Source organism: Saccharopolyspora sp. ASAGF58 (assembly GCF_012277335.1).
GTDB lineage: Bacteria > Actinomycetota > Actinomycetes > Mycobacteriales > Pseudonocardiaceae > Saccharopolyspora > Saccharopolyspora hattusasensis.
The window spans coordinates 5,100,060-5,561,432 of sequence record NZ_CP040605.1 but is presented as its reverse complement, the minus strand read 5'-3'; the positions used below and the strand labels follow the sequence as shown (position 1 = coordinate 5,561,432).

The 461,373-nt window shown below is 67.2% G+C and carries 364 protein-coding genes and 21 pseudogenes (2 of these 385 running past the window's edge); 178 read left to right on the top strand and 207 right to left on the bottom strand.

The window, feature by feature from the left end:
- Both FDZ84_RS26115 and FDZ84_RS26110 read right to left on the bottom strand, forming a co-directional pair.
- On the bottom strand, positions 1 to 405 hold the beginning of the coding sequence (locus FDZ84_RS26115) for a TAXI family TRAP transporter solute-binding subunit (RefSeq protein WP_168588026.1). It extends 552 nt beyond the left edge of the window; 405 of the gene's 957 nt are visible here — the first part of the coding sequence; the start codon lies at positions 403 to 405; its stop codon lies beyond the left edge, outside the window.
- A gap of 30 nt (positions 406 to 435) precedes the next feature.
- Positions 436 to 1,701 (bottom strand): dicarboxylate/amino acid:cation symporter, encoded by a 1,266-nt coding sequence (locus FDZ84_RS26110; protein ID WP_246868432.1) that lies wholly within the window; start codon positions 1,699 to 1,701, stop codon positions 436 to 438.
- Positions 1,702 to 2,082: 381 nt separating this feature from the next.
- On the opposite strand from FDZ84_RS26110, the gene FDZ84_RS26105 reads away from it, so the two are divergent.
- A complete protein-coding gene (locus FDZ84_RS26105) occupies positions 2,083 to 3,519 on the top strand; it encodes an aspartate ammonia-lyase (protein WP_168588025.1) in 1,437 nt (478 codons plus the stop codon).
- A 278-nt stretch (positions 3,520 to 3,797) separates the two neighbouring features.
- Here the strand turns inward: FDZ84_RS26105 and FDZ84_RS26100 are convergent, their stop codons facing one another.
- Positions 3,798 to 4,118, bottom strand: coding sequence for a GYD domain-containing protein (locus tag FDZ84_RS26100; RefSeq protein ID WP_168588024.1), 321 nt, complete (start codon positions 4,116 to 4,118; stop codon positions 3,798 to 3,800).
- A gap of 518 nt (positions 4,119 to 4,636) precedes the next feature.
- On the opposite strand from FDZ84_RS26100, the gene FDZ84_RS26095 reads away from it, so the two are divergent.
- From FDZ84_RS26095 to FDZ84_RS26085, 3 genes are all read left to right on the top strand, one after another.
- Positions 4,637 to 5,236: a choice-of-anchor C family protein gene (locus FDZ84_RS26095; RefSeq protein WP_168588023.1), complete on the top strand. Its 600-nt coding sequence runs from the start codon at positions 4,637 to 4,639 to the stop codon at positions 5,234 to 5,236.
- A 786-nt stretch (positions 5,237 to 6,022) separates the two neighbouring features.
- Positions 6,023 to 6,448, top strand: a complete 426-nt coding sequence (locus FDZ84_RS26090; protein ID WP_210435114.1) for an SsgA family sporulation/cell division regulator — start codon at positions 6,023 to 6,025, stop codon at positions 6,446 to 6,448.
- Positions 6,449 to 6,665: 217 nt separating this feature from the next.
- Positions 6,666 to 9,059: an endonuclease/exonuclease/phosphatase family protein gene (locus FDZ84_RS26085; RefSeq protein WP_305852019.1), complete on the top strand. Its 2,394-nt coding sequence runs from the start codon at positions 6,666 to 6,668 to the stop codon at positions 9,057 to 9,059.
- 85 nt (positions 9,060 to 9,144) lie between these two features.
- Here FDZ84_RS26085 and FDZ84_RS26080 read toward each other — a convergent pair whose 3' ends face one another.
- From FDZ84_RS26080 to FDZ84_RS26055, 6 genes are all read right to left on the bottom strand, one after another.
- The gene (locus FDZ84_RS26080; RefSeq protein ID WP_168588022.1) at positions 9,145 to 9,636 is read right to left on the bottom strand and encodes an alpha/beta fold hydrolase; all 492 of its coding nucleotides are present in this window, start codon (positions 9,634 to 9,636) and stop codon (positions 9,145 to 9,147) included.
- 152 nt (positions 9,637 to 9,788) lie between these two features.
- The gene (locus FDZ84_RS26075; RefSeq protein ID WP_168588021.1) at positions 9,789 to 10,424 is read right to left on the bottom strand and encodes an NAD(P)-dependent oxidoreductase; all 636 of its coding nucleotides are present in this window, start codon (positions 10,422 to 10,424) and stop codon (positions 9,789 to 9,791) included.
- A gap of 23 nt (positions 10,425 to 10,447) precedes the next feature.
- Complete coding sequence (locus FDZ84_RS26070; protein WP_168588020.1) at positions 10,448 to 11,470, bottom strand: LLM class flavin-dependent oxidoreductase; 1,023 nt, start codon at positions 11,468 to 11,470, stop codon at positions 10,448 to 10,450.
- Positions 11,471 to 11,972: 502 nt separating this feature from the next.
- Positions 11,973 to 12,332, bottom strand: coding sequence for a PH domain-containing protein (locus FDZ84_RS26065; RefSeq protein ID WP_168588019.1), 360 nt, complete (start codon positions 12,330 to 12,332; stop codon positions 11,973 to 11,975).
- Between the two features lie 189 nt (positions 12,333 to 12,521).
- Complete coding sequence (locus FDZ84_RS26060) at positions 12,522 to 13,751, bottom strand: hypothetical protein (protein ID WP_246868431.1); 1,230 nt, start codon at positions 13,749 to 13,751, stop codon at positions 12,522 to 12,524.
- Positions 13,748 to 15,250: a polysaccharide biosynthesis tyrosine autokinase gene (locus tag FDZ84_RS26055; protein WP_168588018.1), complete on the bottom strand. Its 1,503-nt coding sequence runs from the start codon at positions 15,248 to 15,250 to the stop codon at positions 13,748 to 13,750. The genes FDZ84_RS26060 and FDZ84_RS26055 overlap by 4 nt, the downstream gene beginning before the upstream one ends.
- Positions 15,251 to 15,546: 296 nt before the next feature.
- Between FDZ84_RS26055 and FDZ84_RS26050 the strand changes: the two genes are divergently transcribed.
- The 3 genes from FDZ84_RS26050 to FDZ84_RS26040 are packed head-to-tail and all read left to right on the top strand — an operon-like array spanning position 15,547 to position 18,538.
- The gene (locus tag FDZ84_RS26050; RefSeq protein ID WP_168588017.1) at positions 15,547 to 16,314 is read left to right on the top strand and encodes a CDP-alcohol phosphatidyltransferase family protein; all 768 of its coding nucleotides are present in this window, start codon (positions 15,547 to 15,549) and stop codon (positions 16,312 to 16,314) included.
- A 2-nt stretch (positions 16,315 to 16,316) separates the two neighbouring features.
- Positions 16,317 to 16,769, top strand: coding sequence for an adenylyltransferase/cytidyltransferase family protein (locus FDZ84_RS26045; RefSeq protein ID WP_168588016.1), 453 nt, complete (start codon positions 16,317 to 16,319; stop codon positions 16,767 to 16,769).
- The gene (locus FDZ84_RS26040; protein WP_168588015.1) at positions 16,766 to 18,538 is read left to right on the top strand and encodes a right-handed parallel beta-helix repeat-containing protein; all 1,773 of its coding nucleotides are present in this window, start codon (positions 16,766 to 16,768) and stop codon (positions 18,536 to 18,538) included. Before FDZ84_RS26045 ends, FDZ84_RS26040 begins: the two co-directional genes overlap by 4 nt.
- A 1,194-nt stretch (positions 18,539 to 19,732) precedes the next feature.
- Here FDZ84_RS26040 and FDZ84_RS41030 read toward each other — a convergent pair.
- Positions 19,733 to 20,239 (bottom strand): annotated as a pseudogene (locus FDZ84_RS41030) (hypothetical protein); the annotation flags it as partial.
- Positions 20,236 to 21,414, bottom strand: coding sequence for a glycosyltransferase (locus tag FDZ84_RS26030; protein ID WP_246868430.1), 1,179 nt, complete (start codon positions 21,412 to 21,414; stop codon positions 20,236 to 20,238). The gene FDZ84_RS26030 and the pseudogene FDZ84_RS41030, both read right to left, overlap by 4 nt.
- A gap of 209 nt (positions 21,415 to 21,623) precedes the next feature.
- Between FDZ84_RS26030 and FDZ84_RS26025 the strand changes: the two genes are divergently transcribed.
- On the top strand, positions 21,624 to 22,949 hold the full coding sequence (locus FDZ84_RS26025; RefSeq protein WP_246868429.1) for an O-antigen ligase: 1,326 nt from the start codon (positions 21,624 to 21,626) through the stop codon (positions 22,947 to 22,949).
- Positions 22,928 to 24,070 (top strand): glycosyltransferase, encoded by a 1,143-nt coding sequence (locus tag FDZ84_RS26020; RefSeq protein WP_246868428.1) that lies wholly within the window; start codon positions 22,928 to 22,930, stop codon positions 24,068 to 24,070. Before FDZ84_RS26025 ends, FDZ84_RS26020 begins: the two co-directional genes overlap by 22 nt.
- 64 nt (positions 24,071 to 24,134) lie before the next feature.
- On the opposite strand, the gene FDZ84_RS26015 is transcribed toward FDZ84_RS26020, so the two are convergent.
- From FDZ84_RS26015 to FDZ84_RS26005, 3 genes are all read right to left on the bottom strand, one after another.
- Positions 24,135 to 25,649 (bottom strand): sugar transferase, encoded by a 1,515-nt coding sequence (locus tag FDZ84_RS26015; protein WP_168588012.1) that lies wholly within the window; start codon positions 25,647 to 25,649, stop codon positions 24,135 to 24,137.
- A 417-nt stretch (positions 25,650 to 26,066) separates the two neighbouring features.
- Positions 26,067 to 26,384, bottom strand: coding sequence for a hypothetical protein (locus tag FDZ84_RS26010; RefSeq protein WP_168588011.1), 318 nt, complete (start codon positions 26,382 to 26,384; stop codon positions 26,067 to 26,069).
- 539 nt (positions 26,385 to 26,923) lie between these two features.
- Positions 26,924 to 27,298: a DUF6188 family protein gene (locus tag FDZ84_RS26005; protein ID WP_168588010.1), complete on the bottom strand. Its 375-nt coding sequence runs from the start codon at positions 27,296 to 27,298 to the stop codon at positions 26,924 to 26,926.
- Positions 27,299 to 27,789: 491 nt separating this feature from the next.
- Here FDZ84_RS26005 and FDZ84_RS26000 point away from each other — a divergent pair, with 491 nt between their 5' ends.
- From FDZ84_RS26000 to FDZ84_RS25980, 5 genes are all read left to right on the top strand, one after another.
- The gene (locus FDZ84_RS26000) at positions 27,790 to 28,830 is read left to right on the top strand and encodes an IS630 family transposase (RefSeq protein WP_168585154.1); all 1,041 of its coding nucleotides are present in this window, start codon (positions 27,790 to 27,792) and stop codon (positions 28,828 to 28,830) included.
- Positions 28,831 to 28,882: 52 nt separating this feature from the next.
- On the top strand, positions 28,883 to 29,473 hold the full coding sequence (locus FDZ84_RS38045; RefSeq protein ID WP_210435113.1) for a helix-turn-helix transcriptional regulator: 591 nt from the start codon (positions 28,883 to 28,885) through the stop codon (positions 29,471 to 29,473).
- On the top strand, positions 29,401 to 30,264 hold the full coding sequence (locus FDZ84_RS38040; protein WP_246868427.1) for a transcriptional regulator: 864 nt from the start codon (positions 29,401 to 29,403) through the stop codon (positions 30,262 to 30,264). The genes FDZ84_RS38045 and FDZ84_RS38040 overlap by 73 nt, the downstream gene beginning before the upstream one ends.
- An 11-nt stretch (positions 30,265 to 30,275) precedes the next feature.
- Positions 30,276 to 30,650, top strand: coding sequence for a hypothetical protein (locus FDZ84_RS25985; protein WP_168588009.1), 375 nt, complete (start codon positions 30,276 to 30,278; stop codon positions 30,648 to 30,650).
- Between the two features lie 708 nt (positions 30,651 to 31,358).
- Positions 31,359 to 31,829 carry a DoxX family protein gene (locus FDZ84_RS25980; protein ID WP_168588008.1) on the top strand — a complete coding sequence of 157 codons (471 nt, stop codon included), beginning with the start codon at positions 31,359 to 31,361 and terminating at the stop codon, positions 31,827 to 31,829.
- A 60-nt stretch (positions 31,830 to 31,889) separates the two neighbouring features.
- On the opposite strand, the gene FDZ84_RS25975 is transcribed toward FDZ84_RS25980, so the two are convergent.
- Positions 31,890 to 32,480 carry a manganese efflux pump gene (locus FDZ84_RS25975; RefSeq protein WP_223838344.1) on the bottom strand — a complete coding sequence of 197 codons (591 nt, stop codon included), beginning with the start codon at positions 32,478 to 32,480 and terminating at the stop codon, positions 31,890 to 31,892.
- Positions 32,481 to 33,130: 650 nt separating this feature from the next.
- Between FDZ84_RS25975 and FDZ84_RS25970 the strand changes: the two genes are divergently transcribed.
- The 4 genes from FDZ84_RS25970 (at position 33,131) to FDZ84_RS25955 (ending at position 41,128) form a co-directional block, all read left to right on the top strand.
- Positions 33,131 to 34,453 carry an MFS transporter gene (locus FDZ84_RS25970; protein ID WP_168588007.1) on the top strand — a complete coding sequence of 441 codons (1,323 nt, stop codon included), beginning with the start codon at positions 33,131 to 33,133 and terminating at the stop codon, positions 34,451 to 34,453.
- 341 nt (positions 34,454 to 34,794) lie between these two features.
- Positions 34,795 to 35,190 (top strand): hypothetical protein, encoded by a 396-nt coding sequence (locus FDZ84_RS25965; protein ID WP_246868426.1) that lies wholly within the window; start codon positions 34,795 to 34,797, stop codon positions 35,188 to 35,190.
- Positions 35,187 to 39,725, top strand: a complete 4,539-nt coding sequence (locus tag FDZ84_RS25960) for an HAD-IC family P-type ATPase (RefSeq protein WP_168588006.1) — start codon at positions 35,187 to 35,189, stop codon at positions 39,723 to 39,725. The genes FDZ84_RS25965 and FDZ84_RS25960 overlap by 4 nt, the downstream gene beginning before the upstream one ends.
- A 173-nt stretch (positions 39,726 to 39,898) precedes the next feature.
- Positions 39,899 to 41,128, top strand: a complete 1,230-nt coding sequence (locus FDZ84_RS25955; protein WP_168590352.1) for an IS256 family transposase — start codon at positions 39,899 to 39,901, stop codon at positions 41,126 to 41,128.
- A gap of 15 nt (positions 41,129 to 41,143) precedes the next feature.
- On the opposite strand, the gene FDZ84_RS25950 is transcribed toward FDZ84_RS25955, so the two are convergent.
- Positions 41,144 to 41,704 carry a TetR/AcrR family transcriptional regulator gene (locus tag FDZ84_RS25950; RefSeq protein WP_168588005.1) on the bottom strand — a complete coding sequence of 187 codons (561 nt, stop codon included), beginning with the start codon at positions 41,702 to 41,704 and terminating at the stop codon, positions 41,144 to 41,146.
- Positions 41,705 to 41,777: 73 nt separating this feature from the next.
- On the opposite strand from FDZ84_RS25950, the gene FDZ84_RS25945 reads away from it, so the two are divergent.
- On the top strand, positions 41,778 to 42,209 hold the full coding sequence (locus FDZ84_RS25945; protein ID WP_168588004.1) for a hypothetical protein: 432 nt from the start codon (positions 41,778 to 41,780) through the stop codon (positions 42,207 to 42,209).
- A gap of 122 nt (positions 42,210 to 42,331) precedes the next feature.
- Here FDZ84_RS25945 and FDZ84_RS25940 read toward each other — a convergent pair whose 3' ends face one another.
- The gene (locus FDZ84_RS25940; RefSeq protein ID WP_168588003.1) at positions 42,332 to 43,123 is read right to left on the bottom strand and encodes a carbon-nitrogen hydrolase family protein; all 792 of its coding nucleotides are present in this window, start codon (positions 43,121 to 43,123) and stop codon (positions 42,332 to 42,334) included.
- A 110-nt stretch (positions 43,124 to 43,233) separates the two neighbouring features.
- Here FDZ84_RS25940 and FDZ84_RS25935 point away from each other — a divergent pair, with 110 nt between their 5' ends.
- Positions 43,234 to 43,938 (top strand): IclR family transcriptional regulator, encoded by a 705-nt coding sequence (locus tag FDZ84_RS25935; protein WP_210435112.1) that lies wholly within the window; start codon positions 43,234 to 43,236, stop codon positions 43,936 to 43,938.
- Here the strand turns inward: FDZ84_RS25935 and FDZ84_RS25930 are convergent.
- Positions 43,890 to 44,945, bottom strand: a complete 1,056-nt coding sequence (locus tag FDZ84_RS25930; protein ID WP_168588002.1) for an NADP-dependent oxidoreductase — start codon at positions 44,943 to 44,945, stop codon at positions 43,890 to 43,892. The two genes, FDZ84_RS25935 and FDZ84_RS25930, sit on opposite strands and share 49 nt — an antisense overlap.
- 524 nt (positions 44,946 to 45,469) lie before the next feature.
- On the opposite strand from FDZ84_RS25930, the gene FDZ84_RS25925 reads away from it, so the two are divergent.
- Entirely contained in the window at positions 45,470 to 46,261 is a 792-nt protein-coding gene (locus FDZ84_RS25925; protein WP_168588001.1) for an SAM-dependent methyltransferase, read from the top strand.
- Positions 46,262 to 46,504: 243 nt separating this feature from the next.
- On the opposite strand, the gene FDZ84_RS25920 is transcribed toward FDZ84_RS25925, so the two are convergent.
- Positions 46,505 to 47,176 carry a hypothetical protein gene (locus FDZ84_RS25920; protein ID WP_168588000.1) on the bottom strand — a complete coding sequence of 224 codons (672 nt, stop codon included), beginning with the start codon at positions 47,174 to 47,176 and terminating at the stop codon, positions 46,505 to 46,507.
- A 174-nt stretch (positions 47,177 to 47,350) separates the two neighbouring features.
- Here FDZ84_RS25920 and FDZ84_RS25915 point away from each other — a divergent pair, with 174 nt between their 5' ends.
- The 7 genes from FDZ84_RS25915 (at position 47,351) to FDZ84_RS40125 (ending at position 53,594) form a co-directional block, all read left to right on the top strand.
- Positions 47,351 to 48,571: a HupE/UreJ family protein gene (locus tag FDZ84_RS25915; protein ID WP_168587999.1), complete on the top strand. Its 1,221-nt coding sequence runs from the start codon at positions 47,351 to 47,353 to the stop codon at positions 48,569 to 48,571.
- A gap of 122 nt (positions 48,572 to 48,693) precedes the next feature.
- Positions 48,694 to 50,289: a metallophosphoesterase family protein gene (locus FDZ84_RS25910; RefSeq protein WP_168587998.1), complete on the top strand. Its 1,596-nt coding sequence runs from the start codon at positions 48,694 to 48,696 to the stop codon at positions 50,287 to 50,289.
- A 91-nt stretch (positions 50,290 to 50,380) separates the two neighbouring features.
- Positions 50,381 to 51,370: a WxL protein peptidoglycan domain-containing protein gene (locus tag FDZ84_RS25905; RefSeq protein ID WP_168587997.1), complete on the top strand. Its 990-nt coding sequence runs from the start codon at positions 50,381 to 50,383 to the stop codon at positions 51,368 to 51,370.
- A gap of 492 nt (positions 51,371 to 51,862) precedes the next feature.
- Positions 51,863 to 52,189, top strand: a complete 327-nt coding sequence (locus FDZ84_RS41025) for a helix-turn-helix domain-containing protein (protein WP_371812655.1) — start codon at positions 51,863 to 51,865, stop codon at positions 52,187 to 52,189.
- 585 nt (positions 52,190 to 52,774) lie between these two features.
- The gene (locus FDZ84_RS41020) at positions 52,775 to 52,963 is read left to right on the top strand and encodes a winged helix-turn-helix domain-containing protein (protein WP_168587996.1); all 189 of its coding nucleotides are present in this window, start codon (positions 52,775 to 52,777) and stop codon (positions 52,961 to 52,963) included.
- A 39-nt stretch (positions 52,964 to 53,002) separates the two neighbouring features.
- A complete protein-coding gene (locus tag FDZ84_RS38035) occupies positions 53,003 to 53,203 on the top strand; it encodes a hypothetical protein (protein WP_210435111.1) in 201 nt (66 codons plus the stop codon).
- Positions 53,204 to 53,459: 256 nt separating this feature from the next.
- Entirely contained in the window at positions 53,460 to 53,594 is a 135-nt protein-coding gene (locus FDZ84_RS40125) for a hypothetical protein (protein ID WP_256413570.1), read from the top strand.
- Between the two features lie 162 nt (positions 53,595 to 53,756).
- Here FDZ84_RS40125 and FDZ84_RS25895 read toward each other — a convergent pair whose 3' ends face one another.
- Positions 53,757 to 54,452 carry a glycosyl hydrolase gene (locus tag FDZ84_RS25895; RefSeq protein ID WP_246868425.1) on the bottom strand — a complete coding sequence of 232 codons (696 nt, stop codon included), beginning with the start codon at positions 54,450 to 54,452 and terminating at the stop codon, positions 53,757 to 53,759.
- 209 nt (positions 54,453 to 54,661) lie between these two features.
- Between FDZ84_RS25895 and FDZ84_RS25890 the strand changes: the two genes are divergently transcribed.
- A complete protein-coding gene (locus FDZ84_RS25890) occupies positions 54,662 to 55,702 on the top strand; it encodes an IS630 family transposase (RefSeq protein WP_168585154.1) in 1,041 nt (346 codons plus the stop codon).
- 8 nt (positions 55,703 to 55,710) lie between these two features.
- Positions 55,711 to 56,070, top strand: coding sequence for a hypothetical protein (locus FDZ84_RS25885; protein ID WP_168587995.1), 360 nt, complete (start codon positions 55,711 to 55,713; stop codon positions 56,068 to 56,070).
- A 628-nt stretch (positions 56,071 to 56,698) separates the two neighbouring features.
- On the opposite strand, the gene FDZ84_RS25880 is transcribed toward FDZ84_RS25885, so the two are convergent.
- The gene (locus FDZ84_RS25880; RefSeq protein ID WP_168587994.1) at positions 56,699 to 58,051 is read right to left on the bottom strand and encodes a hypothetical protein; all 1,353 of its coding nucleotides are present in this window, start codon (positions 58,049 to 58,051) and stop codon (positions 56,699 to 56,701) included.
- Between the two features lie 537 nt (positions 58,052 to 58,588).
- On the opposite strand from FDZ84_RS25880, the gene FDZ84_RS25875 reads away from it, so the two are divergent.
- Positions 58,589 to 58,834 carry a hypothetical protein gene (locus tag FDZ84_RS25875; RefSeq protein ID WP_168587993.1) on the top strand — a complete coding sequence of 82 codons (246 nt, stop codon included), beginning with the start codon at positions 58,589 to 58,591 and terminating at the stop codon, positions 58,832 to 58,834.
- Here FDZ84_RS25875 and FDZ84_RS25870 read toward each other — a convergent pair.
- Positions 58,809 to 59,480 carry a class I SAM-dependent methyltransferase gene (locus FDZ84_RS25870; RefSeq protein ID WP_168587992.1) on the bottom strand — a complete coding sequence of 224 codons (672 nt, stop codon included), beginning with the start codon at positions 59,478 to 59,480 and terminating at the stop codon, positions 58,809 to 58,811. The genes FDZ84_RS25875 and FDZ84_RS25870 overlap by 26 nt on opposite strands.
- A 255-nt stretch (positions 59,481 to 59,735) precedes the next feature.
- Between FDZ84_RS25870 and FDZ84_RS25865 the strand changes: the two genes are divergently transcribed.
- Positions 59,736 to 61,046 carry an NAD(P)/FAD-dependent oxidoreductase gene (locus FDZ84_RS25865; protein WP_168590351.1) on the top strand — a complete coding sequence of 437 codons (1,311 nt, stop codon included), beginning with the start codon at positions 59,736 to 59,738 and terminating at the stop codon, positions 61,044 to 61,046.
- A gap of 47 nt (positions 61,047 to 61,093) precedes the next feature.
- Here FDZ84_RS25865 and FDZ84_RS25860 read toward each other — a convergent pair whose 3' ends face one another.
- The 8 genes from FDZ84_RS25860 to FDZ84_RS25825 form a co-directional block, all read right to left on the bottom strand.
- Positions 61,094 to 62,740, bottom strand: coding sequence for a SagB family peptide dehydrogenase (locus FDZ84_RS25860; protein ID WP_168587991.1), 1,647 nt, complete (start codon positions 62,738 to 62,740; stop codon positions 61,094 to 61,096).
- Positions 62,741 to 62,757: 17 nt separating this feature from the next.
- Positions 62,758 to 63,744: a thiopeptide-type bacteriocin biosynthesis protein gene (locus tag FDZ84_RS25855; RefSeq protein ID WP_168587990.1), complete on the bottom strand. Its 987-nt coding sequence runs from the start codon at positions 63,742 to 63,744 to the stop codon at positions 62,758 to 62,760.
- Positions 63,737 to 66,388 (bottom strand): lantibiotic dehydratase, encoded by a 2,652-nt coding sequence (locus FDZ84_RS25850; RefSeq protein WP_168587989.1) that lies wholly within the window; start codon positions 66,386 to 66,388, stop codon positions 63,737 to 63,739. The genes FDZ84_RS25855 and FDZ84_RS25850 overlap by 8 nt, the downstream gene beginning before the upstream one ends.
- 15 nt (positions 66,389 to 66,403) lie before the next feature.
- Entirely contained in the window at positions 66,404 to 68,002 is a 1,599-nt protein-coding gene (locus tag FDZ84_RS25845; protein WP_168587988.1) for a SagB family peptide dehydrogenase, read from the bottom strand.
- A 19-nt stretch (positions 68,003 to 68,021) separates the two neighbouring features.
- Positions 68,022 to 70,034: a TOMM precursor leader peptide-binding protein gene (locus FDZ84_RS25840; RefSeq protein WP_168587987.1), complete on the bottom strand. Its 2,013-nt coding sequence runs from the start codon at positions 70,032 to 70,034 to the stop codon at positions 68,022 to 68,024.
- Position 70,035: 1 nt separating this feature from the next.
- The gene (locus FDZ84_RS25835) at positions 70,036 to 72,117 is read right to left on the bottom strand and encodes a TOMM precursor leader peptide-binding protein (protein ID WP_168587986.1); all 2,082 of its coding nucleotides are present in this window, start codon (positions 72,115 to 72,117) and stop codon (positions 70,036 to 70,038) included.
- A 930-nt stretch (positions 72,118 to 73,047) separates the two neighbouring features.
- The gene (locus FDZ84_RS25830) at positions 73,048 to 73,950 is read right to left on the bottom strand and encodes an alpha/beta fold hydrolase (protein WP_168587985.1); all 903 of its coding nucleotides are present in this window, start codon (positions 73,948 to 73,950) and stop codon (positions 73,048 to 73,050) included.
- Positions 73,951 to 74,011: 61 nt separating this feature from the next.
- Complete coding sequence (locus FDZ84_RS25825) at positions 74,012 to 75,172, bottom strand: lantibiotic dehydratase C-terminal domain-containing protein (RefSeq protein WP_168587984.1); 1,161 nt, start codon at positions 75,170 to 75,172, stop codon at positions 74,012 to 74,014.
- 246 nt (positions 75,173 to 75,418) lie between these two features.
- Here FDZ84_RS25825 and FDZ84_RS25820 point away from each other — a divergent pair, with 246 nt between their 5' ends.
- Together FDZ84_RS25820 and FDZ84_RS25815 are read left to right on the top strand one after the other, a co-directional pair.
- On the top strand, positions 75,419 to 76,627 hold the full coding sequence (locus FDZ84_RS25820) for a macrolide family glycosyltransferase (RefSeq protein ID WP_168587983.1): 1,209 nt from the start codon (positions 75,419 to 75,421) through the stop codon (positions 76,625 to 76,627).
- A 56-nt stretch (positions 76,628 to 76,683) separates the two neighbouring features.
- Positions 76,684 to 77,457, top strand: a complete 774-nt coding sequence (locus FDZ84_RS25815) for an FkbM family methyltransferase (protein WP_168587982.1) — start codon at positions 76,684 to 76,686, stop codon at positions 77,455 to 77,457.
- 139 nt (positions 77,458 to 77,596) lie between these two features.
- On the opposite strand, the gene FDZ84_RS25810 is transcribed toward FDZ84_RS25815, so the two are convergent.
- The 6 genes from FDZ84_RS25810 to FDZ84_RS25785 all read right to left on the bottom strand — a co-directional run bounded on the left by FDZ84_RS25810 (position 77,597) and on the right by FDZ84_RS25785 (position 83,766).
- The gene (locus tag FDZ84_RS25810; protein WP_246868424.1) at positions 77,597 to 77,836 is read right to left on the bottom strand and encodes a hypothetical protein; all 240 of its coding nucleotides are present in this window, start codon (positions 77,834 to 77,836) and stop codon (positions 77,597 to 77,599) included.
- A gap of 316 nt (positions 77,837 to 78,152) precedes the next feature.
- Positions 78,153 to 78,977 carry a carbohydrate ABC transporter permease gene (locus FDZ84_RS25805; protein ID WP_168587981.1) on the bottom strand — a complete coding sequence of 275 codons (825 nt, stop codon included), beginning with the start codon at positions 78,975 to 78,977 and terminating at the stop codon, positions 78,153 to 78,155.
- Positions 78,967 to 79,899 carry a carbohydrate ABC transporter permease gene (locus tag FDZ84_RS25800; RefSeq protein ID WP_168587980.1) on the bottom strand — a complete coding sequence of 311 codons (933 nt, stop codon included), beginning with the start codon at positions 79,897 to 79,899 and terminating at the stop codon, positions 78,967 to 78,969. The genes FDZ84_RS25805 and FDZ84_RS25800 overlap by 11 nt, the downstream gene beginning before the upstream one ends.
- Positions 79,896 to 81,131 carry an ABC transporter substrate-binding protein gene (locus FDZ84_RS25795; protein ID WP_168587979.1) on the bottom strand — a complete coding sequence of 412 codons (1,236 nt, stop codon included), beginning with the start codon at positions 81,129 to 81,131 and terminating at the stop codon, positions 79,896 to 79,898. Before FDZ84_RS25795 ends, FDZ84_RS25800 begins: the two co-directional genes overlap by 4 nt.
- A gap of 15 nt (positions 81,132 to 81,146) precedes the next feature.
- The gene (locus FDZ84_RS25790; RefSeq protein WP_168587978.1) at positions 81,147 to 82,751 is read right to left on the bottom strand and encodes an FAD-dependent oxidoreductase; all 1,605 of its coding nucleotides are present in this window, start codon (positions 82,749 to 82,751) and stop codon (positions 81,147 to 81,149) included.
- Between the two features lie 13 nt (positions 82,752 to 82,764).
- On the bottom strand, positions 82,765 to 83,766 hold the full coding sequence (locus FDZ84_RS25785; RefSeq protein ID WP_246868423.1) for a LacI family DNA-binding transcriptional regulator: 1,002 nt from the start codon (positions 83,764 to 83,766) through the stop codon (positions 82,765 to 82,767).
- A gap of 143 nt (positions 83,767 to 83,909) precedes the next feature.
- Between FDZ84_RS25785 and FDZ84_RS25780 the strand changes: the two genes are divergently transcribed.
- Positions 83,910 to 85,694, top strand: a complete 1,785-nt coding sequence (locus FDZ84_RS25780; RefSeq protein ID WP_168587977.1) for a hypothetical protein — start codon at positions 83,910 to 83,912, stop codon at positions 85,692 to 85,694.
- Here the strand turns inward: FDZ84_RS25780 and FDZ84_RS25775 are convergent.
- Positions 85,663 to 85,881, bottom strand: coding sequence for a glycoside hydrolase family 88 protein (locus tag FDZ84_RS25775; protein WP_168587976.1), 219 nt, complete (start codon positions 85,879 to 85,881; stop codon positions 85,663 to 85,665). The two genes, FDZ84_RS25780 and FDZ84_RS25775, sit on opposite strands and share 32 nt — an antisense overlap.
- Before the next feature lie 265 nt (positions 85,882 to 86,146).
- On the opposite strand from FDZ84_RS25775, the gene FDZ84_RS25770 reads away from it, so the two are divergent.
- On the top strand, positions 86,147 to 88,393 hold the full coding sequence (locus FDZ84_RS25770) for an ATP-dependent RecD-like DNA helicase (RefSeq protein WP_246868422.1): 2,247 nt from the start codon (positions 86,147 to 86,149) through the stop codon (positions 88,391 to 88,393).
- 187 nt (positions 88,394 to 88,580) lie between these two features.
- On the opposite strand, the gene FDZ84_RS25765 is transcribed toward FDZ84_RS25770, so the two are convergent.
- From FDZ84_RS25765 to FDZ84_RS25750, 4 genes are all read right to left on the bottom strand, one after another.
- On the bottom strand, positions 88,581 to 89,177 hold the full coding sequence (locus FDZ84_RS25765; protein ID WP_168587975.1) for a DUF4232 domain-containing protein: 597 nt from the start codon (positions 89,175 to 89,177) through the stop codon (positions 88,581 to 88,583).
- A 292-nt stretch (positions 89,178 to 89,469) separates the two neighbouring features.
- A complete protein-coding gene (locus FDZ84_RS25760) occupies positions 89,470 to 91,527 on the bottom strand; it encodes a hypothetical protein (RefSeq protein WP_168587974.1) in 2,058 nt (685 codons plus the stop codon).
- Between the two features lie 298 nt (positions 91,528 to 91,825).
- Entirely contained in the window at positions 91,826 to 92,260 is a 435-nt protein-coding gene (locus tag FDZ84_RS25755) for a hypothetical protein (protein WP_168587973.1), read from the bottom strand.
- Between the two features lie 335 nt (positions 92,261 to 92,595).
- Positions 92,596 to 93,381: a GntR family transcriptional regulator gene (locus tag FDZ84_RS25750; protein WP_246868421.1), complete on the bottom strand. Its 786-nt coding sequence runs from the start codon at positions 93,379 to 93,381 to the stop codon at positions 92,596 to 92,598.
- Between the two features lie 67 nt (positions 93,382 to 93,448).
- On the opposite strand from FDZ84_RS25750, the gene FDZ84_RS25745 reads away from it, so the two are divergent.
- From FDZ84_RS25745 to FDZ84_RS25715, 7 genes are all read left to right on the top strand, one after another.
- Positions 93,449 to 93,973: a DUF5943 domain-containing protein gene (locus FDZ84_RS25745; protein WP_168587972.1), complete on the top strand. Its 525-nt coding sequence runs from the start codon at positions 93,449 to 93,451 to the stop codon at positions 93,971 to 93,973.
- A gap of 189 nt (positions 93,974 to 94,162) precedes the next feature.
- Complete coding sequence (locus FDZ84_RS25740; protein ID WP_246868420.1) at positions 94,163 to 95,488, top strand: MFS transporter; 1,326 nt, start codon at positions 94,163 to 94,165, stop codon at positions 95,486 to 95,488.
- Positions 95,485 to 97,143 (top strand): amidohydrolase, encoded by a 1,659-nt coding sequence (locus FDZ84_RS25735; protein WP_168587971.1) that lies wholly within the window; start codon positions 95,485 to 95,487, stop codon positions 97,141 to 97,143. Before FDZ84_RS25740 ends, FDZ84_RS25735 begins: the two co-directional genes overlap by 4 nt.
- Positions 97,144 to 97,532: 389 nt before the next feature.
- Complete coding sequence (locus FDZ84_RS25730; protein ID WP_168587970.1) at positions 97,533 to 99,068, top strand: TIGR02677 family protein; 1,536 nt, start codon at positions 97,533 to 97,535, stop codon at positions 99,066 to 99,068.
- Positions 99,065 to 100,249 carry a TIGR02678 family protein gene (locus tag FDZ84_RS25725; RefSeq protein WP_168587969.1) on the top strand — a complete coding sequence of 395 codons (1,185 nt, stop codon included), beginning with the start codon at positions 99,065 to 99,067 and terminating at the stop codon, positions 100,247 to 100,249. Before FDZ84_RS25730 ends, FDZ84_RS25725 begins: the two co-directional genes overlap by 4 nt.
- The gene (locus tag FDZ84_RS25720) at positions 100,246 to 104,322 is read left to right on the top strand and encodes a TIGR02680 family protein (protein WP_168587968.1); all 4,077 of its coding nucleotides are present in this window, start codon (positions 100,246 to 100,248) and stop codon (positions 104,320 to 104,322) included. The genes FDZ84_RS25725 and FDZ84_RS25720 overlap by 4 nt, the downstream gene beginning before the upstream one ends.
- A 4-nt stretch (positions 104,323 to 104,326) precedes the next feature.
- Positions 104,327 to 105,547 (top strand): TIGR02679 family protein, encoded by a 1,221-nt coding sequence (locus tag FDZ84_RS25715; RefSeq protein WP_168587967.1) that lies wholly within the window; start codon positions 104,327 to 104,329, stop codon positions 105,545 to 105,547.
- Positions 105,548 to 105,927: 380 nt separating this feature from the next.
- On the opposite strand, the gene FDZ84_RS25710 is transcribed toward FDZ84_RS25715, so the two are convergent.
- The 3 genes from FDZ84_RS25710 to FDZ84_RS25700 form a co-directional block, all read right to left on the bottom strand.
- Positions 105,928 to 106,725 (bottom strand): carbon-nitrogen hydrolase family protein, encoded by a 798-nt coding sequence (locus FDZ84_RS25710; protein WP_168587966.1) that lies wholly within the window; start codon positions 106,723 to 106,725, stop codon positions 105,928 to 105,930.
- A gap of 26 nt (positions 106,726 to 106,751) precedes the next feature.
- Positions 106,752 to 108,020 (bottom strand): MFS transporter, encoded by a 1,269-nt coding sequence (locus FDZ84_RS25705; protein WP_246868419.1) that lies wholly within the window; start codon positions 108,018 to 108,020, stop codon positions 106,752 to 106,754.
- Positions 108,021 to 108,091: 71 nt separating this feature from the next.
- Positions 108,092 to 108,850, bottom strand: a complete 759-nt coding sequence (locus tag FDZ84_RS25700) for an HpcH/HpaI aldolase/citrate lyase family protein (RefSeq protein ID WP_168587965.1) — start codon at positions 108,848 to 108,850, stop codon at positions 108,092 to 108,094.
- A 176-nt stretch (positions 108,851 to 109,026) separates the two neighbouring features.
- Between FDZ84_RS25700 and FDZ84_RS25695 the strand changes: the two genes are divergently transcribed.
- On the top strand, positions 109,027 to 109,713 hold the full coding sequence (locus tag FDZ84_RS25695) for a GntR family transcriptional regulator (protein ID WP_168587964.1): 687 nt from the start codon (positions 109,027 to 109,029) through the stop codon (positions 109,711 to 109,713).
- A gap of 61 nt (positions 109,714 to 109,774) precedes the next feature.
- Here FDZ84_RS25695 and FDZ84_RS25690 read toward each other — a convergent pair whose 3' ends face one another.
- The 4 genes from FDZ84_RS25690 to FDZ84_RS25675 all read right to left on the bottom strand — a co-directional run bounded on the left by FDZ84_RS25690 (position 109,775) and on the right by FDZ84_RS25675 (position 115,496).
- On the bottom strand, positions 109,775 to 111,004 hold the full coding sequence (locus FDZ84_RS25690) for a PLP-dependent aspartate aminotransferase family protein (protein ID WP_168587963.1): 1,230 nt from the start codon (positions 111,002 to 111,004) through the stop codon (positions 109,775 to 109,777).
- A 206-nt stretch (positions 111,005 to 111,210) separates the two neighbouring features.
- Entirely contained in the window at positions 111,211 to 112,725 is a 1,515-nt protein-coding gene (locus FDZ84_RS25685; RefSeq protein WP_168587962.1) for a M81 family metallopeptidase, read from the bottom strand.
- Positions 112,726 to 112,759: 34 nt separating this feature from the next.
- The gene (locus FDZ84_RS25680; protein WP_210435109.1) at positions 112,760 to 114,244 is read right to left on the bottom strand and encodes an FGGY-family carbohydrate kinase; all 1,485 of its coding nucleotides are present in this window, start codon (positions 114,242 to 114,244) and stop codon (positions 112,760 to 112,762) included.
- A gap of 1 nt (position 114,245) precedes the next feature.
- A complete protein-coding gene (locus tag FDZ84_RS25675; RefSeq protein WP_168587961.1) occupies positions 114,246 to 115,496 on the bottom strand; it encodes a nitrate/nitrite transporter in 1,251 nt (416 codons plus the stop codon).
- A 394-nt stretch (positions 115,497 to 115,890) separates the two neighbouring features.
- Here FDZ84_RS25675 and FDZ84_RS25670 point away from each other — a divergent pair, with 394 nt between their 5' ends.
- Together FDZ84_RS25670 and FDZ84_RS38030 are read left to right on the top strand one after the other, a co-directional pair.
- Positions 115,891 to 116,655, top strand: a complete 765-nt coding sequence (locus tag FDZ84_RS25670) for a DeoR/GlpR family DNA-binding transcription regulator (RefSeq protein WP_168587960.1) — start codon at positions 115,891 to 115,893, stop codon at positions 116,653 to 116,655.
- Positions 116,656 to 117,297: 642 nt separating this feature from the next.
- A complete protein-coding gene (locus tag FDZ84_RS38030; RefSeq protein WP_210435825.1) occupies positions 117,298 to 117,621 on the top strand; it encodes a hypothetical protein in 324 nt (107 codons plus the stop codon).
- A gap of 262 nt (positions 117,622 to 117,883) precedes the next feature.
- Here FDZ84_RS38030 and FDZ84_RS25660 read toward each other — a convergent pair whose 3' ends face one another.
- Together FDZ84_RS25660 and FDZ84_RS25655 are read right to left on the bottom strand one after the other, a co-directional pair.
- The gene (locus FDZ84_RS25660; protein ID WP_168587959.1) at positions 117,884 to 119,497 is read right to left on the bottom strand and encodes an AbgT family transporter; all 1,614 of its coding nucleotides are present in this window, start codon (positions 119,495 to 119,497) and stop codon (positions 117,884 to 117,886) included.
- 205 nt (positions 119,498 to 119,702) lie between these two features.
- Positions 119,703 to 120,953 (bottom strand): lyase family protein, encoded by a 1,251-nt coding sequence (locus tag FDZ84_RS25655; protein ID WP_168587958.1) that lies wholly within the window; start codon positions 120,951 to 120,953, stop codon positions 119,703 to 119,705.
- 295 nt (positions 120,954 to 121,248) lie between these two features.
- Between FDZ84_RS25655 and FDZ84_RS41015 the strand changes: the two are divergent.
- Both FDZ84_RS41015 and FDZ84_RS25650 read left to right on the top strand, forming a co-directional pair.
- A pseudogene (locus FDZ84_RS41015) lies at positions 121,249 to 121,443 on the top strand (GntR family transcriptional regulator); the annotation flags it as partial.
- Between the two features lie 15 nt (positions 121,444 to 121,458).
- Complete coding sequence (locus FDZ84_RS25650) at positions 121,459 to 121,902, top strand: FCD domain-containing protein (RefSeq protein WP_246868418.1); 444 nt, start codon at positions 121,459 to 121,461, stop codon at positions 121,900 to 121,902.
- 255 nt (positions 121,903 to 122,157) lie between these two features.
- Here FDZ84_RS25650 and FDZ84_RS25645 read toward each other — a convergent pair whose 3' ends face one another.
- Together FDZ84_RS25645 and FDZ84_RS40120 are read right to left on the bottom strand one after the other, a co-directional pair.
- Positions 122,158 to 122,739: a hemerythrin domain-containing protein gene (locus tag FDZ84_RS25645; RefSeq protein WP_168587956.1), complete on the bottom strand. Its 582-nt coding sequence runs from the start codon at positions 122,737 to 122,739 to the stop codon at positions 122,158 to 122,160.
- Positions 122,740 to 123,074: 335 nt separating this feature from the next.
- Positions 123,075 to 123,560 carry an STAS domain-containing protein gene (locus FDZ84_RS40120; protein WP_168590343.1) on the bottom strand — a complete coding sequence of 162 codons (486 nt, stop codon included), beginning with the start codon at positions 123,558 to 123,560 and terminating at the stop codon, positions 123,075 to 123,077.
- On the opposite strand from FDZ84_RS40120, the gene FDZ84_RS38025 reads away from it, so the two are divergent.
- The 4 genes from FDZ84_RS38025 to FDZ84_RS25625 all read left to right on the top strand — a co-directional run bounded on the left by FDZ84_RS38025 (position 123,547) and on the right by FDZ84_RS25625 (position 125,001).
- The gene (locus tag FDZ84_RS38025) at positions 123,547 to 123,825 is read left to right on the top strand and encodes an ABC transporter permease subunit (RefSeq protein WP_210435108.1); all 279 of its coding nucleotides are present in this window, start codon (positions 123,547 to 123,549) and stop codon (positions 123,823 to 123,825) included. The two genes, FDZ84_RS40120 and FDZ84_RS38025, sit on opposite strands and share 14 nt — an antisense overlap.
- 10 nt (positions 123,826 to 123,835) lie before the next feature.
- A complete protein-coding gene (locus FDZ84_RS40115) occupies positions 123,836 to 123,970 on the top strand; it encodes a hypothetical protein (RefSeq protein WP_256413565.1) in 135 nt (44 codons plus the stop codon).
- A gap of 90 nt (positions 123,971 to 124,060) precedes the next feature.
- A complete protein-coding gene (locus tag FDZ84_RS25630; protein WP_210435753.1) occupies positions 124,061 to 124,696 on the top strand; it encodes an ATP-binding cassette domain-containing protein in 636 nt (211 codons plus the stop codon).
- Positions 124,693 to 125,001 (top strand): hypothetical protein, encoded by a 309-nt coding sequence (locus tag FDZ84_RS25625; protein WP_168587955.1) that lies wholly within the window; start codon positions 124,693 to 124,695, stop codon positions 124,999 to 125,001. Before FDZ84_RS25630 ends, FDZ84_RS25625 begins: the two co-directional genes overlap by 4 nt.
- A 299-nt stretch (positions 125,002 to 125,300) precedes the next feature.
- On the opposite strand, the gene FDZ84_RS25620 is transcribed toward FDZ84_RS25625, so the two are convergent.
- Genes FDZ84_RS25620 through FDZ84_RS25610 form a run of 3 tightly spaced genes read right to left on the bottom strand, consistent with a single transcriptional unit; the run spans position 125,301 to position 128,881 of the window.
- Positions 125,301 to 126,470 carry a M20 family metallopeptidase gene (locus FDZ84_RS25620; protein WP_210435107.1) on the bottom strand — a complete coding sequence of 390 codons (1,170 nt, stop codon included), beginning with the start codon at positions 126,468 to 126,470 and terminating at the stop codon, positions 125,301 to 125,303.
- A complete protein-coding gene (locus tag FDZ84_RS25615) occupies positions 126,463 to 127,602 on the bottom strand; it encodes an amidohydrolase family protein (protein ID WP_168587953.1) in 1,140 nt (379 codons plus the stop codon). Before FDZ84_RS25615 ends, FDZ84_RS25620 begins: the two co-directional genes overlap by 8 nt.
- Positions 127,592 to 128,881 (bottom strand): glutamine synthetase family protein, encoded by a 1,290-nt coding sequence (locus FDZ84_RS25610; protein WP_168587952.1) that lies wholly within the window; start codon positions 128,879 to 128,881, stop codon positions 127,592 to 127,594. Before FDZ84_RS25610 ends, FDZ84_RS25615 begins: the two co-directional genes overlap by 11 nt.
- A 250-nt stretch (positions 128,882 to 129,131) precedes the next feature.
- Here FDZ84_RS25610 and mftD point away from each other — a divergent pair, with 250 nt between their 5' ends.
- The 8 genes from mftD to FDZ84_RS25570 all read left to right on the top strand — a co-directional run bounded on the left by mftD (position 129,132) and on the right by FDZ84_RS25570 (position 138,064).
- Positions 129,132 to 130,304 (top strand): pre-mycofactocin synthase MftD, encoded by a 1,173-nt coding sequence (gene mftD, locus FDZ84_RS25605; protein WP_168587951.1) that lies wholly within the window; start codon positions 129,132 to 129,134, stop codon positions 130,302 to 130,304.
- A 64-nt stretch (positions 130,305 to 130,368) separates the two neighbouring features.
- Entirely contained in the window at positions 130,369 to 131,877 is a 1,509-nt protein-coding gene (locus FDZ84_RS25600) for a GMC family oxidoreductase (protein WP_168587950.1), read from the top strand.
- On the top strand, positions 131,858 to 133,177 hold the full coding sequence (locus FDZ84_RS25595) for an aspartate aminotransferase family protein (protein ID WP_168587949.1): 1,320 nt from the start codon (positions 131,858 to 131,860) through the stop codon (positions 133,175 to 133,177). The genes FDZ84_RS25600 and FDZ84_RS25595 overlap by 20 nt, the downstream gene beginning before the upstream one ends.
- A gap of 164 nt (positions 133,178 to 133,341) precedes the next feature.
- On the top strand, positions 133,342 to 134,607 hold the full coding sequence (locus FDZ84_RS25590) for an ABC transporter substrate-binding protein (RefSeq protein WP_168587948.1): 1,266 nt from the start codon (positions 133,342 to 133,344) through the stop codon (positions 134,605 to 134,607).
- Positions 134,604 to 135,377, top strand: a complete 774-nt coding sequence (locus FDZ84_RS25585) for an ABC transporter ATP-binding protein (RefSeq protein ID WP_168587947.1) — start codon at positions 134,604 to 134,606, stop codon at positions 135,375 to 135,377. The genes FDZ84_RS25590 and FDZ84_RS25585 overlap by 4 nt, the downstream gene beginning before the upstream one ends.
- A gap of 1 nt (position 135,378) precedes the next feature.
- On the top strand, positions 135,379 to 136,113 hold the full coding sequence (locus FDZ84_RS25580) for an ABC transporter ATP-binding protein (protein ID WP_168587946.1): 735 nt from the start codon (positions 135,379 to 135,381) through the stop codon (positions 136,111 to 136,113).
- Entirely contained in the window at positions 136,110 to 136,985 is an 876-nt protein-coding gene (locus FDZ84_RS25575) for a branched-chain amino acid ABC transporter permease (protein ID WP_168587945.1), read from the top strand. Before FDZ84_RS25580 ends, FDZ84_RS25575 begins: the two co-directional genes overlap by 4 nt.
- Entirely contained in the window at positions 136,982 to 138,064 is a 1,083-nt protein-coding gene (locus FDZ84_RS25570; protein ID WP_168587944.1) for a branched-chain amino acid ABC transporter permease, read from the top strand. The genes FDZ84_RS25575 and FDZ84_RS25570 overlap by 4 nt, the downstream gene beginning before the upstream one ends.
- Before the next feature lie 44 nt (positions 138,065 to 138,108).
- On the opposite strand, the gene FDZ84_RS25565 is transcribed toward FDZ84_RS25570, so the two are convergent.
- A complete protein-coding gene (locus FDZ84_RS25565; protein WP_168587943.1) occupies positions 138,109 to 138,957 on the bottom strand; it encodes a MurR/RpiR family transcriptional regulator in 849 nt (282 codons plus the stop codon).
- 359 nt (positions 138,958 to 139,316) lie between these two features.
- Between FDZ84_RS25565 and rocD the strand changes: the two genes are divergently transcribed.
- The 3 genes from rocD (at position 139,317) to FDZ84_RS25550 (ending at position 143,587) form a co-directional block, all read left to right on the top strand.
- Positions 139,317 to 140,564 carry an ornithine--oxo-acid transaminase gene (gene rocD / locus FDZ84_RS25560; protein ID WP_371812678.1) on the top strand — a complete coding sequence of 416 codons (1,248 nt, stop codon included), beginning with the start codon at positions 139,317 to 139,319 and terminating at the stop codon, positions 140,562 to 140,564.
- 272 nt (positions 140,565 to 140,836) lie between these two features.
- Entirely contained in the window at positions 140,837 to 141,013 is a 177-nt protein-coding gene (locus tag FDZ84_RS25555) for a hypothetical protein (protein WP_168587941.1), read from the top strand.
- A 318-nt stretch (positions 141,014 to 141,331) separates the two neighbouring features.
- Entirely contained in the window at positions 141,332 to 143,587 is a 2,256-nt protein-coding gene (locus tag FDZ84_RS25550) for a LuxR C-terminal-related transcriptional regulator (RefSeq protein WP_246868416.1), read from the top strand.
- Positions 143,588 to 143,670: 83 nt separating this feature from the next.
- On the opposite strand, the pseudogene FDZ84_RS25545 reads toward FDZ84_RS25550, so the two are convergent.
- Positions 143,671 to 144,090 (bottom strand): annotated as a pseudogene (locus tag FDZ84_RS25545) (transposase); the annotation flags it as partial.
- 331 nt (positions 144,091 to 144,421) lie between these two features.
- On the opposite strand from FDZ84_RS25545, the gene FDZ84_RS25540 reads away from it, so the two are divergent.
- The 3 genes from FDZ84_RS25540 (at position 144,422) to FDZ84_RS25530 (ending at position 147,949) form a co-directional block, all read left to right on the top strand.
- Positions 144,422 to 144,832: a hypothetical protein gene (locus FDZ84_RS25540; RefSeq protein ID WP_371812677.1), complete on the top strand. Its 411-nt coding sequence runs from the start codon at positions 144,422 to 144,424 to the stop codon at positions 144,830 to 144,832.
- Positions 144,833 to 145,181: 349 nt separating this feature from the next.
- Entirely contained in the window at positions 145,182 to 146,561 is a 1,380-nt protein-coding gene (locus FDZ84_RS25535) for a hypothetical protein (protein ID WP_168587939.1), read from the top strand.
- A 779-nt stretch (positions 146,562 to 147,340) separates the two neighbouring features.
- Positions 147,341 to 147,949, top strand: coding sequence for a TetR family transcriptional regulator (locus tag FDZ84_RS25530; protein ID WP_246868415.1), 609 nt, complete (start codon positions 147,341 to 147,343; stop codon positions 147,947 to 147,949).
- A 163-nt stretch (positions 147,950 to 148,112) separates the two neighbouring features.
- On the opposite strand, the gene FDZ84_RS25525 is transcribed toward FDZ84_RS25530, so the two are convergent.
- From FDZ84_RS25525 to FDZ84_RS25515, 3 genes are read right to left on the bottom strand one after another with little or no spacing between them, the layout of a single operon-like run.
- Complete coding sequence (locus FDZ84_RS25525; RefSeq protein ID WP_168587938.1) at positions 148,113 to 149,093, bottom strand: LLM class F420-dependent oxidoreductase; 981 nt, start codon at positions 149,091 to 149,093, stop codon at positions 148,113 to 148,115.
- A complete protein-coding gene (locus FDZ84_RS25520; protein ID WP_168587937.1) occupies positions 149,090 to 149,362 on the bottom strand; it encodes an acyl carrier protein in 273 nt (90 codons plus the stop codon). Before FDZ84_RS25520 ends, FDZ84_RS25525 begins: the two co-directional genes overlap by 4 nt.
- A gap of 35 nt (positions 149,363 to 149,397) precedes the next feature.
- Complete coding sequence (locus FDZ84_RS25515) at positions 149,398 to 150,939, bottom strand: FAD-dependent monooxygenase (RefSeq protein ID WP_168587936.1); 1,542 nt, start codon at positions 150,937 to 150,939, stop codon at positions 149,398 to 149,400.
- 450 nt (positions 150,940 to 151,389) lie between these two features.
- Between FDZ84_RS25515 and FDZ84_RS25510 the strand changes: the two genes are divergently transcribed.
- From FDZ84_RS25510 to fabG, 4 genes are read left to right on the top strand one after another with little or no spacing between them, the layout of a single operon-like run.
- Positions 151,390 to 152,103, top strand: a complete 714-nt coding sequence (locus FDZ84_RS25510; protein ID WP_246868414.1) for a response regulator transcription factor — start codon at positions 151,390 to 151,392, stop codon at positions 152,101 to 152,103.
- Positions 152,100 to 153,089, top strand: a complete 990-nt coding sequence (locus tag FDZ84_RS25505; protein ID WP_168587934.1) for a ScbA/BarX family gamma-butyrolactone biosynthesis protein — start codon at positions 152,100 to 152,102, stop codon at positions 153,087 to 153,089. Before FDZ84_RS25510 ends, FDZ84_RS25505 begins: the two co-directional genes overlap by 4 nt.
- The gene (locus tag FDZ84_RS25500) at positions 153,086 to 153,721 is read left to right on the top strand and encodes an HAD family phosphatase (protein WP_168587933.1); all 636 of its coding nucleotides are present in this window, start codon (positions 153,086 to 153,088) and stop codon (positions 153,719 to 153,721) included. Before FDZ84_RS25505 ends, FDZ84_RS25500 begins: the two co-directional genes overlap by 4 nt.
- On the top strand, positions 153,718 to 154,422 hold the full coding sequence (gene fabG / locus FDZ84_RS25495; RefSeq protein WP_168587932.1) for a 3-oxoacyl-ACP reductase FabG: 705 nt from the start codon (positions 153,718 to 153,720) through the stop codon (positions 154,420 to 154,422). Before FDZ84_RS25500 ends, fabG begins: the two co-directional genes overlap by 4 nt.
- Positions 154,423 to 154,499: 77 nt before the next feature.
- Here fabG and FDZ84_RS25490 read toward each other — a convergent pair whose 3' ends face one another.
- The 4 genes from FDZ84_RS25490 to FDZ84_RS25475 are packed head-to-tail and all read right to left on the bottom strand — an operon-like array spanning position 154,500 to position 161,355.
- A complete protein-coding gene (locus FDZ84_RS25490) occupies positions 154,500 to 156,779 on the bottom strand; it encodes an MMPL family transporter (protein ID WP_246868413.1) in 2,280 nt (759 codons plus the stop codon).
- Positions 156,780 to 156,799: 20 nt separating this feature from the next.
- Positions 156,800 to 157,843 (bottom strand): alpha/beta hydrolase, encoded by a 1,044-nt coding sequence (locus tag FDZ84_RS25485; protein ID WP_168587931.1) that lies wholly within the window; start codon positions 157,841 to 157,843, stop codon positions 156,800 to 156,802.
- Positions 157,844 to 157,858: 15 nt separating this feature from the next.
- The gene (locus tag FDZ84_RS25480; RefSeq protein ID WP_168587930.1) at positions 157,859 to 159,001 is read right to left on the bottom strand and encodes an alpha/beta hydrolase; all 1,143 of its coding nucleotides are present in this window, start codon (positions 158,999 to 159,001) and stop codon (positions 157,859 to 157,861) included.
- 14 nt (positions 159,002 to 159,015) lie between these two features.
- Positions 159,016 to 161,355 (bottom strand): MMPL family transporter, encoded by a 2,340-nt coding sequence (locus FDZ84_RS25475; protein WP_210435106.1) that lies wholly within the window; start codon positions 161,353 to 161,355, stop codon positions 159,016 to 159,018.
- Positions 161,356 to 161,644: 289 nt separating this feature from the next.
- On the opposite strand from FDZ84_RS25475, the gene FDZ84_RS25470 reads away from it, so the two are divergent.
- Entirely contained in the window at positions 161,645 to 163,081 is a 1,437-nt protein-coding gene (locus FDZ84_RS25470) for an MFS transporter (protein ID WP_168587929.1), read from the top strand.
- A 54-nt stretch (positions 163,082 to 163,135) separates the two neighbouring features.
- Here the strand turns inward: FDZ84_RS25470 and FDZ84_RS38020 are convergent.
- A pseudogene (locus FDZ84_RS38020) lies at positions 163,136 to 163,972 on the bottom strand (LCP family protein).
- A 284-nt stretch (positions 163,973 to 164,256) separates the two neighbouring features.
- Between FDZ84_RS38020 and FDZ84_RS25460 the strand changes: the two are divergent.
- Together FDZ84_RS25460 and FDZ84_RS25455 are read left to right on the top strand one after the other, a co-directional pair.
- Positions 164,257 to 164,610: a hypothetical protein gene (locus FDZ84_RS25460; RefSeq protein ID WP_168587928.1), complete on the top strand. Its 354-nt coding sequence runs from the start codon at positions 164,257 to 164,259 to the stop codon at positions 164,608 to 164,610.
- 14 nt (positions 164,611 to 164,624) lie between these two features.
- On the top strand, positions 164,625 to 166,715 hold the full coding sequence (locus tag FDZ84_RS25455; RefSeq protein WP_168587927.1) for a bifunctional polysaccharide deacetylase/glycosyltransferase family 2 protein: 2,091 nt from the start codon (positions 164,625 to 164,627) through the stop codon (positions 166,713 to 166,715).
- 180 nt (positions 166,716 to 166,895) lie between these two features.
- Here the strand turns inward: FDZ84_RS25455 and FDZ84_RS41010 are convergent.
- From FDZ84_RS41010 to FDZ84_RS25355, 19 genes and pseudogenes are all read right to left on the bottom strand, one after another.
- A pseudogene (locus FDZ84_RS41010) lies at positions 166,896 to 167,492 on the bottom strand (nuclear transport factor 2 family protein); the annotation flags it as partial.
- Positions 167,489 to 167,641, bottom strand: coding sequence for a hypothetical protein (locus FDZ84_RS25440; protein ID WP_168587926.1), 153 nt, complete (start codon positions 167,639 to 167,641; stop codon positions 167,489 to 167,491). The pseudogene FDZ84_RS41010 and the gene FDZ84_RS25440, both read right to left, overlap by 4 nt.
- A gap of 183 nt (positions 167,642 to 167,824) precedes the next feature.
- A complete protein-coding gene (gene catC / locus FDZ84_RS25435) occupies positions 167,825 to 168,109 on the bottom strand; it encodes a muconolactone Delta-isomerase (RefSeq protein WP_168587925.1) in 285 nt (94 codons plus the stop codon).
- 5 nt (positions 168,110 to 168,114) lie between these two features.
- Complete coding sequence (gene catA, locus FDZ84_RS25430; RefSeq protein ID WP_168587924.1) at positions 168,115 to 168,966, bottom strand: catechol 1,2-dioxygenase; 852 nt, start codon at positions 168,964 to 168,966, stop codon at positions 168,115 to 168,117.
- A 23-nt stretch (positions 168,967 to 168,989) separates the two neighbouring features.
- Positions 168,990 to 170,093: a mandelate racemase/muconate lactonizing enzyme family protein gene (locus tag FDZ84_RS25425; protein WP_168587923.1), complete on the bottom strand. Its 1,104-nt coding sequence runs from the start codon at positions 170,091 to 170,093 to the stop codon at positions 168,990 to 168,992.
- Positions 170,090 to 170,965 (bottom strand): LysR substrate-binding domain-containing protein, encoded by an 876-nt coding sequence (locus FDZ84_RS25420; RefSeq protein ID WP_168587922.1) that lies wholly within the window; start codon positions 170,963 to 170,965, stop codon positions 170,090 to 170,092. The genes FDZ84_RS25425 and FDZ84_RS25420 overlap by 4 nt, the downstream gene beginning before the upstream one ends.
- A 318-nt stretch (positions 170,966 to 171,283) precedes the next feature.
- On the bottom strand, positions 171,284 to 172,549 hold the full coding sequence (locus tag FDZ84_RS25415) for an NAD(P)/FAD-dependent oxidoreductase (protein WP_168587921.1): 1,266 nt from the start codon (positions 172,547 to 172,549) through the stop codon (positions 171,284 to 171,286).
- The gene (locus FDZ84_RS25410; RefSeq protein WP_168587920.1) at positions 172,546 to 172,866 is read right to left on the bottom strand and encodes a 2Fe-2S iron-sulfur cluster-binding protein; all 321 of its coding nucleotides are present in this window, start codon (positions 172,864 to 172,866) and stop codon (positions 172,546 to 172,548) included. Before FDZ84_RS25410 ends, FDZ84_RS25415 begins: the two co-directional genes overlap by 4 nt.
- 85 nt (positions 172,867 to 172,951) lie before the next feature.
- Positions 172,952 to 174,445: a glutamine synthetase family protein gene (locus FDZ84_RS25405; RefSeq protein WP_168587919.1), complete on the bottom strand. Its 1,494-nt coding sequence runs from the start codon at positions 174,443 to 174,445 to the stop codon at positions 172,952 to 172,954.
- An 18-nt stretch (positions 174,446 to 174,463) separates the two neighbouring features.
- Positions 174,464 to 175,135 carry a type 1 glutamine amidotransferase gene (locus FDZ84_RS25400; RefSeq protein WP_168587918.1) on the bottom strand — a complete coding sequence of 224 codons (672 nt, stop codon included), beginning with the start codon at positions 175,133 to 175,135 and terminating at the stop codon, positions 174,464 to 174,466.
- An 11-nt stretch (positions 175,136 to 175,146) separates the two neighbouring features.
- The gene (locus tag FDZ84_RS25395) at positions 175,147 to 175,482 is read right to left on the bottom strand and encodes a hypothetical protein (protein ID WP_210435104.1); all 336 of its coding nucleotides are present in this window, start codon (positions 175,480 to 175,482) and stop codon (positions 175,147 to 175,149) included.
- Positions 175,483 to 176,082, bottom strand: coding sequence for an aromatic-ring-hydroxylating dioxygenase subunit beta (locus tag FDZ84_RS25390; protein WP_168587917.1), 600 nt, complete (start codon positions 176,080 to 176,082; stop codon positions 175,483 to 175,485).
- Complete coding sequence (locus tag FDZ84_RS25385; protein WP_168587916.1) at positions 176,082 to 177,407, bottom strand: Rieske 2Fe-2S domain-containing protein; 1,326 nt, start codon at positions 177,405 to 177,407, stop codon at positions 176,082 to 176,084. Before FDZ84_RS25385 ends, FDZ84_RS25390 begins: the two co-directional genes overlap by 1 nt.
- A gap of 54 nt (positions 177,408 to 177,461) precedes the next feature.
- Positions 177,462 to 178,982: an NAD(P)/FAD-dependent oxidoreductase gene (locus FDZ84_RS25380; protein WP_168587915.1), complete on the bottom strand. Its 1,521-nt coding sequence runs from the start codon at positions 178,980 to 178,982 to the stop codon at positions 177,462 to 177,464.
- Positions 178,983 to 178,987: 5 nt separating this feature from the next.
- Entirely contained in the window at positions 178,988 to 180,496 is a 1,509-nt protein-coding gene (locus FDZ84_RS25375; protein WP_168587914.1) for a cytosine permease, read from the bottom strand.
- Between the two features lie 80 nt (positions 180,497 to 180,576).
- The gene (locus FDZ84_RS25370) at positions 180,577 to 181,395 is read right to left on the bottom strand and encodes an SDR family oxidoreductase (RefSeq protein ID WP_210435103.1); all 819 of its coding nucleotides are present in this window, start codon (positions 181,393 to 181,395) and stop codon (positions 180,577 to 180,579) included.
- Complete coding sequence (locus FDZ84_RS25365) at positions 181,392 to 183,530, bottom strand: hydantoinase/oxoprolinase family protein (protein ID WP_168587913.1); 2,139 nt, start codon at positions 183,528 to 183,530, stop codon at positions 181,392 to 181,394. The genes FDZ84_RS25370 and FDZ84_RS25365 overlap by 4 nt, the downstream gene beginning before the upstream one ends.
- Positions 183,530 to 185,353 carry a hydantoinase B/oxoprolinase family protein gene (locus tag FDZ84_RS25360; protein ID WP_168587912.1) on the bottom strand — a complete coding sequence of 608 codons (1,824 nt, stop codon included), beginning with the start codon at positions 185,351 to 185,353 and terminating at the stop codon, positions 183,530 to 183,532. Before FDZ84_RS25360 ends, FDZ84_RS25365 begins: the two co-directional genes overlap by 1 nt.
- A 1-nt stretch (position 185,354) precedes the next feature.
- Positions 185,355 to 186,524, bottom strand: a complete 1,170-nt coding sequence (locus FDZ84_RS25355; protein ID WP_168587911.1) for a M24 family metallopeptidase — start codon at positions 186,522 to 186,524, stop codon at positions 185,355 to 185,357.
- A gap of 406 nt (positions 186,525 to 186,930) precedes the next feature.
- Here FDZ84_RS25355 and FDZ84_RS25350 point away from each other — a divergent pair, with 406 nt between their 5' ends.
- The gene (locus FDZ84_RS25350) at positions 186,931 to 187,998 is read left to right on the top strand and encodes a LuxR C-terminal-related transcriptional regulator (RefSeq protein WP_168587910.1); all 1,068 of its coding nucleotides are present in this window, start codon (positions 186,931 to 186,933) and stop codon (positions 187,996 to 187,998) included.
- 53 nt (positions 187,999 to 188,051) lie between these two features.
- On the opposite strand, the gene FDZ84_RS39325 is transcribed toward FDZ84_RS25350, so the two are convergent.
- On the bottom strand, positions 188,052 to 189,872 hold the full coding sequence (locus tag FDZ84_RS39325) for an SDR family NAD(P)-dependent oxidoreductase (protein WP_168587909.1): 1,821 nt from the start codon (positions 189,870 to 189,872) through the stop codon (positions 188,052 to 188,054).
- 31 nt (positions 189,873 to 189,903) lie between these two features.
- Here FDZ84_RS39325 and FDZ84_RS25340 point away from each other — a divergent pair, with 31 nt between their 5' ends.
- The 4 genes from FDZ84_RS25340 (at position 189,904) to FDZ84_RS38005 (ending at position 193,703) form a co-directional block, all read left to right on the top strand.
- On the top strand, positions 189,904 to 191,079 hold the full coding sequence (locus tag FDZ84_RS25340) for a cytochrome P450 (protein ID WP_210435102.1): 1,176 nt from the start codon (positions 189,904 to 189,906) through the stop codon (positions 191,077 to 191,079).
- Between the two features lie 440 nt (positions 191,080 to 191,519).
- Complete coding sequence (locus FDZ84_RS25335) at positions 191,520 to 192,047, top strand: cupin domain-containing protein (protein ID WP_168587908.1); 528 nt, start codon at positions 191,520 to 191,522, stop codon at positions 192,045 to 192,047.
- A 4-nt stretch (positions 192,048 to 192,051) separates the two neighbouring features.
- Complete coding sequence (locus tag FDZ84_RS25330) at positions 192,052 to 193,233, top strand: PLP-dependent aminotransferase family protein (RefSeq protein WP_168587907.1); 1,182 nt, start codon at positions 192,052 to 192,054, stop codon at positions 193,231 to 193,233.
- Positions 193,230 to 193,703: a hypothetical protein gene (locus FDZ84_RS38005; RefSeq protein ID WP_210435101.1), complete on the top strand. Its 474-nt coding sequence runs from the start codon at positions 193,230 to 193,232 to the stop codon at positions 193,701 to 193,703. The genes FDZ84_RS25330 and FDZ84_RS38005 overlap by 4 nt, the downstream gene beginning before the upstream one ends.
- On the opposite strand, the gene FDZ84_RS38000 is transcribed toward FDZ84_RS38005, so the two are convergent.
- The 3 genes from FDZ84_RS38000 to tnpA (FDZ84_RS25305) form a co-directional block, all read right to left on the bottom strand.
- Entirely contained in the window at positions 193,693 to 193,863 is a 171-nt protein-coding gene (locus tag FDZ84_RS38000) for a hypothetical protein (protein WP_210435100.1), read from the bottom strand. The genes FDZ84_RS38005 and FDZ84_RS38000 overlap by 11 nt on opposite strands.
- Before the next feature lie 713 nt (positions 193,864 to 194,576).
- A complete protein-coding gene (locus tag FDZ84_RS39320; protein WP_246868412.1) occupies positions 194,577 to 195,356 on the bottom strand; it encodes an RNA-guided endonuclease TnpB family protein in 780 nt (259 codons plus the stop codon).
- Between the two features lie 4 nt (positions 195,357 to 195,360).
- On the bottom strand, positions 195,361 to 195,759 hold the full coding sequence (gene tnpA / locus FDZ84_RS25305; protein WP_168587906.1) for an IS200/IS605 family transposase: 399 nt from the start codon (positions 195,757 to 195,759) through the stop codon (positions 195,361 to 195,363).
- A gap of 515 nt (positions 195,760 to 196,274) precedes the next feature.
- Between tnpA (FDZ84_RS25305) and FDZ84_RS25300 the strand changes: the two genes are divergently transcribed.
- The 4 genes from FDZ84_RS25300 to FDZ84_RS25285 all read left to right on the top strand — a co-directional run bounded on the left by FDZ84_RS25300 (position 196,275) and on the right by FDZ84_RS25285 (position 201,296).
- On the top strand, positions 196,275 to 198,119 hold the full coding sequence (locus tag FDZ84_RS25300) for a non-ribosomal peptide synthetase (RefSeq protein WP_168587905.1): 1,845 nt from the start codon (positions 196,275 to 196,277) through the stop codon (positions 198,117 to 198,119).
- A 149-nt stretch (positions 198,120 to 198,268) separates the two neighbouring features.
- Positions 198,269 to 198,952: a thioesterase II family protein gene (locus tag FDZ84_RS25295; protein WP_246869228.1), complete on the top strand. Its 684-nt coding sequence runs from the start codon at positions 198,269 to 198,271 to the stop codon at positions 198,950 to 198,952.
- A gap of 9 nt (positions 198,953 to 198,961) precedes the next feature.
- On the top strand, positions 198,962 to 200,173 hold the full coding sequence (locus FDZ84_RS25290; protein ID WP_168587903.1) for a cytochrome P450: 1,212 nt from the start codon (positions 198,962 to 198,964) through the stop codon (positions 200,171 to 200,173).
- Positions 200,174 to 200,240: 67 nt separating this feature from the next.
- Positions 200,241 to 201,296: an NAD(P)-dependent alcohol dehydrogenase gene (locus FDZ84_RS25285; RefSeq protein WP_168587902.1), complete on the top strand. Its 1,056-nt coding sequence runs from the start codon at positions 200,241 to 200,243 to the stop codon at positions 201,294 to 201,296.
- Positions 201,297 to 201,332: 36 nt separating this feature from the next.
- On the opposite strand, the gene FDZ84_RS25280 is transcribed toward FDZ84_RS25285, so the two are convergent.
- Positions 201,333 to 201,926, bottom strand: coding sequence for a toxin glutamine deamidase domain-containing protein (locus FDZ84_RS25280; protein ID WP_168587901.1), 594 nt, complete (start codon positions 201,924 to 201,926; stop codon positions 201,333 to 201,335).
- 4 nt (positions 201,927 to 201,930) lie between these two features.
- On the bottom strand, positions 201,931 to 205,152 hold the full coding sequence (locus tag FDZ84_RS39315) for a hypothetical protein (protein WP_246869290.1): 3,222 nt from the start codon (positions 205,150 to 205,152) through the stop codon (positions 201,931 to 201,933).
- Between the two features lie 96 nt (positions 205,153 to 205,248).
- Between FDZ84_RS39315 and FDZ84_RS39310 the strand changes: the two genes are divergently transcribed.
- Entirely contained in the window at positions 205,249 to 205,581 is a 333-nt protein-coding gene (locus tag FDZ84_RS39310; RefSeq protein WP_246869289.1) for a transposase, read from the top strand.
- Positions 205,582 to 206,102: 521 nt separating this feature from the next.
- On the opposite strand, the gene FDZ84_RS39305 is transcribed toward FDZ84_RS39310, so the two are convergent.
- From FDZ84_RS39305 to FDZ84_RS25230, 4 genes are all read right to left on the bottom strand, one after another.
- On the bottom strand, positions 206,103 to 211,532 hold the full coding sequence (locus FDZ84_RS39305; RefSeq protein WP_246868411.1) for a hypothetical protein: 5,430 nt from the start codon (positions 211,530 to 211,532) through the stop codon (positions 206,103 to 206,105).
- A 294-nt stretch (positions 211,533 to 211,826) separates the two neighbouring features.
- Complete coding sequence (locus FDZ84_RS37995) at positions 211,827 to 212,243, bottom strand: toxin glutamine deamidase domain-containing protein (protein WP_210435099.1); 417 nt, start codon at positions 212,241 to 212,243, stop codon at positions 211,827 to 211,829.
- A gap of 561 nt (positions 212,244 to 212,804) precedes the next feature.
- Entirely contained in the window at positions 212,805 to 213,125 is a 321-nt protein-coding gene (locus FDZ84_RS37990; RefSeq protein WP_210435098.1) for a hypothetical protein, read from the bottom strand.
- A 22-nt stretch (positions 213,126 to 213,147) separates the two neighbouring features.
- Positions 213,148 to 213,927 carry a DUF5753 domain-containing protein gene (locus FDZ84_RS25230; protein ID WP_210435097.1) on the bottom strand — a complete coding sequence of 260 codons (780 nt, stop codon included), beginning with the start codon at positions 213,925 to 213,927 and terminating at the stop codon, positions 213,148 to 213,150.
- A 382-nt stretch (positions 213,928 to 214,309) separates the two neighbouring features.
- Between FDZ84_RS25230 and FDZ84_RS25225 the strand changes: the two genes are divergently transcribed.
- Positions 214,310 to 215,353 (top strand): undecaprenyl-diphosphate phosphatase, encoded by a 1,044-nt coding sequence (locus tag FDZ84_RS25225; RefSeq protein ID WP_168587900.1) that lies wholly within the window; start codon positions 214,310 to 214,312, stop codon positions 215,351 to 215,353.
- Positions 215,354 to 215,426: 73 nt separating this feature from the next.
- On the opposite strand, the gene FDZ84_RS25220 is transcribed toward FDZ84_RS25225, so the two are convergent.
- The 9 genes and pseudogenes from FDZ84_RS25220 to FDZ84_RS25185 form a co-directional block, all read right to left on the bottom strand.
- The gene (locus tag FDZ84_RS25220) at positions 215,427 to 216,815 is read right to left on the bottom strand and encodes a hypothetical protein (protein ID WP_246868410.1); all 1,389 of its coding nucleotides are present in this window, start codon (positions 216,813 to 216,815) and stop codon (positions 215,427 to 215,429) included.
- A 90-nt stretch (positions 216,816 to 216,905) separates the two neighbouring features.
- Positions 216,906 to 217,100 (bottom strand): annotated as a pseudogene (locus FDZ84_RS41005) (hypothetical protein); the annotation flags it as partial.
- 247 nt (positions 217,101 to 217,347) lie between these two features.
- On the bottom strand, positions 217,348 to 218,715 hold the full coding sequence (locus FDZ84_RS25215; protein ID WP_168587898.1) for an MFS transporter: 1,368 nt from the start codon (positions 218,713 to 218,715) through the stop codon (positions 217,348 to 217,350).
- A 175-nt stretch (positions 218,716 to 218,890) separates the two neighbouring features.
- A complete protein-coding gene (locus FDZ84_RS25210; protein ID WP_168587897.1) occupies positions 218,891 to 219,505 on the bottom strand; it encodes a bifunctional 4-hydroxy-2-oxoglutarate aldolase/2-dehydro-3-deoxy-phosphogluconate aldolase in 615 nt (204 codons plus the stop codon).
- Positions 219,495 to 220,250, bottom strand: a complete 756-nt coding sequence (locus FDZ84_RS25205) for an IclR family transcriptional regulator (RefSeq protein WP_168587896.1) — start codon at positions 220,248 to 220,250, stop codon at positions 219,495 to 219,497. The genes FDZ84_RS25210 and FDZ84_RS25205 overlap by 11 nt, the downstream gene beginning before the upstream one ends.
- Positions 220,235 to 221,230 carry a sugar kinase gene (locus tag FDZ84_RS25200; protein ID WP_168587895.1) on the bottom strand — a complete coding sequence of 332 codons (996 nt, stop codon included), beginning with the start codon at positions 221,228 to 221,230 and terminating at the stop codon, positions 220,235 to 220,237. The genes FDZ84_RS25205 and FDZ84_RS25200 overlap by 16 nt, the downstream gene beginning before the upstream one ends.
- Entirely contained in the window at positions 221,227 to 222,216 is a 990-nt protein-coding gene (locus FDZ84_RS25195) for a 2-hydroxyacid dehydrogenase (protein WP_168587894.1), read from the bottom strand. Before FDZ84_RS25195 ends, FDZ84_RS25200 begins: the two co-directional genes overlap by 4 nt.
- 2 nt (positions 222,217 to 222,218) lie before the next feature.
- A complete protein-coding gene (locus FDZ84_RS25190; RefSeq protein ID WP_168587893.1) occupies positions 222,219 to 222,992 on the bottom strand; it encodes an SDR family oxidoreductase in 774 nt (257 codons plus the stop codon).
- Positions 222,989 to 224,035 (bottom strand): zinc-binding dehydrogenase, encoded by a 1,047-nt coding sequence (locus tag FDZ84_RS25185; RefSeq protein ID WP_168587892.1) that lies wholly within the window; start codon positions 224,033 to 224,035, stop codon positions 222,989 to 222,991. Before FDZ84_RS25185 ends, FDZ84_RS25190 begins: the two co-directional genes overlap by 4 nt.
- 132 nt (positions 224,036 to 224,167) lie before the next feature.
- On the opposite strand from FDZ84_RS25185, the gene FDZ84_RS25180 reads away from it, so the two are divergent.
- The 3 genes from FDZ84_RS25180 (at position 224,168) to FDZ84_RS40995 (ending at position 226,077) form a co-directional block, all read left to right on the top strand.
- Complete coding sequence (locus FDZ84_RS25180; protein WP_168587891.1) at positions 224,168 to 225,385, top strand: enolase C-terminal domain-like protein; 1,218 nt, start codon at positions 224,168 to 224,170, stop codon at positions 225,383 to 225,385.
- Between the two features lie 81 nt (positions 225,386 to 225,466).
- Complete coding sequence (locus FDZ84_RS41000; protein ID WP_371812676.1) at positions 225,467 to 225,880, top strand: helix-turn-helix domain-containing protein; 414 nt, start codon at positions 225,467 to 225,469, stop codon at positions 225,878 to 225,880.
- Between the two features lie 8 nt (positions 225,881 to 225,888).
- Positions 225,889 to 226,077 (top strand): hypothetical protein, encoded by a 189-nt coding sequence (locus FDZ84_RS40995; protein WP_371812675.1) that lies wholly within the window; start codon positions 225,889 to 225,891, stop codon positions 226,075 to 226,077.
- 1,266 nt (positions 226,078 to 227,343) lie between these two features.
- On the opposite strand, the gene FDZ84_RS25165 is transcribed toward FDZ84_RS40995, so the two are convergent.
- Positions 227,344 to 227,991, bottom strand: a complete 648-nt coding sequence (locus tag FDZ84_RS25165; protein ID WP_168587890.1) for a hypothetical protein — start codon at positions 227,989 to 227,991, stop codon at positions 227,344 to 227,346.
- A 215-nt stretch (positions 227,992 to 228,206) separates the two neighbouring features.
- Between FDZ84_RS25165 and FDZ84_RS25160 the strand changes: the two genes are divergently transcribed.
- A complete protein-coding gene (locus FDZ84_RS25160; protein ID WP_168584373.1) occupies positions 228,207 to 229,097 on the top strand; it encodes an IS982 family transposase in 891 nt (296 codons plus the stop codon).
- A gap of 20 nt (positions 229,098 to 229,117) precedes the next feature.
- On the opposite strand, the gene FDZ84_RS40110 is transcribed toward FDZ84_RS25160, so the two are convergent.
- The 5 genes and pseudogenes from FDZ84_RS40110 to FDZ84_RS39290 form a co-directional block, all read right to left on the bottom strand.
- A complete protein-coding gene (locus FDZ84_RS40110) occupies positions 229,118 to 234,043 on the bottom strand; it encodes a hypothetical protein (protein ID WP_168587889.1) in 4,926 nt (1,641 codons plus the stop codon).
- Positions 234,044 to 234,328: 285 nt separating this feature from the next.
- Positions 234,329 to 235,246 (bottom strand): helix-turn-helix domain-containing protein, encoded by a 918-nt coding sequence (locus tag FDZ84_RS39295; RefSeq protein WP_246868409.1) that lies wholly within the window; start codon positions 235,244 to 235,246, stop codon positions 234,329 to 234,331.
- Positions 235,247 to 235,250: 4 nt separating this feature from the next.
- Positions 235,251 to 235,649 carry an IS200/IS605 family transposase gene (gene tnpA, locus FDZ84_RS25145; protein WP_168584597.1) on the bottom strand — a complete coding sequence of 133 codons (399 nt, stop codon included), beginning with the start codon at positions 235,647 to 235,649 and terminating at the stop codon, positions 235,251 to 235,253.
- A gap of 137 nt (positions 235,650 to 235,786) precedes the next feature.
- Positions 235,787 to 241,987 (bottom strand): annotated as a pseudogene (locus FDZ84_RS25140) (type I polyketide synthase); the annotation flags it as partial.
- A 9-nt stretch (positions 241,988 to 241,996) separates the two neighbouring features.
- On the bottom strand, positions 241,997 to 253,849 hold the full coding sequence (locus FDZ84_RS39290) for a type I polyketide synthase (RefSeq protein ID WP_246868408.1): 11,853 nt from the start codon (positions 253,847 to 253,849) through the stop codon (positions 241,997 to 241,999).
- A gap of 264 nt (positions 253,850 to 254,113) precedes the next feature.
- Between FDZ84_RS39290 and FDZ84_RS25085 the strand changes: the two genes are divergently transcribed.
- Entirely contained in the window at positions 254,114 to 254,950 is an 837-nt protein-coding gene (locus tag FDZ84_RS25085; RefSeq protein WP_168584616.1) for a transposase family protein, read from the top strand.
- A gap of 34 nt (positions 254,951 to 254,984) precedes the next feature.
- On the opposite strand, the gene FDZ84_RS40990 is transcribed toward FDZ84_RS25085, so the two are convergent.
- Positions 254,985 to 255,401 (bottom strand): DUF4442 domain-containing protein, encoded by a 417-nt coding sequence (locus FDZ84_RS40990; RefSeq protein WP_168587887.1) that lies wholly within the window; start codon positions 255,399 to 255,401, stop codon positions 254,985 to 254,987.
- 489 nt (positions 255,402 to 255,890) lie between these two features.
- Between FDZ84_RS40990 and FDZ84_RS40105 the strand changes: the two genes are divergently transcribed.
- A complete protein-coding gene (locus tag FDZ84_RS40105; protein ID WP_256413564.1) occupies positions 255,891 to 256,013 on the top strand; it encodes a hypothetical protein in 123 nt (40 codons plus the stop codon).
- 688 nt (positions 256,014 to 256,701) lie between these two features.
- On the top strand, positions 256,702 to 256,863 hold the full coding sequence (locus FDZ84_RS25075) for a hypothetical protein (protein ID WP_168587886.1): 162 nt from the start codon (positions 256,702 to 256,704) through the stop codon (positions 256,861 to 256,863).
- Between the two features lie 337 nt (positions 256,864 to 257,200).
- On the opposite strand, the gene FDZ84_RS25070 is transcribed toward FDZ84_RS25075, so the two are convergent.
- On the bottom strand, positions 257,201 to 257,503 hold the full coding sequence (locus tag FDZ84_RS25070; protein ID WP_168587885.1) for a hypothetical protein: 303 nt from the start codon (positions 257,501 to 257,503) through the stop codon (positions 257,201 to 257,203).
- A gap of 187 nt (positions 257,504 to 257,690) precedes the next feature.
- Here FDZ84_RS25070 and FDZ84_RS25065 point away from each other — a divergent pair, with 187 nt between their 5' ends.
- The 4 genes from FDZ84_RS25065 to FDZ84_RS25050 all read left to right on the top strand — a co-directional run bounded on the left by FDZ84_RS25065 (position 257,691) and on the right by FDZ84_RS25050 (position 260,489).
- On the top strand, positions 257,691 to 258,140 hold the full coding sequence (locus FDZ84_RS25065; RefSeq protein ID WP_210435096.1) for a methyltransferase: 450 nt from the start codon (positions 257,691 to 257,693) through the stop codon (positions 258,138 to 258,140).
- A 190-nt stretch (positions 258,141 to 258,330) separates the two neighbouring features.
- Positions 258,331 to 259,530 (top strand): metallophosphoesterase family protein, encoded by a 1,200-nt coding sequence (locus FDZ84_RS25060; protein WP_168587884.1) that lies wholly within the window; start codon positions 258,331 to 258,333, stop codon positions 259,528 to 259,530.
- 21 nt (positions 259,531 to 259,551) lie between these two features.
- Entirely contained in the window at positions 259,552 to 260,286 is a 735-nt protein-coding gene (locus FDZ84_RS25055) for a helix-turn-helix transcriptional regulator (protein WP_256413563.1), read from the top strand.
- The gene (locus FDZ84_RS25050; RefSeq protein WP_168587882.1) at positions 260,283 to 260,489 is read left to right on the top strand and encodes a hypothetical protein; all 207 of its coding nucleotides are present in this window, start codon (positions 260,283 to 260,285) and stop codon (positions 260,487 to 260,489) included. Before FDZ84_RS25055 ends, FDZ84_RS25050 begins: the two co-directional genes overlap by 4 nt.
- 231 nt (positions 260,490 to 260,720) lie before the next feature.
- On the opposite strand, the gene FDZ84_RS25045 is transcribed toward FDZ84_RS25050, so the two are convergent.
- The 15 genes and pseudogenes from FDZ84_RS25045 to tkt form a co-directional block, all read right to left on the bottom strand.
- A complete protein-coding gene (locus FDZ84_RS25045) occupies positions 260,721 to 260,999 on the bottom strand; it encodes a hypothetical protein (RefSeq protein WP_168587881.1) in 279 nt (92 codons plus the stop codon).
- Positions 261,000 to 261,063: 64 nt separating this feature from the next.
- Entirely contained in the window at positions 261,064 to 261,309 is a 246-nt protein-coding gene (locus FDZ84_RS25040; RefSeq protein WP_168587880.1) for a non-oxidative hydroxyarylic acid decarboxylases subunit D, read from the bottom strand.
- Positions 261,310 to 261,334: 25 nt separating this feature from the next.
- Complete coding sequence (locus FDZ84_RS25035; RefSeq protein ID WP_168587879.1) at positions 261,335 to 262,756, bottom strand: non-oxidative hydroxyarylic acid decarboxylases subunit C; 1,422 nt, start codon at positions 262,754 to 262,756, stop codon at positions 261,335 to 261,337.
- The gene (locus FDZ84_RS25030; protein WP_168587878.1) at positions 262,746 to 263,387 is read right to left on the bottom strand and encodes a non-oxidative hydroxyarylic acid decarboxylases subunit B; all 642 of its coding nucleotides are present in this window, start codon (positions 263,385 to 263,387) and stop codon (positions 262,746 to 262,748) included. The genes FDZ84_RS25035 and FDZ84_RS25030 overlap by 11 nt, the downstream gene beginning before the upstream one ends.
- 32 nt (positions 263,388 to 263,419) lie before the next feature.
- Positions 263,420 to 263,806 carry an RpiB/LacA/LacB family sugar-phosphate isomerase gene (locus FDZ84_RS25025; RefSeq protein ID WP_305852018.1) on the bottom strand — a complete coding sequence of 129 codons (387 nt, stop codon included), beginning with the start codon at positions 263,804 to 263,806 and terminating at the stop codon, positions 263,420 to 263,422.
- Positions 263,799 to 263,945, bottom strand: a complete 147-nt coding sequence (locus FDZ84_RS25020; RefSeq protein WP_168587877.1) for a hypothetical protein — start codon at positions 263,943 to 263,945, stop codon at positions 263,799 to 263,801. Before FDZ84_RS25020 ends, FDZ84_RS25025 begins: the two co-directional genes overlap by 8 nt.
- A gap of 15 nt (positions 263,946 to 263,960) precedes the next feature.
- Positions 263,961 to 264,563 carry a hypothetical protein gene (locus tag FDZ84_RS25015; RefSeq protein ID WP_168587876.1) on the bottom strand — a complete coding sequence of 201 codons (603 nt, stop codon included), beginning with the start codon at positions 264,561 to 264,563 and terminating at the stop codon, positions 263,961 to 263,963.
- A gap of 427 nt (positions 264,564 to 264,990) precedes the next feature.
- On the bottom strand, positions 264,991 to 265,269 hold the full coding sequence (locus tag FDZ84_RS25010) for a hypothetical protein (RefSeq protein WP_168587875.1): 279 nt from the start codon (positions 265,267 to 265,269) through the stop codon (positions 264,991 to 264,993).
- 576 nt (positions 265,270 to 265,845) lie between these two features.
- Positions 265,846 to 266,295, bottom strand: a pseudogene (locus FDZ84_RS40985) (alpha/beta fold hydrolase); the annotation flags it as partial.
- A 288-nt stretch (positions 266,296 to 266,583) separates the two neighbouring features.
- Positions 266,584 to 266,766, bottom strand: a complete 183-nt coding sequence (locus FDZ84_RS25000; protein ID WP_168584127.1) for a hypothetical protein — start codon at positions 266,764 to 266,766, stop codon at positions 266,584 to 266,586.
- Positions 266,763 to 266,900, bottom strand: a complete 138-nt coding sequence (locus FDZ84_RS40980; protein WP_371812948.1) for a hypothetical protein — start codon at positions 266,898 to 266,900, stop codon at positions 266,763 to 266,765. Before FDZ84_RS40980 ends, FDZ84_RS25000 begins: the two co-directional genes overlap by 4 nt.
- Positions 266,901 to 266,921: 21 nt before the next feature.
- On the bottom strand, positions 266,922 to 267,146 hold the full coding sequence (locus FDZ84_RS40975; RefSeq protein WP_371812674.1) for a hypothetical protein: 225 nt from the start codon (positions 267,144 to 267,146) through the stop codon (positions 266,922 to 266,924).
- Between the two features lie 411 nt (positions 267,147 to 267,557).
- Positions 267,558 to 269,003, bottom strand: a complete 1,446-nt coding sequence (zwf, locus tag FDZ84_RS24990) for a glucose-6-phosphate dehydrogenase (RefSeq protein WP_168587874.1) — start codon at positions 269,001 to 269,003, stop codon at positions 267,558 to 267,560.
- Positions 269,000 to 270,034: a phosphogluconate dehydrogenase (NAD(+)-dependent, decarboxylating) gene (gene gnd, locus FDZ84_RS24985; RefSeq protein WP_168587873.1), complete on the bottom strand. Its 1,035-nt coding sequence runs from the start codon at positions 270,032 to 270,034 to the stop codon at positions 269,000 to 269,002. The genes zwf and gnd overlap by 4 nt, the downstream gene beginning before the upstream one ends.
- Positions 270,035 to 270,058: 24 nt before the next feature.
- Positions 270,059 to 272,071: a transketolase gene (tkt, locus tag FDZ84_RS24980; protein WP_168587872.1), complete on the bottom strand. Its 2,013-nt coding sequence runs from the start codon at positions 272,069 to 272,071 to the stop codon at positions 270,059 to 270,061.
- Between the two features lie 606 nt (positions 272,072 to 272,677).
- Here tkt and FDZ84_RS24975 point away from each other — a divergent pair.
- Positions 272,678 to 274,285, top strand: a complete 1,608-nt coding sequence (locus tag FDZ84_RS24975; RefSeq protein ID WP_168587871.1) for a LuxR C-terminal-related transcriptional regulator — start codon at positions 272,678 to 272,680, stop codon at positions 274,283 to 274,285.
- A gap of 48 nt (positions 274,286 to 274,333) precedes the next feature.
- On the opposite strand, the gene FDZ84_RS24970 is transcribed toward FDZ84_RS24975, so the two are convergent.
- Positions 274,334 to 274,786: a Dyp-type peroxidase domain-containing protein gene (locus FDZ84_RS24970; RefSeq protein ID WP_256413561.1), complete on the bottom strand. Its 453-nt coding sequence runs from the start codon at positions 274,784 to 274,786 to the stop codon at positions 274,334 to 274,336.
- A 12-nt stretch (positions 274,787 to 274,798) separates the two neighbouring features.
- On the bottom strand, positions 274,799 to 275,356 hold the full coding sequence (locus tag FDZ84_RS24965; protein WP_246868406.1) for a hypothetical protein: 558 nt from the start codon (positions 275,354 to 275,356) through the stop codon (positions 274,799 to 274,801).
- A 439-nt stretch (positions 275,357 to 275,795) separates the two neighbouring features.
- Between FDZ84_RS24965 and FDZ84_RS24960 the strand changes: the two genes are divergently transcribed.
- Complete coding sequence (locus tag FDZ84_RS24960) at positions 275,796 to 278,210, top strand: SdrD B-like domain-containing protein (RefSeq protein ID WP_246868405.1); 2,415 nt, start codon at positions 275,796 to 275,798, stop codon at positions 278,208 to 278,210.
- 533 nt (positions 278,211 to 278,743) lie between these two features.
- Here FDZ84_RS24960 and FDZ84_RS24955 read toward each other — a convergent pair.
- The gene (locus tag FDZ84_RS24955; RefSeq protein WP_168587869.1) at positions 278,744 to 279,298 is read right to left on the bottom strand and encodes a DUF2020 domain-containing protein; all 555 of its coding nucleotides are present in this window, start codon (positions 279,296 to 279,298) and stop codon (positions 278,744 to 278,746) included.
- 224 nt (positions 279,299 to 279,522) lie between these two features.
- Between FDZ84_RS24955 and FDZ84_RS24950 the strand changes: the two genes are divergently transcribed.
- Positions 279,523 to 280,359: a class E sortase gene (locus FDZ84_RS24950; RefSeq protein ID WP_168587868.1), complete on the top strand. Its 837-nt coding sequence runs from the start codon at positions 279,523 to 279,525 to the stop codon at positions 280,357 to 280,359.
- Positions 280,360 to 280,515 (top strand): hypothetical protein, encoded by a 156-nt coding sequence (locus FDZ84_RS24945; protein WP_168587867.1) that lies wholly within the window; start codon positions 280,360 to 280,362, stop codon positions 280,513 to 280,515.
- Between the two features lie 262 nt (positions 280,516 to 280,777).
- On the opposite strand, the gene FDZ84_RS39285 is transcribed toward FDZ84_RS24945, so the two are convergent.
- Complete coding sequence (locus FDZ84_RS39285; RefSeq protein WP_246868404.1) at positions 280,778 to 281,077, bottom strand: hypothetical protein; 300 nt, start codon at positions 281,075 to 281,077, stop codon at positions 280,778 to 280,780.
- Between the two features lie 11 nt (positions 281,078 to 281,088).
- The gene (locus FDZ84_RS39280; RefSeq protein ID WP_246868403.1) at positions 281,089 to 281,565 is read right to left on the bottom strand and encodes a lyase family protein; all 477 of its coding nucleotides are present in this window, start codon (positions 281,563 to 281,565) and stop codon (positions 281,089 to 281,091) included.
- 332 nt (positions 281,566 to 281,897) lie between these two features.
- Here FDZ84_RS39280 and FDZ84_RS37980 point away from each other — a divergent pair, with 332 nt between their 5' ends.
- Positions 281,898 to 282,224 carry a hypothetical protein gene (locus tag FDZ84_RS37980; RefSeq protein WP_210435824.1) on the top strand — a complete coding sequence of 109 codons (327 nt, stop codon included), beginning with the start codon at positions 281,898 to 281,900 and terminating at the stop codon, positions 282,222 to 282,224.
- 43 nt (positions 282,225 to 282,267) lie between these two features.
- Here the strand turns inward: FDZ84_RS37980 and FDZ84_RS24930 are convergent, their stop codons facing one another.
- The 8 genes and pseudogenes from FDZ84_RS24930 to FDZ84_RS40965 form a co-directional block, all read right to left on the bottom strand.
- Complete coding sequence (locus tag FDZ84_RS24930) at positions 282,268 to 282,858, bottom strand: polysaccharide deacetylase family protein (protein ID WP_168587866.1); 591 nt, start codon at positions 282,856 to 282,858, stop codon at positions 282,268 to 282,270.
- A 164-nt stretch (positions 282,859 to 283,022) separates the two neighbouring features.
- Positions 283,023 to 283,776 (bottom strand): annotated as a pseudogene (locus FDZ84_RS24925) (IS982 family transposase); the annotation flags it as partial.
- A 585-nt stretch (positions 283,777 to 284,361) separates the two neighbouring features.
- Positions 284,362 to 284,652 (bottom strand): hypothetical protein, encoded by a 291-nt coding sequence (locus FDZ84_RS40970; protein WP_210435095.1) that lies wholly within the window; start codon positions 284,650 to 284,652, stop codon positions 284,362 to 284,364.
- A gap of 313 nt (positions 284,653 to 284,965) precedes the next feature.
- Entirely contained in the window at positions 284,966 to 286,090 is a 1,125-nt protein-coding gene (locus FDZ84_RS24915) for an ABC transporter substrate-binding protein (protein WP_246868402.1), read from the bottom strand.
- Between the two features lie 30 nt (positions 286,091 to 286,120).
- On the bottom strand, positions 286,121 to 286,837 hold the full coding sequence (locus tag FDZ84_RS39270; protein ID WP_168584126.1) for an iron ABC transporter permease: 717 nt from the start codon (positions 286,835 to 286,837) through the stop codon (positions 286,121 to 286,123).
- Positions 286,800 to 287,384 (bottom strand): hypothetical protein, encoded by a 585-nt coding sequence (locus tag FDZ84_RS39265; RefSeq protein WP_168584125.1) that lies wholly within the window; start codon positions 287,382 to 287,384, stop codon positions 286,800 to 286,802. Before FDZ84_RS39265 ends, FDZ84_RS39270 begins: the two co-directional genes overlap by 38 nt.
- A complete protein-coding gene (locus FDZ84_RS24900; protein ID WP_246869226.1) occupies positions 287,381 to 288,010 on the bottom strand; it encodes an ABC transporter ATP-binding protein in 630 nt (209 codons plus the stop codon). Before FDZ84_RS24900 ends, FDZ84_RS39265 begins: the two co-directional genes overlap by 4 nt.
- Before the next feature lie 9 nt (positions 288,011 to 288,019).
- A pseudogene (locus FDZ84_RS40965) lies at positions 288,020 to 288,094 on the bottom strand (ATP-binding cassette domain-containing protein); the annotation flags it as partial.
- A 209-nt stretch (positions 288,095 to 288,303) separates the two neighbouring features.
- Between FDZ84_RS40965 and pcaB the strand changes: the two are divergent.
- Positions 288,304 to 289,707, top strand: a complete 1,404-nt coding sequence (gene pcaB, locus FDZ84_RS24895; RefSeq protein ID WP_168587864.1) for a 3-carboxy-cis,cis-muconate cycloisomerase — start codon at positions 288,304 to 288,306, stop codon at positions 289,705 to 289,707.
- A gap of 163 nt (positions 289,708 to 289,870) precedes the next feature.
- On the opposite strand, the gene FDZ84_RS24890 is transcribed toward pcaB, so the two are convergent.
- The gene (locus FDZ84_RS24890; RefSeq protein ID WP_168587863.1) at positions 289,871 to 290,680 is read right to left on the bottom strand and encodes an amidohydrolase; all 810 of its coding nucleotides are present in this window, start codon (positions 290,678 to 290,680) and stop codon (positions 289,871 to 289,873) included.
- Positions 290,681 to 290,759: 79 nt separating this feature from the next.
- Positions 290,760 to 291,950 (bottom strand): annotated as a pseudogene (locus FDZ84_RS24885) (CaiB/BaiF CoA transferase family protein).
- A 181-nt stretch (positions 291,951 to 292,131) separates the two neighbouring features.
- On the opposite strand from FDZ84_RS24885, the gene FDZ84_RS24880 reads away from it, so the two are divergent.
- A complete protein-coding gene (locus FDZ84_RS24880; protein ID WP_168587862.1) occupies positions 292,132 to 292,794 on the top strand; it encodes a GntR family transcriptional regulator in 663 nt (220 codons plus the stop codon).
- Between the two features lie 200 nt (positions 292,795 to 292,994).
- Here FDZ84_RS24880 and FDZ84_RS24875 read toward each other — a convergent pair whose 3' ends face one another.
- The 4 genes from FDZ84_RS24875 to FDZ84_RS24860 form a co-directional block, all read right to left on the bottom strand.
- Complete coding sequence (locus FDZ84_RS24875; RefSeq protein ID WP_168587861.1) at positions 292,995 to 293,540, bottom strand: cupin domain-containing protein; 546 nt, start codon at positions 293,538 to 293,540, stop codon at positions 292,995 to 292,997.
- A gap of 2 nt (positions 293,541 to 293,542) precedes the next feature.
- The gene (locus FDZ84_RS24870; protein ID WP_168587860.1) at positions 293,543 to 295,402 is read right to left on the bottom strand and encodes a class I adenylate-forming enzyme family protein; all 1,860 of its coding nucleotides are present in this window, start codon (positions 295,400 to 295,402) and stop codon (positions 293,543 to 293,545) included.
- A gap of 408 nt (positions 295,403 to 295,810) precedes the next feature.
- Positions 295,811 to 296,014, bottom strand: a complete 204-nt coding sequence (locus tag FDZ84_RS24865) for an MbtH family protein (RefSeq protein WP_168587859.1) — start codon at positions 296,012 to 296,014, stop codon at positions 295,811 to 295,813.
- A complete protein-coding gene (locus tag FDZ84_RS24860) occupies positions 296,011 to 307,377 on the bottom strand; it encodes a non-ribosomal peptide synthetase (RefSeq protein WP_168587858.1) in 11,367 nt (3,788 codons plus the stop codon). Before FDZ84_RS24860 ends, FDZ84_RS24865 begins: the two co-directional genes overlap by 4 nt.
- Before the next feature lie 1,056 nt (positions 307,378 to 308,433).
- Here FDZ84_RS24860 and FDZ84_RS24855 point away from each other — a divergent pair.
- On the top strand, positions 308,434 to 308,736 hold the full coding sequence (locus FDZ84_RS24855; protein WP_246868401.1) for a hypothetical protein: 303 nt from the start codon (positions 308,434 to 308,436) through the stop codon (positions 308,734 to 308,736).
- 7 nt (positions 308,737 to 308,743) lie between these two features.
- Here FDZ84_RS24855 and FDZ84_RS24850 read toward each other — a convergent pair whose 3' ends face one another.
- Positions 308,744 to 309,895, bottom strand: a complete 1,152-nt coding sequence (locus FDZ84_RS24850) for a right-handed parallel beta-helix repeat-containing protein (protein ID WP_256413774.1) — start codon at positions 309,893 to 309,895, stop codon at positions 308,744 to 308,746.
- Between the two features lie 397 nt (positions 309,896 to 310,292).
- Between FDZ84_RS24850 and FDZ84_RS24845 the strand changes: the two genes are divergently transcribed.
- The 3 genes from FDZ84_RS24845 to FDZ84_RS24835 are packed head-to-tail and all read left to right on the top strand — an operon-like array spanning position 310,293 to position 312,347.
- Complete coding sequence (locus tag FDZ84_RS24845) at positions 310,293 to 311,303, top strand: Dyp-type peroxidase (RefSeq protein ID WP_246868399.1); 1,011 nt, start codon at positions 310,293 to 310,295, stop codon at positions 311,301 to 311,303.
- A 54-nt stretch (positions 311,304 to 311,357) separates the two neighbouring features.
- The gene (locus FDZ84_RS24840) at positions 311,358 to 312,188 is read left to right on the top strand and encodes a class E sortase (protein ID WP_168587856.1); all 831 of its coding nucleotides are present in this window, start codon (positions 311,358 to 311,360) and stop codon (positions 312,186 to 312,188) included.
- Positions 312,189 to 312,347 carry a hypothetical protein gene (locus FDZ84_RS24835; RefSeq protein ID WP_168587855.1) on the top strand — a complete coding sequence of 53 codons (159 nt, stop codon included), beginning with the start codon at positions 312,189 to 312,191 and terminating at the stop codon, positions 312,345 to 312,347.
- An 87-nt stretch (positions 312,348 to 312,434) separates the two neighbouring features.
- Here FDZ84_RS24835 and FDZ84_RS24830 read toward each other — a convergent pair whose 3' ends face one another.
- The gene (locus FDZ84_RS24830) at positions 312,435 to 312,656 is read right to left on the bottom strand and encodes a hypothetical protein (protein WP_168587854.1); all 222 of its coding nucleotides are present in this window, start codon (positions 312,654 to 312,656) and stop codon (positions 312,435 to 312,437) included.
- 238 nt (positions 312,657 to 312,894) lie between these two features.
- On the opposite strand from FDZ84_RS24830, the gene FDZ84_RS24825 reads away from it, so the two are divergent.
- Positions 312,895 to 314,607, top strand: a complete 1,713-nt coding sequence (locus FDZ84_RS24825; protein WP_168587853.1) for a YecA family protein — start codon at positions 312,895 to 312,897, stop codon at positions 314,605 to 314,607.
- A gap of 266 nt (positions 314,608 to 314,873) precedes the next feature.
- Here the strand turns inward: FDZ84_RS24825 and FDZ84_RS24820 are convergent, their stop codons facing one another.
- Positions 314,874 to 315,143, bottom strand: a complete 270-nt coding sequence (locus tag FDZ84_RS24820) for a hypothetical protein (protein ID WP_168584124.1) — start codon at positions 315,141 to 315,143, stop codon at positions 314,874 to 314,876.
- On the opposite strand from FDZ84_RS24820, the gene FDZ84_RS24815 reads away from it, so the two are divergent.
- The gene (locus FDZ84_RS24815; protein WP_168587852.1) at positions 315,064 to 315,408 is read left to right on the top strand and encodes a tyrosine-type recombinase/integrase; all 345 of its coding nucleotides are present in this window, start codon (positions 315,064 to 315,066) and stop codon (positions 315,406 to 315,408) included. The two genes, FDZ84_RS24820 and FDZ84_RS24815, sit on opposite strands and share 80 nt — an antisense overlap.
- Positions 315,409 to 315,952: 544 nt before the next feature.
- Here the strand turns inward: FDZ84_RS24815 and FDZ84_RS24810 are convergent.
- Entirely contained in the window at positions 315,953 to 316,174 is a 222-nt protein-coding gene (locus FDZ84_RS24810; RefSeq protein WP_168587851.1) for a helix-turn-helix transcriptional regulator, read from the bottom strand.
- Positions 316,174 to 316,665, bottom strand: a complete 492-nt coding sequence (locus FDZ84_RS24805; protein WP_168587850.1) for a DUF2975 domain-containing protein — start codon at positions 316,663 to 316,665, stop codon at positions 316,174 to 316,176. Before FDZ84_RS24805 ends, FDZ84_RS24810 begins: the two co-directional genes overlap by 1 nt.
- Before the next feature lie 758 nt (positions 316,666 to 317,423).
- Here FDZ84_RS24805 and FDZ84_RS24800 point away from each other — a divergent pair.
- The 4 genes and pseudogenes from FDZ84_RS24800 to FDZ84_RS40100 all read left to right on the top strand — a co-directional run bounded on the left by FDZ84_RS24800 (position 317,424) and on the right by FDZ84_RS40100 (position 319,264).
- Positions 317,424 to 317,849 carry an SsgA family sporulation/cell division regulator gene (locus tag FDZ84_RS24800; RefSeq protein WP_210435094.1) on the top strand — a complete coding sequence of 142 codons (426 nt, stop codon included), beginning with the start codon at positions 317,424 to 317,426 and terminating at the stop codon, positions 317,847 to 317,849.
- Between the two features lie 860 nt (positions 317,850 to 318,709).
- Entirely contained in the window at positions 318,710 to 319,012 is a 303-nt protein-coding gene (locus tag FDZ84_RS40960; RefSeq protein ID WP_371812672.1) for a winged helix-turn-helix domain-containing protein, read from the top strand.
- Between the two features lie 44 nt (positions 319,013 to 319,056).
- Positions 319,057 to 319,101: pseudogene (locus tag FDZ84_RS40955) on the top strand (hypothetical protein); the annotation flags it as partial.
- Between the two features lie 28 nt (positions 319,102 to 319,129).
- Entirely contained in the window at positions 319,130 to 319,264 is a 135-nt protein-coding gene (locus tag FDZ84_RS40100) for a hypothetical protein (protein ID WP_256413560.1), read from the top strand.
- A gap of 30 nt (positions 319,265 to 319,294) precedes the next feature.
- On the opposite strand, the pseudogene FDZ84_RS24790 reads toward FDZ84_RS40100, so the two are convergent.
- Positions 319,295 to 319,672, bottom strand: a pseudogene (locus FDZ84_RS24790) (transposase); the annotation flags it as partial.
- A 256-nt stretch (positions 319,673 to 319,928) separates the two neighbouring features.
- On the opposite strand from FDZ84_RS24790, the gene FDZ84_RS24785 reads away from it, so the two are divergent.
- The 10 genes from FDZ84_RS24785 (at position 319,929) to FDZ84_RS24740 (ending at position 328,996) form a co-directional block, all read left to right on the top strand.
- Entirely contained in the window at positions 319,929 to 320,288 is a 360-nt protein-coding gene (locus tag FDZ84_RS24785; protein ID WP_168584123.1) for a hypothetical protein, read from the top strand.
- A gap of 238 nt (positions 320,289 to 320,526) precedes the next feature.
- A complete protein-coding gene (locus FDZ84_RS24780; protein WP_168587848.1) occupies positions 320,527 to 320,967 on the top strand; it encodes a type II 3-dehydroquinate dehydratase in 441 nt (146 codons plus the stop codon).
- A 33-nt stretch (positions 320,968 to 321,000) separates the two neighbouring features.
- Positions 321,001 to 322,338 (top strand): MFS transporter, encoded by a 1,338-nt coding sequence (locus FDZ84_RS24775; RefSeq protein WP_168587847.1) that lies wholly within the window; start codon positions 321,001 to 321,003, stop codon positions 322,336 to 322,338.
- Entirely contained in the window at positions 322,335 to 323,195 is an 861-nt protein-coding gene (locus FDZ84_RS24770) for a sugar phosphate isomerase/epimerase (RefSeq protein ID WP_210435093.1), read from the top strand. Before FDZ84_RS24775 ends, FDZ84_RS24770 begins: the two co-directional genes overlap by 4 nt.
- A 1-nt stretch (position 323,196) precedes the next feature.
- Positions 323,197 to 324,246 carry a Gfo/Idh/MocA family protein gene (locus tag FDZ84_RS24765; RefSeq protein ID WP_168587845.1) on the top strand — a complete coding sequence of 350 codons (1,050 nt, stop codon included), beginning with the start codon at positions 323,197 to 323,199 and terminating at the stop codon, positions 324,244 to 324,246.
- Between the two features lie 37 nt (positions 324,247 to 324,283).
- Positions 324,284 to 325,348: a maleylacetate reductase gene (locus FDZ84_RS24760; protein ID WP_246868398.1), complete on the top strand. Its 1,065-nt coding sequence runs from the start codon at positions 324,284 to 324,286 to the stop codon at positions 325,346 to 325,348.
- 120 nt (positions 325,349 to 325,468) lie between these two features.
- Positions 325,469 to 326,248: an IclR family transcriptional regulator gene (locus FDZ84_RS24755; protein ID WP_168587844.1), complete on the top strand. Its 780-nt coding sequence runs from the start codon at positions 325,469 to 325,471 to the stop codon at positions 326,246 to 326,248.
- Between the two features lie 130 nt (positions 326,249 to 326,378).
- Positions 326,379 to 327,020 (top strand): nuclear transport factor 2 family protein, encoded by a 642-nt coding sequence (locus FDZ84_RS24750; protein ID WP_168587843.1) that lies wholly within the window; start codon positions 326,379 to 326,381, stop codon positions 327,018 to 327,020.
- Between the two features lies 1 nt (position 327,021).
- Positions 327,022 to 327,963: a dioxygenase gene (locus FDZ84_RS24745; protein ID WP_371812670.1), complete on the top strand. Its 942-nt coding sequence runs from the start codon at positions 327,022 to 327,024 to the stop codon at positions 327,961 to 327,963.
- Between the two features lie 208 nt (positions 327,964 to 328,171).
- Positions 328,172 to 328,996 (top strand): SDR family NAD(P)-dependent oxidoreductase, encoded by an 825-nt coding sequence (locus FDZ84_RS24740; protein WP_168587842.1) that lies wholly within the window; start codon positions 328,172 to 328,174, stop codon positions 328,994 to 328,996.
- 108 nt (positions 328,997 to 329,104) lie between these two features.
- On the opposite strand, the gene FDZ84_RS24735 is transcribed toward FDZ84_RS24740, so the two are convergent.
- Genes FDZ84_RS24735 through FDZ84_RS24720 form a run of 4 tightly spaced genes read right to left on the bottom strand, consistent with a single transcriptional unit; the run spans position 329,105 to position 334,629 of the window.
- Complete coding sequence (locus FDZ84_RS24735) at positions 329,105 to 330,415, bottom strand: MFS transporter (RefSeq protein WP_168587841.1); 1,311 nt, start codon at positions 330,413 to 330,415, stop codon at positions 329,105 to 329,107.
- Entirely contained in the window at positions 330,412 to 332,010 is a 1,599-nt protein-coding gene (locus FDZ84_RS24730; RefSeq protein WP_168587840.1) for a hydantoinase B/oxoprolinase family protein, read from the bottom strand. Before FDZ84_RS24730 ends, FDZ84_RS24735 begins: the two co-directional genes overlap by 4 nt.
- Before the next feature lie 2 nt (positions 332,011 to 332,012).
- Positions 332,013 to 334,019 carry a hydantoinase/oxoprolinase family protein gene (locus FDZ84_RS24725; protein WP_168587839.1) on the bottom strand — a complete coding sequence of 669 codons (2,007 nt, stop codon included), beginning with the start codon at positions 334,017 to 334,019 and terminating at the stop codon, positions 332,013 to 332,015.
- Between the two features lie 28 nt (positions 334,020 to 334,047).
- The gene (locus FDZ84_RS24720) at positions 334,048 to 334,629 is read right to left on the bottom strand and encodes a helix-turn-helix domain-containing protein (RefSeq protein ID WP_168587838.1); all 582 of its coding nucleotides are present in this window, start codon (positions 334,627 to 334,629) and stop codon (positions 334,048 to 334,050) included.
- A 118-nt stretch (positions 334,630 to 334,747) separates the two neighbouring features.
- Here FDZ84_RS24720 and FDZ84_RS24715 point away from each other — a divergent pair.
- A pseudogene (locus FDZ84_RS24715) lies at positions 334,748 to 335,033 on the top strand (aldehyde dehydrogenase family protein); the annotation flags it as partial.
- A 129-nt stretch (positions 335,034 to 335,162) separates the two neighbouring features.
- Here FDZ84_RS24715 and FDZ84_RS24710 read toward each other — a convergent pair.
- From FDZ84_RS24710 to FDZ84_RS24700, 4 genes are all read right to left on the bottom strand, one after another.
- Positions 335,163 to 335,474 (bottom strand): peptidase inhibitor family I36 protein, encoded by a 312-nt coding sequence (locus FDZ84_RS24710; RefSeq protein ID WP_168587837.1) that lies wholly within the window; start codon positions 335,472 to 335,474, stop codon positions 335,163 to 335,165.
- A gap of 608 nt (positions 335,475 to 336,082) precedes the next feature.
- Positions 336,083 to 336,997 (bottom strand): alpha/beta hydrolase, encoded by a 915-nt coding sequence (locus tag FDZ84_RS24705; protein ID WP_168587836.1) that lies wholly within the window; start codon positions 336,995 to 336,997, stop codon positions 336,083 to 336,085.
- Positions 336,998 to 337,185: 188 nt separating this feature from the next.
- The gene (locus FDZ84_RS40950; RefSeq protein ID WP_371812669.1) at positions 337,186 to 337,740 is read right to left on the bottom strand and encodes a DUF6444 domain-containing protein; all 555 of its coding nucleotides are present in this window, start codon (positions 337,738 to 337,740) and stop codon (positions 337,186 to 337,188) included.
- Positions 337,741 to 337,870: 130 nt separating this feature from the next.
- Positions 337,871 to 338,179 (bottom strand): hypothetical protein, encoded by a 309-nt coding sequence (locus FDZ84_RS24700; protein WP_246868397.1) that lies wholly within the window; start codon positions 338,177 to 338,179, stop codon positions 337,871 to 337,873.
- A 184-nt stretch (positions 338,180 to 338,363) separates the two neighbouring features.
- On the opposite strand from FDZ84_RS24700, the pseudogene FDZ84_RS40945 reads away from it, so the two are divergent.
- Positions 338,364 to 338,834, top strand: a pseudogene (locus FDZ84_RS40945) (transposase); the annotation flags it as partial.
- A 331-nt stretch (positions 338,835 to 339,165) separates the two neighbouring features.
- Here the strand turns inward: FDZ84_RS40945 and FDZ84_RS24690 are convergent.
- Positions 339,166 to 339,546 carry a DUF4277 domain-containing protein gene (locus FDZ84_RS24690; RefSeq protein ID WP_246868396.1) on the bottom strand — a complete coding sequence of 127 codons (381 nt, stop codon included), beginning with the start codon at positions 339,544 to 339,546 and terminating at the stop codon, positions 339,166 to 339,168.
- A gap of 70 nt (positions 339,547 to 339,616) precedes the next feature.
- On the opposite strand from FDZ84_RS24690, the gene FDZ84_RS24685 reads away from it, so the two are divergent.
- Positions 339,617 to 339,805 carry a YceI family protein gene (locus FDZ84_RS24685; RefSeq protein WP_168587835.1) on the top strand — a complete coding sequence of 63 codons (189 nt, stop codon included), beginning with the start codon at positions 339,617 to 339,619 and terminating at the stop codon, positions 339,803 to 339,805.
- 70 nt (positions 339,806 to 339,875) lie between these two features.
- Here FDZ84_RS24685 and FDZ84_RS24680 read toward each other — a convergent pair whose 3' ends face one another.
- On the bottom strand, positions 339,876 to 340,601 hold the full coding sequence (locus FDZ84_RS24680) for an SDR family NAD(P)-dependent oxidoreductase (protein ID WP_168587834.1): 726 nt from the start codon (positions 340,599 to 340,601) through the stop codon (positions 339,876 to 339,878).
- 94 nt (positions 340,602 to 340,695) lie between these two features.
- On the opposite strand from FDZ84_RS24680, the gene FDZ84_RS24675 reads away from it, so the two are divergent.
- From FDZ84_RS24675 to FDZ84_RS24640, 9 genes and pseudogenes are all read left to right on the top strand, one after another.
- Positions 340,696 to 341,532: a LysR family transcriptional regulator gene (locus FDZ84_RS24675; RefSeq protein ID WP_168587833.1), complete on the top strand. Its 837-nt coding sequence runs from the start codon at positions 340,696 to 340,698 to the stop codon at positions 341,530 to 341,532.
- Positions 341,533 to 342,063: 531 nt separating this feature from the next.
- A complete protein-coding gene (locus FDZ84_RS24670; RefSeq protein ID WP_168587832.1) occupies positions 342,064 to 343,383 on the top strand; it encodes an MFS transporter in 1,320 nt (439 codons plus the stop codon).
- Positions 343,384 to 343,514: 131 nt separating this feature from the next.
- Complete coding sequence (locus FDZ84_RS24665; protein ID WP_168587831.1) at positions 343,515 to 344,081, top strand: helix-turn-helix domain-containing protein; 567 nt, start codon at positions 343,515 to 343,517, stop codon at positions 344,079 to 344,081.
- A gap of 149 nt (positions 344,082 to 344,230) precedes the next feature.
- Positions 344,231 to 345,457, top strand: a complete 1,227-nt coding sequence (locus tag FDZ84_RS24660) for an amidohydrolase family protein (RefSeq protein WP_168587830.1) — start codon at positions 344,231 to 344,233, stop codon at positions 345,455 to 345,457.
- A 43-nt stretch (positions 345,458 to 345,500) separates the two neighbouring features.
- On the top strand, positions 345,501 to 347,012 hold the full coding sequence (locus FDZ84_RS24655; protein ID WP_168590328.1) for an aspartate ammonia-lyase: 1,512 nt from the start codon (positions 345,501 to 345,503) through the stop codon (positions 347,010 to 347,012).
- Entirely contained in the window at positions 346,907 to 347,266 is a 360-nt protein-coding gene (locus tag FDZ84_RS40940; RefSeq protein ID WP_168590327.1) for an enoyl-CoA hydratase-related protein, read from the top strand. Before FDZ84_RS24655 ends, FDZ84_RS40940 begins: the two co-directional genes overlap by 106 nt.
- Positions 347,267 to 347,293: 27 nt before the next feature.
- A pseudogene (locus FDZ84_RS40095) lies at positions 347,294 to 347,896 on the top strand (lantibiotic dehydratase); the annotation flags it as partial.
- 141 nt (positions 347,897 to 348,037) lie between these two features.
- On the top strand, positions 348,038 to 348,796 hold the full coding sequence (locus FDZ84_RS40090; protein WP_256413773.1) for a thiopeptide-type bacteriocin biosynthesis protein: 759 nt from the start codon (positions 348,038 to 348,040) through the stop codon (positions 348,794 to 348,796).
- Entirely contained in the window at positions 348,793 to 349,335 is a 543-nt protein-coding gene (locus tag FDZ84_RS24640; protein WP_168587828.1) for a lanthionine synthetase LanC family protein, read from the top strand. Before FDZ84_RS40090 ends, FDZ84_RS24640 begins: the two co-directional genes overlap by 4 nt.
- A 137-nt stretch (positions 349,336 to 349,472) precedes the next feature.
- On the opposite strand, the gene FDZ84_RS24635 is transcribed toward FDZ84_RS24640, so the two are convergent.
- The 3 genes from FDZ84_RS24635 to FDZ84_RS24625 all read right to left on the bottom strand — a co-directional run bounded on the left by FDZ84_RS24635 (position 349,473) and on the right by FDZ84_RS24625 (position 352,073).
- Positions 349,473 to 350,681, bottom strand: a complete 1,209-nt coding sequence (locus tag FDZ84_RS24635; protein WP_246868395.1) for a M20 family metallopeptidase — start codon at positions 350,679 to 350,681, stop codon at positions 349,473 to 349,475.
- 49 nt (positions 350,682 to 350,730) lie between these two features.
- Positions 350,731 to 351,369, bottom strand: a complete 639-nt coding sequence (locus FDZ84_RS24630; protein WP_168584122.1) for an XRE family transcriptional regulator — start codon at positions 351,367 to 351,369, stop codon at positions 350,731 to 350,733.
- 191 nt (positions 351,370 to 351,560) lie between these two features.
- Complete coding sequence (locus tag FDZ84_RS24625; RefSeq protein ID WP_210435091.1) at positions 351,561 to 352,073, bottom strand: hypothetical protein; 513 nt, start codon at positions 352,071 to 352,073, stop codon at positions 351,561 to 351,563.
- Positions 352,074 to 352,319: 246 nt separating this feature from the next.
- On the opposite strand from FDZ84_RS24625, the gene FDZ84_RS39250 reads away from it, so the two are divergent.
- The 6 genes from FDZ84_RS39250 (at position 352,320) to speD (ending at position 356,421) form a co-directional block, all read left to right on the top strand.
- On the top strand, positions 352,320 to 352,844 hold the full coding sequence (locus FDZ84_RS39250; RefSeq protein WP_246868394.1) for a hypothetical protein: 525 nt from the start codon (positions 352,320 to 352,322) through the stop codon (positions 352,842 to 352,844).
- Positions 352,835 to 353,425 (top strand): NAD(P)-dependent oxidoreductase, encoded by a 591-nt coding sequence (locus tag FDZ84_RS39245; RefSeq protein WP_246868393.1) that lies wholly within the window; start codon positions 352,835 to 352,837, stop codon positions 353,423 to 353,425. The genes FDZ84_RS39250 and FDZ84_RS39245 overlap by 10 nt, the downstream gene beginning before the upstream one ends.
- Positions 353,422 to 354,216 carry a methyltransferase domain-containing protein gene (locus tag FDZ84_RS24615; RefSeq protein WP_168587827.1) on the top strand — a complete coding sequence of 265 codons (795 nt, stop codon included), beginning with the start codon at positions 353,422 to 353,424 and terminating at the stop codon, positions 354,214 to 354,216. Before FDZ84_RS39245 ends, FDZ84_RS24615 begins: the two co-directional genes overlap by 4 nt.
- Positions 354,217 to 354,230: 14 nt before the next feature.
- Complete coding sequence (locus FDZ84_RS24610; protein ID WP_246868392.1) at positions 354,231 to 354,944, top strand: class I SAM-dependent methyltransferase; 714 nt, start codon at positions 354,231 to 354,233, stop codon at positions 354,942 to 354,944.
- Positions 354,899 to 355,990, top strand: a complete 1,092-nt coding sequence (locus FDZ84_RS24605) for a hypothetical protein (RefSeq protein WP_246868391.1) — start codon at positions 354,899 to 354,901, stop codon at positions 355,988 to 355,990. Before FDZ84_RS24610 ends, FDZ84_RS24605 begins: the two co-directional genes overlap by 46 nt.
- An 80-nt stretch (positions 355,991 to 356,070) precedes the next feature.
- Positions 356,071 to 356,421 carry an adenosylmethionine decarboxylase gene (gene speD / locus FDZ84_RS24600; RefSeq protein ID WP_246868390.1) on the top strand — a complete coding sequence of 117 codons (351 nt, stop codon included), beginning with the start codon at positions 356,071 to 356,073 and terminating at the stop codon, positions 356,419 to 356,421.
- A gap of 20 nt (positions 356,422 to 356,441) precedes the next feature.
- Here speD and FDZ84_RS24595 read toward each other — a convergent pair whose 3' ends face one another.
- The 7 genes from FDZ84_RS24595 to FDZ84_RS24565 all read right to left on the bottom strand — a co-directional run bounded on the left by FDZ84_RS24595 (position 356,442) and on the right by FDZ84_RS24565 (position 365,019).
- On the bottom strand, positions 356,442 to 357,005 hold the full coding sequence (locus FDZ84_RS24595) for a DUF6262 family protein (RefSeq protein WP_168587825.1): 564 nt from the start codon (positions 357,003 to 357,005) through the stop codon (positions 356,442 to 356,444).
- Complete coding sequence (locus FDZ84_RS24590) at positions 357,002 to 357,583, bottom strand: hypothetical protein (protein WP_210435090.1); 582 nt, start codon at positions 357,581 to 357,583, stop codon at positions 357,002 to 357,004. Before FDZ84_RS24590 ends, FDZ84_RS24595 begins: the two co-directional genes overlap by 4 nt.
- A gap of 118 nt (positions 357,584 to 357,701) precedes the next feature.
- Positions 357,702 to 358,286 carry a hypothetical protein gene (locus FDZ84_RS24585; RefSeq protein ID WP_168587823.1) on the bottom strand — a complete coding sequence of 195 codons (585 nt, stop codon included), beginning with the start codon at positions 358,284 to 358,286 and terminating at the stop codon, positions 357,702 to 357,704.
- Positions 358,283 to 360,364 carry a tyrosine-type recombinase/integrase gene (locus tag FDZ84_RS24580; protein WP_168587822.1) on the bottom strand — a complete coding sequence of 694 codons (2,082 nt, stop codon included), beginning with the start codon at positions 360,362 to 360,364 and terminating at the stop codon, positions 358,283 to 358,285. Before FDZ84_RS24580 ends, FDZ84_RS24585 begins: the two co-directional genes overlap by 4 nt.
- Before the next feature lie 389 nt (positions 360,365 to 360,753).
- Positions 360,754 to 361,875, bottom strand: a complete 1,122-nt coding sequence (locus FDZ84_RS24575; RefSeq protein ID WP_168587821.1) for a tyrosine-type recombinase/integrase — start codon at positions 361,873 to 361,875, stop codon at positions 360,754 to 360,756.
- A 58-nt stretch (positions 361,876 to 361,933) separates the two neighbouring features.
- Complete coding sequence (locus tag FDZ84_RS24570) at positions 361,934 to 363,652, bottom strand: site-specific integrase (RefSeq protein ID WP_168587820.1); 1,719 nt, start codon at positions 363,650 to 363,652, stop codon at positions 361,934 to 361,936.
- Positions 363,653 to 363,927: 275 nt separating this feature from the next.
- Positions 363,928 to 365,019, bottom strand: coding sequence for a tyrosine-type recombinase/integrase (locus FDZ84_RS24565; protein ID WP_210435089.1), 1,092 nt, complete (start codon positions 365,017 to 365,019; stop codon positions 363,928 to 363,930).
- 109 nt (positions 365,020 to 365,128) lie between these two features.
- Here FDZ84_RS24565 and FDZ84_RS24560 point away from each other — a divergent pair, with 109 nt between their 5' ends.
- From FDZ84_RS24560 to FDZ84_RS24545, 4 genes are all read left to right on the top strand, one after another.
- Positions 365,129 to 365,767, top strand: a complete 639-nt coding sequence (locus FDZ84_RS24560) for a lanthionine synthetase LanC family protein (RefSeq protein WP_305852017.1) — start codon at positions 365,129 to 365,131, stop codon at positions 365,765 to 365,767.
- Between the two features lie 41 nt (positions 365,768 to 365,808).
- Positions 365,809 to 366,561, top strand: a complete 753-nt coding sequence (locus FDZ84_RS24555; protein WP_210435087.1) for a thiopeptide-type bacteriocin biosynthesis protein — start codon at positions 365,809 to 365,811, stop codon at positions 366,559 to 366,561.
- Positions 366,562 to 366,727: 166 nt separating this feature from the next.
- Entirely contained in the window at positions 366,728 to 367,144 is a 417-nt protein-coding gene (locus FDZ84_RS24550; protein ID WP_246869223.1) for an AAA family ATPase, read from the top strand.
- A 397-nt stretch (positions 367,145 to 367,541) separates the two neighbouring features.
- Entirely contained in the window at positions 367,542 to 368,150 is a 609-nt protein-coding gene (locus FDZ84_RS24545) for a hypothetical protein (RefSeq protein WP_168587818.1), read from the top strand.
- On the opposite strand, the gene FDZ84_RS24540 is transcribed toward FDZ84_RS24545, so the two are convergent.
- The 10 genes from FDZ84_RS24540 to FDZ84_RS24495 all read right to left on the bottom strand — a co-directional run bounded on the left by FDZ84_RS24540 (position 368,128) and on the right by FDZ84_RS24495 (position 372,633).
- Positions 368,128 to 368,364 (bottom strand): hypothetical protein, encoded by a 237-nt coding sequence (locus FDZ84_RS24540; protein WP_210435086.1) that lies wholly within the window; start codon positions 368,362 to 368,364, stop codon positions 368,128 to 368,130. The two genes, FDZ84_RS24545 and FDZ84_RS24540, sit on opposite strands and share 23 nt — an antisense overlap.
- Before the next feature lie 235 nt (positions 368,365 to 368,599).
- On the bottom strand, positions 368,600 to 368,893 hold the full coding sequence (locus FDZ84_RS24535) for a hypothetical protein (protein ID WP_168587817.1): 294 nt from the start codon (positions 368,891 to 368,893) through the stop codon (positions 368,600 to 368,602).
- A gap of 559 nt (positions 368,894 to 369,452) precedes the next feature.
- Complete coding sequence (locus tag FDZ84_RS24530) at positions 369,453 to 369,638, bottom strand: hypothetical protein (RefSeq protein ID WP_168587816.1); 186 nt, start codon at positions 369,636 to 369,638, stop codon at positions 369,453 to 369,455.
- 178 nt (positions 369,639 to 369,816) lie between these two features.
- A complete protein-coding gene (locus tag FDZ84_RS24525) occupies positions 369,817 to 370,425 on the bottom strand; it encodes a response regulator transcription factor (protein WP_168587815.1) in 609 nt (202 codons plus the stop codon).
- A gap of 35 nt (positions 370,426 to 370,460) precedes the next feature.
- On the bottom strand, positions 370,461 to 371,135 hold the full coding sequence (locus FDZ84_RS24520; RefSeq protein WP_168587814.1) for a Crp/Fnr family transcriptional regulator: 675 nt from the start codon (positions 371,133 to 371,135) through the stop codon (positions 370,461 to 370,463).
- A complete protein-coding gene (locus FDZ84_RS24515; RefSeq protein ID WP_168587813.1) occupies positions 371,135 to 371,350 on the bottom strand; it encodes a hypothetical protein in 216 nt (71 codons plus the stop codon). Before FDZ84_RS24515 ends, FDZ84_RS24520 begins: the two co-directional genes overlap by 1 nt.
- A gap of 59 nt (positions 371,351 to 371,409) precedes the next feature.
- Positions 371,410 to 371,736: an RNA polymerase-binding protein RbpA gene (locus tag FDZ84_RS24510; RefSeq protein ID WP_168587812.1), complete on the bottom strand. Its 327-nt coding sequence runs from the start codon at positions 371,734 to 371,736 to the stop codon at positions 371,410 to 371,412.
- Positions 371,733 to 372,245 (bottom strand): hypothetical protein, encoded by a 513-nt coding sequence (locus FDZ84_RS24505; RefSeq protein ID WP_168587811.1) that lies wholly within the window; start codon positions 372,243 to 372,245, stop codon positions 371,733 to 371,735. The genes FDZ84_RS24510 and FDZ84_RS24505 overlap by 4 nt, the downstream gene beginning before the upstream one ends.
- Positions 372,242 to 372,430, bottom strand: coding sequence for a hypothetical protein (locus FDZ84_RS24500; RefSeq protein WP_168587810.1), 189 nt, complete (start codon positions 372,428 to 372,430; stop codon positions 372,242 to 372,244). Before FDZ84_RS24500 ends, FDZ84_RS24505 begins: the two co-directional genes overlap by 4 nt.
- Entirely contained in the window at positions 372,427 to 372,633 is a 207-nt protein-coding gene (locus FDZ84_RS24495) for a hypothetical protein (protein ID WP_168587809.1), read from the bottom strand. Before FDZ84_RS24495 ends, FDZ84_RS24500 begins: the two co-directional genes overlap by 4 nt.
- A gap of 390 nt (positions 372,634 to 373,023) precedes the next feature.
- Here FDZ84_RS24495 and FDZ84_RS24490 point away from each other — a divergent pair, with 390 nt between their 5' ends.
- From FDZ84_RS24490 to FDZ84_RS24470, 5 genes are all read left to right on the top strand, one after another.
- A complete protein-coding gene (locus FDZ84_RS24490; RefSeq protein WP_168587808.1) occupies positions 373,024 to 374,385 on the top strand; it encodes a helix-turn-helix transcriptional regulator in 1,362 nt (453 codons plus the stop codon).
- Between the two features lie 12 nt (positions 374,386 to 374,397).
- Positions 374,398 to 374,946 (top strand): N-acetyltransferase, encoded by a 549-nt coding sequence (locus tag FDZ84_RS24485; protein WP_168587807.1) that lies wholly within the window; start codon positions 374,398 to 374,400, stop codon positions 374,944 to 374,946.
- A gap of 386 nt (positions 374,947 to 375,332) precedes the next feature.
- Positions 375,333 to 375,539: a ferredoxin gene (locus FDZ84_RS24480; protein WP_168587806.1), complete on the top strand. Its 207-nt coding sequence runs from the start codon at positions 375,333 to 375,335 to the stop codon at positions 375,537 to 375,539.
- A 33-nt stretch (positions 375,540 to 375,572) separates the two neighbouring features.
- Positions 375,573 to 377,123, top strand: a complete 1,551-nt coding sequence (locus tag FDZ84_RS24475; RefSeq protein ID WP_168587805.1) for an ABC transporter substrate-binding protein — start codon at positions 375,573 to 375,575, stop codon at positions 377,121 to 377,123.
- Complete coding sequence (locus FDZ84_RS24470) at positions 377,120 to 378,070, top strand: ABC transporter permease (protein ID WP_168587804.1); 951 nt, start codon at positions 377,120 to 377,122, stop codon at positions 378,068 to 378,070. Before FDZ84_RS24475 ends, FDZ84_RS24470 begins: the two co-directional genes overlap by 4 nt.
- A gap of 44 nt (positions 378,071 to 378,114) precedes the next feature.
- Here FDZ84_RS24470 and FDZ84_RS24465 read toward each other — a convergent pair whose 3' ends face one another.
- Both FDZ84_RS24465 and tnpA (FDZ84_RS24460) read right to left on the bottom strand, forming a co-directional pair.
- On the bottom strand, positions 378,115 to 378,573 hold the full coding sequence (locus FDZ84_RS24465) for a zinc ribbon domain-containing protein (RefSeq protein ID WP_168587803.1): 459 nt from the start codon (positions 378,571 to 378,573) through the stop codon (positions 378,115 to 378,117).
- Positions 378,570 to 378,977, bottom strand: a complete 408-nt coding sequence (tnpA, locus tag FDZ84_RS24460) for an IS200/IS605 family transposase (RefSeq protein WP_371812918.1) — start codon at positions 378,975 to 378,977, stop codon at positions 378,570 to 378,572. The genes FDZ84_RS24465 and tnpA (FDZ84_RS24460) overlap by 4 nt, the downstream gene beginning before the upstream one ends.
- Positions 378,978 to 379,100: 123 nt before the next feature.
- Between tnpA (FDZ84_RS24460) and FDZ84_RS24455 the strand changes: the two genes are divergently transcribed.
- Positions 379,101 to 379,904 (top strand): ABC transporter permease, encoded by an 804-nt coding sequence (locus FDZ84_RS24455; protein WP_168587802.1) that lies wholly within the window; start codon positions 379,101 to 379,103, stop codon positions 379,902 to 379,904.
- Entirely contained in the window at positions 379,901 to 381,403 is a 1,503-nt protein-coding gene (locus tag FDZ84_RS24450) for an ABC transporter ATP-binding protein (RefSeq protein WP_168587801.1), read from the top strand. Before FDZ84_RS24455 ends, FDZ84_RS24450 begins: the two co-directional genes overlap by 4 nt.
- 654 nt (positions 381,404 to 382,057) lie before the next feature.
- Here the strand turns inward: FDZ84_RS24450 and FDZ84_RS24445 are convergent.
- The 7 genes from FDZ84_RS24445 to FDZ84_RS24415 all read right to left on the bottom strand — a co-directional run bounded on the left by FDZ84_RS24445 (position 382,058) and on the right by FDZ84_RS24415 (position 395,007).
- Positions 382,058 to 383,575, bottom strand: coding sequence for an MFS transporter (locus FDZ84_RS24445; protein WP_168587800.1), 1,518 nt, complete (start codon positions 383,573 to 383,575; stop codon positions 382,058 to 382,060).
- Complete coding sequence (locus tag FDZ84_RS24440; protein WP_246868389.1) at positions 383,572 to 384,324, bottom strand: trans-aconitate 2-methyltransferase; 753 nt, start codon at positions 384,322 to 384,324, stop codon at positions 383,572 to 383,574. Before FDZ84_RS24440 ends, FDZ84_RS24445 begins: the two co-directional genes overlap by 4 nt.
- Positions 384,321 to 385,103, bottom strand: coding sequence for a thioesterase II family protein (locus FDZ84_RS24435; RefSeq protein ID WP_168587799.1), 783 nt, complete (start codon positions 385,101 to 385,103; stop codon positions 384,321 to 384,323). Before FDZ84_RS24435 ends, FDZ84_RS24440 begins: the two co-directional genes overlap by 4 nt.
- A 5-nt stretch (positions 385,104 to 385,108) precedes the next feature.
- Positions 385,109 to 386,308 carry a cytochrome P450 gene (locus FDZ84_RS24430; RefSeq protein WP_168587798.1) on the bottom strand — a complete coding sequence of 400 codons (1,200 nt, stop codon included), beginning with the start codon at positions 386,306 to 386,308 and terminating at the stop codon, positions 385,109 to 385,111.
- Complete coding sequence (locus FDZ84_RS24425) at positions 386,305 to 388,149, bottom strand: Gfo/Idh/MocA family oxidoreductase (protein WP_246868388.1); 1,845 nt, start codon at positions 388,147 to 388,149, stop codon at positions 386,305 to 386,307. The genes FDZ84_RS24430 and FDZ84_RS24425 overlap by 4 nt, the downstream gene beginning before the upstream one ends.
- Before the next feature lie 304 nt (positions 388,150 to 388,453).
- Entirely contained in the window at positions 388,454 to 389,563 is a 1,110-nt protein-coding gene (locus FDZ84_RS24420; RefSeq protein WP_246868387.1) for a saccharopine dehydrogenase NADP-binding domain-containing protein, read from the bottom strand.
- Positions 389,560 to 395,007, bottom strand: coding sequence for a non-ribosomal peptide synthetase (locus FDZ84_RS24415; RefSeq protein ID WP_168587797.1), 5,448 nt, complete (start codon positions 395,005 to 395,007; stop codon positions 389,560 to 389,562). Before FDZ84_RS24415 ends, FDZ84_RS24420 begins: the two co-directional genes overlap by 4 nt.
- Positions 395,008 to 395,206: 199 nt before the next feature.
- On the opposite strand from FDZ84_RS24415, the gene FDZ84_RS24410 reads away from it, so the two are divergent.
- Positions 395,207 to 396,811 (top strand): (2,3-dihydroxybenzoyl)adenylate synthase, encoded by a 1,605-nt coding sequence (locus FDZ84_RS24410; protein ID WP_168587796.1) that lies wholly within the window; start codon positions 395,207 to 395,209, stop codon positions 396,809 to 396,811.
- An 8-nt stretch (positions 396,812 to 396,819) separates the two neighbouring features.
- On the opposite strand, the gene solA is transcribed toward FDZ84_RS24410, so the two are convergent.
- Positions 396,820 to 397,971: an N-methyl-L-tryptophan oxidase gene (gene solA, locus FDZ84_RS24405; protein WP_168587795.1), complete on the bottom strand. Its 1,152-nt coding sequence runs from the start codon at positions 397,969 to 397,971 to the stop codon at positions 396,820 to 396,822.
- A gap of 1 nt (position 397,972) precedes the next feature.
- Positions 397,973 to 399,049, bottom strand: a complete 1,077-nt coding sequence (locus FDZ84_RS24400) for an LLM class flavin-dependent oxidoreductase (protein ID WP_168587794.1) — start codon at positions 399,047 to 399,049, stop codon at positions 397,973 to 397,975.
- Between the two features lie 268 nt (positions 399,050 to 399,317).
- Between FDZ84_RS24400 and FDZ84_RS24395 the strand changes: the two genes are divergently transcribed.
- The 8 genes and pseudogenes from FDZ84_RS24395 to FDZ84_RS24360 all read left to right on the top strand — a co-directional run bounded on the left by FDZ84_RS24395 (position 399,318) and on the right by FDZ84_RS24360 (position 411,778).
- The gene (locus FDZ84_RS24395) at positions 399,318 to 400,562 is read left to right on the top strand and encodes a DegT/DnrJ/EryC1/StrS aminotransferase family protein (RefSeq protein WP_168587793.1); all 1,245 of its coding nucleotides are present in this window, start codon (positions 399,318 to 399,320) and stop codon (positions 400,560 to 400,562) included.
- Between the two features lie 10 nt (positions 400,563 to 400,572).
- The gene (locus tag FDZ84_RS24390; protein WP_168587792.1) at positions 400,573 to 400,764 is read left to right on the top strand and encodes a tautomerase family protein; all 192 of its coding nucleotides are present in this window, start codon (positions 400,573 to 400,575) and stop codon (positions 400,762 to 400,764) included.
- Entirely contained in the window at positions 400,761 to 407,228 is a 6,468-nt protein-coding gene (locus tag FDZ84_RS24385) for a non-ribosomal peptide synthetase (protein WP_168587791.1), read from the top strand. The genes FDZ84_RS24390 and FDZ84_RS24385 overlap by 4 nt, the downstream gene beginning before the upstream one ends.
- Positions 407,225 to 408,982: an ABC transporter ATP-binding protein gene (locus tag FDZ84_RS24380; RefSeq protein WP_168587790.1), complete on the top strand. Its 1,758-nt coding sequence runs from the start codon at positions 407,225 to 407,227 to the stop codon at positions 408,980 to 408,982. Before FDZ84_RS24385 ends, FDZ84_RS24380 begins: the two co-directional genes overlap by 4 nt.
- Positions 408,979 to 410,691 (top strand): ABC transporter ATP-binding protein, encoded by a 1,713-nt coding sequence (locus FDZ84_RS24375; RefSeq protein WP_168587789.1) that lies wholly within the window; start codon positions 408,979 to 408,981, stop codon positions 410,689 to 410,691. Before FDZ84_RS24380 ends, FDZ84_RS24375 begins: the two co-directional genes overlap by 4 nt.
- Before the next feature lie 432 nt (positions 410,692 to 411,123).
- Positions 411,124 to 411,429 (top strand): annotated as a pseudogene (locus FDZ84_RS40935) (DddA-like double-stranded DNA deaminase toxin); the annotation flags it as partial.
- A 44-nt stretch (positions 411,430 to 411,473) separates the two neighbouring features.
- Entirely contained in the window at positions 411,474 to 411,653 is a 180-nt protein-coding gene (locus FDZ84_RS24365) for a hypothetical protein (RefSeq protein ID WP_168587787.1), read from the top strand.
- Positions 411,653 to 411,778: an Imm1 family immunity protein gene (locus FDZ84_RS24360; RefSeq protein WP_256413772.1), complete on the top strand. Its 126-nt coding sequence runs from the start codon at positions 411,653 to 411,655 to the stop codon at positions 411,776 to 411,778. Before FDZ84_RS24365 ends, FDZ84_RS24360 begins: the two co-directional genes overlap by 1 nt.
- An 87-nt stretch (positions 411,779 to 411,865) precedes the next feature.
- Here FDZ84_RS24360 and FDZ84_RS40085 read toward each other — a convergent pair whose 3' ends face one another.
- The 5 genes and pseudogenes from FDZ84_RS40085 to FDZ84_RS40920 form a co-directional block, all read right to left on the bottom strand.
- Entirely contained in the window at positions 411,866 to 412,000 is a 135-nt protein-coding gene (locus FDZ84_RS40085) for a hypothetical protein (protein ID WP_256413559.1), read from the bottom strand.
- Positions 412,001 to 412,037: 37 nt separating this feature from the next.
- A pseudogene (locus FDZ84_RS40930) lies at positions 412,038 to 412,244 on the bottom strand (transposase); the annotation flags it as partial.
- Positions 412,245 to 412,255: 11 nt separating this feature from the next.
- Entirely contained in the window at positions 412,256 to 412,513 is a 258-nt protein-coding gene (locus tag FDZ84_RS24350) for a hypothetical protein (protein ID WP_168584121.1), read from the bottom strand.
- Positions 412,495 to 412,584 carry a hypothetical protein gene (locus FDZ84_RS40925; protein ID WP_371812917.1) on the bottom strand — a complete coding sequence of 30 codons (90 nt, stop codon included), beginning with the start codon at positions 412,582 to 412,584 and terminating at the stop codon, positions 412,495 to 412,497. The genes FDZ84_RS24350 and FDZ84_RS40925 overlap by 19 nt, the downstream gene beginning before the upstream one ends.
- Positions 412,585 to 413,274: 690 nt before the next feature.
- Entirely contained in the window at positions 413,275 to 413,547 is a 273-nt protein-coding gene (locus FDZ84_RS40920) for a hypothetical protein (protein WP_371812668.1), read from the bottom strand.
- A 379-nt stretch (positions 413,548 to 413,926) separates the two neighbouring features.
- Here FDZ84_RS40920 and FDZ84_RS24340 point away from each other — a divergent pair, with 379 nt between their 5' ends.
- On the top strand, positions 413,927 to 414,751 hold the full coding sequence (locus tag FDZ84_RS24340; protein WP_246868386.1) for a tyrosine-type recombinase/integrase: 825 nt from the start codon (positions 413,927 to 413,929) through the stop codon (positions 414,749 to 414,751).
- A gap of 436 nt (positions 414,752 to 415,187) precedes the next feature.
- Here FDZ84_RS24340 and FDZ84_RS40915 read toward each other — a convergent pair whose 3' ends face one another.
- The 3 genes from FDZ84_RS40915 to FDZ84_RS24330 form a co-directional block, all read right to left on the bottom strand.
- Positions 415,188 to 415,559, bottom strand: coding sequence for a hypothetical protein (locus tag FDZ84_RS40915; RefSeq protein ID WP_371812667.1), 372 nt, complete (start codon positions 415,557 to 415,559; stop codon positions 415,188 to 415,190).
- Positions 415,538 to 415,657, bottom strand: coding sequence for a hypothetical protein (locus tag FDZ84_RS40910; protein WP_371812666.1), 120 nt, complete (start codon positions 415,655 to 415,657; stop codon positions 415,538 to 415,540). The genes FDZ84_RS40915 and FDZ84_RS40910 overlap by 22 nt, the downstream gene beginning before the upstream one ends.
- 79 nt (positions 415,658 to 415,736) lie before the next feature.
- Positions 415,737 to 417,521, bottom strand: coding sequence for a GAF domain-containing protein (locus FDZ84_RS24330; protein ID WP_246868385.1), 1,785 nt, complete (start codon positions 417,519 to 417,521; stop codon positions 415,737 to 415,739).
- Positions 417,522 to 417,623: 102 nt separating this feature from the next.
- Between FDZ84_RS24330 and FDZ84_RS24325 the strand changes: the two genes are divergently transcribed.
- The 8 genes from FDZ84_RS24325 to FDZ84_RS24290 all read left to right on the top strand — a co-directional run bounded on the left by FDZ84_RS24325 (position 417,624) and on the right by FDZ84_RS24290 (position 426,572).
- Complete coding sequence (locus FDZ84_RS24325) at positions 417,624 to 419,114, top strand: aldehyde dehydrogenase (RefSeq protein WP_210435084.1); 1,491 nt, start codon at positions 417,624 to 417,626, stop codon at positions 419,112 to 419,114.
- A gap of 40 nt (positions 419,115 to 419,154) precedes the next feature.
- Positions 419,155 to 420,540, top strand: coding sequence for an MFS transporter (locus FDZ84_RS24320; protein WP_210435083.1), 1,386 nt, complete (start codon positions 419,155 to 419,157; stop codon positions 420,538 to 420,540).
- Positions 420,540 to 421,730, top strand: a complete 1,191-nt coding sequence (locus tag FDZ84_RS24315; RefSeq protein WP_168587784.1) for an FAD-dependent monooxygenase — start codon at positions 420,540 to 420,542, stop codon at positions 421,728 to 421,730. The genes FDZ84_RS24320 and FDZ84_RS24315 overlap by 1 nt, the downstream gene beginning before the upstream one ends.
- A gap of 41 nt (positions 421,731 to 421,771) precedes the next feature.
- Positions 421,772 to 422,212: a hypothetical protein gene (locus FDZ84_RS24310; protein WP_168587783.1), complete on the top strand. Its 441-nt coding sequence runs from the start codon at positions 421,772 to 421,774 to the stop codon at positions 422,210 to 422,212.
- Complete coding sequence (locus FDZ84_RS24305) at positions 422,209 to 423,180, top strand: amidohydrolase family protein (protein ID WP_168587782.1); 972 nt, start codon at positions 422,209 to 422,211, stop codon at positions 423,178 to 423,180. The genes FDZ84_RS24310 and FDZ84_RS24305 overlap by 4 nt, the downstream gene beginning before the upstream one ends.
- On the top strand, positions 423,177 to 424,274 hold the full coding sequence (locus FDZ84_RS24300; protein ID WP_168587781.1) for an NADH:flavin oxidoreductase/NADH oxidase: 1,098 nt from the start codon (positions 423,177 to 423,179) through the stop codon (positions 424,272 to 424,274). Before FDZ84_RS24305 ends, FDZ84_RS24300 begins: the two co-directional genes overlap by 4 nt.
- A gap of 256 nt (positions 424,275 to 424,530) precedes the next feature.
- Complete coding sequence (locus FDZ84_RS24295; protein WP_168587780.1) at positions 424,531 to 425,226, top strand: VOC family protein; 696 nt, start codon at positions 424,531 to 424,533, stop codon at positions 425,224 to 425,226.
- Between the two features lie 35 nt (positions 425,227 to 425,261).
- The gene (locus FDZ84_RS24290) at positions 425,262 to 426,572 is read left to right on the top strand and encodes an MFS transporter (protein ID WP_168587779.1); all 1,311 of its coding nucleotides are present in this window, start codon (positions 425,262 to 425,264) and stop codon (positions 426,570 to 426,572) included.
- A 69-nt stretch (positions 426,573 to 426,641) separates the two neighbouring features.
- On the opposite strand, the gene FDZ84_RS24285 is transcribed toward FDZ84_RS24290, so the two are convergent.
- From FDZ84_RS24285 to FDZ84_RS24275, 3 genes are all read right to left on the bottom strand, one after another.
- Positions 426,642 to 426,992: a hypothetical protein gene (locus FDZ84_RS24285; RefSeq protein ID WP_168587778.1), complete on the bottom strand. Its 351-nt coding sequence runs from the start codon at positions 426,990 to 426,992 to the stop codon at positions 426,642 to 426,644.
- Between the two features lie 344 nt (positions 426,993 to 427,336).
- A complete protein-coding gene (locus FDZ84_RS24280; RefSeq protein ID WP_168587777.1) occupies positions 427,337 to 428,698 on the bottom strand; it encodes an aspartate aminotransferase family protein in 1,362 nt (453 codons plus the stop codon).
- Positions 428,699 to 428,710: 12 nt separating this feature from the next.
- A complete protein-coding gene (locus FDZ84_RS24275) occupies positions 428,711 to 430,189 on the bottom strand; it encodes a CoA-acylating methylmalonate-semialdehyde dehydrogenase (RefSeq protein WP_305852041.1) in 1,479 nt (492 codons plus the stop codon).
- Positions 430,190 to 430,352: 163 nt separating this feature from the next.
- Here FDZ84_RS24275 and FDZ84_RS39240 point away from each other — a divergent pair.
- Both FDZ84_RS39240 and FDZ84_RS24270 read left to right on the top strand, forming a co-directional pair.
- Positions 430,353 to 430,676: pseudogene (locus tag FDZ84_RS39240) on the top strand (PucR family transcriptional regulator ligand-binding domain-containing protein); the annotation flags it as partial.
- Between the two features lie 81 nt (positions 430,677 to 430,757).
- On the top strand, positions 430,758 to 431,942 hold the full coding sequence (locus tag FDZ84_RS24270) for a CdaR family transcriptional regulator (RefSeq protein ID WP_246869221.1): 1,185 nt from the start codon (positions 430,758 to 430,760) through the stop codon (positions 431,940 to 431,942).
- A gap of 65 nt (positions 431,943 to 432,007) precedes the next feature.
- Here FDZ84_RS24270 and FDZ84_RS24265 read toward each other — a convergent pair whose 3' ends face one another.
- On the bottom strand, positions 432,008 to 432,499 hold the full coding sequence (locus FDZ84_RS24265; protein WP_210435082.1) for a hemerythrin domain-containing protein: 492 nt from the start codon (positions 432,497 to 432,499) through the stop codon (positions 432,008 to 432,010).
- A 650-nt stretch (positions 432,500 to 433,149) separates the two neighbouring features.
- Complete coding sequence (locus FDZ84_RS24255; RefSeq protein WP_168587775.1) at positions 433,150 to 434,082, bottom strand: LysR family transcriptional regulator; 933 nt, start codon at positions 434,080 to 434,082, stop codon at positions 433,150 to 433,152.
- Between the two features lie 17 nt (positions 434,083 to 434,099).
- On the opposite strand from FDZ84_RS24255, the gene FDZ84_RS24250 reads away from it, so the two are divergent.
- The 7 genes from FDZ84_RS24250 to FDZ84_RS37965 all read left to right on the top strand — a co-directional run bounded on the left by FDZ84_RS24250 (position 434,100) and on the right by FDZ84_RS37965 (position 442,005).
- Positions 434,100 to 435,326, top strand: coding sequence for a Xaa-Pro peptidase family protein (locus FDZ84_RS24250; RefSeq protein ID WP_168587774.1), 1,227 nt, complete (start codon positions 434,100 to 434,102; stop codon positions 435,324 to 435,326).
- Positions 435,327 to 435,364: 38 nt separating this feature from the next.
- Positions 435,365 to 436,537 carry a mandelate racemase/muconate lactonizing enzyme family protein gene (locus FDZ84_RS24245; protein WP_168587773.1) on the top strand — a complete coding sequence of 391 codons (1,173 nt, stop codon included), beginning with the start codon at positions 435,365 to 435,367 and terminating at the stop codon, positions 436,535 to 436,537.
- 22 nt (positions 436,538 to 436,559) lie between these two features.
- Positions 436,560 to 437,534, top strand: a complete 975-nt coding sequence (locus FDZ84_RS24240; protein WP_210435081.1) for a glutaminase — start codon at positions 436,560 to 436,562, stop codon at positions 437,532 to 437,534.
- Between the two features lie 170 nt (positions 437,535 to 437,704).
- On the top strand, positions 437,705 to 438,811 hold the full coding sequence (locus FDZ84_RS24235) for an ABC transporter ATP-binding protein (RefSeq protein ID WP_168587772.1): 1,107 nt from the start codon (positions 437,705 to 437,707) through the stop codon (positions 438,809 to 438,811).
- A gap of 4 nt (positions 438,812 to 438,815) precedes the next feature.
- Positions 438,816 to 439,856, top strand: coding sequence for an ABC transporter substrate-binding protein (locus FDZ84_RS24230; RefSeq protein WP_168587771.1), 1,041 nt, complete (start codon positions 438,816 to 438,818; stop codon positions 439,854 to 439,856).
- Between the two features lie 2 nt (positions 439,857 to 439,858).
- The gene (locus FDZ84_RS24225; protein WP_168587770.1) at positions 439,859 to 441,664 is read left to right on the top strand and encodes an ABC transporter permease subunit; all 1,806 of its coding nucleotides are present in this window, start codon (positions 439,859 to 439,861) and stop codon (positions 441,662 to 441,664) included.
- A gap of 11 nt (positions 441,665 to 441,675) precedes the next feature.
- Positions 441,676 to 442,005 carry a hypothetical protein gene (locus FDZ84_RS37965; protein WP_210435080.1) on the top strand — a complete coding sequence of 110 codons (330 nt, stop codon included), beginning with the start codon at positions 441,676 to 441,678 and terminating at the stop codon, positions 442,003 to 442,005.
- Positions 442,006 to 442,142: 137 nt separating this feature from the next.
- On the opposite strand, the pseudogene FDZ84_RS24215 reads toward FDZ84_RS37965, so the two are convergent.
- Positions 442,143 to 458,822, bottom strand: a pseudogene (locus tag FDZ84_RS24215) (type I polyketide synthase); the annotation flags it as partial.
- Positions 458,823 to 458,891: 69 nt separating this feature from the next.
- Positions 458,892 to 461,373 (bottom strand): annotated as a pseudogene (locus FDZ84_RS39235) (type I polyketide synthase); its annotated part runs 12,257 nt beyond the window's last position; the annotation flags it as partial.

Sequence of the window (461,373 nt, the reverse complement as noted above, 5' to 3'; positions counted from 1 at the left end):
CCGGCGCACCGGCGATTCGCCGGCGACCACCAGGTGCACGTAGTCGTCGAACAGCCGCCCCACGGCCTGCGGTGGCTGGCGCAGCGCGAAGGGCGGCAGGCCGTGCTGAGCCGCGGCCGCCGCGTCCAGCGCGGCCAGGCCGAAGGTGCCGGCGGATTCGGCCGCGCGGCGCAGGTTGTCCACGGTGCCGCTGGTGGTAGCGGTCGACACCCGCGCCTCCGGCAGCCCGTCGGCCAGGACCGCGGCCAGTTCCCGGCCGTACTCGAAGAAGAACCCCTTCGTCTCCCCGGTGGCGACCACCACCGCCGCCCCGGGCGCGGGTTCGGCGTGTTCGGCGAGCGAGCAGCCTGCTGCCACCGCCACCAGCGACAACAGGCTGCGCCTGGTCAGCTTCCCCGGTTCCACTCGGTCATCATGCGCTCGTGCGCAAGCCGATCACCGGGTGGGTTCGCGGTTGCTCCTGTCGAGCACCGCGGCGGCCAGGGAGTTGCCGAACACGTTCACCGCGGTACGCGCCATGTCCGCGAGGAAGTCGACGCCCATCAGCAACGCGATCCCCTCGACGGGAAGCCCCAGGCTCTTGCCCGCGGCCATCAGCACCACGATCGACGCCGACGCGACACCCGCCATGCCCTTCGACAGCACCACCAGCACGAGGACCATGGTCAGCAGAGTGCCGATGCTCAGGTGCAGGTCGTAGGCGTTGGCGAGGAACACCAGCGCCACCGCCTGGTACAGCGTCGAACCGTCCGTGTTGAACGAGTAGCCCAGCGGCACGACGAACGACGACGTGCTGCGCTTGATCCCGTGCTTCTCCAGCCTGGCCAGCAACGGAGCCAGCACCGCCTCCGAGGAGCGGGTCACGAAGGCGATCCCGGCCAGGCCGCCGACCGCGCGCAGCAGCGGGACGTACCGGACGCGGAAGACCGCGGCGATGAGCGGGAAGAGCACCAGCATGATCACCGCGAGCCCGAGGTACACGACGCCGAGGAACCCGAGCAGGCCCTTGATCCCGGACAGGCCGTAATGCGCGACGTCGTAGGCCAGGAATCCCAGGATTCCCAGCGGTGCCAGCCGGATCACGAAGCCGACGACCTTGAACATCACCTCGCTCACGGAGTCGAGGACGGACCGCACCGGCGCGGCCTTCTCCCCGATGGCGGCCAGCCCGACGCCGAAGAACACCGCGAACACGAGCACCGCGAGCAGGTTGCCCTCGCCGAACGCCTTGAACACGTTGTCCGGCACGGCGTGCAGGAGCAGCTGGGTGAAGTCGACTTCGGCGGGCTTCCCCTGTCCCGGCAGCTTCCCGACATCGCCGCCGGTCATGGACATTCCGCTGCCGATGCCGAACGCGGTCGCCAAGCCGACCGCGACGAAGAGGATCAGCGTAGTGACGATCTCGAAGTACAGGATCGTCCGCCAGGCCAGCCGCCCGAGGTTCTTCACCGATTCCATCTGGGCGATTCCCAGCACGATGAGGGGAAAGACCAGCGGCAGCACGATCATCTCTACGAGCCTGATGAACACGTCTCCGAGGACCTTCAGCTGCTCGCCGGCATCCGGGGCGGCGAACCCCACCGCCGCGCCGATGACCATGGCCAGCAAGGCCTGCACTCCCATGGGCACCCGCCACCACCGACGTTTCCGGCCGGCCGAATGATCCGCAAGCAGCGGAGCAGTCTGGAAACTGGTTGTCACGCGCTCAGCACCTCCTCCGGGTTCCGCCGCGCTTCCACGGCGTCCACGTTGGGGCGAGACGGTAAGCACTTCCCGCGCCGGCAGTCACCGAAGTTGAGCAAGAGTTGAGCTTTCTCCCGCCCCTGCGGGACTTGAGCAAGATCTGAGCTTTCCCCGAAGCACCGGCCGTGACCGGCGAAAACCCGTACCCCGGTGGTCATTTCGCGGTTGCCTCGCCGTTGACCGGGGTTTGCGGTTCGGGCAGCATTCCGATGTGCGGCGAGGGCGGCAGAAAATCCGCAGGAACGTCCACTCCGGACTCCGCCGTCGAGCTGCCCGGGCCCGATCGCCGCCACGCGCCGCACTTGAGCTCGGAACGCCCACCGGTGGAATGGAGACGTCATGACCAGCCGCGCTGCGCGGAACGAGCACGACCTCATCGGAGATCTCGAGGTGCCCGGCGACGCCTACTACGGCATCCACACCGTGCGAGCGGTGGAGAACTTCCAGATCAGCGGCACCCCGATCGCCGCGTACCCGGACTTGATCAACGCACTCGCCGCGGTCAAGCAGGCCGCGGCCGGCGCCAACCGCGACCTCGGCCTGCTCGACCCGCAACGGGCCGAAGCCATCACCACCGCCTGCAGCGAGATCCGCGGCGGATCGTTCCACGACCAGTTCGTGGTCGACGTGATCCAGGGCGGCGCTGGCACCTCGACCAACATGAACGCCAACGAGGTCATCGCGAACCGGGCGCTGGAACACCTCGGGCACGCCCGCGGCGACTACGACCACCTGCACCCGTTGGAGCACGTCAACCTCGGGCAGAGCACGAACGACGTCTACCCGACCGCCATCAAGCTCGCGCTCATCTCGGGCCTGGACCGGCTGGGCTCGGCCATGGGTGGGCTCGCCGATGCGTTCCACCGCAAATCCGCCGAGTTCGCCACCGTTCTAAAGATGGGGCGGACCCAGCTGCAGGACGCCGTGCCGATGACCCTGGGGCAGGAGTTCGAGGCGTACGCGATCATGCTCGGGGAAGACCGGCAGCGCCTCGCCGAAGCCACCGAGCTGCTGCTGGAGATCAACCTCGGCGGCACGGCCATCGGTACGGGGATCAACACGCACCCCGACTACGCCGTGCGCGCCTGCACGCACCTGGCGGAGATCACCGGAATCCCCGTTCGCACCGCGGAGAACCTCGTCGAAGCCACCCAGGACGCCGGGGCGCTCGTCCAGCTCTCCGGAGTGCTCAAGCGCGTCGCGGTCAAGCTGTCCAAGACCTGCAACGACCTCCGCCTGACCTCATCGGGGCCACGGGCCGGGCTCAACGAGATCAACCTGCCTGCCGTGCAGGCCGGATCCAGCATCATGCCCGGGAAGGTCAACCCCGTCATCCCCGAGGTCGTAAACCAGGTCGCCTTCGAGGTCATCGGCAACGACGTCACCGTCACCCTCGCCGCCGAAGCCGGTCAACTCCAGCTCAACGCCTTCGAGCCCATCATCGTTCACAGCTTGCTGAAGTCCCTGACCCATCTCACCGCGGCGTGCGACGCGCTCGACACCCGATGCGTCTCCGGGATCACCGCCAATCAGAGCCACCTCGACGCGACCGTGCGCAACTCGATCGGACTGGTCACGGCGCTGACCCGCTACCTCGGCTACGCCAACGCCACCACCATCGCCCAGCAGGCGCTCACCACCGACCGCACCATCACCGAACTGGTCACCGACACCGGCCTGCTCTCCTCCACCCAGCTCGAAACCCTCCTCCAGCCCGAACAGCTCACCCGGCCACGCCGCCTGGAGAACTCGATGGCGGAGGAAGCGAACGGCTGAACCGGCCACCGGTCACGACGTGGGGCCGACGGGAGCCGCATTGGTTCAGCGGAAAACGTTGGGGTCTCGGTCCACGTTGCGCGTTGGGTGACTTTCGACCGTCCAGCGCATCGACCTTCGCCGCCGGAATGAAACTCCGCAGCAGGCCGTCACCCGGGGTGGGCGCAATTTCTCGCGAAATTGCGCCCACCCCGGGTGACGGCGCATCGTCGCGATCCCGGCAGCGCTCAGCAGCCTGCGGTGGCCGCAGGTCCGGACCGCACCGACATCGGCCGCCGTCAGGAACCGGGGGCGCGAAAGTCGACAGCCTTCCGCACAGCCTCGTCGATGTCCTCGGGGCGGAGGAGCGGCACCGCCCTGGACGTCACGGCGCCGGTGGCCTGCACCGCCATAGCCGTGGCGGCCATGGAGACGTCGTCGGGCACGTCGACAACGATGTAGAAATCGTCGTCGCCGAACGCGAAGTACATCGACTCGAGCGTTCCGCCGCACGACCCGAGGACCCTCTCAACGGCCTCCCGCCGCCCGGTTCCGCCCTCGGCGAGCACCCCCTTCGTCCCCTCGGTGGTGTAGCTGCCCTGCACCAAGTACTTCGGCATGTCGCTCCCCAGTTCACCCGTGCGGCCACCCGTGGCCGCGGTTCTGTTCCCACACTCGGGCACGAGAGCAGGCTGGGCCATTCGAGGCAGCCGCCCGGACTCATGATGTCGGCTGTGGGTGGCGGTACCACGTTTTCTCCGCCTGCCGCCGTTAGCGGCTGCAGCCTCGGCCGCCGTTGACAACACCAGCAGGCCACGACCGCCACGCGGCTCGAAGAACGATCAGTTCATTCATCCGATGATCGTCCAGGCCGGAAAAATTTCGTAAATCTTGAATAGTCAAATGTAAATCTGGCGATCACGCATCGTCAGGCACAATTGCGGGAGCATAAATTTTAAGCAGGCCAGACGACCACCCATACGGCCCAAACCCACCCGAAAGGCCCATTGCGGCATGCGAATCAACCGGCTACTTTCAGTGGGCCGCAACCAGTTTCTTTGTCGCCAACCTGCGATTTTGATAACTGAACTGCGGACTATTGCAACTCGCCCTTCCCTTGGAGGATTCATTGCTGCCCATGCGAAACTACCTCGCTGCTACCACCGCGGCCGTTCTGTTCGGCGGTGTCGGCATCTTGTTGACGGCACCGGCTTCCGCGTCGCCTAGCGCGATCAGCCATTTTGACGACGGCAGTTTCGAAACGCCAACGGTGGCAGCAAACACGTTCCAGAACTTCGCGATGGGGCAGTCTATCGGACCGTGGCGGGTGGCGAGCGGGAATGTCGACCTGATCGGCGCAGGGTTCTGGCAGGCTGCCGACGGTGACCAGTCCGTCGACCTCAACGGCGGTAATGCGGGGGCTGTTGCCCAGACTTTCAAGACGGTCCCGGGAACAGGGTACACAGTGACGTACTCCCTTGCCGGCAATCCCGGCGAATCGACGAAACTGAAAACGGGCAAGGTCCTCATCGACGGGCAGAATTTCCAAGACTTCTCCTTTGACACGACCGGGAAAACAATGACCAACATGGGCTATGTGAGACGGCAGGTGACCTTCGTGGCCACCAGTACATCCACGATGTTGACGTTCGCCAGCACCACCCCCAACAGTGCGTGGGGACCGGTGATCGACGACGTCACGGTCGACCCCTGCCCGCCTGCCCCGTGCTGTGGGTGATCCGGGCGCGGTGATGGCGGATAACCCGGTTGGATCGCCGGTGCGCGGCCCGCACAGCCGCGCGCGAGTTCTTTGAGCCGGTTTACAAGGCGGGTGTGGGACGGGGCCGTCTCACACCCGCCGACGCTCATCGCGTTCCAGCGCCTGGGCGAGAGCCTGCACGGAGCCTGCACCGTCTCCGCCGAATGGAGCGAGTTTTTGGCGCCGGCCGCCAGAAGTCGAATTCGACGAATCGGCTCATGCCGATCGACTGTCCCCCATCACGGCACCGTTGACCGGACGCAGGAGAGAAGTATTCGATCGACTGTGCACCCAAATAGAATGGAATCGGCTTTCCCGGGCATCACCCATGGGAATTCGATATTCGACATCTACTCCAGGCCTTCCCGGGTGCTGGGTGACCGGGTATCACTCGGCCTCGACACGCTGAATCTGAAGGAAGTGGTGGAGTACTTTCCCGATCCTGACTCCTCTTACTCCGGCGGGTTCTTCGACTCCGCAAGAATGCCGTCGCCCTAACTTACATCCGCGTCATGTCGGGTGACCCATGTCCTCGTGGGAAAGCCATCGATTTCCGCTGGTTTTCGCTCGACGCGCTTCGGCGTCGGGGTCTCCGGGGGGTCTCCGGAAGGCAGGCATAGACGGTCGGTCGGCTGACCCGGGCGGCGTCGGCCAACGCGGCATCCGGATTGCCACCAGGGATCTGAAGACATCGTGAAGAAGACATGAACCCGGGTTGGGCACGCTGGTATCTAGGAAGTGAAGCCGACGCTTGGGAGTGCGGACATGATGGCAAACGATCACGGCACGGTGCTCGCCACCATGGTCTTCAACCTGGTAGCCCCGGCGGGTGTGATCGCGCCGGTTGGCGTGGAACTGGGGTACGACAGCCGCAACCCGTACGAGATCTGCATGAAGCTCAACGTGGGCAAGGCCGGTCAGGTGGATTGGGTGATCGCCCGCGACCTGCTGGCCGACGGGCTGGTCGCCGAGGCAGGCGAAGGCGACGTGCGAATCCGCCCTCGACTGGACGATCCGGGGTTGGTCGTGATCGAGTTGAGCTCGCCGTCAGGGCAGGCCGCCTTCGAAGTGAATGCCGATCAGCTTGCGGAGTTCTTGAACGACACCTACGAGGTGGTCGCACCCGGTGACGAACACCGGTGGATGAGCTTCGACGAGGCGCTGAGCCGGCTGCTCTCGCACAACCTGTAGCGGCCCGGTTCCCCCGAAACGCCGCACACCAGGCGGCCCAGCCGCGGGACCTGGTGTGGCCCTGAACAACAGAAGCCGAGGTACCAGGAACTCGACGCCAGCACGCGGCGCAGTCCGGCTGCGATTCAACTGACCTTCGCCGTTTGGATGTGCGGCCGACACCGAAGCTTGATCGACGGGGTCCCACTGGTTCACCCGATTGGGTCAATATGCCTCGGTGACATCACTCCTACGTAATCCCCGCCGTGCACTCGCGGCGGTCACTGTTGCCGCTGTTGGCGGGTTGACCGTGCTGGTCACGCCCGCTGCGGCGGCACCGAGCACTGGCCCGGTCATCGCCGAGGTGTACGGCGGCGGCGGAAACTCCGGCGCGCACCTCACCCAGGACTTCATCGAACTGGCGACAGTCGGCAGCGCCGCGGCGGACCTGACCGGGATGAGCGTGCAGTACCTGCCGGCCTCGCCGACCGCGAGCACCCGCTGGCAGGCCACGGCGCTGTCCGGTTCGGTCGAACCGGGCGCGCGTTACCTCGTCGGCGAGGCCAAGGGCGGCAGCGGCACGGTCGAACTGCCCGCACCGGAGGCCGCGGGGTCGATCAACATGGCGGCGGCCTCCGGCACGGTGGCGCTGGTCGAGGGGACGACCCCGCTCACCTGCCTCACCGCCGGCGACTGCGCGGCCGACTCGCGGATCGTCGACCTCGTCGGCTACGGCAGCGCGGTGCTCCGGGAGACCGGCCCGGCTCCTGCGGGCAGCAACACCACCTCCGTCTACCGCCCCGGGCTGGTCGACGCCGACGACAACACGGCCGACTTCGTGGCCGGCTCGCCGACCCCGGAGAACTCCCCGGGCGAGGGGCCCGGCGGGCCCGGCGGTGGAGTGACCGACGCGCGCATTCACGACGTCCAGGGCATCACCCGGACATCCCCGATGGCTGGCAGGGTCGTGCGGGTCCCCGGCATAGTGACCGCGACGCGGACCTTCGGCTCGGCACGTGGTTTCTGGCTGCAGGACCCCGAACCCGACAACGACCCGCGGACCAGCGAGGGCATCTTCGTGGTCACCGGTTCGGTGACCCCGGACGTCGCGGTCGGCGACGCCCTCACCGTCACCGGTGCGGTGGCCGAGTACCGCCCCTCGTCCGGCTCCCCGACGACCACCGAGCTCACCAGCGCCACCTGGACCACCGCCTCGCGCGGCAACGAGCCGCCCGATGCGGTCGCGATCACCGAGAACACGGTGCCCGAGCAGTACGTCCCGGAGCCGGGCGGCAGCATCGAATCGCTGCCGCTGGAGCCCTCGAAGTACGCGTTGGACTTCTGGGCGGCCCACGAAGGTGAGCTGATCAGCATCGTCGACGCGCGTGCCGTGGGCGGGACCACCGCCTACAACGAGCTCTACGTGACCACCAAGCCGAACGAGCACCCGACTGCCCGCGGTGGCTCGGTGTACCTCGGCTACGACGCGACCAACAGCGGGATCCTCAAGGTGCAATCGCTGATCCCGTTCTCCGAACAACCGTTCCCGCAGGCCAACGTGGGTGACGTCCTCACCGGTATCACCTCGGGACCGGTCGAGTACAGCCAGTTCGGCGGGTACACCGTCCAGGCCTCGATCCTTGGCGAGCTCAAGGACAACGGTCTGGTGCGCGAGGTCACCCGTCCGCAAAAGGGTGGCGAGCTCGCGGTGGCCACCTACAACGTGGAGAACCTGTCGGCCGTCGACGAGCAGGCCAAGTTCGACGGGCTGGCCAGCGGCATCGTGAAGCACCTGTCCTCGCCCGACATCGTCACGCTGGAGGAGATCCAAGACAACAACGGACCTGCGGGTGCGAACGACGGCGTGGTGGCGGCGGACCAGACGCTGAAGCGCTTCGCCGACGCGATCGTGGCGGCGGGTGGCCCGCGCTACGAGTGGCGGCAGATCGCCCCCCAGGACATGACCGACGGTGGCCAGCCGGGTGGCAACATCCGGGTGGGCTTCCTGTTCAACCCGAAGCGGGTGTCGTTCGTGGACCGGCCGGGCGGTGATGCCACGACCGCGGTCGACGTGGTGACCAACGAGAAGAGCAAGCCACACCTGTCGGTTTCCCCCGGCCGGGTCGACCCGGGCAACGCGGCGTGGCAGAACAGCCGCAAGCCGCTGGTCGGCGAGTTCGCCTTCCAGGGCAAGGCGGTGTTCGTCGTGGCGAACCACTTCGCCTCGAAGGGCGGCGACCAGTCCGTGCACGGGATCAACCAGCCATCGAACCGCAGCTCCGAGGTGCAGCGTGTGAAGCAGGCCGAGGTCCTGCGCGCGTTCACCGACAAGCTGCTCGCGGCCGATCCGAAGGCGAACGTCGTGGTCGCCGGCGACCTGAACGACTACCAGTTCTCGCCGACCCTGCAGACCCTCACCCAGGGGGATGCGCTGACGGCGTTGATCAACACCCTGCCGGAGAACAAGCGCTACAGCTACGTGTTCGAGGGCCGCTCGCAGGCCCTCGACCACATGCTGGTGTCGCGGACACCGCGGCAGGTGGACTACGACGTGGTGCACATCAACTCCGAGTTCGCCATGCAGTCCAGCGACCACGACCCGCAGATCGTGCGTTTCCAACCCGGTAACTGACCCGCGAGTCCCCGCTCTGGTCGCGGCTGGAGCCACCCGAGGCCGCCTCGGTGTGTTCAACGCAACCGAGGTGGCCTCGGGTGCTTCACATCTGGCGGGCGGGGCGAGGGGCACCGGCCGATGAACCGGTATCAGCGTGAGGTGTTTTCGTCCCAGAAGCGCATAGGTGGGGGACGAGGTTACGAGGCCTTTCCTCGGGGAAGAACAGCTTGCCGCCCTGGACCTCCACCACTTCGGTAGCGCCGGGGATGGTGCCACGCAGCCAATACGCCCATCGCAGCGCGAAGTTCTGGTCTCCGGTGCCCCACACGACCAGTGTCGGGACGGTGAGCTCCGTCAGCCCTGGTTCGATCGCCATCAGGTCGGCTGCAGTCAGCGACACCAGCAGTCGCTCGAACTGCCGTCCGGCTTCCAGCGTGCCGAGCACTGGACGAACGTAGCCGTGCAGCACCTCGTCGTCGACCCGTTCTGAATGCTCGTACCCTTGGCCGAAAGCGCTCCCCCGGATGAGTTCTACGTTCCCGGCGAGCTCGATTCCGAGCTGGGCCAGCTGTCCGGCTCCGGCGAGTTCGACCACCGGGCGGAACGCTTCGGGCGGCAGATGCGGGCCGGGGCAGGTGACTGCCCGTGAGTGTTTTTGGGTGCTATGGCACCCAAAAACACTCACGGGCGTTCTTCGGACGGCAGCAGGCATCGATGCCGTTCGCCGCGCCCGATGACCCGGAACGCTCAGTAGGCAACCGAGATGTGTTCGCGTGGGTGCTCCTGGCGCTCGATCTCGTCGACGACCGCCAGCGCGAAGTCGGCACCGGAGATCTCCGACTTGCCGTTCTCGTCAAACAGAGCCACGTCGCCGCCGAGGCGGTAGGCGCCGGTCCGCTCGCCAGCAGCCCAGGAGCCGTAGCCGCCCGCGGGCGAGAACACGGTCCAGTCGAGTCCGTCCGGCGCGCCGGTCGCGAGCCATTCCCGGATCCCGTCCATCTCCAGCGCCTCCGACCGGAACTGCTCGGAGATCTCCCCCTCGACGAACCTGGGCTCGCCCGGCGCGGGGCGCAGCGACGCGAACCCGACGATCACGATCAAGCGTGCCCCGGTGCTGGCCGCCGCATTTGCGAAGTCCTGGTACAGGCCGTGGAGCCGGCCCACCAGGTCCCCGCGCGGCGACAGGGTCGCGACCACCACGTCCTGGCCGGCGATCAGCGCCGTGGCGTCCTCGGCCCTGCCGTGCCTGTAGACCACCCCGGCGACCGGCGTGGTGGGCGCTGACCGCGAGAACGACGTCACCTGATGACCACGCGCGGCTGCCTCGGTGACGACGTTGCTGCCGGTGTATCCAGTACCGCCGATGATCAGGATCTTGCCCATGGTGACTCCCCTGCGGGTAGATGTCAGCGCCAGCCGATCGAGGGCGCGACGTGGGTGAGAATGCTGTCCAGCACGTGACTGTTGTAATCCACCCCGAGCTGGTTGGGCACGGTCAACAGCAGCGTGTCAGCCTCGGCGATCGCCTCGTCGCCGGCCAGCTGCTGCACCAGCACGTCGGGCTCGGCGGCGTAGGTGCGGCCGAAGATGGCCCGCGTGTTCGCGTCGATGTATCCGACGTGGTCCTCGCTGTCGCCGTCGCGGCCGAAGTACGCGCGGTCCAGGTCATTGGTGAGCGCGAAAATGCTGCGCGACACCGACACGCGCGGTTCGCGCTGCCACCCGGACTCGGCCCACACCTTGCGGAACGCCCGGATCTGCTCGGCCTGCTGCACGTGGAACGGCGCCCCGCCCTCATCGTCCTTGAGGGTCGAGCTCATCAGGTTCATGCCGAGCTTGGCTGCCCAGGCCGCGGTGGCGTTGGAGCCGGCACCCCACCAGATCCGGTCCCGCAGCCCCTCGGAGTACGGCTCGATGCGCAGCAGTCCGGGTGGGTTGGCGAACATCGGGCGCGGGTTCGGCTCGGCGAACCCCTTGCCTTCCAGCATCTTCAGCAACACCTCAGTGTGCTTGCGGGCCATGTCGGCGTCGGTCTCGCCACCGCTTGGCTGGTAGCCGAAGTATCGCCATCCGTCGATCACCTGCTCTGGCGAGCCACGGCTGATGCCGAGCTGGAGCCTGCTGCCGGAGATCAGGTCCGCCGCCCCGGCTTCCTCTGCCATGTACATCGGGTTCTCGTACCGCATGTCGATCACGCCGGTGCCGATCTCGATGCGTGAGGTCTTGGCGCCGATCGCGGCCAGCAGCGGGAACGGGGAGCCCTGTTGCCGGGCGAAGTGGTGCACCCGGAAGTAGGCGCCGTCGACACCTAGCTCTTCTGCCGCCACAGCCAGGTCGATGGCCTGCAGCAACGAGTCGGAGGCGGTCCTGGTCTGCGAATGCGGAGTGCTGGACCAGTGTCCGAAGGATAGGAATCCGATGCGTTTCACGACCGTTGCAACACCGCAGCCCACTGGTTGATTCCTCAACTAATTCGGTGACCGACGACACGGAGCCGCGTCCCAGGGGACTCGGTACTTCGCGCCCGCTCGTTGCAGCAACACGCAGCTGCGGACCCCGAAGCGGCAAACCCGTTCGCTCCAGGCAAGCAACGCCCACCACGGGTTCCCAGACACCCAGGAAGTGCGCAATTTCGCGAGAAATTGGCGTTCACCCGGGTGACGGCCAATTTCTCGCGAAATTGCGCGGCCCGAAGACGGGCGCGCCGCTACCCGCGCCGCTGCGTCTCATGAGTTCGAGAACGCGGCCACTCTCAAGGAGATACTCACCGCGCTGCACGCCCCGAAGCCTTAGCCGGCAGGTCGCCATCCAGGGCCAACCCACATCTTTGCGTGATCAGTGCCATGCACCCTCGAGACCTGGTTGTACTGCAGAACCTCGATCGGCCAAGGACCCCGTCGGCATCCAGGGCTGCCGTGCTTCGCGACTCGCTCAGCGCACTACGTAGGCGCTCATGAGGGCCTGGACCTCGTAGACGTCGACGCCTTTGCCAAACTGCTTCGTGATCGGCTCGGCGTTGCCGGAAAGCCAGATCTTCAACTCGGCGTCGAGGTCGAAGGTGCCGGCGGTCTCGACGGAGAAGTGGGTGATGCTGCGATACGGAATCGAGTGGTACTCGACCTTGCGGCCGGTCATCCCCTGCTTGTCGATGAGGATCAAGCGCCGGTCCGTGAAGAGGAACGAGTCCCGGATCAACTGGTAGGCGGCATGAACTTCCTCCCCCTGCGCCAACAAGCGCCCGAACTCCTGCGCTGCTGCACGAGGATCGATCCGCGAAGCGTTGCCCAGCATTCAGCCGAAAAGTCCCATGCTCGCACTCCTCACCGAAGAATCCGTTCCGTGCGACCACAGTAACGAAACGCCTGATGGCCGGCATCGTCCCTCCGGGACCCGACGCAGCGGGGCCGCGAACCCGAGAGCGCTTGAAGCGCCGGTGGCGTCGCCCCGGGATCGGCCCGCGCTCCATTCTGGTTAGGCTGTTCATGCTTCGCGTCGTGAGCGGATCGCCAGGCGTCGCACGTGCCATGCCGAGTAGATTCCTCCGCATGCCATGAGCCACGGCACGGCGATCACGGAGCCCGACAGGACTGTTACGACCGCGACCAGCACGATGCCCAGCGCCGAATCCGCGAGCCGGACGAAGAAAATGTGGCGCGACATGCGCCGGGCGACCACCTCGGTGACATGGGGCAGTCCCGCTGCCCAGACCATCAAGTACGCGACCCACCCGAGTACCAGCAGGGGGTCCACGGCTTGACCGGTCAGCAAGGTTCCCAGGGGGTTGGCGAGCAATGTCAGCGCGACGCCGCCGACTCCGGTGCCGGTGATCAGCAGCCACGTCGCGCGGTGGACGAGCCGTTGCGCGGCGACGGCGTCCTGCCTCGTCTTGGCTACGAAGTTCGACAGCAAGAAACTGCCCGCGCCGTTGATCACCACCTGCAGCGGTGCGACGACGAGGCGACCGGCTTCGAGCACCCCCACCGCGGCCGTGGACACCAGCAGCGCGACCAGGGCGCGTGACCCGAGGAGCGCGGCCGGACGCAAGGCGGCCTGCAAGGATCTCCAGGCGGCGAACGACATCACCGCGGGCAGACCGGCGGTTCCGGCCCGCAGCCGCCGCAATTCCGCTGCGGGTAGCTGCATAACTCCCACGAACACCGCTGCGGCCGCTCCGACGGCCATCGACACGAACAGCGCGGGCAGCGAGAGCCCGGCCAGCGCAGCTGATGCGAGCGCGAGCACCGTCGCGGTGACGTGCACGATGTCGTTGCCCACGAGGTGCCAGAACTGCAATCTGGCCATCAGCAACCGCCGCACCGTTTCCGCGGCCAGTCGCAGCACTGCCATCATCCCGAAGGCCAGCGCGGTAGCTGGTTCGCCGTCGCGCAGCAGCAGGGCCGCGCCGACTGCGACGGCGAAGCACAGCATCCAGCCCGCGAGGGCGCTGGTGACGATGCTGGCCCGGGTGCGGGGTTCGTGGCGGTCGAGGACCGCTAGCGAGTCACCCACCCAGCCCGTGTACAGCGCGATCGCCGTCACCAGCAACGCCAGCAGTAGCACGAAGGATCCGAACTCGGCGAGCCCCAGCGTGCGGGCGGCCAGCACCTGAAGCACCAGACTCGTGCCCGCGGTGATGCCCTGCGACAACACCGGGGCGGCGACCTTCGCGACGAGGCGCCGTTTCGGTGCTCGCGCACCGGTCGTGGTCATCGGGATGGTTGCGGGGCGGGAGATTCGGCAACGCGCCCGGCCGGGGCCGCCCCGGCGAATGTCAGCACGTACCCGGTGATCGTTCCGCCGAACAGCTGCAGCTGCTCGCGCAACCTGCGCAGCGAACCGAGATCGCCGTCTCGCCGCACCGTCACCACCACTCCGTCCGACGCGCTGATCAGCGACGTCGTCTCCGGCTGGGAGATCAGCGGGGGCAGGTCCACCAACACCAGGTCGTAGCGCGACCGCATCTCCGCGATCACCTGCTGCAGCAGTCCGGAACGCAGCTGCTCCCGGGAGTAGGGCTGTCCGTGCCCCGCGGGCACCACGCTGAACCCGACCCCGTTGCCCAGGTGCACCGGGTGCGCCGACTGGGCCAGCGACGCGTCCCCGGTAGCGATCGAGGTCAGCCCGGGCCAGTCGGCCAGCCCCAGCATCTGAGACAGGTCGCGGGAGCGGATCGCGGCGTCGACCACCAGCACCTGCAGGCCGTCCCGGGCGGCGGCGCTGGCGATCTGCATCGTGGTCGTCGTCGCTCCCTCACCGCCGGACGGGCCCGTGACGAGCACGACTCCCCGGCCCACCGTCGAGCGCAGACCGGAGGCCACCAGCTGGTAGGAACGCAGCGGCGGGACGCCTGGTCTGCGCAGCGCCAGGATGGCCTGGGAGGGCAGCGTCTCGATCTCGCCGAGCACCGGTTCGTCGACGACGCGGGTGAGGTCGTCGGCATCGCGCACCCGGTGATCGCGATCGGCGCGGAACCAGGCCAGCGCGGCCGCGAGCATCAGGCCGACCGCCGTGCCGACGGCGAGATCGCGCAGGACCGCGCGCCAAGGACTCGTGCTCTCCGGAGACGCGACATCCACGAACGACACCCCGTCGGCGAACTGCGAGGCCACCACCTGGATCCGGGTGATCTGCTTGTCCAGGTCGCTGAGCGTCGAGCCGGCGGCCGAGCCGACGGGGCTGCTCGACGGGCGCGCGCCAGCCTCCGCCACGATCGCCGCGCGTTGCGCGTGCAACGTCTCCAACGCCTTGTCCGTGGTGGCGATCACCTCTGCCCTGGACCGGTCCTGGTAGGCGGCGATGACGGCGTTAGCGATCAGCACGGAACGCTCTAAGCCCGGCCCGTCGACGTTGATCTCGATGGACTCGCCGCTCGAAGAGGCGTCCGCGGTGATGGCGGCGCGCAGCTGCAGCACGGTCTCCTGGCCGCCGAGCCGGGCACGCGCGTCGTCGAGCACCTCGTCGGAGGTGACGAACAAGGCCCGCTGCTTGACGTAGCGGAGGAAGCTGGACTCGCTGGCCATCTCGATCCCGAGGACCCCGGTCTGGTCGGGTGCCTTGAGCACGATGCGCGCTTGGGCGCTGCGGCCGTCGCCCGCCACCAGTGGGACCAGCAGGCTGATCAGCACCGCGGCTGCCACGATCACCAACGAGATCCAGCGATACCGCCACAACGCACCGAAGATCGTCGGTGCCGGGTGGGCGTCGTCCATCGACCGTCATTCCGCTCTGTGTGCCAAAAGTTGAGTGTTCCTCCGGACAGGCCGGCGCCGATCGGTAACGCACCGGGCCCCTGCGGCGAATACCGCGTGAGCGCAGTGATCGGAAACCGCTTGGAAATTCGCGGTCGATGGGGCAAGTCGACCGGTCGGGCTACCCGGGAGGAGAACACCGATATTTTTCAGTATTCAGACGATGGTGATCGCCTGTCAAGTTCCTCCGCCCGGCGGCACCGCGCTTTGGCCTACCCAGTGATTTCCACACGTGTTGGCAGGAGTGAAAGGCTTCGATGACCACCACCGACATGCCGAAATCCGGCTTTGCGGCGGCGTTGCGCCGGTTACCGTCCGCGCAGAAGCCGGCCAAGGGAGCGCCGGCCTACTCGCGGTTCGTCAACCGCAAGGCTGGTGGCTACCTCGCGGCGGCCGCCTTCGTGCTCAAGGCGACACCGAACCAGGTCACCGCCGTCAGCGCGCTGTTCACCTTCGCCGGCATCGCCGCTGTCGCCACCGCCACACCGTCGTGGGCGCTGGGCATCGCGGTGAGCCTGGCGCTGGTCGTCGGGTACGCGCTGGATTCGGCCGATGGGCAACTCGCCCGGTTGCGGCGCACCGGCAGCGTCGCGGGCGAGTGGCTGGACCACGTGATCGACAGCGCGAAGATCGCCACCCTGCACCTGGCCGTGCTCGTCTGCGCGTTCCGGTTCTTCGACCTCCCCAGCGGTTTCCTGCTGGTCCCGCTAGGTTACGCCGCGGTCGAGACCGTCATGTTCTTCGCGATGATCCTCAACGATCAGTTGCGCCGCGGCCGCAACTCCGGTTCCGGCACACCGGCCCCCGCTGCGGGATCACCTTCGATCCTGCGGTCGTTGCTGGTCCTGCCGACCGACTACGGGGTGCTGTGCCTGGCTTTCCTGCTGCTGGGGTCCCCGATGGCGTTCTCCCTGCTCTACGGCGCGCTCTTCCTGCTCAACACCGCATTCCTCGCCGCGGCGCTGCCGAAATGGTTCGGTGACATGGCGCGCCTCGACCGCACGGCTGCGGATCAGGAGCGGTGACGATGCCCACCATCGGATACGCACCCGGCGCCTTCGACATGTTCCACATCGGACACCTCAACATCCTGCAGCGGGCCAGTGACGAATGCGACCACCTGGTGGCGGGTGTGGTGACCGACGACGTCCTGCTGAAGGTGAAGGGCCGCAAGCCGGTCATCCCCTTCGAGGAGCGGTTCGAGATCGTGCGCAACATCCGGTGCGTCGCCGAGGCCGTCACCGACCAGTACGAGGACAAGTTCCGCATGTGGGAACGTCTCCGGTTCGACGTGCTGTTCAAGGGCAGCGACTGGCGCGGCACGGCACGCGCCGAGGCGTTGGAGCGCAAGCTGTCCGCCGTCGGGGCGCGAATCCGCTACTTCAGCTACACCACCCACACGTCCAGCACCTTGCTGCGGCAACGAATCTCGCTCCCCTCGCCCGGTGTGCTCGGCGAGCTGGAGCCCGGGCCGGCATGAACCGGCCGCGTCGCCGCGACCGGCGCGTCCCCGCTATCGCCGTCGTGACCGCAATCACCCTCGTGACCGCGCTGCTGGTGTCCTGCGCCGCGAACGGCAACGACAGAACCGCAGCGCATCCCATCGACCCGACGATCGACAAGACGTACTACCCGGTGCCCGCCGGCGCGCTCTTCGTCGCCACCAACGGGAACGACTCCGCGCAGGGCGACGAAGCGCGACCGCTGCGCAGTCTCGGCGAGGCGGTGCGCCGGGCACTGCCCGGCGCCACGATCGTCCTGCGAGAGGGAACGTACCGGGAGACGGTCGGCGTCATCGGCAAGAAGCTGTCCATCCAGCCGTATCCGCGTGAGCGCGTCTGGCTCAAGGGCAGCCGGGTGGTCTCGCAGTGGTCCCGCGACGGCGATGCGTGGCGGCACGCGGGCTGGAACCCGCCGTTGTGCCGGACCTGCTTCCTGCCCGAGATCATCGACCCGGCGCACCCGCTGGCCGGGCTACCGGACATGGTTTTCGTCGACGGCAGGCCACTTCGGCAGGTGGGCGAGCGGAGATCTATCACCCATGGCACGTTCTACGTCGACGTCGCGCGCGAGGAACTGGTGATCGGCGAGGACCCGGCCGGGCGATTCGTCGAGGCAACCGAGTTCGACTGGCTGCTGCAGTTCGACGGCCCGGAAGCCGCGGGCAGTTCGATTCGCGGGATCGGGATCGCGCACTACGGCGCGAACCAGAAGTACGGCCAGCGCGGCGCGATGGTCGTGGTGAACGCGCCGTCGGTGGTGTTGGAGAACAACATCTTCGCCGCTTCCGCCTCCAGTGGCGCCGCGGTCTTCCAACCCGATGCCCACGTGATCGGCAACCAGTTCCTCGACAACGGCCTGGTCGGCTTGATGGCCAACCGGGCCGACGGGCTCCGGTTGGTCGCGAACACCTTCGCGCGCAACAACAACGAGCACTTCGCCTTGGCCGGCGAGGCAATCGGAGCGGCGGGGGCGAAGGTGACGCGCACGAAGCGGGCGTGGGTGTCCGACAACACGTTCGCGGACAACATCGGCACCGGGTGGTGGTGCGATCTGGGGTGCACCGATGCCGTGGTGGTCCGCAACATCGCGCGGGGCAACGCCGTGAACGGCCTGTTCTACGAGGTCTCAGCAAGGGCGCTGATCGCGTCGAACGTCGTGGTTTCCAACGGCGGGCACGGCATCAAGGTCTCCAGTTCCGACCACGTCCGGCTCGTGCACAACACGTTCGCCGACAACGGGATCGAGCTCGGGCTGTACAACGACAAGCGGTCTGCGAGTTCGGACCCCTACAGCGCGGAGCTGGGCCTGTCCTGGATCACGTCCAACACCGAGCTGGTGAACAACTTCCTGATCAGGCAGCACGACACCGAGCCGTTCATCGAGTCCGCCGACTACAAGCCGAATCCCCAACCGGCGTCACCGTTCATCTCCGCCAGCGACGGCAACGCCTTCCTGCGGGCAGCGGGCTCGGCACCGTTGGGCACTTGGTCGCTCGGCTCGGGTGAGGTCGTCGTGATCAGCACGCTGCCGCAGTTGCGGGAACGGACGGGACTCGACCTGCACAGCCTGGCGGTAGCACCGCCGCCCGCCCCGTTCCGCGATCCGGGCCGGGGCGATTACTCGCTTCGCCCCTCCACGCCGGGTGTCCGCGCCGGTCGAGCCCTGCCGCCGGATGTCGCCCGGATACTCGGCATTCCACCGCTGGACCACCCCGACATCGGCGTGCTCACCGGCCCACGCGGGTGAGCGCGGGGACGCCTGCTCCGACGTCCCCGCGTCCCCTCGGGATCAGCCGACGCTGCTGCGCGGGGTGCTGAGCACTGCGCCGTCGGCGTCGACCGCTCTGATCCAGTACTCGGCCCTGCCCTGCGGCGCTTGGTTGTCGGTGAAGCTCATCGTCGTCACCGACCACGGCCAGGCGCTGCTGGTGGTGGTGTAGATCGGGTTCGCGGTTCCGGTGCGCATCACCTCATAGCGGATTTCCCGGTTCTGCGCGTCCCAAGTTCCCGTCCAGCTGATGGAGATTCCGCCCAACAGGCGCCGGTTGAGCTCCGGGGCTGGGAACGGCACCTGCGGCCCGTTGTTGACAGCGCCGGGAACGCCCCGGGCGGCGAAGCGGGTCAGCGACTGCTGGGCGCTGCCGTTGACCGTCGTGAACTCGCCGCCGACCACCACGTAGCGACCGTCGCTGTCCACTGCCCACGGCCCGTTCAACCACGGGCTGCCGGCGGGGCCGCCGTTGGTGTTGGGCAGCCACGGCAGCAACTCCGGGATCGGGTCGCCGGATCGCACGTTGTTGACGTTGCGCTGGGCCGTTTTGGTAGCGGTCGTCGTCTCGGCGAGCAGCCGGTGGTAGTCGATCGTTCCGTTCTCGGGGACGGCGTTGATGGCCGCGCAGTTGTGGGTGTGCGAGGCGCTGTAGAGCACACCGCCCGCTACCGCGACGCTTTGGGTGTCGCCGTAGCAGCCGTCCATCCAGCGCGGCGTGCCGGTGGCGATGTCGATGGCGCCCCTGCCCTCGAGCCGGGGGTTGCCACCGAGCCAGTTGTAGGAACCGACGTAGACCGTCCCCGTGCCGTCGGTGGCCAGGTCCGTGATCGTGTCATCGGACGAGGGCGTGACCCATTTCCACGGTACGAGGGCACCGCTGGCCGCGTCGACCGCGGTGAGTCCGTGCCGGTAGGTGCCGTTGACGTTGTCGAAGGCTCCCCCGATCACCGTGCGCCCTTGGGCCGGGGCGGCCAGCACCGCGAAGACCTCCCGGTCCGCGGTAGGAGCCCAGGGCAACAGCGCGCCGCTGCCGGTGGAAACCGCGGCGAGCCGGGTGCGCGGCACGCCGTCGACGGCGTTGAAGCCGCCGCCGAGATAGACGGTGTCGTCGGTGATCGACAGGCCGCGGACCCGGCCGGCCACGCGAGGCTTGAAGTACGGGTCCAGCGCGCCGGTCGCGGCGTCGAAGGCGGCCACGCGCGAGCGCCACTGGCCGTCGACCTTGTCGAAGTCGCCGCCGACGTAGACCTTCTTCCCGTCCGGCGAAACCTCGATCCGGAACACGGTGTCGCAGATCCACCGCCCGGTGCCGGCGGTCTTGCAGAACGGTCCCGGGTCCGCGCCGGAGAACACGCTGCCGCTGACCACCGGTGCCCACGGCAGGAGTTCGCCGGTGGTCACGTCGAAGGCCAGCAGGTTGTTTCGGGTGACCTCACCTGGTCCCCCCGCCGCCACGCCGGCCGGGCGCGCCTTGCTGAACTTCCCGCCGGCGACGGCGGTGTTGCCCACGATGGCTACCGCGAAGACCACACCGTCGGTCTGCGGCGTCGGCAGCGCCCCGGCGGTGACCGGCTGCGGCAACTCCGCCGCTATCGCTGCCGGCCCCGGCACCACCGCTGCCGACAACGCGGCGACGGCCACTGCGGCGACGCACGAAAGCTTCCGCGCGCGATTCATCGGACCTCCTTGGTTTCAGGCATGGACACGGCCGCTGCGACGTCAGCCCGCGCGCCGGGCAGTCCGCGCGGCCTGGGTGTGCGCCCGTCCTCGATCAGGACGCGGGCGGCCAGTTCTTCGTACTTCTGCGCTACCCCGTCCCACGTGTAGCGGTCGAGCGAGGCCACCTGCTCTTTTCCGCGCAGCAAGGTGCCGGCCGGGTCGGCTTCCGCAGCGTCGCACAACGCCGCGAGGTCGTCAGGATCGCGGAAGTAGCGGCCGAACGAGCCGAGGACTTCGCGGTTGAAACGTACGTCGAAGGCGGAAGTCGGGGCTGCTGCGCCCATCGCGCGCAGCAGCGAGGGGTTGGTGCCGCCGACGGAGTGACCGTGGATGTAGGTCAAGGCGTTGCCGTAGAGCTGGTCCAGCAGTCGCTGGTCCCACACCGCGCCGAGCAGCCGCACCCGGGGATCGCCCTTCGCCGCTCGCGCGATGCTCGCGGTGTATTCGTCGGCGTAGGGTGCCGATCCCACCACGACCAGCGGGTGGCGGGCGTTGCTGCGGAGGTAGCCCTCGACCGCCACGTGCACGTGGTTCTCCGGTTCGAACCTGGCCACGACCAGGTGGTAGCGGCGGGGGCTGAGTCCGCGATCGGTGATGCCGTCGGTCCCGGCCTCGGTGAGGACCGGTGCCCCGTAAGGGATGTAGTCGGTCTCGGTGTTGAAGCGATCGCGGTAGTAGTCCTGGATTCCCCGGGCGTCGGCGATCAGCGCGTCGGACCAGCGGACGGCGAGCGCTTCGGCACGGCGGTAGTAGGCCGACCCCGTAGGCCCCCACTTGGCCCGCTTCCACTCCAAGCCGTCGACGTGGGTGATCGTGGGAATTCCGCGGAGCCTCAGCAGTGGCAGCAGCGGCGCGTTGGCGGCGTTGAACACCACCGCCACCTCCGGTGGCCGTGCCACCGCGTGCAACGCCGAAAGGGCCGTGTGGCTCAGCGTTTCCAATGTCTTGCGGCGCAGCGCGGGAAGGTGCACGAGCCGCATCCCGAGGTGGCGTTCGGGGCGGGGGCCGCGCCCGCCGAGGTTGCGGCAGTACACCGTGACCTCGTGTCCGCGCTGGACGAGTCGTCTCCCCACCTCCTCGACGCACGTCTCGAAGCCGCCGTAACGCGCGGGCACGCCGCGGGTTCCGATCATCGAAATCCGCATGTTTCGTTCTACCGTTTCGTCGAAGGGCGGCCACCGAATCACGACGGGCAGCCCTGGAGCCGCACAGCTGCTTTCGCGCGGCTCACTCGATTCGGTGCCCAGCTTGTAATATGCCGACGGCGGGTAGTCGTTACACCCATTCGGCAACCCGTCTTCGGCGCATTCGCGCCCGAACCCACCTGATCCGAGGACCGGCCGTGAGTTGGAATGCCCTTCGACGCCGCTATGGCGTGTCGCGTCGCCGGGCCTACGACGCCGAGCGCTGGCCCGTCGTGTGCGTGCTCGCACTGATCGTGGCCAGCGAATACAAGTTCCGCGTTCGCGCCGACGACCAGTCGGTGTCTGGCTCGCCCGACCTGTTCGTACTGGCCGAAATCGCCGTCTACGCGGCCGTGGCGTGCTTCCTGTTCCTGCGCTTCCGCCCCACGTCCCAGCTGCGGCGCGCCGACTGGATCACCTGTTCGGCCTATTCCTACGCGGCCGTCCTGGTGCTTTCGGCGTTGTACTCGCCCTACCGCGAACTGGCTCTCGTGCGGGCTTGCCAGGTCGTGGTCGTGCTGGCGCTGAGCCGTTCGATTGCCCGCCATTGCGCCCGGGATGCGCTGCACCGCATCGCGCACGCCTTCGCAGTCCTGGTCAGCGCCTCGGTCGTCTTCGGCGTGGTCGTGCCGTTCCCCCGGCTTCCGACGCAGCCCGGCAGGTTCACCTGGCTGTACCTGCATCCGGTGGACGCGGGCCAGTTCCTCGCGCTCGCGGTGGTGATCCTGGTCACGTACGCCTTCGGTCACCGGTTGGCCCGGCCGGGCCCGCACTGGCCGCTGCCCGCCTACCTCGTGCTGCTGGCGATCTGCGCCGCCGGGTTGATCGGGAGCAACACGCGGGGGGCCGCGTTCGGGGCGATCGTGGGTTGCCTGGCGATCGCGGGATTGCGGTGGCGCGGCCGCCGGCGGCTGGAGATCACGGTGGCGTTGGCGCTCGTGCTGATCACCGCGTGGCTCGCCGCGGGGCCGCTGATCGAGGCTTTCTTCGTCCGCGGTGAGTCCGCCGAACGGCTCGCGTCCTTGAATTCGCGGACGGATCTGTGGGCTTACGCGTTGGATGCGTTCGTCCAACGCCCGCTCTACGGCCACGGTCTCACCGCCTCCCGGGGCTTGTTCCTCGACGAGATCGGGTTGGGCGGCGGACACAACGGGCTGGTGAACGTGCTCGTCGACGCCGGACTGCTCGGCGCGGTGGTGTGGCTCGTGCTGCTCGGCCGCATCTTCACCGCCGCGGTCGCGCTGCGGAACCTCCGGCCCGAGCCGCGGCTGGATCGCATCCTGGTCCTCGCGGTGTTGTCGGGCTTGCTCGCCAACTCGATGTTCACCGAAGGGCTCGGCGCTCCGGCCAACGTCGCCTGCGTCTGGCTGTTCCTGCTAGCCGCGTGGACGAGCATGGCGGGTGCACGGAACTCGCCCTCGGTGCTGCCACCCCATATCCCCGTCAAAGAGCTGGAGCGACGTTGGTCCAACGAACCGCGCTGATGGTCCATCCGGGTGCCGAACTGTACGGATCCGACCGCATATTCCTGGAATCGGTCATCGCGTTGACCGATGCGGGCTGGCGGGTGGTGGTCGCGCTGCCGGAGCGGGGGCCGCTCGCCGACCGACTTCGCGACCAAGGCGCGGACGTGGTCCTGTGCCCGACCCCGGTGCTGCGGAAGTCGGCGTTGCGCCCGGCCGGGTTCCTGCGGCTGCTGCTGGAAGGCCTGCGGGCAGTGGCGCCGGCTTTGCGCTTGCTGCGGAGGACCCGCCCCGACGTCGTGTACGTCAATACCGTGACCGTGCCGCTGTGGCTCCTGCTCGCCCGCTCGACCCGGCGATCGGTGATCGCCCACGTGCACGAGGCTGAGGACAGCGCACCACGCCTGATCAGGACCGCGCTCGCCGCTCCCCTGCTGTGTGCGACCTCGGTCGTGGTGAACAGCGAGGCCACGGCTCGCGTTATCACGCGACCGCTGCCTCGGCTGCGTCACCGGATCCGCCTGGTCTACAACGGTATTGCCGGGCCGGCGCATGCCGCGTCCCGTGGCGGTGAGCGACCCGATCCGGTCCGGATCGTGCTCGTCGGCCGACTGTCACCGCGCAAGGGCACCGACGTCGCGGTGCGCGCGATCGCCCGCTTGCGCGCCGATGGCCACGACGTCGTCCTCGAACTATTGGGGTCCGCGTTCACCGGTTACGAGTGGTACGAGCGGCAACTGGTGGACCTCGTGCGGCGTCACGACCTGGCCGAGGTGGTCACCATTCGCGGTTTTCGCGCGGACGTCTGGGATGCCTACCGGGGCGCCGACATCGCGGTGGTCCCGTCACGGTTCGAGCCTTTCGGCAACACCGCTGTGGAGGCGCAACTGGCCGGAACCCCGGTGATCGTGACCGATGTGCAGGGCTTGCCGGAAACCGTCGCGCAGGGACGCTACGGCCGCGTCGTGCCCGCCGACGACCCCGACGCCCTCGCCGAAGCGATCAGCGATGCGCTTGCCCAATGGCAAGGAACTCTCGACACGGCAGCGCAGGCTCGCCAGCACGCCCAGGAGGTTTTCGCACCGCAGCGCTACCACGACGACATCGCCGCGATCGCAACCGACGTCGCCCGCCGCCGCTGACGAGTCAGTCGCCCGCCGCCGCTGACGAGTCAGTCGCCCGCCGCCGCTGACGAGTCAACGGCCGTCAGTACGCGCCCTGCTTGGTCAGCACCGCGCGCACGGTCTTCCAGAGGATCACGGCGTCCATCGTCAGCGACCAGTTCTCCACGTACCGCAGGTCCAGCCGGACGCTTTCGGCCCACGACAGGTCGCTGCGACCACTGACCTGCCACAGCCCGGTGAGCCCCGGCTTGACCAGCAAGCGGCGCCCCACCACGTAGTCGTAGGTCTCGGTCTCCTCCGGCAGTGGCGGCCTCGGGCCGACCAGCGACATGTGCCCGGCGAGGACGTTGAACAGCTGCGGCAGCTCGTCGAGCGAGTAGCGGCGCAGCAGAGCACCGACCTTGGTCACCCTCGGGTCGCGGCGCAGTTTGAACAACGGTCCTTCCGCATCGTTGTCCGGGCGCAACGCGGTTCGCATCGCGTCCGCGCCCACCACCATCGTGCGGAACTTCAGCATCGTGAACGTGGTGCCGCCTCGTCCGGTCCGGCGCTGCCGGTAGATCACCGGTCCACCATCGGACAACTTCACGGCGAGGGCAATCGCCAGCATCACCGGCGCGATCAGGCCCAGCAGGAACAGCGCGCTCACCCAGTCTGCGAGAGCCTTCACGACTCGGCGACCACCGGTGAAGGAGGGTTCGCTGACTTTCAGCATCGGCATCCCCAGCACCGACGACACGTGCAGCCGGGGACCGGCCACCTCCATCAGCACCGGGGCAACGACCATCTCGGCGGCGGTGTCCTCGATCTTCCACGCCAGTTCCTGCAAGCGGCGCGGAGTCCAGTAGGCATCGGCGGTGATGGCGACCACCCGGTACCCGCCGCGCCGGACGTGCTCAGCGAGCTCATCGACATCACCGATCACCGGAACGCCTTCCACCTCACAGACCGGCCCCTCGTCGGCCTTGGGACGAAGGCACAGCGCTTGGATCTGCCATCCGACGTGCGGCTGCTGGCGGGTGCGGGCGATGAGATCGCGCAGCGTGTGCCTACTGCCCGCGGCGATCACCGGTAGGAGGCACCTGCCGCCGCTGCGGGCGCTGTGCAGGTAGCGGCGCAGCAGGTACCGCTGAGCGAGCACCAGAAGCGCAAGCGCGGGTAAGACACCGAAAACCCATGGCCGCACGTCTAATGGCGGTACCGCAAGCCCCGCGACCGCCAGGACGACGCCAGCGGAGAAGATCCCTCGCCCCAGGCGCCGGTACTCCTCGTGTCCTTGCCCCAGGACCCTGATATTCCAGGAACCGACCAGGGCCCACAACACGGCCACCGCGGTGAGCAATGCCAACACCATCGGAGGCAGCACCGCGATGTCCAGCACTGCCACCCAGACCGCCCCCGCAGCCGAAGCCACCGCTGTTGCAACGACATCGCTGGCGATCACCGCGAATCGGTACCGCCGTTCCCACACCATCGCGGGCCGTGCGGGGAGCGGGTCGTCCGGAGGCGCTGTCGCGTTCAACCGCGGGGCCCGGACGGATCCGGCTGCCCCTACGCCATCCGGCAATGACATCGTTGCGCACATCGGCTCCTGCATCGGTCCCCTCTACAGTTGGCAGAAACGTCCGCGCGGCGGAAGCGATCGGACGTCAGAGCTATCGGGGCAATCACGAATCCGTTACACGTTTCCCGACGAGAGGTGAACGGCGATGGTGACTTGAAAGGCGCAACGCGCCCCGCGCTGGTGCTACGTCGGCCGCCCGTTCCAGTGGATGATGTCCGGGGACTCGTAGTACTTCCGCAGGTGCTGTTCCTCGGTACGGCCGGGCAGGGGGAACTTGAAACTCGATGCGTCCGGCCGGGTCATGGTACGCGTGCGGAAGCTGATCTCCGGCGCCTGCGGTTTGCGTGCCGGCCAGACAACTTGGGCGAAGGCGCGTCGGCCGGTCCACGTAGGTAGTCCCGGTGTCCACCACCGCAAGCCACGACGGCGAGCACACCAGCCAGGGCCCCTTCACCGGCAGGAGCTCACGAGCAGGTCTAGCGCCATCGCTTTCGCCGGGCCGGTAACGCGGATTTCTCGCTTGAACAGGTGCCCCGTTACGCGAACGTCGGCGCCATTCGCCAAGGAAAAAATGAAGAACGCCGCGCCGCCGATACCGCGCAGGATGGATTGGCGGGACGGCGCCCGATCGACGTCGAAATTTGCCCGAAAGTCACTATTACCCTTGATGGTTTGTGCGGCGAATGCCGCGAACGCCAACACACCGGTTTGCCGGAGCCCGCATCGCTGTCCGAGTTCAAGACCGCCACCGAACGCGCGCCAGGCCATCGCCGGCAGTTCGGCACGGTGGCTCCCAGACCTGACCTACGAAAACGACGAGGGCACGAGCTGGGGAATCTGGGAGGCGCGTGCGCACGTGACCGCCAACAGGCCATCCGACATGTGACACTGCGGCCGCACCGCAAGCCCGATGCAATCACCTTCGCACAGCAGCTGCTGACAACCCTGGACACCACCTTGAGGTCCGCGCATGTTGCCCGGACCGGACTCGGCTTGCACGACTCTCACTCGAGTGGGCGGATTGCCTGAATGAGAGCCTCCAGACGAACCCGAATCGCCAGATCCTTCATGCTGTCGTCTGCACGCGGGGCTCTCGGCGTGGCGCCGTTCGCCACTGAGCCGACCACACCACCCACCACTTCGGCCGGGCCTGCACCCGTCTTGATCAACCCGGCCAACGCTGCCAAACAGGAGCCGACCGCCGAGAGCACCGCTTGGGTACGCCTGGGCCGCCGGCGCCCTCCGATCGCCGACGAACTACGGCGTCGGAACCGCGGTCATCTGCGGAGCCGACTAATGCCACTTGGCTAGGCTTTGTTCGCCTTCCAGATGGCGAGATCGCCGCCCGGCATGCACACGACCTTCATCCCGCCGGGGCCGGCTACGGTCCAGGCCTCGTAGATGCGGCTAGGGTGCGCACGAAGCTCGCTTTCGCTGGCGAATCTCACGATGAGCGTGCCATCGTTCTCGGTGGATGCCTTGCTGATGACCTGTTCCGCAAGGGATTGCAGATCATCTGAGTCCGCATTGGACGGTTCCGGGGAGAAACGCAGCACACCGTGGGACGTCCGGAGTGTGTAGTCGTGTTCGATGCGGAGCTCGAACCCTCCGCTGGTCCCGAAGGACACGGTGTAGTCGAAGCTCTGCTCGGTGACCTGTTGCCCCTGCAGGTTGAGGTCCATTTTCCTTCAGGATCGACCGCGGCACCACGACCAGTGGCTCGTCCACTGTGCTCGCATGCGGGCGTTGCCGGATGGCGGTAACCAGGTCCGGGTAGTGATGGTCGGTATCGATGACGCCGAACGACCCTACGTCGGCGATGGGAACGATTTGAGGCTCTTCTGCTTCTTCCGTGGGTCCCGTCGTGAGTGACTGTTCCGGTAAGAACCGGCAGCACCACTCACGACCCCACACACACCCGTCGTGAGTGACTGTTCCGGTAAGAACCGGCAGCACCACTCACGACCCCACGGACACTCGTCCGTGCGAGAGCACTCACGGACACCCGCATTCCCGTGGGAAGACCTAGCCGTGTCCCCGTGTTCGGTGCAGCTAAGCAGGTTGCCAGAAGTTGTGTCTGTTACTGATGTGAGACCCCTTGTGAACGTGAAGAACCTCGTCGGGTTGGATCTGGTCACCACAACTGGATCGACCCGACGAGGCCACAACAAGTATGCGCCCGGCACACATCTACGCCGACCTGACCCCCGCACAGCACCGCGATCTGATCACCGCCCTGCACCGGCAGTGGCGTGTCGCCGCCCGCATCGTCATGATCCTGCTGTCCGCAGCCGGGATGAGTGCCCCCGAAATCGCCGAACTACTGCACTACGACCCAGTCACCGTGCGGCGATGGATCAGCCGTCACACCCGCGACGGCATCGACGGGCTGCCCGACCGGCCGCGCAGTGGACGGCCCCGCCTGGGCAGCCCACGGCTCGGGCAACGCATCCGAAACCTGTTACAGACCCCGAAAGCCTGGACCACCAACCGTGTCTGGCGTGCGGCCGGGCGACCACAGATGAGCCTGCGCACCTTCTACCGGCGGCTGCGCGAACAAGCCACTTGGTGCCGCCCCCGCCTGATCGCCAAAGGAGACCCCGACCACGACACCATCTGCGCCGACATTCAGACCCGCATCGCTGCTCTCCCCGCCGGATCGGTCGTACTGGCCGAAGACGAAACCCACCTCGACCTACTGGCCCGAGTCCGGGCCTGCTGGATGCCCGCCGGCCTGCGACACAGGATTCTCACTCCCGGCAGCAACGTTCGCCGCACCGTGCACGGCGCCGTCAACCTCGCTACCGGGGCCTGGCACCACCACATTTCGGTGAAGAACGTCTCCGTGGTGTTCTGCTACTTCCTCCAACTCCTGCTCGACGCCTACCCCAACGCGCCGGTCGTGGCCGTTGTCTGCGACAACGGATCCACCCACCACAGCGGGATCACCAAGCGGTGGCTGGCCGAACACCCGCGCCTCATGCTGATCGAGGGCGCGAAGTACAGCCCGCAGGACAATCCGGTCGAGCGAGTCTGGGCCGGGCTCAAACAGTGGATCGCCAACACCGCACCCGCCACCATGGCCGACCGTGTCCGGCAAACCCACGCCTACTTCCGCGGTCGCACCCCCGAACAAACACTCGCCACTGCAGCCCCCTGGACCACGCCCTGGCTACCCGAAGGTTTCGGACAAGACTTTTGGCCAGGTGCTTAGCTACGCTGAGGCGCGTACCGGACACGTGCTGCGCACACGACTGGAGACCTTCATGGCCCGTACGCCAGAAGCGATCACGGAACTGCGCCGCGCCCTGGGCGCTGCGCTCCGCGGCTACCGGGAGGCTTCGCCCCTCGACCAAACCGACATCGGAAGGATCACCGCGTACTCGCGAACGTCGATCTCCCACATCGAGGCCGGCCGCCAGTTCCCCGGCCGCGACTTCTGGGAGACCGCCGATCAGGTACTCGAAGCAGGCGGCGAGCTACTCGCCCACTTCGACCGCGTCGTCGCAGACGAGAAGCGGATCAGGATTGCCGAGCTGCAAGGCGCGCCGGTACGAAGGATTGACCCAGCAACACGACAACCGCGGTTCCCCGGCTCGCCGCATGACGACGATTGGCAACGTGACGACGTGAATCGCCGTGAACTACTCCGCCTGGTGACGGTAACGGGCAGCCTGCTCGCGATCCCCGCTATCGAGGTCGACCGGGTCCGGCACGCCGCCGAGCACCCCCGCCACCTCGACCCCGCGACCGTGGACGCCTACGAGCGGCTGAACGCCAAGCTGTGGCGCAATTCGCCGAATCGCGGTCGAAACGCGATGTCCTCCCGGCTGCACGGCAGCAGCTCGCCACCCTGAACGCCAGCCTGAACGAGCCGCAAACCGCTGCCGTACAGCGCCGGTTGTGCACGCTCGCCGGTGACCTATTTCAACTCTGCGGGGAAGTCTTCTTCGACAGTGACAACTATGCGGACGCCGCGCAGTGCTATGCCGAAGCCGCCCACGTCAGCAAGGAAGCACGCGAGTTCGACCTCTGGGCGTGCGCGATGACCCGCCACGCCTTCATCAACATCTACGAACGCCAGTACAAGCACGCCTCCCCGTTGCTTGACGGCGCCGCACAACTCGCAGTGAGGGGCCATCCCACCCGGACTACTCGGTATTGGGTCGCCGCCGTCCAAGCGCAGACATACGCCGGACTCGGGAACCTGCCCGCCTGCCAACGGGCGTTGGACAGGGCCGAGCAAGTCGCCAGCCTCGACGACAAGGCGCCCGCGACCGGTTGGCTCCGCTTCGAAGGGTCGCGGCTGGATGAGGAACGCGCCTCGTGCTTCGTCACGCTGCGCCGCCCGGACTTGGCCGAGCCCGCACTGTACAAGGCGTTGGGGCAAGCAACCTCAGCGCGACGTCGCGGGAGCGTGCTCGTCGACCTCGCAACCGTCGGCGCACAGCGAGGCGACGTCGACCAACTGGTCATGAGCGGCGCCGCGGCAGTGGACAGCGCCCGCAAGACGGCATCAGTCGGATACGTTGGCCGCAAACTCGGAGACCTGCGAGAGCACCTGGTGCCGTACCTCGGCGACCGACACGTGCGCTACCTGGATTCGCAGATCAAGGACGTTGTGTCCGCATCCGGCCCGAAGCAGTGAGGAGAGGTTCAGTGTCGGACGAGAAGGGTCGTATCTTCCGCGAGGCGTGGCTCGCCGGGGTGAACAAGCACTACCCCGGCGAGCCCAAGCCCGGCTACATCGCCCCGTGGGAGGACACGCCCGATTGGGAGCGCGCCAGCGCCGCAGCCGTGTACCAGCAGGTTCACGACTTCATCGAAGCCACCGACGGCAACGCTGCCAAGCTCACCCGCGAGCAGAAAGGCCGGTTCGTCGCACTGTGCTGGACCGGCCAGATTTACAAGCACTTCAACGACCCCAAGCCCGCCTACGTCGCTGACTGGGCGGACATGCCCCAATGGCAGCGCGAGACCGATTCGGACATCTTCGAGCGCATTGAGCACGAGGTCGCGCCGCACACGGCTTGATCAGCAGTCGTCGGCGACCACGAAGCGCCCGCCCGGCACCACGGCCCGGCGGGCGCTTTCGCGTCGGGCTGCACCTTGACTGTCGCGGAGTTCGTCGGCCGTTCACGAAAAGTGTCAAAACGTTCCGTGAGCAGATGACTGCGCCACCTGCGTTGACCATCAGGAAGACTGGTGGCCATGTTCACCATCGGCCGGACGCTGGCTTGATGGCCGCAGTCCGCCCCTACCCCTACTGGCCCTGCCGGGCAAGGCTGCTGCCCCGAGTGAGTGGCGAGCATGTCGGTGCACAAGCTAATTCCGGGCCTGCAAGGACCTGATGCCCTCGTCCTCGATCTTGGACCGGCTTACGATTCCGGGAGACGATATCGAATTCCGATATCTACGGGGAACGGAAGGGGGACCAGGCCATGAACACCACGCGACACGGCCGGGGGAGCGGCGCGGCTCACCTCCCACCCGCCCGGGCCTTGCGGCGGCTGCACAGCAGTTCGACCGCCTCGTCGTAGCGGAAGCCGATATCGGATTCTCCATCGAGAGACCGAGCACTAACTGGTGGAGGGCCGTCAGCGGCGGGTCTACCGCGCGACCGATGCGGGCCTGGAGGCGCTAGCTGCCGATCGGCGCGGCACTGCGGGAGCTGGCACGGGAAGTCCTCGACTACCACGACCACACCGGAGAACATCGCGACAATCCGGAAGGAGCGCCGTCATGACCACTGCGGTGCGCACGGGATGGTGGACGCGACTGCTCAGCACTGATGCCCCGGCTGCGACGATCCTCATCCGGCTGGTCGTCGGCGGCATCTTCTTGTCCGAGGGGATCCAGAAATTCCTGTTTCCCGCCAAGCTCGGCCCCGGCCGGTTCGCCAACGAAACCCCACTACCAGCGCCGGAATTCTTCGCCTACCTCGACGGGGTGTTTGAGATCGGCTGTGGCGTGCTGCTCATCCTCGGGCTGCTCACCCGGCTGGCGGCCATCCCCATGATCATCGACATGCTCGGTGCGGAGGTCTTCACCAAGTTCCCCCTCCTGGCCCACGGCGGGGTGTGGAGCTACATACACGAGGCACGCCCCGAACTCAGCCAGCTGTTCGGCTCGGTGTTCCTACTGATCGTCGGCGCGGGAGCGTGGTCACTGGACGCCTGGCTGACCGCCCCACGGCACACCTCTGCCGCCTGACAGCCGATCACCCGCTACCCCGCATCGACGAGTTCGATGGTGTCGATCAGCGCCGGTGCTTCAGTCGCCGGCGGAGAGGCCAAGCACGATCGCCTCGATGACGAGGGCGATGCCGGTCACGATCTCGTAGCGGATGTTGAGTCGCCTGCGAATCAGGCGGAAGGTGGTGCGACCCAGCACAAGCCCGACGAAGGACATCACGGCGGTGATGACTCCGAAGAGCACGGCTGGCAGCCACGGGGAGAACCCGAGCAATCCGAGGCTGGCGCCTGCGAGCACATTGTCCACGCTCAGCGGTAGCGGAAGACCGAACAGCACCCACGAGTGCTCTAGCTCCTGCTCGGAGTCGGTCATCGGGTGCCGCCACCCTCGCAGCAGCAGGTACAGGCCATACGCGCCGAGCGCGATCGGGCCCACGTAGTCGGCCACGGGCCCGATGGCCTCACCGACGTAATGTCCGAGGAGCAGGCCCACCAGGGGCGCGGCGCCGTCCCAGAACCCGAAGTTCGCCGAAACCAGGATCATCCGGCGCCAACTGAGCCGCAGCGGCCCGAGCAGGACTGCGGTCCGGAAATTGTCCAGGCCGAGGAAGAACCCAAGCGCAACGAGGTTCGCGACCTGTCCGATCATGTCGCCGCCCACACGAAGCACATCCGCTCCCGCTTACGCGCAGCTGTCACCACCTGCCGCATGAACGCTCTCCCTTTCCGATCAGGATGCTCCAGCTCCCAAGGTGCCGTGGCGGACAAGCATCCGCAATCGATGGCGACGACGACGGCGGCGAGGCGGGCCGAGCAACTGGCGTCTGGGCAGGAAACTGAAAGTGTTGGCAGGCGACGGCAGAATCCGCCGAACCAAGGGTGATGAAACGGGTAGCTTCGCGCCGCCATCAACGCGCCCCTAAAACACGGCCTGCCCAAAGGACTCATCGAGTCCACCAATACAACTCTCGCATCAGATCACCACAAACTTTCCCGTAGATCCTCCCGCTCCTGCTCCTGTAGTCAATGACCGATGCCGCCGGATCCGGGTACTGGAGACGACCGCGCAGCCAAACTCTCGCCGCTGAGGTAGGCCGTGCGGCCACTTGCCACACCATCCGGGACTGTAGAAGACTCATCCGTCACCGGCTTGGCCATGGCCTTATTGGTGGGAAACTTGCTGGCATTGATTTATTAAGGTCAAAAATTGACTATTGGCCTAGTAAGCTATACCGTCGCCCACTTGTTGGAACACATGCCCTGCAGCCCGTCACATCGATCGGCGCGTCCCCAGCGGGCTTTCCTCAAGGAGGTTCGGACATGACCGACGACGCCCTCGGCGCGCGCGGCCCACGATCGGGGCTGAAGGCGCTCGCCGCGGGAAGCATCGGCAACTTCGTGGAATGGTTCGACTTCGCGATCTACTCGGCGTCCATCCCAATCGTCGCCATGCTCTTCTTCCCTCCAGGCAACGATTACGCTGCGTTGCTTTCCGCGTTCGCGCTCTATGGCGTGGCCTTCGTTGCCCGGCCCCTGGGCGGCGTTGTCTGGGGCAATCTGGGCGATCGGCTCGGCCGCCGTAACGTGCTCGCTACCATCGTGCTGCTGATGGGTGCCGCCACGATGGCGATCGGGCTGTTGCCCACCTACGCCACCGTCGGGCTGCTCGCGCCAGCCCTGCTGGCGCTGTGCCGGCTGGTCCAAGGCTTCTCCGGCGGCGGGGAGTTCACCGGTGCGACGTCGTTCATCACCGAGTATGCACCGCCCAACCGGCGCGGACTGTTTTCCGCCATTTCCGCAACCTTCACCACGCTACCGGCGGTCCTTGGCACCCTGACCGTGCTGGGCATGCGGGTGATCATGTCCGAGGCGGCGTTCGTTGAGTGGGGTTGGCGGCTGCCGTTCCTAATCGGCGGCCCCCTCGCGATCGTCGGTTTGATCATCCGGTTGCGCATGCACGAGACGCCGGCGTTCCAGGAGGCAGCGGGCAAGCACGAAGTCGAGAGGGCGCCGCTGCGCGTGGCAATGCGGGATCATGGCCGGCAAATCGCGCTGGTGTTCGCCATCGCGTCGCTAAGCGGGCTGGGTGCCTACACGCTGGGCACGTACTTCGTTTCCTACCTCACAGTGACGATCAAGATTAGTCCTACCGCGGCGTTGCTGGCGAACGCCGCCGCGCTCACTGTGACCGTCCCGCTGGTGCCGGCGGCGGGGCTACTTGGCGACCGGATCGGACGCAAGCCGCTGCTGTTCATCGGCTCGGCAGGGTTAATCGCACTGAGCGCGCCTGGATACCTACTCGCCGCCCAAGGCAGTCTGGGGACAGCCATCCTCGGTCAGCTCTTCGTCGCGCTGCCGTGGAGCTTCGTGGTCGCCGCCGTCGTAGCGACCCAGATGGAGATCTTCCCGACGCGGGTGCGGTACAGCGCCTCATCGATCGGCTACAACCTGGCTTACATGGTCTTCGGCGGTACGGCGCCCCTGGTAGCCACCTGGCTGGTGTCGGTCACCGGCAGCTCCATCGCGCCAGCATTTTACCTCATGGTGGTCGCCGCCGCGGTCTTCGTGGTCGCTTTCGCGCTGCCCGAGACATCGCGGCTGTCGCTGCGGACCGGCGCCGAGCGGCCCGAGCCGGTGGCGTGAGCCGACCGCTCCGCCGCGTCAGCCTGACGCACGATGCCGCCTGGTCGTGGTGTTCGCTTTGGGTCCACTGTGGGCGGTGGGATGAATCGTGAGCGGTTTCAAGCGCTATAGCCCCGAAAAACGCGCACGGGCCACCTCGGAACGCAGCGATCACCACCTTCCTGCCCGCGCCACCGCCGAAAACCACCGGGGTCCGGGATCGTCGGGGGCTTCGGTCAGCCGATCTCTGTTCATCCTTGTTGTCGCACGATGGGGGCACGGATCGGTTTCGATCCTTCGGCGAATATTCGGCGGACGTAGGCTCGTGCGTTACCCGCATTATTTCTATCCCGGGAGGCGTGGTGGCTACGACGAGCCAGAACACGAGGTCGAAGGCCGGTTCCTCGGGCGGTTCCCGTGGCGGTCGTTCGCAGCGCACGTCGGGTCCGGTGAGTGGCTCGCGCACTGCGACGGTGACGCTGCCGTTCGTGACGGCGGAGTTCCGTCGCACAGCGGTGCGTTTTCCAGGGCGTGATGTCGTCGCAGGTGGGGTCCACAGCGTGCGGGAACACCTTCCTTCGCCCGGGCAGCTGGCCTTCTACGGCGGTCTGGGGGCGCTGGCGGCGTTGTCGTTGATCGAGTGGCCGGTGGCGGCCGCGATCGGGATCGGTACTGTCGTCGCGCAGCGAGCCGGTGGGCGAGCATCGGGTTCATCGCAGGCCAGGTCGGGGTCTGCAGCTGGCCGTACCACCGCGTGACCCTGCTTGGCGGGTTGAAGACACTGGCGTCGCAATTCGCGACGCCGGCGGTAGCCGTCGCGCGTGGCGTCTTGGGTGCCGGTGGTGGTCGGCGGGCGTGGACCGCGGACGGGCGCGCGCACATCGAGGTGCGCGGCGTGCACGAGCCGGGGACCGAATCGGCGGCCGAGCAAATCACCGATCGGCTCACGCAGCTTCCTGGAGTGCGGTGGGCCGAGGTCAACGCGGCGCTGGGGCGAGTGGTCGTAGGGCACGACCCGGAGATGGTCGGGCTCGCCGAACTGGTCAACGCGGTAGACGAAGCCGAGCGGGCCAGTGGTTTGAGCGATCACCCCCGCAATGAGCGCAGTGCTTTGCGCCCCGGCGATGTGGCCAGGGCGTTCGGCGACACCGTGGTGATGGGGGCGAACCTCACGGGGTTGGGTTATGCCGTGGCCGCCCGCTGGCTGCCGGTACCTGCCCTGGCTGCGTCGATTCCGGCGTTGATCTCCACGGCTGACTCCGTGCAGGGAATTCGCGCCGCCGTCCAGTCGCGGCTGGGCGCGCCGGCCACGGATTTGTTGTTCGGTCTCGGGAGTGCTGCGACGAACACCTTGGCGCAGCGGCCGACGACCTTGTTGTCTGATGCCGCGCATCGGTTCTTCTTGGTGCGGGAGTCCCAGGCGGTGCTGCGGAGTTGGGCCCGGCGGGAGGCCGAACTCGGCGACCGGCCCGAGCACCACCGGTGCGAGCCCGTCGAGGTGGGTTCCCGCCCGACGCCGCTGCCCAATGGACCGATCGAGCGCGTCGCGAACACCTCGGCCGTTGCCGGACCCGCAGCCTTCTTGGGAGCCCTGGCGGTGACACGTAGCATGCTGCGGGCACAGGGGTTCCTGGTCGCGGGTGTGCCGCGAGCGGCGGGGTTGGGCCGTGACGCGTTCGCAGCACAACTCGGGATCGCGATGTCGGAACGCGATGCGCTGGTGCTCGATCCGCGAGTTCTCCGCAGCTTGGACCGGATCGACACCGTGGTGATCGACGCGGCTGCCGTGCAGACCGGAACACACCGCGTGCGCGACGTGATTCCGCTCAACGGTGAGGTCGACATCGCGCGGTTGTGGGAGCGGGCGCACGCCATGGTCGGGGTGGTGGCGCACGCGGAGCGCGATGGCTGGGCGCTGTCGAAGGTGCGTGACGCGGATCTGCCGCGCTTCGAGCGGAAAGACAAGCTCGGGCAGGGCACGGATAGGGGGGTGCAAACATGCACACTCGAGCGGGACGGGCACCCGGTTGCGATCGTTGAGGTCGAGGAGGAACTGGAGCCGCTGACCGCCGAACTCTTCTCCGCGGCCAGCGAAGTGGGTTCTGTGGTGCTCGCCGGAGCGGACACGCGGCTCGCGCAGCAGTTGAATGTTGATCGCATAGCGCCTGCCGGCACGGACCTCGCGGCGCTCGTGCGGGAGTTGCAGGCCGATGGGCGCGGCGTCGCCGTGGTCTCGACGCGCAATCGCGCGGGTCTGGCCGCCGCTGATCTCGGAATCGGTGTCGCTGGCCACGGGCCGCCGCCCTGGGGCGCGCATCTGATCACCCGCCCCGGCCTTGGCGAGGCGTGCGCGTTGCTGGGATTGATCCCCACCGCCCGCACCGTCAGCCGGCGCAGTGCCCAGCTCGCCGTCATCGGCTCCGCCAGCGGTGCATTGCTGGCCGCATTCGGGCCTGCCGTCGGCAGCCAGGCCCGCGCGGCGGTGCCCGTGTCCGTCTGCGGGCTCCTGGCTCTCGGCGCCGGGACGTACTGGGGCATGCAGGCGGGTCGGCGCCCGGTGCCCTCCGTCACGCCCCGCACACCCTGGCACGCCATGTCGGCCTCGACTGTGCTGGAGCTCCTAGACAGTTCGCCGGACGGCTTGACCGACGGCGATGCGCAGCAACGCGCACTCCAACGCAACGGGCATTCCCAGCCGAAGGGCACCACCCTGACCATCGCTTGCCTGGACGAATTGGCAAGCCCGCTGACACCCGCATTGGCCGGCGGTGCCGGAATCTCCGCCAGCATCGGAGCAGCCGCCGACGCGGTCATCATCAGTGGCGTGCTGGGGCTGAACGCGCTGATCGGCGGCGTCCAACGGGTGAGCGCCGACCGCGCATTGCGTAAGCTCCTGGATGCCACCGCAATCCCGGTCGCATTGCGCCGCAAGGACAAACGCACCCGCGTGCCCGCCGATGAACTCGTACCCGGCGACGTCATCGACCTGGTGGCAGGCGACGCCGTCCCCGCGGATTGCCGCCTGCTGGAAGCCGACGGGCTCGAGGCCGACGAATCCAGCCTGACCGGCGAATCCCAACTCGTACCCAAAACCACCGCCGCCACGCCCGCGGCCGCGGTGGCCGACCGGCACTGCATGCTCTACCAGGGCACCGCGATCGCAGCCGGACGCGCCGTCGCGATCGTCGTCGCCACCGCAGAGGCCACCGAAGCCGGCAGCGCGGGTGGCACCGACAACGCCCCGGACCGTCCCGGCGGGGTGGCGGCGCGCTTGCGGACCCTGACCAAGGTCACCGTGCCGATCTCGATCGGCGCTGGAGGGCTGCTGCTGGTGGCGGATCTGCTGCGGCGTCAGCCCATCGGCGCGGCCCTGGGCCGAGCGGTGAGCCTGGCCGTCGCCGCCGTACCGGAGGGCCTGCCATTCGTCGCCACCGTCGCCGAGCTGGCCGCGGCCCGGCGACTGTCGAAACGTGGTGCCCTGGTGCACAATTCCTCGACGATCGAGGCGCTAGGCCGAGCGGACGTGCTGTGCTTCGACAAGACCGGCACCCTCACCGAAGGACGCATCGCCCTGCGCGGGGTATCCGATGGGGCCACCACCCGCGACATCGCAAATCTATCCACAGTGGATAGGAAAATCCTCGCGGCGGCGTTGCGCGCCAGCCCGCTGGCCGACAACGGTGAATTCCTGCCGCATCCCACCGACCGCGCGGTCGTCAACGGTGCCCGCGACCTCGGGGTGCAGTCCAGCGAAGGCACCCCGGGCTGGCAGCTCGTCGAGGAACTCCCCTTCGAACCGTCACGGGGCTACCACATGGTGCTCGGACGGGTCGGCAGCGACCACCTGCTCAGCATCAAGGGCGCCCCGGAGGTCGTGCTCGCCCAGTGCACCCACTGGCGCCGCGACGACGTGGACGTGGCCTTCGACGAGGCCGCACGCCTGGGTGTGGAAAAGGAATTCGACCGGTTGGCCCGCCAGGGATACCGCGTGCTGGCCGTCGCCGAACGACCCGCCACCGGCCGCCGCGACCTCGACGACTCCCGCCTGCGCAACCTCCGCATGACGGGCCTGATCGCCCTGGCCGACCCGGTCCGCCCCACCGCAGCCGCCGCAGTGGACCAACTACAGCAGGCAGGCGTGCAGATCATCATGATCACCGGTGACCACCCCAGCACCGCCGAAGCCATCGCCGCCGAACTCGGCATCCTGGGCGGCCACCAGGTCATGACCGGCACCGACCTCGACACTCTCGACGACGACGAACTGGCCGCCAAAGCCGCCGACATCGCGGTTTTCGCCCGCACCACCCCCGCGCACAAGGCACGCATCGTCCAAGCACTGCAGCGCACCGACCGCGTCGTCGCCGTCACCGGCGACGGCGCGAACGACGCACCCGCGATCAGAATCGCCGACATCGGCATCGCGCTCGGCGAACGCGCCACACCGGCCGCCCGGGAAGCCGCCGACGTCGTCGTCACCGACGACCGCATCGAAACAATCGTGGACGCCATCGTCGAAGGACGCGCCATGTGGGCCTCAGTGCGCGACTCCCTGGCCCTGCTGCTCGGCGGCAACCTCGGCGAGGTCCTCTACACCGTCGCCACCGGCCTGCTTACCCCCGGTGGGTCGATGAACGCCCGCCAAATGCTGCTGGTCAACCTCCTCACCGACGTCATCCCGGCAATGGCCATCGCAGTACGACCCCCACCGGAAATCACGCCCGAAATGCTCCTGGAGGAAGGGCCCGACGCCTCCCTCGGCGCCGCACTGCACCGCGACATCTACCGGCGCGGCATCATCACCGCCGCGGCCGCGTTCACCGCCTGGTTCCTCGGCCGCGCCACCGGAACCCGGCGACACGCCGACACCGTCGCGCTTGTCGCGCTCGTCGGCGCCCAACTCGGCCAGACCCTGGTCATCCGCGGACGCACCCCACTGGTCGTAGCCGGCGCGCTCGCGTCCATGGCCGCACTGGCCGCATTCGTGCAGACCCCCGGCCTCAGCCACTTCTTCGGTTCCACACCCCTGCTGCCGCACGGCTGGGCCATCGCCCTGGGCTGCACCGTCGCCGCCAGCGCAGCCGGCCTCATCCTCCAACCACGGCCACGCAGCCAACAGAACATGCCTTCGCAGCGCGGGAAGAAAACCGAGCACGTGACCGATCACACGAACGCAGCCCAGGAAACAGCAACCCGCGACCGCAATGACCACCAGAGCCGATCCCTTCACCTCACACGAATTCAAGCGCAAACCACACCCAACCCGACAACCGCAACGCCGGAAATGCTCTAGGCGACGCGAAGTCCACCATCGCAGCCCGGCTTACCACGCCGTCATCACGTCACCTCGCTCAGCCCGTGCGGGACTGTAATTTTAACGGTGTAACTCCTGAGATGTAGGAGGCACCAGTGACTGAGGTGAAGACCGAGCAGGCCAGCGAGGCCGCCGCGGCAGACCTGGCGGTGATGGATGAGCAGATCCAGCAGCTGGCCGATCGGGCCCGTGCCGAAGGGCTGCGGCTGACTGGTGAGGGTGGGCTGCTGGGCCGGCTGACCAAGCTGGTCACCGAGGCCGCGCTAGCCGGCGAGATGGATGATCATCTCGGCTACGGCAAGCACGACCCGGTTGGCCGCGACGGCGGCAACTCGCGTAACGGCACACGGGCCAAGACGGTGCTGACCGAGGCCGGTCCGGTGGGAATCAGCGTGCCGCGGGATCGTGACGGGAGTTTCGAGCCGGCGATCGTGAAGAAGCGGCAGCGCCGCCTGTCCGGGGTGGACGATTTGGTGATCTCGTTGTCCGCCAAGGGGTTGACACACGGCGAGATCTCGGCTCACCTGGCCGAGATCTACGGGGCCGAGGTGTCCAAGCAGACGATCTCCACGATCACCGACCGGGTGATGGACGGGATGGCCGAGTGGCAGAACCGGCCGTTGGACCCGGTCTATCCGGTGATCTTCATCGACTGCATTCACGTCAAGATCCGCGAGGGTAACGTGGCCAACCGGCCGGTCTACGTCGCGCTCGCGGTGACCGTGGACGGCACCCGCGACGTCCTTGGGCTGTGGGCCGGCGAGCACGGCGACGGGGAGGGCGCCAAGTACTGGCTTCGGGTGTTATCCGAGATCAAGAACAGGGGTACCGCCGACTGCTGCATCGTGGTCTGCGACGGGCTGAAGGGCCTGCCCGACGCCATCGCGCAGGTGTGGCCGCAGACGATCGTGCAGACGTGCATCGTTCACTTGCTGCGCAACAGTTTCCGTTATGCCTCCCGTAAGGACTGGAGCGCGATCGCCAAGGACCTCAAGCCGGTCTACACCGCACCCAGCGAGCAGGCGGCGCTGGACCGGTTCGCCGAGTTCAGCGAGAAGTGGGAGTCCCGGTACCCGGCGATCGTGCGGCTGTGGACCAACGCGTGGGCGGAGTTCGTGCCGTTTTTGCAGTTCGACACCGAGATCCGCACGATCATCTGCACGACCAACGCCATCGAGAGCATCAACGCGCGCATCCGCCGCGCGGTGAACGCTCGCGGCCACTTCCCCAGCGAGCAGGCTGCCTTGAAGTGCGTCTATCTCGCAATCATGAGTCTTGATCCCACCGGGACGGGCCGCAAGCGCTGGTCCAACCGCTGGAAGAAGGCCCTCAACGCCTTCGAGATCACCTTCGACGGACGCCTGTCCGCCGGACGCCGATAAAACCGAAAACAACAGTTACACCGAAAACTTGACAGCCCCGCCCGTGCCGTGGAACGCGTCGATGCCTTTGCGCCAGGCGGTGTCGAGATCGGCGTCGGGTGGAAAACGTTGGTTCAGCTCGAGAATGACCATGCCGTGCGCGAAAGCCCAGATGGCCCGTGCTCGTTCGCGGTCACCGCCGGTGGCCTCGAGGAGCGGCATTGCGGCCGCCTCCTCGACGCCGGAGGTGAGCAGGTCGCGGCGCAGGGGCCGCTCGGTCATCAGCCGATAGAGGTTCGGCTGGCGGCGCGCGAAGTCGCGGTACGCGGCGGTGAGGGCGGCGATCGGGGTGTCGGATCGATGGACGGCCTGCGTGAACTGTTCGGCCTGCTCCTCGAAGCCGACCGAGATCAGCGCCGCCTCCAGTGCCTGCTTGTCGCGGAGGTGCTCGTAGATCGAGGAGGCGCGGATCCCGAGTTGGGTGGCGAGGCGACGCATCGACAGCGCATCGGGACCTTCCCGCTCGAGGAGTTGCCGCGCGGTCTGCACGATCTCCCGGGCTCGCGGGGTGAGCCGGCTCAGTGCGCGGGAAGCCATCCGTCCCGCCTTCCTAGAAGGACCTAACGGTGTTAGGAGCACCCTAACGCCGTTAGGGTGAAAGGTAGCGTCGATGCCCGCTCGTGCCCCATGCCGTCACGTCAAGACCGGCACCGGCTCCGCGCGGATCCGTGACCGCGTCGCGCGGGCCCTGCTCGTCCTCGCCGCCGCTGGCGCCGTCGCCGCGGTGGCCGGCGCAGTGGGCGCCGTCGCGGACGCCGGACCGGCCACCCGGATGGTCGAGACCTGGCGCATACTCGGCTTCGGTTTCTTCGCGGGCGTGTTCCTGCTGCTGGTCTACCGCCCCCGGCTCTACGCCGGGATCTGGGAGCTCGCCATCCTCAACAAACTCGCCCTGACCCTGGCCGCCTTGTCCTTCGGCGGCGAGGCCGACGGCGCTGACGCGGCGCTGATCGCCGACGGAGCGGTCACGCTCATCCTGCTGGCCGCGTATGTGCTCAGCCGGGGCTGGACGGCCTGGTCGACCGCAAGGGCCGTGGCGTGATGCGGGGCGTCCGCGACCGCCGCCGAACGCCGCTTGCGGAGGTCGCGGATGCGCTCGCTTCGGTGTCGCCGCAAGGCAAGTAAGCCCGCGGCTGCTCGGCCAGCGAATCCGGACACTCGCGACTACTTCCGCGACACGGCGTAGCGGCGGTGCGCGAGTGAAGGCAGCACGGCCCGGGCGTGTTCCAAGCGCTGCTCCGTCACCTCCACCACCGCCACGCCGGGCTGCTCGCCGAGATCGGTGAGTTGCAGGCCCAGCGGGTCGAAGACCGCGCTGCGGCCGATGTTCTTCGGGTTGACCTGTCCCGCGGCCGCGACGTAGCAGGTGTTCTCCACCGCTCGTGCCCGCAGCAGGGTCGTCCAGTGGTCTTCCTTCAAGCTGCCGCGCACCCATGCTGCTGACACCGCGAACAGCTGCGCGCCCCGGTCCACCAAGTCCCTGAAGATCTCCGGGAAGCGCAAGTCATAGCAGGTGATCAAGCCGACGGTCAGGCCGCCGCAGCGGAACGTGACCGGATCGGCGTCGGCGGCGATGATGTCCTCGGACTCCCGCATCGCGAAGGCGTCGTAGAGGTGCAGTTTCCGGTAGTGGGCGATCAGCTCGCCCCGCGAAGCCACGATCGAGGTGTTGTACACCCGGCCGTCGCTGCTACCGGACGGTTCGTGCATGCCGACCACGATGGTGAGACCGGTTTCGGTCGACAATTCGCGGATACTGGTGGCGAACGGGCCGTCCAGCGGCTCGGCTTCGGTCCGGATCCGGGCGCGGTCGTCCTCGAAGGTCACCATCGCGGCTTCCGGGCAGATCAGCAGCTCGGCCGACCCTTCGGCAGCGCGCGCCGCGAAACCGGCTATCTCGGCCAGGTTCGCGCTCTTGTCGGGGCCGGTGGCGGTCTGGGCGACGGCAACACGCATCTCAGCTTCCTTCCCGGTGGTGGCAGGCGACCTGGTGGTCACCGGAGCCGGTGACCACGGGGCGTTCGGTCGCAGCGGGTCCCCTCGCCGAAAACTGATGGACCCTGCTGGTGCTGGCTTCCAGCGCGGGAGATACGGCGCTGCTGCGCGCGGCCCGCCCCGCGCTCCGCGGGATCGTGGCACGCACCGGCGAGGTGGCGTTGCTGTCCGTGCAACGGGGAAACCGATCGTTCACCGTGCTGCGCGAGGAATCCACCCAATCCCTTCGAGCCGGCGGCTGGGTGGGACGGAGCTCCCCGATGCACTGCACAGCATCCGGACGGGCGCTGCTGTTCGACTCCGACGACGAACTGGTCGAAGCACTCACCGAAGAGGACCTCCGAATGCCGATCTCCGCCCCGGCGGCGCCTCGTACCCTCGACGAACTTCTGGAGCGACTGCACGCAGAGCGCTCCATGGGCTACGCGATGGCCAGCGAGGAAGTGGAGATCGGCCTGACGTCGGTCGGCGTCCCGATCCGCGACCACACGGGTGAGCTGACCGCCGTCATCAACATCTCCGGTCCCCACATCACGCCCGATCGGCAGAATCGACGAATCGGTCCGCCGACTCCGGGTCGCGGCCACGGCGATCGAGAACGCACTGAAACAGCCATACGGAAAGTAAGCCGGGTCGCCCGCCAGGCCAAGCGACTGAAACACCGCCCAGGAACCGGCGCCCGGAACGCCCCTCGAAAGATGAGGAAACCGGGCGAGCCGCAACGGCATCACACCCGCACGAGCACCTTCCCGCGATTGGCCTCGCGCTCCAGGTAGAGGCTGCGGTATGCCGCCGGAATGGCATCGAAGCCGTCGTAGATGGTCTGGTCGTAGGTGATCTCGCCGCGCCGGATCATGCCGCCGAGGTCTTTCTCCAGTGCGTTCCAGTTGTCCTCGGTGAACCACTCCAGGGCGTAGATGCCGCGGATGGTGGTGCGCGGGTACATGACGTAGGGCAGCAGGCGAGGACCGGTGTCCTCCTCCCCGACCTGGCTCTCCCACTGCCAGCACACCGCCACCTGGCTTTGCACGTTGAGCATCCGGAACACCACGTCGGTGATGGTGCCGCCCATGTTGTCGAAGTACTTGTCCACGCCGTCTGGCGCCGCCTTCTCGAGTGCTTCGCGCACCGCGTCGGCGGCGTCGCCGTACCGGTAGTGGATCACCTCGTCGAAACCGAGACCAGTCAGGTACTCCGCCTTCCCGGCGGAGCCGGTGGTCCCGACAACCCGGGCGCCCGCTCGCATGGACAGCTGGCCGACCAGGGTGCCGATCGCGCCGGAAGCAGCGCTGATCACCACCGTGTCACCGGGGCGGACCGTCAGGAACTTGGTCATCGTGCCCCACGCGGTCAAGCCCGCACCGCCCATGACGCCCAAGGCCGTCGGGAGTGGAAGCACATCGTCGAAGTGCTGCGGGTTCAGCTTGCGGAAGGCCGGGAAAACCATCGGGAACGGACCGGTGTTCCAAGGCATCTCGGCACCGGTGCTCACGAGGTGGGTGCGCCAGCCGCCCCAACCCTGCACGAGATCGCCGACCGCGAACGCCGCTCGCGGCCCGGCCTCGATCACCTCCATGATCGAGTCGCCTCCCGCGTGCGTACCGACCGGAGTGGCCAGGGTGATGCCGTGCAGGAAGAGGTCGACGGAGACGTACCTCGTCCGGAGCAGCATCTCGTCGTCGGCGAGGTCGACGACGAGGTCCTCGACCACCTTCTGATACATCCGGTCGACATCGGGCACGCCATCGACGTGCTCCCGCACGATCCACTTCTCGACCTTCACTTTATGCTCCTCGTTTCATCATGGAATGAAAGTGCCTTGGTACTGGAACGGAAACGGAGCGGTGGAAGCCGCTCCTGCCACCGCATCGGTGAGGGGCCCGGCACGGCTCGTTCGGACGTGGATATGCGGAAACCCGTATCTGACAGGGGGAACAGGGTCGAGCCCTGGCCTCGTCCACTGCCCTGGGCCGCGCGACAATGGAACTGTCGACGATCACTGCGATCAGGAGCGGTCGACCTCCCCAGACAGATCGTTGCTTTCGGCCTCAGACACCGACCTTAGGTGGCTGCACCATTTCAGACCACCGGAGATCACGCAATGCACCCGCCCAGGCAACGCGCAGCAGTGCTCGCGAAAAGCACGCGACAGTCCGGAGACACGCAGCGAGCGATTGGTACGCCGGATTTTGGCGTGCTGCCCCAACAGATGCAGGTGGTCTGGGAACGCTGGTGGTGACGGAAAGCCGTTTGGGGTATCACGCTAAGGTACGGGCGGAGGCCCCGTGACGAGGAACGGAGTACCTGGTGGCTGATAGCGCTGACATCGACTACACCGCACCGTCATCGCCGCGGATCTGGAACTACTGGCAGGGCGGGAAGGATTACTACGCCATCGACCGGGCTGCGGGGGACGAGTGGATTGCTATCCAGCCGGAGATCGTGCAGATCGCCAAGGAATCTCGGCAGTTTTTGATGAGGGCGGTGCACTATCTTGCGGCCGAGGCCGGTGTCCGTCAGTTCCTCGATATCGGGACGGGGCTGCCGACGCTGCAGAACACCCACGAGGTGGCCCAGGCGGTCGCGCCGGAGTCGAAGGTCGTCTACGTCGACAATGACCCGCTGGTGTTGACGCATGCCCGAGCGTTGCTGACCAACACCACTGACGCGGGCGTGACCGCCTTCGTCGACGCCGACTACCACGAGCCCGAGGTGATCGTTTCGGATGCCCGGTCCACGCTGAACTTCACACAGCCGATCGCGGTGATGTTCATGGGCGTACTCGGGCATGTCCCGGATTACGAGGAGGCGTTGTCGATTACGCGCCAGGTGATGGCAGCGGTTCCGTCCGGCAGCTACTTGGTGTTGTGGGAGAACACCAACGTCAGTGAGACGGCGCGCAAAGCGGCTGAGGAGTACGCGAACAGCGGCGCGATCCCGTACCGGCTGTGCTCGGTGGAGCAGGTGGCGAAGTTCTTCGACGGGCTGGAGCTGGCCGGGCCTGGTCTGACCTCGATCAACCACTGGCGGCATGGCGCTGACCAGACCGACGCGGGAGAGCCGTTGGACGCCTACGGCGCGATAGGCCGCAAGCCGTAGTGGCGTGGTGTCGCCTGCCGGTGAGCCGACCGTTTCCTCGCGACTGGGCGCATTCTCTCGATGCCTGATGCGGGAAGGATCGTGGCTTTGAGCCGAGAATTACGGTCCGCCGTTGACCATCTGAAGCCGTGCCCTGGCTGTGCGAGCGGAATGTGCACTGCGGGAGCGGGTCCGGCTAGCAATGCGGACACCAACCTCAGATCGCCGACCACCGCAACGCATTCTTCGCCATGGAGCGAGGCGTTAGTCGAGCCGGATCACGATTCCGGTCAGGCCGTTCAGCACGCTGGCGACTCCTGCCCTGACGGCGGCTGCGGCGCGTTCGGGCGTGATCGAGGCGGGATCGTACGTCGAGGACATGCCGAGACCCTCGCCGCGGAATGACGCGCCGGTCCAGTTGGCTGCGGTGACGTTCGCCGTGGGCTCGGCCAACTCGGCGCCGAGCACGAGGAACTGCTGGTCGAGATGGCTGGCCGTGACCACGGCGAGGGGATCGACGAGGTCGTTGCCGGCGCTGATGACGAGGTCGGGTCCCAGGTCGATGGCTTCGACGATGTGCGCGATGAGCTGGCCGGGCTCGTCGGCCGTGACAATCTTGAGGCTGATCTGCTCCTCCTCGGCCCACTTTGTCACGGCGGTCACCAGAGTCCTGGTCTGGGGGTCGTTTCCGGCGGTGAGCAGCACCACGCGGTAGCCAGGCGACGGACGGACCCCGTCCCAGGAGCCGGGGCTGGGCGTGATCGTCGCCTCCGGGGTGGGCGGCGCGGCGGGGTTGACGAACCCGGGGCCGAGGGTGCCGACCGGGCTGGGCTTGGCGTGCGGCTGGGACCAGTCGTCGGGCGAGCCGCATCCGCTGACCAGTACGGCGATCGCGGCTGCCGAGGTCATGCCGGCGGCCAGAAGTCGCGAGCGCAAGCGGATCATCCTCCCAGGCGGGGCGAGAAGGTCGTCTCCTTCCTACCCGATCGACGGGGATTTCCGATGCGCGGCCTTTCTCCTTCGAAATGCGGTCGCCGTTTGTTCGCTCGTGGTCTGCCGCTCGTTCGCTTGCCCCGAGCAGTCTGCGGTCGACCGCAGAAAGAGGAGTTCATGCCAGACCTTCCCCGACGTCGTTTCCGCACCATCGTCGCCGCCGCTGCCGTGGCCGTGGCCGTCGTACTGAATGCAGCACCCGCTCTCGCACACGGCTTCTCCTCAACTGCGTACGTCGACGTCACCTCGCCCGAAGCGGGGCATGTCCGGGCTGAGCTCGGACTGGAGTACGACCTGCTCGTCGTCTCGGTTGCCGACTACGAGCGCAACGATCCGCTCTTCCGGCAAGGCAACGCGGCATTCGAGGTCCGGGACTCGGCAGCGCAGGCCGCCGCTCTCGACACCCACGCCGGCTCGGTCGTCAAGTACGTGACCGGCCGCTTCGGCGTCACCGCCCAGGGGCAGGCGTGCACCCCGACGCAGGATGGCCAGTTCGCGATCGAAGAACGTGATGGCGTGCCATACGCGCGGCTGGTTCTCGACTACCGGTGTGCGGCCGCAGATTCCCACGAGGTGCACAGCGGGCTCTTCCCGGATTCCGAGGGCTATGTGCGCGACACCAAGACGATCGTCACCTACGACCTCGACATGACCTCCGGCAGCGCCGCGCTCGATGCGAGGCAGCCGTCGTTCTCCACGCAGCAGTCCTGGGCCGAGCGGTTCTGGGAGTTCTTCCAGCTCGGGGCGGGGCATCTGCTCACCGGGCTCGACCACGTCCTGTTCCTGCTGGCGCTCATCGCGGGCTCACGCCGCCTGCGCGAAATCGTGCTGGCGGCAACGACATTCACCCTCGCCCACTCGGTGACCTTCATCCTCGCCGCACTCGGCCTCGTGCGGGTGCCTGCGTCGTTCGTGGAGCCCGCCATCGCGCTCTCGATTGCGGTCGTCGCGGCTTGGCCGCTCTGGCGGCTATGGCGCCGCGGGTCGCACGCCACCGATCTCGAGGCGGCCGAGTCCGGTCGCCTCAACAGGCTCTTGGATCGTGCCGGCTGGGCTCGGCTTGCGGTGGTCTTCTGCTTCGGCCTCGTGCACGGACTCGGTTTCGCCGAGGCGCTGGGTATCGACGAGGCCTGGTCGTGGACGCTGCTCTGGTCGTTGCTCGTGTTCAACCTCGGCATCGAGGTCGTGCAGTTGGCGATCATCGCGGTTGTCTTCCCGCTGCTCGCCCTGCTGCGCCACCGCGTCCCGGTCGCGCGGCGATGGACGACCGGGGTCATCTCGGCCGGCGTCTCGGTGATGGGCGTGGCGTGGTTCGTGCAGCGAATTTTCGGACTCTGACGCACTAGCTCTTCCGGCTCGTGCAACGAGTCCGTCCGTCCACGTTCACCCGGACGACGTCAACAGCGGAAACGCTACGAACCGGTCTTCTCACCCTTAAGACCGGAACGGATGCAAATTCAATGAAGACAATCAAATCCAACGATGCCGCGAGGCTTGTCCGACGCCGCGTCGCTCGCGGCGTCACGGCGGCGGCCGTGGGCGTCGTCGTGGCGTTCGGCACCGGTCCGATGAGCGCGGCCTTCGCCGACGAGCCCGCGACGCTCACCGGCATCATCCTCGGTGTCGGCGCCAAGGAATCCCAGCGCGTCGTGAGCTGGTACTCCTCGACCGACACCGCGCAGGTCGTGCAGGTCTCCCCGACCGACAAGCTCATCGACGGCCAGTTCCCGAAGAACGCCGTGACCTTCCCGGCGACCGTCGCCGCGAACAGCGTCAACGGCGGCTTCAACGGTCACGCGACGATCGACGGCCTGAAGAAGGACACCGCGTACTCTTACCGCGTCGGTGCCGGCGACAGCTGGTCCCCGACGTACTCCTTCAAGACCCAGGACTTCAAGGGCGACTTCGACTTCCTGTTCTTCGGCGACCCGCAGATCGGCTCGTCCGGCAACGTGGCGAAGGACGGCGAAGGGTGGAAGGACACCCTGGACGTCGCCCTGACCGCGACCCCGAACGCGGAGCTGCTGGTCTCCGGCGGCGACCAGGTCGAGACCGCCAACACCGAGCCGCAGTGGGACGCGTTCCTGGCGCCCGACAAGCTGCGCCAGTACCCGTGGGCCGCCACCATCGGTAACCACGACGTCGGCGGCAAGGCCTACGAGCAGCACTTCTGGACCCCGAACACCGACCGTTCGGCGTCGTACTACAAGGGCAGCCCCGACACCCAGTCCGGCGGCGACTACTGGTACATCTACAAGGACGTGCTGTTCATCGACATCAACAGCAACGCCTACGCCAACGGCGCTGACGAGGCGCACCTCGGCTACATCACCGACGTGATCAACCAGCAGGGCGGCAAGGCGAAGTACACGGTGCTGGTCTACCACCACTCGATCTACTCGCCGGCCAGCCACGCGAACGACACCGACAACAAGCAGCGCCGCCAGGACTTCCCGACCGCCTTCTCGAACCTCGGCGTCGACCTGGTCCTGCAGGGTCACGACCACAGCTACTCCCGTAGCTACATGATCAAGAATGGCGAGAAGGCGAACCCGGATGAGCAGCCCGGTGCCACCCAGGTGGCTCAGGGCCCGGGCGGCGTCATCTACGTGACGGCGAACTCCGCCTCGGGTTCGAAGTACTACGACCTCACCGCTCCGATCCCCGGTTCGGACTTCGGCCCCGACCCGCTGAACCCCAACAGCCACTGGGCCAACTCGGTCGAGAACCAGGAGCACGTCCGTACCTACGTCAAGGTCGAGGTGCGTGACGACAAGCTCGTCGTCGAGAACATCCGCAGCAGCACCTGTGCTGCCCCCAACGCTGCGGTGGAGCTGGGCAAGGTGAAGTGGTGCGGCCCGAACAACGGTGCCGACGCTGCCCCGCCGGTCGGCTCCGTCGTCGACAAGGTTGCGATCCTGCCGTATACCGCCAAGGACAACGGCAAGCACAACGGCGCCGGAAACGGCAACGGTGACCACCCGGCCCAGGATGGGCCCGACTGGGTTCGGCAGCAGGATGTTGCGGGCAGCGAGACGCTGACCGCGCTGAACTGATCCAACCCGCTCCGCGTGGTGGGGTGGACACCGCTGGTGTCCACCCCACCACCTGCCTTTCATCCCGCCCATTCAGTTCGAGGATCACCAGATGCACTCCACATCCCGACCGGCCACAGTGGCCGGAGCCGTCGCTCGCGCCGTTGTCGTCGTACTGCTCGCTGTAGCCGGCCTCGCCGGAGTGGGAACCGGACTCGCTGCCGGAGCCGACGCCGTCCCGTGGACGGTGCGCACGGCCGCCAACGAATTCGGTTCCGACCGGAACAACTACAGCTACACCGTCGACCCGGGCGGGCGGATCGAGGACGGTCTGGTGGTCGCCAACCACGGCACGACCTCGCTTGACCTGGCCGTATACAGCGCGGACGCGTTCACCACTGATGCGGGCCAACTCGACCTCGTCACCGAAGACGCGACGTCGACCGGCGTGGGCGCATGGGTCGATCCGGGCCAAGACCACCTCACGATCCAGCCCGGCCAGTCCGCCGAGGTGCCGTTCGCCGTCACCGTTCCGGAAAACGCCACGGCCGGCGACCACATGGGCGGCATCGTCACCTCGCTGACGCAGGGTGGTGTGGAGCGACGTGTCGGCATCCGGATTCAGCTGCGCGTAGGTGGCGGGCTCAAGCCGGGCCTGTCGGTCGAGGGTCTGGGCGTGCACTACTCGGGCACGCCCAACCCGTTCGGCAAGGGTGACGCCACCACCACCTACACGATCCGCAACACCGGCAACGTCATTCTCTCGGCCCGGCAAGCGGTTTCCCTTTCCGGCCCCTTCGGGAGCTGGCCCGTTCCCTCCGGGCAGATCGACGATTCGCCCCGGCTACTCCCCGGCGAAACGTGGCAGGTTTCCGTGCCGTTCCGCGGCGTGGTTTCTGCGCTGCAACTGACCGGGACGGTCACCCTCGTCCCGCTGCTCACTGACGCGGCGGGCTCGACAGCCCCGCTCCCCGCCGTCGAGAACACGACGCACGCGTGGGCCATTCCTTGGGGGCTTTTCCTGCTCATCGCCGTCATGTGCGTGCTCGTTGTCGCGGTTCTTGCTTTCCGGCGACGGCAGGCCAAGATTTCCCCCGAATAACGTTAGCCCTGTGCTCACCCGGCCACTACTCGGTGATCGCGGCGAAGAGTTCGGGTAAGTGTTATCGGTTTCTCGTAGTGGACTGGCGCCATCGCAGATCAGGCTGCAGGACGAGGGGCACTGCTGGAGCGGCTTGACCGTTCAGGCGGCCTAGCCTGAGTTTGAGGTTCCCCCGGGGTAGTGGACACCACGTTGGCACCGCAACCGACCACACCAGGGTCGAGATCTTCTTTTCGCTTGGCCCCCAATCAGTTGGCGGGCTAAAGAAACGACGTCTTGAGTTGCACGCCGTGGTATTTGAGGGCACGCCGACGGCGCCACCCGACCACCAGCACGATTGTCGTGAGCGGTTTCGAGCGCTATAGCCCCGAAAATCACGCACGGGCCACCTCGGAACGCAACAATTACCACCACCTGTGTCTCTATGCCGAGGAACGTTATTGATAGGGAACTCAACGGTGTGATCTTCGTTGGTCTGGCGGGATCGCTGGTGTGCGGGATGCGCGGAGGTTATCGCCTGAGGTGCAGGAGGATCTGCGGCGCAGGGTGGTCGCGGCGGTGCATGGTGGGATGAGGCAGGTCGAGGCGGCGCGGGTGTTCGCGGTAGCGCCGCAGTCGGTGTCCGGATGGGCGCAGGTGTGGCGGAAACAGGGTTCGAAGGGTCAAGCACGACCAGCTCGCCATTGCGGTGCCGGTTCGCCCGGCAGCCGACCTGATCGACCTACTCGCTTCGTGCGGCGTGAGTTGTCTCTACGAGGCGAAGCCAGGGCATTCCGATCGCGTCCGGGCGGCCTGAAGGTGTCATGTCGTTCTTCCTGAAGCGCAGGGCGGTCGGTGACCGGGCGCGCGGGGCATTCGCGCCCGGTCACCGGGGAAGGGCTGGTGCGGCGGAGGCCGGGGGAGGCGCTGCACCGGCCCGGCTTGGGGAGGTCAGGTCTCGTGAGTGATCCTTCCGGTAAGAACCGGAAGGATCACTCACGAGCGTTCAGACACACAGGTGGTGCCACCCGGTGGGCTCCTCCCGGGGCGCCGAGCTCGCCTCGGTCGGCTGGGGAGATCCCGGTGGTCTGGGGAGGTGTTCTTGTTCCGCCCGGTGTCTTCGGTGCGGGTTTCGGCTTCGATGCCGGCTATGAGGTGCCAGACCGTGGCGGCTTCGCCGCCTCCGGCGTGCTGGCCGGATCGAGAACGCGAGGCCTCTTGCGGGTAGCTGGGTGGAGAATATGGCGAAGATCAGCAGGCTGAACAGGACGAACGTGCTGAGCTGGATTCAGAACATCGGTGGTTCTCCTTCGGTGGGGCGAAGGGTGGTGCCAATTTCGCGAGAAATTGACGTTCACCCGGGTGACGGTCAATTTCTCGCGAAATTGCGCCCTCCTCGGGTGACCACAGGCGGGTGGTGAGGGTGTGCCGACAGCGCATGCGGGTGTCCTCGCGGATGCAGTCCCCTTTCGGGCCGGTCGTGCTCCGCCGCGTTCGGCTGGGGTGGTGTGGACCCGCAAGGCGGTGGCCGAGTTGATCCGGGTGCGCCACGGCGTCGTGTTGAGTTTGCGCACCGTCGGCGACTCTCTGCGCTGTTGGGGTGTGTCGCTGTAGAGACCGATCCGCAGGGCCTACGAGCGGGACCCCGAGGCCGTGCGCCGATGGGGGGAGGAGGACTATCCGGCCATCGTCGCTCGCGCTTGCCGCGAGGGCGCGGTGATCGTGTGGCTGGACCAGACCGGGATCCGCTCGGATGCCGCAGTGGGCCGAACCTGGGCACCGGCCGCCCGGACACCGGTGGTGGGCAAGACCGGGGAAACGGCTCAGCGTGAACGCCATGTGCGCGATCGGTAACAAGGGGCGAGCTGTACTTCACCGTCTACACCGGGTCGTTCAACGCCGGCGTGTTCGTGCCGTTTCTGGACCTTCTGACCCGTCACCTGGACCGTACGGTCCAGGTGATCGCCGACGGTCATCCTGTCCACCGCCGCAACACCGTCCGCAAGTGGCTGGACCGATCACGCTGCGGCGATCGAGATGCACTTCCTGCCCGGATACAGCCCCGAGCTCAACCCCGACGAGATCCAGGGGTGCCGACCTCAAAAGGACCATGACCACCGGCACAGCACCGAAAACCCGCGACGAGTTGAAACAAGCGGTCCGCTCCTTCCTCCACCGGCTCCACAAGCCGCCTGGCCGAGTTCGCTCCTACTTCGGCAAACCCGAAGTCCGCTACGCCGCCTGACATCACACATTTGCCCTACGAATCAATAGCTGCATCTGCATGGCTACCCCTCCCACCAGTGAGGTGCGCGAGTTTGCCTGGCCGCGTAGATAGTGGTCTCACCAGCAACAATCGGTCAACAATCGCCCATACGGAACGGGTGGCGAAACTCGACGCCGACCTTCATCGCGGTGTCCGATGGGCGAACTGCGCGGTTAACCTGGTGAAGTCCCAGTGGTGCTGCGGCACGCTGCTGCAGGTGCCCAAAGTCTGTCCGTTGTCGGGCGGTGTGCATGGGCGGTCTCGGTTGAGCGACCAGAACGTGTACCGGGACATGCCGTGGCTGATCGAATAGTCCAGCAGCGTCTGGAAACCGGCTTGGGTGTAGTACTCGCCAAAGTCCGAGCGCCCATTCATCAGCGACGCGCCCTCATGAGCGAACGCGGTCGCGCTGTCCCAGCCGAATGTGCTCATCAGGACTCCGTGAAACGCCTCGATCGCGGAGATTTGACTGCTGACGTCACGGAAACCGTTGAACGGCATGATCGAGTAGTTGTCCGGCGTGAAGTTCAAGGACTTCGCCGTGTTCAGCAGGTTCTGCCCCTGCGGTGTCGTTCCGCTGGGTGTGGCCACGGTGGTGACTGATATGTACAGGCCAGGGTTGTTCCGCTGCAGGATCTGCGCCGCTCCCACTTCCTTCTTCGTGGCGACGGGGTCCGAGTACTCCGGCTCTTCGAGGTTGAAATCGATCGCCCGGAGAGCGTACTTGTCGATCACTTGCTGGTAGGCGCTGGCCGTATCCTCCGCGCTGCCGCAGGTTTGGCCCAAGTTCGTGCCGCCGTAGCCACCGATCGAAACGGAGACGTCACCGCCGGCCAAGCGCACACCGTTGATGATTCGAGCGACGGCGGTGTCCGCGGCTACCGGGACCGCTCCATCCCAGGTTGGCGTACAGCCTCCACCGCCCCTAAGCAGGTTGCCAGAAGTTGTGTCTGTTACTGATGTGAGACCCCTTGTGAACGTGAAGAACCTCGTCGGGTTGGATCTGGTCACCACAACTGGATCGACCCGACGAGGCCACAACAAGTATGCGCCCGGCACACATCTACGCCGACCTGACCCCCGCACAGCACCGCGATCTGATCACCGCCCTGCACCGGCAGTGGCGTGTCGCCGCCCGCATCGTCATGATCCTGCTGTCCGCAGCCGGGATGAGTGCCCCCGAAATCGCCGAACTACTGCACTACGACCCAGTCACCGTGCGGCGATGGATCAGCCGTCACACCCGCGACGGCATCGACGGGCTGCCCGACCGGCCGCGCAGTGGACGGCCCCGCCTGGGCAGCCCACGGCTCGGGCAACGCATCCGAAACCTGTTACAGACCCCGAAAGCCTGGACCACCAACCGTGTCTGGCGTGCGGCCGGGCGACCACAGATGAGCCTGCGCACCTTCTACCGGCGGCTGCGCGAACAAGCCACTTGGTGCCGCCCCCGCCTGATCGCCAAAGGAGACCCCGACCACGACACCATCTGCGCCGACATTCAGACCCGCATCGCTGCTCTCCCCGCCGGATCGGTCGTACTGGCCGAAGACGAAACCCACCTCGACCTACTGGCCCGAGTCCGGGCCTGCTGGATGCCCGCCGGCCTGCGACACAGGATTCTCACTCCCGGCAGCAACGTTCGCCGCACCGTGCACGGCGCCGTCAACCTCGCTACCGGGGCCTGGCACCACCACATTTCGGTGAAGAACGTCTCCGTGGTGTTCTGCTACTTCCTCCAACTCCTGCTCGACGCCTACCCCAACGCGCCGGTCGTGGCCGTTGTCTGCGACAACGGATCCACCCACCACAGCGGGATCACCAAGCGGTGGCTGGCCGAACACCCGCGCCTCATGCTGATCGAGGGCGCGAAGTACAGCCCGCAGGACAATCCGGTCGAGCGAGTCTGGGCCGGGCTCAAACAGTGGATCGCCAACACCGCACCCGCCACCATGGCCGACCGTGTCCGGCAAACCCACGCCTACTTCCGCGGTCGCACCCCCGAACAAACACTCGCCACTGCAGCCCCCTGGACCACGCCCTGGCTACCCGAAGGTTTCGGACAAGACTTTTGGCCAGGTGCTTAGGAGCCTGGATGAACGTCAGCTGGAAGGTCTTCTGCCCTGTCGCCGCCATCACCTTCGGCAGATCCGGCGGATTGCCGTACAGCGGCGTCACATACGGTGCCGCCCCGTACCAGTTGCCCGATAACGTCGGCGGTGCGATGGTCAGCGGGTTCGCAGGGGCAGCGCTACTGGGCATCGTCCACGATGTTGTTGCAATTCCGACGAAAACCGCCACCGCGGTGGCGAGCGCGGGAAATTTGGGCACATGTCCTCCTCATCGGACGGCGTTGTGGCCACGAGGCGTAAGACCCAACGACGAGAACACTCCGGCGCATCTCGACCTTGTGGAATTCCGGCAGTTCGTGCCAGGGATCAGAGCGTCTCGATGAGCGCCGCCATCAACGCCAGCAAGCCGAGTCCCGACGCCTCGCTCGTCGCTGTTGAGATGCTCGCACCCATTCCTCGCGGATCTAGGTTTTCATCGGGTGCACTACGGGATTCGCATCGCTGTTCCTTGGCAAGCTCACGCACTGAGAGTAAGGCGAACGGCTGATGACACCCAAGACATCAATACCTACTCTGCACCTGTAACCACGAGAGATTGCACCTTCTTCTCGGTTCGTCCGCATCCGAGATGGTTGGTTGCAAGCTGTTCCGCGGAAGACGTCACCGGGCGGGCACACCTGATCGACTGGGCGTGGCTCAGCGCCGGGTGCGTCGACTCCTGCGTGCTGGTGTACAGGTTGATCGCCGACGGGCGATCCGGCCACTGGAGGCTACGAGTTCGACGACGACGATTTTCCGCCCGGTTCCGGGCTGCCGGTGGACCGGTTTACCGAGGTGCTCAATGCGAAATCCACACCGAAACACAAAAGAGCCCGCCGAACTGCGCTTTCGCGCCGTCCAGCGGGCTCTTTCGGGACGACAGGATTTGAACCTGCGACCCCCATCGAGTCCTTTAAGGACAATCATCTGCAAAAGTCGGGTCAGGGATCCGACGTCGCAGTGCGACGAAGATTATTTCGTTTGGTGGGTGACAAGGTTGTCCAGCTGGTTGTAGATGGCGTCCTCGGTCGGGCACAGCATCCGCACCCTGATGGTCAGGGGAGTGTTGGGGTCGATGGTGTGCTTCTCGTCGATGTTGGACAGCACCACCCTGCCGTCGGACCCGTCCTTGTCGACCTTGGCCCAGAATTCCTTGATCCAGGCTGGATCCAGGACGGCCCCACGCCGGGCGTCGAAGGAGACGGTCCATTCGTAAACGCGGTCCTTCTCGGCGTGGATGGTCAGGTCGTACGAGTAGATGTACTTGCCGTTCTGTTGCCAGTGGCCGTTCAGTTTCTGTTCGGTCTTGAGGTTGTGATCGGCGACTGTGAAGTGGACCGCCGTAGGCAATGACTGCTCGGTGGCCTTGTGCGCGACGGCGCTGACCTCATGTTTGCCAAACGCCCAGGCGGTTTTGGGACTCAGCATCCAGTCGGTCCCCTTCAACTCGGCGGCACCGAGGTCGGTGGCGCCGTCGGTGAGGGTGACCTTGTCGGCGTCGGGCACGGTGCCCTTGATTACCTGGTCGGCGTGGACCTGCTCGTTTTCCTTCGGCGCGGTGATCGTCGGTGGCCGCACCGGGGACAAGAGGTTGCTGACCCGGAGCAGCTTCCCCTGACTATGTCTGGTTACGTAGGCGTTCTTGCCGTCGGAGCCCATGCCGTGGCAGCCCTGGAACCCCGTGGTGACCTGTTCCTTCTGGCCGTTGGCGAGGTTGACCTTCCACAGGATGCCATTGTCGTAGTCGGGGGCGTAGAGGGAGTCGTGGCCGTCCAGGGCCAGGTCGTAGAGCGATCCGAAACCGTCCGCGAGAGGGGTGTGTCCTCCGGTGCCGAGGTTGACTCGCAGGATTTCCTGCCAGTCGCACACGACGTAGGCATTCGTGTGGTCGACCGCCACGCTGTGGTACCGCCCACTGGGCAGGTCGAACTTCTTGACCAGCTTTCCCGTGGTGTCGAGCTGGAACAGCGGCCCATCCGAGCTGTGCAGAACATAGACGCTGTCCTTGGCCGGGGACATTGCGATCCCGAAGGCATTACAGACCTCCTGAGGACCGAACGTTTCGCTCTTGCCGGTGGACAGGTCGACCTTGCGGGTTCTCCCACCGATGTCGGGAGTGTAGGCGTGGCCCTGGCCATCGAGCGCGACCGTGTGCGGGTCGCCCAGCCCGGTGGCGGCCGTCGCGGTGGCGCCGGTGGCAAGCGTGACCTTGGTCAGGGAGCCGGATGTGCACACGTAGGCGGTGTCGCCGGAGGCATCGACGGCAAGCCCTGTGGGACCATTCAGTTTCTCGGTCACGAGTGTGGTGTCGACGGTGTTCGGCATGAGTAGCTCCGTTCATTAATTTTCTCTCGGCAATTGACTGACTTCCGGTACGTTGGCGGTGCCACGAGGATCGAGGGGGCCGTAACCGTGCCATGGACAACTGGCGCGCCCGTCCGTGAGCTCGCCGCATCGATACGGTCAAGCGTCGACCACGACATCCGCCATGCGCGTTAATCAGTCGCCGCTGCGCACGACCGCAAACGAGGTGCTCGTTCCGGCGGTGAGGCATCAGCGGGTGTCTGGATACTCAATGAACCGCAGAAATGTTCGTTAGTGAACCCCAGATTTCGCCGATCCCGAGAGCATCGATTTTGGAAAACGATGCCTGCGCGCCTGCGATCGCCCTCTTGCAGAAGCCCGGACTCAAGCATTCCGCAGCGACATCTTGCCGGGCGCGTAGCTCAGTGGACAACGAATCAGGTCTCATGGCCGCTGACAAAGCAGCTCTTCCACCTCGGTTTTCCATGGAACGGTCCGTGATGTAGCCCTACTGGTTGAGACGCGTTGATTAACCGTTCGCACGGTACAAGTGTAAACATGCTGGCACGGGTGTGCCACACGATCGCGACCCTCCTTTCGAGTGAAGACGCCGGATCGAATATTCGCAGAGTATTGATGAATACTGTTCATGGGGGATTTCCGGAAACGCTGCGGAATATTCCCTGCGGTAAATTCAGGCGAAGCGGCGGACTGCGGCAACAGCGGAACGAGGTGGCCTCGGCGGTCGGCAGCGGCGGCACGATCCGGCGCACGGACGTCAACCGGCGGATTTCTTCGCTGTGAGCACGAGCAGGATCGGCTTGCCCACGAGCCAGGACGACCACGGCACCTCGGCGACCATCCGGTCATCACCGACGAACTCGTGGCGTTGCACCGCGGTGAAACCCGACTCCGCAAGCCAGCCCTCGTAGTCGTCGACGGTGTAGGGGTGGGCCACCAGCTTGTAGGCCCTGCCGTCGTACTCGAACTGCGCCGACATCCCTGTCGCCGCCATCATCGGGTGGAAGACGGAGAACACCAGCCGACCGCCGGGGCGCAGCACCCGGTGGTATTCGGCGGTGGCACGGCCGGGATGGTCCAGGTGTTCGCCGAGCAGCGCACAGTAGACCGCGTCGAATGCGGCGTCGCCGAAAGGCAGCACACCCTGTAGGTCCGCTTCGAAGACCGGAACCTCCGGGCAACGGATTCGGGCGACCTCCAGCATGCCCGGGGAGAAATCGACACCCACGGGCGCCGCCCCGGCGGTGAGCATCGCGGCGAGGTTGCGGCCGGTGCCGCACCCCGCATCCAGAATCCGCTCCCCGGAAGCCGGCGCCAGCAGCCGTATGCTGTGCTGCGCGTCCACTGCGACCACCGGGTTCGGCGTCTGCTCGTAGGAACCAGCCCACAGGTCGTACCCGGCTTTCGTCTCTATGTCGTGCAACTGCATCCTGGACCGTCCAAGGGCTAGTATGAAAAAGTCTGCGCGGGGGCCGGACGAACCTGGGGGTGAGTTCGCCACCGCCGTGAACTTCGCGTCACCGGCGCGAATCGTGGCAAGCGACGGCTCAGGTCATCGATTGCCAACACATTCCGCACCCTACCGACCGGATTGCGCGGCGAGCAACCAACAACCGAATGGGAACATCCGGGCGGCGCCACGACGCCGATGACGAATACCGGGAGCACAGGAGGCCACGGAAGAATGTCCGACACATCGTTCAAGGTCATCGTCATCGGCGGTGGTATCGGTGGGCTGTGCCTGGCGCAGGGGTTGAAACGAGCCGGTGCGGAGGTAGCCGTCTACGAGCGCGACCGCACCAAAACCGACCGCCTGGAGGGCTATCGGATCCACATCGATCCGGACGGGGCGAAAGCGCTGCACTCCTGTCTCCCGACGACGACCTGGGACGCGTTCGTCGCCAGCACGGTCGACCTCGGCGCTTTCCGGTTCCTGACCGAGGGTCTGCACGAACTCATGGTTCTGGAGTCTGATTCGCAGGTGGCCCCGGAATCCGGCCCCGCCGAACGTTCGCACGCCATCGACCGCGTCACACTGCGGGAGGTGCTGCTGACCGACCTCGACGACGTGCTGCACTTCAACAAGAAGTTCGAGCGGTACGAGCGCGGTCCCGGCGGCATGATCACCGCGCACTTCGCCGACGGCACCACGGCAACCGGCCACGTGCTCGTCGGTGCCGACGGCGTAAACTCCCAGCTCCGCAAGCAGTACTTGCCACAGGTGGAGCGGGTCGACACCGACGCGTTCGGGATCGGCCTCAAGCTCCCGCTCACCGAAGAGGTGCGTGACTGGCTGGAACCGCCCCTGTCCACTGGGCGGAACATGATCATGGCGCCGGCGCCCTACTTCCTCTCCATCTCGGTGTTCGACCGGACCACCGAGTTCGACCGGACCACCGACCACGATGGCCTTCCCTCGACTCCCGGTGACAACGCTTACGTCGGAACGGCTTTCGTCGTCCGCCGCAGTGCCTGCCCAGCGAACATCCACGCGCTCAATGGCACCGAGCTCAAGAAGTTCATCGAGCGGCTGATCTCCGGTTGGCATCCGCAGCTGCGCAGACTCGTCGCGGAGTCCGACCCGGACAGCGCGCTGCTCGTGCCCTACCAGACCTCGGTCCCGGTGAAGCCGTGGGAAAGCACCAACATCACGCTGCTCGGCGATGCCGTGCACAGCATGTCGCCCGTCGGCGGTCTGGGCGGCAACACCGCACTGCGCGACGCGGATCTGCTGTGCCGCAATCTTGTCCGGGTGCACGGCAGCGGCACGCCGGCGGTCGAGGCGATCCGCGACTACGAAACGACGATGCTCGAGTACGGCTTCGCCGCCGTCCGCAAAGCGTTGCGCTACCAGAAGCAGGGCTTGCAGAGCAACAAACTAGCGGTTTCCCTCTCGCGGATGTCCTTCCGTGCGATCAACAGCATGATGCAGCGCCGAAGCAAGCAGGCCGCTCGGCGAACCGATCCGTTGTCGAAAGCACGCTCCGCAGGCTGATTCCCCGCTCCCGCGACGATCGCCGAAGCGGCGTGCGTCGCGGGAGCCTACTGCCAGGCCGCCTCGTAGAAGTCCCCGGGCGCTCGACCGGAACCGATCATCACCTGGATCAGGCTGGTCAGCCCGGTGCCGTCGACACCGAGCAGCCGGTTGGTCCGCCGCACGTCGTAGCCGAGGCTGGCGTGGCATCGCAGGCCCAGCGCCGCCGCGGCGAGGTAGAGCCGTTGCGTCATGATGCCGCCTTCCATGTTCTGCATCCGGAACCAGCGGTCGCCGTAAACCTCGAACCCGGCGCCGTAGTCCCCCACCGGATACACGCAGAGGTTGGCGTGAGTGAGGTTGAAGAGCCTGATCAGCAGCGACTCCTGGAGCTCGTCACCGATGTCGCCCGCCCGCACCAGTTCCAGCCCGGCTTCGTCGTCCGCCGACGCGGGCCGGTAGCGGTAGACGCCCGGGTCCACTCCGGACACTCGGTTCACCGCGCAGAAAAGAATCGTGTGCTGCATCGACCGCTGACGCTGGTCCAGGTCGTTGGAGTAACCCTGCGCGGCGGCGGCGAGCAGCGCGGACAGCGCCTCCAGGCTCATGTCCGCAGGCGTGAAGTAGCCCATCGACGAGCGGCGGGCCGACAGGCCCGACAGCAGATCAATCCGATGGCGGGGCAGGCTCAACGTCGCCCGGCTCAGGACTCCGGACGCGGTGACGGGTTGCTTGGCCCCTGCCGCGCCCAGCGAAGTCCGATCGGGCAAGCGGGACGCCCGGTGCACCCGCGCCTGCAGCGGCAGCAGGTCGAGCGACCAGTCCGGCTCTGACACCGATGATCCCCCGGTCCGCGATACGAGCACGTCGTCGGTCAGCCGCGTACCCGAATCACTCGGTGCCGCATCCGACTCCTCGAGCTCGCCGATCGTGATCGCCGCGTAAACGCTCTCCCGCATCGGGTCCAGCCGCAGCAACCGGTCCACGTCGTCGTCCACGAACTGGTACGAGACCCTCGCCTGGAGTTGGTAGCGCGCGACCACCTCGAGCAGTTGCCCGACGAGCACGCCGCAGTCCAGGCCGCACAGGCGGTAGGTCAGGTCACCGTACTTGAAGGCGTTCTTCCAGAAAAAGGCGCTTACCAACACGGTCAGGCTCGCCCTCGTACCGGGAAGGCCCAGGCCAGCAGCCAGTTCCACGGTCCAGTCGCCTTCGCGGACCGCCACCAGGGCGTGGTGCGCGGCGTCGTAGTGGTGGACTCCTGGCGCGACTCCGCTGTCCGGAGCGGAGACCAAGTACAGCTCGGCGGGAAACCGCGACCCTCCGGAAGGGACCGGGCGAAGCGAGTTGCGGGCGAGCTTCGCGCCACCGGGCGGGTCGGCCCCCCTGGTCCCGATCAGCCTTCGCAACGCATCCGCGGCAGTCCACCGGTAGCGGGCCACGCCGTAGGAGTCGAACAGGAGCTGGCCCACCCGGTCGAGGCCCACCCGGTCGAGGCCCAGCCGATCGGCGGGCGCGGTGGCGGTTCGGTTCTCGTAGCCGAGAGGTATCCGAGGGTGGCCGCGGTAGAGCTTGAACTGGGAGGGAGCGTCGTCCCAGTCGACTTCCTCGGGAAACGGCATGCTCTCGGCGAGTTCCTGGTACTCGCGCGCCGCTGAGCTCGCGTCGCGTCCCGCTTCCCGATCTCTCGCGCGGGCTTCGGCACTGTGGAACATCGTTGGCCGCTCGGCGTTCAGTTCGCACCCCCGGTGATCTCGGAAATGGATCGCCACAGCAGGTACATCAGATAGGACTCCGCCGGCAACGAGATGCCCAGGCGGTTGTTGTGCATGTGCGAGCAGAACAGGAGCACGCTGCGCAGGCCTGCATCCGGCGTGGAGCCCATCAGCAGCTCCCGCGGCGCGAACAGGCCCTGCTGTTGCAGCCCGTCGAGCCGTTGGCGCAGCGCGGTCGTCGATGCGGTCCACCGGGCCACTTCGGGCCCAGCCTCATCGGTCGCGCCGGCTTCGACCAGCTCGACAAGTCTCCAGACGAGCCGTACCAGGCGGGGCCGCTGCCGTTGGAACTTCGCCTCGAACAGCTGCTCGCTGGCCGCCACGTCGCCGAAGAGGAGCTGGCGTCCCCAACCGCGCTGCCCGGTATCGAAGTACCCGGTCAACCCGCCGGCGCCGTTGGCGGCGACCATCGCCGACACCAACATCATCGTCAAGGCTTGTCCACTCCGGCGATCAGCCGGCACATCCGACGCCACGATGTCGGCAGCCAGCTCGCTGGATTCCGTGAAGTGCCGCTCGACCGCTCGCATGGCCTCGGGCGTGTCCCCGTAGCGTCCGAGCTCGGGTTCGTAGTGCGCCGTGCGCATCGAGTTGTCCGGTTGCAGCGGCTCGACGGTGTCCTGGCCGCGCTCCACGACGACCAGCGGCTGCGCGATTCGGAGGTACTCCTGCTCGCTGATGACCGTCCGCGAAGGACTGGTGTCGAGGAAGCCGCGCACGTGGCGGTCCACCAGGTCGGCGACCTTCGCCGCGTCCTGGGATGTCCGCGGCTTCAGCCGCAGCCGCAGGTGGGGGCCGGCCTGCCAGTGCCGGACGAAGAAGTGGTCCTCGACGAGACATCCGCCGGTCAGGTCGGCGAACAACGGACGGATCGCGCCGTTGATCAGCCGATCGAGCGGCTCTTGGTAGTGGATGTGCCTGCTGGTCCAGCGCGGCTCAGTCATCCCGGCCTCCCCGGGTCAGTTCGACGACGAACTCGCAGGCGTGCCTGGCATCTCCGTCCCGCGCGACCAGGTCCGCCGGCCCCGGCAACATCTCCTCGAACACCAGCGCCTCGTCGGTTCCGGCGACGACCTCGTCGAGCACGTTCAGGAAGAGCGCGCTGGAGAAGTCGACGTACACCGGCTTGCGTGTCTTGTCGAACATCCCGTCCACACGCGATTTCTGGGCGGCGTGGCCGTGCCCGGCGATGGCCCGGACGAAACACTGCCGCGGGATTCCGTGCCGTCGGCGCCACCGGGTGACGTCTATCAGGTGCCCCACGCCCGAGCCCCCGGCGGGTCGCCACGGCAAGTCCTGGGCCCGCACGACCCACGAGGCCCGGTTGACGACGAGTTCACCTAGCACTAGCCGGGGATATCGGCGAACGCCGTCGAGCTCGTCGGAGGCCGAGGCCGTCGAAAGCTGCTTGATGAACTCGAAGCGGGGCACGGCCTGACCGAACATCTGGAGGAGGAACCGGTAAGCGGGGGGCAGCAGGAACTCGACCATCATGCCGAGGTGCACCGGCATGACGCCGATGCGCCGGCTCTTCGAGACGAGGCGGAGCTGCCGCGTTTGCGGATCGTGGACGACCACCAGATCGTTGAGCGGTATTTGCCGTTTCGCAGGCCGGTCGCTCGTGCTCATCGGGTAGCTGATCTCGTAGCAGGTCATCGGTCGTTTCAGGTTGAGGTTCGACCCGACCGTCCCGGTGACCTCCGCGTAGTACCGGCCGTCCGGGCTGGGGGCGGGGAGCTCGGGCTGCTCGAACGCACCGGTACCGGCCTTGTGGTCGAGCCTGAGCAAGCGCGCCTGGCTGCGCCCGAAACCCGTCATGAGCTCGTTGAGCACGGCGCGCGGTTGACCATCCGTGCCGGCGAGCGGCTGGAGGTAGCAGGCCAGGGACTCCTGCGGACGGACGTGGCCGGGCAGGTGGTGGAGGAAGTCGCGGACCGGTTCGCTGGGCAGCCGCCGCACCCCTTCCCCGTCCACGGGGGCCTCGGACACGAGCGCGACCAGCGTCTCCTGTAGATCGGCCAGCTGGTCCAACCGCTCGATCCCCATCCTGGGCACCGGAAACGCCTGCTCGTAGCAGAGCGCCAGTTCGGCCCCGCCCACCCGGAATCCCGCCGGCCGCTTTCCCGGCTGCCCGATCGCTTTGCAGAAAGCGCTGTAGAAATCGAGGAAGTGCACCTGGGCACCGCTGCCGTAGTGCTCGGCGAAGAACTCCTCCGCTGCGATCTGCCCGGGCAGGAACCGGTCGTAGAGCCCCGCAAGACGGCGCACCAGGTCCAGATCGTTGAACAGCTCCTGCCAGGGCTCCGGGGCACGCACTGGCCGGACCCCGGTCATCAGCACGTCCTCGTAGAAGGCGTTCTTCGGGATTTGCTCACCCGACGCGCTCCAGCCGAGCAGGTCGTAGACGTTCCTGAGCCGGTCATGGATGGCCTGGGCCTGGTCCAGGCGCGCGGCCGGGGCTTCGAGGTCCTCGTAGTCCTGGAGAGCGGACCGCAGCCGCCCCAGAGATTCCCGCGCGGACGCGACGCGCTCGCCGTCGAAGCGGGCGAGCAGGTCGACCAGCCCTCCGAGCGGGTCCACGTCGTTGTCGGGCAGCTCGAAGCCGATCTCGATCAGGCCGATGTCGATGAGTTGGTCCAGAAAGCGGGCGACCTCCTCGCTGCGGTTGCGCCGGTCCGCGGCGGCGAGCTCATGCACGACCCCACCGTGGGTTCGGTTGCTGCCGCGCCGTACCTGTCCCAGAAATCGCCGCAACGTTGGTGTCGCGTTGAGTTCGAGGACGGCTTCACCGTCTTTGCGACCGAGGAAGCGGATCATCTCGCCGTCCTCCACGACGCTGCTGTTCACCCGCATCGGCAGCCCCGCCCGGATCTCCGGCCACGTCGCCAATGCCCGGGGTATCTGCTGCTGGAGGAAGGCGTTCAACTCCACGACGCTGCGACGTCCGGTGCCGTCGAAGGACAGTTCTGCTCCGGTGCGGGAGGACCACCTGCCTTGTGCGGAGGCCGTGAAAGTGCTGTAGGGGCTGGTCTTGGCCGCCATGCGCGAGAGGTACTTCGCCAACTTGCGCTCCAGCTTGCGGTCCGCGCGGGACGGCGACCACTTGCCGAGGCTGAGGTAGAGGTCCCTGCTTGCCAGCACCAGTCCCCGCTGGACGGCGGGACGGGATGCGATGTCGTGCAATGCGCGCCGTTGCATTTCTTCTTCAACGAGCAGTTCGTCGCCGGCTCGGGTGATCAGGGCATCGCGGTCGATCACCTTGCGGCGCCACGTGTCCAGCGCATCGGCCAATTCCGCGGGCACCGCCGCCAGCAAATCAGCGTCCGGACCGCCGGCGCGGGGAGCACGCCCCTGGTACACGTCTCGCCGCAGGCTGATCAGGCGGCGCCGCAACGAGATTTCGGTGACGCGCCCGATCATCGGGTGCAAGGCATCGGAAAGCGGTTCCCCCTGGGCGTCCAGCCACTCCTGGATGTCGACGATCTGCTCGACGAGCTGCGCCGTCTTCTCGGTGCGCAGACGCGCCAAGACGGCCAGCGGCAACTCCGCAGCACGCACCACGAAGGTGGGTTCGACGCGGTAGTTCACCTTCCCACCCCCACGTCAGAAGATGACCGGCAGTCCGTGCTGGACTCCCGGTCGGTTGTGCGCGACGGCGATCTGGAAGAAGGGCGTCAGCTTCGCCCTGTCCAGCTCGACGATGGCCTCGATGCTGGCGGAGTCGTATCCATTGTGGACCCGGGCCGAGACGCCGTGGGCGGCGCTGAGCACGCACAGCCGCTGGGCGACGAGACCGGCCTCCAGGTTGATCAAGCGGTAGGCCCGGTTGCCGAAGACGCGGCTGGTCTCGGCGTAGTCCGCGGCGAGGTACAGGGCCATGTTGGACGCGCACAGGTTGAGGTTGGGCACTGGGAGGGCGCCCTGCAGCGGGCGGGAGAAATCGCCCTCCGACACCACGTGCAGTCCGCCGTGCTCGCGGCAGAACCGGTAGATGCCGGGCGGCAGCCCCGCCACGTCGAACACCGCGACGTGCAGGCTGACCCCGGGCGCTGCCACGCCAGGCCGCAGATCGCACGTGTACGGCTCCGTCGCATACCGGACGATCTCCCAGAAATCGGCGAGCGGAAGGGTTCGCGCGACCGGGTTGAACAGCACGTTGCCCGAGTTGCGGGCGCGCAACGCAGCACCGAGGTCCAGCGGCTCTTCCCGGGCCGGCGGTGCCGGCAGCACCGAGGACACGTCGTGCGGGCAACGCGACACGGCCGGGAGTTCCCGGGCGAAGTCAACTCCGTCGTCGAGCAGGCAGTTCTCAGCGATCGAGGTGAACAACTCGTCGTGCGCGTGCGACGGGCCCTCCGGCCGCACGTAGGTGTGCCGCATCGGCGGGAGGTGCTCCAGGCCCGCACGTCCGCCCGAAACCCTGGTCACGCCCTCGAGGGGCGACCTTCCGGCGGGACGCAGCGGCAGCGCGGCGAAGAGGTGTTCCTCGCTGGGTTCGAGACCCAGCAGGCGGCCCGCCGGGCGATCCGGGAACTGGTAGTGCACGTCACCGCGCAGCCCCAGCGCACCGGCGACCATCAGCAGGTTGCCCACGACCATCCCTGCCTCTTGCGCGCACAACCGATAGGAGTAGCCGCGGTACTTGAAGGCGTTCTTCCAGAACAGCGACGACAGCAGCACCACGCTGCCGGCCTCGTCGAGGTCGGCCCCCAGCAGCTCGCTCAGCTCCCCCAGGAACTCCCCCTCGCGGATCAACGCCACGGCGTGGTGCAGGGTGTCGTAGTGGTACATGCCCGCCGGGAAGTCACCGGAGCGGGGCAGCCACAGGTACAGCTCCGTGGGGAAGTAGCAGCGGGCGGATGGAACCATCCGGTGATGCGGCCAGACGGCACCCGGCCCCACGTCCCACCGGGAGAAGCCGTACCCGTAGTGGAGCAAGGTCGACAGGACCCGCTCCGGGGAGGTCTCCTCGCGGTTCGGCGCGCCGGCTCCCGCGAAGTCGGCGAACGTGCTGCGCACGTCGCCCAGATCCCACGACAGCCGACCGGGCAACGGGTAGCGCCGCACACCTCGGTAGACCTTGAACGGCAGCGGGTCCGGGCCGATTGGCTCCTCGCCCCGCACCTGCGCGAAGAGGTCTTCGGCCTCGTGAACGGTCCGTTGCAGGTACCGATCGCCGATGGTCAGGTCCCAGTTGCCCATTTCACCTCCAGTCCTGGCCTCACGGGAAGGGATGCGGATGCGGGTTGATGTCGGCGTCGGTCAGCGGCCTGTCGTAGTAGCCGAGCTGGTGGGGAATCCGGTACAAGCGCTCGAAACCCCGCTCCCTGCGGCGCTGGTGTCCGAAGGTCATCGGCAGCAAGCCCGGGATGATCACCTTGACGCAGTTGAAACTTCCGGCGCGGTGCTCTGGTGTGGTCTGGTCGACCACGACGATGTCGAGCCCGCCACGCAGGTACTGCCCGGCCGTTTCCTCCAGATCCACGCGCAGGTCCGTGTTCTTCGGCTTCTGGTAGTAGTCCTTGAACGCCTCGGCGAAGGTCTGCCGCGTCGGTGCGGAGAGCAGGAAGTCGAAGCGGTCGAAGACCTCCGGCGCACCGTTGAGCGCTGCGTGGTCCTCCATCGACATCACCGCGTAGGGATCGGCCAGCATCTCCTCGACCCGCGGTCTGTTCTGCCGGTGGAACTCGGCAGGTCTGCTGACCAGCGGTCCCAACTCCATCAGTGCATTTGTCAGGGCCTTCGCCGGGTTGAGGTTCGAACCCGAAGCGCACAGGACCTTGGGCATGTCCGGCATGCCCTGCCGATCCACGGCCATGACCCAGAAGCAGGGGATGCCCTGTTCCAGCGTGATGTTGAAGACCTCGATCGAGTACCCGGAGAAGCTTTCGATGCTCTCGATGACCAGCGGTACGGCCGGGTCCGGGGCGGAACGCGGATCGATGCGGGGCGCGGGTAACCGGGCGTACCAGGTCATCAGGAAGGCGTCGCGCTCAGCCACCTCGAGGATGCCGTGCAGGATCGCCTCCTCGAGGCACCCGCCGAGCGCGCAGCCGTTCGAGATCTCGTAGACGAACGGGTGCTCCCTCGTGTTCCGGTGGACCGTCCCGTAGTAGGCGTAGTTCTCCGGCACCAGGATCGGCCGCTTGCGGGCGAAGGAGTAGCCCCAGACCCAGTTGCAGACGAGGTCGTGGTGGTAGCGCGGGTACGGGAAGCCCGGCAGCTGGTGGAGTTCGTCGGAGTGCAGCCCGAGCGTCGTCGGGTCCAGCGCGTCGTCGCCGAGCTCCCGGTAGCTGTCCCGCACCACGGTCCGCTTTCCACCGGGTTCGATCCCGCCGTAGCGTTCAAGGCCTTCGGCGATCGCGGTGAGCTGGCTCGCGGCGAAATTCACTTGGTGGCCGTAGCCGACTTCGGTGCGTGTCGTGGCCCTTAGACCCATCGGGGCGCTGGCGCTGGGGAAGACGCTGCGCCCTTCCTTGTACACGGCGCGCAACAATCCGGCTTCCCGATCGACGTAGATCCGGTGCAGCTTGTCCCGCTCCCCCGCCAGCGACCGAACGCGGTAGGTGTCGGGGGACACCTTCGGCCGCGGATGGAGCTCGATGCTGGCCGCCGCCGCGGAGTCATCGGGCAACCGACCGCAGCGCTCGCACAACGGATCGGGCAGCCAGCGGTGCATGCTGGTGCGCAACTCGTCCAGGGAGAGCCGGATCATCGCTCGCCGAGTGGTCATGGTGGTGCGGTCCGCGCCGAACCGGTCGATCTCGCCTGCGATCAGGCTGCTGAGCAGGTCCACGGCGAAGGTGGTCAGCCACAGCACGCCCATTCGCGCGATGAGCGCCGGCTGAGCCGCGAGCGCCTTGCCGTAGTCGCCGAGGTCGTCGCGCGCCCGCAGGCGGCGCTCGTCGACGCAGACCAGGCAGCCGTCATCATCCCCGGGTGACACGCACGGGCCGACAAGAGCCGCGCCGGGCGTGAGGTATGCGGGCAGCAGCGGCACGTCGTTTGTGAGGCACCAGTCGTTCCACTCCCGCTGCCACTGCCGGTCCCAGCCGTCCTGCACCAGCAGCAGTACATCCACTTTGGACCGCGCGGCGTCCCGGTCGTTCTTCCCCACCACCAGCAGCCGGTGGTGTCGGGAGAGCACGCGCCGCACCTCGTCGTAGAGCCTGCCATCCCCGGTGATCCCGACTCGGACGGCTCCGCCGATCCCCTTGCGAACGTCTTCGGACACTTTAGTTCTCTTCTCCGCGCACGACGTTGACGATGTAGGGCAGCACCAGGTTCATCACGGGATCGTGATCGAGCGGCACGATGACCGGCCGGTGGCCGGCATCCCGCAAGCGGCTCAGCAGCAGTGCCCGGATCTCCGGCCACTGCCGTGGAGCAGGTTCGCCGACCGCCGTGCTCCGCCGGGTGCGCTCGGGTCCGCGCAGCTCCTTCGGCAGTTGCGGAAGGGGTTCCGGCATGGCGTTGCCGGGCCACTTCGCCGCGTGCGCTTGGTGGTGGCGTAGCGTCTGCTCGAGGATTTCTTCGAACAGCTGCGCCTCGTCGAATCCGGACGCGCAGCCAACCGTGTCCATTCCCATGCAGGACACCAACGTCGGCACCGCGAGCGTGCCGGTGATGTCGTAGACCTCGACGTCGATGCCGAGGATCTCCAGCATCGTCAGGTAGCGCTGCGCGATCGCGGTTTGCGGGAGTGCGTTCTGGTCCACCCGGGGGAAGGGGTCACGGGCGTGCTCCAGTTCTGCGGCGGTCAGCTGGTTGGTCAGCGCGAGCAGCCCGCGACCAACCGCCTCGGACCAGGTAAAACCGGATGCCAGGCCGGGTGCGTCCGCAGCCGTGGGCACCGCTGCTCGAAGTCCGGGGAACGCATTGGCGGCGACCACCGAGACGGCGGCGCCCGACGCCAGGTCCAGCCCCCAGGTGCGCGCATCGCCCGCGCCGGAACCTCGCAACCTGCGGCAGTCGACGACGCTGGCGGCATAGAGCTCGCAGGCCCGGCGAGTGGCGCGCTCGCGGGCCTCGGTGAAATCGGTGGCCACCGCGACCGCCGCGGCCGCCTCCTGATCGAAGTCAGGGCGCAGCAGCGCGTTGGAGAATTCCGCCCTGGACACCTTCAGCGGGAGTTGCCCGAAGTCGCCTTCGTCGAGGCGGCCGAGCAGGCCGGTGTCCTCTTCGAAGCATTCGGCAGCGGCCCGCGAGAAGTCCTCGCCGCAGAGCTCCGGCCCCGCAGCGAGGCCGTTGACGACCGCCAGGAAGTCCTGCTCGGTCGGTGGTGCGGAAGTACCGTGCGCGGTGCAGAGCGGGTGCGGGGACACCGGGTGGCCGGCGCTCTGCAGAGTTTCCAGATCCAGACCCACCACGGCACCCGCCGTCTCGACCGGGCCGGCTTCCGTGATGTGCTTGAACACCTCGAAGGCGAGGTGGTTGGCCACGATCGCCGCGGTCGGCCCGGCCAGGAACTCGCTGGGAACGGCATCGGGACGGTCCGCGAAGGGCTCACCGGCTACGGGGTTCCTGCCCAGCACGCGCAGCCAGGAGCATTCCCAGCACGCGTCGACGCCGACCGGGTTGACGAGCGGGCCGATCCAGGCGCCTCCCTCGACCACGACGGCCTGGATGAACAGCACTCCCCGGTCGACGCAGACCTGGTTCAGCAGTCGGGCGCGGCCGAGCATCGGCTTGTCCGACACGTGGATGACCACGTCGAAGGATTCGACTGCCTTCCGCACCGCCTCCGGCGAGTCGTCCAGCGCCACGTCCACCACTTCGACCAGCGACTGCCGCGGGTCTCGGTCGCGGGCTCGTCCGACGTACTCCTCGATGCGCGACCGGTCGGTCGCGGCTTCGTCGGTGATCACCAGCCGCACATCACGCACCCCGGCGTGCAAGCAGGCCTGGGCGAGTGCCGCCGCCGTTTGGCCGGCGCCGATCAGCAACACCTTGCGCTCGCGAAACCGCTGGAAGCGGTACGCGGCCGAATCGCGGTAGTAATCGACGAACGCGATCTCCGACTCGTAGGCGGCGAGTTCCCGTTCGTCCAGCCCGTGTTCGCGGTCATCCCCGACGTCCTTGACGAATCCCTTCTCCACCAGGCCGCTGATCAACGCGGTGACCATTCGGCGGCGATCCCCGGAAAGGCCGGCGGTGATCTCGTCGAGCGTGTGCGCACCGGTCAGGAACGGAGCCAGTTTGTCGACCCACTGGTAGATGTGCTTGCCCTCCAGCGTCAGGGTTCCGTGATTGCTCACGAAGTAGATCCCCTCGGCCGACGGAAGGTAGAGCGTGTCGTTCTTGAGCTTCGGCTTCACTTGCTCCATCCAAAGGATCACGCGGTCGACGAAAGTAGGGGGACGCGCGAGGAGGCGCGGGGTTCCGGGCAACAAGCGCCGGCGAAACACGTCCCGGAACCCCGCTCCCGTCTAGGCGGTTGACGAGCAGAACTCGCCTAAGCGACGGAGTTCAGCATGCCGGACTCCGCGACTTCCGCGCGTGGAGTCAACTCATCCGCAGGGGCAGCAACAGCAGCTGCAGGTGCAGCAGCAGCACCCCGCGGACGACCCGACCTCGGTCATCCCGTGGCCCATGCCCAGGGACTGCAGGTCGCGGTCGGCGTCACCGCCGAAGCTGAGGCTCTCCACCTCGAGGCTCTCGAGATCGAGCTTGAGATCTTCCATATCGGTCCCCAAATCGCTCTCATCGGATAATTGAATTGTCAACGTGGTACCCAGGATCCCGACGCCGACAGCGCCATTTTAAGCACGCGAGCGCCGATCACGAGTTAATTTCGCCGACATTTCGAGGCCTCATCGGACTCGCGCGGCGCTGCGACTGACCGTAGTGAAACATCACTAGTCCACTTGCCAGACGCACCCTTTACTTACGTTTTCGGCCGAATGGAGCAGCAGCGGGGTATTCCTCGCTTCTGAAACGAGCCATCGGCCGAAATTGACGACGGCGCGTCCTAAGCTGAGAAACATCTGAGAAAATCCGGTGCGGTGAACGCGGGCGGACAACCGAATCGCCGGGCAGCGCGTTGCCCGAACAGTTTCGCTGACCGGCAGCGCCGCCGGACAACAGTGCGCGGAGGCGAAATCATGGGGAGTCAGCGAGCTTCGCGGGGAAGCGGGACTCAGCGAATGCCGTCCGCGCCTTTGGAAGCGGCGCAGCCGCTTGCAGCCACCTTGCCAAGACGACCATCGGCGGGTTCTGGGAGGTTTTCTGGCGATGACGGCCGGCTCTCAGGACGCTCCGGCCCGCGCGATGAAGTCGAGGACCTGGGGCCAGCTGTCCCGGCTGGCGTCCTCATCGGACTCCGGAGTGCCGCCCATCAAAAGTCGGTCGAAACCGGCGCGACGCTGCCGGAGCACGGCGCCGGGGACGCCGAGCCGATGTCCGGCGCCGGGATAGCGCAGATGCTCGTGCGGAAAGCGGTGGCCGTGCGCGACCAACCTCTCGACGATCCGCTCGGCGAACAGCTCCGACGGCCAGAGCTGGTCCTGCCCGCCGCTGAGCACCAGCACGGGGCCGTTGATCCGCTCCACCTCGATGGTCGCGTCGACCACCGCGTCCCACTGCGTCATGGCGCGTTCAAACGCCGGGCGGAAGGCCACCGGCTCCCCGCTCAGGAAACCCCGGAACTGCGCCGCGTCGGCCGCGGTGGGCGGCGGCATGGCGACGAACGGGACAGGTACGCCATCTCGGCTCCACGACGAACGCGGCGCCCCCAGCATGGCGCGCGGGTCCGACGGAACCGCCTGCCACACCACACTGCTCGGCACGTAGGCAACGACTCCCTTGATCCGCTCCGGATAGGCGGCGGCGAGCAGCAGCGCCAACTCGCCGCCTCGCGAGCGACCAACCACGGTGAGCCGCCCGGGGTCGGCTTCCGGCCGCTGGGCGAGCCAGTCCAGCGCGCCGGCGAAGTACTCCAGCGGGATCTCGACGAGGTCCCGCGGTAGCGACCCGACCCCGAAGAAAGCCACCGCCAACGCGGCGAAGCCTTCCTGCGCCAAGCGCTTTGCCGCGCACTCCGGTATCGCACCCTCCGAACCGCCGACCACGAGCACGGCCGGATGCGGGCCGGGCGAACTGGGACTGCACAGCACACCGACCAGGTCCGGGCGGAAGACCGGCACGGACACGACGTCACCGTTGTCCACGAACGGCAAGCCTAGCCCAGCCAGCGAAAGCCGAACGCCAGGCTCACGACGCCACGAAATCGTGGGCCGATATGCCGTAGTGGTCCTCCACCGTGTTGGCGATGAGGTGGCACAGGACAAACCGCTCGACCGGCCGGACACCGATCCGGTTGAGGTGGAGGTACAGGTAGTTCAGCGCGAAACGAAAAGCGAGGAAGTCGGGGTCCCGCTGCAAACGGGCCATCTGCCCGCCTTCGCCCTGCAGCAGGCTGTGGAACGTGCTGTGGGCCAGCATCTGCGGATCCCAGCTCTGCTGCGCATACCCCTGCTCCGCCGCTACGAACGACACCTCGCCGGAGGCGATCAACGGTCGCGCCCGCGCCCGGTAGCGGCCGAGCACCGCAACCCATTCGCGGACCAACGGCACCTCGCCATCGCCGTCGAGCCCGTCGGGTCCGTCGAGTGCGTCGGGTCCGTCGAGTCCGTCGGGTCCGTCGAGTCCGTCGGGTCCGTCGAGTCCGTCGAGGACGGCGACCAGCCGCCGCCGCAGGCCGGCTTTTTGGGCGCGGTACTTCTCGTCGCAGAACGCACGGCGCCGCCGCGGGTCCCCGGCTCGCGCGATGAAACCTTCGGCGTGCGAGCGAAAGGAGATGAATCCGCGGTTGATACCGGGCCACATCGCATGTGCGGTGGCCACCATGAGGTCGAATGCGGTGGTGAGCCGGCTCCTGCCCGAACGAACGTCGTCGAGCGCGGCGAAGGCCTGGGCGTTGGTCTCGTGGTAGAAGCCCTCGAGCAGCTCCGCGGCTGCCGCACTGCCGAGCACCGGGATGCGCCGGTCGTAGGGGGCCAGCCGCACGGAGTTGTCCGGGTGGAAGGGCACGAACGGCCCTGGCTGCTGCTCCTGTTCAGCCACCGCGCGATGGACTGCGAGCAGCTCCTCCTCGTCGATCTCGGCGGTCGACGGATTCTCGGTGAGGTACCGGGCGACCGTCCGCTCGGTCTCGGGGTAGATCACGTTCGTGAAGTCGCCCCCGGACGCGAGGAAACTCAGGCGCAGGTGCGGGCCGCGTAACCAGTGCCGGGTGTAGAACATCCGCTCGGCGAACGGAGCGAGCCGGCTGAACAACGGCCGGACACAGTTCAAGATCAGGTCGTCCTTGTTCTCCTCGTAGAAGTAGACCTGGACCCCGTGCCACTCCGCGGTTCCCACGTGCTCCGACATGCGCTCGCTCTCCCGCTTCCGATCACCGTGGTGTTGACCGCATTGAACCAAGCGGGCTCCGTCGCGTCCAAAGTCTTTCCGCCGCTGGCGGGTTTTCGCCGTGGACTTCGCGCAATGGCGACACGACCAGGCCCTCGCCGCGTAGGATCGGCGCAGCCATCGGCTGACGCGGACATCCAGCCGGCACTGGGATCGACAACGCGCGAGGCGGGTAGGTGTAACGCGCACGGCGCATCTGGGAGGACGATGAACAAGCACTTCGCCTTCGTCTCACTGGCCGCGCACGGCCACGTCAACCCGACGCTGCCGTTGGTGGAGGAACTGGTGGCATGCGGTCACCGCGTCACGTACGCGACCGGTGCGGAGCAGGCGGCCGCAGTCGCGCGCGCGGGCGCCGACGTGGTGGAAATGCCGTGGAATGTGGAGCTGAGCGGCATGGCGGGCCGCAACTACACCATGGACAACCTAATCGCGATGATGGCCGACGGCGCCGCGGAACTGATCACGACCTTCGCAGACCTGCTGGAGCCATTCCGGGCCGACCGCCCCGATTGCGTGTGCTTCGACGTCATGGGATTGGCCGGTCGTGCGTTGGCGGCGAAGCTCGGCGTGCCAGGATGCGGGCTGGCACCGAACATGGTCGGCAACGAGCAGTTCTCGCTGCAGTCGATCATGTGGCCCACCGACTTCAACCCGGCGGATCCCCGGCTGTTCGAGGTCGGCCGCACGCTAGCCAGGTTCAGCGCCGAACATGGCATCCACCCCGGAACCCTTCGACCAACCGATGCGCGCGCCCCGCTGAATCTGGTTTTCCTCCCACGACGCTTCCAGATCGCCGGGGACACGTTCGGCCCCGAGTTCCATTTCCTCGGACCGGCGCTGCCCAGACGGGCGCGGCCCGGGGCCTGGGAACCACCCGAGGACTCACCGGTGTTGCTCATCGCCCTGGGTACGGTCTTCAACGACCGCCCCGATCTGCTCGGCGTCTGCGCCGATGCCTTCGCCGGCAGCCGCTGGCACGTCGTCATGGCCACCGGTCGCGCGCGGCCGGACGCGGTTCCCGCCAACTTCGAGGTCCACCAGCACGTTCCGCAACTCGAGGTGCTCCGGCACGCCTCGGTGTTCGTGTCCCACACCGGCATGGGGTCCACCATGGAGTCGCTCCTGCACGGGGTGCCTCTGGTGTCGCTGCCGCAGACCCCCGAGCAGGCGCTCAACGGCAGGAGGGCGGCGGAGCTGGGGCTGGGCCGGACCGTGGACGCCGAGTCCGTGACCGTGGAGCAGCTGCGCACGGCCGTCGACGAAGTAACTGCGGACCCCACCATCCAGGCGAACCTGGCGCAATGGCGAGCGGAATTGCTCCGCACCAACGCGGCGAAGGCCGGCGCCGAAACTCTCGAGAACTTCCTGTCCCGGCAGACACCCCGCGCCGGGCGCGCCTCGCCGGCCACATGACGCCAGCGAGGGCGGTCGCCGCAGGACACCGAACGCCAAACGTCAGTGGGGATGCCATGACCAGATTGCACCTCGTCGCAGTCGCCGAGGATCTCGAATGCTACACCCCGGCAACCGGAAACCCGGTGCTCTCCGAGGCGAAGCTGATCTACGACGAGATCTTCGGCCGCAACAGCTACCTGCGTGCATTGGAACCAATCGAACCGACGGGGCTGATCGTCGACGCGGGAGCCAACATCGGCCTGTTCACCCTGTTCGTCAAGCAGCGCTTCCCGCGGGTCTGCGTAATCGCCATCGAGCCCATGCCGCAAACCGTGGCGGCGTTGCGCGCGAACATCCGCCTGCACGGCCTCACCGACGTCACCGTCCACGAGGAAGGGCTCGCCGACCGGGCCGGCACGACCCAGTTCTACTTCTTCCCCGCGATGCCGGGAAATTCCACGGCGTACCTGGACGTGAAGCTCAAGGACAGGGAGACGATCGCCACCTACGCCACTCCGGCGGTAGCGGAACAGGTGTACCGCTACGAGGCGGTGTCCGTGCCGGTGCGACCTCTCTCGCAGATCCTGCGCGAATCGGCGGCCCGGCACGACGACATCGAGCTCTTGAAGATCGATATCGAGGGCGGCGAAGCGGCAGCCCTGGACGGCATCGCGGACGACGACTGGCCGCGCATCAAGCGGGTGGTGATGGAGGTGCACGAGAGCGAGCATGCCCTCGGTTCCGTGTTGGACAAGCTGCGCAGCAAGGGATTCGAGACGCACGCCCAGCCGCCTGACCGTTCCGCCAGCGGAATCGACAACCGAATCGTGCTCGCCGTACGGACATGACCGGTTCACCGCAACAAAGTACTGTTTCGCCAGGCAGCAAAGTCTCTTCATCGCGACGGAACCGGAGCCCTCAGCCTGGAAACCGCAACGAAAACGGGGGCGCGTCCACAACGGACGCACCCCCGCACCATGCACCGGATCAGTAAGTCGGCTGCACCCACAGCTGGTGCCGGCCGTTGTACAGGTTTTGGCAGTACCAGCCGACCCAGCGGTGCTGGTATCTGCCCGCCTCGCCCGCCTGGGCGCAGGAGCGGTAGGACGTGTAAACCCCGCCCGGGACGAACGAGGCGGCGGACGCCACACCCTGGGTGGCGGCGATACCGCCGGCGAACCCCAGCGTGAGCAGGGCGGCCGTGGCCAGCTTTCGCATCTTCATCATCGTGCTCCATTCGCATCGAGACAGAGGTGACGCCGAGAAACGGGGAAATTCGACGCCGTGCCGAAAATCTATGCAGCGACATCAGTCGTGACCAGGTCACCCGAGGCGATAGGGCATGCGCGACCGTGAAATGCTGCCTCAAGGTGCAAGCTGACTCCCTGGGAGTGGGCGGACCATTACAGCCCGCACACGTTGAATGCGCAGCCCCTATCACGCGCGACACCCGACCGTGAGTGTTTTTGGGCGCCATGGCACCCAAAAACACTCACGGGCTTTCTCCGCGACGCGTCGGCGATCTCAGGGTCGATCGAGGGACTCACCCCTTCACGCCGGTGTGCGCGAGTCCCTCGATGAACTGCCGCTGCGCCAGCACGAACACGACGAGAATCGGCACCGCAGTCATGGTCGCGGCGGCGAGCTGCACGTTCCACATCGGTCCGCCGTAGATGTCGACGAACTGCGTGAGCGCTTGCGGCAGCGTGTACATATCCGGTGTGGACAGGTAGACGATCGGCTCCAGGTAGAGGTTCCACGAATGCAGGAACGTGAAGATCGCGACGGCGCCCAGCGCGGGCCGGGACAGCGGCAGCGCCACCCGGTAGAAGATGCCCGCTCGTCCGAGGCCGTCCATCCGCGCGGCCTCCTCCAGCTCCGTCGGCAGGGCGATGAAGAACTGGCGCATGATGAAGATCGCCAGCACACAGGGCGCCCCGAGGATCGGCACGATGATCAGCGGCCAGTGCGTGTTGGTCAGGCCGAGCGACTGGAATATCTGGAACAGCGGCACGATGGTGACCTCGCTCGGGATGAGCAGGCCGATCAGCACGACCACGAACAGCACGTTCTGGCCGGGGAACCGGATACGCGCGAACGCGTACCCGGCCATCGCCGCCACCGCCATCGTGCCCACCGTGACGATCACCGCGATGTAGAGGCTGTTCCAGTACTGCTGCCCGAAAGGCTGCATCTCGAACACCTGCCGGTAAGTGGAGAACGTCCACTCCGACGGCAGCGGCGAGGTGGAGAAGATCTCGCTGATCGGCTTCATCGACGAGGTGATCATCCACCAGGTTGGGAACACGAACGGCACGCACAGCAGGCACAGCAGCCCGTACAGCGCGATCTTGACCCTAGGCCTCATGCAGCACCCACTTCCGGCGCATCCGCCACTGCAGCAGGGTGAGTGCGGCGACGATGACGAACAGCAGCACCGAGATCGTCGCGCCGTAGCCGAAGTGGTGGAACTGGAACGCCTGCTGGTACAGGTAATAGATCAGCACGGTCGTGGACGTGCCCGGACCGCCCTGCGTGAGCACCGCGATCTGCGCGAACACCTGCAGCGAGCCGACGATGGTGATGATCGACGTGAGCAGGATCGTCGGGCTGATCAACGGCACGGTGATGCGGCGGAACCGGGTCCAGGCACCCGCGCCGTCGATCTTCGCCGCCTCATACAACGGCTGCGGCACGCCTTGCAGTGCCGCGAGGAACAGCACCATGTTCAGGCCGACGTTCTTGATCACCTGCACGACGATCACCGAGACCATCGCGGTCGACTCACCGCGCAGCCAATTCGGCCCGTCGGCGCCGAAGAACCCGAGCAGGCTGTTGACGCTGCCCTCCGGCTGCAGCATCAGCTGCCACACCAGCGTCCACGCCACCAGCGACACGAGGACGGGCGAGAAGAACAACGTGCGGAAGACCGTGGTGCCGCGCAGCTTCTGGTTGAGCAGCACGGCGAGCAGCAGCGCCAGTGACAGGTTGAGCACGACCAGGCCGACGGCGAACCACGCGGTGGCCACCAGCGAGTCGCGCAGCTTCTCGTCAGCGAGCAGCTGTTGGTAGTTCTGCGCGCCGACGAAGTGGAACGTGCCGGCGAGCACGTTCCACTCGTTGAGGCTGTACCAGCCGACCAAGGCCAGCGGCACCAGCACGAACGCGATGCTGCCGAGCAGCGCGGGCGCGACGAACAGGTAACCGACCAGGTTGTCGCGCCTGCGCTGCGTCCAGAACGACGTCCGCTCGCGAGCTACGGCCCGCGTGGAGTGTGCGACCGCCGTCACTTGTTCTCCAACAGCGGCTTGATCTTGGTGCACACATCGTTCAGCACGCTCTGCACGTTCGCGTCCGGCTTCCACAACGGGTCGAGCGCGGCGCGGATCGTCTGGTTCAGCTCCTCCTGACCCTTGTGGCTCGGCTTCACCACGCCCTTGTTGATGCCGTCGACGACGACGGACTGCAGTTGCTCGGCCTTGATCAACGGGTTGCTCTTGGCGAGCGTCTCCGCGTTGAGCAGTGACGACCGCGCCGGGGGGAAGAACTGCGCGAGCTTGGCGGAGTTGGCCTGGTTGGTGAGGAAGGCGAGGAAGTCCGTCGCGGCCTCGACGTTGTGCGACTGCTTCAGCACACCGATCCCGGCCTGCCCGATCACCGCGTAGTCACCCTTCGGACCGGACGGCAGCGGCAGCAGCGTCCAGCCGAACTTCGCGTCCTTCAACGCACTGGACCGGGAGATCTGGCCGATCGCCATCGCCGCGTCCCCGGCGAAGAAGTCCACCGTCGTGCCGGGGCCCGGAATCGCCTTGTCGTTGAAGATGGCCTTGTGCAGGAACGACATCGCGTCGTTCATCTCGCTACTGGAGAACCCGCACGAGCGACCGTCCGCACTCCACGCATCAGCTCCCCAGCCGCGCCAGATCGCGGACAGCACCGCCCAGTTCTGGTACTTGAAGTCCGGCAGTACCAGGCCGGCCTTGCCGGAGGCGGCCGCCGACGCAGAGGCCGCCGCGATCGCCTGGTCCCAGGTCCAGTCCGCCGAGGAGTCCTTCACCAGGTCGGTGTTGACGAACAACCCGAACGGCGAGGTGGAGAACGGGTAGGCGTACAACTCGCCGTCCTTCTCCCACAGCTTCGTCGCGGACGGCACGAGCTCGTCGGCCTTCTCGATCTTGCCGCGAACCGGGGCGAGCGCACCGGACGCCACGAAGTCCGGTGCCGACTCCTCCAGGATCCAGGCCAGGTCCGGCGCGTTACCGCCGGCGATCTGGGTGGTGAGCGTCGTGGTGTAGCCGTCGGCGGGCACCGAGTCGAACTTGATCTCGGCGATGTCCGGGTGCGAGGCCTTGTACTCGGCGGCGATGTCGTTGAGCAGCTTGAGATGCGCCGCGTTGGCAGTCCACACGGTCATGCGCAGCGACTTCGGTCCGGACTGTGCGGATGATCCGCCACCGCAGCCGGTGAGGGCGAGCAGCCCGGCGACGATGAGTGCCGCGAGTCGTCGTGACAACTTTGTCATTTTCGTCTCCCTGCGTCAGTAGCCGGACACGTCCGGCCAGCGGAGCTCGACCCCGTCGCGTTCCAGACACAGCTGGAAGTCCGCGAGCAGGCCGGGGGTGTTGCGCACCGCGCGAGGGGTGACTCGGTGCGCCAGGCAGAAGGCAGCGAGCGCGCCCGCGACCTCGCCGACGTTCCACTCGACTGGGTGCAGCCGGTGGGAACCGTTGGTGATGTGGGTGGTGCCGATATTCTTGCCTGCGGGTAGCAGGTTCTCCACCCGTTGCGGGATCAGCGCGCCGAGCGGGATCTCGAACGGGCAGCTCGCGACGTCGATGTAGTTGTCGCCACCGGTGGACGGGTGCAGATCGATGCGGTACATGCCGACACCCACGGCGTCGGCGTGCTGCACCGCGCCCTTGTCGCCGCGCACGGCGAGCGAGAGGTCCTGTTCGACGATCGTGTGCTCGGCCCTGATGCGCCTGGACTCGCGGATGTACGGCGCCTGCGCGAGACCGTCCGCGCTGCCGGTGACGTCGCCGCGCAGGCGGAGGCCGGGGAAGCCGGTGCCGCCGTCCGGGCGCGGTGCCTCGGTCTGCAGCCAGTAGAGCACCGAACGTGAGAGCTCCCGCGACGCGGCGATGTGCGCGTCGGCGTCCGGCACGTCGATCACCGGCGACTCGAAGTAGTCGATCATCGGCCAGTTCACCAGGCAGATGTCGCTGTCGTAGGCTCCCTCGACGAAGTTGCGACGCGCGGCGATGCGCCGGAACGTCCACAGGTTGCTGTCACCGGCGCTGAGCCGCTGGTCCGACACGACGGCGAGCGGGTCGTCGTCCGGGTTCGGGGTGAAGGTGCGTTCGGAGATGGCCAGCGTGCGCGGGTTGGGAGAGCGGAACGACAGCATCCGGTCGCCCCAGAAGTCCGGCTGGTACGCGCGCCAGAAGTCGTACCGCGCCGGTTTGTCGATGGTGTGGTCGCCGTCGACGTGGTCGACGGCGAAGCACACCGACACCGCCTGCATGTTCGCCGGCTGCGCGACGTCGGGCGCACTCGGCTCGCCGGTGTCCAGAGTGGACTCGAATCCGGTGACGTACTCCGTGCTGGACAACGGAAGCAGCTCACCCGTCTCTGTTGCGTCCAGGATGTACGGTGCGGAGAGCTCGATCTGTTCGCCGGTGTCGCGGTGCGCAACGGCCACCGCCACGATCCGGTCGCCGTCGGTGCGTGCGGCCACCGGCCGGTACGGCTGCAGCACGGTCAGCCTGCCACTGCCGCGGAACGGCGCCAGCATCTCGTCGATCACCGCGACGGCGACGCGGGGCTCGTGGCAGAGCCTGCTCACGTTGCCCGCACCGGGGTTGAGCTCCCGCCACGCCCGTGCGCTCGGGGTCAGCGGGTAGTGGCGGCGGTAGTAGTCGCGGATGCCGTCGCGTAACGCCCGGTAGCTCGCGGTGACGCCGAAGCGCTCCACCCAGCTGTGCTCGTCGGGCGGCACGGCCTGGCTGGTCAGCTGGCCACCGAGCCAGTCGTACTCCTCGGTGAGCACGACCCGGCGGCCCGCGCGCAGCAATGCGAGCGCGGCGGCGACACCGCCGAGTCCGGCGCCAACGACGACAACGTCCGTGGTGTGGTCGAGCAACAGTTCCTCCTGGTCAAAGGCGTGGTGCGCCCAGCGTCGAGCCCTCGACGAACTCGCACGGGAGCAGTTCCTGCGGTGTGGTGCCGTGTTCGAGCACTTCGGTCAGCGCCTGCACCGCCCGGCACCCCATCTCGCGCCTGGGGATGCGGAAACCGCTGAGCGCCACGTCGTCCGGTGCCGCCTTGGTAGCGGCGCCGAGCGAGAGCACGGTGAGGTCGCCCGGCACGGAGAGCCCGCGCTCGCGTGCGGCGAGCACGAGCGCGGCCCCGTCCGACACCTCTTCGGTGAGCACGGCGGTGGCGCCCGCTTCGCGCAGCTGGTCGAGCCGTGCGGTCTGCACATGCACCCCTTGGACGCCATGTGCGGCAACGGCTTCGCGGAAGCCTTGCAGCCGATCCGCGGACGACTCCGCGCCCGCACCGGACCCCAGGTACGCGAACCCGCGGTGGCCGAGCGCGACCGCGCGGTCCACCAGGTCTTGCACCGCGGTGCGGTAGTCGGCGCCGACGTACGGCACCGGGCCGCCCGCGTCGTCGCGTCGTCCGATGGAGACGTACGGGATGCCCTCGGCGAGCAGCTGGGTCAGGTCGTCGCGGTCGACGGTGCGACCGAGCAGCAGACTGCCGTCGGCGAGCCGCACCCGGCTGTCGTCGCCGAAGATCCGCCGCCGCGCCCCGGCGGCTTTGGCGCTGGTGAACAGCAACAGGTCACAGCCGACCTCCTCGGCCTGTTCCTCGATGCCTTCGAGGAACGGCTGGTAGAAGTTCGCGTGGGTGCTTGGGAATACTGCCTCGTAGGTGAACACGCCGAGAATGCGGTTGTGCCGGTCGTGCATCCTGCGGGCGATCGGGTTCGCGACGTAGCCGGTCTTCCGAATCACCTCCAGCACCTGCGCACGGGTCGCCGGCGCGATCCGGACGTTGCCGTCCTGCCGGTTGTTGAGGACCAGCGACACCGTGGCCTGGCTGACTCCTGCCATCCTGGCGATGTCTTGCTGGGTGAGCCGTCGGGCCACGAGCACCCCCGCTTGCCAATTCGAATTGGCAGGGATTCTGCGTCGTCGGCCCACGCGTCGTCAAGGCCTAATAATTCGAATTATCATCTTGACGTGCGGCTACGCAGCGGGTGAGGGTTGATCGGCCACAAGGAGGTAGGCCCGTGAATACGTTCAGCCGTCGCAGCCTGATGACCGGCGCCGCCGCTCTCGGACTGCTCGCCGCACTGCCGGCCCGCGCACTCGCACTGCCCGCACCGCCGCCCACCACGCCGATCCGGCGCCTGTTCGCACCCGAGGAGCAGCGCTTCGCGTCGTACCTCAGTGCGGTCTCGCCGATGGTCGCCGACATGGACTCGAGCGGCTTCTTCGCCGGAGGCTGGTGGCGCAGCCCGGCGGCGCCGTACAACGCCCGCGTCCAGGAGCACGTCTACACGCTCGCCTGGTTCGCCACGAAGTCCCGCACGTGGAACCCGTACCGGGGCGACGCGGCTCTGCTCGCCGCGCTCGACGCCGGGCTCGGGCACTACCTGGGGTTGCAGCACGATGACGGCTCGTGGCCGGAGTATTCGCCAACCGAGCACGGGCTCGCCGCCACCGGCTTCGGGTTGGGGTACCTGAGCAAGACCAACGCCCTGCTGCGCGAGGCGAACATCCTGCCGCAACGCCAGTCGCAGATCACCTCGGCGCTGCGCAAAGCGATGACGTGGCTCCTCGACCCGGGCAACGGTAGCGCCTGGCAGCCCACAATCCACTACGCGAACCAGGTTACCGCCGGGCTCGCCGGTGCCTCGCTAGCGCTGAACCAGGACCCCGACCCCGCGCTGCGGCAGCGGTTGACCGAGGCGTTCGCGCGCCTTGCCGCGAACGGGCAGAGTCCTGCGGGCTTCTTCTACGAGTTGACCGGCGCGGACACCAACTACAACTTCGAGGTGATGCTGCCGGAGATGGCCGACGCGTGGCGCCAGTCCAACGACGCCAACCTCGTCACGATGACGCGCAAGTACACCGACTGGCTCGGTTACAACCTGCTGCGCGAACCCGACGGCTCCGGCTGGTTCGCCAACGTCGGCCCGAACTCCCGCACCTCGTCGCGGTTCTACGCCGACGTGCGGCCGGACCCGGAACGTACCGCGCTGAACAACCAGTTCGTGCCAGTGGTGCCGAACTTGTCCGCGTTCCTGTCCAGCCGCGAAGACCTCGCCGCCGCACGGGCGGCCTGGGCGGCGGACCCGGCACCGGTGCCCGCACTCGTTAAACAGGACACCTCACCGCGCATCCTCACCCACGCGATCTACGGCGAGCGCTATCCGACCCGTGCCCAGCGCGCGGCCGCGATCGCGAAACTCCCATACCTCCGGGCGAACTTCACCGAGATCCGCAGCGACCAGGGGCAGAACTTCTTGTTCCTGCGCAGGCCGCAGTTCTACCTCGGCGGCTACTTCGGCACGAGGCGCGCGACCTCGCTGGCCCGCACCGGCCTGACGTTCCTGTGGCACCCGGTGGCGGGCACGGTCGTCCAGTCGATGAACAACAACGACCACGCCTGCTGGGCGACGGTCTTCCCGGGCCAGGTGACGGACGCGAACGGACCGCAGCAGGCGGAGTTCCTGGGCGGCGAGCCGTACCGGTTCCGCTACCGCACCGCGAGCGGCTCGGTCGTCACCGACGTGACCGCGCATCCCGACCGGATCACCAGGTCGGTGCGGGCGAACGCACCGGCAACCGAGCAGATCCCGTTGGTGGTGAGGGACTCCGACACCGTCGCACTCGACGCGCGAGGGCTGACGCTCACCCGCGGCCGGGTGGTGCTGCGATTCGACTGGGCACAGCCGCGGCAGCCCGGGATCAGGCCCTCCTCGATCACCTACCCCGGCCGCCGGATGCACATCCTCACCGTGCCGCACGACGGCACCTTCACCGTGACGATCTCAGTTCTACGTTCGTGATCAGGAACACGCCGAGCCCGTGGAAGTCGTTGTCCATCCGCGGGCACTCCAGGTAGTACCGGGCATCGCCGACGCTCGCGCCAATCACGACGTCGGCGATCCTGGTCCGGCCGTCCGGGCCAATCGACACCTTCGCCGGCACGCCGCGGTACCCGCCCTGCGCCACCGGCCCGAACGCCGGGTCCACCGAAGAAACGTACCGTCCTTCGGCAAGCTTCCCACGAAGGGCGCCGTGTCAATTTCGCGAGAAATTGACCGTCACCCGGGTGAACGCCAATTTCTCGCGAAATTGACACCCCTCGCCCAACCGAAGGAGAACCACCGATGTCCTGGATCCAGCGCAGCACGTTTGTCCTGTTGAGCGGATCAGCCGGAGCCCTAGGCGTCGGGAGGTGCCGCTGCATGTGGTGACCGCCGGATTGCTTGACAGCCGTTCGTGATACGTGTTGTCGGTGGACAAGGGACGGGAGTCGGCGACGTGGACCGCGGTGCTGGAGGGCACGCTGGAGCGGATCACGTTCGCCAACGAGGACAGCGGCTACACCGTCGCGCGGATCGACACCGGCCGCGGCGGTGATCTGGTGACGGTCGTCGGCGCGCTGCTGGGCGCGCAGCCCGGCGAGGCGTTGCGCATGCGCGGCCGGTGGGGGTCGCACCCACAGTACGGGCGGCAATTCCACGTCGACGACTACACAACCGTGCTGCCTGCGACCGTGCAAGGTATCCGCCGCTACCTGGGGTCGGGCCTGATCAAGGGCATCGGCCCAAAGCTTGCCGAGAAGATCGTCGACCACTTCGGCGTCGCCGCGCTCGACGTCATCGAGCAGGACCCCGCGCGGCTGATCGAGGTCCCCAAGCTCGGCCCGAAGCGGACGAAGCTGATCGCCGACGCGTGGGAAGAGCAGAAGGCGATCAAGGAGGTGATGATCTTCCTGCAAGGTGTCGGTGTCTCGACCTCGCTGGCAGTGAAGATCTACAAGCAGTACCACGACGACGCGATCCGGACCGTCAAGGAGGAGCCCTACCGGCTGGCCAACGACGTGTGGGGAATCGGTTTCAAGACCGCCGACACCATCGCCAAGGCGGTGGGAATCCCGCACGACTCCCCGGAGCGGGTCAAGGCGGGCCTTCAGTTCACGCTCTCGGAGTCCACCGGCGACGGCAACTGCTACCTGCCGGAGACCGAGCTGATCGCCGAGGCGGTGAAGATCCTCGCCGTCGACACCGGGCTGGTGATCGAATGCCTCGCCGAACTCGTCGCCGAGGAAGGTGTGGTCCGCGAGGAGATCCCCACCGATGACGACGAGGTGCCGACCGTCGCGATCTACCTCGTGCCCTTCCACCGCGCCGAAGTCGCCCTGGCCAACCAGCTGTCCCGGCTGCTGAACACCGGCGCGGACCGGATGCCCGCCTTCGCCGGAGTCGACTGGCACAAGGCCCTCGACTGGTTGCGCCGCACTACAGGCGCCGAACTCGCCGAGGCGCAGGAGCGCGCCGTCAAGCTGGCCCTGACCGAGAAGGTCGCCGTGCTCACGGGAGGCCCAGGCTGCGGCAAGAGCTTCACCGTGCGGTCGATCATCGCACTGGCTCAGGCGAAACAGGCCAAGGTGATCCTCGCCGCGCCGACGGGACGAGCGGCGAAGCGGCTGACCGAGCTCACCGGACACGAGGCGGCAACCGTGCACCGGCTGCTCCAGCTCCAGCCGGGCGGGGACGCCGCCTACGACCGGGACAACCCGCTGGACGCCGACCTCGTCGTGGTCGACGAGGCCTCCATGCTCGACCTGCTGCTAGCCAACAAACTGGCCAAGGCGATCCCGCCCGGCGCGCACCTGCTGATGGTCGGCGACGTCGACCAGCTCCCGTCGGTCGGAGCCGGTGAGGTACTGCGCGATCTGCTCGTCCCTGGCACCCCGATTCCACACGTGCGGCTCAACGAGGTGTTCCGGCAGGCCGCCGAGTCCGGGGTGGTGACCAACGCGCACCGAATCAACGCCGGGGACTATCCGCTGACACACGGGCTGACCGACTTCTTCCTGTTCCACGTAGAGGAATCCGAACCGACCGCCGAGCGCACCGTCGACGTCGTCGCCCGCCGGATTCCGCGGAAGTTCCGGTTCAACCCGCGCACCGACGTGCAGGTGCTCGCCCCGATGCATCGAGGCCCCGCAGGTGCAGGCGCGCTGAACCAGCTGTTGCAGGAAGCGATCACCCCGGCCAGGGAGGGCCTGCCAGAGCGGCGGTTCGGCGGACGGATCTTCCGCGTCGGCGACAAGGTCACGCAGATCCGCAACAACTACGACAAGGGCACCAACGGCGTGTTCAACGGCACGCAGGGCGTCGTGACCGCGCTCGACAACGAAGCACAGACCCTGACCGTGCGAACCGACGAGGACGAGGACATCGACTACGACTTCACAGAACTCGACGAACTGGTGCACGCCTACGCGGTGACCATCCATCGTTCGCAGGGAAGCGAATACCCGTGCGTGGTGATCCCCTTGACCACAAGCGCCTGGATGATGCTGCAGCGCAACCTGCTCTACACGGCGGTCACCCGGGCCAAGAAGGTCGTGGTCCTCGTCGGTTCGAAAAAGGCCCTCGGGCAGGCGGTGCGCACCGTCGGCTCCGGCCGCCGCCACACCGCGCTGGACCACCGGCTCCGACAGGCCGGGACCGGTTCGAAGCCGGTGGAGTGACAACGACCGACATGACCGGACAGGTCACGCTGGTCACCAGAAGCCCGGCAGGCCTCGATGAAGCCATCGGGCTCGCGCTGCCACAGGGAGTGCACGGTCGCCGTCGCCAGCTACCGTCACGACACCTGCGCGGACACGACCCGACCGATCGCACGGCGAGGTTGATTCTGCGGGACTCGCATGGGTTTTAGTTCCGCAGTTCGTCTGCGGTAGGCACCAGCGAGCTGACTCGCAGGTACTTCGCGGCGAACTTCACCTCATCGTCGCCGAGGACGTTGACCGGCTGTGCCTCGGACATGTCCGGCAGCGAGGACTGGAACCCGGTGAGGACATGAGCGTCCGGGTCGCCGCTGTCGGCCAGGATCATGCCGATGCCGGCGTATGCGCTCTCGCCGGGCTGGAGAGTGAATTCCTTGGGCGCGTCGGGAAGCCGCACGTCCTCGACGGGCAGGTCCTCGATCGGCGAGTTGCTCATGTCCACGCCCTTGAGGTTGGGCACGCCGCCGTTGATCGTGCAGGTCTTGTCCGACCGGTTCCCGTACGCCACGATGAAACTGCCGGGCTCGCCTTCCACAGGTGTCGCGGTGGCGAGGAAATCGGCCTCCGAGCAATTCGACGTGCCGATGTCCCCGCCGCCCCCGCCCGAGGCCATACCGGCATTGCCCGCGTCACGCCCGGGCGCCGGCGAGGGCTGTAGTGCGGCGGCGGCTCCGCAGCCGGTGACCAGCAGTGCTCCACCCAGAATGCCGGTGATGGCCGTCGTCATACGGTGACGCTTGAGCATCGTGCTCCCCTTTTCCTTTGGCGTGTCCACGGTTTCTCACCGCTCTGTCAGCAAGAAAGACGCACCACGCCCGCCGGGGTTGCGTCCACCGCACAGATCCGGCCGAATTCGATCAACGTTGCCCGAAAGGGCATCGAACCCCGATCAACCGGGATGACGGGCTGTCCATCGGTGGCCGGAACAAGTTGGCCAACAACGGGGCGGCGGCCGGTGGCGGCGGCATGCGCGAAGACGCGGTCGCAGGCGCGGGTGCGCAACCGCGAACCAGGGCTCGCCGACCTGGGCGGACCGCCTACCGGTCGTACTGCCGGATGTAGTGGTAGTGCTCGCGGGCCAAGCGGCCCAGATCACGCAGCACCGGGCGGACGAACCCCGAGCTCGGCCGCGGGGGATCGACCGGCGCCGCAACCGCCTCCTGGAAGCGCAGCAGCCGGTAGCCGAGCGCCTTGGCATGCCGGTACTCGGCGGTTCCCAGCAACACCGTGGTGATCAGTCCGAAGATGTTCAGCGTGAGCCACAACGCGGGCGGAACGTTCCTGGTGTCGCCGCCGACGAGCTCCTGGATGCTGATCGACACCGCGAACGCGGTGCCCGCGAGTGGCGCGAGCAACGGGTTGACCTCGCTCATCCACACGCTGGTTCGCACAGCCCAGAAGAACGTGCACACCACGAACGGCACGCACCACAGCAGCGCGACTACGCCCAGCAGGATGACCGGCAAAGCCACGACGAAGGTCAGCCAAGCCGCTAAGAAGGCCAGCAACACCACGCCGACGATGATTCCGAGCGGCAGCGGAATCACGATCAGAGCGAGTGCTGCCCGCTTGATCATCCGCACGAACCCGGGCCACAGCTGGGGGCCGTAGCCGTTCCGCCGCGCATCGAGTGCCATCAAGATCGGCAATGGCGCGATGAACACCGCGAGCCCGATGGTGGCATAACCCTTCCCCACCAGGTCCCAGAACAGATCCGACGGGCCCCGGAATCTGATCGTGGTGGCGACGACGACGCCCAAACCGGCGACCGTGCGCCAAAAACCGAGCCGATCCAGCAACCGATCCCGGTGCAGCGGGCCGACCTCGGGCTTGAACAGGTATCTGGCCGTCAACCACGGGAAGACCACGACGGCGAACATTCGCGGCTTGGCCGCATCAACCTGGCGTGCCACCCGCTTTCGCCGCACGAAGCGGACGATCGGGCCAAACGGCCTCGCGATCCCGCGTCCCACGACCGCGACCGCGTTGCCGGCACCTGCCGCGATGCGTCCCGCCCGCTGCCGGTACTGCGCCGAAACCCCCGCATTTCCACCGGTTTCCGGAAGCTGGTCGAGTGCCCGAAGTCCGAACGGCAACGTTGGAGCATCGGGTGACGCAGCGCCGCAGTCCTGCTGCACCGGTTCCGGCCCGCTGCGGACCCGGAATCCGACCGCCCGGGCCCGCCTGAACTCGAAGACCGCGAGCACCAGCGTCCCGACAACGCCACAACCCACCAGCACGAGCAACAACGTTCCCGCGGAGCCGAGCTCAGCCACTCCCTGCCCGGTGACCAGCAACATCAGCACGACCGAACCCATCAACCCGAGCAGCGGATGGACCTCGCCCAGCCACAGCCCGGACCGCGCCGCCCAGTACACGGCACAACAACCGAAGATCGGGAACCAGACGTAGCTGATCAGCGCCCCGACGCTCTCGATGAGCGCGTTGCCCTCCTCCTCATCGGAGAAAACCCTGTCGCCGTTGTCGAAGCGGGTGATCAGGTTGCCGTCCCCGTCGCGGGTGGTCTCGTAGTAGCGGTCCGTTACGCGGCCGTCCTCCACGATGCGCAGCGTTCCGCGCTCCACCAACGGGGATTCATCGGCTATTTGCCCCAACACCAGCAACGACAACGAGAGGCAGACCGCGCCGAGCAGCAGCCGCCACAGCATCCGCAGCGCCCCCGGCAACAACCTGCTCCGCTGACCGGACCGCGTCGTCACGAGCAGCCCGACGAACAGCACCGGGACGAGCACCGCGGCAGGCAACCAGATGTGCGCAAAGACCTCCAGCGAGCCGACGAGCACGCCCCCCGTCCGCCGGAAGCCAACGACCGCCGCCACCACCAACGTGACAAACACCGCGCGCAAGGACGCAAGCAGCATCAGCTTCCGGTCACGAACGCGCTCACCGGTCTTCGGCTTGAGCAGGAACCGCGCCGCCATCCACGGCGCGACCACGGTGAGGACAACCCGCTTCGCCTGCTCCTGCCAACGCTTCCGCTGGAAGAAGTACGGCTGCGGCGGCGGAACCGGGTAGTGCGGCGGGAGCGCCGGGTAGTGCTGCGGCGGATACGGCTGGCGACGCAGGTTCGGCACGTGCCCCCGAGCGCCGCCGGATCGGGAAATCCAATCCTGGCAAAGTCGGCAGTGCGACGGGTGAAACCCCGAAAGGAGGGAGTCCTGCCCGTTCCTCGGCTGTCCCAGCGGAAGTTCCTCCCGTTCCCCAGCGACCTGTTCCAGAACCGCAACCGATCATCGGCGACCACACCGCCGTCCATGAGGACGACGACGAAGATTCGCACGATTAGCCCAATCCTGTAGTGCTTGGCGATATGCGCTTTCCGGTGTACGCGGCTGGCCGTCACGGTGGTGCCCTGCCGACGCGAGTCAGCGGTCACGCCTGTTCCGCGGTGGATTCTCGTGGTGTCGGCCGGTTCGCCAGTTCGTTGATGATCAGCAGCAGGACGGCGAGTGCGATCGGTGCGACCTGGGAGATCACCTGGAGTTGCACCGCGTTACCGGTCGCACCGTGGTGCTGGTGGTAGATCAGGTGCGGAACGTTGAAGACGAGCGAGGCTGCCAAGACCACGCGAACCAACGTGCACCGCATCGACACCGCGGCGTATGCCACGACCAGCACGAACTGGAGCCCGATCAGCCCGAAGTCGCGCGTCATGTGCTCGTTGAAAGGCGGGAACCCGGTCAGCCACGCGAGCTCCGGAGTGGGGAAACCGAGGTGAAACGACAACGGGGCGAGCGCGGCCCACAACGTGGGGATGCCTTCGCCAACTGCGAGCAGCGCTAAGCCGATCCGCAGGAGCAGTTGCACGTGTCCTCCTCGCAACGACCGGCCGGGGATCCAGCATCCTTGTCCCCGGCCGGTCGTCTCGTGTGTCATCTCGGATGGCGATCGGCTCGACGTCGAGTCGCCCGTAGCGGTGGCTGCAAGCGGTGTCCAGCGATTCGTCCGCCGACACTCCACCGTTGTTGTCCTCGCCGATCCGCTCGAACGTACCTCGGCCATCTGCGTTCGAATTCGTGGTCTCCGAGGGCCTCGCCAAGCTATCGGCACTCTTCCGGCGACCCCGAATTTTCACTCGACTGTCGGCTGCGCTCGGCAGGCTGCACGTCGGCCGAGCGCTTTCTCCTACCGGGGTCCGCGGGTCAGGCGCTCGCTTCTCGCCGCTTCCCATCCGCGATGGCCCGTTGCAGGTCTTCGGTGGTGAGGTGGACCGACGTCATGACGTCGCCGCCGAGGTCGACCTCGTCGGCCCCGCTGGACGCGATGTAGGTGAGGATGCGCTCACGGAACAGGCGAACATGGCTCACCGCAATGGTTTCCGCCTTCTCCGGGTCGCGGTCCTGGTAGGCGTCGATGAGCGCGGAGTGATCGTGGCTGACCCGCGTGAAGTGGTCATCGAGGCGGCTGGCGTTCCAGTCCTCCGCGCCACCGAACGCGAGGTAACCCAGCCGCTGCCCCTCGTCGTAGATCCGGGCGGCGAGCGCCGAGAGGTACTCATTCCGCGCGATGCGGGCTTCCAGGTTGTGCAGCGCGGCGTTGGCCTCGGCGATATCGGGCGCGGACCGTCGCCGGATCCCGTCGTTGACCAGCGCATCGGCCTCGCGGAGTTCGGTGATTTCCTCGGGGAGAGCGCGAATGGCCACCAGTCTCGCGATCGCCTTCGCGGTGACGATGTGCGCTTCGAACAGGCTGCTGATGCCGGCGATGTCCAGCGGTCGCACGGTGAAGCCGCCACCCGCCTGGGCCTGGATGAGCCCCTCGGAAGCGAGGAGGAACAGCGCTTCGCGCAGCGGCGTACGGCTCAGCCCCAGCTCCTGGCTCAGCTGCATGTCGTCGACCCACTCGCCGGGGGCGAGGCGCAGCGTCATGTATCGCGCTTTGATCTCTGCATAGGCCCGTTCCATCTGCGTCCGCTGCCGCCGTCCCATGTCGACCATCCTGGCATAGCGATTTCGCGACCCTTGACCCATCTTAGGCGCTCTGTATTATTTCTGCATGCAGAACTCCGGGACACGTGAGCTGCCGGTAACGGTCGAGGTCGATGCCGAAACAGGCAGGTGGAGCGTCGATGGTCTGCCCATGGTGCTGGTGCCTCAGCACCTGCTCGTGAACAACCTGGATGCCGTGGAGCGGCACGTCGGCCGGGACTCCTCCGCCGAGCTGTTCCGCGGCGCCGGCCGCCGCTCGGCGCGACACTGGTGCGCCCACGAGGCCACGCGCCTCGGGCTGTCCGGAGCCGCGATCGTGCGGCACTACCTGGACCGCCTGAGCCGCCGCGGGTGGGGACGCTTCGAGATCGACGAACTTGACCCCGGCCACGGTGTGCTGCAGGTACGGGTGGCGCATTCCGCGCTGCTGCCGGTAGCGGGCTCGACGCGATCCGTCGACAGGGCCTGCTACCTGTTCGAGGCCTGGCTCGAGGGCGCGCTCGAGTACGCGTCGGAGGACCCTTCGCGCGTGGCGGTCCGCGAGATCCAGTGCGCTGTCAATGCTGAGGAGTGCGTCTTCACCAGCAACTGACCCTAGGTGACTGGTGTCGAACGGCCTCATTTTCATCAAAAGACCGAATTCGGACAAATCTTGCAGGGCTGAGATCGCCGTAGACGGCCGGAAAGACGGTCGCCGATCGAATCCAGTCCACGCCGAGCCTCGAAGTTCGAGGCACCTGCCGGGTACTTCCCGGAACACACCAGCCACCTAGAAGGTGCCATGACAAAGCAAGACGCCCAAGAAGCGAAGATGCTGCGCAAGGTCATCTACGCGGCATCCATCGGCAATTTCGTCGAATGGTTCGACTTCGCCCTCTACGGTTTCCTCGCTACCGAGATCGCCACCAACTTCTTCCCCAGCAACGACCCGACGGCCGGTCTGCTCAAGACCTTCGCCGCGTTCGCGGTGGCCTTCGCGCTGCGTCCCATCGGCGGGGCGTACTTCGGCGCGCTGGGCGACCGCATCGGCCGCAAACGCACCCTGGCCATCACCATCCTGCTCATGGCCGGATCCACGGTCGCCCTCGGCATCCTGCCAACCCATGCCACGATCGGCATCGTCGCGCCGATCCTGCTCGTGCTGATCCGTTGCGTGCAGGGATTCTCCACCGGTGGCGAGTACGCCGGCGCATGCGCGTTCGTACTGGAGCACAGCCGCACGGACAAGCGCGCCTGGTATTCGAGCTTCCTCCCGGTGAGCACCTTCACCGCGTTCGGCGCAGCGGGCATCGTGTCCTTCACGTGCAGCGGCGCGCTCGGCGCCGCATCGATGACCGAGTGGGGCTGGCGACTCCCGTTCCTCATCGCGGCACCGCTCGGCGTGTGTGGCTTCTACATCCGTCAGAAGCTCGACGAGACACCGGATTTCCAGCAGGTATCGGACAACGAAGCGGTCGCCTCGGCACCGGTGCGGGAAGCCTTGCGATCGCACGGACGATCCATGGCCAAACTCGGGCTGTTCATCTGCACCACCGCGCTGTCGTTCTACATGTTCACTACCTACATGACGACCTATCTCAAGGTCACCGCGGGCCACAACGCATCGACCACGCTCCTGTCCAATGTGCTCGCCCTGCTGTTCGCGGCTGCGCTGTGCCCGGCCGTCGGCCGCATCTCGGACCGGGTCGGCAGGCGCATGACCATGTTCACCGCCGCCGGTCTCCTGGTTGTCGGCGGACTTCCCGCGTTCCTGCTGGCCGGGAGCAGCGGGCTGGCCATGGCGATCGTCGGCCAACTGCTGCTGGCACTCGGTGCCGTGTCCTGCAACGTCGTGACCGCGGTGATGCTCGTCGAGCTGTTCCCCACGCGGGTTCGTTACACGGCCTCCGCGCTCACCTACAACCTCGCCTACGCGGTGTTCGGCGGAACGGCACCGTTCATCGCGACGTTCCTGATCGGGGCGACCGGTGACCCGCTGGCGCCCGCTTACTACCTCGTGCTCGCTTCGGTTGTCGCGCTCGTCGCGGCGTGGCGTATTCCCGAAACCTCTCGCCGCTCTCTCTCCGACCCCAACCCGGCTTTCCACCCTGGAGCGATGTCCTCATGAGCCCCAAGATCACCGTTTTCCCCGCCAGGCGCGTGCTGACCATGGACCCGGGACGTCCGAGTGCGTCCGCCGTCGCCGTCATGGACGGCCGAGTGCTGTCCACTGGCAGTGTCGAATCGATGAAGCCGTGGCTCGACCGGCACGATTACGAGGTGGACGACACCTTGCGCGACAAGGTCATCATGCCGGGCTTCATCGACCCGCACACCCACTTCGCGCTCTCCTCCGGCTACCTCGGCGTGCCCTACGTCGGCCCGATCGACTCGCCGGGTCCGTGCGGTACCAACCCGGGACACCCCACGCGCGAGAGCGTCGTGGCGGAGCTGCGCGCCCTCGACGACAAGATGCCACCCGGCAAGGCCTTGGTCGCCTGGGGATTCGACCCGGCCATCCAAGGCGGGCACCTGCATCGCGACGAACTGGACGCGGTGGTGGGTCATCGGCCGGTGTTCATCATCTCCTATGCACCGCATTTCCTGTACGCCAACAGCGCCGCGCTGAAGACGACGCACGTCGGCGAGGACAGCACCGTGCACGGCGTCGGACGGTACGACGATGGCCGGCTCAACGGCCAATTCATCGAGCTCGCCGCGCACAAGGCTGCCGTAGGCCGCTCGGCCGCCGATCTCGTGGAGGACACCGGAGAACAAGGCCTGCGCGACATGGCCAGGCTGGCCGTGCGCTCGGGCGTCACCACCACCGCGGAGCTGCTGTTCGGCCTGACCGACCCCGAGCACGAGTGGCGCATTCACGACGCCGCGTTCAACGATCCCACCACACCTGTGCGGATGGCGCTGGTCTCCTACGAGATGACCCTCCACGACCAGCACGGCGCCAAGGCCACCCACCACTTGGCCGAGCTGCACGGGCGCAACAGCGAAACGCTCTTCTTCCACGGAGTCAAGTTCCTCGCCGACGGCTCGTTTCCCGCCATGTCCCTGCGCGTGCGCTTCCCCGGCTATCTCGATCTCAGCAACGGCGTGCGCAACGACGTGCCATGGGAGCAGCTGCACGAACGCATGCTTCCCTTCTGGGAAGCGGGCATTCCGATCCACTGCCACGCCAACGGGGACGAGAGCATCGACGCCGCACTCGACGCGCTGGCGGCACTGCAGAACACCCGTGCTCGCTTCGATCACCGCTTCACCCTCGAGCATTACTGCATCAGCACGCCCGACCAGGCCCGGCGGATGAAGGCACTGGGCGCGCAAGCCAGCGTCAACTGTTACTTCGTCCACTACCGCAGCCACGTGCACAGCCACCAGGGCTACGGCCCGGACAGGTCAGAGGCTGTGGGACGGCTCGGGTCGCTGGAGCGCGAGGGCGTGACGTTCGCCCTCCACTCGGACTTCTCCCTCGTCGCGGTGCCAATGCACCCCCTCACCGCGGCCTGGGTGGCGGTCAACCGCTTCGGGGCCGATGGCAGAACCGTGCTCGCCCCGGGTGAGCGCATCGGCGTTGACCGCGCGTTGCGCGCCATCACGGTGGATGCCGCGCACATGCTCGGAATGGAGCGCACCGCGGGCAGCCTGGAGCCGGGCAAATTCGCCGACTTCGCCATCCTCGACGAGGATCCCTACCAGGTAAGCCCGACCGAACTGCGGGAAATCCCCATCTGGGGCACCGCCCGCTCGGGCGTGCTCCACCAGGCCTAGACGAATAAGTCCGAATTCCTGCGGGCATGAGGCGAGGGCGTCCATGATCCGCAGCGAAGGACGCCGTGCGTGTTTTTGGGTGCTATGGCACCCACAAACGCTCACGGGTGTTCTTCCGCCACGCGAAGGTGGCCATCGGCAGACGTGCCCCGAACAGGGGGCGTCGCCCAGCGTGTGCTGGCCCTGGCCGCCGCGATCTGGCACAACTTCGCCTGCCGATGAAGTCGCCCCGGGGTGTGCGCCGAGGTCCGCCGCACCTACCGCGAACACGGCGTGACCGTGCGCCGGCGCTCCCGGCTCAGGCCGCCCACGGAATCGGTGAGGGTGGCGGTGGCATCCCGAGGGCTTGCCGTACCCTCGAATGCGGTCTTCGAGAGAGGGGTACAGGCTTGAGTGAGGTCGATTTTCGTCCTTTCGCTCATCTCAGTGCGCCCAATGCTGAGCTTTACCGCCGGATCATGGGCTCTTTCGTGCGGGCCAAGCTTCGGTTCATCGTTCACCTTCGGCCCGAGGATGTCCACGAGGTTATCGGTGGGGACCTGCCGTCCATCGTCGATGCGCTTTCGAGGCTGGTGGATTGGGGGAATCTTCGCGCCGATCCGGACACCAGCCGCGTCACCACGGTCGAGGACTTCCACCGCGCCCGGTTCCTCTACCAGCTCACGCATGCGGGCGAGGCTGCCGAGCAGGCGGTCGCCAGTTACGACGAGGCCCTTGGCAGGCGCGGGGCTCTGCAGGCCGTTGCACTCACGGACATCGCAACGCAGCTTCGCGCACTGCTGGAATTGGTGCATCAGGATGACCCTGATCCGGCGAAGGTGCATTTGTCGCTGCGATCGCTCGTCGACCGTTTCACCGATCTCGCCGACAACGCGCAAGCCTTCATGAGTTCGCTGCAGCGCACCATCGATCTGCACGACGCCGACTTGGACGCCTTTCGTGCTTATAAAGACCGGTTGATCGACTATCTGGAACGTTTCATCAAGGATCTGGTCGCCACCGGCGGAGAGATCGCCGCGCTGGTCGGCGACATCGAGCAGATCGGCGTCGCGCGGTTGCTGGACGTGGCTGCCGAGCGGGAAGCCGCCGATGCCGCCCCCGGCGTGGGCGAGGATGGGGACGATCCGCGCCAGGTTGAGTTCGAACGCGGGCGGCTGCGCTGGCTTGACCGTTGGCGTGGTTTCCGTGGCTGGTTCATCAGCGAGCCGCAGCATCCCAGTCAGGCCAAGTTGCTTCGCGCCCGGGCTCGCACGGCCATTCCACAACTGCTGCAGGTGGTGGCGACCCTCAACGAGCGCCGCGCCGGGCGTTCCGACCGGTCCGCCGATTTCCGCAGCCTGGCACGCTGGTTCGCGCAGGCACCCAGGGAGGAGGACATGCATCGGCTGTGGCGTGCTGCGTTCGGGCTTTCGCCGTCGCGGCACTTGGTTGCCGAAAACGACGAAGCGGACAACCCGGTTCCGGCGAACACTCCATGGGCGCAGGCACCTCCTCTGGAGATCAGTCCGCGCTTGCGGAAGACCGGCAGCTATGAACGTCGCGGCAAGCCCAACCGGATCGTCGACCGCTCGGCGCAGCGCCAGTATCTAGCCGAATTCGCGGCAAAGGAGGCAGCCGAGACCGCGGCGGCCAGGCGCGCTCTCGTGACCGAACACCCCACGCGCCTCACCGATCTCGGCGAGCTGGACCCGGCCGCGTTCCGCTTGTTCCTCCACCTGCTCGGCGATGCCCTAGCGGCGCGCGCACCAGGTCAGCATACGGTCATCACCACTACCACCGATGGCACCATGACCATCCGGCTCACTTCCCTCGATGACGGCCGGAAAGCCGAGATCCACACGCCGCAAGGGGTCTTCCGCGGGCCCGATCACCTGGTGGAGATCATCGATCTGACCGTCGAGGAGCACGTGGAGCAAAGCGCATGAGCGCGCTCGGCGATGCCATGTCGGCCTCCCGCGCCGACGAGATGCGCCGTGCCGCCCGGGCCCTGCTGCGGCGTCCCTTGCTTCGTGCCACGGACCCCGCGTTCGTCCTCATCCGCCGGTACGCACCCGAGCTGCGGGAATGGTTCGACCGCAACACCGGCTGGCGGCTGCATATCGACAGCGAAGTCGCCCGGCTCGTCAAGCAGCCGGCCGACACCACCGACACCACGCATCCGGCGCGGGACGTGCGGTCCAAGCAGCCGTTCGGTCGCCGCCGCTACGTCTTGACGTGCCTGGCGTTGGCCGCGCTGGAACGCGCCGACGCGCAGATCACCCTCGGTCGCCTCGCCGAGCAGGTCGTGCTCGGTGCCGCCGATCCCGAACTCGTCACGGCCGGGGTCGAATTCACCCTGAGCAGCCGGGCGGAGCGGTCCGACCTGGCGACGGTGGTGCGGCTGTTGCTCGACCTCGGTGTGCTCACCCGGGTCGCCGGGGACGAGGAGGCGTTCGTCAAAGACACCGGCGACGCACTTTACGACGTGCGACGCCGCGTGCTGTCCGCCCTTCTCGCCGCTCCGCGTGGCCCGTCGACAGTAACGGCTGAGGGATTCGAGGACCGCTTGGCCGCGCTGCTCTACGAGATCCCGCCCACCACGGACGACCTGCGCAACCAGCGCATCCGGCATCGCCTCACGCGGCGGCTGCTGGACGAACCCGTGTTGTATTACGAGGGACTCGGCGATGCGGAGCGCGCGTATCTCACCAGCCAGCGTGCCGCCATCACTGCACGGATCACCGAGCTCACGGGTCTGGTGGCCGAGGCGCGCGCCGAGGGCATCGCCATGGTGGATCCTTTCGATGACCTCACCGACGTCCGGATGCCGGAAAGCGGCACCGAAGGTCACGCGACCCTGCTGCTCGCCGAGCACCTCGCCCAGCACCCCAACCGCGCCGTGCCGCTGGAAGAACTGCACCGGTATCTCCGGCGCAAGGGCGACGAGCACCGCACTTACTGGCGGCGCAACGCAACCGATCCGGGCGCCGAAGTCGAACTGACCGAGAATGCGCTGGGCAGGTTGGAGGCGCTGCGGCTGGTCGATCGGGCGGACGGCTTCGTCACTGCGCTGCCCGCTCTCTCCCGCTATGCGCTGGCCGAACCCACCCTCCAGGAAGCGAAATGACCCGAGAACTGCCGGAACCCGCGGTGCAGCGGTGGCAGCCGCTGCGTGCCGGCCTGATCGACATGTTCTACTACGACGCCGAGGAGTTCTGGTTCCGCGACGGCCGGCTGCTGCTGCGCGGTAACAACGGCACGGGCAAGTCCAAGGTGCTCGCGCTCACCCTTCCCTTCCTGCTCGATGGTGATCTCTCGCCGCACCGGGTCGAGCCGGATGCCGACCCGAAGAAGCGGATGGAGTGGAACCTGCTGCTCGGCGGCGAACATCCGCATCCGGAGCGTCTCGGCTACACCTGGCTCGAATTCGGCCGCGTCGACGAGCAAGGTGCAGCGGTGTTCCGGACCATCGGCTGTGGCCTGAAAGCGGTGTCCGGCAAGGGAATCGCGCGGCACTGGTACTTTGTCACCAGCAAGCGGATCGGCGATGACCTGGCGCTGGTCGATGCGACCGGAACCGCACTTTCCCGGGACCGGCTGATCGACGCGCTCGATGAGCAGGGCACGGTCTACGACCGCGCTCGGGACTACCGGCGTGCCGTCGACGAGAGTTTCTTCGGTTTCGGCGAGCAGCGCTACGGTGCACTGGTCGACCTGCTCATCCAGCTCCGCCAGCCGCAACTGTCCAAACGCCCCAGCGAGCAGGCGCTGTCCAAGGCGCTAACCGAAGCGTTGCCCATGCTGGACCAAGCGCTGATCGCGGATGTCGCCGAAGCTTTCCGCAGTCTTGAGGAAGACCGCGAGGCGCTGGCCGCGATGGTCGAAGCACGCGATGCCGCGCAGTCGTTCCTCACCCACTACCGCCGGTACGCGCGGATCGCGGCGCGGCGGCGGGCGGCGCAGCCCCGCCTCGCGCAGGCGAACTACGAGCGGGTCGGCCGCGACTTGGGTGCGGCGGAATCCGAGTTCACCCGAGCCGAGGAAGAACTCACCGCGATCCGGTTGAAGCTCACCGAGCTCACTACCACCCGGAAACGACTGCAGGCTCGGGATGAGGCGCTGCGCGCCAGCCCGGAAATGCGCAGCGCGCGCGAACTGGAACTAGCCGGGCAGCATGCACAAAGGCTGGCAGGCGAAGCGAAGCGGATCGCCGGTGAACGCAACCTCGCAGTCGGCAGGCTGGCCACGCAACGCGATCGGCACCAAGCCGCGACGCAGCGGCTGTCCGCCGCGCGGGAGACCCTGACCGGCGTCCGACGCTCCGGTGTCGACGTCGCCGACCGTGCCAGGATTGCTGTCGAGCACACCGAGGACATCGATCGTCCGCTGGACGAACAACCTGATCTGGCGGCGCTGCGCCGAGCTGCCGAGCAGCTCGCGGTTCGACAGCAGCGAGCGATCAAACACGTGACGGGATTGGTCCAGGCGGTCGAGCACGCTGTGCAGGCACTCGCGGCTGCCCGCCGTCGCGTGTCAGAGCTCGACGCGGAAGCCGCAGATTTGGCGGATCGGCGCGTCGACGCCGACAACGGGTTGCGGGAAAACGGCGTCGAGCTGGTGTCGGCGGTGCGCGAGCACCTGGAGAACGCGACGGAACTCCGGCTCGCAGATCTTGCCGCAGTCATGGCCGAGTTGGAGCTGTGGGTGGAGACGCTCGCCGGGCCGAACCCTGCCGCGACGGCGGTGAGCGCTGCCGGTCACGCGGCGGCCGGGGACCTCGCCGCGGCGGCGGCCGATCTCGAAGCGCAGGAACGCGCCGGTCGGCAGCGCAGGACCGAACTCACCGACGAGATCGAGCGGCTGGAAAGCGGGGAAGACAGCGCCCCACCGGTTCCGCACACGAGGGACAACGCAGCCCGGGAAGGGCGTCCGGGTGCGCCGCTATGGCGGCTGGTGGATTTCGCCGAGAACGTCGACGAGGCACGCCGGGCCGGGCTCGAAGCCGCGCTGGAAGCGGCCGGAATCCTCGACGCCTGGGTAACGCCAGGCGGCGAGCTCCGGGCCACCGACACCAACGATGTCCTGCTGCGGACCGGCGAACCCGCGTCGGTGAACTTGAGTGCGCTGCTCAAACCAGCAGTGGACCGAGCCGACCCGCACGCCGACGCGGTTTCCGACGCCACGGTCATGAGCGTGCTTGCCTCGATCGGGCTCGGTGAGCACGGACAGACCTGGGTCAGCCCGGACGGGCGGTTCCAGATCGGGGTGTTGGAAGGCGCGTGGCACAAACCAGTCGCCACCTACATCGGGCGCGGCGCGCGCGAAGCGGCTCGCCGCGCCCGGCTTGGCGAGCTGCGCGAAGAACTCGCGCGCGTGCAGGCTGAGCTCGCCGAAGTCGCCGAAGAACGCCGACGGCTTGAGGAACGCAAGGCCAAGCTCGCCGAGGAAGTCGCGGCGGTGCCCAGCGACACACGGTTGCGTCAAGCACACGCGCAGCTGGCCTCACTTGATCAGGAACACCAGCGGCTCACCGCGCGGCAGGCGAAAGCCGAACAGGATGTCGTGACCTCAACCGCGGTCGAGGAAGCTGCCCGAACCGCGCTGGACGAGGGTGCTGGTGATGCCGGCCTTCCCACCGCACGCTCCGAACTATCCGAAGTGGACAATGCCCTGGGCGAGTACCGCGTCGTCATTGCGGGCCTTTGGCCAGCGGTAGACGCAGTCCGCGAGGCCGACAGGCACGCCGGGGAGACTGTGGTCGACTTGGAGCACGCCGAGTCCACGGTTGAAGAGCTGACTGACCGCGCGGGCACGGCAGAGCACGAGGCCGCTGCCGCCGACGAACATCAGCGCACCCTCAGCAGCACCGTTGGCGCGGCGGTGGCCGAGCTGCAGCGACAACTCGCCGAGGTCGCGGAATCCTTGCGGGACAACGAATCCGGCCAGCAACAGACCGGGCTGGACCGGGATCGCGCGATCGAGCAGCGCGGGGCGGCCAAGGGGCGTCGCGAAGAGCTGGGCGAACGGCTCAAGGAGGCGGCCGAGGAACGCGCGACGGCGGCCGAGTTGTTCCGCCGGTTCGCCGGGACGGGGCTGTTGGCGATCGCCTTGCCGGAGCTCGAGATCCCCGACGCGGCCGAACCGTGGGCCCCGGTCCCCACGGTTCGGCTGGCCCGCCGGGTCAACGAGGAACTCGCCGACGTCACCGACGACGACAACGCCTGGGAACGGGCGCAGCACCGCGTCAACAACGAGCACAAGGCGCTGCACGACACGCTGTCGCGGCACGGTAACCGGGCTTCCGCTGATCTGCGCGAGGACGGCGTGGTCGTGGAGATCGAGTTCCAGGGCCGACCGGCGTCGGTGCCGGAACTGACCGAGGCACTGGCCACCGAGGTCGCCGACCGGGAGCGGCTGCTCAACGAACGGGAACGGGAAACCCTGGAAAACCACCTGGTCAACGAGGTGGCGAGCACTCTGCAGGAACTCATCTCGGCGGCCGAGACACAGGTGGCGCTGATGAACCAGGAGTTGGCGGCCAGACCGACCAGCACCGGTATGCAGCTACGGCTGCTGTGGCGGCCGCTGGAGGACGGCCCAGCGGGGCTTGCGGTAGCCAGGGAGCGGCTGCTGCGGCAAACGTCGGATGCGTGGTCGGCGGACGACAGGGCCGCTGTCGGCGGGTTCCTGCAGGCCCAGATCGCCGAGGTCCGCGCCCGGAACACGGCCGGAACCTGGTTGGAACACCTGACGGAGGCGCTGGACTACCGGAAGTGGAACCGGTTCGTGATCCAGCGGCACCAACACGGGCAATGGCGATCGGCGAGCGGACCGGCCTCCGGCGGTGAGCGCGTGCTCGCCGCCAGCGTGCCGCTGTTCGCTGCGGCATCGTCGCACTACGCCTCGGCCGGTAACCCGAACGCACCGCGCCTGGTCACCCTCGACGAGGCTTTCGCCGGCGTCGACGACAACGCGCGGGCGAAGTACCTGGGTCTGCTCGCCGCCTTCGACCTCGACGTGGTGCTGACCAGTGAACGCGAATGGGGCTGCTACCCGGAGGTTCCCGGCTTGCGGATCGCGCAGTTGTCGAGGGTGGACGGGGTTCCCGCCGTGCTGGTGACGAACTGGGAATGGGACGGTTCGACGCGAACCCGCGTACCCCTGCAGGATTCCCTTGCGCAGCAAGGTTTGTGGGGGTAGCACGTTGGATCAAGATCGGCTGCGACGGCTGCTCGGCGATCCTGAGTTGGCTTGGCTGGTCAACCGGATCCGCACCCGAATGGAAAGAGGCCAAACCCTGCACGGCACGGTCACGCTCGCTGACGCGACCGCCGCCCAACGTGCCGCCGTGCACCGGCTGCTAGGACGCCGCCCACGTGCTGGTAGCAAGGTAACGGTGTTACTGGACACCGTCGACGATGTGTTGCGCCGATCAGGTGCCTGCGAGGATGGTTTGGCGGCCGCGGTCGTAGCGCTCACCGGACCGGTGTCCGAAAAGGCAGCGGTTGCAGCGAAACTGGCGCAAGCCTGGCAGGATGCGTTCGCCCCGCTGGAAGAAGTGGTCGGCCAGCAACTCGCCGACTGGTACTCGGCGATCCGCGATACTGGCCTGGTCCGCAGGCTCGCGGGCAGCCCAAAAGTCGCCGGCCCGATTCTGCACGATCTAGCTGGGGTCGTTCGGAACCTGCCTGCCGATGGCGAGCCGCTGGGGCACTTCGCAGCACGGGTAACAGGTCGTGCGCATGCCCTGGACGAGGGCCCCCTCGCGACTCTCGCACTCGGGGCCGCACGTGCTCTGACAGGCATCCCGAACGGCAGCGGCTCCGAATGGCGGCACGAGGTATGGGCCTCGGTCGGCCTGCTGCGTGACGACGTGTCAAGCACCGTGTTGACCTTGGGCCTGCCTGGCGACGACCGCACGGCGACCGGCCGCGCGCTGGCCGCCTGGCACGAGGCCGGACAGCCGGTGGTGTTGACCTTGCGCCAACTGGTCCGCGATCCCCCCGTATTCACCGAGCAACTGGTGTCGGTGTGCGAAAACCCGGTGGTGGTCACGGCCGCAGCCGACCGCCTCGGGAGCACATGCCGACCGCTGATCTGCACCAACGGCCAGCCGGTTGCAGCGGTGACTCACCTGCTGCGGTTGCTGACCGAAGCGGGAGCCGAACTCCGCTACCACGGCGATTTCGACTGGGGCGGCTTGCGCATCGCAAATGCCGTCCTGGACCGCTTCCCCGCACGCCCCTGGCGCTTCGACACGGAGTCCTACCTGGCGGTCGCGGCACGCGGCCACGACCTGACCGGCAACCAGGTGACCGCCCGATGGGACGCTGACCTCACCGAGGCCCTGCGCAACACCGGCAAAGCAGTCGAAGAAGAACTGGTCCTCGACACCCTCCTCACCGACCTCACCCCCAACGCCTGAGTCCCTCCCTAAACCGCTGGAGGCGGCCAGTTCCATCACAACCCACACGACCAGCCGGTACTCGTCGAAGGCTGAGAAATCGCGATCCGACTGTTCGGCATCCGACGGCCGTTCTTGTAGATTGCGCAAGTCAACAGGCTGATGATCGTCGCCGACCGCAGTTTGCCGAGACGACTTGCCCGATTGCCGACCAAGCCGCAGTCGTTAGCGCTGCGGAGAGTCCACCTGATTTAGCATTGATGACGCCGTCGGCGACACCGGGCGGTGAAGCGGTGTCGCCGACGGCGTCGTACGCGTCCAACAGCGCACCGAAGTCACCAGGTGATGACATACCGGCGAACTGGGTTGACCGCGGCTCGATTGGATGACCACGGACTCGCTCAACGTTCGATGACAGCAAACCGCCGTAATTCGAGGGCCGGATTGGTGGCACGAACTTCGGCAATCCGATCGGCAGAGACTTCGGCGACGGCGACTCCGTCCGCCTCGCCGAGTGAGGCGAGCTGCACACCCATCGGGTCGACGATCGTGCTTCGGCCGACGCCTCCTGGCGCGGTTTGGCCGCAGGCAGCCACATACATGGTGTTCTCGATGGCCCGTGCTCGCACCAAAGTGGACCAGTGATCCTCTTTGAGGGGGCCCGGCACCCAAGCAGCGGGCAGCAAGAGCACGTCCGCGCCAGCGTCGACGATCCGCCTGGTCACCTCGGGAAAACGCACGTCGTAGCAGGTTTGCATGCCGAACCGGATGCCGTCGACTTCGAAGAGCTCGGGCTTGTCGATCTTGCCCGGCCGCACCCGGGTGGACTCGGTGTACCCGAACGCGTCATAGAGGTGCACTTTGCGGTAGGTCGCTGCGATGCGTCCGTCCTCGTTGATCGCGACGAGTGTGTTGTGGATGCGGTCGGGGTCGTCGCTGGTCTCGTTGAAGCCGCACACGATCGTGATGGTGTGGGCTGCAGCCAAGTGCCCCAAGCTCCGGACGAACTGACCGCTCAGGGGTTCGGCTGACCGCAGGAACCGCTCATCCATTCCCGGAACCGAGAACATGGCGAATTCAGGAAGCACGATCACACGCGCACCAGCCTCAGCCGCGGACCGCACGTGGTCGCTGATCTTGTCGGCATTGCATTTCTTGTCGCTGGTGGGGGCGAACTGGGCCACAGCGATGGGGAGCATTCGTTGGTCCTGTCTCTTCAGCTCACTCATGGGCGTGCGGCGGTCACAGCTGCCGGAGGCGGGTCGATGCGGTCCATCCGTCCGAGGACGAGGGTGTAACTGATGATTCCGGCCACGATCACGAATCCGGTGACGATGAAAGCCCATGCGAACGATCCGGTGCTGTCCACCACGATTCCTGTGACGATGGGCGCCGCGATTCCGATCGTGTTGGCGATGAAGTTGACGATTCCTCCCATGGTCCCGGTGTATCCGTGGGGAGCGATCAAGGACACGATGCTCGAGCCTGCGGGAACCGACACGGCCAGACCGGCGGCACCGATCGAGAGGAAAGTGATCGCGACAGTAATAGAGTTCGCATAAGCCGCGCCGACGACCGCTAGCGAGGTCAGCATGCTGGTGATGAGGATGATGCGGCGTACCCGCGTGGCCTGTGCGGTGCGAGCGATCCATCGATCCATCAGCACTCCGGCGATGAGGAACTGCGCGATGACCGCCACCAACCACGGAACCATCGTGTAAAGGCCACCTTTGAGCAGATTCACGCCGAACTGCTTCTCGAGGTAGCCCGGCAGCCACGTCAGCAGGACGTAGTAGGCATAGGTGTATGAGGCGAACCCCAAGGTCAGGCCCCACGTCTTCCTGCGCCGGAGGAGATACCCGAGACCGTTGAGCGATCCACTTGTTCGGGCGTCTTCGTCCTCGGCCCCGCCATCCCTGATGAGGGCGTATTCCTGCGCGGTGAGACGTCCGCTCGCGAGTGCCTGCTTGGGCGTGCGGTAGAGGAGCCACCAGACCAGCAGGAAGACCACGCTCAGCACACCGGTGAAGATGAACGCCGCGTGCCAGCTGAACGCCGACACGAGAAAGGCCATGATCGGGATCCCGAGCACGTTCGACATTTTGGAGGAACCATCGAAGATGGCTGTGGCCGTGCCCCGTTCCTGCTTGGGGAACCACTGCCCGATCGCCTTCCACGCCGCAGGAACCGACGGTGCCTCACCGATGCCGAGGATCAGGCGGGCGATGATCACGAGGCCGAGACCACCGGCCGCCGCCGAGAGGAATGAGGCCAGCGCCCAGAGGGTGACACCGACCCGGTTGACCCAGCGCACGCCGATCTTGTCGATGACCGATCCGATGGGCATCTGCAGGACGGCGTAAGTCCACAAGAACGCCGATGAAATGATCCCCATTTGTGCGGCCGAGATGTCGAAGTCACGCATGATCTCCGGAGCCGCAACAGAGAGATTGACGCGGTCGATGTAGTTGACGAAGGCACCGATGCCGAGCACGCCGGCGATCTTCCAACGGACCCGGCCAACACGACTCGGTGCCGCCACCTCGGCGGAGACCTCGGACATGCTCACGACGAGACCTCCTCGGCGAGCGCGGATGCTTCGTGGAACGCGGCGCTGAGCCCGACGCGTAACGCGTCGTGCTGCATGGTTAGAGCCAGTTGATGCGCACCGTGCTCCAGTGCGAACTTCTTCTCGTCCTCATTCCAAGCCGGCATGACCCAGTGTTTACCGGCCGACCGCGCAGCATTGGCGATCGTGCGCTGATCGGCGAAGTCGCCAGCGTCCCTGGAATAGGCACCGCGGTCACGCCGCACCGACAGATCACCGGGACCGACGAACACCCCGTCCACAGTCGGAAGATCGAGGATGGCCCCCACCTCGGCGAGGGCACCGGCATGCTCGATCATCGGGTAGCAGCGGATGCGGGCGTCCTCAGCCGCCAGCCACTCGTCGGTGTAAGGGCTGTATCCGATGGTGCGGCCTCCCGCCAGGCTGCGGTCTCCCGCCGGTGGGAACTTGGCGAATGCGGTCACCTCTCTGGCGTGCGCGGCACTCTTGATGTGCGGGAGCACCACGGCGTCAGCTCCGAAGTCCAGTGCCTGCTGGATCGGCGCCCGTTCGGGCGCGAGGACCTTCGCGAGCACGTCGAGACCGAGCGCCTTCAGAAACGGCGTGAATCTTTCCAGGTCGGCGAGCCCGAAGGCGCCGTGCTCGATGTCGAGGACAACAGCACCATAACCGAGGTGGCGAGCGATCTCGGCGGCAGCACAGTTCGGGTCGGACAGCCACACGGCGAAGCGGTAATTCGGGATGCGTTGGTTCACAGGATTACGACTCCTCGGTAACTCGAGCGCTTGATCGCCCGCCAGACGGCATTCCACATAGCGGGAAAGGAGAGGCGAGACCCACACGCAGCTTGTGTGTTCCTCGTGTATACACGAGGAGTACAGGGGGTGTCCAGTATGTTGAGGAGGGAACGGCCAAGTCGAGGAGGCAAATCATGGCTGTCGATGCACCCAGTCAGGTCGATTCGCGGCGCCAGCGGCCCGCCGCAGGGCGGGTTTACGACTGGTTGCGCGATGGGATCCTCACCGGCCGGCTGGCCGAGGGCACCTTCCTCGATGAGGTGTGGGTCGCGGAGTCCGTCGGCACTTCCCGCACGCCGGTGCGCGAAGCGTTCCACCGCCTCCACGCCGAGCGGTTCATCGACCTGTTGCCCCGCAAGGGAGCGCAGGTGCACGTGGTCACTGCCCGCGAGCTCGACGAGGTCAACGCGACTCGGATGTTGATCGAACGGCACGCTGGCAGCGCGCTGTGCGCAGACCGCGTCGGCGCCCCTCTGGAGATGCATGAACTTCTCGATCTCATGGAGGAGGCCGAGCGCGCGCTCGATTGGCTCCAGGCCGTCCAGCTGAACTGGCGGTTCCACCGCTCGATGGTGAGCGCGCACGGAAATGTGGTGCTCACCGAGATGTACGACACCTTGCAGGCGCGGCAACAACGTGTCGGGCTCCGGGCGCTCGAGTCCAGCCCGGCCCGGGTCCCAGTCATCGACGGACAGCACCGGGGCATCGTCAGAGCACTCGATGACCACGACAGCGACAGGCTGCAGCGCTTGCTCGGCGAGCATCTGATGCCGGTTCCCGAGGTGACCGCAGTTCTCGGGTCGGACGCCCGCGGGATGTGATCACCGACGAGTACGTAAGCCCAATTCGTCGTCTGGCGCGCACTGAGCCGGTCCGTCTGCGTCAGGGAGCGGGCACCGCCGTGTCCAGGGCTGCAGCCAGGTCCGCGATGAGGTCATCGGGGTCTTCGAGTCCCACCGCCAGACGTAGCAGGCCGTGGGTGCGGAACACCTCGGGGAACATCGCGGCACGGCCGGCGGGGGTGTCCTCGTAGACGATGAGGGTCTCGTCGTGGCCCAGAGACACCGCGGAGGTGATCAGCCGCAGGCTGTTGACGAAGGCATTGCGGGTGTCATGATCGGCGTCGAGAGCGAATGCGATCATCGCGCCGAAGCCTTGTCCGCCGAATTGCCGCTTGGCGAGCCGGTGCTGCGGGTGTGACGGCAGTCCCGGGTAGGCGACGTGCAGCACGCGGGGGTCGCCGTCCAAGAACTCCGCCACGCGCTGGGCGTTGGCGAGGTGCTGACGCAGGCGAAGTGGCAGCGTGATCGACCCGCGGGAAATCAGCCATGCGTTGAACGGGGATATGGCAGCGCCCACGTTGATCATGGCCTCGGTTTTGATCGGGAGGATCAGTTCCCGCGGCCCGATGACGGCTCCGCCCATCGCGTCGCCGTGCCCGTTGATGTACTTGGTCAGGGAATGCACCACCAGGTCGGCGCCGTGCTCCAGCGGACGGAACATCGGTGGAGGCGTGCAGGTGGAGTCCACTGTCAAAAGCGCGTCTTCCGCATGGGCGATGTCTGCCAGGGCCTGGATGTCGGCTGTTTTTACGGTTGGGTTGGCGATGACCTCGGTGTGGATGATCCGCGTGGTGGGACGAATCGCCGCACGCACGGCATCAAGATCCGTGACGTCGACGAATGTCGCCTCGATACCCGACTTGACGGGCAGCAGCTCGGAGAACAACCGCCATACGGCGCTGTAAGTGACATCGGAGACGATGACGTGATCCCCGGCGTTCAGGTGAGTAAAGAACATGGCGTGCAAAGCCGCCACACCGGTGCCCAGCACGACCGCGTCATCGCCTCCGTCGAGGGTGGCGAGCTTGCTCTGGAGCGCGAGCTGGTTCGCGCCGGACTCACGTGTGTAAACGAGCAGGTCAGGGTTGTCCGGGTCAAGCGTGTACGGGTCCGCTGGCAGGGCGTAGGAGTTCGCCATGATGATCGGTGTACGGATTGCACCCGTGCCGACGTCAGCCTGATTCCCGCAGTGCACCGTCTGGGTCTGGAAGGCGAGCGTCGCCGGATCGTGCTTATTAGGCCTGGAAGGCGGAGGGCTCGGGTTTGACATGGGACTCCCTCGAATCGCGGGTCGATCTGCGGCGCTGCATCAAATCAAGTACACCCGACGTGATCATCGCAGGCTGGGTGGCGTTCACAGCAGCGATCCGAGTCGTGCTGGAAGCGTGGTTTACCGCGAAGATCGCCGCAGAGCGCAGCGTGTCATCGGGTACGCAGCCACTCCCCCGCGCGCTCGTCCCGGTGATCGCGGCCTGGCTAGGCCCGACGGCCGGTTGTCGAGCGGTCCCGGCCGAAATGCACCGGGTACTCGATCTCGTCGGTATCGGTCCACGGGTACATCGACTTCGGCAACCGGCGGAAGTCCAATCGGCTCAGGTCGGCCGCGGCCGATCCCGGTGTATCGGCTTCGCAGATGAGTCCCGCGAACTTGGTGTAGGCGGCGCGGAACGACGTGTTGGCCTTGACCACCACGAGGTCGTACAAGGTCGGCTCGATCCCGAAGGCCCGGTAGAGCTGCGGGTCGCCGTTTCCCGCCATCCACTCGCAGACGACGGTGTCGAGGGTGCCGAACCGCAACACCGCGGTCGTCCCTATGCGATTGATCATTCCTCGGCCGGCCGGGCCTTCCTGCGCGAACTCACCATCGTGGACCGAGCGGACGTAGCCCTCGGCCTTGATCGAGACGGCGTTCGGGTCGTGTGCGCGGCCTACCTCGAAAGTTGCGCGCCCGCCGATTCCGATCCGGTGCGCTTCGGCGGCTGCTGCCGGATCGTTGACCACCGTGGCCGCGCGAATCTGCGACCCGCGCTCCAGCAGGCGCGCGGCCACGGCCATGCTGTCCCCGGGAGCACCGGCGTTGCACGAGTCCGCGGAGTCAACCAGGATCACGGGTTTCGGTGTGTCGGGGTCCTCGGCGAGGTCGATGATCTCGTCGATCGACATCAGGTTCGGGGTGAACTCGTGGCGCGCTGCGTAGAGCCGCTGAGCCAACTCGCGGGCACCGGCCGCAGCTGATTCCCGGTCCGCTGCGATGACCACGGCCGAGGAATTGCCCTCGGCCAGGTCCAACCAGGGCTGCATCTGGTAGACGGTGAAGTCGATGATGCGACCTTCGTCGACCATCGCACGTCCGTGCTCGATCAAATCCCGGAACGGGCCTTCGAGTGTGTTGTACGCGGACGCGGAGACGATCATCGGGATCGGTACCCAAGCCATCTCCAACGTGCCGCCGGTGATCGCCTCCAACGCCAACTTCGCCGTGCGATAACCGGTTTCGAAGAAGTCGACGTGCGGGTAGGTCTGGTACCCGACGATGAGGTCGGCGTCCCGGACGAGGTCCTGCGAGATGTAGCCGTGCAAATCCGTCGAGGTCGCGATCACGCATCGGTCGCCCACGATCTCACGAACCCGCCGCGTGATCTCCGCCTCGGGGTCGTCGAACTCGGTCGTCTGCAGGGCGCCATGGAACGACAACAGCACCCCGTCCAGCGGCAGGCAGGCCTCGATCTGCGGAATCAGTCGCTCGAGGTAGTGGTCCATGACGGCTTGTTCTGCGATGCCCCCGCTCTGCGAGAACATGACGGTCCCGTGCACGACTTCAGCGTCGGCCGCGTGGTCCTCCAGGGCCTGGATCATTCCGCCGATGGCGCACGGCTTGCCCGCCAGGGACTCGTGGACCTGCTCCGGATCCAGGATCCCTCCCTGGCGCCACTGCTCCAGGGTCGAGCGGACGGGGCTGAAGGAATTGCTCTCCTGGCGGAACTCGGTCATGAAGATACGCACGTGGAAACACGCTCCAACTGGTTCAGTACTTGCCGTTGAGCTGGTCGAACACATCCCGCAGCGCCGGGGAAAGCTGGCGGTAGACGTCGTAAAGCCGGTCGTAGACCGCCTCGTTTTCCGGGTTCGGGGTGAACACCCGCTCGATGGGCACCTCGTCGACGATCGAGTCGTAGTCGGCGATCTGGCCCAACCCGATCATCGCGCAGTAGTAGGCCCCCAGAGCGCCGGTGTAGCGCGGTGCCCGGGGAACTTCGATACGCATCTGGAGGACGTCGGCGAGCATCTGCATCCAGACCCCACTGGTCGCTCCCCCGCCGACCACGCGGATGCTCTCCAGTTGGGCGCCGGTGCTCCGCGAGAACCGTTCGAGGTTCATCCGGTGCGTGTAGCAGATGCTCTCCATGACGGCCCGCAGCATGTGCCGGCGGTCGTGGGAGGTCGTCAGGTTGAGGAAGATCCCCTTGGCGTTCTTGGACAGCGGCGGCAGTTCACCGGCCAGCCAATGCGTCGCGACGAGGTCGAGCGATCCGGGCTCGACCGAGGCCACCTCCTTCGCCAGAAAGTCGTGCAGGGAATCGCCGAGGACGCCCTTCTCCGCCCGGTACAGCTGCTCGGTCGCCCAGTCATAGGCCAGGCAGCCGGTCTGCAGCGCGAACACCGCGCCCTCTCGATCAGCGTCGAAGCTGAAGTTCAGCGGCGCGTCCAGCGAACTGCGATCGGGCACGACGCTGACCAACCACGACGACGTCCCGAAGTAGATGTGGACGTCGTTGAAGCCGGATCGTCCGACCCCCGCGGTGATCGCAGGCAGGTCGCCGAACCCGCCGAGCACCGGCACGCCTTCACGCAGGCCGAGATCGCGGGCAGCCGCAGCGGTCAGCGACCCCACGATATCGGTCGAGCGGGTCTGTTCCGGGAACTTCCCCAGGTCCTCCACGAGGCCGGCCGCCTTGATGATGCGGGTGTACAGATCGGCGACCTCGGGCTTGGGCGACCGGATGAAGTCGTCGGAGGGTTCGGTCACGAACCGCCCGGTGGCCCGCCACTTGAGGTAGGTGTTCAGCCCGATGATCTTGTCAGCGCGATGCCAGATCTCGGGCTCGTTCTCCTTGAGCCACAGCAGACGCGGCCAGTACTCCTGCCCGGTACCGACGAACTCCCCGACCGCCTCGTTGAGCCGGGCCGCCTGCTCGATCGCCCGCGAGTCGAGCCAGATGATCGAATCGTGCAGCACGACTCCGTCGGCATCGACCGGGATGATGTTCTTCCACGGCGCCACGAAGACGCAGGCGACGACGTCCTCCGCCGCCGAGTGGGACATGAGCCGGCGGCTCGCCCGGCACACGGCCTCCCACAACTCGGCGGGATCCTGCTCGGCCCACCCGGGCTGGGGCTGGCGCAGCGCGTAGGTCTCGTTCGCCTCTGCGACGACGGTCCCCTCGAGGTCGATCAACGCGGCTTTCAGCGACGTCGTCCCGCAGTCGTAGGTCATCACGTACTTCGACACGTCACGCCTCCTTGGCGGTAATGAGTGGTCGCTCGTCGGCCGTTTGAGACGACCGCTCGGACCCCAGCACGAGGTTGATCAGCAGACCGACCACTGCGGCGCCCGCCGTGACGTACCAGCCGACGGTCCAGTTGCTGACCGAAGCGATGTAGGGCACCAGGATCGGCGAGATGATCCCGCCGGCACCGGCGACCAGCAGGACCAGACCGACGCCGGGGCCGGCGGCGGCACTACCGAACAGGTCCGACGGCAACGACAGTCCAGGACCATTGGTGGCCGGTGTTCCCCAGCCGGCCACCACCGCGATCAGCACGGCGGCACCAAGACCCAGCGGGGCGACGTGCGGGACGAGCGCGCAGCCGACCGCAGCCACTAGGAGCGCCACCCACGCATTGGTCCAGGTGCGTGCCCGCAGCGCCCCCTTGCGAGCCACCAGGCGATCGGAGATCCAGCCACCGACCGGGGTCGACACGACCGCGATCAGGCCGTTCAGCAGGACTACCAGGCCGACCTGCGCCGAGGTGTAGTCGAGGGTGTACAGGTACTGCGCGAGGTAGGCGTACATGCCGTAGGCGTTGAAGAAACAGCACATCACCATCAGGCCCAGCAGCCACAGCTTGGGCTCCCGGTAGATGCTGCGAGTGCGAAGGGCAGGTCCGGCAGCAGCGAGCGTCCGTTCCTCCTCCAGAGGTGGCGCCTGCCGGACCAGTGCGTAGAAAAGCGCAGCTCCGAACACAGTCGCCGCGCTGATCAACCAGAAAGTGTTCTGCCAACCGATGGCCGGGGTGAGCACGCCCGCGACGTAACCTCCCAATGCCGACCCCAGGCCGATGGCGCCGAGCAGCACCCCGATGGCCAGGCCGCGTTCCCGCGTCGGGAACCAGGAACTGACCACCGCGCTGGTGACCGTGACCATGCAGCCCCATCCCTGCACGAAGCGCAGGAGCAGGATCACGCCGTAGTTCTGCACCACCGGGATCAGCGCCGATGCGATGAGAAACGCGATGATCACCCCGGTGAACGTCGGCCGCCAACCGAACCGCTCGATCAGCTTGCCCTGCACGAAGCCGCCGATCGCGTACCCGGCGATTAGCGCGGCCGAACCGAACTGAACCGCTTCCGGGGACAGCCGCAGGCTCGTGGCCAGTTCGTTCACCGCGACCGACCACGATGTCAGCGACATGTAGACCAGGGACAACAGCAGCGTGCACCCGCTCAGAGCGGCGTACTTGCCAGGTGTGTGGCGATCCATGAGCTTTTTCCTTCGATGGCTGAAGGTCGGCTGGTCGGCCCGGACAGGGGCGCCGGTGGCAGCGGGTGCTGCGCGGGTGCCTCCAGGAAAGGCTGGTCTCGGCAGCGGCCGCAGGTCGGCCTCCCCCACCGGCACCGGGGATGTCGGAGACCAAGGCCCTGCGGCCATGTCGTGTGGCGAACACTGTGGGCCTGTGGGTTTACGTGTGCTAAGTGGTGATTTTGTGCAAATTCGAGGATTCGCGAGGCCGGGTGTTCCGTTGCCCGGCTAGATCAGAGATCGCTGGACCAGCCGAGAGCCTGCATTGCGCGCGCTCGATCGAGAAGACCGCGACGCGCCGGTCTTCCAACGTGAGGCACACGCTCCACAGAAGTCCACAGCTACAATCCGATCTATGCTCGCCGCAGAACGCCATGCCCTGATCACCGAGATGGTGCGCAGCGCGCAGATCGTCAGCACGGACACGCTAGTGCGGGAACTGGCCGTCTCCGGGGAGACGATCCGGCGAGATCTCGTGGCGCTCGAGGAACGCGGGATCCTCACCCGCGTGCACGGCGGCGCGGCGAGCACCGAGCCGCCGATTTCACAGGAACCGCCCATCGAGCAGCGCCAACGCCTGGGCGCCGGGAACAAGAGCAAGATCGGTCGCGCAGCCGCCTCGCTCGTGCGGGACGGCCAGATCATCATGATCGACGTCGGAACGACCGCCGCCGCCGTGGCCCGGGCGCTCCCACCCGGACTGTCCGCCACTATCCTGACCAACTCGCTGGTCGTGGCCTCGGAACTGGCCGATCGCCCCGGACTCGACGTCCTGGTCTCGGGCGGCCGCGTGCGAGCCGGAGATCTCGCGCTGTCGAACGCAACCGCCGCCGGATTCTTCGCCGACACCTACCCGGACGTCGCCTTCCTCGGCTCGGGCGGCCTGCACCCCGAAGCCGGGCTCACCGACTACCACCTCGAGGAGATCGCGGTGCGCCGGACCGTGCTCGCCAACGCCCACCGCTCCTACGCCCTGGTCTCCAGCGAGAAGTTCGGCCGAATCGCCGGCCACCACGTCTGCCCACTCAACCAGCTCACCGGCGTCGTCGTCGACACCGAGCCCACCGGGGACCTGCGCGACGCGCTGGCCGACGCGGCCGTCGAAGTGATCATCTCCTGATCGCACTGCCAACGACCCCGCGTCGACCTACAGCGCCACAATCGCAGGCCAGCCTCCTCATAACTTTCACGCGAGGCGCCCGAAACAGCTCCCGTCGAACTGCGTCCGCTGTACGGTACGACCGGGCGGGGCGGAGATGAGGGCCTGCTCTTGTCAGATTGTGTGGACACGTGCACCAGGATCTCCGATCCCGCTCGCAGTCAGGAACCCCGCACTCACACGAGGTGTCTCACATCAGTCTGGCAAAGAGGGATGAGCCCACCCATGAAGACCTGCGCGAAGTACTCGACACCGAGGATCTCGGAGGCGATCTCCGCGCGCATCCGCTCCGCGTTGCCGGGCAGCCGGGCACCTGGCGGGCCCGGTCCTGGTGGTCGGTGTGCACTGGCTGCTCGCTGCGGGGTTGGGTGAGGGTGGCCATCGCGACCTGGTGCACCGCGTAGCGCTCCAGTTCGCCGCTTTCCAGCGGGTTCGCGTCGTAGCCGACCTTCAAGAGCTTGCACGGCCCGCACCCGGTTGGACGTGATCTGCCAATTTTCAGCTTCCGGATGCCGTTCGACCGGTGCCAGTTCGTCGTACTCAACTTGGCGGGAGATCACGGGCCGGCTGGACGAACCGGAAGTACGGCCACAGCGGATCACCGTGCTCGACCAGGAAGATCGCGGCCGCGTCGTCGGTGGGGTTGCGATTTCGCGAGAAATTTACCGTCACCCGGGTGAACGTCAATTTCTCACGAAATTGCGCTCCCTCCTAGTGACAATCCTGGCGCAGGGCGTGGATCAGGTGGTTTCCGCCGATGGACAGAGCGTCGCCGTCACCGGTCACCACCCACCGATCCGGGGAGACGTACCGATGACCGAGATGCTGATGTCTGACGTAGAGAAGGCGGAAGACCTGAAGCCTGCTGCTGGCGTGGCGGGCCCGTACGGGCCGAAAAAGCACCTGATCAACCGCGTGGTCGACTGAGCCAAGGTCGGCGGGTTGCAGCAAACCGGCCAGATGCGTTTTTCGGACCCTCGAGCAGGCAGTACATGCCCAGGTGCACGCTGCCAACGGCCCACCGCGTACCGAGTCGCCAGTGAAACCGCCACTCAAGGACTGCTGAGTAGCCACGAAGCAGGCCGACAGCGCACGGGAGTGGGCGGATCTACTGAAACGGGCCACAAAGTGTGCGATCTGCCGCTCACATACGCACTTACCGGTAGGGCGACAGCCGGCTCCCCTCTGCTCAGTAGAGGTAGCCCCCCGGCCCCAACGGGACACCGGTCAGGTACCAAATCACGAACAGCGCGCCCCAACACAGAAGGATGGCGAACGAAAGTGGTATAGCGAAGGACATCACAGTGCCAATTCCCGCATCCTTCTTATACCTCTGAACATAACCTAGAGCGAGCACGAAGTATGCGTTCATCGGCGTTACTGGCCCGGTCGCCGAGTCTCCGATCATAAACGCTGCAAGCGTCGCCTCAGGCCGGAGGTCGATGTACATCATCATCGGCACCAGAATCGGCGCAAGAATGGCCCACATTGCGGTACCACTGGAAATGACCATATTCAGAACGGCGATCGCGAAGATGATGACGACAAGAACAACCAGATGTGGGGCGTTTAGCTTCTTTAGGAGATCTGCACCCTCGACCGTGACCACCGAGCCGATTCCAGTCCAGTCGAAATAGGCCAGGAACTGTGAGGCGGCAAAAAATAGAACAAGCACCGGAGCGATAGGAATGATCCCGTCCGCCATAATTTTTGGAAGCGCTCCAAGCGAGGAGATACTTCCCGTTGCCCGGCCGTATACAAACCCCACAACGGCAAACAGCAGGCCGATGAAGACGGCGATGTTCACCACCACAACGGACTGCACGATGCTGCCGCCCTTGCCGAGCAGTGAAGAACCCGGAATCAGCAAGAGCGTCAATACCACCGCGACGTAGATCAGCGACGCTGCGCCGGCCCACCCAAGCCCACGTCGTTCCAACGTCGTGAGACGAACATCCGACTGGGTCAGCTCATCCTTAGTCTCGACGCGGGCAACCGTGCCGGTTGCGCTGCCGTTTCCCGCAGTCGCAACCGCCTCATCCGTCGACGGCCATTGACCGAACTCGGGTCGCTTCGCCAGAACGAGCTCGACCACCAGCGTGATGACGATCGACAAGAACAAGGACGCGACCGCAGCGTAGAAGTACGTCGCAACGGGGGTGACCACGACACTCGGATCGACGGTCTGCGCAGCTGCAGTTGTCAGCGAGGCCCGGATCGCTGCGGACGGTGTGACCAATGGGCTCGCATTGAACGCCGCAGAGACTGAAACGAATGCAACGAGTACCCCGAGTACAGGACTGCGTCCCACTGCACGGAAGGCTAGCGCCCCGAGCGGGATCATCACCATGTAAGCGGAATCGCCCATGACGTGCGAGATCATGGAGGCGAACGCGATCGCGAATGTCACCCACCGGCCCGGTAGGCGAATCACAGTGACCCTGAGAAGCGCTGTCATGAGGCCGCTCGCCTCCGCGACGCTCACGCCGAGGATCATTGCGACCACAAGTGGAACCGGAGGGAATTCAGCGAAGTTGTCTAGCGCAGACTCCGCAGCAAAACCGATCCCCTCAATCGATAATAGATTCTTGACCTCGACAATTTTACCGGAGTTCGGGAGCGTGACGGATACCCCGAGCAGCGCCAGTACGAAACTGACTACACCCAGGATCCCAGCCATGATCCAAAAGAGCCAGAACGGGTTCGGTAGCTTGTTTCCTACCCGCTCGATCGCGCTGATCACGCGAAATAGGAAGTTCATCCTGGTCTTGACGACGGCGCTGCGCCTTTGCAACTTTTTCATTTGATCAGGATTTCGTGAGGGAACCACAGCCGGGCGAACGTAGAGTTTCAGGCACGAACTGCGATTCGAGCTGCTTCAGCATGCGTGCTCCGCTGCCCCGGAAGGCCGCGAGCTACGACTGGTCCCCTGCTCGAAAGCAAGGTCATGGGTACAGCCCCTGCGAGCTGCACCCCAGAGAACGTGCGAATTGCAGTGGAAGAAGTTGCTATGCGGAGCGGCCGGCCACCGCATCGTAGCCGTCCTTCTCTGCCTGCTCGATCAAGGAATCGAACGGATGTGACGCCAGCTCGGCCAGCCGGGCCCGATTCCAGTGGAGGCTGTCAATGCATCGGTCGGCGAAGACAGGCACCACGGCGGCCAGCTCGTTGAGCGCCGGGGACAAGTTCGCGACGACAGATGGGCCGTTCGCGTTGAAGTCCGGCTCGCCGGCGGCGACCGCCATGCCCACGGCCACAGCAGCCGCGCGGATCGAGAAACTGGCCTGCCCCACCATGCTCGGCACGACTGGATTGACCTTGCCCGGCATGATCGACGACCCAGGCTGGAGCTTCGGCAGGATCACCTCTGAGAGACCCCCGTTCGGACCCGAGCTCAGAATTAGGAAGTCCTGGCTCTGCTTGAACAGGATGCCGGCGCAGCGGGCTGCGGTGTCAGCCAGCAGGGAGTATCCGTCAGCGTGCGCGTAAGCATCGACAGTGCTCGCGCTCGGCCGCAGCGGTAGGCCCGTGATCTCGGTCAAATGCTCCACGGCTAGGCGAGCGAAACCAGCCGGGGCGCCAACTCCAGTCCCGAGGGCGGTCCCGCCGAGCTGGACAGCGTGCAATGTCTGTGCCGCGACGTCGAACTGGTCCGCGAATCGCTCTGCCGCCACAGCGTGGGCCTGGTGGGTCTCCGACACCGGGACGAGCACCGCGTCCTGCCAGCCGGTGCGCCCCAAACGCTGCACTCCTTCGTGCTGCTCTGCTTGACGTCGGTAACTGCGAGCAAGTTTCCGCAGGACAGATGCGACCTCGATGGCCTGTCGCACGAGAAGCACCTTTGTGGCGGTCGGGTAGACGTCGTTCGTGGATTGGGAGCGATTCACGTGGTCGTTTGGATGAACCGTTAGCCGCACGTCGGGCGGAAGCAGCTGAGATGCCCGCGAGGCCAGTACTTCGTTGACATTCATGTTGGTCGAGGTGCCTCCGCCGGTGGCGACCACTCGCAACGGAAACTGATCCAGCAAGTCGCCGCGGGCGACCTCGCCCGCCGCCTCGGCGATGACCTCGGCGCGAACCGCGTCCAGCACACCCAGGTCGCGGTTCGCGCGGACCGCAGCCAGCTTTACATCGGCGAACGCACGGAGGAATTCCGGCAGATCGCGCAGACGAAGCCCGGTGTGCGGCGAATTCTGCAGGGCTAACGAGGTCACCGGACCCCAGAGCGGGGTGTTGGCTACGTCGGTCGAGTCACTCACGTTGTGCCTTTCGACTGGTTAGCGGGGCAGCAGGCGGTCCGCCGGCGCGAGTGCGCCAGCGGGCGAACACCCGGCTGCACAACTTGTGCGATCCGGACGGCTTCATCAGCAAGCCCGAGACACGCCCATGACCATAAGCGCAGGAAACCTAGTTGTCTAGTTACTAGGCAAGCGCCGTCCTCGATGACTGCCAGCTGCCCTACCCGCGGCGCACAGGGCCTCGAGGGTCGACACCAGCACGATCGGCGAGGAGTAGCACAGGCTAACTAGGGAACTAGGCTAGTATTGCTGAGTGATGCGACCGGCAACGAAACTGAAGCAGACGAGCTTGGTAGACCAGGCCGTCGAGCAGCTTCGTAGTGAGATCATCAATGGCTCGTTGGCTCCTGGTAGCCCACTTGCCGAGGGGCGAATCAGCGAGACACTGGGCCTCGCTAGACCTACCGTCCGCGAGGTCCTACTGCGACTGCAGAGCGAAGGCCTGGTCCAACGACAGGGGCGGGGCTTGCCGCACGCGGTCACCCGCATCGACCGTGAACAGCTGGTCGACATCTACACCGCTCGGTTTCATCTTGAGTCGGCCGGTGCGCGCTCGTTCGATACTGCCGCGCAGCCTGACCGCCAGCTGCTCGATCGAAGTCTCGAGGAACTGCAGTCAGCGCTCGCTTCGGCTGACCGAGCTACCCAGATTCGACTCGATGCCCAGTGCCATTCCGCAGTTGTGGGTTTGACCGGATCTCGAAGACTGATCACTATGCATAAGCAGCTGCTGACCGAAGCTCGGCTTGCCGCCATCACGGCGGGTCTAATTGATCACGAGGTGGCCGTAGCCAGCCACCGGGAATTCGTCGAAATGCTTCGGGCGGGACAAACGGAAGCCGCCTGCATGCAGCTGGAGAAACGATTGATTGTCGCGCGGGAGCGACTCCTGCAGAAACTCCCAGCTTGAGCTCCACAGAACCCGAGCCGCGTGGCAGCATTCTCCCATGCCCCACTGGCATGGACCACACACTTACATTAGCGAGCTGGCGTTTTAGCAGCGGGTTCAGGGTGCGCGCCACTACCAAGCGGCGGGCATAACACGTGAATGGCTGGTTCGCGGTGCGCACCCAACCCTCATCTCGGGCAGCCGATAATCACAGCCAGGACCCGTGAGCGTTTTCAGGTGCTATTGCGCCCAGAAACACTCACGGGTCCTTGGCCCTCATCTGCCACCGGATCCGATCGCATCCTTAACGCGGTCGACCATCGCTGCGAAGGGGCCGGTGAGCATCTGGGCAGTTGGAGACCCCGCGGCAGTGGGGTGGGGGTGGGTCGGGGCCATCTTCTCGACCGTTTGCAGCCGACTACCCATACCGTTGAGCTGATCTTGCTGGCAGCCATGGCGCACGGCGGGAAATTCCTCCCGCTCCTCGTGCTCGGCATGATCAATCACCGAACGTTCGAAATCCGCGAGCTTGGCGTCGAAGTCGATGCTGTTGACGTCCATCTTCTCCAGTTCGGCGAGTACGTGGTTGGCTTCCTCTTCCTCGTGGTTTCGCGCTTCGACTTCGGCCTCGCCGGCCGTCTTCTTGGCGATAGGCCGTAGGACCAATTCCTCGGCGGTCTCATGGACGGCCAGCAAAGCCCTCAGCTCGTCGAACCGGTTCTGCTTCTGCTCGCCCTGTGCGTTCTTGACCTCAGCGAAGAGGTCACGGATGCGTGCGTGCTGCTCCAGGAGAACGCGAACCACGTCCCCATCCGGAAGCCTCGCGGCTTCCTGGCGTTCAGTTTGTGCAGTGCTCACGGTGCCGCCCTCCGGTTTGCTCGGTTTGCTTGGTCGGCTGTATTCGGGTAACCGGCGCGAGACGGGAGCAAACGCAAGAGGATTGCGTGGAGGCGACTGGAGGCAATCACTTTCAGGCGGCGAAGTGCGGGAGGTACGGCGGGTCACAGGGGAACGAACGCCGCCACCGTGCGTCCAGCCCGCCGTGCACAGCGGCGGGGTCGCGGAAGCGAGGGACGGCCCGCTGGGTGCCGAGGCGGCGACCCGCGCCGCCCTGCAGCGTCCTAAGCGAACGCTGCTACGCGTGTCTGCGGTCGCGCCGCATGCGAGCCCGGCTCATCGGCAGGGCGTGATGCTCAGCCGGCGGCGTACAGGTCACGCACGCGTCCAGTCACTGTGGCCAGCGCCCGCTCCAGCGTGGCATAGCACCGGAACGCCTCGGTCAGCTCTGCGGCGATCAGCGCCCGCTGCAGGCAGTGGGCACTCGTTACCAGCCGCAGGTCCACACCGCGGCTGTCGGCCTGCCGGTGGGCGTGCAGCAGCAGCTCCAGCCCCGCTACACCGATGAAGTTCAGCCCGGAGAGGTCCAGCACGACCGTGTCGACCATCGAGGACAACCGGGCCGCTAGCAGTTCATGAAGGCGGGCGGCGGTTCGGCAGTCTAGGTCGCCGCCCCCAGGCTCCGCTCGGGTCTGGCTCTGCCAGTGCTCGCGCGCCGCCCGACGAGCACGTCCGCGTGGTGATACAGGCCGGCGGGGGGACCTGCATGAGCAGCGATGCCCGGTCGGGGATGACGTTCGACGCCTGCCCGCCCTCGGTGACGATGGCGTGTACCCGGGAATCCGGCTTCAACTGCTGGCGGAGCAGGCCGAGGGCGTTGAGCGCGAGCGTGGCCGCGTCAAGGGCGTTGATGTGGTCCGCAACGCCGACTTCGCCCGCCATTCGGTGATGTACGGATGGCGGCGGATCGACGTAGTGCTCCGGCACATCCTGCCCAACGTGCTACGCACCATCCCCGTGCTGGCGACGCTCGACATGGGTCTGTCCATCATGGCCTCCTCCGGCCTCAGCTTCCTAGGCCTCGGGCCAAAAGCACCGATCCCCTGAGTGGGGCGTCATGCTCGCCGAGAGCCGCGACGTCCTGCTCACCTGGTGGGCCGGCGTTTTCCCGGGACTGACGCTCACCCTGGCCGTCATCGCGGTCACCGTCATCGGGTGCCACGCACAGCGCCGAATGGGAGGCATGTCGTGAGCACAGCCGGAGGATCACCGCGGCCGACGACGTCTCGTTCACGGTCCACGCGGGCGAGATCGTCGGGCTGGTCGGCGAGTCAGCCTCGTCCTGGGCCTGACCCGACTCGACGGCGGCGAGATCCGCCTGTCCGGAAGGCCGTGGACGGCCCTGCGCGAGCGGGACCGGCGCCCGGCCCGGCCCAGGGTGCAGCTGATCTCGCAAGACCCGCTGAGCTCGTTCGACCCGCGCTACAGCGTCGGCCGGATCGTCCGGGAGAGCCTGGCCGGTAGCGGACTGGGCACCGCGGCCCAGCAGGAACGGGTCGTGCAGGTGCTCCGCCAGGTCGGCCTGGGTGCGGAGTATCTGGACCGCTACCCGCGCACGATGTCGGGTGGGCAACGGCAGCGGGTCGCGATCGCGCGGGCGCTCGCCCCGGAGCCGGACATCATCATCTGCGACGAGCCGGTCTCGGCGCTCGACGTGTCGATCCAGGCTCAGGTCCTGGACCTGCTGTCGGAGGTCCGGGCCCGGCTCGGGACCTCGCTTCTGTTCATCTCCCACGACATCGGCGTCGTTCACCATCTCTGCGACCGCGTGCTGGTCATCAAGGACGGCCGGATCGTCGAGCAGGGACCCGTTGAGGAGGTCTTCTTGGAACCCGAACACTGGTACACCCGGCAGCTCATGGCCGCCGTCCCGCGCATCGGGACGTTGCTCGGCGAACCCACGGAGCAACACGGATGAGCGCGCCGGCGACGGCTTCTGGAACGGCTCGCGTACTCGTCATCGTGTGGGACGGGATGCGGCCCGACCTCGTCACGATCGAGCACTGCCCCCGGCTGTGGCAGTTCGCCCAGGACGGTGCTTCGTTCACCCGGGCCCGGAGCGTCTATCCGGGGCGGGTCCTCTGGGAGGCGCTGGCGAGCCTGCGGCCGGGGCCGGCCGCGGGCGAGGTCACCACCCGCGTCGTCGCGCGCCTGGACAGCGGCACCGTCCACGTCGAGACATTTGACGGCGGCACCTACCTGCACGTAGCCCCGGCTGAATGAGCCCGAGCCGGACGACCAGGCTGGCGCAGGTTCGGTCTGTTCGACGAAGGAAGGCGGCTGCCTGACCACCCGATCCGGCAATGCGCCGAAGTTCCGCAACCCGGTTGGGGCCCTGGGGTTCAGAACCCCAGGGCCCCAACCGATCAGTCATTCGCGTCTTCGTCCGGGGTCGCCGGTTCGCGCAACGGGCGTGGCCCGCCGGCCAGTTCCGGGGGCAGTCCCAGGCCGGTTTTGAGATCGCGGTAGTGCGGACTTCCGAGTGATCAGATTAATCAGGAAGGTATCCAGCCTGTCGGGGATCATCGCAGCGGGCTCTCTTCCCGCAACAGGTCGGCGGCACCGAGGTAACCCGCGAGCATGGCTCGTGCTGTCAGGTGGAGGTCGGAATCGGAGGGCAGGAAAGCCGAGGAATGCAGCGGTTCGTCGGTCTCGGACCCGACGAACATCATCACCGCCGGCATGACTTCGGAGAAGTAGGAGAAGTCGTCGGCGCCGAGTGAGCGCAGGGTGGTCGACAGCGCGATGCTCTGGTCGCCGAGGTGGCGGGCCACAGCGTCGACCAATCGCGGGTCGTTGTGTAGGACGGGTTCACCGTGGGTGATCTTCACCTCGACCCCGCAGGAGTGCGCCCGGGCGACGTTCTCCGCGACCGCCTGCACCCTCTTGCGCAGCAGCTCACGGGTCTCGGCGTTCATCGCGCGGATGGTTCCCGTGGCCCGTGCGAGGCCGGGGATGACGTTCGCGGCCGTGCCGGAGGAGATGGACGAGACCCCCACGACGGCCGCCGCCATGGGGTCCACCGAGCGGCTGACGATACTTTGCAGGGCGACCACGATCTGGGCAAGGGCGAGCAGGGGATCCGCGGTGAGGTGCGGGTAGGCGGCGTGCCCGGAGGTGCCGTGGACCTGGATCTCGAACTCGTCGGAGGAGGCGTTGACGCTTCCGGGGACACAGGCTACGACCCCGGCCGGCAGCGCGGGCTGCAGGTGCGCGCCGATCATGGCCGCGCATCCTTCCGCCTGGAGGGCACCGTCCTCGACGATGTCGCGGGCGCCGGAGGGGTAGGTCTCCTCTCGGGGCTGGAGCACCGCGAGCAGCGGCGTGGGCAATCGCAGCTCCTCGATGGTCCGTGCGACGGCGACGAGTGCGGCCAGGTGGACGTCGTGGCCGCAGGCGTGGGCGGTCCCGGCGCGCTCGGACGCCCATTCGACCCCGGAGGTCTCGGTGACCGGGAGCGCGTCCATCTCGCCACGGATCCCGACCGCGGGGCCGTCGCCGCCTATGCGCACGATCGCGCCGGTGTCGGCGACTTTGGTGACCGAGGCTGCGGGCGGCAGCGCGGCGAGGACCCGGTCTCGGGTGCCGATCTCTGTTCCGGACAGTTCCGGTTCCCGGTGCAGGCAGCGGCGCAGCTGTTCGGCCTCGTGGATGTGTCGGTCGAGCACCTCCCACAGGTCTGGATCAGTCACGACCGGCTCCGTAGACACGTTCCGCATTCTCCTTGCCGATCATGGTGGCGACTCGCAGCGCGTCACGGCTGGACCACTCGCCCTCCTCGACCCACGCCGAGAGCGTGCGGTGGAGGCCGCGCCGCCAGAGCACCGAGCCGAGGTGGTGCAGCTCGGCGGGACCCCAGGCGTCGGAGGAGTAGAAGATCTTGCCGAACGGCGCAAGTTCGAGGGACTCCGCGACGACGCGGGAGGACGCTGCCCCGGTGTAGTTGACCGCGAGGCCGACGTCGAAGTACACGTGCGGGAATACCTGTGCCAGATAGCCGGCGTGGCGGTGGTACGGATAGCAGTGCAACAGGACGATCGCTACGCCTCGCGGTTCGACCGCTCGCAGCCAGGACGTGAGCAGCAGTGGGTCGCAACGGTGCAGGTCGAGGTCGGGGTCGCCGTAGCCGGCGTGCATCTGCAGCGGGAGGCCGAGTTCGAGACCCTCCCAGAGCAGGAACCGCAGCAGCACGGGATCGGTGACGCGAGGGAACGCCCCGGCGTCGATCTCGCGCAGCCACCGGCCCGCGGCCTGCTGGACCTCGGCCTCGCTCGGGCGGGCCGGGTCGACGTCGAATCCGTACCGGTAGGCGAGCACCGACTTGAGGCCGACCGCGTGCGTGGTCGCGGTGGTCAGGGCCTGCCGGAACAGATCCGGCAGCTCCTGCGCCGACGCGCCCAGGGCCACGGTCTCCAGCACCGTCTCGAGGCGGACGATCTCCTCGACCCGGCCGGGCGCGCGCACGGTGAACTCGTCAAGGGTCAGCAGATCGCTGCCCTGGTAGCCGGTGTCGACGAGCCATCGGTCGACTCCCGCCGCTGCGAGCAGACGGTCATCGAGCTCGGCCGCGGACAGTGCCCGGCGGGCGTCGAGGTAGTCCTCCATGGCGCAGTGGGGCTCCAGCCCGAGCAGCGGGGCACAGTGCCGGCGCACGGCGATCCCGATCTGGGAGTCCAGGTGGCTGGTGCCCGGCGCGGCCGGCCGGGCCGACTCGGTGAGCAGCTGGGCGAACTGCGGGGCCGTGGGCTGATCGCGCAGGCTGGCGTGGACGTGGTGGTCAACGAGGCGCAGCTCGCCGATCGCGGACTCGAGCTCAGTGGGCATTGGCGACCCTCGCGCAGCGCTCGCGGTCGGACAGCCCGGCCACCTCGTCGAGCTCGGCGCGCTTGACCGCGAGGTGGGTGGCGAGCAGGTCGGGATGGAACCAGTTGCTGACGATCTTGTCGGCCTCGAGCTCGGCGAGCGCTTCTTCGAGGCTGCGGGGCAGAGCGGGGACCTCGGCGAGTTCGGTCTCGGTCACGGCCTCCGGCCAGACGTGCACCGGTGCGTAGGACTCGCCGAGGCCCTGCAGCCCGGCGCGGACGAGCACACCGAGGACCAGCCAGGGGTTGGCGGTGGCGTCGGCGGCGCGGAACTCCAGGTTGTACTGGGAGGTGGGGTCAGCGGCGCCGACGGTGCTGGTCGGGCAGATCCGCAGGAGTGCCTCCCGGTTGCGCTCGGCCAGGAACACCCCGCCGACGCTCCAACGGCACGGCATCAGCCGCAGGTAGGACGTGGGCGACGGCGCGGTGAACGCGAGCAGGGCCCGCGCGTGGGCGAGAACGCCGGCGGCGAAGCGCTGGCCGAGGTCCGACAGCCCTCCGGGGCCTGAGGGGTCGTGGAGGACGAGACGGCCCTCGGCGTCGCGCAGCGAGAGGTGCACGTGCACACCGTTCCCGCTGCCGGCCGGGTCGAGCAGCGGGGCGAAGCTCACGCGCTGCCCGTGGCGGCGGGCGAGGTCGCGAACCAGCTCCTTGAGCAGCACCGCGCGGTCCGCGGCGAGCAACGCGTCGGTCGGCTCCAGGGTGATCTCGAACTGGCCCGCTCCGTACTCCGGCAACCAGTTCTCCGGTTGCAGGCCCATGGTGTCCAGCAGACTCACCAGCTCCGACCCGAAGGGCTCGGCATTGCGGTGGCGAGCGAACGAGAACGGCCGCTCGTCGACGAGGTCGGACGCCATGAACTCGTGCTCGAACGAGGCCTGCACGACCAGCCCGGTGCGCTCCCGCAGCTCGGCCAGGGCGTTGCGGGCGAAGGTGCGTGGACAGCACGGCCAGGGAGATCCGTCGAGCAGGACCTGGTCGGCGAGCAGCAGGCTGACGCCCGGGTCGTCGTCGGTGCCCGGGATGTCGACCCGCGTGGCCGGGTCGGGCATCAGCCGCAGGTCACCGGTGGACCCGAAGACGTTGGGCGCGATCGTCCCGAACGAGCTCAGCGCCAGGTTGGCCGGAACCCAGCCCACGCCGCGGCGCAGCACCCGGTCGAGGGCGTCGCTGGGAACACTGCGCCCGCGTACCTGGCCCGCGAGATCGGCGGTCGCAACGAAAACGGTCGGTGAGTGCATGGTCCACCTTCTCAGTCCTGCGGGTGTGTGCGGAGGTGTCGCGGTCAGCTCAGCCCGGGCACGCTCGCTGCGATTGTTATAGACGTTACAACACTTGGTCAACAGTGCCAACTTGAAATCACGCTTCCGGGAACGCCCGGGCCGATCACTTGACATGTGCGTTACAAGAAATTGTTAGTCAAGCCTTGTCGTAAGAAGAATTTCAGCCTACGGTTGTGCCTCACACCACAGCGAAGGAGCCGTGTTCAGCATGATCCGCTTCCGTAACCTCGCTGAGGCAGAGCGCGTCGCGAAGCGGCGGCTGCCCCGAGCGATCTGGCTCGCCGTCAAGGCCGGCAACGAGCAGGGATGGACCCTGGATGAGAACGTGCGCGCCTTCAGCGAGCTCGGCTTCTCCCCCACGGTCTTCGACCGTCCGACGAACTTCGACCTGAGTGCCCGGGTCCTCGGCATCGACGTCGAGTTCCCGGTGCTCGTCTCGCCGGTGGGCGCCCAGGCGATCCACCCCGACGGCGAGGTCGGCGTCGCTCGGGCGGCCGCCCGAGCGGGGACCGCGATCGGCCTGAGCTCCTGGTCCTCGGACTCGGTCGCCGACGTCGCACGCGCCAATGACAGCACCATCTTCCAGCTTTACTGGGTTGGGTCCCGGCCGGAGATCGAGGCTCGCGTCGAGGCCGCCCGCGCCGCCGGTGCCAAGGCGTTGATCGTGACCCTGGACTGGTCGTTCACCCCGCGACGCGACTGGGGTGTGCCGCCCGCGCCGCCGAGCGATCGCAGCATCTCCACGCTGGCACGGCTGGCACCCCATGCGCTCTCCCGTCCGGGATGGCTCATGGGCTATCTGCGACGTGGCCGGATCCCGGAGCTGCGGGTCCCCAACCTCGTCACGCTGGACGGTCGCGTGCCGTACTTCGGCAAGGCTTGGGCCGACTTCGAGGCGACCCCGCCTCCGACGTGGGACGACGTCAAGTGGCTGCGCGATCTGTGGGGTGGCCCCTTCATGGTCAAGGGCATCAGCACCGTGCGCGACGCCAAGCTCTGCGTCGACCTCGGTGCGGATGCGATCTCGCTGTCCAACCACGGCGGCAACAACATTGACGGCACCCCCTCGCCGCTGCGTCAGCTGCCCTACCTGGTCGATGCCGTCGGAGACCAGGTCGACGTCATGGTCGACGGCGGCATCCGCCGAGGCTCGGACGTGGTGAAGGCCGTCGCGCTCGGAGCCAAGGCTGTGTTCATCGGCCGGGCCTTCCTCTACGGCCTGGCCGCCGGCGGCGAGGAGGGCGTCTACCAGGTCCTGCAGGTCCTCCGGAACGGGATCCGGGAAACGATGTACGGCATCGGGCGCGGCAGCCTCTCCGAGCTCTCCCGCGACGACCTGCTGCTGCTCAACCCCCACTTCTTCGTCCCACCGACGCGCTGACCAACCCGCGGATGCAGAGCAAACGCACAGCCGTCCAGACGCACCGACCAGACAGGAGATTGCCGTGAGCCGGATAGTGGTCATCGGCGCCGGGAGTGCCGGATCCGTGGTCGCCGCCCGCCTGAGCGAGGACCCTGACCACGAGGTCGTACTCGTCGAGGCCGGGCCCGACCATTCGGGCTCCGCCATCGCACGCGCGCTGGCGTCGGTGAACTGGATCGACGCCATGGGCGCCACGGCGGCGTTCGATCCGGAGCTACAGGCGACCCGCCTGGCCAACGACCTCCCGCGCAACTACCACCGTGGTCGCGGGATCGGGGGGTCCGGCTCGGTGAATGCCATGCTGGCCCTGCCCGGGCTCCCGCGGGACTACGACCGGTGGGCGCGCGTCTACGGACTCACCGACTGGAGCTGGGCGCAGGTGGAACCCACCTTCGTGGACCTCAAGCGGGAGCTGCTGCGCTCGCCCCTGCCGGAGTACACCCCGATCGACCGGGCACTGGCCGCCTCCGCGGCCGCGCTCGACCTCCCGCGGGAGGTCGACACTTACTCCTCCCCGGCCGACGGATCCGGTGGCCTGTGGCGCAATGCGGATCGGGCCGGCAGGCGCTCCTCCCGGGAGCTCTACCTGGACCCCTGCCGCGACCGGCCGAACCTGGAGGTGCGCACCACCGCCAAGGCGGACCGCCTGCTGCGCCGCGGCGAGGACGTGCACGGTGTCGTCCTCGTCGACGGCACGGTGATCGATGCCGACGAGGTCGTCCTGTGCGCCGGGGCGATCGAGACGCCGGCGATCCTGCTGCGCAGCGAGTGCGACCGGCCCGGTGTCGGGCGCGGCCTGCAGGACCACCCCGCCGCGTCGATCAAGCTGGCCCTGCGCCCCCAGTACCAGGATGTGAACCTCGGCCTGCCGTGCATCAACGCCGTGCTGCGGCTCTCGTCATCCTACGGCGAGGGAGACATCCACATCCTGCCGATGCACGGGGCCCTGACCGAGTCCGCACCGGCGCACCACGGCGTCCTTATGGCCGCGGTGATGGCGGTCCGTTCCCGGGGCCAGGTCACGCTCAACCCCGACCGCCCCACGGGGCCCCCGGTCGTCACGGAGCGCATGCTGACCGACGAGCGGGACCGATCGGTCATGCGCGAGGCCGTCGGCCACGTCCGGCGACTGCTGCAGACCCCGGCGTTCACCGAGATCGTCGAGGCCGCGTTCATCGACGACGCCGGCACCCCGGTCTCCGCCCTGGACGACCCGCAGGTCTACGAGAAATGGCTGTCCGCGTCGGTCGGTGACTACTTCCACGTCGTGGGCACCGCCCGCATGGGCACCCGGGACGACCCCGATGCGGTCGTCGACGAACGCGGTCGCGTCTACGGGCTGCGCCACGTGCGGGTCATCGACTGCTCGGTCATGCCCGAGGTCCCCAGCGCGAACACCCACCTGCCCGTCGTCATGGTCGCCGAACGACTCAGCGCGGCCCTGCGTGCCGACCTACTAACGTCGGCTGCCGACCAGCTTGCCCACCCCCGTTCCAAGCAAGGAGAGCTCCGTGCCCACATCGCCCAGTGACGCCGCCCAGCGAGTCGAGGCCTCCGCGACCTGGGACCGCGCTCGTGCCGTCGTGCCCCGGGGGGTCTCCTCTGGGCACCGCGTCGGCTGGGCGCAGGCGTTCGTCCGCAGCTCCGGCGCCTACGTCTGGGACGACGAGGACCGCCGCTACGTCGACTTCCTCAACGCCTGGGGCCCGATCGTCCTCGGCCACTGTGACGACCGGGTCAACCGCGCGGTCTACGAGGCGGCAAGCACCTGCGACCTGACGGGCGTCGGCCCCCAGCCTGGTGAGGCTCAGCTGGCCGAGACCATCTGTCAGGTCATGCCCTCCGCCGAGAAGGTCGTCTTCTGCACCTCCGGCACCGACGCCACCATGCACGCGGTCCACCTCTCCCGCGCAGCGACTGGTCGGCTCAAGATCCTTAAGTTCCACGGGTCCTACCACGGCTGGAACGATCACGTCGCGGTCGGCAGCTCGCGGAAGGACCTGACCACCGCCACCCGGCTGAACACACCCAACGGCGGAGGCCTGCACCCGGCCGTCGTCGACGACGTCGTGGTCGTGGAGTGGAACGACGAGGCCGGGCTCCGCGCCGCCTTCGACCAGTTCGGCGACCAGCTCGCCGCAGCGTTCGCCGAGGGCTACGTACACAGCTTCGGCTGCGTGCCCGCCGCCCCCGGGTTCCTGGAGCTGCTGCGGACCCTGTGCACCCGCAACGGCGTGGTCATGGTCCTCGACGAGGTCAAGACCGGGTTCCGGGTCGCGATCGGCGGCTACCAGTCCGTGTGCGGGGTCGTCCCCGACCTCACCGCATTCGGCAAGGCCGTCGCCAACGGCTACTCCCTCGCCGGCCTCGCCGGCACCGACGCCCTCATGAGCCACCTGGGCGCCTACAGCAAGAACGAGGCAACCATCGACGGCACCTACAACGCCTCGCCCTACGCCCTCGCCGCCGCGAACAAGACCCTCGCGATCATGCAGACCGAGGACGTGTTCGGCGCCCTCTACGCCCGCGGTGAGCAGATGCGCAGCGGGATCCAGAAGGCGATCGACAGCCTGGGCGTCCCGGCCACCGTCGCCGGCCTCGGCTCGGAGTGGTGCGTCTACTTCCGCCCCGAGTTGCCGGTGAACTTCCGTCAGGCGATGGAGTCCGACGCCGACATGTACGCCAAGTACCACAGCTCGCTGCTCGCCCAGGGCGTGCTCGAGCCCGCCTTCCCGACCGGCGACCGCCGACTCAACGCGGCCACCACCGAGGCCGACGTCGACTTCGCGCTCGAATGCGTCCACAACGCGCTCACCGCAGCCATCTCCTGACCACCGCTACCCACTCACCGGCACCCGGCGGAGCACTACCCGGCATTACCCAGAACTACCGGCAGTACCGCGCACTACAAGCGCAAACCAGCAGTCCGCGGCGTGCGACGACGGCCACAGTTGCGCACGGCACCCAAAACCCTCACTGAGCCTAGGTAGGACACATGCTCTCTTCAGCGCGCCCAAAATCGGCCAAGAGGACCGCTCTCGCGGCGTTCTCACTCGCGGCCGTGCTCGCCGCCGCGGGCTGCACCGGCACCGACCCCGCAGGCGGTTCCGGTGATTCCGGCGACTCCGACACCGTGACCATCGGATTCGCGCTCAGCCAGAGCGGCCCGATGGCGCCCTTCGACGTCGAGCCGGGCAACGCCGCGCTGATGCGTGTCGCGCAGCTCAACGCCCAGGGCGGCATCGGCGGCCGCCAGATCAAGGCCATCGTCAAGGACGTCCGGTCAGACCCCGACACGGTCGGCACGGTCGCCACAGAACTGGTGTCCGAGGGCGTGAACCTCCTGGTCACCCCGTGCGACTTCGACCTGAGCGCACCCGGGGCCTCGGTCGCCCAGGCCGCCTCCATCCCGGCGATCTCGATCTGTGCCGGCGACCCGAAGATGGCCGACAGAAAGACCCTCGGCGACTACATCTTCTCCGGCAACACCGGTAGCGACGTCGAGGGCGCCACCGGTGCCGCCTGGGCGATCCAGCGCGGCTGGAAGTCCGCCTACGTCATCCAGGACGAGAGCATCGAGTACACCAAGTCGGCCGGGAAGTACTTCCGCGCCGAGTTCGAGAAGCAGGGCGGCACCATCGTCGGCGAGGACGCCTTCCCCGGCGGCGACAACGTCGACATCAGCAGCCAGGCCAACCGGCTGCGCAACCTCTCCCCCAAGCCCGACTTCGTCTACGTGGCCAGCTGGAACCCGGGCGGCGCGACCGCAATCCGCCAGCTGCGAGACGCGGGCGTGACGGCACCGATCGTCGGCCCGGCCGCGCTGGACGGCCAGGTCCTGCTCGGAATCGTGGGCAACCGGGCCAGCGACATCTACTACACGGCCTTCGCCTGCTACTCCTACTGCAGCGGCTCCGGGCGCAACGGCCTGGACTCCTTCGTCTCCGACTACGAGAAGCAGTACGGCGCCAAGCCGGCCTCGAGCTACGCGCTGCTTGGCTACAACCTGATCTCGGCGGTCGGTTCGTCGCTCGAAGGGGTCGGGCCGGGCTCCGGCGAGCAGATCAAGGCCGCGCTCGAGAACAGCAAGCCCGTCACGACGCCCATCGGCGACGTCAGGTACTTCTCCCCGACCTGCCACAAGATCACCAACATGCCGCTGACGGTGATCGGGGTCGAGCAGGGCAGCATGAAGTTCGTTGGTCAGCAGCGCGTCGACGCCATCCCCAACGTCGGCGACGGCAACTCCTGCGCGTCATGAACAGCCCGACCGCACCGGCCGCCGCACCGGCCACGGAAACCCCCACCACTCAGTCGCAGCTCCAGATGGTCGACGGCGGCATCCACTTCGACGGTGTGAAGGCCGTGGACGGTGTCTCGATCACGGTCCGCTCGGGTGAGGTCCTGGGGCTCATCGGTCCCAACGGCTCGGGGAAGACAAGCACGCTGAACCTGCTCTGCGGGATGCTGCGGGCCACCAGCGGTTCGATCCATCTCGACGACCGCGATGTCACCCGGATGTCCATGCGGCACCGGGCCCGGCTCGGGATCGTGCGGACCTTCCAGAGCGGCCGGGTCTTCGCCCGGCTCAGCGTCGCGGAGAACATCGAGGCGGCCGCCCTCGGCGGGCGTCTGCGCCGCAGCGCAGCCCGCAAGCTGCGCGACGAGATCATCGACGAGCTCGGACTCGGGGCCGTCGCGGCGGCCCCGGCGTCGAGCCTGCCCGCCGGGCAGATCAGGACCGCCGCGATCGCCCGCGCTCTGGCGACCCGTCCGCGGTTCCTGCTGCTCGACGAACCGGCCGCGGGGCAGAACGAGGCCGAGGCCGTCGATCTGATCAACACGATCCGCGGGTTCGCCCGCCGTCGGTCCTGCGGTGTCCTGCTCGTCGAGCACGACATGGCGGTCGTGATGGGGACCTGCGATCGGCTGCATGTGCTCGACAGCGGTCGCACGGTCGTCGAGGGCAAACCGCCGGCGGTCCGCAAGGACCCACAGGTGATCGAAATCTACTTCGGGAAGCGATACTGACATGGTCCTGCACATCGACGACGTGTCGGTCCAGTACGGCGCGGCCGTGCGCGCGGTCCAGGGATGCACGCTCGAGGTCGGGGAGGGGCAACTCGTCTCGGTCATCGGCCAGAACGGCGCCGGGAAGAGCACCCTGCTCAAAGCCGTCATGGGCCTGATCCCGCTGGCCGGCGGAAGCATCAGGGTCGACGACGTCCAGGTCGGATCCCGGGCGTTCTCACCGGTACGCAGCCAGCTGTCCTACGTACCCGAGCGCGGCGGAGTGTTCGCGAACCTGTCCGTAGGCGAGAACCTGCGTCTCGGTGGGGTCGCCTGCAAGGACAAGGCCGCCGTCGCCGCCCGCATCGAGCGGGAGCTCGAACGCTTCCCCGTGCTGCGCAAGTACTGGGGCCGCGGGGCGAGCCTGCTCTCCGGCGGCGAGCAGCAGCAACTCGCGATCGCCCGCGCCCTGATCCTCGATCCCCGCCTGCTGTTGCTCGACGAGCCCACCCTGGGCCTGGCGCCGATCATCATCGATCTGATCTTCGATGTGATCGCCGGCCTCCGGGCCGAGGGCACGACGATCCTGCTGGTCGAGCAGAACGCCATGCGCGCGCTCGAGGTCAGCGACCGCGCCTACGTCCTGCAGGCGCCGGGCAAGGTGCTCGGTGCCGGGACCGCGGCCGAACTCCAAGACATCCCTGCCGTGGTCGACTACCTCGGCTTCGCACCCTCCGAAGCAGGTGCTTCGCAGTGATCCTCGAATTCGTCGTCTCCGCGATCGGCCTGGGCGCCCTCTACGCGCTGCTCACCATCGGTGTGGCGCTGCTGTTCGGCGTCCTGGGCCTGTTGAACTTCGCCTACGGCGAGATCGTCATGGCCGGCGGCTTTGCCCTCTACCTGTTCCGCGACCAGCCCTGGGCGCTCGCCGTCGGTGCCGCCCTGGTGCTCGCCGTCATCGTCGCCGTCGTCTGCGAGGTGCTGGCCTTCCGCCCGCTGCGTGACGCCGACCCGATCACCCTGATGATCGCCTCCTTCGCCGTCAGCCTCGCGATCCAGAGCCTGGCCCGCATGACCGTACTCCCGCGCGCCCAGGGCGTGGCCCCGGAGCCGTTCCTGGGACAGCGCTTCCAGCTCCTCGGCGCCGACATCAGCGTCCTGGAGATCGGCACCCTCGTGCTCTGCGGGCTCATCCTCGGTGCCGTCGCCTTGCTGATGACCCGCACAAGCCTGGGCATCCAGCTGCGCGCCGCAGCCGAGAACTTCGAGATGGCCTCCGTGCTCGGCGTGCGGGCGAACCTCGTCATCCCTGGCGCCTTCGCGATCGTCGGGCTCCTGGCCGCCGCCGGATCGGTCGTGCTCGTCGCACGCCAAGGCGCGGTGTCCGCCGAGATGGGCCTGCAGCCGATGCTCATCGGCGTGGTCGGGGCGGTACTCGGTGGGCTGCGCAGCCTGAAGGGCGCGGCACTGGGCGGGTTCATCCTCGGCGTGGCCACGACGCTGCTCGAGACGGTGCTCCCGACCGGGCTGATCGCCTTCCGCGACGCCGTCCTCTTCTCGGCCCTGATCGCCGTCCTGGTCATCAGGCCCCAGGGCCTGCTCAGCAGCGCGAAGGTGCGTGTCTCATGAGGAACAAGTTCGACTGGCTCCAGACCCCCGCTCTGCTCGTGGGACTGTGTGTCCTCTGCGCGCTGGTCGGGGCCTTCAGCGGTGGCGCGCTCGGCCGCGTAGTCACCATGACACTGATCTCGGTCGTGTTCGTCGCCGGGCTTTCGGTCTTCACCGGCAACTCCGGGGTGATGTCGTTCGGGCACGTGGCGTTCATGGCCGTCGGCGCCTACGCCACCGCTTACCTGACCATCCCGGTAGCGCTGAAGAACACCCTGTTCCCGCACCTGCCCGCGCCCCTGGCGTGGCTGGGCGAGGTCCACGCCCCGTTTCCGGAGGCGCTCGTGATCTCCGGCCTGGCGGCTGGACTGCTCGGGTTGCTCACCTCACCGATCGTCGCGCGACTGAGCGGCCTGCAGTCCGGCATCGCCACCCTGGCGGTGCTGGTGATCGTCTACAACGTGCTGAACAGCTGGACCGACGTGACCCGCGGCTCCTCCAGCATGATCGGGATCCCCAAGGTCACCACGGTCTGGACCGCACTGGCCGTCGTCGCGGTCACAATCGTCGTGGCCTGGGCCTACCGGTGCTCACGCAGCGGACTGCAGCTCAAGGCCTCCCGTGACGACTTCTGGGCGGCCGAAGCGGCGGGGATCTCCGTCGGGCGCCACCGAGCGATCGCCTGGGTCCTCAGCGCGATCCTCTGCGGGATCTCCGGTTCGCTATACGCATCGTTCCTGGCCACGTTCAACGTGAGCGGGTTCTTCCTCTCCACGACCTTCGCCTTTGTGGTGATGGTGGTGCTCGGCGGCTACCTCTCCCTCAGCGGTGCCGTGATCGGGGCGATCGGCGTGAGCGCCCTGCAGGAGCTGCTGCGGCGCCTGCAGGACGGTGGGCTGACCGGGGGCGTGGCGCTCCCGGCGGGCACCGCCGACCTGCTGCTCGCGGCGGTCCTGCTGGTCATCCTGATCAAGGCGCCCTACGGGGTGATGAACGTGCGCGAGCTCCGACTCCCCCGCCCCCGCGGGAAGGGAAGCGACAAGCCTCGCCAGGCCGACCAGACCGATCCGGTGCGGTTGACAAGCGGCGCCACGCAATGACAGACCGGGCGTCGCCGGTCAGAGAGGCCGGATCGAGGAGAGCACTACTCGGTGTTCTCCTCGATCTGTTGGAGCCTTTCCACGCCCTTCGCACCCCGGCGCTCGGCGACTGCGGCGATGACGCTCTCCGTCACCGCGGTCGCCGCGACCAGCGAGTCGAACGGTGAGGCGGAGTCGACACGCACGGGCAGCACGACCTTGGCGACCTTCGCGATGGGCGAGAGCCAGTTGTCGGTCATCAGGCACACCGTCACTCCCCTGTCCGCCATCTGCTGGGAGAAGCGCAGGTTGAGGTCGGTGTAGCGGCGGTAGTCGAAGACGACGAACACGGTGCTGCTGGTCGCCTCCACCACCGTGCTCCGTCGGTCGATCTCGTCGTTGCTCACCATCGCTACGCCCGACCGGATCAGGCGCAGGTGCACGACCAGATACTCCGCCAGCAGCCGGCTGAACCGGCCGCCCGCGACCCGGATCTCTCGACCCGGGTCGCTGAGCAGGCCCACCAGACGACCGAACTCCGACTCCGGCAGGTCGGCGTAGCTGGACGAGAGCATCTCGGCGAAGGACCTGAGCGTCTCGGGCAGCACGCCTTCCTCCGACGTGCGCTTCGCCGCGATCTGCTTGAGTGGGGACCCGAGCTCGCCGTTCAACTCGTGTACGAGCGCGCGCTGGAAGGGGGGAAAGCCGGAAAACCCCAGCCGGGTCACGAACCGCACGACGGTCGGAGAGCTGACCCCGCCCCTTTCGGCCAGATCGGCGACCGTCGTCAGACCGGCGGTCGGATAGTTGGCCAGCAGCGCTCGGGCAACCTTTCGCTCGCTATTGCTGAAGTCATCGAGCTTGTCCATCGCCAGAGCGCGGACCGAGGCGAACCCGCCCGGGATCTCAGTCATGATGACAAATTATCAGCCACACGGCCTCCCTGAAACAGAAATTACAGATCCGGTGCCATCTTGCCGATAGCCGTGCTTTCAAGCCGGAACGAAAGGCTGCCGCCCCACGACCGCCCCGGTGGGCTTGTCGTTGACATCGAAGTTTCCGGCGGTCAAACGCATACGGTGGCTGACGCGGTCGCGGGCGGCCTCGACCGCGGCCTCCGCGTCCGCCGTTTCGGCCGGTGGATGGTGCCCTGCAGCAGTTGGTGGCCCGGGAGGCGTCCATCGTGGTCCCTGCCAGGTTTCGCGCAGGAGACCAACCCGAAACACAGATTACAGATTCGGTGGTATTGACTTCAACTGAAACAAACTGTTCTATGGTCGGTATGGCCTCCGCTGACCTTGGGACGCTCACCGCCTCCGACCGCCACACCGCCCAGACCGAGCGCTACGCGGCGCACAACTACCACCCGCTCCCCGTAGTGCTGGCCCACGGGGAAGGGGCCTGGGTGACCGATGTCGAGGGCCGGCGGTACCTCGACTGCCTCGCCGGGTACTCGGCGCTGAACTTCGGCCACCTGCACCCGCGGCTCGTCGCCCGCGCACACGAGCAGCTCGGACGACTCACCCTGACCAGCCGCGCCTTCTACAACGACCGCCTCGGCCCGTTCTCCCAGGCACTCGCCGAGCTCACCGGCAAGGACATGGTCCTGCCGATGAACTCCGGCGCGGAGGCCGTCGAGACCGCGATCAAGGTCGCCCGCAAGTGGGGCTACCGCGTCAAGAGCGTCGATCCCGACAGCGCGACCATCGTGACGATGCACGGCAACTTCCACGGGCGCACGACCACGATCGTCAGCTTCTCCGACGACGACGTCGCGACCGCGGACTACGGACCGTTCACGCCCGGGTTCGTCAGCGTCCCTTACGGCGACCTCGATGCGCTGCGGGAGGCGATCAACCCGTCGGTCGTCGCCGTCCTCTTCGAGCCCGTCCAGGGCGAGGGTGGTGTCATCCTGCCGCCCGAGGGCTTCCTGCAGGGGCTGCGAAAGCTCTGCACCGAGCAGCGGGTACTGATGGTGGCCGACGAGATCCAGGCGGGGCTCGCGCGAACCGGTCGCACCTTCGCCTGCGACCACGTCGACGTGGTCCCCGACATCTACATCCTCGGCAAGGCCCTCGGCGGTGGCCTGTACCCGGTCTCGGCGGTGGCCGCCGACGAGGAGATTCTCGGAGTCGTCACCCCCGGCAGCCACGGCTCGACCTTCGGTGGCAATCCCCTCGCCGCGGCGGTCGGGCTCGAGGTCGTCGAACTGCTGCGCACCGGGAAGTACCAGGAGCGAGCCCGACGGATCGGCGCGCGGCTGGCCGAGCGGCTCGACGGCCTCATCGGGCACGGCCTGGTCAGCGCCCGCGTGCATGGAGCGTGGGCCGGCATCGACATCGACCCGGAGCTGATGACCGGCCGGCAGGTCTGCGAGGGGCTTCTCGAGCAGGGAGTGCTCGCGAAGGACACCCACGGATCGACCGTGCGGTTCGCGCCTCCCCTTGTCGCGACCGACGAGGACATCGACCTGCTCGTCGACGCGCTGGCGAAGGTGCTCCAGTCCACCGGCGCCGTATAGGCCTGCCTCGGAATTCAGCGGGTCCAAGGACCTCGCCGCAGCCACCCAGGCCTCTGTCCCGGACACGGGCCTGGGCTGGCCGACTGCCAAGAACGTCCGCTTGCTGGGCCAAGATTCTGGATCCGTCGGCGATCAACGTCAGCTCAAGCAACCGCGGCGGAGCTTGAGAACTACTGGTGGAAGGTACTTACTTCCAACCATGCGATATTCCTTACCGGAGACGAGGACCTGACCGATGCTGGCATTGCGTCGTCACTAGGAGCTGGCCAGGGGTGTCGGACGAGGAGCTGGCCAGGGCCGGATCCGCCGCTCAGGAGGCTGAGTTGTGGCATCGCGGCCTGCAGCGTGCTCGTGACGCTACGGACAAGTGGCAGCGCCTCGGCGACGACCTTCACGCCGAAGCGGAGGCGCTTTACCGCACCATGTCTGTCGGGGTCGCGATTTTCTGAGTCGGCTTCCCTGCCCTGCACACCGAAGATTACTTGGCGATGTCCCGCCATTGAGCCCCGTAGACGCTGACTCGGGAAGCAGACCACCAGCGTTCGTCCAAGATTACGAGTGGTCGTTATACGTACCCAACCATGATCACCGAATGCGGGAGTGACCCAAAATTGGACCTCCGTTGACAGGACGCCGATTAGACTTAATATAATTTAGCGTTTCGGGCCCGGTGGGGGCACATCGTGACACAAGTACAGGTGCAAAGAGCTGGCGGCCTGCCGCACGAATTGACGAGTTTCGTGGGGCGTCGCGAGGCGAAGGCTGGGGTGAGGCAGGCTCTGGCCAAAGCGCGGCTGGTGACCTTGGTGGGCGTCGGTGGTGTCGGCAAGACCCGCCTGGCGGTGCAGGTCTCCTGGGAGCTGCGGCGCGCCTTCCCTGACGGCGTGCACTTCGTGGAGTTGGCGAAGGTGCAGGATCCTGCCCTGGTGCCGGAGGCTGTTGCGACCGCATTGGATCTCCACGATCAGACGGCCCGTGACGCCACGACGGTTGTCGTGGATTACGTGGCCGACAAGCAGTTGCTGTTGGTGCTGGACAACTGCGAGCACCTGATCCACGCCTGCGCCGCGCTGGCCACCACGCTGCTGGTCAACGCGCCCGGGCTGCGAGTCGTGGCCACCAGTCGGCAACCGCTGGGCGTCCCGGGCGAGCAGGTTTGCCCAGTGCCGCCGCTGACGGTGCCCGCGGCGAACGAACCGCTGGACTCGCCCTCGCAGTACGAGGCGTTGACGCTGTTCGAGCAGCGCGCCGCGATGGTGTCGCCGGAGTTCACCCTGCAGGCCGGCAATAGGCCAGCGGTGGCCCGGTTGTGCCGATGGTTGGACGGTATCCCGCTGGCCATCGAGCTGGCGGCGGTGCGTGTGCGCACGCTGTCGGTGGAGCAGATCCTCAACCGGTTGGAAAACCGGTTCCAGTTGCTGACCGCTGGCCACCGGGAAGCGGTGCCCCGGCACCAGACGCTGCGGGCGGCGGTGGACTGGAGCTACGAGCTGTGCACCGAAGCGGAGCGGCTGCTGTGGGCGCGTTGCTCGGTCTTCGCCGGCGAGTTCGACCTCGACTCAGTCGAGACTGTCTGCGCCGGTGAGGGCCTCACCAGCGACGACGTGTTCCAGGCCATGATCGGCTTGACCGACAAGTCCATCCTGACCCGGGTAGCAAACGGGCCACGTGCCCGGTACCGGATGCTGTACACCATCCGGCACTACGGCCAGCAACGCCTCGCCGAAGTGGGGGAGGGCGCGCTTGCCACCTGGCATCGGCGGCACCGCGATTACTTTCTCGGGTTGGCCGAGCAGTCCGACGCCGAATTCGCCGGCCCGCGCCAGGGCGAGTGGATCGCACGGATGCGCGCGGAACGCCCGAACCTCTGGGCCGCGCTGGAGTACTGCCTGACCACCCCGGGCGAGATCCGCACCGGCCTGCGCCTGAGCACGGCGCTGTGGTTCTACTGGATCGCGGGCGGGTTCGTTCGCGAGGGCCGCCACTGGCTGGACCGGGCACTCGCGCTGGATACCGAGCCCAGCCCCGAACGCGTCCGCGCGCTGTGGCTCACCGGATGGATCGCCTTCTGCCAGGGGGACGCCACTGGGGCGCTGAGCCTGCTCGAGCAGAGCCGCTGTCTTGCCGCAGCGCTCGGGGACGACATGGCACTCACCTATGCACTGCAGTTCATCGGGGCAACCCAGGTGTGGAACGACAAGCCGACCCAGGGCATGCCGTTGCTGGACGAGGCGTTGGCCCGCCACCGCGCGTCGGGCCGGTGGACCGCTCCCGGCTTGCTGGTCTTCGCCTCGCGGGCGCAGGCCGCGGCTGTGCTCGGCGACACCGAGACGGCCATGGCACTGCTGCGCGAGGCGCAGACGCTGTGCGCGCCGCGCGGGGAACGCTGGGCGCTGTCGTGGACGGAGTGGCGTGTCGGCTTGGCCTGGTGGGTGGCGGGCAAGCCCAGGCAGGCGGCCGTGCACGTTTGCTCCGCTTTGCGGAAGAAGCAGGAACTCGACGATCGGCTCGGCATCGCGTTCTGCGTCGAACTGCTGGCCTGGGTCGCTGTGGCCGACGGCGACCCCCACCGGGGGGCCGTGCTCCTGGGGGCCACGGAGCGAATATGGGAACTCGTCGGCAGACCGCTGTTCGGCTCGCCTCCCCTGCTCGCGCGGCGCGACCAGGCGCGCGCGCATGCCCGGGAGGCACTCGGCGAAAAGAGGTTCGACAGTTACCTCGGGCAGGGTGCCCAGATGAGCCAGCCGGATGTAATCGCCCTCGCGCTGGCCGAGCCCGCCGCACCGACACCGGCTCCCCGCCCACCAGCGGAGGAGTCACCGGTCACCTCGCCGCTGACCAAACGGGAACGCGAGGTCGCCGCGCTGGTCGCCGCTGGGAAGTCCAACAAGGAAATCGCGGCCAGCCTGATGATCTGCCAACGGACCGCCGAAACCCACGTCGAACACATCCTCACCAAACTCGGATATACCTCCCGAACCCAGATCGCCGCCGCATGGGCAGCAAATGACCAGCAATGCTGACGGCCACCCCAGCTGACGAGGCAGGAGACACTGCGCTCGCCCCGTGACCCTCAGTTATTGATGCGCAGGGCAAATATGTGATGTCAGGCGGCGTAACGGACTTCGGGTTTGCCGAAGTAGGAGCGAACTCGGTCGGGCAGCTTCTGGAGTCGGTGGAGGAAGGAGCGGACCCCGGTTTCCAGCTCGTCGCTGGTTTTCGGTGCTGTGCCGGTGGACACGGCGCGTTTGAGGTCGGCGTTAAGGATTTCGTCGGGGTTGAGCTCGGGGCTGTAGCCGGGAAGGAAGTGCATCTCGATGTCCGAGCGGTGTTCGGTGAGCCACTTCTGGACGGTCTTGCGGCGGTGGACGGGGTGTCCGTCGACGATCAGGTGGACCTTGCGGCCGTGATGGCTGGCCAGGCGGTTGAGGAAGGGGAGGAAGACCCCGGCGTTGAACGAGCCGGTGTAGACGGTGAAGTGCAGCTCGCCTTTGTTGCCGATCGAGCACATGGCGTTCACGCTGAACCGTTTGCCTGTCTCTCAATGTGTGAATAAAGAACTAAACACCCTCCTGACTGCACTCTACGTACTCGTCGACGACCACGTTGTTCCCGCCCGCACAGGGACTCGGACGCTGGCGACGACCTCTGGCCGTCGTTCGTGCGTCGTGCTTCCCAGCAGATTCGGCAGGGTGCGCTCCGCGAGCCGGCCGCCGGTGCCCTCGCGTCCCGCCCGATCCGCGACCTTCAGGCGGTTGGCACGCTGCCACCTGGCCGTGAGTGATTTTGGGCGCCATAGCACCGAAAAACGCTCACGGACCTCGGTCCTGCACCGCGCGCACACCCAACCGTCTGATGTGGACACCGCACGACCGGCTGCCCAAGACGTCGCGACCGCTTCCGCCGCCGGCTCGGTGTGCACCGGGGACGGGATGCCGGTCATGTGGTGCCTGGCCAACCCCAAGATCGGCGAACGTGAGGTGCTGGCGGCCTTGCTCGACCACAACCACCCTCTGATCCGTGACGGCCAAGTCCTGCTGGCCGACAAGGGCTTCTCCGGCAAGGAGTTCAAGAAACTCACTGAGGCGATGGCTCTGCGTCTGCTGCGCCCGGACCGCAAGGACGAGACCTACCGCAACGGCAACCTCGGCGGAATACGCCAGTGGATCGAGTCGGCCAACCAGACACTCAAGGGGGACAACTCGGTCTCGAGCAGCACGGCGGACGCACCCCGGCCGGCGTGTTCACCCGCGTCGCCCAGCGTTTAGTCAAGTATGCCAAGAGAAGCGCTCCCTTCATGCTCCAAATACAGCTCCTCGCGGGAATTGCACCGGCTCAGCCAGTGGGCGTGCACACGCAGCTGCGGTTTCGCAACGGGCCGAGAGATTCAATCACGTCGGCAGCCCTTGCGGCAGCGCGTGAAAGGCCTCACACGTTGGATATGTGAGGGTTCCGACGTGCCCGGCGGCGTATCCATCACGTGCACATACTCGGTAGCGACAAGATGCCGACGATCGAGTGACGTTGAAAGATCCACCGACAGGCGGACAGACAAGCGCTTCCGTTGGTGGTGAGTTGGAACGGTCAATGCTCCAGGAGACACGCGGGAGGGCCGGGGTGGAAATCTCCACCGTGTTAAAGCAGCTCGAGGAATCGGCCACGGTCACATTCCAGTCAACACCTCATCTTGCGGGGAAAACGCGACGCGCAGCCACGAAGATCGACGCCAAAAGAGCCGAGGCAGGAAAACAGCCGCACGAGCGAAAGTTCAACCTCGCTCCGGTTCCGGAGACGAGACAACTGCGGGGCATGTCCCTCTCCCCGTGGGAGCTGCTGCACACACTCGCACGTGCCACCGCCTTGGCCGGACACGGTTCATCCCGAGCGCTCGCCCAACACTGGAAATGCCTTCGATACGTCACCGCACTGCAATCGAATCGCCAACAACGTATGGAACTCGCCGCCGATGGCAAAGACCCGAAATTCCATCGCAAGGCCGTGCAAGCCCGAGATCTCGGGATCGCGTTCGGGCTCGCCACCGCACAACGCATTATGTGCCAACGCCATCCGGATTACCGGTTCGACATCGTCGATGCGGATCTCGCCCTTGAAGCCGGATGGGCCTTGCGGGGTTCCGGAAGCAGCGCGTATGAGCATACAAGATTGCGGCCGAACTACTTCCTTGTTGGGAGAAAGCTGGGAGCACCATTCCGGATCGCCTCCGTCGATTGCAAAGGTTCCCACGGCAGAGTCGAAGCCCAGTACGAGCAGTTGGCAAAATCGGCGGCACACATGGAGACGGTCGTGCTCGGCGATGTCGATGCCGGTGGCGCGCCACCGCCCAGCCTGATGCTGGCGACTGCGGTAGCCGCCAAGGGCGGCATCGAAGTACGTCTTCTCGACCCGGCAGGCGACGGAGTTCTGACTGTGCCCAGTAAACCCACACCGGACCTGACCGGCCCGATCGAGGAGCTCAACCTTGTCCCACTCATCCCTTTCACCAACTCTGATGGTCGACAGACCTCCCGCCCAGGGTTCGCCCTCCCGGTCGAACGTTGGGAATGGTTCTCCCGCGTTCTCGCCCGAACGACCGCAGCGGGCCTGCTTACCTTCGCTGGCGACCGCGACGCCGCCCGCAGCCTCTTGACTAAACGGCAGCAGTACAGACTCGGGTCGGGCCATTCCCACGCCAGTTCGGGCATGCAATTCGACACCGGAATCACCCTGGGCGGGCTGTCTTTCGTGGGTACCGACCATGTTTTCCGGCTGAGCGGGCAGCGGGTGGAGGTGTTCTCCGGACTCTTCAAGCACATGCACAGTCGCCTCGTAAATCAGGAACTCGACGACCACGAGGCGGAGCTGCCCGCCGCATTGGCGACGTGGAAGCGACGGAAGGCCGTCGCTATCAAGGACTGGGGTGGCCTTGTCCATATGGATTCGACCGGAGCACTACTCGCGATACGGGCGCAAGGCAGCGGTCGCCAGCAGCTCTACTGATCAACTGTGGATGACATGCCTGATCGAGTTGCGCACCAACTATTTGGACAATCTTGCCGGATGATCTTTGAGGGCGCGGCTCGACCGGCTCGCGAAGACCGCCAGCGACCAGCGGTCCGCACCGCAGGTCGCGGGCCACCGAGCTTGTCAGAAAGGAAGTTGAACCCCACTCGACAAACCAGCAGGCCAGCCGGGCGACGGCCGGCTGGCACCGGAGGCCGTCCACCACGAGACGATGGGACGTTCGCATTCGATCTTCCTCCGGTCTGCAGATCACCGAATATCGCCACCCGGTCATCGGCAGGATTCGTCTTCTCGTGAAGTAGGCATTTGGCGATCCCACCCTCTCGAGTGGAGCGTTTCGGCACCCATTCACCCGGACAGGAACCGACAATTTCCCGGACAAGGTCACGGAAAATGAATCCGATTCGCGGCGCGCCGAACTGCTCGCCCGGCATTGGGGTGCGCAATTCGGTCTGCGCTTGGAAGCCACATTCTGCGGAGTCGTAGGTGCGTTGATCGTTCCACGTACGACTGGTGAATTGGAGGATCGCAATGGCGCATCCCCAGTCGTTCGTCGCGGCGTCGCGTTGGTCAGGGCACGCGTGGAGGCCTGCGGAACATCACCGGGCATGTTGGCGACGCAGCAGTCGAAGACAGCGGGGTGCCGGTCCTTCCCCGAAGATCCCGAAGTGTGGCGCGACGCGTTAGTGTCGGGGGAGAACACGAGTGAAGGTTCGCTTCATTACCACCAGGCGGATGCGCGGGAGGTGACGGTCATGGCGGATCAGCCGCCGCAGCGCCGGAGGCAGGCACGGGGTGAACGACGGATCGAGCTGCTCCTCGACGCCGCCGCCGAGGTGTTCGGCGAGGTCGGCTACGCCGCCGCGACGACCAACGCGATCGCCGCGCGCGCCGCGTCTTCCCCCGGCACGCTCTACCAGTTCTTCCCGAACAAGGGGGAGATCGCCCGTGCGCTGTCCGAGCGGTACCTGCGGCAGTTGCAGCAGACTCAACGCAAGGCCCTCGCTGTCGAGCACGCCGATCTGCCGCTGACCGAGCTGATCGACGCGATGGTCGACCCGGTGATCGACTTCAACCTGTCCAACCCCGGGTTCCAGGCCCTGTTCAACGCCCCTGACGAGCAGGTGGCGACCAAGCCGCTGCACGTCCGCGAGGCGGTGATCGAGCGGCTGAGCGCGATCTTCGCCGCGCGTGCCCCGGAACTGCCCAAGGACCAGCGGGTGCGCAGCGCGCGGGTGCTGGTCGGGGTGTTCCGGGGCGTGCTGCCGTTGATCATCGGTACCAAGGGCGCGGAACGCGCCGCTATGATCGGCGAGCTCAAGCGGATCTGCCGCGACTACTTGACACCGCTGATCGGGGCCTGAGAAATCGCTTCGGAATGCGGCGCAAGCCGCATTCGGTGTGGGACTGAGCTTGCACCGCCACGGGCCCCTCCGCTGCACCCTGCTGAATCTGGTCTGGGTCGCCGGATCCCGGTGGAGGGTCGAGGAATCGCCCTCGCCTGGCTTGCGGCCTGCCGTCGCAGTATTAAGGCAGCGCCGCCCGCAACACTTCACCTGCATGGGCCAGCCGCTCCGGGTTGTGGCTGTCGCCCGTCAGATTGACGATCACACCGTCGAGACCGAGGTCGATCAGACCGCTGATCTGCTCGCCCACCGTGTCCGCGTCGCCAACGATCATCCGGCTCCCCAGCGCCGCAGGGAGCCCGGCGCCCGTGGCGGCGGGGCCGGACCGCTGCCGGGCCAGCACGGCGTCGCGCTTGGCCACCGCTTCCTCGTTCGTCCGCCCGAGGAACACCACCGCGAGCACGTTTTTGTTGATCGCGTCGTAGTCGCGGCCGAGCTCCGCGCACTTCTCCCGCAGAACCTCGAGCTTCCGTGGCACGTCGGGGAAACCGCAGTTCAGATTGAGGACGTCGGCGTGCTTGGCAGCCAAGGGGATCGTTCGTTGCTCGCCGGCCCCGCCGATGAGGATCGGCGGCACGTGCACCGGTTGCGGTTCGTTCAACGCGTCGGACACCGAGAAGTGCTCGCCGCTGAACGACGTCGACTTGCCCTCGAACATCGATCGGCAGATCTGCAGCGCCTCGTCGAGCCAGGCGAACCGTTCCCGCACGCTCGGAAATGAGTACCCGTAGCGGCGGTGCTCTTCGTCGTACCAGGCGGCGCCGATGCCGAGCAACGCCCGCCCACCGGAGACGATGTCCAGCGCGGTAACGGTCTTGGCCAGCCGCGCTGGGTTGTGGTAGGTCACGCCGGTGACCAGGGTGCCCAGCTGGATCCGCGCAGTACGCGCCGCAACCCCGCCCAGCAGCGTGTAGGGCTCCATCATCGGTTCGTCCGGGGCCCCCTGCACGGGCAGTTGCATCAGGTGGTCCATCACCGCGAACAGGTCAAAGCCCGCCTGTTCGGCGGTTCGGGCGGTTTCCACAATCCGCTCAAAGAGGCTCGCCGGCGGGGTGCTGGGGTAGCTGAAGCTCGTCAGTTGCAGGCCCAGTCTCAGGTTCATGTGTTTTCCTTCCGCGCCTCGGCTCGGATGTAGTCAGCGAGTTCCTGCAACCCCGGGCGCACGATGCGATCCGGGATCTGGACACCGAACCGGAGCTCTGCCTCGACGAGGATCTGCGCGACCGCCAGATCGTCGAGGCCGAGGTCCGTCGCCAGCGACGCGGCCGACGTCAGCGCCCCGGCTGGTAGATCGGTGAGCTCGGTGACCAACTTCTTGAGTTCGTCCATAACGTCGTCGGTTCCGTCCAGAACGTTTTCGTTGCCGCGCATTTCGCCCCCGGGATTGGTCGTCAGTGATGTCAGCGTCAACGTCCGATGTCGTCGGTCAACCGTTCGGCGTGCGCCACGATCGCGTCCGGGCGGACCACTACCAGCGCAGGCCCGGTGATGCCGAACCGGCGGTGCACCTGCCCGGTTTCGTCGAGCAGGTCGCCGGGCATGTCCGGTGCGCCGCTGTGGACGATCGCGACATCGGCCTCGGACCCCAGTTGCGCGGCCCACTGCTGGGCGAGCGCATCCGCGGCAGCACGCACCACGGGCAGGTTGCCCGTTTCCCGCCGATCGACCGCGAAGCCCAGGACCAGGGCGTTGCCGTTCAGCATGTCGTGCAACCACTTGTCGCCCAGCTTTTCGTCCGGCAGCCGCACGCCGGGTTTGAGCATGCCGACACCGGTTCCACTGCTCGGATAGGCCAGCGCGAGCTGGGCCAGACGCGGTGGCAGAACGCGGTTGAGCAGGCCGGTTCGGGCGGCGATCCCCAGGGCCCCGTCGCGGGCTCGGCGGCGCCAGCCCTTGAGCATCCACATTTGCGTTTGCCGGTCGGTATCGGCGACGACCTGCTGTGCGACGTGGCGACGCTCGGCCGCCCATGCACGCACTCCGGCCACTCCCGCCGTGCCGGGATCGGCGGACGCCAAGCGCCAGCCGAGGGACTGGGCGTCCTCGATGCCGGTGTTCATACCCTGACCACCGGCCGGGCTGTGCACGTGCGCAGCATCGCCGGCGAGCATCACCCGGCCTTCGTGGAATCGCTTTGCGACGCGGCGGTTGACCTGGAAGCTACCGGACTGCTGCTCGCCGACCAGGCGCAGCGGAACCGGACAGCGCTGCTGCGCTGCTTCCTGCACCAGACCGTTCAGATCGGACTGATCGGTTCCCGGTCGCAGGCTCACGAACACCCGGTACAGGCCGCCGGGCAGCCCCACCACGACGAGCACGCCGTGGGGGCTCATGAAGTAATGCGCCTCGTTGTGCGCCAGCGGGGTTTCGCATTCACCGTCGGAAAGCGCGAACGTCTCCTGGTACGCCTGGCCTTCGAATTCCACCCCGAGTTGTTCCCGGGTGCCGCTGTGCGCACCATCGCAGCCCACAACCCAGGAGAATTCCTCATCGGCCGTACCGGAAGTGGTCCCAAGCCCGACGTGGACCTTCTCCGCCTCCTGACGCAGCGATCTCATGGACACGCCGTACTCGATCTTGCCGCCGAGTTGCTCGAAGTGGCGGCGCAGCACCTCTTCGGTGTCTCGCTGCGGCAGCGATAGCGGGGCCTGGTAGCGGGTTCCGGCCAGCCCGCCGGAGAACACCAGTCGGGCCACCCGGCGCCCGCCGGTGTAGTAGTTCCCTGCCTTCAACGGCAGCGCACGTTCGACGATCTCTTCGGCGGCACCGCAGCGGCGCAGTGCTTCCAGGCCCCGCGGCCAGAGCACGATCGCCCGCGAATGCGGGTGCGGGCGTTCTCCTCGGTCGATGATGCGTACCGGACGCTCTCGGCGGATGAGCTCGGTGGCGACGGTGAGCCCGGTGGGCCCGGCTCCGACTACCAACGTGCCGCCCGACTTTATGCTCACGCACAGCCTCCCGCACAACTCTTCGATTACTCTATTTCGCCGTATGGAGCGCTCCGATTGACGCATAGGACGGCGACATTGACGTCCCCATAGCCGGCCCGCGCGCACCACGAAGATGCGTCCAGGAAACCCCAGCGGTTCCCCGAGAGGCCATTCTTACGGCCGGAAATCCAGTACGGAATACTACTTAGGTGACATCGGCCGGCCGGGCAGAGCTGAACAACTCCGAAGCTTCAGTCAAGAACCCAGGCAGTTACATGATGTGAATCACAAACTTGCGAGCGATCGCTCGCATTGAGCTAAAGTCGTCGCGTTGTCGTGCCCTAGCCTTTGGTCAGCGACTGCATACGATCACACTTTCAACCGTACCACACACAATCATGCCTGGGGGCACTTATGAGCGATCCAGGGTTCGTCCTTAGTACCCGATTACTCTTATGCATCGAGAACGTGCTGTTGCACCAATCGGTGGCACGTGCATTGCAGCCTTTCGGCAACCTGGAAGTGGTGGAAGACCCGAGCGCGATCTCCGCGTTCGACGGCGCGGCCGACCCGCGGCCGCCGGATGTGGCCCTGGTCTGCTCGACGACCTCGGTCAACTACCTGATGGCCAACATCGCGCGGATCCGGTTGACTTCGCCGCAGACCCGGATCCTGGCCCTGCCTCCAATGAGAGACACCGAGCTGCTGGGCGAACTGCGGACCGTGGGCGTCACCTCCTTCGGGGACGCGCAAACCACGCTCGAGGAACTGCTCACGCTACTGGACCAGATCCGGATCGCTCCGCCGCCTGGCCAGGTGACCACCGAGCAGATCGAATTGATCCGGGCCCGCATGCACTGCCACCACAAACTGTCCGCGCGAGAGCGGGAGATCGTGAACCTCGTCGCGCAGGCGTTGAGCAACCGGCAAATCGCCAGCACCCTGCGCATCACCGAGGGCACAGTCAAACGGCATATGCGAAACATATTTACAAAGCTGGGCGCGAATTCAAGAATAGATGCGGTCAACAAAGCAACCGCAGGAACGTGCAATTGCTCGTCGAAGCAGGGCAGGATTTGCAGCGAAAACTTCGCAAAATCTTCACATTGCACTTTGTCCGGCGAACATTGCGGCACCGAGCATCGGCCGCTGGTAACGGCATTTCCAGGAGGTAAAAGATGAGCAAGGATGCCGGTGAATTAGCACCGCCTGTGGGCGCCTTCAGCCACACTGTCGCCCGAGAAATGGTACATCGGTGGGCGCTGTCCGAGGTGTTCATCACGGGATTCAATGCGGCTGGCCGACGCGAGTTCCTGGTAGATGCGCAGCTACCCCTCTACCACGCCTACTACACCGATCACGCGGCTCGACCGGAGCTGTTCGATCCGCTGCTGCTGCTGGAGTGCTGCCGCCAGGGCGGCACCTATGGCACCCACGAACTGCTCGGCCTGCCGATGAACTCCACGATGCTAGTAAAGACGGCGAGCATCCGGATCACCGACCTGGACGGACTCGTCATCGGCACCCGGCCCGGTGAATTGCGGATGAGCGGCGTGTTCACCGACGTCGAGATGCGCGCCGGAATACCCCGCAACATGGGAATGGACGCGGAGCTTACGTTGTCCGGGCGATCGATCGGGACCGCGCGCATCGAAGCCACCGCGGTCGCAAAGACAACCTTCCGGGCCCTGCGGACCCGGCAGCGCACCGGCGAACCGCCGACATCGTCCGAGCTGCCCGCGACCCCGGCTGGGGTGCCGCTCAGCCCGCACCTCTTCGGGCGCAAGCTGCCCGAGAACGTGGTGCTGACCAACGCCCGCAGGGACCACCACTCCACGTCGGCGCAACTGGGCGTCAACCCGCGCAACCGCAGCCTGTTCGACCACGAATACGACCACTACCCGGCGATGAGCCTGTTCGAAGCGGCACGCCAGCTCTCGCTGCTGGCGCTCGACGACGGCACCGGCGCGGCCGCGACCCGGGTGCGGTGCACGTCGTTCAGCGCCGAGTTCATCCGCTTCGCGGAACTGGACTCCCCTGTCGACCTGAGGATCGTCGGAGAGCACAGCAACGAACTCGACGTGCACTTCGTGCAGGACGGCACCGTGATCGCCACCACCACCGTCGGGTTCGACCAGGTCGGCACGTCCAGCGAGGTGGCTGCATGACGTTCCGGGCAGTGTGGACCGACTTCGGCGGGGTGCTGACTCCACCGGTCAACGAGAGCTTCGCGGGGTTCGCGGCACAGGCCGGCGCTCCCCCCGCAGTGCTGTGGGCAGCCATGCAGAACGTCGCTGCCCGCTACGGCGTGGACGATGTGATGGCACCGCTGGACACTCCGCTGACCACCGAAGCTGACTGGGCTCGGCAGGTGACGGCCGTGGTTCGCGAGGACACCGGAGCCGAGGTGGATCTCTCGCGGCTCGGGGAGCGCTGGTTCGCCGGCCGCCCGGCGAACTCCTCCTGGGTCGGCACGCTGCGGAAGCTCCGCGAGCAGGGAGTGTTCGTCGGGTTGCTGTCGAACATGCCGCCGAGCTGGGACGAGCAGTGGCGGCGCATGGTGTCGCCGGAGCTATTCGACTCCGTCGTACTGTCCTACGAGGTGGGCAGCCGCAAACCGGAAGCCGCTATTTTCGGGCTCGCCGTTGAGCGCTGCGGTTTCCCGGTCGGCGAGTGCGTGCTCGTCGACGACATGGCCAAGAACTGCGCGGGTGCGCGCGAAACCGGCTGGCAGGCAGTGCACTTCACCAGCAGCGACGACGCAGCTGCCGAACTGGACCGGCAAAGGGTGGGAACATGACTAGGTCAGTGCTGGTCACCGGCGGGAACCGGGGCATCGGCCGGGAAATCGCCCAGTCCTTCGCGAAGGCCGGGCACCGGGTGGCGATCACCTACCGATCCGAGCCGCCACCGGAGGATTTCCTCGCCGTGCGCGCGGACATCACCGCCCCCGACGACGTCGAGCAACTGTTTCGCCGGATCGAAGAAGAACACGGGCCGGTCGAGGTGCTGGTGGCCAATGCCGGGATCACCCGTGACAAGCTGTTGCCCCGGCTCAGCGACGATGACTTCTCCGATGTGCTGGAGACCAACCTGACCGGTTCGTTCCGGGTCGCGCGGCGAGCCGCGCGCAAGATGTTCAGCGCGCGATGGGGCCGGATCATCTTCGTCTCCTCGATCGTCGGGTTCACCGGAGCGCCCGGGCAGATCAACTACAGCGCATCCAAATCCGGGCTGACCGGTCTCACCCGCTCGCTGGCCTGGGAGCTCGGCTCGCGCGGCATCACCGCGAACCTGGTCGCACCGGGTCTGATCGAGACCGAAATGACTGCTGAGCTCACCACATCCAGGCGCGAAGAGGTCCTGCGGATGACGGCGATGCGTCGTACGGGCAGTCCCGACGAGGTGGCCGGGGTGGTGGAGTTCCTAGCCAGCGACGCCGCCTCCTTCATCACCGGCGCGGCGATCCCGGTCAGCGGCGGCTTCGGCATGGGCTACTGAGCTTCGAGACCAAGAAGGGAACCGTCCTGCCGCGGGTGCCAGGACGGTTCCCTTTTTCCGATTGGGTCTGCGCCGGCTCAGTGCGCGGCGCCGGATGGGACGCGCGGCTCGGACCGCGACGTCTCCTGCTCGGTGATGCCGAACCGCTCGTGCAGCTTGCGCAGCGGCGCGGGCGCCCACCAGTTCGCGTTGCCCGCCAGGCGCATGAACACCGGGACCAGCACCGCCCGGATCAGCGTGGCGTCGACCAGGATCACCAGTGCCATGCCGATGCCCAGCATCTTCAGGTACATCACGCCGGAGACGCCGTAGCTGGCGAAGGCGAGCGCCAGGATCACCGCGGCAGCGGTGATCAGCGGTCCGCTGCGCTCGATGCCCACCGCCACGGACTGCACGTTGTCGCCGGTGCGGTCGTGCTCCTCCTTGATCCGGGACATCATGAACACCTCGTAGTCCATGGACAGCCCGTACGCGATGCAGAACATCAGGATCGGGAAGGTCGGCTCGACCTGTCCGGTCGGGGTGAAGTCCAGCAGTCCGGCGAGGTTGCCGTCCTGGAACACCCAGACCAGCGCGCCGAACATCACCGACATGCTCAGGACGTTGAGCACGGTAGCCTTCGCCGGCAGCAGCACGCTGCCGGTCATCAGAAACAGGATGATGAACGTGACGACGAAGATGAGCACCAGTACGACCGGCAGCCGCTCGACCAGCGCGGTCCGGAAGTCGTTGAGCTCGGACGGGTAACCGCCAACACCGACGTCGACCCCGGACATCGCCGAGCGCAGCTGCGAGACCAGCGTGGCGACGTCACCGCCGGCCAGCACCTCGTTGGTGGGCACCGCGGAGAACCAGGTGCCCTGTTCGTCAGCGAAGCGCTGCGAGCTCTCGTTGGGCTCCAGGATCTGCTGCCCCTGCCGGTAGGAACCAGTGAGCGCATCCACCTGCGCGACACCGGGCACATTGGACAGAGCGGTGGCGTAGCGCTCGATCTCGGCGCTGCTGGCCACCGTCCCCGGCACGTCGTCGGTCAGCAGCTGGATCGCATCCATCTCCTCCTGACCGAAGTTGTCCCGGATGGACTGCTGGGTGACCCGGCTGGAGGTCTCCGGCGGCAGGATCCGGTCGTCGGGCAGGCCGAACTGCAGGCCCAGCACCGGCGAACCGAGTGCGAGCACCACGACGAGTGCGGGCACGCCGTAGACCAGCGGGCGCTTCATCATGCGCACCGCCATGGTGTGCCAGGCGCCGCCCGAGGTGTTGCGCGGGGGCTTGCGGCGGTCGGCGGCGCGGCCCAGCAACGCCAGCACCGCGGGAAGGATCACCAGTGCCGCGAACACCGACGTCGCCACCACGCCGACACCGGAGTAGGCGAACGAACGCAGGAAGGGGAACGGGAACAACATCAGGCACGCCAGCGAGACGGCGACCGTCACACCGCTGAAGGCCACCGTCTTGCCCGCCGTGGCCACGGCGTCCTCGACCGACTGCTGGACGGTACGGCCCGCGCGCAGCGACTCCCGGTACCGGTTGATGATGAACAGGCTGTAGTCGATTCCCAGGCCCAGCCCCATCACGAGGGTCAGGTTCGCCGCGAACGTGGAGACCTCGGTGACGTAGGTGACCCCGCGCAGCAGCGCCAGCGTCGCCACCACTGCGAAGAAACCCATCCCGAGGGTCAGCGCGGCGACCCGGAACCGGCGGTAGATGGCGAACAGCAGGATCAGCGCCATCGGCAGCGCGATCAGCTCACCGCGGAAGAAGTCGGTCCTGGCCTGCTGAGCGGCCTGCCGGAAGACCTCATCGGCGCCGCCGACCTGCACCCTGACCAGTGCGTCCTCGCGGGTGAAGTCCGGCGAGATGCTGCGGCCCAGCTCGGTGCGCGCCTGCGTCACATCGCCTTCCAAGCGGCCGATGATCAGCGCCTGCCGGGAGTCGTTGCTGCGCAGCGCGGGCGAACCGCCCCGGGACCAGTACGACGAGACGTCGAGCACCCCGACGTGGTTGGCCAGCTCCTGCTCCAGCGCGCGGCCCGCCGCGGCTGGTTGCGGATCGTCCACGGTTCCCTGCTTGGCGGTGACCAGCAGCATGAACTGCGGTTTGCCCGTGTCGAACTGCTGCTGCAGCTGCTCTGCGACCTGTAGCGACTGCGAGCCGGGGCTTTCGAACCGGCTCAGCATGAGCCGGTTCAGCGCACCGGAGCCGATCACCAGCGAAATGATGAACAGCACGACACCGACCAGCGCGATAACGCGCGGCCGGTGTGCGATGTACCGCCCCAGCCTGCGCAGCGCCGGGGGGCGGGTGGTCCCGGAGCCCGGATCCTGGTCTTGGTCCTGGGGTGGCGATGTGGACACGTGCCACTTCCTTCCTGGGTTTACTGGTGGCGATCGAGCCAGTCCGCGATCCCGTCGGTGACCACCGACGAGTTGACGTCCAGGGTCACGAAGTGCCCGGCATCGGGCACCGTCGTAGCCGTGACGTCGTCGCTGCTGGTGAACAGGCCGGGGTAGCTTTCGACGCCCTGGCGCAGGACATCCTTCGCACCGAAGATCAGGTGCACCGGGACCTTGATCTCGCCGATGCGGGTCAGGTCGGACATGATGCCCACCGGTTCGGACACCATCACCCCGCACGGGTTGGCCGGGTATAGCGGAGTGATCGCCTCCCTGACGCGCGGTTCGGCGTCCGGTCCGAGACCGCCGGCCAGGAAGCCGTCCAGGCTGCCGTCGAAGTGGACGAAACCAGGCGGGTAGCCGGCTTCTCCGCCTTCCAGGCACCGGTCGTAGGCGGAGAAGAACCGCCGCATGGTGTCCTCGGTCAAGCCGATCGCGGCCCAGCCGGTCAGCACGATCCCGTCGACGTTGCCGAAGGAGAACGCTGCGGTCTCGGCGACCAGCGCGCCACTGGAGTGGCCCGCCATGAACACGCGGGTGAAACGGGCCGGTGCGGCGCCGTCGATGGTGTAGGTGCCCGCGCGCAGCTGCCGCACGATCTGGTCGGCGATGTCGGCGTGTGCCCCGCTGCAGGTGGCGAACCCGTTGGGGATGGGGCTGGAGCCATAGCCGAGGCGGTCGATGGTCACCGACGCGTGGCCCTTCTCCGCCAGCGTCCGCACGTAGTCGTGGCCGGGGCTGTCGAGCCGCCAGATCCACTCACCGGTGTTGGTGCCATGCACGTAGAGCGTGACCGCCGGATTCGGCCGCGAGAGCACCGACGCCGGCGCGGTCAGGTGGCCGCGGATGGTGTAGGTGTGACCGTCGGCGGTGCACTGGCTGGTGGTGCGGTTGACGTTCTGGACCTGGAAGGAGACCGGAAAGTCCACAATGGCCTGCGCACTGGCTTCCGGCGGGGCCAGGACCGGCAGCCCGACGGCGACCAGCGCCACCGCCAGCGCCGCGACGAAGCGTTTGACGAACATGCTCGGTTTCCTTTCTCAGTGCCGGTCCAGCCACGACGCCATGCCGTCGTGGAGCACCTGCGCCCGCTCCCCCAGCCCCATGAAGTGGCCGGCGCCGGGCACGGTCAGCAGCTGCTTGTCGGTGGTGCCGGTGAACGGTGCGAGGTTCTGCTCACCGCCGGTGATCCGGGAGTCCTGCTCGCCCTGGACCATCAGCACCGGCACGGTGATCTCGTTCAGGTGCTGGAGGTCGACCACGACGGCCTCCAGCTGCGAGGCCAGTTCGGCGCAGGGAGTGCGGTTCTGCTGCTGGGTGACCGCGCCGGCCACCTCCGGCCGCACGTCGCGGAGGTTGTTCTCGGCGAACCGGGTGCGGCCCAGGTCGAAGTAGACGTAGCCGGGCGGATCGTCGGCCTTCTCCGCCGGTCCGCCCCCGCCCTGCATGCAGGAGGAGAACGCGCCGAAGAACGTGGCGTCGGCGTCGTCGGTCAGACCCCGGTCAGCCCAGCCCATCAGCACCAGGCCGTCGACGTCGCCGAAGGAGTACGCCTCGATCTGGCTGATCTGCGCGCCGTTGTGGTGCCCGGCCAGCAGTACCCTGCCGAACGCCGGGGCCGGCGCGGGCAGCCCGTCGACGCGGTAGCCGCCCGCGCGGAGCTGCTCGACGATCTGGTGCGTCATGTCGGCCTGACCGCCGAGACAGGTCCGCAGCCCGTTTGGCTTGTCGCTGCTGTCGTAGCCGATGCGGTCGATGGTCAGCGACGCGTGGCCGCGGCGGGCCATCTCCTCTGCCTGGTGGTAGCCGCGGATCGGCATCCGCCAGTACCACTCGCCGGTGCCGATGCCGTGCTGGTAGAGCGTCACCTCCTTGTCCGGCTGCGCCAGCAGGTTTCGCGGGGTGGTCAGGTGCCCGCGCACGACGTAGGTCTGGCCGTCGGTGTAGCAGGCGGCCTTCGAACGGTTGATGTTCTGCACGGTGAACTGCACCGGGACGTCGACGATGCCCGCCCCGGCCAGCCGCGCGCTGGTCTCCTCGTTGAGCCGGTCCACGCGCACGGCATGCTGATCGGCCGCGCCCGCGCCGTCCCCGCTGCCGCCGACCACCAGCGCGGGCACTCCGACCAGCACGGCCACGGCGATCAGCAGGATGACGACGGAACTCACTCGACGCTTGGACACTTGAGTCTCTTTCATCAGTTCGGCGCGAGGGTGTCTACAGTGGTCTTTTCGGTTACCGTTGCGGCGGGCGTGCTTTCGCCCTCTCGCAGCCCGTAGCGCTGCTGGAACCGGTACAGCCACGAGGGCGCCCACCAGTTCGCGTTGCCGGACAGCTTCATCACCGCGGGCACCAGCAGGCAGCGCACCACGGTCGCGTCGACCAAGACCGCCAGCGCGACACCCCAGCCGAGCATCATCGAATTGGTTACCCGCGAGGTGCCGATGGCCACCAGCACCACGGCGAGCAGGACCGCGGCGGCGGTGATGATGCCGCCGGTGTTGCGCACGCCCGCGGCCACCGCGGTCTCGTTGTCGCCGGTGCGGTCGTGTTCCTCCTTGATCCGCGAGAGCAGGAACACGCCGTAGTCCATGGACAGCCCGAACGCCATGCAGAACATCAGCACCGGCAGCGAGGTGTCGATGAAACCGACCGGGGTGAAGCCGATCAGGTCGCTGAGGTTGCCGTCCTGGAACACCCACACCACCGCGCCGAACATCGCGGTCAGGCTCAGCGCGTTGAGCACCACCACCTGCACCGGAACCAGCACGCTGCCGGTCAGCAGGAACACCAGGACCAGCGTGCTGACCACGATCAGCGCCAGCGCCCAGCCGAGCCGGTCGCCGATCGCCTCCTGGGTGTCGACCACGGCCGCACTCTGCCCGGAGACCAGCGTGCCCGGGAACGGGCTGGGCACCGCGCGGATCTGGCGCACCAGGGCCTGGCTTTCCGGCGAGATGTCCTCGATGCCGTCGTCGGGCAGGATCTGCAGGTGGTTCAGGCCCGCCTCGTCGCGGACGGCGTCAACGGTGATCCGCCGCTTCGACTGGCGGCCGCCGGCGAAGGTCCCCATCGACGTCCGTACCTCTTCAACGCCCGCCACAGTGGACAGCCGAGTCGCGTAGTCGGCGAGCTCGGCCCCGGCGGGGGTCGGCGCGACGACGTCGATGGTGCCGGTGACGCTGTTGTCGAACTGGTCCCGGAGGACCTGCTGCACCATGTGCGACTCGGCGTCGGCAGGTAGCTGCCGGTCGTCGGCCATGCCGAACTCGACGCGCTGGAACGGCAGCCCGAGCACCACCAGGATCACCACCGAGCCGAGCGCGAACACCGGCGCGCCGCGCATCACGGTCGCGATCAGCGCCGGGAAACGCCTGCTTTCGCGCCGCCTGCGACGCACCGCGCGCCGCACGTCCAGCGCGTTGACCCGGTGGCCGAGGAGCACCAAAGAGGCGGGCAGGACCACCAGCGCCGCAACTGCGGCCAGCAGCACCACGGAGATGCCCGCGTAGGCCAGTGAACGCAGGAAGTACAGCGGGAACAGCAGCATCGCCGACAGCGCGACGGACACCGTCACGGCGGAGAACAGCACGGTCCGGCCTGCCGTGCGCAGGGTGGCGGCGACGGCGGCGCGCGGGTCGAGCCCGCGGCGGAGCTCGTCGCGGTAGCGCCGGACCATCAGCAGCGCGTAGTCGATCGCCAGCCCCAGGCCCAGCATGGTGGTGATGTTCTGGGCGAACATCGACACGTCCGTGACCCCGGCCAGCAGCCACAGCACGCCGTTGGTGCCGGTGATCGCGATGATGCCGACCATCAGCGGCAGCGAGGCGGCCACCACGCTGCCGAACACCAGCACCAGGATGATCAGGACCAGCGGAAGCGCGATCAGCTCCGAGGCGGCCAGGTCCTCGGCGATGGTGGTCTCGACGTCGGAAAGCACGGCGGTCATGCCGCCGACCCGGACGTCGAGGTCGCCGTGGCGGCCGGTGTACTCGGGCGCCAACTCGGCACCCATCCGGCTGGCCTCGTCCTCGGTCCCGGCGACGTGCGCGGCGATCAGGGCGTAGCGGCCGTTCTCGGACTTGAGGTCCTCAGCGCCGGTCTGCCAGTAGGAGGTCACGCCGGTGACGCCCGGCTCGTAGGCCAGGCGCTCGGCGAGCCGGACGCCCTGCGCGGCGATCCTCTGGTCATCGACCCCGCGGTCGCTGGAGACCAGCAGCAGCAGGTTCGGGCGGCTTTCCGGGAAGTGCTCCTCCAGCAGGTCGTCGGCGCGGCTGGAGTCGGACGCGGGGTTCTCGGTGCCCTGACCGGCCAGCAGCCGGTCAGCGACACCGCCGCCGAGCACCACGGAACCGACGACGAAGGCGAGCGCGACCAGCAGGAGCATCCTCGGCTGCCGCGAGATCAGGCGGGCGAGTGCGTGGAACAAGTCGGACTCCGGTTTCTGCCGGAGCGTGGCGCCCCCGGCCAGTTCGAGCGCTAAAATACGAGTACTTGCTCGCAACTGGGCTCGAATATAGACCGGCAATCCGGACACCGTCCATACCACCTTCGGCACAGTAAGTAACGTTCCGGTGAACCAGAAGCGGTCCGCAGGCAACCGCCCGCGGACCGGTTCAGGCATGCCTCGGGAGACAGAACATGTTGCGTGCGCAACGGAAAACGGTTCCGCGTTGCGCCGTTTCACCGTCGTTCGGGCCGCGGGATGACAGCCACGCAGAGTTACCACAGGAAGTACGCCGGAGACCGACGCGAACCTCGGACGCGCCTCGCGGATTCCCTCCCGACGCCGCGAAATCCAGGGCAACGATTCGACAGGAGTCAGCATGAGCACTGCCAAAACCGGCGCGGCAGCCCCCGCTGCCGGTACTGCCCCTGAAGGGCGGGACTCATCGGCTGGGGTGAAAATCACTTCCCTCGCCACCGGCTTCGTGATGGCGACACTCGACATCACGGTCGTCAACGTCGCGGGTGCGGCGATCCAGCAGCAACTCGAGACCACCCTCGCCCAGCTCACCTGGGTAGTCGACGGATACGTCCTGACACTCGCATCGCTGTTGCTCCTCGCTGGCGGGCTCGCCAACCGCGTCGGGGCGAAAGTCGTTTACCAGTGGGGCATGGCAGTGTTCTCCATCGCCTCGTTGGCTTGCGCGCTCGCCCCCACGGCCGAGGTGCTGATCGCCGCCCGCTTCGCACAGGGAGCGGGGGCCGCGCTGTTCATGCCCAGTTCCCTGTCCCTGCTGGTCCATTCCTTCCCGGACAAGCGGAAACGCACCAGAATGCTGGGCCTGTGGTCCGCGATCGTGGCGACCGCATCCGGCTTCGGGCCGACGATCGGCGGTCTCATGGTCAGTGCGTTCGGATGGCGAAGCATCTTCCTGCTCAACCTGCCGATCGGGGCCATCGGCATGATCATGACCGCCCGCTACATCAAACCGGTCGGTGGCGGTTCGACGAAACTGGCCGCGTCAGGCCATGCCTTGTTCGTCATCATGCTCACCGCGCTGAGCTTTGCGCTCATCGAGGGACCCCAACTCGGCTGGACATCCTCAGCAGTCCTCACGGCGGCCGTGGTGACTGTGCTCGTCGCCGGGCTCCTGGTGGTCCGGGAGCGCCGTGCCGAAGAGCACGTCATGCCGTGGAGGGTGTTCCAGAACCCCGGATTTTCCGGTGCCAACATCGTCGGCTTCCTGTTCAACTTCGCGCTTTTCGGCAGCATGTTCATGGTCGGGCTCTACCTTCAGCATGCGCGCGGGGCCAGCCCCCTCCAGGCCGGCCTGCTACTGCTGCCCATGACGATCTTCTTCCCCGTCTCCAACATCGTTTTCTCGCGGATTTCCGCGATTTTCAGCAATGGCCTGCTGCTGACGGCGTTCCTGCTGCTGGCGGGCGTTTCGTCGCTGACCATGATCACGGTTTCCCCGGCGACGCCCTACTGGGTGCTGGCCCTTGCTGTCGGGATGGCCAACGTCGGTGCGGGCATCATCTCCCCGGCGATGACGGCGGCCCTGGTGGACGCCGCGGGCCCAGAACACGCCAACGTCGCAGGTTCGGTGCTGAACGCCAATCGCCAGATCGGCTCGCTGGTCGGCATCGCAGCCGTCAGCGTTGTCCTAGCCGCAGCTCATGACTGGACCCGAGGCCCGCAAGCCTCTTTCGCTCTCGTCGCCAGTGCGTACACCCTGGCTGCGATGAGCGCGTGGCGGCTCATCGTGAAGTCTGAACGCATCGAAGCGGCGAACTCAGGCCCCGCCGGGGCCTGAGCAGGGCCGGGTGGCCCGAGGGAGTCTCCCCTCGGGTTTAAACGGCCTGAGGGCTCACCGGGCGGCGGTGAGCGCTTCGGGAGGCACCGGCCGGTCCCGCCGCAGCGAGTCGAACAGCTCCCCCGCCTTCTCCTTGTCCCAGAACAGGACCGCGCCGACGCCGGGCATGTCCATCCCACCGCTGGTCGGCACCGTCGCCGTGACCAGCTCCTCCCCCACGGTTCCCGCCTGGTAGCCGAGCTGCCCGAGGTCGTCCAGGTGGTCGTGGTCGGCGACCGTCACGGTCGCGGCGAGCCGCCAGGTCATGGGCACCGAGCGCAGCGGGTTGAACAGCACCTCCCGACTGGTGGCCTTGCGCACCAACTCCGTGAGGAATTCCCGCTGGTGCTCGGCGCGTTCCAGGTCGCCCCGCGCGAAGGCCCGGGTGCGCACGAAACCGAGCGCCTGCGCGCCGGTCAGCTGCTGGCAGCCGGCCGCCAGGGTGAGGTCGATCTTCGGGTCGTGGATCGCCTGCGGCAGGCACATCCGCACGCCGCCGACCGCGTCCACCACTCCGGCGAAGCCGCCCAGCCCGATCTCCAGGTAGTGGTCGATGCGCAGCCCGGTGGCTTACTCCACGGTCCGGGACAGCAACGTCGGACCGCCGTAGGAGTAAGCCGCGTTGAGCTTGTTCGGGGGGTGGCCCTCGATCGGCACCAGCGAATCGCGCGGCAGGCTGACCAGCGTCGGTGCGCCGGGACCGGCCGGGATGTGCAGCAGCATCACCGTGTCCGTGCGCGATCCGCCCGCATCGGCGGTGCCGCCGGTGACCAATTCCTGTTCCTGCTGCTCGGAGAGTCCTTCGCGACTGTCCGAACCGACCAGCAGCCAGTTCGTGCCCCGCGCCGACATGACGCGTCCCACATAGTCGGTGAACGCGGGCACCCGGCCCAACGAAACGTCCAGGTACAGCGTCGAAACAGCGACGAGCACGACCAAGCCCGCCAGGGCCAGCGACAGCAGTCGAGTGGTGCGCCGCAGGAAAGTCCTCACTGCCTGTGTTCACTCCATGCGTTCAGGTCACTCGCACGCACCCCGACAACAGCGTGCCCTTGGTTCTGAGTGATCGTAACGTTATCGTACTGTGCCCCGACTTACCCATTCGAGTGACCGAGACCCCGACAACCGGAGTAGTGATGTCCCGGCGAGACCGCCAACGACCTCGTAGCGGCTCGAAAGAAGTCCACGCCAGGCACCGACGCCGCGGCACCGCCGGAACGGTGGTCGTCCACACCGGACATTCCGAACATCGGAGACATCACGGCGAAACGACCCTCGACCTGCTGCCGGACCGGCGCGTGCGCCGGGTGCACCACCCCGCGGACCCGGTCTTCGTCGACGGCAGCGGTCGCCGGCGCCGCGTTTTCCGCCGGTTCGTGCTGTTGACAAGCCTGGTGCTCGTCTGCCTGGGGCTGTTCCTCGCCGCGGCGATGCTCAACTCCCGCGAACCCGCCCCGCCGCTGCCGAGCACCGCAGGCACCAACCCCTGAGGCAGGAAGCGCTTTTGCCACGTCGCTCCCGAATCCCCCGAACCCCCCGATCGCACTGGCTGCTGCTGGGCCTTGTGCTGCTCGTGCTGTGCAGCCTGCTCGGCCTGGACGTCCTGCTCAACCGCGCGGGCACGGCGGCCACGCCGAGCGGGAGCAGGCAGTTCGTCCCCGAATCCGCCTTCGCCGGCGGTTCCGTGATCGATCCGCGCGAACCGGTGGTCCGGCACCCCCGCACCCGCCACCTGGCGCTGACCTTCGTGGACGGACCGGATCCACAGTGGACACCGGAAGTGCTGGACGTGCTGGCCAGGCACCAGGTGCACGCCACGTTCTTCGTGACCGGCGCGCAGGCCGCCGAGAACCCGGCGCTGATCCGCCGGATCCTCGACGCCGGGCACGAGATCGGCAACCGCACCCTCACCCGCACCGACCTGCGGCAGGCCGGTGACCTGCGGGTGCAGCTGGAGCTGCAGGCCACCGACCTGGTCCTGGCCGGAGCCGCCGGGATCACCACGAACCTCGTCCAACCGCCGTACACGACCACCGGATCGCTGGACTACGAGGCGTGGAAGGCGTTCCTGCGCATCGGGAACCACGGGCGCCAGGTGGTGCTGGCCGACCTGGACTCACAGGACTGGCTGCAACCCGACACGGCGGCCGTGCTGGCGAACTCGACGCCCCGCGACGACCGCGGCGCGGTGCTGCTGATGCGCGACACCGCGGGCCCGGGCACCGTCGAGGCGCTGGACCGCCTGCTGCCCGACCTGCAGCGCACCGGGTGGCAGGTCGACTCCGTCGGCGGCACCTTCCAGCTGTCCGGCACGGCGAACCAGGCCCAGTTCGTCGACCGGATCGCGGGCACGATGCTGGTCGTCGCCATCCAGGTCTCCCGCTGGCTGGCGGACTCGCTGCGCGCGCTGCTCTGGGTGGCGACCGGGCTGGCCGCGCTGCGCGCAGTCGTCATGCTGCTGATCGTGCCGATCCACGTGCGGCGATCCCGCCGGTGGGAACCGCCGTGGCAGATCAGCCAGCGCGTCGGCGTGATCGTCCCGGCCTACAACGAAGAAGCCGGCATCGCTAACACGGTTCGGTCGATCCTCGCAAGCGATCACCCGGTGGAGGTGATCGTGATCGACGACGGCTCCACGGACCGGACCGTCGAGGTGGTCCAGCAGTTGCAGGAGCGGTTCCCGCGCATCCGGTTGATCCGGCAGGAGAACGCGGGCAAGTCCGCGGCGCTCAACACCGGGCTGGCGGCGGCGAACTCCGAACTGGTGGTCATGGTGGACGGGGACACCGTCCTCGAACCCGACGCGGTGGGGCGAATGGTCGCGCATTTCACCAACCCCGACATCGGCGCGGTGTCCGGCAACGTCAAGGTCGGCAACCGCCGCAGCCTGCTCGGCCGCTGGCAGCACATCGAGTACGTGATCGGGTTCAACCTGGACCGCCGCGTCTACGACGTGCTGCACTGCACGCCTACGGTGCCCGGCGCGCTCGGCGCCTTCCGCCGCTCGGCGATCCTGGATATCGGCGGCGTCAGCGACGACACCCTGGCCGAGGACACCGACCTGACCATGGCCCTGGAGCGCGACGGGTGGCGCGTGGTCTACGAGGAGCACGCGATCTCCTGGACCGAGGCGCCGGCCACCTACGGCCAGCTGTGGAAGCAGCGCTACCGGTGGTGTTACGGGACGTTGCAGGCCATCTGGAAGCACCGGCGGGCCGTCATCGAGCGCGGCCCGGCCGGGCGGCTCGGTCGGCGCGGCCTGCCCTACCTGCTCATTTTCCAGGTGTTGCTGCAGGTGATCGCCCCGGTGGTCGACGTGACCGCGTGCTTCGCGCTGTTCACCGAGGACGCCGGCAACGTCGCCCTGACCTGGCTGGGGTTCCTGGCGCTGCAGGCGGTGCCGGGTGTGATCGCGTTCCGGCTGGACGCCGAGTCGCTGCGCCCGCTGCTGGTGCTCCCGCTGCAGCAGATCGTGTACCGGCAGCTGATGTACCTGATCGTGGTGCAGTCGGTGATCACCGCACTGGCCGGGGCACGGCTGCCGTGGCAGAAGCTGGAGCGCCGCGGCCAGATCGTCCCGCTCGCGCGGCGGTGACCCACGCGGACACCGCCGCCGTGCGTCGCTGGGGCGGAACCGACGCGAGGGAGCCTGACATGGTTCCGCGCTGATGTGGACGCCTGTCAGAGGTCGAGAACCAGTTTTCGCCGAGCGTGATCTGCTCACGCAGATCAGCATCGTTTCGTTGCTCGCCCTGTCGCTTTCGGACAGCAGGGAGTCGCGGTGATCCGGGATTCCTTCCAGCACCCGGGTTTCGCAGGTGCCGCAATAGCCCTCGGCACACGAGGACATCACAGTGGGGGCGACATCGGAGACCACGTCGAGCACGGACCGGTCGGGGGGAACGGTCAGCGTAATCCCGCGACCGGCGATCAGCACCGCTCGCAGCTTTGATCCGATGTGGACTATCGCGCGTTCCCAGCAGTACCAACGACCGCGGGCGGTGTCACCGTCCACTTCGATCCAATCGTTGGTGAACAGGTGCATCATGCGCGGCATGTTGTACTCGGGACGGGGAGTGCCATCATCGGTGGCGATGCCAGGAGAGCCCGGCCATGCCGCCGACAGCCCCCACCCCGACCAAGCCGCCCCACCGGCCGCCTCCAGCTCGTGCAGCACCGCGGAGCTGGTTCCGCCGGCTGCCGGGACCGTCAGGTCCGCCCATGCGGGCATGGCACCGGACGCGGATCCGGCGTCGTTGACCCAGTGATAGGTGCTGACGAGCCGACGGATCTCCGACTCCGCCTCGAGCTTTTCGAGGCGTCCGGCAAGCAGCGCAAGTTCGTGCGCAGAAGGGGCAGGGGTGGTGGTCATCGTGCGACCAGGTCCCGCATCGACGCGTCCGGCTCGGCGGTGAGCGCTTCGAACAAGATTCCTTCCTGGGAAACGGGTTTCGTACCCGGTGCCGGCTCCTCGTTCGCAACGGCGGTCAGCGTGTCGAGCAGGGACTTCCGAACCTGCACGATCGCGATGTCGCCGGACGTCAGGTGCGGGGAAACGGCAGGTCAACAGGCCGGCCAATTCTCGCCGAGAGATTTCTTGGACGTCATCCACCGCACTGTCCAGGCTTCCCCTAGACGGTCCACCATGGACAGGCGGGGCCGCCGCATGCACCGCGGCTTCGCCTGCGGGCGATACGGATTTCTTTACTCAGCCACGATTTTCGATGGATGCGTGGCCAACGGCGTGACCTTCACGGTGAGATACGGGAACAGTGGCAGCCCGGACAGCAGCTCGTGCAACTCGTCGACGGAGTCGACGTCGAAAACGGAGAAGTTGGCGTACTCGCCGGCAATGCGCCACAGGTGCGGCCATTTCCCCGCACGCTGGAGCTGCTGGCTGTAGGCCTTCTCGCGCGCGATCAGGTCCGCGCGCGTCGCGGCATCGATGTCGTGCGGGATGTGCACGTCCATCCGTACGTGGAACAGCATGGCAGTCAGGCGGGGACGGGATCGAGGACGAAATCGTAGCCGACGATTTCGCCGTCCCCGGCCGGCTCGGGAGCGAGCATGAGCTCCGGCTTGACCGCGGAGGCGATGTCGTCCTCGTTGTGCTCATCGCCGGGGAAGTACAGCTGCGCCGTCAGCAGCTCGTGCCCGGGCGCGGACACCTTGACGTGCAGGTGCGCGGGGCGCCACGCGTGCCAGCCGGCGGCGGCGATGAGCTTGCCGCACGGCCCGTCGGTCGGGATCTGGTACGGCGCGGGGCGGATGGTGCGGATCTCGAACCGGCCGTCGGCGCCGGCGGTGAACGTGCCGCGCAGGTTCCATTCCGGAATGCCAGGCGCGAACTGCGAGTAGAGCCCGTCGGCGTCTGCATGCCACAGTTCGACCTGCGCTCCCGCGAGCGCCCGGCCGTCCACCGAGGTGACCCGCCCGGTCCAGGTGAGCAGAGTGCCGGGTTCGTTCTCACGCATGGGCACTACGCCGCGGTCTCCCTGCTCGGGAGCGCCGGGCACGTAGTACGGCCCCTCGATGGTGCCCTTGTTGCCCTGTCGGTGTTCGGTGGCGACCTGTTCGACGACATGCTCGACCCACACATCCAGGAACAGGGGCCATTCCCCGGCCTCGCCGACGCCGATCAGCCATGCCTTAAGCGCATTGAACTCGTCGTAGGTGACGTTGTGCCGCCGGATCGTGGCGTGCATGGCATCGAGCATCTCGCGGGCCAGCAGATCGACCCGCTCCTTGGGCGTGTTCGCTACGCCCGTGGGCTTGTCGGCCTTGAAGCGCTCGGTGGCGCTGGCGCCGGAGTCGGCAGCGGTCGGCACGTGATTGGTGGCTGTCATCGGGATCCTCCTTGATTCCGTGTTCAGCGGTCCTGACGGTAGTGCTCGAGCTTGTCCGGATCCACCTCGGCGCCCACACCGGGGCCGGGGCGGATGGCCAGCTCCCCGCCGTGGATGGTCAGTGGTTCGGTAAGCAGGTCGTCGCTCATGTCGAGGAAGTTCGACAGCTCCCCCGCCCGGCGCGCGGTAAGCCGATAGGACGATCCAAATGCGACAGTGCACAGTGTCCCCAGCTGACCGTCGATCTGGTTGCCCATCACGATCTCCAGGCCGAGTCCCTCGGCGAGATGGTGCATGCGCTGCGAACCGGTGAAACCGGTGCGGGCGACCTTGATGCTGATCGCGGTCGCCGAGCCACCGAGGATCTCGCGCGTGACGTCGGCCGGGGTGACCACGGACTCGTCGGCGATGAACGCCACGTCCAGCTGCGACACCAGCCAGCGCCGGCCCAGTACGTCGTCGGCCGGGCACAGCTCCTCCGCGAACAGCAAGCCAAGGTCGGCCATCTGTTTCATCGCCGCGGCCGATTCGGTTGGGGTCCAGCCGCGGTTGCCATCGATGTAGAGCTCCACCTCGGCGCCCAGTGCCTCCCGCAGGGCCCGGACGACGGCGACATCGAGCTCGACCGGATGGCGGCCGACCTTCACCTTGAACGTGGTGATGCCGTACTCGTCGCGGATCCGCTCCGCCTCGGCGACCATCGCCGCGGGCTCATCGAAGCCGAGCATGTGCGACACGCGCATGCGGTCGGTGTAACCGCCCAGCAATTCGGTCACTCGCATGTCCAGCGTGCGGCCCAGCGCGTCCCAGACCGCCATGTCCACCGCGGCCTTCGCGGCCGGATTGCCGACGGTCCGGCCCAGCCTGGCCGCCACCACCTCCCGGTCGGTGAGGCTGAGCCCGAGCAGCTGGGGCGCGAAGATCTGCTCGATCACCGCCATGATCCCGGCCTGCGTCTCGCCGTAGGTGAACGGCCGTGGCGGTGCCTCCGCCACACCCGTTACACCGTCATCGGTGTGCACCCGCACCAATACGTGCTCAGCGGTGTGCACTTCGCCCGAGGCGAACCGCAGTGGCTTGCGGTACGGGATGGCGAACGGGATCGCCTCGACCCTGGTGATCTTCATGAGCCGGCCTCGAGAACGTCGCGCACGGCCTGGACAAGCGGCGATTCGTCACCCCGACGCCATGCGAGCGCCAGCTCGACCTGCCCGGCGCCGGGCAGGTCGCGGAACACCACCCCGGCCAGCGGCAGCGCCTGCGCGGACGCCGGGAGCACCGCGACGCCCAGCCCGCCCGCGACGAGCGCCAGCAGCACCGCCGTCCCGGCTGCCTCCTGCGCGCGGCGGGGGGTGAACCCGGCCGCCTGGCAAGCACGCAGGACCGCGTCGTTGACCACCGAATCCCTGCTGGCGTAGCCTATGACGTCCTCGTCCCGCAGGTCCGCCATGGATACGGAGGTCGCCGTGGCGAGCCGGTGATTGGCGGGCACGGCGAGGATCAGCGGTTCCACCTCGATCGTGCTCAGCTCGATACCATCGCCGCGGGCAGGCGGCCGCAGCACACCGAGATCGAGGCGGCCATCGCGCAGCCTCTCGCACTGCTCCGGGGTGAGCAGATCCGCGTGGACCCCCAGGGCCACGCCCGGCAGTTCCCGCTGCACCGTGCGCGCGATGCCGGGGAGATGTGAGAACGCCGCCGTGCCGGTGAACCCGATCCGTACGAGCCCCAGTCGGCCATCGGCGATGCGCCGCACCCCGCGCACGCTTTCGTCGACCGAACCGAGGATCCGCCGCGTCTCCGCGAGCAGAAACTCCCCGGCCGGCGTCATCGACACCTGCCGCGTCGTGCGTGCGAACAGTGAGACACCCAACTCCGCCTCCAACTGGCGAATCGCTTGCGACAGTGCGGGCTGCGCCATGTGCAACCGCTCGGCCGCGCGGCCGAAGTGGCACGTCTCGGCCACGGCTGCGAAGTACCGCAGCTGTCGCAGCTCCATCGCCGCACCTCCGTCTGGTCGACTCACCGTACGCCGGGACATTGAGACAGCACAAAGACAAGTTTCGCGCCGATTAGTACGGGCAGTCAATGAATCACCAGGGCCCGGGCTGCGATCATGAGGACGAATCTCTGCCATTCGTGCTCAGCGCGCGGTGTGACTGGGCGGCGTACCGCGTCTCTCCACCGTCCGTGCCGTACTCGTCGGGCCTGGCCAACCTCACCACTGCGTTGCCTACGCGCGCCGAGGCCGGCTGCACCAGCTCATCAGAAGTCCACAATAGACTATAAGGACACGTCGAACCCTGAAACTACAAAGTCAGTAGCGATCGGCGATCAGCTCTTTGAGCGGCGTTTCCGGGTCAGCTGCTCCGTCGGGATCTATGGTCTTGCCTGCACCAAGCGCTCGCTTGACCGCCATGAAATCCTTCGGCCGGTTCACGGACTCGCCCGCGATCAAGGCGCCCGCTCGGTAGTAGAGCACGGTCAGATCGGTCCCGCCTGGAACACCCCGCACTATGAAATTGTCATGCCCGTTCGAGATTCCGGCGATCTGCAATTTGATTTCTCGCTGATCGGACCAGAACCACGGCACTGGAGGTCGGACGGGCTCAATCCCGAGGATGGTGGCGGCGGCGACCTTGGCTTGGTCGTTGGCGTTCTGTACCGACTCGATGCCGATCAGCTCGCCCTGCAAGTGAGGGTGGGGCTGCACCGTGCAGTCCCCCGCGGCTAGGACGCCCGGATGACTGGTGCGGCAAGCGGCGTCAACGACGATCCCCCGCCGGACCTGCAGGCCGAGCTTCTCGGCCACGGCGGTCTCCGGCACAGCCCCGATCCCGGCGATGACGAGCTCGGCCGGGAGAACGGAGCCGTCCGCGAGACGGACGCCCGCTACCCGGCCGTCCTTCCCGGTGATCTCACGGACGTCCGCGCCGAGGAAGAACTCGACTCCCCAGTCGCGGTGCCGGTCGATGAGGAAGTTCGACAGCGGCGTTGCGCTGACCCGGCTGAGGAGGCGCTCCTCTCGCTCGATGACGGTGGTTTTCAGACCACGGTCACTGGTGACGGCCGCGGCTTCCAAGCCGATGTAGCCCGCACCGAGGACGACGACTCGCTCGCTGCTTATCAACCGCTCACGCAATATTTCGGCGTCGTCGAGGTTACGCAGGGTACAGACACCGTCGAGGTCCGCGCCGTCGACCGGCAGCGGGCGGGCTCGTGCGCCAGTGGCCAGGACCAGTTGGTCAAACCGGATGGTGCCGCCGCCTTCGCATGTCGCCGTTCCGGCTCCGCTGCTATCAACCTCAACATCGACGACCCGGTGGCCGCCGTACACCGTCACCTCGATCTGACGAAAGAAGCTGGGGGTGCGTAAGGCGAGGTCATCATGATCTGCCTTGCCGTTGAGGAATGCCTTCGAGAGGGGCGGCCGTTGGTAGGGCTGGTGAGCTTCATCGCCGAGGAGCACGATCGGCTTCCCGTATCCGTACTCGCGGAGCGATGTGGCTACCCGAACGCCGGCCTCCCCGGCGCCGATCACCAGCACCCCGGTACGAGCAGGAAGGTTCGTCGACACTGTCATTGTTCTGGAGCCACCGTTACCTCGATGCCATCGAGCTCGTCTGTCATTGGGATTTGGCAGGAGAGACGGCTGTTCTCCTTGCGCTCGGCGGCCGCGTCCTCGAGCATCTCGTCTTCGAAGTCACCGGCCTCACCAACGAGGGCCCGGTAGTTCTCCGCCACGTAGACGTGACAGGTCGCGCAGGCCAGCGCCCCGCCACATTCGGCGACAATGCCGGGCACACCGGATTTAGTTCCTGTCTCCATGATCGACGAACCACTGCGCGCCTCGACGACGCGCTGGGATCCGTCTGGACAGTTGAACACGATCTTGGGCATCGGGCTGCTTTCTCGATTTGGCGGGAGCCGGCAAATCCGGTGCCGGCCGCGCCGGAGCGCGGGCAGCACCGGACTCCAGGCGAGGCTAGAAAACCTCGAAGTACTCGCGGTGCTCCCAGTCGGTGACGCCGTTGACGTATTTGTCAGCGTCAGGGTTCTCCGCGACCCACGACTCGTAGCGGTCGACCTCGCTGCGTTTCATCGTCACGAAGTAGTCGATGAACGTACTGCCGAACTCTTTGCTGAAGAACTCGTCCTTCTCCAGTACCTGGATTGCGTCCTTCAGGGTGGTCGGCAACTGCGGAACTTCTGCGGAATAGGGGTCTTCGCTCAGCGGCCCCGGCTCGATCTGGTTGACGATTCCGTCGAGCCCTGCCACGACCTGCGAGGCCAGGTACAGGTACGGGTTCGCCGCCGCCTCGCCGACACGGTTCTCGACGTGCGATGCCTTGTCCCCCGGCGCGCTGATCACGCGCATCATCGCCGCCCGGTTGTCGTAAGCCCAGGTCAGCCGGTCCGGCGCGAGTGAGTACGGTCGGCGTCGGCGGTAACCGTTGATCGTCGGTGTGGTGAACACTGACGCGGCCTGGCCGTGGGCCAGCTGCCCGCCGACGTAGTGCTGACCGAGCGGTGACAGCGCCTCGCCCTCACCCGGGACCATCAGGTTCTCGCCAGTAGACGCGTCGGCGATCGAGGTGTGCAAGTGCCAGCCACTGGCGTAGAACCCGGCGATCGCGGGAGTGGACATGAACGACGCGAGGTAACCGTTGCGCTTGGCGGTCTGTTTGACCGTCATCTTGAAGATGCTCGCTGCGTCGGCGGCCGCCATCCCCTCCAGCACGTCGAACGTCGTCTCTACCTGGCTCGGGGCCCACTCGTCGTCAAACGATCGCAGCGGCAGCCCCATGGCGAGCACGGAGTCGCGGATCGGAGTGAGCGCCTCGTCGATCTCGTCCAGATGGTCGAGAAGGAGGTAGTTGTATCCGCGTGCCACGGGAGCAACCTGGGGCGGGTCCGCCGGTGTGCCCGGAGCTCCGAGCGAGCACTTGCCGAGCAGATCGTCCACGATTCGCGTGAGGTACCACTCCAGCTCGATGCCAGCGACGATCTTGTAGTTGCGCTCGGCGAGCTTGGCGAGGGAGTTCTTTAGGATCGTCCGCGGGGCCAGCGGGAACAGCGAGCCGTTGTTCATGTACAGGTCGGCGAAGACCAGCGCGGTCTTCGGGGCCCACGGCAGAACGATGAAGGTATCCGGGTCAGGAACCATCGTGACGTTCGGGCTGCCGCCCAGGCCGGCTATCTCGAACCCGCCGTCAGTGCTGAACGGGTTCAGCACGATGGCGTTCGCCGGGTCGAAAAAGAACGGCGCCATAGTGATCTCGTTGCCGGACTCCAGGGCAGCGAAATACGCCGCCTTGGTCAGCGCCTTACCGCGCAGCAGGCCGTGCTGATCCGGCCACACAATCCGGACGAGCTCGATGTCATGTTGCTCGGCCAGCTTCTTGGAACGTTCCGCTGATTCACGCTTCTCAGGCGGGTAAAGCCCGTGTCGTTCGATGAACTTTCCGGTGCTGGGCATTGATCTCTCCTTTGGGGATCAGCGTCGGGGGTGGCCGGGGGCGAATGCGTCGAACCAGTGGCCGAGGAGGGTCCGGGAGTCTTCGGCCCCTGCATTGAAGTAGCGCTCAGCGTCGGCGCGGATTCTTGGCACGTCGACGTGGTAGCGCTCCAGCTTGGGGCCCTCGTCGTCGAGCAGATCTTGTACGCCCGCCATGGTCATTTCGGGGTGGAATTGAACGGCGAGAGCGGATCCGGCGCTCCAGGCCTGCAGGTACCGATCGGAGCCGGCCAGCACCTCCGCCCCGGCGGGCGGAGTCATTGAGTCGGAATGGAACGAGAAGAATTCGCCGGCGATCTCGAAGGGCGCTGAATCCGCCTGCTTCACTTGGATAATGCCGGCCTCCAGGCCGTCGCTCCCGGGCTGCGCCGTGCCGCCCAGGGCACGCGACAGCACCTGTGCGCCCAGGCAGATGGCTAGGAGCGGAACGCCGGCCTCGACGACCGACGCGAGGTACCGCTCTTCCGCGCGCAGATACGGGTGGTCGTCGTAGGCAGCCTGCGGCCCTCCCATCGCCACAACCGCCTCGACCTCGCCCAAGCCGGGTAGCTGTTCACCCCGGTAAGGGCGAACGACCCGGTAGGAGAAGCCCCGATCACGTGCAACATCGTGGATCAGACCGGCAGCGGCCCGATCCACGTGGGTGATCACGGCAATAGGCTTCATGGCTGCGGCCTCGCTTCGATGCTCTCGCCCCAGGGATTCCAATGGTCGATTCCGGCAAGTGCACTCATCAGGGACATCGCCTTCGTTCGGTCGACGGCGACCCAGCTGTCATCTGGGCTGACCTCGTACGGGGTGAAGTCCCAGAAGGCCAAATGTTTTGCCTGGTCGATCAGCGGACCGCTGCTCGCCACTTGCCGTTCAAGCCGCTCCACCCGAAGCTGGAGCAGGCCGTTCTGCCTGCGCAGGAGGGCGTTTTCTTGGCGGAGGGTTGCGAGTTGGGTCGCCTCGACGGTGCTTTCTCCGATGGCGCCCTCGGGACTGGAGTGGGTCATTTAGAACACCAGGGTGAGGTTTTCGTGGATCTGATCGGAGTCGAGCAGGTTGGCTTGCTTCACCTTGATCTCCCAGCCGTCATCAGAGCTGCGGAGGACGTGTCCGTACCAGCCGGGATAGCTTTTGGTGACGCCTGCCCGGAACTCGTGGACGACGAAATTGGATCGGACCAGGCGCTCGCCGGTTGCGGGGTCGATGGTGGTCTCCACGTTCCCGATCACGCGCCGGGTCCTCGACGCCGGGATCTGGCTGAATGCCAGGCCCGTGCGCAGCCAGTAGACCCGGTCAGTGAGCCGTCGTCGGTCGTCGAAGGCGTGCGAGATTTCGACGGTGGGGTCACCGGCCCCTGCTGTCACGGGCACCCAGTAGAGACAGTCGTCTGTGAAGTGCTCGAGCCAGTCGTTGAACCGGCCCTCATCGATCAACCGTGCTTCGTGAGTGAGCAAAGACTGCGCCTCGATGATCTCGTCGGCGCCGGCGTGGGGCCAGTCCTCGCGCAGTAGAGCGGACTGGCGGGCCAGCTCCTCGTAGTAGTGCTCGTCGATGTGGTAGGACCACGACGAGGTGTCGGCGTACCGGGCCTGGATCCTGCTGCTCATCACATGGCCTCCTCGGTCATCAACTGCAGCCATGCCGCGTAGTAGCGGCGCATGTGCAGCTCGTCGGTCGCGGTGCTGGATACGACGCCGTCCGGGCCGACCTCCTGCCAGCCGTCGACGCCCAGCCCGCGGTTCATCAGGATCCACTCGGCCTCGGGCGCAGCCAGCCCGCGCTGAACTTCCTCGAAGTTCGCCTGGTCGTCCGGCTCGCCGAAGGCGGGGAAGTCCTCCTGGGTGCGCATCCTCATCGTGTTGACCGCGTCCGGCACACCGCCGATGGCCGTGGCGTGCCAGGTGAGCTGCGTGCGGTCCACCGCGAGCGGCTCGACGACCTGGATCTGGTTTCCGATCACCAGCAGGTTCGGGAAAATGCTGAGGTTGATCTGCGAGCCCACGCACAGGTCGAGCAGCCGGTCGGCGTCGTCGCCGTGGTTGGCGCGGATCTGCTCCTCGAACTTCTCCCGCCCAGGCTGCGGCCGCTGGTTCGCCCAGAAGCTGCCCGGGCCGTCGTAGTTCGGCCGCTGGTCGATCACACTGTGCCCGTTGCCCAGCAGGTACGTGCGCATCGGCCCCTCATCGGGCGAGACGCCGAAGTAGGACATGTCCTTGCTGTCGCCCATCCGGGAGGCCATCTCCAGCAGCGACCGGTGCGAGAACGCCGGGTGGTAGCCGTCCCCGGCATTGTCGTAGGCAAGCTTCCAGTTGCCGCGGTAGCCCATCCGGTGCGCCGCGCTGCGAACGATGACCTCACCCTCGGGAGCGCGGTCGATCCAGTAGTCGAGCCACGCCGCCGCCGGCCCAAGCCAGTCCACCACCGAAGGCGCAGCCCCGTTGAGAGTGCCGAAGATGAAGCCGCGGTAGGACTCGACCTTGGCGAGCTTGTGCAGGCCGTGCTCGGCGCGGTCGAAGTCTTCGCCGTATCCCTGCGGCCAGGGCGTACCGACGAGCTCGCCGGTGTTGCGGAACGTCCAGCCGTGGTACGGGCACTGGAAGCTCTTGGCAACCCCGCTCTCCTCCCGGCACAACGTTGCGGCCCGGTGGCTGCACCGGTTGAACACGACGTGCAGCGCACTCTTGCGGTCACGGGTGACGATCACGGGGCGCAGCCCCATGCGCACCGACAAGAACGAGTTCGGCTCCGGAAGCTGGGACTCGTGGGCCAGATACACCCAGGAACGGCCACCGAAGACGTTCACCATCTCCGTTGCGAAGACCTCCGGGTCGGTGTAGAGCGTCCGGTGCACCCGGTCCTCGCGGACAAGATTCCGGTAGCCGGTGCGGGCCGGCGTCGAACTTCTGGCGACCGGGTCGCGCTGGAGGGTCATTCCTGCCTCCGAAGTAGTAGGTGGGATGGGCGTGGTACGGGAAATGGGCGTGCGTCATCGGGAATGCAGTCCGGAAACCTGACATCCCGCGATCACTCGTTCTCCGACCGCGGCGTAGGCGGGGAGGCTGAGTGGGCGGAACCACTCCGCGAAGCGCTGCGGGCGTCCCACACCCTCGCCGAGGTCGGAAAGCAGCTCGTCGATGTTGTGCACGGAGAAGGGCACGATGTTGGTACCGCGAGCGTGACGTCCGTCGGTGCGCTTCTCCATCCAAGCCAGGCGCTCGGCCACCTGCACTCGGCGTTCGGCCTCCGGCGGCAATGCCAGACGCCCGCTGAGGTGGGCTGCGATCCACCAGGCGGCGATCTCCGCGCTGAGCGGGCTGTAGAACGACGAGTTGTACCCGCAGAAGGTCAGCGCCGGGACGTCATGCGGGAGGACCTGGCGGTATAGGGCGAAGTTGCCGGCTTCGTCCGTCACGCGGCCGAGCACCTCGGGACTGAGGAAGGGAATGTCCTGCCGCCACCCAGTTCCACAAACGACCACGTCAGCGGGCAGCACCGTGCCGTCGGCGAGTTCGGCCGCAGGGCGGCCATTCGGCGACACGAATAGCCGGGTGATCTGGGTGTCGCGATGCACCTTGATGCGCCCCTCCACGACCCGTTCGTAGAACGACTCGGTTGCGAGGCTTACCGTGCTGCGCGCGATGCGTTCGAGCGCGCCATCCGGGACGAGCTTGGTGCGGCGCAACATGAGCTGCCGGGTAATCAGCGCCTGGATGCCGGACAGCATGGCGTTGCGGACGGGGCGGCCGGGACCGTGGAGGAACTTCTCGAATCCGGTCGGCGTGATGTAGCGGAACAAGCCCTCGCCGAGCCGGGTGAGTAGCAGGTACTTGTAGTTGAGCACGTTGCCGAACTTGCGGGGGATCTTCCACAGCAGCTCGCGGGCGATCACCGCGGTCGACGCGGCGACGTTGCTGATGACGGCGGCGGCGTCGCAGGCGGATTTGCCGTAGCCGACGACTAGAACGTCTTTGTCGCTAACCTGGTCGAGATCGTTGACGTCCGACACGCTGCACACCCGCCCGCCTGCGGCGGTGAACTCGCCGGCCCCGGGGAAATCGGGGACGAAGGGTGTGCTGAAGATCCCGTTGGCCACGACCAGATGGTCGACGGTCAGATCGGGTAGCTCGTTGCCGGTCGTCTCATCACACAGCTGCAGTATCCAGCTCGGTCCGGCCTCGTCCAGCCCGGCATGGACGACGCGGGTACCGAGGAGCAGGATCTCCTTGAGCCCGAACCTGTCGACGTAGCTCTCGAGATACTGCTGGACCTGTTCCCCGCTGGGCCATTCGGGGTAGTCGCGCGGCATCGGATGGTCGGACAGCGCGTAACTGTCCTTCCCGTTCTGGGTGGTCAGGCCGGGGTAGCGACGAGTACGGCTCCAGACGCCGCCCACGTCGGGGCAGGCGTCGAGGACCACGACGTCGAATCCGCACGCCCGCAGGACCTTCGCCGAGCTCAGGCCGGCGAACCCGGCTCCGATGATGCCGATCCGAAGCTGTTGGGGCATGTGTGTCACCTCTGGGGAGCAGAACTGGTGAAATCGAAGCGGGTCCCCGTGCCTTCAGGAAGAACCGTTCGCCGCAGGACGGGGTAGAGGACGGCGGTCGCCACGATCGCGACGACGAAGCCGAGACGGGTCACACCGGTGAGGACGAGGACCTCGGCCAGTACGGAGGCGATGACGAGGGTGATCACACCGGCCCAGTTGACCTGCTCGACGCGCGCGGGATCGGCCGGCTGTCCGCGGCGGACCAGGAAGTAGTCCGCGATGAGCAAGGCGCTGAGCGACGTGGTGAGGATGCCGAGAGCGTCGAGCCAGCTGGAGATGGTGTCCAGGATCCCGATCGAGATCATCACCAGTGCGATGCCGTTCGCCACCACGAGCATCACGAACCGGCCGGGGCTGCGCCGGGTAAGCCCGTCGACGAGGTTGGTCAGCGAGAGGCTGGCGGAGTAAGCGTTGATCACCTGGGCCTTCGCCTGGGCGGCGTAGACGAGGCCGAAGCCGGTCACACCGGCGAGCACGACGAAGAAGGCACCTGGGTTCGCCGAGACCATCCCGGACACCTTGTCCTCGATCGAGGCCCCGGGCTGCGTGGCGGCGAGCGCCGGGTCGGCGGCGAGGCGTGCACCTACGACAACGCTGCCGGCCTGGACGATCAGGGTGCCGATCACCAGGACCAGCAGGTTGACCACGATCGACCCGCCAACGGCCATGATCCCGACGTCGCGGCTGGTCCGGGCGTAGCGGGCGAAGTCGGCGCCGACGAGAGCGAGCGCCCCGGCGATGCCTGCGATGAGGGCGAACGCGGCCTGCACACGGTCGGCCTGGCCGGCGAAGCCGGTGGGGATACCGGTGCCGGTGCCCAGGATCACGCCGACCGAATGTCCCGACGAGCCGACTGCGATCCCGGCGACGACGATGAACAGCACCGCGGACACCGCTGTGAGAAGGCCGGATGTGCGTTGGACGAGCGCGATGCCGAACGTGGGCAGGATTAGCCAAGCCACCGTGAGGATGCCGAAGATGAGCACGGCGTGGCCGGGGCTGGGTGCCCAGCCGAGGAGGAACAGAGTGCCGTTGTACAGCATCGCGTTCTCCAGGGCGATGAAGCCGACGATCATCACCGCGAAGATCAATGACGCGAGTGCCGACCCGCGGGTTCCGAGGCCGTAGAAACGGCTGGTGACCGTGCTCGAGGTCCCGGAGACGTAGCTGACGTGCCCGACCGCCCAGCCGAGGGCCCCGCCCAGTACTGCGGTGACGGCGCCGACGGCGATGCCCCAGCCCACCCCTGCGATCAGGGTGACGGCGGCACCGACGGAGAGGACGACGAGCGTCGAGCCGACTCCCGCGGTGTTCCAGAGCAGGCCCCAGCCTCCGCGCCGCTCGCTGTCGGGGACGCGCTCGAGCGCGTGGTCCTCGATCCGCTGGCCGAGGCCACCGGAGGTACTAGGACTTGAGGACAGGGTGGGACTGCTAGCCGGGCCGGCTGAGGGCACGGATGGGTCGACGGCCATGTCAATGCTCCTGGGTGTGTGTGCGGGGTGGTGCCGGCCGGTGGAAGGCGGGAATACGGAGCCCTCCGATCACGTGGGTCTCAACCGGCAGGCGGTTTGCTGAGCGCAGCTATGAGCTGCTCGGTGCGCTCGGGCCCCATCGCCGAGTAGCCGCCGTCGACGGCCAGGTCCACCCCGGTGATGAAGGAGGCGGCGGGGGAACAGAGGAAAAGCACGGCCGCGGCCACCTCACCTGGATCACCGACGCGGCGCAGCAGGTGCAGTGGAGCGGCGACGTGGTCGGTTCTCGCCCTGTCGCCGCCGGAGAGCTGCTCCATCACGCCTGACCAGGTCCAGCCCGGGCTAACCGAGTTCACCCGGATACCGTCCGGGGCCAGGTCCATGGCCATGCTGCGAGTGAGCTGGGCAACGGCCGCTTTCCCCGCGGGGTACAGCCAGCGCCCGGGCTGAGCGACGCGGCCGGAAATGGACGTGAAGTTCACGATCGCGCCCTGCGGCGATGCCGCGAGGTGGGGGGCGAAGGCCGTGCTGGCCAACGCGATGCTTGCGACGTTGACGTCCAGACTCTGCAGCCACTGCGTGCGGGTGGAGGCGCGGCCCTCGTCGACGTAGGAGCAAGCGAGGTTGACCAGAGAATCGACCCGCCCAAACCGTTCGATGATCGCGTCGACGGCACGAGCCAACGCTTGATCGTCGGTGAGGTCGGTATGGAGGAAGGAGACCGCGGCGCCGTGAGTCCTCTCCAGCTCCGCCCCCCGCTCCGCGTCGATGTCCAGGACGGCCACGTAGGCGCCGGCGTCGACGAAGGCCTGCACCACGCCCGCTCCGATGAGCGTCGCACCACCGGTGATGACTGCGGTCGCCCCGCTGAGCCCGGGCACCGCGGCGGGAGCGGTCACAGCTTCACCGCCTCTCCTGCCAGACCCAGCCGGTCAGACAACTCGTGGGCGCGGTCGCGCAGGTAGAGCACGAAGGAGCCGCGCGTATCGACGAGCACGTCGTACTCTTCGAGGACGACGAGGCTGGTCGTGCCGAGCTCGATCACCGCCGGCCCGCTCAGCCGTGCTCCTGGGGCGAGCCGGTGTCCGTCGATGACCCGGGCGGGTACGAGTGCCCGTCGCCTGGGCGACCAGATCTCCCGCTCGCCGATCTGGGCCTCGTCGTCGAGTTCGCCGCCGAGAGCAGCGAGGTTCAAGGCGGGACGAGGGGTCGCACCGACCGCGGTGAGCCGGATGTTGAGCACCTCGATGGGCTCATCGTCGGAGCGGTAGCCGAAGAGCGCGTCGTGCTCGTCGTGGAACAGCTTGGCGAGCTGTTCCCGGTCGGGCAGCTCCAGCGCGGCGGCCGGGACCGGGACGTTGATCTCGAACCACTGACCTGCGTATCGCATGTCCAGCGACGGCTCGAACGACACCGACTCGTCGCCGATGCCCTCGCCGCGCAGGGTGGTGCGTCCACTCGCCGCCATCGCTGCCCAGATCCGGGCGAGTTTGCCCAGGTCGAAGTCGGCGAGTCCGCTGGTCACGCTCTGGACGTAGTCGTGCTTGAAGTCGCAGACCAGCATCCCGGCCGCGCAGAAGATCGACGATTGCCGGGGGGTGACGAGGACCGGGATCTCCAGCTCGGACGCGATCGCCGCGGCGTGCACCGGACCCGCTCCCCCGGCGACCACGATCGGGAAGTCCCGCGGGTCGAGCCCGCGTCGTACGGTGATCGACTGGACGCCGGCGGCCATGCTGACGTTGACCAGGTCGTACACACCGGCTGCGGCCGAGACGACGTCGAGGCCGAGGGGCCGGGCCACGTCCCGTTCCAGAGCGGCACGCGCGGCCGCCGCGTCGAGCGGGATGCCGCCCGCCATGAACGACGAGGGGTCGATGTAGCCGAGGACGACATCGGCGTCGGTCACGGTCGCCTGTGTGCCGCCGCGGCCGTAACACGCCGGGCCGGGCACGGCGCCCGCGCTCTCCGGGCCGACGCGCAGCATGCCACCGTCGTCCACGCGGGCGATGCTGCCGCCGCCGGCGCCGATCGTGTGGATGTCCACCATCGGCAGCGCGATCCGCCAACGGTCGATGCTGCCGTCCGTCATGACCAGCGGTTTGCCGTCGTTGACGACGGCGGCGTCGAAGCTGGTGCCACCCATGTCCACGGTCAGGCAGCGATCCCAGCCGTGTGGCTCGACCTCGATCAGACCCGCGGTGGGGCCGGAGGCGGGGCCGGAGAGCAACGAGAGCGCAGCGCGGCGAGCGAGCTCGGCCGGGGTGGCAACGCCACCGTTGGACTGCATTAACAGGAGAATGCCGCCGAATCCGGCCTCCTCGAGCGTCGCGGTCAGACCGACGAGGTACCGGCTGATGATGGGACCGGCGTAGGAGTTCAGCACGGCGGTCGAGGTGCGGTCGTAGTAGCGGACCTGGGCGAGCAGGGCACTCGACCGGGTCACGTACACGTCCGGCAAAGCCTCGGCCAGTGCCTTAGCCGCGGCGTCCTCGTGCGCGGAGTCGGCGTGCGAGTGCATGAAGCTGATCGCGACTGCCTCGACGCCCGCGGCACGGAAGGTTTCCGCGGCGTCCTTGACTGCGCTCAGGTCGACGGGGGTGACCTCAGCGCCGGTGTGGTCGAGCCGTCCGGGGACCGGCAGGCGCAGGTGCCGTGGCACCAGGGGAATTGGTGCCTCGAGGCGGTTGTTGTAGGCCTCCTCCCGGGTTCCGTCACGCATCGGGAGGACGTCGCGAAAACCCTCGGTGGTCAGCAGGCCGGTCACGGCGCCGCGGCGGGTGAGCAGAGCGTTGGTGGTGACCGTGGTGCCGTGGACGATGGTGTCGATGCTGTGCAGCAGCTCCTCGACGGACTGCCCGCGCAGATCGGCGATCTCGCGCAGGCCCTGTACGACAGCCCGGGACGGGTCCGACGGCACCGAGCTGGTCTTGTGGACCAGATGGGATCCGTCGGGGTGAACGACGAGGAAGTCGGTGAAGGTGCCTCCGACGTCGATGCCGATCCGAAGGCCATGCTCGGTTCTTGTGCGCATTATCGGTGGGCTCCGCTCGGGTTGGTTGGGGCGAGGGGCGAGCGGCGCAGTACGGCGGTCTCCTCGGCGTCGAGGCGCCATTCGCCAACCGGGTCGGCGAATGTGGCGACGCCGTAGTCGGTGCGGGCCCGGCCGGATGAGATGAGGCCGTCGCGGACCTCGGCGAGGACGAGTTCGGCCGGTCTACGGCGGGGATCGCCGTAGCCGGCGCCGCCGCCGCTCTCGGAACGCACGACGGACCCGGCCGGCAGCCTGAGGAGCTCCTTCGAGCCCCAGGAGTGCACGGTTCCGTCCGGCAGCTCAACCAGGAGCTGGTTGCGGCCGGCGTCAGCGCCGCCGAACAGTCCCTGCGCGGCCTCAGCACCCTCGCTGATGACGTCGTCACCGATGGTGACTCCGACCTCGTTCTCGCCGTAGCAGCGCCAGGCCGAGCGGGTGCCGAGGCCGCCCCGCCATTCACCTGCGCCGGCCGAGTCGGGGAGGTACTCGTGGTATTCGAGGAAGTGCGGCGAGGTGAGCTCGAACATTTCCGGATCGGGAGACCTCATCTGGCCAGCGGTACCGGTGAAGCCGAATGCGTCCCAGCCGTCCGTGCCCTTCATGGCCCCGGGCCCGCTGCGCTGGAACACCGTCAGCGTGACGAAGGGACCGGCGGTGCGGGGGTCGATGCCGTTGAGTGCGGTGCAGATGAACTGGTTCCAGCCAGCGGTGACCCGGTCCGGGAGTGCGTCGGCGAGTGCCCTCATGATGGCGTCGAGGACCTCGTCGCACATCTGGTTGCCGAAGATCGTCGCGGCCGGGAAGCGGGGGTTGAGTAGCGAGCCGTCGCGGAAGACCGTCTTCAGGGGGGCGAATAGGCCCTGGTTGGTCGGGATGACCACGCCGCCCGCGGCGATGAGCATGAGGAACACGATGCGCACGGCGCCCTTTGCCGAGGCGGGTGGCATGTTGGCGATGCCGGGTGACTGGTCGTCTGTCGCGGAGAAGTCGAAGGTGATCTCATCGCCCTCGATCCGGACCTCGCAGGCGATCTTGTAGCGGGCCGACGGGTCGATGCCGTCGGAGACCATCCAGCTTTCCCCGTGGTAAACCCCGTCGGGCCATCGCTTCACCTCCGCGCGCACTTGGCGCTCGGAGCTCTTCAGCACGTAATCCATGTGCCGCTGGAAGGTCTCGGCCCCGTAGCGGTCGAGCACATGCAGCAGCCGCCGCTTGCCGACGGTGCAGGCTCCGATCATCGAGCGGATGTCCTGCATCACGAAGTCGATGCGGATGTTTGCGCCGATCAGGTCCCAGACGTCCTTACGGAGCCGGCCGGCCTCTTGGATCTTCACCGGGGTGATGCGCAGGGCCTCCTGCCAGATCTCGCGGGCCTGAGGGTTGTAGCCGCCGACGGTCATGCCGCCGATGTCGGCCATGTGGCCCTTGGCCGCAGCCCAGGCGACGAGCTCGCCCTGATGGAAGATGGGCAGGTAGATCCCAGTGTCGGCGTTCTGGTTGCCACCGGTGAAGACGTCGTTGTGCAGGATGACATCGCCGTCGGCGATGTTGTCGCCGAAGTAGTCGATGATGTACTCGAGGGGTGGCTGTGCCCCGAAGGCGATGATCGCCGCGAACTCGGCCTGGGCCAGTGCCCGGCCCTGCGCGTCGAAAAGCACGGTGACCAGGTCCCCGATCTCGTTGAAGATCGGGGAACGCGACGATCGCATCAGCATCGTCGCCATCTCCTTGGCGATCGCGTCGACCCTGCGTTGCAGGACCGAGGCGAGGATGGGATCGACGGGTGTCGATGTGGTTGTGGGTGTCGTTGCTGCCGTTCCCACGTCAGCCTCCTGCGGCAAGTCGGTAGAGCTGCACGGGGAATTGGGACAGCGCCCGGCAGCCGGTGTCAGTGACGATGTGTGTGTCGGCCATGTAGCCCATGGCAGCGGTGCCGGCGTCCCACAGCATCGGGTGCAGAGCCAGGACCATGCCGGGGTTCAGAACCGGGACGGCGCCAGCCGAGCTGTCGTCCTGGACGACGTCGAGACCGACCCAGGGTTCCTCGAGGACGTCGAGCCCTAGGCCGTGGCCCGACCAGTACGAGGACTTGACTCCCTCGGCCTCAACAGCCTCGATGACTCGCTTCTGCACGTCGGCGGTGGAGACCTGCGGCCCGATCGCCTGCGCGGCGGCGGCCATGCCCGCGCTGACCGCACCGGCGATTCTGCGCACCGGCTCCGACGGTGGCGCAAAGGTCACCATTCGGGACAGCTCCACCCAGTAACCCGCCGGGCCGACCAACTCGTAGGAAAAAGTGAACACGTCGTGGGCCCGCAGCTCGCGGTCACGCGGCGCCCCGAACGTCGGGCACGGCCCGCCGGGTTCCTCGTCGGCGTACATGGTGAGGAACAGAGGATCCTCACCGCCAAGTGCGGCAGCGGTCGAGTACATCTCCGCGGCTACCGCCCGCTCGGTGATCCCGGGTCGTGCGATCTCCAGGAGGCGCTCGAAGCAGCGATCGGTGATGTAAGCCGACTCCTCGGCACCGCGTAGCTCCGCTTCGCTTTTGACCGCGCGCACGCGCTCGAACATTGCCGTGGCGTCCGAAACTTCGGCTTGCGGCAGCTCCCGGACGATGTGCAGGTACTCCTGGACCTTCATGATCTCGCCGAGGCCGACGATCCCGATCCGGCGGTTCTGCTGCCTGGACTTAAGAGCCTCGACGAGCCCCACAGCTAGTTCGTGCGGAAAACGGTAGTCGCTCACCCAGCCCGTTTTCGGCCGGCGCCCGCCTGCCAGGTTCTGCGGCAGAACCATCATGGGCTCGTGTCCGGCGAAGATGACGCTGTAGCCGTAGCGGTGGGCGAGGTTGTAGTCGGCGACGTATCGAAGTGTCCCCTTGTGCCCGCGGTAGTCACTTCCTGCGATGACCAGGACGTCGTATCCCTCTTCCGCCATGGCGGTGTGCAGAAGGTTCCATCGGCGGTCGCGCTCCCGAAAAGAGCCGCTCATTCGAGCTATCCCTCCCGGCATGACCTCTTCGTTCACGCCTGGCGAGGAAACTACGGGCGCCTGGCGACCGTCTCTCATCCCTCAGAGGGAGGTACTCGCTCATCCCTCGCGCGAGGGATGCCCCGGCGATGCTCCCGGCACGAGCCGGGCCAGGTCGCCGCGCGAGGCGATTCCCAGCTTGCGTACACGGCTTTGAGGTGCCGCTTCGCGGCGTAGGTGCGCAGGAAGACCTTGGCCGCTTGACCCCATCGTCGTTCTAGTCCACCCTTACTCAACCGCAAAGCGGGCGATGTTGGCAGGTCAGGTAGGCGCGTCGGCCTGCCGCGATGACGCTGGCACGACGGCGCGGCAAGTTCAAAGTGCGCAGGCCGAGCACGGTCTACTCCGCAATCGAGGTGACATGCCGATGTCAGGCTCTCCGGGTGATCGCTCCGCCGCCGAGAAGATCATCGAAGCCGCAGAAACCCTGGCAGCGGCGTCCTCGATCGAGGAGCTGCAGCGACTCGCGATGGACACTGTGGCGAAGCTGCTACCGGCACGGTCGCACGCCATCTACCTTCTCGACCCCAACACGGGAACGCCCGTCAGCTCGTTGACCCAGGGCGCGAGCGACGTCTTCCTGGCCCGTTACGAGGAGATCGGACGCACATCGGACCCGCTCCTGCGGCATTGCGTGAGTTCGTCGAGCGTCGCCCATAGCTCGCGGCTGCTGGGCGAGAACGCGTGGCTCGCGGAACCGGTCTACCGCGACGTGATGGCTCTGCACGGTTGGAAGATGGTGCTGGAAGCGCCGGTCGTGGCGGGGTCTACCGTTCTGGGGACCCTCAATGTTGCGGATAGGGACAGCGCGGCACTTGCCTCCGATGGCGATCTCGTGGTGGCAGCAGGGATCGGCCGAGTCGTGGGAATGGCGACGGCTGGGCTGATGCAGCGGGGCGGCCTGCAACGTGAGCGAGACAGTCTCGTTGCGGCGTTCGAGCTCAGCACCGACGCCCTGATCATCACTGACCATCGCACTGGCGACAGACTTCTCAACGCGGCCGCCCGCAGTCAGCTGGAGCGAGTCGCTCCGGGAGCATCCCGGGAGTGGCTAGAGGATGCGATGGCTGCGTCATCGGGTAGCGACGAGCCCGGCACAGCTGAATACGTCATTCCACGAGGCGACCAGCAGATCGTGGCTTCACTGCGCACCGTTCTGGTCGCCGAAGGATCAAACATGTCGGTCTCTGTCCTACGAGTGCGCGGTGATCTCCTTGGTAGCCAGGTCAATCTGCCGCCCTCTCTCGCGGGCCTTCTCTCACCGCGAGAGCGCGAGGTCGCCTGCCTTGCAGTGGCCGGCCTTCGCGACGATCAGATCGCAGCCAAGGTCTTCTTGAGCCGGTACACGGTGAAACAGCATCTGCGCAGCGTCTACCGCAAGCTGGGCATCGACTCCCGGACCGCCCTTACTCGACTGGCGCTCGGCGGCTCCTGAGCTCCAGAACGAAGACTTTTGTTGCGACGATCGGGAAAGACTCGTGGAGTCCGTTATCGGAGAGACGACGGAACGCACGGCTCGATCTCTGACTTCCCGACGAAGAATGCGGTACAGGACAAGGCCGGGGAGCTGGTCAACGGCTCCGCGTTGCTGGTCGAGCGCCGAACGGCGTGCGGATCATGGACGCCCCGGACCGGGCGCGGCACGGAAGTGCAACGTCGATGGACCGTTCGTCGTACCCGACGAAGGTGGCGCTCGAGGTGTTTTGCCCCTTCGGCGAAGCAACCGTGATGCGTCAAGATCACTGCGCGCGGTGGCTTCCCCAAGTCCGCCAGGCGTTTCGCCGTGGTGTGCGCGAGGATTCCGCCCGAGGACATGCCCGCGAGCACAAACGGTGCCTCACCGACATGCTCGGCGACTGTCTCCGCCTGCAGCGAGACCAGCACTGAAGCGTCCGCCGGGAGCTTCTCGCCCCCGACGAAGCCCGGGGAAGCCAGCGCCGACACGGTGAGTCCGCCGGGCAGGGCAGCGGCAAGCGGGTAGTACAAGTTCGCACCGGTCATCGGCACGATCGGGGTGAAGCAGACCAGGTGCGTCCCGCTGTCCCCGACGACGAGACGGACCGGTTTGGGCTTGCGCTCCAGCTCGACGGCGTCGGAGAACGTGGGCCGCAGCCTGGCGACGCTCATCAGCAGATCACTGGCGAGCTGGAACTGCCCGGCGTCGTGCGCCTCCCGGTAGAGGTGGCTGACGACGTCCGGGGCGCCGTCCTCGACCAGAGCCGTAACCTCAGCCGCAGGTGCGGCCCCGGCGGATTCGGCGAGTTCAGCGGCGAGGTGGGCGGCTAGCTCCCCGATCGTCGGGTGGTCGAACGCCAGGGTCGGCAGCAGGGTGAGGCCGGTCGCCAGGTTGAGCCGGTTGCGCAGCTGCACCGAGGTCAGCGAATCGAAACCGAGTTCCTGCAGGGCGTTGCCGGGTTCGATGCCCTCGACGCCCTTGTGTCCGAGCGCAGCGGCGATCTCCACGCGCACCAGGTCGACTATGGCTTGGTCACGCTCGGCCCCGACCAGTCCGGCCAAGCGGTCCGCGACGATTTCGCTGGACGCTGGACTCGCGCGGCGGGTGGTGCCACGGACAGGTTTGCGCACGACGTCACGGAGCACGTGCGGCACCTCACCAAGCCCACGCAGGACGGCCAGGTCGAGACTGGCGGGCACCACGACCGGGTGGTCCGAGCGGAGCGCCGTGTCGAACAGGGCCAGGCCTTGCGCGTTGGGTAGTGGTGGCATGCCCGAGAGCGTCATCCGCTGGAGGTCGGCCTCACCCAGCCCCGCCGTCATCCCACCCGACTGCTCCCACGCGCCCCAGGCCAGCGAGAGACCGGGCAGGCCAAGCCCCTGCCGGTACTCGGCCAACGCGTCGAGGAAAGTGTTCGCGGCGGCATAGTTGGCCTGACCCGCACCCCCCAACACCCCCGCCGCCGAGGAGAACAGGACGAACGCGGCAAGATCGTGATCCTTGGTCAGTTCATGGAGATTCCAGGCCGCATCGACCTTCGGGCGCAGCACGGTGTCCAACCGCTCCGGCGTCAAGGCACCGACGATGCCATCGTCAAGCACCCCGGCGGTATGGATGACCGCGGTCAACCGCTCAGACGCGAGCACCGCGGCCAACGCGTCACGGTCAGCGGCATCGCAAGCCACCACCCGAACCTCGGCACCATGCGCATCCAGCTCCGCGACCAGCCCCGCCGCACCCTCGGCGTCCGGACCTCGGCGGCTGAGCAACAACAGGCTACGCACCCCGTGCTCGACAACCAGATGCCGCGCCAGCAACCGCCCCAACCCACCGGTACCACCAGTGATCAACACAGTGCCACACCGATCCCACGGCACAGGCACGGTGCCAGGCAACGCCAGACCGGACGGTGGCTCCAGCGCGCCGCTCGATGGCACCCGGACGAGCCGCCCGTTCTGGGCGATCACCCGGCACGCCGACGTGATGGAGATCGAGCGTCAGCCCGACCTGTTCCGCAACGCGCCCCGCCCGATACTGGTCCCCGACGCGATGGAACGGCGGCAAGCCGCACGGGGCACGAACTTCCGCACGCTGGTGTCGATGGACGGCGCCGAGCACCGGCAGGTGCGGGCCATCGGCACCGACTGGTTCGGACCCGGCGCGATGGGTCGCATGGAGACCCGCGTCACCAAGCTAGCCCGGCGCTACGTCGACCGGATGCTCGAATTCGACGGCGAATGCGACTTCGTCACCGACATCGCCGTGCACTACCCGCTGGACGTCATCCTCTCCCTGCTCGGCTTGCCCAAAACGGACTTCCCGAGGCTGCTCTCGCTGGCCAAGGAGCTGTTGGGGAACGCCGACCAGGAGATCAGCCGCGGCCGAGGAGAGGAGGACTTCATCGCCGTCCAGCAGGACCTGCTCACCTACTTCAACGAGCTCACGGCCGCCCGCCGGGCCACCCCCACCGCAGACCTCGCCTCGGCCATCGCCAACGCCGGGTTCGACGGTGCATACCTGTCCGAGTTCGACGCGGCCTCCTACTACGTCCTGATCGCCACCGCGGGTCACGACACCACGAGCGCGACCATCGCGGGCGGCCTGCAGGCCCTGATCGAGAACCCCCAGCAGCTGCGGCAACTCCAGGACGACCTCACCCTCCTGCCTGCCGCGATCGACGAAATGGTCCGGTGGGTCACACCGATCAAGTGCTTCCTGCGCACGGCCACCGAGGACTACGTGCTGCGTGGGACCACCATCCGCAAGGGTGACTCCCTGCTGTTGTCCTACCCTTCAGCCAACCGCGACGAGGACGTGTTCGAAGAACCGTTCCGCTTCGACATCCGCCGCACGCCAAACCGGCACCTGGCCTTCGGCTTCGGCGTCCACTACTGCCTCGGCGCGGCGCTGGCGAAGATGGAAGCCCGCGTGTTCCTGGCCGAGCTGCTACCTCGGCTGGACAGCGTCGAGCTCGCCGGCAAGGCCGAACTGTCCGCCAGCAACTTCATCGGTGGCCTCAAACACCTGCCCATCCGCTACAAGCTACGACCCATCGGGTAGCGAACAGCTCTCAACCCGGATTCGTTCGGTCCCCGCCTGTTAATCAGTGCCCGTCACGATCGTCGTGTCCGCAACGCTCGTCGTCATCGCGCTCAGCTCGCCCACCCATCACGAACGTAGCCGACGGAGCGGCTTCGACTTGATCGGCACGTCCGTTCGGCCCGCCCTGACTGCCGCACAGCCCGTAACTGCCTGATCGTGCCGCGTGATCCGCCCCGTCGGTGAGCATGCTGACCAGAGGTGTCGCGAACGACTCCGGTACGCCCGTCGACTCGAGTACGCCCGGCACGGCACGCGACCGAGGAGCCGCTGATTTGCCCGATCGATCCATCTTGAATGGTTGCTTCGGGCAGGAATCGGAAGAATATATCACTTTTGGTCGTAATCTCTGTCAGTCCGCTGAGGACGGCTTGAACGAACGTGAACGTAGGTGGCTGATCATGCCTTCACCCGACCCCGCATCGATGGTTTCCGTCGTGTCACCACGGATGGTCTCGCCCGTCGTCGGGCCCCAAGGCCAGGAGCTCTACTCCTGCGTGACAGCGGCCAACTCCGGCGCCACTGGTATCTCGGCCGGCATGGTCGTGATGCCGCCGGGCGGGATTTCACGCCCGCACCTGCACGCGCACAGCGAGATCATCGTCTGTTGCGTGGCCGGGGCCGCCGTCACGCTGGTCGGTCCCGAGTTACGGCCAGTGCCGCACGCTGCTGGTGAGTTCATCCACATCCCGGCGGGCGTCGTGCATGTCGCGGTGAACCTGAGTTCGGCCGCGACACTCGTCGCCATCGAGATGCGCACCGACCCGATGTTCAACGAGGACGTGGTGGTGCTGCCGGATCTGGCCGAGGCCGCGGCGGCGGCCGCAAATCTCGCACGTCGTGACTTCGCGCCGAGTTCTGGCTCCGGGTTCTGGCGCGTACCGACTCCGCGAGGCGGCGCACCGGTCGCCGAGGCCGTCGCGAGGTGACGGGATGGATATCGCGTCCCGGCTGTCCACCCCGGCCAGGTCGAGCCGGCCGGGTGTCATTGACGAGCTGTTCGACCTGGCCCGTGCGGCACCGGATATCGTCTCGCTCGCCGCGGGCGCGCCGGACACCTCGCTATTGCCGGTCGAATTGCTCGGCGAGCTCACCGCGTCCGCGGTGGACCGGTTCGGCCGCGAGGTCCTCCAGTACGGAGCAACCCAGGGCTTCCTGCCACTGCGTGAAGCGCTCGTGCCCCGGCTCCGCGACCGCGGCGTTCACTGTGGATCAGAGGATGTCCATGTGTCCACCGGGGGTTCCGGTGCGCTCAACAACGTGTGCCTCGCCCTACTGGACCCCGGCGATGTCGTCGCGGTGGAACGGCCGACGTACGCACCGGCCGTGAAGGTGTTTCGCGCCTACCAGGCCAAGGTGATCGAGGTGGCCTGCGATGCCGACGGAATGCTGCCGGACGCGCTGGATGAGACGCTACGGGCCCGGCCGGTGAAGTTCGTCTATCTGATGCCGACCTTCCAGAACCCGACGGGCCGGTCGATGCCGCCAGAGCGCCGCGCAGCGATCGCGAGTGTGGCACGGCACGCGGATGTCCTGCTGGTCGAGGACGATGTCTACAGCGAGCTGCGTTACGCCGGCACGCCCGCCGCCGCGCTGACCGCGTTCGCGCCGGAACGGTCGGTTTACCTCACGTCCTGCTCGAAGCTGTTCGCGCCGGCCATGCGGGTCGGTGTCGCGGTCATGCCGAAGGATCTGCTCGCGCGAGTGCTCATGCTGAAGCAGGGGATCGACATGCAGACCTCGACCTACACCCAGGCCCTTGTCACCGAGTTCCTGACCGGCGGCCACGCCGAAGCGCACCTGGTCCGGCTCCACGATGCCTACGCCGCAAGACTTCGCGCGCTAGACAGCGCACTCACCACCCACCTGCCCCTCGGCTTCTCCTGGCAGCGCCCCGACGGCGGGATGTTCCTGTGGTTGACCGGGCCGGCCTCGCTCGACGCGGAAGCAATCCTGCCGACCGCTATTGCCCGCGGGGTGGCCTACGTGCCCGGCAGCGCATTCCACGTCTATCCGGGCGAGGGCAGGGAAACGATGCGGTTGAGCTTCGCCGGTGTCACGGAAGAATCCATCGAGGAGGGCGTGCGCCGGCTGGCCGCGGTGGTGACGACGTGACCGACCGTCCGGTCACCGGTGTGTGGCTCGTGGTGGCTCCGGACGCACCGTTCCCCCACCACGTCTTCACGTTCCATGGCGACGGCACGATGGCCCAGTCCAACCCGGACGGCGGCAATCGGAATGCCAGCGACAGTGCCGGCATGGGCCTGTGGCGGCAGGATGGTGACGTCGTACGTGGCCGGTTCGTCGAGGTGCATGCCAACCGGGAGTCCGGCGCGCCCACCGGCGCTACGGTGGTCGAGTTCGAACTGACCATCGACGGCGATGCGTGCCATGGCTCGGCACGGTCTTGGTCGTCCGGCGTGGACGGAGTACCGCCCGGCACCGTCCTCACCGGACACCGAATGACGCTCGACGAACCGGCCAGCGAATTTCTGTCGCGGGCCGGCTTCGACGCCAAGCGATCGGGCGTTCCTGGCGGCGCTACTGCACGGGTTGCCACCCAGCATCCTGCGGTTAGGCAGTGACCCAGGCGAAGATAACGAGGAACAGCAGGTAGCAGCCTACGACGGCGGCCGTGCCTGCCAGGTTCGTCACCACCATGCGGACCGGCCCCGGCACCAGCCAGAACGCGAAGATCCTGTTCACCAGGGGCATCAGCAGCCAGGCCAGGATGCTGACGCTCAACACGTTGCCGATGAACAGGGACAGGTGGGCAGGGCGTGTGCAAGGTTGATCTGAGGGTTGCGGCGGGTTTCTGTCCAGGTGGGACGCGAGACGAGGGCGCGGTTTCCGGTGGGAGATCATCGGGTTGTCCAAGCCGTGACGGTCTATCCAGGAGCCGCGCTCTTGTGTTCTTGGCTTCCCTGATTCGGGTTGTGCTTGACCGGCCCACCGTCACAGTCGAGTCCTTGCGGGGTCGTGTGGACGGTCTCTGGCGGGCTCTGGAGGCGGTGGGCGGGGAATCCTGTATGGGTTGCCGTTGCTGCCGGCCCTGGCGGTGCTGGCGGTGACCGCCGGTGCGAAGACGTTCATCGAGTCCGCCTCGGCGGAGAGAACCCGCAAGTTCCATTGAAATCGAACCTTCGATTTCAATGGAACTTGCGGACCGTCGGCGTGTCGCACCCCGACACGCCGATGCCTGTGGACAACCTCCGCAATTTCAATGGAAATCGTGGGCGGGCACGGACGTGCCAGGGCCCGCAGCCGAAAGGTCCTTGTTCTGGACGGAAACCTGCGAACCGATCTGCACGGGGCCCGGCACGGGGCCCGGCAGGGCATCCGGATATGGCGCTGGCGCCGCCCGAACGGCAAAGCCGCCGGTATCGAAACGGTCCACCACCTGGCCAACCTGCCCCCCACCTGGCCAACCTGCCACCCACCTCCCTATCCGAAACTACCTAAACCGGACAGGTCAACCTTGCACACGCCCTGGACAGGTGGGTGTGGCGTGGTCGGGTAATGCGCACACGCAGCTGCGCGACGGGTTCGGCCACCGCCGGAGTCGATGGCTGCTGGTGAGCGCGCCGGTGGCGCAGCCAGAGCGCAGCCCCGCCAGGGCGGCGACGGTGGTCGCGCCGACCAGCCGTCCATGGCCACACCGACCAGTCCCTGATCGACACCCTCCACCTCCACGGTCCTCGCACGAAGTTGACGTCCTTCCCACGGCTAAAGCCGGGGATTCCAACCAGCGCTAACGCCGGTTGCGGTTCCTGCTTCACGGACCGCCTAACGGCGAGGTCTCCACAGGCTGTCACCGCCCGTCCGGCGGCGAGAATGTTCTTCGCCGCGTTCACGTCAGCGTGCGCCGTGTGGCCGCACTGGGTACACCGAAAAACCGCTTGGCTCTCACGGCTTTCCGGGTCCACAGCACGGCACACCGCGCACGTCTGCGACGTGTACGCAGCAGGCACCTTCACGATCTCGCTGCCGGTATAGCGGGCAGCGTTACGCAGGGCCAGTTCAAGCTTGTGCCAGCCTTTGTCGAGGATGGCGCGGTTCAGGCCGGACTTTTGGGCGACGTTCCGGCCGGGTTCTCCGGCGGTTCCGCTCGCCGACCGGGTCATGTTCCGGGTACGGAGGTCTTCCAGCACGACCAGCGCGTTGCGGTCGGTGAGCTCGGCCGCGACCTGCGAGCAGAAGTCCGCTCGCCGGTCGCGGTAGCGACGTCCCGTCAGCATCGGCTCACCGGGCCTTCTGCTGTTCGACGTAGCGCTTGATGACCGACAGCGGTGCGCCGCCGACCGTCGCGACGAAGTAGCTGTTGGTCCACAGCGTCGGAAGCTTCGACCGCAACCACGGGAACTCTTCCCGCAACACACGCGACGAACGTCCCTTAATCGCTTTGACCAGCTTGTGCACCCCGTACTGCGGGTCGACTTCGACGACAAGGTGAACGTGGTCCGGCATCGTTTCCAGCTCCACCAGCCACGCCCCCTTCTCCTCGACGACTTCCCGGATGAGCTGCTTCAAGCGTTCCTCCATCCGGCCACCGATGACCCGGCGCCGGTATTTCGGGCACCACACGACGTGGAACGCGCACTGAAAGGTGATGTTCGCGTTCGATCGCAGCGTGACGACCATACCCAGAACTATACAGCACCGAACTATCTAACGTTGGCAGGGTTACCGCTGGGCACGTCAGGATCGGACTTGACGTGCTAACCCCACGGATAAATCCGGGGGTCTGCGCACTACGTCTACCTGATCACAGACTTTGACGTTCCCCTGGGATCCGGGCTCAGGCTTCCCGTCCCGGTCACCCCGGCGACCCGTATGCCGGACACGCGCATACCGCCCGAAACGGTTCAAAAGATCCAAAACGCGCGCCCCTTGCCCGTACTGGCGGTATCGCCAGGCGCAAACGGGCAGCTTTGCTCGAAACGAAGCCAAATACTGCAAAACTTGACTGACGACAACGCCCGAATTTTAAACAAGACCTGGTACCGCCCCGACTTTCGCGGAGATTTGATCATTTGTCTCACGCTGCTGCCGGGGATTACGCGGGACGGCGTTGCCAGAAGGCGTAGAAGGCGTCAAAAGTCGGCGAGGTAGCAAGCTTTGTTCGCTGCCATGGACCGGAACGGAGGGTTCGTACCATGCCTGTGGACGCAGCCAGTTCTAGCCGAAATTGCGTACAATACCAAGCGATCCAACGAAAACAAGATCAATACAACGACAGCCGGATCGAAGGGCTCGGGGCACCATTGCCCGAGCCAACGGTACGGGTTTGCGACACCATCGCGTCGGTAGCGGTGAAACATGCGGAGCGCACTGCGGTGATCTGCGGAGACGTCAGCATCACCTACGACGAGCTCCTTTCACTCACCCAACGCATTCGAGGCGAATGGGGAAAGATCGATTCGCCCCGGGTGGGAATCCTGGCGCATCGCACTGTCGAAGTACCGGCGTATTTACTCGCTGCCCATCTGTCCAGGCGCTCGTTCGTCTTCCTCGACCCAGCGGCACCGGAACACCTGACGCGAAGTGCGATCGCCTCCGCGGATGCCCGGCTAACCGTCGATCCCCGCACGAACGAACTCCTTGCCACCGTCGGCTATGCCGACGCCACCCTGGGCAATAGCGGGCTTGGTGACCCGCCCCTGGACGACGAGGCATACGTCCTCTACACGTCTGGCAGCGCCGGGAGGCCGAAAGGCGTTTCCGTCTCTCAGCGAAACCTGGCGAGTTCGAACCAGGCACGGCTCGCCGTATATCACGAATTCGGTGCGCCACGTTTCCTGCTACTTTCCCCGTTCTTCTTCGACTCGTCCGTCGCAGGAATCTGGAGCACGTTGGCAGCCGGCGGCACGCTCGTGATCGCGCGTGAAGACGAGCGGCGGGACCCGCAAGCGGTCGGCAGGCTGATCGTCCGCCACCGGATCACGCACCTCCTGACAGTGCCGAGCTTCTACGCGGAAGTGCTGCATGCGATCGGGCACGCCGAAGCAATCCGCAGCTTGCGCGTGGCGATTTGCGCAGGTGAAACACTTCAGCCTGATGTCCTGCACCAGCATTTCGCAACGCTCGGTGGTGTTTCCCTCTTCAACGAATACGGCCCGACGGAGTGCACTGTCTGGTCGACCTACAAACGCTATGACGCGCCCGGCCCGTCGAACATCGGTGTCCCGATTCCCGGAACGCGGGTCGGGCTCGTGGATGAAGAATTGGCGGAAGTTCCCGCAGGCCACGTGGGCCAGATCGCCATCTCCGGCCCGGGAGTGAGCAACGGCTACCTCGGTGATGCCGTCGAAACGCGCAAGAGGTTCGTCGATCTCACCTCGGTGTCAGGGGCTACTCGGTGCGCATACCTCACCGGCGACCTCGGCCGCTGGACCGCCGAGGGCGAACTCGAGTTCCTCGGTCGTCTCGACAACCAGGTCAAGATCCGCGGCGTCCGGGTCAATCTCGACAACGTTGAACACGCGTTGGCGGTCTGCCCGGAGGTCCACGCGGTGGCGCTGGCGTACGACGGCTGGTCCGCCCTGTCCTACGCGTTCATCGTCCGCAATCCGAAAGCGAGCTTCGACGAGGCTGCGGTCCGCGGGACCATCGAGGCGGCTCTCGGCAGCAGCTATGTCCCGGACCGCGTGGTTTTCGTCGCCTCGCTGCCGAGGACGGCCCGCGACAAGATCGACCGATCGGCACTACTCGCGTCGGCCCGACCAGTGCCCGTACCTGCTCCACGGCAGAAAGCCGGCTTGGCAACCGACATCGCCCAGGCTTGGGAGAGCGTTCTTGGTGTACCGGTCCGGGAGCCGGAGCACCGCTTGGGTTTCTTCGACCTCGGCGGCAACTCCATGTCGGTCCTCAAGCTGTCCCGGGTGCTCTCCGAAATCTCCGGAAAGCGAGTACCAGTAGGTGAGCTCTACCGGTGCCCCACCATCGCGCAGCAAGCCGACCTCCTCTCCAACCTCCTAACGAGCCAAACAAGTGACGTATGAGAGGTGAGGGGCACCCAGGCCTCCACTTACTTGGTCACGGGTGCCCCTCGCCTCTAACAAAGCAGGGGTGAACTTTGCAGTTAACCAGGTCCGTCCGATCGTTTCACTTATCAACCGGCGAAGATCCGGCACGAGTCGGCAAGCAAGCCATGCTCTGCTTTGCGCATGCCGGTGGCTGTGCGTCGTTCTTCCGCTCGTGGCAGGCACTGCTGTCCTCGGTGACCGTCCACGCGGTGCAGTACCCCGGTCGGGAAGACCGCATCAGTGATCCGGCTGCGGCCAGCCTGATCGAACTCGCCGACACGGTGGCCGAGGAAATCTTGCATGGTGAACAGGAATACGACTTGTTCTTCGGACACAGCATGGGTTCTTACGTCGCCTTGGAGGTGGCCCATCGGCTGCAAGCGGCGGGCCGCGGCGTCCCTGCCATCGTGGTCTCGTCCGCAGCGGCGCCCGCTCTTCGACCACCGGTACCGTACGAGAAGACCGCGGACGTGCTCGAGTACCTCACCCAGTTCGAGCCGCTTAGCCCGGAGATTCGCCAAGAACCGGAACTACTCGACATCATCCTGGACCGTGTCAAATCCGACCTCCGGCTCGTATCGAACTATCGGGAGTACACGGGCAAGGAGATCGAGAGCGAAGTCTTCGGCATCGTCGGCGCCGAGGATATTCCCGAAATCCGTGACGGCCTCTCCGGCTGGGCCGCGCACACCAGCTCGAACCTCCGTGCCCACACGGTGCCCGGGAACCACTTCTATCTCCGCGCCGAGCCACCGACGACGCTCATCCGCGCTGCCCTGTCCCGTGCATTACTGGCGACGCAGGATTGAGGAGGATTCGTGCGACAAGACTTGAGCCGACTCGTCGACGGGACGACCTACCGTTCCGGCAACCCATTCGACCTGTGGCGGCGGATGCGTGAGAACGAGCCCGTGTTGTGGCATGACGCGGGGATTTTCGGCGAGTTCTGGTCGGTGACCAGCTTCACGGCAGTCAAGGAATGCCTGCGCGATCCGGACACCTTCACCTCATCGTCCGGCACCCTGCTCCGTCCGTTGTCGCAGGGCCACGACCCCGGGAGCGGCAAGACTCTCGCGTTGTCCGATGCCCCGCGGCATACGGCCCTGCGTGCTGCGGTGGCCGACTGGTTTTCGCCGCGCTCCCTGCGCACCCTGACGGCGGCAGTGCAGTCCGCAGCACACGCCACCGTGACCGACGCCGTAGCGAAATCTCAAGTCGACTTCGTCGTGGACATCGCGGCGAAGGTGCCCCTGGAAGTGGTGTGGACGCTGTTGGACGTCCCGACCGCGGACCGGGCGGAGCTCACCGGGTGGTCGATGGACGCCTTCTGCGCCGGCACGGCGAGCGAGCGCAGCATCGCTCACCTCGAGATCCTCGATTACTTCAGCGTCCTGGCCGAGAAGAGACGCTCCCGGCCCGGCAATGACCTGGTCAGCGTCCTAGCCACCGCGGAGTTCGAGGACACGCGGTTGCCGCTGGACGAGGTGGTGCTCAACTGCGACAACTTGCTGGTCGGGGGCACCGAGAACGTCCGGCTGGCGATGTCCGGTGGGATGCAGGCGCTGCTAGAGCGGCCCGAACAGTGGGCATTGCTGCGAGACGATTTCGACCGCGTGATCCCGACGGCTGTCGATGAAATCCTGCGCTGGACGTCCAGCGCCACCCACCTCGTGCGGACCGCCCAGCGGGACACGGAGATCGGTGGACGGCGAATCTCGGCCGGCGACCGCGTTGTGTTGTGGCTTACCGCGGCCAATCGCGATCCGGTCGAGTTCGCCGCCCCGGACACCTTCGACGTGACCAGGTCGCCGAATCACCACTTGGCGCTCGGTGCCGGACCGCACTACTGCATCGGCGTTCAGCTTGCGAAGCTGGAGATCCGCGCGGTGCTGCGGGAGCTGACCAGCCAAGTGCGGCGGGCCTCCCCCGACGGGCCCGCCGAACGGCTCGAATCCATCGTGGTCAATGGCCTGCGCTCACTGCCCGTTCGGCTTGATGCCGCGACCAAAGCCTGCCAACGCCGCACGTAGAACCTGACCGTCCAGACATTCCCCCAGCAGATCCAAAGAAGTCCCGCTAATCGCTCTGGAGGCCCCCGTGAGCACGAAAACACCTGCCATCGTCGCGCCGGCTCCTGGCGCGCAGCTCGTCCCCACCACGATCGAACGACGCGACCTGCGCGCAAATGACGTGCTGATTGACATCGTCTTCACCGGGATTTGCCACAGCGACATCCACACCGCGAAGGGCGAATGGGGCGAGGCGATCTTTCCACTGGTACCCGGGCACGAGGTCGCCGGCGTTGTCGCCGCCGTCGGTTCGGAGGTGACGAAGTTCGAGGTCGGCGATCGGGTCGGTGTCGGATACATGGTCGACTCGTGCGGGGAGTGCGAATACTGCCGCGCCGGTACCGAGCAGTTCTGCCTCAAGGGTCACGTCACGACCTACAACAGCATCGGCTACGACGGCGAGCCGAGTCATGGCGGCTACAGCAGGCACATCGTGGTGAAGGACACCTTCGTTTGCCGGATTCCCGACGGCATCGAGTTGGACGTCGCCGCTCCGTTGCTTTGCGCCGGGATCACCTCCTACTCACCGCTTCGGCAGTGGGGCACCGGACCGGGCAAGAAAGTCGCCGTCGTCGGCCTCGGTGGGCTGGGCCACCTGGGTGTCAGGCTTGCGGCCGCGATGGGCGCTGACGTGACCGTGCTCAGCCAGAGTCTCAAGAAACGGGAAAGCGCATTCGAGCTCGGCGCGAGCCACTTCCACGACACCGGAGACCCATCGACATTCGACCGATTGCGCAGGCGCTTCGACGTCATTCTCAACACAGTCTCAGCGGACCTGCCGTTGGACTCCTATCTGGAGACGCTGCGCATCGGCGGCGCGATGGTCAACGTCGGCTTACCGGCGACATCGTCGTCGTACAGCCCTACCGCGCTGATCGACGGGAACAGGATTCTCGCCGGCTCACTGGTCGGCGGCATCGCCGAGGTCCAGGAGATGCTGAACTTCTGCGCCGAGCACGGCATCGGCGCAGAGATAGAGAGGATCTCCGCGGATCAGGTCAATGCCGCCTTTGAGCGCGTGGAGAACAGCGACGTGCGGTACCGGTTTGTCATCGACGCCGCAACCATTGGAGCCGCCTCCTGAACCTGGGACCCGTAGTACTCCAGGGCAAAGGCAAGATCACTGTGTGTTGTGCCCTGCAACTTGGAGTGACAGGACGGGGAGTGTTCGTGTGCGGTCTCTGCTGATCCATTCGGTTGCCCGGCCAATGTCGTTGTGCCCGGTTATGCGAAGCATTGATATCGCGGTATTCCGTAATGTTGCCAGTAAATGGGCGCCAGCGGCCGGTCCCGCCTCCGGCAGCTCCACCACCCACACCCCGGTCGCTGCCACCACATCAGCCGACGCGTCTTCCTCCCCCTTCTGTGCATCCGCCACCGCGACCACGCCCTGCCTGACATGCACAGCATTGACCGCATGCGCGCTACCATCCCGCCGCTGGAAGATCACCGGCACATCCCCACCCACCCGCACGCTCCGCACGTACCGCGCAGCCCCGGCCACATCGGCGACCCACCGGGCCTTCCCACCCAGCGCCTCCACCAACCACGCCGGATCCCGATCACCAGCCGGCCCCGCCACGAACTGCCGACCCAACTCACGAGACTGGTGGAACGCCACACAGGCCTCCAGGCAATTCACCCGGAAACGCTTATCCCCGGAGAAATAATTGGCCTGGTTCACCCCCCGCAGGAACCGGGACCAAGACCCCACCCGCTCACCCCCCACCACACGACCCCACACCCCCCGCACTCCAGCACCCGCCACCAACCCCCCCACCCTCCACACGCCCCGGCAACACCTCCCCCTCCCCCTCCACCACCGGCCCACCAAAAACCAGCCCCTCCTCGCCGGCAACCCCGAACAACCCGAGCGGATCCTCCCCGTACTCATCCAGGAACGCAGCGAAATCATCGTCGCCGGCAACCGACCCAGCATCCTGGGCACCCGCAGCAGCGTCCCCGGCATCCTGGTTCAGGAACGCAAGCAACTCGGTCGCGACAAACTCCTCATACGCATCCTCACCCAGCATCACCCCAGCATCCACCGCACCCTGGGGCAGCCACACCCCATCCACATCCGCCACCGCCCCAGCAAGCCACGCATCCAGATCGAGGTCAGCCGACCACGCGTCCGGGCCGTCCTGCTCAGTCCCAGTCCACCCCGCTACCCCCTCAGGCCCCACACCCTGCCCCACCACCGGGGCCCCACTACCCACCCCGGTCCCCGTCACCTCCCCGACCTTCTTCCGGCCCCGCCCCGCCACCTTCGACCGAAGCTCCGCCAGCTCCCCCGCCTGCCCCTCAGTCAGCTGCTCCCGCTCCTCCAACTCCTCCAACTCCGCAACACGATCGGCAGCAGCCTTTACCACCCGGTACCGATTCGCGAACCATTCCTTCCGTTTCTGCCACTGCTGCGCCTTCGGCCGAAGCACCGCCAACTCCGCCGCCTGCTCGTCAGTCAGCTGCTCCCGCTCCTCCAACTCCTCCAACTCCGCAACACGATCGGCAGCAGCCTTTACCACCCGGTACCGTTCCGCGTCCCCTTCCTTCCGTTTCTGCCACTGCTGCGCCTTCGGCCGAAGCACCGCCAACTCCGCCGCCTGCTCGTCAGTCAGCTGCTCCCGCTCCTCCAACTCCTCCAACTCCGCAACACGATCGGCAGCAGCCTTTACCACCCGGTACCAAACCGCGACCCTTTCCTTCCGTTTCTGCCACTGCTGCGCCTTCGGCCGAAGCACCGCCAACTCCGCCGCCTGCTCGTCAGTCAGCTGCTCCCGCTCCTCCAACTCCGCAACACGATCGGCAGCAGCCTTTCCTGCCCGCTGATACTTCGCGGAAGATTCCTTCTGTTTCTGCCACTGCTGCGCCTTCGGCCGCAGCGCCGCCAACTCCGCCGCCTGCTCGTCAGTCAGCTGCTCCCGCTCCTCCAACTCCGCAACACGATCGGCAGCAGCCTTTCCCACCCTGCGATACTTCGCGGAAGATTCATTCTTTTTCTGCTTCCGCTGCGCCTTCGACTGGAGCTCCGCCAGCTCCGCCGCCTGCCCCTCAGTCAGCGGCCTCGCCAACGCCTCCAACTCCGCAACCCGATCGGCAGCAGCCTTTCCCACCCTACGATACTTCGCGGAAGATTCCTTATGTTTCTGCCACTGCTGCGCCTTCGGCCGAAGCACCGCCAACTCCGCCGCCTGCTCGTCAGTCAGCTGCTCCCGCTCCTCCAACTCCGCAACACGATCGGCAGCAGCCTTTACCGCCCGGTACCGATTCGCGTCCCCTTCCTTCTGTTTCTGCTTCCGCTGCGCCACCTTCGGCCGAAGCGCCGCTAGCTCCGCCGCCTGCTCCTTAGTCAGCGGCCTCGCCAACGCCTCCAACTCCGCAACCCGATCGGCAGCAGCCTTTCCCACCCTGCGATACTTCGCGGAAGATTCGTTTTGTTTCTGCTTCTGTCGCGCCACCTTCGGCTGGAGCTTCTCCAGCTCCTTCTCTTCATCCGGCGTCAGCGGCCCCTTCTCCTTCAACGCCTCCAACTCCGCAACACGGGCGACAGCAGCTTTTCTCGCCTGGTACTGCTTCGCGTTCTGTTCCTTCTTTTTCCGTTTCTTCTCCGCACTCGGGTCCTGCGGTGCTGCCTGATCCGTCGGCGTGAGCACCTCACTCCCACCATCCCCCAGACTCCCGGAAACAGCCCCAACAGCAGCGGCTGCGTCCACCTTCCGCCGCTTAACCCCCCCGGAACGCTCACCAGCCTCCCCCCGCGAACCCTGGTCAGCCTCCCCCCGCGCCCTCTTCGCGCCCCTCGTGCGCTTCGTGCCGGCTTTCTGCGCCGCAGTCCGCGGGTCCTCCTGCTGTACCGCATGACCCGTCGGCGCGGACCCATCGCCCTCGCCACCTCGACTCCCGGAACCAGCCCCAGCCACGGGTTCTGGCACCTTCCGCCGCTTGAACGCCCCAGCAGAAGACCTCTCACCAGCCTCCCCCCGGGAACCCTGGTCAGCCCCCTCCTCCCGTGTCCTCTTCGTGCCCTTCGTGCCGGCGCCCCCCGCCACCGGCCCACCGCGGGGCTGACGCTTCGGACCGGTCACCTCCGTGGGCAGCCCGGACCCCCGGTCCTCGCGTCGTAGCCCGGAACCAGCGGCCGGTCCCGCCTCCGGCAGCTCCACCACCCACACCCCGGTCGCTGCCACCACATCAGCCGACGCGTCTTCCTCCCCCTTCTGTGCATCCGCCACCGCGACCACGCCCTGCCTGACATGCACAGCATTGACCGCATGCGCGCTACCGTCCCGCCGCTGGAAGATCACCGGCACATCCCCACCCACCCGCACGCTCCGCACGTACCGCGCAGCCCCGGCCACATCGGCGACCCACCGGGCCTTCCCCCCCAACGCCTCCACCAACCACGCCGGATCCCGATCACCAGCCGGCCCCGCCACGAACTGCCGACCCAACTCACGAGACTGGTGGAACGCCACACAAGCCTCCAGGCAATTCACCCGGAAACGCTTATCCCCGGAGAAATAATTGGCCTGGTTCACCCCCCGCAGGAACCGGGACCAAGACCCCACCCGCTCACCCCCCACCACACCACCCCACACCCCCCGCACCCCAGCACCCGTCACCAACCCCCCACCCTCCACACGCCCCGGCAACACCTCCCCCTCCCCCTCCACCACCGGCCCACCAAAAACCAGCCCCTCCTCCCCGGCAACCCCGAACAACCCGAGCGGATCCTCCCCGTACTCATCCAGGAACGCAGCGAAATCATCGTCGCCGGCAACCGACCCCGCATCGTCGGCAGCCGCAGCATCGTCCCCGGCATCCTGGTTCAGGAACGCAAGCAACTCCGTCGCGACAAACTCCTCATACGCATCCTCACCCAGCATCACCCCAGCATCCACCGCACCCTGGGGCAGCCACACCCCATCCACATCCGCCACCGCCCCAGCAAGCCACGCATCCAAATCAACCTCAGCCGACCACCTGGACCACCCCGGGTTTGTTGGAGGCCGTTGGTTCTGGAAAGGATGAACGGCATGGCAGCAGCGAGGAAGTACCCGGTGGAGTTGAAGGAGCGCGCGGTGGGGATGGTGCGTGATCTGGAGCGGGAGCTGGGTCCGGGGCGTGGGGCGATCGCGCGGGTGGCCCAGCAGTTGGGGGTCAATCCGGAGGCGTTGCGGTACTGGTTACGTCAGGACGATCAGGGGCGGCGGCCCTCGGGCGAGCGGGTGGCGGGCTCGATGTCGGAGGCTGACGCGCGGATCGCTGAATTGGAGCGGGAGAACCGCGAGCTTCGCCGGGCGAACGAGATCCTGAAAGCGGCCTCTGCTTTTTTCGCACGGGAACTGGACCCTCGACCGCCGAGATAGCCGGGTTCGTCGATACCTACAGCGGCGAATTCGGTGTCGCCCCGGTGTGTGAGGTGATCGGGTTTGCGGTCTCGACGTATTACGCGACGAAGAAACGTCAGGAGCAGCCGTCGGATCGCCGGTTGCGGGATGAGGAACTGATCCCGGAGATCCGGGCGGTCTGGGAACAGCAGGGCAAAGGCATGTACGGAGCCCGGAAAGTGTGGAAACAGCTCTTACGCGAGGGGGTGAAGGTGGCGCGGTGCACGGTTGAGAGACTGATGCGTGCCGAAGGCATGACCGGGGTCGTGGCCACACGGCACCGGCCGCGGACGACGATCCCCGGCAGTGCGGACACCAGGCCGCGTGACCTGGTGGAACGAGATTTCAGGGCGCCGGCGCCGAACCAGCTGTGGGTCACCGATGTGACCTATGTGGACATTCTCGATGGCGATTTCTGCTATACCGCTTTCGTGACGGATGTGTTTTCCCGTGCGATCGTGGGCTGGCAGGTGTCGGACAACCTGAGAACCGAGCTTGCGCTAGACGCGCTCGATATGGCATTGTGGTCCCGGAGAGAGCATCTCAGTAAAGCATTGGTGCATCACAGCGATCGAGGTGTTCAATACACCTCGATCCGTTACGGGAAACGGCTTGCCGACGCCGGGATCGAACGATCTGTTGGCAGTACGGGCGATTCCTACGACAATGCGCTGGCAGAGTCGGTCAACGCTCTCTACAAAAAGGAACTCATCGGCCGGAACGGCCCATGGAAAAACGCTGCCGAGGTCACCTTGGCGACCGCGGAATGGGTTTACTGGTATAATCATGAACGGTTGCACTCCTGGTGCGGCGACAGGCCACCGATGGAGTTCGAGCAAGCCTTCTGGCAACGCAGACACGTGCAGCCCCCGACAGCGGCATAGCCCCACGAGACAGATGATCAGGTCTCCACAAAACCCGGGGCGGTCCAACCCGTCCCGGCCGTCCTGCTCAGCCCCAGTCCACCCCGATACCCCCTCAGACCCCACACCCCGCACCGCCGGGGCCCCACTACCCACCCCGGTCCCCGACACCTCCCCGACCTTCTTCTTCCGCCCCCGCCCCCGCCCCGCCACCTTCGGCCGCAGCGCCGCCAACTCCACCGCCTGCCCCTCAGTCAGCTGATCCCGCCCCTCCAACTCCTCCAACTCCACAACCCGATCGGCAACAGCCTTCACCGCCCGGTACCGATTCGCGACCCTTTCCTTCTGTTTCTGCCACTGCTGCGCCTTCGGCCGAAGCGCCGCCAACTCCTTCGCCTGCCCGTCAGTCAGCTGATCCCGCCCCTCCAACTCCGCAACCCGATCGGCAGCGACCTTTCCCGCCTGGTAATACTTCGCGTTCAGTTCCTTCTGTTTCTGCCACCGCTGCGCCTTCGGCCGGAGCGCCGCCAGCTCCGTCTCCTGCTCGTCAGTCAGCTGATCCCGCTCCTCCAACTCCTCCAACTCCACAACACGGGCGGCAGCAGCCATTCCCACCCTGCGATACTTCGCTTTCGCTTCCTTCTTTTTCTGCCACTGCTGCGCCTTCGGCCGGAGCGCCGCCAACTCCGTCTCCTGCTCGTCAGTCAGCTGATCCCGCTCCTCCAACTCCTCCAACTCCGCAACCCGATCGGCAGCAGCCTTTACCACCCGGTGATACTTCGCGTTCTCTTCCTTCTGTTTCTGCTTCCGCTGCGCCACCTTCGGCCGGAGCGCCGCCAGCTCCGCCGCCTGCCCCTCAGTCAGCGGCCTCGCCAACGCCTCCAACTCCGCAACCCGATCGGCAGCAGCCTTTCCCACCCTGCGATACTTCGCGTTCGTTTCCTTCTTTTTCTGCTTCTGCTGCGCCACCTTCAGCTGGAGCTTCTCCAGCTCCTTCTCCTCATCCGGCGTCAGCGGCCCCTTCTCCTTCAACGCCTCCAACTCCACAACACGGGCGGCAGCAGCCTTTCTCGCCTGGTAATACTTCGCGTCATGTTCCTTCCTTTTCCGTTTCTTCTCCGCACTCGGGTCCTGGTCCTGCGGTGCTGCCTGATCCGTGGGCGTGAGCACCTCACTCCCACCATCACCCGGAACAGCCCCAACAGCAGCGGCTGCGTCCACCTTCCGCCGCTTAACCCCCCCGAAACCCTCACCAGCCTCCCCCCGGGAACCCTGGTCAGCCCCCTCCCCCCGCGTCCTCTTCCTGCCCCTCGTGCCGGCTCCCCCCGCCACCGGCCCGGACGCGCCACCCCGACGCTGGGGACCCGTCACCACAGCGGGCAACCCAGACCCCCCATTCTGGTGCCGCAGCCCGCAACCACTGGGCGGCAACACCACCTCCCCCTCCCCACCCACCCCGGACACCGGAACCACCCACATCCCGGTCGCAGCCAGGACCTCAGCGTCCTCGGCTTTCTCCCCCTTCTGCGGATTCCACAGCACGACCCGCCCGTGCCCATCGCCGTCTTCCGCACGCACCGCAGCGATCACATGCGCACTACCATCGGCACGCTGGTAAATCACCGGCACAACCACACCCACCAGCCCACCCCGCACATACCACTCAACCCCAGCCACCCCAGCCACCGGCCGGGCCCTCGCCCCGAACGCCACCTCCAACCGAGCCGGATCCCGGTCACCCACAGCCGGCCCCGCCACGAACTGCCGACCGAACTTCACAGAATTATGAAACGCCACCACCGCCTCCAGGCAATTCACCCGGAAACCCTCATCACCGCACCGATAATTCGCCTGATTCACCCCCGACAGGAACCGATACCCAGACCCCACCCACCCACCCTCCGCTACCGGATCTGAAACCCCCCACACCCCAGAATCCCGCCCCACCGCATCCGGCCACACCACATCCGGCCCCACCTCCGGCGCTCGTTTCGGGCCCGCACCACCGGGTTCGTTGCCAGCGGGCCTGGCCTGGTTCGCGCTCATACCACCAGGCCAGGCCCGGCGACGTCCTACACCAGCAGCGGGATCAGCGGAAGTGCGTCGCGCCCCCTCACCGGTCGCTTCTCCCCCCGGGGACGCCCGCCCGGGCTGTTCCGCCACGCGGGAACCACCGCGCCTGGGCTGCACTACCGCCCCGCCCGGACCAGCACCACCGGACCAGCCAGCACCACGAACCGGACTCGACCGCTGGAGCTGCCCCGCCATCGATTCCAGGCCGCGTTCCACAACACCAGCAGAACCAGCACCGCTGAACATGCCGACCACCTGAGCCACCGCCACGGGATCAGCCGACCACGGCACCGCGCCAGAATCCCCGGACTCCTCCTCCACAGCGGTTGCATCAACCCGGCGCAGGTCCTGTTCCCGCCACAACGCCGACCGGGGGCCGGGAAGCCCTGTGCCCGCCTGGCCAGCGTGTGTGGTGGCCCCGGGCCGTGGGTCCCCGACCACCGACCTCGCCTGGGCAGATGCCCTCTGGGCAGCCGATGCCTCACCCCCGGCCACCGTCTCGCCACCGGAGGCCGGGACCGTTGCCGAGGCGTCCGCCAGACCGGCCACGCCCCCACTCCGCCCGCCGGCCAGCACCGCGGCACCAGGCCCGGCCAGCGGCTTGGGACGAGAACCATCCGCGGGGAACACCGTCCATCGCGGCTCGCGCCCGGCCTGTCCCGGCATCATCGCGACAACGTGACGGCCCAAATCCCGCGCCAGCGCCGACCCCTGACCCCGCGTCACCACCACACCCGCAGTCGGATCGCCTTGGGATACCAGCAGCACAGGCCCGCCCGGGGAATCCGCGACACCCTGCACGAACTCCGCCAACCCGCCACCAGCAACCACCTCCGCCGGCACCAGCACCCGCACCGCGTCCACCGGCAAGCCCTCCGGCCACGCCGCCACCCCGTCCTTCCGCAGAGACGACACCGCCTGCGCTCGACCACGACGCCGGCCACGGGAGCGAACAACCCCCTCCACGGGCAACACCGCCGAACCCTCCGACACCACAACCCCACCCTGTCGATGCGAATCACCACGCCCCGCAACCACATCCACACCAAAAGACCCACCCTCGCCGGTCACGGCACCCGGCAAAGACTCACGCCCCCCAGACCCAGCACCACCGTCGGGATCCGCCCCCACCCCAGGCCCAGCCCCGGGTGTGACAGTCTCCGGGAACACATCTAGCGACCGGCGCCCCGACACGCCAGAACCATCCACACCAGAAACGTCCACACTAGATACTCTGATCATGCCGGGAACGTCCACATCAGACTTCCCGGTCACGCCATGCAAACCGGGCACGGCCTGATCGTCACCGGGCCCCGGACTGTACGGCGGTGGTGGTGTGCCCGGCCGGTCCGGACCAAAACCCGTTACCTCACCGGAATATGCGGGTGGTGGTGTGCCCGGCTGGTGCTGCCCTGAGCCGGGCACCGCCGGAACACCACGCGCCGGCGTCTCGCCCGGCGTACCGTCATCGGCACCGCCCTTACCGCCGCCACCGGCACCCTCCTTACTACCCTTAACGTGCGTGCCGTACTGAACGTCCTTACTGTCCTTGCCGTCCACAACAGCGGACACCACCAGGTCTTTGCCGGAGGGCACCGGCACGGCAGCCGAATCCACCGACCCGGTATCCGAGAAAACAGTGTCCACATCAGACACACTCGAGAAATCCGAGCCGGCCCCGGAATCCGAGCCAGTCCAGCGATCCGAGCCAGTCCAGCGATCCGACCGCGAGCCATCCGATCGCGAGGCATCCGAGGCATCCGATCGCGAGGCATCGGATGGGACGAACGTGCTGTCTTTGTCTGGGGAGCCAGGGATGTTCCCTGTCTGCGACCCGGACCCGATTCCCGGCGGCGGGGTCTTCTCCCCATCGGACCCGCCACCATCGTCGCTGCCGTCCCCGCCCCGGCCGGTGCCCTCGAGGTACGGGCTCGGGCCTTGCGGGTGCAGCTTGCCCCGCAACGCCAAACCCGCCAGATTGCCCACACCGCTGAACACCGTCTCGAACCCACCCGCCGTCAACGAATACGGGTTCCAGGTCACCGGCAGACCCGCCGCCGCCGCATACGCCACCTCCCCGAACAACTCCGACAACGAGCCCGCCAAGGCCTCCCCGAGCCCGCTGCCGAACCGCGCCGCCCACATCGCCCGCACCGACATCCCCGCATAGTCATCCAGACTCTTGCCCACCGCGTCCGCGAACTTCGCCATCGCCGATACCGGATACAACGCCGCGTGCTCGGCCACCGCTTTCTTCGCCGCCGCCTCCAGGATCGCCGCGTCCACGTCATCGCCCAGGCCCTTCACCAGCACCTTCGTTAACGTGTTGCTGACCAGACCGCCCACCGCCGACAACGGCAGCGCCACCAACGCCGAGAACGCCCCCATCCCCGCCGCCTGCTCGGTCAGCGTCCCGTCCCACTTCTGAGCCGATTTCTCACCCAGCATCTGTGCCTGGGCCTGCACGTCCGGCAGCACGTTGAACGCCACACCACCAGCCGCCATCCTCGCCAACCGCATGAACAACTGCCCCCACCACGTCGTCAACCACACCCGCATCGCCGCCATCCGCGCCGCGAGCCACAAAAGCGTCGCACCACCGGTCGCCCCCGCAAACCGCATCGCCCACGCCATCTCTAACCACAGCAACTCCAGGCTATAAATTGTCATCAACTTCAGATACCGCACCTGCTGCGACGTCTTCCGCACGAACACCGCTAAATCCAGTAACCCCGCCTGCCCCGAGGACAACAACCCATCAAAAATCCCCAACCCGTCCGCGAACCGGTCCGCCGCTTTCCCCGAAAACTCCGTCCGCACCTTTCCCACCAGCTCCGCCACCAACGCCCGCACCTCGCCCAGCTCCGCCGCACCCGACTCCAACGCATCCGCCACCGCGAACAACGCACCCTCATCCGCATCCGTCATATCCTCACCGGTCAACACCTGAAAAAGCCGCCTCACCCCCTCCGGCACCATGATCGACGAAAACATCACACCCACCCCACCCCAACGCCACCACAACCCAAGGCAGCAACGACGTACGCGGGAACCAGCCCTTCCGCCCCGCCGGGAACCAGCCCCGTGACCCGCGAGCGCGGTGACGCACCAAAACCCAGTAACCGGGCGGCCTCAGCCGCCCGGCACCCGAACCACAACACACCTCTCACAACGAAAACACGGCTCCTTCCAGCAAGAACATGCACCACTCCACTCAAATCCATGAAAATATCACTTGCCAGCGGACACGCTCACGAGCGAAAGGGGGAACTACAACACGTATTCGTACTAACGAGCCAAAGCGCATGACACGGAACTCGACAAGCCCACCTCGCCGTCACAGCGGTACGCCAACCACGCCTCCACCTTCTCGACAGCCCCAGCGAATTCGTCCGCCGCGACCTCCGACGGCAGCAGCCCACCGACGGAATCACCTTGCCGACGGCGGAAACGCGCCACCACAAGCACAGCCACCTCGGCGTCATTCCGCTCAGCGACAGCCCGGCGTAGACCGTCGAGAAAAACCACAGCATCATCCACATAATCCGCATACAGCAGGTCACCAGCCAGCTCACGCCCGCCGAACTGACGGCGCAACCACACCACGGCCCGAGTCCCCACACCCCCGTCCACCACGGTCCCGGCCGCATCCGCCCACGTAGCGCACGTCACAACCTCCGCACCGGGAAAATGCGCCGCCAGCATCCGATCCACCAGCCCGGCGTCTCGCCGGCCGGATCCCACGGCAGCGCCGAGGCAAGCCGGCAATTCACCGCGGCACCCGTCGCGATCACACAGTTCCGTGCGTTGACCCGCCAACGCCACGCCCCCGGCTCGGGCCGTCACACATTGAGAGCCTCATCCAGCGGACCGGCATGAGACGCGGGAAACGGCTCCGCCCCATCCAAAGAAACACAGACCGTCGCCGCCAACATCGGCTCCTCAGACTCCACATAGCGGCAACCGAAGAACACCACCCGCTCCGTCGAGAGGACCGCCTCCTCACCCCTCAACACCACACGCTCAATAGGTGTCGTGCAACAAGGAACGCGCCCGCTCCGCGAGCCCGTTCATGCCGCTCCGCCACTCACCCGCCAAACCATCTCCAGCGCCGTATGAGTGAGCCCACCCTACCCAGCCTCCAATCCCCCTTACCCGAACGTCCCGCACCACCCGCCCGCCCAAACCACCGGACCTCCTCGCACCATAAAGACATCGCCGATAGGCAGTAACGGAGCCACAACGGCGACATCTTTGATCAACAGATCAGAAAAGGCTCGCCCCGGAACTCCCGGGAACGAGCACCCCAATCACACAACCGGTCCAGGAGCTGGGCGTCAACCAAGGCGCACCGGAACTCGATCGGCGAGCCCCTGAGCGCAAGACTCCTACGCGCTCCATGAGCGTGCGCGCGCACTCGGCAGTGAACACCAGCCGATGGTCATCCGGCCCGCCGAACACCGTCTTGTCGTCACGCAGCTCGACCCAACCATCCCGGCGGGCGACACATACGCACGACAGGTCGGGCTGGCTGCGGGCGGCCTTGCGGAACTCACCTTCAGCAGATAACGGCGGCGTGGTGTTCATGCGGACTCCTTGATATTTGAATCTATTCCTTGAACTCACGTGCGACCTGTGCAAGAAACTTGCGGGTCTCGGCAAAGTTCAGAGCAGCAGCACTCAGTCGGGCCCAAGCAGTGTCGTGCGCAGCGAGCGCCTTCTTGTCGTCGATGTATCGGATCTCGGCCACGCCTTCGACGTACGCCAGTTCCAGCGGTCCGGCCTGGCCCGGCGAAGGAACACGAAGCAGCACAAAGTTATTGCCGATCGGCGACTTGCGCCCAGGAGCGGACTCGTAGGGCATCACCTGGATCATGACGTTCTCTCGATTCGAGAGCTTGATCATGTGGTCAAGCTGCTGGCGCATGACCTCACGCCCGTCGCCCCACATCCGACGCAAGCAGGACTCGGAAACCACGAACCGCAAGGACGGCGGCTCGGACCTGTCAAGGATGTCTTGTCGAGCAAGACGGGCGTTCACACGCTCGTCAAACGTCAAGCCGTCGATCTCGGGCAGATCCGCATACATGGCCCGGACGTACGCTTCGGACTGCAGCAGGCCTGGGATGACTTCGACCTGGGACCAGCGAATCTGATCCGCGTGTTTCTCGAGATCAACCAGCAGGCGCACCTCCTCGCCGTAGGCGCGGTTGTGCCCTGCGCTCCAGAAGCCCCGTTTGTGGTTGTCGCGCCGCATTTCGCGCAACGCTTCCTGGTAGCCGTCCTCAGTGAAGCCGAGCTTCGACGCCAACAGCATCAAGTCACCAGGCGCGATGGCGCCGGTGCCACCGATGAGCGCGTTGATCCGGCTCTGGCTCGCCTCGATCAACTTGGCAGCTGGTCAGAGTGGACACGGCAAGCCGCCGACAGCAACGTGGTTGGGCGAGTGTACCCGGCGGCTGAAGGCGGAAGCCTTCGCCTTCGCCTTCGCCAAAACGAACAACACTCGCCGCCGACGAACTTACGACCCAGTTCCGGACAAATTACCAGGCTGAATTCGGACAATACATACCCATCCGTAAATAGCACAACAAACGCAACATTGGCGGAAAATCCGAAGTCGGGGATACCTTCGACTCATCCCCCGTCGCAGCGGCACCAAACGGCACTCCTGTCGCAATTCGCCGCATTTCCAGGCCTGTACTCTCGTTACGGATTCCGGTGCCAGCCCGGCTGCGCACACAACGACAACCGGCGAGAAAGGTCCCGCCATGTCAGATCTGTCCTATCTCGAAGCCGCCGTGATCGGCTTGCTGCAGGGAGTCAGCGAGCTGTTCCCGGTTTCCAGCCTCGGGCACAGCGTTCTCCTGCCGGCACTCATCGGGGGCAGCTGGGCTCGCGACCTTGACATGAGCGCACCTCATTCATCGTATTTGTCTGTTCTGGTGGCAATGCACGTCGCCACAGCGCTGGCATTGGTGATCTTCTTCTGGCGCGACTGGGTACGCATCACCGGGGGATTGCTCACCTCGGTGCGGGACCGGCGCATCCAGACGCCGTACCAGCGCCTGGGCTGGCTTCTGGTCGTCGGCACGATCCCGGTCGGCATCGCGGGTCTGGTACTGGAGAAAGTGGTCCGCGAATACCTGGGCAAGCCCGTACCCGCGTCGATCTTCCTCGCGCTGGGCGGCCTGGTTCTCTACGCGGTAGAGAAGTACAAGCAGCGGCGAGGCCAGAACGAGGACATCCCGCACAACGAAACCCTCGACAGGACTCCGCTGCACGAACAGGAAACGATGGTGATGTCGGCGGTGTCGACCGAGCAGACCGTCCCCATCCCGGCCGTGCGCGGGCATGACTTGCATGACTTCCTTGCCGGGGACGACCGGTACGAATCCGACGCGGATGCCCAGGACTTCCAGTCCGACGTGCGGCTGTCCCGGCAGAGTTGGCTGCAGGCACTCCTCATCGGTGCCGCGCAGAGCCTGGCGCTGCTGCCCGGCATCAGCCGGTCCGGCATCACCATGGCCGGCGGTTTGGTCCGCGGCCTGCGCCACGACGACGCGGCACGCTTCGCCTTCCTGCTGTCCACCCCTGCCATCGGCGGCGCGGGCCTGTTGAAGATCCCCGAACTCTTCGCCCCGGAAGCGCAGAACGTGCTCGGACCCGCACTCCTCGGAAGCGTCCTGGCCGGAATCGGCGCCTACATCTCGGTGCGCTTCCTCACCTCGTACTTCGAAACGCGCACCCTGCGTCCCTTCGCCTTGTACTGCATCATCGCCGGGCTGGCCTGCTTCGGCTGGTTCGCCGTGTAGGAGCGCGCGGACCGGTTTGGCATCAGGTCGCCGATCCACGCGCCGCAGCGGGGCTGTTGCAGGTCCGTCTGGTTCACTGTCTGGTCGACCTGGGGAACCAGGCGTACCAGTCGCGACTGGTGGGCGCGAGGTAGTGCGTCGGGGGGAGTTTCTGTGCCGGGTAGAGGCGGTGGCCGACCAGACCATCGGGGGCGCGCTCGAAGTAGGCGCCGCTGATCCAGTCCGGGTTGATGTCCATCTCCATGCCCCGAACGACGCCGGCCCCTTGAAGGAGGCGGCCCAGAGTGCACACCGACAGCGCGGGCCCAGCGACGTAAACCTCGGCACCGCTGGCCGTGAGCCCAAAGGCGGAACGGTCGATGTAGGACTTGTTCCCGACGGTGACGCCCCACTCGGCGCTGCCGCCGGTGTCGCAGGTGGGGTTCAGCTGCCCGTTATCGACGAGCATGACGAGGTTCTGACGCACGCTGGCGACGTCCGGGGTGAGGTGCACTTCCTGGTTCCACGAGCCGACCTCGGCGGTGCCGTTGCGCAGCATCACCAGGCTCGCGGCACCGTTGACGAACGGGAAGACGGTCCGCCCGTCGCTGTAGTAGCCGCCGTGGCTGTCGCCGCGAGGCAGGCGGAACCCGGCATTGAACGCGGCCAGCACGCTTTCCTGGTCGGTGTGCGTGAGCACGTCGGGTTCAGGCCAATTCCCGCCCGGATCCTGGAAGCCGGGACGCAGCTGGCCGCTGACCAGCTTTGGATCAATCCACATCGCGGCAGCTAAGTAGGAGGTGTGCTGCGCGTCCGGGCGCACCAGAGCGACGCGGATGGCGGGTTTCCCGCGCACGGTTGCTACGGTCTGCCACTGGCCTTCGCCAGGCAGCGGTGTACCACCGGCGAGATTGGGCATCGGAGCTGGACCTCCGGTCGAGGTGCCGTCGATGCCGACCTTGGGAATCCCGCCCTGCGGCGTGCCACCGACCTTGGGTTTGTTGGCGTCGTACTGCATTTGCTCCAGGTATGTGATGACCGAGCCCAGGCCGTGATCGCGTCCCCATTCGGCCAGCCGCGCCGCCGCGCTCGCATTGCCGGGCGCAGCGAGCGCATGACCGATCGACCCGGCGATCACAACTGCGAATGCTCCGAGCACGGCCAGCGTTCCGCGCAGCGCTCGCCAGAACGGGGATCGGCGATTCCGGGAGCCAGACACCGACGAACGTCTCCTGCGATGCTTCACGGACAGCCTTTCCAGAATTTTCCAGCGGTTGCCCGCCAGAAGGCGGACCGCCCAGCTCTCAAGATCGTCTCTTCGGTGGCGTGCACCTGACCGTGAGGATTCTGCACGATCGGGAAAACAGCAAGAGCCGAGCATCCTATGCAGGCCGCACATGCCTTGATAGCCAGCGACAATAGGATTGGTCACATCCAGAGAAAGAGTTCTGTCCCATTTTCGACCTTGGCCCGAAACGGGCATTTTATGGGCTCTTCTGTCATATCCGCGGCTTGGCATTCCGCCCATATCGGGCGGACTGGATTCTCGTGCTTGCGATGCGCTGATCCATTCCTCGATCCTCTCTTCATCGCGTTCGGCAGCTCGCCGCGCCGGCCGCTGTCGGCTCCAGCCCAGACGGCAGGAACTCCCAAGGCATTCCCATGTGCAGCACGAACAAGATCCCCCACCGACCCGGCGACGGTCCGGTCGCCGAGGACTTCTGTGCGACTCAGCGACCAGACCGTGTTCTCGCCGTGTTCTCTTCATGCGGCCGGCGTTACCGGTGAGGCGTTTTCTTAGAGCCTGTTGGTGAATGGTCTGGGTGGGTGGTCGCTTAGCGGAACCTGAGAGGTTCCCCGGACTGCGGGTGCCCCTCCTGATGTATGACCAATACGCGGCGGAGGGGCCGTCCTCGCCAGAAAACCTCTCAGAACCCGCCGATGGTCATCTTGGCAAGGCGAATGCAAGCGGCTCCGCCGCTTCCAAGGCGCGGACGGCATTCGCCGACAGGCTCTCAGGTCAGCGGCTGGGATTCAGTTTCCCGCGCTGGTGAGTTCGAGGGACCTGTGCCGGGGATTCGACGTGCCCGGCGTGCGAGGAGCACCGAAACGATGGTCAGGAACTGGCTGGCGACAACGAAGAGCACCACTGGCCAGGGCGAGCCGTTCGTTGCTCCGACCAGAGCGGTGGCGATGAAGGGTGTGGTGCCGCCGAGGACCATGACATTGATTTCGCGCGAGGCCGCGATCGCGGTAAAGCGATAGCGAGTTTCGAAGAGTTCCGAGAGGAATGCGCTTTGGGAGCCAAGCATGGCGCTTTGGCCCACGCCGTAGGCGATCACCATTGCTGCCACGACGATGCCTGGCTGGCGGGTATCGAGCAGCATGAAGTAGAACGGCATGTAGATCGCGGTGAAGATCGCGCCGCCGAGCAGGACCGGCCAGCGGCCGATGCGGTCGGCGAAGATACCGAACAACGGAACGGCGATGACGCTAGATCCGGTGGCTGCGACGACGCCAAGCGTCGCGACGGTGGCCGACATTTCCAGCGTGGTCTTGATGTAGCTCAACGAGAACGTGTTGACGAGGTAGCCGGCGACGTTCAATCCGGAGCCGCAGAGGATACCGACGATCAGCTCTCGTGGGCTCGCCTTGATCGCTTGCAGCAGCGGGATCTTCGTCGGTTCGGTCGTTGCCTTGCTGATTTCGGATCTGGCTTGGGTGAATTCCGGTGTTTCTTCGACGCGACGCCGGATGAAGATCGCGACGCCGAAGATCACCACGCTGGCGAGGAACGGAATCCGCCACGCCCCGTTGAGCAGCGCATCCCGCGGGATCGCGGCCAGCACCGCGAAGAATCCGGTGGACAGGACGAACGCCAGGCCCACGGAGGCTTGAGCGAAGGAGGTGTAGAAAGCTCGTTTGTTCTGTGGGGCGTATTCGGCGACTGCGGTCACGGCACCGGCGAACTCCGCTCCGGCGCCGATGCCCTGCAGCATGCGGGTGAGCACGAGCAGTATCGGCGCCCACATGCCGATCGCCTCGTAGGTGGGCAGCAGCCCGACGGCCACTGTGGCCGCCCCCATGAGCGTGACGGTGAAGATCAGAATGGGCTTCCGCCCGATTCGGTCACCAATGTGGGCGGCGATCATGCCACCGATCGGTCGCACGAAGAACGCGACGGCGAAGACCGCGAACGAGGCCAGCGCGCCACCGATCGCGCTTTGTTCCGGGAAGAACAGTGGTCCGAAAACCAGGGCGGATGCCGCTCCGTAGAGGGCGAAGTCGTACCATTCGATCACCGTTCCGATCGAACTGGCGATGACGACTCGTCTCGTGCCGCGACTGTCGAGGGCAGCCGCGGAAGTGGGCGAAGGTGTCACGGTGGCTCTTTTCTGATCGCCGTTGCGGTTCGTCGTTGAATGCACGATTCGGCGCTACATAGGGGCACCCAACAGAGAATCATTGCAAATGTTGCAATGTCGATGTATTAAACACAATGCTAGGTCGCGGAATTCTTCGGTGTCAAGAATTCCACCTCGAATCGATCGGTGAACCTCAGCGTTCCGTTTTCGCTAGGGCGCGCCGGAGCTCCGGCAACGCGTCCGGATCGGACAGTGCGGATCCGACTGCCACTCCGCGACATCCTGCGGCAAGGAAGCGGGCCGCGTTGGATGCATCGACTCCCCCGGTCGCGACGAATCTGATGTCGGGAAACGGTGCGAGCTGGGCGGAGATCCAGTCCGGGCCGAGTTGTGCGGCGGGGAAAGCTTTCAGCCAGATGAGACCGCCTGCGAGCGCGGTAGAGATCTCGGTGGCGGTGGCGACGCCGGGCAGGTGCGGCAGGCCGCGCCGTCGTGATTCGGCGATGACGTCGGGGTGTGTCCCGGGAGCCACCGTGAATTCCACGCCCAAGTCATGGACTGCGGCCAGTTGATCCACTGCGGTGACTGTGCCCGCGCCGATGGGTTTGCCGCGTGGCTTCGCGGCGGCGAGTGCTGCGCGCAGCGCGGGAAGCGCGTCGGGTGACTGCACGGGGACTTCGACGAGTTCGACCCCGAAGTCCCAGGCGCGTTCGCACATCGCCACGGTCTGCCCAGGGCTGAGGTTGCGGAAGATCCCCAGCACCGGGTTGCGGTCGAGACGACGCTTGAAAAAGGTGTCAGTGTCCATATTGGTCTCCTCGCCAGCCCAGGCTCTTGGAGATCCGGTGTGCGGCTGCCCGGAATCGGTCGATGTGCCCTCGCAGCTCCTCCAGCGGCGCCACCGCGCGCAGCGCCGTGATGGAGATGCCGTGCGTAACTTTGCCCCGTGCGTCGAACACGGGCAGGGCGATGCAGTTGATGTAGTCCTCGCGTTCCCCGTTGTCCTCGGCCCAGCCCCGGTCTCGGGTGGCATCAAGGTCCTTTTCCAGGTCGGCCCGGTCGGTGATGGTCGTGGGGGTGTAGCGCTCGAAGGTCGCGCCGTCGAGGATGCGCGCTCGGGTGTCGTGGACCTGGTAGGCGGTGATGATCTTCGCGACACCAGCGGTGTGCACCAGCGCCGGCAGGCCGATCCGGGAGCCCATCGCGACGCTGCCGCGTCCGTCGATCTTGTCGACGTAGACGATCTGGTGACCGACCAGTTCGCCGAGGTGGACGGTGTGCCCGTATTGTTCGCTGAGCTCCTGCAGGACCGGGTGCGCCAGCGAGCGGGCCTCGACCTGGTCCAGCGCCAGCTGACCCAACGCGATGAGCTGAAAGCCCATGCCGTACCCCTCGGAGACCCGGCGGACGAAGCCGCCCTCCTCCAGCGTCTGCAGCAGACGCAGCGCCGTGGACTTGTGTACTCCGAGGTGTTCGGCGATCTCTCCGAGGGAACGATGCTGGCGCGAGACGAATCCGATGATGTCGATCGCGCGCGCTACGGTCTGCGACATAGGTCATCGCTCCTTGGATCGTCGGCTGCTTCACCGTTCGGCTCGTCGAAAAGGCTATCCAGCATTCCAACGATCTCTCGCGCCGGAAGCAGTTCGGCGAAGTCGGAGGGCGAGGCCAGAACCCGCGACGCCACATAATGCCCAAGCCTGAGACGGGTCACCTCGTCACGATCGTCGAGCAGCCCGCTAAGCCATCCGGCGGCAAACGCATCGCCAGCTCCGACAGCATCGACCACATCGGTCCGGATGGATGGTTCGCGGAACACGCCGGCCGGGGTGAACGCCACGGCTTCGGTCGCACCGTCCTTGACGATCAGGGAGGTCGGTTCGTCGAGGAGGTCCCGGACACTGTCGACGTCGGAAGTGCCCCAGAGAGCTTCGGCTTCGTCCCGACCGACAAACACGATGTCACTGCGTTGGGCGAGTGCGCGGAGTTCCGCCGCGCCGTTCGTCCAGAGGTTCGGTCGGTGGTTGACGTCGAAGCTGACCAGGGCCGGGCCGAACGGCCGGTCGGAGACGACGTGGCGGGCCACGTCCATTCCGTCAGCCGAGATTGCCGCAGTGATCCCCGAGATGTGCACGATGCGCGCCGGTCGCCGGGTCCATGCAGCGACGTCGCTGGTGTTCATCGCCGATGCCGCCGAACCGGTCCGGTAGTAGTAGACCTTGGTCCCGCTCGGGGCCGGGTCCTTGAAGTACACCGCGGTGGGGCGGCGTTCGTCGCGGCGGACGAGATCGACGTCGACGCCCTGCCCGTTCAGGAACTCCATGATGATGTCGCCGAGCGGATCCGTTCCGACGGCGCTGGCCCACGCGCTGCGGTGTCCGAGTTTCGCGAGCAGAGCGGCGACGTTGGACTCCGCGCCACCCGGTCGCAGGATGAAACTGCTGCGGGTGTCCAGGCGTCCGCCGGGCTCGGGTGTAACCATCACCATGGTTTCCCCGACTGCGACCAGATCCAGCTCATCCGCTGTGGTCATGGCGATGCCTCCCGGACCACGTTTCGCAGCGCGGTTCCGTCGAGCAGGTGCACGAGGTTCTCGACGACCTCCTCCGCCCGTTCCGAATACGTGTCATCGGCCGTGGCCGAAAAGTGCGGCGTCATGACGACGTTGTCCAGCTCGGCGAAAGGGAACGGCGAAGGCGGGGCCACGTCCGCGGAAGCCGGTGTGGTCCATACGTCGAGTGCGGCATTGGCGATGGTCCCTTGCCGCAGCGCGTCGTACAGGTCGCTCTCATTGAACACCGCGCCGCGCCCGACGTTGACCACGGTCGCTGCCGAGCCGAGACGTTTGAGCTCGGATGCCGCGATGAGTCCACGGGTTTCGTCGGTGAGCGGGCACGCCACGACGAGCACGTCGGATTCGTCCAGCAGATCGCCGAGGGCGTCCAGGCCGGCCACCCACCCGGCGTCCGGGTCCGAGACGTCGCGGCTGCTCGCGGATTTCCGGACCGCGATCGGCCGCATGCCCACCGCCCGGCACAGCTGCGCGATGGACCGTCCGATATGGCCGAAGCCGATGATCCCCACCGTGCTGTCCCGGAGGGTGCGGAACACCGGTGCGGTCGGGTCGACCATCCGAGTGCGCCAACGACCTTGGCGCAATTCCGCATCGCGCCACAGCAGGTGGCGGCGCGCTGCGAGCAGGACCATCAGCACGTGCTCGGCGATCGAACGGCCGTGCCCGTAGGCATTGCACACGGCGACCGAGGTGGGGAGTTCGTCGATCGCGATGTGGTCGGTTCCGGCCGCAGTGACCTGCAGGAACCGGAAGTCCGGTCCAACCGCGCGGGCCAGTTCAGCGTCGAAGAACACCCCTACATAGGCGGTCGCGCCGGACAGGCGGTCGCGCACAGCTGCGCGATCCGTTCCCGGAAGGTACTCCAATTCGATGGGCCGGTTGGCCAGGGCGGTGCTGCCGCGCAGCCACGGCCAGACGTTCTCGTCAGTGACGGCCACCCGCATCGTCAGGCTCCAGTCGGGGTGTAAGCGCTGGTGTCGACGTACATCCGGTTCCACACCGGAGTGACGACGAGTTCATTGACGCAGACGTTGGCGGGCAGGGCCACGACCGAACCGACCACCTCGGCGACGTCGCCGGGCGAGAGCATGCGCTCGACCTCCTCCGTCGGCGGCGGGACCGGCCTGGTCTGCAGGATCGGGGTGTCGACCTCGCCCGGGCACAGGTGCGTGGCCCGGATACCGTGGCGGCCTTCCTGGTCGTTGAGCGTTTCTACCAGCGCACCGAGCGCAGTCTTGCTGGCGCTGTAGGCGGCACCGGCCGCAGACATGTAGCGCCATCCTGCCCACGACGACACCACAATCACCTGGCCGAAGCCGGCAGTCCGGAATCCCGGCAGCACCGTCAGCACGCACCGGGTCACCGCGTTCAGGTTCGTGTCGACGACCCGGCTGAAGTCCTTGCTGCTGAGCTGGGACCACCATCGATTCGTCACGTTGGTACCCGCCGAGCACACCAGAACCTCGAGTGTTCCCAACCGTTCTTCGACGGTCCGGTGCGCGGCGGTCACCGAGTCGTCGTCGGTGACGTCGACCGGGACCGGATCCGCGTGCCCGCCAGCCTCGGTGATCTCCTTGACGGTCTCGGCCAGGTGCTCCTCGCGTCGACCGGAAACGATCACGTGGTAGCCGTCGCGCGCCAGCCGGAGTGCGATCGCGCGCCCAATGCCGCTACCGCCGCCAATCACCCACGCCCCACGCGCTGGTGCGGTATTCGTCATGCAATTCCCCTGTTCTGCGATGGGTCGATGAGGACCTTCACGCAACCCTCACCTCGGGCCGCCGCGGCGAACGCGTCGGTTGCGGCATCCAGCGGGAAGGTCGTGGTCGGCAGGTCCGACAACGACAGCGCGTCGGTTTCGATCAACTCGGTGGCGGCCGCGAAGTCCGCGCGCCCATACACCCGGGTGCCGATCACGTGGTGCTCTGCGAAGTTGACCGTGCGCAGATCCACCGCCGGAGGCGACTTGTAGACACCGACGATCATGATCGTCCCCTGGATCCTCGCGGTCTCGGTCAGCTGCAACGCCACCGCAGGATGCCCCGCGGAGTCGAAAACGATGTCCGCTCCGTTGCCGGCGCTCCGCCTGCGGATCTCGGCGGGTGTTTCCGCTCCGAAAGGCAGGACGGTGAACCCATACCGTTCCGCGACGCCACGCCGCCAGGTGTTCGGCTCGACAAGCACGACATCGCCGGCTCCGCGATACCGGGCTACCAACGCAGTGAGCAAACCGATCGGCCCCGCACCGTAAACCGCGACGGAATCGCCTGACCGCAACCCCGACCGCGACACCGCGTGCACCGCAACTGCGAGCGGTTCAGCCAGTGCAGTCAGTTCCGGCGCAACGTCCGGACTCACCGGCTGGAGGGCGTCGGCGCGCACCGCGACGTACTCGGCCAGCCCGCCCGGCTCGTCCACCCCGTACAACCCGAGCGCTGCGCACACGTGGGAGTTCCCGGAGGCGCAGGCCCGGCACATCGGAACCGTTCCACGATCGGCACAGACGATCAGCGGCCGCACTGCGACCTGGCTCCCTACCGGTGGCGCACCCGGGGCGTTCGAGTCGGCAACGGTTCCGCAAAACTCATGACCGATGATCACTCCGGGCTGGGCACGCGCGTGCTGCCCCCGGAAGATCGCCAAGTCCGAGCCGCAAATGCCCACCCGCGAGACCTTGATCAGAGCTTCGCCGGGGCCGAGCCCGGGGATCGGGACCATCCGCTGTTCGAGTCGATCGACACCGGCCCAGGACACAGCACGCATTGATCCGATGCCCACAATCAACTCCCGTTGCAAATATTGCAATGCCGATGAACTATGTGCAAAATGTAGGCCGATCGGGTTAACATGTCAACGCGTCAGAGTCAGACCCCCAGCGTTGCGCAGAGGAAATCGATGGAGATCACCCGAGTCGAAGCACGACATGTCGCCCGGTCAATGTGGGGCAACTTCTGGCAGCAGCAGAAGAGCGTCCGCGGCCCCAACCCGATGAGCCAGTTCCCGCAGCGCGGCAACGGATGGTCCTGGTACACCTGGCCACAGGGCATCGTCGCCGTACGCGTCACCCTCGCCGACGGCACGACCGGTATCGGCTACGCCGAGGACGGGATCGGCGCGGCGACCACCATGGTCACCGACCATCTCGGACGCATCGCGACCGGACTCGACGCACGCGCCACCGAACAAATCTGGGAACAGCTCTACCGATCGTCCATTGTGTACGGACGTAAAGGCGCCGCGATCGAAGCGATCAGCGCGATCGACATCGCTATCTGGGACGCGCTCGGCAAAACCCTCGGCCAGCCGGTGTACCAGTTGCTCGGCGGGTACCACGGCAAGACCGTCCGCGCCTACGCCAGCAAGGTCCAACCAGACGATGACCTCAGCGAGGTCCGCCGCATGGCCCGCGACTACACCGAACGCGGCTACACCGGGGTCAAGGCGAACTGGCCCTACGGACCCGCCGACGGCCGCCGCGGCCTGCTCGCCAACCTCCGCTACATCGAGGCCATCCGCGACGAAATCGGCGACGACATCGAGCTGATGAGCGACGCCTACATGGGCTGGGACCGTGCGTTCGCCACCGACATGCTGCGCGGCGTGGCCGAGTTCGACCTGCGCTGGGTCGAAGAACCACTCATCCCCGACGACGTCGAAGGCCACGCCGCGCTCCGCGGCCTCGGTCTGGTGCCTATCGCCACCGGGGAGCACGAATTCACCCGCTACGGCTTCCAGCACCTAATCGACGCCGGCGCGGCCGACGTGCTCCAGCCCGATGTGCACCGGGTGGGCGGCATCACCGAACTGCGGCGGGTGTGCCAAATGGCCTCCGGTGCCAGCATCGACGTCATCCCCCACGTCTACTCCGCCGCCACCCTGCACGTCGTCCTGTCCCAGCCCAACTGCACCTGGATCGAACACCTCACCAACCCGTCCTACTGGGGAGTCGACCAACGCGTCGAACCGCTCTTCCTCGGCGAACCCGCCGTCATCAACGGCCACCCCGAATTCCCCACTGAACCCGGCATCGGCTTGCACATCAACGATAAAGTCATGCCAGAACTCGCCGACTGGGCCACCGACGAGGAGAAACTTACGCCATCGGGTATCTAGTGTCCTGCACCGGAAATTCATGGTCGAAATAGGCTATACTGCGGGTTGGGCAACCGAAGGTTGAGTTGGTGCTGACCGACGATGAGCGTTCGACGTTGCAGCGTTGGGCTCGGCGGGCGAAGAGTTCGCAGGCTTTGGCATTGCGGTGAGCTGGCATGCGCCGATGGTTTGTCCAATGTGGATGTCGCCGAGCAGTTGCGGGTGTCGCGGCCGACGGTGGGCAAGTGGCGGTCGCGGTTTGTCCAGCGACGACTGGAGGGGTTGGCCGACGAGGATCGCCCAGGCGCGCCGCGGAAGATCACCGACGAACAGGTGGAGAAGGTGGTCGTCTCGACGTTGGAAGAGAAACCGAACAACGCGACGCATTGGTCGCGTGCATCGATGGCGAAGCGTTCCGGGCTGAGCAAATCGACCGTGGGAACGCAGTGGTTCTGTGCACCAATGAGAAATCCCAGGTGCAGGCGCTGGACCGGTCGCAACCGGTACTGCCAATGATGCCCGGCATGCCCGAGCGTCGCACCCACGACTACGTGCGCAACGGCGTGACCAGCCTGTTCGCCGCCTTCGACATCGCCACCGGCAAGGTCATCTCCTCGCTGCACCGCCGGCACCGCTCGGTCGAGTTCCGCAAATTTCTCACCAAGATCGACAAGACCCGTACCGGCGGAGTTAGGCGTCCATGTCATTTGTGACAACTACGCCACCCGCAAAACTGAGATCATCCAGAAATGGCTAGCGAAGCATCCTCGATTCCAAATCCACTTCATCCCGACCGGATCAGGGCGTGTGCAAGGTTGACCTGTCCGGTTTAGGTAGTTTCGGATAGGGAGGTGGGTGGCAGGTTGGCCAGGTGGGTGGCAGGTTGGCCAGGTGGGTGGCAGGTTGGCCAGGTGGTGGACCGTTTCGATACCGGCGGCTTTGCCGTTCGGGCGGCGCCAGCGCCATATCCGGATGCCCTGCCGGGCCCCGTGCCGGGCCCCGAGCAGATCGGTTCGCAGGTTTCCGTCCAGAACAAGGACCTTTCGGCTGCGGGCCCTGACACGTCCGTGCCCGCCCACGATTTCCATTGAAATTGCGGAGGTTGTCCACAGGCATCGGCGTGTCGGGGTGCGACACGCCGACGGTCCGCAAGTTCCATTGAAATCGAAGGTTCGATTTCAATGGAACTTGCGGGTTCTCTCCGCCGAGGCGGACTCGATGAACGTCTTCGCACCGGCGGTCACCGCCAGCACCGCCAGGGCCGGCAGCAACGGCAACCCATACAGGATTCCCCGCCCACCGCCTCCAGAGCCCGCCAGAGACCGTCCACACGACCCCGCAAGGACTCGACTGTGACGGTGGGCCGGTCAAGCACAACCCGAATCAGGGAAGCCAAGAACACAAGAGCGCGGCTCCTGGATAGACCGTCACGGCTTGGACAACCCGATGATCTCCCACCGGAAACCGCGCCCTCGTCTCGCATCCCACCCTGGACAGAAACCCGCCGCAACCCTCAGATCAACCTTGCACACGCCCTGCCGACCGGATCGTCCTGGATCAACCAGGTCACCAAACTCCTGCAACGCGGCGTGCACACCAGCGTCCAGGCACTCGAGGCCGATATCCGCAACTGGATCGACGAGTGGAACAACGATCCCCGGCCGTTCATCTGGACCAAGAGCGCTGATGAGATCTTGGAGTCACTCCGATCATATTGTCAACGCATCTCCGGCGCAGGACACTAGTGGTTAGAGGCGAGAATCGGCGCTAATACGTCAGCGGTGCGCCCAGTGATCAGGACGTAGTCACGTCATGACCTGAACCCTCGGTGACGCGGAGCTGGAGTCTTCCGAGGTCGTTTTCTTGTCGATCTTAAAAAGGGCCGTTGTGGCAGTCGAGTTCCTGGCGGAACAGCAGCGGCATGTTGCACCATTCCTCGGCCAGCGGGCGTTCCCGCTCCGCCGAACGCCACGGCATTATCAGCGACTGTGCTGTTGCGACTGGCCTACCTGGATGTGACCAACGCGTTCGCGATGCTGCGCCTGCTGTCGATGAGTGACCGGGACAAGGTCGTCGAGATCCACGCCTTGCGCAACCAAAATCACGGTGCAGGAGGCGGACAACTCGACACGGGCTGTCAAGTTTTCGGTACCCCTGGCCACCCTCTTGCCACCGGAGGCGGCCGGGACCGCAGCCGAGGCGTCCGCCAGGCCAGCCACGCCACGCCCGTCTGCCAGCACCTCGGCAACAGGCCTGGCCAGCGGCCTGGCCGATCCATCCGCAGCGAACACCGTCCACCGCGGCTCGCGCCCGGCCTGTCCCGGCGTCGTCATCGCGACAACGTTGCGGCCCATATCCTGCGCCAGTGCCGAACCCTGATCCGGCGTCACCACCACACCCGCAGTCGGATTGCTGGGGGACACCAGCAGCACAGGCCCGCCCGTGGAATCCGCGACACCCTGCACGAACTTTGCCAACCCGCCACCAGCAACCACCTCCGCGGACACCGGCGCCCGCACCGTGTCCGCAGGCAAACCCTCCGGCAACACCGCCACCGGATCCCGGTCCACAGACGGCGCCGCCCGCGACCCCTCCCCCGACTGCGTCACCGAATCCGGCGACACCACCGCCCCATCCTTGCGATGCGCACCCCCACGCCCCCCAACCGAGTCCACACCGGGATCCCCATCGCGGCCGGTCACCCCACCCGGCGACCCCGGATGCCCCCCGGGCATACCACTGCCGGAATCCGCAGCAGACCTAGCTAGATGATTGATTCCGTGAAGATCATGTGAAGGGGGCCGGTGTGACGGCCTGGGAGGAGGGTGTTCAAGATCAAACTGTGACGAAAGAACTGAACACCCTCCTGACCGCACTCTACGTGCTGATCGATGACCATGTCGTCCCGGCTCGGACCGGACGGGGACGGCGCCCGCTGTTCACCGACAGTGAGTTGCTGACGCTGGCGGTGGCTCAGGTTCTGCTGCGCTACAACGGTGAGCGTCGCTGGATGCGGCACGTGCATAGCAACCCCGAGCTGCTGGCGATGTTCCCGCACGTGCCTCGCCAGCCCGGATACAACAAGCGTTTGAGGAACGCGCAGCCCTTGCTGTGCAAGGCAATCATCACCCTGGCCGCGTGCTGCCCGTCCTGGTTCGACGACCTGTGGATCACCGACGCCACCCCGGTGCCATGCGGCATGTCCCGGGAGACGGTGAAACGCTCGGACCTGGCCGGCCACGCCAACTATGGTTACTGCGCGTCACACTCCAGGTGGTACTGGGGCCTGAAGCTCTACCTCGTGTGTACCGGGGACGGGATGCCGGTCATGTGGTGCCTGGCCGACCCCAAGATCGGCGAACGCGAGGTGCTGGCCGCGTTACTCGACAACAACCACTACCTGATCCGCAACGGCCAGATTCTGTTGGCCGACAAGGGTTTCTCCGGCAAGGAGTTCAAGAAACTCACCGAGTCGAAGCAACTGCGGCTACTGCGCCCGGACCGCAAGGACGAAACCTACGCATGCGGCAACCTCGGCGGTGTGCGCCAGTGGATCGAGTCGGTCAACCAGACCCTCAAAAGCCAACTCGGCCTCGAACAGCACGGCGGACGCACCCCGGCAGGCGTGTTCACCCGCGTCGCCCAGCGCTTGCTGGCCATGGCCGCAGGCATCTGGCACAACTGGGAAACCGGCGCGACCAGCAAACGCTCACTCATCGCGTTCGACCACTAACACCAACTTCACGGAATCAATCATCTAGACCCGACAGTCTCCGGGCGCGCGGGATCCGCAGGCGCATCAACGGCCGATGCCTCGAGCCTCAGACTCTGCAGTCGCTTCAGGAACTGCTGCGCATCCCCTATCCGATCCTGCTGACCTGCATTCGTCAGCAGCCGATGCGCGATCGCATCCCACAATTGATAATCATCAACCGGTATTATTTCCCCGAAGTGCCAGTAGACCTCACCGACCACATCAGGATTTTGACCGTACAGAATGTACAGCCGCGCTAAACTGCCGCCTGCTTCCTCGAAAACCTTCCGCAATTCCCGGTTCGCGTTCTCTCCGCGCAGCAACCGAACAGCATCGGCAACTTCGCTTGCCCGGCTGCGGATCGCGGTGGCATCCCCCCTTAGATCCAACCACTCCGCGATCTTGGGTTCATATTCGTCCCGCCGGTCAGTGTTTGTCTCCGCTTCCGCCAAAACCTGCCGCAGAGACCCCACCGCATCTTGCAAATCGCGGATCGCAAAAACGATGGCGCCCCAGGCCGTAGCTCTGTCGAATCGCTTCGACAAACTGTCGAAGGTGTATTTCTTGCGACGCAGGTCCTCAAGTGCCGCATTTCGCAGCACCTCGTTGACAGTCTTATCGTCCCGCAACCCACTCAGCGCCTTGCCAATCGTCAGGCGGCGGTTATACATCAGCAAGCCTTCAGATATTTTGTTTTCAGGCAACGGCCCCATCCCGACGGAAAGCAAGTTGTCGGCCATATGCGGGTTCGCACCGCCGCTCAGGTCACCAGCCAGGTAACGGACCAGTTTAAACCGCAACTGCTGCAACTGCTGATCACTCTGCGGGTCCGTCATCAACTGCTGCAACTGCTGCTCACCCTGCAGGTTCTTCAGTTTCTTCAGCAACTCGTGTGCCATCACATCCCGAAAGGGCTCCGACTCCTTAAGAGACCCCAAGACCTTCTCCGCCGGAGCATACAAAGGGTTAACGGCACCTCGATCTCCGGCGTGGGTCAACTGCCGCAACGTCTGAGCGGCCTCCTCGAACGTCCGCTGTATCGAACTAACCTTAGAAATAACGCGCAGCGCTGGATCATCATCGACCCCGCGCAGCTCCGCCGGGTTCGCAGCACGATCTGCCTGCCAATGCGCCTCTTCCGCTTTCGCCGTCTCGAACGCGCCGCGAGTTAAACCACTCACCGCCATGCCAAGGTCAGGATCCCCGGCCAGGTAAGCGGCCATTTCCACTCGGATGTTCTGAGCACCACGCCAGTCACCCGGATGCTCACCCAACCACTGCGCCAGCACAGTCCGGAACCACTTCGACACCCTCAGCGGCCCCAAGACCATGTCCGCATCAGCCAACAACCGGTCCACAGCATCACGACCCACGATCCCGGCCCACTTATCCAACTGCGCCGCGGCGCGCACGTATCGCGTCAGCTCATATAGTTTTTGCTCGAACTCCCAGGTGCCCTTGACATCCCCCGGATGACTCAGCATGTGGTGCGCCATCACATCCCGGAGACCGTCATGGCCCCCGAAAGCTTCCATGTGCGGCTTCACTGCATCTATCAGTTGGTCTACTGGTAGCCTCTGCCCGCGCATGCTGTCCAGCCCAGCGTTCGCGTCAGCGATCAACGCACTCAGCTCGGCCGCCGCAGAAGACTCCCCGGACTGCCCCGCGCCCGACCGCGCAGCCCGCGACTTACGCATGCGTTCCGCGGGCCCGGCACGCAATCGCTTATCCTCCTCCGTAAGCTCGTTGTACTCCTTCTGCATCGGCGCGATACGCTTCTGCAGCTCCTCCAGCCGCTTCTCCCGCTGCGTCCGCAAATCCGCATCCGCCCCATCCGCCCACCCCGGCGGCTTCTCCAACGAAGCCTGTTCAGCCTTAAGCGGCTCCAGCGACTTCTCCAACTCCGCAATCTTCGCACGCCGCGCCGCCGTAGCTCTGGACCGACGCTGGTTGGAACTTGCATTCCGCCTTTTCATCCTGTGCTCAGCCGTCTCGGTCGGTCTCTGTTCTCGCTTGCCCGGCTGCTTGGTCACCGGGTCCGGGGGTGCTCCCTCCACGTCACGCGGTACGGCATTCGACGAAGAGCCCGGCGCACCGCCGCCCGCTGTGTAACCCTCCGGCCCGGCTCCGGCGTGGATGACCGGTTTGCTGCGCCGCGTACCCAGCCTGTCGGCCAGTGCCTGGGAAAACTCCACAACCTGATCCTGGTGATCATCGCCGAGCTCGCGGCGCTTAGCCGCGACCAGCGCCACCACATCCCTCAGCGGCACGGCAGCATCCGCACGAGCCAACCCCTGGACATCATGCGCGAGCCACACAATCCGCCGCGCCGCGTCCTTTTCCTCGCTGGACAAGCCCAGCTTCCTCGCTCGGGCGATCTTCCAGGCCAGATCCTCCTGTGACCACTGCCCCACCGGTATCTCACCGGTATCCCGCACCGTGCCCGCCCCGGCACCGGGTGTGGTCTCCGCGGGCTGTCCCTCAGCCACCGACCTCTCCTGGGCAGACCCCATCCCGGCAGCCGGTGCCTCACCCGGCACCACCGTCTTCCCACCGGAGGCGGCCGGGACCGCAGCCGAGGCCTCTGCCAGGCCGGCCACGGCCCCGCGCCCGCTGGCCAGCACCGCGGCACCAGGCCCGGCCAGCGGCTTGGGACGAGAACCATTCGCGGGGAACACTGTCCACTGCGGCTCGCGCCCGGCCTGTTCCGGCGTCGTCATCGCGACAACGTTGCGGCCCAAATCCTGCGCCAGTGCCGACCCCTGGCGCGATGTCACCACCACACCCGCATCCGGATCGCTGTCGGACACCAGCAGCACAGGCCCGCCCGTGGAATCCGCGACACCGTCCGGCATGAAATCCGCCAACCTGCCACCAACAGCCACCTCCGCGGACACCGGCACCCGCACCGTGTCCGCCGGCAAGCCCGCCGGCAGCACCGCCACCGGATCCCGATGCAGAGACGGCGCCGCCGGCGACCCCTCCCCCGGCAACGTCGCCGAATCCGGCGACACCACAGGCCCGTCCTGGCGATGCCAACCGCCACGCCCCGCAACCGAGTCCACACCGGGATCCCCATCACGGCCGGTCACCCCACCCGGCGCCCCCGGAGACCCCCCGGGCACCCGACCATCGGAATCCACAACAGACCCAGACCCGCCAGTCCCCGGACCCGCAGCATCCGCAGACACACCAGATGTATGTGGGGTCACCGTCGGGGAGTCCGGTGTCTTCGAGGTAGGCACCTCCAGCGGCGGCTTCCCGGGCACGGCCTGATCGCCACCGGGATCCGGACTGTACGGCGGCGGCGGTGTGCCCGGCCGGTCCAGACCAACACCCGGCACCTCACCGGGATATGCCGGTGGCGGTGTGCCCGGCCGGTGCTGCCCGGAACTCGGCACCACCGGAACACCACCGGCCGCGTCCCTGCCCGGCACACCGCCATCGGCACCCTGTTTACCGTCCGTGCCGTCCTTACCGTCCTTACCGTCTGTGCCGCCAACAACAACGGCAGACACCACAGCGGAACCGGGCACCACCACGTCATCACCAGAAGACACCGACACCGCAGCCGACCCGGTATCCGAGAACACAGAGTCCACATCGGACACACTCGGGGAATCCGAGCCGGCCCCGGAACCCGAGCCGGCCCAGCGATCCGATCGCGAGCCATCCGAGGCATCGGAGGAAGCCGATTGTGAGGCATCGGATGGGATGAACGTGCTGTCCTTGTCTGGGGAGCCAGGGATGTCCCCTGTCTGCGACCCGGACCCTGCCCCCGGCAGCGGGGTCTTCTCCCCACCGGACGCGCCACCATCGTCGCTGCCGTCCCCGCCCCCGCCGGTGCCCTCGAGGTGTGGGCTCGGGCCTTCCGGGTGCAGCTTGCCCCGCAACGCCAAACCCGCCAGATTGCCCACACCGCTGAACACCGTCTCGAAGAAACCCGCCGACAACGAATACGGGTTCCACGTCAACGGCCCACCCTGCAACAACTGATAAAACGCTTCCCCGAAAAACTCCGACAACGAGCCCGCCACCGCGTCCCCCACGCTATGCCCGAACCGCGCCAGCCACATCGCCCCCACCGACATCCCCGCATAGTTATCCAGACTCTTGCCCACCGCGTCCGCGAACTTCGCCATCGCCGACACCGGATACAACTCCGCGTGCTCGGCCACCGCTTTCTTCGCCGCCGCCTCCAGAATCGCCGCGTCCACGTCATCGCCCAGGCCCTTCACCAGGACCTTCGTCAACGTGTTGCTGACCAGACCGCCCAGCGCCGACATCGGCAGCGCCACCAACGCCGAGAACGCCCCCATCCCGGCCGCCTGCTCGGTCAGCGTCCTATCCCACTTCTCAGCCGATTCCTCACCCAGCATCTGCAGCTGGGCCGGCACGTCCGGCAGCACGTTGAAGACCACACCACCCGCCGCCATCATCGCCAACCGCATGAACAACTGCCCCCACCACGTCGTCAACAAAAACCGCGTCACCGCCATCCGCGCCGCCAGCCACAACAGCGACGCGCCAGCGGTCGCCCCCGCAAACTGCATCGCCCACGCCATCTCTATCCACAGCAATTGCAAGCTATAAATCGTCACCAACTTCAGATACCGCACCTGCTGCGACGTCTTCCGCACGAACGCCGCTAAATCCAGTAACCCCGCCTGGCCCGAGGACAACAACCCATCAAAAATCCCCAACCCGTCCGCGAACCGGTCCGCCGCTTTCCCCGAAAACTCTGTCCGCACCTTTCCCACCAACTCCGCCACCAACGCCCGCACCTCACCCAGCCCTGCCGCACCGGACTCCAACGCATCCGCCACCGCGAACAACGCACCCTCATCCGCATCCGTCATATCCTCACCGGTCAACACCTGAAAAAGCCGCCTCACCCCCTCCGGCACCGTGATCGACGAAAACATCACACCCACCCCACCCCAACGCCACCAACACCGGCGTTCCTGATGACACCCAAGGCAGCAACGATGTATGCGGGAACCAGCCTGGTGCCCTGCCGGCGCGGTGGCGCCCCAAAGCCCGGTAGCCGGGCGGCCCCAGCCGCCCGGCACCCGAACCACAACACGTCTCTCACCACGAACACACGGCTCCTTCAAGCAACGTGCACCACGCCACTCGAATCCATGAAGATATCACTCTCAACGGATACACTCGCGAGCGAAAAGGTGAACAGCAACACGTATCCGTACTCACGAGCCAAAGCGCATGACACGGAACTCGAACGGTGCGGTTTCGATAAGCGGCTGAGCACGCCCATCCATCGGGTCAAAAAGCTGAACACCCTCAGTCTCGTTCACGGCCACCAACAGGTGCCCGACGCTCTCCCGGCCCCAGGGATCCTTCCAGCGCCAGCCGCACCAGTGCCTGGGTGTGAGCACTGCACGAGGAAATGGTCGCCCACGAGCGGGCCGGCCAGAACGAGGCGCTGGGCGAGAAAACCCGGAAGCTGCACCTCGCGATCGCCGACATCGGCGGCCCAGCGTTTCTGGGCCGACATGCCCGCGCGGTGCGCAACAACTTCCCAGTGCCCGCAGACGCGTCGTTGTGGCTAGACGCCGACCAACACCGACGCCGCTGTGGGGTGCGGCGTGCCGTTCTGGGGTGATGGCGCCGTCGTCGACGAGGAACGACACGAACCAGTCCCGGCCGTCGCGGGACACTGTCGCGGACCGCACGGCACCGCCGAGCTGGCGGGTCATGCGGAACTGCACCCACCCCAGCTTCGGGAGCTTCGCCCGTCCCCACCGCTTGTTCAGCCGCTCGACCTCGATGAGCTTGCCCATCGGGAACCGCAACGACGGGTTCCAACGCTGCTTGCCGCGCCACTTAACCCGGAACGTGCCGTGGTCGCGGCACGCCCGGTCCAGGTCCTTCAACGCCTGCTGGAGGATGTGCGACGGCACGGTCTGCAACCAGTCGTGCTCGGTTTTCGCGTCGGCGAGCTGTCCGGCTTGCTCGTTGTAGTTCATCCACGCCCCGCGCCGCCGGTACTCGCGGCGTTGTTCCAGGGCGGTGTTCCACACTGCCCGGCAGATATTGCCGAACTCCTCGCACTGGGCGGCCTGCGCGGTGGTGAGCTTCAAGCGGTAGCGACGTCCCGTCAGCATCGGCTCACCGGGCCTTCTGCTGTTCGACGTAGCGCTTGATGACCGACAGCGGTGCGCCGCCGACCGTCGCGACGAAGTAGCTGTTGGTCCACAGCGTCGGAAGCTTCGACCGCAACCACGGGAACTCTTCCCGCAACACACGCGACGAACGTCCCTTAATCGCTTTGACCAGCTTGTGCACCCCGTACTGCGGGTCGACTTCGACGAGAACGTGAACGTGGTCCGGCATCGTTTCCAGCTCCACCAGCCACGCCCCCTTCTCCTCGACGACTTCCCGGATGAGCTGCTTCAAGCGTTCCTCCATCCGGCCACCGATGACCCGGCGCCGGTATTTCGGGCACCACACGACGCGGAACGCGCACTGAAAGGTGATGTTCGCGTTCGATCGCAGCGTGACGACCATACCCAGAACTATACAGCGCCGAACTATCTAACGTTGGCAGGGTTACCGCTGGGCACGTCAGGATCGGACTTGACGTGCTAACCCCACGGATAAATCCGGGGGTCTGCGCACTACGTCTACCTGATCGCAATGTCACATCACAACGAATCGAGCCAGGTAGACACCGCTTGTGCGGTCTCCACGACCTCTTCGCCCACCATCGTGAAGTGGTTACCCGCGACGTGTGCCGAGCTGTGCTCCAGCGGCCATGTGGCCTGCCAACCGGCTTCGCGGAGGTGTTCGCGGAAAGGATCGCTGGGGCGCGCGAACAGCGTGGGTGCCGGAAGCGATGTCGGCTCCCAGTTGGCGAAGATCCTGAAGTACCACCCCATCGCCGTGAGGCGGACCTGTTCGAGCGGGGCGGTACCGGCGGGTGACTCGACCATGTCCGCGATGAGCTCGGGCAGGATCGCTGCGGTCTCGTCACTGCCGGGCAAATAGGTGTCGAGCAGGGCGAGACCGACGGGCGGCATTCCCTCCCGAGCGAGACGTTCGGCGGCGAGGTGCGCGATCCAGCCACCTGAGGAGTGCCCGAGCAGGACGTACTCCTTCGAGCGGTCCAGGTGCCGCTTGACACTCGTCGCCAATAAGGACGCGAGTGTGTCCAAGGAATCCGGCAGCTCCTCGCCCGTCAGGTAACCGGGCACCGAGAAGGACGACAGGGCCCGTGTCGCGCCCAGAGCCTCGGCCAGCCGGAAATACTGCTGGATTCCGGACATGGCACCCAGCGACGGAAGGCAGATCAGCTCGGGCCCGCGTCCGCCTTGGCTCAACGACGCGGGTTTCAGTGGAGACGTCGCCCTGGTATCCGTGCCGCCGAACATCGGCCGCAATGCGGCTACCGCGCCGATCAGCTGGAGCGCCTCCGCCGCGCGACCTTCACCAACCGCCGAGCGGAACAGGGCCGAGACGGTGTCCTCCTGTTCGGCGTGTGGGTGCGCTCGCGTGTCGGCGCCCTGCTCCAGCACCGGCCCGCCGGGTTCGTCGCCGATCGTCTCGATCCGGCTCACCAGGTAGTCCGCCAAGGCCTGCACATTGGGGTAGTCGAAGACCACAGTCGCCGGTAGACGCAACCCCATCAGTGTGCTGAGCCGGTTGCGCAGATCCACCGACGCCAGCGAGTCGAAACCGAGGTCCCGGAACATCGCCGTGTCCTTGATCTCATCGGTGTCGGCGTGGCCGAGCACGGACGCAACCTCAGCCCGGACCGCCTGGGCGACCGCGGACACCCGTTCGCTGTCGGACAAGCCGGCCAGCCGGCCCAGGAGTGCCGGCTTCCCGGCCTTGCTTTTCGCCGTGACGACCCGCTTCCGTGTCCCCGCCACCGTATTGAGAATCGGTGCGGGGGACGTGTCCAGGTTCTTGCGCGTCGCCGCCGCGTCGAAGGCGATGGGGGCGAGGAGGCTTTCGGAGCTACGCATCGCGGCGTCGAACAGAGCCATGGCTTCGTCGTCGTCGAGCGGGAGCATGCCGGAATCCGCGAGCCGCGCGCGATCGGACTCCGACAGTTTGGCGGTGATCTCACTGTGCTTGGCCCACAACCCCCAGGCCAGTGCGACCGCGGCCAGCCCCTGCTGGCGCCGGTGCCCGGCCAGCGCGTCGAGAAACGCGTTCGCGGCGGCGTAGTTGCCCTGGCCGGCCCCGCCCAGTATCGCCGAAGCGGACGAGAACAACACGAACACGGACAGGTCCTTGTCCTTCGTCAGCTCGTGCAGGTTCCAGGCCCCGTCGACCTTCGGCCGCAGTACACGCTGCAGTTGTTCCTTGCCCAGGGCGGTGACCACGCTGTCGTCGGTAATCCCGGCGAGATGGATTACGCCGGCCAACGGCCGACCGGTGGGGATCGAGTCGATCAGCACGCGCAGTGCCTCTCGGTCGGCAGTATCACAGGCCACCACGGTGACTTCCGCGCCCAGTTCGCGCAGTTCCTCGCACAGTTGCGCGCTTCCTGGGGTATCGAGGCCACGACGGCTGGTCAGGACCAGGTGCCGGACCCCGTGTGCGGACACCAGATGTTTGACGAGAATGCCGCCCAGGGTCCCGGTCCCGCCGGTCACCAGCAGTGTGCCCGCCGGATTGATCGCATTACCGGCTTCGCCCGCCGCGGCGGTTCGCCCGCTGGGAGTCTCGATGGCGAGGCGGGGCACCAGTATCCGGCCCGCGCGCACGGCCACCTCCGGCTCGTCGGTTTCAGCCGCGAATAGCAGCGCTTCACCGATGCCGTTGCCCTCGTCGATGTCGACCAGGGTGATCCGGCCCGGGTTCTCCGTCTGGGCGCTGCGAAGCAAGCCGCGTGCTGTGGCCGCGGCCAGATCTATGGCGGCCTCGGTCGAGCGCGTGGCGACCGCGCCCCTGGTCACGACGATCAGGCGCGCGTGCGGATCACTCACACTCGACAACCATTGCTGCACAATCGTCAGTGTCCTGGCGGCGCAATCGTGTGGACTCTGGTCCACCGTTCCGTCGACACAGGCCACCGTCACTTGCGCGTGCAGGTCGCCGCTCTCGGTCGACGTGCCGATGCACACCACCCCCACGGCCGCCAAAGAAGACTCCAGCGCGAAGGAATCCTTGGTTGCCACCTGCCACGTGAATGTCCTCGAGTGCACCTCGACCGGCGCGGCGCTCCACGTCAGGCGGAGCACCGACCTCGTGCCCGCGCGGTCTCTGGTAGCGAGCTGATGAGGCCGCAAGGTCAGGGAATCGACGGCAACGACGGGTGCACCCTCGGCAGTAGCGACGTCGATGGAAATCCGGTGGTCGTCGTGCCGCCGGACACGTGCGCGCAGCCTCGTCGCGCCGTGCCGGTGGACGGTGATGTCGGCCCACACAAACGGCAGCCCGGCCGCGCGCAAGCCCAATTGCTCCGACGCGATCAGACCCGGATGCAAGGTCGCGTCGAGCAGGGCCGGGTGGAGGCAGTAGCCGAGGGTGTCCAACACCTCTGGCGAGGTGATCTCGGCATAGATGTCATCACCGAGGTGCCAGACGGCGCTAACACCCTGGAAGGTCGGCCCGTAGTCGAATCCGGCGGTCAGGGCGTGCTCCTCGTAGAGACCATCCAGATCGAGCTGGACAGCACCGGAGGGAGGCCAGGCCGCCGCGAACGCGAACTTGCCAAGGTCCCCGGGGGTGGAACCAGCCAGGACGCCGGTGGTGTTGAGCACCCAGGCGTCCTGCTCGTCCGCCGACTCCGGCCGTGAACTGACGCCGATCGGGCGTGTCCCGTCCTCGTCGGCGGCGTCGAGCCGCACCTGCACGCTGACCGCCTCGTCCGGTTCCAAGATCAACGGGACGTGATGGACCAGCTCCCGGACGCTCTCGCATCCAGTCAGTCGCGCGGCATGCAAGGCCAACTCCACGAAGGTCGTACCGGGCACCACGACCCGGCCACTGACCTGGTGATCGGCCAACCAGGGCTGATCGGCTACCGACCAGCGGCTGGTGAACAGCGTCGTGCCGTCCCCTGCCAGATCGAGCCGTGCGCCCAAGAGCGGATGACCGCCGCCTTCCAGCCCGGCCGTCGTCATGTCGCCAGCGGTGGCCGGCGGGACATCCATCCAGTACCGCCGACCTTGGAACGGGTAGGTGGGCAGGTCCACGCGCCGTGGCGCGGCATCGGCCCAACACCAGCTCCAGTCCACCGCAACACCGTGTGCGAACAGCTGCGCCACGGAGGTGAGCAGTTCGGCGGTTTCCGGGCGCCCAGCCCGCATCGCGGCGAAGGCCCGCTGCCCTTGCCGGGTGAGGTCGCCGACCAGCCCATTGAGCGACGCGTCCGGCCCCACTTCGAGGACCTGCCCCACCCCGGTGTCGAGCAGTGCCCGGGCCCCTTGGCCGAACCGAACGGTGGCACGAATGTGCTCGGCCCAGTATGACGGCCGTGTCAGGCTGTCCGGATCGGCGAGTTCCCCGGTGACGTTCGAGATCACCGGGATGTCGGGAGTGTGGAAGGTGACGGCCTCGATCTCGGCCTGGAACCCCGGGAGCACCGAGTCCATGTCCGGTGAGTGGAAGGCGTGGCTCGTGCGCAGCCTCTTGGTTCGCCGTCCCAGCGCGGCGAACCGGTCGGCCACCTTCCGCACAGCGTCATCCGGCCCGGCGACGACAACGGCTTGCGGGCCGTTGACGGCGGCCACCACCACCGGCGTCCCGGCCAGCACGTCGGCCACGTCCTCGGGCCTGGCTTCCAGAGCCACCATCGCCCCACCGCTCGGCGCCTGACGCATCCACCTCGCCCGGGCACCCACCACGCGGCACGCGTCGGCCAGCGACCACGTTCCAGCCACGTACGCGGCCGTGACCTCCCCCAGCGAATGGCCCATCACATAGTCCGGTCGCACACCCCAGGACTCCAGCAACCGGGTAAGGGCGACCTCGAAGGCGAACAAGCCGGTCTGCGCGTAGAGAGTGTCATCCACCGTCGCGGCGTCCGCCGTACCCCACAGCACCTCCTCGACCCCCGGCACGCCCCCGAACTCGGCCAGCGATCGGCACACCTCGTCCCATGCCGAGGCGAACACCGGAAACCGCGCCGCCAGTTCATGGCCCATCCCCAGGCGCTGAGCGCCCTGACCGCTGAAGACAAAACCCACGCCGGAGCGCGTCGGTGCTTCCGACGCCGGCTCGATGACGCCGGGCAGCGCGCGGCCGGTCGCCAGAGCCGCCAGTCCCCGCCGTGCCTCCTCCGGATCCGCGGCGAACACCACTGCACGGCTGTCGAGCAGCGCCCGCGTCGTGTGTAACGACCAGCCCACGTCGGTCAGTGACCACCCGGGCGTCTGCTCCAGCATCGCCCGCAACCGTCCGGCCTGAGAACGCACCGCCTGTTCGGACGCGCCAGAGAGGACCCACGGCACAAGCGTCCCTGACGGCTCGGGCTGGGATCCGAGCTGGGATTCGGCGGGGGTTTCGGGCGCCTCCTCCACGATCACGTGGGCGTTCGTGCCGCCCACACCGAAGGAGGAGACCCCAGCTCGCCGCCTGTCCCCGGTCGTCGGCCACGGCACGGTCTTGGTCGCGACCCGCACCGCCCCGGCGGTCCAGTCCACCTCGCGCGACGGCTCGTCCACATGCAAGGACGGGGGCACGGTCCCCTGCTGCATCGCCATGATCATCTTGATCACACCGGCCACGCCCGCCGCGGCCTGAGTGTGGCCGATGTTCGACTTCACCGATCCCAGCCACACGGGGTCGCGATCCCCCCGGTCACGGCCGTAGGTGGCCAGCAACGCCTGAGCTTCGATCGGGTCTCCCAGCCGGGTACCGGTCCCGTGTGCCTCCACGACGTCGACTCCGGACACGCTCGCGTCGGCACACGCCGCCCGGATGAGCCGCTCCTGCGCCGGACCGCTCGGCGCGGTCAGCCCGTTGGACGCGCCGTCCTGGTTCACCGCGCTGCCACGCAAGAGCCCCCACACCCGGTGCCCCAACTTCCGCGCCCTGGACAACCTTTCCAGTACCAGGACCCCTGCGCCTTCCGACCATCCTGTCCCGTCCGCGGTACTGCTGAACGACTTGCACCGTCCGTCGGGAGACAGCGCGTGCTGGCGCGAGAACTCCACGAAGACCGACGGCGTCGACATGACCGTCACCCCGCCGGCCAGTGCCAAGTCGCATTCCTGGGCCCGCAACGCGCTCGCCGCCCAGTGCATCGCCACCAAAGATGACGAGCAGGCGGTGTCCACCGTCACCGCAGGCCCCTCAAGCCCCAGTACGTAAGAGATCCGGCCGCAGACGACGCTGTGCGCACTACCACTGCCGAAGTACCCCTCCAACTCACCGCCGTCGGCGCCACCGGCCATGAACCGGCCGCCGTAATCGTTATGTGCCACACCGGTGAAGACCCCGGTGTTCGATCCCCGTGCCGACACGGGATCGATACCGGCCCGTTCCAGCGCCTCCCACGAAACCTCCAGCATCAACCGCTGTTGTGGGTCCATCGCCAGCGCTTCCCTGGGCGAGATCCCGAAAAACTCGGCGTCGAACATCGCGGCGTCGTACAGGAAACCGCCTTGGTCGGTGAGCGACGTCCCGTGGTTGTCCGGGTCGGGATGGTAGAGGTGCTCCAGGTCCCACCCACGGTCCTCGGGAAAGCCCGAGATGACGTCGCGTCCGTCCGCTACGAGACTCCAAAGGTCTTCCGGGGAGTTCACCCCACCCGGATAGCGGCACGCCATACCGACGATCGCGATCGGCTCGTGGAGCCGCGTCTCAGTCTCCGCCAGTCGGCCGCGGACGTCGTAAAGCTCGGCGGTGACGCGGCGGAGATACTCGCTGAGCTTGTCGTTCTCGTTCATTTGGAACCCTCACTGGACACGGAATTCGGACGATAAGGTGCACCCGTCGATGCCTTGGTCGATGAGCCGGAAAAGCTCTTCGTTCGTTGCCGCGTTGATCCGAGCGGCGATGTCGCCGGATCGCTGGCCGATAGCCGGTTCCGGGTCGGTGCCGGTCGCGTCGGCATCTGGTGGCGGCTCGCTTGGCGCGAGGTTCGCGCGGAGATATCCGGCGACCGCGAGCGGCGTCGGGTAGCTGTAGACCGTGGTCGCCGCCAGCCGCAGTCCGGTCGCCGCGGAAAGCCGGTTCCGCAGGTCCATGGCGGCGAGCGAGTCACAGCCAAGACTGAGGAACGTGGCATCCGGTTTGATCGCGTCCAGGCTCGCATGGCCCAGCGCGCCGGCGACGTGGACCCGGACCAGCCGGAGAAGCTCGCGCTGCTGCCCAGCTGGGCCCAGCGCCGCGAGCCGCCGACCGAGGGAGTCGGCCGCAGTCTCGACGGGCGCGGCCGACGGGTGCGAACGCGCGACGGAGACGAGCCCGCTGAGCAGCGGCGGGATCGTGCCGCCGAGGGCTTGCGTGCGCAACACTTGCCGGTCGAGCCGGATGGGTATGACGGTGTGGGCCGAGCCGCGCAACGCCGCGTCGAAGAGACCGAGTGCCTCTTCGGTCGGCAGTGCCGTCAAGCCGGTCGCGTGGTGCATGCGTGCCAGGTCCACAGTGGTCAGATGGCCGGTCATCCCGCTCGTCTCGGCCCAGTGGCCCCATGCCATCGAGACGGCGGGCAGTCCCTCGGCCCGTCGTTGTGCGGCCAGCGCGTCCAGTGCGGCATTGGCGGCGGCATAACCCGCCTGTCCCGCGTTGCCGAGCACACCAGCGGCGGAAGAGTAGAGGATGAAGGCCGCCAGCTCGAGATGCCGGGTGAGACGGTGCAGATTCCAGGCGGCGTCCACCTTGGGACGCAGCACCGCGTCGACCCGGCCCGGGGTGAGATTGCCGATCACAGCGTCGTCGAGGACTCCCGCGGCGTGTACCACCGCGACCAACGGGCGACACTCGGGAATCCCGTCCAGCACGGCGGCCAGCGCCGCCGGGTCCGCGGCGTCGCATGCCACGACAGCGGCTTGACAGCCCAGCGCGGCGAGTTCGGCGGTCAGCTGCGCGGCTCCCGGCGCTTCGGCTCCGCGGCGGCTGGTCAGGACGAGGTGCCGTGCTCCGTACCGCGTCACGAGGTGGCGCGCTGTGATCGCACCGAGTGTGCCAGTACCGCCGGTGATCAGCACCGTGCCGTGGTCGGTGAACACGAGAGGCGCGGCGTTGCCGACGCCCGCCGCACGCCGCAGCCGCGGCAGGTGGACAACACCGTCGCGAAGGGCAAGCTGAGGCTCAGCGGACTCGCAGGCCATGCGCAACGCCGACCGGCTCGCGGTGGTCCCGTCGAAGTCCATCAGCTGTATCCGACCGGGATTCTCCGACTGGGCCGAGCCCACCAGACCCCACCCGGCCGCAGCCGACAGCGCGGGCGCCCGATCGACGAGGCCGGTCGTGACCGCGTTGGGGATGACCAGCGACAGGCGCACTTCAGCAAGCCGGTCGTCGGCCAGAAACTCCTGGACAAGCGCCAGCACCCGATGCGTGCCGGTATGCACGCCCGACACGACGTCGTCGTCCGATCCCGGGTGTTCACCCGGCGGTACGGGCACGGTCGTCAGCACCACATCCGGTGCCGGAACACCGGCGGCGAGCGCACGACGTAAGGCCGTCAGGTCCGGATAGTGCGCCGCGCCGTCGATCCAGGACCGCGGCGAGTCCACGCCGGTGCCCACCGTCGCGAGCACCATGGTGGGGCCGCGGTCAATAGCACTGGCGGGCGGTGCCGCAGGCGCCCAGCCGAGTACATGGAGGGAGTCCTGCGCGGTAGGTGCGGCGAGTTCGGCAGTACGCAACGTCACCGACTCGATCGTGGCAAGCACCGTGTCGTCGGCTCCGACGAAGGTGGCGCGGACGCGATCTTCGGCGGTAACCGTGAGATGGACCCGTGCGCTGCCGACCGCTCCGGCGTACACCTGGGCTCTGGACCAGGCGGACGGAAGCCTGACCGGCTGGTCGTGCCGCTCGGCGTCCACCGCGATGAGCAGCGGGTGCAGGGCCGCGTCGAGCATCGCGGGATGGATACCGTGGCCGCCCGCATCGACGCCATCGGGCAGCGCGAGCTCCGCGTAGAGATCCCGGCCTTCCCGCCACAGCCGACGGACGCCCTGGAGCGCCGGTCCGTAGTGATATCCGAGTCGGCTCAAGTGTTCGTAGGCCTCCGCCAATGGCACGGCGCGTGCCCCGGCTGGCGGCCACACCGGTGGCGGCTCCGGTGCGGGCAGGCCGCCAGGACCCACGAAACCGGAAGCGTGCAAGGTCCATTCGGCAGTGTTCCGGGCGCCGGTGGCGATGTTCCGAGGGCCGGTGGGTTCGGGACGCGTATGCACGGTGAGGGATCGACGACCGTCGTCGCCGATCGGGCCGGCGAGCACCCGGACTCCATACGTCACGTTCTCGTGTGGCTCCAGCGGAGCGTGCAACGCCAGTTCTGCTACGTGCGCGGTGCCGAACCGCGCGGCGGCGTGCAGTGCGAGGTCGAGGTACACCGTCGCGGGTACCCGCGCGGCGCCGGCCACTGCGTGGTCGGAGAGCCACGGCTGAAGTTCGAGGCCGATCCGGCCGGTGAAGCAAACTCCCCCGTCCGGGAGGTCGACGACCGCCGTGACCAGAGGATGCACGCAGGCTTCCTGCCCGAAGCCGGTGGGATCGCCGCCCGCGTCGGCGAACCGGTTCTGGCGCAACCAGAAGTGCGAGCGCTGGAAGGCGTAGGTGGGCAGGTCCACCGCTCGGGCATCGGCCCCGAAAGCGGGAGTCCAGTCGACGGGTACGCCGTGTACGCAGGCCTCGGCGACGGAGGTGAGGAACCGGTTCAGCCCCCCGTCGTCGCGGCGAACCGAACCCAGCACGACCGCGTCCTTTTCGAGCTGCTCGATCGTGTCGGAGGTACCGACGGTCAGCACGGGATGCGTACTCGACTCGATGAACGCTCCGATCCCGTCCTCGAGCAGCCGCTGGATGGCCAGGTCGAACCGGACGGTTTCACGCAGGTTCCGGTACCAGTAACCGGCATCCAGCTCCGCGGTGTCGACGCGGTCCCCGGTGACCGCCGAATAGAACGGGATTTCCGAGGAGCGCGGCGTGATGTGTGCCAGCAGATCGGCCAGTTCGGATTCGAGGGTTTCGACCCCGACGGAGTGCGATGCGTAGTCCACCGGGATGGTGCGGGACTCGGTGGCGGCGACGAGTTCCCGCAGCGCCGACGGTTCGCCGGAGACCACAGTGGACACGGGACCGTTGACCGCGGCGATGTCGATCCGGCCGTGCCACGGCTCGATCAAGGCCCTGACGTCCTCGACCGGCCGCGACACCGCCACCATCCCGCCGCGCCCGGCCAGCAGGCGGCGAATCGCCTGGCTGCGCAAGGCGACGACCGAGGCGGCGTCCTCAAGGCTCAGCGCACCCGCGACACACGCGGCCGCGATCTCGCCCTGCGAGTGACCGACCACGGCCGAAGGCTCGACGCCGTAGGACCGCCACAGGGCCGCCAGCGACACCATCACCGCGAACAACGCGGGCTGAACGACATCGACCCGCAGCAAGGCGTCGGCGTCACCCAGCACCTCGAATAGATCCCAGTCGACGTACTTCTCCAGTGCTCGCGCGCACTCGGCCAGCCGGTCCGCGAAAACCGTGGACGTCCCCGCGAGCTCGACGGCCATTCCAGCCCACTGCGAACCCTGGCCGGGGAAGACGAGCGCGACCCGGCGCGGCGTGCCACCGTCACCGGTGATCACCTCGTCGCCGACGATGACCGCGCGGTGCGGCAGCCGAGCGCGTGTCGTGGCCAACGAGTACCCGATGTCCGCTGTGGCCAGGCCGGATTCCGCGGCGAACGTCGTCAGCCTCTCGATCTGCGCGGACAGCGCCGAGGCGGTCCGAGCCGACACGACCCATGGCACGACCGAGGGCACGTCCCGATCCCCGGCCGGGGGCACAGACTCGCCTTCTTCGATGATCACGTGCGCGTTGGTCCCGCTGACCCCGAACGAGGACACGCCCGCGCGCCGGGGCCTCCCGGACGACGGCCACGGCACCCGCTCGGTCAGCAACTCAACGGCACCGGCAGTCCAGTCCACCTGTGGCGTCGGTTCGTCGACGTGCAGCGTCTTGGGCAATGCGCCGTGCCGCATCGCCTCCACCATCTTGATAATCCCGCCGACACCGGCTGCGGCCTGTGCGTGCCCGATGTTCGACTTCAACGAGCCCAGCCACAGCGGACGCTCCCGATCCTGCCCGTAGGTGGCCAGCACCGCTTGTGCTTCGAGAGGATCGCCGAGGCGTGTTCCCGTGCCATGCGCCTCGACCGCGTCTACATCGGCTGCCGACAGACCGGCATCGGTGAGCGCGGCCCGGATCACGCGCTGCTGCGCGGGGCCATTGGGCGAGGTCAGGCCATTGGAAGCACCGTCGGAGTTGACTGCGGTCCCCCGGACCACAGCCAGCACCCGGTGTCCTTTCCGGCGAGCGTCAGACAGCCGCTCCAGCACGAGGACGCCCACACCCTCCGACCAGCCCGTGCCGTCGGCAGCGGCCGCGAACGACCGGCACCGGCCGTCCGGCGACAATCCGCGCTGTCGGCTGAACTCCACGAACAACGACGGAGAAGACATCACGGTCACGCCACCGGCGAGGGCCGTCTCGCACTCGCCGCGTCGCAGCGACTGCACTGCGAGGTGCAGCGCGACCAGTGACGACGAACACGCCGTGTCCACGGTCAGTGCCGGGCCTTCCAGCCCCAGCGCGTAGGCGACACGACCGGACGCCACGGAGGCGGCGGTCCCGCTGGCGAGGTAGCCCTCGACCTCGCACGAGCCCGACGGCGCGTTCAGCTGCTGGGCACCGTAGCCACCGTTCATCACACCGGTAAACACGCCGGTTTGGCTGCCCCGCAACGAATCGGGGTCGATTCCGGCCCGCTCGAAGGCCTCCCACGAGGTCTCCAGCAACAGCCGGTGCTGCGGGTCCATCGCGACAGCTTCACGCGGTGAGATCCCGAAGAACGTCGCGTCGAACAGTCCGGCGTCCGGCAGAAAGCCGCCTTCACGGACGTAGCTGCGACCGGCCCGTGCTGGATCGGGGTCGAACAGGTTGGCCAGGTCCCAGCCGCGGTTCACCGGGAACTCGCCGATCGCGTCGGTGCCGTTCTCGACCAGCCGCCACAACTCCTCGGGTGACCAGACTCCGCCGGGATAGCGGCAGCCCATCCCGACGATTGCGATCGGTTCTGCGTCCGAGGCAGTCCCGGCTGCCACGGTGGCCGGCTCGGTCCGAGCGCCCGCCACCAGGTACTCGGCGACGGCGGCGGGAGTCGGGTAGTCGAATACCAGTGTCGCGGGCAACCGGACCTGGAACCGCGCATTGAGGCTGTTGCGCAGTTCGACCGCGGTCAGCGAGTCGAACCCCATCTCTTTGAACGCCCGGCCGGTGTCAATCGCTTCCGCGGAGTTGTGTCCCAGAACGCTCGCGACCTGCTCTCTCACCAGGCGAAGCACGGCCTCACGCCGTTCGACCGCGGGGAGCGCGGCGATCTGCCGGGGGGACGTGTCCCGCTCCTGGGCGGCGCCGAAAGCCCGCGGGCGGACCATTCCACGCAGCATCGCCGGTATGGAGTCGTGGGTCCGGAGTGCCGCGAGGTCGAGTCGGACCGCCGTTACCGTCGCCGGTGCGGTCAGGCTGGCGTCGAACAGCGCCAGCGCCTCGGTCTCGGACATGCCGGCCACGCCGAACCTGGCCAGCCGAGCTCGATCGGAACCGGTCAGATCGCCCGTCATGGTGCTCGCCTCGGCCCACAGCCCCCAGGCGATCGACGTCGCGGGGAGTCCTTCCGCCCGCCGGATCTCGGCGAGTGCGTCCAGCGCGCTGTTGGCCGCCGCGTAGTTGCCCTGGCCGGGCGTGCCGAGGAAACCGGCTACCGACGAGAACATCACGAAGGCCTTGAGGTCCTTGTGCCGGGTGAGTTCGTGCAGGTGGAGCGCGGCGGTGGTCTTCGGCGCGCGGACGGTGGCCAGCCGTTCGGGCGTCAACGACTCGATGACACCGTCGTCCAGCGCTCCCGCGGCATGCACGATGGCGGTGATGGGGTACTGGTCGATGACCGCGGCCAGTGCCGCGCGGTCGGTCACATCGCACGCGACGATCTCCGCGCCCAGTTCCGCCTGGAGTTTCCCGGCCCCGGCCGATCGCGGCCCGCCTCGACTCAGCAGGACCAGCCGGACGCCGTGCCGGGCCAGGTGGCGCGCGACCGCGCCCCCGATCGTGCCTGTTCCCCCGGTGATCAGGACGCAGTCCTCGGCCGTCCACGGTGTGGTCACCGCGGGTTCCACGGCTTGTAGCCGCGGTGCGGTAAACCGGCCGTCGTGGATCCACAATTCGGGTTCGCCGATGGCCAGGACCTCGTCGGGCGAAACGGTCTCCGGTGAATCGGTGTCGACGAGGACGAACCGGCCGGGCTGTTCGGAAATGGCCGATCTGATCAGCCCCCTGATCTCGGCCTGCTCCAGGTTCGTCCTGGCGTTGTGCGTGACCACGACCAAACGCTCGTCCTGGCGGTTTTGCACCTCCGCGAGAACCCGCTCAACGGTGGGTGCCACGATGATCGTCACGCCGGTGGAATCGACACGAGTGGGCCGTGCGACCTCGACCGGCTCGACGGCGAGCAATGTGCCCGCGTCCCGGGCGAGGTGCTGAGCCGGAATCGGTCGGAGGGTCAACGGCCCCGCGGTGAGGACCGGGTTTCCGGCGTCATCAGCGGCCTGGATTCCCGTGGGAGAGATCCGCACCCGGAGACTGGACGCGCCGGTGCTGTGCAGTGCCACGTCGCGCCAGTCGAACGGCAGCCCGTCCGAGTCGAGTACAAGGGCGTGCAGTGCCGCATCGAGCAGCGCCGGGTGCAGCCCAAAACCGTCGGCGTTCCCCGGCAGCGCGACCTCGGCGAAAATCTCCTGACCACGCCGCCAGGCCCGGCGTAGGCCACGAAAACCCGGTCCGTACTGATACCCCTTGTCGCGCAGCGTCTCGTAGGCGTCGCTCAGGTCAATTTCGGTCGCGGCGGGCGGCCACTCGACAAGCGGCGTGGCGGGTGGTGCGCCCGAAGCGAGGATGCCGGTGGCGTGCGAGATCCAGCGAGCATCGTCAGGAGCGTGCTCGGCAAGCGAGTGGACCGCGAACCGGCGGCGACCGGCTTCGTCTCCGGCCGCTACCGTGACTTGGAAACGGACCCCGCTGCCGTCGGACGGCAGCGGCAGCGGTGCCACCAGGACCAGTTCCTCGACAAGGTCGCAGCCGAGGCGTTCACCGGCGCGGAGGGCGAGTTCCACAAAGGCGGTCCCCGGGAACAGGACCACGTCGTGCACGGCGTGGTCGGCCAGCCAGGGCTGAGCCGCCAGGGAAATCCTGGACGTGAACACCACCCCGCCGGACTCTGGCAACGCCAATTCGGCCCCGAGCAGGGGATGTTCCGGAGCGACCAGGCCGAAGTCCTCGGCTGCGGCGGCCCGGACACCACCCTCCAGCCAGTACCGCTTCCGTTGGAAGGCGTAGGTCGGCAGATCGATCCGCTGCCCGCGCGCGATCGACTGCCAGTCGACGTCTACACCGTGCACGTATGCCTCGGCGAGCGCGACGGTGAACCGATCGATCCCGCCCTCGCCACGGCGCAGCGATCCCAGTGCGGTTGTGTCCAGCGCAGGCACCAGCACGGGGTGCGGACCGCATTCGATGAAGACGTGCCCGTCGAGCGCTCTGACCGCCTCGTCGAACCGGACCGGCTGCCGCAGGTTCTCGTACCAGTACTGGGCGTCCAGTGCGGTCCCGTCCACGAACTCGCCAGTCACCGTCGAGAAGAACGGTATGTCCGCCGCACGCGCCGTGATCGGAGCGAGCAGGTCCAGCAGTTCGTCCTGTACCGCCTCGACCTGCGCCGAGTGTGAGGCATAGTCCACGGGGATCCGCTTCGCCCGGTCCCACCGGACCAGCAGTTCCTCCAGTGCGTCCTGATCTCCGGCCACCACCGTGGATCGCGGGCCGTTGATCGCGGCGACGGAGATACGGCCGTTCCAGCCGGCCAGGCCGGCGCGGACCTCCTCGACCGGAAGCGGAACCGAGACCATCCCGCCGTGACCGGACAGCGAGTCCCGGATCGTCCGGCTCCGCAACACCGCGACGCGGGCCGCGTCGCGCAGGCTCAGCGCCCCGGCGACGCAGGCCGCCGCGATCTCCCCCTGCGAGTGGCCGATCACAGCCGCAGGCTCGACACCGTAAGACCGCCACAAGGCAGCCAGCGACACCATGACAGCGAACAACGCGGGCTGGACGAAGTCCACCTGCCCCAGAGCATCGTCGTTCCCGAGCACTTCGACGAGGTCCCAATCGGTGAACTCGGCCAGTGCCTGTGCGCACTCGGTCATCCGCGCGGCGAACACCGGCGAAGAACCGATGAGCTCCAGCGCCATCCCCGTCCATTGAGAACCCTGGCCGGGGAACACGAAGACCGTGCCACCACGATGACCGACGCCTTCCACGACGTTACCGGCTGGGGTTCCCTCGGCCAGTGCACCCAACCCGGCGATCATCCGCTCGACGTCTTCACCAAATACGACAGCTCGATGCTCCATCGCCGACCGGTGGGTAACGGACGAATACGTCACGTCCGCCAGCGCGGGACACGACCGGAGAAATTCCCTCATCCGCGCGGCCTGACCTCGCAGCGCCCCTCGGTCCCGCGCCGAGAGCACCAGCGGCATCGGGCCGGGCGAAACCGCGACGGCATCGGGCTCGGGCTCCGGGTGTTCGGCCGTTGGGGCCTGTTCGAGCACGACGTGTGCGTTGGTCCCGCTCACGCCGAACGACGACACCCCCGCCCGGCGCGGCCGACCAGTCTCCGGCCACTCGGCCGCCTCGGTCAGCAGCTCGACCGACCCGGCCGACCAGTCCACATGGGACGTCGGCTGGGTAACGTGCAGTGTCTTCGGCAGCACGCCGTGCTGCATCGCCTGAATGATCTTGATGACGCCGCCGACTCCCGCGGCCGCCTGGGCGTGCCCGATGTTCGACTTCAAGGAGCCCAGCAGCAGCGGCCGCTCGCGCTCCTGCCCGTATGCGGCCAGCAACGCCTGAGCCTCGATCGGGTCACCCAGCCGAGTCCCCGTGCCGTGGGCCTCGACCGCGTCCACCTCGGACGGCCGAAGCCCGGCGTCAGCCAAAGCCGCCCGGATCACCCGCTGCTGGGCCAGGCCGCTCGGCGCGGTCATCCCGTTGGAGGCGCCATCCTGATTGATCGCCGAGCCCTTCAGTACCGCCAGTACGCGGTGGCCGTTCCGGCGAGCGTCCGACAACCGTTCCACCAGCACCACGCCGACGCCCTCGGCCAGGCCGAAACCGCGTGCATCGTCGGAGAAAGCCCGGCACCTGCCGTCCGGTGCGAGCCCGCCCTGCCGGGAGAACTCCACAAACATGCCCGTACCCGACATGACCGTGACTCCGGCCGCGACCGCGAGGTCACATTCACCACGTCTGACCGCCTGCGCGGCAAGGTGCAATGCGACCAGGGACGACGAGCACGCCGTGTCCACGGTGACCGCCGGGCCCTCAAATCCGTACAAGTACGACATCCGGCCGGACAGGACGCTGCCGGTGTTGCCGGTGAAAACGTAGCCCTCGACCTCCGTCCCCTGGTCCATCCGGGGCCCGTAGTCCATAGTCATCGCGCCGACGAACACTCCGGTCCGGCTGCCACGCAGTGAGATGGGCGCGATCCCGGCCTGCTCGAACGCCTCCCAGGAGGTCTCCAGCAGCAACCGTTGCTGCGGGTCCATCGCGGCGGCCTCGCGCGGGCTGATGCCGAAGAACCCCGCGTCGAAGCGGTCCGCGTCGGTTAGCAACCCGGCTTCCCGCTGGTAGAACGTGCCAGCCGGGCGGGCCCCGTCGTCGTAGTTGGCGGCGAAGTCCCAGCCCCGATTGTCCGGGAACGCCGACACGGCATCCACGCCATCGCGCGCCAGTCGCCACAGCTCATCCGGGGTGCCAGCGCCACCCGGGTAACGACAGCCCATGCCGACGATCACCACTGGGTCGGCATCCGAGGTGGAAACCGCCCGACGCTCTTCCGCTTCTGGCAGTCCGTCCCGCGGTGTGACGCCGGTCAGCGTGACCCGGAGCAGTTCTGCCACCGCGGCCGGAGTCGGGTAGTCGAACACCATGGTCGCGGGCAAGCCTGTTCCCGCGACCGCGGCGATCCGAGTGCGAACCTCGATCGCGGTCACCGAGTCGAAGCCCAAGTCACGGAACCGCATATGCGGGTCCACAGCCTCCGCCGAGCCCAGCAGTGCCCCGATCTCCTGGCAGACGACCGTGGTGAGCAAGGCCCGCTGATCCTGTTCGGAGAGTCCGGAGAGCCGTGCGCGCAGAGTGCACTCCACGGGCGCCGCAACGTCGGTCGCGGCTTCCGGAAGATCCACGAGGTGCGGATCGTGACCCGCGTACACGGCCTCCCAGTCGATCCGGGCGCCGTCTACAAACAGTTCCCCCAGCGTCTGCACGACCTTGTCCAGATCCGCGTGACCGCGCCGGACCGAAGCACGGACGGCAGCGTGTGCACCGGCGGACTCGACGGTCTCCTGCATCGCCGCGGTGAGCACTGGATGCGGGCTGACCTCAAGGAATATCTCGTTGCCGTCGGCGAGAGCGGCCCGGACCGCCGGTTCGAACCAAACCGTGTTGCGCAGGTTGCGACACCAGTAGTCGGCGTCCAGCAGCACATCTTCGGGCAGCGCTCCGGCGGTCATCGACGAATAGAAGGTCACCTTGGGCGGTTGGGGTCGCACCGGGGCCAAGGCCGTACGTAGTTCAGCGGTGATCCGCTCGATGTGCGCGGAGTGCGCGGCGAGGTCCACCCCGATCGTCCTCGCTTCGATGCTCTGCTCGGCGAGTTCGCCGAGCAGCCGCGTGGCGACGTCGGCATCACCGGAGACGATCACCGCCCGTGGGCCGTTAACCGCGGCGATCTCCAGCCCTGGGAGCAACCGCGACCGTACGACATCTACCGGGGCCCGCATGGAGATCATCGCGCCTTGCCCGGACAACGTCGCCTGCAACCGGCTCCAAAGCGCGGTGATCCGCGCACCGTCCTCAAGCGACAACGCGTCGGCCACGACGCCGGCGGCGATCTCACCCAGGCTGTGCCCGAGCACCGCGGACGGCTCGATCCCGTACGAACGCCACATCGCCGCCAGCGAAACCATTACGGAGAACAGCACGGGCTGCACGACATCCGTGCGGTCCAGCGAGGCCGCGCCGGGAATATCGTTGACCACATCGGACAGTGACCAGTCGAGGAACGGCTCGAACGCCTCGACGCACTCCGACATCCGCGCGCGGAAGACTGGCGAGGACGCCATCAATCCGACCGCCATACCACGCCACTGCGGCCCCTGACCGGGGAACACAAAGACGACTCGACGTGGCGTATCACCGTCGAGCGGGCCTCCCTCAGTCAGTCCGACAGACCCGCGTCCTTCGGCGAGCGCCGACAGTGCGTCGACGAATCCGTCGCGGGTATCCGCGGTGAGCGCGGCGCGCGTGCTCGCGACCTGACGCTGGGCGAGCGACCAGCCGATGTCCGCAGGCAGCCACTCCGGTCGTGCGCGTAGCCGGTCCCGCAGCGCACCGGCAGCTGTCCGCAGACGACCAGTGTCGACCGCAGACAACCCCCACAACAACGAATCGCGCCACACCAGAATGTCACCACCTTTCAACCGCCTCCGAGTGGCATTCCTCGGTCGGCGTGGTTGCACAATTATTGCCGGACTAACGACCAAATTTCCTTATTTCCCACGCTTGACATAGACACTGAGGTGATCTCAGTAAGAAGTCTCTGGAGGGCGGCCTGCCGGAATGGGTGTGTGATCGGGTAGGGCTGGCCCGGGGAGAGTGGGACGTGGGGTCCCTGGTAGAAGAAGTTCGACCAAGAAAGGATCTTCGACCAGGGAGGGCCCCACGTGGTCACGTATTCTGCCAAACTCGATGTTCCCCGTGAACTGGTGGTCTTCCTCAGCCGGCTGTTGGCCGGTGAACGCCGCCGGAAAGGGACCCGCAAGGGGCGCCGGGCGTTGACCACGTTCTGGCAGGCTGTGCTGGTCCTGCGGTGGTTCCGGGACGATACCGACATCACCAAACTGGCTCGCGATCACGGTGTCGCCCGTGCCACCGGCTACCGGTATGTCGACGAGGGCATCAAGGCACTGGCCGCGCAGGCCCCGGATCTGCACGACGCCCTGCAACGGGCCAAAGACAACGGCGACGCCTATCTGATCCTGGACGGCAAAAACTTCTCCTCCGACCGTCTCGGCGAAAAGACCACCAGCGCCAAAGGCGCCGAGATCGACCTGTGGTACTCCGGGAAAACCCGCGAACAAGCCGGCAACATCCAAGCACTGACAGACCCGGACGGGTTCCCGCTGTGGGCCTCCGACGTCGAGCCCGGGTCCATCCACGACATCACCGCCGCTGAAAACCACGTCCTCGGCGCCCTGTACTGGGCTTACTCCCAGCTCAACCTACCCACCCTGGCCGACGGCGGCTACCAGGGTGCCGGAGCCGGGGTCCTCACCCCGATCAAACGCCCCAAAACCAGCAAAGGCCGCCCACTCGACGTCGACAACCAGACCTACAACAAACTGCTGCGCGGCCTGCGCGCCCTCGGCGAACGTGGATTCGCCCTGCTCACCGGCCGTTGGCGCGTCCTACGACACTTCACCACCAGCCCCCGCAAAATCGGCCTCATCGTCAAAGCCGCACTCGTACTCACCCAATTCGAACACGGCCGACTCGCATAACCCCCTACTGAGATCAATTCACTGCACTTGATCCTTACGGCCAGCCTTCCGCCAGCCGAACAAATTTCCGCGCTATGCCCCGAGCACGACTGTTCGTCAACATCAAGCGGCACTCGAACGCGCTCCACCTCAGCCGATTCAAGAGGCAGCGTAAACCACCGTTTCCCCGTCCTGGAGCGACAAAATCGACGGTCGCCGCCCTACTCCACACCCTGTACCCGCGGCCGAGATGATGCATCATCATCAGCGGAAAGAATGTATCCACCATAACGAATAGAGCGCCACCGAACGCGGACCCGTTCGCATTCCTGTCGAACCGTCCAACCCCATGGACAACATTGACTTTACTCCAACCTTCCGCTATATCGGACAACCCGAATGCCAGAAAAAGGAACGGCGACCAAAGGTTCAACCGCAGTCGAACCTTTGTTGGCGATCCAAGTACCGTCATGTCCCACCGTAATGCGGGGGTGACCTACCTAAAAGCACACGGGTGACGTGTACCCTTTGGATGCTCCAAGGTTGCCCGAACGCACTAGTACTGTTCCGTGCTCCCGTCGCACCGTCGTCGTCGAGTTCCCAGCGATCGTCTCGGGCGCTCGCGCCGACCCCTCGGCGACGGCCAGCTCGCGCAGGAGGACAGGCCCAACCTCGGACCACCCGATCAACGACAACGGACCGACCGCAGGGCGTGTGCAAGGTTGATCTGAGGGTTGCGGCGGGTTTCTGTCCAGGTGGGACGCGAGACGAGGGCGCGGTTTCCGGTGGGAGATCATCGGGTTGTCCAAGCCGTGACGGTCTATCCAGGAGCCGCGCTCTTGTGTCCTTATCTTCCCCGATTCCGGTTGTGTTTGACGGGCCCACCGTCACAGTCGAGTCCTTGCGGGGTCGTGTGGACGGTCTCTGGCGGGCTCTGGAGGCGGTGGGCGGGGAATCCTGTATGGGGTTGCCGTTGCTGCCGTTGCTGCCGTTGCTGCCGGCCCTGGCGGTGCTGGCGGTGACCGCCGGTGCGAAGACGTTCATCGAGTCCGCCTCGGCGGAGAGAACCCGCAAGTTCCATTGAAATCGAACCTTCGATTTCAATGGAACTTGCGGACCGTCGGCGTGTCGCACCCCGACACGCCGATGCCTGTGGACAACCTCCGCAATTTCAATGGAAATCGTGGGCGGGCACGGACGTGCCAGGGCCCGCAGCCTGAAAGGTCCTTGTTCTGGACGGAAACCTGCGAACCGATCTGCTCGGGGCCCGGCAGGGCATCCGGATATGGCGCTGGCGCCGCCTGAACGGCAAGCCGCCGGTATCGAAACGGTCCACCACCTGGCCAACCTGCCCCCACCTGGCCAACCTGCCACCCACCTCCCTATCCGAAACTACCTAAACCGGACAGGTCAACCTTGCACACGCCCTGGGACCGACCGCGTCGAACGCCGCTCTCCCCAACGCCCCGACAACAACGGATCAGTCACATTCAGCGCCAAGGTCGCAACGCGCGCCGCGAGTCGTGTTCCCGGGCCGAACGTGTGAGTGCGGGGGGACGTCCAGGCGGTAGGTGCGTTTGGCTGACCAGTGGTCTTCGCCATCGATTTTGATCAGCTCGGCGTCGGCCATGCCGCGAAGCGCTGGCTCCGGCAGTGGGCGGGTGTCCAATTCGTACCGGATCACTTCGTGCAGTGCCCAGCGCCACTGCACGGGGGCCGCGGGTTCGACGGTGGTGGTCCACCACTGTTGGCCGAGTTCGGCGAACTCTTCGGTGGAGAAGCAGTATTCCAGCGCCGGGGCCAGCGAGTCCGGGTCGGCGGACCTTCTCGTAGGAGATGCCCTCCAGCACCGCCCGCAGCAGCTCGACGAAGGTGATCTCGCCCTCGCCGTTGACCACCACGTCCACGGCGACGTCGCGCGGCAGCACCCGTAGCTCCGGCGGTCCGGCAGCCGGACCAGCACCAATCGGCCGAGTGGGGCGTCGGCCAGGTCGAACGGGGTCTCGCTGTCGTCTCGCACCGCCTGCTCGGCGGCCTGACGCGTTCGGGCGGCGCCAGCGCCGTATCCGGATGGCCTGCCAAGCCCCGAGCAGGTCGGTTCGCGGGTTTTCGTCCAGAGCAAGGACCTTTCGGGCTGCGGGTCTCGGCACGCCCGTGCCCGCGGCAGCCCACGATTTCCATTGAAATTGCGGAGGTTGTCCACAGGCGTCGGCGTGTCGGGGTGCGACACGCCGACGTTCCGCAAGTTCCATTGAAATCGAAGGTTCGATTTCAATGGAACTTGCGGATTCTCTCCGTCGAGCCGGATAAGGCCTGGTCAAAATCACCATGGCCGACCAGGGCCACGCACCGCAGGGCCAACACCCGCGCGAAGGCCCAGCCCGACGGGGCACCCGACCACGAGCGCACTCCGAGCCCGGCCGAAAGGTGCTGGAGGCGACGTTGCAGGATGCCCCACAAGCACAGCAGTGGGTGGATGTCGAGGAAGATCACGGTGTCGGCGGCGGCGAGCCGGATCGGCATGGTGCCGGCGTAGTTACCGTCGATGATCCACTCCGGACGGGCGGTTAGCATGCGTTGCCGTTCGACGAAGATGCCCTGGTCCAGGGGCTTCCAGTCGTTGTCGTAGTACTCTATGTCCAGGTGGGTGACCCGTAGGCTGAGGTTCCCCCCGAGCGGTGGACAAGGGGTTTACGGGGATTCAGGCAGCTGCTCGGAGTGAGCTCTCGTAGTCCTCGGGACTGAGCATCCCGATCGCGGAGTGCCGCCGGACAGCGTTGTAGAAGCAAGCCCAATTGTCAACTGCGACAACGAGTTCCGTCTGTGTGGCGTAGGTATGCCTACCCAGAGCAGGGGGATTCTCTTCGATCGTCCGGAAGTGGTCGAGCAGGCCCGCCAGGCCTTCATAGGCCAGGGACTGGCTTCTCGCGTTCGGTTCGTCGGCGGGAGCTTCCTGGAGGCGGTGCCCGACGGCGGAGATCTCTACCTGCTCAAGAACGTGCTGTGCGACTGGGATGACGAGAACTGCGCGCAGATCCTCTCCCGCTGCCGTGATGCCGTCGATGCCGACACCCCACTGGTATTCGTCGACTGGCGAAGTGCACGACATCGACGGCAGAATCGCCGAAGCAACGAACCGACTGAGAACGCGGCACTACGAACTGACCACTTCGCAAACCGGCGATGTTCCGGAACACCAACCTACACCTGATCACCACGATCCGGGACTGAAGGCAACCGGACACGTTCCAGCGGTGAGCGATCGATCTCCTCCGGTACCGGAGCGCGAAACTTGCCGAGATGTTCACGGTTTCGCCGCATGGAGCTAGCCACGCCACACTTTGCGGTCGCGATTCGCCGATAACGTCGGTTTCCCCCAAATGGATTCGCAAGGGATGACGATGAACGAGCAGTCCGACCTTTCCGCTACCCCCGAATCGACCGAGGCCGGCGTCGGCCGGCGCCAGTTCATGGCGCTGGGTGGTCTGGGCGCCGCCACCGTGGCGCTCGGTGCCACGACTCCTGCGGCGTCGGCGGCGCCCGCGCCGTCCGCGCAGACCGCGAACCTGCGGTTCCGGGCGGACGGAACCTACAAGATCGTGCAGTTCAACGACACCCAGGATGACGAGCGCATCGACCGCCGCACCCTGGAGCTGATGAACGCCGTACTGGACGACCAGCGGCCCGACCTGGTCATCCTCAACGGCGACAACATCACCAGCGGCTGCGACACCGAGCTGGAGATGCGGCAGGCGATGAACAACATCGTGCAGCCGATGGAAGAGCGAAAGATCCCGTGGGCCATCACCTACGGCAACCACGACGAGGACTCCACCGCGAAGGGCGGCCTCGACGAGTCCGAGATGCTGGAGTTCTACCGGTCCTACGCCTACAACGTGAACGAGCTGGGCCCGCGCGGCGTCACCGGTACCGGCAACATGAACCTGTTCGTCCACGGCTCACGGGGCAACGACCCGAAGTTCAACCTGTGGCTGCTGGACAGCGGTCGCTACGCGCCGGGCAACATCGCCGGGCAGAACTTCGCGGGTTACCCGACCTGGGACTGGCTGCGGATGGACCAGGTCGCCTGGTACTTCCAGCGGTCGGTGGAGATCGAGCGGCAGGTCGGCCGGAAGGTGCCGGGTCTGATGTTCATCCACATCCCGTTGTGGGAGTACCGCTTCATGTGGTTCGGCAGCGTCGACGGGCGCACCGACGCCGACCACGCGCGCGGCGTGGCTCGGCACGGCATCGTCGGCGAGCGCAACGAGGCCGAATGCCCCGGGCCGTTCAACAGCGGCATGTTCAACGCGATCCTCACCCGCGGTGACGTCAAGGGCGTGTTCTGCGGGCACGACCACATCAACACCTACCACGGCAACTACTACGGCGTGCTGCTCGGTTACGCCGGCAGCACCGGCTTCGGCACCTACGGGCTGTCCGGTGCCGAGCGCAACCGGCTGCGCGGGGCGCGTGTTTACACCCTGAACGAGAACACCGAGAACGTGCTGGACAGCACTTACATGGTCTTCGCCAAGGACTACGGCATCGACCTGACCGCGAACGACCAGAGCATCGACCCGATGCCGTTGCCGTCCTGATCGGACACCCCGGGCCGCTGGATGTCCTTCCGGCGGCCCAGGGTCGTGGTGCGAGCGCCGGTGATCAGGGGCGCAGGCGCGCGATGGAGGGGGAGTTCCGGCTTGTTGTTGCGGGGACATCGCGTCCTTGGGGAATCGTTATCGCCTGCGTTTTCCGCATCGGCGACCCACCCACACCAGGACCAGCTCGCCGAGCGATCCGAGCTCGGGGTGCGCACCATCCGCCGGTTGGAGAACAACTCGTCCGGCAACCCGCGGATCGGCACGGTGCAGCTGTTGGCGAAGGCCTTGGAGCTCGGGCCAGAGGACTACCAGCGGCTGCTGGCCACCACCGGCAGCGCTCCCCCACCGGTCGAAGCCGAAGCCCCACCGGAGGCGCAACCGCCCCGACCGCAGCTCCGACCGCAGCCGCCGGTGCGCCGCACCGCGCGGCAACCAGCACTGGACGAAGCCGCTGAGCAGCTCGCGCAGGCCGTCGAAAGGCGCTGGCAGCGCGAGGAGGAGCACCGCCGGGTCCACGACCCGTTCCAGCTGCCGGTGCGGTTCCAGCCGGTGGCCGACGGGTTGATCGATCCCCGACCCGGTGCGGCGCAGCAACTGACCGGCGGGATCGGTGATCTCGCCGACTCCTACCGGCGAATCCCGTCCGGTCACCTGGTGGTGCTGGGCCGCCCCGGCTCGGGGAAGACGATCCTGGCGCTGCGTTCCTGCTGGACCACCTGCGCAGTCGCGAAGCCGACGAGCCCGTCCCGGTGATCTTCGACATCGGATCGTGGGACCCGATCGCCACCGCGTTGCGGGACTGCCTCGGCTTGGGCGGCGAGGTGCCGGTAGTAGTGCAGATGCTTGCGACGGACGATGGTGGTCTCACCGAGTTCGGCGAGGCGGTCCCGGCCGTAATCCCGGAGTGTGTCCAGCGGTCGGCGAGATCGATCGGCGGTGTCACGCCAAGCGTGTAAGCCACGGATGGGCCAAGATCGGGTCAGTGTCGTGATCGACAGCATGTTCCGCGATGATGTGCTCAAGCCAAGGGACGTTGTCTGCATCGACAGCCTTGACCGCCTCCCGCTGCTTTGGGGCGAGCAATAGGCGGCGCCGCGACCTCGACGTGTCGAGGCTCTGGACAGCTACGCGACCCCGACTGTGTGCCCCAGGGCCGGGATGCGGCCGGGCCTGGCGATGGAAAGTCGTCACTTGCGATAGAAGGCGTTTTTGCGGAAGGGCCATTGGTGTACGGCGCGTAGCAGCAGCTCGTCGGGCGGGTCCGGCAGGCGGGGCACGGTGCCGGTGGTGTGAGCGATGACCACGACCCGGTCCTCGCCGCCCAGGTAGGTACTGGCGTCGAGGCAGCCGGGTTCGGCGAGCAGAGCGCGCACCGCGGTCTGTTCCACCCAGGCGAGCAGTTCGTCCCGGCGTCCGGGCTGAGTTCGGGCCTCCCACATCAGGGTGTCATGTGGCTCGGGTGTCATCTCGCAGCCTCCTAGGAAATGGTCCGCGGGAACCCGGTTCCCGCGGATGGTGACGGCTCTGGCGTCAGGACGCGGAGCGCAGCGGAGGAATGGTGGGGACCTCGGGGGCTGCCTTGATGTCCTCGAGCGTCATCTTGAAGCTGTCGGGGTAGGCGTCGCGACTGGTGCGACGGGCAGGTTCGCTGGTGCGCCAGGCGTAGAGGCACTGCTGGCATTGCAGCACGTCCCAGACGCCGGGGACCGGCGAGCTGTAGAGCTTGTCGACGGTCTCGTAGGCGCAGCGCGGGCAGACGGTTTTTTGTACGACCATGGCATGTCGTCCTTTCGACTGGCGGTCAGCGGCCGGCGAGCGACTGGAGCTTGGTGAGCCACTCGCCCATCTCGGGCAGGTCCAGGAGTTGGTTGCCGTAGTTGCCGCGCGTGTCGGGCGCGACGGGGGTGGTGGCGTCGATGATGAGCTTGTCCACAATGCCCGGTGTGGCGGCTTGCGGGGCCAGTTCGAGTACCGGCAGTTTCGGGACGACGACCAGGTCACCGGCCGGATTCATCTTGGTCGACAGCGCCCACATCACCTGCGGCAGGTTGAAGGGGTCCACTTCCTCGTCCACCACGATCACGGTGGCGGCGTAGCCGAGTCCGTGCGGGGTGGTCAGCACGCGCATGCCGACGGTTTTGGCGAATCCGCCATAGCGCTTCTTGGTGGACACGATCACGACCAGGCCGTGGGTATAGGTCGCGTTGACCGCCTGGACCTCGGGGAAATCCTTCTTGAGCTGCACGTAGAGCGGCACGCAGGTGTTGGCGGCCATCAGGTAGTCGATCTCGGTCCATGGCATGCCGAGATAGAGATGCTCGAAGACCGGGTCGGTGCGGTAGGAGATCTTGTCGATCCGGATCACCGTCATGTTGCGCCCACCGGAGTAGTGGCCGGTGAACTCGCCGAACGGGCCCTCGATCTCGCGCTTGCGGCCCTCGATGACGCCTTCGATGACGATTTCGCTACCCCACGGCACGGGCAGGTTGTTCTTCGGCGAGCGGGCGATCGGGGCGGGTTCACCGCGCAGCGCGCCGGCCAGCTCGTACTCGTTCTGGTCGTATTCCATCGGCGTGGAGGCGACGATGGAGATCACCGGGTCATTGCCCAGAGTGATCGCGATCGGCAGGTCCTCGCCGCGTTCCTCGGCCTTGCGTAGGTGCTGCGCGATGTCGTGCATGGGGACGGGCTGGAGAGCGAGCTTGCGCCTGCCCTTGACCTGGATCCGGTAGATACCGACGTTCTGCTTGTCCGTCGAGGTCGGGTCGTCCGGGTCCTTGGAGACGACCGCGGCTTTGTCGAGGTAGAAACCGCCGTCCCCGTCGTTGAGGCGGATCAGCGGCAGGACGTCGAAGATGTTGATCTCATCGCCTTCCACCGTGTTCTGCGCCCACGGCGGATTGTCCCGGTACTCGGCCTTGACCGGGAAGTTCGCCCAGCGGCGGATGAACTCGTCCACCTGGTCCTTGGGTCCGCTGTTTTTATCCATGCCCAACGCCAGGGCGTGGTTGGCCCAGGAGCCGTGCACGTTCATCGCGATCCGGGCATTGGTGAAGCCCTTGACGTTGTCGAAGTACAGGGCCGGGGCGGCGGCGCCTAGGCGAGGGGCGGCGTTGGCGGCGGCGGCGATGTCGGGTTCGGGCATCACCTCCTCGGCGATGCGCAGCAGTTGGCCCTCTTTGTCGAGGGTTTGCAGGAAGCTGCGCAGGTCGTCATAGGGCATGGGACTCTCCTTGTTCGTTCAAAGCGCGCGGCGCGGGCAGCTTCTGTGGGGAACGCTGCTCGCGTGCCGCGCGGATGCCGACCCACCGCTGGGCGTTCAGCGCCGGCAGGTCGAACTGATCCAGCACCCGCGCGGTGATGTGGTCGACGATGTCGTCCACGCATTCCGGATGGTTGTAGAAGGCGGGCATGGGCGGCACCATCTGCGCTCCAAGGCGCGTGAGCGCCAGCATGTTCTCCAGGTGGATCTCGCTCAGCGGGGTCTCACGCGGGACCAGCACCAGCTTGCGGCGTTCCTTGAGGACCACGTCCGCGGCGCGGCCGATCAGCCCGTCGGCGTAGCCGGCCCGGATGCCGGCCAGGGTCTTCATCGAGCACGGCGCGATGATCATTCCGTCGGTGCGGAAGGAGCCGGAGGAGATGCACGCCCCCTGGTCTCCGGGGCTGTGGGCGGCATCGGCGAGGTCGGTGACTTCGCGCACCGACAGGCCAGTCTCCAGTTCGAGAGTGGTCCGCGCCCACTTCGAGAGCACCAAGTGGGTCTCCACCTCGGGGAGCTCGCGCAGGGCCTCCAGCAGGCGGACGCCGAACACCGCACCCGTTGCCCCTGTCATGCCCACAATCAGTCGCATGGTGTACGGCTCCTCTGCTGCTCATCGGCCGGTCAGGCAAGGAATGTTTCGGTCATCGCGGTAGGCCGCCGCTTAGTTCGCGTAGTTCCGGACCGGGTTCTTACCGCCCCGTCGCATTCCACGGTAGGTGCGGCTCGGGCACGTCCGGCTATCTGCTGTGGACCCTTGTTCGCGCTGATCGCCACCCCCAACCCGGTGCCGCACACCAGCAGCGCGCGGTCCGCCTTGCCTTCGGCGGCCATCCGGGCGGCGTTGACCGCCACGTGCGGGTAGGCGGTGTGCTCGTCGGAACCGACGCCCACGTCCACCACGTGGGCCACGCGCGGGTCGTTCTCCCGGTCCTTCTTCAACGCGTTCTTGTACTGCAGACCTGCGTCGTCGGAGCCGACCACGATGCGCAGCGGCGCCTGCTCAGTCACTTCGTCTCTCCGCGTCGGCCATCGCGACATTTCCCTTGCGGTAGGCGGGAGTGTCGGCCGGGGCCTGCCACAGCCGCTCGAGTTCAGGGTCCAGCCAGGTCAGCATCAGCGAGCAACGGGCCATGTCGAGGCTGGTCACTAGCGGCGTCGGCGGTCACGCGCGATGCGCTGGCCTCCGGGATATCGGCGATTCCAGTGGCCTTCGGGCGTTCGGCAGTCTGTCGATGACCGGGGCATCGTCCGTGGTGTCGCATTGCGACGGCCCGGGCTTGAACAGTTGGAGATAGACGATCTCGTCGACGGCCGCGACCAGCTCACCGGCGATCGTGACCGTCGCTGCCACGCGCAATACCTGTCGGCCGTTGGCATCGACCGTTGAGACGCGGGTGATGTCATGGGTGTGCCGCCGCATCCCGTGGCCGCTTAGGATCCTACCGAGCGGGACCTTCTTGGACTCCAGCGATTGTCGGGCATCCGGGTGCAGTCGGTCCTCGACCACGACGGCTCGTACGTCGGCCACTCGCTGCCGAAAGACGGTCGATTCCGCTTCGAGATATCCGCGTCGATATAACGCCTTGCTGCCTGCCGAAACATCCAATGCCGCAGCATGTTCGGGCGTGACGAGGCAGTACTCGTGGCACAGCGAGATGTAATCAACCCGGCTGTTCAGCCAGTGGGCAACGGTTTCGGTGAAACTGTCCGTATCACGAAGCCGGGTACTGAGAGTCCGTATCTGCTCCGTTAGGTCGTCTTGCATTGAAAGAGAACCTCTTTTCCTTTGCAGGGCGCGAATTTTGCGGTATGACGAACGCGATAGTGGTGGCCGGATGACTCCACAAGGTCGTGTCGAGCCAGTCCTGGATCACGCGCCTCCGGGAATTGAGAGGATGAACACATCGGCTAACAGCCGCAGTCTTGCTTAATTAGCCCAAGCAGCGCTACCCAAATGGGGCGAACATGCAAACTGTGTGGCCCAGAAGGGCACTCGAGGGCAGGAGGGCTCGGTGCTGCGAACCGCGTTCTCCGGCCGCGCCGCCACCGTAAAGCCGGCGCACCTTGGATCTGGCGATCTTGCCGGATGTGGTGGTGGGCACCGCGTCGACGAACTGCGCGTACTTGGGCACCTTGTACGCGGCGAGGTGAAGCCATAACTGAGCAGGCATTGCGGCTTCGTCGATGCGGGCTCACGGATCGACGACGATCACAACCTTGCCGACTTCGCCCCACTTCTCATCCGGTACGCCGATCACGACGCATGCGGATACACCGTCGAAGCTCTGCAGCACAGCTTCGATCTCCGCAGGGTACACGTTCTCACCGCCGGAAATAATCAGGTTCTTCCCCGGTACTCGGTCGAAATGCGCCTTCGAGGCCAGCGGGCCGACCTCGACATCATCACCGGCGCTCGGCTCTCCGACAACCAGGGCAAGCCTGAACCCCAGCAGGCTGGGAACCCCGCACAAGCGCCCCCGCTCCCGACCAGCGAACCGGACGGATGGGGGTGGATGCTTGGACCCGGCCAAATGAGCCGTGGCCGGGCGAACGGAACGCTACTCGGCGGCCGGGCGCGAGTCCAGCGTATAAACCGGGCGGCTTCGCGGAGCCCAGCAGCAGCCGGCGACCCGTGTGGTGACCACGGCGTGCGAGCTGCCCGGTATCGACCCGGGAGGCGAAGGGCTCGGCCGCAGCGGGATGCCCGACCGCCGGGCGAGAACTGGCTAGCGCTCAGCCGAGCCGGGAAAGCCGGGGGCGGACGGCTTCGGCGAATGCGTCCGGCGACTCGATCGACGGCAGGTGCCCGGCACCGGGCAGCGTCACGAGCTCGCTTCCTCACAGCGCGCCGGCGAGTTCGCGCGCGTTCTCCGACGGCGTCAGGGTGTCCTCCTCGCCGACGACCACCAGCGCCGGGCCGGTATTAGGACCGGAGGGTTTCGACACCCTCGGGGCGTCCCGCCATCGCCGGCTGCGCCCAGGCGACACCATCCGCGGGCTGGGCGTAGACCAGGTCCCGGACGCTGGCGACGACCTCTGGCCATCGTTCGTGCGTCGTGCTTCCCAGCAGGTTCGGCAGGGTGCTCTCCGCGAGCCAGCGCGCGGCGCCCTCGCGTTCCGCTCGATCCGCGACCGTGAGGCGGTTGACACTCTGCTCGTCGTTGTCGGCGACAGCCCTGGTGTCCACGAGAAGCAGACCCGCGACCCGCCGCGACGCGGCCCGCAGCACCGCCATCGCGACGGGAGCCGCCCATCGAGCATCCGCCCAGGACGACCTGCGGCAGCTCCAACCGGTCCAGCAAGGCCAGGATGTCGGCGGCCGCGAGGCCGAGGCTCGGGTGCTCGGCCGTGCGGCGGTTCTCTCTCCCCCCGGCTCCCCCCGACTCCGCCAGGCTCCGCGCCAGTGAACCGTCCAGCGCGCTCTCGCCGAGCCCCCGCTGGTCCGGGGTGATCACCCGCAGCTGGTCGTCCAGGAGGCCCCGGACCGGATTCCACATCCGCGCGTCCAGCGGGAACGCGTGCAGCAGCACCAGCGGCGTTCCGGCTCCCGACTCGATGTAGTGCACGGGCCCCATCCTGCCGGACCACTTCGGCGAACGCGCCTCAACAGGCCGGGCCGCCGTCGCGGACGCTCGCGGCCGGACTTTCCGCTACCGACCCCACGCGCCGCCGCGGCGAAGGTCGCCACCTGGCCGTGAGTGATTTTGGGCGCCATAGCACCGAAAAACGCTCACGGGCGTTGGGCTGAGCGGATCCGCGAGGCCTGCAAGTTGTGCAGGCGACGGTCACCGGGATGTCCACGATGGATCGCAGTTCGGCGGCGATGCGGGACGCCGTCGCCCCCGGCAGGCGAGCAGCGCGCCCCGGTTACGGTCGGGCGAGGTCAGCAGGTCAGTGAGCAGCTCGCCGCGCACCTCGTCCTCCGCTTTCGCCACAGATCGGCGCAGCATCAGCAACAAAGCGGTCACCACCGCCGCCCCGCTCGAAAAGCCGCCGGTCCGCGCTCGCCGTTGCCGACGACAGCCCTGGTGTCCACGAGAAGCAGACCCGCGACCCGTTGCGGCGCGGCCCCCAGCACCGCCATCGCGACGAAGCCGCCCATCGAGCATCCGCCCAGGACGACCTACGGCAGCGCCAACCGATCCAGCAGGGCCAGGATGTCGGCGGCCGCGAGGCCGAGGCTCGGGTGCTCGGCCGTGCGGCGGTTCTCTCTCCCCCCGGCTCCCCCCGGCTCCGCCAGGCTCCGCGCCGGCGAACCGTCCAGCGCGCTCTCGCCGAGCCCCCGCTGGTCCACAGGCCGGGCGCCGCCGCGGACGCTCGCGGCCGGACTTTCCGCTACCGACCCCACGCGCCGCCGCGGCCAAGGTCGCCACCTGGCCGTGAGTGATTTTGGGCGCCATAGCACCGAAAAACGCTCACGGGCCTTGGTCCTGCACCGCGCACACCCAACCATCCGATATGGACACCGCACGACCGTCTGCCCGAGACGTCGCGACCGCTTCCGCCGACGGCTCGGGCGGCGCGAAGCCCGAACCCGTCGGCAATGAGCTCACTGTCCGTGAGTAGCGGTTGACGACCTCGCCCTGTGCGGGCGGGAACAACGTGGTCGTCGACGAGCACGTAGAGTGCAGTTAGGCGATAGTCAGGCCGGGGTGCTGCTCGCGGGCGTGGCCGACCATCCCTTGTCGGAGTCGATACCGGTGCAGTCGTAGCGAACGAGGATTCGTGTGGTGTCACCAGCGCGTCGTGCGCAACGAACCTATTTCCGCACGGCGTCGTCGGCGTCTTCCAAATGCCATTGGTGTGGTGCGATCAGTTCGCTGACGGCCGGTTCGGGGCCCCAAGAGCCGGGGGCGTACAACTGTAGCGGCGGTGGATTCTCGAGCAACGGGGTCGATGCGTCCCAGATGCGCTCGATGCCGTCCGACCGGGTGAACAGCGACTGGTCGCCCAGCATGGCGTCCAGAATCAATCGTTCGTAGCCTTCGAGCCCGTGATTCTGGCAGAAGGAGTCAGCGTAGCGGAAGGTCATTGCTTCTGGTGCGAGTCGCATGGTGGGGCCGGGCTCTTTTGCCAGGAAGCAGGCGGCGATCCACCCGGGGTCCCCGAAGTCGATCACGATCTGGTTGCCTCGCTTCTTCTCCTGCTGGGGGAGATCGATGGGGAACATCCTCAGGGGCGGCTCGCGTAGGCCGAGGGTGATCACCTCGCGGTGCTGTGCGAGTTTCTTGCCGGAGCGCAGGTAAAACGGCACACCGGCCCAGCGCCAGTTGTCCACCTCCAGCCGCAGCGCGGTGAACGTCTCGGTCTGCGAATCGGGGGCCACGCCCGGTTCGTCGCGGTAGCCGTCGTACTGGCCGCGTACGACGTGCCCGGGTTCGATGGGGCGCAGCGCTTCGAAGACCTTGGCTTTCTCGTCGCGCAACGGCTGGGCGGCGAGCGAGACAGGTGGCTCCATCGCCACGATGCCCAGCACCTGGATCAGGTGTGTGACGATCATGTCCCGGAAAGCTCCGGTGCCTTCGTAGAAGTGGGCGCGGCCCTCGAGGCCGAGCGTCTCGGGCACGTCGATCTGTACATGGCTGATGTGGTCCCGGTTCCAGATGGGTTCGAACATTCCGTTGGCGAAGCGGAGAGCGAGGATGTTGTCCACCGACTCCTTGCCGAGGAAGTGATCAATGCGGAAGATCCGGGATTCGTCGAACACGGCGTGGATCGTCTCGTTGAGCGCTCGGGCCGAAGCGAGGTCCGTGCCGAAGGGCTTCTCTACGATCACTTTCGAGTTCTCCGCCAGATCCGCGTCGCCGAGCATTCCGATGACGGATCCGAACGCGGAGGGCGGAACGGCCAGGTGGAAGAGTCTGCGTGGCTGCCCGCCGATGGAGTCCTCGGCCGCCCGTACGGCCGCGAGCAGCGGGCCGGCATCCGGTGGGTCGGCTGCGGCGAAGGACAGCGTGTCCGCGAAGGACTGCCACACCGGCCCGGATGGCTCGGAGCGTCCGAAGGTGGCTACCGCATCGTGCGCGTGTTTGCGGAACGCATCGTCGTTCAGCGCGGAGTGAGCCCGACCCGTGCCCACGATGCGGTAGCTGTCGGGGAGTAGGCCTGCCCAGGCGAGGTGGAACAGTCCAGGGAGCAGTTTGCGCTTGGCGAGGTCGCCGGTGGCGCCGAAGAGCACGATCACGTGGTCGTCCGGGTTTGTCACGACTGGCTCCTTTTCTCGGTGTGTCCGCCGAACTCGCTGCGCATGGCGGACAGGAGCTTGTCGGCGAACTCGCTCAGGCCTCGGGATTGAAACCGCTCGGTGAGCGCCGTGGTGATCACGGCGGCAGGCACGCCTTCATCGACCGCCGCCAGTACGGTCCATCGCCCTTCGCCGGAGTCCGAGACGCGCCCGGTGAATTCCTCCAGCTTCGGTGACCGGGCAAGTGCGTCAGCGGTCAGGTCGACGAGCCAGGAGCCCACGACCGAGCCGCGGCGCCATACTTCGGCCACTTGGCCGACATCTATCTCGTACTGGTAGAACTCCGGCTCGCGCATCGGGGCGGTCTCGGCGTCGGCGGTGTGCTTGCGGCGCCCGGCGTTCGCGTGCTCGATGATGCTGAGCCCCTCGGCGATCGCGCCCATCATCCCGTACTCGATCCCGTTGTGGACCATCTTCACGAAGTGCCCGGCTCCACTCGGACCACAGTGCAGGTAGCCTTCCGGCGCTGTCCCGTCGGCCCGCCAGCTCGGTGTCGGCTCGGCGGCGGCGGCGCCGGGCGCGATGGTCCGGAAGATGGGGTCGAGTCGGGCGACGGGCTCCGTCTCGCCGCCGATCATGAGGCAGTAGCCGCGTTCAAGTCCCCAGACACCGCCCGACGTACCGCAATCCAGGTAATGAATGCGGCGAGGAGCAAGCTGTGCTGCACGGGTGATGTCGTCGCGGTAGTAGGAGTTGCCGCCGTCGATGACGGTGTCGTCCGGGTCGAGGAGCTCGGTCAGCTGGTCGATAGTGGGCTGTACGACGGCGGCCGGCAGCATCAGCCAGGCGGTCCGTGGCCGCTCCAGCTTCGCCACCAGGTCGCCGAGTGATCCGGCGGCGACGGCGCCCTCGCCTGCCAGCTCCCGCACTGCGCTTTCGTTGAGGTCATAAACCACGCAGTGGTGGCCGTCGCGCAGGAGCCGGCGCACGAGGTTCGCGCCCATCCGGCCGAGCCCGATCATGCCGAGCTGCAAGGGGGTGTCGGTTGCCATGACTGCACTCCTGTGGGACGGGCCCTAGCGTTTCAGGGCGCGGTAACGACGGATGAGCAGCTGTTTGAGGGGTGCGGAGGCACCGAAGGTGTGCATACCGACGATGGCTCCGCCGGCACCGACATACCGGTCCCGGCCGAGTGTGGAGGCCTGTTCCACCGCGCCCCTGGCCGTCACCGCAGGTGGCAGCACCTGATCGCGGTACTCCCGCGGCTGGCGGTCGAACAGCTCCCAGCACGGCATTCTCACCACCCGGGACGCGATGCCCTCGTCGGTGAGCTTGTCATGCGCGGCCAAGGCCAACGACACCTCGGAGCCGGTGGCCAGCAGGATCACCTCGGGCTCGCCGGAGGGCACGTCCGCCAGCACGTAGGCACCCCGCGCGACACCGCTGGCCGCACCGAGTCGACCGCGGTCGAAGGTGGGAAGGACCTGGCGGGAGAGGATCAGCGCTGCGGGCTCCCGGCGGAGGGCCGTGACCACCCGCCAGGTTTCGACGACCTCGTTCGCGTCGGCGGGTCGGAAGACGAGCAGCCCGGGTGTTGCGCGCAGCCCTGCGAGCTGCTCGACGGGCTGGTGAGTGGGTCCGTCCTCGCCGACCCCGATGGAGTCGTGGGTGAAGATGTGGACGGTGGGGATCTCCATCAACGCGGAGAGGCGGATGGCTGCCTTGGCGTAGTCGGAGAAGATCAGGAACCCGGACCAGTACGGACGGAGCTTCGTCAGCGCCATTCCATTGGCGACGGCGGCAGCCCCATGCTCCCGGACGCCGAGGTGCAGGTTGCGCCCGGACCGGTCGTCGGGCTGCAAATCGCCCGCTCCGCCGAATGTGAGCCGGGTCTTGGTCGACGGTGCCAAGTCGGCGGACCCGCCGAGAACCCACGGAACCGCCTCGGCCACGGCGTTCAGCGCCTGGCCCGACGAATCGCGAGTCGCCAAACCCAACGGATCGGCTGGGAAGGTAGGCAGCGCGGTGTCCCAGCCTTCCGGGAGCTCTCGACGCTGGATCCGCTCCAGCTCATCGGCGAGATCGGGGTGTGCGCTGCGGTAGGCGTCGAACGTCTTCTCCCAGCCGGTGCGCAACTCGGCGCCCCGCGCACCAATACCTTGGGCGAACCAGTCGGGCACACCGTCGGGAATGTGGAAGTCGGCGTCCGGCGGAATTCCGAGGACGCGCTTGGTGGCTTTGACCCCCTCCGGCCCGAACGGGGCTCCGTGTGCCTTCGGTGAATCCTCGACCGGCGAGCCGTAGCCGATGTGACTGTGCACCAGAACCAAGGTCGGACGCTCGGCCTCGGCCCGGAAGGTGTGGAAGGCGCGGCCGATCTGATCGAGGTCGTTGGCATCGGCAACGGTGGTCACGTTCCAGCCGTAGGCCAGGAAGCGAGCGGCAACGTCCTCGGTGAAGGTGATGCCCGTGTGGCCCTCGATGGTGACCCGGTTGGAGTCGTAAATCCAGCACAGGTTGGACAGCTGCAAGTGCCCGGCCAGCGACGCGGCCTCGGAGCAGATGCTCTCCATCATGCAGCCATCCCCGGCGAGCGCGTACACGTCGAAGTCGAAGAGCGTGAAGTTTTCACGGTTGTATCTCGCCGCCAGCCACTGCCCGGCGATCGCCATCCCGGCGGAGGTGGCCACCCCCTGGCCGAGCGGGCCGGTGGTCGTCTCGACGCCGCTCGTCCACCGGTACTCGGGGTGACCTGGGCAGCGCGAATCGAGCTGCCGGAAGGACTTCAGATCGTCGATGGCTACCGCCCGGCGGCCTAACACCTCGTAGTCGGGATCGACCGCGCGGACGCCCGTCAGGTACAGGAGCGACCAGAGCAAGGCAGAAGCGTGGCCCTCGGAGAGCACGAAACGGTCGCGATTCGGCCAGATGGGATCGGCGGGATCGAAGCGCAAGAACCGCTGCCACAGCGTGTATGCGACAGGCGCCATACCCATAGGAGTCCCGGGATGCCCGGAATTCGCCTTCTGGATCGCGTCCATGCACAGACCGCGAATCGTGTTCACCGACAGCGTGTCCAGGTCGGTCATTGCTGCGCCCCCTCCGTGCCCGCGGTCTACGCCTGTGCTGCGTCGACGAGCCTGGCCAAGAAGTGCGGAGTGGAACCGCGGCCGCGCGATGAGTCGGGTCACCGGTTCGGAAAGAACCACCTTGGCAGGCCCGATTCCAGGATGTTCGGCCGAGCGTGGGACCTCTCTCGAACGAGCGTAGGTCGGCCCGCTCCCACGCTCAACTCTTCAGCTATATGTCCGAATCACCGGGCGGGTTGTGGCTTTCGGCCCTTTTGATCAATTGCGAAACCATCAATCGTGGCAGGGAACCGAGCTCCCGCCGGAGCGAATTGGCGCGGGCGCGAAGTTTGCGCGGGCACTCAGCGTGCGGCTTCGGGCGGGCGGTGGGTGGGCTATTCAGCTGGTCACCTGGTTGATGAGGTTCCGCCACCCGCACCGCCACGCAAAACCAATCTGCAACCACTCCTTATCTGATCAAGACGAACGCTCCTACCCGATCAAGCGGCATCAGTCCCGATCGGGTGACATCAGTGGCGGATTTCCCGTAGGTCACCCGCGCGAAGTGCCAGTGCCTCATACTTGTGGGTGAGATCTATCGGCTTGGTTCAGGGAGGGGCGGCGACGGTGCCGGACAGCACTCAACCCGCTCGTGTCTCAGTAGCCGATCTACCGGAAGCGTTAGCCAGGACCGCCGAGGACCGCGACTGGACCGCACTCGAAGCTTGGTGCGACCAGCACATCCTCGCGGTGGAGGGCGAACTCGCCGCCCGGCTGCTTTTCGTGCTTAGCCAGGTGCCGGACGAGGAGCTGCGCGCGCGACCGCGCCTGATGATCTCGTGGATCAGCGCTTACCACGCGGCGAACCAATCAGACGTCAGCGAGCTCCGGCCGTACCTGCGCCACTACACGGAACTCGGTACTCGCCTGGCGGCCACGATGGACATCGCGGGCGAGACTTCGGTGGCGACACTGGTCACAGTCGGCACCGCGGCGATGATCGGGTTACGCATGCAAGGGGCGTGTGCCGAGGCCGAGGAGTTGGGACAGCGCCTGACCGCCCGCGCGGCGCAGCTCAGCCCGCTGCCCGGCGTCGATGTGGTACCGCGCACTGGCTGGCTTCCGATGCAACGTGGTCTGACGCGTTCGTTGATGGATGACTTTCCGGCCGCGGTCGAGTTGTACCGCCACGCGTATGAGCACGCGACGGTCGAGCCGATAACGGCGGCCACTGCCCTCAACGCGACGGCAAATCTCGCCATGATCTTCGCCGATCTTGGGCACGGTGCCATCGCGCGGCAGTGGCTTGACCGGATGCGTGGCTTCGCATCGCCGTCCCAGCGGATCCGGTTCCTGCTCACCGTGGGTGGGACGATCGCCGAGGGCTGGGACGCGCTGGACCGCTACGACGAGGCGAGCCTCGCGAACTGCCTGGAGATCACCGGTGACGGCACCAAACAGCTGGAAGTCTGGCCCTTCATAGCGGCGCTGGTGTTTGCACATGGGCTGTATCTCGGCGATCGGGTGACGTCGCTGGCCCATCTCGGCATGCTCCGGCTCAGCCACGCGCCCGCGCTCGTCAAACAGGGCACCGCCGTGCGGGTGATGCGACGCGCCCACGTCGAGCTGCTGATCGCCACCGGCCAGGCCACCCGCGCACTCCGGTTGATCAAGGAAGCGGACCCGCAAGCGTCGTGGCTCACGCTGCCTGCCGCCCGGCTCCGCCTGCTCAACGGCGAATACGAGGCGGTCCGCGCGATAACCTCGCGCATTTCCTGGCACGAAACCATCTCACGCCGGGACGCCCGGCAGTTGCTGCTCCTCAGGACGATCGCCGCGCTGCGGATGGGCGACGAGGAAGAGGCCCACCGGGCAGTTCAGCTGGTCAGCCACGTGCGCACCCCCGATGAAGTACTCTCGCTCGCCTCGTTGTCGCCGGCCGATCGGGACGACCTGTTCCGGCTGGCCCGCATCCCCCTGACCGATGAGGCAGCACAGCGCCTGGCGCGGACCCGGCCGGTGTTCCCGGAACGCGTCCAGCTAGTCGAACTGAGCAACCGCGAGCAGGTGGTACTCACCGAACTGGGCGCCGGCCTGACCATCGCGGAGGTCGCGCGCAAGCTTGTCGTGTCCGTCAACACCGTGCGCACGCAGGTGAAAAGCGTCTACCGCAAGCTGGAGGCGTCCAGCCGCGAGGACGCGCTGATGCGGGCTCACGAGCTTGGCGTGCTTTGATGTCCACTATGGATTCTTAATCACAACTGTCCACTGTGGTAGATCTGTTCAGTGGAACAGTGTGGCGCCAAGTGGGTGTTGTTGGTCGAATCCGGGGAGTGTCAGGAAGGTCGCGCTGGCGGTGGTGATGGTCGCGCTGGCAGTGGTGGTGGTGAATTCCAGCAGTGCGTCGGAATGATCCATCCGGGTCAGGGTGTTGGTGAATGTTCGTATGTCGTTCTGGAAGCTGATGAAAAGCAGGCCGGGGGTGGGTTCGTCGGTGCTGTAGGAGCGACGGAGCATGAGGCCGACGCCAACGACGTTGGAGTTTGCTCTGCGGACGTGGGCGTCTGCCGGGATGAGGTAGCGCCCGTCCGGGGTTTTGGCGCCGAGGGCCGGGTCCGAGGTGATGGTGCCCCCGGAGAGAGGCACGCCGGTGGCTCGGTACCGACCGAAGACTGCCTCCTGCGGGGGGGGGAAACGTCCAGCCGACGGTCGGCAACGGACAGTGTGGCGCGCCATCCTGAACGGCGGCTACGGTCTCGGGCCGACTCCGGGTACCGGCTGAACCGGAACATATTCCCCGGTGTCGAAATCGATGACCACTGGCCGCGCTTGGGAAGCCACCTCGACCTGAACCCGGTACATCGTGCCGTCCGAGCCGATCCAGTAGCGCACGGTGCCCCCCGTACCGGGCTTGGCACCGGCATCCGGCCCGGTCATGACGTCCACCTGGTGCCCGTCCCACTGGTCCTGTCCCCTCCAGGTGGCGCCGTTCTGCGGCAGTAGTGCGGCGTTGTCAGGCCGGTCGCTGCCGAGACCGAGCGCGATGGCCAACGAGGCGTCCAGCGCACTGCCGGTCGTGTGCAGCGGACGGCTGAACCAACCCGGCCCGGGCGGCGATGCCGGTGCTTCCGCCGGGGCGTTCGCCATCGGATGGACAAGCACGGTGTCGGCCGTCCATTCGATCAGCCCGTCGCTGGACGTATCACGCCCGGTACCATGCACCACGCCGTACCCGAGTTTGGCGCGGTAGTCGATCGACCCGCTGATCACCAGCCCACCAGCGGTACTCGGCACGGTGATCGTCACCGCGCGGCCCCCCGCCTGGTAATTGCGAAACCGCGTAATCGCCAGCCGGTTCGCCTCATCCGAGGTCAAAGCACGCGGACCGGCAGGGCCCGAACCGCCACCAACGACAAGAAACGCGACCACCGCGACACCCGCAAAGCCCACGACGGCCACCACCCACCATGGCCGCAGCCACCGGCGCAGGCCAGCACCACGCCGCAGACCACGCTGCCGGACTCTCATACTCCGCACGCCGCGCAACGTTAACAGGCCCACCGATTCACCCCCCAATTCACCCGGCATTTGGGTGTATATGCGGTGCATCGTTCTGGTTGTATAGGCCGGTTCTTGCTCGCCTGACAAGGGGACAACTATAGCTATGAACCGAGCCGGTAGAGGATTCAGCCGGACAGCCGGGAAACGTACGGGCCGACTGGCGCGTGTGGGGTTATCCGGACTGTTGCTGATAGGCAGCGCGACAGGCCCGATGGTGGGGGCGGCCGGGGCTTCGGCGGCTGACGGCACACTGACGGTCGAGGTGCTGCGCGATTTCTTTGGCACCGGCGTGATCAACGCCACCATGGATGTGCCGCAGCAGGGCATGAAGGTTTACGTTTCCGACCCCACCGGCCATCACGTCACCGGCACCACGGATGCCACCGGAAAAGTCGTCGTGTCGTCGTCGACCGTGCTGACCGGCGGCCAGTACCGCGTCGACGTCACTGTTCCGGCTCCCTACAGCAATTATTTGCGGGCGGCGCCGGCCTCGACGGCGGCGAACCACTTCGACAGCTTCACCACGTTCGTGGACGTGTCGGGCGGCAAGAACGCCTCGGTAATCACCGGGGTCTGGAACCCGGCCGACTACACGCTCCCCGATTCCCGGTATTTCGTGCCGATCCAGAGTGGTGCTGGTGGGACCGACACCCGGGCATTGGTGGCGTTCGGAATGAACACCCGGGGTACGTGTCCCAGCGACGTGGCGTGTCCGACCACGCTCGCCACGCAATCCCAGGTGGGCACGACTTTCGGGCTGGCCTACGACAGGTACCGGCAGCGGCTGTTCCAGAGCGAGTTCGCCCGGCGGCACGCCCCATACGGGCCAGATGGCGGTGACGCCATCTACACCGTGCCGGTCAAGGGCGGAAGCGCGCCGACCCTGTTCGCGAAGGTGCCGGGCGCCGCGGTGACGCCGCACGACACCGCGAACATGATTAAGGATCCCGGGTTCACCAACGCGCCGGGTAAGGAGAGCATCGGTGGCCTGGCCCTGTCGGAAGACGGCGCGACGCTGTACGCGGTGAATCTGCTGACCCGGACCCTGGTGAGCTTCGATGCAACCGGGGCCACCGCATTACAACCCGAAGCGACGGTGCCGATCCCGGATCCGGGTTGCGCGGCGCCCACCGACTGGCGGCCGTTCGGGCTTGAAACGTACAACAACACGCTTTATGTCGGTGGCGTGTGTTCCGCGGAAAGCACACAGAACCGGGCGGACCTGAAGGCTGTCGTCTACGCCTACGACGGCGAGCAATTCAGCACGGTGCTGACCCATCCGCTTACGGCCGAGCGCGGTGACGTCTTTGCCGGTAGCCCGAGCGCGGGACAGAACAACCACTGGAACCCGTGGAACACCGACCTGTCAAGCTGGGACGAATTCCGCCTGGGCGGCGCCTTCATCAATCCGCAGCCAGCGTTGGCCAGCCTGGCCTTCGCCCGTGACGGTTCGATGATCCTGGGTTTCCGCGACCGGTTCATGGACGTTCTCAGTGCGAGGGGGCTGGACCCTCGGCCGGGCAACAACACCCCGGAACTCGGCATGTCCGGTGGTGACATCAACATGGCCTGCGCCAATCCCGCCGGTGGATACTCGTGGGAAGGCACCGGAAACTGCCCCAACCACGCGAAACCCGCCACCGACGGCGGCCAGGGCAATGGTGTCGTCGAATACTTTCCGGGCGAATTCTTTTCCGCCGGGCACCAGGAAACCGCGCTAGGCGCGGTGGCCTACATTCCGCAGCAGCAATGGGTCATCAGCACGGAGTTCGACCCGACCGTCCACGTCGAAACCAGCGGAACCGGTTACCACAACATCAAGACCGGCGAGGGTCCCGGTAACAACCCGGCCGCCAACGCCTACGAGTTCGTGGGTCGGGCGCAGAACGGATTCGGTAAGGCCGGTGGGCTCGGCGATATCGCCTATACGGCGGCGAATGCGCCGGTCCAGATCGGCAACGTGGTGTGGTTCGACGGCGACCACAACGGAATCCAGGACCCCGGACAGGTGCCGCTGCCGGGTGCGACGATCAACCTGTTGGACGCCAGCGGTAAGCAGGTCGCCACGACCAAGACCGATGCCGCCGGCGAGTACTACTTTGGTGGTGTCGGCGCGGCCTACGAGCTCACGCCGGGTGCGAAGTACACCGTGCAATTCGACGTGTGTACCGCGAACACCAGCAAGGTGCCAAGCCAGCCGCCGGCTACCGAGCTGCGGTTCACACTCCCGCTGGCCGGCGAGGACCGGGCACATGACTCCAACGTGATCCCGCCGACCACCGGGCAACTGTGCAACGGATACGCACCTGTCACGGCGCCGACCAACCCAGGAGGTGTTGATCACACGATCGACGCCGGCGTGTACATCCCACAGGAACCGCCGACGACCCCGATGCCGCCGACATCGACACCGCCGACGTCTGTGCCGCCGACGCCCCCGATGCCCACCACGCCGCCCCCGTCCAACACGCGGACGGACTCGCTGGCCGACACCGGTATTTCCAGCCTGCCGGAGATGATCTTCCTCGGTGTAGTGCTCCTCGGTGCGGGTGCGGCATTCGTGTTCGTGAGCCGGAAGCGTCGCGCCAAGCAACGCTGAAAAAACGGGTGGTCTGCCCGCCTGCGATCCGGGATAGCGCGGGCGGGCAGACCACGCCTGTCGAGCTCTGTCTGGCTGGGCCTTCGAACGGTGCACCCGGTGGATGACAACGAGCTGGGACTTCTTCCCGCTCTCGACTGTCAAGAACTACTCATCTCGTCTGAACCCATGACAACGCGTCCTTTCCAGCAGTCTGCCCCTCGTATCGTGGAGACATCGTCTTGAGCCAAACGCGGAAGGAAACCGCCGAGCAGGTCGAGTTGGCGAAACTCAGCCGCCGGATTGGTGTTCGGCCCGCACACAGTCCACCACTCCTGTGGGACCGAGTCGCTGCGGCGCGGGGCGGCGGTCGACGTGGCGCAGGAGTTGTTGAGGTACGCGCCGGTTGCCACCGACGGGAGTTTTCTTCTTTGCTTTCAGGTACACGGATTGCCCACAGCCATTGGTACACCGAACCCGGATGCTGGTCCTTCGCTGCCGCAGGTGGCGAGCGGCGGAGTACCAGATCGACTGGCCTCCTCAGGCCGTCTGCGTCAGCGGCCGAGCGCGGAAACTACTTGTTTCGTAACGGTTCTCGCCTTGACCGTCTGCATCTGGTCGGTGGTGACCACGATCGCCACGCCCTGCTTCGCGACCGCGTAGACCGCACCCCCGCCCGTCTGCTGGTATCCGCCCTGCCAGCCGGTGGGTTCGGTCGCAGGATTGCTGCTGTCCACGGGCGCCGCGTGGTTCACCAGAGCCGTCGCCACGGCGGGTTCGCCGACGTAGATGCGCACGGTCAACTGGACGTTTCCGGCCCGGTCGTAGAAGAAGCACGCCGGATGGGGGTGGTCGGCCGAGAGCTTCACCTCCGACACCCGCTGGCCATTGGCCCCGGCGACGAAGTCGGTGGCGAGGTAGGGACACGGTCCCGCCGCTACCGGCTGCGACTCGGGCGGCAGTGCCGGGGCAGCGGAGGTGGTGGTGGCCGACGGCGGCACGCTGGACGGGGGCGGCGCGGTGGCCGGTCCTGACCGCTGCGAGCAGGCCGCCGCGGCCAGGGCGGTGACCAGGGTGAAAGTTCCGAGAACAAGCACGAATCGACGCATCGGACAAAGTGAACCACGCCCTGAGCGGCTACTGACACCCTCAAGAGGGCTCCGCGGCCAACAGCCTGCTCGACTTTTCGCTGCTGCCCTCGAACCGTTCCGCGCCGACTACAAGGCCACGAGTGGCGCTGAGGGCGGTCGCGGGCACAGACCAGTGGTGGCGGCCGGCGAGCGGTACCTTCCCGCCCATCGGGCCGAACACCGAGCCGACGAGAGGAGCACGCATGGCGATACGGCAAGCATCTCCGCCGAAGTCGTCGCCCGGCCATGGTAGGAAGACTGTCCGCACCCTGGGCGAGTTACTGATCACGGCGGGCCTAGTGGTCCTGCTGTTCGCGGTCTACGAGTTGTACGTGACCGACCTGGTCTCCGCCGGGAAGCAAACCGACGCCGCCTCGACCTTGGAGGGCGACTGGGCCAAGGGCCGTCAGCTGCATTCCGAGCTGATCGACGGCCAGGCCTTCGCCAAGATCTATATCCCCAGCTTCGGCGCCGACTACCACTTCACCATCCAGCAGGGGACAGCCGACAAGTCGCTGGAGATCGGGCCCGGGCACTACAAGGGCACAGCGCTTCCCGGCGAACCCGGCAACTTCGCGGTCGCCGGGCACCGTGTCGGCAAGGGTTCGCCGTTCAACGATATCGACCTGCTTAGCTCGTGTGACGCGATCGTCATCGAGACCCAGACCGACCTCTTCGTGTACCGCGTGCTGCCGTACGCCGACGAGATCGCCGGCTGGGGCACCGGCAAGGGCCGCGACCCGAAGTGTGCGCCGGTCAGCACGCTGCGGACGAACGCGCCGGACGGCGGTCCCTACGGTCAGACTGTGGGCCGCGAGGTGGTGAACCCGGACCAGGTCCAGGTGATCGCTCCGGTGCCGCACAAGCCTGCCGACGTGCTGCCGGCCGCCCAGCAGGTCGCGCTGCTCACGCTGACCACTTGCCACCCCCAGTTCTCGGACCGGCAACGGCTCATCGTGCACGCGGCGCTGACCAACCAGTACCCGAAGGGGAACGGCGCGACCTACGCCCAACTGCTACAAGCCCTCGGGGAGGGATAGATGTACGGCTGGATCTGGCGGCACCTGCCCGGGCCGGTGGGCGCGAAGCTCGCCCTCGCGGTCGCGCTGTTCCTGGGCGTGGTGGTGCTGCTCTTGTTCGTAGTATTCCCATGCCTGGACCCGCTGCTGCCGTTCAACAAGGTGTCGGTGCAGTAGGGCCGCCCCAACAGTCCGGCCTGGTAGCCGTCTGAGGCGCGTGCTGCGCACCGCTGTGGAGGTCGCGAACGGCTGCGATTCGTGGTGGAATGAGGTTCCCCCGGGGTAGTGGACACCACGTTGGCAGGATTGGTTCCTGCTGGAAGGATGTCCTCATGCCTCCTCGAAGAAATTCCTGACCCGCGGACATCCCACGCCACCGAGAGGTCGCCGCCGGGGATCTTGACCAGATCTCAGACACCTGGTCGGCATCACTGACAGCTCAGGTGCTGGAGAGTGCGCGCCGATAGCGAGCGAGTGCACGATCGACCAGCAACGGCGCTGCGCCCAGGTAGTCCTCCGGATCGAGCAGGCCGCGCACCGTCGCGGCGGACACACCGGCTTCGCGCAGCTCCGGTGCGGCGGTGAGAAGTTCTTCGTACGTGGCCCTGCCCTCGGTTGCCGCTGCCGCGATCCGGCCCGGCAGCTTCTTCGCGGTGGCACGGCCCAGCAAAGGGGCCAGAGTCGCGTTGATACGTTCGGACACCACTGCCGATCCCGTCAGCAGCAGGTTCTCGCGCATCCTCGCGGTGTTCACGACCAGTCCCCCGGCCAGCTCCGTCGCCGTGTGCGCGGCGCCGCCGGCAGCGCGGAGACACTCCCGCAGCGTAGCCACTCGGCGTGCCACGCACCCGGTGCCCGCTCGTCCTCGGCGACCAGGCTCTGCGCCAGCACCGCTGCTGCCGCGGGAACCTGCCGCGACGCCGCGATCATCAGCGTCGCGAGCACCGGATTGCGCTTCTGCGGCATCGCCGACGACGCTCCCCTACCCTCGGCAGCGGGCTCGGCGACCTCCGCGACCTCGGTGCGCGACATGCCCTGCACGTCGAGCGCGAACTTGCCGAGTGCCCCGGTGACCATGGACAGCACCGCGCCGAGTTCCGCGATCGGCGTGCGCAGGGCGTGCCAGGGCAAGGGCGGTTCGGTGAGCCCGAGCTCGGACGCCATCGCAGCCGCCAGCCGCAGGCCGTGCTCGCCCGGTTCCGCCGCGTACTCGGCATACCCCGCCATCGTGCCGGCCGCGCCGCAGGTCCGCCTGGAGGTGTTCGAGCACCTGTGCCGCGATCAGCATCATGGCGGTGTCGAGGATGTCCTGGCTGGCGCTGCCCCGGTGCACGTAGTCGGCCATCGCGGCATCTTCCGCCGCGACCAAGCCGGTCAGGTCCTGCACCAGCGGCACCACCGGGTTCGCCGGTCGGCTGTCGCGGTGCAGGGCACCGCTGGTCGGGAGCCAGGCAAGCGGAACGTAGCCATCGGAGTACAGCTCGGTTCGTGCGCGGGACGCGGCCACCAGCCGCAGGGACTCGCGCGCGATGCTGTCGGCTTCGCCGAGAATCACCGAGTTGACGCCCGGTCGCACTCCCGCGGCCGTGACCCAGTGCACCGACTCCGTCGGTACCCCGAAGGCGAAGCGCCGCGGGTGCGGTGTGCCGTCCGCAGCGATCAGCCGCGATGGGCGGCGGGTCACCGCCAGACTGGCCGCACTCGCGCGGCTCCTACCTCGGCCCCTCTGCGGCCACCGGATCGTCACCCCACGCACGCTGCTCACCTGGCACCAGCACCTGGTAAAGAAGAAATGGACCCAGCCATCCTCCCCAGGGCGCCCACCCGTATCCGAAGAACTCCGCGACCTGATCATGCGTTTCGGCACCGGCATGGGCTGCACGTGATGGCTTCGTCGCTGGTGCTCGCCGGCGTGCTCCGCCGGGTTTGTCACTTGTAGAGCGGGAGATCGAATGTATAGCCCTGGTCGAGCAGATACGGAATGAGCTGGTTCACCGCCTCGACGGTCTGGCTGCGATCCCCTCCGCCGTCATGCATCAGCACGATGCCTCCTTGCGTCGCAGGATCGTTGCGCACGGCGTCCACGATCGCCTGAACGCCTGGGCGCTGCCAGTCATTCGTATCCACGGCCCAGCCGATTGGTTGCATGCCGCCCTGGACGGCCGCGACCGTGTTCGTGTATTCCGTCCAGTGGCCATATGGTGCCCGGAAGTACGCGATGTCCCGGCCCGTCGTGTTGACGATGAGCGAGTAGGTGTCCATGACTTCGGCGTAGCCCGCCTCATCGCTGATGGTGGTCAGATCGGGGTGGGTCATCGTGTGGTCGCCCAGCTCGTGCCCCTCGGCGTCGATCCGGCGGACCAGGTCCGGGTAGGCCTGCACCTGCTCGCCGATCAAGCAAAATGTCGCCTGGATCCCATATCTGGCGAGCAGGTCGAGCATTTGTGGCGTGTAGGTCGGATGGGGGCCGTCATCGAAGGTGAACGCGACGGTCATGCCGCCGTCCTCGGTCGTGGTCACCACCTCGGATGTGGCTGCCGGAGTGGATCCGTTGTTCACCAAACTACGCTGACCCATGGCGGCTCCCTTCTGCGCCTACCATGACTATCCCGAAACTGAGTCATAATTGGCGCTTCTACTCCTTCCGTGGGTGTCATGGGCGTCCGGGGTGGGTGGGTAGTCGTCTAGATGATTGATCCCGTGAAGTTGGTGTTAGTGATCGAACGCGTGGTCCAGTTGTGCCAGATGCCGGCGGCCATGGCCAGTAAACGCTGGGCGACGCGGGTGAACACGCCGGCCGGGGTGCGTCCGCCGTGCTGCTCGAGACCGAGTTGTCCCCCTTGAGTGTCTGGTTGACCGACTCGATCCACTGGCGTATTCCGCCAAGGTTGCCGTTGCGGTAGGTCTCGTCCTTGCGGTCCGGGCGCAGCAGACGCAGAGCCATCGCCTCAGTGAGTTTCTTGAACTCCTTGCCGGAGAAGCCCTTGTCGGCCAGCAGGACTTGGCCGTCACGGATCAGAGGGTGGTTGTGGTCGAGCAAGGCCGCCAGCACCTCACGTTCGCCGATCTTGGGGTCGGTCAGGCACCACATGACCGGCATCCCGTCCCCGGTACACACCAGAGAGAGCTTCAGGCCCCAGTACCAGCGGGAATGTGACGCACAGTAGCCGTAACCGGCACGGGCGTGGCGTCGGTGATCCACAGGTCGTCGAACCAGGATGGACAGCACGCGGCCAGTGTGATAATCGCTTTGCATAGCAATGGTTCCGCGTTCCTCAAACGCTTGTTGTATCCGGACTGCTGTGGCAGATACGGGAACAGGGCACGCCATTGCTGATCACTGTGGATATGCCGAATCCATCGACGCTCATCGTTATATCGCAACAGCACTTGGGCAACCGCCAAGGTCAGCAGCTCACTGTCAGTGAGTAAGGGGCGGCGGTTTCGCTACCGACCCCACGCGCCACCGCGGCGAAGGTCGCCACCTGGCCGTGAGTGATTTTGGGTGCCATAGCACCGAAAAACGCTCACGGGCCTCGGTCCTGCACCGCGCACACCCAACCGTCCGATGTGGACACTGCACGACCGGCTGCCCGAAACGTCGCGACTGCTTCCGCCGACGGCTCGGGCGGCGCGGAGCCCGAACCCGCCAGCAATGAGCTCACTGTCCGTGAGTAGCGGTTAACGACCTCGCCCTGTGCGGGCGGGAACAACGTGGTCGTCGACGAGCACGTAGAGTGCAGCCAGGAGGGTGTTTAGTTCTTTATTCACACATTGATCTTGAACACCCTCCTCCTCTACCCACTCACCGACCCCTCCCGTGAAGTAAGTGGTCCGTTTCAGAATTCTTTCAAGGGTTGACTTCAGGTCCGGTGTTGTGCACGTCGCCCGGTCAGATGCCGGGTGCGGCGAGGTGGAGCCGACAGGCGCAGTCGAGGGCGTTTTCGGGGGTGCCGGCGATGCCGCCGGTGGGCAGGAGGGTGGTGGCGACCGAATGTTTCATTCGATATCACCCGACGGCCACTACATACGTACTCGCGTGAATCCGATCTTCAGCGAGTTCGATACCGGATCCGGCGACCGCCTGAAGAGCGAAGCTCGCGAACCTGGTGGTCGGCCCGGTAGCACCTCGCCGTACCTCTCCGGCGTCTCCACCAGGAAGGTCGTCAGGTTCTGCTGCGCCTTCCCTGCACGTTCGTCGGTCTTGACCAACGCGATCAGGTTGGAGGCACCGCCGTTGGTCAGCCACATCTTCGGCCCATCGATCACGTAGTCATCGCTGTCGCAGATGGCTTTGGTCTTGGTCGCCGCCATGAACGAGTCCGTCCTCCATCTTCGGCAGGTAGTGTCCGTCTTCTGCTCCGGCGTGCCGGCAATTCATGTGCGCGACGATGAAATGCGCGTGTTGATCACGCCCCGACACCCTCATCCGGCCCCGTGCGAGCGGGGATCCCGCACAACGTCCCCGACCGGGACGTCGCGATCCTTTCGTCACGCAATTGGCACGCGGACACTCGCTGTCCTTCGGCCACACTCGCGCCGGAGGCCCTTGCCGCGGCCGGGTGATCACCTCGGTGTGCCCGGTGACCAGGGCGCGACGGTGCTCGGACAGAAGTCCGACCTGAATTCAGCCGACGTAATCGAAGAGTTTCCTCCAGAGATCTTCGTCCTCGCGCGCGTACCGTGCGAAGTCGTCTTCGCTCATCAGGTGAAAGCGTGGCGAATTCGCCATGGGGAGTTCGTAGCTGCCGGCCCGGACCACGCCGATGTCCGTGCGGACCGGAACGAATCCTTGCGCACCAACGAAGCGCTGCCCCGACTTTGAGAGTGACCAGTTGGCAAACACGCGAGCAGCCGGATTGGCGACGCCTTTCCCGGTCAGTTCGAGGGGGCCCTGAGTTGCTGAAACTCCCTCTTTGGGGATCACCAGTCGTATGGGAGCGCCTGCGGCCTCAGCGCCAATAGCGTTGTTCACACTCACTGTCGCTACGGTGATCTCACCGCGAGCGAGCGCATCGACCTGAGTAGACGTCGAGTCGAACACCCGTGCACCCTGCCGAGCCTGCGCCGCGACAAAGTCCGCACCGAACGTCTCGAGTTCGAAGCGCAATTGGGAACTCAGCGTGCCACCGGTCGTCACTGACACGATGCCCAGTTTGCCTTCGTAGCGGGGACTCACGATGTCTTGCCAACCGGCCGGTGGACTCTCGTCGAGGATCGCCGAGTTGTAGCCCACGGCCTTGACGAAGTAGTAGGGTGAAAACCAGCTTTCGTTGGGCGGTGAGCCCTGTTCGTTCAAGACGTCATGAAACGGCGTGCGGTAGGGCATAAAGACCCGGCGATCACTGAAATCGCGGGCAGTGCGTGGGTCCGTCAGTCGAATCACGTCCGCACCGAGCCGTCCCGCACCGTACTCGGAAAGGGCACGTTCGGCGAGTTTGTTGTTGGCCAGCCTCGTGAGTTCGACCGGAATACCGGTCTCCTGGGTGAAACGAGCGACAGTCAGATCTTCGGCTTCCTTGCCGGCGGCCGAGTACAGCACCACCCGGCTCCCGCGCGCAGCCTTGAGAAGTTCACGGTCTGCGATCAATTCGCCGTCGATGCGGAGCCCATCACTGGTGTCGACACGCACGGGCGGAAGCAGCTTGCCAGCCTGGTCGGTCTTGCTGGGCAGCGTGCCATAGACCGGCAGCGGCATGATCAGCCAAGTCCAGAGCAGGCCGATGGCGAGGACGACATGGGGGATGGCCAATGGGACCATCGACACAGACTCGAGAGCCCCTCAGGCAACCGAGCGGGTGCGGTAGACGATATACCCGACCGCGAAAGCCAGGGCTGTGCCGGCGGTCGCAGCGAGCAGCGAGACGACCACGCTGTTCACCGTGGAATTCGTGAACCCGGAGGAGTTCACAGCGGCGACGAACGAGGACAAGTCGATGGCGCCCGGTTCGGTCAGCGACGTGAACGACCTCATGTAAGGCGAAGTTCGAATCGCCGACAAGAGAAGCGCACCCAGCGGCAGCACGATGGAGAGCGTGAAGTAGACGATCGCGGCGGCCACCGCCGGCCAGCGCCACCGTCCCAGGGACACCTGCCGAGGCTTCACCCCCTTGCCCGACACTGTCGTGAACGACCGCTTGGCCAGGAACCGACGCTGCACCGCGGTCACGATCAGCACGACTGCGACAAGCACGATTGCGACGACTGCGGCCTGATTGCCTCGGGATGGCGTTGAGTTCATCAACTTGTAGATGAACGTGGGCAGGGTGTCGATTCCGCCCGGCGTGGCCAGTACCTGCGAAACCGGAAAGTTCTCGAACACAAGCACGAAGATCAGGAGCCCGGCGCCCAGGATTGCCGGCAGGGAAAGGGGAATCGTGATGGAACGGATCGTGTGCCACGACGTGCCGCCATGCACGCCCGCCGCATCCTCGAGATCAGGATTCATCATCTTCATGGAGCTATGAATCATCAGGAAGGCATACGGCGCGTAGTACATCCGCCATCACCGCCACGACCCCTGCCAGCGAGTAGGCGTCGATCACGGGCCCGGTGACTCCCATGTCACGGAAGGCGATGTTGATCAATCCTGCGCCGGGGCTGCCGAGGATGGACCAGGCAAGAGCTCCGACGTAGGACGGCAAGAACAGCGGCATCAGACCGATCAGGAAAACCAGGGGCTTGCCCGGAATGTTGGTTCGCGCTGTGACGAACGCGAGGAACCCGCCGATCAGCAATGCGAGCACGGTGGAGCCGACCGCGATCAGGATCGAGTTTCCTGCCGCCTTGAGGACGCCGTCGGCGACGAGGACGCGGAAATTGTCCAAGGTGGGGGAAAGGGAAATGTTGCCAGGACGTGGCACCTCGTCGACCCAGGCCGCCAGCAGGATGAATCCGACGGGCACGAGAACGAGGAAGGAGACGAGGGCCAGCAAGGGCAGACTGACCAGTCGACCGCGTAAACCCGGTCGTGCGCGTCCCCGCGTGGAAGCCGGCGAGGGCGGTTCGTCGCCGGCAAGCGGCCGCTCGATCGTCGTGGAGCTCATGCGGCCACCGCTACCTTCTCGGTTGCGCGCGAAACGTCCTCGGGCAACAGACGGACGTCGCGCGCCGCGACTCGGACGATCACTTCTGTTCCGGCGACGAACGTCCCGGAGACTGGCGGAGGAGAGATCGCCTCGAGTCGAAGTCCAGATTCGGTCACGACCTTGCAGCGGATCGATGCTCCCTGGAAGATCGCGACCTCGACTACGCCCCGGAACTCATTGACCTCGGGGGACGCGTCGGACGGACCACCGAAGTGACAGGAGACGGCGACGTGTTCAGGTCGGATGCACGCAGACGACGGCCCCGTCGGGACTCGGTCCTCGCTGACCAGGGTCTGTCCACTCGCGGCGAGTCGGACCGCCGTCGTGTCAGAGATGTCAATCGGGAAGATGTTGGTGACTCCGAGAAACCGCGCGATCGATGCGCTCGCCGGGTACTGATAGATCTCCTCCGGAGTACCGAGCTGTGTGATCCTGCCTCCTTGCATGATGGCGATCAGGTCCCCCAGCGAAAGGGCTTCCTGCTGGTCGTGCGTGACATAGAGGCTCGTCAGCCCGCGCTCGACCTGAATCCGGCGAAATTCCACCCGGAGGTCGTCGCGCAGGCGTGCGTCGAGGTTGGACAACGGCTCGTCCAGGAGCATGACTGCGGGCTCCATGGCCATCGAACGAGCCAGCGCCACGCGCTGCATCTGCCCTCCTGAGAGCATGGGTGGCTCCTCTGTGTTGTGGGGTAGGCCCCGCCTCGAGGTCCAAGTCGCTCGTCCAGGCGGCGAAGAAATCGAGTGGGACGTATCGCTGCACGACCGGGACATGATGTCCGGTCCGCGCCGGATTCATCACACGTCTCGTAACTTATAATTTTTCGCCGCAGTGGGAAGTCCCAGCGGCGTGCCGTCCCAGCCCTGGAGGGGAACCAATGTCCGATCTGCCTGATGTGCGAGTGTCGTCACAGGATTTCCTGGCCCCGATCTTCACCCCTCCTCGCCTGCTGGCCGCCGTCGACGGCACGGCATGGCTACGAGCACTCCTCGCGGCTGAAGCCGCGCTCGCCCGTGCGGAGGCCGCACACGGCCTGGTTCCGGCACACCTCGCCGCCGTCATCACCGAATGCGCGCGCGACATTCGAGCGACCCCCGAGCAAGTCGCCCTGCTCGGCAAGGGTGTCGGCAACCCTGCCGCGGGGGTTGTCATCGCACTGACAGAGCATGTCGCAGCATCGTCGGACGAGGCCGCGAAGTACGTGCACCTGGGTGCCACGAGCCAAGACATCATGGATACCGCTGCCATGCTCGTGGCTCAGGAAACTCTCGGCGTCATCACGGACGAACTCGCTTCGCTCGCCGCACGCATTGCGGTCCTGACGCGGGAGCACGCCGCAAGCCTCATGGCCGGCAGGACGTTGCTCCAGCAGGCGCTGCCGATCACCTTCGGACTCAAGGCTGCCGGCTGGTTGACCAGCCTCGTCGAGGCCGCCGAGGAGCTCGAACGGGTTCGCAGCACTCAGCTCGCTGCGCAGCTCGGCGGAGCCGTCGGCACGCTGGCCTCGCTCGGCGATCGTGGGCTCGATATCGCTGCGTCGTTTGCCTCCGAGCTCGGCCTCCAAAGCGCTGACGTGCCGTGGCACACCGATCGCACTCGCCTCGTCAGGATCGGCAACGCCCTGGCCCTGGTCGCCGGAACGGTGGGCAAGATCGCCACAGACATCCTGCTCCTGGCTCAGCCCGAGATCGCGGAGGTCGCCGAGGGGCTTGAGCCGGGGGCAGGTGGGTCGTCGACAATGCCGCACAAGCGCAACCCGATCCGAGCCGTGGTGGCCAAAGCTGCGGCTCAGCGTGTTCCGCCCCTGGTGATGACCCTTCAGCTGGCAATGTTTCAGGAACACGAGCGAGCTGCTGGCTCCTGGCATTCCGAGTGGCAGACGCTCAGCGATCTATTGGTGGCCTCCGGCGGCGCAGTGCATGCACTTCTTGACGCGGTCGAGAACCTCCACGTCGACGTGGTTGCCATGCGGGCGGGCCTGGACGTCTCCCGGGGGCAACTGATGGCTGAAGCCGTGACGACACGGTTGACCGCCGTCCTCGGTCGCATGCAGGCTCATCATCTGATGCAACGGCTCAGCCGGCGCACGGCGGCACGGGGCACGTGGCTGCGGGATGAGCTCCTTGCCGACAAGACCATTGCCGGCGCCCTGGATGAGCAAGAGATCGATGAGGTGCTCGACCCCGCCACCTATCTCGGTTCCACGGCCGCTCTCATCGCTCGCGCCCTTGAGCGTTATGAGAACCACAGGTCCGGGCGAGAACTCGCCAGCGGGAGCTGACTCGGTCGAGAGCGTCCCAATCGCCAGACGACCGGCCGGTGCCTCTGACCACGCACTGCCAGCGGCACGGCACAGGTACGAGCAGGTCTACGCTGCCGGGCAGACGGTCACGGCACGCCCATGCTCCCGCTGCACGCGCCGCGCCCAGATGATGGTGACCCGCTCAGGCGAATCCGTAGAGTATTTCCGGGTTCTCGACGAGGATGCGCCGACGATCCTCTGGCCGTGGAACCCACTCGTCCAGCAGCCGGCGAAGTTGGCGGTCGTCGGGCGGGTTCTCACGCTCGGTCACGTGTGGCCAGTCGCTCCCCCACACAAGGCGTTCTGGCGCGGCGGCGACGAACGCGCGTGCGACGCGGCTCGCGTCCGAATAGTCCGGCCGTGGCGTAGCGGTGTTGAGGTAGGGCCCGGAAAGCTTGACCCAGGTCCGTCCTGCGTCGATGAGTCGCCGAACGATGCTGAAGGCCTGGTGCTCGGTGCCCTGACCGGGGGGAAGCCGGGCCATGTGGTCGACAACCAAGTGGCAAGGCAGGCTGGCGAGCATGCTGGCGTGGCGCACGATCTGCTCGCCGGACAGGTGCACCTGGATGTGCCACCCGAGCTCGGCGATCCGCCGCGCTAGTGCCGGGATCATGTCGATCCGGACCACGGCGTCATCGGGGTTCCACACACTGAACCGCACCCCTCGAACGCCCTGGGCGGCGAGCACCCGCAGCTCGTCATCAGAGACCAACGGGGTCAGCACCACGACCCCTCGCCCATCGGGTCCCAGTCGCTGCACCGCGTCCAGCATCGCTCGGTTGTCCGTGCCGAAGTTCTTTGCCTGGACCACTACGGCGCGAGTGGTCCCAAAGGTCTCTCGCACCCGCAGATAATCGTCGATTGTGGACTTCGCGGGGAGAGGTGCTGCTGGATCGGGGATGCGCGGAAACCGCGCATCAAGGACATGGATGTGGGCGTCGCAAGCCTGCATGCCGGTCTCCCCGAGGGCGCCAACAGATGTGGACAGTGTGAGCCGGTCAGACGTGGCCCCGGCGAGGTCAACGGAGCGCTCACGCGACCACCCCATCAGCACGCAGGGCTTCGATCCGGGCGGTGTCGTAGCCGAGTTCGCCCAGCACCTCGTCGGTGTGCCGCTTCAGCGCGGGACCAGGCCAGCGGACCTTACCCGGAGTCTCGGACAACCGGAACTGCACGTTCTGCACAGTGACCTCGCCGAGTTCCTCGTCGGGCAGGTCAAGGAACGTGCACAGTGCCTGATACTGCGGGTCCTTCACCACGTCTGAAGCGTCGTAGACCAACGAGATCGCCGCCTGGGCCTGCCCGAATTCGCGCAGCACCTCCTCGGCGTCCCGCGCAGCGATCCACGAGCCGACAGCCGAATCGAGCTCCTCGACGTGCGCGACGCGGCCGTGTCCCGAGGCGAACCACGGCTGCTCGACGAGGTCGCCGCGTCCTACGAGGCGCACGACCCGCTCTGCGATGCTCTGCGCGCTGGTCGACACCGCGACCCAGCGTCCGTCGCGGGTGCGATAGATGTTGCGAGGAGCATTGCTGGCAGAACGGTTCCCGGTGCGCTGCGGAAGCACCCCGAGAGCGTTGTACGCACTCACCTGCGGTCCGAGCAGTCCGAGTATCGGTTCGATGATCGCCATGTCGATCACCTGGCCGCGACCGGTCTGTTAGCGCGCCGTCACTGCGACCATCACTGCGTAAGACATTGCCAGGCCGGCGACGCCGTCCGCGAGCGCGAGCGGTGGCAGGATCGGGGGACCGTCCGGCTCGCCCGTCGACGAGGCGAACCCGCTCATCGCCTCGGCGAGGGTACCGAAACCGGGCTGAGCTGACATCGGCCCGAACTGTCCGAACCCGGTCATCCTGGCTATGACCAGCCGCGGATTGATCTCATGCAACTGGTCGGGCCCGATACCCCAGCGCTCGAGCGTACCGGGCCTGAAGTTCTCGATCAGCACATCACTGGTAGCGACGAGGTCACGCAGGATCTGTTGCCCGCCGCTCGTCGACAGATCAACCGCGGCGGCGCGCTTGTTCCGCGAAAGGGACTTCCACCACAGCCCGACGCCATTTGCCTCCGGCCCATGCCCGCGCGCTGGATCACCGCGGCGGGGATGTTCGATCTTGATCACATCGGCGCCGAAGTCGCCCAGCATCGAGGCCGCAGTGGGCCCGGCGAACAACGTGGCGGTATCGATGATGCGGAGTGATTTCAGAGGGCCGACCATGACTAGTAATTTATAAGTTCTTGCCCATGAGCGGAAGGGCTGGTTGCGGATCGGACAACACGACGGGGCGCGGTGCGCGATCGGTCACACAAGGCCCCGCCCCTCTCGTCACGTTTGCGGGCGGTTCTCCTGTACCGTCCAGTAGGTGGTGCCACCTAGCCGTGATACGGCGCAGCGCAGCGTGAGTGCAGCTGACGGACGTCGCGACGTACCGCCGTCAAGCAAGGCCGACTACGTATACGAAACGCTGCTCGATGACCTCCGCAACGCACGCATCCCCGGCGGCACACCGTTGCGAGCGGCCGCGGTGGCCGAACGACTAGGGGTGTCGATCACCCCTGTTCGGGAGGCGCTACGGCGCCTGGAGAACGACAGTCTCATTACTTACGAGCGTCACCACGGCGCCACTGTGATCGACCTGTCAGACGACGCACTAGCCGAGTACTACAGCGTGCGGGCGGTCGTGGAGGGGCTCGGGGCGCGCCTGGCGGCCTCCCGGATCACCGCCGGGCAGCTCGCCTCGCTGTGGGCACTGCACGAGGAAATGGTCGCCCACGAGCGGGCCGGCCAGAACGAGGCGCTGGGCGAGAAAAGCCGGAAGCTGCACCTCGCGATCGCCGACATCGGCGGCCCAGCGTTTCTGGGACGACATGCCCGCGCGGTGCGCAACAATTTCCCAGTGCCCGCAGACGCGTCGTTGTGGCTAGACGCCGACCAGGCGCGCCACCATCTGACCGTGCACGAACAAATCCTACGCGCGCTGCAGGCCGGCGACGGGGCGACCGCCGAGCGAATCATGATCGACCACGTCGAAGCCAGTGGACGCTACCGGCTCAAACGTTGATCTCTCCGACGCGTCATCCTCGGCATGCTCGACGGCTCTTCGCGACTGAGTGAGACCGATGTCGCGCCAGCGAGTGCGATGGAGCACTCGCGAATCGTTACGGCATCCGAGGTGAGCAAAGTAAAGATTCCTGCCAGAGCACGCTGGGGCAGTTGCTCATCGGGGTCTCCCAGCAGGCGGATGTCCGGTGGCTGGCCGGATCAGCCCGGCATCCCGGCGCACTCCCGGCACGGGCAGTGCCGGCAGTCCAGCGAGTGCAGGTAGCGCGGCGCCCCGGCGGTCTTGTCGCAGATCATGCAGGTCAGCTCACCACTGTCGGCGATGATCTCCTCATAGGGCACCGGCGTCATGCGGTCGGTGGAGTCGATGCGCTTGTGCGGGGCGCCGACCGCGACGATCAGATGATCGGTGATCGCGCCTACCGCGTGCGGCACCTGCCCTTCGATGAGGAAGGTCTGCCCGGCATGGGTCTCGTGGATCCGCCCGCCGTAGGTGATGGTCCCCGTCCCGGCGACCACGGTCAGCACGTGGTGGCCCGGGTGGGTGTGCGGCACGAAACCCTGCCCGGCCGGCAGCCGGATCAGGTCGGCGCCGATCTCGCCGTTGGTGGCAAGTTCCTGACCGCTGGCCGCGGCGGTGCCGTGCATGGGCACCGCCAGCTCCCCGTGGTCCACGCGCAGTTCGGTGTGGTCGGGGCCGATCGAGCTCTTCGCCCAGGTCGCGATGTGCAGGTCGTCGTGCGGCATGGTTACTCCTCCTCGATGGGGCGGACTGCCCAGATGACTCCGCCGAGGTCATGGCGCCCGGCCCGTAACGCGGAGAAACCCGCGATGGCGAAGCCGTCGTGCCGCAACCGGCGCAGCCGGGCCCATCGGTCGGCGCAGTGGCCGGTTCTTCCGTCGTTGAGATAGGTCCACAGCAGGTCCAACGCCCACGGCAGGCCGCCCGCGGTGGCCGCCGGTGCGTGCGGCAGCAGCACCAGGCGCCCGTCGTCGAGGGTGGTCTCCACGCCGAAGGGCGCCGCGCCCCCGGGCGCGCCCTGCACCTCGGCCACGGCGGCGGCCAGTTCGGCGTACGACGACAGGGGCCACGACGCGGTGAGCTTGGCCCGCAGCACCGCCCGGTCGGCCGCACGCCGCTCGGGATCCGCGTCGCAGCCGAGGCGCAGCGAGTCGAACGCCTCGTAGACCGGTTCGTCGGTCGGCTCCAGCGAGTCGGGTTCCGGGACGCGCTCGGCCAGGGCGCGCACCTTCTGCAGCGGCACGTCCGGGTGCGGGGTGCCGCGCAGCAGTTCGTGCGCGGTGGCCGCGGCGTAGCCCAGCAGGCGCTCGTAGCGGGAGGGGCTTTCGCGGCGGGCGGCGAGCGTGGCGCCCATCAGCGAACGCTGCGGTTTCCCGGTGGCGGTGGCGCGGAAGTCGCCGATGCGCAGCACCGCCGGGCGCAGCTCGGTGCGCTCGCACAACTGCTGCAGCCGGTCGACGGGCTGGTCGGTGGCGACCAGGCCGATCTCCTGGCCGAGCGTGGCCTCGGTGACGCCGACGGCGGCGAACCGGCCGGTCAGGCCGTCTTCGCGCCAGCGGCGTTCGACGTCGAGCGGGTAGTGCTTCTCGCCGCCGCGGTCGATGCGTTCCTTGGTGCGGCCCTTGAGCACCAGCAGATCGCCGCGGAATTCGCCGAGGTCGCCGGTGCGCAGCCAGCCGTCGGCGGTGATGGCCTCGGCGGTGGCGGCCGGGTCTTGCCAGTAGCCGTCCATCAGATCCGGGGTGCTGATCCAGACCTCGCCGCCCTCCAGGCGCAGCCGCGTGTCCGGCAGCGCCAGCCCGACCGGCGGGAACCGGTCGAGGTAGTGCTCGGTGAACCCGGCCTCGTCCGGTGCGGGCATGGTGGCGCTGAAGTTGACCGCTTCGGTCAGCCCGTAGCCCTGGCGCAGCCGCGGCCCGTAGGTGCGGTGGAACCGGCGGGCGAGGTCGCCGGTCAGCGGGGCGGCGGCGGTGATCAGGTATTCGAGCCCGTCGGGCCACGGCGGCGCGGCTTCCAGCAGGTCCGGCAGCAGGGCGGGCACGATCGAGGCGGTGCGGGCCCCGGCCTGCTCGAGCGCGGCGAAGTAACCCGTCGGGTCCGCGGCCGGGTGCAGCACCAGCCGCGCCCCGGTCAGATGGGTGCCCAGCAGCGACATGACCAGCGCGTTGCAGTGGTGCAGCGGCAGGCACGTCCCGTGCGGGCGGCCGGGTCCGATGCCGTGCAGCGCGGCGGTTTTGGTCGCGTTGCCCACCACGGCGTGGCGGCTGAGCATGACGCCTTTGGGAGTGCCGGTCGAGCCCGAGGTGAACATGATCAGCGCCAGGCCCGCGGCGTCGGGGTGCTCGGCGGGCAGCCCGGTCCGGCGCAGCGAACTCGTCGAGCCCCGGCCATCGACGACCGCGCTGGCCGAGACTCGGTCCACGATGCCCTCGAGCTGCGCATCCCCAGCCCGCGGTGCCATGGGCACGGCGACCAGTTCGCGTTCGAAGCACGCCAGCAGCGCCGAAGCGAGCCCGGGGCCGCTGGGAAGGCGGATGACCACCCGTGCCCCGGCGGGGAGGTCGGCCAGTTCGCTGCGGTGATCCACCGGTGATTATCTCCTGGTCGTGGCGGTGTCCACACCTGTGCGGTGCACCGGGTTGTCGTCTCGTCGTTCCGATCGGCGCCGGTGGCCCGCAACGCCCACCGGCAGCTCCGCGGGCTCGCGGTCCGCGGCGAGGACAGCTGCGACGCCGCGCAAAGCCAGGCGATCCCGCGGAGCGCGGGCGAGAACACCTCAGAGCCTGTTGGTGGATGGTCTGGGTGGGTGGTCGCTTAGCGGAACCTGAGAGGTTCCCCGGACTGCGGGTGCCCCTCCTGATGTATGTCCAATACGCGGCGGAGGCGCCGTCCTCGCCAGAAAACCTCTCAGAACCCGCCGATGGTCGTCTTGGCAAGGCGAATGCAAGCGGCTCCGCCGCTTCCAAAGGCGCGGACGGCATCCGCCGACAGGCTCTCAGGGCGTCTCGCGCAGGCTCGCCGGGCGCAGGTCGGTCCAGTTGAGCTCGACGTAGCTGAGCGCCTCCGCCCGGCTGGTCTCCGCACACACCACCTCCCAGCCCGCGGGCACCGCGGCGAACGCCGGCCACAGGGAGTGCTGCGCCTGCTCGTTGCGCAGCACCAGGAACGTGCCGTCCTCGTCGTCGAACGGGTTGGTCATGGGGTGCCGTGGCCCTTCTGCTCGGTGAGGTGGTCGCGCACGATGCGGGCTATCTCGCCGACGTGCTCGGGTTGCATGAGCCGGTCGTGCGGCAGGTCGATCCGATAGGTGGCCAGCTCGCCGCCGACGTGCGCGCGCCACGCCCGGGCTCCTGGACCGGCTTCGGCCGCGATGTGCACGGCGTCGCCGGGGTAGTGGCCCGGCCGGTGGCCGCGCAGCAACTCGGCGTTGTGCCGGGCGGTGGCCACGGTGCGGGCGATGTCGGCTTCGGTGAACGCGGCGAGCGCGCCGTCGTCTCGGCGCAGCAGCTGCGAGACCGCCTCGAACGTCAGCTCCCCCTCGGGTTGGTCGTCGTGGCCGATGGCGGTGAGCAGGATCCGGTACACCCGCTGCGCGTCGATCGGTGCTGGCTCGGCGCCCAGCGGTGGGTCGATCAGGCACAGCAAGCCGACCTGCAGGTCCCGGTCGCGCGCCTTGATCGCCATGTGGTGGGCGACGAGGCCGCCGAAGGACCAGCCGAGCAGGTGCAGCGGTCCGCGCGGGTGCGCCGAGCGGATCTCCTGCAGGTAGCGCTCGGCCATCTCCTCGATGCTGCCCGGTGGCTGCGCGCCCGCGTCACCCTGCAGCGCGTAGACGGGCTGGTCGTGGTCGAGGTGGGCCAGCAGCCCGGCGTAGGACCAGCCCAGGCCGCTGAGCGGGTGCACGCAGCACAGCGGCGCGGCCGGACCGCCGGAGCGCAGCGGCAGCAGGTGCCCTCCCGCTGCGGAGGGGCCGGTCAGCGCGCGGTGCAGCGCCGCCGGGGTGCCCGCCTCGAACACGTCGCGGACCTTCGCGCGCAGGCCGAGCCGCGAGCGGATCCGGGCGATCAGGGGCGCGGTGATCAGCGAATGCCCGCCGAGTTCGAAGAAGTTCTCCTCCGGCCCCACGCGGGCGGTCCCCAGCACCTCGGCGAAGATCTCGCACAGCACCCGCACCGGCGCCGCCACGTCCGGTTCCCCGGCTGCGGATTGCTCGGCTGCGGTGTCCTCGGCCGGGACGGGCAGCCGGTCGCGCAGCAGCTTCCCGTTCGACGAGAGTGGCAGTTCGTCGCAGGTCAGCAGCCGCGACGGGATCATGTATCCGGGCAGCCTCGCCCTGAGGTGCTCGCGCACCGAGGCGAGATCCACGCCGGGTGCGACCAGGTGCGCGACGAGCCTGCGGTCGTGGGCGTCGGGCGCGTGCACGGTCACCGCGGCGGCCCGCACCTGCGGGTGCCCGAGCAGCGCGGCCTCGACCTCGCTCGGTTCGACGCGGTGGCCGCGGATCTTGACCTGCTCGTCCGCGCGGCCGTGGAAGCGCAGCGATCCGTCTGGTGCGCGGGAGGCGAGGTCGCCGGTGCGGTACATGCGGGTGCCGGGCGGGCCGAACGGGTCGGCGACGAACCGCTGTGCGCTCAGCGCCGCCCGGTGCAGGTAGCCGGTAGCCACGCCGAGTCCGGAGATGTAGAGCTCGCCGACGGCGCCCGGCGGTGCCGGGCGCAGCCGCTCGTCGAGCACGTGGCAGGCGGTGTTCCACAACGGACGGCCCAGCGGCACGACCTCCCGCTGCCGGCCTTCGACCGGGCAGGCGCTGGACCAGACCGTCGTCTCGGTGGGGCCGTAGCAGGCCAGCAGCCGCACCCCGAGTCCGCGCAGCCGCTCAGCCAGCGGGCCGGGCACGGCCTCGCCGCCGATCACCCCGCGGATGCCGCGCAGCGCCCGCGGCCGGTCGGCGGCCAGGGTGCGCCACAGCGACGGTGTCGCATGCATTACCGTCACCCGCTGCCGTTCGACCAGCTCCAGCAGCGCATCGGGATCGCGGGTGGTGTCGCGGTCGGCCAGAACCACGGCCGCGCCGGTGAGCGCGCCGAGGTAGAACTCCGGCACGGACATGTCGAACCCCGCCGGGGCCGTGGCCAGCACCCGGTCCCGCGCGCCGACCTCCAGGAGTTCGGCCAGCGCGGCCAGCAGGTTCACCACCGCGCGGTGCGCCACGACCACGCCCTTGGGGCGGCCGGTGGAGCCGGAGGTGTAGAGGACGTAAGCGGTACCGGTCGCGATCGGTGCGGGTAATCGGCCGGGGCGGGTGAAGCTCAGCTCGCCGCGCGCGTCGGTGCCGACGACGAGCGCGGGCCGGGCGTCGTCCAGCACGGCGCCGGTGCGCGCCGCGGGCCAGTCCGGTTCGCAAGGCAGGCAGGCGGCGCCGGTGCGCAGCACCGCCAGCATCGTGGCGAGCAGGTCGGGTGTGCGGGGCAGGGCCAAGGCCACCAGCGCTCCCGGGCCGATGCCGTGCTCGGTGAGCTGCGCGGCGATCTCCCGCACCCGCTGGTCGAGTTCCCGGAACGTCAGCGCTGCGTGGTCGTGCAGCACCGCCTCGGCGTGCGGGGTTCGGGCGACCTGCGCGGCGAACAGCTCGTGCAACGGGGTCGGCGGGACCTGGCGGGCGGTGTCGTTGCAGCCGTGGACCAGCCAGTGGTGCTCCTGCTCGGAGACCACGGGCAGCTCGGCGACCGGTGTGCCGGGCGCCTCGGTCGCGGCGCGCAGCAGGAGTTCGAAGCGGCTGATCAGCTTCCGCGCGGTGTCCGGGGTGAACAGTTCGGTGTCGTACTCCAGCACCCCGGTGATGCCCTCGGGCATCCCGGTCGGGGTGTGGTTCTGGCGCAGGCTCAGCAGCAGGTCCATCCGGGCGGACTGGCCGTGCAGCGCCACCTGCTCGGTGCTGATGCCGGGCAGGTCGAACTCCTGCGGCGGGGTGTCCTGGAAGGCCACCATCACCTGGAACAGCGGGTGGTGGCCCAGCGAGCGGGCCGGGTTGAGCACCTCCACCAGCCGCTCGATGGGCACCTCCTGGTGGTCGAAGGCGTCGAGGTCGGCCGCCCGGACCCGCCGCAGCAGTTCGCTGAAGCTGGGCTGCCCGGACAGGTCGGTACGCAGCACGACGGTGTTGACGTAGCAGCCCACCGCGTCGTGCAGCGCGGCGTCGTTGCGCCCGGCCACCGGGGTGCCGATCGGGATGTCCGCACCGGCGCCGAGCCTGCACAGCAGGGCGGCGAACGCGGCGTGCAGCACCATGAACGGGCTGACGTCGTGGTCCTGGGCCAGCCGCAGCACCGCCGCGTGCAGCAACGCATCCAGGGCGACCTCGATCGTCTCGCCGCGATGCGCCGAGACCGGCGGGCGGGGGTGGTCGGTGGGCAGCGGGAGCAGTTCGGGGGCGCCTGCCAGCACTTTCGTCCAGTACCGCAGCTGCGGCTCGGCGTCGATCGCCTGCTGCCAGACGGTGAAGTCGGCGTACTGCACCGGGCTGGTGGGCCACTGCGGGCTTCGACCGGTGGACCTGGCCCGGTAGGCGGTGGACAGGTCGCGGGCCAGCGGGGCCAGCGACCAGCCGTCCACCGCGATGTGGTGCAGCAGCACCAGCAGCACGTGCCGGTCGGGACCGTGCTCGTAGAGGGTGGCGCGGATCGGCAACTCGGCGGCGAGGTCGAAGCGGTGCGCGGAGTCCGCCGCCAGCCGCGCCGCTAGATCGGCCTCGGCGACCTGGATGTGCCCGAACCGCAGCTGCTCGGGGCCGCGCACCTGCTGCCACGGTCCGTCGTCGGATTCGGCGACCACCGTGCGCAGGCTCTCGTGCCTGGCCACGACGTCGCCCAGCGCCGCACGCAGCGCGGTGGCCGACAGCGGCCCGTCCAGGCGCACCGCGAAGCGCATGTTGTAGGTGGTCGCGAACTCGTCGAAGCCGCTGATGAACCACAGCCGCCGCTGCGCGGGTGAGAGCGGTACGCGCTGCGGTCGCCGGTCCGGGCGCAGCGAGGGCCGGTCGCGGGTGCGGGCGCGGGCGACGTGGCCGACGAGTTCGGCCACGGTCGGCGCGTCGAACAGGGTGCGGATGTCGAGTTCCACGCCGAGCCCGGAGCGCACCCGGTTGATCAGCCGGGTGGCCAGCAGCGAATGCCCGCCGCTGTCGAAGAAGCTCTCCTGCACCCCGATCTCCGGGATGCCCAGCGTCGCGGCGAACGCCTCGCACAGGAACCGCTCCAGCGCCCCGCCGGGTGCCCGGCCCGCGGCGCGCCCGCTCCCGGGCTCCGGCAACGCGGCGCGGTCCAGCTTCCCGTTGGCGGTCAGCGGGATCTCGGCGACGGCCACGACGAATGCGGGAACCATGTGCGCGGGCAGCAGCGTCGCGGCGTGCTCCCGCAACCGAGCGGGATCGACCTCGGTGGTGGGCACGACGTAGGCGACCAGCCGGCCGCCGCCGGTGTCGTCGTGCTGGGCGAGCACCACCGCGCGGGCCACCGACGGGTGCCGTTCGAGGACGTGCTCCACCTCGGCGGGTTCGATGCGGAAACCGCGCACCTTCACCTGCAGGTCGACGCGCCCCAGGTACTCCAGGGACCCGTCCGGCAGCGCCCGCGCCAGGTCGCCGGAGCGGTACAACCGCGCACCGGCGGGCCCGAACGGGTCGGCGACGAACCGGGCGGCGGTCAGCCCCGCCCGCCCCAGGTATCCGCGCGCCACCCCGGGCCCGCCCAGGTAGATCTCCCCTGGACATCCCGGCGGCACCGGGCGCAGCGCGTGGTCGAGCAGGTGCAGCCGCAGGTCCGCCAGCGCCGTCCCGATCACGCTGCGTGTCTCGGCCGGGTCGGACAGCAGCGCCCAGGTGGCGTGCACCGTGGTCTCGGTGATGCCGTACATGTTGACCAGCCGCGGCCGCTGCCGGCCGTGCCAGCCGCGCAGCCGGGCCGGGTCCAGCGCTTCCCCGGCGAAGACCACGTGGCGCAGCGCGGGCAGTCCGCCACCGGGTTCTTCCTGCGCGAGCTGGTAGAACGCCGAGGGGGTCTGGGACAGCGCCGTGACCCCTTCGGCGGCCAGCAGCGCCCGCAGCTCCCGGGGCGCGCGGGTGACCTCGCCCGGCACCACCACCAGCCGCCCGCCCCGGCCCAGCGCGCTCCACAGCTCCCACACCGACACGTCGAACGCACAGGAGTGGAACAGCGCGTGCACGTCATCGGGCCCAAACCCGAAGAGGTCGTCGGTGACCTCCAGCAGCCGCAGCACGTTGCGGTGCGAGACCACCACGCCCTTGGGTTCACCGGTCGAACCGGATGTGTAGATCACGTAGGCCGCGTGGTCCGGGTGGATGGGCACCCGCGGGGCCTCGGCCCCGGCGGCGGCCAGCTCGGCTCTGGTTCGGGGATCGTCGAGCAGCAGCGCGCCGGGCTGCGCCGGCAGCACCGGCCGCAGCGCGCGCACCGAGACGATCACCACCGGCTCGGCGTCGGCGGTGGTGCGCCGGATCCGCTCCAACGGATGTTCCGGGTCCAGCGGCAGGTACCCCGCCCCGGATTTCAGCGCCGCCAGCAACGCCACCACCAGCTCCGGCGAACGCGGCAAAGCCAGCGCCACCAGCCGTTCCGGCCCGGCGCCGCGCGCGATCAGCAGCCGCGCCAGCCGGTTCGCCCGTTCGTTGAGCTCGCCGTAGGTGAGCCGTTCCGCCCCGAAGGAGACCGCGACGGCCTCGGGGTGCGCCACGGCGTGCGCCTCGAACAGCTCCGGCAGCGCGGCGTGCCGCGGTCCGGGCGGCGAGATCGCTGCGGTGTCGGGGTCTTCGCCGGGCAGCAGGAGCCCGATCTCGCCGAGGCGGCAGTGGGGTGTCGCGCCGATCCGGGTGAGCACCGCGGCCAGCCGCCGCAGCAGCCGCCGCGCCGCGGCCTCGTCGAGCACGTCGAGGCGGTGGTCGAGCCGGAACCCGAGCTGATCACCGGGCACCGCGATCAGCGACAGCGGGTAGTGCGTGCCGTCGAGCACTTCGACGCCGGTGACCCGCAGCCCCGGCACGGGGTGGGCGCCGGAGTCATCCAACGGGTAGTTCTCGAAGACCACCGCAGTGTCGAACAGCTCCCCGTGCCCGGCGATGGCCTGCAGCCGCGTCAGGTCCGCATGCTGGTGCTCGAGCACCGCGAGCTGCTGGTCCCGCAGTGCCGCCAGCGCCTCGGCCACGGTGCGCCGCGGATCGAGCCGCACCCGCACCGGAACGGTGTTGATCAGCAGCCCGACGACCTCCTCCACCCCCGGCAGCTCCGGCGGGCGGCCGGAGACGGTGGCGCCGAAGACCACGTCATCGCGACCGGTCAGCGCGCCCAGCAGCATCGCCCACGCCAGCTGCACCACGGTGCTCACCGTCGAACCCAGCCGCTGCGCGGTGCGCCGCACCGCGGCGGTGTCGGCCGCGTCGAGCCGGTCGAACACCCGGCCGCGGTCCTCGGCACCGCGGCCCGCCGCCGGGGCCACCAGCGTCGGACCGTCCACATCGGACAAGATCGTGCGCCAGACCTCCTCGTGCGCGGCGCCGTCTCGCTCCCGCGTCCAGTCCAGGAACCGCCGGTAGTCGGCGGGTGCGGGCAGCGCCGCGCCGGCGTAGAGCGCGAACAGGTCGTTGATCAGGATCGGCGTGGACCACCCGTCGATCACGATGTGGTGGGTGCTGAGCACCAGCACGTGCCGGTCCGCGCCCGCGCCCAGCAGCGCCGCCCGCCACACCGGGGCCTCGGCCAGGTCGAAGCGCCGCGCCCGGTCGGTGTCAAGGAACCGCGAGACCTCCCGCGCCGAGGCGTCCTCCCGCCGCGTCCACTCGACGTTGAAACTCGCCGGCCAGACCTGCACCGGCACTCCTTCAGCGTCGTGGCGGAACGCCGCCGACAGCTGCGGGTGCCTGCGCAGCAACGCGTGCACCGCCTCGCGCAGCCGCTGCTCGTCGAGCTCCCCGGTGAGCTCGAAGACGAACCGCACCAGGTAGGGATCGGCGGCCTGCGCGTCGTACATCGAGTGGAAGAGCAGCCCCTGCGCCAGCGGCGGCAGCGGCAGCACCGTGTCCGCCCGCTGCCCGGCACCCTCCCGCGCGTGCTCGGCCATCGCGCCGAGCACCGCGAACCAGCGCTCGCCCAGGACCGCGGCCTCGCGCTCGCCGAACAGCTGCCCGTCCCAGGACCAGTTCGCGGTCAGCCGCGGCCCGCCGGGCTCGTCGGTGACCGCGCAATCCAGCTCGACCAGGTGCACCATCCGCATGTCCTGCGGCATCGACGAGCCGAGCACCGGCGCCCACGGGCGCGGGCACCAGTCCGCGTCGCTGCCCGCGTCGAACCTGCCGAGGTAGTTGAACCCGAAGCGCGGCCGCGGCCCGCCCGCAAGGACCGGGGCGCTCTGCGGGTTCAGGTAGCGCAGCAGGCCGTAGCCGAAACCGTTGCGCGGCACCGCACCCAGCGCGGCCCGCACGTTCTCGACCACCTCGCCGAGCAGGCGGCGGTCCTGCTGAACCTGCGACCAGGCCGCCCCCGGTTGCAGCTGCACCGGGAACTGCGTGGTGAACCAACCGACGGTGCGCGAGAGGTCGAGCCCGCCGAACTCCTCGCGCCCGTGCCGCTCCACGTCCACCAGCACCGCGGGCCCATCAGCCACCGCGAGAGCGAAGGCGCTCAGCAGCAGCGTGTCGGCGGAGCAGCCGAAAACGGCCGTTGCCTGCTCCAGCACACCGGCGGTGATCTCTTCGGGCAGCTGCAACGACAGGTGACCGCGGTCGGACTCCGCGCCCGGCTGCGCCGACGGCCCGCTGACCTCGGCGACCTGGCGCCACCGCGGGAACTCCGCCTGCGTTGCCGGTTCCCGCGCGTGCTCGGGCAGCGCCCGCGCCCACTGCGCGAACGAGGTCCCCGCGGCCTCCGCTCGCGGGGACCTCCCACCAAGCATGGCCTGCCCCGCCTCGCGCAGGTCGTCGAGCAGGATCCGCCACGACACCCCGTCCACGGCCAAGTGGTGCACCGCGAGCACGAGCGTGCCCGGCTCGCCACCGGCATCGAGCCACACGGCGCTCGCCGCCGGGCCGGTCTCTACGTCCAGCCGCGCCTGCGCGCGCCGCGCCCACTGCCCCGCCAGCTCCCGCCTGTGCTGCTCGGCGAGCTCGCGCACGTCCACCCGCGCGAAGTCGAACCCGGCCTGCGCCGCGACCCGCAGGTTCCACAGCCCACCGGTGGCCGTGAGCTTCAACCGCAGCGCGTCGTGCCGCCGCACCAGCGACGAGAGCACCGACCGCAGCCCCTGCTCCCCCAGCTCGGCGGGCACCCGCAGCGTTACGCACTGGGCGAACCCGCCCAGCGCACCGCCGCGTTCCAGCAGCCAGTGCATGATCGGCGTCAACGGCAGCGGACCGGCCGCAGCACCCGGCCCCGGCAGCGCCGGTGCGGCCGCACCCACCCGCTCGGCCAGCGCGGCCACGGTCGGGTGGCGGAACACGTCGGAGGTGCCGAGTTCGAGGCCACCGCGCCGGGCCCGGCTGGCGAGCTGGATCGCCTTGATGCTGTCACCGCCCAGGGCGAAGAAGTCCCGGTCCGGCGGCACCTCGGCCAAGCCGAGCACCTCGCGGAACAACCCGGCCAGCAGCTCCTCGGCCGCCGACGCCGGGACCGGGGATTCGGTGGGCGTTTCCTGTGGCGCGGAGTCTTCGGCCGGATCGGGCAACGCGGCGCGGTCCAGCTTCCCGTTGCGGTTCAACGGCAACTCCGGCACCACCACGAATTGCGAGGGCACCATGAACGGTGGCAGCAGCGCGGCCACGTGCTCCCGCAACGCGGCCGGATCCGCCTGCTCGGCCACGACGTAGGACACCAGCCGCCGCCCGGTCTCCTCCTCGCGCAGCACCGTCGCCACCTGCCGCACGCCCGCGGCCCGCCCCAGCGCGGCGTCGACCTCACCCGTCTCGATGCGGTGACCGCGCAACTTGACCTGGCCGTCGCCGCGGCCGGCGAAGTGCAGCGTGCCGTCCGGGTTCCACCGCGCCAGATCACCAGTGCGGTACATCCGCTCGCCCGGCGCCCCGAACGGGCAGGCCACGAACCGCTGCGCCGTCGCGGCCGGATCGGCCAGGTAACCGCGAGCCAGGCCGAACCCGGCCAGATAGAGCTCCCCTACCGCGCCCAGCGGCACCGGCCGCAGCGCGGCGTCGAGCAGGTGCACCCGCTTGCCGTCGATCGGCGCGCCGATGGGCACCGCAGTGGCGTCGTCGGAGTCGACGACGTGGCGGGTGGCGAACACGGTCGTCTCGGTCGGGCCGTAGCCGTTGATCACCACGAGCTCCGGAGCGACCGCCCGGACCCGGCGCACCGCCGCCGCCGGGACCACGTCGCCGCCCGTCCAGACCTGCCGGACACCGCGCAGCCACCCCGGGGCCTCCTGGCTGACCGCGTCGAACAACCCCGCCGTCAACCACAGCCCGGTCACCCCGCAACCGGCGACCACCTCACCCAACACCTGCAGATCCGCTTCGCCCGGCGGGGCGAGCACGACCTCACCACCGGTCAGCAGCGGGACCCACAGCTCCAAGGTCAACGCGTCGAAGGCGTGCGGGGAATGCAGCAGCACCCGCTCGGCAGCGCCCTCTGCCCACCACCGGTCCTCGGTCAAGCGCACCACGTTCTCATGCGTGATCGCGACGCCTTTCGGCGTGCCGGTGGAACCCGAGGTGAACATGACGCAGGCCAACCGGCCCGGCGTGATCACCGCGGCGGTCACCGGGGCCGTGCCGCCGCCCGCTGCCACGCCCAGGACGGTCCCGGTGCCGCGGAACCAGCCGGTGAACTCGTCCTGCGCGGTGACCTCATCGGTGATCAGCAGCGCGAGATCCGCCCCGTCCGCGATGGAGCGCAACCGGTGCGCCCCGTCGGCCCGGTGCAGCGGCACGTACGCCGCCCCGGCCCGCACCACCGCCAGCACCGCCACCACCAGGCCCACCGAGCGCTCGACGAGCAGCCCGACCGGAGACTCCGCACCTGCCCCGGCCGCCACGAGCCGCGCGGCCAGCGCATCGGCGCGGGCGTCGAGCTCGCGGTAGGTCAGCCGCTCGCCGGTGGCGGGTGAGCGCACCGCGAACGCCTCAGGCGCGGCGGCGACCCGCTCGGCGAACCGCGACGCCAGGTCTTGCGCGGGAGCGGAGCCCGCCACCCCGGTGCCCGCGGACCGCACCCGGGCCCGTTCGGCGGGGGTGGTGGTCTCGAGGCGCGCGATCCGGGTGCCCGGCTCGGCCCGCACCAACTGCTCCAGCAGGTGCAGGAACCGGTCACGGGCGGCCGCGAGCACTTCGCGGTCGTGGCTGGCCGGGTTCGCGTCGAAGTCGAAGCGCAGCCGCCCATCACCCCGGTCGTAGGCGACCACGGAGAAGTCCTCCGACGGCGGCGCCGCCACGTTGTGCACGGTCGCGGTGCCATCGCCGAAGCTCAGCCCGTAGGCGAACTTCTGCACGTTGACCACCGGCCCGAAGAACCTGCGGCCGTCCTCGGGATACCCGGCCTCCCGGCTCAGCCGCTCTCCTCGGTACCGCTGGTGGGCCTGCACCGACCGCACCCGGTCGCAGACCTGCCCGAGCAGCCCGGCGACCGTGTCCGCCGGGTCCAGGCGCAACCGCAGCGGCAGCACGTTCGCCGACATCGACGGCACGGTCCAGCTGAACCCGCTGAACCGTCCCGGCACCGGCAGGCTCAGCACCACCTCCCGGCTGCCCGACATCGCCTGGGTGTGCAGGGCCGTCGCCGCGATCACCAGCCGCGACCAGCGCCTGCCGAACCGGTCGGCCGCCGCGCGCAGCTCGGCGAACTCAGCCTCGCCGAACGTGGTGGTCAGCCGCAGCGAACTCGCCGCGGCAGCGGCGGGCCGGGCGGCCATGCTCAGGAAACCGGGACCATCGGCGAGGTGCTCGTGCCACCACCGCCGGTCGGCGTCGAACTCGGCCGAACTCCGATAGCCGTCCTCTTCGGCCAGCAACCCCGCCAGGCCGCCCCACTGACCGGCCGGGACGGGGAGCCCGCGGTACAGGTGGTCGTAGATCTCGGCGATCCGCGTGGTCAGCATCGTCATACCGACACCGTCGAGGGCGATGTGGTGCGCCCATTGGAAAAGCAGGTGCCGCTCCGCGGCCAGGCGCAGCACCACCGCGCCGTGGACCGGCCCGTCCCGCAGCTCCAGCGGCCGGTCCAGCTCGGCGCGCATCCAGCTCAGCGCCGCGCCGTGCGGATCGTCCGCCCCGCTGAGGTCGTGCACCGCCACCGCAGGCTCGAGCTGACGCAGGTGCTGGCGCGGGCGACCGTCGGGCCCTTCGGTGAAGGTGGTGTTCACCGCCTCGGCCTCCCGCGCGGCCAGCCGCACCGCCGTGGACAGCAGACCGACCTCCAGCGGCCCGGTGATCTCGGCGTACTCGCCCCACAGGTACGGCGAGGAGCTCGCGGAACCGGCCTGCTCGGCCAGCCAGATCCCGAGCTGGGCTTCGGAGACGGGGAGTTCGGTGGCCTGGTCGTGCGAGGTCATCGGCAGTCCTCACCGGCAAGGGGGTGACCCGCGCCTGACAGCGTCGATCGGCGCCGGTCGCCTCGCGGCGCGACCGGGCACGGTGGATTTCGTCGGATCACGAGCAGAGTTCGCGATGGCGCGCTGTGCCCGGCCTGGTGTCACTTCACCGGCATCAGCGGATCTTCGGCGGGAACGCGCCGCGGCCGACGGATACCCCGCCAGCCAGGCCACGAGCTCGGGTCCTGCGCAAGATGTGTTCTCACGCGCCGCACCTACCGCCTCGCGGGCGGTGATCTCCCTCAAGCACGTCCCGACTTTAGACACACGCCCACACGCAAGTCGACCCAAAACACTCAATTAGCGCAATTTGGACTTCGCGGATGAGTTCCCGGTCACACGCCTGAGGGCGGGCACCATCCAGCCACCCTCGGCCGGCACATGCACCGTTGAGCTACCGGCTTCGACCCGGCGCGCACCACCAAACAGAGCAGTTCGTCGGGCGCGGGCTGACCAAGTACTGGCTGTTCAGCCGCGACGAAGGCGCACCCGGCAGCGGCACCTGTCCGGGGTCCTGGGTTCCATTGCTGCTGCGGAATGTAGGCAACCGACCCTTGTGCGGCTTCCTGGTGCGCCCCAGGGGTCTGGCTCGGGGCCCGTCGACGACCACGTTGTTCCCGCCCGCACAGGGACTCGGACGCTGGCGACGACCTCTGGCCGTCGTTCGTGCGTCGTGCTTCCCAGCAGATTCGGCAGGGTGCTCTCCGCGAGCCGGCCGCCGGTGCCCTCGCGTTCCGCTCGATCCGCGACCTTGAGGCGGTGGGCACGCTCTCGTCGTTGCCGGCGACAGCCCTGGTGTCGACGAGAAGCAGACCCGCGACCCGTTGCGGCGCGGCCCGCGGCGAAGGTCGCCACCTGGCCGTGAGTGATTTTGGGCGCCATAGCACCGAAAAACGCTCACGGGCCTTGGTCCTGCACCGCGCACACCCAACCGTCCGATGTGGTCCGGCATCGCCGCCCGGGCCGGGTTGGTTCAGCCGTCCGCTGCACACGACCGGCAGTGCGCTGGACGCCTCGTTGGCCATCGCGCTCGGTCTCGGCAGCGACCGGCCTGACAACGCCGCACTACTGCCGCAGAACGGCGCCACCTGGAGGGGACAGGACCAGTGGGACGGGCACCAGGTGGACGTCATGACCGGGCCGGATGCCGGTGCCAAGCCCGGTACGGGGGGCACCGTGCGCTACTGGATCGGCTCGGACGGCACGATGTACCGGGTTCAGGTCGAGGTGGCTTCCCAAGCGCGGCCAGTGGTCATCGATTTCGACACCGGGGAATATGTTCCGGTTCAGCCGGTACCCGGAGTCGGCCCGAGACCGTAGCCGCCGTTCAGGATGTCCGTACCAGCGCATTGCCGGCGAGCAGTGACGCTGAGGGCAGCGGGATGCTTGCGGTGTCCGGTAGTACCGGAACGGCCGGAACAGCCGTGGCGCCGGTCGTGGTGGCATTCGGGAACTGTGGCTGTGCGCCAGGCACAGCCACCTCGGTGAACGGGATACCGCCGGGTGCCGTCGGCATCGCCCACGTGCCCGACGGTGTGGGCGACTGGGCGGGAACCGGGCAGGACGCGGTCGTCACGAGCTGAGCGGGCACCGTCGCGCGCAGATCATTGTCGTGCAGGCAGTTACCGCGTCCCTGTGTGGCGGTGGGAAACGTCCAGCCGACGTCAATACCGTTGGCGGCGAAAGTGTTGTCCACGATCTGGTTTCCCTCCGGTGGTAGGTCGGCGGTTGCGGTGATCACCATCCCAGCGTTGATATTGCCGGCGATGCGGTTGCGGATGAACTGGTTGTCGCTGCCGCCATCGATGCCGATGCCGATGCCCCACCCGCCGTCGGCCTGCTCGGGGGTCGGTGTCTGCTGGTTGCCCGCGACCAGGTTGCCGGCGACGACGGAACCCCGCTGCGGGAGCAGCTTCTCCTGATGGTCGGAGTTGATGGTGAGTCCGACCCGGTTACCGACAAAACGGTTACCAACCACGTACATGTCACCACTGGCGTTGGTGCCTTCGTAACCGACCGCGTTGAGTTCGGCAATGTTGTCCCGCACCACGATATTGCACGGCTTGCACTGCCCGACATAGATCCCCGAGTCAGCCGAACCTGACGTGTACGAGTGCTCGATGACACCGTCCTGCGCGGAGAACGCGTAGATGCCGTACAGCCCGTTGCGGGTCGCGGTCACATGGGAAACCAAGAACGATTTCAGGAAAGTGACGGGCTCGTCGCCGGTGTCATAGCCGCCGCTTGTCCCCGGCAATCCGGCGACCGCTTTCGCCGAACCGGTGACCAGTACCCCGTTTTGCGTGTTGTTCTCCACGGTCAGGTTCTCCACGGCCACCCCGGGCGCGGCGACGACGATGCCGTTGGGCTGCTGCAACCGCCCGTCGATAATGACCTTGTCCCGGGACTCGCCCCGAAGGGTAATCCGCGCCGTGGCGATCTTCACCGACTCCGGATATACGCCCGGCGCGACTAACACGAGATCACCGGGCTGAGCGAGCGACACCGCGGCCGAGATCGTCGGGGCGTCAGCCGGCACTCGGATCGTCACGTGCGCACCGGCCGGTCGCCGGCCCTGGCCCGATCCGTCATCGCCGGCACCGCAGCCGGCCAAGACGAGTATCAGCGTGCCCAGCACCGCGACTGTCACGCGAAGACCGAAACGAGACATGATCGCAGTGTGGCATGGACGCCGGATTCGCCTGTGGGAGGGCGGATATGGCACTCTCCCTACCGTGAACCGAGCCGATCATCGCCCGTCACGCCGCGCGTTCCTCGGTGTCACCGGTACCGTAATGGCCACCGGCCTCACCGCCGGGTGCGAATCGGGCCCCCCTCAGCCTGGCCAACGTGATGCCCCCGCGTCCACCACGCCGGTGTCACCGACGGGTCGGCATCAGGCGGGTATCACGCTCCCGCAGCCAGCCCAGCCCAACCTGCTGGCCTTGGTGGCCGACCTCGGCGACGCCGTGGCACCCGGCCCATTACTGGCCGACCTCGGCCAGGCCATCCTCACGCTCACCGCGGGAACCGACGCACGACTGCTGGGCCTACCGCCGGGCGATCTCACCGTGACGATCGGAGTGGGCCCCCGACTGGTGCGCATGGTCGATCCTTCCCTGCCCGGCGCCGTGGATCTCCCACAGTTCTCCCGGGAACGGATCGCCCCGCAAGCACGCGGCGGTGACCTGCTGATACAGATCTGCGCCAGCGACGCCTTGGTAGTGCCGGTCGCCGCTGCCGCGCTTGTCGACCAGGCCGGTGACCGGATACACGAACGCTGGCGGCAGTCCGGGCGCCGCGGTTCGAACATTCCCGTAGCTCAGGGCCTTACCGCCCCACGAAACCTCTTCGGTTTCATCGACGGCATCGTGGGCCCGCACACCACCGTCCAAGAACAACGAGACCTGTGGCTGCCCGGGCCGGCTCCGGTCGCCGACGGCACCATTACCGTACTGCGACGCATGGAACTCGATCTGCCGCGGTTCGCCACACTGTCCGTTGCCGACCAGGAGGCAGTCTTCGGTCGGTACCGAGCCACCGGCGTGCCTCTCTCCGGTGGCACCATCACCTCGGACCCGGCCCTCGGCGCCAAAACCCCGGACGGACGCTACCTCATCCCGGCAGACGCCCACGTCCGCAGAGCACACTCCAACGTCGTTGGCGTCGGCCTCATGCTCCGTCGCTCCTACAGCACCGACGAACCCACCCCCGGCCTGCTTTTCATCAGCTTCCAGAACGACATACGAACATTCACCAACACCCTGACCCGGATGGATCATTCCGACGCACTGCTGGAATTCACCACCACCACCGCCAGCGCGACCTTCCTGACACTCCCCGGATTCGACCAACAACACCCACTTGGCGCCACACTGTTCCACTGAAACAGATCAACCACAGTGGACAGTAACGTAAGCGAGTTCCAGAAAGGAGCACGCGTGGCGATTCTGGAAGCACCGAAGTCATCGGGGGGACTCGGCGCGAAGATCGTGCGAACCTTCGGCGAGCTGCTGATCACCGCCGGGCTGGTCGTCCTGCTATTCGTCGTCTACGAGCTGTACGTGACCGACCTCTTCTCGGCGAAGAAACAGGCCAGCGCGACGACAACGCTCAACGGGGACTGGGCACAGGACCGGCAGCCGCATCCCGAACTGATCGACGGCAAAGCGTTCGCCAAGCTGTACATCCCGGGCTTCGGCGCCGACTACCACTTCACCATCCAGGAAGGCACCGAAGCGGCGGCACTGGAGGTCGGGCCGGGACACTACAAGGGCACCGCGCTGCCCGGCGAACCAGGCAACTTCGCGGTCGCCGGGCACCGGGTCGGCAAGGGTGCGCCCTTCAACGACCTGGACCTGCTGAGCTCCTGCGACGCGATCGTAGTGGAGACGCAGACCGACTTCTTCGTCTACCGCGTACTGCCGCACTCCGACGAGTTCGCGAACTGGTCGACCGGGCAGGGCGCACAACCGCAGTGCTCGCATGCGGGCACGCTGCGGACGAACGCGGCCGACGGCGGCCCATACGGCGAGACCTATGGCCGCGAGATCGTCAGCCCGAACGAGGGCGATGTCGTGGCGCCGGTGCCACACAAACCGCCCGACATCCTGCCGCCCCAACAGCAGGTCGCACTGCTCACGCTGACCACGTGCCACCCGCAGTTCTCCGACCGGCAACGGCTGATCGTGCACGCGGTGCTGACCAACCAGTTCCCGAAGACGGCCGACGCCACGTATGCCCAGTTGTTGCAGGCGATCGGGGAGGCATAAATGTACGGCTGGATCTGGCGTCACCTCCCCGGGCCGCTGGGCACGAAGCTGGTGCTCGCGCTACTACTGGCCCTGGGAGTGATCGCGCTGCTGCTGTTCGTGGTCTTCCCCTGGCTGGAACCGATGCTCCCGTTCAACCAGGTCTCGGTCCCGAACTAGGCCGGGTAGCGGGGAGGATCTGCCCCTCCCTGCCCCACAGATCCGGACGTGAACCTCTCGGTTCATCCGGCTCGTGCCGTCGGGTTGTTAGGTAGTCAACCAGCACGCCTGGGCGTCTACCGAGCCGCTCCTGGCACCAGCCGCGGTGAACTCACTTTCCAGCCGGTGCGGGCGCTCGGTGCAGGCGGCGTGCCGTCCTACCGTGCGAGCGGGGCCCGCAACGCGGATGACGGCGAGTACGGTGTTGATCGCTTCGAGGTCGACGGCGGTGGGGCGAACGACTCGCCCCGCCAGTCCAGGTAGTGTCATGCTCGGGTTCCCCGAAGTCGGCGAAGCCCGGAGGAGATGGCTTTCGTCCTCGCCTTAGCAGTCAACGAGAATCGTTTCGAGTGCGCGGGCAAGAGCACCAGACGCGGTCATGCTCGCCTCTCCAAGAGATCGCCGATGTCACTGCATACCTGCGTCTCGCCTGCCAGCGGCTACCCTATCGCGAGCGTTGCCGCATCCTTCCCGACGGCCCTTCCGCCGCATCGGTTACGGTAGCTCAATGGCTGCGGAGACCGATGTGCTGGTTGATAGTGACACCGTCGCGGGATGGCTCACCAGTGATGAGCCGTTGGCTGAGGATCAGACCGACTTCCTCGTAGACATTCTCGCCACCGCGCCCGACGAAGCGCTGGATTTCCTTTCCGGCCAGGTCGAATGCCACACCGCGCGCGGCGGTGACGTCGGTGCGCTGCTGCAGGTAATTCAATCCAAGGCCCGCGGCAAATACGCCAAGGCCGCGGTCGCGCTGCTTTCGGCACGCGCCGCCGAGGGCGCCGGAGACTCCACCTCCGCCCGCGAGCACATCAATGACGCCCTGGCGCACCGCCCCGACTTGGAACCGGCCCTGCACGACGCCACGCAATACGCCGCTGCCCGCGGCGACTACACCGCCGCCGATCGCTACCTACGCCGCGCCCAGATGCCCAGCCCGCTGCAACAGGGACTGAACGCGGCCCTCGCAGCCTCCGCGGTGGATGACGTGCCGCGCAACAGCCCCTGCCGGTGCGGATCGGGACGGAAGTACAAGGCATGTTGCCGACGTGGCGCCGTACCCGGGCTGGCCGCGCGGGCCCAACTCCTGTACGCACTGCTGGGTAGCTACGCCGAACGCTCCCCCGGCGTCGAGGCCATCAGCGCACTGACCGAACGCACCGCGGAACCCCAGCGGTACGCGATGTTCTGCCTCGACGTTGCGCTCTTCCAGGGCGGCCTGGTGGAAAAGTTCCTCGCCGCCCGAGGTCACTGGCTGCGCCCCGAGGAACGCGACCTCATCGAAGACTGGCGGCGGGTCCCGTTCACTCTTTATGAAACCGTCGACGTCAAGCGTGGCCACGGAGTCACGCTGCGGGCCCATCCCAACGGAGAGCCGATCCACCTCTCGGACAAACTGTTCTCCACCTCCGCCCGACGGCTTGGCCTGTTCTGCGGCCGATTGCTGCACGACACCACCGGACCCCGGCTACTGGCGATTCCCGTCCCGGTCCCCCGCCACCGGCGCCACGCCATACAGAAGCTGCTCGCATCAGGGCCGTCGCCGGAACAGATCGCAGACTTCTTCGCCCCGGAACCGCCGGCCCAGGTGCGCAACTCGGACGGCGACGCTGTTCACGACTGCCGGGTCACCTACACCGCGAACCAAGCGGAACAGACCTTCGACCGTCTTAGGGAACAGCTCGTGCAGACCGGCGATGACCTGCTGGCCTCTCACCGCCAACTGCCCGATGGGCGGACACTCAGCATCGGAGAGATCCACCGCAACCGCGACGAATTCACCATCACAGCGAACTCCCCAACTCGACTCGCAGAACTCGAAGATCTCCTATACAACGTTGCCCCCGACGCCACCGAGCAAAACCGGCACACGGAACGCCTCGGCCCCAACCCGGAACCCGACGGCCGCGAAGGCCGAACCGTCATCCTGGAGACCTACTTCCTCGACTGCCACGAAGAGGCCCAGGCCAACGAACGCATCAGCCTCGACGCCGAAGCCGCCTGGCTCGACAACCCTGGCGTCATCGGCAATCTGACCCCGCGCCAGGCAGCCGCTTCCACCGACCCCGCAATCCTCAGCGAACTCCACGCCACCCTCGACGACGTGGAAGCCGTTCTCCTGGATGCGAAACGCGAAGGGCGACCCACCGCCGGGCTCATGAACCCCGACCGACTCCGCCGAACCCTCGCGCTCAATGGATCGCGAGCATTCGCCGATTGAGGCTCAGCACGGAGTCAGGCGCTGGATAAGAACGGCGATCAAGCACGTCGTCACTCACTCGGCGGCCCGGGATATCCGCAGGGTCACCGCCCACCCCACCGCCGCCTGGGCCACAATCTTCGCTAACGAAGGCAGCACGGTCACGAAGTTCCCGCCGCAGCCCCAACTGCAACCCGCACGCGGAACGATTCATACGCTCCGTTCGCAAGGATTGCACCAACCGAGTGCTGATCTTCGACAGAGGTCACGGAGAAGATCCTCCAGCTTTAGTCCTGATTCCTCCCAGCGCCGGGCTCCATGGGTCCGGAGACGTACGAACGGGCACTGGCGGGCAGCCGGGCACCGGCGAGGCGCAGTTGCGTCACCCGGCTCGCGAACGCCGCACCACGCATGACATGGGTGGCCAGCTCCACCGCGCGGCGATGCTCGACGTCACCGATATCGGCCGCAATCCGCATGGGCCGGAGTTCGGCGCCGGGCTCGTCGGCGCCGTGGTCGTCCGAGCGCGAGGAGCGGATCGGGTTGCAGCGGATCAACTCCCGGTTCGCCGCTTACCGAGACGCACCGGGGTTCGATCCCGGCTTGGACTTCCACGGGCTAAGACGCTCGTACGTCACGCATCTCATCGAGGCAGGCCGGGATCCGCTCTTTGTTCAATTCCAATGTGGACACGAACATGCGAGAACAACTTCTTTGAATACTTGCGTTTCCTCGGACTTCCGAACCCGCAGGCTGCGCCAGGCCCTGGGCCAGACCATGGCCGCCGCTCTCGACGAACCCACCAGGACATCCGTGCAGTGAGCCCGGAGCTGCTTCGGTTGGTCCAGATCGCACCGCGCAGCACGGCGGGGACCAGTCGCTCACGGGCCGGACCGTCTTGAAACTGGTCTCGTAGATCGTCACCGGCGTCGGCGAAAGCGGCCACGACAAGGTCGTGCCAAGCCGGACCGCAAAAGAGACTGACGACCGCTCCTGCCGAACCCAGTGGAGCTTTCCTGAGCAAAGCGACTCCATGATCTTGGAAGCCCCGTGCCTGCCACGTTCCCAGACCCCGTCGAACCGACAGATTGTTACGAATCGGGCGTCAAGCGGCTACGGCGAAGCGCTGGCTGCCCGCCCAACGACGAACCCCCGCCCTGCTGCGCTGGAAGGACGGGGGTTTGCCGTGGGGCAGTCACGTTCGCAGGTCGCGATCGTCGACCAGGACGGTGCGGTGCAGGTCAACCGGAATCTACCCAACGGGGTCGGGACGGTGCTGCGGATGATCGGCGATCCACGTCCATGCGGTCACGTGCCGTTCACGGGCCGGTGGTGCCAGGCGTTTTCACGCCCGCCTTGGGGCACGTCATCCGCCCGCGGCGTCCTCGGCCTCCCAGCGCAGCAGGTCGCCCGGCTGGCACTTGAGCACCTCGCAGAGCGTGGCAAGCGTCGTGAAGCGCACGGCCTTGGCTCGGCCGTTCTTGAGTACCGCCAGGTTGGCGGGCGTGATCCCTACGCGGTCCGCGAGCTCGCCCACGGACATCTTCCGTTTGGCCAGCATCACGTCGATGTCGACGGCGATTGGCATCAGATCACCTCGTCCAGCTCGGCCTGCATCTGCGCCGCCTCGACATCGCGCGCGACGGCCTGGGCGAGCAGCATCCGCAGCACGAGCACGATGAGCGCGACCCCCAGGATCGCCACGCCAACCCCGCCCATGATGACGGTGACGCCCGGGTCGTCCCGCTGGCCCGGCGCATTGAGGGCCGTGACCGCGAACCACACGAGGGCAGCCGCCACGATCGCGCCGATCACGACGTCCACGTACCGGAAAGCGGCGTGGGAGAACACGGTTCCGCGTCGCACCATCGTCACCAGGCGCCACACGCAGACCCCAATGACCTGGACCGACACCATTCCCAGGATCGTGATCACGCGCAGCGGGGTCAGCGGGAGCGAACCGTCCTCCGGGTCGCTCCCGCTGACCAACGCCCACACCATCAATGCCTGTACGAACACGGTGCCGGCGAGCACCACCACGAGCACGGCGCGCAGCGCACACACTGTCAGCTTTCCCATAGCCCACCTTCCATCGATCTACGATGTAAATCTATCGAATTTCGATAGGTAAAGAAAGGGCTGGGACGGAGGGGTGGGCGGCGGTTTCGCACCGTGGCGGAACGCCGCCGCCCCCTCCCATGGCATGGCGGTTGCACGAACCGTCTTGATCTTGTCGAAGTCGGCCTCGCTTGAGCACAAATCGGACGCCACCCGACTACACCGAAGCCCTGGGCCGAAGCCCCGCTCAGTCCACCGGCTCCCCGGCACCAACACCACCACAAAGATCACCGAAACGGACATGCGTAGAAAGCGCATGACCTGACGAGGTAGCCCAACCCCGTGTGTCGGTGGCAATCAAAGAGATTCAATCGATGTCGTCACGTTCTGCGAAGTCTGCGAAGGGCTCATTTGCGTGCCGGACGATCTCGCTTACCCGCTTTGCATGGGGCGCAACAGCTCCCGCTCGGCCTCTTCTGCTCGGACGGAAGGATCAGCGGCGAATCCTCTCCTGAGATGGGGCACGCCGTTGCTTCGTCCTGCGGGGCCCGGCTCGACGACCGAGCCCCGCAGGGCGTGGCCGCTTCGGGGGCCCACGCAAGGGCACCGCTCGCCACGGTGTCAGGGTGACGTGATCGCGCCGCGCTGCGACCGTACCTCTGCCCGTACAAATGTTCTCGCTGGCGCGATCAGGGCCTGAAGACATCGTGAAGAAGACATGAACCCGGGTTGGGCACGCTGGTATCTAGGAAGTGAAGCCGACGCTTGGGAGTGCGGACATGATGGCAAACGATCACGGCACGGTGCTCGCCACCATGGTCTTCAACCTGGTAGCCCCGGCGGGTGTGATCGCGCCGGTTGGCGTGGAACTGGGGTACGACAGCCGCAACCCGTACGAGGTCAGCATGAAGCTCAACGTGGGCAAGGCCGGTCAGGTGGATTGGGTGATCGCCCGCGACCTGCTGGCCGACGGGCTGGTCGCCGAGGCAGGCGAAGGCGACGTGCGAATCCGCCCTCGACTGGACGATCCGGCATTGGTCGTGATCGAGTTGAGCTCGCCGTCAGGGCAGGCCGCCTTCGAAGTGAATGCCGATCAGCTTGCGGAGTTCTTGAACGACACCTACGACGCGGTCGCACCCGGTGACGAACACCGGTGGATGAGCTTCGACGAGGCGCTGAGCCGGCTGCTCTCGCACAACCTGTAGTGGCCCGGTTCTCCCGAAGCGCCGCACGCCAGGCGGCCCAGCCGCGGGACCTGGTGTGGCGCTGAACACCTGAAAACTCCGTCACGCTGCCTCCGAGCCGGAAATCCACCCGGCCCGGAGGCGCAGCGCTGCATGCAGGGAATTCGTCGCCGTGGAATACGTCGCTGTAACCACTGGTTGATCAAACGATCTCAGCTCCAACGGTAGGTCTGCGACCATCGCTTGCATGATCGTGTCGCTGCTGTACAAGGTCACCCCACGTTTACTCTCTGTTCCCGCAGTGCTACTTGAGGAACTTCGCCCCGTGCTTGGGGAGGTCAGGTCTCGTGAGTGATCCTTCCGGTAAGAACCGGAAGGATCACTCACGAGCGTTCAGGCACACAGGTGGTGCCACCCGGATGGGTTCGTCTGGGTCGCCGAGCTCGCCTGGGTCGGCTGGGGAGATCCCGGTGGTCCGGGGAGGTGTCCTTGTTCCGCCCGGTGTCTTCGCGTTGCGGGTTTCGGCTTCGATGCCGGCTATGAGGTGCCAGACCGTGTAGGCGGCTTCGCCGCCGCCTCCGGCGTGCTGGCCGGATCGAGAACGCGAGGGCTCTTGCGGGTAGCTGGGTGGAGAATATGGCGAAGATCAGCAGGGTGAACAGGACGCACGTGCCGAGCTGGATTCAGAACATCGGTGGTTCTCCTTCGGTGGGGCGAGGGTGGTGCCAATTTCGCGAGAAATTGACGTTCACCCGGGTGACGGTCAATTTCTCGCGAAATTGCGCCCTCCTCGGGTGACCACAGGCGGGTGGTGAGGGTGTGCCGGCAGCGCATGCGGGTGCGGATGCAGTCCCATTTCGGCTCCGCTGCGTTCGGCTGGGGTGGTGTGGACCCGCAAGGCGGTGGCCGAGTTGATCCGGGTGCGCCACGGCGTCGTGTTGAGTTTGCGCACCGTCGGCGACTCTCTGCGCTGTTGGGGTGTGTCGCCGCAGAGACCGATCCGCAGGGCCTACGAGCGGGACCCCGAGGCCGTGCGCCGATGGGGGGAGGAGGACTACCCGGCCATCGGTGATCTTGTGGCTGGACCAGACCGGGATCCGCTCGGATGCCGCAGTGGGCCGAACCTGGGCACCGGCCGGCCGGACACCGGTGGTGGGCAAGACCGGGGAAACGGTTCAGCGTGATCACTTGGACCGTCAGGTCCAAGTGATCGTCGACGGCGATCGAGATGCATTTCCTGCCCGGATACAGCCCCGAGCTCAACCCCGACGAGATCCGGGGTGCCGACCTCAAAAGGAACCATGACCACCGGCACAGCACCGAAAACCCGCGACGAGATGAAACAAGCAGTCCGCTCCTTCCTCCACCGGCTCCACAAGTCGCCTGGCCGAGTTCGCTCCTACTTCGGCAAACCCGAAGTCCGCTACGCCGCCTGACATCACACATTTGCCCTACGAATCAATAAGCCGATCTCGGGTGCCGGGGAAGACCTCGCGTAGCGCGCCCCAGAACCCCAGCGCGCCGTCACCGACAGCCAGCACCGGTGCCCTCATCCCGCGGCGCTTGCATTCGCGCAGCAGGTCAGACTAGGACTTGGTGGACTCGCGATAGCCGTCGGCTAGCGCGACGAGTTCCTTGCGGCCGTCAGCGCGGACTCCGATCATCACCAGCAGGCAGAGTTTGTGTTCTTCCAGGCGGATATTGACGTGGATACCGTCCGCCCACAGATATACATAGTCCACAGTGGATATATCGCGTTCGGCGAACGCGCGGTTCGCCCTTCCACTGATCGGTCAGTTTCGTGATCATCGCGGCGGATAACCCTTGCTGCTGCCGAGGAATTGGCTGCGGATACGAAGTATCCGCTGGAGAGCCCGCGCGGCGTCCTCGTGGTCCATGACGTGATTCCTCGCGGCTTGGGCGACTCACGCTGCGGTTGGGTGCGCGGTGGCGCGCAGGATCGGGATCCGCCGGGTGGTGTGCTCGATGGCTGCGAGCACGTACATCCTCGCTCCGGATAGGTGCCAGGCACCACACCAAAGCCCGGATGGAGCGGAGGGTCCGTGGTCGGCCCGGGCGCTTGGGTTTGGAAACGGTCGCATGGCGGCGTGCGACGAGGTCGCGGTGCCAGCGCAGCACTGTGTCTGGGCGCACCATCAACCGCAACCTGCACAGCAGATTCCGTCGCAGCCGGTGCAGCAGCACCGCCATAAGCGCCCGATCGCATGGCATGAAAAGCACCCTTTTCTTGCCGAGCTGCCGCTCCAGGACCGTGATCTGATGGCGCAAGGCCAGGATCTCGACGTCCTTGTCCCGATCACTCATCGGCAGCAGGCACAGCATGGCGAACGCGCACACTCAGAGAGGCCAGTCGCGACAGCACAGCCGATCATCATGCCTGAGCGACTGCGGTCGACCGACCCATACGCCGTGCCCGGCGGGGCTCACCAGGGCGGGTGAGGTTATCGGCAAGGGCACCGCCACCCGTCGGCATCGGAGTGGGATCCGGGGCCGGTGCACGCGGCCGGTACCGCGAACAGGGACGCGCCGATCCTCTCCGCGGCCGGCGGCCCCTTCGCCAGCTGACCGCGACACACGGATGTGATCCGTTCCGCCGGGCGGAACTCAACAGTTCTTGGCTGCTTGGAGGTCGTCCTATCGTCTCGATTACCTGCAGACCCGAACGACGGAGTTCACAATGCGTTTCGCTGTCCTACACGGCCCCAACCTCAACCGCCTTGGAAAGAGGCGGCCCGAGAAGTACGGATCACACACCCTCGACGACATCACGAAGGACGTCGACGAGGTCGCTGCGCGCCTCGGGGTGGTCGCCGAGCACGTGCAATCCAATCACGAGGGCGAGTTGATCGACTGGCTGCACGAGCGCATGGACGAGCTGGACGGGATCGTCATCAATCCGGCCGGTCTGAGCTCGGTGGGCAAGGGGCTGAAGGACACGGTCTTCGATGCGGGGGTGCCGGTTGCCGTCGTGCACATCGCGCAGCTCTACCGGTTCGAAGGTGACGATTTCCACGACATCTTCCGGTTCGACAGTTCGGTATACGTCGCCGGCCTCGGGTGGCGGGGCTACGGAATCGCTTTGGACCGTATTCACGATCTTGTCAAGGGTGCGATCTGATCATTTTGTATGTCCCAGCTGAGGAGCTTCGATATGCCCACCCGCACCGCGCGTGATCGTAAATCACTGAGAGACGTCGTAGTCGGCGCAAGTATTGGCACCACGCTCGAATGGTTCGACTTCGGCCTGTACGGCATCCTTGCGGCTCTTGTGTTTCCGCATGTGTTCTTCCCTGACTCTTCATCGGCCACGGGGTTGATGGCGTCGCTGGCGATCTTTGGCATCGGATTGGCCGCGCGGCCGCTCGGCGCCGTTTTGTTCGCGAACTTCGGTGACCGCGTCGGGCGCCGGCCGATACTGGTCATCACGTTGTCTCTCATGGGAGCAGCGTCCCTGGGCATCGCAGTGCTGCCGGGGTATGAGTCCATCGGGCTCGCGGCCCCGGTGCTGCTCATGGTATTGCGTATGGTCCAGGGTTTCAGTCTCGGTGGGGAATCCAGCGCGGCGCAGGTCATGGTGATTGAGTACGCCGAACCCCGTAATCGCGGGTTCATGGGTTCCTTGGTCAACGTGGGGTCGCCGCTCGGTCAGGTCATGATCACGCTGAGCGTCGTCTGTGTGCGTGCGGTTGTGGGAGAAGCAGCCTTCGAGTCCTGGGCGTGGCGGGTCCTCTTCGCGGCCGGTGCGCTGATGGCCGTTGCTGGCTTCGTCATTCGCCGCCGGGTCGACGAGACGCCGGTCTACAAGCAAGCGGTCGAGGTCGGCGCGAAGACCCGGATGCCAATGCTCGAGGTCGTGCGCCGGCAGCCACGGGAGATCATGCGACTGGCCGTGATCGGCGCATCGGGCACGGCGGTGAACTATGTCGTGTACACGTACTCGGTCAGTTACATCACCAAGAATCTGGGCATGAGCAGCGAGGTCAGCTTCTGGCTGTTGTTCGTGTTGAGTGCCGTCGGTGTCGCGTTGGTCCCGGTGGGGGGCTGGTTGGCCGATCGCATCGGCCGGAAGCCGGTCGTCTTCCTCGATCTCGGCGTCGGCCTGGTTGGCATCTGCGTGTACTTCCCGCTGCTCGACACCATGTCGTGGCCGCTGATGCTGGTGGGGATGCTTTTGACTGTTGGTGTCCACTGGCTCGGTTTCGGTGCGTGGGGCGCCTTCATCGCCGAGCCCTTCCCGACGGCGACGCGGTATTCGGGCCACGCGGCCACATACACCTTGACGAATCTCGTTGCCGGCGCACCGGCGCCGCTCATCGCCGCGTACGCGCTGGAGGCGACGGGCACCACGTGGAGTCTCACGTTCCTGCTGGCCCTGGTCTACGTCCTCGGCATCGTCTGCGCCATTCGTAGCCGGGAGACCCTTGGTGTCAGCTTCCACCCGCACGACCGCGAGAAGAAGCAAACGGAAGAAGTGCAGGAGCTCCGATGATCAACGACCGTAAGGTGGGTCTTGCCCCGCTGACGCTGGTGGAGGTGAGCCCTCCTGAGTTGGTCGGGCTCGCGGAGTCAGTGGGCTTCGACTTCGTCGGCCTTCGCGTCTCTCCGTCGGTGCCTGGGGAGACTGTGTACCCGATGCTGCCCGGCTCGCCGATGCTCAAAGAGACCGTCCGACGGCTCCTTGACTCCCCGGTCGGAGTCGTCGACATCGACGTGTTCGCGTTGCATCCGGATACCAAGGCGTCCGACTTCCTGCTCGCACTGGAGAGCGGCGCCGAGCTGGGAGCGACTCACTGCGCGGTCGTCGACGGTGGCTGCGAGCGCAGCCACTTCACTGAGACCTTCGGTGAGCTCGCGGAGGTGGCACAGTCGTTCGGGATCACGCCTGTCGTCGAGCCGATTACCTATCGAGGAGTGAATAGCATTCGCGCTGCGGCCGAGGTCAGCGCTGTGCACGACAACACCGCGATGTTGATTGATTCGCTGCACTTCTTCCGCTTCGGTGGAAAGTTCGAGGAGCTCGCCCAACTTCCTGCGAGTAAACTCCCGTTTTTTCAGCTGTGCGACGCACCGCTCGAGCCGCCGACGGAGATACCCGATGGCCTGGTGGCTCCGATGAACCAGAGCACGGGCGGAAGTCCGCTTCAGTTCGAGGCACGCGCGATGAGGCTGCTTCCGGGTACGGGCGAACTTCCGCTCGAGAAACTGGTGCGAGCGATGCCCGATGGTCTCCCGATCAGCGTCGAGACGCCGTTGGTCATCGAGATCCAACGGTTCGGCGTACAGGCGTTCGCCGAGCGGGTCTTCAAGGCGATCAAGCACTTCCTGGTCGGTATGGAGAGTGAGTGAAATGCCTCCGATTCGCATCGCCGTCATGGGCGCTGGTCTCATCGGGCGGGAACACGCCCGGTTCATCACCGAGTCGACCGCAGCCGAACTCGTCGGCATCGCCGATCCGAGTCAGCACGCTGAAGAGGTCAGTGACCGGTACCGCGTGCCGCGCTTCGTTGACTACGAAACGATGCTGGATACAGCGAAACCGGAGGCGGTGGTCATCGCGCTACCGAACGTGCTCCATGCGCCCGCGGCCATCGCTGCCATGCAGCGCGGCGTACCCGCACTGGTCGAGAAGCCTATTGCCGCCGATCTGCGGTCTGCGGTCGAGATCTCGCGAGTCTCGAACCAGACCGGCGTGCCGATCCTGGTTGGATACCAGCGCCGGCACAGCCCCGACATCCAACGCGCCCGTGCGTGCATCGAAGAGGGAGCGTTGGGGGATGTCGTCGCAGTCAACGGCATGTGGTTCGTGAAGAAGCACGATGACTACTTCGACGTGTCGTGGCGGCGACATGCCGGTGGCGGCCCAATCCTCATCAACCTGACCCACGACATCGACTGCTTCCGGTATCTGTTCGGCGACATTGAGAGCGTTCACGCCGTGATGTCGAACCGGGTCCGGCAGTTCGACGTCGAGGATTCCGGTGCCGTGCTGATGCGGTTCGCATCGGGGGCCGTGGGATCGATGACGCTCAGCGACACGGTCCCGTCGCCTTGGGTGTGGGACATGGCGTCGGGGCAGGCCCCGTATTTTCCCCACACGCCCGCTAACTGCTACTGCATCGGTGGCACCAAGGCATCGCTCGCAGTGCCTGCGATGGAGCTGTGGTCCCACGAACCCGGGGGTGACTGGCGCGACCCGCTGACGCGCAAGATTCTCGATACCGGGCGAAGCAACGCCTATCACAACCAGCTCAATCACTTCGCGGAAGTCGCCCATGGCAAGGTGGCGCCGTTGTGCAGCGCGGAAGACGGCCTGCGTACTCTGGCCGCCACTCTCGCAACGGAGATGTCGGCACGGGAGGGCCGCACCGTTGCCGTCCAGGAGCTGCTGGCCAACTGACCGCGCGGACATCGGCAGGTCGTCAGAAGGGGACTCCATGACCGAAATGCGCTTCATCCACGAGACCCTTGGTCAACGGGTCAGGTTCGGCACCGGCGAGTCGGCCGATGGCGTGGCCGCGGAAATCAAGCTGCTCGGTGCCGACCAGGTGATGGTGATCGCCGCGCCGTCAGAGACGACACTGGCGAGGACGGTTTCCGCGGATATCCCGGTGGCCCTCGTCCATCAAGACGTTCGGATGCATGTGCCGGTGGAGGTCGCCGCACGCGCGCGATCCGCGGCGAACGACCACCGAGTGGACGCAATCGTCTGCGTTGGCGGGGGGTCGACGACCGGCCTGGCCAAGGCCGTCGCGCTGACCACCGGCCTACCGATCGTCGCGGTCCCCACGACGTACGCCGGCTCGGAGGCCACCAGCGTCTGGGGACTCACCGAGGGGGGAACCAAGACGACGGGCGTCGATACGCGTGTCCTCCCACGGGCCATCGTGTATGACGCGGCGTTGATGACCGGCCTGCCGGTGGACCTCAGCGTCGTAAGCGGCCTGAACGCGCTCGCGCACTGCGTCGACTCCATGTGGGCGCCTCGCACCGACCCGATCAACCGAGCACTTGCTACCGAGGCGATCCACGCACTCGCCGCCGGACTTCCGAAGATCGTGTCCGCCCCGGAATCGCTAGCGGGTCGCGAGGAGACGCTGTACGGCGCCTATCTTGCCGCGGTTGCGTTCGCATCGGCCGGCTCAGGGCTTCACCACAAGATCTGTCACGTCCTGGGTGGTCGCTACGATCTCCCGCATGCGCTCACCCACGCAGTCGTGCTGCCCCACGTGCTCGCGCTGAACGCGCCGAACGCACCGGAGGCTGAAGAGCGCATCGCCGGCGCCCTGGGTGGGGACACGGCTGTGCGTGGTCTCCAGGAGTTGCGCCATCGGCTGGGGGCTCCGCGCGCGTTGCGCGACCACGGATTCCGCGAGAACCAGATCTCCGATGCGGTGGATGTGATACTGCCCGTCGTCCCCGACACCAACTCCACGACCGTCACCCGGGATCGTTTGACCTACCTGTTGCGCGACGCCTGGGAGGGGGCAGACCCCAGGTGACCGCAGCGTGGTGCGCCAGCCGGCCGGAAGCCGGAACGCCGCTCGCACTTCCGGCGGCGATAATTGGTGGGCTGGGGGCTGGTTGACCGAACTCCTGGGCTGATCAACGGAGGCGAGTGCATGGGCGGCAATACACGAGAGGTCGGCCGCACATCGGCGAGCCGCCTGCTCGCCGTACTCGGGGTGTTCTCAGCCGCGCAACCCGTGCTGACCCTCAGCGAGATCGCCGAGGCCAGCGAGCTCCCAGCATCGACCGCGCATCGCCTCCTCGGCGAGCTGGTCGAGTGGGGCGCCCTGGAACGGACGTCAGACGGTCATTACCAGGTCGGCCTCCGGCTCTGGCGGATCGGCTCACTCGCTCCTCAACAGCGAGACCTGCGCGCCGTCGCCTTGCCGTTCATGGAAGACCTCTACGCCGCCACGCATGAAAACGTGCAACTGGCCATCCGGGACGGCAAGAAGGCCCTGTACTTGGACAAAATCGGCGGGACGCGCTCGGTCGATACCGTGACCAAGGTCGCCGGGCGGCTCCCGTTGCACGCCACCGGTGTCGGCAAGATCATCTTGGCGTTCTCCGAGCCCGAGCTACTCCACCTTGTGGTCGAGGACGGCTTGGAGAGGTGCACACCGCACACGATCACGATGCCCGGGCGGCTGGCCGAGACGCTGCGACGCGTACGGGCAGACCACGTGGCCTACTCCCGCGAGGAGATGACGATGGGCGCCGCATCGGTAGCAGCGCCGATCTTCGGCGTCAATGCTCAGCTCCTGGCCTCGCTCGCGATCGTGGCCCATTCCTCCTCTGACGTGGAGCGATTCGCCCCGGCGGTACGCACTGCGGCGCTCAGCGTCGGGCGCCGACTTGCAGACCTATCCGCGCCGGTTTCCGCCCGGCGGTAACCTGCCATCGACATCCTCCCCTCTCGTGATCGAGCCTTGAAAACACGGGCGATCAGGTAGGCCGTGCGACGGGCCTCAACGTATGGGCCGTCGCCTGACCACTGATAACGACAGAGAAAGGAACCCGAGCATGACCACCGGGGAATCGAACCACGTAGCGCGCATTCGCCAGTTGGTCGAGGACTGGGCCTTGTTTCGTGACGCTGGCGATTGGGGCGGCTTCCGTTCGGTCTGGCACGACGACGGCTGGATGACCGCGACCTGGTTCCAGGGACCGGCAACAGAATTCGTCAGGGCAAGCCGCGAGGGGTTCGAGAACGGCGTCAGCATCCTGCATTTCCTCGGCGGCTTCACCTGCCAGGTGACCGGTGAGCGCGCTATCGCGCAGACGAAGATGAAGATCCAGCAGCGTGGCCCGATCGACGGAACCGTCGTTGATGTCACCTGCACAGGCCGGTTCTATGACTTTCTGGATTGCCGCGACGGGCGGTGGGGAATGGTCCGTCGACAGCCCATCTACGAGATCGACAGGATGGACCCGGTTGACCCAGCGGCGGATCTCAAGCTGGACGACGAGCTCCTCCGGACATTTCCCGTGGGATACCGACACCTTGCCTACCTGCAGACCGCATTGGGGCACCAGGTAATGAACGGTTTGCCGGGGCTCCGCGGCCAGGCGGTCAAGCTGCTCTACCGGGAGGGGCAGGAGTGGCTGGCCGGGTCTCCCCGACCGGGTACGCCCCTCGCCAGTGGCACCCCGAGGACAGCGTGACATGAAGATGGAGACGACCAGCAACGCCGACTTCACCGACGAGACCTTGACCCAGGCCGTGCTCAAGGCCTTCGCCATGACGCCGGACCCGAGGCTCCGTCAGATCATGACCAGCCTCGTAGAACACCTGCATACGTTCGTTCGGGAGGTCGAGCCGACCTCGCACGAATGGGAGAGCGCAATCGACTTCCTGACCAGAACGGGGCAGACGTGTGATGAGACCCGCCAGGAATTCATCCTTCTGTCGGACGTCCTGGGTGTGTCGATGCTGATGGAGACCATCAAGGACGAGGCCGCTCCCGAGGCGACGGAGTCCACCGTCCTTGGGCCGTTCCACATGACGGAGTCGCCGCAGCGCGAGCTGGGCGACAGTATCGACCTGGTGGGCACCGGCATGCCGTGCGTGGTGACGGGACGGGTGCTGTCGATGGGCGGCTCCCCGCTGGCCGGCGCGGGCGTGGACGTATGGCAGGCCGACGAGCGCGGCTTCTACGACGTGCAGGTGCCCGATGCGCAGCCGGCGGGGAACGGCCGTGGCCTGTTCACCACCGATGATGACGGGCGCTTCTGGTTCCGCACCGTTGTGCCGAGCCACTATCCGATTCCGACTGACGGTCCGGTGGGCTCCTTGCTCGACCACACCGGACGCCATCCGTATCGCCCGGCGCATATCCACTTCCTCGTGTCCGCCGACGGACATGAGCCACTCACGACGCACATCTTCGTGGCCGACAGTCCCTATATCGACTCTGACGCGGTGTTCGCCGTGAAGCGAAGCTTGATCGTGGAGTTCACCGAGGAGAACGATGCTGACGTCGCCGCGTGGTACGGGGTGGGGGTCCCCTTCCGGCATGCGCGATTCGACCTCACCTTGCCGGTGGCCATGACCACGGCCGACCATCCGAACCAGACGACCACCACACCGAAATCCCTCACAAGCTAAGGACATCAGCCACCTAATGTATTGCGCCTAAGATTCGTTAAATAACCTTAGGATCGGTTGATCAGGATTCTCGCAGTACCACGCTATCGACGGCAAGGAGCGCGCCGACGTCTTCGCCGACTCGGGCTGACGCAGCTACGCCCTGGCCTACGAGGCGCCATTCCACCGCATCTGCGGCTAATCCACTGAAGTCTTCTCAGGAGGAGATGTGAACGTTCCCCACACGAGCCCGGATTCCGCTGCCGGTCAGCGCCCCTCGGGCGAGCGAAACCTCGAGGCAGGAAAACAAGTGCCGGATGCCGCGGTGTGGACGGGCCGGTTCGCCGGCAAGGGGTTCGTGGTGACCGGGGCCGGTGGTGGGATCGGCAGGGCGGTGACCGAACGCGTCCTCGCCGAGGGCGGCACGGTCCTAGCGACCGACGTCCGTCCGCCATGCGACGACGGCCATGAACGCCAGCACAACCTCCCGCTGGATGTCCGGGATCCTCAAGGCTGGGCGGACGTGCTGGCCTACGCGGACGAGATCGGCGCAGGCGACGGTCTCGTCCTGTGCCACGGCGTCGCCCAGCCACTCGTGCCGACCGCGGATCTCGAGGAGGCCGACTGGCGGACCGTGCTCGACATCAACCTCACCGGCTGCTTCCTGGGCGTCAAGGCGATCCTGCCTCGGCTGGAGAAGGCAGGGTGGGGCCGGATCATGGCATTGGCATCGATCGCCGCTAAGGAGGCCAACGCGCTCGAGCACGCCTACGCCGCGTCGAAGGCGGGCCTGGTGGCATTGGTGAAGAGTGTGGGCAAGGAGCTGGCCACGTCGGGGGTGACGGTCAACGCCATCGCACCGGGACCGGTGGGCACCGACCTGTTCTACTCGTTCGGCGCCGAGCACAACGCCGACCGGATGCGCCGCACCCCAATGGGGCGCCCGGCCACGCCGGAGGAAACCGCCTCATTGATCGCCTGGCTGCTGTCGGCGGAGTCCTCGTACTCCACCGCGCAGTGCTTCGACCTCAGCGGCGGTCGCGCCGTCTACTGAGGCCAAGGACCCCGAAGAAGTTCCACTTCGGATGGTCCGGTGCCGGGGGTCCAGGATTTACGGGACGGGTTCCGGCGAGCCGGTGCGACACTTCGCCATTGCGGTAGCTCACGCGCTCGCCTCCGCTTTCGCCGGCAACTGCCCGCGCATGGATTCCCGCTTGGGCAGGGCGAAACAGGCCAGCGCCATGAGCAGCGAGACCACTGCGGTCAGCATCGCCACCGGCCACGAAGAACCGGTGCGCGACAACAGGTACGTGGCGATGATCGGGCCGAACCCACCACCGATCATCCCGGCGAGGTGGTAGCACAGGCTGGTGCCAGTGTAACGGACCTCGCGGGTGAACAGCTCGGCCACCTCGCCGGCGAGCACCCCGTAGGAAGCGCCGACGAACACCATCGCCACCCCGACCGCGACGTACAGCAGGAACGGTTCCCTGGTGTGCATGAGCGCGAACGCCGGAGCCGCCCACACCAGCAGACCAAACGCCGAAACGATCGCGACGCTCCGGGCCGTCATGCGCTTCGCGAGCAGCACACCCACGTAGATGAACGCGCCTTCGACGATGGCCGCGATCAGGTTGGCGGGCAACGTAATCGAGGTCGGCATCTGCAGCGTCTTCGTGGCGTAGGTGAGCACGAAGGACGTGAGCAGGTAGTAGGTCAGGAACACCCCGGTGAACGAGAGCGTGCCGACCAGCGCCGGGCGGAACTCCTTGGTCAGCACCCGCAGGAACGGCACTCTCGCCTGCTCGTGGTGTTCGGCGGCCTTCGCGTACTCCGGGGTCTCGGCGATCTTGAGCCGGATGAACAGGCCCAGCGGAACCAGCAGCGCCGAAAGCAGGAACGGCACCCGCCACGCCCAGCTCTGCATGCTGTCCACGCTGACCGTGTTGCTTAGCACGGTGAACATCACGGTCGCCATCAGCAGGCCACCGGGGCTGCCGAACTGGGCGAAGGAACCGTAGAGCGTCTTCTTGCGCTCGGGCGCGTTCTCGGTCGCGATCAGCACCGCGCCGCCCCATTCCCCGCCGACCGCCAGGCCCTGGATCAGGCGCAGCACGACGAGCAGGATCGGCGCGGCCACACCGAGGGTGGCGTAGGTGGGCAGCACACCGATGAGGAAGGTCGCGATCCCCATCGCCAGCAGCGTGACCACCAGCGTGCTCTTGCGGCCCCACCGGTCGCCGAAGTGTCCGAACACGATGGCGCCCAGTGGCCGCACGATGAACCCGACCGCGAGCGTGGCGAACGAGAGCAGGGTGCCCACGAGCGGATCGTTGTCTGGGAAGAACACCTCGTTGAACACCAGCGCGGACGCGGTGCCGTAGATGAAATAGTCGTACCACTCGATGGCGGTGCCGACGAACGACGCGGCGGCGATGCGGCCTGCCGGTGTGGCAGCGGTGCGGGTGCTCATGCGGTTACCTCTTGCTCCGGGGCGCCGTAGCCGCCGCCACCACCGGTGGTGATGACGATCCTATCGCCGGCGTTCAGGGTTTCCTCGTACACACAGGGGAGTTCGGTCACCGTGCCGTCGGCGCGGTGGATCGCGAAGTGCCCGGTGCCCCCGGGCTCGCCGCCGTTGATCCCCTCAGCGCCGACGGTGTGCCGGTCGGCGTAACCGGCCACCGAGACACCGTCGGCGGTCGCGACGTAGGTGCGCCGGATACCGCGACCGCCGGTGTGGGAGCCGCTGCCGCCGGAGCCCTCGACGAGCGCGTACTCCGCGATGCGGAAGTGGTCGAAGTCGGTCTCCAGCGCCTCGACGGGAGCGTTGGCGCAGTTGGAGATCGGGTTGTCCAGCCCGTCCGGGCCGCCGTGCTCGGCGCAGGCGCCCCAGCCTCCGCCGAGGATCTCCAGCGCCACCTGGTAACCGTCGTGGCCACTCTTGCTGACCGCGATCGCTGTGGTGGTGTCGAACCCGGTGGCGACCGCACGCTCCGGCAACGCCTGTCCCAGCGCGCGGATCACCGCGTTGAACACCCGGGACGCCGGGGTGAGCCGGGCGCGCACCGCCGCGGGCGGGCGCGGGTTGAGCACCGAACCGTAGGGTGCGGACACGGTGATCGGGCGGTTGCAGCCCTCGTTGAAGCCGATGTCGGGCGAGTCGAGCATGCAGCGCACCGCCGACTGCACCGAGGAAACCGTTGACGCGAAGGGGCAGTTGACGTTGCCGAGGATCTGTTCGGCGCTGCCGGTGAAGTCCACGTCGATCGTGCTGCCCTCGACCGTCACGCGCGCGATGATCTCCGCCGTGCCACCATCCCACGGCGAGGCGTCGAACCTCTCGGTGGCCTCGTACGTACCGTCCGGAATGGACTCGATGGCGGCTCGCACGCGCTTTTCCGCGTAGTCCTTGACATCCGCCATCGCCTGCAGCACCTCGTCGCGGCCGTGGCGGGCGACCAGCTCGGCGAGCCGGCGCGTCGCGGTGGCGTTGGCGGCGAACTGTGCCTGCAGGTCACCGATCACCGCGTCCGGCACCCGGACGTTCGCGGCGATAACCTGCCGCACGAAACCGTTGGGGTCGTTGAAGTCCCGCGAAACCGAGAACCGCGACAGTGGCAGCCGCAGGCCCTCCTGGTACAGCTCCGTGGCGTGCGCTGACAGCCCGGCGTGTGAGCCGCCGATATCCACGTGGTGTGCGGTCGAGGCGCCGAAGCCGATCAGCTCACCGTTCACAAAGATCGGGGTGAGCAGGTAGATGTCCTGCAGGTGCTGGCCGCCCTGGTACGGGTCGTTCATCAGCAGCGCGTCGTCCTCGGTGAGGCCATCGAGGTCGACGTGCCCGGCGATGCCGCGCAGGGCGAGGGCGATCCCGGCGGTCATGATCGGGATGCATTCGGCCTGCGCCACCACCTCACCGCGCGCATCGGTCAGCGCGACGGAGAAGTCCCTGGCCTCGCGGACGATCGAGGAGGTGGCGGAGCGGCGCAGGTTGACCGCCATCTCGCGGCCGATGGCGTCCAGCCCGGACTTGATTACGCTGAGCTGGCTGGGGGACAGTCGCATGGTCAGCTCCGTTCCAGGACGAGGTTGGTGTGCTCGTCGACGTGCGCGGTCCAGCCGGTCGGCACGAACGTGGTGGAGGTACCGTCCTCCAGCACTGCGGGGCCGGCTTGTTTGGTGCCGATAGCGAGGCTGCGGCGGGAGCGGAAGGTGGCGTCGAGGGCGACTCCCCCTTCGATGATCGGCTGCACGGCCACCGGCTGCGCCGGGTCGATATCCACTTTGGGCAGTACCAGCGCGGGCCGCGGCCGGGTGACCGTCAGCCGTACGGTGACCACCTGCACGGCGCGGCCGCTTTCGGCATGGCCGTACCGGCGGTCGTGCGCGCGGTGGAAGGCTTCGGCGAACTCCTCGGCCGTCGTCGCCCCCGCGTTGGGCAGGTCGACCGGCATCTCGAAGCCCTGGCCGCGGTAACGCATGTCCGCGGAGAAAGCGAAAGTCGCGTCGTGCCGCGGGATCGCCTGCTCTCGCAGGTGCTCTTCGGCCGTGGCGCGCAGGTTGTCCAGCGCCGGGGCGAGCCCTTCCGGCGGCAGTGCGTCGAGATCGGTCAGCTGGGTGAACGAGAACTCCCGGCGGAAGCCCGCGGTCAGCAGTCCGTACGCCGAGGCCAGCCCGGCGTGCGGCGGGATGATCACGCGGCCCATCCCGAGGTCTTCGGCGACCGTCGCGGCATGCAGCGGGCCCGCGCCGCCGTAGGCGACGAGGGTGTAGGACTCGACATCGTGCCCACGTTCGGTGGTGGTGACGCGGATCGCGCCGGCCATCGCCACGCTCGCTAGCCGGAACGCGTCCTCGGCGAGCTGCTCGATCGAGCGGCCGAGCTGTTCTGCCAAGGGGCGCAAGGATTCTCGGGCGGCTTCGGTATGCAGGGTGTGCCGTCCGCCGAGGAAGGTCTCCGGGCGCAGCAGGCCGCGGACGACGTTCGCATCGGTCACCGTCGGCTGGGTGCCGCCGCGGCCGTAGCAGACCGGGCCGGGGTCGGCGCCCGCCGAACGAGGGCCGACGGTGAGCAGCCCGCCGCTGTCGATCGCGACCAGGCTTCCGCCTCCGGCGCCGACGGCGGTGATGTCGACCATCGGCACCCGCACCGGCAGCCCGTCCGCCACGACCTCGGTGGTCAGCTCAGGCCTGCCGTCGTGCACCACGGCGACGTCCGTGCTGGTGCCGCCCATGTCCATGGTGACGATGCCGCCGATACCGGCGTTCTGCGCCACCGCGATCGCCCCGGCGACACCGGCCGCCGGGCCCGAACGCAGCATGCTCAGCGGCGCCGAGCCCGCGGCCCGTGCCGGCACCATGCCGCCGTTGGACTGCATGACATGCAGCTCGGACACGCCGAGCTCGCGCGCGGAATCCTCCAAATCAGACAGATACCGGGAAATGCGCGGCCGCAGGAACGCGTCGATCGTCGTCGTCGTGGTGCGCTCGTACTCGCGGAACTCCCGGGCGCAGTCACTGGAGAGCGACACCACGAGCTCCGGGAACTCCGCGGCCGCGATCTCGGCGATGCGCCGTTCGTGCGCCGGGGCGGCGTAGGAGTGCAGCAGGCTCACTGCGACAGCGTCCACTCCGGACTCGGCCAACGTGGACAGTGCACCGCGCACGCTGTCCTCGTCCAGCGGCTCCAGCACAGCGCCGGAGCGGTCGAGCCGTTCGGTCACCTCTACGACCCGCTCGCGCGGCACGAGTGGTTCCGGTTTGCGGTAGCTCAGGTCGTACATGCTCGTGCGGTCCTGCCGCTGCAGCTCGAGCACGTCCCGGAACCCGCGGGTGACGACCAGGCCGACCCGCGCGCCCTTGCGCTCGATCAGTGCATTGGTCGCGACCGTCGAGCCGTGGAGCAGGACCGCCTCCTCACGCAACTGTGGGTCCAGGCCGGTGAGACCGGTGGTCACAGCCTGGTCCGGGCTCGACGGGGTGGAGAAGACCTTGCCGGTCGCGCGGAGGACGCCGTCGTCATCCAGTACCGCTAGATCGGTGAACGTTCCGCCGCATTCGACGCCGATGCGCAATGTGCCCTCCTTTGTGGACAGTACGGGTTCAGTAGCTCGGGGGCGCCATCGCCCACAGCACCGTCGCCGTGCCCCCAGCGCTTTCCTTAACACGGTGGGGTTCGCTACTGGAGTAAGTGATGGAGTCCAGCGCCGACAGGTGGTGCACGGCCGCCCCGACCGTCACCTCCACCTCACCGGAGACCACGAACAGCAGCTCCTCGGAGTCGCCGTGACTGTAGGGCTCGACGCCGGTCGAACCGCCCGCCTCGAACACGCCGAGGAACGCCTCGAGATGGTGGAACTGCTTCGGGGTCAGCCGCACCTTGCGACCGGACTCCCCGAAGGCGAAGCCCTGCTGGTCGGTGAACCTGAGCACCGCCGGCGAGCGGTCCCAGGTGAACACGTCACCCACGTCCAGTCCGAGCACCGCGGTTATCTTCTGCAGGGTCGCGATGCTGCCCGAATGTACGCCCCGTTCCAGCTGGGACACGAAGCCCTCGGACAGGCCGGCCCTGTCGGCCACCTGCCGCAGGGTCAGGCGGAGCGCAAGCCTGCGCTCCCGCAACCGCGCCCCGACGCTTTCGGTGCCTTGCGCCCTGGCGGTCGCTCCCAACGCCGATTTGACCATGCCCCTCCGTTCATTTGCGATGACAGTACACAGCACTGAGTCTTGTTACAAGACTTCTGTGGCTTCTCCTCAGATTTCTGAGGTATAGGCACAGCAGTGAGGAAACCTCCCTGAAAACAACTTCCCGGCCATGGTGCCGATGTGGTTCTTCCCGGTGACGATCCCGGCCGACAACACCGGTAGTGGTCAAGCCGAGCGAGAAGGACCCGTCGGCGTCACTGTGGCTGGCGCAGCTGTGTGCCGAGGCCAGGCTGCCCGCCGGGGTGTTCAATGTGCTGCAGGACGATGAGTCCACGGTTGACGAGCTGCTCGAGAACGCCGACGTGAAGCCCGTCAGCTTCGTCGGATCGACCCCGATCGCGCGCTACGTCTACGGCACCGCGACGGCCAACGGCAAGCGGGTAACGTTGGAGAGACCGTGAGTGGTTTTGGGTGCTATAGCGCCGAAAACCACTCACGGGCCTGTTCGGCACTGGGGGTGACCCACACGGCAGCAGGCCACCCCAGCGATTTCCGACTGAAGCGGCTCCTCGCTAGGTGCAGACGTAGGCCTCGCCCACGAATGGTGTGCTGTTCGAACTGCTGCCACCAGGGCGGATAGACCAAGCGATATCCCAGTTGACACGCCGCATATACACGGTCACGGGCAGGTTGTTGACGTAAGAGTTGACGTGCTCATCGAGCCCAAAAGCGTTGAGACCCCAACAACCGGCTCCGGTTCTCTCGGTCACGAAGTGCATGTCGGTGAATCCGGTGTTGTAGTACAGACACAGACCGTTGGCTCTGCAGGCCTCAACGGCAGAGGCCTGCGGTGCGGCCACGGCACCGGTGGTCGCCAGTGCCACCGCGGCAGCGACGGCGACCCCGTTTCGCGCTGCCCGTCGGGTGAATCTCATTGGCATTTCCCTCTCGTCCGATTGGTGCCCGGGCCGTTCCGGTCCCCGCACACACTGCCCGGATCGGAGACGTCGTTGTCTCAGAGCGAGCACATTCACCCGGATAGAGGCATGCGCGTCGCCCGCACCCACCGGCGCTTGCCTTGTCCCAATTCGGAAAACGATCGTCTCGTGAACGCCTGCCGCCGTCGTGTCGCGAATCCGCGCGGCCGTGGTCGACCCGGGCCGCACGCTCACCCTGATGGTCTGCGGTCCCAGCATGGCCGGATGGGGCTACCTTGACCCGGCCGACGGGTCGTTCACGGCCGCCACCCCGGGCACGGTTCCTCGAACACCAGCGCGCGCTGAACCCGCACCGCCACTGAACCCGGCCCGCTCGGACGTGGACGTCAGCGGACCGGGCGCAGTCCGGTCCGCTCGACGAAGACCGGAACCCGGGCATGCCGATCTTGAGGATCGGGAGAATTGCGCAAGGTTGGAATATCTGCCCTTCCCCAGTTCGGGACGGCGGCGTGGTGCCCGAGCCTGAGGTCCCAGCCATGGGTCACTGCGAAGTACTACGGCGAGCCGAGATAGCCGTTGAGCCATGCCTCGATGTCGTCCAGCGCTGCCCGCGCCATCGGAGTTGGGTGGGCCGTGAATCCATGAGGGGAGTCAGGATAGAGGCGGAGATCGACGTGGACACCAGCTGCTGCCAGGCGCGCGGCCATGGCCAGGTTGTCCTGAAGCAAAATGTCTGCATCGCCGATAACCATCAGGACCGGAGGCAGGCCAGCGAGGTCGGCGTAGATCGGGGAGAGGTCCGGATGCGTTCGGTCGGATGCGGCCCCCGTATAAGCCTTGAGGAAGTATTCATCGGAGATCAGGCGTCCGGCGGGCGTTTGTGCGCTGAGGTCGTAGGTTCCGAACTGCAGCACGGCGGTATCGACTGCGGAAATCCCCCGGTCCCGCAAGCGGAGAAGCGTGGTGATTGCCAGCGTTGCACCGGCCGAGAAGCCGCTGATGGCGAGCTTGGTTGTGCCAAAGCGGCCCTCTGCGTGCTCCGCGATCCAGAGCGCTGCGGTTTCGCAGTCGTCGGGTGCGGCCGGCCACGGGTGTTCAGGAGCCAGTCGGTAATCCACGCTCGCGACCGCTACGCCGAGTGCGTCCGCGAGCTGGCGGTTGCGGATGTCGCTGCCAGCGGCCGACCCCATGTAAAAGCCGCCGCCGTGGATTTCTAGGAGGACGCCCTTCGGTGGCGTGTCCACAGGAGTGTGAATCCGCAGTGGAACGCTACGGCCACCGGCGTCGACGACCTCCTCAACAGCCGGTGGTTGCGACGGGGCGGGCGCGGCGAGATCGGCTCGGACCGCGCGAAGCTCCTCCCAGCTGCGTGGGCCCCGACCAGCCACGCGATTCGCGTAGAAGGCGCGAGACGCTTCAACGAGAGGCAGCAGGTGCGGATCGATCAGATTAGTGATTCCGAGTTTCATCGAGCTTCATATTACGAATAGGGCCCACCGTCCAGCTCCTGCCGCTCCCTGACGTCAACAAAGCGGCCAACGCGGTGACATACGGCCCGATCCGCACCGGAGAACCCTGACGTAACACCAGCGCCACACCCGGATCGGCGCCCTCACCCGACCCACCGGCAACGGCGGATTGCGTGCCCTCACCCGGTTTACAAGCCACACCGGGCTCGCCTCGACACTCGCCGTCCGTGCCGTCCGTGCCGTCCGTGCCGTCCGTGGTGGTCTCGGGTGTGATCTCGCGGGGCACATCGGTGGCGGTCGGTTTGCTGACATGCCCGCAGCCACCGCAGCGACGCGACACCACCTGGTACTCCGTCACCGTCGGTGGCGGGGCGGTGACACCATCGCTTCGGAGCAACCTCGAACACCGCATCCAGATCATCGGACAAGCCCCGCGACACCGACGACGAACCCGGCTGCTTCCCGGGCTTACGCCCCGACCCCGACCTCGACCGCGACGACCGCTTCTTCGCGGCCTTCTTCTCCCACGGCGGATCCGATGACGGTGGACGAGACGAGTTCGACGAATCCGCCCTCGCCTGGCGCTCCAGTTCCGCGATCCGCTCATCCCGTAGAACCAGCGCGGCCTCCAACTCAGCCACACGCTGATCCCGTTGCGCCACCGCCGCTTCAAGCTCAGCCACGCGCGCGAGCAACTGCTCGACCAACGCTTCAAGCGACCGGACCCGGCACCCAAAGATCATCCCAGACCCCAGACCACACCTCGCATCCAGGATGCCAACCACAAGATCAACTAGACAGCTGAATAGCTACGGAGAAAGGTGTTCAAGATCAATGTGTGAATAAAGAACTAAACACCCTCCTGACTGCACTCTACGTGCTCGTCGACGACCACGTTGTTCCCGCCCGCACAGGGACTCGGACGCTGGCGACGACCTCTGGCCGTCGTTCGTGCGTCGTGCTTCCCAGCAGGTTCGGCAGGGTGCTCTCCGCGAGCCGGCCGCCGGTGCCCTCGCGTTCCGCTCGATCCGCGACCTTGAGGCGGTGGGCACGCTGCTCGTCGTTGTCGGCGACAGCCCTGGTGTCCACGAGAAACAGACCCGCGACCCGTTGCGGCGCCACCGCGGCGAAGGTCGCCACCTGGCCGTGAGTGATTTTGGGCGCCATAGCACCGAAAAGCACTCACGGGCACCCTCCTGCCCGCACTCCACCTGCTGATCTACGATCACGTTGTCCCGCCCCGCACGGGACGCGGCCGCCGCCCCTTGCTCGCTGACAGTGAGCTGCTGACCTTGGCGGTTGCCCAAGTGCTGTTGCGATATCACGATGAGCCTCGCTGGATTCGGCATAACCACAATGATCAGCAATGGCGTGCCCTGTTCCCTTATCTGCCATAGCAGTCCGGATACAACAAGCGTTTGAGGAACGCGGAACCATTGCTATGCAAAGCGATTATCACACTGGCCGCGTGCTGTCCATCCTGGTTCGACGACCTGTGATCACCGACGCCACGCCCGTTCCGTGCGGCATGTCCCGCGAGACCGTCAAGCGTTCCGATCTCGCGGGACACGCCGGCTACCGCTACTGTGCGACACATTCCCGCTGGTACTGGGGCCTGAAGCTCTCTCTGGTGTGCACCGGGGACGGGATGCCGGTCATGTGGTGCCTGGCCAACCCCAAGATCGGCGAACGTGAAGTGCTGGCGGCCTTGCTCGACCACAACCACCCTCTGATCCGTGACGGCCAAGTCCTGCTGGCCGACAAGGGCTTCTCCGGCAAGGACTTCAAGAAACTCACTGAGGCGATGGCCCTGCGTCTGCTGCGCCCGGACCGCAAGGACGAGACCTACCGCAACGGCAACCTCGGCGGAATACGCCAGTGGATCGAGTCGGTCAACCAGACACTCAAGGGGGACAACTCGGTCTCGAGCAGCACGGCGGACGCACCCCGGCCGGCGTGTTCACCCGCGTCACCCAGCGTTTACGGTGATCTTATTAGCGAGGTCAATGAAGGTGGGGATCTGGCAGCGCCGGGCCCAGGAGGTCCAGCGGTCCAGGGCTTGTTTGCCTTGCTCGCCTTCGACGGTGAAGACCTTCCGCCGCTTGACCCCCCGCGAATTCTCGCCAGCCTCCCCCGGCGTCCTCCCCGGCACTCGCCGGCGTTCCCCGTCACCGGCCCGGACACACCACCTGAGCGCCAACGGATCCCACGATCCGATCGAGCTCGGGAGCGATCGCGTCCAGCGCGCGGCCGATCCGGTCATCGTTGAGCAGTTCGGGGTCGGCGCCGAAGACTTCTTCCACTGCGTGTTCGCGTGCCCACTCGGTCACCCGGACCAGCGGTGCCGGTGAGGTCAACCGGTTGGCGACCAGTGCTTCGATCACCTGCCCGTGGGGCAGATGGGCAAGATCCCGTACCGGGCAGGCCCGGTCGATAATGTCGGCCAGGTCCAGACGGCGACAGTAATCAGCGATCACGGGCAACGCGGCCAACTGCTTCTCGATGCTCGCACCGACGTACCGGGCCCGTCGCCGTTCACGTTGATCCACGACCGAACACCCTGTCAGAGCCCCTGATCGGGAAGACACAGGCCCGGCCGATCAATCCACCTATGCCCATGTGCGGAGGACGGGGCTAGCGCAGCGCGACGAACGCCTGCGCAGCAACGACTTCTTCGACATGGCCAGCTTCCCCGAACTGTCGTTTCGTAGCATCACCGTCGAACGCGTTGACGAAACGATCTTCAAGGTGACCGGACACCTCACGGTCAAGGGGGTCACCAGGCCGATCATTCTCGACGTCGAATAGCCCAGTCATAGCAGTCGTGCGCCACATCGAGCTTCTCCAACGTCGTTTGCATCGTCGCCGACTGTGCGCCTCACCAGGGCACATGCCCGGCGTCGTCGAACATGCCTCCGGTCGGGCCGTCGTCTGGCAGCGTGGCGAGCCGAATGGCGATCCTGGCGCCGTCTGCTGGGGTGCTGGTTCCGTGGAAGCCGTTAAGGTCGGTCGCGACGTAGCCGGGGCAGGCGTTGTTGATTTTGATGTTGGTATCGCTGAGTTCCTTGGCGTACTGGATGGTGATCGCGTTGAGGAACGTCTTCGACGGTGAGTAGGCTCCGCTGATCCCGCCGAGGTCGACGCCCGGCGTGGTTTGCAAGGTCAGGGAAGCGACGTGGCTGGACTGGTTGACGATCCGCGGGCGCTCGGAGCGGCGTAGCAACGGCAGCATCGCGTTGGTGACCCGAACGACGCCGATCACGTTGGTCTCAACCACCGCCCGGATGCTCGCCGGCGTGACGGTCGAGGGCTCCTCCGGCCATGCCCCGGCGATGCCGGCGTTGTTAACCAGCACATCGAGCCGGCCAGCGCGCTCCTCGAGCAGAGCGGCAGCAGCCGCGACGCTCGCGTCGTCGGTCACGTCCAGGGATACCGCGAACGCATCGACGCCGTCCGCACGCAATTTCGCCACGGCATCCTCCCGGCGCTGGTGGTCCCGTGCCCCGATTCCGACGCTCCACCCCAGCGCGCCCAGCCCGGCCGCGATCTCGTATCCGATTCCCTTGTTTGCGCCGGTGACCAGCGCAATCGTCTGTTCGCTCATGCTTTCCAGCGTGGCCGGAAACCGGCGGAGAACCAACACCATCTAGGTCGCACACCGATACCCAGCTGATATGAATCAGCGGTAGGCTCAACGGGTGGAGAAGCGGGAGTTGCGATACTTCGTTGCGGTCGCCGAGGAGTTGCACTTCGGCCGTGCCGCCGAGCGCCTGGGCATCGCCCAGCCGCCGCTGTCGCGGACGATTGCCCAGCTCGAGCAGCGGCTCGGAGTCGTGTTGCTGAAACGCACCAGCCGCAAAGTCTCGCTCACTGACGCCGGGTCGGTGCTGCTGGCCGAAGGCCGGGCGATCCTCGGCGCGCTGGCAGCAGCCGAGCGACGCACCCAGCGTGCCGCGACGAGCCAGCCCTCGCTCGTCCTGGCTGCCAAGGCCGGTGCCTCAGGTGAACTGCTGGCAAAGTTGCTTGACGCGTACGCCGCCGAGCCCGGAGCCGTCGCCGTCGACCTGCTGCTCTGCGAATCCCAGCCCCAGCAAACGCTGCATGACGGCCGGGCCGACGTGGCGCTGTTGCATCAGCCCTTCGACCCGACGGCCGAACTCGACATCGAAATTCTGAACACCGAGCAACAAGTCGCCATTCTTCCGACCTCGCATCCGCTCGCCAGCGAGCCCCATGTACGGATGGCAGATGTCAGCTCACTGTCGGACCTCCCGCTTGCCCGCTGGCCCGGCCCCGACGGCGTCTATCCAGATGGCCCCGGCGTGGAAGTACGCAACCAGACGCAACTCTTCCAACTGATCGCACTTGGCCGCACCACCGTGGTCATGCCCGAATCCAGTCGCGCCAACCTGCTCGAAGGCCTCGCCGCCGTGCCGGTTTTAGACGCGCCGGACGTGACGACAGTCATTGCCTGGCCGCCCCACAGCCGCTCCCTAGCACTCGCCGATCTAGTCCGCGTGGCCACACTCCTCTAAGTCTTCGTTCCCTCGACTGCCCGCAGCCAAGACGAATGCCTGCAACTGCCGGACATGAACGCCACCACATGTGACTCAGCGGGGAAAGGTGTCGTTGGAGGACTGGCCCATCGCCAAGAGCCTGCACAAGCTTGATCACCGCCAGAGCGACAACGACAACGGGCACGCCGCACTTGTCATGGGCTCGTGTCGTCGCGATGTATCGGCTCGAGACCGAGTTCGACCTCGTCGGCTCCGCCCCGCGTCGTCGGGTTGCTACCCCTCGTAAGGGCGATGCAGGCGCGCGCAGGGGCACCGAGACCATTGCGCCCAAATTGGCTTCCTCCAGCGGGTGACGACCTCCCGCACCTACCCCCGGGCGAAGAGGCTCCCTTCGCCCGAGCCGTCGGCACGTTGCGACAGGGGTTGACGACCCTCGATGCAGCACACATACTGATTTCCTCGAACAAACAAGTTGTTCACTAGAGGGTTGCTGAGCCTCCTTGTTACTTCCCGGCGCTCCGATCCTCATTGCAGCCACAGGAGGACACCATGGCGCAGGTGCAGCGCCCGCTGGCCGATCGACACCGGCAGCCCAAACGGGTCGTCATTTCAAGTCTGATCGGCACCACGATCGAGTGGTACGAGTTCTTCATCTACGGGATCGCCGCGGCACTGATCTTCGATAAATTGTTCTTCCCCAACCACGACCCCGTGGTCGGGACCGTGCTGTCACTGTCTACTTTCTCCATCGCGTTTGTGGCCCGGCCGGTCGGGGCGGCAGTGTTCGGTCACTTCGGCGACCGCATCGGCCGCAAGACGCTCCTCGTGGTGACGCTGACGTTGATGGGTGGTGCCACGTTCTTGATCGGTCTGCTGCCCACCTACGAAAAGGTAGGCACGCTTGCGCCCATCCTGCTTGTGATCCTCCGCTTCGTCCAGGGCTTCTCACTCGGCGGGGAGTACAGCGGTGCCGTCCTGATGAGCGTCGAGCACGCGCCGACCACGCGCCGCGGGTTCATCAGCTCCATCGTCAACACCGGGTCTGCCTGGGGCCTGATGCTCGCCAACCTCGTGTTCCTGGGACTCGCCAACATGTCTGAGCAGGATTTCGAGTCGTACGGGTGGCGCATCCCATTCCTCATCAGCGGCGTACTTGTGGTGTTCGGCCTCATCATCCGGATCAGTCTCGACGAGAGCCCAGAGTTCACGCAGGTCAAGAACGCCGGCCAGGTTGCAAGGTTGCCGATCGCCGCGGTCCTGACTACTCATGCGCGCCTTGTGGTGCTCATGGCGCTGTCCTACTTATCGATCGGCACGGTCTTCTACGTGGTTACGATCTTCTCGATCTCTTACAGCACCGAGGAGCTCCACCTCGACAAGAGCATCGTTCTCCGTGCCATCCTGGTGGCGACGATCACCGCGACCATCGGGATTCCTTTCTTCGGCTGGCTTTCCGACAAGATTGGACGAAAGCCGCTGTTCCTGGCAGGCGTTGTGGGCATGGGCGCGCTTCCTTGGCTGTGGTTCCCTATGATCGGGTCCGGAAGCACCGCGCTCTTGTTCGCCAGCTTCATCATGCTGTTCATCCCCTACTGCGCCAATTACGGCGCCATGCCCGCCTTCTACTCGCTGATCTTTCCGACCAGGGTTCGCTACACGGGTCTGGCCGTCGGATACACGCTCGGCACCCTGGCGACGTCACAGGCGCCCCTGCTCGCTGTCTACCTGCACGGGCGGAGCGGGAGCTGGGTCTCCATCGCGCTCCTCATGACCGGAGCCAGTGTGATTTCGTTCCTCGCCGCCTTGGTCATGTCTGAGTGGAAGGCCGACTCGGACACCAGCCTGCAGCGTGAGGCGGTGACGACGTGACGACCGCCAGTGCGATCCGAGGCCAGCCGCCCGCGCCTCTTCCAACGCGTGGAGGACAAGCGTTGACGCGATCGACCTGTACGCTGCAAGCGATCGGTTCGTTCGTCATTGGTCGAGAGGCAACCACACCCATGTCTGCGGTCTCGGAAGAGGGCCTGGCTCTCGGCAAGCGACTTCGGGAGTTTCGCCGACTTCGCAAAGTGACCGTTCGGCAGCTCGGTGCGCATGCCGGAGTTAGCCCGGCCTTCATCAGCCAGATCGAGAACGGCCGGGCCAACGCCAGCATTGAGATCCTCCGGAAGCTCTCGGGTGCGCTAGGTGTCTCCTTCGGGGACCTGTTCACCACGACGACGACCACAGGCCTGGTTCTCCGTCGTGCGGACCGTCCGACGCTCTGGACCGAGCAGGGCGTCCGGAACTACCAGATCACCCGACCTCCACTCGCCGAGGTGGAAGTAACCGTCACCGAGTACGAGCCGGGCGCCGGCAGCGGCGGCGACGACTACACACACGGGGACTCACACGAAGTCGTGGTCATCCTCCGCGGCCGGTTCGAGTTCCGGCTCGGCGGGCAGGACTTCGTACTCGACGAGGGCGACAGCCTGGAGTACCGAACGTCGACTCCCCACCAAATCACCAACATCGGCGACGTACCCGGCGAGGCGCTCTGGGTGGTCAGCCCGCCCTCGCTCGGCTAGCAGACTCGACCACGCCACAGCCCTCCTGGCGGCATGGTCCGTTCAACACACTCACCACTTCACCGCGTTCCTGCGGCGAACCGCAGCTGCCGCATCCCCCTGGTTCGATGACGACCGCTCGCGACTCCACATGGAAGAAAAGACCAACTATGCCTGCGCGCAACGACGCCCTGAAGCTCCGCAACGTCGACTTGTTCGATCCGACGCCTCAGGGGCGAACCGACCTGTACCTCTTCGACGGCAAGATCCTCTCGATCGGTGAGGAGCCGGTCATTCCCGGAGTCGAGTTCCGTGAGATCGATGGGACCGGGATGTTCGCCGTGCCCGGCTTCATCGACTCCCATTTGCATTTCACAGGGGCGGGGAGCATCGGCGCCGGCCCGATCTCTCGCGAACCCGACTTCAGCTTCAGCGAAGTGGTCGGGTCCGGCATCACAACGGCCGTCGGCTGCCCTGGTGCCGACTACCTGTCACGGTCGATGACAAACCTCTTCCAAAAGGCGCGCAGCCTGGAGGCGGAAGGGCTGAGCACCTACTTCTGGTCCAGTGGGTACAGCAACCCGTCCATCACTCTCTCCCAGTCGCTCTCCATGGACATGCTTCTCTTCGAGAAGGCGCTTGGTGCCAAGATCGCGATCTCCGACTTCATGGCGCCGCCGTGGACCCCCGACCAGCTCCATCATCTGGTCTGGCAGGTTCTCAGCGGTGCACAGATGGCGGGTAAGCACGGCGTCATCCACGTCCACGCTGGAGTACTGCCCGCGGGCATCAGTGTCGTCCGGGAGGTCGTTGCCAGGTACGAGTTCGGCGATGACGCGCACTGGTCAGCGATGCACGGTGGCGGAGGCTCGGTCGCGTCACACTTCCAGATCACGCATGTCAACTGGACCGATCGACTCCTCGAGGAGGCGACCCAGTTCGCCCTGCAGGGGGCCGTGGCCGATGTGACCAGCGGGCTCTCGCCCAAGCATGGATGCGAGGGCTCAGTGCTTCCCTCGGCGGCGGTAGTGCAGATGCTCAGGGCCGGAGTATCGCCCGCGAGCATTACGGTGAGCTCCGATTCAGGCGGCAACATCGCCCACCAACACGGCAACAGCGATCTGGATCTCATCCGGCTGCGCCCGCCTATGATCCTGGAGGTCTTCCAGGAGCTGGCTCGACGAGACGACGTGGACATCGAGACGGCTGCACGGGTCACATCGACAAGCGTCGCCGATCTGCACCGCTGGTCCCACAAGGGGCGCCTCACCCCGGGAGCGGATGCCGACGTCCTTCTGTTCTCCGAGATCGACGCGGACCTTGCCCACGTCGTGCTCGCCGGCGAGCACGTGATCGACCATGGCCACTTGCTCCGTCTCGGCGTGATGGAGCGCTGAGCACGTGCCACACCTGGACCAGGACGCCCACGACGACGTGTTCATGAACGCAAACGGAACGACTGAGCGAGCCACTCGCACCGAACACGATCTCCTCGGGACCCGCGAGGTGCCCGCCGACGCTTACTGGGGCATCCATACGCTCCGGGCCTTCGAGAACTTCGGAATCTCGGGCCAATCGCTCGCTACGCATCCAGACCTGGTGTCTGCGCTGGCGCTCGTCAAACAGGCCGCTGCGGCCACCAACGGGCAGTTGCGGCTGCTGGAGCGACGTCGGGCGGCTGCCATTACGGAAGCGTGCGAGGAGATTCGATCCGGTTCGCTGCACGAAGCGTTCGTGGTCGACGTCATCCAAGGCGGCGCAGGTACGTCCACGAATATGAACGTGAACGAGGTCGTCGCCAACCGCGCGCTCGAAAAGCTCGGGCACGCCAAGGGTGAGTACGAGCACGTCCATCCGCTCGAGCACGTCAATCTAGGGCAGAGCACCAACGACGTGTACCCAACCGCGGTGCGGCTCGCCGTGCACGCGGCTACCGAGCGGCTCGTCTGCGCTGTGGATGCCCTGTACAGGGCATTTCAGGCGAAGGCTCAAGAGTTCGACCACACCGTGAAGATCGGCCGAACCCAACTCCAGGAGGCCGTGCCCATGACGCTGGGCCAGGAGTTCGGGGCCTATGCGGACACCCTAGCCGCGGAGATCGACAGACTCCGGGACGCCCAGAAGCTGCTGCGTCGGATCAATCTCGGCGCCACCGCAATCGGAACCTCGATCAACACCCACCCGCGGTATGTGCAACTCGTGGCCGAGGAGCTGAGCGGTCTGGCCGGCCTCAGCCTCGTGACCGCACCGAACCTGATCGAGGCGACCCAGGACGCCAGCGCCTTTGTGCACGTCTCCGGCGCTCTACGAGGGCTGGCTGTGAAGCTGTCCAAGATCGCAAACGATCTACGGCTCCTATCCTCCGGGCCGGTCTCGGGGTTCGCCGAGCTGCGGCTGCCGGCGGTCCAGGCGGGTTCGAGCATCATGCCCGGGAAGGTGAACCCCGTCATCCCGGAGACGGTCAATCAGGTGGCGTTCGAAACCATCGGCCACGACATCACGGTCACCATGGCTGCCGAGGCAGGTCAACTCCAGCTCAACGCGTTCGAGCCGATCATCGCGCATTGCCTCCTGACCAGCGCCCGCCACCTCACGGCCAGTTGTACAGTCTTCGCGGAGCGATGCGTCTCCGGGATCGCGGCGAACACCGACCAACTCCGGGCCACCGTTCGAGGCTCGATCGGACTCGCCACGGCGCTGACTCCGGTGATCGGCTACCACGCGGCAAGCCAGGTCGCGAAGCTCGCGCTTGAGACGGGGGTGAGCGTCGCTGAACTCGTGCGGAGCCAAGGACTCATCGACGAGGAGCGGCTCTCCACCCTGCTCAAGCCGGAGTCACTGACCGGATCTGTCGAGGGACTTGCGGTGAACTCAACGGTAGTTGCGCCGGGCTTGGGCTGGCCATCGCGCTACACGCCGACGTCCGCTTTGTTGCCACAGAGGCAAAGCTAACCACCGCATTCGTCGAGCGCGGCTTGATCGGCGAGCACGGCATCTCCTGGCTCCTGCCGAGGATCGTCGGCCGCGGCCGAGCGCTCGACCTCTTGCTGAGCGCACGTGTATCACGGGCACCGAAGCTGCGGACTACGGTCTGGCGCAATTTGTCGCCCCGCGAGCCGACCTCCTGGAGACCACCCTCTCGTACGCGCACGAGATGGCCAGGAACTGCTCGCCGCATGCCATGGCTGCCCTCAAACGCCAGATGATCGAGGACGTGTCAACGGACACGAAGTCTTCTCAATGACACCGAACAGCAGCGGTTCCGGCGCGCGTACCGGGAACTGCCGATCGCGATGCCCGGCGCTCGACCGGTGCAGATCTCCGCGCCGCCGCTGGCCCGCAAGATGACCGCCGTGGCCATGGTGTCTGAAATCTTGCCCGTGCTGCCCTTAGGGGAATTTCAGCAGACTCCTGGGATCACTGTGGACGATCTGGCCGTCACCAGTGATGCACGGCGGCTGTGGCTCGTTTCGCGGTCCGACGGTCGTCCCGTCGAGCCGATGCTGTTCACTGCGGTGAACCTGCGTGACGGTCAGCAGCCACTCACGCGGTTCCTCACCGAGATCTGGACAGCCTTCTGCGCACCCTGCCGCCCGTTTAGCTGGGGGCCACTGGCCGGAGAACTTCCGTTCCTCCCGCGCATTCGGCACGGGCGATCCATCCTGCACTCCGCGCGGTGGGTGATCATCGCCGCACAGTTACCGAATCCGGACGCGCCGTTGTCCACCTGGCTCACGGCCTGGGAACAGCTCCGAGAGCCCTACAAGATCCCCTCGGCGGTGTTTCTGGGCGCCGACGATCGGCGCATCCGGCTCGACCTGGACGAACCAGCCCATCTGGCGCTGCTGCGCAACCACCTTCACCGCCGGCCGAAGGCGATCCTGACCGAAACCTCCGACCAGGCGGGCTGGATCGGCGGCCGGGCTCACGGAGTCTGCCTCACCCTCGCCCGAACACAGAGCCCCTCCTCGGAGCGTGTGCGGCCGGCGCGGGCCGCCGGAACTGTCGAACACCGGTCGGGCTTGTCGCCGTGGCTGTATGCGCGGCTGTTCGGCCGCTGCGATGACATCCTCGCCCAGGCCTGGGAGCTCGATGACCTGATCGGGGAGGGCTGGTGGTTCATCCGCTACCACGAACCCAAACCCCACCTGCGGGTACGGATCCCGCTGCGCGAGCCCGACGGGTTCGGGCCCACCGCCGAGCGGCTCGGGTGTTGGGCCGACTCCCTGGCCGCCGACGGGCTGCTGCACGACTACACGCTCAACACCTACCGGCCCGAGGCCCGATTCGGCACCGGTGCGACTCTGGCCGCCGCCGAGACCGTGTTCGCCGCCGACTCCCACCTGGTCGTGCGGCGCCTATCCGGGGACCGGGAGATCACGACAGCGGCCGGCCTGATCCGCATCGCGACCGGCTTCACCGCCAGCGGCCCGGAATGGCTCATCGAGCACGTTGATCACCGAGGTCAGACTCCAGCGGATCAGCGGCCGATCGGTGCCCGCCGAAAGCAAGTACTGCGGGCACTCCGCGACGTCGATGACGATCGGCTCCAGCATGCTTTGGCCGACTACCGGGACCACGCCGACCGGGACGGCCTTGACCCGGACCCACTCCTGGCTGATCTTCTGCACCTGCACCACGCTCGGATGATCGGCGTGGATTCCGCATCCGAACGCTACTGTCTGCGCCTCGCTCGCGAGACCGCCCACACCCTGCGTTCCCGGGAGCGCGCATGAGACCGGCGCAGTCACTCAGCGGCGGCGCCGCGGGCATCGCCCTGTTGCATATCGAGCAGGCCCGCACCGGCACGGGAACCTGGGAGGCGGCGAATGCGACCTTGCAGCAGGCGGTGGCTGACGGCGTCAGCATCACGCACTCCGCCAGCCTCTACCACGGAGCCCCTGCCCTGTCCTTCGTCCTGCACGGCGCTGGTGAGCGCCCGGGCCTCGCCCAGGCCACGGCGACCGTGGACGCCGGTACCGCTACGGTCACCCGCCACCAACTGGAGGCGGCCCACGCCCGGATCGACCGGCGCGAGCGTCCCGCGCTCTTCGAGTACGACCTCATCGGCGGACTGGCCGGTCTCGCCGTCGTTTTGCGCCGCAACGGCGACCACGATCTTCTCCGCGACGTCTTGGCCTACCTGGTTCGCCTCACTGAACCGATCGGCGGGCTGCCGGGTTGGTGGTGCCCGGACGGTCCTGAACGCCTCAGACAAGGGCCTCCTGGTGGCCATTCCAACCACGGTCTCGCCCACGGGATCTGTGTTATCTAGGGTGTCAAGTCTTTCTCGCAGGTCACTGTGAGATCGGTAGTTATGACACGTGAGGCACGCTGCGGTGTCCGACCGGCCATGAGACGGCCTTAGTTTCGAGAAAGTTGTGGCGGGTTCTGCGTGAGCTAGCTGATCGCCTACGCCATGAGCTGAAGGACTGCCTTGTGGTAGGTGGCTTGCACGGTGGGGATGGTGTCCAGGCGGGCGCGTTCATCGGTGCCGTGCAGGCCGGTGTAGGTGACGCCGAAGCCGGCGGTGGCGGGGATGCCGAGTCCGGCGAGGTAGTTGCCGATGTTGGACGGTCCGGCAATTTTGGCTTCTACATGGACCCCGGTGGTCTTGGCGGCGTCGAGGAGGGCGGTGCGTAGCCGGGATTTCTCGTCGAGGGCGTAGGCGGGCCAGCAGGTGTCGACCTGGATGAGTGTGGGCCGAGTACCCGGCCAGGCGTCGTCGACACCGGCGACGAGGTGTTCCAGGAGGTGGCTGGCGGCTTCGTCGTTGAAGGTGGGGGTGGTGCGGATGTCGACGTTGACCGTGCACAGGTCCGGGGTGACCGAGTAGCCTTCGCCGCCCTGGATGGCGGTGGCGGTGAGCTTGCCTGGCAGCGGGAATTCGGGGCTGGTGCCGTCGGGAAGTTCGGCGGTGGAGAGCACCCTGATGAGGTTCGCGGCCTTTTCGATGGCGCTGGGGGTGGTCTTGCTGCCGCCGGAGTGCGAGGCCACACCGTGCACGTGCAGCTTGGCGCGGTGCACGCCGCGTCCGCCAATGACGAGCTTGTCCATGCCGGGGTAGCCGATCATCACGCCGACGACGTCGTCGGGCGCGTCCAAGCCCTCGAAGTAGCGCTTGGCTCCGCCGAAGCCGCCGGTGTGCTCGTCGACATCGAACAGCAGCACGAGGCTGCCTCGCAGCGTGCTCGGAGTAGTGGCCAGGCGAGCGGCGATGTGGCAGAAGATCGCGGCTGCAGGCTTGGAGTCGGCGCTGCCCCGGCCGTAGAGCCAGCCGTCGTCGATGACGGCCGAGGTTGGTGGATGAGTCCAGGCGTGTTCGTCGCCGAAGGGCGCAGTGTCCAGGCAGGCGTCCAGGACCCATCGGGGACCGGGACGAGCCCCCTTGACTTCGCAGGTCAGACCGACGGTGGCGCCGGTCTTGTCCTTGAGCACGGTGGCGGCGAGGTGGCGCTGCTCAAGCCAGATGCTGAGTCGATTGAGCACCGGATCGTAGGAGTCGACACCGCCCCGGCTGGGAATGGCGACCAGGTCGCGGGTCAACTCGATCACTGACTCGTGGTCTTCCTTAGCAGCGGCCAGCACGTCGTGCTCACCGCCATGGTTGATCGCGTTCACGACCGGCACCTCCCTCCAACCGGGTCCCTGGTGGGCATCCGTTGGGTCTTTAGCTTCGCACTGTCGGCAACTCCCGCAGCGCTTGGTTCGTCTCGACCTTGCGTCCAGCGGCGTAGCACTGGCGGGTGTGGTCGATCAGCCTCTCGGCCACGCCGGCCTCAAACAGCACACCGGAGTCGAACGCTTCGGCGGAGGTCAGCGACGCCACCGGGATGACAGCGACGGATTCGGAGACGCAGAAGAACCGCTCTGGCGTTCTGGGGTGGTCGTCGATGATGCTGATATGCAGTGTTTTCACCCCGAGGCTTCGGTCCTGCGGGTCACGGATCTCCAGCAGCCGCAGCAGATGGTCTTTGAGGACTTGGTGGTGCGGTGGGCCGAACAGCACGCGGTAGTGCACCAATTCGGGGCGCTGCGCCAGCACGGTTTCGATGGTCTCGAGATAGGCAGTGTCGCGGGATCGAGATCCCAGTACGGCGAGGTAGCGGTGGGCGTTGCGGACGACTTCGGTCATGGCGTCGCGGAGATCGTGATGGCCGACCAGCAGGCGGGGTGTCTCGGTGGCGGCGGTGAGCTGCTGGTCTTGGTGAGCGAAAAGCACTTCCGGCGGCTGGCTGTAGTACTCGGCGAGCACCCGTCGGTAGCGGATGCTGGTGATGTGTTTGCCGAGCTCCCAGCCAGACAGCATGCTCGGAGTGATCCCTGACGAGCCGTCGCGGGACTGTTTGTCGAGGTCTTCGCACACTTGCTCCAGCGTGGCGGGAATCGCTCGACGAGCCTGCCGTAGCGGGGAAACACCATGTGCGACCGTCGGACTCCTGTGACGTGTGCGCCCGGTCATTGGCACCCCTCAGTTTTCAGCTTTCCCCTTTCCCTTGATCAGGTTATGGGCGCGGGATGCTCCACGACCAGCTCTCGCACCACATCCGTTGAGATCAGCTTGTCGCACACTCCCGCCCACGTGGGGTGCTTGTCGATCAGTATGTAGCCCTGCGGCGGGTGGAACCCACCGAGCATGTCGGCCAATTCGTCAGCGGTGAATCCGGCATATTCACGGACGTTCTTGATGGGCAGTGCGAATCCGCGTTTCAGGTCTTGGAGATACTCGAACACCGACGCTCCGTTGCCCACGCGGGCCTGCTCGGCGAGGTCGGCGATCGACCGTGGGGTGTCCACGATGGCTTCGTCGAGGTCGATCACTGCGGCCAGCGTGGAGAGGGGCGTGGTGAGGTAGACGTACCACGTTGTGGGGCGTCCTTGCAGAAAGCGGCGACGGAACTCGTGCCGCTTCAATCGTTGCCAGATCAGCTTGTAGTACTCGGGGTTCAGCGACATCAAGACCCGCTCAGGTGTGAGCGTGGCGTCTGCTGTGTCGAAGAGGCCGTCCTGCACACTCAGCTCCTGTCATTCGCGATCACGACGCGGTCATGCAGGAGCACGAAGTGTAGTCACCTGGATGCTCCGCGCTGAGTTCGGGCACGGTGTTATGCGTGGTGACCTGGGTTTTCGATGCCAGAGTGAACAACGCGTCGACAAGCGGTGCGCAAGGCTGGTACATCCGGTGATCTGGTTCAGCAGGTCACGTCGGGTGACGCTTCCAGTACCTGTTGTTTCCTTGACTGGTTCCTGGAGGCGCACATGCCCAACCTCGACGCAGCTGTTGTTGGCTTTCCCCGCGAGTCCGTTCCCGGTGACCGGCGCACGCTGTTGACGCCTGCGGTGGCGCGCTGCCTGAGGGACGCCGGATTCACGGTGCTGGCTGAGCCCGACGTGGCGGCTGGGGTGTTCTGTCCAGACGCCCATCTCGCTGCCGAAGGCGTGCGGTTCGCAGATCCCGATCGGGTATGGGCGGCTCCGCTGGTGCTGCGCTACAAGTGCACCAACCCCGCCGATCTGGGACGCCTGCGGCCGAGGCAGGCCCTCGGGGCGCTGTTTCATGCCGAAGGCAACCCTGCCATGCTCTCCGCACTCATGGACAGCAAGATCTCGGCCTACAGCTACGAGTTCCTTGCCGAGCACGGTCGGTTCCCGCTGGCCGCCCCGGGCGGGCAGATCGCCGGGATCCAAGCCGCTCTACGCGGCGCGCAGGCGCTCCAGGAATCCAGCGGGCGCGGTGTCCTTCTCGCCGAGGTCGCAGGCGCCGTCCGGCCACGGTGGTCGTGATCGGCTCCGGCAACGTCGGCTCGGCCGCCGCACGCACCGCCGCCGCTTTAGGTGCCAGGGTGACCGTGCTGACTCGGTGCGAAGGATCGGCGGATGAATACCGGCCGCACGCCCCCACCGGGGTACGGGTAGCGGTCAACACCGCACGGATTCGCCGGGAACTGATCTCCCAGGCTGATCTGGTCATCGGCGCAATCCTGGTGTCCACTTTCGACACCCTGCCGATGATCAGCGAAGCGGACCTGCAGGACATGAAACCCGGCTCGGTCATCGTTGACGCCACCTGTGGTTACGGCGACGGCTACCTGCCGACCGCCGGAGGGGTGCAGGAGCCCGGTGAACCACCGCGCGTGGTCCACGGGGTGCTGCACATCAAACTCGACGCGCTCCCCGCGCTGGTGCCGGTGACCGCAACCGAGGCGTACACGACCAACGCTCTGCCCTACCTGGTACGTCTGGCCCGGGTCGTCCTTTTCGGTGACGCCGACCCCGCGGTGGCGACGGCGCGAATCGCCCACGACGGGGAGCTGGTGCACCCGGTCTGCCGGGAACACGCCGCGTACTTCGGAGTCGCCTCGTGACCACTACCGGCACCGGCACCGGCACCGAGGCCGTCATCGAGTCCTACCAGCGGCGAGCCGCGTTCGCCCGCGCCGAGACAGCGCACCTCGCACGCCCACGGCTGTTGCGCGGCTTGCTCCCAGCGGTCGATCATGTCGCGGAAATCCCATGTGGCGCTGGTCATTTCCTTGCCGACTACGCCCGGTCAGCACTGGCGGTGACCCTCGTGGATGCCAGTGCCGCGATGCTCGCCGCCGCCACGGAAAACGCCGTGCACAGTGGCCTATCTGATGAGAAAACACGCCGCCACCTGGCTTATGTCCAGCAGCCACCGGATCTGACCAGCGTGGGCCTGATCGTCGTCCCGAACGCCGCGCTCAACCAACTTGCGTGCCAAACCGCTCTTGTCGAGCTGCTCATGGTGTTACGGGCCGCTGTCGCGCCCTGGGCGGTGGTGCTGGCGCAGGTGGCCTGTGTCCACCCTGGCGGCGGAGTCGACACGGCGGGCTTCTACGACCCCGCCCGTCAGCACGGCGTGTGGTTCGCCGACCGGTGGTTTCACCCCGAGCAGGCCGGCGGGGCGGTGCTACGGCGCCGACGCCAGCACCGCCACGGCGAACGGCTGCAGATCCAGTTCGACTACCGCAGCCCGGCAAGGTCCAGCCTGCACGCCACGGCCATCGAGTTGGCGCTGTTCAACGCCGCCGACCTCCGCGATGCGTTTACCACTGCGGGATTCGGTCGTGTGCGATTCCTGCCCGGCCAGGACGGGATGTCCGAGGTTCTGGCTGCGGCCGGGGCTAAGCCGTGAACAGCGAAGGAACCGTGGCGGGAGCACAAGAGTACTGGCGGCGCTACTACGCCGAGCAGTTCCGCTTCGGCCTCGGCACCGAGGACATCCTCGCGGCATTGATGCAGATCCCGCCCGTGACGACATGGGCTGATCTCGGGTGCGGATCCGAATCGATGCTATGGGCCACCGCCCTGCGCGCCCAGCGCCTCGTCGCGGTCGACATCGACACACAGCGCCTGGAGATCCTCCGGCAGTTCGTTACCACCGCCCAGCCACGAGGTATCCACGTCACCGCACTGGAATTATGCGGACGCACCGACCCAGATGCCTTCGAAGCACGCTGCCGATCCCTGACCGCGCTCATCCAAGCCGACTTTCTCTCGAGCCTGCCACCGACGGACCCGAGGCTCATCGGACAGTCATTCAACCTGGTCACCCAGTTCGGCTTGCTCGGTTTGTGCCGCGACGCCAACCACTTCACAACCAGCTTCGCCCACATTCACCGCCTGCTGGCACCCGGCGGGTGGGTAGGTGGAGCGAACTGGGTCGCCCGCCACGCCCCGAGCCGAGTCGAGCTGACCAGGCAGCTCTACACCACCGCCGCTACCCGCGCTGGAGTGCACCTGCTGCTGCTCAAACGGATCCCGATCCCCGATCCCGATTTCACCGCCGTGTGGATCTACATCGGAAGGAAGACACCATGCCCGCGATCAGCACTACGAACCAGCCGACACCAAACGAACTGATTTTTGCTCCGGTGGGGATCGCGCACCTCACCCGTGACAACACCGACCTGCTGCGTTCTGCCGCCCGCGGGCGGCAGCGGCTACGGGTCACCACCGCGGCCCAGCTCAACGGCACACCTCACCTGGGCACCGTAGTCACAGTGCTCACCGTCTTCGCCCTCACCGCCCACGCCGCCGAGCAACTGAACCTTCCGGCCACCGTCATCTTCGACGCCTTGGAAAACGCCCCCGGCGAAACGGTGGAGATCGACGGCGAGACCTACACCCGTACCGTCGGCGATCTCATCGACTCCGGCCACCTCGACCGCGTCGAGCGCGTCTCCGGCTTCCAACGGCTGCTGGACTGGGCCGCGGCACGCTCCCACATCCGGTATGAGTTCCGGCCGTACTCGGTCTACCAAGGACTGAGGCCGGTCCGGGAATGCCTGCATGCCATCGCCTCCCGGCTCGACGACTTCCGGCCGATCGTTGCCCCCACCGATGGCATCGTCCGCGTCCGGCCCCGCTGCCCTGAATGCCGGCTGATGGATAAATCCGCCCGGCACCTGACCATCACCCCAGGTGAAGGCCAAGTCCACCTGGACTCCGTCTGCCCGCTACACGGCAGATATCGCGAAACGATCGACGTCACCGGCACCGGCGGCTGGTACGACGCCAACACACCCGTCCGCTCCATCCAGAAGACATACCTGCTCGCCGCCGAACGCCACCTCTACGACGCATGCTCGGTCTCCATCGACGGCGCCGACTGGGGCGGCGGCTGGTACGCCCACGTTCTCGCCCCCGCACTGGCCGCCCTCAAAGTCCCGGTGCGGCAATGGCCGGTCAGCATCTTCACCCCACTCGTGCTCGGACCGCACCGGGGGGAAGCTGAGCAAAACCCTGTACGTGCGCTACGGCGCCGCGTACGCCGACCTGCCCGAAGGTTTTGTCAACCTCGACCTGCTGCTCGACGACCACGGCGACGACGTCCTGGACGCCCTCTGGCAGGAAGTCACACGCTGGGCAGCCGAGCCACGCCGACTGCACCGCACCTACACCGTTGACTACCTCGCCGACCTCATCTGCTCCCACCTGCGAAATCGGACCCCGAACGCAAGCACTGCCTGACTGGCTGGAGGTTGACGTGATCCACGCCGTTTACGACATCACCGGTTGCACCATGCCCGCTCCCGATACCGGCACGCTGCTGGACGCTATGCGCGCTACTGCCAGCCAGCTCGGCTGCACCGTCCTCGGTGAACTCCCGGTCCTCTTCCAACCCCACGGCACTACCTGCGTGCTCGTCCTCGCCGAGTCCCACCTGACCGTGTCCACCTGGCCCGAACACCAACTCGCCCACCTCGACGTGTTCACCTGCCGGGCCGACATCGACCCCGAACACGCCATCACCCCCATCCTCGACGTACTGGGCGGGCGAGCCATACACGGCCAGCGGATCCACCGCACCGGCCCCCGCAGCGCGCTCCCAGTCTGACCGCCGCAGCCAGCGGCGGTTCAGATGCGCTGGTCCCGCATCATCTGCTTCAACGACCTCCTGAGCGCGGCTACGGTATCCTCCGCCTCGCTCAATTTCCCTTGGAGTTCGTCCCGCTCTGACCACGCCTTGGCGAGCGCGGCGTTGCGCTGTTGTAGTTCGTCACCAAGCTCTCGGATGCGCTTCTCCAACTCGACGTTGCCAGCCTGGGCAACTTGCTGCCCCAACCCGCGCTGAACCTTCGCTCGTAGCCGGTCTCGTTCTTCCCGAGTCCGCCTCAGCTCGGCGCGGGTCAACTCCAGATCGACTGCGAGGCTTGCAGTGCTGGCCGAGGTGCCTGACTGGCGTTCACGGCGCCGAACTCCTTGCTGGGTCTTGCGGGCGGCTTCGATGTGCTCGCGCACGCCCTCGGCGTAGACGAGCCAGTTCGACACCCCGGCAGCCCTGGCGACGCCGAGGAACGTGATCGGCTCGCCCGTGGCCTTCATGTCATCCACGACCGCGAGAACTCGCGCTCGTTTGGCCAGGCTGTCTCGCTTCCTGGCGTCCCGAAGCACATCGCCGGGTGTGCGCTTGGCGGTCACTGCCTGATCTCCTCGGTCGGGCGGACGACGGGCATGGGCAGGGCAACTGGCCCGGATGCGGCGCCGGCGCGCAGGCGCCGTAGAACCTTGCTGGCCTCCTGGATCTCGTGGCGTTCCTCGTCGGACATGGATTCCAGCTTCGCCTTCATCTTGCTGATCACGTTCTGGTAGTCGGCGATCTCACCCTCCAGGCCCCGGATGGTGTAGTCGGCCGTACTCATCGCACGGGCGAGCTCCAGGTTTGCCTTCAGGCTTCGGACGTGGTCTTCGATGGCGGGTAGGTGTGACGGGTCGGGCCGGTAGGAGGAGCACCCGGAACACTGGAAGCGGATCGGGCAGGCTTTGCCTCCGGCTTTGACGTTGGACGGCTCGACGCAGTTGCCCCACGGCACGGCGACCGACCGAACCTCGTATGCCGCCGCCGAAGCCCTCGGCGCAGAGCTGCCGTGCCGGTCCGTCGCGTGGACCCGCAGGGTGTCCACCGCCGCGCGCTTCATCTTCTTCGACACCTGATAGTACGAGGACGTCGTGTTTGCCGACTTGTGATCCATGAGGGACTGGAGGACATGCAGCTGCACTCCGGCGTCCGCGTAGCGCTGGCCGAAGGTTATCTGTAGCTGATCTTGTAAAAGTGCTGGTCTGTGGTGGTTTCGGGTGTTGGGCACGTGGGTCACGTGGCTGGGCTTGTGTGGGTGTTCATAGGGGTCGGTTGTGGTCTTTGATCACACGTCGCAGGCTTTCGCGGGCGGCGGTGAGGTCGTCTTCGAGTTCGTGGATGCGGCGCTGGGCATCGTTGGTTTCGGTGGTGCGGGCGTCGCGTTCGGCGAGTAGTTGTCGGGTGAGGGATTCCAGGTCGGCGACGCGTGTGATCAGTTCGCGCGGGTCGGGTCCGTCGATCTCGGTGCCGAGTTGGAGGCGGAGCCGGTGGCGCAGCTTGTCATTGTCGGTGCGCAGTCGGCGGATTTCGGCTTGGGCGAGGGCGAGGTCGGTGCGTAGTCCGGCCGGTGTGGGCGGTGCTGGGTTGCCGGGTCTGGTGGTGCGGGGCCCGCTGCTGGCGGGTGGGGTCTGGCGGCGGCGGGCGGCGTCGAGTTGTTCGCGCAGGCCGTCGGTGTAGACGAGCCAGGTGGAGACTCCGGCGGTTCTGGCGACGGCGGCTGCGGTGATCGGGGTGCCAGCGGCTTCCAGCGCGTGGATGGCGGTGAGGGCGCGTCGGCGCTTATCGGCGCTGTCCTTGGCTCGGGCGGCGCGCAGCCCGGCGGTGCGGTCGGAGGTGGTGGTCATCCGGCGGCTCCGTGGGGTGGAGGGTTGGTGATCACGGGGAGTTGTCGGGCGGCCCGGGCGCGGCGCAGCAGTGTGCTGGCGTGCTCGACTTCCTCGCGCTCACCGGAAGTCAGCTCGGCGAGCCGGTGGCGCATCTGCTCGGCGACGCGAGTGAACGCGCCGATCTCCGCGGTGAGGTTGTCGATGACGTAGGCCGCGGCACCGATCGCTTCGGCGGTTTCCCGGTTGGTGCGCAGCTCGGCGATGTGCTGTTCGAGGGCGGGCAGGTAGGACGGGTCGGGCCGGTAGAAACCGCAGCCGGCGCACTGGAAACGGATCGGGCAGGCCGCACCGCCGGCTTTGACGTTGGACGGTTCGGTGCAGTTGCCGAAGGGCACCGACACCGAGGCCTGTTGGTAGGCGGTCGGGCTGGTGAAGGGGGCGGGGTTTCCCGTGGCGTCGACGGCCAGCGCCCCGACCATGCGAATGGCCTGCTGCTTGCGTTTGAGCCCAACGGAGTAGTAGCCCATCGTGGTGGACACGGCAGCGTGATCCATCAGCTCTTTGAGCACGTCGACCGGCACTCCGGCGTCCGCGTGACGCTGGGCGTAGCTATGGCGCAGCGCGTACGGGGTAACCAGTGACGGGTCGAACGGCGCCGGGGTGCCGTCGGGGCCGAGCAGCTCGGAGTTGATGACGCCGATCCGGCCGACCCAGCCCTTGAACGCCCGGCCCACGCAGGCCGACGTGAGGTGTCCGCGGGACTGGTGTGCGCGCAGCAGCGGGCTGGGGAACAACCACTGCCGCTGACTGTCCGGTGTGGACAGTTGGGTCCGGTGTTGCTGCCAGGATGTGATCGCCTGGGCCGTGTCCGTAGTGATCGGGAGTCGGCGGCGCATCCGGCCGGCCTTGTGGTTGTCGTAGATCAGGTTGTGCTGCCCGTCGATGACCTCGACGCAGCCGAGACGCAGGCTGACCACTTCGCCGGGGCGCCGCCCGGTGTCGCGCAGGATCCTGTAGATCGTCTGGTGCATCAGTTGCAGGTCGGCGGCAGTGAGTGGACCGCCTCGACCGGTCGGGCCGAGCAGATCCAAGTGGGCGTCGAGCTGGCGGATCACGTTCTCGGGCAACGCTTTGCCCAACTCGTCCTCGTTGGGATCGTCGCGCACCCGGTGCCGACGGGCGGGTCGGAACGGGTCGGGCACTGCGGTCATCAACCCGGCCGCGCGGCCGTGCTCGATGACCTCGCAGAACTGGTAAAGCATCAGGTTGCGATGCGAGGCCGAATACAGGATCCCGTCGTCGCGCTGCTGCGTGCCGATCGCGTCGAGAATGCGCGTGAAGTCGCCGGCGTCCAGGCTGGCCGGGTCGGTGCGACCGGCAGCGATCAGGGAGTGCGAGGCGGTCTGGCAGGCGCGCAGCGACTCCCGCAGCCGCTGCAGGTAGGGCCGGGTGACCCGAGCCCAATCCTTGACGATCTCACGCAACCAGCCCAGTTCGATCACGCGGAAGTCGACCACTCCCTGGGTGGCAGGCCAGCGGCGGGAGGCGTTGATCGGCAAGTCGAGCAACGCGACCTGCCACACGTCGCCGACGAACGGGTCCACGCCGGCGTACTGGACCCAGGCCCGGTCCAGGTGCCGGCGCAAGTCCCGAAACAGCCCGCGGGTTGAGGTGTTGTACTGCATGCCGCCGGACTCGCAGACGACCTGCGGGTCGGCCTCACGCAGCGAAGACGCCTTGTCCAAGCGCGCCAGCAGGATCCGCACCTCGGTCGGGTCCAGCGGCGGCGGCGCCTGATCCCGGCACTGCAACGCGTAAAGCAGCTCCACGGCCAGCATCTCCGGCAGCCCGGCCAGGGAGAACTGATGCCCACCCAGCAGGGGCCGCTGGGCAACGATCCAGGTATCCAGCTCCTCACCCGACAACGCCGCGATCTGATACTGGCGTTTGAGCCGGTTGTCGTGGAAACGACACAATCCACGCCGGGTGACGTGCTCCCGGTCGCAGCCCGCGACCCGACAGTCGGCGGCCCGGGTCAGCGGCCGAGCCCGGGCGATGAACGCCGCTACCGGCTCGCGGCGATTCTTGCCCCACAAGCGTTCATGCCGGAAACACAGACCGCTGCAGTGCAGATCACCCCCACAGCCGGCCACCGAACACCGTCCGGGTCGCAGCGGGCGGGTCGCCCGCCCGGGTGGGGCGGTATCGAACTCCGCCCACCCCATTCGCGCGCTGATACGAGCCCGGCGGCACCCGTCACACCGCCCTGACGGGCGGCGCGTCACGGTCGGGCACCCAGGGGTCCGGCACGGCCACGCCGCCGTCCGGGGCGAGGCCAGATCGCCGGTAAACAGCAGAATCTGGCCGTCCCACTCACCAACGCGCCAGCCCGGATCCAGGCGCGCCCGCAGCCACTGCAGCCATCCCGCCTCATCAGGTCGACGCACGACCTGCCCGGTGTCCACGACCCGCAGCACACGTCGGCTCACCGGTATCGCCTCCCCGCCGCCACGGCCTCCACCGCACGACGCTTGTCCTCGTCACGGGCATGCAGGTAAACAGTCGTCGACGCTAGCGAGACGTGTCCAAGAAGCGCCTGTACCACATCCAGATCGACCCCGGCGCGCACCCAGTTCGTGGCCGCGGAATGGCGCAGCATGTGCGGGCGAACGGGAAACCCGCAGGCACGGGCCAGACGGTCGAAAAAGCCCTTCGCCGCCCAATAGGTCATCGGCGCGCCGAACGGAGCGCGGTAGAGGTTGACCAACACCATCTCGGTCGCGTCGTCTCCGACCAGCCCGGCCCGCTCGTGCTGATAGTCGGCGTAGGCCGCCAGCACCGCGTCGCTGGCCGGCACCGTACGCGGGAACCGAGACTTCGCCAACGCCCCGTTCGGGTTGGCCCGGTGCCGCACGTGCACGTGCGCGCCCACCACCACGCAGCCCAACCCACGCGAGTCCGGCAGCAGATGCATGTCCGCCCGGCGCAGCCCCAACGCCTCACCGATCCGCAACCCTGTGTCCCGAAGCAAGATCACCATGAAGCGTTCGCGGGGCCGGCGACAACACGCCAGCACCCCCTCGATCTGCTCGTCGGTCAGCGCCTCCGGAAACCGTGTCTGCGTCCGCGCTTTCAACGCCCGGGCCCGCACCGTGCGGAACTGGCCGAACTCGCCGGAATCGAACCCCGGCGGCGTGAACCGCAACCACCGCGGCTCGGCCAACCGATCGGCCACCACCATGTCGATCACTCCAGTTCTGGCGCAAAACCGGAGGAACTCGCACACCGCGGTCAGCGTGGCGTTGACCGTGGCGCCCGACCGCAGTCGCCCACCGCGGTAAGGCGTGGCTTCGACAACATGCTTGAAACGGGCCAAATTCGCCAGACTGATCGATGACCACTCGACCCCCTGATCGCCGCACCAGGCGAGGAATCTCGCCACCCGCCCGGCATAGACCCGGATCGTGTGAGGCGACCGACCAGCCCCGTGCAACGCCCGCAGGAAGTCACTGGCCTCCCGGTGCACGAGGTACCGGGGATCGAGCACCACCCACAGCTCGGACCCATCAAGTGGTGAAACCGCCCGTTCGGCACAGAACGAGTTCATCGTGACAAACGTAACCGCCGTGCCCAAAGGTGTCGGATATCTGTACGGCACCGGCGTGTCACGCCGCGAAACCCACGTCCCTCACAGAGGCAAAGGCGCTACAGATAAAGAAGGTGTGCCGGAAGGCATAGGGGAAGATCTTGGATCGGTCGAACGGCAGCGGCGTGCCCTCCGGCCCCAGTTTCTCGGAGTCCAGGACGGGAATCGAGTCGACCCATGACCGGATGCACCGCGAGAGGTTCCCCGAATCAAGGTGCCGATAGCGGTTGGTGATCGCGGGAAGGAGATGGCGCGCGCTGCTGCTCGGCAGGTCCAGCCCAACACGGATCTTTTGCCAATCTCTAACGGCATCGGCGGTCTCCTGATGGATCGGCAGGCGGCGACGCCGCCGACGGCCCTTCATGTTGTGCCAGACCAACTGGTACTCGCCGTGGTCGAACTCAAGGCAGTCCACATCGAGTCCGGCAACCTCGGCCGGACGTCGACCAGTATCCCGAAGGATCACATACGCCGTGCGGAACATCGCGTTGACAGCATCAGGAGGAAGGTCCCCGTAGGGAAACCCGTTGCCCAGCAGGTCGACGTGCCCGTCGAGCTGGCGGATCACCAACTCCGGGATCGCCTTGCCGATCTCTTCCTCGTTCTCCTCGACCTCTTTGATCCTGTGGTGCCCCGGGTGTCGGACGAACCGCGGAGAGAGCCCATCGAGTACCCCCTCACGCCTGCCGAACTCCAGAAGTTCAAAGAAGTTTGCCAGAAGGTGCCCCTGAAACGAGGACGAGTACAGCTCACCGTTTTGGTTCACAGCCCGCTTGAAGCCCTCCACGACAGCGGTCACGTCCGAGAACCGGAGCTTGCCCGGATCCATGCCACCATCTGGCCGCAACTCCAATGCCCGTGAGGCGATCACACACGCAATGTGCCACCTGCGCAGGCTATGGCTGTTCGGATTCGCGGTGCGTGCCCAGTGCATCAAGGCTTCGCGCAGCCATTCCTGCCGTACCTCCCCGAAGTCGAGGGAGCTGCGGTTACGCAGAGGGCTCACGCCCTTCTTCAACGAGGGCAGCACCTGGCTCACTGTCCGCAAGTCCCAGACACGCTGCTGCGTGGGATCCACACCCTGGAACTGCTCGAAGGCGGAAGTGATCTCCCATCGAACTCCGTGCAGAAGGGCTCTGGTTCCCTCGCCCATCCCGGTTGAACCTCGCCCTGACCACCGACATTCCGGATACGAGTCGCCGGCCAAGGCGATGCTGGGCACATCGCTCAACCTGGCAACAGATCCCCGTACCGCCTGCGGAGAAAGGGGCTGCTCGCGTGCATCGCGCTGCTGCAGCGCATAGAGCATCTCCAACTGTGCGACCGGGCTCAGCGGAGCCAGTGAGAACATATGGACGGCCAGAGACGGCGGCTGGTGCTCAGCCCACCGGGCCACGGCAACCTCGTCACTCTCGCCGACATCCGCCCGCCCGGCCCACTGTCGCCACTTTCTGTGGTGGGTTCGGCACAAGCCGTTCGTGTTGGTCCGCTCTCGCGTACATGCCAGAACTCGGCATTGCTGCACATCAGCCAGCGGCTTCAACGCCGCCATCCACGCCGCCTTGTCGATACCAGGACGATTCCGCGCTTTCACCCAACTGCGATAGTGGTTCACACACAGGCCCTGCGCCTGGGCGCTCCTGTCGCAGACCGGCACCGCGCAGATCGCCGAACCGCGGGTGACATTGCCGCGACGGAACTCCCGCTTATGGGCGGCTTCGAACTCTTCTCTCGTCATGCCACTGCGAACGTGAGCTTTGCGGCACGGCGCACAGTAGCCCGTCAACTGGACCTGAATGGGTACCCCGCATCCAGCGACCGAGCAGACCCCGACGCTGGTGCGCGGATTGCTCGGGTCGCCGACGAACAAGAGCAGGTCCGCGTCCCATTCGCCGGGGCGCCATTGAGGGTCAAGCCGGTCGCGGAGCCACTCTGCCCACGCATTCAATACCTGGGTGTCATCTGGCCCGTGATCCGGCCGCGGAGACTGGGCTGGCAGGACTGCGACGGTCATCAAAGGGACTTTCCCAGCGCGGCGACCTGATTTACGGCGTCACGCTTCTCCTGGTCGCTGGCATGGGTGTACTGGTCCATGGACTGCCGCGACACGTGCCCGGCCAGATCCATGATCACGTGATCTGGCCTGCCCTCACGGCGCCACCGGGTGATGGCGGAGTGACGGAACATGTGCGGGCGGGCGGCGAACCCCGCTTTCTTCGCCAGGCGCTGGAACAGTTCGTACGTGCTGGGGTACTTCATCGGCTGGCCGAACGGCGCGGCGAAGAGGTTGACGAACACGATGTCGCAGTCCGCAGCTTCCAGGACGCGGTCGCGCTCCCACTGGTAGTCGGCGTAGAGCCCGCCAATGTCCTCGCCAACAGGAATCCACCGGGACTTACGGGTTTTGGCCAATGCCCCGTTGGCGTTCTGCCGACGCCGGACGTGGACGTGCGGGCCAGCGACGTCACAGCCGAGTACCTTCGAACTGGCCAGCAGATGCATATCCTCGCGGCGCAACCCCAGGGCTTCCCCGATCCTCATGCCGGTGACTGCCAAGATCGCGACCAGCAGACGGTCACGGGCGTGCGTCGCACAGTCCAGCAACTGCCGGATCTCGTCGTCCGTCAGGTATTCGTAGCCTGGGACCACAATCTTGAACTTGATGGTCTTCACATCGACAGTCGAGAACTGACCATCCTCACCGCGGTCGTACCCGGGCGGCGCATGCCGGAGCTCCTTCGGCTCGTACAACTTCGCCGCCAGTTCTGCCGAAACCGGGCTCTCATCGAGCAGCGCGCAATACCGCAGGAACCGGAAAGCCGTGCCCGCAATGGCGTTGGCAGTGCCCTTGGACCTGTACCTGGGCTTCACCGGAGCTCTGGGCCCCTTGGCTGGCAGTGGCTCGTCCACCAGCCAGTGCAGGAACCCAGCAAGCTTCCTCATCGACGGAGCAGCCCAGTCAAAGCCGTGATCGACGCAGTAGCTGAGGTATAGGGCGATGCGACCAGCGTAGGTGCGCTCGGTATTCACTGAGGCGTCCTCCTGAGCGCGAAGAGAAGCCAGGTACGCGGATGTATACGGGTGCAATTCGTAATCGGCGTCCACCACAACCCACAGAACCGAGCCGTCAACCGGAGACAGTGCCTTCTCGGGCCGGAACGATCGAGGAGAACGCCCGAAGATTTCTAACATCACTCAAACCCCGCTGATACCTGTGAGGCACGTTGGTCATCGCCGTACATACCTCACGTGCCAGAGATCATTTCCGGAACCCAAGATAATCACCGGCGTACTCGCGATCTTGGCGCTGACTCGCCTCGACGGCATCACCGTCGATGGACAGATCGATGCGATCACCCGGATCTTGCAGTGGCTCGACGATTGGGAACAGCGCACCGACCACGGCGATTCCTGGTGGCCGCAGATCGTCACCCTTGCCGACCTCGACCGCGGCACGGTCGTCAGCCAGTCAGGCCCGCTCCGGCCGTCGTGGTGCTACGGCACCCCCGGTATCGCCCGGGTCCTCCAACTCGCTGGCCTCGCCCTGGGAGACCCCGGCCGCCGAGCGCACGCCGAGAGCGCGTTCACCCGTTGCCTCACCAACTCGGCCCAGCTGGACCTGCTCACCGACAGGAGCCTGTGCCACGGCACCGGCGGCCTGCTGGCCACCGCACGCCGTATCGCCGCCGACGCCCTCACCCCGCTGGATCTCACCCTCGCACTGCACCGACACCAACAGGCCGCTCCCGACGTCGACGAACCCCCGGGATTCCTTACCGGAACGGCCGGCGCCACCCTCACCACCGCCGCGACCACGACCACCGGCTGGGACGCCTGCCTCCTGCTGCACTAAACCGAAAGGCCCTGCTCGTGGACGAGACTCCATGGAAACAGGTGAACATCGCCTACCCCGGCGACGACGCCGAGCGGGAACGCCACGCCGCCACCCACCTGGCCGGCATCCTTCCCTCCGCTGAAGCCGACGGACTCATAACCCAATGGTGGTTCATCCGCAAAGGCCCATGGCGCGTGCGCTATCTCCCCACCAACCCAGACAGCGACCCAGTCCACGCGCTGCTCATACAAGGAGTCTCATGGACACGGGATATCTACGAGCCCGAGATCCATGCCTTCGGCGGCCCCGCCAGCATGGACCTCGCCCACCAGCTGTTCCACCACGACAGCCGCCACCTGCTGCCATTTCTCCTCAAAGGTGCCGCTGACCGGCGGGAACGCTCCCTCATCCTCTGCACCACATTCATGCGAGCCGCAGGACTCGACATCAACGAGCAAGGCGACGTATGGACACAAGTCGCCGAACATCGCACCGGCATCACCACCACACCTGTCGATCCAGACGTGTGGCGCTCCTTCACACGCGACACCAGCCACCTCCTGCACGGCAGACCCCGAACCGACGCCCTCGACCACGACTGGCTCGCAGCATTCGACAACGCTGGACGAGAACTCCGGACACTGCGCGAGAAAGGTGCGCTCACCCGAGGAATACGCGCAATCACCGCCCTCCACGTGATCTTCCACTGGAACCGGATGGGACTATCCGCCACGACCCAAGCCTTCCTATCCCGAGCAGCGAAAGACGCCGTTTTCGGCAGTACCGCCGAAGGGCACAGCCGGCCACTGTGACGGAGCGATGGCGGCTCCCGAAACCTACTCCGGTAGCGCGGAGCGGGGGCACCTGCGATTACGGGGACTGTTGTTGTACCGGCTGCTGGCCGGCGGCGCCAGTCTCGGTGCGTGGCTACGGACCCAGATACGGTGATTGTCGGCAGGGCACGATAGAACCGTGAGCATGAGCCCCACAGGTACCGAGAACACGCGGTTGGTGGTGCTGCGCGGACCGTCCGGGGCTGGTAAGTCCTCCACCGCCCGCGCGCTGCGTGCATGTCTCGGGAGCAGCCTGACCTGGGTGGCGCAGGACACCATCCGGAGAGACATCCTGAAGGAACGCGGCGTGCCAGACGGCGCCAACATCGAGTTGATCTCCATCATCGCACGTTTCGCTTTGGACCGTGGATGGAACGTCCTCATCGATGGCATCCTCCACGCCCAGCGGTACCGGGAGATGCTGGACGAACTGTGCCGGGACCACCGGGGGATCAATCAGCATCTTCTATTACTTCGATGTGTCCTGGCAGGAGACAGTCCGCTGCCATGCGAGTACGCAGGCCACCGAGTTCAGCGTGCAGGACATGACCAAGTGGTATAGCCCGGACGACCGTCTGGGCTTCGAGAGTGAAACGATCATCTCAGAAGACTCCACATTGGACATGATCGTGCGACGAATCCTCCGCGAAGGACTCGGGGTCTTCCCAGCGACGCTCGGTGCACCGGACAAGCCCTGACCGCGGGCCGTTCCCTAACCGATGTTGCGCGGTCCGGGTGTGTTGTCGCCGTGCTCAGGGTCGACCCGGTTGACGTGCCGCTCGTGGTGGCTGCCCTGATCGTGTGATCGTGGTGCCGACGGTTTGGTCCTGGCCCGGAATCGTCGGTGCTGCTCTGTAGGTTCGCCGAGCCGCAGCCGGATCGTGCTCACCCGATCACGCGGCTGCGCGGGTTCGGATTCCGCGCTCGTTTCGATTTTTGCGCTAGTACAAGGGGTTTCGATGAATTCGGCTGTCATGGACACGTCGCCGCGGCGACTGCGGGAGGAGATGCTGGAGAGGATCAAAGAAGCGGGGTATGCCGTGCCTGCCGCGGTGGAGCAGGCGTCGCTGGCGGTCGAGCGGCACGACTTCGTGCCGGAGGCGTCGCTGGCGGTCGAGCGGCACGACTTCGTGCCGGAGGCGTCGCTGGCGGTCGAGCGGCACGACTTCGTGCCGGAGGCGTCGCTGGCGGTCGAGCGGCACGACTTCGTGCCGGAGGCGTCGCTGGCGGTCGAGCGGCACGACTTCGTGCCGGAGGCGTCGCTGGCGGTCGAGCGGCACGACTTCGTGCCGGAGGCGTCGCTGGCGGTCGAGCGGCACGACTTCGTGCCGGAGGCGTCGCTGGCGGATGCGTATGCGCCCGGCATTGTGGTCATCAAACGCGACGGCGAGGAGACGCTGAGCTGCGCTTCTGCTCCATTCGATTGTGGCGTTGCAGCTGGGGCAGCTGGATACGCATCCGGGGCAATGGATTCTGGAGAGACTACTCGGCGGACACAAAGAAACCCTCCGCGATGGGAGGGTGAGACAGCCTCAAATACTTGGCCTAACCTCCAGGCTGCAACGTGATCCCGTACGCGCGGTGCTCGACAAGCAGGATCTCAGCGTCACCGCGAACAAGCAGCGCACCGACAGTCACGTGGACCGGGAAGCTCCGCCGCGAGGCGAAATCCCCACCTTGAGACAGCAATCGCACCGGCTCCGAGAGCAGCGCGGCCCCCTCCGGATAGCATTCGAGGTAGGCGGCAAGCACGCTCGAGATGTCCCCGTCACTGATCGCCACGGGGCACCCCCACACCGGCCCGAGAGCAAAGCTCTCCGAGCCATCGGGCACGGATGCGAAAGACGAGAACCGGCACGGTCAGACTCCATAGAAGGCGCGCGGCGTGCGAGAAGGCGCAGCCTACAAGACGGGCCTTATCGGTGCACAAATGCCACGCTGAGCGGCTCACGTCGACGGCGAGGTCGGGTCTCCGGGTGCCGTCGCAGCGATCGCCGGGCGGACCGCTTTCTGGTGGCTATGTTCCGGAGGTCGTGCCGGGATTGGTATTGATGCCGAACCCTCCGCGTTGTACGGGGCCACCGGAGACCGGGATGCTGCTCTTTCGACCGATCACCGGGGCCGGTTCGCCAGGAGCCGCGACCGGTGTCGTGAAGGTGCCTGCGCCAGTGATGCGGTCTCCGACCTTCGGTGCGGTCTGGCCGTTGGCGCGGTAGTAATACCAGAACCGCTGCGGTGACGGGTGCACACCCAGTACCGGTGTGCTGCCGGTGTATTGCGCGGGTGCAGTGTCACAGTCGGAGTCGTCCAAGCGTTTCTCGCTCCGAGGGTCGACGCAGATCGATCGGAAGTCATACTCGCGCGGCTGTGGTGGCGTGACCGGCGGAGCCGGCGCACTCCTTGACGGTGGTGGCAGTGGCGGCACGGCCGGTAGGGACGGTTGCGCGGGCATGCAGGCCGAGGCCCCGTACAGCCCGGCGACCAGCGGAACGATTTTCAACGCGGGTAACGTCCCTCTCAGTCTCATTCCCATCAGTTCGTCCGTTCGCTTTCTCTTCGCAGTGTTGGCCGGGTGTACCCAAGTAAGAAGAAGGCGCTGGCCTGGTCGTTGAGGCCGCCAATGACGTAACCGACCACGACGGGCACCGGAGCGGATGGCCTTGTGCTGTGAACGCGGCAGGGAGATACGGGGTCTCGGCCTTGGTGGTCGCACCAGCTCGCCCGCGTCGGCCGGGTGCCGCGTGATGCCGGAACCCGGGGTACCGATATCGGGCGGCCATCAGGCGGGGAGCCGTCTCGCCGACAGGGACCTGGCGCGACGAGACGACTCGACCCTCACAGGCGTGCGCCAGTGATGCGGGATCCGCACCTCAGCGCAGGTGGAAAAGCGCCCCGATAGGAGCGATGAGCTGTGCCGCGTCGTAGGTGGTTGCGGAGAACGCTCGCGCGAAGGAGTGGAACTCCCCCATGTTCACCCGCACCTGCGCGACCAGGGCGAGTATGCCCACGCACAGAACCATTACGAAGATCACGGCTCCGATGGCTTTCTCAAGCATGCGACCTGTTTTCGGTTAGAGAGCCAGCGCGAAGCACTGCGCTCCGCGCTGGCGCTTCATCAACTACTGAAATCGAAGGGGCAGCGCCCGCCCTCTAGCGGTCGTTTCTACGATCCACGCGAAGCAGGCAGGAGCCTCGGTAGCGCTGAAGAATAAAAGTAGCTCCTCATCGATTGGCTCATTTTGAAATAGGCAATGTTTTACCCCTGCCTGATGACCGAGTCAGCGTCAGCTCGACGTGCTCTAATCCAGACTCGTAGGCGAACACGGCAAAATAATGTCGGTTCTTGAGGTTCAGTTTGTTTCTGATCTCTTTTAGGCGCGATTTGACGCTATCCTCTTCAATGTATTCGAGTTTTGCGATTGCATGGTTGGTCAGCCCTTGGGTGACAAGTTTGATTGTTCTTATTTCCCGATCATGCAAGAGGTTTACCTGACCTGGATCAAAAGGAGTGTCAATCAAGTTGAAGGGGGCGTCGAAAACTGCGCGCATGTACGTTACGTTGACCTGTTGGTGCGCCCAACTGGGGAACGCGAACCCAGTCTCGTACAGTGCCGCGACGAGGTGGGTGCGGTCCCGTGCCCTAAGATCGCGGCGGATTCTGCAAAGATGGGCCTTGACTGTGTACGCGCTTAAATATGCTTCTCTTGCGATCTCGTCGATGTTGTAGTCACGAAGCAGGCTCAGGGCAATACGGCGTCGCGCGGGAGTCAGACGAGAAAGCTGGCTCGGACCCCATTCATCGGGCTTCCATGAGGGGCGTTTGTGGATATGCATTCCGGTCATTTGTTCTGATGTTGTCGTTCCTGTTGTGGGGCTGATCAGTGGCAGCGGCGGGCCAGCCGCTCGGGGTCGAGGATGAGCACGCTCTTGCCCTCGAGCCGTAGCCAACCGCGGTGCGCGAAGTCCGCCAGCGACTTGTTCACGGACTCCCGCGAGGCGCCGACGTACTGCGCGATCTCTTTCTGCGTCAGGTCGTGGGAGACCCGCAGCAGTCCTGCCTCCTGGCTGCCGAAGCGCTGCCCGAGCTGCAGCACCGCCTTGGCAACGCGGCCCGGCACGTCGGTGAGAATCTGGTCGGACAGCATGCCGTTGGTCCGGCGCAGCCTGCACGCGACGACTCGCAGCAACTGCTCGGCGATCGCCGGGCGCTTACCGATCCATACCTGGAGGGCTGAGCGGTCCATGCTCTGCGCGCGGACCTCGGTGATGGTGGTCGCCGTCGAGGCGCGCGGCCCCGGGTCGAAGATGGACAGCTCGCCGAACATGTCCGACGGGCCCATGATCGCCAGCAGGTTCTCGCGGCCGTCGGGCGACTTGCGTCCGAGCTTCACCTTGCCCGAGGCAATGATGTAGAGCCGGTCGCCCGGCTCGCTCTCGGCGAAGATCACGTGTCCCCGCGGGAACTCCACGGGTTCCAGCGACTGGGCCAGTGCCTCTGCCGCGGCCGGCTCAACGCCCTGGAAGATGCCGGCCCGGGCCAGTGTCTCGTCCATCACCGTGCCTGCGGTGAGCCAGTGGTGTCGCGATCTGTGGTGGGGTGCTGGGAACCATGTACGTCAGCAAGGGCAGCGCGCCATCGGTACATGCGTGTGGTCAGGAAGTAGCTGCAGATGAGATCGGCGAGAATGTAGCTCACCCCGACCACGACGCCGATGGCAGTGTGCGACCAGTCCGAGACCACCGAGATCATCGTGATGCCGTAGACCAAGGCGCACGCTCGCTGAAAAGCGACTGGGGCTGGGTGATCTGGCGTGTCATTGGTCTTCTTCATTTCTTCTCCCGCAGCGCGTCCAACCGCTGGTTGAGCAGCTCATCAAGTTCCGGGATGGTGCGCCGCTCCACCAGCATGTCCCAGTGAGTGCGCGGTGGCTTGGCCTTCTTCTGCTCCGGCTCGCTGCCGTCGATGCGCTTCGACGCGGTGCCGTGCATGCGACACTCCCAGGTCAGCGGCACGTCAGCGTCGCCGGAGAACGGCACCGCGAACTCGTGGCTCTGGGGACAGGAGTACTGGACCGTCCGACATGCGGCCGCACCCTGATCGCCAGGTCTGGAAAGACTGGCGTGGTAGCCACGATCCCCAGTCACAGCCGTCACGCGACCTCCCCCAGTTCGTGCAGCGTGCTGCACTCCACGACCGAGATACCGCTAGACTCTCGGCACGTCCCCGGCAGATAGCTGCTACCGGGGACGTTCTCTGTGCCGGTCCTGGCTGGCGGCCCGGTCATCGAGAATTCAAGTGCCTTGATGTGCCGCACCAGGTTCGGCATCCGCAGAGTCGACACCGTCTCAATGGCGTGCCGCCCCAGCACCGATTCCTCCATGTACGGCCGCGGGGGGCGCGGTTCTACAAGGTCACCGACCCATGCCGGAGCGCTGGCCAAACACGCTAGATGCGCCTGGTAACGCGGCCAGCGGGCCGCGGGGAGATACCCGGTGCAGCTCTCCGGTTCATCTGCCAACTCGTGGCCGCACACCAGGCCCCCAGCCCCGGGCAGGCGGAGGTGCACCACAGACTCGCTCGGGCTCGCCACCCACTCCACTGCCTCGATCTCGGCTGCCTCCCCGGAGAACGACCGAGGCCGGCACAGAAGCGGGCGGCTCATTCTTTTCCCTTCGGCAGAAACTCCTCCGTGTCAACGGAGGATTGGGTTGAGGTCGTGTCGCCCATCGCATGGCGACCAGCCCACGACACCAACAGCCCGATTCCCATCGCGATCACTCCCGTGATCCCGAGGGCATCCCAAAGCTCGCTCATCGCGCGGCCGATGGCATCCAGAAACTCGCTCATGACCGCACCGCCTCACGACGAGCGGTCTGCACAGCGGCGATCTGGACGCCGAGCGCGAGGTACAGCGCTTGCGCCTGCGTTTCATCGAGCAGCCGTTCCTCAGGACCAACCCTCAGCCACACCGCCGTTGAGGTGTGACTGACCACGACATCGCGTTCCTGGGCCGTGCGGTCGCGGCACGACACTGTTCTCAAGTCGTTCAACCTGTCTTCCTTCCTTGGGTCCGGCCGGGATGCCGGGGACGGGGGCTCACGACATCCCGGCCGGGTTTAGGGGCCTCCCCGCGCCCCAGTGCAAAAGGCGCGGGGAGGCTGCTCGGCCGGCGGCTGCGGTCTGCGACCCTGATAGGTCCAGAACCACCGGCCGAGCGGTCTAGGAATCCCTGTCACATACCGGGTGCGGTGCGGAGGCATTCCATTCCGGACACCGGCTCTGTCGCGCTACGTCACCAACGGAACCCTGCGCGTAACGGTGTGGGGAAGGTGTGGGCGCAAGCTCCCACACCTTCCACCTGATAGCGGCGTGGACATGGCGCGCCCAGCGACTACGCTAGACGCGGAACGGACACGTACTGTTCACCACGGACGGAAAACATGGCCCGCTTGCCGGAACCGATCGAGGCGCTACGGCGCGCGCTCGGGGAGACGCTCGCCGAGTACCGAAAATCGACCGGAATCAACCAGACCGAACTCGGGCGACGCACCGGATACACACGTTCATCGATCGCCCACATCGAAAAGGCACGCCAGTTTCCCGACCGGAAATTCTGGGAGGTCGCAGATAGTGTCTACAAGGCTAATGGCGCTCTCGTGGCCGAATACGACCACGTCAAGGCCGCAGAGGAGCAATGGCGACAGCTCGAACAGATTCAGCGCGGCCAGCTCGCGCAGCAGTTCGCGCCTCAGGGCTCCGGGCTTCCCTCGACCGGCAACGTCGAGGACGATGACGTGAACCGCCGAACATTACTGACGCTGCTCGGCCCTGCCGCGCTGGGCGGTCCGGTCCTCGACCAGCTCGAACACGTCCGCCGCGGGCTCGATGGCATGCTCGCCCTGCCGCCATCCGGCGACGACGCCGATGAGTGGGCACAGATCGCCGCCGACTACGCCCGCCAGGTCCATATCCTGCCGCCGTCTCGCACGTTGCCCGCGTTGACCGCCGACTTCGCCGATCTGCACAGCCGCATCGCCAGTGCCAGGGGGACGCTGCGCACGCGAATGATCGATTCCGCCGCGCAGCTCGCCGCATTGACCGCGATCACGTTCGTCAGCATGCGCGAGCACCTTGTTGCCCAGCGCTGGTGGCGCACCGCGACTCGCGCCGCTGCCACGGTCGGTGACCCGCGCCTGTCCGCCCTGATCGGTGGCAAGCACGCCGTCTCGTCCCTCTATAACGCCACGCCTGAGCGCGTCCTCGCGATGGCTGACCGCTCCATCGCCCTCGGTAAGTCCCAGCCATGCGCGGGTGTTCTGAGCGGCTGGGCGGCGCGTGCGCAGACCCTCGCCCGTATCGGTCGGGACCAGGACGCGCAGCAGGCCCTCAATACGATCAGCGACCTGTACGCGAGGCTCCCGGCAAGCGAGGACCACGACAAGGCGAGCCAATGGAGCTGGACAGCCCAGCGGTTGCACTTCATCGAAAGCGAGGTGCACTCCCTCGCGGGCCGGGTCGACAGCGCCTTCCGGGCACAGGATGACGCCCTCGCGCTCTACCCGGCGACCAGCTTCCAAGGCCCGACCCAGATCGAGACGCACCGAGCCACGGTGCTCATCCGCTCAGGGCAGGTGGAGACCGGAGTGAACCATCTCGCGGACACGCTCGCAGCGCTGGACGACTGGCAGCGCGCGGACGGTCTCGTGCACCGCACTGCCCTGGACGCGATCAATGCCGTACCCCCTGACGATCAGCGCAAGACCTACGTCAAGCAGGCACGCGCGCTTCTCTCCCCCGCCTGATTTGGATCGAGTATGGACATCACCTTCCAGTATCACGACGCAGAATCCGCCCGTGACTTAATCGAAAACGTCATTGTGCCGCTGTACGAGGCCAGCCACCAGGATGTCATCTCGAACCCGTTCTTCTCGGCCGAGCGATTCGCGGAGCGGACGCGGGGGTATATGAAGGCACCCGGCTTCGGTCTGGTCGTGACCAACATCCACGGCCAGGCGATAGGTCAGACGTTCGGCTATTCTCTGCCCGTCAACGCCCGCTGGTGGCAAGGACTGACGACACCCGTCCCGGACGGGTTCACCGAGGAGACGGGCACTCGCACGTTCGCGTTGAACGAACTCATGGTCGTGCCGGAATGGCAGGGCAAAGGCATTGCGCACGCCACCCACGACGCGCTTCTCCGCAGTCGGCGCGAGCAACGCGCAACCCTGCTGGTGCGCGAGGACAACGAGTCTGCCCAACGCGCCTATCTGCGGTGGGGCTGGAGAAAGGTCGCCAAGCTCCAGCCGTTTCCCGACTCGCCGCACTTCGACGCAATGATCATCGAACTCCCGCTCGGCCAGTAGGTTTCACGAACTTGCGCACTGTGGCGCGCAGGTCGCTGCCGGGAGGACTGGTTGTGCCTACTGCCGCACCCCCGCTACCCTGCGCTATCCTTCGCGGTCCGTGACCCTGACGAGCGCGGCTTCGCCGCCGAGGGGAGAGCGATGGTGGATTCATCGGCCGCCGGGCCGCCGGCACCGCCCGCACCTCACATTGACGGCGCACGGTAGTTAACAACATGCCTGCTCACAGCACCGACAGTCCCGACGCCGTCCCGGAGGCACCCGCACGGTGAGGACGATGGGCCGGCCACCATGCGGAAGAAATTACTGGAAATGGATTTCATCTTCGATTACGCTGTCTCGACAGAGGTGACCGTCCGGGGACGCCCCTATCGGTGGAGCTTGCAGTGCGCGTGACGATCGATGTCCAGAAGTGCGTCGGCGCAGGCCAGTGCGTGTTCGCCGCCGGTGACGTCTTCGACCAGGACGACGCCGACGGCACCGTGCGGCTGCTCGCGGGCGGGCATGACGCAGCGGTTTCCGCAGGGCACGAGGAGGCCGTGCTCGAAGCCGCGCGGCTGTGCCCGTCCGGTGCCGTGACGGTCACGACATGATCGGCCGCCACTACCTCCCTGGAGATCGTTCCCGTGACTCAGCACATCCGCCGACGTTCGTTCCTCCGCGCCTCCGGGTTACTCGTAGCCGGGGCCGGCGTCCTGGCCGCCTGCGGTACGGCCGAACCGGGCGGACCACCACGGCGCGGTGGCACGTTGCGGGCCGCCTTCACTGGCGGCGGCGCGGCGGAAACTCTCAACTTCCTGACCGGTCCGACGGCATTGGACTCGGTGCGTGCCCGGGCGATCCACGGCCGACTGGGCACATTGGACCCATCGGCACCCGGCGGAGTGCGCTACGGCGTGCTGGAGGGCATCGACATCAGCGACGACCTCCGCACTTACACTCTCCGGCTGCGTAAGGGAGTCACGTTCACCGACGGATCCACGTTGACCGCGCGGGACGTGCTGCACTCACTTAACGCACCGGTCGCGCTCGGAGCGCTTCCCTACCTCAAGCCGCCCGCGCGGAACTTCGACCTGACGGCGGCGCACGTCGCCGACGAGGTAACCCTGGTGCTGCCCGCCCGGCAGCCCATCGCCGACGGCCGACTGGTGCTGTGCCAGAGCACGCTGGTGATCAAGGACGGCACCACGTCCTTCACCCCCGAGATGCCGACCTGCGGCCCGTTCCGGCTCACCGAGTTCGCGCCCGGACAAGGCAGCACGCTCGTCCGCCACGACGGCTTCTACGGTCTTGCCCTGGGCGGCGGACCGTACCTGGACTCACTGGAACTGCGCTCGATCCCCGACTCCAACGCCAGGGTGAACGCGCTGACCGGCGGGCAGCTGGACTTCGTTGGCGATGTTAGTCCGGTCACGGCACGCACGTTGGAGGCCCGGGACCGCTTCGCGGTCAGCACCGGTCAGTTGCCGCACGCGACGTCGTTCGGATTCATGATGAACCTCGCGCACAAGCCCTTCGACGACGTGCGGGTGCGCCAGGCTTTTAAGCTCGCCGCCGACCGCGAGAGCATGGTCCGATCCGTCCTGTTCGGCAAGGGTGTCGTCGGCAACGACCTGCCGTCACTGGGATTCGCCGACTACGCAGGGGAAATCCCCCAACGTCCCCACGACGTCGACCGCGCCCGGACACTGCTGCGCGAGGCAGGCGCCGAGGGCATGCCGATCACGCTGACCACCGGTTCCGACGTGGCCGGACTGGCGGAAGTGTCCACTTTGTACGTCGAGAACCTCAAGGCCGCGGGTGTCGACGCGAAGCTCGACCAGCGCCCGCCCGGCCAGCTCTTCGCCGACATCAAGTCCTACTACCAGCTGCCGTTCGCGGCCACCTACTCACCGCCGTCTCCTCCGCTGTCGGGCTATGCCACCACACGCACCGCAGGCGCGCCGTCGACCTTCGGGTTCAACCGCCTCGACATCGACGCGCTCGTCCTCCAGGCCCGCAGCGCGGTGGACGGCGTGCAGCGGCGCGACGCCGCGGTGCAGGCCCAGCGGTTGATCTGGGAGGAGGGCAATTCGGTGGTGCCGGTGTTCACCCCCACCGTCAACGGCCACGTCTCGAACCTACTCGGCGTGACCAACGAGCCGTGGGCGGACTTCTCCGGCGCGTACCTGGCATGAGGCTGACGCTGTTCCTCGTCCACCGCGTCACCGGGGCGCTCGTGGCGCTGATCGCGCTGTCCGCGCTGATCTTCGCCGCCACCGACCTGTTACCCGGCGACGCCACCGACTCGCTCGCCGGAACGCAGGCCGGCCAAGCCGACCGCGACCGGCTGCGCGTCCAGCTCGGACTGGACCGCAGTGCGGCAGAACGGTTCGCTTCGTGGCTGGCCCACGCCGCCACCGGCGACCTGGGCACCGGCCTGGTCGGTGGGCGGCCGGTCGCCGAAGTGCTCGCCGAACGGCTGCCCAACAGTCTGGTGCTGTCCGCGCTGGCGCTGCTGCTGGCCACCCCGCTGGCGATCGTGGGCGGACTACTCTCCGGGATGCGTGCGCGGCGGCGCACCGACCGGCTGATCTCCGGTGGCGCGGTGGTGCTGGCCGGCCTTCCCGAGTTCCTGACCGTGGTGGTGCTGACCGCCGTGCTGTCGAGCTGGCTCGCGCTGCTGCCGGAGGTGTCGCTGGCCCCGGTCGGCGGGCGGCCCTGGGACAGCCCGCAGGTGATGGTGCTGCCGGTGCTGAGCCTGATGCTCGTCGGGCTGGCCACCGCGACCCGGCTGGTGCGCTCGGCGGTCGTCGACGTCGCCGCCGGACCGTACGTCGAGTCAGCACGGTTGGCCGGGATCGGGGGTGCTCGCCTGGCTCTGCGGCACGTGCTGCCCAACGCCCTGGGGCCGGCGGTGCAGGCCGTCGCAGTGATGTTCGGCGGCCTGACCGGTGGCGCGGTGGTGGTCGAGACGATCTTCAACTACCCGGGGCTGGGCTACGAGCTCCAGCAGGCGGTCGCCAACCGGGATGTGCCGATGGTTCAGGGACTTTCGCTCGCGCTGTGCGCGGCGGCGCTGCTGGCGCTGCTCGTCGGCGACGTCGTGGCCGCGCTGCTCGACCCGCGTCGGCAGGGGTTGTGATGACTCCACCCACCACTGAAGCGGCGGGTTTCCTCCGGTGCTGGCTATGCAGTGTCGGAGAGGACCAGCCCGGCCCTGGAAAGGATGTTGACCGAGCCGACGACGTCCGCGTTCGCGATGTAACCGCAGTGTTGGCAGACGAATTCGGCTTGGCTGACGCGGTTATGTTTCGCGACGTGCCCGCAGTCGGGGCAGGTGCGCGAGGTGTTGCGGGCATCCACTCGGATCACGCGGCGACCAGCGCTCTCAGCCTTGTTCGCCAGGATTGCGAGGAACTGCCCCCAACCCGCATCAACCTGACGGTCGGGGTCGAACGCGCGGATCGCTTTGAGCTGCCCGGACTGGTCGCCGTAGCGGATTCGGGTCTGCGAGCTATGCCGGTAGGCGTCTCGGCGTTCCTGCAACGCGGCGTTGTAGAGCACACGGTGATCGGCCAGCATTTCCCGCAGCGCTTGCTGCTGCTTGCTGGTCGGCCGGAGCAAGAACTTGTAGGCGCGCCTCACGGGCGTTCCCACTGGGTGTCGATGTACCGGCGTACCGTTTCTGCGCTCACCGCACCCACCGACGCCGCGAAATACGACGACGACCACAACGTAGGCAGACGCGACCGCAAATGCGGGAACTCTTCCCGAAGAACCCGGGAGGTGAAGCCTTTGAGCTGGTTCGCTACATACGACGCCGACGACTTGGGGTCGTGCTTGACGAACAGGTGTACGTGGTCCGGCATTACTTCCAGTGTCACGATTTCCCACCCCCGTTCGTCAGCCTTGGCGCGGATCAGTTCTTCCAGTCGTGCCGCGACCCGTCCATCGAGTACCGGGCGGCGGTACTTCGGGCACCACACCACGTGCAGCCCCAGGTCGTACACACCACCGGAAAACCGGCGAACTTTCCTGGTTACCGACACAACCGGAGCATACACACGACACACGTATAACGAGAGGAGGTCGGCGAGCAAGACCCGAAACTTGCGAAACGTAGCGGCGATTCACCCCGCAGCTAAAGCAGCGGGTCCCCTCGCCGAACACTGATGGCACGTCGGCGTACGCACGGCACGGTCGTGGTCTGTGGAACGGTAGTGGTGGGTGTCGCCGGGCTCGCCGTGCTCGGCCCGCTGCTGTCGAGCGGATCTCCTACTGACCAGCTGGCACTTCCCTACGAGTCACCGGGTAGCCCGTTTCCGCTGGGCACCGACGGAATCGGCCGGGACGTGCTGACGCGGCTGCTGCACGGCGGACTCGCGGTGCTCGGGCTCGCGCTGGGCTCGACCCTGCTGGCCAGCGCGATCAGCGTGGTGGTCGGGGTGTTCGCCGGGATCGCCGGCAGGCGGGCGGGCGAGCTGGCGGTGCGGGTCGTCGATATCTTCGGCGTCGCCCCGCCCCTGCTGCTGATGCTGATCGTGGCAACCGGCTTCCCCGGCAGCGATCTGGCGGTGCTGGTCGCCGTCGCGCTGGTGTGCGTGCCGTTCTCGGTGCGGGTCATCCGGGCCGCGACCCGCCAGGTCGCCGCGCTCGGTTTCGTCGAGATCGCCCGCGCTCGCGGCGACGGCCGGTGGCGGGTCCTGCGTCACGACGTGCTGCCCTCGATCATCGGCACCCTGGTCGCCGAACTGGGCATCCGCTTCTCGGCCGCCATCCACCTGACCGCGACGGCGGGATTTCTCGGGCTCGGCCGGGGTGCTCCGGCTGCGAACTGGGGCCGGATGGTCAACGAGAACTTCCCGGGCATGGTCCTCAACCCCTGGCCGGTGCTCGTACCGGCCCTGCTGCTGGTGGTGTTCACTGTGTCGGTCAACCTGCTCGCCGATGAAGCCGCACACCGGAGCCGGTCATGACGGCCCGCATCAAGAACCTGGTGGTGGCGCGCATCGACGACGGCCGGCCAGTGGTCGACGGCGTGGGACTCACCGCGCGGACCGGCGAGGTGATCGCTCTGATGGGCACATCCGGATCGGGCAAGACCACGACCGCGCTGACGCTGCTCGGTCACGTGCGTCCCGGGCTGGAAGTGCGGTCGGGATCGGTGACCGTCGACGGGCACGACCCCTTCGATCCGGCGCGCACCACGGCGTTGCGCCGCCGAGTCGTGTCGTTCCTCGGCCAGGATCCTGCCACCGCGCTCAACCCCGCCCGACGGATCGGCCGTCAGCTGGCCGAAGCCGTGCGTCTGCGGTCCGGCGCCAACACCACCGCCGAGACCCGGCGACTGCTCGAGCGGGTCCAGCTCCCCACCGACGGCGGATTCCTGCGGCGCTATCCACATCAGCTCTCCGGCGGTCAGGCGCGGCGGGTCGCCTTCGCCAGAGCGCTGGCGGGGTCGCCCCGGCTGCTGGTGCTCGACGAACCGACGGCCGGCCTGGATCCGGCGGTGGGACGCGAAGTACGTGCGCTGATCGCCGAACTACGGTCGGACTGCGCGGTGGTGCTCGTCAGCCACGACGAGTCGGCAGTGCGGGAGCTGGCCGACCACGTGCTGGTCCTCCAGCTCGGCAGGATCCACCGCGAAGGCTCTGCCGACGAGGTGCTCGTCCCGCGCCGGTTCGTGGCCGCCGAGCCGCCGACAGCGGACAACGAGGGTGGGCTCAACGGCACGGGACTCCGAGCCCGGTTCGGCAACAGCGTCGCCTTGAGCGACGTCGATCTGCGCGCCGCCACCGGCCAGTGCGTCGCGGTCGTGGGCCCGTCCGGGTCCGGCAAGTCGACGCTGGCGCGCTGTCTGGTCGGACTGCACCGGCGCAGCGGCGGTGCGCTCACCCTCGACGGGCAGGTGCTCGCACCTGCCGCCACGGCACGCCGGCCGGACCAACGCCGCTCGGTCCAGCTCGTCGCCCAGGACAGCGCGGGGGCGCTGAACCCCCGGGAAACCGTGCGCGCCGCGCTGATCCGGCCGATGCGCGCGCTGCGCGGGATGCCCGCCGCGCGGGCCACGCGCGAGGCGGAGCGGCTGCTCGGCCAGGTCCGGCTGCCGGTGGAGTTGGCCGACCGCTACCCCGGTTCGCTGTCCGGCGGTGAACGCCAGAGGGTCAATCTTGCCCGTGCGCTGGCCTGCGATCCCCGGGTGCTGGTCTGCGACGAGATCACGTCCGCGCTGGACACCGCGACTGGCGACGCGGTGCTGGACCTGCTCGACGAGCTGCGCGCGACGCTGCGGCTCACGGTCGTGCTGATCACCCACAACCTCACCGAAGTCGTCCGCTGTGCCTCGCACGTGCAGGTCCTCGACCACGGCCGGGTCGTGGAGAGCGGGCCGGTGTCCACTGTGCTCACAGCGCCACGGCATCCGACCACCCGCGCGCTGGCCGAGCGCGTCCCGACGACGATCGCGGAGCACTGATGACACCTACCCCGGACCTGGCCGACCTCGAAGGCTTCCGGGGCCGCCCGATCCAGCACCGCGCCAAGGGCACCGCATGGTTGCGGGCGAACGACCCTCGCCCAGTCCGATCTGCCTTACGTGGACGAGGGTTCCGGGTTCCACGCGATCACGCGCCATGCGGATCTGCTGCTGGCCTCCCAGAATCCGCGGATCTTCCGGCCCGTCCCGCACGCTTCGGGTATTCCAGACATCCCGCCGAGGCCGACGGAGTTCTTCGTCCGTCAATGATCAACAACGACGGTCCCACGCACACGTGCCTGCGGCAGTCGGTGTCCCGCGCGTCCACGCCACGGCGGATCGCGGGCCTGCGGGAGCGGTTGGTGCACGTCGCCCGCGAGACCATCGACTCCTCGCGACTCGCGGAGAGCGCGACGAGTCGGTCTTCACCGACTGGACGCCTTCGACGTGACGCTCACCCAATCCGCACCTGGCCTTCGGCCAAGGCCCGCCTTTCTGCCTCGGCGTGCACCTGGCCCGGCTGGGATCACCGTGCTGTTCCAGGAGTTGTTGCGCCGGCGGCCCGACATCCGCGCGACCGGGGAACCCGAGCGTCTGCGCTCGCTGTTCATGAACGTCAAGCACCTACCCTGCGAGTTCACCCCGGCCTGAACGTCAGGTGCGCAGCTGGCGGTTGCGGACGGTCAGCACGGCGACCAGCCCGCCGAGCAGGGCCAGCCCCAACGACACCAGGCTGACGGTCGCGATCCCGTTTGCGAAAGCCGTTTTAGCCAGTTCCGCCGCTTCTGCCGAGCCGCCGGTGAGTCCGGGCAGTTCGCCGAACCGGCCGGCGGCAACAGCGACCCGCACCGGATCCTGCACATCGTCGGGGAGGCCGGCCGCCGCAAGCGCCGCATCGGTCATGCCCGCCTGGACGCGAGCGGAGAGCACCGCGCCGAACGTGGACACGCCCAACGCGGTTCCCAGCGGGAAGAACGAGTTCATCAGCCCGCTGGCCATCCCGGAATGCTCCGGCGGCACGACGCCGACCGAGATCGTGATCAGCGGTGGGAAGAGCAGCCCCGCCGCCGCACCGAGGACGAAAAACCCCACCAGCGCAACGGTCCACGGCGAGTCCGGCCCAATTCTGGTCAGCAACGCGAAGCCGGCGGCCATACCGACGAATCCGGTGGCCAGCACCGGTAGCAGTCCCAGGCGGCCGACCAGCCTGCCCGCCAGCAGCGAGGTCACCACCGCCATCGCCGAGAACGGCAGCAGCCGTAGTCCGGCCTGCAACGGCGAGTAGCCGAGCATCCCCTGCAACCACAGCACGAAGTAGGACAGCGTGCCCAGGTGCAACATCCGGGTCAGCAGGCTCAGCAACGCCGCCCCGGAGAACGAACCGATCCGGAACAGCCGCAGATCCAGCATCGGATCGTCACTTCGGCCCTCCACGAGCAGAAAGGCGACCAGCGCCACGACGGCTCCGATGATCGAGCCCACCACGTCCGGACTGCTCCAGCCGTTGTCGGCACCGGCGACCACCGCGTAGTTCACGGCGAACAGCACGCCGATCGCCAACACGGTGCCGGGCAGGTCAAAGCGCCTTATCCGCTGGGCCACCACCGACTCCACGATCTTGATCGCCGCACCGGCCACCAGGAGCGCGCCGGGAAGCAGATTGACGAAGAACATCGACCGCCAGCCGAAGGTGTCGACCAGCGCACCGCCGACCAGCGGTCCGACCGCCGCCGCACCGGCACTGACACCACTGAAGATGCCCATCGCCGCCGGGCGGCGCTGCGGCGGGAAAGCCTCTGCCAGCAACGGAATCGCCGGGGCGTAGGTCATCGCCCCACCGATGCCCTGCACCGCGCGTGCGATGGTCAGCGCCGTCGGGCCGGTCGCCAGCCCGCACGCCACCGACGACGCGGTGAACACCGCCGCACCGGCGATGAACATCCGCCTGCGGCCGATGCGGTCCGACAACGAGCCCGCGGGCAGCAGCAACGCGGCGAACACCAGCGGGTAGACCCCCACCACCCATTGCAGATCGGGCAGCGTGGCGTCCAGACCGGTGGCGATCTGCTCCAGACCGATGTTGAGGATGGTGATATCCAGCGTCATCAACGCGCCCGCCACGCAGACCAGGACCAGCGTCCAACGAGCGGCGGGTTCCCGGGTTGTGGTCACTTCACCAACACCGCCAGTTCCACCGGTGCGGCGTCGGTGACCACACGGGGCACCGGCCGGATCGTCATCCCTGACTCAGCAGCGAGAAGTTCAGTGTCCACTGTGTACCATTCGTAACTGTCGGTGATCTCGCGCACCAGGACGTCTCCCCGGCGCACCTTCCAGGTGTTGATGAAGCGCATCAGGTCCGGCCCCGCGGGCCGACCCGCCACCCACCATTCGTAGTTCTGCCGCCCCATCACCGCGGTCAGCGACAGCGTCGGCGGGATGTCACGGGGGCTGCGCACACCCATGAGCTCCACCACGACGACGCCGCCCGGCACCAGCCGCTCGCCAAGGCGGCGCCACAACCGCCTGCGCTCGTCGGCGTCCAGGTGCCCAACAACACCGAAAATCACTACAGCGGCAAGGGATTCAGGAAGATCTAGATCGGGAGCGGCCTGCGCGGTGACCCGCACCCGGGCCCGCAGGTCGTCGTCCGTGGCGACACGGCTGGTCAGGATAGCCCGCATCGCAGGCGAAGGCTCGGCCGCGACGATCCGCGCGGTGGGCAGTGCCTCGGCGATCACCTCGGTGACCCGGCCGGTGCCCGCCCCGATCTCCAGCACCTCCCCGGCGCTTCCATCCACATCGGACAGAACTGCGCGCAGCGGCGGACCGCTGCTGCGGACCTGCCGGTCCGCCACCAGTTCGTAGAACTCCGCCGTCGGCGTGTAGTCGCCGCGCATCAGGTCTCCTGTCCCGGTCATGGCGTGCTCGGCCACTCGGCCCCGGCCTGCGCCACCGCCGGATCCAGCCGCCGCAGGATCGCCGCGACCACCTCCCGGCGACGTGGACCGAGGTAGAAGTGGTTGCCTTCGAAGCTCTGCACGTCGGTGCGCCCAGTGGTCACCGACCGCCACCCCTCGGCCCCGGTGAGGTCGAGCTCGGGATCGGTGTCACCGACGAACACGCCGAGCGGGCAGCTCAGCTTCGGCGCCGGGCGCGGGCGGTAGTTCTCAATGATGCGGTAGTCGGCGCGCACGTAGCCCAGGACCGCGGCACGCAGGTCCGGATCGGCCAGCACGTCGGCGTCGGTGCCGCCGAGGCGGACCAGCTCTGCGCACAGGCCGTCGTCGTCACGCAGGTGCACGTCACCGGGCTCGGCCTGGTGCGGGGCGGGACGACCGGAGACCAGCAACCACTCCGGCTCAGCCACGCCGAGCCCGCGCAGGCGCTGGACGGTCTCATAGGCCACGGCCGCGCCCATGCTGTGGCCGAACACCAGGTACGAGCGGTCGGCGACCCGGCGCACCGCTCCCGCGATGCCGTCGACCAGCTCGTCCATGCTCTCGGCAGGAGGATCGGTGAACCGGTCCTCGCGTCCCGGGTACTGAACGGCGATCAGCTCCACCGACGGCGGCAGCAGGTCCGCCCACGCCCGGTAGGCGCCCGCGCCTCCCCCGGCGTGCGGTATGCAGATCAGCCGGACGGCTGCTCCAGGGCGCGTGCGGTAGCGCCGCAGCCACGGTCCCATGCGCACGTTCATCGCCATCACCAGTCCACCGGCATCGATTCGAGACCGAACGTGGCGGCGTCGTGCTTGAATTCCAGTTCGGTCAGCGGCACCGCCAGCCGCAGCCCGGGCAGCCGCCGGATGATCGTGCCCAACGCAACCTCCAGCTCCAGCCGGGCCAGGTTCTGGCCGATGCACTGGTGGATCCCATAGCCGAAGGCCAGGTGGTGCCGGTTGGCCCGGTCGAGGTCGATCTCGTCGGGTCCGGTGAAGACCTCCGGGTCGGTGTTGGCAGCTCCCAGCAGCGCGATCACGCCGTCTCCGGCGGACACCTGAGTACCGGACACGATCATGTCGCGGGTCGCGACCCGCAGCGGGATCGAGTCGGCGATCGAAAGCACCCGCAGCAGTTCCTCGACGGCGTCGGGAATCCGGGACGGATCGGCCTGCAGCGCTGCCAGCAGTTCCGGACGCTCCAGCAGCACCAGCGTGCCCAGGGCGATCATGTTGGTGGTCGTCTCGCGTCCGGCGATGATGGTGATGCCGATGGTCGAGAGCACCTCCTGGCGCTCGGCCCGGCCAGTCAGCAAGTGGTTGACCACGAGTTTGGACAGCAGGTCTTCGCCGGGATCGGTGGTGCGCCGGTCGACCAGCTCGCCCAGCAGCCGGAACATGTTGCCCAGCGCGGCGGTGACCTCCTGCTCGCTGCTGCCGCGACCGCCGGAGACCCGGGTGACGTCGCGGAAGAACTCCAGGTCGTCGGTGGGCACCCCGGCAAGTTCCAGCACCGTGGAGGTCGACACCGCGTTGGCGAAGGCGGGGACGTAGTCCGCGGTCGGCCCGGCGGCCTCCATCTCGTCGATGAGGCGGTCCACCGTGGCCTGGATCCCCGGGCGCATCGACTTCACCCGCCTGACGGTGAACTCGGCCTGGAGCATGCGCCGGTAGCGGGTGTGCTCGGGCGGGTCGGTGCGGATGAACGGTCGCGACTTCGCTGCCGCCTCCCGTTCGCCGAGTCCCAGCGCGGGCAGGTTCTCGTGCCGGGCGTCGGCGCTGATCGACGGGTCGGCCAGCACTGACCGCACGTCGCCGTAGCGGGTGAGCACCCATGCCTGCTTTCCGGTGGGCAGGGTGACCCTGGCCACCGGCTCGTCGGTGCGCAGCGAGGCGTAGGCGGCCGGCTGGGTGAACGGGCACTCGCGCCGGATCGGGAACGGCCTAGGTGCTTCGGCGGTCATCTGATGCTTCCTCCGGGTTGATCGACCAGGACGCCGATCGGGGTCGATCCGGTCGCGGGAAGGGGGTGCAGTTCCAGCCCTGCGGTGCGGGCCTCTTCGGCGACGACTTCGAGGCCGAAGGCGCGCCAGTCGTAGCTGTCGTCGACCTCGCGGACCAGCCGGTCACCGGCGTGGACCCGCCAGGTGGTGTGCATCCGCACGAGGTCGTCGTGGCCGGGCTTGGCCCGGAACCACCACTCGTAGCGCTGGTCTCCGACTGTTTCGGTGGCCAACCGCGTTTCAGCGATCGCGGTCGGCGTGGCCATGCCCATCAGTTCCACGACGATGACGCCGCCCGGCGCCAGGCGTTCGGCCAGTCGTCGCCACAGCCGGATGCGCTCGGGTGCCGTGAGATGGCCTGCGACCCCGCAGACCACGGCGGCCGAGATCCGTTCCGGCAGCACGAGGTCCTGCGCCGTTTCGGCGGTCACCGTAACCCTTGGCCGCAGCTCGGGGTCGGCGAACACCCGGCTCGTCAGCACCGCCCGCATCCCGGCCGCGGGTTCGCTCGCGATGATTTCAAGGTCGGGGCGGGCACGGGCGATGGCCACCGTGAGCAGCCCGGTGCCCGCACCGATCTCCACCACCGGTTCCCGGGAGTCCACATCCGACAGTGCGGTGAGCACGGCGGGGGCACTGTGCTCGTGGACGTGGGACGCGGCGGCCAGGTCGAAGAACTCTGCCGTTGGTGAATAAGATTCCGCATCGCGCGTCGCCCCGTCACTGGCCAGGTCCGCCACCGACAGGACCTCCGGCGCGCCGGGCCGGATGACCTCCGGTGGGCCGAGTCGCTGAGCGATGTCGGCCCAGACCCTGGTGACCGTGAGGTCGTACTGCCCGGCCTGGAGCGGATCGGCACCGGAGGCGATGGCTTCGCGCATGTCCTGCAACGCCCGCCCGATCGCCGCCGGCCAGCCGCGGTCGAAGAGGTCGCCGAACGAACCCGCTTCGGTTCCGGCCAGCACCGATGTGCTGGGCAGGCCGGTCGACGGGCCGTCGAAGACCAGCCGGTGGTCGGCGTCGCGGCGGGCGTGCATGCGCGGGCTCCACAGCACCGGACCGTGGGTGTCGGCCAGTGTGAGCACCCCGCCTTCGGTGGCCAGCGTGATCCGGTGCCACAGCAAGGCGTGGTTGTCGCGGTCGGCGGGATCGAGCTGGTTCTGCACCCGCAGCGACACCGGTACTCCTGCCAGCACTCCCGATAGCGAGCGCAACGGGTGCGCCGCGCCCGCCAGCGTCGCCAGTTCCTCGGGCGGGTCGACGGGATCGGCCAGGCGCCAGGGCCGTATCCCGCCCAACGCTCGCCCGAGCACGTCGACGAGCGGGTAGAGCACGTGGACCGGAGTGAGCGCGTCGACGAACAGCGGCTGTTGCCGGGCACGCAGCATTGCCGCGGCGTCGATGAACGCCTTGACCGGACCGACGTGGGGGTAGTGCGAGTTGATCCGGTACTGCACCCCGTTGCGGCGGGCCAGCTTCAGGCACGCGCTGAGTTCGTCCAGATGCACCGGGTGTTCCTGGATGACGTGGATCCCGCGCGTGATCAGGGCTTTCGCGAGCTCGGTTCCCGCGCCGCCGGAGATCGCCGAGCCCACGACGACGCAGGCTAGGTCGATGTCCGCGGGCAACGCCTCTATCGCGTCGTAGTGCGGCACGCCTTCCTGTTCGGCCAGCGCTCGTGAGGCCCCGCCGCCCCGGCTGACGATACCCGCCAAGGCGAAGTCGGGTTCCAGCATCCGCAGTGCACGCAGGTAGAACCGGCCGAAGTTGGTGCCGCACACCACGACTCGTAGTGGCTTCACCTGATCTCCAATCTGCGGATGCCCCGTCCTTCAGGGTGGGGAGGAGCAGATCTCGCGTGTCGGTCGCGTAGCGACCGCTGATAGTCTTGATTTCGGTAGGTGAGACCTACCACCCCCACGCAAGTGGGAACACCCGAGCAAGTACGTGGGTACCGCTGGTCGAGCGGGAACCCGGACCACCCCGGTCCGAACGCCTGAGTGAGATCGTGTGAGACCGAACCGCCACGGTGGGGACGCTGCGGTCGTTGAAGCAGGAAACTCAGTCCGCGAGGACTGAATCTCCTTCCTTCAGGGAGGAGAGAAGTCAAAGCACGCCCTCCTCGACTTCGGTCTCGGCACCGATCGTGCAGACCCCGCCGAGACCGTCGACGACTTCCGCCGGGTCGAGCACGTCGCAGGCGAAGTGGCCGCCCGGCGTGACCTTTCCCGCCAGCACCGCGAGCACGGTGAGCGCGCCGACGGTGGCGGTGAGCCGGTAGCTGCTGGCGGCGCGCAGGACCAGCGTCCGCTCGGTGTCCTGGCCGTCGATGAGACCGCGCATCGCGAAGACCATCAGGTAGTACTCGTGGCGTCCGGCCAGATCCAGATCAGCCGCCCGGATCATCCGCTCCGCGATCCGCTCCGGCGGCGTTCCACCTGCCGTCAGCGACGGAAGCGAGGTCAGCAGCTCCCAAACTTTCCGGCCCGGCCAGACGTTGAGCCAGTCCAGCTCGCGCAGCCGCAGCGCCTCGGCGAGCCGGATGGTCTCGCTGCTCAGGATCGGTTGCAGCGCAACGGTTCCCGGAAAAGGAGCCACTTCGGCGTGGTCTCGGGCGACAACAGCCCGGGACCGGACCTGCCCGCCGCGCCAGGCTGCCAGCGGCTCGCCGAAGGCGGCACCGTCGGCACCACCGGTCTCCAGCGACAGCATCATATCGATCGCGACCACCGGTGAGCACCGCTCCAGTCCTCCGACGTGGGCGACGAGTGTCCGAGGCCGGTCGAACTGGGCGGCCAGCCGACGCGGGAGGATGCTCGACAACCCGGGCAGTGTTCCGGCCGAGACCACAGCGGACCGGTCGCCGTCGAGAAGTCCTTTGCCGCGCAAACCTTCCAGAACCGGATCGTCGCCGGCGACGTCGACGTAGTGGGCTCCGGCGGCCAGTGCCGCGACCGCGACGGTGTCCTTGATCTTGTAGGTCGGGCCCGCGCAGTTGAGCACCACGTCGCAGCCCGCGCAGAACGCCGCCAGGCTCTCGCCGTCCTCGGCGTCGACCCGCACCACCTCGGCACCGGACAGCACCTCGGTCCGGCGCGCGCCCAGGCGCAGGTGCACCCGACCGTGATCGCCGCGACCGTGATGGCGCAGTGCCGCTACGGCGGCACTGCCGACCGCGCCCGAGGCGCCGAGGATTCCGACCCGCGGCGGGGTCATGCGATGACCGCCCCGCCGGTGAGGTCAGTCAGCAGCTTGAGCACACCTGGTGCGTGCTGCACCGACAGGCAGGTGAAGTGGTCGCCCGCCACGTCGACGACGTCCAGATCGCCCAACGTCAGTTCCTCCCAGTGTTCAGTGACCGCCGCCTTGCTTCCCGGGAACGGGTAGGCCCCGCTGTGACGCAGGAACGTGATGTCCCCGGCGTAGGGCTCGGGGTCGTAGCGGGTGATAGCGAAGACGCTCTGCCGGAAGGTCCGGAACAGCCGCATCATGTGCTCGGGCTCATACATGCCCGCCGAGGCGGGCACCGCCTCGCACATCCGCGTGATGCGTTGCAGCCGTGGCACTTCGGCGAGGTTTCGGAAGCACTCGCCGATGTCGGCGAATTCCCCGGTCAGTTCCGCAAAACCGCCCTCACGCAGCACGCCCGGCGTCGCTGCGAGGACCTCGGCTGCGGCGGCGGCAACCCGGTTCTCGTCGGCCGGGAAGCCCAGCGCCACCGGGTCGATTCCCATCATGACCGCGAACGAGTACTCCGAGAGGAGTTCGTCGTCGAGGCGGAATCGGGGGCTGTGACTGCTGATCACGGTCAGCGACTCGACCCGCGCGCCTGCCTCGGTCAGGCCGCGCGCGATCTCGGTCGCCAGCAGACCGCCCAGGCAGTAGCCGACGACGTGGAACACACCGCCGCCGGTGTCGAGCAGGGCGCGCACGTAGTCGGCGGCCATCACCTCGATCAGACCCGCTGGGTCAGCGTCGAGGAACGCCTGCAGGTCGGGGATCTCCAGGGCGGCCACGGTGGCGTTTCCCGCCGAGCGTCGGCGGACCTCGGTGATCAGCGACCGATAGGGCATCGCGGTCCCGGTTCCCGCGTGAACCAGCACCGTGATCGGGCCAGCGCCGGACCCGTGCAGCCGCACCAGCGGCGTGGACTTCACGCTCATCGGCGCGTCCTCGCCGACGCCGCCCGCGTTGGTCACCCCGCGCAGGAAGGCCGCCAGCGCAGCCACGGTGGGCTTGCGCAGCATGTGCCGGAGCACGACTTCCCATTCCAGGCTCATCACGTCGGGAACGCGTTCCCGGAGCTGACCGACGAGCCTGGCCACCAGCAGCGAATCCCCGCCCAGCGCGAAGAAGTCGTCGTGCCTTCCGACGTGTTCGCGGTCGAGCAGTTCGGCCCACAGCGCGGCGATCTGGCGTTCAGTGGCGTCAACCGGTTCTCCGGACTCGGCCGCCTGCTGCCCGCCGGCGCCCGCCGACGGCAGCCAGGTCAGCATCTTCGCCCGGTCCACCTTGCCGTTTCCGGTCAGCGGCATGTCATCGACGAGTTGCCAGTGCGCGGGCACCATGTACTCGGGCAGCAACCGAGCCGCGTACCTGGCCAGCTCCCCGGTCCGCAACCGGTGGCGGTCGGTCTTGAGCCGGGCCAGCAACAGGTGCTGGCCGGCCTGCTCCAGCGCGTCGCCGGGTGCGGGCAGCACACCCGGTTCGGTCGCGCCCGCCTCGGCCAGCAGCCGCGACCACTGCTCGACGGTGAGGAACGACTGCCCGTGCTCGGCTCGCACATCGTGGTACGGGCCGTTGCGCACTTCCATGAACTCCATCGACACCTGGAGCGCGCAGTTGTCGTCGCGAGTGTTCTCCAACAGCACCAGCCAGCCGCCGGGCACCAGCAGCTCCCGGACGCGCGCCAGGGCTGCGGCCGCGTCCTGGGTGTTGTGCAGGACGTTCGCGCACACGATCACGTCGTAGGTGTTCGGCGAGTAACCCTGCGTGCCGATGTCACGTCCCACGTCGAAGCGTCCGTATCGCACCCAAGGGAAGTCGGCGAATCGTTCGCGGGCCTCGGCGAGGAAGAACTGCGACGGGTCGGTGAAGGTGTACTCGACGGGGTGCTCGGCCAGTGCAGGCACCAACTCGGCAGCCGTGCCCGCCACACCACCTCCGATCTCCAACACCCGTAGCGGTTCGTCGGCTAGGTGCTGTTCGGCGATCGCACGGACGCCTGCCACCGCGGCCTGGTTGAGGTGCCGCATCGCGAGGTTGTCGCGGTAGGCGGCCTCCATCGCCTCCGACGGCGTTCCCGGGTACAGCAACGCGCGGATGTCCAGCTCTCCGCTGAGGAGCTGGTCGAGTGAGTCGATGCAGGTCCCCACCGCCTCGACCAGGTCGCTGCTCCACCCGGCTCGTTCCTGCGCGGACTTCACCCGCTGCCACGCCCGGTCCAGCTCTCCCGCCTCCGGGCGGACTAGTCCGGCGAAACGGCCGTCCCGGGTCTCGGTGAGCCTGCCGTGCGCGACCAGTGAGCGCAGCCAGCGATCGAGTACGTGCTCGTTGATCGTGCTCACGCGCACCCGCCGGCGAATCTCGGCGATGTCGTGGGTTTCTCCGCAGAGTCCCGCGTCGGACAATGTCCGGGCCATCGCGAGCAACGCCACTTCGTCCATGGTGCGCAGGAACTCCGCGAGCTCGTCACGATCCACTGTGGATTCCGCGGCGCGGAGCGCTGCCACCGCATCGGCCACCACCCGCACGGACTCCGCCAGGTCGCCGTCGGCTGCCCGGGCGGGCTCGACGACCGCGGCCAGCCGCTGGGCATCGACGACCACTGCAGCCGAGGCCACGCCAGGGTGCTGGAGGAGCGCCGACTCGATCTCGGCGAGTTCGATGCGGTAACCGCGGATCTTGACCTGGGTGTCCTCCCTGCCCAGGAACTCGATGCCGCCATCAGGCAGGTAGCGGCCGAGATCGCCGGTGCGATAGAGCCGCTCGCCCGTCACCGGGTGGGCGACGAAGCGCTGCGCGGTCCGCTCCTCGTCGCCGAAGTAGCCCATCGCCACGCCGGTTCCGCCGATGCACAGTTCGCCGGGGGTCCATTCCGGACAGTCAAGTAGCGCGTCGTCGAGGACGTGGAAGCTCTGGTTGGCCAGCGGCCGACCGTAGGGGATGCTCGGCCGGACAGGATCTACCTCCCCGATGGGATGGTGGATCGACCAGATCGAGCCCTCGGTCGCCCCGCCCAGGCTGACCAGCCGAAGATCGGGCAGCAGAGCGCGGATCGCGCCGGGCAGGGTGACCGGGATCCAGTCGCCGGACAGCATCGCCAGCCGCAGGCTGGGCAGCGGCAGTTCCGCCGAACGCAGGTAGTCGTGCAGCATCTGCATCTGTCCCGGCACCGAATTCCACAGCGTCACGCCGTGCTCGGCGACCAGCTCCGCCCAGTGCGAGGGATCGCCCCGGCGCTGGGCGTCGGGCAGCACGAGCCGCCCGCCCGCCGCCAACGTGCCGAAGATGTCGTAGACCGACAGGTCGAAGCCGAGCCCGGCCAGACCGAGCACCACATCCGCCTCGCCCACGCTGAAGCGGTCGTTGATGTCGGCCACTGTGTTGCGGGCGGCCCGGTGGCTGATCATCACGCCCTTGGGCGTGCCGGTGGAGCCGGAGGTGTAGATGACGTAGGCCAGCCCGTCAGGGTCCACCTCGGACACCACGGGTTCGTCCGACGTCCGGTCGTCGACGACCAAGATCTCGCATCCCGGACCGGCCACGTCGGCCAGCCAGGGCTGGGTGAGCACCAGCCGAACTCCGGCATCGGCGAGGATCGCCGTCCGGCGGGCAGCGGGTTGAGCGGTGTCGACCGGCAGGTAGGCGCCACCGGCCAGCAGGACGCCGAGCACGGCCACCACCTGCTGCCAGTCCTTGTCCATCACCACCGCGACCGGCTCGGCCGGACGCACTCCGGCGGCTCGCAGATCGGCTGCCACTGCCCGCGTTCTGGCGGCCAGTTCGCCGTAGGTCAGCGAGCACGCAGGCGTCTGCACGGCGATCGCGTCCGGATTCCGCTCCGCCTGCGCGAACACCGGCTCGTGCAGCAGTCCGCCGGGCAGGTCGGTGGCCGTGTCGTTGGCAGCGCGCCGGACCCCGCGCTGGCGTGCCGGCAGTTCCACCGGGTGCGGACGGTGCAGGACCCGCTCGTCGGCGGCGATGCGCCGGACGAGGTCGACGTAGGCGGCGAAGGCGTCGTCGACCAGTCCCGGAGGCAGCACGCCCTCTCGGGTGTCCCAGGACAGCGCCAGTCCCCGGCCGCGCGGCATCACCTGGCAGTCGATCCACACCTGCGGGGTCTGGCTGATGGCGTAGGTGACCTCACCGCGCGGCGGGGCCGACGCGGTCGGGATGTCCATGGTGCTGGTGAACACCACCGGCATCAGAACGGGTTCGCCCCCGGCCCGCCTCGACAGCTCGCCCAGCACCTCACTGCCGCTGAACAGCGGGTGGGCCAGGTCTTCGAGCAGCCGACCGGAGAGTTCGGTGGCCCGGTCGGCGAGACCGGCGGGTTCGGTCAGGTCTACGGTCAGCAGTTCCACCGAGGTGAAGTCGCCGACCAGATCCGGTACGTCGGGGTGCAGGTCGAGGCGTTGGAACGTCGGGATGTTAAGGGTGAAGCGCTTCGTCCGGCTCCATCGTCCGATCACTTCGGCGTAGGCGGCCAGCAGCAGCGCCGACGGCGTCAGACCGACGTCGGCGGCTCGCTCGCGCAGCGCGGTCCACTCCTCTTCGGACAGTTCGTCCTCCAAGCGCCGGAACCGGACCCCGGAACCGGCGGAGGGCACTGCCCACTCGGGAGTGGGCAGTTCGGGCGCGGGCGGAATCCGGTCCAGCCGCTGCATCCAGTAGTCGCGGTCCCGGCGGTACTCGGCGGAGTCGGTGTGGCCGCGCCGGGCCAACAGGTAGTCGCGGAAGGTCACCGCTGGCGGTTCGAGCAGGCGGTCCGGCGCTGCGTAGAACCGGTCGAACTCGGCAAGCAGCAACTGCACGCTCGCGTAGTCCACGATCAACAGGTCCAGCGACAGGTGCAGAACCGCAAAGTCGTCCCCGCGTGTGATCCTGACCGTGAACAACGGCCAGCGATCGGTGTCGGCGACCCGATGCGACAGCTGCGCCCGGGTGGCCAGCACCGCCTCCGACACCGCAGAGTCATCCTGCCCACGCAGGTCGGCCACCGCGATGCGGTGCCCTGCAACGTCTTCGAGCACCACCTGGTAGCCCTCGTCGTGCACGACAGCGCGCAGCATGTCGTGGCGGGCGACCAACGCGTCCCATGCGCGTTGCGCCCGGTCCGGGTCGAGGTCCGGATAGGTCAGTTCCACGTACGCGTGGCAGGCGACACCGCCGTAGTCATAGAGATCACCGCGACCGACGAGGTAGGCGGCCTGCAGGTCGGACAGCGGGAAGGGTTCGTGGCGTCCGGCGGAGTCGTGCTCGATGCTCCCGGTCCGTGCCGACAGCCGATCGGTGATGGCCTGTTTGTGCTTGCCCAGCAACGCTTTCCGCTCGTTGGTGAGGGTGCCGCGCGGTGCGCGGAAGCGAAGCCGACCGGCTTCGACCCAGAGCGCGACGCCGTCGCGGTCGAGTTCTTCGAGTAACGCCCCGATGTCCATGCTGCCCCGTTCTCGTTCCCGTCTGCGCCCTGAATCCACAGGCGCCGAACCGGTTGCCAGTGATTCCCGCAGTTGGCGGGCCCGCCCCAGCTGTTTCCCCGCGAACGCTATTGCAAATGGTTATCATGTTCGATGATGATATTCAATCAGAAGTGAACGCCCCTTGGCCAGAGTGCTGGCCCGACCCGGAGGATGACGGATGACACAGGACTGGCCCGGCTGGCCCGACAGCGACGCGCAGCGCTACCGAGCCGCCGGCTACTGGGCGGGCCGCACGTTCGACCAGCTGGTCACGAGCTGGGCTCGGGACCACGGCGAACGCACCGCTCTGGTCGACGGCGAGCGCAGGTTCAGCTACGCGGCACTGGACGCCGAGATCGACCGGGTCGCCCGCGGTCTGCGCGGCCTCGGTGTCGAACGGGGCGACCGGTTCATCGTGCAGCTGCCCAACATCGCCGAGTTCGTCATCGGCTGGTTCGCTCTCCAGCGCGTGGGCGCGGTCCCGGTGCACGCGATGCCCGCGCATCGAGCGGCCGAGATCGACCACCTCGCCCGGCTCTCCGGCGCGGTCGGCTACCTCATCACCGACCGGCACTCCCGGTTCGACTACCGCGAACTGGCCGCCGAGGTCCAGCGGACCCGGCAGCTCCGGCACGTCATCGTCGTCGGCGATCCCGGGGAGCACGGCTTCGTCGGCTTCACCGAACTGGCCGAGCGGTCTGGTCCCGCCGCCACCGGCACGTCGAGTTCCGAGGACCTGGCGCTGCTGTTGCTTTCCGGTGGCACAACAGGACTTCCCAAGCTCATCCCCCGCACCCACGACGACTACGCCTACAACGCGCGCGCCAGCTCCGAGGTCTGCGGGCTGACCGCCGACTCGGTGTACCTGGCGGTGCTGCCGATCGGCTTCAACTACACCTGGTGCTGTCCCGGCGCGCTGGGCACCTGGTGCGCGGGCGGCACGGTGGTGCTCGCGCCGAACCCGAGTCCCGAGACGGTGTTCTCGCTCATCGAGCGGGAGAAGGTCACCATCGCGGCGGTGAACCCGCCACTGGTGCCCTACCTGCTGGCCGAGTACGAGGTGAGCCGGCCGGACCTGAGCACACTGCGGCTGCTCCAGGTCGGCAGCGCCCGGCTGGCCGACGACCTGGCCCGCCGCATCACCCCCGAACTCGGGGTGCCGATCCAGCAGGTCTTCGGCATGGCCGAGGGCTTGCTGAACTACACCCGGCTCGACGACCCCGACGAACTGCGCTGCACCACCCAGGGCGTTCCGCTCAGTCCGGACGACGAGATCCGCGTCGTCGACGAGGACGACCGGACCGTGCCCGACGGCGAGCCCGGCGAACTGCTCACCCGCGGCCCGTACACGCTGCGCGGCTACTATCGCGCGGCCGAGCACAACGAGCGCTCGTTCACCGCCGACGGCTTTTACCGGACCGGTGATCTCGTGCGACAGCTGCCCAGCGGGCACCTGGTCGTCGTCGGCCGGGTCAAGGACCAAATCAACCGGGGTGGAGAGAAGATCCCGTCGACCGAGGTCGAAGGACATCTGCTGGCCCACCCCGCAGTGAAGTCGGCTGCGCTGGTCGCCCAGCCCGACCCGGTCTTCGGCGAGATCCCGGTGGCGTTCCTGGTCTGCCACGACCGGCCGCCTTCGCTGCCGGAAGTCACGGCGTTCCTCAAGCAGCGCGGACTGGCGGCCTACAAGCTGCCGGCGCGCCTGGAGATCGTCGACGAGTTTCCGCACACCGCCGTGGGCAAGATCGACAAGAAGGCTCTCTCGGAGCGGTTGCAAGCCTGATCGCATGATCAGCCGAACCGGTCGGGGTCGCAGAAACCGAGATCGCACGCGGGTGAACGGCCCATCACGAGGTCGGCGACCGCCTCTCCCACCCCGGTCGCGTGCTTGAAGCCGTGGTTGTTGCAGCCGCCCGCGATCACCAGCCGGGGATCGCGGCGCGGCCTGCCCAAGAGGAACTGGTTGTCAGGAGTGCGGGTGTACATGCAGACCGAGACGCTGGCCGGGAGCGCGCCCACGCCGGGCACCGCCGTGCCCAGCCGGTCGACCAGAAGATCCCAGTCGGCCGGCGACACCGACCGGTCGAAGCGTTCCGGGTCGATCACCGGGAACCGGCCGTCGGAGTCCTCCAGACCGAGCTTGACCAGACCGTCGTGCGGACCGGACCACGGCAGGATCCCATGGCCCCAGACGCAGACGCCGTCGTCCATCTCGCGCATGAACACCGGAAGCCGTTCCAGCGCGAAGCGTTCCGGGTCCGCCGGAGGCGCGAACCACGTCATCGGCATTCGCACCGTCTCCACCGGTAGACCGTCCACAAGCGACCCCAACCAGCCGCCGGCGGCAACCACGACCTGCCGGACGCGCAAATCGCGCACCGGCGTGGACACCACCGCGCCGCCGGAAACCAGTTCGATGCCGGTGACCTTGGTACCGGTGTGCACCCGGGCCCCGGCGGCCTCGGCCAGCCGCACCGCCGCCGCAATGGACCGTTCCGGCCGGATCAACCCGGCGCCCTGTTCCCATAACCCGATGTGGTGGTCGGGAAGTCCGGCGTGGACCGGCATCCGATTACGCAGCTCCCCGGCGTCCCAGACCTGCACCGGCAGGTCGTGCTGGCGGGAGGCGGCCAGCGTTCCCGCGATGATGTGCCGGTCCGGCGGGCCGATCAGCAGTCCGCCGGAGGCGTCGATCAGCGGTTCGCCCGCCGCGGCCTGCAACTCGTGCCACAGCTCCAGGGATCGCCGCGCCAACGGGACCAGCCCCGGGTGTTCCAGGCACGCCGTGCGGAACATCCGGCTCGTGCCCCCTGAAGATCCCATCGAGTGCCCCGGATCGAATCTCTCGATCCCCACGACGCGCACCCCGCGCCGGGCGAGTGTCCACAGTGCACACGAGCCCCAGGCGCCCAGTCCGACCACTGCGATGTCGGCGTCGTCCATCTCAGACCACCGGAACGGTCGCGGCGGCGAACCGGGGAGCCACCCGCTCAGCGAACAACCGCACCGCGGCCCGCGCGTCGGCCAACGGCAGCGCTCCCGGGTTGAACTGAATGCTCAGCGTGACGTCCTCGCCGAACCACTCCGCGATGGTGGCGACCTGGTCTCCGACCTCTTCCGGAGTTCCGGCCAGGACCTTGTTGTCCGCCAGGCTCTTGTCGAAGTCGTACTTGGCCACCTTGGCCACCAACTGCTCGTAGCCCGGGTAGTCCGCGCTGCGGGTGGCGCCCCACGACGAGACCGCGGCCGTCATCTTCTCGATGTAATTGTGCTCCCAGCGACGCGCCTGCTCCAGCACGCGCGCACGGTCCTCACCGAGGTAGCAGGTGTACTTGATCTGGATGCGCGGCGGCTCGTCATGTCCTGCGTCACGACGGACCTGCCGGTAGGTGGCCAGCATGTCCTGGAGTCCCTCGCGCGAAGTCACCGTCGGCACGACCTGGAGATGGTGTCCCGCCCGGCCGGCCGCCGCGCACGACTCCGCGCTCGTGGTCGAGGCGACGAAGATCGGCGGGTGGGGCTGCTGGTACGGCCGGGGCAACATGCTCACCGGGCCGAACGCCGCCCACTCGTGGTCGGAGACGACGTCGCGCTCGGTCCACAGCCGACGGCAGAGCTCGACCCCCTGAGCGAACCGCGTCCGGCTCTCGCTCATCGGGACCCCGAACGCGGCGAACTCCTCGGGCAGGAACGCCCGTCCGAACCCGACATCGAGCCGACCGTGCGAGAGGTTGTCGAGCATCGCGAGCTTGCCCGCGAGCTTGATCGGATGCGTGAAGGCCGGGACCACCGCACCGGTGGTCACCCGGATCCGGTCGGTGGCGGCGGCGATGGCGGTCAGCAACGTCACCGGATCCGGGCTGTAGCCGCCGTAGGACGAGAAGTAGTGCTCGACGACCTGCACGTGCTCGTACCCCGCGCCGTCGGCCAGCCGCGCCAGTTCCAGGCACTCGTCGTAATAGGTGCTCGCCGGCTTCTCGCCCGGGCCGAGCACCGGAAAGAACGTCAACCCGAACCGCATGACCATTCTCCGTTCCACTCAATAGACACACGCACGACTCCCCTTGCGACTTAGTTAATACAGGACCGGCAAGAACTGTCAAGGAGGCGTATCGAAATATTTTGAACACCCTTTTAAATGGCCATTCTCGTCTTTTGTTCATCTATTCTATGGGCATTTTGCGACCAAGCTTATGCAGATTCCTGCATCAATTTGCACAATCGAATCTAATCGCTATTCTCGGGCTCGGAACACTCGGCGTTCCGCGCTCGACGAACTAGGAGCCGACATGCTCGACCGCACCTACCGGGTTGGCTTCCCGACCCGGGGAAGTCTGCTGGGCACCGCCGAAATCGCGGCGCTCACCGGACTCATCGACTCCGGAGCACCGCTGACCTCCGGAGCCCACCGGGACCGGTTCGAAAAGCGATTCCGCGAGCACGTCGGAACAGCGCACGCGATGTCGGTCACGAGTGGAACCGTCGCCCTGGAATTGGCGATCCACCTGCTCGACCTGCGTCCGGGCGATGAAGTGATCGTCACCCCACAGACCTACCAGGCCACCATCGCACCGCTGCTCGACTTCGATGCCGAGGTGACCTTCTGCGATGTCGAACCCGATACCCTGAACATGGATCCAGCGGTGCTGGAAACCCTCGTCTCGGACCGGACCGCGGCGGTTATGCTGGTGCATTACGGCGGCTGTCCCGCGGAAATGGACCGGATCACCGCCGCCGCGCACGAGCACGGCGCGATCGTGGTCGAGGACTGCGCGCACGCCCTGGGCGCGAGCCGCCACGGCCGCCGGCCCGGCGCGCTGGCCGACATCGGCTGCTTCAGCTTCCACAACTCCAAGAACCTCACCACCCTCGGCGAGGGAGGCATGATCACCTTCGACCGGGACGACTGGGCGCTGCGGCTGGAACGCCTGCGCTCCAACAACGTCGACGGGGTGTTCGGCCCGGCCGTCCCCGCCGAGCCGCCCGCCCTGCTGCCGTGGATGAAGTTCGCCGACGAGGTCTACTCGCACAGCTACACCGAGATCCTGCGCGCGGGAACCAACGCGACCATGTCCGAAGCCGCCGCGGCCGTGGGGTCGGTCCAGTTGGACCGATTACCCGAGCTTTCCGCACGGCGCCGCGACATCGCACACCGCCTGGACGAGGCGCTGGCCCAGTCCGCGGCCGACGTCCGTCCACACCGGGCTCCCCCGGGCACCGAACACGCCTACCATCTCTACACGTTTTTCGTCGATTCCGGCCCGCTGGAGCGCGAGCGACTGGTCAAGTCCCTGGACCGGCGCGGAATCGAGGTCCAGCTGCGCTACTTCCCGCTGCACCTGACCCCGGAATGGCGTGCCCGCGGTCACCGGGCCGGCGAGTGCCCGGTGGCCGAGGGCAGCTGGTTCGACCGCCACGTCAACCTGCCCTGCCACCCGGGTCTGACCGACGCCCAGCTCGACCACCTCGCCGAGGTCCTGCACGCAGAACTCAGCGGCGAGCGCGTTTTCCAGTCCAGCCAACCGATTTCCTGAGAGGTCACCCGTGCCATTCATCGACGTCAAGATCTTCGACGAACGCCTCACCCCGGCCACCGAGCAGGACCTGGTCCACGCGCTCACCGACGCCGTAGCCGGGGTGCTCGGCGAGCAGGCGCGCCCACAGACGTGGGTGGTTCTCGACGGCACTCCGGCCCGGCGCTGGGGCATCGGCGGCGAGCTGGGCGAGGCGAAGTGAGCGGCGTGGACGACCAGGTATGCGCCGACGTCGCCGACGCGCTCGGCCTCACACCGAACGAGATCAGCGAGCACGACGACCTCTTCGAGCTCGGCCTCGACTCGCTGCTGCTGATCCGGCTCGCCAGCCAGTGGCGCAGGCAGGGCTCGGCAGTGACCTTCGAAGACCTGGCCGCAGACCCGACCCTGGCCGGTTGGCGGGCGGCCCTGGGCGACTCTCCGGCTCCCGCCCCGGTGCCCACCGTGGCGAGCACCGTCGACGAGCAGGCACCGTTCGAGCTGGCCACAATGCAACACGCGTACTGGATCGGCCGCCAGCCCGGTCAACCCTTCAGCGAGGTCTCAGCCCACTTCTACGTAGAGTTCGACGGTGCGACGGTCGAACCGCCGCGCCTGCAGAAGGCGTTAGACGCGCTGATCGCCCGGCACGACATGCTACGCGTGCGGTTCCTCGACGACGGCCGACAGCAGATCACCGTCAGCAGCGCGCTGCCCACAGTGCGCATGCACGACCTGCGCCACCGCCCGGATCACGACGCAGAACTGGCGCGGCTGCGCGAGCACTACACCCACCGCAGGTTCGACATCGACGCGGGCGAGGCCTTCGAGGTCGCGCTGTCGTTGCTGCCCGACGGTTCCACTCGGATGCACGTCGACCTCGACATGATGGTCGCCGACGCGTTGAGCATGCGGATCCTGCTCAACGACCTGCGCGCGCTCTACGAGGATCCCGACGCCGCGCTGCCGCCGATCGGCTACAGCTTCGCCCGCTACCTAGCCGACCGGCACGACGGCGAACGCATACGTGCCAGGGCGTGGTGGCGCGAGCGGTTGCCCGATCTGCCCGGCGGGCCGGCGTTGCCGCTGCGCCACGAGCCGGGCGGCACGCCCCGCACGGTTCGGCTGCACCACTGGATTTCTTCGCAGGACAAAGCCGTACTCCTCGCCGCGGCCAAGCGCCACGGGCTCACCCCGGCCGCCGCACTCGCCACGGCTTTCGCCGAGGTCATCGGGGCGTGGAGCGCCGACCCTCGGTTCCTGCTCAACCTCCCGCTGTTCGACCGCGAGTTGCTGCGCGACGACGTCGACCTGCTGGTGGGCGACTTCAGCTCGTCCATCCTCCTGGCAGTCGATCTCACCGAACCGATGCCGTTCGTCGAACGCGCGCGGCAGGTGCAGACCGACATGCGCGCCGCGATCGCGCACGGCGCCTACGGCGGTGTCGAGGTGCTGCGCGACCTGGCGCGACTCGGCGACGGCGGTCCGGTGCTGGCACCGGTGGTCTACACGAGCGCACTGGGGCTCGGGGAGATCTACGACGCCGACCTGCAACGCTGCTTCGGCGCGCCGTCGTGGATCATCTCGCAGGGTCCGCAGGTGTGGCTGGACGCGCAGGTCACCGAGCTGGACTCGGGACTGCTGCTCAACTGGGACGTGCGGGCCGACGTGCTCGCCGAAGGAACTGCGGAGTCCGCCTTCGAAGCCTACCGCGAGCTGATCACCGGTCTGCTCGCCGACGACGCATCGTGGTTCTCCCCGGTCGGATCGCTGGTACCGCCGGCACATGCGGCTGTCCGGGAACTCCTCAACAACCTCGAACCGGTTTCGCCGCAACAACTTTTGCACGAGGGCTTCTTCAGGCACGCGCAGAGCCAGCCGAGTACAACGGCATTGGCAGGTGACGGCGTCTCGTGGACTTACGCGGAACTGGCCGAGCGCGCGCTGCGCGTGAGCGCCTTGCTGGCATCCCGCGGTGTCCGGCACGGCGATTCGGTCGCGATCACGCTGCCGAAGGGGCCGGACCAGATCGTCGCCGCCCTGGGGGTGCTGGCCACTGGAGCCGCCTACGTGCCGGTCAGCATCGACCAGCCACCCGAACGTCGTGCCCGCATCCACCGCCTCGCCTCCGCAGCAGTGGTGCTCACCGACGCCGAGCACTCCGGCGCGGTGCGGGCCGCCTGCGAACCGGTGCTGATGACCGAGGCCGCGCAGCACCGACCCGCTTCCGCCTGCACATCGGTCGATCCCGGTGCACTGGCCTACGTGCTGTTCACCTCCGGTTCGACCGGCGACCCGAAGGGGGTCGAGGTCTCGCACGGCGCGGCGATGAACAGCATCAACGCGATCAACGCCCGGTTCGAGGTCGGCCCGCAGGACCGCACGTTGGCGGTGTCCGCGCTGGAGTTCGACCTGTCGGTCTATGACCTGTTCGCGCCGCTGTCGGCCGGAGGCGCGGTCGTGGTGGTCGACGAGGCCGCCCGCCGCGACGCTGAGAACTGGTGGCGGCTGGTCGTGGAACACCGGGTGACGGTGTGGAACACCGCTCCCGCGCTGCTCGACATGCTGCTGGCCGCAGCGGATCCGGGCGAACCCGCGCTGCGGCTGGTCCTGCTCGGCGGCGACTGGGTCGGGCTGGACCTGCCGGGTCGGTTGCGCGCCCGGGTGCCGGACTGCCGGTTCGTCGCGCTGGGCGGGATGACCGAAGCCGCGATCCACTCCACCGCGATCGAGGTGGGCCAGGTGCCCGCGCACTGGCGCTCGATGCCGTGGGGTGCACCGCTGCCCGGCGTGGCCTGCCGGGTCGTCGACACCCAGGGCCGCGACCGCCCGGACTGGGTCACCGGCGAGCTGTGGGTCGGTGGAGCGAGCGTGGCCCGCGGCTATCGCGGTGATCCGCATCGCACGGCCGACCGGTTCGTCGAGCACGCGGGGCTGCGCTGGTACCGCAGCGGCGACCTGGCGCGCTACTGGTCGGACGGGACGCTGGAGTTCCTGGGCCGCTCTGACCACCAGGTTCAGGTGCACGGACACCGCATCGAACTGGGCGAGATCGAGGCCGCGCTGGCGGCGCATCCGTCGGTCGGACAGGCCGTGGCAACCGTGCTGGACGGCCCGGTCCCGCGGCTCGCGGCAGCGGTGTCTACTGTGGACGAGGTTGCTGCGGACGAGCTGCTCGCCTGGCTCGGTGACCGGCTCCCGCCGTACATGGTCTGCGACCACGTCGACGTCCAGCCGCGGCTTCCGTTGACCAGAAACGGAAAACTGGACCGGTCGGCGATCGCGGCGCTGTTGTCGAGGGCGGTTTCCCCCGTTGCGGCCGAGTTCCAGGCACCCGAGGGCGAGCTGGAGGAACTGGTCGCCTCGGTTTGGGCGGAGCTGCTGCAAGTCGGCGCCGTCGGAAGGGACGACGGTTTCTTCGCCCTCGGCGGCGATTCCCTGCTGGCGACCCGGCTGGTCGGCAGGCTACGCGAAGCCGGTGTCACGGGCGCGCGCCTGGCGACGCTGTTCGCCCGCCCCGCCCTCGCCGACTTCGCGGCGTCGTTGGCGCTGGGCGGCACCGACGACAAAGTCCGCCTGCACGCCGACCTCGACCACCGCCACGAGCCGTTCCCGCCGACCGACGTGCAGCGCGCGTACTGGATCGGCCGCGACGAACGGCTTCCCCTCGGCGGTGTCGGCACCTACCAGTACGCCGAGTTCGACGGCACCGACATTGACCTGGACCGGCTGGAACGCGCCTGGCAGCGGCTGATCGACCGGCACGAGATGCTGCGAGCGGTCTTCGATGACGACGGTGAGCAGCGCATCCTCGCCGACCCGCCCCCGTTCCGGATCGAGGTCCGCAACGCTACCGGCGGCGATCCACAGCCGGCACTGGACCGGCTGCGCGCGGAGAAGTCCCACCGCTACTTCGACCTCAGCCGGTGGCCGCTGTTCGAAGTCACCGCGCTGCACTACGACGCCGACGGCGGGCGGCGCACAAGGCTGGCGGTCGGGTTGGACTACATCCTGTTCGACGCGCTGTCGATCATGACGCTGTTCTCCGAGCTCGACACGCTCTACCGCGACCCGGACGCCCGTCTGCCCGCGATCGGGATGTCGTTCCGCGACTACGTGCTCCAGGTCAACCCCGTTCCCGAGGCACTGGAACGTGATCAGCGGTACTGGCTGGGCCGGCTCGACGAACTGCCGCCAGGACCCACGCTGCCGATGACCCGGGACCCGTCCCAGGTGTCGCGGCCGGTCTTCGGCCGCAGCCAGACCTGGCTGGACCAGCGGCGCTGGCAGGCGATCAAGGACCGGGCCCGAGCGGCGGGCCTGACCCCGTCGACGGTGCTGCTCACCGCCTACGCCGAGGTCCTGGGCACGTGGAGTCGCCAACGCCAGCTGACGGTGACGCTGACCCTGTTCAACCGCCGTGAGGTGCACCCCGACATCTACCGCGTGCTGGGCGACTTCACTTCGCTGTCGCTGGCCGACTACCGCCCCGAGGCGGGCGAACCGTGGCTGGAGACCGCGCGGCGGTTGCAGCGGCAGCTCGGTGCCGACCTCGACCACCGCGACATCGCCCCGTCCTGGTTGTTGCGGGAACTGGCCCGCAGGACCGGCAACATCGACGCCATGCCGGTGGTGTTCACCAGCGCGATCGGCGTCGGCGACGGGGTGTCGATGGACATGTCGCCGTCGTTCCCCGAACGCGTGTGGGGGATTTCCCAGTCCCCGCAGGTGTGCCTGGACAACCAGGTGCTGGAGTCCCAGGGCGGTCTGCTGGTGACCTGGGACGCCGTGCAGGACCTGTTCTGCAACGGCGTCCTGGACGGGATGTTCGCCGCCTACCGCCGGTTGCTGGAATGGCTGGCCGACAACGAGTGGACCGCGGATCTGCCCGATCCGTTGCCGCACGAGCAGAAACAGGTCCGCGACCGAGTCAACGCGACGGACACGCCGATCCCCGCAAGTCTCCTGCACACCCCGCTGTTCACCACACCCGCCGACTCGGACGCGCTCATCTGGCAGCGGGGCACGCTGAGCCACGGCGAACTGCGCGACCGCGCGCTCCGCTTGGCGGCGGCACTGGTGCAGCGTGGCGTGCGACCGGGCGATGCCGTAGCCATCACCCTGCCCAAGGGACCCGACCAGATTGTCGCGGCGGTGGGGGTCCTGTGCGCTGGAGGCGTCTACGTTCCGGTCGGCGTCGAGCAACCACGTCTGCGGCGGGAGCGCATCTACACCGACGCCGGGGTCAGCGTCGTGATCGACGAGACAGGAGCGGGACTCGATCTGCCCACGGCACTGCGAGCCGACCCGCTGGACGAGCCCGTTGCCGTTGAACCGGGCGCGCTGGCCTACGTCATCTTCACCTCTGGCTCCACCGGCACGCCCAAGGGTGTGGAGATCACCCACGAGGCGGCGGCCAACACGATCGCCGACATCAACATGCGGTACTCGGTCGGCCCGCGGGACCGCGTGCTGGCGGTGTCGGCGCTGGACTTCGACCTGTCGGTCTACGACGTCTTCGGCGTCCTCGGCGCGGGCGGCGCGCTGGTGCTGCCGGACGAGGACGAGCGACGGGACGCCGACCGGTGGCTGGAGCTGGCAACCCGGCACGGCGTGACCCTGTGGAACACCGTGCCGATGCTGCTGGACATGCTGCTCACCGCCGCCGAACTCGGCGGGCGCCGGCTGCCCGCGACGCTGCGGCTGGCGTTGGTGTCGGGCGACTGGGTCCCGCTGGATCTGGGCGAACGGGTCTCCGCGGCGACCGACCGGCACTGCCGCCTGGTCGCGCTCGGGGGCGCCACCGAGGCGTCGATCTGGTCGAACGCGTTCGACGTCGACGACATCGGCCCGGACTGGCGCTCGGTCCCCTACGGCCTGCCGTTGGCCAACCAGCGCTACCGGGTCGTCGACGAGCTGGGACGGGACCGGCCCGACTGGGTCGCGGGAGAGCTGTGGATCGGTGGTCGCGGGGTGGCCGCCGGATACCGCGGCGATCCGGCTAGGACCACCGAGAAGTTCACCGTCCACCGCGGTCGGCGGTGGTACCGGACCGGGGATCTAGGGCGGTACTGGCCGGACGGGACGCTGGAGTTCCTCGGTAGGGCCGACCACCAGGTCAAAATCGGCGGACACCGGCTGGAGCTCGCCGAGATCGAGTCCGCGCTGGAGTCCTGCCCCGGCGTTCGCAACGCGGTGGTCGTGGCCCCGGGCGAACAGCAGCGGCGCACGCTGCACGCTTTCGTCGAGCGGTCCGCAGGACTCGAAGTCACCTCCGTGCGCGCCGAGCTGGCCGAGCGCCTGCCCGGTTACGCGATCCCCGCCCGGTTCACGCTGGTGGACACGCTTCCCCTGACCGCGAACGGAAAACTCGACCGGGCGGCGGTGCTCGACCTAGCCGGCGACGATGCCACCGGCGAACCGCCATCCGGCGACGTCGAGACGGGGCTGGCCACGCTGTGGGCCGAGCTGCTCGGGCATTTGGTGGACGACCGCGACGCCAACTTCTTCGGCCTCGGCGGCAACAGCCTGCTCGCCCTGCGCGTGATCGGTTCGGTCCGGCAGCGGTTCGGAGTCGAGATCGGCGTCCGGGACTTCCTCGCCGCACCGACCGTCGCGCAGCTGGCCGCCGAGGTGGCCCGGATTCAGATGTCCACTATGGATGATTACGAGAGTGGTGTGCTGTGACGAGGAAAACCGGCACTGCCCAGGTCCTCGGCGTGCTCGCGCCGATCCGTGGACACCTGATCGCCGCGGTCGCGGTGCAGGCGCTGGCTGCGGTGCTGGGCGTGGTGCCGTTGATCGCGATCGCCGAGCTCGGCCGGGCACTGCTGCCCGACGGTGCCGGTACTGGGAGGGTGTGGCCGCTGGTGTGGCTGGGCGTCGGCTCGGTGCTGGTGAGCCTGGCGGCCTCGATGGTGGCGAACGCGATCAGCCACGTCGGGGACAACAGGCTGCAACTGCATCTGCGCCAGGCGATGGCCAGAAGACTGGGGAGCGTCCCGCTGGGGTGGTTCTCGAAAACGAGGTCGGGCACGGTGAAGAAGGCCCTGCACGACGACGTCGCCGGCATGCACTACTTCGTCGCGCACACGCTGCTCGACGTGACCTCGGTGGTGCTGGCCCCGCTGACCGGGCTGCTGTACCTGGTGACCGTCGACTGGCGGATGGCTCTGGTTTCGGTGGTCCCGCCGCTGGTCGGAGTGCTGCTGTTCCGCTGGGCGATGGCCGGGGCTCGGCACCAGATGGCCGCCTACGGCCAGGCGGTTGCCGAGATCAACAGCGGGGTCGTCGAGTTCGTCGAAGGCATCGCCGTGGTCAAGACCTTCGGTGGCACCCGCAGGGCGCACCAGCGTTTCCTGCGCGCCGCCGACGCCTTCCACGACTTCTTCACCCGCTGGGTCGGCTCCACCATCAGCGTGTCCACGGCATCACAGCTGGCGGTCTCCCCCGTCGTCGTGCTGCTGCTGGTGGTCACCACGGGCGCGAGCATGGTCGCCGCGGGTGTGCTCGCCGCACCGGCCGTGCTGCCCTTCGTCCTGATCGCTCCGGCGCTGGCCGGCCCGATCGCAGCGATCGGTACCCGCCTCCAAACGTTGCGGACCGCAACCGCGGCGGCGCGCAATGTCCAAGCCCTGCTGAACGAACCGGCGTTGCCGATGCCCGCAGAACCGAAAACACCTATGGGCAACGAAATCCTTCTACACGACGTGGAGTTCGCCTACGACGAAGCGCCGGTACTCGCCGGCGTCAACCTGGAACTGCAACCCGGCACCGTCACCGCCCTCGTCGGTCCCTCCGGCGCGGGCAAGTCGACCCTCGCCAAACTGCTGGTCAGGTTCCACGACGTCACCGGCGGTTCGATCACGCTGGGCGGCGTCGATCTGCGCGAGATGGAACCGGAAACCCTGTACCGCCGGGTCGGATTCGTCTTCCAGGACGTGATCCTGCTCCGCGGTACCGTGGCCGAGAACATTGCGTTGGCCAATCCCGACGCCGCCATGGCCGACATCGAGCACGCCGCCCAAGCTGCCCAGATCCACGACCGCATCACCGCCCTGCCGCGCGGCTACGCATCCGAGATCGGCGTGGACGCCGAACTCTCCGGCGGCGAGGCCCAGCGGCTCTCGATCGCCCGCGCGCTGCTGGCCGACGCTCCGGTGCTGGTGCTCGACGAGGCCACCGCCTACGCCGACCCGGACTCGGAGGCGCTGATCCAACAGGCACTATCCACTTTGGCCGCCGGGCGCACGCTGCTGGTGATCGCCCACCGGCTGGCCACCGTCCGTGACGCCGACCGGATCGTCGTGCTCGACGAAGGCCGCGTCGCCGAACAGGGCTCCCACACCGAGCTACTTGAAGCCGACGGCCGTTACGCGCGCATGTGGCGCGCGCAGGAGCCCGCGACATCGGTCCACACCACGCCAGGAGGAAACCCGTGATTCGCGCCCTGTTCACCGCGTTGGGCAAGCAGAACTCCGGACCACTGCGGCGATTGCTGGTCCTGCTCGCGACAGCGGCCGTCCTGCAGGGCATCGCCTACGCCTTCCTGGTGCCGGTGCTGCGGGCATTGTTCGGTGACCGGCCGGACGCGGTGTGGTCGCCGCTGCTGGTCTTCGCGCTCGCCTGCGCAGGCTCGGCGGTGGCGACCTGGTTCGCCCAGGCCGCCGCGTTCCGCACCGGGTCCCGGCTGGCCAACGTGCTGCACCACCGCTTGGGTGAGGCAATCGTGGCGCTGCCGCTGGGCTGGTTCAGCCGGTCCCGGGTCGGCGAGCTGACCAGGATGAACGGCGAGCACGTGTTGCAGGTGATGAGCGTGCCCGCCCACCTGCTGCGCCCCGCCGTCACCTCGGTGCTGACCCCACTTACCATCCTGGCCGCAGTCCTGCTGGTCGACCTGCGGCTAGGCCTGGTCCTCGCGGTGTCGGTCCCGGTGCTGCTGGTGGTGCTGGGGATCAGCAACCGGGTCGTGCAGGCCGCCGACGCGGGCCGACACCGGGTCATGGACGAAGCGGCCAACCGGATCATCGAGTTCGCCAAGGCCCAGCCAGTGCTGCGGGCGTTCGGGCAGGCCGGCAGCGGCGGCCGGGCGCTGGACCAGGCGCTGCGGGCGCAGCGCGAGGTCGACCGGAGCATGCTCTTTCGGGTTATCCCGGGTCTGGTCGTCTTCGAGTTCGGGGTGCGCGTGATGGTGACCGCCGCGTTGGTGATGGGGGTGCTGGCCGTGCTCGACGGACGGCTGGACGCCGCCACCGTCATCGCGGTGCTGGTCCTGGTCGGCCGCTTCGCCGAGCCGGTGAACGCCGCGGCCGGCCTCGGCGCGAGCATCCGGATGGCCCGGTCGAGCCTGGCCGGAATCAACCGGGTCCTCGCCGAACGCCCGCTGCCCGAACCGAAGTCGCCGGTCCTGCCCACCCGCACGGACGTGGAGTTCGACACCGTCAGCTTCGGCTACGACGACCGCCCGGTACTACGGGAGGTCAGCTTCACCTTGCCCGCCAACAGCATGACCGCGCTGGTCGGCCCCTCCGGCTCGGGCAAGACGACGATTACCCGACTGCTTGGCCGGTTCTGGGACACCACCAGCGGAACAGTCCGCATCGGTGGTGTCGACGTCGCCGACATCGCCACCGACGAACTGATGTCGATAGTGTCGTTCGTGTTCCAGGACGTGTACCTCTTCGACGGCACCCTTACCGACAACGTCCGCATAGGACGTGCCGACGCCGGCGACGACGAGGTCCGCGACGCCCTCGAACGCGCGGGGCTACTCGGCGAACTCGCCCCGGACAGCCAGGTCGGCGAGGCCGGTTCGATGCTTTCCGGCGGACAACGCCAACGTGTGTCGATCGCCCGCGCACTGCTGAAACAGGCACCGATCGTCGTCTTCGACGAAGCAACAGCCTCTCTCGACCCGGAAAACGACGTCACGGTCCAACATGCCATCAGGGCCCTGGCGGAGAACTCGACACTTCTGGTCATCGCGCACCGAATGCAAACGGTCCAGTCCGCCGACCAGATCCTACTGCTGGACAACGGAAGCCTGACCGAGCGCGGCACTCACGACGAACTGCTCGCGCAAGACGGCACCTACGCCCACTTTTACCGCCAACGAACCACCGCAGCAGGATGGCGCCTCATTCATCAATAACGCCTTCAAAGATGGAGTCAGATAGCCGTAGCCGCACTTCGCGGCGACAGTCTTGGCACGGGCGACTGCTTTGGCTTGTGTCAATTCCGGTCGGCTCTTTTGGATCCCCTGACCCGCGATCAAGAAAAATGTGACCGGAGGCACATTAACTGGATCAGTGGTACGACGCCGTCTCTTACCGCTGCCGAGTAGCGAACATGATCGATCAACCTTGGTCATTGTGCCAGAAACCGATGCACGACAAGGAAACCCCGGAACGCACTGGCCCCACGTGCCACCTGTGCCACCCGTGCCACCCGTGCAGACGAGGCGGAGGCCGTGTCTGGCGTGCTTGCGCTGCCTGGTAATCGCCTTGCTGGGAGCTGACCCTGTGTCCGTGCCTGCTGACCTTCAACATAGCGGCGCCCCCGCCCCGCCTTTACGTCCGGCCGAGACGGGACGTGGACGGCCGCAGTATTGGAGCGGGCACGTTCAGTCGGCCTACCTGGCCGGATTGCGGAGAGGCTGAGCACACACGTCGAATCGAAAGTCGCCGCATATATGATCCAGCGCGGCAGGCAGAGCAGTGAACTAGTGATCAACCATGTACCCTGCGGCGGCTCGCAACCCGGCCAGTGGTCGGGGTGTCACCAGGCGGTTGAGCAGTTCTTACCCAAGGGGCACACGTTGACCGTGCACGGGACCACGCAGCAAGGTAAACCGTTCTCCCATGCGTACCACGGGAAGGCCGAACGATGACAATCACAACGGTGCCCGAAGTCCTACGCACTGAGGGTTTCACCGTGTCCCCTGAACTGGACGTGGACACCCTGTTTGGGCAAATGATCGAGCTCGGCGCTGCACAGACTGATCACCCGACCGGGTTCTACTGGACCTTCAGCAAGGACCCGCAAGATTGGAACGCCGACTGCATGATGGTCGGCGTTCGTGGTGACGTAGCGGCACTGGAGTGGTTCACGTGATGCGTCCGGGTGCCGAAGTGCCGATCGACATCGCCCGCAACGCGCTGCGGCAGTTCACGACCACCGGCCAGCGGCCGACCTGCGTTGAATGGCAGCCATTCGACCCCTTCGACTACCAGTCATGACCCGCAAGCTGACGCTAACGCGCCTGGCTACGAGAGCATGCAGGTCACGAGTGGGTAACTATTGATTCGTAGGACAAATGTGTGATGTCAGGCGGCGTAGCGGACGTCGGGTTTGCCGAGGTAGGAGCGGACTCGGTCAGGCGGCTTGTGGAGCCGGTGGAGGAAGGAGCGGACCGCTTGTTTCAACTCGTCGCGGGTTTTCGGTGCTGTGCCGGTGGTCATGGTCCTTTTGAGGTCGGCACCCCTGGATCTCGTCGGGGTTGATCTCGGGGCTGTATCCGGGCAGGAAGTGCATCTCGATCGCCGCAGCGTGATCGTCCACCCACTTGCGGACGGTGTTGCGGCGGTGGACAGGATGACCGTCGGCGATCACCTGGACCGTACGGTCCAGGTGACGGGTCAGATGGTCCAGAAACGGCACGAACACGCCGGCGTTGAACGACCCGGTGTAGACGGTGAAGTACAGCTCGCCCCTTGTTACCGATCGCGCACATGGCGTTCACGCTGAACCGTTTCCCCGGTCTTGCCCACCACCGGTGTCCGGGCGGCCGGTGCCCAGGTTCGGCCCACTGCGGCATCCGAGCGGATCCCGGTCCGGTCCAGCCACACGATCACCGCGCCCTCGCGGCAAGCGCGAGCGACAATGGCCGGATAGTCCTCCTCCAGCCACCAGCACACGGCCTCGGGGTCCCGCTCGTAGGCCTGCGGATCGGTCTCTACAGCGACACACCCCAACAGCGCAGAGAGTCGCCGACGGTGCGCAAACTCAACACGACGCCATGGCGCGCCCGGATCAACTCGGCCACCGCCTTGCGGGTCCACACCACCCCAGCCGAACGCGGCGGAGCACGACCGGCCCGAAATGGGACTGCATCCGCGAGGACACCCGCATGCGCTGCCGGCACACCCTCACCACCCGCCTGTGGTCACCCGAGGAGGGCGCAATTTCGCGAGAAATTGACCGTCACCCGGGTGAACGTCAATTTCTCGCGAAATTGGCACCACCCTTCGCCCCACCGAAGGAGAACCACCGATGTCCTGGGCCCAGCTAGGCACGTTCGTCCTGTTCACCCTGCTGATCTTCGCCATATTCTCCACCCAGCTACCCGCAACAGCCCTCGCGTTCTCGATCCGGCCAGCACGCCGGAGGCGGCGGCGAAGCCGCCTACACGGTCTGGCACCTCATAGCCGGCATCGAAGCCGAAACCCGCAACGAAGACACCGGGCGGAACAAGAACACCCCCACAGACCACCGGGATCCCCACACCCGACCGAGGCGAGCTCGGCGCCCCGGGAGGAGCCCACCGGGCGGCACCACCTGTGTGCCTGAACGCTCGTGAGTGATCCTTCCGGTTCTTACCGGAAGGATCACTCACGAGACCTGACCTCCCCAAGCCGGGCCGGTGCAGCGCCTCCCCCGGCCTCCGCCGCACCAGCCCTTCCCCGGTGACCGGGCGCGAATGCCCCACGCGCCCGGTCACCGACCGCCCTGCGCTTCAGGAAGAACGACATGACACCTTCAGGCCGCCCGGACGCGATCGGAATGCCCTGGCTTCGCCTCGTAGAGACAACTCACGCCGCACGAAGCGAGTAGGTCGATCAGGTCGGCTGCCGGGCGAACCGGCACCGCAATGGCGAGCTGGTCGTGCTTGACCCTTCGAACCCTGTTTCCGCCACACCTGCGCCCATCCGGACACCGACTGCGGCGCTACCGCGAACACCCGCGCCGCCTCGACCTGCCTCATCCCACCATGCACCGCCGCGACCACCCTACGCCGCAGATCCTCCTGCACCTCAGGCGATAACCTCCGCGCATCCCGCACACCAGCGATCCCGCCAGACCAACGAAGATCACACCCTTGAGTTCCCTATCAATAAATAGGGCTCTCATCCGGCCGAAGTAACGCTTGAGCAGAGTTCATCCGTCCCGCCTCGGCATTCATCAGGTCCGTTACGAACGGCTCGCGCAGGTCGACTCCGTCTTTGCGCCCGCACAAGAACTGGCCTTCGGCGTCGCGCAATGGACTTGACGAGGTTGACAACGGGGCTGGCCCCGGCCTGGCGCCATCTCGTGATCGACTGGGACCGGAGCCCCTGCGATCCTCTGGCCGTCCCGAGACAACGCGCTACAACTACCTGCTTGCGGTAGTGCAGTTCGCTCGGTTTCTTGCTGAGCATCTGCCAGGTGACAACGCAACCGCAGCAGCTGTAGATCCGTCGGAGACGACGCGAGCCCACATCGAGGAGTTCGAGTCGTGGATGATCGAGACACGCTCGGCGGCCACGGCGGTGAACAAGCACAAGGTTCTGCAGCAGTTCTTCAAGTGGCTCGCCGAGGACGAGGAGAAGATCGACTGCTCCCCCACGGAGTGGGTCAGGGCCCCCAGCAAGCCCACGAAGCTGGTGCCCGTGATGGGAGATCAGGAAACCAAAAAGATTCTCGATTCCTGTAATGGCAAGACGTTCGCTGATCTGCGGGACCACGCGATCATCCGTATCTACTACGGCACAGGAGCACGGTTGTCGGAAGTCGCGAGTTTGACAACCGATGATATTGACATGGCCACCGATTCGGTCGTTTTCCTGGGGAAAGGCGGGAAGTTTCGGCGCGTTCGGTTTGGGCCGAAGACAGCCCGGGCGGTGAGTCGATACCTGCGCGCCCGGGCGAAGCGCTCCGGAGCGGAGTCGCCGAGCCTCTGGCTGGCCGAACGCGGGGGCCAGGCGCTTCAGGCGAACGGGATCAAGATCATGCTCAAGAGGCGAGGAAAACGTGCCGGGGTGGCCGGCGTTCACGCCCACCGACGACGCCACAACTACGCCCACCAGTGGAAGCTCGCCGACGGCGACACCGGTGACCTGATGTTGTTGCTGGGCTGGAGCTCGGATGCGATGGCCCGCCACTACGGTGCCAGCGCCGCGGCGGTACGCGCTCAAGAAACCCAACAACGCATGGGAATCGGGGAAAATGTCTAGCAGCCAGGGAATGACTCCCGCTCAGGACAGCGACGTCGCGGTGTGGGGTGTGCACGCCGCGACGTCTGCTCGCCTCGGTGCAACCGAGGAGCCTGCCTCAATAGTTTCGGGTCCGATTCGGAGACCTCGCGCCAGTGGTCGGCGAAGGCGAGGATTTCCCTCAGGTGGCCTGCGGCGAACACGCCGGGGATCCCGGTGTGCGTGGTGGGCTGCTAGACCTGCACGTAGCCCTCGGCGTCCACGCTGACCTGGCCACGCACCGGCTGGCCTCTGTCCCGGACACGGGCCTGGGCTGGCCGACTGCCGCGAACGTCCGCTTGCTGGGCCCTCTCGCGCGATCACCACGGTCGTTGCGCCCGGAGATTCCCTGGCCAGCCGCAGGCTTCTCATCTGGGCCGATGAGCTTTCCGAGGTGGCCCGTGCGCGGTTTTCGGGGCTATAGCGCCCGAAACCGCTCACGACGCAAGCGCACAGCGAAAACCGAGAACCCGCAGTACAAAATGCTCCCGTTGACAGCGATTCCACTAAGTTGCCACCCACTACGCTGCGCCGGCACCGAGACCTGGTCGCACGCCGCCACGCTGCCGCCTCCCCACCTGAGCAATCGGAGTTCCACTGTGGATAAGTCTTCGATCCGCCGGCTCAGCGCATTCCCGCGAGACGCATCGGACTTGGCCCCGCCGCAGAACACCCGGTCATACGGTTGACCACCCGGCCCGGGCACGTAGGCCATCCGCTGGCCGGTGGTGACCAGCACCGCGAGCAGCAGTGCGGCGGCGTTGCTGGTCAGATCGACCGCCCACCGCACCTCGGTGCGGCCTTGGCCACGCGGGTGATGAGCTGCTCGATCGCGGCCTGGTCGTTGGCCGCCTTCTGAGAGAACACGACTTTGCCCCCGCCGTCCATCGCACAGGCATGATGTGTGCTCTTGCCGCGTCGAGCTCCCCCCAACCTTGTTGTGGGGCATCGCGAATTGGACGCCGCTTCAATCAGTCCACGGGTCGCGCCGAGACAAGCCGTGCGCCACGTCCAGCACCATCAGGGCCGAGCGGGCCTCCAGGGCCGCCGTCGGGTCGCGCAGGTCCAGCCCAGTCAGCGTCTCGATCCGGCGCAGCCGCTGGCTGATCGTGTTGGGGTGCAGGATGAGCGCTTGCGCGGTCGCCTGTCGGTCCAGTCGGTGGGCCAAGTGCGCGCGCAGGGTCGCCACCAGCGAGGTGCCGTGTTGCTCGTCATGCCGGACCAGCGGGCCGAGGGTGCGGCCTGCGTAGCCCCGCAGAGGCGCCGGGTCGTCGAGTTGGAGCAGCAGGCCGGCCACGCCGAGCCCATCCAGGGTGACGACGCCGCCAATGCGCTCGTCGCGTTCGGCGACGGTGAGTGCGCCTCGGGCGGTGCGGCAGGCCTCGGCGAACCGGCGGTCGGTGGGTTCGGAGACCGCGACCGTGGCCGAGGTGACACCGACGGTTGTGCAGAGCGCTCGGCGCAGCGCTTCGGCGGCATCCGGGCCGGCTGCCGGCCCGGATGCCGAGACCGGCCACAGCGCCACGATGACGTCTCGGTGCTGGGCCACCAGTGGACGCGGATTGATGGTGGACGCCAGCCGGTTTGCCTCCTCGGTGGCGCGACGGCGGGCTTGGTCCGCGCTGGTTTGGCCGGTAATGTTGATCTGCCCGACCAGTGCGCAGTGCGAACGCGCCAGGTCGTGGCCGAGCAGCCGGGCCCGGTGGCTCAGCGCGCTCGCACGCGGGTCGGCGCCGCCGAGAAGCTCGGCCAGCAGTTCACCGCGCAGGTTCTGCTCGACTTCCAGCGCGGTGCGCCGGCGCAGCAGCTCCAGCGACAGCACCACCGAGGCGTGCTCCAGCGCACGACGATCCACAGTGGACAGATGACCTGCGTAGCCGGGCAACCACACCCTGGCCGGGACCTCGCCGGAGAGCACGACATCGGCGACGACGTGGCCGTCTTGCTTGCGGACCAGCTCGGTTCCCGGTGTTGGGGCGGCCGTTGGCCAGCCTGCGACCGGCGGCTCGGTCGCCGGACCGGCCGCGGCCAGTACCTCGCCGCGCGCGTCCTGCAGCAGCACCGCGGTGTGGAGCAGGTCGTGCAGGGCGGCGGCGATTCCGGGCATCCCGCCGGAGCGGACCGCCACCCGCAGCAGGCGCTCGTGGATCTGCTCCGAGCGGGTCACCAGCTCGTGCTGCTCGCGCAAGTCCTCGACCAGCCGCGCCGAGGTAATCGCGATCGCGGCGTGCTCGGCCAGCAGCTGCAGGCAGCTGGTCTCCTCGGCGTCGAACTCGTGCACCTCCGAGCGGTAGCTGTTCAGGGTGCCGATCACGCCGGAGGCCGTAACAAGCGGAACCGACAGCATCGAACGGTAGTCCTGGTCGTGCGCGACACCGCCCCAGATGAATCCCGGCTCGCGGGAGATGTCGCTGACCGCGGCGGGTCGGCCGGAGCGGTAGGCACGACTGGACGGCGCGCCGCTGCGGGCGTCAGGTTCCAGCCGGACCGGCTGATCGGAGTTGATCCGGGCCACATAGGTTGCCGACAGCCCGCTCGACCCGGCGATCACCAGATTACGTTCCTCGACGTCGGGTACCAGCACGCCGCAGAAGTCCAGCTCAAGTAGCTGGCGAGCGGTTGAGGCGACGAGGTCGAGGACGTCGCTCAGCCCGCGGCCAGAGTTCACCGCCGAGGTCAGTGTGCCAATCGCGGTCAACCAGGCGCGCAACTCATGCTCATCCTCCATGAGGATGAGTGTTTCAAAGGACATTTTATCTGTCTATTTTATGTCTCCAGTGACATAGCGATCGGCTGCCAGCCTGAGCAAAACTCCGAAGTGACCCCTCCGCCGATCGCTACAGAAAGGGCCGGAATGTCGACGACGACTGCTTCGTCCCCTGCCCACCCGCAGCCCTTCAGGGGCTTCGACCGCCCGGTGATCGACCCCGCCACCGGGGCCGTCATCCGGACCGTCACCGACAGCTCCCTCATTGAGGTCGACGCGGCGGTGTCCCGCGCCCGTGCGGCGTTTCTTGAGGGCCCGTGGCCCGCGCTCACCCGCACCGAGCGCGGCCGGCTGTTGCTGCGTGCGGCGGACGTCGTCGAGGAAGCCGCCGAGGATCTCTACAGGCTCGAGACCCGCAACAACGGTCGCCCGGTCACCGAGACCCGCGCGCAGCTGTCGCGGGTGCCGGAGTGGTTTCGCTACAACGTCGGCCTGCTCGCCGCCCAACGGGATGCGGTGCTGCCCTCGGACGGCCCGTACCTGACTTACCAGCGCCGGGCCCCGCTCGGCGTCTGCGGGATCATCACCCCGTTCAACCATCCGCTGCTGATCCTGGCCCGCAGCTTGTCTGCGGCGCTGGCCACCGGCAACACCGTCGTGGTGAAGCCATCTGAGACCACCCCGCTGTCCACTTTGGCGATGGTCGAGTTGCTGGCGAAGGCCGGGATCCCGGACGGTGTGGTGAACGTGGTGACCGGAGGCCGTGAGGTCGGTGAGCGGCTGACCGGGCACCTGGACATCGCCAAGATCACGCTGACCGGCGGGACCGAGGCCGGGCGGGCGGCCGCTGTCGCCACTGCGCATCGGTTCGCCAGGGTGACCGCCGAGCTCGGTGGCAAGACCCCGATCATCGTGTTCGGCGACATCGATCCCGACGTCGCCGCCGAGGGCGCCGCGTTCGCCGCGTTCGTCGCGGCCGGGCAGTCCTGCGTGGCCGGGTCCCGGTTCCTGGTGCAGCGTGCGAGTTACAACCAGTTCGTTGCGGGCCTGGCCCGTCGGGCCGACGCGATCCGGATCGGTAGTCCGTCGGACCCAGCCACCCAGATCGGCCCGATGGTCAGCGCGGTGCAGCGAGACAAGGTGCTTGACCTGATCGAGGCCGGACGCGCCGAGGGCGCCCGGGTCGCTGCCGGTGGCGGTGTCCCGCAGTTGCCCGCACCGCTGGACGGCGGGTTCTTCGTCCGCCCCACCGTGCTCGCCGACGCCACGATGGACATGCGGGTGGCCCGTGAGGAGATCTTCGGCCCGGTCGCCGTCGTCGTCCCGTTCGACGACGAGGCCGATGCGATCGCTAAGGCCAACGACAACCGGTTCGGACTCGGCGCGGGCGTCTGGACTCGCGATCTGGCCCGCGGGCATCGGGTAGCCGACCGGCTCCAGGCCGGGATGGTCTGGGTCAACGACCACCACCGGCTCGAACCGTCGCTGCCCTGGGGCGGCATCAAGGAATCCGGCACCGGCCGCGACGCGGGCACCGAGTCGTTCGACGACTTCACCTGGCTCAAGACCGTCGTCGCGCGTACCGCTGGTGACGACGTCGACTGGTACGGCTCCGACGCCCCGGGTCGCCTCAACTGATTTCTCGAAGCACGTTCGACCTCCGGCAAGGGAGCCGTACATGTCGAATTCCGCCAATCTCGCGCCGGGGACCTGGCGCACCGTCATCACTCGCACTCAATGGCTGGTGCTGGCTGGCACCACGATGGGCTGGGCATTGGACGGGTTCGCGGGCAGCCTGTACTCGCTGATCCTCGGCCCGGCGATGACCGAGTTGCTGCCGCACAGCGGCATCGAGCCCGGCGCCAGCACCATCGGCCTCTACGGCGGCCTGACCGTCGCGCTGTTCCTGTTCGGCTGGGGTACCGGCGGGATCCTGTTCGGGATCCTCGCCGACTACTTCGGCCGGGTCCGGGTGCTGTCCGCCGGGATCGTGACGTACGCGGTGTTCACCGCGCTAGCCGCCTTCGCCGACACCTGGTGGCAGTTGGGCGTGCTGCGGTTCGTCGCCGGGCTCGGCTCCGGAGTGGAGGCGCCGGTCGGCGCCGCCCTGGTCGCCGAGGTGTGGCGCAACCGCTACCGAGCCCGCGCCTGCGGCGTGATGATGTCCGGCTACGCGATGGGCTTCTTCATCGCCGCGCTGTCCTACGCGATCCTCGGTGGCTACGGCTGGCGGCTGATGATGGGCATCGCCGTCCTGCCGGCACTGCTGGTGTACTTCATCCGCAAGCACGTCCCGGAGCCGCCGGAGATCCGCGGCATGATCGCTGCCCGCCGCGCCCGCCGGGCCAGCGGACAGTGCACCGAGCAGGACCGGTTCGTGCTGATCCGGCTGCTCACCCCGCCGCTGCTGCGCCCCACCCTGGTCGGCACCGCACTGGCCACCGGCTCGCTGGTCGCGTTCTGGAGCGTCTCGACCTGGTACCCGCAGGTGATCCGGCAGGCCGCCGCGGCGGCCGAGCTGTCCCCGGATGTGGCGAACTCCCGCGTCGCGATCGCCTCGATGCTGTTCAACGCCGGTGGCGTGTTCGGCTACGCCACCTGGGGCTTCCTCGCCGACAAGATCGGCCGCCGCGGGGCGTTTCTCACCAGCTTCGCGATCTCCGCCGCGAGCGTCGGATTCCTCTTCCCGTTCGAACCCGGATGGGGAACGTTCCTGCTGGTCGTGCCGGTCGCCGGGTTCGGCCTCTACGGCGCGCTGTCCGGGATCTTGGTCTACGGCCCGGAGCTGTTCCCACCGTCGGTCCGGGCCACCGGCATGGCGCTCTACAACGGCATCGGCCGCTACTTCACCGCAGCCGGCCCGCTGATCGCTGGAGTGATCGCCGCCTCCTGGTTCGGCGGCGACCTCGGCCTGGCCACCACCTGTGTGGTCGCGGTCGGCCTGCTCGGCGCGATCGGGCTGGTGTTCGCTCCCGAGACCCGTGGCATGCCCCTTCCGTCCAACCCGGCCCACGTCCCGGACCCTGTGCCGGGCGCCGCAGCCCGTTCCGAGGAGAGTCTTTGATGTCCCCCGAGACCCGTGCCCGCGCTGCCGTGATCGGCGGCTCCATCGGCGGGCTCACCACCGCGCTGCTACTGCGTGACCTCGGTTTTGAGGTCGACGTCTTCGAGCGCACCCCGACCCCACTGGACGGCCGTGGCGGAGGCATCGTGTTGCAGCCCGACACCGTCCGCTGGTTCGCCGAGCGCAGCGACCAGAACCCTTCGACGCTGTCCACCTCCACCGAGTACGTCCAGTACCTGGGGTCCGGCAACGAGATCGTGCACCGCGACCGGCGCCGCTGGACCTACACCTCCTGGGGCACCTTCTACCGCGCACTGCTAGCCGATTTCGGCACCGATCACTACCACCTCGGCGAGTTCGCCTGCGGCGTCTCTCAGGACGCCGACAGCGCGACTGTGAGGTTCGTCAGCGGCCGACAGGCGCAGGCCGAGCTAGTGGTGTTCGCCGACGGGATCACCTCGATCGGCCGCCGGCTGCTCGACCCGTCCTCCGAAATGGAGTACTCCGGCTATGTCGGCTGGCGGGGCACCGTGCCCGAGCACCAGTTGCCCGCCGAGGTCCGCTCGCTGCTGGGCAACGCGATCTCCTACAGCGTCGTCCCGCACTCGCACATCACGCTCTACCCGATCCCCGGCGAGACCGGGACCGGGCCGCGGGACCGGCTGATGAACTACGTCTGGTACCGCAACGTCCCGGCTGGCTGCGAGCTGGCCGAAATGGTGATCGACAAACGCGGCTTCACCGGCACCGTGTCGCTGCACCCGGGCCAGGTCCAGGACCGCTACGTCGACGAGATGCGCGCGACCGCCGCGCAGCTGCTGGCTCCGGCCGCGGCCGAGGTCGTCACCGCCACCGAGCAGCCCTACATCCAAGTGGTCTCCGACGTCCGGTCGGCGAAGATGGCCGACGGCCGGATCGCCCTGCTCGGCGACGCCGCATCGGCCGCCCGCCCGCACGCTGCGGCTGGCACTGCGAAGGCCGCCGCCGATGCCTGGGCGCTAGCCGGCGCGCTGACCGATTCCGACGGCGACATCACCGCCGCGCTGCGCAAGTGGGAGCCCGCCCAGCTCGAACTCGGCTCACGCCTGCTGGAGCGGGTGAAGGAGATGGGCGAGCGCTCCCAGTTCCACAACACCTGGACCCCCGGCGACCCGAGCCTGCGGTTCGGCCTCTACGGCCCCGGCCGCTGAGCTCCCCGCCACCCGAATACCGCCCCTGGAAGGACCCTGAAATGACCGATACCGGATTCCTGTCCGACCTGCCGCTGGCCGGCGAGCTGGTCGGCACCGACTTCGAGGGCTGGAGCCCCGAGCTGCGCGCCGAGTTCGAGACGAACTCCTACGATGGCGAGGTCGGTTCGCGGCTGCTCAGCGCGAACGACCGCGTGCGGGTCTGGGAGATCCGCCTCGCGCCCGGCGAGCGCTGGCACGTCCACCGGCACGTGCTGGACTACTTCTGGACCGCCGTCAACGCTGGACGCAGCCGCCAGCACACCAGCGATGGCACTACCCGCGAGGTCTCCTACGACGCGGGGGAGACCAGACACTTCACCTTCGCACAGGACCAGTACCTGCTGCACGACATTGAGAACATCGGCGACACCGACCTGGTATTCACCACCGTCGAGCACCTGGACAGCGCTAACGCCCCACTCCCGCTGGACCGGCGATGACCGCCACGCCGAAAGCGGGTCCAGTCGACGTGCACGCCCACTGGCTGCCTCCCAACCTGTTCGGGCTGCCGCCGGGCGCGCCGTACGGGCCGCTGCGGGACCGGGACGGGCAGCTCTATCTGGGCGAGGTACCACTGTCGATCGCCACCGAAGCGATGAGTGACGTCCCGGCGATCCGGGCCGACATGGCCAAGGCCGGGATCGAGGTGCGGGTTCTCTCGGCGCCACCGTTCGCATTTCCGGTCGCGGATTCGGCCCTGGATTATGTCGACGCGTTCAACGACGCGCTCGGCGTGGTCGTCGCGGACTCCGGCGGTGCGCTGGTCGGGCTCGGCCTGGTCCCGCTGGACGACGACGCAGCGGCCACCGCCCGGCTGGAACGGCTGGCGTCGACGCCCGGGATCTCCGGGGTGGCGATCCCGCCGCTGTTGGGTGGCGAGTCGCTGGACCGCGGAACGCTTCGGCACGTGCTCACCGACTGCGCCCGGCTTGGGCTCTCGGTGCTGGTGCATCCGATGCAACTGCCCCGGCCCGAGTGGCGCGACCACTACCTGGCCAATCTGATCGGCAACCCAGTGGAGACGGCGACTGCGGTCGCAGCGCTGCTGCTCGGCGGTGTGCATGACGCGCTGCCGGGGCTGCGGATCTGTTTCGTGCACGGCGGCGGTTGCACCCCTGGCCTGCTGGGCCGCTGGGACCACGGTTGGCGCACCCGGCCCGACGTCCGCCGCAACTCGACCCGCCCGCCCGGCGAGGCGGTGCGCGACCTGTGGTTCGACACCGTCACCCACGACCCGGCGCTACTCAACTTGCTCACCGAGCGGGTCGGGAAGCAGGCGGTCCTCTGCGGCAGTGACCACCCGTTCGACATGGCCCAGCGCGACCCGCTCGGATTCGCCACCGCCGGCGGGCTGGACACCACGACGCTGACCGCGAACGCCCGTGCCTTCCTGGGGGTGACGTCATGACCGCGCTGTTCAGCCCGCTGCGGCTGCGCGAACTGGAACTGCCGAACCGGGCCTGGCTCTCGCCGATGTGCCAGTACAGCGCCAGCGCCGACGGCGTCCCCACCGACTGGCACCTAGTGCACCTCGGCGCCCGGATCACCGGGGGGTTCGGGCTGGTGCTGACCGAGTCGACGGCCGTCTCACCGCAGGCCCGGATCAGCCTGGCCGACGTCGGGCTGTGGTCGGACGAGCAGGTCGCAGCCTGGCAGCGGATCACCGGCTTCGCCCACGCCCATGGCACCGCGATCGGGGTGCAGCTCGGGCATGCCGGGCGAAAGGCCTCGACCCACGTGCCCGGCCAGGGCCGGGGTTCGGTACCGCCGGAGGAGGGTGGCTGGACCGCACTCGCCCCGTCGGCGTCGGCCTACCGCGGCTACGCGACACCGGCCGCGGCGTCGCCCGCCGACCTGGAGAGGATTGTCGCGGACTTCGCCGCGGCCACCGAGCGGGCGGTGCACGCCGGTTTCGACGTCGTCGAGATCCACGCCGGGCACGGTTACTTGCTGCACCAGTTCCTCTCACCGCGGGCCAACCACCGCACCGACGCCTACGGTGGCTTGTTCGAAAACCGGATTCGCCTGCTGCTGCAGGTGGTCGACGCGGTCCGCGCGACCTGGCCGGACGACCGGCCACTGCTGTTGCGGATCTCGGCCACCGACTGGGTGAACGGCGGCTGGACCCCGGAGGAAACCATCGAACTCGCCCCGCGGCTGGCCGAACGTGGGGTCGATCTACTCGACGTCACCACCGGCGGGCTGGACCCGGAGCAGCAGATCCCGGTTGGACCCGGCTACCAAGTGCCGTTCGCACACCGGGTGCGCTCCGCAGTACCCGGGCTGCCGGTCTCCGCAGTCGGGCTGATAACCGACCCGGAGCAGGCTGAGACGGTCCTCAGTGACGGTGCCGCCGACGCCGTCCTACTCGCCCGGGAGGCGCTGCGCGACTCGTCCTGGCCATTACGGGCCATGGCCCGGCTGGACCCGCGCAGGCTGACCGAGATCTACCCCCGGCAATACGGCCGGGCCGTCCCGCATCCGTCCACAGTGGCCTCATGACGAGCTTCACCCGGCAACACAGCCACAAGCACCACCCGTGTTCACAGCACAAGCGGTGCTATGGCTTACGACGCCGGGGGGGCCGCCTTCGAGGCAGGCCCTCGGCGGGCCCATCGCCCGCTTGACACACCGCTCGAAACCCCGGCACGACGGCGGTCCGGCCGACAACGTCACTAGCACCGGCCCTCCGCCGCGCTACCTCCCCCGACCTCGTCCTTCCCCGGGTCACTCCGGACGGGACAGATAGGAACGTCCATTGATCAGCCTCGACCACATCGCCGTCTGGTCGGACAACCTCTACCGGACCACCATCAACCTGAGCCGGGCGACGGGGCTCGGCAGCGCCGACGGTGGCTACTTCCCCGGCCTTGGCCTAGGGCAGAAGCTGCTGTCGCTGGGCGATTACGTCTACATCGAGGTCGAGAGCATCGTCGACCACCGGATGATCGCCGAGCGGGCACCAATGGCGCTGGAGCTGGAACGCCAGAGCGCGAATGGAGACTGCTTCGCCGGGCTGTGCCTGCGCAGCGACAACCTCGACGAGATAGCCGAGTTCGCCCGGCACCGGGGAATCGCGCCATCCGAGAACATTGCCGGCGGAAAGGTCCGGATGGTGCCCGCGCAGGGCAGCGCCCCGTCGGTGCACGCGCCGGACTTCTGGAACTCCTGGCGGCTGGGTAAACCCAACATCTACTACGTACCCGACCTGGCGAACCACTCCAGCCTGCTCCCACCCCAGTCAGGCACCGGTGACGTGCGGGGTACTGGAGTCATTTCCATCGAGATCGGCGGCACCGAGCCCGACCTGCGGGCCTGGCTCGGCGACGTCGTCAAGCCCGCAGAACTGGGGATCGAGATCGTTTACAACGGCGGCCCAGACGGGCTCTACGCGGTCACCTTCGACTCCACCGCCGGTCCCCGAACCATCCGGCTGAACCCGATCACGCTCTGAACCACGACACAGCCACGCACCACAGGAGCTACCAGATGCCCACCGTCGTTCCCAACGCCCTCGCAGCGCAGACGCCCCGGAAAGTGCGCCACGCAGCCGTCTCCGGATTCTTCGGAAGCGCGCTGGAGTACTACGACTTCATCATCTACGGGTCGGCCGCTGCCCTGGTCTTCAACAAGATCTTCTTCCCGGACACCGGGGCGACCGGCCTCCTGCTGTCGATCGCCTCGTTCGGCGTCGCCTACATCGCCCGGCCGTTCGGTGCCGTGCTGTGGGGCCACCTGGGAGACAAGCTGGGACGCCGGCTGGCCCTGGTTCTCACGATCGGATTGATGGGTGTCGCCACGTTCGCGATCGGATTGCTGCCCTCCTACAGCACCATCGGCGTCGCGGCTCCGAGCCTGCTTGTCCTGCTTCGACTCCTGCAGGGCCTGTCCGCGGGCGGAGAGTCGCCGGGATCGACCTCGTTGACCGTGGAACACGCCCCCGACAACCGGCGGGCGTTCTACGCCAGCTTCTCCATGAGCGGGATGCAACTGGGGATGGCGATGGGCAGCCTCGTGTTCTTGCCGATCGCAGCATTACCGGAGGAGCATATGCTGACCTGGGGCTGGCGGCTGCCGTTCCTGCTCAGCGGGATCTTGACGCTTGTCGCCTACTTGCTCCGGCGCAAACTCGAGGAACCAGAAGTGTTCACCGAGATGCTGCACCGCGACGAGCATGCCTCGCTGCCGATCGCGACGCTGCTGCGCGAGCACTGGGCGACCACCCTACGAGTGGCGCTGTGCAGCGGGATCAACGTCGTCGGAACGATCTTCAACGTCTTCGCGCTGGCCTACGCGACTGGCGCCGCAGGCCTCTCCCGGCCGGTGATGCTGACCGTGGTGTCGCTGGGCAACCTTGGGGCGGCTGCGATGGCCCCGGTTGTCGGCCGGTTGTCGGACCGCATCGGTCGCAAGCCGGTGTTCGTACTCGGCGCACTCGGCTCCAGCCTGTCCCTGTTTGTGCTCTTCAGCGCGATCGACGCCGGAAACATCACGCTCGTGTTCATCGCAGGACTCACGGCGATGAGCGTCTTCTACATCATGCCCATCGGGGTCGGTGCCGCGTACTACCCGGAGCAGTTCCCGGCGCGGGTTCGCTACACCGGGATGGCCGTCGGGCTGATGCTCGGCCTGCTCGGGGCCGGATTCGCGCCGACGCTGGCCCAGGCGATCAGCGTTGGAACGAGCAGCTGGCGGCCGTCGGTGTGGATCTGCGTCGGAATCGCAGTGCTGGCCTCAATCGCAGCTCTGACCGGGCGGGAGACCCACCGGATAACAACGGCCCAGCTCGGCCGGCGATAAAGCCGTCGCGGACGGTGCCGAGGTTTGGGGGCTGGCCGACATGTGTACGTGGAATTGGCGCAGTGCCGCCTACGCGCCCCCGCCAACCCGAACCTCACGATCTTGCCATCGACGGCGACCGCCGCCGGTGCGCTGTCCCGGGCCGTCCAGCCGGATAGGGCCTGGTCGAGCTCGTCGTGAGGCCCTGTCCAGTACCCGTGCGTCAACTTTGGCGACGGCGTCGGAGATCAGCTCACCGGTGTCGGGATCTTCGACCGCATCCGGGTAGCGCACCGGTACCCAGGCGTCCTCGGCGATAGTGGCGATCGCGGCCCGGTTAGAGGGATTCATTGTTACGGTCACCGAGAACCGTGCCCCGGCCCGACGCGCCGCGCTGATGACCGCGCCCGCGTAGTACGCCGAGTCCGCCCGCACCAGCACGTTGCTTGTGCTCCGACGGCGCGGGCGGTCGCCAGGGCTTCGGCTAGCAATTTCTACCGCCTGCTCGACGGCGTCGTCATCGACGACGTCAACATCTTCAACGCCCGCCTCAAGAAATGGCAGGACTACTACAACTACGACCGACCCCGCGGCGGACTCGACGGCCCAACCCCCTATGAAAGACTTCGCCAGAAGACCCAAACCGAAGCCACGGGGTGAAGCCGATCTTCGCCAGCCGCACAATTTGCCGAAACACCAAGACTGTTCTCACCACCGGCGACCACGATCGCGCCGAAAGCCGGAACGGCCTAAGGCCGTTCCGGCTGTGCACCCACGGCGATGGGTTAGGCCCCACTGGGGCTGTTGGCTTCGTCGACCAGGTCGTCGACTCGGCTCAGGACCTTGTCGAGGATGTCCAGGCCTTCCTGCGCCTCCGACGGGGAGACGGTGCAGGGTGGCACGACGTGAAGCCGGTTCGAGTTGATGAACAGCAGCAGACCAAGGGATTTCGCCGTGCTCATGGCTTGGGCCATGATCGGGCTGCTGCCACCGGTCGGCGCGACGGGTGTGCGGGTGTTCCGGTCGCTGACCAGCTCAATCGCCCAGAAAACTCCGAGTCCGCGCACCTCCCCCACGCTGGGGTGCCGCTCGGCGAGCTGGGACAGCCCGGGAGCGATGACCTTTAGCCCGATGCCGAGGGCGTTCTCGACGATCACGTCGCGGTCCATGACGTTGATCGCGGCGACGGCTGCGGCGCAGGCGAGCGGATGCCCGGAGTAAGTGAGCCCGCCCGGGTAGGGCCGGTGTGCGAAGTGTTCGGCGATGCGTTCCCCGATCAGCACTCCGCCCAGCGGGACGTAGCCCGAGTTGACTCCCTTGGCGAAGGTCAGCAGGTCCGGTACGACGCCTTCGGTCGCGGAGTGGAACCACGCTCCGGTGCGGCCGAATCCGGTCATCACCTCGTCGATGATCAGCACGATGCCGTACCGGTCGCACAATTCGCGCACACCGGCCAGGTAACCCGGCGGGGGAACCATGATCCCCGCGGTTCCGGGAATCGCCTCGAGCAGGACTGCCGCGATGGTCTGCGGTCCCTCCAGCTCGATGATCTGTTCCAGGTGCGCCAGCGCCCGCTCGCATTCCTCGACCTCGGTCTGGGCGTGGAAGTGGCTGCGGTACAGGTACGGGCCGAAGAAGTGGACCACTCCGGCATTCGCGGCGTCGTTCGGCCAACGCCGGGGATCTCCGGTCAGGTTGATGGCGGTCTGCGTTCCACCGTGGTATGAGCGGTACCGGCTCAGCACCTTCGGCCGCCCGGTGGCCAGGCGCGCCATCCGCACCGCGTGCTCGTTGGCATCAGCGCCGCCGTTGGTGAAGAAGACCCGGTCGAGGTCGCCAGGTGCTCGTTCTGCGATCAGCCGCGCCGCTTCGGAACGCACGTCGTTGGCGTACTGCGGTGCGATGGTGGCGAGCTTGTTCGCCTGCTCTGCGATCGCTGCCACGACATCGGGGTGCTGGTGGCCGATGTTGGTGTTCACCAGCTGCGAGGAGAAGTCGAGCAGCCTGTTGCCCTCGCCGTCCCAGACGTAGGAACCGGCCGCGCGGGTGACGACCATGGGATCGAGGCCGGCTTGGGCGGACCAGGAGTGAAACACGTGGCGCCGGTCCAGCTCATAGGTCCTGGCCGCGTCGTCGGTGAGCGTCATCGGGTGATCTCCTTACGCGGTCTGCGGGAAGCCGAGGTTGAGGCCACCGTGGCTGGGGTTGAGCCATCGGGAGGTGACGACCTTGCCGCGGGTGAAGAAGTGCACGCCCTCGGTGCCGTGCGCGTGGGTGTCCCCGAACAGCGAGCTCTTCCAGCCGCCGAAGCTGTAGTAGGCCATCGGGACCGGGATGGGCACGTTGATGCCGACCATCCCGACCTCCACCTCGTTGTGGAAGCGCCGCGCGGCGCCACCGTCGTTGGTGAAGATCGCAGTGCCGTTGCCGTAGGGGTTGGAGTTGATCAGCCGCAGCGCCTCGTCGTAGGACTCGACCCGCACGACCGACAGCACCGGACCGAAGATCTCGTCGGTGTAGCAGCTCATGCCGGTGGTGACGTGGTCGATCAGGGTCGGGCCGAGCCAGAACCCGTTCTCGCCGCCGTCGGCCTGCACCTGCCGGCCATCGACGATGATCGCCGCGCCGTCCCGCTCTGCCGCATCGATGTAGGAGGCGACCTTGTCGCGGTGTGCCGCGGTCACGAGCGGCCCCATGTCGCAGCTGCGGGTGCCATCGCCGGTCTTGATGGAGAGGGCGCGCTGGGCGATCTTGCCGACCAGCTCATCGGCGATACCGCCGACTGCCACGACCGCGGAAATAGCCATGCAGCGCTCGCCCGCTGAGCCGAACCCGGCGTTCACCATCGCGTCAGCAGCGAGGTCGAGGTCGGCGTCGGGCAGGATGACGGCGTGGTTCTTCGCCCCGCCGAGGGCCTGGACGCGCTTGCCGTTCGCGGTCCCGGTGGCGTACACGTACCGGGCGATCGGAGTCGAACCGACAAAGCTGATCGCCTTCACCGCGTCATGTGAGAGGAGTTCGTCGACCGCGAGCTTGTCGCCCTGCAGCACGTTGAATACGCCGTCGGGAAGTCCGGCCTCAGCCCACAGTTCAGCCAGCCACAGCGCAGCCGAAGGGTCCTTCTCACTGGGCTTCAACACCACCGTGTTCCCGGCCGCGATGGCGATCGGGAAGAACCACATGGGCACCATGGCGGGGAAGTTGAACGGCGAGATGATCCCCACCACCCCGAGCGGCTGCCGCACGGAGAACGAGTCCACCTCGGTGGAGGCATTCTCGGTGAACCCGCCCTTGACCAAGTGCGGGAGCCCGCAGGCGAATTCCACGACCTCCTGGCCGCGGGTGACCTCGCCCAGCGCGTCGGAGAGGACCTTGCCGTGCTCGCTGGTGATGATCGCAGCGAGCTCGTGCTTGCGCTCGTTGAGCAGCTCCCGGAAGCGGAAGACGATCGCGGTCCGCTTCGCCAGCGACATGTCCCGCCAGGCTGGGAAAGCCGCCGCCGCCGCTTCGATCACCACTCGCGAGTCCTCGGTGTTGGCCAGCGCCACCTCCCGCCGCACCTCACCGTTCGCCGGGTTGGTCACCGGAGCCGTGGCCCCGCTCGAGCCGTCGAACGGCTTGCTGTTCACCCAATGCACGATCTTCGACTGACCGGTGTTCACCACTTGCTCTTCCCTCACTCAACATCTCAAGACGTGGATCGCCGACGCCTGCCGCCTTCGACTGGACACCTCAAGACATTGCCAGCTCCGCAGCCGACATGATGGAAAAAATGAGGGCGGCCAATTTACAATTCGTCAGATGATCCTGACTGTTCGCGATGTGCTCGCACTGCCGGTCGTTGCGGCTGGCCGCCCAAGGGTCGTCGCAGGCCGCACGCTTCTCGACCGCCCGGTTCGGTGGGTGCACATCAGCGAATCCACCGACCTCACCGACCTGCTGGAAGGCGGCGAGCTGGTGCTGAGCACCGGACTGCCCCTCACCGGCGGCCCCGCAGCGGTCTCGGACTACCTCACGATGCTTGGCACCCAGCAGGTCGCCGGACTCGTCGTTGAACTCGGCACGCACCTGCGCGACGTACCAGCCGACCTCGAACGCGTGGCCGAGGCTGCCGGGGTACCCGTCGTCGTACTGGAAGCCGAGATCCGCTTCGTCGAGGTGACCGAGCAGGTCCACCGCAGGATCGTGGCCGAACAGTACGACGAGGTGAGCTTCGCCCGCACCACCCACGAGGTCTTCACCTCACTCAACATGGCGCGCGCATCCAGCACCGACATCGTCACCCGCGCATCGCACATCCTCAACGCCCCGCTCGTGCTGGAGGACCTGAACCGACACGTACTGGCTCACTGCGCGGCGGGCGAATCGACCTCGCAGCTCCTGGATCAATGGGCAGAGCGGTCGCGAATGCACGATTCGCCCAGTGCCGCGAAGACTTCCGGATGGTCGGCGGTACCGGTCGGTGTCGGGACCGAACGATGGGGACGACTCGTGCTGCCGGTCGAAGCAGCAAACGAGCCGCGCGCGAAAATGGTGCTCGAACGCGCAGCGCAATCCCTGCAGCTGCACCGGATGCTCCAGCAAGAGCGCGACGCCCTCGTCGTCCACGCACTCGGCGGCCTGCTCGACGACATGCTCAGCGGCCGGATCAACGACGAAACCGAAGCTCTGGTCAGGGCGAACGCACTCGGCCTCAAGACGAACAAGCACTACGTCCCGATCGTCATACGCGTCCCCCAACGGCCCGATGCACACCCACTGACCCAGGGTGAGATCGACCGCCGCCTGCTCACCACCCTGCGCCAGGCAATCTCGGAAACCGGCCACACCGCGATCGTCTCCATCCGTCGCGAAGGCACCGTTTCCGCGGTGATGTCCTGCGCCGAACCCGACAACGCTCTCCACCAGGTCTGCGCCGGCCTCGACATCCGCTTGTCCCAGCGTGACGGCACCAACGCCTGGGTCGCGGGTACAGCCCCGCACGCCGCCACTCTGCTTGCCGCGGCGCAGGAAATCTCCGAAGCAGAACACGTCGCCGACGTTGGCGTCACCATGCCAGAAGTCAACCGCCTCTACCGCTTCACAGATGTGCGGCTACGCGGACTGATCGCCCTGATCCGCAACGACCACCACGTCCAAGCCTTCGCCGAAACCGAACTCGGCAGACTGCTCGAACACGACGCCCGCAACAACGACGATCTCCTCAGCCTGCTGCGCACATACCTGGACTGCGGCGGATCCAAAACCCACACCGCCCGAACCACCGGACTCAGTCGCCCCACCCTCTACACCCGGCTGCAAACCATCGAACGCATCCTGAACATCCCACTCGACGCAGCCGAATCACGCACCTCGCTACACACCGCCCTGATGATCCTCGGCGCCTCCTAGCCCGAGTGATGGATCGTCATGCGGAGTCGCCGCTGGTATTGACGGAGTCATGCAGAACCCATCGTTTATGAGCGCGAGCTCCTGCGGGTCCCCCATCGCTCACGCGGCCGTGCTTCACTGAACGCCCAGGCCCGGCCTGGTCCGGCACATCCACACAAGCGCGACGCAACATCCGTGCTGTTGACATCCATCTTCTCATGTTCGGCGAGTACCTGGTTGGCTTCCTCTTCCTCATAGTTTCGCGCTTCGGCTTCGGCATCGCCGGCCGTCTTCTTCGCGATAGGCCGCAGGACCAATTCCTCGGCGGTTTCATGGACGGCCAGCAGGGCCCTCAGCTCGTCGAACCGGTTCCGCTTCTGCTCGCCCTGTGCGTTCTTGACCTCCGCGAAGAGGCCACGGATGCGTGCGTGCTGCTCCAGTAGAACGCGGACCACGTCCGGAAGCCTCGCGGCTTCCTGGCGTTCAGTTTGCGCGCGCATACGGCGTGTAGGAAACAACATCACACCATCCCGAACGCGTGTCGGCCGGTGCGCGGCGGGCGGCGACTCCGCGGTCACGGCCTCGGACCTCACCGTGATCACGCAAATCTCGTCCAATTCCTACTGTCAGCGATCGAACACTACGCAGACGTGATCATCTCCCGGCGAAATCGACCACCTCGACGACGAGAATGAGGACTGACCACGACCGGCGCTTCCGCGCTAATCGTGGCTTTTTCAGCGCGTTGATGTGTACCACCGGAACCCCTACGACGCCGTCCTGCAGGGCGAAGCACCGACCGCGACGACCGCAACCAGCGTGTGGTGTGTGGCTAAGTTAGTGAACGGCATCTGCGTGCGGTGCTCACGGAGTACGTCCGGCACTACAACGGCCGCCGACCGCACCGCGCCCGCGAACTCCGCCCACCACGACCAAGCCATCCCGTCGCGAACCTCAGCCACGAGCGCATCAAGACGCGACCTGTGCTTGGCGGCTTGATCAACGAGTACGAGCGTGCAGCGTAAAGCTGCTGGTCAGCGTCTCCAGCCGACTTCTGAAACCCCACACGCATGAACGGCTGGCTTGGCGAAGTCCAAGGGCTTCAAGTCAGCCTCACCAAGGCCAAGGAAAAACTCGCGCCAGTCTGGACCGGAACGTCGACCGCGCTTGCAACAGCAGGAGCGGCCCGACCGACCTTGGCATGCCGATCATCACCACAACGCCGACCTCATGATGACAAATCCTGATGATCCAGCTCAGGCAAGGACGGGATCTCACGACCCGCCCGAGCGATCATCTGCACGAACTCAGAGCGCAGCGAGTCGGTGATCCGGTCGTCCCACGTCGCGATGAGGGGGAAAGATATTGGCACGTCTGAGAGTTCGACGTAGCGAACTCCGTGGACATGGACAGAACGCGTTAGCTCCGTCACCAGCCCGACACCGACGCCTGCACTCACCAAGCCCAGCTGGCTCATCACCGTGTGGCACTGCTGGGCGACCCGAGGCGTGAACTCACCAATGGACTCGCACACCCGGATCAGCTCGTCGAAGTGCCACCGACCGATCTCCCGGCTGAAGAAGATGAAGTCCTCGTTGCCGAGGTCGCTGAGCCTGACAGAGTCGGAGCCTCGAATCCAGGGATGAATCTCGGGGACGGCCAGCAGCAGGCGTTCCGAGAGGATCTGAGTCTGTGCAAGCTGTTTCGAATGCAGCCCGCGTCGGACCAGCCCGACGCCGAGTGCGCCGGCTTCAAGAGCGTCCAGCTGCTCGCGAGTGTTCATCTCGCGCACCTGCAGTTGCACGCCCGGATGCTCCTTCCTGAACTGCTGAATGACGCTCGGCAGGATTCCCGGGACGGCTGTGGGGACGGCTCCGATTGACAAGGTGCGCCTCTCGCCCGACGCCGCACCCGCGACGCGAGCCGGCAGGAGATCCACCAGGTTCAGGACCTCGTAGGCCGCCTCCAGCATTGCGGCACCCGCTGGTGTGAGCTGAGTTCGATGCGAGCCACGATCGAGGAGGACGGCGCCCAGCTCGCCCTCGAGTGCCTTGATCTGCATGCTCAGCGGCGGCTGGGACATATTCAAGCGTCGGGCTGCCCTCCCGAAGTTCAGTTCTTCGGCCACGGCGACGAAGTAGCGGAGGTGGCGTAGTTCCATGCTCGCAATCATATCTTGTGCGTATCGCCGATCCTAGAAAACATGTATTGGATATATGGCTGGATGGGCGTGAGACTCGACGCATGACATCGGTGGAGACGCCCGCGGAACGCACAGAGATGCTGGACCAGGATGAGCGAGTCCGCCGGCTGAACACCTTCGCCAGCCTTCTGCGCAGGCGGCACATCGACGCGGCCATCATCGACTCGGCGGACAACATGCGATACCTGTTCGGCTATTCGGCGACCGCGGTCATGTACCAGTGCTGCATCGTGACCGCCGATGGCGCCGTGCGAGCGATCGTTCGAGAGATCGATGAGCCGGTATTCTCCGCGACGTCATGGGTCCAGGATCGTATCGCGTACACGGACTGGGACGACCCTTTCGACGTCCTGATTGCCGAGATCGTCAAGATGGGGCTCGCTGAGGCGACCATCGCACAGGAACTCGACTCTCACTACCTGTGCGTTCGTGACCACCAGCGGATCATCTCCAGCCTCCCGCAGGCGCGATTCGCTGATGCTTCCGGTCTTGTCCTGGAGATGCGGGCTCAGAAGTCCCCGAGCGAGATCGAGGAGCACCGTCGGTCGGCCGCGATTGCAGACCTTGCGCTGGCAGCGACCGTCTCTGCGCTTGCCGAGGGCGTCAGCGAAAGGGAACTCGTGGCAGCGGGCTACGAAGCTGCGCTGCGAGCGGGGGCCGACAACAACGCGCCACGGATCGTGTTGCTCGGGATGGGATCGAAGAGCGCACATTTTCACGGTGGAGTCGGGGACAACCGACTCGAGGTCGGCCAGCCGGTTCACATCGAGTTGCTCCCCCAGTCGAACGGCTACTCCTCCCGCCTGATGAGGCCCGCGATACTCGGTGCCATCCCAGCCGGCCTTCAGTCCGACTTCGATCAGTTGGCACGGATCCAGGACCTGCAGTTCCAGTCGATCCGGCCGGGAGTAGCCGCGAAAGACATCGACCGTGTCGGACGAGATGAGCTCGCGCGCGCAGGCGTCCGGTCGAGCTTTCCGCACAACACGGGCTACGGCCTGGGAATCATCACCGGACCGAAACTGGCCGACTTCGCGCGCCTCTTCACCCCGGCTGCGGAGTGGAAGCTCCTCCCGAACATGGTCTTCCACATGTACCTGTCGGCCTCGGGCATCTCGGTGAGCGAAACCGTTCGGGTCACCGAGGACGGATTCGAATCGCTCACGCGTACCCCCCGATCCATCCAGCTCCGTCACGTCTGAGCTCGGCGCTGAGTCGACACCAACGAAAGGAACCAGAAGTGCTGCTCCAAACCGAGACGATCGTCGAGTCGTCCTTCAGTGCCTCACGCAGGGATCTCCGCATCCGCAGCTTGGAGGCATTCAACGTGACCCTCCCGTACGACAACGACTTCAGGCCATCGTGGCAGCCCGGCCTCGCGCGATCGAACCGCGAGTTCACCCTCGTCAAGCTCGTCACCGAGGGTGGCGTGGTCGGGTGGGCCGGCGCCGACGGGCATCTGGCGGGCGCGGTCGACAAATGGGTGACGCCCTACCTTGTCGGACTGCCGGTGACGGCGACGGAGTCGATCTCGACCGTCCTGCGCCACGCGGGCGCCAAATGGTTCATCGATATGGCTGTGTGGGACGCCATCGGCAAGATCGCCGAGCTGCCGCTCCACAGGCTCTGGGGCAGCGTTCGCGACGTGCTTCCGGCCTACGCCAGCACGAGCATCCTCCGCTCCCCGGAGAGCACGGTCGACCTGGCACACGCCTATGCGAACGAAGGGTTCACAGCGGTCAAGGTCCGCTTCCACCGCGACGACGTCGCAGGCGATCTGGAAGTCGTCGACGCTGTTCGGACGTCACTTCCCGAGATGACGGTGATGGTGGATGCCAACCAGGCGACGCACCTGCCCTCGCCGCTCAGGGACGTGCCGTGGGACTACTACCGGGCCCTCACGGTCGCGCGCGAGCTCCAGGAGCGCGACGTTCTCTGGCTCGAGGAACCGCTCCCGAGACATGACATCGACGGGCTCGCACGGCTCGTCGACGAGACCGACATCTACATCGCGGGCGGCGAAGCGAACACGGGTCTCCACGAGTTCCGCCGCCTGATCGATGCTCGCGCCTACGACATCATCCAGCCCGACTGCACGCTGTCGGAGGGGATCTCGCAGCTGCGCAAGATCGCCGCCTACACGGAGATGAGTGGTCTGCACTTCATCCCCCATCACGGCCTGAGCGGCCTCGGGCTCGCGGCGACCATGCACCTGGCGTGCACCATCCCCGGTCCGATGTGGCTGGAGATGATGTATGAGCCCGGCGTCCGCTCCATCGAGGAGTACCAGTGCCTCGGCGGCATCATCTCGACGCCGATCACGATCGATGAGCAGGGCGAGGTGCGACCGACAGAAGCTCCCGGATTGGGGGTCGAGATCGACGAGGCCGCCATCGCGCGGTTCATGAACTAGGGACACATCCGGAAGGAGCGACGTGAGCGGTCTCGGGCTGGACGCCATCAGTTCGGAGGTTCAGAACCGAATCACAGCCCTCGCACGGTCCGCCGCAGCCGGCGGGGTCGTCACCACGCAGATACCGGCCCTCAGAAACCTCGACCCTCGCAAGTTCGGCGTGGCCGTGGCGACATCAGACGGCGATACCATCACCTTCGGTGATGCGCACGAACCCTTCTCGCTGCAGAGCATCTCGAAGGTCTTCGCGCTGTGTGCTCTGGTGTCCCTCGACGCTGGGGCCTGGAGCCGGATCGGGTGGGGCCCATCGGCCCACCACCACAACTCGGTTGCCGGGCTCGATCTCGAGCCGCGACCGGCCAACCCCTTTGTGAACGCGGGAGCGATCTCCGTCACCGGCCGACTCCATGTTCTCGCTGGCGGGGCGTCCGCTGCGGTGCAGAGCATTCTGCGGTCGCAGGTGGGGCCAGAACTGCCCGGAGAGGTGGGGCCAGGAGCCACCGGTAAAGACACGCAGGCGTGTTCCGACGGGTGGCAGATCGATGAGCTCGTGGCCGCATCGGAGTCTGCGACGAGCCATCGCAACCGCGCGATCGCCCATCTGCTGGCAGACAGCGGTGTCCTCCAATGCGATCCCGATGCGGTGCTGCAGGACTACTTCAGGCAATGCGCCATCGGGGGGAGCGTTCGCGATCTCGCGCTGGCCTCGCTCTTCCTTGCCGACGCCGAAGACCGGTTCCGCGTTCTGCCGCGAGGGGAGAGGCGCCGCGTCAACTCGGTTCTCCTCATGTCGGGTACCTACGGCGCGGCAGCGGACGTCTCGTTTCGCATCGGCCTGCCTGCGAAGTCCGCCATCTCAGGCGCCATCGTTGCTGTCGCGCCCGGTAAGGGGTCGATCGTCGTGTGGAGTCCGCCGCTGGACGAGCACGGAAACTCGAGCGGTGCGCTCGCCGCGCTGACAGAACTGGTCACGGTCTTGGACTGGTCGATCTTCTAAGCCGCCGGCTTGGGAATGCCACCAGGTCTCGATACCCCTCACATATCGCCGAGCCGTGGAAACAAGTATTGGAGATATCGCCGGGACCGGGGCAAACTTCCGCACAAAGGCAATGAGGCTGCTGGCGGGCCGGATCGATCGGCTCGCACTGGAACTGAGTTGGGATGATCATGACGGAGGACTCGGGAAACCCGGTCGCACTATCCCTGGCGGGAGTGACCCAGCGATACGGCTCGGTGACGGCGGTCGACAATGTGTCGCTCGAAGTCCACGATGGCGAATTCTTCGCGCTCGTCGGGCCGAGCGGCTCGGGCAAGACGACATTGCTCATGCTGATCGCGGGATTCGAGAGACCGCAGACCGGACGCGTCAAGATCAACGGCGTGGACGTCGGCGCTGTCCCGCCGCAGGACCGGAACATCGGGGTGGTCTTTCAGAACTACGCGCTGTTCCCGCACATGACGGTCGAGCAGAACGTCGGATTTCCTCTGCAGATGCGTCGACTGTCGAAAGCCAAACGGCAGGAGCGGATCGGCGCGGCGCTCGACCTGGTCCGGCTCAGCAACAAGGCGCGCATGTATCCTGCGCAGCTGTCCGGAGGTCAGCAGCAGCGCGTCGCCCTCGCCCGCGCCCTGGTGTTCGGGCCGCCGATCCTGCTGCTCGACGAGCCCCTCGGCGCCTTGGACCGCGCGCTGCGGGAGGAGATGCAGATCGAGCTGACGCGGATCCAGCAGGAGCTCCGCATCACCGTCATCACGGTCACGCACGACCAGGTCGAGGCGATGTCTCTCGCCGATCGGATCGCTGTCATGAAGGATGGCGCCCTCCAGCAGATCGACACCCCGCAGCAGATGTACACCTCCCCTTCGACCCACTTCATCGCTCGCTTCGTGGGCGAGAGCTCCTTCGTCCGGGGGAACGTCGAACCCGGCAAGCGCCACATCGCGATCGCGGGAACCATCCTTTCGCTCCGCGAGGCCGTGCCGGCTGACGCCGGAAACGAGGTCGAACTCGCGCTGCGGCCGGAGGTCATCCACATGTCGACGAAGGGAGGCGACGGGATTCCCGCCATGGTCACGGGAGTCATCTACTTCGGCCCCCTCTGGCGCATCACCGTCGAGCTTTCCGACGGTCAGATCCTCGTCGCCTCGGTGCCCGGCACAGCACAGCCGTTCGCCGTCGGCGACTCCGTAAACGTCTCGTGGTCAGCCACCGATGCTGTCCTTCTCGCGCCGAGCGAACCCACCAGCACCACATCTTCAGAGTTGAAGGAGTAGTCACGTGGATCTGTTCACGTCCACTCACCGGCGCCGCACGGCGACGCTGGTCCTCGCCACGGTCGCCGTCGCGGCGCTCGCGGGCTGCGCCGGTGGCCAGCCCGGCGGGGTCGTCGTCGCGTCGTATGGCGGCTCGTTCCAGGACGCCCAGAAGACGGCGTACTTCGACCCGTTCGCACAGGAGAGTGGAATCGAGGTGACCGGCACTGGAGGGGCGTCCTACGACAAGCTGAAGGCCATGGTGGACAGTAGCCAGGTTGACTGGGACGTCGCCACCTCCGACGGTCCGTCGTATCTGACTGCGGCGGGAGGGGGCCTTCTCGAGCCCATCGACTACGGCGTCGTCAAGGCAGATGGTGTACCTGCCGACCTCAAGCAGAAGTACGGCATCGGATACCTCGCCTTCGGCCAGGTCCTGGCATGGAGCAACAAAGCCTTCCCGGGCGGCTTAACCTCCGAGCAGTTCTTTGACCCCTCCGTCAAGGCGCGCCGCGTGCTGGGGCCCAATCCGACCTTCACGTTCGAGTTCGCTCTCCTCGCCGACGGCGTGAAGCCCACCGACCTGTATCCGCTGGACGTCGACCGCGCCTTCAAGGTTCTCGACCGCATCAAGGACCAGGTCGTCGCCTTCAAGAGCCCATCCGATGTTCAGACGTTGATCCAGCAAGGCGAAGTGGATGCGGCGTTCGTCGGGAACGGGCGCATCGAGGACGCGATCAAGGCGGGAGCGGATTGGGCGTATCGGTGGGACGACGCGATTGCCGTCACAGAGTACTGGGTGGTGCCGAAGGGCGCCCCCAACGTGAAGGACGCGATGAACTTCATCAACTACGCCACGTCTCCTCAGCCGCAGGCGGCGATGTCCGAGGCCATCCTGTATGGCCCGACGAACGCGAACGCCTTCAACTATCTCGACAAGCAGCGCGCAGCCCGCCTGCCGGGCAGTCCGGAAAACGCCACCCTCGGCGCCACACTCGACGCCGCGTGGTGGGCGCAGAACCTCTCGAACGTCAAACCAAGGTGGGACCAGTGGCTTCTGAGCTGACAATGACCGCCGCGGCGGGCACCCGGGCCGCGCGGTCACGCCCGACCCGGGGTCGGCCCGCCTCGTGGAACGTCCTCCCCGGCCTGATCGCACTCGCGATCTGCTACTTCCTCCCACTCGCCACCGTCGTGCCGCAGCTCTGGGCCGACGGCGGAGTCTCCATCGCGCAAGCCGTCAGCCCGCTGTACCTCAGCGTCGCCGGCAACACGCTCGCCATTTCCCTGATCACCACGGTGATCACGCTCGTCGTATCGTTCCCACTCGCCTGGATGATCAGCCGCGCAAACGGCGCCCGCCGACTGCTGCTGATCCTGCTCGTGCTGGTGCCGTTCCTCACCAGCGTCCTGGTGCGCACCTTCTCATGGGTCGTCATCCTGGGGCGCGACGGGCTCATCAACTCCGCTCTGCAAGCGATGGGCCTCACCGACCGACCTCTCGAGATGATCTTCACCACGGGGGCGGTCGTCGTTGCCCTCGTTCACGTAACCATTCCGCTCATGGTGTTCTCGTTGGTCACGGTCATGCAGCGCATCGACACCCGTATTCTTCTCGTCGCCCGGAGCCTCGGGGCCGGCTCCCCGACGGCGTTCCTCCGTGTGATCGTGCCCCTGTCCATTCCCGGGATCCGCTCCGGCGCGATCCTCGTGTTCCTCTTCTCGATGGCCACCTTCATCGCTCCCGCGGTTCTGGGCGGGACCGATCAGACGATGATCGCGCAGGTCATCCAGTCGCAGATCGAGACCGGGTTCAACTGGAGCCTCGCGGCGTCACTCGGTCTTGTCCTCGCCGTGATCGCGCTGATCATCGTCGGCCTCATCGGAATAGTCTCGCGGTGGCTGACCCCCTGGCTGCACGCCCGGCGGAGTGCCGGATCGGGATCCGAGCGAACGGGCGCGGCGACAGGGGTGCTGCGCGAACAATTGCCCACCCGGCACCTCATCCCGCCGGCCGTGCGTCGTGTGGGCCGGATAGCCGCCACGTTCGGGCGGCACACCTACGTGCCGCTCTCCACGATCTTCATGCTGCTGCCTCTGGTCGTGCTCTTCCCGATGGCCTTCACCGACGACGACACGATCCTCTTCCCGCCACGCAACTACTCCTTCCGCTGGTTCGAATCCGTTCTGACGAGCCAGAAGTGGATGGATGCAGCGCTCACCAGCCTGCGCATCGGCAGCGTCGTCGCAGTGGTGGCGACAGCGCTCGCAGTGCTGCTGGTGCTGGGGCTGGGGCGCAGCAGGAACCCCCTGACCGGCCTCATCGAGTCTGTCGTGATGGCTCCGTTGAGCATCCCCACTGTCGTGTTCGCGCTCGGCGCCTACCTCGCGTACTCTCAGCTATTCCGCTGGACCGGTCGCACTCTCCGCCTGACAGACAGTGAGATTGGCATCGTCATCGCCCACACCGCGCTTGGGCTGCCGTTCGCCTTCGTCCTGGTATCGGCCGCGTACGTCGGCGTCGACACCATGCTGGAACGGGCCGGAGCGAGCCTCGGCGCGTCTCCCCGACGGATCCTGACGCGCATCACGCTGCCGCTCATGGCACCCGGCATCGTCGCTTCACTGCTGCTGTGCTTCCTGCATTCGTTCGACGAGTCGGTGGTGTCGCTCTTCCTCAGCGGTCTCCACGTGAGCACCCTTCCGCGTCTGCTGTGGGATGGCATCCGCTTCGGGACGTCTCCCGATGTCGCAGCCGTCTCGGCTCTACTCCTTCTCCTCACCTGCATCATCATCGGACTGATCGGCGTGCTGCTCGCCTGGCGGCAACGACAGCAGAGTCTTTCGGGAGGTCAGGGTCGAGCACCGCTGTGACCGTGAAATAGATGGTCGCGTTGATCCCGGAACGCGCGGCTTTGATCTGGCCTTTTGACCTGGTCGGCGGTGCCGTCGAAATCGAGCACGACGCCGTTGTCGTCGACGCGCAGGGTGTGGGGTTCCACAAGTCGGTTCACGGGCTGCGACCTGCATATTTCGGTGTGCGGGGCTGGTTACGCCGGTTTGCCGGCCGGGTGGAGGCGGTGCGTTCGGTGTTCACGGTGTGGTTGCGGGCGCTGGATGCGGATCCGGTGATGCCCGAGCCGGGCGGCAGCGGGTGGGTGGACGCGCTGAGGGCGATCGAAGCGGCGGCGGTGGCCGCCGTCGGCGGTTCGTGATCCCCACGGTGTCGCTGTGGGAGCTGGCTACGGCCGTCTCGGGCGGTCGGCTGCTGGCTCCGGGCTGGCCGCCGCTGTCGATCAACACCAGTTGCCCCTGACATTAGACCCCGACCCGACACCCTGAACGGTGTACGTCAACGTTGCCGAGCGGTGCGCTGGCAGAGTTTCTCAAGCCAACTCGCGACTGCCTGTGCGGTAGACCCGGCGTGCTCGTCCATCATCGAGAAGTGGTCGCCCGGCACCTGGACCGTGGCATCCGCGAGAGTCCACCCCGGCCGCCAGGAGTCATCGGTCCACGGCCGCCCTTCAGGGTCTGCGACGCAGTCTTCGGTCCGCACGAACAGCGTCGGAGTGCCGATCGGCGTTGGGGTCCACTCGGTGAACATCCGGAAGTACCCGCCCATCGCGGTGATACCGATGTCCTGCATGTCCGTGAAGGTCGCGAGCTTCTCATACGTCCGGTGGGCCATCGCCGCGGAGAACCTCGGCGTGATCTCACCCGGGATGTAGGTGTCCAGCAATACGACCCCGGCCGGGAGGACCCCGCGACGCTCCAGCACACCGGCTACCTCGTGCGCCAGCCAGCCCCCAGAGGAATGCCCGACCAGCACGAACGAGTCACCGGCGAACTCCTGCAGCACCGCCTCCGCCTGCGTCCGAACCGCCACTTCGATGGCGGACGGCAGCGGTTCTCCCGCAACGAATCCAGGCATCGGGACCACCGAAACGTCCCGCACATTACGGAAGCCGGCGGCGATCCGCGCGTACTGCTGCGCGGGCGGCATCCCGATCAGCGCCGGCATGCACACCAAGGTAGGCTCTTCGGGGCCACGGGAAAGCTGCACAGGTTTCGGCAGGGATTCCAGCTCGCCAGGCGAACCGAACACCGGTCGCAACTGGGCAGCGACCTTCACCAAATCCATCCCGTCAAGTATCCGACCAGCCGCATACGCCTGTTGGAAGAGCGACCTCACGGGCTCCGCGGAGTCGTTGTCGTCGGTTCGCCTCGGTGCCGGCACGGTCGCGGTACCCAGCTGCGCGCACACGTGCCAGGCGAGTGCTGCCGCGGTGCCGTGGTCGAAGGCCAGCGTTGCGGGTAGCCGCAGTCCGGTGGCGGTAGCGAGGCGGTTGCGGAGTTCGATGGCCGTCAGCGAGTCGAAACCCAGCTCGGCCAGGGGCTTCTCGGTGTCCACGTCGTTCGACTTGCCGTGCCCCAGTACCACCGCGATATCGGCGCGGACGCGCTGGAGCACTTGCTGCCGACGTTCGTCCTCTGACAAACCGGCCAACCGTTCTTGCAACGGCTCAACCCTGGAGCTGAACGAAGTGCGGCGGCTTGGCCCCATTGCCATGCCATGCAGCATTTCCGGAATCCGGGTCTCCGCGGATCGGCCGTGCACACGCAGTGCTTCGACATCCAATCGCACCGGCGCCAGCAACGGTTCGTCCGAGCGAATGGCAGCGTCGAACAGGGCCAGCCCTCCCGGTGCTGAAAGCGGGGCAATGCCTGCCCGCGAGAGCCGCTCCACGTCCGCCGCAGCGAGGTCACCGGCCATTCCGTCGATACTCGCCCACAGCCCGGGGGCCAGCGACAGCGCGGGCAGCCCCTGAGCCTGCCGGCAATGCGCCAAGGCATCCAGGAACGCGTTGCCGGCAGCGTAATTACTCTGCCCCGCACCACCGAGCAGGCCCGCGACCGAGGAGAACAACACGAACGCCGCCAGACCGAGTTCCCGAGTCAACTCGTGCAAGTACCACGCCGCATCCACTTTGGACCGCAACACCACGTCCAAGCGCTCCGGCGACATCGACATCAGCACACCGTCATCCAGCACACCGGCCGCGTGCACCACCGCCCTCAACGGGTTTTCCGCGGGCACCGACGCCACCAGCCGCGCAAGCGAGTCCCGATCTGCCGCGTCGCACGCGACGACCGCGACATCGGCGCCGGACTGCTCCAGCTCGGCCATCAGCTCATCCGCTCCTGGCGCCGCCAGACCACGACGGCTTGCGAGCAACAGGTGCCGCACACCGTGCGCGCTGACCAGATGGCGTGCGAGCAAGGCCCCGAGCCCGCCGGTTCCGCCGGTGACCAGCACGGTGCCTTCATCCCACCTGAACGCTTCACCTCCGCTCGCCTTCACCTGGCCGAGGCGGGGCACCAGCACAACTCCCGACCGCACCGCGAGCTGCGCTTCTCCTGCAGTCAGCGCTTCGGCGAGTGCTGCCCGCGATGCTTCCTCGTCGTCCACATCGATCAAGGCGAATCGGTCCGGGTGCTCCGCTTGCGCGCTGCGGACCAAGCCCCACAGCGGCGCGTGTACCAGGTCGAGCACGTCTTCTCCAGCAACTGCGGCGATCGCCCGATGCGTCAGCAGGATCAGGCGCGTACTGACGAACCGGTCATCGGCAAGCCATTCCTGCAGCAACGCCATCGCCTGTTGCGTCGCCCTTCGCGCGGCGGTCGGCAGCTCCTCCATCGCCTGGGGTCGCGGGCACGGGACGATCACCGCACCAGGAGCTGATCCCCGCTTAGCAACCTCGGTGGCCAACGAAGCTAGATCCGCATGGGATTCGAACTGGACACCAGTGGCCTTCACGGCAGCGTGCCACTCCGGTTCGTCCAAACCGACCACCGCGCAGGAGGTCAGGGACATCCCCGCCGAATCAGCCGGTCTTACCCACTCGACGTGCAGCAGCCGCTCGTGATCGCCGCGACCGGCACCGATCTGGTCGGCGGAGACCGGTCGCATCGACAGCGATTCCACCGCACCCACTCGTCGCCCTGTGGCATCCATCAACGTCAATGAGACTGCACCGGAGCCCAGCGGCGAGAGCCGTACCCGAAGCGCTGCTCCTCCAGCGCGGTACAACTGGGCGCCGCGCCAGGAAAAGGGCAGACGAGCTTCCGAATCGGGCGATGCACCAAGCGCCATCGCGTGCAGTGCAGCGTCCAGCAGCGCAGGGTGGATGCCGAAACCCGCGGCGTCTGGTGACACGGCAAGCTCGGCGAAGATATCGTCGCCGTACCGCCATGCGGCGCGGAGCCCTTGGAACACCGGGCCGTAGGTCAAGCCGCGCTCGGCGAGGCGCTCGTAGAACTCCGCCACATCGACCTGCACAGCACCATGCGGCGGCAATGCAGTCGAATCCGCTGGCGGCACCGCACTGGCCTGGGCCAACAGCCCGGAGGCGATCCGCCGCCAGTCGCCGTCTTCGTCAGCGCCTCGGGAATAGAGCTGCAAACTGCGCCGGCCGGCCTCGTCCGGAGCGCCCACCGCCAACTGCACCGCCGCAGCACCCCGCTCCGGCAGGACCAGCGGTGCTTCCAAGGTGAGCTCCTCCACACGTTCACAACCGACCTGGCTACCGGCCCGCCACGCCATCTCCAGCAACGCGGTGCCGGGGACGACGACTTCGCCCAACACGCGATGGTCGGCTAGCCACGGATGCGTCCCCACCGACAGCCTGCCGGTCAGCAGCACCTCATCCCCGCCCGCGACCGGCACCACGGCACCCAACAGCGGATGCTCCGCCCCGGTAAGGCCAGCACCTGTCACATCACCGGAATCCGATGGCTCCAGCCAGTACCGTCGTCGCTGAAAGGCATACGTGGGCAGTTCGACTTGCTTTGCCCCCGTACCAGCGAAAAACGACCGCCAGTCCACCGTGCCACCACGAGTGTGGATCTGCGCCAAAGCGGCCAGCACCGTTCGGACCTCATCACGGTCTTTCCGCATGAACGGAATCCCCGTCACCCGCCCGGACTCCGCCACGCACTCATGAACCAAGCTCGACAACGCCCCGTCCGGGCCGAGTTCCACAATCGTGTCGACGCCCTGGTTCACAAGCGCCTGGACACCGCCGGCGAAGCGGACGGGCTCTCGCACCTGACGCACCCAATACTCCGGCGTAGCCATCACGCCCACGTCATCGAGGTTTCCGGTCAGCGTCGAGACAATCGGCAGCCCTGGAGACTGGTAATCCACGCTCCGTGCGATCTCGGCGAACTCATCCAGCATCGGATCCATCCGATACGAATGAAACGCATGCGAAACCCGCAACCACCGCCACCGAACACCCAGCCCATCCAACCGGCCAACAACGTCCTCAAGCACATCCCGATCACCGGAAAGCACCACCGACCCCGGAGCATTAACCACAGCGACACCAACACGATCCCGCACCCCATCCAGCAGCGGGCTAATTCGGGCCTCGGTCGCGGCCACCGCCAACATGGCACCGCCAGAAGGCAATGCCTGCATCAACCGCGCACGACCCGCCACCAGCCGAGCCGCCTCCGCCATCGACAACATACCGGCGGCGAACGCCGCCGCTAGCTCCCCGACCGAATGGCCCAGCACTACACCGGGCTGAACACCCCACGAACCCAACAACTCCCAGAGACCGACTTGCAACGCAAACAGACCCGACTGCGCCCACAAAGTCTGATCCAAAAAGGACTCGTCGGAGCCGAACACCACATCCCGAACCCCGACTTCCTTCCCCAGACTCGCATCGAGCTCGGCGCATGCTTCGTCGAACCCATCGGCGAACACCGGAAACACCGAGTACAACCGGCGTCCCATCCCCAACCACTGACCACCCTGACCGGCGAACACAAACCCGGGCCGGCCAGCGATCCCCACAGACCCCGAAACCAACCCAGCAGCCTCATGACCGGCAGCCAGTGCATTCAGACCAGGCAACAACGTTTCACGGTCCGACCCCAGCACCACCGCCCGCTCATCCAGCGCCGAACGGGTCACCGCAAGCGAATACCCAACATCCAGAGGTGAGAAGCCGGTTTTGTCGTCCAAATACGACACCAAGGTTTTCGCCTGGGCAGCTAGTGCTTCGGGTGTTTTGCCCGACACCACCCATGGCACCACCGGAACATCCAGAACAGAATTCGAATCCGGTTCCGCTGACTGACTCGTCTCCTCTGTGGGTTGTTCGAGGATGACGTGTGCGTTGGTGCCGCTGATGCCGAACGACGACACTCCCGCCCGACGAGGATGGCCGCTGTCGGGCCAGGGCGTGTTCTCGGTGAGAAGTTGGACCGAACCTGCCGACCAGTCCACCTCCGACGTGGGCTCGCCGACGTGCAATGTGCGCGGAAGCTCCCCGTGCCGCATCGCCATCACCATCTTGATCACACCGGCAACACCCGCCGCCGCCTGCGTGTGACCGATGTTGGACTTCACCGACCCCAACCACAACGGCCGACCAGGATCACGATCTTGCCCATACGTAGCAATCAGAGCCTGTGCCTCGATCGGGTCACCGAGCCGCGTGCCCGTCCCATGCGCTTCCACGGCGTCCACATCAGACACGGACAAACCCGCACTCGCCAGCGCCTGCTGGATGACCCGCTGCTGCGACGGACCATTCGGCGCGGTCAAACCATTCGACGCACCATCCTGATTCACCGCCGACCCACGAACCACCGCCAACACCCGATGCCCATTCCGCCGGGCATCCGACAACCGCTCCAGCAACACCAAACCAGCGCCCTCACCCCAGCCGGTACCGTCCGCGCCCTCCGCGAACGACTTGCACCGCCCATCCGGCGCCAAACCCCGCTGACGGGAGAACTCCACAAACGTCGCCGGCGTGGCCATCACCGTCACGCCACCGGCCAACGCCAGATCACACTCACCGGAACGCAGTGATTGACCTGCCAGGTGCAACGCCACCAGCGATGACGAACACGCCGTGTCCACCGTCACCGCAGGACCCTCGAAACCGAACGAATACGCGACCCGGCCCGACGCCACACTGCCCGCGCTGCCATTACCGAGATAGCCTTCGAAGCCCTCCGGCACTCCGGCAGCGAATCGTCCGGCGTAGTCGTGGTACATCAGTCCGGCGAACACACCGGTCCGGCTCCCCCTCAGCGACCCCGGATCAATCCCGGCCCGTTCGACGGCCTCCCAGGACAGCTCCAGCAACAGCCGTTGCTGCGGGTCCATCGCCAACGCCTCACGCGGAGAAATCCCGAAGAAACCCGCATCGAACTCCGCCGCGTCCCGCAGGAAACCGCCCTCACGCACATACGAAGTCCCGAGATGATCGGGGTCTGGATCGAACAAACGCTCCAGATCCCAGCCGCGATCGTCCGGGAAGTCCGCGACCGCATCCACGCCCCCGGTCACCAAACGCCAAAGCTCCTCCGGTGAGGACACCCCACCCGGATAACGACACCCCATCCCGACTATCGCAATAAGATCGGCTTCGACGCTCGCGGTCGTGGTCGTGGTTGTCACTGGCCCTGGCGTCGTCCCGGTCTTGCCTGCGAGTTCCTGGTGCAGGAACCGGGCCAGCGCCCGCGGCGTCGGGTAGTCGAATACGGCGGTTGCCGGTAGCCGGGCTCCCAGTACTCCGGCAAGGCGATTACGTAGGTCGACACCAGACAACGAATCGAAGCCCAGATCCCGGAAAGCACGGTCGCCCGCGACCTCGGCCGCTCCCGAATACCCCAGGACCCTCGCGGCGTGCTCCCGCACCACCGTGAGCAAGGCGTCCTCGTCCGCGAGGTCGGTGCCAGCACTGCGCCTGATAGAGGTGATGGCAGGTACCAATGCCGTCAGCATTGCGGGTAGCGTTCCCGATCGCGCCTGCTCAGCCAGGAAGGTCCTGTCCAACCTCGCCGGAACCACCGCTGCCCGATCCAGCGCCAGGCCGACATCGAACAGCCGCAACCCATCCTGAGTGGACAACGGCGGGTTGGCGCGAGCGATCCTGCTCCGGTCGGCATCGCTGAGCCTCTCCGTCATCCCGCTCGGCTGCTCCCACAGGCCCCACGCCAGCGACACCGCAGGCAAACCCTGCGCCCGCCGGTAATACGCCAACGCGTCCAGGAACACATTCGCCGCAGCATAATTGCCCTGCCCCGCGGCGCCGGTCACCCCGGACAGCGAGGAGAACAACGCGAAAAACGACAAGTCCATATCCCGAGTCAGCTCATGCAGATACCACGCCCCCGCCGCCTTCGGGCCGAACACCGCCGCCACGTCCTCCGGCGACAACGACTCGATCACCCCGTCGGCCAGCACACCCGCGGCATGCACCACGCCACACAGCGGAAATTTTGCCGGGACCGCCGCCAGCAACCGCTCCAGATCACCACGATCCGCAACATCGCAGGCCACTACATCGACCACCGCACCGAAGCCCTCCAGCTCACCCACCAACTCGGTGATTCCAGGAGCATCCCAGCCACGACGGCCCGCCAACACCACACGGCGAACACCGCGCTCGGCCACCAGGTGGCGGGCCACCAGCCCACCCAACAGACCCGTGCCACCGGAAATCAGCACCGTCCGGTCGGGACCGGCCACCACCGCGGGCACCTCGACCGGCGGCGGAACCGACGCCACACGCGGCGCTCGCACCGCACCCTTGCGCAGGGCCACCTGCGGTTCCCTCGCCCCCAACGCAGTCGGCAGCGCGCGCCACGACTCGGCGGTGCCGTCCACATCGACCAGCACAAACCGGCCCGGGTTCTCCGACTGCGCCGAACGCAACAACCCCCACAACGGCGCATGCGCCAGACCGGACGCACCATCACCCGCACCCGTCGTCACCGCTGCACGCGTCACCACCACCAGACGTGCCCCGGCCAACCGCGGCTCAGCCAACCATGACTGGAGCAGAGCCAGCGTCTCCTGGGTCTCCGCGAGTGCCGCTGCGCCGGCGTCGGGATCCGCCTGTTCTCCGGCGCAGTAGACCACGACATCAGGAACCAGCACGCTGGAATCAAGTTCCTCCGCGAGCTCAGCCAGACCCGCACACCGGTCGGCGGAACCTGGTGCGAGCTCGATGAGACCGGCCATGCCGCCGGCGACATCACCGAGCAAGGCCCAGCGACCCGACACCGTCGACCGCGTCTCCACCGGCTCCCAAGTCACCTCGAACAGCGCGTCACCGACAGCGTCCCGGTACGCCGGCTGTTTCGACGACACCGGCCGCAACCGGAGAGAATCGATCGAGGCGAGCAACCGCCCACCCTCATCCATCACGGCCACCGATATCGCGTCGGGTCGGCTGGTCTGCAGCCGCACCCTGCTGATCATCCCTCCCGGAGCGGAAAGTTCTACGCCGGTGAACGAGAACGGCAGCCACGCGCCTTCCTCCGCCGGGCGGTCGCTGAGCGCGGACGCCTGCAGGGCGGCATCCAGCAACGCCGGGTTGATCAGGAATCCCGACGCCATCGCACCGGCCTCTGCCGGCGGGGCGACCTCAGCGAGAACCTCGTCACCACGACGCCACGCCGCCCGAAGCCCCTGGAACAACGGCCCATACTCGAACCCGTTACCGGCCAACGCGACATAAAACTCACCGAGAGCAATCGACTCGGCACCCTCAATCGACCAATCAGCGACCGACCCACCACCCGTGCCAGCGACTACGAGTTCGCCCGTGGCATGCCGCGTCCAACCCCCACCACCGGACACCCCGGCCGGGCGGGAATACAGGGACGTGGATCGCCGACCGTCTTCGTCGGGCGCGTTCACCAGCAGCTGGACTTCGATACCATCGCGTTCGGGCACCACCAGCGGAGCTTCCAGGGTGAGCTCCTCCACCCGGCCACAACCAACACGCGCCCCCGCGTGCAAGGCCATCTCCAGGATGGCGGTGCCGGGGACGACGACCTCGCCCAGCACGCGATGCTCGGCCAGCCACGGATGCGTCCCCACCGACAACCGACCGGTCAGCACCATCCCATCACCGTCGGCCAACACAACCACAGCCCCCAGCAACGGATGCTCCGCACCAGCCAGACCCACACCCCTCACATCACCGGAAACCGATGACTCCAGCCAATACCGCTGCCGCTGGAAGGCATACGTCGGCAACTCGACCCGCTTCGCCCCACTGCCAGCGAAAAACGCCGACCAATCGACCGGAACACCACGCACATGAACCTGTGCCAGGGCGGTTGTCACGTTCTGCGCTTCTTCCCGGTTCCGGCGCATCGCCGGAACCGCAGCCACCCTTCCGACCTGATCGAATTCGGCTGCACATTCCTGGATCAGCGCTGACAACGCCCCGTCCGGGCCGAGCTCGACAACAGTGGCCACATCGTGCTCGACGAGCGCCCGAACCCCTTCGGCGAAGCGGACAGGCTCTCTCACCTGACGCACCCAATACTCTGGCGTAGCCAGCATGCCAGCGTCATCGAGCTCACCCGTCAGCGTCGACACGACCGGCAGGTCGCAACGCCGGTAGTCCACGGTTCGTGAGATTTCGGCGAACTCGTCCAGCATCGGGTCCATCCGATACGAATGAAACGCATGCGACACCCGCAACCACCGCCACCGAACCCCTTGCTCATCCAGCCCGCCGGCAATGTCCTCAAGCACCTCCCGATCACCGGAGAGCACCACCGACCCCGGAGCATTAACCGCAGCGACACCAACCCGGTCCCGTACCCCCTCCAGCAAGGGGCTGACCTGGGTTGCGCTTGTCGCTACCGCGAGCATGGCACCGCCAGAAGGCAACGCCTGCATCAACCGGGCACGACCCGCCACCAACCGAGCCGCATCCGGCAACGACAACACACCCGCCGCAAACGCCGCCGCAAACTCACCCACCGAATGCCCCAACGCCACATCCGGCCGAACACCCCACGACTCGAACAACCCCAACAAACCAACCTGCAACGCGAACAAACCCGGCTGCGCCCACAACGTCCGATCCAGCAACTCCGCATCCGGACCGAACACCACATCCCGAACCCGTAGTTCCTGACCCAGATGCGCATCCAGGCCGGCACACGCATCGTCAAACGCGTCAGCGAACACCGGAAACGCCGAGTAGAGCCCTCTTCCCATCCCCAGCCACTGACCGCCCTGACCGGAGAACACAAACCCAACCCCACCAGAGATCAGGGATCCCGACACCACCCCGGAAGCGTCGCGACCGGCAGCCAGCGCTTCCAACCCAGACAACAGCGCTTCACGGTCCGCTCCCAGCACGACCGCCCGCTCCTCCAACGTGGCCCGGGAAGAAGCCAACGAAAACGCAGCATCAAAGGATGAAATATCGGGACGATTATCCAAATAGGACATCAATGCGCTCGCCTGAGCGCTGAGCGCTTCCGGTGTTCTGGCCGACACGATCAACGGGACCACTGGAATGTCCACGGTAGATTCCGATTCGGTACCGTTTCTCTCCGCAATCTCGTCTGGTGTATTCGAGTCTTGTTCGAGGATGACATGTGCGTTGGTGCCGCTGATCCCGAACGACGACACACCCACCCGACGAGGACGGCTGTTGTCGGGCCAGGGCGTGTTCTCCGTAAGGAGCTGGACCTCCCCCGCCGACCAATCCACTTCCGGCGTAGGTTCATCCACATGCAACGTGGCGGGCAGCTGCCCGTGCCGCATCGCCATCACCATTTTGATCACACCAGCAACACCCGCCGCCGCCTGCGTATGACCAATATTCGACTTCACCGACCCCAACCACAACGGCCGATCCCTATCCCGCCCCTGCCCGTATGTGGCAATCAGTGCCTGCGCCTCAATCGGATCACCAAGCCTGGTCCCAGTCCCATGTGCCTCCACCGCGTCGACATCAGACACCGACAGACCCGCACTCGTCAACGCCTGCGTGATCACCCGCTGCTGCGACGGACCATTCGGCGCCGTCAAACCATTCGACGCACCATCCTGATTCACCGCGCTACCCCGCACGACCGCCAGAACCGGGTGCCCGCCCCGCCGGGCATCCGACAGCCGCTCCAACAACACCAGGCCCGCGCCTTCTCCCCAGCCGGTGCCATCCGCAGCAGCCGCAAACGACTTACACCGCCCGTCCGCCGCCAAACCCCTCTGACGCGAAAACTCCACGAACATCCCCGGCGTGGCCATCACCGTCACACCACCCGCAAGAGCCAGATCACACTCACCAGACCGCAGTGCTTGACCCGCCAGGTGCATGGACACCAACGACGACGAACACGCCGTATCCACCGTCACCGCAGGACCCTCGAAACCAAACGAATACGCGACCCGGCCCGAGAACACGCCGCCCGCGCTGCCATTACCTAGATAACCTTCGAAACCCGCTGGCGCCCTGGTGACGAACCGCGCGCCGTAGTCGTGGTGCATCAGCCCCGCGAACACGCCGGTCCGGCTCCCCCGCAACGAAAGCGGATCAATCCCCGCCCGCTCCAAGGTTTCCCACGCGACCTCCAGCAGCAGCCGCTGCTGCGGATCCATCGCCAACGCCTCACGCGGGGAAATCCCGAAGAAACCGGCATCGAACTTTGCCGCATCTCGCAGGAAGCCGCCCTCACACACATACGAAGTTCCGAGACGATCGGGATCCGGATCGAACAACCCCGCCCGATCCCAACCACGATCGGCGGGGAACTCTGTCACCGCATCCAAGCCCCCGTGCACCAAGCGCCAAAGCTCCTCCGGCGAGGACACCCCACCCGGAAAACGACACCCCATCCCCACGATCACAACCGGGTCGTCACCACTTGCCGCCTCCACAACCACCGGTGCCGAAGTCCGTGCCTCCACGCCACCAATCAGTTTGTCGCGCAAGAAACGAACCAACGCCCGCGGTGTCGGATAGTCGAACACCGCAGTAGCCGGCAACCGAACGCCCAGCGCCCCGCCAAGCCGGTTCCGCAGCTCCACACCGGACAACGAATCAAAACCCAAATCCCGGAAAGCACGCTCGACCCCGACCTCGACCGCACCCGAATACCCCAGCACGGCCGAAACATGCTCCCGCACCAAACCCAACAGCAGGGTTTCCTGATCGAGGTCCGGAAGCCCCCGCAGCCGGCCGACCAGACCGGTGACATCCTCCGACTCGTTGACCGCGCTCCGGCGCACGGGCGCTGGCACCAGGTCGCGCAACAACGCAGGCACACCGCCGTCGGCCGCATCGGCGCGCAGCGCGTTCAGGTCGACGTGGACCGGAACCAGAAGCGATTCGCCCGGAACGCGAAACGCCATCTCGAACAGCCGCAATCCCTCCTCCGCGGACATCGGCGGATTGGTGCGCGAAATGCGGCTGCGATCCGCCGCATCGAGCGCTCCGGTCATCCCGCTGGGCGGCTCCCACAAGCCCCAAGCCAGCGACACCGCAGGCAGTCCCGCAGTGCGCCGGTGCTGAGCCAGGCCGTCCAGGAACGCGTTCGCCGCCGCGTAGTTTCCTTGACCCGCAGCCCCCACCACCCCGGAGAACGAGGAGAAGAGCACGAAGAACGACAGATCCAGTTCACGGGTCAGCTCGTGCAGGTGCCACGCACCGGCGACCTTCGGCCCGAACACCTTTGCCACGTGCTCCGGTGTCAACGACTCGACGACCCCGTCGGCCAGTGCCCCGGCGGCATGCACCACTCCGCGCAGCGGGAACTCTGCCGAGATCGCCGTCAGCAGCCGGTCCAGCTGGGCCCGATCCCCGACATCACAGCTCGCCACCTCGACCACAGCTCCCAGGCCCACCAGCTCATCCACCAGGTCGGTGACCCCGGGGGCGCTCCAGCCCCGTCGCCCTGCCAGCACCAGGCGGCGGACACCGCGCTCCGCCACCAAATGCCGGGCTACCAACCCGCCCAGCAGGCCCGTGCCGCCGGAAATCAACACCGTCCCATCCGCACCAGGCACCGGGATCCGGCTGTCCTCGGCGGTAACACAGCGTGCCAGGCGAGGCACTCGGACTTCACCGGCGCGCAACGCCAACTGCGGCTCTCCGGAACGCACCGCCGCCGCGAGCGCACGCCATGACTCGGCGGTTGCGTCCACATCGACCAACGCGAGTCGATTCGGGTTCTCCGACTGCGCTGAACGCAACAAGCCCCACGACGCAGCATGCACCAGGTCGGAAACACTCTCGACGGGTCCCGTCGACACCGCACCACACGTCACCACCACCAGACGAGATCCGGCGAATCGCTCCGCCGCCAACCAATCCTGGATCAGGTCAAGCACGCGTTGTGTTGCGGCACGTGCCTCGGAAGCAACGTCCGAGTCCGGGTGAGACGCACCGCATGGCGCCACCACCACGTCCGGGGGCGGGTCAGCCAACCCGGCCAGGTCGGGGTGGAGTTCCGTGCCAAGTGCCGAGCCGCAGGCTTGAGCGAGTTCGTCATTGCCGATCACTGCCCAGGAGACCGGCTTGGCGGCGCCGGGCGAGATTCGCTTCCAGTCGACCCGGAACAGGGAATCGTGGTCCATCGCACGGACCGCTGCCAACTGCTGGTCCGAAATCTTGCGCAGCACCAGCGAGTCGATGGAGAGCACGGCTTGGCCGGTCGCGTCGGTCGTGAACACCGATACCGCGTTCGCGCCCGCCGGGACGATGTGCACCCGAAGCGAAAGCGCGCCGGTCGCCTGGAGGGACACACCTTGCCACGCGAAGGGGAGCCATCCCTCGGCCGGATCCTCCTCGGCTGCGCCCAACGCCTGCAGTGCCGCATCCAGCAGAGCCGGGTGTACTCCGAACCTGCCGGCGTCCTCGCGGTGTGCCGCGGGCAGGCCGACCTCGGCGAAGATCTCGTCTCCGCGTTTCCAAACCGCCTGCAATCCCTGGAACGCCGGACCGAAATCGAAGCCCCGCTCGGCTGCGCGCGCGTAGAAGCCGTCCAGTGGAACCGCGACAGCATCGTTCGGCGGCCAAATCCCATCGCGGGCCTGGCCGGCGTCCCGGTGCTCACTGGAGGTCAACGTGCCGGTCGCGTGGCAGGTCCACGAGTCCTGCGGCACGGAGTCGTCCCGACAGGAATGCACGCGGACCGAGCGGCGCCCGGCCTCGTCCGGACCGTCAACCGCGATCTGCACCTGCACCGCACCGGTCCCGGGCAAAACCAGCGGAGTCGTCAGGGACAACTCCTCGATCAGATCGCACCCGACCTGGTCCGCGGCCCGTATCAGCATTTCCACGAAGGCGGTGCCGGGCAGCAAGATCGCCCCGCGGACCGCGTGGTCGGCCAACCAGGGCTGGGACTTGACCGACAGCTTGCCGGTCAGCAGGAACCCGCCCGCATCGGCCAGCGTCACCGCAGCCCCGAGCAGGGGATGCTCGACGGAGCGCAAGCCCACCGAGCCGAGATCGCCCGCGTCGTACTCGGCGGGCTCCAACCAGTATCGCTGCCGCTGGAACGGGTATGTCGGCAGCGGCACGCGTCGGGCTCCGGTGTCGAGGAATACCTGTTCCCAATTCACCGGTAGTCCGCGCACCTGGCATTCGGCCAGCGAAGTCAGCCAGCGCCGGGAGCCGCCCTCGCCACGCCGCAGCGAACCGACCACCACCCCGCCCGCGTCCGCGGCCTCCAGCGTTTCCTGGATTCCCGCGGTGAGCAGCGGGTGCGGGCTCACCTCGACGAAGAACCGATAGCCCTGATCTGCCATCCGGGCGACGGTCTGCTGGAACCGGACGGGCTGCCGAAGGTTCTGGTACCAATAGTCGGCGTCGAGTCGGCCGGTGTCCGTCCGCTCGCCGGTGACCGTCGAGTAGAAAGCGATCTCAGCAGGTTCGGACCCGACTTCGCCCAGCTGGTCCAGAAGCCGCCCCTGGACTTGCGCGATTTGCGCCGAGTGCGAGGCGTAATCAATTCGCACCCGCCGAGCCTGCACCCTTTCCGCGGACAGTTCGGTCTGCAAACGATCCAGAGTGGACGGTTTGCCAGAGACCACAGTGGAGCTTGGTCCGTTGACTGCCGCAACGGTCAACTCGGGCAGGCCTGCGATTCGCTTCACCACCGCGCTTTCGGGCAAGGCGATCGCGAGCATGCCTCCCTGCCCGGCCAGCGCCGACACCGCATTGCAGCGGGCAGCGACGATGCGCACGGCTTCCGTCAAGGACAAAGCTCCCGCCACATGGGCGGCGGCGATCTCGCCCTGGGAGTGACCGACCACCGCGGCGGGCTCCACTCCGCACGAACGCCACAGTTCTGCCAGCGACACCATCATGGCGAACAGCGCGAACTGAATCACCTCGTCGCGATCCAGTGCGGGTGCATCGGGATCACCGCGAAGGACGCCGAGCAGCGACCAGGCCACGTAGGGGGCCGTAGCCGCCGCGCATTCCTCCAGCTTCCGCCGGAACACCGGCGAGGAGTCGAACAGTTCCCTCGCCATCCCCTGCCACTGCGAGCCCTGGCCGGGGAACACGAACGCGACCTTTCCTTTGCAGTCGGCCGCACCTTGCACCACGTTGGCTGCCGGAACGCCCGCGGCCAACGCCGTCAGTCCGGCGACGAAGGAGTCCCGATCCTCGGCTACCACGACAGCCCGGTGCTCCATCGCGGCGCGACCGGTGGCCAGCGAGTACCCGACGTCCCCGAGGCCCGGCTCCGGGTGCGCGGTCACGGCGGAGCGCAGCTCGGCAGCCTGCTCGCGCAATGCGGTCTCCGTCTTGCCGGACAGCGCCCAGGGAAATGCCCCGGCCGGCTCAGTGGTGGCCGAGACCGGCCCGTCGGATACTTCCTCGACGATCAGGTGTGCGTTGGTACCGCTCATGCCGAACGAGGACACCCCTGCTCGGCGCGGCCGGCCGGGATCCGGCCAGTCAACGCTGTCCGTGAGCAGCCGCACCGCGCCCGCCGACCAGTCCACGTGCCGCGAGGGCTGGTCGATGTGCAGGCTGCGGGGCATCTCCCGGTGCCTGATGGCCATGACCGTCTTGATCACCCCGGCCACGCCGGCGGCAGCCTGGGTGTGGCCGATGTTCGACTTGAGGGAACCCAGCAGCAACGGGTGATCCGCCGACCGGTTCGCCCCGTAGGTGGCGATCAGGGCCTGCGCCTCGATCGGGTCGCCCAAGGCCGTGCCCGTACCGTGCGCCTCGACCACATCGACCTCGGCGGGCGACAACCCGGCGTTCGCCAGGGCCTGGCGGATCACTCGCTGCTGTGCGGGACCGCTGGGCGCGGTCAGGCCGTTGGACGTCCCGTCCTGGTTGATCGCGGAACCGACTACCGCCGCCAGCACCGGGTGGCCGTTTCGCCGTGCGTCCGACAGCCGTTCCAGCAGCAGCATTCCCGCGCCCTCGCCCCAGCCCGTGCCGTCCGCCGCATCCGCGAAGGGCTTGCACCGGCCATCCGAGGCGAGTGCGCGTTGCCGGCTGAACTCGACGAAGGCTCCCGGCGTGGCCATCACCGAAATGCCACCGGCCAGGGCCAGGTCGCATTCGCCCAGCCGCAGGGACTGGCAGGCCAGGTGCAACGCCACCAGGGACGACGAGCAGGCGGTGTCCACGGTGACTGCGGGGCCCTCCAACCCGAAGGTGTAAGCCACCCGGCCGGATGCGACGCTGCCCGCGTTCCCGGTGGCGAAGTAACCCTCGAACTCGGCTGGGGTCTTGCTGAACCGCGACGCGTAGTCGTGGTAGATCAGGCCCGCGAACACGCCGGTCTTGGTGCCCCGCAAGGAAAACGGCTCGATGCCGGCGCGCTCGAACACCTCCCACGAGATCTCCAGCAGCAACCGCTGTTGCGGGTCCATCGCCTGCGCCTCGCGCGGACTGATCCCGAAGAGCCCGGCATCGAAGTCCGCGACTCCGCGCAGGAAACCACCCTCGCGGACGTAGGAGGTCCCGGCTCGACCCGGATCAGGATCGAACAGCTCGCCCAGGTTCCAACCACGGTCTTCGGGGAAGTTCGCGATCGCGTCTCCTCCGTCGACGACCAGTCGCCACAGCTCCTCCGGAGTGGAGACCCCACCGGGATAACGGCATCCCATCGACACGATCGCGATGGGGTCGTGCTCCTGGCGCTCCAACTCGTGCAGGCGTTCGTGCGCCTCCTCCAGTTCGACGACGACACGCTTGAGGTACTCGCGGAGCTTTTCTTCATTGGCCATCGAAATACACCGTTCCAGTGATCAGGGGAGCTGAGGCGAGGAGAAGAGCGGTCAGCGCCGGAACTTCCGGTCGATGAGGTCGAAGATTTCGTCGTCCGTGGCTGAGGTCAGCGATTGGGGTGACGTCGCTTTGGCCGTGCCGTCACGCGCCCCGTCCCACTTGGCGAGGAGTGCGCGCAAGCGCTCCGCCACCTTGGCCTGGTCTTCCGGTGGGATCGAAGGTCCTTGCGCCAACGTGGTATCCAGCCTGTCGAGCTCCGCGAGCAGCGACTCGATGCCATCGCCCGGCTCCGCGACCAAGGCCGGAACCAACTGTTCGGACAACGCCAGCGGCGTCGGGTGGTCGAAAACCAGCGTCGGCGGCAGGCGAAGCCCGGTCACCGCGTTCAGCCTGTTGCGCAGCTCTACCGCGGTCAGCGAATCGAAGCCCAGTTCGGCGAAGGTCCGATCGGGTTGCACAGCCTCCGCCGAATCGTGCCCCAGGGTGCTGGCGGTTTCCGCCAGCACCACCTCCAGCAGCAGGTGTCCGCGCTCAGCGGGCGGCAGTGCGGCCAACTGCTGCCCCAGCTCGCCGGCACCGTGCTTCGCCACAGTCTCGGTGCTGGGCCGTAGATCCACGATCTCGTCCAATAGTGGCCGCGGGCGGGCCGCGGTGAAAGAGGCGGCGAATCGCTCCCAGTCCACATCTGCGACGGCGATGGCGGTTTCTCGTCGAGACAGGGCCTGTTGCAGCGCGGAGAGGGCCGACTGCGGTTCCATCGGTACCAGGCCCCTTCGGCGGAGATGCGCCTCGTTGCCTTCCTGAACGGCCATGCCCGCACCGGCCCACGGACCCCAGGCGACGCACGTCGCCGGCCGACCGCAAGCCCGTCGGCGCTCGGCAAGGGCATCGAGATACGCATTGGCGGCCGAATAGGCTCCTTGGCCGCCGGCTCCCCAAACCCCCGAGATCGAGGAGAACAGCACGAAGGCGTCCAACGGTTGCCCACCAAGCAGCCGGTCCAGGTTCGCCGCGCCGACGACCTTGGCCGACAACACGTCGGCGAACTGCGCCAAGGTCGTCTCGGCCAGGTTCGCAGGCGTCCCGACGCCGGCGGTGTGCACTACCGCCGACAGCGGATGCTCCGTCGGAACGGCCGCCAGCACCGCCCCCAGCTCGTCGCGGTCCGTCACATCGCAGGCCGCGACTGTGACTTTCACGCCGAGCTCGGTCAGCTCGGCCTGCAGGTCCGCTGCGCCGGGAGCTTCCGGACCGCGGCGACTGATCAACACCAGATGCTCAGCACCCCGCCGGGCCAGCCATCGTGCGACCTCCGCACCGAGCGCGCCTGTTCCGCCCGTGATGAGGACCGTTCCCCGGCTACGCCATGTCCCTGACCGGGGGTTCTGCGCTGCGCGCACCACTCGGCGGACGAACAACCCGGATGGACGCACGGCGAGCTGATCTTCGGCCGCCGTCCCGGCGAGTGCGGCCACCAACCCGTTCCGGGATGTCTCGTCCAGTGTCGCCGGAAGGTCGATCAGGCCACCCCATCGCTGCGGATGCTCAAGGCCGACGACCCTGCCGAGCCCCCAGATCAAGCCGTGGTCCGGATCGACCGGACTGTTCTCGGTCCCGACCTCGACACCACCGGTCGTGCCCAGCCACAGCGGGGCGGAAACACCCGCATCGCCCAACACCTGCGTCAGGATCACGGTAGCGGCGGCACCACGGGACAGGTGCGGATGCTCCGCGCAGGGCATTCCGTCCATTGCCAACAGCGACAGCACACCCGTCACCTCGGTGCGGTCGGCAATGACGGCGCGCACCTTGTCCGCGAGCGCACCGCGCTGGAAATCCTGCTCGGTCAATGCCAGGATCGCGACCTCGGCGCCGCGCGCGATCAGCGCGTCGATGACGGTCGCCGGTTGATCTCGGGGCGGCCCGCCAGCTGGAAGCACCACCAGCCACACGCCCCGGAGGCCGACTGCGGACGGCACCTCGACGGACCTCCAGCGCACCTGGTAACGCCAGGAGTCCGCGACGGCCTTCTGGCGTTGTTTCTGGCGCCAGGAAGCCAGAACGGGCAGCACCTCCCTGAAGGGCTGGTCCCGGTCGATGCAGAGCTCATCCGCCAACGGTTCCGGATCGGCGCGCTCGACCAACTCCCAGAAGCGCGCGTTGACCGGGTCGGCAACCGCATCGCCGCCGCAGTCGTCCGCTTGCTCGGCCAGCCAGTACCGCTGCCGCTGGAAGGCATAGGTGGGCAACTCGACGGTGCGAGCGCTGGTGCCGGCGAAGCAAGCCGACCAGTCCACCGCACCACCGCGGACATGCACGTGCGCCAAGGCCGCCACCGCGGTCTCGACCTCATCGCGGTCCCTGCGCATCAGCGGGATCGCCGCCACCCTCCCGGCCTGGTCGGACTCGGCCAGGCACTCCTGGACCAGGGCCGACAACGCCCCATCCGGGCCGAACTCGACGATCGTGTCCACCCGTTGGGCGACGAGCGCTTGGACGCCGTCTCCGAAGCGGACGGGATCGCGCACCTGG

Coding starts and splice junctions, on each gene's coding strand:
- FDZ84_RS26105 (WP_168588025.1), top strand. CDS start 2,083: ATGACCAGCCGCGCTGCGCGGAACGAGCACGACCTCATCGGAGATCTC.
- FDZ84_RS26100 (WP_168588024.1), bottom strand. CDS start 4,118: ATGCCGAAGTACTTGGTGCAGGGCAGCTACACCACCGAGGGGACGAAG.
- FDZ84_RS26095 (WP_168588023.1), top strand. CDS start 4,637: ATGCGAAACTACCTCGCTGCTACCACCGCGGCCGTTCTGTTCGGCGGT.
- FDZ84_RS26090 (WP_210435114.1), top strand. CDS start 6,023: ATGATGGCAAACGATCACGGCACGGTGCTCGCCACCATGGTCTTCAAC.
- FDZ84_RS26075 (WP_168588021.1), bottom strand. CDS start 10,424: ATGGGCAAGATCCTGATCATCGGCGGTACTGGATACACCGGCAGCAAC.
- FDZ84_RS26065 (WP_168588019.1), bottom strand. CDS start 12,332: ATGCTGGGCAACGCTTCGCGGATCGATCCTCGTGCAGCAGCGCAGGAG.
- FDZ84_RS26060 (WP_246868431.1), bottom strand. CDS start 13,751: ATGACCACGACCGGTGCGCGAGCACCGAAACGGCGCCTCGTCGCGAAG.
- FDZ84_RS26055 (WP_168588018.1), bottom strand. CDS start 15,250: ATGGACGACGCCCACCCGGCACCGACGATCTTCGGTGCGTTGTGGCGG.
- FDZ84_RS26050 (WP_168588017.1), top strand. CDS start 15,547: ATGACCACCACCGACATGCCGAAATCCGGCTTTGCGGCGGCGTTGCGC.
- FDZ84_RS26045 (WP_168588016.1), top strand. CDS start 16,317: ATGCCCACCATCGGATACGCACCCGGCGCCTTCGACATGTTCCACATC.
- FDZ84_RS26040 (WP_168588015.1), top strand. CDS start 16,766: ATGAACCGGCCGCGTCGCCGCGACCGGCGCGTCCCCGCTATCGCCGTC.
- FDZ84_RS26030 (WP_246868430.1), bottom strand. CDS start 21,414: ATGATCGGAACCCGCGGCGTGCCCGCGCGTTACGGCGGCTTCGAGACG.
- FDZ84_RS26015 (WP_168588012.1), bottom strand. CDS start 25,649: ATGCAGGAGCCGATGTGCGCAACGATGTCATTGCCGGATGGCGTAGGG.
- FDZ84_RS26010 (WP_168588011.1), bottom strand. CDS start 26,384: ATGGCCTGGCGCGCGTTCGGTGGCGGTCTTGAACTCGGACAGCGATGC.
- FDZ84_RS26005 (WP_168588010.1), bottom strand. CDS start 27,298: ATGGACCTCAACCTGCAGGGGCAACAGGTCACCGAGCAGAGCTTCGAC.
- FDZ84_RS26000 (WP_168585154.1), top strand. CDS start 27,790: ATGCGCCCGGCACACATCTACGCCGACCTGACCCCCGCACAGCACCGC.
- FDZ84_RS38045 (WP_210435113.1), top strand. CDS start 28,883: ATGGCCCGTACGCCAGAAGCGATCACGGAACTGCGCCGCGCCCTGGGC.
- FDZ84_RS25980 (WP_168588008.1), top strand. CDS start 31,359: ATGACCACTGCGGTGCGCACGGGATGGTGGACGCGACTGCTCAGCACT.
- FDZ84_RS25970 (WP_168588007.1), top strand. CDS start 33,131: ATGACCGACGACGCCCTCGGCGCGCGCGGCCCACGATCGGGGCTGAAG.
- FDZ84_RS25955 (WP_168590352.1), top strand. CDS start 39,899: ATGGATGAGCAGATCCAGCAGCTGGCCGATCGGGCCCGTGCCGAAGGG.
- FDZ84_RS25950 (WP_168588005.1), bottom strand. CDS start 41,704: ATGGCTTCCCGCGCACTGAGCCGGCTCACCCCGCGAGCCCGGGAGATC.
- FDZ84_RS25945 (WP_168588004.1), top strand. CDS start 41,778: ATGCCCGCTCGTGCCCCATGCCGTCACGTCAAGACCGGCACCGGCTCC.
- FDZ84_RS25940 (WP_168588003.1), bottom strand. CDS start 43,123: ATGCGTGTTGCCGTCGCCCAGACCGCCACCGGCCCCGACAAGAGCGCG.
- FDZ84_RS25915 (WP_168587999.1), top strand. CDS start 47,351: ATGCCAGACCTTCCCCGACGTCGTTTCCGCACCATCGTCGCCGCCGCT.
- FDZ84_RS25910 (WP_168587998.1), top strand. CDS start 48,694: ATGAAGACAATCAAATCCAACGATGCCGCGAGGCTTGTCCGACGCCGC.
- FDZ84_RS25905 (WP_168587997.1), top strand. CDS start 50,381: ATGCACTCCACATCCCGACCGGCCACAGTGGCCGGAGCCGTCGCTCGC.
- FDZ84_RS40125 (WP_256413570.1), top strand. CDS start 53,460: ATGACCACCGGCACAGCACCGAAAACCCGCGACGAGTTGAAACAAGCG.
- FDZ84_RS25890 (WP_168585154.1), top strand. CDS start 54,662: ATGCGCCCGGCACACATCTACGCCGACCTGACCCCCGCACAGCACCGC.
- FDZ84_RS25885 (WP_168587995.1), top strand. CDS start 55,711: ATGAACGTCAGCTGGAAGGTCTTCTGCCCTGTCGCCGCCATCACCTTC.
- FDZ84_RS25880 (WP_168587994.1), bottom strand. CDS start 58,051: ATGCCGAACACCGTCGACACCACACTCGTGACCGAGAAACTGAATGGT.
- FDZ84_RS25875 (WP_168587993.1), top strand. CDS start 58,589: ATGCTGGCACGGGTGTGCCACACGATCGCGACCCTCCTTTCGAGTGAA.
- FDZ84_RS25870 (WP_168587992.1), bottom strand. CDS start 59,480: ATGCAGTTGCACGACATAGAGACGAAAGCCGGGTACGACCTGTGGGCT.
- FDZ84_RS25865 (WP_168590351.1), top strand. CDS start 59,736: ATGTCCGACACATCGTTCAAGGTCATCGTCATCGGCGGTGGTATCGGT.
- FDZ84_RS25860 (WP_168587991.1), bottom strand. CDS start 62,740: ATGTTCCACAGTGCCGAAGCCCGCGCGAGAGATCGGGAAGCGGGACGC.
- FDZ84_RS25855 (WP_168587990.1), bottom strand. CDS start 63,744: ATGACTGAGCCGCGCTGGACCAGCAGGCACATCCACTACCAAGAGCCG.
- FDZ84_RS25845 (WP_168587988.1), bottom strand. CDS start 68,002: ATGGGCAACTGGGACCTGACCATCGGCGATCGGTACCTGCAACGGACC.
- FDZ84_RS25825 (WP_168587984.1), bottom strand. CDS start 75,172: ATGTCGGAGCACGTGGGAACCGCGGAGTGGCACGGGGTCCAGGTCTAC.
- FDZ84_RS25820 (WP_168587983.1), top strand. CDS start 75,419: ATGAACAAGCACTTCGCCTTCGTCTCACTGGCCGCGCACGGCCACGTC.
- FDZ84_RS25815 (WP_168587982.1), top strand. CDS start 76,684: ATGACCAGATTGCACCTCGTCGCAGTCGCCGAGGATCTCGAATGCTAC.
- FDZ84_RS25810 (WP_246868424.1), bottom strand. CDS start 77,836: ATGATGAAGATGCGAAAGCTGGCCACGGCCGCCCTGCTCACGCTGGGG.
- FDZ84_RS25805 (WP_168587981.1), bottom strand. CDS start 78,977: ATGAGGCCTAGGGTCAAGATCGCGCTGTACGGGCTGCTGTGCCTGCTG.
- FDZ84_RS25795 (WP_168587979.1), bottom strand. CDS start 81,131: ATGACAAAGTTGTCACGACGACTCGCGGCACTCATCGTCGCCGGGCTG.
- FDZ84_RS25765 (WP_168587975.1), bottom strand. CDS start 89,177: ATGCTCAAGCGTCACCGTATGACGACGGCCATCACCGGCATTCTGGGT.
- FDZ84_RS25750 (WP_246868421.1), bottom strand. CDS start 93,381: ATGGGACGGCGGCAGCGGACGCAGATGGAACGGGCCTATGCAGAGATC.
- FDZ84_RS25745 (WP_168587972.1), top strand. CDS start 93,449: ATGCAGAACTCCGGGACACGTGAGCTGCCGGTAACGGTCGAGGTCGAT.
- FDZ84_RS25740 (WP_246868420.1), top strand. CDS start 94,163: ATGACAAAGCAAGACGCCCAAGAAGCGAAGATGCTGCGCAAGGTCATC.
- FDZ84_RS25735 (WP_168587971.1), top strand. CDS start 95,485: ATGAGCCCCAAGATCACCGTTTTCCCCGCCAGGCGCGTGCTGACCATG.
- FDZ84_RS25725 (WP_168587969.1), top strand. CDS start 99,065: ATGAGCGCGCTCGGCGATGCCATGTCGGCCTCCCGCGCCGACGAGATG.
- FDZ84_RS25720 (WP_168587968.1), top strand. CDS start 100,246: ATGACCCGAGAACTGCCGGAACCCGCGGTGCAGCGGTGGCAGCCGCTG.
- FDZ84_RS25710 (WP_168587966.1), bottom strand. CDS start 106,725: ATGCTCCCCATCGCTGTGGCCCAGTTCGCCCCCACCAGCGACAAGAAA.
- FDZ84_RS25695 (WP_168587964.1), top strand. CDS start 109,027: ATGGCTGTCGATGCACCCAGTCAGGTCGATTCGCGGCGCCAGCGGCCC.
- FDZ84_RS25690 (WP_168587963.1), bottom strand. CDS start 111,004: ATGTCAAACCCGAGCCCTCCGCCTTCCAGGCCTAATAAGCACGATCCG.
- FDZ84_RS25685 (WP_168587962.1), bottom strand. CDS start 112,725: ATGACCGAGTTCCGCCAGGAGAGCAATTCCTTCAGCCCCGTCCGCTCG.
- FDZ84_RS25675 (WP_168587961.1), bottom strand. CDS start 115,496: ATGGATCGCCACACACCTGGCAAGTACGCCGCTCTGAGCGGGTGCACG.
- FDZ84_RS25670 (WP_168587960.1), top strand. CDS start 115,891: ATGCTCGCCGCAGAACGCCATGCCCTGATCACCGAGATGGTGCGCAGC.
- FDZ84_RS25660 (WP_168587959.1), bottom strand. CDS start 119,497: ATGAAAAAGTTGCAAAGGCGCAGCGCCGTCGTCAAGACCAGGATGAAC.
- FDZ84_RS40115 (WP_256413565.1), top strand. CDS start 123,836: ATGCTCGCCGAGAGCCGCGACGTCCTGCTCACCTGGTGGGCCGGCGTT.
- FDZ84_RS25625 (WP_168587955.1), top strand. CDS start 124,693: ATGAGCGCGCCGGCGACGGCTTCTGGAACGGCTCGCGTACTCGTCATC.
- FDZ84_RS25615 (WP_168587953.1), bottom strand. CDS start 127,602: ATGCCCACTGAGCTCGAGTCCGCGATCGGCGAGCTGCGCCTCGTTGAC.
- FDZ84_RS25610 (WP_168587952.1), bottom strand. CDS start 128,881: ATGCACTCACCGACCGTTTTCGTTGCGACCGCCGATCTCGCGGGCCAG.
- mftD (WP_168587951.1), top strand. CDS start 129,132: ATGATCCGCTTCCGTAACCTCGCTGAGGCAGAGCGCGTCGCGAAGCGG.
- FDZ84_RS25590 (WP_168587948.1), top strand. CDS start 133,342: ATGCTCTCTTCAGCGCGCCCAAAATCGGCCAAGAGGACCGCTCTCGCG.
- FDZ84_RS25585 (WP_168587947.1), top strand. CDS start 134,604: ATGAACAGCCCGACCGCACCGGCCGCCGCACCGGCCACGGAAACCCCC.
- FDZ84_RS25580 (WP_168587946.1), top strand. CDS start 135,379: ATGGTCCTGCACATCGACGACGTGTCGGTCCAGTACGGCGCGGCCGTG.
- FDZ84_RS25570 (WP_168587944.1), top strand. CDS start 136,982: ATGAGGAACAAGTTCGACTGGCTCCAGACCCCCGCTCTGCTCGTGGGA.
- FDZ84_RS25565 (WP_168587943.1), bottom strand. CDS start 138,957: ATGACTGAGATCCCGGGCGGGTTCGCCTCGGTCCGCGCTCTGGCGATG.
- rocD (WP_371812678.1), top strand. CDS start 139,317: ATGGTCGGTATGGCCTCCGCTGACCTTGGGACGCTCACCGCCTCCGAC.
- FDZ84_RS25530 (WP_246868415.1), top strand. CDS start 147,341: ATGGCGGATCAGCCGCCGCAGCGCCGGAGGCAGGCACGGGGTGAACGA.
- FDZ84_RS25525 (WP_168587938.1), bottom strand. CDS start 149,093: ATGAACCTGAGACTGGGCCTGCAACTGACGAGCTTCAGCTACCCCAGC.
- FDZ84_RS25520 (WP_168587937.1), bottom strand. CDS start 149,362: ATGCGCGGCAACGAAAACGTTCTGGACGGAACCGACGACGTTATGGAC.
- FDZ84_RS25505 (WP_168587934.1), top strand. CDS start 152,100: ATGAGCAAGGATGCCGGTGAATTAGCACCGCCTGTGGGCGCCTTCAGC.
- FDZ84_RS25500 (WP_168587933.1), top strand. CDS start 153,086: ATGACGTTCCGGGCAGTGTGGACCGACTTCGGCGGGGTGCTGACTCCA.
- fabG (WP_168587932.1), top strand. CDS start 153,718: ATGACTAGGTCAGTGCTGGTCACCGGCGGGAACCGGGGCATCGGCCGG.
- FDZ84_RS25485 (WP_168587931.1), bottom strand. CDS start 157,843: ATGTTCGTCAAACGCTTCGTCGCGGCGCTGGCGGTGGCGCTGGTCGCC.
- FDZ84_RS25470 (WP_168587929.1), top strand. CDS start 161,645: ATGAGCACTGCCAAAACCGGCGCGGCAGCCCCCGCTGCCGGTACTGCC.
- FDZ84_RS25460 (WP_168587928.1), top strand. CDS start 164,257: ATGTCCCGGCGAGACCGCCAACGACCTCGTAGCGGCTCGAAAGAAGTC.
- catC (WP_168587925.1), bottom strand. CDS start 168,109: ATGCTGTTCCACGTACGGATGGACGTGCACATCCCGCACGACATCGAT.
- catA (WP_168587924.1), bottom strand. CDS start 168,966: ATGACAGCCACCAATCACGTGCCGACCGCTGCCGACTCCGGCGCCAGC.
- FDZ84_RS25425 (WP_168587923.1), bottom strand. CDS start 170,093: ATGAAGATCACCAGGGTCGAGGCGATCCCGTTCGCCATCCCGTACCGC.
- FDZ84_RS25420 (WP_168587922.1), bottom strand. CDS start 170,965: ATGGAGCTGCGACAGCTGCGGTACTTCGCAGCCGTGGCCGAGACGTGC.
- FDZ84_RS25415 (WP_168587921.1), bottom strand. CDS start 172,549: ATGACAGTGTCGACGAACCTTCCTGCTCGTACCGGGGTGCTGGTGATC.
- FDZ84_RS25410 (WP_168587920.1), bottom strand. CDS start 172,866: ATGCCCAAGATCGTGTTCAACTGTCCAGACGGATCCCAGCGCGTCGTC.
- FDZ84_RS25405 (WP_168587919.1), bottom strand. CDS start 174,445: ATGCCCAGCACCGGAAAGTTCATCGAACGACACGGGCTTTACCCGCCT.
- FDZ84_RS25395 (WP_210435104.1), bottom strand. CDS start 175,482: ATGACCCACTCCAGTCCCGAGGGCGCCATCGGAGAAAGCACCGTCGAG.
- FDZ84_RS25390 (WP_168587917.1), bottom strand. CDS start 176,082: ATGAGCAGCAGGATCCAGGCCCGGTACGCCGACACCTCGTCGTGGTCC.
- FDZ84_RS25385 (WP_168587916.1), bottom strand. CDS start 177,407: ATGACCCTCCAGCGCGACCCGGTCGCCAGAAGTTCGACGCCGGCCCGC.
- FDZ84_RS25380 (WP_168587915.1), bottom strand. CDS start 178,982: ATGCCCCAACAGCTTCGGATCGGCATCATCGGAGCCGGGTTCGCCGGC.
- FDZ84_RS25375 (WP_168587914.1), bottom strand. CDS start 180,496: ATGGCCGTCGACCCATCCGTGCCCTCAGCCGGCCCGGCTAGCAGTCCC.
- FDZ84_RS25365 (WP_168587913.1), bottom strand. CDS start 183,530: ATGCGCACAAGAACCGAGCATGGCCTTCGGATCGGCATCGACGTCGGA.
- FDZ84_RS25355 (WP_168587911.1), bottom strand. CDS start 186,524: ATGAGCGGCTCTTTTCGGGAGCGCGACCGCCGATGGAACCTTCTGCAC.
- FDZ84_RS25350 (WP_168587910.1), top strand. CDS start 186,931: ATGTCAGGCTCTCCGGGTGATCGCTCCGCCGCCGAGAAGATCATCGAA.
- FDZ84_RS25335 (WP_168587908.1), top strand. CDS start 191,520: ATGCCTTCACCCGACCCCGCATCGATGGTTTCCGTCGTGTCACCACGG.
- FDZ84_RS25330 (WP_168587907.1), top strand. CDS start 192,052: ATGGATATCGCGTCCCGGCTGTCCACCCCGGCCAGGTCGAGCCGGCCG.
- FDZ84_RS39320 (WP_246868412.1), bottom strand. CDS start 195,356: ATGCTGACGGGACGTCGCTACCGCGACCGGCGAGCGGACTTCTGCTCG.
- tnpA (WP_168587906.1), bottom strand. CDS start 195,759: ATGGTCGTCACGCTGCGATCGAACGCGAACATCACCTTTCAGTGCGCG.
- FDZ84_RS25300 (WP_168587905.1), top strand. CDS start 196,275: ATGCCTGTGGACGCAGCCAGTTCTAGCCGAAATTGCGTACAATACCAA.
- FDZ84_RS25295 (WP_246869228.1), top strand. CDS start 198,269: ATGCTCTGCTTTGCGCATGCCGGTGGCTGTGCGTCGTTCTTCCGCTCG.
- FDZ84_RS39310 (WP_246869289.1), top strand. CDS start 205,249: ATGGCAGCAGCGAGGAAGTACCCGGTGGAGTTGAAGGAGCGCGCGGTG.
- FDZ84_RS39305 (WP_246868411.1), bottom strand. CDS start 211,532: ATGTTTTCGTCGATCATGGTGCCGGAGGGGGTGAGGCGGCTTTTTCAG.
- FDZ84_RS37995 (WP_210435099.1), bottom strand. CDS start 212,243: ATGCTGGCGGCGCATTTTCCCGGTGCGGAGGTTGTGACGTGCGCTACG.
- FDZ84_RS37990 (WP_210435098.1), bottom strand. CDS start 213,125: ATGAACACCACGCCGCCGTTATCTGCTGAAGGTGAGTTCCGCAAGGCC.
- FDZ84_RS25225 (WP_168587900.1), top strand. CDS start 214,310: ATGTCAGATCTGTCCTATCTCGAAGCCGCCGTGATCGGCTTGCTGCAG.
- FDZ84_RS25220 (WP_246868410.1), bottom strand. CDS start 216,815: ATGCCCGTTTCGGGCCAAGGTCGAAAATGGGACAGAACTCTTTCTCTG.
- FDZ84_RS25210 (WP_168587897.1), bottom strand. CDS start 219,505: ATGGACACTGACACCTTTTTCAAGCGTCGTCTCGACCGCAACCCGGTG.
- FDZ84_RS25205 (WP_168587896.1), bottom strand. CDS start 220,250: ATGTCGCAGACCGTAGCGCGCGCGATCGACATCATCGGATTCGTCTCG.
- FDZ84_RS25200 (WP_168587895.1), bottom strand. CDS start 221,230: ATGACCACAGCGGATGAGCTGGATCTGGTCGCAGTCGGGGAAACCATG.
- FDZ84_RS25195 (WP_168587894.1), bottom strand. CDS start 222,216: ATGCGGGTGGCCGTCACTGACGAGAACGTCTGGCCGTGGCTGCGCGGC.
- FDZ84_RS25190 (WP_168587893.1), bottom strand. CDS start 222,992: ATGACGAATACCGCACCAGCGCGTGGGGCGTGGGTGATTGGCGGCGGT.
- FDZ84_RS25185 (WP_168587892.1), bottom strand. CDS start 224,035: ATGCGTGCTGTGTCCTGGGCCGGTGTCGATCGACTCGAACAGCGGATG.
- FDZ84_RS25180 (WP_168587891.1), top strand. CDS start 224,168: ATGGAGATCACCCGAGTCGAAGCACGACATGTCGCCCGGTCAATGTGG.
- FDZ84_RS41000 (WP_371812676.1), top strand. CDS start 225,467: ATGAGCGTTCGACGTTGCAGCGTTGGGCTCGGCGGGCGAAGAGTTCGC.
- FDZ84_RS40995 (WP_371812675.1), top strand. CDS start 225,889: ATGCCCGAGCGTCGCACCCACGACTACGTGCGCAACGGCGTGACCAGC.
- FDZ84_RS40110 (WP_168587889.1), bottom strand. CDS start 234,043: ATGTTTTCGTCGATCACGGTGCCGGAGGGGGTGAGGCGGCTTTTTCAG.
- FDZ84_RS39295 (WP_246868409.1), bottom strand. CDS start 235,246: ATGCTGACGGGACGTCGCTACCGCTTGAAGCTCACCACCGCGCAGGCC.
- tnpA (WP_168584597.1), bottom strand. CDS start 235,649: ATGGTCGTCACGCTGCGATCGAACGCGAACATCACCTTTCAGTGCGCG.
- FDZ84_RS40990 (WP_168587887.1), bottom strand. CDS start 255,401: ATGACGGTACTTGGATCGCCAACAAAGGTTCGACTGCGGTTGAACCTT.
- FDZ84_RS40105 (WP_256413564.1), top strand. CDS start 255,891: ATGGGGTTGCCGTTGCTGCCGTTGCTGCCGTTGCTGCCGGCCCTGGCG.
- FDZ84_RS25070 (WP_168587885.1), bottom strand. CDS start 257,503: ATGCTAACCGCCCGTCCGGAGTGGATCATCGACGGTAACTACGCCGGC.
- FDZ84_RS25060 (WP_168587884.1), top strand. CDS start 258,331: ATGAACGAGCAGTCCGACCTTTCCGCTACCCCCGAATCGACCGAGGCC.
- FDZ84_RS25055 (WP_256413563.1), top strand. CDS start 259,552: ATGTCCTTCCGGCGGCCCAGGGTCGTGGTGCGAGCGCCGGTGATCAGG.
- FDZ84_RS25045 (WP_168587881.1), bottom strand. CDS start 260,999: ATGACACCCGAGCCACATGACACCCTGATGTGGGAGGCCCGAACTCAG.
- FDZ84_RS25040 (WP_168587880.1), bottom strand. CDS start 261,309: ATGGTCGTACAAAAAACCGTCTGCCCGCGCTGCGCCTACGAGACCGTC.
- FDZ84_RS25035 (WP_168587879.1), bottom strand. CDS start 262,756: ATGCCCTATGACGACCTGCGCAGCTTCCTGCAAACCCTCGACAAAGAG.
- FDZ84_RS25030 (WP_168587878.1), bottom strand. CDS start 263,387: ATGCGACTGATTGTGGGCATGACAGGGGCAACGGGTGCGGTGTTCGGC.
- FDZ84_RS25015 (WP_168587876.1), bottom strand. CDS start 264,563: ATGCAAGACGACCTAACGGAGCAGATACGGACTCTCAGTACCCGGCTT.
- FDZ84_RS40980 (WP_371812948.1), bottom strand. CDS start 266,900: ATGGGCGGCTTCGTCGCGATGGCGGTGCTGGGGGCCGCGCCGCAACGG.
- gnd (WP_168587873.1), bottom strand. CDS start 270,034: ATGGCAACCGACACCCCCTTGCAGCTCGGCATGATCGGGCTCGGCCGG.
- tkt (WP_168587872.1), bottom strand. CDS start 272,071: ATGACCGACCTGGACACGCTGTCGGTGAACACGATTCGCGGTCTGTGC.
- FDZ84_RS24970 (WP_256413561.1), bottom strand. CDS start 274,786: ATGGCGCGCCACACTGTCCGTTGCCGACCGTCGGCTGGACGTTTCCCC.
- FDZ84_RS24955 (WP_168587869.1), bottom strand. CDS start 279,298: ATGCGTCGATTCGTGCTTGTTCTCGGAACTTTCACCCTGGTCACCGCC.
- FDZ84_RS24950 (WP_168587868.1), top strand. CDS start 279,523: ATGGCGATACGGCAAGCATCTCCGCCGAAGTCGTCGCCCGGCCATGGT.
- FDZ84_RS24945 (WP_168587867.1), top strand. CDS start 280,360: ATGTACGGCTGGATCTGGCGGCACCTGCCCGGGCCGGTGGGCGCGAAG.
- FDZ84_RS39285 (WP_246868404.1), bottom strand. CDS start 281,077: ATGCGCGAGAACCTGCTGCTGACGGGATCGGCAGTGGTGTCCGAACGT.
- FDZ84_RS39280 (WP_246868403.1), bottom strand. CDS start 281,565: ATGGCGGGGTATGCCGAGTACGCGGCGGAACCGGGCGAGCACGGCCTG.
- FDZ84_RS40970 (WP_210435095.1), bottom strand. CDS start 284,652: ATGGCGGCGACCAAGACCAAAGCCATCTGCGACAGCGATGACTACGTG.
- FDZ84_RS39270 (WP_168584126.1), bottom strand. CDS start 286,837: ATGTACTACGCGCCGTATGCCTTCCTGATGATTCATAGCTCCATGAAG.
- FDZ84_RS39265 (WP_168584125.1), bottom strand. CDS start 287,384: ATGAGCTCCACGACGATCGAGCGGCCGCTTGCCGGCGACGAACCGCCC.
- pcaB (WP_168587864.1), top strand. CDS start 288,304: ATGTCCGATCTGCCTGATGTGCGAGTGTCGTCACAGGATTTCCTGGCC.
- FDZ84_RS24890 (WP_168587863.1), bottom strand. CDS start 290,680: ATGCAGGCTTGCGACGCCCACATCCATGTCCTTGATGCGCGGTTTCCG.
- FDZ84_RS24875 (WP_168587861.1), bottom strand. CDS start 293,540: ATGCCGCACGACGACCTGCACATCGCGACCTGGGCGAAGAGCTCGATC.
- FDZ84_RS24865 (WP_168587859.1), bottom strand. CDS start 296,014: ATGACCAACCCGTTCGACGACGAGGACGGCACGTTCCTGGTGCTGCGC.
- FDZ84_RS24860 (WP_168587858.1), bottom strand. CDS start 307,377: ATGACCTCGCACGACCAGGCCACCGAACTCCCCGTCTCCGAAGCCCAG.
- FDZ84_RS24835 (WP_168587855.1), top strand. CDS start 312,189: ATGTACGGCTGGATCTGGCGTCACCTCCCCGGGCCGCTGGGCACGAAG.
- FDZ84_RS24830 (WP_168587854.1), bottom strand. CDS start 312,656: ATGACACTACCTGGACTGGCGGGGCGAGTCGTTCGCCCCACCGCCGTC.
- FDZ84_RS24825 (WP_168587853.1), top strand. CDS start 312,895: ATGGCTGCGGAGACCGATGTGCTGGTTGATAGTGACACCGTCGCGGGA.
- FDZ84_RS24815 (WP_168587852.1), top strand. CDS start 315,064: ATGGGCCGGAGTTCGGCGCCGGGCTCGTCGGCGCCGTGGTCGTCCGAG.
- FDZ84_RS24810 (WP_168587851.1), bottom strand. CDS start 316,174: ATGCCAATCGCCGTCGACATCGACGTGATGCTGGCCAAACGGAAGATG.
- FDZ84_RS24805 (WP_168587850.1), bottom strand. CDS start 316,665: ATGGGAAAGCTGACAGTGTGTGCGCTGCGCGCCGTGCTCGTGGTGGTG.
- FDZ84_RS24800 (WP_210435094.1), top strand. CDS start 317,424: ATGATGGCAAACGATCACGGCACGGTGCTCGCCACCATGGTCTTCAAC.
- FDZ84_RS40100 (WP_256413560.1), top strand. CDS start 319,130: ATGACCACCGGCACAGCACCGAAAACCCGCGACGAGATGAAACAAGCA.
- FDZ84_RS24785 (WP_168584123.1), top strand. CDS start 319,929: ATGGCGGCGTGCGACGAGGTCGCGGTGCCAGCGCAGCACTGTGTCTGG.
- FDZ84_RS24780 (WP_168587848.1), top strand. CDS start 320,527: ATGCGTTTCGCTGTCCTACACGGCCCCAACCTCAACCGCCTTGGAAAG.
- FDZ84_RS24775 (WP_168587847.1), top strand. CDS start 321,001: ATGCCCACCCGCACCGCGCGTGATCGTAAATCACTGAGAGACGTCGTA.
- FDZ84_RS24770 (WP_210435093.1), top strand. CDS start 322,335: ATGATCAACGACCGTAAGGTGGGTCTTGCCCCGCTGACGCTGGTGGAG.
- FDZ84_RS24765 (WP_168587845.1), top strand. CDS start 323,197: ATGCCTCCGATTCGCATCGCCGTCATGGGCGCTGGTCTCATCGGGCGG.
- FDZ84_RS24760 (WP_246868398.1), top strand. CDS start 324,284: ATGACCGAAATGCGCTTCATCCACGAGACCCTTGGTCAACGGGTCAGG.
- FDZ84_RS24755 (WP_168587844.1), top strand. CDS start 325,469: ATGGGCGGCAATACACGAGAGGTCGGCCGCACATCGGCGAGCCGCCTG.
- FDZ84_RS24750 (WP_168587843.1), top strand. CDS start 326,379: ATGACCACCGGGGAATCGAACCACGTAGCGCGCATTCGCCAGTTGGTC.
- FDZ84_RS24745 (WP_371812670.1), top strand. CDS start 327,022: ATGAAGATGGAGACGACCAGCAACGCCGACTTCACCGACGAGACCTTG.
- FDZ84_RS24735 (WP_168587841.1), bottom strand. CDS start 330,415: ATGAGCACCCGCACCGCTGCCACACCGGCAGGCCGCATCGCCGCCGCG.
- FDZ84_RS24730 (WP_168587840.1), bottom strand. CDS start 332,010: ATGCGACTGTCCCCCAGCCAGCTCAGCGTAATCAAGTCCGGGCTGGAC.
- FDZ84_RS24720 (WP_168587838.1), bottom strand. CDS start 334,629: ATGGTCAAATCGGCGTTGGGAGCGACCGCCAGGGCGCAAGGCACCGAA.
- FDZ84_RS24705 (WP_168587836.1), bottom strand. CDS start 336,997: ATGAAACTCGGAATCACTAATCTGATCGATCCGCACCTGCTGCCTCTC.
- FDZ84_RS40950 (WP_371812669.1), bottom strand. CDS start 337,740: ATGATCTTTGGGTGCCGGGTCCGGTCGCTTGAAGCGTTGGTCGAGCAG.
- FDZ84_RS24680 (WP_168587834.1), bottom strand. CDS start 340,601: ATGAGCGAACAGACGATTGCGCTGGTCACCGGCGCAAACAAGGGAATC.
- FDZ84_RS24670 (WP_168587832.1), top strand. CDS start 342,064: ATGGCGCAGGTGCAGCGCCCGCTGGCCGATCGACACCGGCAGCCCAAA.
- FDZ84_RS24665 (WP_168587831.1), top strand. CDS start 343,515: ATGTCTGCGGTCTCGGAAGAGGGCCTGGCTCTCGGCAAGCGACTTCGG.
- FDZ84_RS24660 (WP_168587830.1), top strand. CDS start 344,231: ATGCCTGCGCGCAACGACGCCCTGAAGCTCCGCAACGTCGACTTGTTC.
- FDZ84_RS24655 (WP_168590328.1), top strand. CDS start 345,501: ATGAACGCAAACGGAACGACTGAGCGAGCCACTCGCACCGAACACGAT.
- FDZ84_RS24640 (WP_168587828.1), top strand. CDS start 348,793: ATGAGACCGGCGCAGTCACTCAGCGGCGGCGCCGCGGGCATCGCCCTG.
- FDZ84_RS24630 (WP_168584122.1), bottom strand. CDS start 351,369: ATGCTGTCTGGCTGGGAGCTCGGCAAACACATCACCAGCATCCGCTAC.
- FDZ84_RS39250 (WP_246868394.1), top strand. CDS start 352,320: ATGCCCAACCTCGACGCAGCTGTTGTTGGCTTTCCCCGCGAGTCCGTT.
- FDZ84_RS24605 (WP_246868391.1), top strand. CDS start 354,899: ATGCCCGCGATCAGCACTACGAACCAGCCGACACCAAACGAACTGATT.
- FDZ84_RS24585 (WP_168587823.1), bottom strand. CDS start 358,286: ATGACCACCACCTCCGACCGCACCGCCGGGCTGCGCGCCGCCCGAGCC.
- FDZ84_RS24575 (WP_168587821.1), bottom strand. CDS start 361,875: ATGAACTCGTTCTGTGCCGAACGGGCGGTTTCACCACTTGATGGGTCC.
- FDZ84_RS24570 (WP_168587820.1), bottom strand. CDS start 363,652: ATGACGAGAGAAGAGTTCGAAGCCGCCCATAAGCGGGAGTTCCGTCGC.
- FDZ84_RS24550 (WP_246869223.1), top strand. CDS start 366,728: ATGAGCCCCACAGGTACCGAGAACACGCGGTTGGTGGTGCTGCGCGGA.
- FDZ84_RS24545 (WP_168587818.1), top strand. CDS start 367,542: ATGAATTCGGCTGTCATGGACACGTCGCCGCGGCGACTGCGGGAGGAG.
- FDZ84_RS24530 (WP_168587816.1), bottom strand. CDS start 369,638: ATGCTTGAGAAAGCCATCGGAGCCGTGATCTTCGTAATGGTTCTGTGC.
- FDZ84_RS24525 (WP_168587815.1), bottom strand. CDS start 370,425: ATGACCGGAATGCATATCCACAAACGCCCCTCATGGAAGCCCGATGAA.
- FDZ84_RS24520 (WP_168587814.1), bottom strand. CDS start 371,135: ATGGACGAGACACTGGCCCGGGCCGGCATCTTCCAGGGCGTTGAGCCG.
- FDZ84_RS24505 (WP_168587811.1), bottom strand. CDS start 372,245: ATGAGCCGCCCGCTTCTGTGCCGGCCTCGGTCGTTCTCCGGGGAGGCA.
- FDZ84_RS24500 (WP_168587810.1), bottom strand. CDS start 372,430: ATGAGCGAGTTTCTGGATGCCATCGGCCGCGCGATGAGCGAGCTTTGG.
- FDZ84_RS24490 (WP_168587808.1), top strand. CDS start 373,024: ATGGCCCGCTTGCCGGAACCGATCGAGGCGCTACGGCGCGCGCTCGGG.
- FDZ84_RS24485 (WP_168587807.1), top strand. CDS start 374,398: ATGGACATCACCTTCCAGTATCACGACGCAGAATCCGCCCGTGACTTA.
- FDZ84_RS24470 (WP_168587804.1), top strand. CDS start 377,120: ATGAGGCTGACGCTGTTCCTCGTCCACCGCGTCACCGGGGCGCTCGTG.
- FDZ84_RS24455 (WP_168587802.1), top strand. CDS start 379,101: ATGGCACGTCGGCGTACGCACGGCACGGTCGTGGTCTGTGGAACGGTA.
- FDZ84_RS24450 (WP_168587801.1), top strand. CDS start 379,901: ATGACGGCCCGCATCAAGAACCTGGTGGTGGCGCGCATCGACGACGGC.
- FDZ84_RS24440 (WP_246868389.1), bottom strand. CDS start 384,324: ATGACCGGGACAGGAGACCTGATGCGCGGCGACTACACGCCGACGGCG.
- FDZ84_RS24435 (WP_168587799.1), bottom strand. CDS start 385,103: ATGAACGTGCGCATGGGACCGTGGCTGCGGCGCTACCGCACGCGCCCT.
- FDZ84_RS24430 (WP_168587798.1), bottom strand. CDS start 386,308: ATGACCGCCGAAGCACCTAGGCCGTTCCCGATCCGGCGCGAGTGCCCG.
- FDZ84_RS24420 (WP_246868387.1), bottom strand. CDS start 389,563: ATGACCCCGCCGCGGGTCGGAATCCTCGGCGCCTCGGGCGCGGTCGGC.
- FDZ84_RS24415 (WP_168587797.1), bottom strand. CDS start 395,007: ATGGACATCGGGGCGTTACTCGAAGAACTCGACCGCGACGGCGTCGCG.
- FDZ84_RS24410 (WP_168587796.1), top strand. CDS start 395,207: ATGACACAGGACTGGCCCGGCTGGCCCGACAGCGACGCGCAGCGCTAC.
- solA (WP_168587795.1), bottom strand. CDS start 397,971: ATGGACGACGCCGACATCGCAGTGGTCGGACTGGGCGCCTGGGGCTCG.
- FDZ84_RS24400 (WP_168587794.1), bottom strand. CDS start 399,049: ATGCGGTTCGGGTTGACGTTCTTTCCGGTGCTCGGCCCGGGCGAGAAG.
- FDZ84_RS24395 (WP_168587793.1), top strand. CDS start 399,318: ATGCTCGACCGCACCTACCGGGTTGGCTTCCCGACCCGGGGAAGTCTG.
- FDZ84_RS24360 (WP_256413772.1), top strand. CDS start 411,653: ATGCGTCCGGGTGCCGAAGTGCCGATCGACATCGCCCGCAACGCGCTG.
- FDZ84_RS40085 (WP_256413559.1), bottom strand. CDS start 412,000: ATGACCACCGGCACAGCACCGAAAACCCGCGACGAGTTGAAACAAGCG.
- FDZ84_RS40910 (WP_371812666.1), bottom strand. CDS start 415,657: ATGGACGGCGGGGGCAAAGTCGTGTTCTCTCAGAAGGCGGCCAACGAC.
- FDZ84_RS24330 (WP_246868385.1), bottom strand. CDS start 417,521: ATGTCCTTTGAAACACTCATCCTCATGGAGGATGAGCATGAGTTGCGC.
- FDZ84_RS24325 (WP_210435084.1), top strand. CDS start 417,624: ATGTCGACGACGACTGCTTCGTCCCCTGCCCACCCGCAGCCCTTCAGG.
- FDZ84_RS24320 (WP_210435083.1), top strand. CDS start 419,155: ATGTCGAATTCCGCCAATCTCGCGCCGGGGACCTGGCGCACCGTCATC.
- FDZ84_RS24315 (WP_168587784.1), top strand. CDS start 420,540: ATGTCCCCCGAGACCCGTGCCCGCGCTGCCGTGATCGGCGGCTCCATC.
- FDZ84_RS24310 (WP_168587783.1), top strand. CDS start 421,772: ATGACCGATACCGGATTCCTGTCCGACCTGCCGCTGGCCGGCGAGCTG.
- FDZ84_RS24305 (WP_168587782.1), top strand. CDS start 422,209: ATGACCGCCACGCCGAAAGCGGGTCCAGTCGACGTGCACGCCCACTGG.
- FDZ84_RS24300 (WP_168587781.1), top strand. CDS start 423,177: ATGACCGCGCTGTTCAGCCCGCTGCGGCTGCGCGAACTGGAACTGCCG.
- FDZ84_RS24290 (WP_168587779.1), top strand. CDS start 425,262: ATGCCCACCGTCGTTCCCAACGCCCTCGCAGCGCAGACGCCCCGGAAA.
- FDZ84_RS24280 (WP_168587777.1), bottom strand. CDS start 428,698: ATGACGCTCACCGACGACGCGGCCAGGACCTATGAGCTGGACCGGCGC.
- FDZ84_RS24255 (WP_168587775.1), bottom strand. CDS start 434,082: ATGGAACTACGCCACCTCCGCTACTTCGTCGCCGTGGCCGAAGAACTG.
- FDZ84_RS24235 (WP_168587772.1), top strand. CDS start 437,705: ATGACGGAGGACTCGGGAAACCCGGTCGCACTATCCCTGGCGGGAGTG.
- FDZ84_RS24225 (WP_168587770.1), top strand. CDS start 439,859: ATGACCGCCGCGGCGGGCACCCGGGCCGCGCGGTCACGCCCGACCCGG.
- FDZ84_RS37965 (WP_210435080.1), top strand. CDS start 441,676: ATGGTCGCGTTGATCCCGGAACGCGCGGCTTTGATCTGGCCTTTTGAC.